Consider the following 391,336-nt stretch of genomic DNA (forward strand, 5'->3'; position numbering starts at 1 on the left):
GCCGGTCGAAGATGTGCTGGAGCGGGTCCTCCACGGTCACCGTCGGGTAGTCGGTGATCGCCACGTCCCGCACCCGGCTCAGGTTCAGCCGCTTCAGCGCCGCGCCCGCCCCCACGAAGCCGGAGACGAAGTCGTCCGCCGGGTTGGTGAGAATCGCCTCCGGGGTGTCGAACTGCGCGATGTGCGAGCGTTCGCGCAGCACGGCGATCCGGTCGCCCAGCTTGATCGCCTCGTCGAAGTCGTGGGTGACGAAGACGATCGTCTTGTGCAGCTCGTGCTGGAGCCGGATCAGCTCGTCCTGGAGGTGGTCCCGGGTGATCGGGTCGACCGCGCCGAACGGCTCGTCCATCAGCAGCACCGGCGGATCCGCCGCCAGCGCCCTCGCCACGCCCACCCGCTGCTGCTGGCCGCCGGACAGCTGGCGCGGATAGCGGTTGTGGAACTCCCCGGGGTCGAGACCGACCAGGTCCAGCATCTCCTCCACCCGCGACCTGATCCGCGCCTTCGACCAGCCGATCATCCGCGGCACCAGGGCGATGTTCTGGGCGACGGTCATGTGCGGGAAGAGACCGGAGGCCTGGATCGCGTAACCGACCTTGCGGCGCAGCTTGACCGGGTCGATGTCGGTGACGTCCTCGCCGTTGATGCGGATGCGTCCGCCGCTGGGCTCGATCAGCCGGTTGATCATCTTCAGGGTGGTGGACTTCCCGCAGCCCGACGGGCCGACGAAGATGACCATCTCGCCGGCCTTGATCTCCATCGACACGTTCTCGACGGCCGGCTGCGGGTTGCCGGGATAGAGCTTGGTGAGGGACTCCAGCTCGATGGTGGCTCCGGTGGTGGCCCGGGTGGCGGCGCGGTCCCCCTCGGGCGCGGCGGTGGGCTCGGTCGTCTCAGGCACGGATCCCCCTGGGAATGGTCAGGCGTCCGAGCAGGACGTACGCGGCGTCGAACAGGAGGGCCAGGATGATGATCCCGAGCGTGCCCGCGAGCACCTGGTTCAGCGCGTTCTTGCTGCCCAGCGAGGCGATGCCGCGGAAGATCTCGTTGCCGAGGCCGGGCCCCGAGGCGTAGGCGGCGATCGCGGCGATGCCCATCAGCATCTGGGTCGAGACCCGGATGCCGGTGAGGATCGGCGGCCAGGCCAGCGGCAGCTCCACCCGCAGCAGCCGGGCCGGGCGCGACATCCCGATGCCCGTGGCCGCGTCCACCAGCGCCGGGTCGACCCCGCGCAGGCCGACGATCGAGTTCCGCACGATCGGCAGCAGCCCGTACAGGGTCAGGGCCGTCACCGTCGGCGGCACGCCCAGACCCACGATCGGGATGAGCAGACCGATCATGGCCAGCGACGGGATGGTGAGGATGGTCGACGTGGAGAGCGTCGCCAGGTTTCCCGCCCACTCGCTGCGGTAGGTGACCACGCCGATCAGCACCCCGAGCAGCGTCGCCACCACCATGCACTGGAAGACGGCGCTGGCGTGCTGGTAGGCGTCGGCGAGCAGCTGCTGGTGGCGGCTGCCCAGGAAGTCCCAGAAGTTCACGTCCGCTCACCTCCGGGATCGGGTCGGTCTCAGTCGCCTCTGCCGGTGTCCTCGGCCGCCTGCTCCACCAGCGGGATGATCCGCAGCGGGACGGGGTTCTCCATGACGATCGCCGTGGAGGCCCGGACGATGCCATCAAAACCGACGACCAGGTCGATCACACGCTGGAGATCGGCGTTCGAGCGGGCCACGAGACGGCACAGCATGTCCCCGGTACCGGTGGTGGTGTGCAGCTCCAGCACCTCCGGCACGGTCGCCAAGTGCGCCCGTACATCGGCCCCTTGACCCTGCCGGATCTGGAGCGTCGCGAACGCGGTGACCGGGTAGCCGAGGGCCGCCGGGTCCACCTCGGGACCGAAGCCGCGGATGACTCCGTTCGACTGAAGCCGGTCGAGGCGGGCCTGCGCGGTGCCCCGCGCCACCCCGAGCCGACGGGACATCTCCAGCACCCCGATCCGCGGCTCCCGGGCCAGCAGCCCGATGATCCGCCCGTCCAGCCGATCGATCCCCGCACCCGCCATGACCGCACCCTCCCGGCCGGTCACCCCGGCTAGTCATCCTGTACAGATCGCCCGCACCGACCGTCGTTTCACTAGTCAGGTTGCCCACTAAAAACGCGAACTATTGCGCACCTTGCAGGCAGGGGAGAACCTGCGGCTATGACGCAGACCACACACCACACTCCCGACACCGCCCGGCAGGCCGATCCCTTCCCGGTCAAGGGAATGGACGCGGTCGTCTTCGCCGTGGGCAACGCCAAGCAGGCCGCGCACTACTACTCCACCGCCTTCGGCATGAAGCTGGTTGCCTACTCCGGACCGGAGAACGGCAGCCGGGAGACCGCGAGCTACGTCCTGGAGAGCGGCTCCGCCCGCTTCGTGTTCACCTCGGTGATCAAGCCGTCCACCGAGTGGGGCACCTTCCTCTCCCAGCACGTGGCCGAGCACGGCGACGGCGTCGTCGACCTCGCCATCGAGGTGCCGGACGCGCGCGCCGCGCACGCGTACGCCGTCGAGCACGGCGCCCGCTCGCTCGCCGAGCCCCACGAGGTCAAGGACGAGCACGGCACCGTCGTCCTCGCCGCGATCGCCACCTACGGCGAGACCCGCCACACGCTCGTCGAGCGCACCGGCTACGACGGCCCCTACCTGCCCGGCTACGCCGCCGCCGACCCCATGGTCGAGCCGCCCGCCCGGCGCACCTTCCAGGCCGTCGACCACTGCGTCGGCAACGTCGAACTCGGCCGGATGAACGAGTGGGTCGGCTTCTACAACAAGGTCATGGGCTTCACGAACATGAAGGAGTTCGTGGGCGACGACATCGCCACCGAGTACAGCGCGCTGATGTCGAAGGTCGTGGCCGACGGCACCCTCAAGGTCAAGTTCCCGATCAACGAGCCCGCGATCGCCAAGAAGAAGTCCCAGATCGACGAGTACCTGGAGTTCTACGGCGGCGCCGGCGTCCAGCACATCGCGCTGAACACCAACGACATCGTGCAGACCGTCCGCTCCATGCGCGCGGCCGGCGTCCAGTTCCTGGACACCCCCGACTCGTACTACGACACGCTCGGCGAGTGGGCCGGCGAGACCCGGGTGCCGGTCGAGACCCTGCGCGAGCTGAAGATCCTCGTCGACCGGGACGAGGACGGCTACCTGCTCCAGATCTTCACCAAGCCGGTCCAGGACCGCCCGACCGTCTTCTTCGAGATGATCGAGCGGCACGGCTCCATGGGCTTCGGCAAGGGCAACTTCAAGGCCCTGTTCGAGGCGATCGAGCGCGAGCAGGAGAAGCGCGGCAACCTCTGACGGCCGTCGTCACCGGGCCCGTCAGCCGGGCGGGCCCTCCTCCGAGGGCTCGCCCAGCTCCTTCAGCGCCCGCTGCGCCTCCGGCACCCCCAGCGGCGAGAAGTGCGGGTTGATCATCAGCGCCTCCCGCAGATGCCGCCGCGCGGGCCCGTACCGCTCCAGCTCCTTCTCGATCACACCCTGGTGGAACACGTACAGCGCGCTGCGCACCCCGCCGCCCTTCTCGCCGTCCGTCGCGAGCGTCGCGAACTCCAGCGCCTCCTCGTGCTCACCGCTCCGGTGCAGCGCCCAGCCCAGCGCGTCGGCGACCGCGGTCCCCGGCTGCCGCCCCCACTCCGCCCGCAGCCGCGCCACCGCGGCCGCCGGGTCCCCGTGGTCCGCCTCGAACCGCCCCAGCACCAGCTCCTCGTCGGCCCCGGCCGCCTCGGCGCCGCGCACCCGCGCGCGCAGCAGGTCGTACTGCACCCGCGCGGCCTGCTCCAGCCCCAGCGACTCGTACAGCTCGCCCAGCTCCAGGGCGTACTCGGGGCTCGGCCGCTTCGCCAGCGCCGCCTGGTACGCGGTCAGCGCGTCGGTCGTGCGTCCCAGCGCCGCCATCGCCCGGCCCTGCCCGGCCTGCGCGGCCCGCTGGTCGGGGTCGGTGCGCAGCGACTCCTGGAAGAACCGCAGCGCCCCCTGAAGGTCCCCGCGCTCGAACGCCAGCCGCCCGGCCTGCTCCAGATACGCGGCCCGCTCGGCCGGCGCCTGGGCCGCGGCCGCCGCGTCGGAGATCTGCGCCGCCGCGTCCTCCCGCCAGCCCCGGTCCCGGTACACGGCCGCGGCCCGCGCCTTCACGGCCGGTGTGCCCGCGCGCAGCTCCAGCAGCCGGTCCAGGGCGCGGCCGACGCCCTTGTGGTCGCCGAGCCCGGTGTACGCGTCGATCAGCACCGCGTGCGCCGTCCACCGCTTCGGCGCCGCCTCGGCCGCGCGCTCGCCCCACTTCCTCGCCGCGGGGAAGTCCCGGCGCGCGACCGCCAGCGCCGCCAGCCCTTCGAGGGCCTGCGGGTTGCGCTCCGCCCCCACCTTCAGCGAGGTGTTCAGCGCCTTCTCGGCCTTCGCCCAGTTCGCGTAGGACTCCGTCCGGCGGCCCTGCTCGACGTAGGCCGTCCCCAGCACCGCCCACGACACCCCGTCCAGCGGATGCGCCCGCAGGTGCGACTCCCGGTCCCCGATCAGCACCGCCAGGTCCGGGAGCGCGGCCGGCACCCCGGTGGTCACCGCCCCCCGGGCCACGGCCGCGGGCCCCGGCGCGGGCGGGGGAGCGTCGTCCCCCTCCCGGGGCAGCAGCACCAGGACCCCGCCGAGTACGACGGCTCCGGCGACTGAGGCGATCAGCACCCGGCGCGTGCGGCGGGAACGCCACCCGTGTTCGATCTCCATGGCGCCCACTGTGCGCCCATATGACGAGCACACCGTGCTTGCGCCGGGCGGCGTCCACGGGGTTCACACCGATGGCCCCGAGTGCGAACCTGTGATCATGAGCCGTATCGAAGCGCCTCAAGACGCAGCCGACGCAGCCGACGGAGCCCCGGCTGCCACCGGCGCCCTCGTCGAGCGGCTCCTCGCCGGGCTGCCCGTCGAGGCCGTTCTCACCGATCCCGACGTCACGGCCTCCTACGCCAACGACATGGCGAGCTTCTGCCCGTCCGGCGTCCCCGCGGTGGTCGTCCTGCCGCGTACCGTCGAGGACGTCCAGCACGTCATGCGCACCGCCACCGAGCTGCGCGTCCCGGTCGTCCCGCAGGGCGCCCGCACCGGGCTGTCCGGCGCGGCCAACGCCACCGACGGCTGCGTGGTGCTCTCCCTGACCAGGATGGACCGCATCCTGGAGATCAACCCCGTCGACCGCGTCGCCGTCGTCGAGCCGGGCGTCGTCAACGCCACGCTCTCCCGCGCGGTGAACGAACACGGCCTGTACTACCCGCCGGACCCCTCCAGCTGGGAGATGTGCACCATCGGCGGCAACATCGGCACCGCCTCCGGCGGCCTGTGCTGCGTCAAGTACGGGGTGACCGCCGAGTACGTCCTCGGCCTGGACGTCGTCCTCGCCGACGGCCGCCTGATGTCGACCGGCCGCCGCACCGCCAAGGGCGTCGCCGGATACGACCTCACCCGCCTGTTCGTCGGCTCCGAGGGCTCCCTCGGCATCGTCGTACGGGCCGTGCTCGCGCTGCGGCCCAAGCCGCCCGAGCAGCTGGTGCTGGCCGCCGAGTTCGCCTCCGCGTCCGCCGCCTGCGACGCGGTCTGCCGGATCATGGAGGCCGGCCACGTGCCGTCCCTCCTCGAACTGATGGACCGTACGACCGTCAAGGCGGTCAACGACCTCGCCCACATGGGGCTGCCGGAGACCACTGAAGCCCTGCTGCTGGCCGCCTTCGACACCAACGACCCCGCCGCCGACCTCGGCGCCGTCGGCGCGCTGTGCGAGGCCGCCGGTGCCACCCAGGTGGTGCCCGCCGACGACGCCGCCGAGTCCGAACTCCTCCTCCAGGCGCGGCGCCTGTCCCTCACGGCGCTGGAGGCGGTCAAGGGCACCACGATGATCGACGACGTGTGCGTGCCGCGCTCCCGGCTCGGCGACATGCTGGAGGGCATCGAGCGCGTCGCCGCGAAGTACGACCTCACCATCGGGGTCTGCGCCCACGCGGGCGACGGCAACACCCACCCCACCGTCTGCTTCGACGCGCGGGACCCCGACGAGTCGCGGCGGGCCCGCGAGTCCTTCGACGAGATCATGGCCCTCGGCCTGGAACTGGGCGGCACCATCACCGGCGAGCACGGCGTGGGCGTCCTGAAGAAGGAGTGGCTGGCTCGCGAGATCGGCCCGGTGGGACTGGAGATGCAGCGGGCCGTCAAGCAGGTCTTCGACCCGCTGGGCATCCTCAACCCCGGCAAGCTCTTCTGACCCGCGGCGGGGCTCACCGGGCGAGCAGTTCGGCCAGCCCGTCGTCGATGCCGAGCTGTCCGCCCTCGGTGCCCGGCGGCACGGCGCGCAGCGTCCGCTCCAGCCAGGCGGACACCTGGGCGGTGGGCGCCTCCAGGAGGGCGTCCCCGTCGGGGCTGCTCAGCGCCATCAGTACGACGCTGCGGCCCTCCGCCTTCGACGGCCACACCCGCACGTCCCCGTGCCCGGACGGCCGGAAGACCCCCTCCACCAGGAGTTCGCGCGCGAACGTCCAGTGCACCGGGTGACCGGAGTCGATGTGGAAGGTGATGTGCACGGCGTAGGGGTCGTCGGTGCGGTAGCCGAGCAGGGCCGGCACGGCGATACCGCGTTCGGGGGACAGGATGAGCCGCAGCTCCATTTCGCGTTCCACGACGGTGGGGTGCATGGCGGGTTGTTCCTCTCTCGTACGGATCCGCACGGGCCGCCCGGAGCGGGCCCGCACGAGTGAGAGCGGCCGGAGCCGCGAGCGTTACGCGGGTTCGCGCAACTTTTTCCCACCACCTCTGTCCCAGGTGTGAAGGTCCATGCACGAGGTTGCCCGGAAAGGGGTGGGTCCGGCGGGACCGGCGGTGCGGATTGCGCCCGTCTGATAGATGTTTGGTGCCCCTCTTTCAACCCCCGAGCAGATACGGGACGACGGACATGAGCGCCCCAACCCCGGCCCCCGGCGACGACAGGCCCCGCGAAGGGTATTACCCGGACCCGTCCATTCCTGGATACGTCCGGTACTGGAACGGCGCCTCCTGGGTGTCGGGCACCAGCCGGCCCGCCCCCAAGGACGGCGAGTCGCTCGTGCCGCCGCCCGGCGCGCCGGCCTCGGCCTCCGTCGAGGAGACCGGCCCGCACTTCTTCGACGAGGACCCGGTCGCCGAACAGCCGCCCGCGGCGTCGCAGCACGGCAGCCGTCCCGAACCCGCGACGGCCTGGGGCGCCGAACGCGCCCAGCGCTCCGGCCACCCGGACGCCCCGGGCCGGCCCGTCGCCTGGCCGGGTCCGGCGCAGGGGACCGACCCGAGGATTCCGCACGCCCGGCAGGAGGGACCGGCCGCTGAGGCCGCCCCCGCCGACGCGCGTTCGGGCGCGGGCGCGGGTGCCGGTGCCGGTGCCGCCCGGGCGGACGTCCCGGCGGAGCCCGCGTCCGGCGAGGCGGAGGACCGGGGCGGCAACACCTTCGTCTTCCGCCGCCCCACGGCGGGCCCGCAGGACGCCCCGGCCGCGACCCCGGCCCCCGCTCCCGCCCCCGCGTCTCCCGCCGACGACGAGGGCACCATGACCTTCCGCGCCGTCAAGCCCCGCGCGGGCGCGCAGCCCGGGGGTGCCGCCGCCGCCGACGGACCCGGATTCGGCGCCGGGAAGGCGGCCGCCGCCCGGGCGGCAGCCCCGCAGGCGCCGTCCCCGCAGGCGCCCGCGAGCCCGGCCGGTCCGGCCGTTCCCCACCAGGCGCCCGCGCCGCAGCCCGCCGCGCCGGTCGCGGCCGGCCCCGGCGGCGGTCAGTCCTCGTGGGCGCAGCAGGTGCACCGGCTGGCCGGGGCGGGCGGCGAGGAGCAGCCCGTCGTGCCGTGGAAGCCGCCGGTCGAGGACGTGTTCCAGGCCGCCGCCCGGCGCCAGGCGGCGGCCCGGCCCGCCGGTCTCGGCAAGCGGCTGGCCGCCCGGCTGATCGACACCGTCGTCCTCGCGGGCGTCACCGCCGTGGCCGCCGTACCGCTCGGCACCAAGGCGATCGACCACGTCAACGACAAGATCGACCAGGCGAAGCTCTCCGGTGAGACGGTCACGGTCTGGCTCCTCGACGGCACGACGTCGCTGTACCTGGGGATCGTGCTGGCCGTGCTGCTCGCCTTCGGTGTCGTCTACGAGGCGCTGCCCACGGCCAAGTGGGGCCGCACCCTGGGCAAGCGGCTGCTCGGTCTGGAGGTACGGGACATCGAGGCCCACGAGGCGCCGTCCTTCGGCGCCGCGCTGCGCCGCTGGCTGGTCTTCAGCGTGCCCGGCCTTCTGGTCGTCGGTGTGGTGGGCGTCGCCTGGTGCCTGTTCGACCGGCCGTGGCACCAGTGCTGGCACGACAAGGCCGCCGGCACGTTTGTCGCGGGCTGACTGGGCGGGGGGCGGAGTCGGGGGCGGGGGCTTCTGTCTCGCGGCCGGGTGCGGGTGCGCGGGGAACTGCGCGAGCGACCACCGACCACCCGCGGCCGCCAACGGAACCGCACCCCCACCCCGGACGGCGCAACCCCCGTCCCCCGGACGGCCGCTCGCCGGATGCGCCGTAATAGAGCCCGAGGTCCACTCGGGCCATGAGCAGCGAACCGCCCCCCGGATCCGGCGGGCAGCCGCCGGAAGACGACCCGTTCAGGAAACCGCCTCCGTCCCCCGGACCGGGCCCGGAGCCCGGGTCCGGCGAGGGCGGCCCCTACGGCACCCCGCCGCCGGGTGGCGCCCCGCCCCCCGGCGGTGGCGGCCCGTACGGTGCTCCGCCCCCTGGCGGTGGCGGTCCCTACGGTGCTCCGCCCCCCGGCGGGGGAGGCCCGTACGGTGCTCCGCCCCCCGGCGGTGGCGGCCCCTACGGCCCCCCACCCCCCGGTGGCGGTGGCCCCTACGGCGGTGACCCCTATGGTGGTGCCGGCGCCCCCGGCGACCCCCTCGCCGGTATGCCCCCGCTCGCCGACAGCGGTCGCCGCACCCTCGCGCGGATCATCGACATGATCCTCGTGGGCATCGTGGTCTGGCTGCTCAGCTGGGCCTTCAACGTCCAGGAGTACACGGTGGACGGCGAGGACATCGAGGTCGGCAACTCGCTCTGGCAGTCCGTGATCGCCGCCGTGCTCTACATCGCCTACGACACCTACCTGATCAGCAGGACGGGCCAGACGCTGGGCAAGAAGTGGCTCGGGATGCGGGTGGCCAACCTGGACAACGGAGCGACGCCCTCGGTGCAGACGTCGCTGATCCGTGCCCTGGTGCTGTGGATCCCGTTCGCGTTCTGCTGTGCCTGCGTCTGGACGATCATCGCGGGCGGCTGGAGCTTCTTCGACCGGCCCTACAAACAGGGCCTGCACGACAAGGCCGCCAAGACGGTGGTGGTCAGCACCCGCTGACGGTCCCGCCGGCGGCCCGGCCGTCGGTTCCTACGCGGCGCGTCCCCGCGACTCGCCCGCCCCCGCGGAGATCCGGGCCGCCGGCACCGGCGTCCGGTCCGCGGCGGGCCCGCGGGCGGCGACGGGGGACATGGTGCGTGTCCTGGGCTGGGGGACCGTCACGGCGACCAGCAGCCCGAGGGCGAGCGCGGCGACGGCGATGACGGCGACTGAGGGACCCGAACTCGTCTGTGACAGCAGCAGCATGGCGAGTGTCGAGAAGATCACGGTGCACGAACCGTAGGCGAACTGTGCGGCAGTCGGACGGGGCATGGCCATCGTGTCCTCGGAAGGCAATCTTGGGGGTGAGACGGGCTGTCGGCCTGGCTGTCCGCCGGCTTCCGGGCGTTCGGCCAAGCGACTCTAACCCGCTGTGTGCCCGAGTGGAACCAGCAGTAAGCATGACCTAACCGACATGGCCGATGCACGGGGGGCGCACGGATTCATGGCGTCCGGGAAGTGGACGGTGCCGCGCGCCCGCCGGAGGGGCCGGCGGCCCTGGTCGGGTGTCCGCAAAGCGAACGAGGTCTCCGCATAGTGCACTTGTTCTGCTCAAGTCAAGGTCTGTCTTTTCTGGTGAACCTCTAGTCAAATGTCGTCACTTGACTACACGCGTTGAGCACGTGTGCGCGGACTTTGCTCTGTCCTTGTCCCCCCATCCGCGCGCGTGGACGCGGGGGAGGAACTCAAGTGACCAGCAGATCCTGGATGTTCAGAACGGCGGCGACCACCGTCGCATTCGCCGCGGCGACCGCCACGCTGTCCGCGGCCGGCGTGGCCCAGGCGGACTCGCCGGCCCGGCCCTCGGCCGTGGACCGCCAAGACCCGAACCCGGCCAAGGGCACGGACTCCCACGACCTCAAGGGTCCGCTGAGCGACACACAGGCCGCTCAGCGTGAGGAGGCCCTGAACCAGGTCATATCCGGCAAGGCCTCGGTGAAGAAGAAGGACGGCTCCAACGTCGTCCAGCTCAAGAGCAAGAAGGGCGACAGCAAGTACGTCGAGCTGGGCCGGGAGAAGACCGACAAGATCTTCACCATCCTGGTCGAGTTCGGCGACAAGGTCGACAGCCGCTACGGCGGCGAGGCCGGCCCGCTGCACAACAAGATAGCCAAGCCGAACCGCAAGACGGACAACTCCACGGCCTGGAAGGAGGACTACGACCAGCAGCACTTCCAGGACCTGTACTTCGGTTCCGGCAAGGGCGTCGACTCGGTCAAGACGTACTACGAGAAGCAGTCCTCCGGCCGCTACTCGGTCGAGGGCGAGGTCTCCGACTGGGTCAAGGTCCCCTACAACGAGGCGCGCTACGGCAACAACGCCTGCGGCGACACCAACTGCCCGAGCGTGTGGAACGTCGTCAGCGACGGCCTGAACGCCTGGGTCGAGCAGCAGAAGGCGGCCGGCCGCACCGACGCCCAGATCAAGGCGGACGCCGCCCGCTTCGACGAGTGGGACCGCTACGACTTCGACGGCGACGGCGACTTCAACGAGCCCGACGGCTACATCGACCACTTCCAGGTCGTGCACGCGGGCGAGGACGAGTCCGCGGGCGGCGGCGCCCAGGGCACCGACGCGATCTGGGCGCACCGCTGGTACGCCTTCGGCACCGACGCCGGCGCCACCGGCCCCGAGCAGAACAAGCTCGGCGGCTCGCAGATCGGCTCCACCGGCGTCTGGGTCGGCGACTACACGATCCAGCCGGAGAACGGCGGACTCGGCGTCTACGCCCACGAGTACGGCCACGACCTCGGTCTGCCGGACCACTACGACACGGCCGGCGGCGACAACTCCACCGGCTTCTGGACGCTGATGTCGTCCGGTTCGTGGCTGGGCACCGGTCGCAACGAGATCGGCGACCTGCCCGGCGACATGAACGCCTGGGACAAGCTCCAGCTGGGCTGGCTGAACTACGACACCGCCAAGGCGGGCGTCAGCTCCTGGCACAAGCTGGGCCTGGCCGAGTACAACACCAAGCACAAGCAGGGCCTGGTCGTCGAGCTGCCGAAGAAGGCGGTCACCACCGAGATCGTCACCCCCGCCGAGGGCAAGACCCAGTGGTGGAGCGGCAGCGGTGACAACCTCAAGAACACGCTGACCCGCAGCGTCGACCTCACCGGCAAGACGTCCGCCGCCCTCACCCTGGACGGCTGGTACGACATCGAGGCCAACTACGACTACCTCTACACCGAGGTGTCCACCGACGGCGGCGCCAACTGGACCGCCATCGACGGCACGTTCGACGGCCAGCCGATCCCGCGCGACGCCGCCGACAAGCCGGCCCTGCACGGCACGGCCGACGCCTACGGCAAGCTGGCCTACCCGCTGGACGCCTACGCCGGCAAGAAGATCGACCTCCGCTTCCGCTACCAGACCGACGGCGGCGTGGCCCAGAAGGGCTTCACGGCCGACGCGATCACGGTGACGGCCGACGGTCAGGCGCTCTTCACCGACAACGCCGAGACCGCGGACGCCGCTTGGACCGCCAACGGCTTCTCCCGCGTCGGCGCGTCCTTCACCAAGGACTACGCGCAGTACTACATCGCCGAGAACCGTCAGTACGTGTCGTACGACAAGACGCTGAAGACCGGCCCGTACAACTTCGGCTTCTCGGAGCGCCCGGACTGGGTGGAGCACTACCCGTACCAGAACGGCCTGCTGATCTGGAAGTGGGACACCTCCCAGGCGGACAACAACACCAGCCAGCACCCGGGCTCCGGCCTGGTCCTGCCGATCGACTCGCACCCGACCGCGCTGAAGTGGAAGGACGGCACCCTGATGCGCAACCGCATCCAGGCGTACGACTCGCCGTTCAGCCTCTACAAGACGGACGGCATGACGCTGCACAAGGCGGACGTCGCGAAGTACGTCCCGGGCTCGAAGGGCGTCTCGGTCTTCAACGACCGCACGAACACCTACTACGACCCGGCGAACCCGACCGGCGGTGTCAAGATCACTGACACCAACACGAAGATCAAGATCCTCAAGGAGGCCAAGGACGGCTCGACGATCGAGCTGGAAGTGGGCTCCGCCGGCAGGTAAACAGCATTAGTGCAGGTCAGACGGTGTTCGGCGGTGACCCCCTGGCGGGTCACCGCCGATCCGTGTTTAGGTGCGTCCTGTGGTTCTCTTATTGACACCGGGCCCGACGCCCGGACCGACGCCGGCTGACACGGGGGTATGACCGCATGGCCGCAGGAGGCTTCTGCAAGCTGCCGAACGGCACGGTGGTGGTGGCACTGAACCTGCCCAGCCCCGCCTGCCCGGAGGGCAGCCTGCGCTTTCTCGTCCACGCCCGCAACCGGGCGCGCGCCCTGACCAGGCTGCGCAACCTGGGGCTGCGCGCGGTCTACCTGCGGGGCAACGCGGCCCCGCCGACCCCGGACGAGATCACCGCGGTCCTGCACCACCCGGACGGACTGATATGGCGCACGGCGCCGGTCGCCGGGGTGGCGGGCGGCCCGGACCTGGTCCAGGAGCTGTGGCACCCGATCCGCGCCCTGCTCAGACGGCCGACCGCCCAGACGTAGCGGGCTACTGGACGACCGGCTTCCCGGACAGCTCCACGCCCGCCTCCAGCAGCTCCTCCAGAGCCCGCTCGGTGGTCGCCTGGGCCACCCCGGCGGTCAGGTCGAGCAGCACCTGGGTGCGGAAGCCCTCGCGGGCCGCGTCCAGGGCGGTGGCCCGCACGCAGTGGTCGGTGGCGATGCCCACCACGTCGACCTCGTCGATCTCCCGGGCCCGCAGCCACTCGGCGAGCGGCGTGCCGTTCTCGTCGGCGCCCTCGAAGCCGCTGTAGGCCGCCGAGTACGCGCCCTTGTCGAAGACGGCGTCTATGGCGCCGGAGGCGACGGCCGGCGCGAAGTTCGGATGGAAGCCGACCCCCTCGGTGCCGGCGACGCAGTGCGCCGGCCAGGAGTGGACGTAGTCGGGGTTGTCGGCGAAGTGGCCGCCCGGCGCGATGTGGTGGTCGCGGGTGGCCACGACGTGGCGGTAGCCGGCGGGCGCCTGCCCGATCAGCTCGGTGATGGCGGCGGCCACGTCGGCACCGCCGGACACCGCGAGGCTGCCCCCCTCGCAGAAGTCGTTCTGCACGTCTACGACGATCAAGGCGCGGCGCATGGTCGGTGTCCTTCGACTGGGTCGATTGGTCGATGGTGAGGTCGGTGGGAACGGGCGGTGCGGGGCCTGGCGGTCCGTACCAGCTTTAGTTACCCGAGCCCTCGTGCGCGTACTCCGTCGGAATGACTGGTTCCCCTCGGGAGAGCTGCGTCGCGGACAGCGGCAGCCCGGCGCGCGCGGCCGCGTGCCGGTCCCGGGCGGCGTCCAGCGGCTCGCGGGCGACCACCTCACCGCCCCTGACCAGCTCGACCAGGAGCTGCCGGTCGGCGAGGTCCGCGGGCACCGGTCCGGTGCCGATCACCTCGGCCTCCGCGTGGCCGTCGGCGTCCAGGCGCCGGGCGGCCCACTTGCGTCCGCCGATCGACGTCTTGCCGCCGCTGGACTTCTTGGCCACCGGCACCAGCGGCGCGCCCTCGCCGGCGCCGCCGGACTCGCGGGCGACCAGCTTGTAGACCATCGAGGCCGTCGGGTGCCCGGACCCGGTCACCAGCTGGGTGCCGACCCCGTACGCGTCCACGGGCGCCGCGGCCAGCGAGGCGATGGCGTACTCGTCCAGGTCCGAGGTCACGACGATCTTCGTCCGGGTGGCGCCCAGCTCGTCCAGCTGCTGGCGCACCCGGTGCGCGACCAGCAGCAGGTCGCCGGAGTCGATGCGCACGGCGCCCAGCTCGGGCCCGGCGACCTCCACCGCCGTACGGACGGCCTCGGCGACGTCGTAGGTGTCCACCAGGAGCGTGGTGTCCCGGCCGAGGGCGTCGACCTGGGCCCGGAAGGCGTCGCGCTCCTTGTCGTGCAGCAGGGTGAAGGCGTGCGCCGAGGTGCCGACGGTGGGGATGTTGTAGCGGAAGCCGGCGGCCAGGTCGGAGGTGGTGGCGAAGCCGCCGACGTAGGCGGAGCGGGCGGCGGCGACCGCGGCCAGCTCGTGGGTGCGCCGGGCGCCCATCTCGATCAGCGGGCGGTCCCCGGCGGCCGAGGACATCCGGGAGGCGGCGGCGGCGATCGCCGAGTCGTGGTTCAGGATGGAGAGGATCACCGTCTCCAGCAGCACACACTCGCCGAAGGTCCCCTCGACCCGCATGATCGGCGAGCCGGGGAAGTACACCTCGCCCTCGGGGTAGCCCCAGATGTCGCCGCTGAAGCGGTACCCGGCGAGCCAGTCCAGGGTCTGCTCGTCGACGATGTCCTTCTCGCGCAGGAAGCGCAGCACGTCCGCGTCGAAGCGGAAGTTCTCCACCGCGTCCAGCACTCGCCCGGTGCCCGCCACGACGCCGTATCGGCGCCCGTCGGGCAGCCGGCGGGTGAAGACCTCGAACACGCTCCGCCGCCCGGCGGTGCCCGCCTTCAGGGCGGCCCGCAGCATGGTCAGCTCGTACTGGTCGGTGAAGAGCGCCGTGGACGGAACGTCGACCGGCAGCCCAAGGTCCGCTGTGTTCATACGACGGATCGTACCCCCATTTCGTCACTCTGACGATTTCGATGCGGGCCCGGTTCGCGTGGCGCCCGCCACAGGCCCGTTTGTGCGGGTGCCCCCCTGTGGTGGCAGCATGGGCCCTGTGACGGCAGCCGCACCCATGGAGATCGAGAAGACCGAATCGGCGGAGGAGGTCTTCGCCGTACCCGAGCCCGACGTGCCCTGGGTGACGATCGTGCACAACGACCCCGTCAACCTCATGAGCTACGTGACGTACGTCTTCCAGTCGTACTTCGGCTACTCCAAGGACAAGGCCACCAAGCTGATGATGGATGTCCACCACAAGGGCCGGGCGGTCGTCTCCGCCGGCTCGCGCGAGGAGATGGAGCGGGACGTCCAGGCCATGCACGGCTACGGCCTGTGGGCCACCCTCCAGCAGGACCGGAAATGACCCTCGCCCACCCGCAGGACGGAAGTAGCTGAATCGCCGCCATGTCAGGACAGTTCGAACCGCTCCCCGGCGGCGGCGCGGCCGTCGCCCTCGACGACGTCGAGATCTCGATCATCCGCTCGCTGGCCGTGCAGCTCCTGGAGCTGATCGGCCCCGGCCCCGCCGAGGACGCCTCCGACGACCCGCTCGCCGAGCTGTTCGCCGAGGGTCCGAGCGAGCCGCCGTCCGACCCCGTGCTGCGCCGCCTGTTCCCGGACGCCTACGGCGACCCCGAGGGCACCCCGCAGGCCCGGGAGGCCGAGGAGCAGCGGGCGTCCTCCGCCGAGTTCCGCCGGTACACCGAGAACGACCTGCGGGCCGGCAAGCGGGAGACCGCGCTCGCCGTGATCCGCGCGCTGGACGCCGTGAGTTCCCGGTCGGCCGGCAAGGACGCGGCGGTGCTGAAGCTGTCGCCTGAGGAGTCCCGGCAGTGGCTGGGCGCCCTGAACGACCTCCGCCTCGCGATCGGCTCCCGGCTGGAGATCGCCGACGAGGACGACACCGACCTGCTCTACCGGCTCCCGGACGAGGATCCGCGCAAGCCGATGGTGATGGCGTACCTGTGGCTCGGCGGGCTCCAGGAGTCGCTCGTCGCCACCCTCATGCCCTGACCGCGGAGTTATGCCCGGAAGGTGGCGGTTCGGTCACCCTTCGTGTCCGCTCAGCGGAGCCTCAAATCCGGATAACGATCCCGTCAAAGCCGTGCCCTTCTTTGCACCCCCCGAGTGCGTTTTGTCCGCTTCTACCTGTGTGACACGTCACAGAGCGCCCCTGTGATCAGCGCCGCCGTCGTGGTAAATCTTCACGACCGCCCGGCGAACACCACCCGAATGTTCGGCCGGGTGCGCCACCGAGCCGGCGACCGCCGGCCAGGCACCGAGCGGGATGTGAGGCCCGCTCAGCTCCATCATCCGGGGGGATCGCGACCCGATCCGAGACCGACCAAAGGTCCGGATCGGCATGGAGAAAGGCGCATCACACATGACCTCTGCGCAGGTCGACACGGAGAAGGCACCGGAAGAGGGCTACGAGCGCGGACTCAACAGCCGCCAGGTCCAGATGATCGCGATCGGCGGCGCGATCGGCGTCGGTCTCTTCCTGGGCGCCGGGGCGAACATCGCCAAGGCCGGCCCCAGCATCATCCTCATGTACGCCCTCGCGGGCGTGATCATCTTCTTCATCATGCGGGCGCTCGGCGAGCTCCTGCTCTACCGTCCCGTCTCCGGCTCCTTCGCCGAGTACTCGCGCGAGTTCCTCGGCCCCTTCTTCGGTTACTTCACCGGCTGGACGTACTGGCTGATGTGGGTGGTCACCGGCATGGCGGAACTCACCGCCGCCGCCATCTACATCCACTACTGGTTCCCCGAGATCCCGCAATGGGTCTCCGCCCTGGTCTTCCTGGTCCTGCTCTTCGGGGCCAACCTCATCTCGGTGAAACTCTTCGGCGAGATCGAGTTCTGGTTCTCGATGGTCAAGGTCACCGCCATCATCGGCATGATCGTGATCGGCCTCGGCGTGCTCACCCTCGGCTTCAGCCAGGCCGGCGACACCGCCGCCGTCTCCAACCTGTGGGCCTTCGACGGCTTCTTCCCCAAGGGCATCGGCTCGTCCCTGATGACCCTTCAGGGCGTCATGTTCGCCTACCTCGCCGTCGAGCTGGTCGGCGTCACCGCCGGCGAGTCCGAGAACCCGGAGAAGACCCTCCCCAAGGCGATCAACACCCTGCCCTGGCGCATCGCGCTCTTCTACGTCGGCGCCCTCACCGTCATCCTGGCGGTGGTCAAGTGGACCGAGTTCGCCGAGGGCGTCAGCCCCTTCGTGGAGGCGTTCACGGTCATCGGCATCCCGGCCGGCGCCGGCATCGTCAACTTCGTCGTGCTGACCGCCGCCCTGTCCTCCTGCAACTCCGGCATGTACTCCACGGGCCGCATGCTGCGCACCCTGGCGGACAACGGCGAGGCCCCCAAGGTCTTCAGCAGGCTGTCGTCGACCAAGACCCCGGCGTTCGGCATCGCGGTCTCCGTCGTCTTCATGGGCATCGGCGTGGTGCTGAACTACGTCGTCCCGGAGAAGGCCTTCGGCTACGTCACCTCCATCGCCACCGCGGCCGGCATCTGGACCTGGCTGATGATCCTCATCAGCCACGTCCTGTACCGCCGCAAGGTCGTCGCGGGCCGCCTGCCCGCGTCCTCCTTCCCGGCCCCGGGCGGCTCCGTCTGCTCCTACATCGCCATCGCCTTCCTCCTCTTCGTCACCTGCCTCATCGCCTACGACGCCGACGCCCGCGTCTGTCTGTACGTGATGGCCGGCTGGGCCGCCGCCCTCGGCATCGGCTGGGCCGTGCTCAAGAGCCGCAACCCGCAGATCGCCGAGCGGCACGGCGAGTCGGAGCTGGAGAAGATCGGCTGACCTGCGCGTTCGCGCGCCTCGCGGACATCCGGCCGCACGGGGTGCTCGTGGCACCCGGCACGGCCACCGCTCAGGATGTCCGGCATACGGGCCGGTCCGTACCACCCCTCGGTACGGACCGGCCCTTCTGCTTATCCTGGCCGCATGCTGACCATCACCCAGGCCCTGTACGACCAGATCGTCGCCCACGCGCGCGAGGACCACCCCGACGAGGCGTGCGGCGTGGTGGCCGGCCCCGAGGGCGAGGGCCGCCCCGAGCGGTTCATCCCGATGCTGAACGCGGCCCGCTCACCCACCTTCTACGAGTTCGACTCGCAGGACCTGCTCAAGCTCTACCGCGAGATGGACGACCGCGACGAGGAGCCGGCGGTCATCTACCACTCGCACACCGCCACCGAGGCCTACCCCTCCCGCACCGACATCAGCTACGCCAACGAGCCCGGCGCGCACTACGTCCTGGTCTCCACGGCGGACGCCGACGGCGCCGGCGACTTCCAGTTCCGTTCGTTCCGGATCGTGGCGGGAGAGGTCACGGAGGAGGAGGTCAAGGTGGTGGAGACCTACTGATATCGCATGGCGGACGAAAATCGTCCACGATGCGATATCACACTCCGGAAGCCGGACCGGGAATCGATACGATGAGCCCATGGTTCTTCTCGACGTGAGCGACAAGGCGCCGGGCACGCTGCTCGTGGCGCGGCTGCACGTCGACCTGTGCAGGCTGAACAGCGCCATCTGTTGATCCTCCGCCGCCGCCGTACGGCCCTGAGGCCGTGCGCCGCGGCGTGCCGACGTGTGCCGCCGCCGTGCCCCCCGAACCCACCACGAACTTCCGACAGGAGCCCTCAGTCATGGCCATCGAGGTCCGCATCCCGACCATCCTCCGCCAGTACACCGACGGTCAGAAGGCGGTGGAGGGCAACGGGGACACCCTCGCCAAGCTCTTCGCCGACCTCGAGACCCGGCACACGGGCATCCAGGCCCGCATCGTGGACGGAGAGCAGCTGCGCCGCTTCGTCAACGTCTACCTGAACGACGAGGACGTCCGCTTCCTGGACGGCATCGACACCAAGCTCAGCGACGGCGACAGCATCACGATCCTGCCGGCCGTCGCCGGCGGTATGGCCTGATCGGGATGCGGTACGACTCCCCGCTGGCGGCGGTGGGCAACACCCCCCTGGTGCGCCTGCCGCGGCTCTCGCCGTCCGAGGACGTCCGCATCTGGGCCAAGCTGGAGGACCGCAACCCGACCGGGTCGATCAAGGACCGCCCCGCGCTGCACATGATCGAGCAGGCGGAGAAGGACGGCCGGCTCACCCCGGGCTGCACGATCCTGGAGCCCACCAGCGGGAACACCGGGATCTCCCTGGCCATGGCGGCCAGGCTCAAGGGGTACCGCATCGTCTGCGTGATGCCCGAGAACACCTCGCAGGAACGCCGGGACCTGCTCACCATGTGGGGCGCGGAGATCATCTCCTCGCCGGCCGCGGGCGGCTCCAACACCGCGGTACGGGTCGCCAAGGAACTCTCCGCCGAGCACCCGGACTGGGTGATGCTCTACCAGTACGGCAACCCGGACAACGCCGGCGCCCACTACGCCGGCACCGGCCCCGAGATCCTGGCCGACCTGCCCTCGATCACGCACTTCGTGGCGGGCCTCGGCACCACCGGCACCCTGATGGGCGTCGGCCGCTACCTGCGCGAGCACAAGCCGGACGTCAGGATCGTCGCCGCCGAGCCGCGCTACGACGACCTGGTGTACGGGCTGCGCAACCTCGACGAGGGCTTCGTACCCGAGCTGTACGACGCCTCCGTACTCACCACCCGCTTCTCGGTGGGCTCCGCCGACGCGGTCACCCGCACCCGGGAACTCCTCCAGCAGGAGGGCATCTTCGCGGGCGTCTCCACCGGCGCCGCGCTGCACGCCGCGATCGGCGTGGGCAAGAAGGCGGTGAAGGCCGGCGAGAGCGCGGACATCGTGTTCGTCGTCGCCGACGGCGGCTGGAAGTACCTCTCCACCGGCGTCTACACGGCGGCCACCACCGAAGCGGCCATCGAGACCCTCCACGGCCAGCTCTGGGCCTGACCGGCGGCTGAGGTCTACGGCGCGAGGTGACGGACCTGGTCCCACAGGACCGGGTCCACCACACCCACCCGGCGCCGGAAGTCGCCCACGGGCACCTCACGCAGCTCGTCGGTCTCCAGGAAACTCGTCCGGCCCCGGGCGTCCCCGACCGAGCCCGGCGGCAACGTGATCACCCCGGTCCGCCCGTCCCGGTGCCGCGTGGTGATCTTCGCGACCAGCACCCGCCGCCCACGCACCGAGATCACCAGGCACGGCCGGTCCTTGGCGCCGGCGGTGTCCTCGTACGGCACGTTCGCCCACCAGATCTCCGCGGGCCGCGGACGCGTGGACCGGGCGCGGGGACCCGTGGGGCGTCCCGGCGGCCGCCGGCTGCCGCCCGGCCGGGGAGGACGACGACCGCGGCCCCAGCCGTCGACGACCGTGGCGACGGCTGCGAGCAGGACCACCGCCGCGAGGGCGAGCCACCAGGACGTGTGCATACCGAGACGGTACCGGCGCGCAATCTCCTCGCGCGCCCCTTCAGTGCCCCCACGCGCCCCGGTTCCAGCCGAACCGGTGACACCGCAGGTGAGTTCGCCCACAACGCACCCTGGTGGAGGAGCGACCCGGGGTTTTGCGCCTTACGCTCGACAAACCGCACGACCCCCGTCTCTCCATACGCGCCAGCGGAGGTTTCTGCTTCATGAAGCTCACCGTCGTCGGCTGCTCGGGGTCGTTCCCGTCCGCGGAATCGGCCTGCTCGAGCTACCTCGTCGAGGCCGACGGCTTCCGGCTGCTCCTCGACATGGGCAACGGTGCCCTCGGCGAGTTGCAGCGCCACTGCGGTCTCTACGACCTCGACGCGATCTTCCTCAGCCACCTGCACTCCGACCACTGCATCGACATGTGCGCCTACTTCGTGGCGCGCTACTACCGGCACGAAGGCGGCCGCTGCGCCCCGCTCCCGGTCTACGGACCCGAGGGCACCGAGCACCGGCTCACCACCGCCTACGCCGACACCCCCTCGGCCTCGTCCATGAGCGAGGTGTTCGACTTCCACACGGTCAAGCCGTCGACCTTCGAGATCGGCCCGTTCACCGTGCACACCGAGCGGGTCGCCCACCCCGTGGAGGCCTACGCCATCCGCGTCGAGCACGGCGGCCGCTCGCTCACCTACTCCGGCGACACGGGTGTCACCCCCACGCTGGACGAACTCGCCCGGGACACCGACCTGTTCCTGTGCGAGGCCGCCTTCACGCACGGCAAGGAGAACATCCCCGACCTGCACCTCAACGGCCGCGAGGCCGGCGAGACCGCCACCCGCGCCGGCGCCCGCCGCCTGGTGCTCACCCACATCCCCCCGTGGACCGACCCCCGGGTCAACCTGGCCGACGCGCGCGAGGTCTACGACGGAGCGGTGGAGGTCGCGGCGACGGGTGCGGTGTACGAGGTCTAGCCCCGCCCGCGGACGTACGCGAAGGCCCCGGAACCTTCCCGGTTCCGGGGCCTTCTTCACGCCGTACGGCGGGGACTCACGCCTTCGTGAGGTCCTCGACCTCCTCCTCGGGCTCGCGGCCCGGGGTCTTCAGGTCGAACTTGACGATCGCGAAGCGGAACGTCACGTAGTAGATCGCCGCGAACACCAGACCGATCGGGATGATCAGCCATGGCTTGGTAGCCAGGTGCCAGTTCAGGGCGTAGTCGATGGCACCGGCCGAGAAGTTGAAGCCCGCGTGCACACCCAGGCCCCAGGTGACCGCCATGGATATCGCGGTGAGCAGCGCGTGCAGCACGTACAGGACCGGCGCGATGAACATGAACGAGAACTCGATCGGCTCGGTCACACCCGTGACGAACGAGGTCAGCGCGAGCGAGACCATCATGCCGAGGACGGCCTTGCGGCGCTCCGGGCGGGCGGTGTGCGCGATGGCGATGGCGGCGGCCGGCAGGCCGAACATCATGATCGGGAAGAAGCCCGACTGGAAGATGCCGGCGGACGGGTCACCGGCCAGGAAGCGGGTGATGTCACCGTGCACGACCTCACCGGCGGAGTTGGTGAAGTCGCCGAGCTGGAACCAGGCCACGGTGTTCACGAACTGGTGCATGCCGACCGGGATCAGCGCCCGGTTCACGCCGCCGAACAGGGCCGCGCCGCCCGAGCCGAGACCCGTCATCCACTCGCCGAAGTTGGAGATGCCGGTGCCGATGGGCTCCCAGACCAGACCGAAGAAGACACCGACCACGATGCCGACGAAGGCCATGATGATCGGCACCAGCCGGCGCCCGTTGAAGAAGCCGAGCCAGTCCACCAGCCTGGTGCGGTGGAACCGCTGCCACAGCACGGCGGCGAGCAGACCCATGATGATGCCGCCGAGCACCCCCGGGTCGTTGTACGTCGCGGCGACGTCCTCGCCCTTCTGGACCACCGCCTCGGTGACCGGGAAGGCCTCGAGGACCTTGCTGTAGACGAGGAAGCCGACCACCGCGGCCAGGGCCGTCGAGCCGTCCGCCTTCTTGGCGAAACCGATGGCCACGCCTATGCAGAACAGGATCGGAAGCGATCCGGTCAGGGCACCGCCGGCGTTGTTGAAGACCGCGGCGACCCGGTCCCAGCCGAGGCCGTCCTTGCCGAAGATGTCGTCCTGGCCGAGCCGGACCATGATGCCCGCCGCCGGCAGCACGGCGATCGGGAGCTGAAGGCTGCGGCCGACCTTCTGAAGACCCTGGAAAAGACCAGATCCCCGCTTCTTTGCGGGGGCCGCCTTGTCGGTGGCGGTGCTCATACTTCCTCCATCGGGTGGTGGTCTACACCACTCAGTGGTGTAGACCTGTTGTAGCACGATGAAGGCCGCGTAAGGAACCCGCGATTCCGCTACCGGAGCGCTACGCGCAGTGCCGGAACAAGGCCCCAGTTCAGACGCGTGCGGGGCGCGCCGAAGGCCCCCGGACCGGGCGGTCCGGGGGCCTTCGGGAGACCACGTGCAAAGGGTACGTGAGGGTACGTGAGGTCTACACCTTCGTGACGTCCTCCACCTCGTCCTCGGGCTCCCGGCCCGGGGTCTTGAGGTCGAACTTCGTGATCGCGAACCGGAAGACCACGTAGTACACCGCCGCGAAGCACAGCCCGATCGGGATGATCAGCCACGGCCTGGTCGCCAGGTTCCAGTTGATGACGTAGTCGATCAGCCCCGCCGAGAAGCTGAACCCGTCCTTCACGCCCAGCGCCCACGTCACCGCCATCGACACACCCGTCAGCACCGCGTGCACCGCGTACAGCACCGGCGCGATGAAGAGGAACGAGTACTCCAGCGGCTCCGTGATCCCCGTCACGAACGACGTCAGCGCCACCGACAGCATCAGGCCCCCGACCTCCTTGCGCCGGTGCGGCTTCGCGCAGTGCGTGATCGCCAACGCCGCCGCCGGCAGCGCGAACATCATGATCGGGAAGAAGCCCGTGGTGAACTGGCCCGCCGTCGGATCGCCCGCCAGGAACATGTTGATGTCGCCGTGCACCACCGTGCCGTCGGGCTTGGTGTACGAGCCGAACTGGAACCACATCGGCACGTTCAGGAACTGGTGCAGGCCGATCACCAGCAACGCCCGGTTCGCGACCCCGAAGATGCCCGAACCCCACGCGCCCAGTCCGTTCAGCCAGTCGCTGAAGCTCTCCAGCGCGTCACCGATCGGCGGCCACACCCACAGGCACAGCGCCGCGAACACGATCGCCGTGAACGCCATGATGATCGGCACCAGCCGGCGCCCGTTGAAGAACCCGAGCCAGTCCACCAGCTTCGTACGGTGGAAGCGCTGCCAGAAATAGGCCGTCAGCAGCCCCATCACGATGCCGCCGAACACCCCCGGGTTCTGGAAGGTGAACGCGGTCACCGTCTCCGACCCGTCCGTCAGCCGGCAGCCGATCTGCGGGATGGCCACCGCACCCTCCGGACAGTCCTCCGGGAACTGCCGCAGCACGTTGAAGTAGACGAGGAACCCCGCCACCGCCGCCAGCGCCGTGGAACCGTCCGCCTTCTTCGCCATCCCGATGGCCACGCCCACGCAGAACAGCAGCGGCAGCCCCAGCGAGCCGTCGAGCAGCGCGCCGCCCGCACCGGTCATCACCTTCGAGACGTTCGACCAGCCGAGACCGTCGTCCCCGAAGACGTCCGGCTGTCCGAGCCGGTTGAGAATGCCGGCGGCGGGAAGGACCGCGATGGGCAACTGAAGACTGCGGCCCATCTTCTGCAGGCCCTGGAACGCCTTGTTCCAACGGGCCCGCCCGGGGCTGACCGCACTGTCGGCACTCATCCGGTCTCCATCCGGTCGCCGGTACACTGGTGTAGACCAGTTGACAGACGGCTCCGTCGCCGTGACGCCATCATTCGGCACCCACCCCGCGATGGCTCGCGAAGATGGGCCAACTGTGGGTTACTGCGACAAAGCGGTCCGGATCAGGGAGAAAGAACATGGCCAGCAAGGCTGAGAAGATCGTCGCCGGCCTCGGCGGCATCGAGAACATCGACGAGATCGAGGGCTGCATCACCCGCCTCCGCACCGAGGTCAACGACCCCGCGCTGGTCAACGAAGCCGCCCTGAAGGCCGCGGGCGCCCACGGCGTCGTCAAGATGGGCACCGCCATCCAGGTCGTCATCGGCACCGACGCCGACCCCATCGCCGCGGAAATCGAAGACATGATGTGACCCGACCCATCGGGTTCACCGGCAAGGGGCCTTGACCCGGCGGCTTTTACACCGCGGTCAAGGCCCCTTCCGCATGGCCGCTAGGCTCACCCGCATGTCACGCATCGACGGCCGCACCCCCCAGCAGCTCCGCCCCGTCACCATCGAACGCGGCTGGAGCAAGCACGCCGAAGGCTCCGTCCTCGTCTCCTTCGGCGACACCAAAGTCCTCTGCAACGCCTCCGTCACCGAAGGCGTCCCGCGCTGGCGCAAGGGCAGCGGCGAAGGCTGGGTCACCGCCGAGTACGCCATGCTCCCGCGCGCCACCAACACCCGGGGCGACCGCGAGTCCGTCAAGGGCCGCATCGGCGGCCGCACCCACGAGATCAGCCGCCTCATCGGCCGTTCCCTGCGCGCCGTCATCGACTACAAGCAGCTCGGCGAGAACACCATCGTCCTGGACTGCGACGTCCTCCAGGCCGACGGCGGCACCCGCACCGCCGCCATCACCGGCGCCTACGTCGCCCTCGCCGACGCCATCGCGTGGGGCCAGACCAAGAAGCTGATCAGGCCCAGTCGCAAGCCGCTGACCGGCACCGTCTCCGCCGTCTCGGTCGGCATCGTCGACGGCACCCCGCTCCTCGACCTGCGCTACGAGGAAGACGTGCGCGCCGACACCGACATGAACGTCGTCTGCACCGGCGACGGCCGCTTCGTCGAGGTCCAGGGCACCGCCGAGGCCGAGCCCTTCGCACGCGACGAACTCAACACGCTCCTCGACCTCGCCACCGCCGGCTGCGCCGACCTCGCCGCACTCCAGCGCAAGGCGCTCGACGAGACCCTGGAAAGGTAAAGGGCGACCCAAAGGCGTCTCAAGGAAGTGCGTGCGGACACGCAACTCACGCGCCCGCGACCGCGTCCCTAGCAGTACAGCACCACGGGCGTACGGCCACACCGGTCGTACGCCCGACGCCGCACCGCACACGGGCCGCCCGGCCCGGTGCCAAGGGGAGGACGAGATCCATGGCCGCGAGCCGCCACCGCAGCCTTCGCCACACCGTCACCGTCGCCGCCACGCTGGCCGCAGTCGCCCTCACGGCCGGACTCACCACCGGCTGCGACGCCGTCGACAAGGCCCTCGACTGCGTACGCACGGCGGACGCGATAGCCGACAGCGTCACCGAACTCCAGCAGGCCGTGGAGAACACGTCCGACCCCACCCAGTGGGAGGAGTCCCTCGACTCCATCGACAAGAACCTGGACAAGATCGGCGGCCAGACCGACAACACGGACGTCAACAAGGCCGTCGACGACCTCGGCAAGGCCGTCGACAACGTCCGGACCTCGGTGGAGAACGGCGACGAGACCCCCGACCTCAGCCCCGTCACCGACGCGGCCGGCGAACTGACCAAGGTCTGCACGCCGTAGGGAAGACCCCGGCCCGGGGTGCGCGATCCGGGGCCCGGGGGTCCGGCGATACTGGTCCCCATGACCCGCCTGATCCTCGCCACCCGTAACGCCGGAAAGATCACCGAACTGAGGGCCATCCTCGCCGACGCGGGCCTGCCCCACGACCTCGTCGGCGCGGACGCCTACCCGGAGATCCCCGACGTCAAGGAAACCGGCGTCACCTTCGCCGAGAACGCCCTGCTCAAGGCCCACGCCCTCGCCCAGGCCACCGGCCTGCCCGCCGTCGCCGACGACTCCGGCCTCTGCGTCGACGTCCTGAACGGCGCGCCGGGCATCTTCTCCGCCCGCTGGGCCGGCCGCCACGGCGACGACCAGGCCAACCTCGACCTCCTCCTCGCCCAGATCGGCGACATCGCTGACGAGCACCGGGCCGCCCACTTCGCCTGCGCGGCCGCCCTGGCCCTGCCCGACGGCACGGAGCGCGTCGTCGAGGGCCAACTCCGCGGCACCCTGCGCCACACGCCCGCCGGCACGGGCGGCTTCGGCTACGACCCGATCCTCCAGCCGGAGGGCGAGACCCGGACCTGCGCGGAACTGACGGCGACCGAGAAGAACGCGATCAGCCACCGGGGTAAGGCCTTCAGGGCGCTGGTGCCGGTGGTGCGTGAGCTGCTCGGCTGAACCGCCGAGAACGTACTGGTGCGGCCGGAGGGACTCGAACCCTCACGGGTGTTACCCCACTGGGACCTAAACCCAGCGTGACTGCCAATTCCACCACGGCCGCCCGGAACTGCTGCCCGGCCATGCTACTGGCCGGGCAGCGCCGTCAGATCCCCAAGTCCTTGATGATCTTGGCCACGTGGCCCGTCGCGCGGACGTTGTACAGGGCCCGTTCGACCTTGCCCTCCTCGTCCACGACGATCGTGGAGCGGATGACGCCCATGTAGGTGCGGCCGTAGTTCTTCTTCTCGCCGAAGGCGCCGTACGCGTCGAGGGCCTTCTTGTCGGGGTCGGCGAGGAGGGTGACCTTCAGGGACTCGGCCTCGCGGAACTTGGCGAGTTTCTCCGGCTTGTCGGGGGAGATGCCGATCACGTCGTACCCGGCGCCGGCCAGCAGCTCCAGGTTGTCCGTGAAGTCGCACGCCTGCTTCGTGCAGCCGGGGGTAAGGGCAGCAGGGTAGAAGTAGACGATGACCTTGCGGCCCTTGTGGTCCGACAGGGACACCTCGTTGCCGTCGGCGTCCGGGAGGGTGAAGGCGGGGGCCGGGTCCCCGGGCTGGAGTCGCTCGCTCATCGAATCAGCGTAACCGGGGGTCCTGACAGTGCGGAGAAGCGAGTAGCTGACAGACTGTGCGGGACAGTGTCAGAGGACTTCGGAGGCGTACGGTGGCGGACACGTCGGACAGCAGGACCCCGGCGCAGATCGAGGCGGACATCAAGCGCCGACGCGAGGTGCTGGCCGAGACGCTCGACGAGCTGGGGATGCGGGTGCACCCGAAGACGATCGTGGGCGACGCCAAGGCCAAGGTCGCCTCCAGCGTCGACCACACCCTCGGGCGCGCGTACGTCAAGGTCAACAGCGCGGTCAGCGACGTGAAGTCGCAGTTCGTGGACGAGGAGGGCGCCCCCCGTCTTGAGCGGGTCGTGCCCGTCGCGCTCGTGGTGGTCGGGGTCGTGGGGCTGCTCGCCCTGGGCAGTACCCGGCGGCGCGGGCGCTGAGCCGGGGCAGGTAGGTTCGGGGCGTGAGCGCCAAGAGAAACGAGCACGGCTCCCAGGACGACAAGCTGCCCATCCGGATGCTGCACGACCGCGTACTCGTGCGGCAGGACACCGGTGAGGGCGAGCGGCGTTCCGGGGGCGGCATCCTGATCCCCGCCACGGCTGCGGTCGGCAAGCGGCTGGCCTGGGCGGCGGTCGTCGCCGTCGGACAGAACGTACGGACCGTCGAGCCGGGCGACCGGGTGCTGTACGACCCGGAGGACCGCGCCGAGGTCGAGGTGCGGGGGGTCGGCTACGTGCTGATGCGCGAGCGCGATCTGCACGCGGTGGCCGCGGACCGGTTCGAGGGGTCCGAGGACTCCACCGGGCTGTATCTGTAGGGCCCGCGGTACGGAGCCCGCGGTACTTGGAGGGGCGGTGACCGGTGTCACCGCCCCTCTCCGCTGTCTTTGCTACCTTGGAGGCACCCGACGAGACGCGCCGTACCGGGTTGAGCGAAAAGACGACGCACCGCCGTTCCTTTTCGTTTCACGGAGGTGCCGTCATGGCCTGGGTTCTGCTGCTCGTCGCCGGTCTGCTCGAGGTCGGCTGGTCGATCGGGATGAAGTACACCGACGGTTTCACCCGGCTCGTGCCCAGTCTCCTCACCGGTGCCGGGATCGTCGCGAGCATGGTGCTGCTGTCGTACGCGGCCCGGACGCTTCCCATCGGTACCGCCTACGGCGTGTGGGTGGGGATCGGTGCGGCCGGGGCGGCGGTGCTCGGCATGGTCGTGCTGGGTGAGCCGGTGACCGCCGCCCGGATCTTCTTCATCTGCCTGCTGCTGGTCGCCGTCGTGGGTCTGAAGGCGACCTCGGGTCACTGACGCCGGGGTGTCACCGGGACGCCGGCGACGGTGCCGGCGGTCGGGTCGGAGCCACCGCCCCCCGCCCCGTCGGTGTCCCCACCGCCGCCCTCGGTGGTGCCGCCGTTCGCCGAGTCGTCGCCGCCGTCGCCGCCGCCCGTGGGGCCCGGTTCCGTGCTGGCGCCGCCCGAGGGGCCGCCGGTGGTCGGGGCGCCGGTCTCGCCGCCGGAGTCGCCCGAGCCGCCGGAGTCGCCGGGCGAGGTGCTGGTGCCGCCGCTGCCGTCGCCCGGGGTCTCGGTGCGGGAGTCCTCGTCGCCGGTGGACTCGTCGTCCGGTTCGCCGCTGCCGCTCTCGTCGCCGGAGCCCGGTTCGTCCGAGGAGTCGGCGGACGGGGGCGCGGTGACGTCGGCGCCCGTCTGGAGCTGGAGGTCGAAGTCGCTGACCGGTTCGCCCTCCAGCGCCTTGCGGGTGTACTGGCCCCAGATCTCGGCGGGCGCGCCGCCACCGTTGATCCTGGCCAGTCCCGTCGCGCCGTACAGCGGCTTGTGGGCGGCGGTCTTCGGGTCCTGGCCCATGACGGCGACGACGGTGGCCAGTTCGGGGGTGTAGCCGGCGAACCAGGCGGCGGTGTCCTCCTCCGCCGTACCGGTCTTGCCGGCCGCGGGACGGCCGGCGGCCTGGGCGGCGGTGGCGGTGCCCTTCTCGACGACGCTGCGCAGCACGGACGTCGTGGTGTCCGCGGACTCGCGGCTGACGGCCTGGCGCTCGCGCCGCTCGGGCAGCTCGACCTCGTGCTTGCCGTCCTTCATGACCTTCTCGACCAGCGTGTACGCGCCGTGCCTGCCGTGGTTGGCGATGGTCGCGTACGCCTCGGCCATGTCGAGGGGGCTGGCGGTGGCGACACCGAGCGCGATGGACGGCGAGGGCGTCAGTTCCGGGGTGTTCTTGGAGAGCCCGAGGTCGATGGCGGTCTGCATGACCTTGTCGGAGCCGACGTCCACGGCCATCTGGGCGTACACGGCGTTGATGGACTTGTCGGTGGCCTCGCGGACGGTGACGTCGCCGTAGTCGCGGTGGTCCTCGTTCTCCGGTGCGTAGCGGCCGCCGCTCCAGCCCACGACGGGGCGCTCGCTGGTGCCGTCGTAGCGCGTGTTCGGGTTGATCGTGTCGCCGTCCTGCGTCTCGGAGTGGTTCTCGACGGCGGACGTGAACACGAAGGGCTTGAAGGTGGAGCCGACCTGGAAGTCCCGGCGGACGGCGTTGGGCGTGTACTGCTTGACGTAGTCGATGCCGTTGTACATCGCGACGACCTTGCCGCTGCGCGGGTCGACGGAGGCGCCGCCCGCGCGGACGTAGTTGTCGACCTTGCGTTCCTTCTTGTCCAGCTGGGACATCAGCTTGTCGTCGACGGCCTTGACGAAGGCGTTCTGCTTGTCCTTCTGGAGGGTCGTGGTGATGCGGTAGCCGCCGCGGGCGAGTTCCTCCTCGTCCACGATCCCGTTCTGGACCAGGTAGTCCCTGACGATGTTGACGACGTAGCCGCGCTGTCCGGACATGCTGGTGGAGATGGTGGACGCCTTGGGCGTCGGGAACTTCGCGGCGTCGCGCTCGGAGCGGCTCAGCCAGCCCTTGTCGGCCATGCCGTCCATCACGTAGTTCCAGCGGGACTCGGCGGCGCCCTTGTTCTCGGGGTGGGCGACGACGTCGTACTGGCTGGGGGCGTTGAGGAGGGAGGCGAGGTAGGCGCCCTGGCCGGCCGTGAGGTCCTTGGCGTCGATGCCGTAGTAGGCCTGGGCGGCGGCCTGGATGCCGTAGGCGCCGCGGCCGAAGAAGCTGGTGTTGAGGTAGCCCTCGAGGATCTCGCTCTTGCTCTTCTCGCGGTCGAGCTTGATGGAGATGAAGAACTCCTTCACCTTGCGGGTGACCGTCTGCTCCTGGGCCAGGTAGTAGTTCTTGACGTACTGCTGGGTGATCGTGGAGCCGGACTGCTTGCCCTTGCCGGTCGCGGTGTTCCAGCCGGCCCGGACCATGGCCCCCGGGTCGATGGCGGACTCGCTGTAGAAGTCGCGGTCCTCGGCGGCCAGGACGGCGTGCTGGGCGTCCTTGGAGATGCGGGCGAGGCCGACGCTCTCCCGGTTGACCTCGCCGTCCCGGGCGAGGACGCTGCCGTCGGCGTACAGGTAGACGTTGGACTGCTTGGTGGCGGCCGCGTTGGCGGCGGGGATCTGCACCAGCTGGTAGCCGAGGAAGAAGCCGCCGACCAGCAGCAGGAGGCCGATCACACAGGTGCTCAGCACGATGCGCCAGGTCGGGATCAGCCTGCGCCAGCCGGTCCGCTTCGGCCGCTTGGGCTTCTTCGCGTCCCCGTTGCCGGCCGCCTGTGGCTCTCTCGGCGCCCAGCCCTGTTCCGGCTGCTGCGGCTGCGGCTCGTCGCTCATGTCGTGCACGGACTCCTGTTTCGCGTCGTACGGTCTGGACTCGTACGGCCTTGTGCGCCTCTGCGCCCTCTGGGCCCTCTGATGAAGACTCTCGCACCGCGGGTTCCGTTCCCGCTCGGCGGCACACCCGTGAAATTCCGTGGCACGGGGGGTCGCCGTCGCACTAGGCTCCTGCGCTTTGGTGCCGATCGGAGGGGGAGGGCCGTGCGCGTGGGCTCGGGGCGGTTGTACGTGGCCGTCGCGGCGGGGGGCTTCAGACGGTACGCGACCTATCGTGCGGCCACCGCCGCCGGGGTGTTCACCAATACGGTCTTCGGACTGATTCTGGTCTACACCTATTTGGCCCTGTGGGAGGAGAACCCGCAGCTCGGCGGGTACGACCAGGCGCAGGCCGTGACGTTCGTCTGGCTGGGGCAGGCCCTGCTGGCGGCGCTGGCGATCGGGGGCGGGGGGTTCGAGGACGAATTGATGGAGCGCATCCGTACGGGTGACATCGCCGTCGATCTGTACCGGCCGGCCGACCTCCAGCTGTGGTGGCTGGCGGCGGACCTGGGGCGGGCGGTGTTCCAGTTACTGGGGCGCGGGGTCGTGCCGTTCGCGTTCGGGGCGCTGTTCTTCCCGGTGGCCCTGCCGGGGGAGGTGTCGAGGTGGGCGGCGTTCCTGGTGGCGGTGGTGCTGGCGGCGGCGGTCAGCTTCGCGCTGCGGTACCTGGTGGCGCTCTCGGCGTTCTGGCTGATGGACGGCATGGGGGTGACGCAGATGGCGTGGCTCGCGGGATTCTTCTGCTCGGGGATGCTGCTTCCGCTGAACGTGTTCCCGGGCGCGCTGGGCGAGGTGGTCCGGATGCTGCCGTGGTCGTCGCTGCTCCAGGCGCCGGCCGACGTGCTGCTCGGCGAGGCCGACGCGCCGGCGACGTTCGTCTTCCAGGCCGCGTGGGCGGTGGCGCTGCTGGCGGTGGGGCGGCTGACGCAGTCGGCGGCGACACGGCGGGTGGTGGTCCAGGGTGGCTGAGACGGCGCGGGTGGCCCGGGAGCGCGGCCGGGTCGCGGAGGGGGTGCGGACGTACGGCCTGATCGCCACGATGTGGATCAGGTCGACGATGGCCTACCGGACGTCGTTCGCACTGACGACGTTCGGGAACTTCGCGGCGACCGCGCTGGACTTCGTGGCGATCCTGCTGATGTTCTCCCGCGTCGACGCGCTGGGCGGCTGGTCGCTGGGCGAGGTGGCGTTCCTGTACGGGGTGGCGGGGGTGTCCTTCGGGCTGGCCGACCTGGCGGTCGGCTCGATGGAGCGGCTGGGCCGGCGGGTGCGCGACGGCACGCTGGACACGCTGCTGGTGCGCCCGGCGCCGGTGCTGGCGCAGGTGGCGGCGGACCGGTTCGCGCTGCGCCGCCTCGGCCGGGTGACGCAGGGGGTGCTGGTGCTGGTCTACGCCCTGGTGCTGCTGGACGTCGACTGGACGGCGGCGAAGCTGCTGCTGATGCCGGTGATGCTGCTCAGCGGGGCGGGGATCTTCTGCGCGGTGTTCGTGGCGGCGGCGGCGTTCCAGTTCGTGGCGCAGGACGCGGCGGAGGTGTCGAACGCGTTCACGTACGGCGGCACGACGATGCTTCAGTATCCGCCGACCGTGTTCGCGCTGGACCTGGTGCGGGGGGTGACCTTCGTGGTGCCGCTGGCCTTCGTCAACTGGCTGCCGGCGGGTTATGTGCTGGACCGGCCCTTCCCGCTGGACCTGCCGGAGTGGGTGGCGTTCACGTCGCCGCTGGTGGCGGTGGTGTGCTGCGCGCTGGCGGGGCTGGTCTGGCGGGCGGGGCTTCGTTCGTACCGGAGTACAGGGAGCTGACGAGTGAGGGAGCCGACGGCGATGACCGAGGCGGAGAGCGCCGCGCCGCAGGGCGCGGCCTTCATCGAGCTGGACGGCGTCGAGAAGGTCTTCGACGTGCGCAGGAAGACGGGTTTCCTGAAGCGGGAGCGGCGTGAGGTGCGGGCCGTGGACGGGCTGTCCTTCACGGTGGCGCGCGGCGAGATGGTCGGCTACATCGGGCCGAACGGCGCCGGGAAGTCGACGACGATCAAGATGCTCACCGGCATCCTGACGCCGAGCGGGGGCCGGCTGCGGGTCGCGGGGATCGACCCGTCCCGGGAGCGGACGCGGCTGGCGCACCGCATCGGCGTCGTGTTCGGGCAGCGGACGACGCTGTGGTGGGACCTGCCTTTGATCGACTCCTACCGCCTGATGCACCGCATGTACCGCATCCCGGACGCCCGCTACCGGGAGAACCTGGACCGCTGCGTGGAACTGCTCCAGCTCCAGGAGCTGTTGGACGTCCCGGTACGGCAGCTCTCGCTGGGCCAGCGGATGCGCGGCGACATCGCGGCGGCGCTGCTGCACGACCCCGAGGTGCTGTACCTGGACGAGCCGACGATCGGTCTGGACGTGGTGTCGAAGGCCAAGGTGCGGGGATTCCTGCGGGACTTGAACGCGGAGCGCGGCACGACGGTGCTGCTGACCACGCACGACCTCCAGGACATCGAGCAGCTCTGCTCGCGGGTGATGGTCATCGACCACGGGCGGCTGATGTACGACGGTCCGCTGGCGGGGCTGCACGAGGCGGGGGAGAGCGAGCGGACGCTGGTGGTGGACCTGGAGCGCGAGTTGCCGCCGATCGAGGCGCCGGCGCCGGCGCGGGTGGTGCGGGTGGAGGGGCCGCGGCAGTGGCTGGCGTTCCCGGCGTCGGCGTCGGCGGCGGGGCTGGTGGCACGGATCGCCGCGGAGTATCCGCTGGTGGACCTGTCGGTGCGGGAACCGGACATCGAAGCGGTGATCGCCAAGATGTACGCGGAACGCGCGAGCGCGTAGTGCCCGGCGCGGTGACCTCGTAGGCTGCTGTACATGACCGACGACGCCCCGGAGCTCCGCGCATCCGACGCCGACCGTGAACGAGTCGCCGAGGTCCTGCGGGACGCCCTCGCGGAGGGCCGACTCGACATGACCGAGTTCGAGGAGCGGCTGGACGCCACGTACCGCGCGCGGACCTACGGGGAACTGGCGCCGATCACCCGGGACCTGCCGGACGGTACGGCGGTCGTGGCGCCCAAGGTGTCGATGACCAAGGAGCCGGCGGCCTCGGGGGACTGGGCGGGCCGGATCACCGGCGGCGAGCCCTCGTCGAGCTGGGCGGTCGCGGTGATGTCCGGGTTCCAGCGCAAGGGGCGCTGGACGGTGCCGCGGCGGTTCAACTCGTTCGCGTTCTGGGGCGGCGGGGACATCGACCTGCGCGAGGCGGACTTCGCGGACGGCGAGGTCGTGATCAACTGCGTCGCGATCATGGGCGGGATGAACGTGGTCGTGCCGCCCGGGGTCGAGGTGATCGTGCGCGGCATCGGGATCATGGGCGGCTTCGACCACCGCGAGGAGGGCGTCCCCGGCGACCCGGGCGCCCCGCGCGTGATCGTGACCGGCTTCGCCTTCTGGGGCGGGGTCGGCGTCGAACGCAAGCTGACCCGCGCGGAGAAGCTCCGGATCAAGGAGGAGCGCCGCCAGGAGAAGCTGGAACGCCGCCAGTCCCGGGGGCGGGACCCGCTGGAGCGCGACCCTGGCCCCAGGGAACTGGACCCCTCCCGCCCCACCTCCCACGACCTGCACGGCGACCGGCGGGAACGGGAACGCCGCCGGGACTCCTGACGGCCGGGGCGGCTCACGCCTCGACCGGGACCGCGCCCTTCAGGGAGTCCAGGTCGAGGACCTGGCCCATGCGGGCGTACCCCTTGTCGCTGGGGTGCAGGTGGTCCCCGCTGTCGTAGTCGCCGCGGAGCCGGCGGGGGTCGTAGGCGTCGCGCAGCGCCTTGTCGAAGTCGACGACCTCGTCGAACACGCGGCCGGACCGGATCTCCGCGTTGACCTGCTGCCGCATGGCCTCGCGGGCCGGCGTGTAGTTCCGGTACCCGCCGAACGGCATGATCGTCGCGCCGACGACCCGCAGCCCCCGCGCGTGCGCCCGGTCGGTCAGCGTGCGCAGGCCGACGAGGATGGAGTCCCGGTCGGCGAGTTCCGGGCTGTTCAGGATGTCGTTGACGCCGAGGACGATCACGACGGCCTTGACGTTGGTGCGTTGCAGCACGTCCCGCTCGAAACGGCTCAGCGCGCTCGGGTTGTCGGCGGGCCGGCCCGTCCTGCTGGTCAGGATCCGGTTGCCGCTGATGCCCTGGTTGACGACGCTGTAGCGGGGCGCGTCCCGCCCGTCCCCGGCGGCCTCGTGCAGCCGCTCGGCGAGCACGTCGGTCCAGCGGTGGTTGGCGTTCGTCTCGGAGCCGAAGCCGTCGGTGATGGAGTCGCCGATCGCGACGACGGTGCCGTGGGCCTCGTTGCTCAGCACGTCCAGCGCCGTCAGGTAGCGCCAGAACGGCGTCTCGGTGGTGTACGCGACGGCCGTGACGTCCGCCGTGCGGTCGCCGGCGGCCAGGTAGCTGGTCTGCCGGGCCTGCGGGTGGTAGGTGACCGGGCCGGAGGGCACCGGGGAGTACGTGGTGACCAGGACGTCCGCGCCGTACGGGACGGCGATGCGGGCGATGTCGCTGATCACCTGGCCGCCCGCCGGGATGATCACCCGGGGGCTGCCGCGGAAGGTGAGCCGGCGCATCGTGTCGGCGACCGCGGCCGCCGTGTCGGGGCCGGCGGCCAGGGCGATGGAGGCGTGGGTGACGGTCAGCGGCGACTGCCCGTACAGGTTGGACAGGGTGATCCGCGCGCTGGTGCCGCCGACGCCCGCGTGCACGACGTTGCGGATCGAACGGCCCGCCATGCCCGTCGTCTCGGTGCCCGGTTCGGCGGCCGCCGGCGAGGTGGACCACGCGCCGACCCACGAGCCGGTGGAGGCGGGAGCGGCGTCACCGCGCGGGAAACGACCGCCCGCGAGCGGTGACCGGTCCGCGCTGCCGTCGTCCGCGGACGCTCCGGCGTATATGGCCGCGGAGATCGCCACTATCAGGGTGACGATCGCCGCCAGCAGGGCACGGTGCTTGGTGGGAGGTGCCCCCGCACCCCCGTCACGACCCCGGGTCATGTTGTGCTTTCTCCTCGGGCGAGGGGAGCCCCGAGGCTCCGGTCCGATGAACCCATGATGAGGCATGGGCCGGGGAAGGGCCGCACGAGCCCCCTGCGTTACCCCTTCAGGAGAGACGCCGGGAACTTGTGTTCCGTTCCAGGAGTCGGTCAGGAAGGGACAATGTGTGCGGGACGGATCGGCGAACGGGTGGAGCGGATGGAACGCACGAAGGCGGAACTTCCCGGCGGCTCCGGGGACACCGGCGGTGCCGGGGAGCGTACGGGTACCGGCGCGGGCGCCCGAGGACCCGGCGCGGGGGCGTTCCGTGACCGCGCGATGACCTCCTTCAGCCCGGCCGACGAGGAAAAGCGCCGCGGCGTACGCCGGATGAAGCTCACCGCGACCGGACTGCTGCTCTTCGTCGCCGTGGTGTACGTGCTGGCCGAGTGGGCCTCCCACCGCGGCGCGGGTGCCTGGGCGGGCTATGTCGGCGCCGCCGCCGAGGCCGGCATGGTCGGCGCCCTCGCCGACTGGTTCGCCGTCACCGCACTCTTCCGCCACCCGCTCGGCATCCCCATCCCGCACACCGCGATCATCCCCAAGAAGAAGGACCAGCTCGGCGTCTCGCTGGGTGAGTTCGTGGGCGAGAACTTCCTCTCCGAGGACGTCGTGCGGCAGCGGCTGCGCGCCGTCGGCATCGGCAGTCGGCTCGGCGCCTGGCTCGCCGTGCCCGAGCACGCCGACCGGGTGACGGCCGAGCTGTCCGCCGCCCTGCGCGGCGCCCTCACGGTGCTGCGCGACTCCGACGTGCAGGCCGTGGTGGGGGAGGCGATCACGCGCCGGGCCGACGCGCAGGAGATCGCCCCCGGCATCGGCAAGCTGCTGGACCGGATCGTCACCGACGGCGGTCACAAACGCGCCGTCGACCTGGTCGTCTCCCGCGCCCACGACTGGCTGGTCCTGCACGGCGACTCCGTGATGGACGCCGTCCAGGGCGGGGCGCCCGGCTGGACGCCCCGGTTCGTGGACAAGAGGGTCGGCGAGCGGGTCTACAAGGAACTGCTGCGCTTCGTCACCGAGATGCGCGACATGCCCGCCCACCCGGCGCGCGGCGCCCTCGACCGCTTCCTCGCGGACTTCGCCTCCGACCTCCAGTCCGACACGGACACCCGCGCGCGCGTGGAGCGGCTGAAGACCGAGGTGCTGGGCCGCGGCGAGGTCCAGGACCTGATCGCGTCCGCCTGGACGGCCGTACGGTCCATGATCGTCTCCGCGGCGGAGGACGAGCGCAGCGAACTGCGGCTGCGGGTGAGGGCCTCGCTGCTCTCCCTGGGCGCCCGGATGGCCTCCGACCCGAAGGTGCAGGGCAAGGTCGACGGGTGGGTGGAGGGCGCCGCGGTGTACGTGGTGACGACCTACCGCCGCGAGATCACCTCCCTGATCACCGACACGGTGGCGAGCTGGGACGCCGAGCACACCACCAAGAAGATCGAGGCGAACATCGGCCGCGACCTCCAGTTCATCCGCATCAACGGCACGGTGGTCGGCTCGCTGGCCGGGCTGCTGATCTACACGGTCTCCCGCATGCTGGGGGCGTAGGCCCCGTCCGGCTCCGGTCCGGCGGGCCCTCTGCCACCCGGCGCGGCGGGCGTGTTCCCTCCGGCGCAGGGCACAAGGGAGGCGTTCGCTCGACGGAGAGGGAGCCATGACAGCAGAATCGGCGTCGGGTCCGGTGCCCGCCTCCGCCGGGACCGTCACCACGGCCGTCCCGGCCCGCCTGGACCGCCTGCCCTGGTCGCGATGGCACTGGATGATCGTGATCGGCCTCGGGACCGTCTGGATCCTGGACGGTCTGGAGGTCACGATCGTCGGCAACGTCGCCGGACGCATCGCCGAGGACGGCAGCGGCCTCGACATCACCTCCGCGCAGATCACCGGCCTCGCCGCCGCCCTGTACGTGGCGGGCGCGTGCTCCGGTGCCCTGTTCTTCGGCTGGCTGACGGACCGCTACGGCCGCAAGAAGCTGTTCATGGTCACGCTGGTCGTCTACCTCGCGGCGACCGCGCTGACCGCCCTGTCCTTCGAGTCCTGGTGGTTCTTCCTCTTCCGGTTCCTCACCGGCTTCGGCATCGGCGGCGAGTACGCGGCCATCAACTCCGCGATCGACGAGCTGATCCCGTCCAAGTACCGGGGCCGGGTCGACCTCATCATCAACGGCAGCTACTGGCTGGGCGCCATCGGCGGCGCGCTGCTGTCCATCGTGATGCTGGACACCGACATCTTCCCCAAGGACCTCGGCTGGCGGCTCAGTTTCGGCCTGGGCGTCGTCCTCGGCCTGGTCATCCTGCTCGTACGGCGGCACGTGCCGGAGAGCCCACGGTGGCAGTTCATCCACGGCCAGGGCGAGAAGGCGGACACCCTCGTCTCCTCCGTCGAACGGGAGATCGAGCAGGAGAAGGGGGAGAAGCTGCCGCCGCCGGCCGGTGAGATCACCATCCACCAGCGCAAGAGCATCGGCTTCGGTCTGATCGCCAAGACCGTCTTCCGCCGCTACCCGCGCCGCGCCGTCCTCGGCCTCTCCCTCTTCATCGGCCAGGCCTTCCTCTACAACGCCATCACCTTCGGCTTCGGCACCATCCTCATCACCTTCTTCGACGTGCCGACCGGCAGCACCGGCTACTACTTCGCCGTCATCGCCGCCGGCAACTTCCTCGGCCCGCTGCTCCTCGGCCCGCTCTTCGACACGGTCGGGCGCCGGATCATGATCTCGGGTACGTATCTGCTGTCCGGCGTGCTGCTCTTCGGCACGGCGTACCTCTTCGACCAGGGCTCGCTCACGGCCACGACGATGACGGCCTGCTGGTGCGTGGTGCTGTTCTTCGCGTCGGCCGGCGCGTCCAGCGCGTACCTGACCGTCTCCGAGATCTTCCCGATGGAGACCCGGGCCATGGCCATCGCCTTCTTCTACGCCCTCGGCACCGCCGCCGGCGGTATCAGCGGCCCGCTGCTCTTCGCCGACCTGACGGAGTCCGGCGTGGTCGGCGACACTGTTCTGGCCTTCCAGGTCGGTGCCGGGCTGATGTGCGCGGCCGGTCTGGTGGCGGCGTTCCTGGCGGTGAAGGCGGAACGCCGTTCGCTGGAGGACATCGCCGAACCGCTCTCCTCCGTGAAGGCGCAGCCCTAGGGAACAACGGGATCAGGAGCCACCCGATGACCATCCGCAGAATCGTCCCCAACCTGCACATCGAGTCCGAGGAACTGTGGAACTCGAGCCGTGACTTCTACGGGCTCCTCGGCTTCGAGGAGGTCATGGACATGGGCTGGGTGACGACCCTGGCCTCGCCGTCCAACCCGACCGCCCAGATCAGCCTCTTCACCGAGGAGCGCACCGCGCCGGTCGTCCCCGACCTGAGCGTGGAGGTCGAGGACGTCGACGCGGTCTACACCCAGGTGGCCGCGTCGGGCGCGGAGATCGTACGGGAGCCGCAGGACGAGGAGTGGGGCGTACGGCGCTTCTTCGTACGGGACCCGAGCGGCAAGGTCATCAACGTCCTGACCCACCGCTCCTGACCCGGCTCCCGCGCGGCGCACCGCTCAGCCGCGCCGGTCGCCCCGACGCCCGCCCGCTCAGCCGCGCCGGTCGGCCACCGCCCAGGAGGCCAGGGCCACCGCGCCGGCCACGCCGAGGACGGCGGGCCAGGCGCCCACCTTCTTGGCCAGCGGGTGGGATCCGGCGAAGCCCGCCACGTAGGCGGCCGTCAGGGCGCCTGCGGCCGCACCGCCGGCCCGCTGCCGCCACTGCTGTGCGGCGGCGGCCCCGGCCACGGCCAGCACGGCTCCGCCCAGCTCCCGCCGCTTGGTCCACCGGGCCACGCCGTACCCGCCGACGAGCCCGCCCGCGGCGACCGCCGCGCTGGGAACCTTCGCCATCTCTGCCTCCTGCCACGCCTCCGACTGATGGTTCCGAGGCTAATCACCGTCGCGCCCGGCGCACGCGCCGGGGTGAGCGCCTCTCCCCCGCCCGTCGGCGCGGGCGTACCCCCCGTTCGGGCGCAGGCCGTGCCCTGGCCGCGTCACTTCCGGGTATCCGCACGTTCAGAGGGGTGGACGGACCGACCGAGGGAGCGCGCAGCCGATGAACACGCAGAGTCCCGGCACGGACCGGCCCCGCGCCCGGTCGGTCCGGGTGGACGGAGCGAGGGTGGCCTGCTGGGAGTCGGGGCCGCCCGACGCCGAAGCCGTGCTGCTCCTGCACGGCTACCCCGCGAACCACCACTGCTGGCGCCACCAGGTCCCGCGCCTCGCGGCCCGCCACCGGGTCGTCGCCCCCGACCTCCTCGGCTGGGGCGAGTCCGACCGCCCCCTCCACCTGCCCTTCGACTACGACACCGAGGTCGCCCGGATCGGCCGCCTGCTGGACGCCCTGGAACTCGACTCGGTGAACCTGGTCGGCCACGACTACGGCGGCTTCCTCGCCCTGGGCTTCACCGAGGCCCACCCCGCGCGGGTGCGCAGGCTGGCCGTCCTCAACAGCCGCGCGCACGCCACGTTCACCCGCCGCTGGTACACCGTCTTCAGCCTGATCGGCCTCGCCGGACGCACCCCCGCACTCCGGTCCGCGGCGCTGCGCCTGCCGTACGCCGCCCTCCACCGCCGCACCTTCGCCCCGCTCGTCCGCGCGGGCCATCTCGACGCCCGCCTCCTGGACGGCTACGTCGACTGGATGGACACCCCGGAGGGCCGCCGCTGGCTGCTCCACTACTTCGGTGACTACCGCACCCCGCCCCGCCCCGAGCTGCGCCGCCGCCTGGACACGGTGACCTGCCCGACGGCGGTGGTCTGGGGCCGCACGGACCCGTACCTGAGCCCGGACATCGCGACCGGGCTGGCCGCGGCCGTGCCCGGCGCCGAACTGACGATGCTGGACGACGCGGGGCACTGGGTGATGGACGAACGCCCGGGCGACGTCACGGCCGCCCTGCTCAGGCTGCTGGAACGGCCCGAACGGCCCGAAGGACCCGCCACGCACGGGTGAGACGCAGGTCACACCAGCTGATCTCCGTGGCCTGTCACATCACGCCCGCGCACTCCGTCGTAGCGGTGTAGCCCCAGAGCGCACCACCGGCCACCCGGCCGGACCGGCCGGACGACCCACGACGGAGGAACCCCTCATGGAAGCTCGACTCAACCTGTTCTCGAACCCCCTCGCCGGCAAGCTCCTGCGCCACATCAACTCGGCGGGCAAGGCCGTGACCGACTCGGCGCTGCCGGCCGCGACCCAGGAACTGGTCAAGATCCGCGCCAGCCAGATCAACGGCTGCGGCTTCTGCCTCGACATGCACACCAAGGACGCCGCGAAGGCCGGGGAGACCTCCCTGCGCCTCAACCTGATCGCCGCCTGGCGCGAGGCCAAGGTCTTCACCGACGCCGAGCGCGCCGCCCTCGAACTGACCGAACAGGGCACCCGCATCGCCGACTCGGGCGGCGGCGTCACCGACGAGGCCTGGGCGAAGGCCGCCGAGCACTACGACGAGGACCAACTGATCGCGCTGGTCGGCCTGATCGCCGTCATCAACACCTACAACCGCATGAACGTCATCACCCAGCAGCCGGCGGGCGACTACGAGCCGGGCATGTTCGGCTGATCCGCGGAGCCTCCCGGCCGGTGGACGGCGCGCCCCGAACGCCGGGGCGCGCCGTCCCGGCGGTTCAGCCGGCGTACAGCCGGACCGGCAGCCGCTGGTGGCCGTTGCTGATCAGCGAGGGCACGGGCGGCAGTTCCTCCGCCGGATCGGCGAGGTGGATGCCGGGGAAGCGGTCGAAGAGGCTCTCCAGCGCGAGCACGACCTCCATGCGGGCCAGCGGCGCGCCGAGGCAGAAGTGCACCCCGTGCCCGAACGCCAGGTGGTCCTTGACCACGCGCGTCGCGTCGAAGGTGTCGGCGTCGGCGTGCCAGTCCGGGTGCCGGTTGGCGGCGGCGTACGAGGCGAGGATCGCCTCCCCCCGAGCGATGGTCTGCCCGTCCGGCAGGGCGATGTCCGTGACCGCGTACCGCAACGGCAGGTGCTTGACCGCCGGTTCGTGACGCAGCGTCTCCTCCACCACGTCGCCCCAGGTGACCGCACCCTTGCGGACCAGTTCCAGCTGGTCGGGCTGGGTCAGCAGGGTGTACACGGCCTGGTCGATGACGTTGACGGTGGTCTCGTAGCCGGCGCTGATCATCAGCAGCAGCGTGTCCCGCAGCTCCCCGGGGGAGAGCCGGGCACCGTCCTCCTCGTCGTCCCGGGCCGCGATGAGCAGGGACGTCATGTCGTCGCCCGGCGTGGCCCGCTTGTCGGCGATCAACTCGTCCAGGACCCCGTACAGGCGCGCGGTGTTGGCCATCGCCTCGGCCTGGCTCAGCGTCGTGTCGAAGACGCCGTCGACGAGCGCGCGGAAGCCCTCCCGCTGGTCCTCGGGCACGCCCATGAGGTGACCGATCACCGCGATGGGCAGCGGATACGCCAGCTCCTGCCGCAGGTCGACCGGCCGGTCGGCGGGCAGCTCCGCGAGCCGGTCGATCAGCCCGGCGACCATCCCCTCGACGGCCGGCCGCATCGCCTCGATGCGACGGGCGCTGAAGGCCGGGGCCACCAGCCGGCGCAGCTTGCGGTGGCCCTGGCCGTACGCGGTGAACATGTTCTCCACCGCCACCCACAGGGCGAGCGGCCAGGTGGCCACCACCTCACCGAAGGCGGGCCAGTGCGCGCGCCCGTCCTTGGAGACGTCCGGACTGGTCAGGAGCTGTTTGAGCAGGGCGGGATCGGTGATCGACCAGGCTTCCACACCGAGCACGTCCACCCGCGTGGCCGGGCCGCGCTCCCGCAGGGCGCGGTGCTCGGCGTGGTGACCGGCACCGGTGGGGTCGAGGACGAGGGGAGACTGCTGGGTCGCCATGACCTGGCTCCTTAGTGTGCGGCGGGGAAGGTGACGGGCAGCGATTCCAGGGCCCGGTGGAACGGGCCGGGACGCCAGGTGAGGTCGGCGAGGGGACGGGCGAGGTCCGTCTCCGGCAGCGCGTCCAGGAGGTGGGTGACCGCGGTCTCCGCGATGAGGTAGGCGTGCGAACGGGCGGGGCAGGCGTGCGGGCCGATGCTCCAGGCCAGATGGGCCCGGTTGCCCGTGTGCCGGCCCTCGGGCACGCCCTCCGTCAGGGCCGGGTCGTTGTTCGCGGCCGCCATGGAGATCACCACCGGCTGGTCGGCGGGCAGCAGCACTCCCTCCACGTCGATGGGGTACGGGGGATAGGAGATGCAGTAGTTGGCCATCGGCGGGTCGGTGTAGAGGACGGCGTCGAGCGCGTCGCGCACCGTGGACAGCCCGGCGTGCAGATCGGCGGAGAACTCCTCGTCGGTGAGGATCTTCAGGATCGTGTTGCTGATCAGGTTGGTCAGCGGCTCGATCCCGGCACCGTAGAGCGTGACGAGCTGATGGCCCATCTCCTCGTCGGTCAGCTCGGCGGGGTGCAGCGTCAGCCGGGACGTGATGTCGTCGCCGGGGTGCTGCCGGCGCAGGGTCACGAGGTCGGAGACGGCCTGGGCGAGGATCTCGTTGCCGCGCTGGGCGTTGGTGGTGTCGAAGATCTTCGCCATACCGTCGGCGATGCGCTGCCCGATCTCGTCCGGGCAGCCCAGCAGCGCGCTGAGGACGCTGAAGGCGATGGGGAACGAGTACTGGGTGAGCAGGTCCGCCGAACCGGTGGTGCGGAACCCGTCGATGGCGCCGTCGGCGACCTTCTCGACGAGGGCGCGCAGTCCGTGCTGGTCGACCTTGTCGATGGCGTGGGTGTTGGCGGACCGGTAGCGGGCGTGCTCGGCGCCGCCCGAGCGCAGCGCGTTGGGCCGCCACTCCATCATCGGCCGGACCGGGCAGGTCGCCGGGATCAGCTTCTCCCAGGCGCGGGGGTCGGCCGGGAAGCGCAGCGGGTCGTTGAGGATGCGGCGGGCCTGGTAGTAGCCGATCACCAGGGTCGCGGGGACACCGGGCGCCAGATCGACGGGGACGAGCGGACCGTGGGTGCGCCGCATGCGCCGGTACGCGGCGTGCGGGTCCGCCGCGAACTCCGGGTCGTACAGGGCGATCCGGCCCGGTGGGCTCGTCGGCGCGGGCTCGGCGGAGGGCAACGTCATGGGCGGGACTCCTGGAGGGCGGCGGCTGAGCGGTGCTCGCGCTGTTGCTTGTGCTCGGAGAGGTACTCGGTGAGCGTGATCAGGGCGTGCAGCGAGGACGTGCGGTCGCGGGCGTCGCAGGCCGTCAGGGGCGTCGCGGGTTCCAGGGCCAGCGCCTCGCGCAGCTCCGCCTCGGGGTAACCCGGCGCGCCGGGGAACGTGTTGATGGCGACGGCGTACGGGATGCCGGCGCCGTCCAGGAGACCGAGGGCGTCGTGGGAGGCGTCGAGGTCGCGGGTGTCGGCCAGCACGAGACAGCCGAGGGCGCCCTCCGCCAGGTCCTCCCACAGCGGCTGGAACCGGGACTGCCCCGGCAGCCCGAACAGGTACAGCGCGAGCCGCCCGTCGGCCATGTGGATGCGGCCGAAGTCCATCGCCACGGTCGTCGTCGTCTTGTGCGGGGTGCCGCGCAGGTCGTCCACGCCGGCGCTGGCCTGCGTGATGGGCTCCTCCATCCGCAGCGGCCGTACCTCCGAGACGCTGCCGATGAACGTCGTCTTGCCGACGCCGAAGCCGCCCGCGACCACGATCTTGGCCGACCGCGTCACCGAGGCCGGGACGTAGGTGACGGGCGGGTCAGACCATGGAGCGCAGTCCACGGAGTACCTCCTGGAGCAGGTCGAAGTCGGGCTGGTGCTCGGTCGCGGCGACCGGGCTGGAGAGGTGGCCGGAGTCCATCAGCGAGGAGACGAGGATCCGCACCGTGGAGGGCGGCAGCTCCAGCGCGGCGGCGATGTCGGCGACGGCCAGGCCGCCGTCCGCGCCGGCGAACAGCCGCATCACCCGGCGGGCGTCCGGGGCGAGGGTGTCCGTCGGGCCGGTCGCGGCGATGACCACGCTCTCCGGGCGCACGTCCTCGCGGGCGCGGACCTGGCCCCCGGTACGGACGTAGGGCCTGACCATGTCGGGGTCACGCCGCGGCCCGGTCATGCCGTCGAGCCGCCTTCCGCGCCTCCCGCGCCCGCCGCGCCCTCGGCGACCGGCACGCGCTCCGCCGTGCCCAGTTCGTGCCCGACCCGGGTGGCGAGCCGCACCATGTGGTGGGAGATCAGCCCGACGTCGGCGTCCGGGCCGGTCGTGCACACCGACAGCATCGTGTTCTTCGCGGCGGTGGTCGTCAGCCCGATGCAGCCGACCGACTCGATCAGCAGCTGGCGCATGCCGGCCCCGCCGGTGAACTCGTCCCAGGCCTTGCCCGCCGCCCGCAGCGCCGCGGTCAGCGCCGCGAACTTCTCCCCGTCGTCCTGGCCGATCGTCTCCGTACGGGCCTTCAGCAGCCCGTCGCTGCTCATCAGCACGGCGTAGCGGACGCCCTCGACGGTGCCGAGTTCCTGGTCGAGCAGCCAGCCCAGGCTGTTGGTGTGTGTGTCTTGCACGATCAGTGTCCTTCGTCGTGAGCGGCGTCGCGGGCGGCCGGGTGGGGGGCGTTGTGGGCGGCGGTGGGGGAGGCTTCGGGGGCCTCGCGGGGAGTGCCCCGGTCCGTGCTCGCGGCATCCGGCGCGGCCGGTGCGGGCTCCCCGTCGCGGCCGCGCCGGGTGCCGGCGGCCCAGGCGGCGGCGACGGCCGGACGGCCGGGCTCGGTGTCGGCGGCCGGTGCGGGACGTGGCCGCGACGGGGCCGGGGCGGGGGAGCGGCGGCGCACGGTGAGGCCGTTGGCGGTGGTGGTGGGGGGTGCGGGGGGCGTCGCGGGTGTGGGGGTAGTCGCGGGCGCAGATGCCGGTGCCGGTGCGGGTTCCGGGCTGGGGGCGGCGGGTTCGTGCTGCGGCGCGGGCTCGTGCGTGGGCTGGTGCGCGGGCTCGGTGGTGAGGGCCGGCGCGGGGGTGGGGGCGGGCGCCGGGGGCGCGGGCTCGGCGGCCGGCGGGGTGGCGGTCGCGGCGACGGCGGCCGGCGGGGCGGCGGTCGCGGCCACGGGCTGAGCCGTCCCCGTGGCGGACCCCGCCGCCGTTCCCGCCACAGCCGCGGCGACGGTCCCGGCCCCGCTCCCCGCCGACGCCGCGGGATCGACGAGAAGGTTCTTCGGCAGGACGACCATGGCCCGGGTCCCCTGGTAGATGTTCGGCGCGGTCAGCTCGACGCGGAAGCCGTAGTTCTCCGCGAGCAGGGACGCCACGCGCAGCCCGGTCTGGGGGTGGGCGCCGAGGCGGGTGATGTCGTCGCGCTGCTCGCCGGACATCACGTTTCCGGCCCACAGCAGCCGCTCGTCGTCCATGCGCAGCCCGGCGTCGTCCACGATCAGGAAGCAGGCGTGGTGCCCGTGTTCGAGCGAGACGTGGACACTGGCGGCGGGCGGGGAGTAGCGCAGCGCGTTGTCCAGCAGGACGGCGAGCGCGTGCACGACCGCCTCCACCGCGCGCCCCTCGACCACCACGGACCCCATCTCGGGGTGCTTGATCCGCTCGTATCCCTCGATCCGGCCCATCGCCGCGCGCGTGATGTCGGTCAGCGAGGTGGCGGGCCAGCGCCGGGACAGCTTGTCCCCGGCGAGTACGGAGTACCCCGACGCGGTGAGCAGCATCTGCTGCGCGAGGTGGTCGATCTCCACCAGCGTCGCGTACGCCTCGTCCGAGATGTGCCGCCGTACGCCCTGGCTGACGGCCCGGCCGAGCCGCGCCGACCGCGCGACGACGTTGTTGGCGAAGCCGCGCACGGCGGCCCGGGCCACGCCGACGGACTCGTGCCGCACCTGCGCGACGTACCGCTCGGTGTCCTGCCGGACCTGCTCGGCGGCCTGGGCCGCGGCCTGGGCGGCCGCCGCCCGCTCCTGCCCCCGTACGTCCGCCACGACCGAGGCCACCGCCCCGGGGACGGCACGCAGCCGCTCGGCGAGCGGGGTCCCGTCGAGCTGCGCCGGCACGAGGAGCCCGCCCCCTTCGGGCCCTTCACCGCCCTTGGCCGCCGCGGGGATCACGGTGGCCGCGAGGTGCCCCACGCACTGCTCCGCCGCGACGAGTTGCAGGGTGAGCCGGTCGGCGTGCTCGCGCAGTTGCTCGGCCCGGCGCCGGGCCTCGTCGCGTTTGCGCCGGAAGTACCACGCGGCCCCGACTCCGGCCACCGCCAGCAACGCGGCGGCGCTCAATATCAGTTCAGTCATCAGGTCCTCACGGATCGGAAGCCGTCGGTGGGGGTGGGCCGGGACCGGCGGACGGCGGCGCGAAGGCGCGGAGCGCGAGGCGTGGGACGACGCACCGCCAGGCCCGTGGCACGGCCGGGGGTCGTCAACAGGCCGAAGAGAACCGGTGCTGTCTCCCGGGACCACCGCGCGCCGAGGAGCCGGCGATCCGTGGGACGGTGAGGGCGACGCACGACATGGATCTCCAAGCAACACACGAGGCCTGTACGAGCTGGGGGGTGACGACGGCGCGGACTTGAGGCACCCCGGACCGCGAGGGCCCCGACCTACCTCGAACTCCCGTACCCGCGACCGTCGTTCGACGTACGGGAAGGGACCCTACCGCTTGTGCTCACGCCTCGTACCGGCCTCGTGACCACGAACTGGGGCCGCCGGGGGATTGAGCCGAAAAATGCGCGGATGACGACCGACTCCACTTGGCCGAAAAGGGGTTGGCCTTGTGGCACAACACGCTGGTAATTGACGGAGGCAGGTGTCACCCCGACGCCAGCTGCTCCGCGATCTCCTTGATCCAGCCGTCCGTCTTGGAGGGGTCGTTGAGGCTCGCCACCCACGCCTCCTGGTCGAGCTTGTGGTCGGCGGGGCCCGACTTGAGCGCGATGAGCAGGGACATGCCGGACTGCCGCATCTCCTCGGTCGTACCGCCGCTCCCGGCGATGCCGGGCCCCGCGGCGAGGGCGTAGATCTCCCGCGCCATGGCCGCCCGCTCGCCCTTGGACACCTTCTTCCAGAACTTCAGGGCGTGCTGGAGCGACTCCTTGCGGGACGCCGCCTCAGCAGGGGTCTCGCCCTCCTTCGCCCAGACCTCCGGGTGGCGGACCTCTTCGTAGCGCTTCGTGGCGGCGCGGAGCGCCTTGTACAGGGTGACGCCGAGGACGAGTCCGGCGCCGGCTCCGGCGAGGCCCCAGCCGACCGGATTGGACGCGAGCCCGGCCGTCCCCGCCGCGACCGCGGTCACGACTCCGGCGGCGGCCTTGGTGGACTCGCCCAACGCGCCGCCGACCGTCTCCTTGCCGATCTTGGTGAGCTGCTTCTTCTTCGCGTACCCCTGGGCCGTGCTCAGCTTCTCCACGTTCTTCTCGGCGCGCTGGAGCGTCTCGGCGGCGTCACGGGCTTCCCCCATCGCCTCCCAGGCGGCGTCGACGGCCTCGCCGATCAGCTCCAGCCGTCCCTCGCCCTCCTGCTTCCAGTAGGCGTCCAGCGCGACGTACGCCTCCGCCGCGGCCCAGTTGGCCTGCTCCCGCGACTCGTTCAGCCGGGCCAGGGACTCGGCGTGCACGAGATGCGGATCGCCCAGCTCCTTCACCCGCTTGTACTTCCGGGCCGCACCGCCGACCCGGAACACGGACCGGACGCTCTTCATCCCGGCGACGGCGGCGCTGGCGATACCGCTCGCCTCGGAGGCGACGGCGGCGTCCGCCGCCTTCTGGATCTTCGTCACTTCCTTCGCGATGGCCGCGCTGTAGGCCCCCGAACCGGCGGCCCCGACGACCGCGTCGGTCCCCTTGGTCTTGGCCCTCTTGTTCGCGGTGTGGTGCTCGGCCCCGTCCCCGGCCTTCTTGGCGTCCTTCATGCTCTTGTACGCGTCCATACCGCTGACCACGGTCCCGGCGGCCTCGGTGAGGAGGTTCCCCGACGCGGCGGAGGTCCCCGAGGCGGCGGCGGAGTGCTTGAGCCCCTCGTTGGCCGAGACGGCGGCCTGCTGGGTGAAGCCGGCGTTGGTGGGCGTCTGGACGCCCTTGATCCAGGTGTCGATGGGTTCGAGATTCTTCTTGAACCGGTCGAGCAGCCCGGCGATCCGGTCCCGGTAGCTCGTCCGCTTCTTCGCCCCGTCACCCCCGACGCCGGCCCCCTCCGGCGCCTTGCCCTTGTCCGCACCGCGGGCACGCTGCACGGCGGCGGTGGCGGCGCGGTTCCCGGCGCTTCCCTGGATCTCGAGCAGCACCTGCTCCGCCGACCACCCAGACCCACCCCCGTCCCGCCCACTTTCCCGACGCTGCCGGGCCGACACGATGGTGGCCACGGACTGCCGTGTCTCGGTTCGGTGGACCGGGCTGCTCATGGGTGTACCTCTCCTGTACCGGACGGGGCGAGGCGAAGGTAGCCAGGCCCGGCGAACGGGAGGGGAGCGGTGGGGGAAATCTTCGGGGATGGTGGGGGGCGGGTTGTGGTGGGGGGAGGGAGGAGGCCGGATCTGTACCGCCGTGCCGACCGGCACAAGGCGGCACGGCCGAGGATCAAGAAGCGCCGATAAGGACGGAGGCGGCCGCCAGGGTCGTGTGGTGCGTCGTGAAGTGGCCCCCAGGATGTCGATGGCGTCCCCGACCGCGCTTGATATGCCGACCAGTTGGTTCGGACGAAGCCGGGTGAGGCCGCCGGTGGAGGGAGGCAGGTTCAGCCACTGGCCGCGGCTGTAGAACGGCTTTAACTGGCACGGACAGAGCCGACGAAGGCGGTCCAGGTCTGCTGCCGAACGGCGAGGACTGATCCATGCCCATGCTTCGAGTCGCGTATGAGTGCGACGTCGCCGACGTACGCGCATTCCACGCACTCGGTGGCATTGCCGCCGCTGTACGACGACTTGAACCAGGCTGGCTCGGATGCGGACGGAGAGGCGGTGGGCATTTACAACTCCTTGAGGGCGCGATGGATCACGGCGGAGGAAGCCTCCATGTCCAACGCTTGTGCGCGAAGGTACTCGAACGCAAGTCTGTACCGGCCCAATTCCTCGTCTGTCTCCATGAAGAGCGAGCCGGTGTGGAAGTCGACGTAGACAACGTCGAGAGCCGACTCGGTCCCACCGATGATCACGAAGCTCCCGAGAGCAGCGGAGTGAGCTCCCTTGGAGAACGGCAGTACCTGAAGCGTGATGTGAGGGGAATCGTTCGCTTGGAGCAGTCGGTCGAGCTGTTCCTTCATAGCCTCCCGGGACCCCACGACCCGGCGGATCACTGATTCGTCAAGGATCGCCCACAGCCGGGGAGGGTTCGGCCGGGTGAGAACTTCCTGCCGCTTCATGCGGATGTCCACCAGCCGGTCGATCTCGACCGGTTCTAGGGGGACCTCGTTCGCCTTCTGCAGAGCGCTGCAGTAGGCGCGGGTCTGGAGCAGACCTGGGACGTAGACGCAGGAGAAGTGGTCCTCCCGTACGGCCTCGTCCTCAAGCGTGAGCAACAGATTCATGCTCTCCGGGATAGAGTCGGCAAACGAACTCCACCAGCCCTGCTGCTTGGCGTCCTTGGCCAGTCTTACAACGGCCTCTCGCTCGGCTTCAGCCGCTCCGTACTCGCGGCATAGAGCGTCGACAACGATCCACTTCACTGGGCCGGTCTGAGTCTCATACCGGCTGACCGTGGCCTTGGATACGCCGACCAGCCGCCCGGCTTCCTCGAGCGTCATCCCCTTGCGAGCGCGCAACTTGCGCAGTGTCGCGCCCAGTTGGCGACGGCGTGTGGTGGCCCTTACGGACATTGAACTCCTCTGTGGCGTAACCCCGAACAACCGCTCAAGGCGTGAACAGGCTAGGCAGTGCGGCGGTCACCTCACCACGGGATTCACTCGATCGATTCTCATGAGAAGTTACACAGTGAGATATCTCTGTGCCATGCTCGCTACCGAACCGCTACGCATCGCAGCCGTGCAGACACGGTCTGCGTCGAACGTGCGTGGCACGGGAGGAGGAATGTTGGTGTCTGGTGCCAATCCCACGGGTCGCGAGCGCCGTTGTGTCCTGCCGTTTGAGGCAGTGCCAGCAGAGGTGCGACTGCTGCGGAGAGCCACGGCCATGCAACTGGATCAGTGGGGCGTGTCCGGGGCCGGCGAGGAGACTGAACTCGTCGTGACGGAACTGGCGGCGAACGTCATCAAGCACGTTGGCAACGGTTCTTTGGCCACCCTAATCCTGGAGTGGAAGCGTGAGCGGCTGCGCGTCGAGATGCACGACAAGAGCCGTTCCCTCCCCGCGCTGCGTAGCGTCGCGTGCGACGCGGAGTGTGGTCGCGGATTGCACATGCTCGCCGCCATGGCGGTGGACTGGGGAACGGTGGTTACGGCGCTTGGCAAGGCGGTGTGGTGCGAGATCGAGTTGGGCTCCGAGGCCGAGTGCCGACGTATGAACCGTGCCGTTGAGGCGCTGGACAATTACCAGGGACATAGCGGCGCCGTTCTGCAAGGGCGGCGGAGCGAGGCGGTGCTCGCGCGGTCGGCGATCGAACTGATCGCCGATTTGTTGCACTGGGCATCCGCGCGTGGCCTGGACCCGGATGACGTGCTGGACAGTGCTCAGATGCGATACGAGGCGGACGCGGCCTAACGCCCGGTCCGCGCCGTCGCAGCCAGCTGTCGTATCTGATCTTCCTGCCGCGCGGGCGGCCGTGAGGAACAGCTAGCGAGTGACCAAGAGCCACCCCTGCACGTTTGGTCCCGATTAAGTGAATGAGGGCTCCGCTATCGCAGGGTGCCTCAGCTGATCTTCGTTCGGTGCTGAGTAAACAGGTCGTGGCGCTGGTGATCGTCCTGACCGACGAATGCCTTGAACTGCCCCAGAGAATAGGCGAGTTCGCCGGTCTTACGTTCGGTCTTCTCCACTTCGAAGTCGTGGCCCAAGTGGTTCAGGTGACGCTCCACCTCGGGTTCTTCCATCGATACGCCGACCTTGGCAAGCTTGGTGATTATCTGCTCGACGGTAAGTGGACGGAGAGACTGGTTTCGCAGCAGTTTATACACCGGGTCGTGGACAGTACTAGACGTCTCGATGAGCGGGTGAGGTGTCCCCTTCTTGAGCAGGGCGTCCCTGATCGATTTCCCAAGCGCTTTTGCGACGGGCGGCGGGAAGGCGTTGCCGATCTGCCGGTAGACCGAAGTCTTGAGGCCCAAGAATTTCCAGTCAGCGAACTCTCCGTCCCAGCCCTGGATTCTCGCGACCATCTCCGTTGTCAACTTTGGTCCCGTAGCGCCCTCCCGCGGCTCGAAGTCCGCCTTGGGTGCATGGTTCGCCACACCCATGGCGTCGACGCCGAGGGACTCCCAGGCTTTCTTTGCGCGGGTGGGCCCTAGGTCGGCCCCACCATGCTTCTTCGAGCCACCGACGATCGTGGGAGCGATACCTTGGGCGCCGGCTACCCACTTCTCGACGTCAGCCGCGCTCCAGCCATTTTCACCCATGAGGTCTGCCAGCACGTCACCCACAGTGCGCTGTTCTGTAGCCTTCTGAGGCCAGGAAAAGTATTCCGCGTATTCAGGGAGGAGGGCGACCAAGACGAAGCGCGGGCGCAGTTGAGGGACACCATAATCTGAGGCCTGCAATACTTTCCAAAAAGCAATGTAGCCAAGATCGTGGAGTTTATCGAGGACCGCCTGACGGTAACCGGAAAACCGTTTCGTGCTGAGCCCGCGCACATTTTCCAGGAGTAGAGCCTTCGGTTTCATGCGGCCGCAAAGCTCGATTGCCCAAGCGAAAAGATCGCGCTCGTCACTTGAGCCTAGTTGCTTTCCTGCGATGCTGAATGGCGGGCAGGGCACGCCCCCTGCCAGTAGCGCGACTCCCTTGTAAGAATCCGGGTCCCAAGTGGCAGGGCTTGCCACATCGCCAACCTTTACGAGGTCGGCTGGTACGTCTACGCCGTCTTCTTTGAGAACTCGGCGAAGATTTTGTTCCAATGTGTGAGCCGCGTGTGTGTCAAGTTCAACGGCGAGCCTATGAGTGAATCCTGCCCGGTGCAGACCAAGGGACTGACCGCCGGCGCCGGCGCAGATCTCGACGACTTCGAGTCTCTGCGTGTGCTCCGCCGCCGACATCGTGGTCTCCTTCCGGGTGCGCTGGCTGAGCCAGTGCATGGGGGAGAGCCCGTATTGCTCAGCCCCACTGACATATCAGGCGTCCAGCCCACGTGAACCCGGTCGCACCCTAGCTGTAGGTCGCCTGCAAGGCTGTGATGAGTGCGGCGAGCCGGACAAGGTAGTGAAGTGTACGGCGCCTCACCGACATCACGGGAGCTGGGTTGCACCGCATCTACGGCAGGACGGCGGCGTCACTGGGTGAGTGCTGACCGGAGCTCTTCTCGTGCGTCGGCCGGCAGCCGCCTGTACGCGTTCCAGGCGCGTTCCAGCGGAGTGGTCCCGCGGCGACCCCGCTCCATCCAGCGCAGGAGGCGCCGCTGTTCCCCGGGCTCCAGTTCTTTGACCGACGCAAGGACTTCGTCGGCGTGAGCGGGCGTCCCGTCGAACCCAGAGCGGCACCGCTTGCACTCTGTAACCAGGAGGGTCTCTTCGCTGCCGTCAAGCAGGACTGTCCTACGGCGCGTGACAGACAGCACGGCGGTTTGGTTGGAGTCGTCATGGTAGGACTCTCCTCCAGAAATGCCGCAAAGAGTGCACATGTAGTGGTCGCGGGCCATGGTGGCCTGCTTCTCCTTATTGGAGATGGCTTTCTGCGGCGTAGCGGCCCGTCGGGCTACAGGGTCCCAGACCGGGATGCCCGCCTTCTCGAAGCGCTGGTCCTCCGCTGTCAGCGTCGCGTCCTCGGTATTCGTGAGCATGACCCAGCCGTAGTCACGGAGGTCACGTATCCGGCGGTCGGCCTGTGAGATCCCGGGGAAGGCCGCGCGGATCTCCTCCTTGGTGAAGGTGTTCCCCTGGCCGATCACTTGGACGAGCCAGAGTGCTCCGCGCACCATGGTCCCGGCCTTGAGCTTGGGGTCGTCCCAGATGGGCAACGTCACGTCGTACTCCGCTCTCCAAGTGATCGAGACGTTGATTGTGGATTACAGGCATACCTTCTGTCACCGGAGCCTGCAATGATGCTCGGGCATGCTGCGTCTGGTCTGTTGGAGGCTCTGGTTATGGCTGTGAAGTTCGGTGTCCCGCCTGAGGGTGAGAAGATTCGCTCCCTGGTGGACGAACGTCTGAAACAAGCCATGGCCGAAGACGGTGCGAAGGTGACCGTGGACTGGCGCGGTGAGCAGAAGCATCTGCACGTGATCTCCATGCCGGTCGACATGCTGTACTTCAACCCCGACACTCATCGCATTCGCGCGCAGCGCACCCTGGACCCCGAGCGCAATCGAGTCCTGGAGCAAGAGCCTTGGAGTGAATCAGCCCAAACGTATCTGCACCATCTGCTGCGCTGCCGTCCCTCGAACCCCAGTCAGACCGACCCAGATTACGTGGTGTTGCAGGACGAACTGGACGATGGCGGCCAGAAGGAGCCCGGCATCATCAGTCCAGACGGCATTCTCGTCGACGGAAACACCCGCTGTGCCGCGCTGAAAGACCTGGGTATCAGGGACATCCGGGTGGCTGTACTGCCCGCGGACACGTCTCGCCGCGATATCAACAGCGTCGAGCTCGCCCTGCAGCTGCGTCGTGACAAGCGTCGCGAGTACTCGTACATCAACCGCCTCATCGCGATCGAAGACGAACTGGCAGGCGGGCGCCGGGAGGAGGACGTGGCCCGTGACTTCAACATCAAGAAAACCACTCTTCAACAGGACCGCTGGGTCTACCAGTTGATCAACGACGCGATTGACCGAAGCCAGGGTATGAACGGATCGGCTCTTCGGTTGGTCGACTTCGAGGATCACCAGGAGAAGCTGCGCGAACTGCACCGTGACTACAGCAAACTTGCCAAGACCGATCCGGACGCTGCCGAGCAGCTCAAGGAGTCGCGTCTTGCCATGGTGGTGCTGAACTACGCGAAGACGACGGTTCGCCTGGCTGAGGCGGACTTCCACAGTCGCTACCTCGAAGAGAGGCTGCCTGAAGATCTACGTCCGGCAGCTCAGGAGTCCGCCACTGTGGCGATTCCCGGCCTCGAAGGAGTGGCGATCCCTGACGCTACGGCTGCGGTGAAAACCACGCGAGCGCTCACCGATGCCCTGCTCCAGGCGAAGGCGGCTGGGCAAGCTGGTGACAAGCTCGATGCGGCAGCGGTGGCGAGCGCTGATGCACTCATCAAGTCGGCACGCAAGACGTTCGACGTTGCGGTGAAGATGGCTGGTGCGAACGCGGAACTCCAGAAGCGCCAAGTGGCTGTCCCAGCGCGCCTCACCGACGCGGCTGATTACGTCAACCAGTGTGCGGCGGAGTTCGCCGAAGCCAGGGCCAAGCGAGCCCTCGACGAGGACGCATTCGACGATGCGCTGCTCACATTGAAGAGCAGTCTTGCCCGGCTGGCGAAGCAGGCGGGCCGTACGTTCAGCTCCCCCGGTGACGGTGTCGCGTGGTTGCTTGACGCGACGCGGGAGAACTGATGGCGGCTAGGTCTGCCGCGCCCAGTCTGGAGATCGGCTTCGGTGACGGCGTGACCCAAGCGCGCCTCCGAGCCGGAGCTAGCTATGAAGGTGACCTCCGGCGTCTCGCTCTCCGCTTCCAGAGCAGTGTGCAGCGATCACCAGGAACCATGGAGGTCGAAATCGACGATCTCCTGACGAACCTTGTGGCGCTGGCCACCTGGCCTGAACCCGCAAGTGTCACCTGGGACCCTCAACTGGCAGCTCTGGCCAGTGACTCCGCTGTTGACGCGCAGACAGTCGCCAAACGTCTTGACCCGGCTGCCAGGCCGGACGGAGAAGTCGCTCCCGACGAGGTAAGTAGCCTTCTCGGCCCCGAGTGGATAGCAGACCTCACCACGTTCCAGCGGCGGGACATCGCGAAACTGCTGTCCCTGCGTCATGGCGCCAACTTCTCTGTCCCCGGAGCAGGAAAGACTCGCGTAGGACTCGCCGTCTTCCATACCCTGCGGCGGACCAAGGGCGTGGAGAGGATTCTGGTCGTGGGGCCGAAGTCGTGCTTCGAGTCATGGAAGTACGAGAACCAGCAGTGCTTGAGTGCCCCCTTGAGCATGGACATCTACTCCAAGGACGTCGATCCGGCTGCGGACGCCCTCATCGTCAACTATGAGCGACTGCGCCAGGACGGAGTAGTGAACGAGCTGGGCCAGTGGCTTGCAGCGCGGCCGTCCATGCTGCTGCTTGACGAGGCGCACCGGATGAAGCGCGGAGCCGAAGGAACAGATGGTTCCGCCTGCCTTGCTCTAGGGCCCCGCAGCAGACACAGGCTGATTCTTACCGGGACGCCGGCTCCGAACGGCGTCAAGGATCTGGAGAATCTTTTCGGATTCGTATGGCCTGGCCATGGCCGCCAAAAGGTAATTCAAGCGGTGGCCGGCGGGGACCTCGCTGAGGCCAGTCAGGTCCTGCGCCCCCTTTTCACTCGTACTACAAAGGGCGAACTAGAGCTGCCGCCGGTGTCCACGAACCTGCGGACCGTTCCGATGCCACCCCTTCACGAGGAGGTATATGAGGCACTCGTTGGTCGCTTCTCTGCCCGGGCAGTTGGCTCGGAGGGCGACTTCCTCGCTCTGGGCAAGATAATCATGTACATGCTGATGGCCGCGACGAGTCCGGCACTGCTCGCTGTCGGTACGACACGCTATGAGCCGTTGTCATACAGAGTGCCTCCGCTCTCTGTGCCTGAAGGCACACCGCTCTTCGACCTGATGAGGGACCTTCCAAGCTACGAGATGTCGCCGAAGTACCAAGAGGTCCTCGCCATCGTCAGTAGGAATGCTGCTCAAGGGCGCAAGACGCTCGTCTGGTCCACCTTCGTGCGGAGCCTCAATACGCTCGAGCGCATGTTGGGTGAGTTCTCGCCTGCCCTGGTCTACGGGGCGATGGGGGACGCTGATCGTGCGGACGCGATCCGTCGGTTCCGCCACGATCCTGACTGCATGGTCCTCCTGTCCAATCCAGGAACGCTTGGTGAAGGCATCAGCCTGCATCATCACTGTCACGACGCTGTCTACGTAGACCGGGACTTCGCGGCTGGACGCTTTCTTCAGAGCCTTGACCGCATTCACCGCCTCGGGCTTGCGCCGGAGGCCGAGACGCGGATCACAGTCCTCGCCTCAGAGGGAACGATCGACGAAATTGTGCACCAACGCCTCAGCGACAAACTTAAGTTCATGGGAAGCATCCTTGACGATCCGGCCGTCCAGCAATTGGCCGACCTTGAGGAGGAGCCGGCAGTCGGCGGTGGCCTCGATCACCGTGATCTCCAAGCGCTGATGGGTCACCTCCGTGCCCGTGCCGCCTGAGCCGGTCCTGCTAGCGGCAGTTCGCTGGCTGGAGAGGCTTCCGGACAGCGGAGTCGCGCGCGTCCGAGCTCTGTTCACTACGCACAGCGACTTCAGTGACGTAACGCCAACCCAGTACGACGCCGCATACGCCTGGCTTCGGGAAACGGGCCTCTTGACCGCTGCGAAAGCTGAAGTGCCTGTGAACTGTAGCGTCTTTGACGCTGCATTGGCCCACAGCGGAATGCCATGGTTCCAGGACGCAGACCTGCTCATCCGCAGGCCAGACGAAGTTCCTGAAGACGCCCTGCGCGCAGCGGAGTCCCTGGGTATCACCCCAGAAGAGGCGTATGCGCGAGTGCGCACAACATGGGGGAAGGTGGACACCGAAGAGCGCTCCCGGATCGGCTCGGCGGGTGAACTCGCGCTCCTTGAGCTGCTGTCCGGATCCGCGCAAGGTCGCGTGGAACATGTTGCGGCATGGTCCGATGGCCATGGCTACGACATTTTTATCGATGCCGGGCAGGGTTCTGCCCATTTGGAAGTGAAGTCCACTGTACGTGCCGGGCGGCTCACGATTTATATATCGCGCAACGAGTACGAGACCATGTTGCGCGACCCGGTTTGGGAACTTGTAACTGTTCGTCTCACTCGGCAGCTGAAACTCGCGGCAGTGGCCGCGGTGCCAAGAGGGTGGATCGCGAACAATGTTCCCTCGGACCGCACTGCCTTGGGGCGCTGGGAGTCCTGCCGACTCGATATCCCCCCCGAGATACCCGTGCCAGGAATCCCGAGCATTTCATCTATGCTCGTTGAGAGTGCGCCTGAAGTACTCAGGGGGGCGGCACCTACGTCCTAGATCGGTTTCTGCGTTCCGGCGTTCGAAAGTAGAAATTCTTCGGGCTCTGCTGGCCATTGGTCATCGGTGGGCTCCGGGCACTCTGCCAGGGGCTGTGCGTCCTCGAACGCATCCTTGACTGCGGTCCGCCACTGATCCAGAGACCCTCGGATGATGAAGGGACCCAGACCGAAGGTCAGGATTCCTTCATCATCGACGCGCAACGGTGCCGCTTCATCGCCAACGGGCACATCGCTGGCGAGGCCAGTGGCAGCGGCATCGAGTGCTGCCTCGAAGTCCGTAGGGTCAATCCATCCGGTCCATCGCCGGCCGTTGGCTTCTGCTTCCGCCGTCAGCACGCTCCGACCGGCTCCGGTGTAGCCGGCAAGCCTCAGTGCGTGCGCCACTTCAGCGACTTCAACAGCTGTGGCCTCTGAGGTCAGGAAACCAGGCTGGAACCGCTTGAAGAGTCCTGTGATCAGCCCCGCCAGGAGGGCCCTCCTGGCGGCCAGGAAGCTCCTGTACCCGTCGATTTCGAGCGCGGCTGGATCGCTCGGGATCGCGTGTGCGGTGCGATCGCCGGCGCTGACATGCTGCATATACGCAGCTGGCGCATGGTTGTCGATGATGTTCTTCGCTGTCCGCTCGGAGACGAAGACGATGTTCGCCAGCTCATTGATCTCCGTGGACGTGTACTTGGTGCCGCAGTTGCGCAGCTTCGTGGCCGGGTGCACCAAGCTGTAGTGCGGCTTGCCGGATTGACCGACACTGTCTGAGATTGGGCCGCCGTCCCACCAGTCGGTCGCGTCGGCGTGAGCTGCTGCGAGAAAGCAGAACATCAGGTAAGGGCTCTGGTGGTTACGTCCAGCCAAGTCGTTGGCGGTGACGGTGATACCACCCTTGCTGATGCCGAGGTTAGAGAGCAGTGCTGCTACCGGATTCTCGGCGTCCAGTGTGCGGATGTCCTGTGTCAGCGCAGTGTCCGAAGCGCCGCCGTATCGGTTGCGTGCGGTAGCGGCCAGGAACCAGTACAGAAGGCCGCCTTCCACTTCCTTGGGGATCTCAGCGCCTTCTGGGCGCCGCCCGTAGTAAATGATCAATGGGTGCAGCGCGGCGAGCGAGGGGACCAGGGCCGTAGTGGGGATCAGGAGCCTCTCCTGGAGAAGAGGCACGACAGAGGCAAGCCCTCGTCGGACCTTGGCCCATCCCGCTTCGACCGTTCCCTTGCTAGCAGCAGTGAGCTTGGCTACGGATGCCAGCCGTTTGCCCGTGGTCGACAGGCTCAAAGTCAGGGCTTTGATGAGGAAGTTGACGTCGAGGGCCGCGTACCCGCGCTGACCCCAGTAGGCCGATTCCGCTTCCAGTTGGCCCAGAAACCCAGGAGAGCGCGCTGAGAGCGTTGCAAGCGCGAGGTCCGTGGTCTTGAGGGCCCGCCCGCCACTGTTCACTCGGACGAAGATGTCAGAGACCTCTTCGTATTCGAAGTCGTGCAGCACTTCCATGTGAAAGTCACGCTGGGTGATCTTTTGCAGCGCGCTCAGGCGGCGCCCGATCTCAGACTCTGGGATAGCAAGCCCGGCCCCCTTGAGCTCAGCGTGGATCGCGAAGACGTCGGACTCAGGGCCGACAACATCGTAGACCTTGATCCATTTCAGGTTCCGCCGTGTAGCGGCACTCTGGTTCTGGAAGGCCTCCGTCTCGATGTTGAAGACGACCTGAGCTTCCGGGTGATCGGTGAGGACTCTGAAGAGGGAGGTGAGTCTCTGCTGGCCGTCGAGCAGATAGAGGGGCATCACGCTCGGCAGAGCTTGCTGGACACCAATCGCCGCCGCGCGGGTCTCAGCAGCCTGGCCGGTCTTCCAGAAGAGAAGGGAGCCGGCGGGGTATCCGCGATACAGAGACTCGATGAGTCTGGCCACCTGTGATGCCTTCCACACGTACCCGCGCTGGATCTCAGGGAGCATGATCTCCCCGCTCGCGATCTGCGTGATGAGTGTGCGGACATCGCGGTTCGTGCGCTCAACCGCCACCGTTGCCCCCCAAACGTTCTGCGCTGGTGCGGCTAGATCGCGCGCACAAGCTGTGCATCGACGCGAATGCAGCCAGACAGCTTCCCCCACAGAAACTGCCTGCAGAGCGGCACCCGCTGAAGACAGAGTAAGGGAGGGAGAAGGTGGTGACAGGGCCGTTCCGCCACGGTGAGCAGCGTTAAGCCTCCAGGTCGGGGTGCTGCACAGCCTGGGCGCCCGAGTGCGGGGTCGTACGGGACCGTGCCCGTCGGTCGGTCACAGCCTTGCAGACCGCGTGCGAGCACTCTTCCGCTGGCTCGTGCTCCCAGAATCGAAGGACGAGCCACCCAGCCTCCCTGAGCCGCTGGTCAGTGTCGCGGTCACGTTCCACGTTGCGCAGGACCTTCTCGGACCAGTAGCCCTGATTCGTCTTCGGAGGGACGTAGTGTTCGGGGCACCCATGCCAGTAGCAGCCGTCGATGAAGACGGCAACCTTGGCTGGGCGGAACACCATGTCCGCAGTCCGGCGCAGGTCTGGCAAAGGACGGGCTGCGACACGGAACCGCAGGCCTTGGGCATGGACTAGCCGCCGGACCAGCTTCTCTGGCTTTGTGTCCCGGCTGCGAATCGCCTGCATATTCCGGCGGCGCGCAGCGGACGAAGCCCAGGAGCCGTCTGGCGCTTCCCACGCGCGATCCTCTGACACACCACAGAGGGTAGTGCGTGGAGCTCCCTGACGTTTGCGCCCTTTCGAGGCAGTCGGGTCCTGGGCCGGCGGGTACCCCTTCTCTCTAGCGCCTGCTCTCCCCGCCCCGCAACGACGACAACACCAACCGCCCATACCGCGTAGTCAGTACCCCCGCAGTCGCCGCCACCGACAGAGCCAGGGCGATGAGCAGGTGGGACAGGGATTCGTCGCCCAGGACCTGGAGGATGCCCAGGGCCGTGCCCAGCGGTAGGCCAAGGACGGTCAGGACGCCCAGCGCGCCGCTGATCTGCTGGCTCTCCTGGGTCTGGACCAGGCGGCTGTAGTCGGCGGCCTCGGCGAGGATCTCATTGAAGCGGGCCGGGAGCCGGTGCTGGTTCTGGAAGGCGAGGAGGAGTTCGTTCGCGGGGCCGTGCGCGGTGAGGTGCTGACGCCAGTAGCCGCTGCGGAAGTGCGCGATGTTGCGCTCCAGGGCTGCCACGCGGCGGGCCAGGTGCCGGGGCGACGTGAACACCTCTGACAGCTCGTCGGTGAGTTCGTCGATGTGATCGCGTTGGAGGGAGCCGAGGAGGAGAGCGTCCAGGTAGACCGTGCGGGAATGGAGCGCGCCGAACCGGTAGAAGTCCGTGTCGCCGGTGTCGGGGCGGTGGCCGAGGAAGGCGGCGCCCTGCCGCAGTACCAGGGCGCTCCAGTCACCGGAGATGCGTACGACGTCCTGCAGGTGAGTCGCGAGAGTCTCCGGGGCCAGCGGGAAGTCCTGTGGGCTGGAACGGGAGGCCAGTTGCCACAGCCAGCGGTCGGCGGTGGTGGGCAGTTCGCCCTCGGGGCCGTCGCGGAGCGCGGGAGTGTGCCGCGCCGTCGGGGTGAGGAACGCGATCGTGTACGGCCGGGAGAGTGCGAAGGGTGCGGTCGGGTCCCCGACGTCGGCGACGCCGTCGAGGAGCAGGGCCGGATCGAACGGCCCGCTGAGTCCGACCAGAGGCTCGCCGGTAGCGGGCGAGCCCCGGCCGGCCAAGGTGCGTAGCACCGGGAGCAGCGGTGTCTCGGCACTCAAGTGCAGGACGGCCAGCGCATGGTCGGGATCGCGGGCCGTGGCCGCGCGGAGCAGTTCCAGTCCCAGCAGGTGCAGCCCGTCGTGCTTGAGGTCCATCGGCAGGTGCCAGCGGCGGGGGCGTTCGGGACTGCCGTAGAGGGCACGGGCGCTCGCGGGGGCGAAGTAGGTCGATCTCGTCGCCGAGTCCGTGCGGCGGCTGCCGAGTTCGAACGGGAACGGGCCCTGTGGCCAACTGGGGGCACGGCGCAGACGCGCGGGCAGGACGACGGTCAGTTCCTGCCGTGCTCCCGTCACGTCGTCGAGTTGTGGCGTGGCGTCGGCGGCCCTCACCGGTAGTACTCGGCCGGGTCGGGCTGGTCGAGACGGATGACGAACTCCGCCTGGCCGGGGCTCGTGGCGCTGATGTGGAAGCGCACATGTTCGCCGGTACGGATGGTGCGGAAGCCTTCTGTCACGATCTGCCGGTAGTCGAAGTTGTAGTACCGATCGTCGTCGTCGTCCCTGACGACGTAGGAACCGACCGTGCCACTCGCTCCTCCGCCACTCGGCCGCCGGTCCACGATGGTCCCGTGCCGCGGCCCACCGCTGCCGTCGAATCCGCGGCTCCCGCTCATGGCCTTGCCCCCTCCACTCCGGTCGTGCTGACGCCCCGTGCCGAGGCGGGACCGTCCCCCGTGTCCACGTCCTCGACGCAGCGGAAGCCGACCGCGTTGCTTCCACCACGTTTGCGGTAGATGCCCTTCGTGCTGGTCTGCACCGCGCGCATCGGGTTGTCGTAGCTTCCGCCGCAGATGACGGCCTCGGCCGGGTCGTCCACCGATGTGGAGGTCCACTCCCAGCAGTTGCCCACCATGTCCAGGACGCCGAACGGGGAACGGTTGCCGGGGCGTTCGTCTGAGGGGTTGGCCCCGGCCCGGCGGACGCCCTCACCCGCGAAGTCCCGAAGCCATGCCTGATAGGTCGTGACGGGGTGGCCCACCCATGTGTCGGCGCAGTTGACCCGGCTGGTGTCCGGGGCGTCGCCCCAAGGGAAGAGGCGCCCGTCGGTTCCGCGCGCGGCCGCCTCCCATTCGAGCGCGGTCGGCAGCCTTTTCCCTTCGAAAGCCGCGAAAGCGTAGGCGCTCCACCAGCTGACGCATGTTGCCGGATGATTGTCGAAGACCCGGTTCTCGTAGTAGTCGGGGTGACGCAAACGGTTGGTCCAGGGGCGGTGGGTGATATGGGACGGCTGGTCCGGGTGGTCCCAGCGAGAGGTCCCGTCCGGGTCGAGCGAGTCGAGGAATCGCCGGTAGCGGGCGACCGTCACGGCACGGCGGTCGAAGAGCACGGAGCGCGTGACGCGTCGGACCAGTAACCGCTCGGCCGGACCTACGAGGTACGCACCGGCGGGCAGCACGCAGTCGTCGCCCTCCGTGGCGTCGGCGCCGCCTGCGGCGTAGGGCATTCCGGCGAGGAAGGCACGCACCTGCTCCGTCAGGAAGGCGCCGCCGGGTAGGTCGGCCACGGCTGCCCGATGAGCCGGATCTGCGAGGTACCGGGCAGCCAACAGCTCCTGGTAAGCAGTGTGCGCGAAGGCTACGTGGTCCGGCCCCGCCGGGCGTAGCAGGGGCGCGAGGACGCAGGAAGCCGGATCGAGCCGTCCGTCCGTGAAGGCGTCGCCGCCCAAATCGCGATGCAGGTCCAGCAGGGAGAACACCGTGCGGTCGGTCAGGAACGCCTGGCCCAGTGTGGCTGGCAGGCGCCGTTCCAGCTCGGGACGCCCACGCTCGGTCAGTGTTCGCGTGAGGTGGGTGCCGAGGATCTCCGCGAGAGGCCGGCCCGGGGCAAGACCAAGCCGCGCGGTGAGACCTCGCTCGAGCGGCGTCGCCTCGCGCTCGATGAGGCGGACGACATGGAAGTGCGGGACGCGGGACGGGTCCACCCCGTTCGCGTACATCTGCTCCACCAGCTGTTCGGAGCGGCCGGCGCCGCTGTCCACCAGCTGACGTACCTGGGGCGAGTCCGCCAAGAACGAGACTCGGGAGCTGATGACGACGGCGGACTCGGCGGACAGGACGGCCGAGAGATCGGTGAACAGGCGCAGGAACCCGGCGGGGCTCGGTTCCGTGACCCCTTCGTCGAAGGCGTCCAGCACGCACAGGGCGGTCCCGGAGCGGATGAGAAAGAGGAAGAGGTCGTATGCGCGGGAGCGATCCGAGGCCATGGCCGGTGCGAGGACACGGGCGGCGTACTCGGAGAAGGGCTCGTCCTTCGGCTTGAGGCCGAGATCGAAGTAGAAGCGGAAGCGGCGGACCTCCGGGTCCGCGGCCAGGGCGCGCAGGAGAGTGCTCTTCCCACTGCCGGGGCGCCCGGTGACCAGGACGTTGGCGCTGCCACCGGCGAGACGGGCAAGAAGCTCGGCCGCGTCTCCGGACTCCGTCACCATCGATTCGCCGGTGCGTGGGTCGGCGCTCAGGACCGATGCGGCGACCGCGGTTCGAGGCCCGGGGGAAGTCTCTTTGACGTCGCCGGGGGCGGCAACCCCGGAGAATCCGGCGAGGTGGGTGTCGAGATTGACGACGGTGTCGACGAAGCCGTCGTATCGCACGATCCGGAAGTCCGTTCCCAACAGTTGGTGGAGCGCGCCGGGAGCCGCACCACCGTCGTTGTCCACCACGACGAACCGGGTGAGCTTGGGCAGCCGCGTTCGAAGCAGTTCACCGCCGCGGGAGGCGAGGACGGTACCGAGGTCGTCGGCGTCTCGGGAGAGCATCAGCTCCACGTATTCGAGCCGCATCCCTGATTCCCGGCAGAACAGCAGGTACACGGTGTCCGGGCTGAGCACGAATCGCTTGGCCTGCCGGTAGCCGAGGGTGACATGAAGACCTGCGAGGAATTCGCAGCGACGTGCGACCTCGGGGGCCACGTCCGGCTCCCCACCGAGCAGGGCCGCGCTCCCGGTGTCCGTGAACCAGATGAGGACATCGACGAGCCTTCGTACGGCGAGCAGCCCGTCCTCGTCGCTGATCTCGTACCCGTCGTGCGTGGAGCGGTTCCGCAGCCGCCGGATGTCGTCCAGTGCGTCCAGAACCGTGCTGCTGCGGATGTATGGGCGGCAGCGCTTGACCAGGTCGTTGAGTGCCTTGGTCGAGGGGTCACCCTCGACGTCGTGATGCCGCCACAGCTCCTTGAGGAGCTTCTCGGTCAGCTTCCCGACCAGTGAGACCGCGTTCTCCGGATAGCCGTCGTTGAGCGACCGTAACGGGCGTTCCAGGTCGAGTCCGAGACGGTCGGCGATCCGCGAGTGATCGTCTAGTTCCCTACGCAGGCGCCGCAGCCGTTCGTCGACGACGGTGCTCACGTGTTGTCCTCCTGACGTTGGCCGAGAACGAACGCGAACCGGTCCGGGAAGACCAGCACGGGCTCCGGGTGGGCGGCTCGCATTTCTTCGACGCCCTTCTCGATCTCGCTGTCACTGAAGGTGGAGAGCAGCGACATGTAGCGGGCGCGGACCATGTCGAGGTACCTGTCACGGTCGATGCGGAGTTCGTGCTCGACGTGGCTGAGTTCGGTCTCCAACCCGGCCCTGCGCAGATGCGCTTCGATCAGGGCCGGGTCCGGCTGCAACTCTTCGAAGCGCGAGAGAGCCGCCTTGAAGAGGGGGTACTTGATGGTGGTGGGAAGCATGACGATCAGCAGCCGGCCACCCGGGGCCAGCCGGTCGGTGAGCCCGCGCAAGGTACGCCCTGGGTCGGCGACATGGTGCACCGCCTCCTTCATCCAGATCGCGTCTACTTCCTCATACGGCAGTCGGACCTGGGCTTCGGCGATGTCCTCTGCCGAGGCGACGACCGGCATCAGCTCCGGCGCGGGTGGGTTGCCGAGTCCGCGGAGCATCGCTTCGGAGGGGTCAACGCACAGAATGGGACGGTCGGGGCGTAGCTGCCTGGCCAGCTCTCGGGCGAAAAGGCCTGTGCCGGAGCCGATGTCGGCGATTCGGTCGGCGGGGCTGAGCCGCAGCGCCTCGGCAATCCGGCCGGACATCCACGGGACGTATTCGGGTCCGTAGACCCAGTGCTCGTCGTACTCGGCTGCGAGCCCGTCGTAATGTCCCCGCATTCCGCCCCGCTCCACCGCTGCCCCCGCGTTTCTCCGTGTCTCTCCAGGCCGTGCCGCCCGTGGTCGCCGGGCAGGCTATCGCGGGTGGTGTTGTGACAACAGTGCGTAACGCGTCAGGTCGCGCAGGGGGCCGCCTTCCGGGGTCGGTCATGCCGGCGAACCTCAGGACCTGTCGCTGAGCCGTTCCAACTCGGCCGCCCGGCGCAGATCCTTCGGGCGGCCAAGGGCGCGTTGCATGTGGATGAGGTCCGGGAGGGTCGGGAGTCGGATTTCGAGGCCGTCGGGGGAGGTTGCCGTCTCGGATCTGGCGAGGACGGCTCGTAGATCCACTCCGCCCCACGGCAGCGACGGCGTGCAGCAGTCCCCGCATGCCCGTGCGGAGTCGAAGGTGGCCCTGGGGCGCAGGAGCAGCTCCGGGCCGGTCGACGCGTCCGATGCGTCGTCCGACCGGAGGCTGCAACCCGCGGCGGCGAACGCTGCCCCGAGTGCCGCGGCGCTCCTCGGGTCCGCGTCCCACAGCAGGTCCAGGTCTCCGGTCAGCTCGGTGGATCCGTGCATGATGCCGGCCACCTGACCGATGACGATCACGTGGACGCCGCTCGCCTGGAGCGTCGCGAGTAGGAGGAACGGGTCGAAGTCCCTGGCACTGTCGGTCGCGATGGTTCCCACGGTGTCGTCGGCGGTGTCGTGCGTCCGGCCGGCGGTTGGGCGCGTGCTGGTCAGCGTCTCGATACGGGATACGGCATCGCGCAGCCTCTGTACTCGCATCCGTACAAGAAACCACTCGCGGCGCGCGAGCCGCATCCCTGTTTGCCGACCACGACGGATGAGGGCTGTCAGGCCTTCGTCCCGTCCGCCAGGAACGCCGTCAACCCGTCCAGCAGCATCCCGCTCCCCTCCTCCGCCATCTCCCGCTCCGCCACCGAGTCGCAGGTCTGGCGCAGGACGAGCAGCGTGTTGCGTGGGCCCTGTTCCGTCAGTTCGACGGTCATCGTCGCCTGGTCCGGGCGGCCCGGGACGTCCATGCCGATGGTGAGGGCCTGGTTCTCGGTGACCTCGACGTAGGAGCCCGTGAGGGGGAACTCCGTGCCGTCGGGCGTGCGCATCGTGGCCTTCCAGGGGCCGCCCGGGCGGACGTCCATCTCGACGGAGCCGGGGGCCGCGTGGGCCCACTGGGCGTACTGGTCGGGGGTGGTCCAGGCCTGCCAGACCTTGGCCGCGGGGGCGTCCAGGGTGCGGGTCAGGGTGTAGGAGAGACCGTCGGCCGGGGTCGCAGTCTGGGCCGGGGCGGGGGTCTGGTCGGTGCTCATGGCGTCCGTCTCCTCGTTTGCCGCGGTAACCGCCTGGGTTCCGGCGGTATCCGTCAGGGATGTCGCACCTGTAGACGTCCGGCACGGCGGGAACTCATCGGCCCGACCAAGCCGCATCGGGGAGATGGAGGGATGGCGCCCGGTGTCCGGGCGCCGGTCCACCGCCCGCCCCCGTCAAGGCCCCGCCGCCGTCGCCCCGAGCAGCGCCAACCGCTCCGCGTCCCGCGTCCCCCGCACCGCGTGAAACGCGACCAGCATCATCCCGTCCGTGTCGGTGATGTGGAGCTTCTCCCGGCTGAGGGTGAGGTCGCCGACCTGCGGGTGCCGGAAGAGCACGGTGGCGCTGCCGCGGGGGCGTACGTCGTGCCGGGCCCAGAGTCTGCGGAAGAGCGGGCTGGCGAGGGACAGCTCCCCGACCAGCTCGACGCAGCGGGGGTCGTCGGTGTCCGTGCCGACCGCTTCCCGGAAGCCGGCGACGAGGGCCGCCGCTGCTCCCTCCCAGTCGGGGAAGAGGCTCTGCTCGGCCGGGTCGAGGAACACGTCCCGCAGCCGGTTGCCGCCCGTGACCAGGCGTGGGGAGAGCGCGGCGGCCAGGGGGTTGGCCGTGAGGACGTCGAGGTGGCGGCCCTCGACGAAGGCGGGCACGGGCAGCAGCTCGACGAACCGGGCGGTGCTGGGCGGCACCGTCTCCCGGTGCCGGTGCCGGCGCCGGGTGCGGCGGGGCCGGTCGGCCGCCAGGCCGAAGAGGTGGGCGCGGGTGTCGTCGTCGAGCCGCAGCACCCCGGCTAGCGCTTCGAGGACCTGGAGGGACGGCCTGCGGTCCCGGCCGCGCTCCAGGCGCAGGTAGTAGTCGGCGCTGATGCCCGCCAGCATGGCCACCTCCTCGCGCCGCAGCCCCGGCACCCGGCGCACGCCCCTGACGGGGACGCCGGCCTCCTCGGGGGTCACCAGCTCGCGCCGGGCCCGCAGGAACTCGCCCAGCAGATTCGGCTGCTCGTTCATACGTCCACGCTAGGCCGACTCCGGACCGGGAGAGGGGGCCCTGTCACTCCCCTGGATACGCGGGGAACTGGCTGGGCGAGCGGGCCGGGGCGAGGGTGGGAGACGTCCCGAACCAGCCGGACGCAGTGCCGGTCACCGACAGGAACCCCACATGAGCAAGCTCGCCCTCGTCACCGGCGCGACCTCCGGCATCGGCCGGGCCTTCGCCGAACGCTTCGCCGCCGACGGCTACGACCTGATCGTCGTCGGCCGCCGGGAGGACCGCCTCGCCGCGTTCGCCGCCGAGCATCCCGAGGTCGCCGTGCGCGCGGTCGCCGCCGACCTGTCCACCGAGGCCGGTATCGACGCCGTGGCGGCGTACTGCGCCGACGAGCCGCTCGACGTCCTCGTCAACAACGCGGGCGTCGCCCACTACATGCCGCTGGCCGACCTTCCCGCCGACAAGGCCCGGGAACTGGTGAACGTCAAGGTCCTCGCCCCCACCCAGCTCATGCGCGCCGCCGTCGGCGGCATGCGGCGCCGGGGCGGCGGCACCGTCGTCAACGTCGCCGGGATGATCGCCTTCTCCGGCCCCGCCGGCAAGGAGCAGATGCCGCGCCGCGCCGTCTACGCGGGTGCGCTCGCCTACCTCGTGGCGATGTCCCAGACGCTCGCCGCCGAGGTCGAGGACTCCGGCGTCCGCGTCCACGTGGTGTGCCCGGGCGTGGTCGCCACCGAGTTCCACTCCGTGCAGGGCATGGACCTCAGCGGCGTCCCGCGCATGAGCGCCGCCGACGTCGTCACCGGCGCCCTGCGCGGTCTGGAGCTCGGCGAGACCGTCAGCGCGCCCGGCGTCGAGGACCACCGCCTCCTGGAGAACGTCTTCGCCGCCGACCTCGCCGCCTTCGGGGGCCAGAGCACCGACCTGGCCACCCGCTACCGCGACGCCTGACCCCGTACCGAAAGTCGTCGGCCAGGCCCTAGTCCGAGCCGTGGCACTCCCCGTACGCCCGCCCCGACCCGCACCAGCAGGCGGCTCCCCGCTGCGGCGGCCACGCGACCGCAAGACCCCGGGCCGCCAGTGTCGTCGCGTACTGCGGGAGCAGGGACGGGTCGGCCGGGGACGCGCTCTCCGACGCCGCGAAGGCCTCGTAGGAGGGGACCGTGCCCGGGACCACGCCCAGGTTCGGGGTGCCGGACGAGGCCAGTTCGCGCAGGGCCGCCTCTATGGTCGCCAGGTGCTCCTCGTAGGAGGGGTACTCGGCGGCCAGGGCCGGGTACGCCTCCAGAAGTTCCGTCAGTTCGCCGGCCGGCCAGTGCAGCATCGCCACCGGGAAGGGGCGGGACAGGGCCTCGCGGTAGGCGCCCAGCTCGGCGCGGAGACGGGAGATCTCCGCCTCCAGGTCCGCCGGGTCGTCCGAGCCCAGGGACCAGACCCGCTTCGGGTCGTGCAGCTCGTCCAGGGAGACCGGCATCGTGTGGAGGGTGTCGGCCAAGGCGTCCCACTCGTCGTGGGGCAGGCCCAGCATCCTGCGGACGCGGTGGCGGCCGTAGAGGAGCGGGTGGGTCGGGTACGGGGGCTCCGCGCCGTCCGCCAGGAGCAGGCGGGCGCCCTCCGTGAGCGTCTCGTGCGCCGCCTCCAGCTCGTCGTGGGACTCCAGGGCCTCGGCCACGATCACCCAGGCCGCCGGGTCGCGCGGCGCCGCCGCGCGGACCCCGTCGATGATCGCCCTGGCCTCCGCCTCGTGGTCGTACTCCCAGAGGTTCGACGCCTTCAGGGCGCGGACCAGGGACGGGTTCTCCAGCTCGGGGGAGCCGGGGGCGGAGGACAGCAGGCGGTCGTAGAGCGTGGTCGCGGCGGGGCGGTCGCCGGACAGCTCCAGGTGGGCCGCGGCGCGCAGCAGCAGGGCCTCCGCGTCCTCGGGGTAGAGGCCGGCGGTCCGCTCCAGGCGGGCCGCTTCGGCGGCGTGGTCGACGTTCTCGGCGGGCGTGTCGGGGCGCATGGGGGACACCGTACTGCCGGGAGGTGACGAAGGTCAGGCACCCGGGTGGCGGACACCGGCGGCGGCCGGGCGGGCCACCGGGCGGTTCCGCCGCCGCCGGGTCAGTCCCGCTCCCGAAGGGCCCCGACCAGCACCCCGGCCGCCACCGCCAGCCCGGCCGACACCCACAGCGCCGTGTCCGCGCCCCGGCCCAGGCCGCCCGCCGACGTCACGATCGCGATCGTCAGGGCCACGCCGGCGCACGAGCCGATGTAGCGGAACGTCTGCTGCGCGCCCGAGCCCATCGCCGCCCGCCCCGCCGGCACCGACTCCACCGCGAGCAGCGGCAGCGCGGCGTTCACCAGGCCGCTGCCCACGCCCGCCACCACCAGGCCGGGCAGGAGCCGGTGCCAGGAGCCCGCGTCCACCGCGCCCAGCATCGACAGGGCGCCGCCCGCGTGCAGGGCGAAGCCGACCGCCAGTTGCAGGCGCGGGGAGACGCGGTGGGCGATGCGGCGGGCCTGGAGGGACACCACGAAGGACGGGCCGGACCAGACCAGGAAGAGCCAGGCCGTGTCCAGCGCGGACAGGCCGAGCGCCTGTTGCAGCAGCGCCGGCAGGAAGCTGAACAGGCCGATCATCGCGAGGCCCGTGAACAGCCCGCCCGCGGACGACGCCAGGAAGCGCGGGCGGCGCAGCAGCGACAGGTCGATCATCGGGGTGGCCGCCCGGCGCTCCAGTACGGCGAACAGGGCGACCAGCAGTACGGCGGCCGCCAGCAGCAGCCCGACCGGTGCCCGCAGCCAGCCCTCCCGCCCCAGCGTCAGCGCGGCCACCAGCGCGACCAGCGCCGCCCCGAACGTCACCGCCCCGGCGAGATCCGGCCGGCCACCCCGCGGCGACCGCGACTCCGACAGGGCCCGCGTCCCCAGTCCCGCGACCACCAGGGCGACGGCGCCCAGCACCCCGTACGCCAGCCGCCAGTCCGGGATCGCCCCGGCGACGAGCGGGCCGGTCGCGATGCCGCCGCTCACGAAGGCGCCCCACACACCGGTCGCGCGCAGCCGCCCGGCGGGCGTCGGGAAGGCGTGCACGAGCAGGCCGAGGCTGCTGGCCAGCAGCGCCGCGCTCGACGCGCCCTGCGCTATGCGGGCCAGCGTGAAGAGCCAGGTGGTGGACGCGAACGCGCCCAGCACCGTGGTGATGCCGAGGGCCAGCGTGCCGGAGACGAAGATCCGGCGGCGCCCGTAGTCGTCGGCCAGGCTGCCGACCACCAGCAGCAGCGCGGCCAGGCCCAGCGGGGTGCCGTTCAGCAGCCAGGCCTGGGCGGAGACCGGGGTGTGCAGGTCGGCGGCCGTCTGGGGGAGCGTGACCATGGGCGCGGTGTACGTCATCAGGGCCACGGCGGTCGCCGCGCTGGTCAGGGCCAGGGTGCGGCCGGGGTGCGGGGGCGGGGAGTCCCGGACGGCGCCCGGACCCTCCGGGACGGCTGCGGTTCGCACGGGATCCGTGCCGGTGTCGGTCATGGCTGCCCGCCCTCTCGATTCGATGCGTGGTGCGTGACGCGAGATGTGTGGAGTGTGGGGGTGTGGATTCGGTCAATGAACTGACTACGTCGCCAACCTAGCATCATCGGTTCGGTCAATGAACCAACAGCGTGGAAAGTGGCTACAGTGGAGGGCATGGCACTGGGCAAGGACTACGCGGCACAGGAGTGTTCGATCGCCCGCGCGCTGGAGGTCGTCGGCGAGCGGTGGACGCTGCTGGTGATCCGCGACGCGCTCTACGGCGTCCGGCGCTACAACGACTTCCTCGTCCACCTCGGCATCCCGCGCGCCGTCCTGGCCAACCGCCTCCAGGCGCTCACCGCCGAGGGCATCCTGGAGAAGCGCCGGTACCAGGAGTCGCCGCCCCGGGACGAGTACGTCGTCACCGACCGCGGCATCGCGCTCTGGCCGGCCCTGCGGGCGCTGGGGATCTGGGGGCGCGAACACCTCGGCGGAGAGCCGCTGCGCACCTTCTGGCACGCCGACTGCGGCACGGAACTCAGCTGGTACGGCGTCTGCCCGGCCTGCGGGACCGCCGTGGCCGTCCGCGACGTCCACATGAAGCCGGGCCCCGGACTCGACCCCGACCCGGCCGACCCCGTCAGCCGGGCGCTGCTCGCACCGCGCCGGCTGCTCCAGCCGATCGAGACCGAGCCGCAGCCGCCGGCGGCCGGTCCCGCCTAGCGCCCGCGCCACCTCCCGCACGAGCCAAGTCCTGTATAACTGGGGCAAACGCGCGTACGAGAACGCAGGGGAGAGGGGGAGCCGCCGATGACCCAGGAACGGGCCGTCCCGCGCCCCCTTCTCGTCCTGCTGCTCGTGCTCCTCCCCGTCGCGCTCGTCGACGTGGGCAGCCTCTCCGCGACCGTCGCGCTCGCCGCGACCGCCGCCGTCGGCTCCGCGCTCGCCGTCTGCGCCGTCATCGCCGCGCGCAGCGTGCCCGCCGTGCCGCCGACCCGGGTGCGTACGGCCATCAGGGACCGGGACCTGCGTACCGCGTTCCTGCCCCAACGCGATCCCGACGCCGCCGGCCGCCGCCGGCCCCGAGCGCCCGGACACGCCCTCCAGGCGACCACCGCGTAGGGCACCCGCTTCACCGAAGCCAGGGAAGTCACCCCCGCGCGGGGCGTGTCGTCATGCCGCAGTCCCAGTCCCGGCACGACGAGACCCTCGGAGGGCTCACCCACTCATGTCCGTTTTCGCCAGCCTGGTCGACCACCTCGCCGACCTGCTCCAGCCGCTGTTCGGCGCCTCCGCCGCGGCCGCCGCCATCGTCCTGTTCACCGCCCTCGTGCGGCTCCTCGTCCATCCGCTGTCCCGGGCCGCCGCCCGCGGGCAGAAGGCGCGCGCCGAACTCCAGCCGAGGATCGCCGAACTGCGCCGCACGCACGCGAAGAACCCCGAGCGGTTGCAGCGGGCCGTCCTCGACCTGCACACCGAGGCGAAGGTGTCCCCGCTGTCGGGCTGCCTGCCCAGCCTCTGTCAGATCCCCGCGTTCTTCCTCCTCTACCACCTCTTCTCCAGCACCTCGATCGGCGGCGAGGCCAACGCGCTCCTCTCCCACCAGCTCCTCGCCGCCCCGCTCGGCGGGCGGTGGGCCGACGCGCTCGGCGACGGCGGACCCTTCGGGGGCGCCGGTCTCGTGTACGCCGCGCTGTTCGCCGTCGTCGCCGGGGTGGCCTTCTTCAGCTACCGGCTGACCAAGCGGACGATGGCCGACCGTCCCTTGCTGCCGGAGGCGGACGGGCAGCGGGTTCCGGGGCTCGGGGCGATCACCGGCGTCATGCCGTTCATGTCCTTCTTCACGCTCGTCACCGTGGCGGTGGTGCCGCTGGCCGCCGCGCTGTACGTCGTCACCAGCACCACGTGGAGCGTCGTGGAGCGGGTCGTCCTGTACCGGTGAGGGTCGGCGCCGGTGAGGCTACGGTCCAGTACGTGAACGGGGTATTGCGGAGTGGACCGTGACCTTGGAGGATCGACCAACCCTCCGATGGTGTCGCGTCCCTGCCGCACCCAGGTCGCACCTCATCGGGCGGGCTGCCCGAGACCGAGGAGTTGGGGATCATGAAGCTGTTGCGAGTCGGTACGGCGGGGTCGGAGCGCCCCGCGCTGCTCGACGCCGACGGGATCCTGCGTGACCTGTCGGGCGTGGTGACGGACATCGACGGAGCGCTGCTCGCCGACTCCGCCGCGCTCGACCGGGTACGGTCCGCCGCCGAGGCCGGTGAACTGCCCGCGCTGGACGGCGCCGGGCTGCGCGTCGGCCCGCCCTTGGCGCACATCGGCAAGGTCGTGTGCATCGGGCTGAACTACCACGACCACGCCCGCGAGACCGGGGCCGAGCCGCCCGCCGAGCCCGTCGTCTTCTTCAAGGCGGCGGACACGGTGGTCGGGCCGCACGACACCGTGCTCGTGCCGCGCGGCTCCGTCAAGACCGACTGGGAGGTGGAGCTGGCGGTCGTGATCGGGCGCACGGCCCGCTACCTGGAGTCGGCGGAGGAAGGGCTCGCGTGCGTCGCGGGGTACGCGGTCTCGCACGACGTGTCGGAGCGGGAGTTCCAGATCGAGCGCGGCGGCACCTGGGACAAGGGCAAGAACTGCGAGACGTTCAACCCCCTGGGCCCCTGGCTGGTGACCGCCGACGAGGTCCCCGACCCGCAGCGGCTGCCGCTGCGGCTGTGGGTGAACGGCGAGCTGCGGCAGGACGGGACGACGGCGGACCAGATCTTCCCCGTCGGTGAGGTCGTGCGGTACGTCAGCCAGTTCATGGTGCTGCGCCCCGGTGACGTCATCAACACCGGGACGCCGGCGGGGGTGGCGATGGGACAGCCCGAGCCGAAGCCGTACCTGCGCGCCGGGGACGTCGTCGAGCTGGAGATCGACGGGCTGGGACGGCAGCGGCAGGAGCTGAAGGACGCCTGACGCCTCGCGGGCCTCGGACGGGCTCGGGCCGGCCCGGGACGGCTCAGCGGCTCAGGGTGCGATGCCGTCGTACTGGAGCACCCAGTACGGCGGCTCGTGCAGCTTGCCGTTCCACTGCGAGACGATCAGCGTCAGCGAGTTCGGGCCGGCGCTGCCCGGGTGGATGTAACCGCCGTAGAGGAACGGGACCTGCGGCTTCCCCCAGTGGCTCGGGGGCAGCCGGTTGTCGCCGACGATCTGCGGCTTGGGCGCCGACCACACGGCGTCCGGACGCGACGCGGTGCGCGTGCAGATCGAGTAGTCGGCGACGTCGAAGTAGCTCATGCAGTAGGTGCCGCCGATCCGTTTGACGGAGAACTCCCCGATGTTGTTGCCCGACAGGATGACCGAGGGCGGGGCGGAGCGCGTCCACCGCCATCCGCCGTCCACGAAGGCCCAGTTCTCCTGCGCCCCGAAGTTCCCGGCGCGGAAGTCGTCGGGGCGGATGCGGAACAGCTGGATCGCGCCGCCGTCCGCGGTGTTGACGTGGGTGCCGTTCCAGCGCTTGGAGAAGATGTACAGCCAGCCGTCCGGGTCGATGCCCGCGAACGACCACATGCCGTACATCGACTGGTTCACGCCCTGGGTGTCGCCCGCCCAGTGGTACGGGTAGTCCCGCCACGTCACGCCGTGGTCGTCGGAGTAGGCGACGCCGGACATCAGCGAACCGTCGTACCCGGCGGGCGGCGTCCAGGTGGCCACGGAGGTGTACTGGATGTACGTGCGGCCGCCGAACTCGATGCAGTCGTTGGGGATGCGGCTGACCTCGAAGCCGTGCCCGTTGTCCCGGTCGTGGCCGTAGGCGAACAGCTGGCCCGCGCGGCCGGCGGTGGGCATGGCCCAGGTGAAGGAGATGGGAGTGGCGCCGGAGGCGTCGAAGCGGTCCTGGTTGAGCATCACCGGGGAGCCGATGTACTCCCCGGTCTGCTGCATGCCCCGCCAGGCGTCGCCGAAGACGTAGCCCCAGGTGCCGTCGTGTTCGCGGTAGTACGGGATGGCGAGGTCGCCGGAGCCCAGGCCCTGGGCGGCGGCGGAGTCGCCGGGCTGGTCGCACAGCGGGGTGCCCGCCTGGAGCACCCGGGCCGTGGCGCCGCGTGGCGCCGCGGCGGCCGGCGCGGTCGCGCCGGCGACGCCGACGGCGCCCAGGGCGAGCCCCATCCCGGCCTTGAGAGCGGTACGGCGGCTCGCGTCGCGGTGTGGCTTCGGCTGTGCGGAGTCGGACATCGGCACTCCCCGTTCCGGCTGAATTAGAAATTCGCTCTAATTCCTAGCAGGAACCCGGTGGTGCCTACAGCCACTAATGAGACAAGGGTTGTGGCGAGGGCCGGGGCGCGGGTGACCGCTCAGCCCAGCAGCGCGGCGAGCCGTCGCCAGCCCTCCCTGGGGGTCCGCGTCATGTCGTCCTCCACCACCTGGAGGGCCACGTGGTCGGCGCCGGCGTCGAGGAAGGCGTCGATCCGGGCGCGGATCGCGGCCTCGTCGCCCCAGGCGAAGACGGCGTCGATCAGGCGGTCGCTGCCGCCGCCGGCGACGTCGTCTTCGGTGAAGCCCAGGTTGAGGAAGTTCTTCGTGTAGTTCGGCAGCTCCAGGTACCGGGCGAGGTAGGCGCGGGCCGTCGCGCGGGCGCGGGCCGGGTCGGAGTCGAGGACCACCTTGAACTCCGGGGCCAGCAGCGGGCCGTCGCCGAGCCGCTCGCGGGCCTGCGCGGTGTGCTCCGGGGTGACCAGGTACGGGATCGCGCCCGCGGCCCGGTCCCGGGAGAGGTCCAGCATCTTCGGGCCGAGCGCGGCCAGTACCCGGTGACCGGACCGCATCCCGGCCCGGTCCAGGCCGTCGAGGTAGTCGACCATCGTCGAGTACGGGCGCCGGTACCCCTCCACGCGAGGGCCGTGGCTCACTCCGAGGCCGAGCACGAAGCGGCCGGGGTGCGACACCTCCAACTCGGCGAAGTCCGCCGCCGTCTCGGCCACCTCGTGCTCCCAGATGCTCTGGATGCTGGTGCCGACGACGATCCGCGAGGTCGCCTCGATCAGCGGGGCGGCGTGCGCGGCGGAGGTGTTGCCGCCCAGCCACAGGGCGCCGTAGCCGAGCTGTTCCAACTCGGCCGCCGCCTGAGCGCGTTCAGCGGCCCCCGCCGGGTCGTCGGCACGAAGCTGCACGCTCCAGACGCCGTACCGTCCGACCGATTCCCGCAAAGAAGCCTTCGTGTCGCTCATCAGCCGCGATCCCTCCGGTGGGGCGTGGTGGTCGTCATGCGTACACCGCGTGCCAACCGGAGGGGACGGGTCTTGATTCCCGGGGTGCCGCCGTACGGGCGTACGGGTGTCCAGGCGTACCGGCTACTCGCCGAGGAAGCGCTCCAGGGCCTCCACGACGAGCCGGTGGTCGTCCACCTGCGGCAGCCCCGACACCGTCACCGAGCCGACCACCCCGACGCCGGCCACCGTGACCGGGAAGGAGCCGCCGTGCGCCGCGTACCGGTCGGGGTCGAGCCGCGAGGACTCCTCGAACGTAGTGCCCTTGGCCCGGAACCGGGAGCCGACCAGGTACGACGCCGAGCCGTACCGCTCCACCACCCGGCGCTTGCGCGCGATCCAGGCGTCGTTGTCGGGGGTCGAACCGGGCAGCGCGGCGTGGAAGAGCTGCTGCCCGCCGCGGTGGATGTCGACGGCGACGGGCGCCTGCCGCTCGCGGGCCAGTTCCACCAGCAGGGAGCCCAGCGCCCACGCGTCGTCGTGGGTGAACCGGCGGAAGACCAGGCGGCGTTCCTGCTCCTCCAGCTCCGCCACGTCCGGTACGGGCGTCTCGTTCCGTCCGCCGCTCACAGGGCCACCACCACTCCGTCGCGGGCGGACCGGCGGGCCGCCTCAAGTACATCGAGGGCGTCGGCCGCCTCCCGGGCGTCCACCGGGTTCGGGCCGCCCTCCAGCAGGGCCTTCGCCACGGCCGCGTAATAGGCCGGGTAGTCACCGGGGACGGTCGGCGCGGCGTCCCCGCCGCCGGTCACCGGGGACTCGCCGGAGCCCAGCCGGCCCCACATCGCCTCGTCCTCCTCGCCCCAGCCGGGGCCGGGGCGGGCGCCCTCGCGCAGCGCCGCCTCCTGCGGGTCCAGGCCGTGCTTGACGTAGCCGGCCTTCGAGCCGAGCACCCGGAAGCGGGGGCCGAGCTGGGCGGCGGTGGAGGAGACGTAGAGGTGGGAGCGGACGCCGCTCGCGTGGGTGAGGGCGATGAACGTGTCGTCGTCCGCCTCCGCGCCCGCGCGCCGGACGACGGACTCGGCGTACACCTGCGTGACCGGGCCGAACAGGACCAGCGCCTGGTCGACGACGTGGCTGCCGAGGTCGTACAGCAGGCCCCCGATCTCCGCCGGGTCGCCGGACTCGCGCCAGCCGCCCTTGGGCTTCGGCCGCCAGCGCTCGAAGCGCGACTCGAAGCGCCATACGTCGCCCAGGGCGTCCTCCGCGATCAGGTCGCGCAGGGTCAGGAAGTCGTTGTCCCAGCGGCGATTCTGGAAGACGGAGAGCAGCAGGCCGCGCTCCTCGGCCAGCGCCGCCAGTTCGCGTGCCTCGGCCGCCGTGCCCGCGACCGGCTTGTCCACCACGACCGGCAGACCCGCCTCCAGGGCCCTCTTCGCGAGCGGCACGTGCGTCTTGTTCGGGGACGCGATGACGACGAGGTCCAGCTCGGCGGCCCGGTCGAACAGCTCGTCCGGGCTCGCCACGGTCCGTACGTCCGGGAACTCGGCGCGGGCCTGCCGCTGCCGCTCCGGGTTCGAGGTGACGACGGTGTCCAGGGTCAGGCCCTCGGTGGCGGCGATCAGCGGGGCGTGGAAGACGGAGCCCGCGAGGCCGTAGCCGACGAGGCCGACGCGCAGCGGACCGCCGGGGGCGTGGGCGGGGGGAGTACCAGTCATGCCTCCCACTTTCGCAACGGTGTTGCCAAAGTGCAAGCGCCGGGGACAATGGGGGCGTGAACGGAGCGAACGGCGGAGGTACGGCGGGGGACGGTGGCCTGGGCGGCGGCATCGGTGCGGGTGCCGGTTCGGGTGGCGGCGGGGACGCCGGTCCGGTCGGTGTCGGGGAAGTCGGCGCGGGTGATGGCAGGGGGGTCGGCGCGGGCGTAGGTGGAGGCACCGGCGGGCGGGCGGCGCGCGGCGGCGGCATGCGGGGCGGCTCCGGCGGGGCCAACCTGCTCGCCCTGCGCAGCCACAACACCGCCCTCGTCCTCGACCTGCTGCGCGGGGCAGGGCCGGAGGGCATCAGCCGGCTCGAACTCGCCGAGCGGACCGGGCTCACCCCGCAGGCGGTCAGCAAGATCACCGCCCGGCTGCGCGACCGGGGCCTGGCCGCCGAGGCCGGACGCCGGGCGTCCACGGGTGGCAAGCCGCGCACGGTGCTGCGCCTGGTGCCGGAGGCGGGCCACGCGGTCGGCGTGCACCTGGACCGGGACGAGCTGCGGGCGGTACTGGTCGACCTCGACGGAACGGTGGTGGGGGAGCGCCGCGCGCCGCTGGACCTCGGCGCGGGTGCGGAAGCCGTGCTGGAGGCGGTGGCCGGAGCGGCCCGGGAGCTGGCCGCGGACACCCTGCGCCCGCCGGGCGGCACCCTCGCCGCCGCCCCCACCCTCCTCGGCCTCGGCGTCGCTCTCCCCGGTCCGCTCGACCACGTCCGGGGCGTGCTGCACCGGGTCACCGGTTTCCCGGAGTGGGACGGCTTCCCCCTGCGGGACGCGCTGGAGTGGCGGCTGGGCGTGCCGGTCGTCGTCGACAAGGACACCAACGCGGCGGCGCTCGGTCTCACGGCGGGCGGTGCGGGCGGTGGCAGGGGCGGCGCGGTGGGCGGCGACGGCGGGTCCTTCGCCTACCTCCACCTCGGTACGGGGCTCGGTGCGGGCCTCGTCATCGGCGGCGGCGTGCACCGGGGCGCCCGGACCGGGGCCGGGGAGTTCGGGCACCAGGTCGTCCAGCTGGACGGGCCGCCCTGCACCTGCGGCGCCCGCGGCTGCGTAGAGGCCCTGTGCCTCGCCGCCGTCGGCCGCGGCGACCTCGCGGAGGCGGCCCGGGTGCTCGGCGCGGGTGCCGCGAACCTCGCCGGCCTGCTCGACATCGACCTGGTCCTGCTGGGCGGCCGTACCGTCGCCGCCGCACCCGACGCCTTCGTCCGGGGGGTGGGCGCCGTCCTCGACGCCCGGGCCCGGCGCGAGGGCGGCCAGGAGGGTGCCGTGCCGGTGCGGATCGCGCCCGGTGGGGTGCGCGGGGTCGCGGAGGGCGCGGCCCAGCTGTTGCTCGCGCCGCTGTTCGGGCGGGGGGACGGGGGCTGAGCCGGGTGCGCCGAACGAGCGCATCGCCGCCGCCGTTCGAGGGGCGTGCCCCGAACGGCGGTGCCGTGGGGCCGGATCCTCCGACACGCTCATGTGTTTATGCGACTGTTCACGCCCACGTCCCCCCGCCCGGTGGCGGCAGCCGCCCTGCTCGCCGCCTGCGCCGCCGCGTCCGCCGTCCTCGTGCCCGCCGTCCCCGCGCACGCGGAGTCCCCGGCTCCGCTGCCCGCCTGCACCGCCCCGGACGACCACACCTTCCCGCTCACCACCCGCGTCCACGGCGGCCCCGACCGCTACGAACCCGGCGGGGGCTTCGGCGTCTGGTACCTCGACCTCACCAACACCACCTCCCGCACCTGCTCGGGCGTCCATCCGGTCGTCGTCCTCGTCGACAAGGAGGGCGCCCTGGAGCCGTCGCAGCCCCAACTGGAGTTCTACGACGGGGCCGACCCCCGGCCCGTCGGCTTCGAGAAGACCGACCGGGACGAACTGATCGGCGCGTTCGGCGAGGGCGTGAACGAGGTGGATGAGGGCGACGACCCGGCCACCGGCCCCTTCGCCGGCTTCACCGTCGCCCCCGGCAAGACCCTCACCGTGAAGCTGCGCCTCTCGCTGACCTCGGACACGGCTCCCGGCGAGGTCACCGCCAACGCGGCGGTCGTCCAGCGCCGGGGCGGCGACGGCGAGTGGATCGGCCAGTCGAACGACTACCGCTTCCGCGTCGGGCCGGGCACCCCCGCCGAGGCGTCCCCCGATGCCTCCCCCGACAGGTCCGCCACGCCGGAGGACCGGAGCACCGGCACCCCCTCCGCCGACGAACTCGCCGGCACCGGCCCGGGCCGGGTCGAGACGGCCCTGGCGGTCACCCTCCTCTTCTTCGCCGCCGGCGGCACGACCGTACTGCTGACCCGCGGCCGCCGCCGCTGACACCCCGACCCCGCCGACCCCGCCGACCCACCGCGCCCCACCAGGGCGTACCCCCGTCTGCGACCATCCCTGCGTGGACTATCCGAACGACCAGGCCCCCGGCGCCCCCGTCCGCTCCGGGATCCCGGAGCACGGCCGCGTGCCGAAGTACTACGCCGTCAAGGCGCGGATCGACCGTCTGGTCGGCGAGCTGGGGGAGGGCAGCGCCATCCCCACCGAGCGGGACCTCTCCGAGCGGTACGAGGTCGCCCGCGAGACCGTGCGGCAGGCGCTGCGCGAGCTGGTCCTCGAGGGCAAGCTGCGCCGGCAGGGCCGCGGCACCGTGGTCGCCGGCCCCAAGCTGGCGCAGCCGCTCTCCCTGGCCAGCTACACCGAGGGCGTCCGCCGCCAGGGACGCACACCCGGCCGCGCGCTGGTCACCCTCGACCGCTTCCCCTGCCCCGACGCGCTCGCCGCCGAGACCGGCCTCACGCGCGGGGAGCCCGTCTGGCACCTGGAGCGGGTGCTGCTCGCCGACGACGAGCGGGTCGGCCTGGAGAGCACCTACCTCGCCGTGGCCCGCCTCCCCGACCTCGACAGCACCTTCGACCCGGACTCGTCCTTCTACGCCCACCTCGCCGGGCAGGGCATCGCCTTCGGCGACGCCGACGAACGCATCGAGACCGTGCTCGCCACCCCGCGCGAGGCACTGCTCATCGGCACTCCGCCGGCCCTCCCGATGCTGCTCATCCACCGCGTCTCCCGGGACACGGAGGGGCGCCCGCTGGAGCGGGTCAGGACGCTCTACCGGGGCGACCGCTTCTCCTTCACGACCCACCTGCGCGGCTGAAAACCACCACTCGCCCGGACCGCCGAATCATAACGAAGAGGTAACGGGTCTAGCCCAAACGTGATGACCAGTTCACGCTCTCGTTGTCAGCCGGATTCCTCCGGTTCCCCCTTGGCAAGGAGCGTGGCCGTCGTGAGAGTGATAGTCGTCGGAGCCGGCGTGGTGGGCACCATGCACGCCTGGCACGCAGTGAACCGCGGCCATGAGGTCGTACAGATCGAGCGCGAGGCGGAGGCCCGCGGCGCCTCGCTGCGCAATTTCGGCCAGATCTGGGTCAGTGGCCGCGCGGGCGGCGAGGAGCTGGAGACCGCGCTGCGGGCCCGGGAGCTGTGGGAGGAGATCGGCGCCCGGATCCCGGCGCTGGGCTTCCGCCCGAACGGCTCCCTCACCCCGGTCCGCGGCGACCTGGAACGCGCGGTCGCCGAGGCTGCCGTGGCCCGCCCGGACGCCGCCGCCCGGGGCCACAAGCTGCTCACCGCCACAGAGGCGCGCGCGCTGAACCCCGCCCTGCGCGGCGACTTCGACGCCGCGCTGTACTGCGAGCGGGACGCCGCCGTCGAACCCCGCACCGCCCAGCTCGCCCTGCGCGCCGAACTCCGCCGGTCCCCGAAGTACACCTTCCTGCCCGGCCGCGAGGTCCGCGACGTCATCGGCGAGAACGCCGTCCGCGACGACCACGGCGACACGCACACCGGCGACGCCGTCGTCCTGTGCACCGGCGCCTGGCTCGGCGGCCTGGTCCGCGAGCTGGCCGGGCCCGGCCTGCCCGTGCGGCGGGTCCGCCTCCAGATGATGCAGACCGACCCCCTCGGCGAACCCCTCACCACCTCGGTCGCCGACGCCGACAGCTTCCGCTACTACCCCGCCTACGGCTCGCCCGCCCTGGACGAGCTGAACGCCCGGCAGCCGCAGCCGGCCACGGCCGCCGAGCACCGGATGCAGCTCCTGATGGTCCAGCGCGCCGACGGCGGACTGACCATCGGCGACACCCACGAGTACGAGCACCCCTTCGCCTTCGACACCGTCGAGGACCCCTACGACCACCTCACCGGCGTCGTCGAGTCCCTCCTGGGCCGGCCGCTGCCCAAGGTCCGCCGCAGGTGGGCCGGGGTGTACGCGCAGTGCACCGACACGAGCCGCGTCGTGCACCGCCAGCGCGTGCGCGACGGGGTGTGGCTGGTCACCGGGCCCGGCGGGCGCGGCATGACCTGCTCACCCGCGATAGCCGAAACCACCGCGAACGAACTGGGTTGGTGACAGCACCCATGACCACCACAGACATCCGCCTCGTCGTCCTCGACATGGCCGGCACCACCGTCGCCGACGGCGGCCTGGTCGAGCGCGCCTTCGACGCCGCCGCCCGGGAACTGGGCGTCGAGCCCGGCACCCCGGACCACGCCGAGAAGCTCGACTACGTCCGCGCCACCATGGGCGAGTCCAAGATCTCCGTCTTCCGGCACCTGTTCGGCGACGAGGACCGCGCCCAGCACGCCAACACCACCTTCGAGAAGGCGTACGGCGAACTGGTCGACGGCGGCCTGATCGCCCCGGTCCCCGGCGCCCGCGAGGCCGTCGAGGAACTGACCGCCGACGGCCGTACCGTCGTCCTGACCACCGGCTTCGCCCGCGTCACCCAGGACGCCATCCTCGACGCGCTGGGCTGGCACGACCTGGTGCCGCTCACCCTGTGCCCCGCCGACGCGGGCGGACGCGGACGGCCGTACCCGGACATGGTGCTGGAGGCGTTCCTGCGCACGAAGGCCGCCGACGCCGTACGCCAGGTCGCCGTCGTCGGCGACACCTCGTACGACGTGCTCAGCGGCGTACGGGCCGGCGCGGGACTGGTCGCCGGGGTGCGCACCGGGGCCCACGGCGACGACGCCTTCCGCGAGGCGGGCGCCGGGCACGTCCTCGACTCGGTCACCGGCCTGCCCGCCCTCCTGCGGGGAGCCGACGGCTGATGAACGCCACCAGCAGCGGCATCCGCTTCGACTCGGTCACCGTCGCCTACGACGGCAACGTCGTCCTCGACGCCCTCGACCTCACCGTCGAACCCGGCGAGGTGATGGCGCTGCTCGGGCCGTCCGGATCCGGCAAGACCACCGCGCTGCGGGCGGTCGCCGGGTTCGTACGGCCCGCCTCGGGGCGGGTGTTCCTCGGCGACCGCGACGTCACCGGCCTGCCCCCGCACCGGCGCGGCATCGGCATGGTCGTCCAGCAGTACGCGCTCTTCCCGCACATGCGGGTGGAGGACAACGTCGCCTTCGGACTCCGCGCCCGCAAGGTCCCCCGGGCCGAGATCCGGGAACGGGTCGCCGAGGCGCTGGACATGACCGGCATGGGCGCCTACGCCCGCCGCCACCCCCGCGAGCTGTCCGGCGGCCAGCAGCAGCGCGTCGCCATCGCCCGCGCGCTCGCCATCCGGCCCGGCGTCCTGCTCCTCGACGAACCCCTCTCCGCGCTCGACGCCCAGCTCCGCTCCGGCATGCTCGCCGAACTGGCCCGCCTGCACCGCGAGCTGCCCGACGTGTCGATCCTCTACGTCACCCACGACCAGGTGGAGGCCCTGACCCTGGCCGACCGGATCGCGGTCATGGACAGGGCGAGGCTGCGCGCGTGCGGGACGCCGAGGGAGCTGTACCGGTCGCCGGCCGACGAGTTCACGGCGTCCTTCGTGGGCGGCGCGAACCTGCTGCCGGTGACCGTCACGGCCGGGGGAGTGTCCTTCGCCGGCGTGGACGTCAAGGTCGGCACGTCGAGCGCCGCGCCGGGCGCGTCGGCCGTCCTGTGCGTGCGGCCGCACGTCGTCGGGCTCGGGGACGGGCCCAACCGGCTCACCGGGACGCTGGCGGAGATCCAGTGGCGGGGCTCGACGCACCGGCTCTTCGTCGACGTGGGTGGTCACCGGGTGATGGCTGACCTGCGTGAGTTGCGGGATCCGCCTGCTCATGGCGACGAGGTGACGTTGCATTTCGCGCCGGACGACGGAGTGCTGCTGCCTGCTGGAGTGGACCATGGCTGAGGTTGTGCGCAAGCCGCGGGCCGTGGGTGGCCGGCCGCGCCCCGGCGGCGGCAGCCGCAAAACGAGCACAGCCCCGCGCCCCTTCGGGGCGCTCTTCTGGGCCCTGCCTCCAGTGGCTCTCCTGGCCCTCTTCTTCCTCTATCCGCTCGCCCTCGTCGTCCAGCAGTCCGTCCAGCCCGACACCGGCGGCACCTCCCTGGAGCCGTACGCCGACGTGTTCGCCTCGTACGCGTTCCGGGAGGCGCTGTGGACCACCGTGTGGCTGGCGGTGGCCGCCACCGCCGGGTGCCTGGTGCTCGGGTTCGTGCTCGCGCTGGTCATCGCGTTCGTGCCGTTCCCCGGGGCGAAGGCGGTCGCCCGCTTCATCGACGTCTTCCTCTCCTTCCCGTCCTTCCTGATCACGCTGGCCCTGCTGTTCATCTACGGCACGGTCGGCATGGCCAACGGGCTGTGGACGGACGCCACCGGGGCGTCCGAGGGCCCCTTCCAGTTCCTCACCACGCCCTGGGGCGTCCTCCTCGCGGAGATCACCTACTTCACGCCGTTCGTGGTGCGCCCGCTGCTCGCCGCGTTCTCGCAGCTGGACACCGCCCAGCTGGAGGCGGCCAGTTCGCTCGGGGCCCGCGCACCGCGCATCATCCGCCGGATCGTCCTGCCCGAGGCACTGCCCGCGCTCGCGGCCGGCGGCAGCCTCGTCCTGGTGCTGTGCCTCAACGAGTTCGGCATCGTGCTCTTCACCGGCGCCAAGGGCGTCACCACCCTGCCGACGCTCGTGTACAGCAAGGCCATGCTGGAGTCCGACTACCCGGGCGCCTGCGTGGTCGCCGTCGTCAACGTCCTGATCTCCGTGGGCCTGTACGGCCTCTACCGGGTGGTGAGCCGCCGTGCTGGTGCATAGCCGCAAGGCGAGGTGGGCCCTGTGGGCGCTCTTCCTCGTCCTCTTCCTGCCCCTCTTCGCCCTCCCCCTGCTCGTCGTCTTGGGCGCGTCCTTCGCCACCCACTGGTCCAGCGTCCTGCCGTCCGGCGCGACGATCGCCAACTACCGGGCGGCGACCCGCGGCGAGGCCCTCCAGGCCCTCACCACCAGCCTGGTCACCGCGCTCGTCGCGAGCCTGCTGGCGCTGGCCGCCGGCACCTGGGCCGCGCTCGCCGCCGCCGCGCTGAAGAAGCGCCACCGCAAGGTCATGAACGCCCTGTTCGTCCTGCCGGTGGCCGTGCCCTCCGTCGTGGTCGGCCTCGCGATCCTGGTCGCCTTCTCCCAGCCGCCGTTCCTCCTCAACGGCACCCGCTGGATCGTGATCGTCGCCCACACCGTGCTGGTCACCGCCTTCGCCCACCAGTCCGTGTCCGCGGCGATCACCCGCCTCGACCCCGCGTACGAGCAGGCCGCCGCCTCCCTCGGCGCCTCCCCGGCGCGCGTCCTGCTGCGGGTGCGGCTGCCGCTGCTGCTGCCGTCCCTGACCGCCGCCGCCGGCCTCTGCTTCGCCCTGTCCATGGGCGAGCTGAGCGCCACGATGATGCTCTACCCGCCGGACTGGACCCCGCTGCCGGTCCTCGTCTACGCGGCCACCGACCGCGGTGCCCTCTTCACCGGCTCCGCCGTCGCCGTGGTCCTGATGGCGGCCACCCTGCTGGTGCTGCTCGCCGTCTCCCGCATCCGCACCAAGGCCGCCTACCGCTAGCCGACCACCCTTCGCCCGTCCCCCTTCTTCCGCAAGGAGTGCACCTCGCCATGCCCGGAAAGCCCCTCCTGCCGCTCGCCGCCGTCTGTCTCCTCGCCCTCCCCCTGACCGCCTGCGGCGGCAACTCCGCCGCCTCCGACGAGAACGTCGTCACCGTCTACAGCGCCGACGGCCTCAAGGGCGAGAACGGCGACGGCTGGTACGACCAGGTCTTCAAGGACTTCGAGAACGAGACCGGCATCAAGGTCGAGTACGTGGAGGGCGGCTCGGGTGAGATGGTCCAGCGCGCCACCCGCGAGAAGCGCAACGCGCAGGCCGACGTGCTCGTCACCCTCCCGCCCTTCATCCAGCAGGCCGACGGCAAGGGCCTGCTCCAGAAGTACGCCCCCGAGGGCGTCGACCAGGTCAGCGGCGCCGACAAGGCGGCGAACGGCACCTGGACCGCCGTCGTCAACAACTACTTCGGGTTCGTCCACAACACCAAGGAGCTGAAGCAGCCCCCCGCCACCTGGGAGGACCTGCTCGACCCGACGTACGAGAACAAGCTCCAGTACTCCACCCCCGGCGTCGCCGGCGACGGCACCGCCGTCCTCATCAAGGCCATGCACGACTTCGGCGGCGAGCGGCCTGCCATGGACTACCTCAAGAAGCTCCAGGCCAACAACGTCGGCCCGTCCGCCTCCACCGGCAAGCTCGCCCCGAAGGTCGACAAGGGTGAGCTGCTGGCCGCCAACGGCGACGTGCAGATGAACTTCGCCCAGTCCAAGTCCATGCCGAACCTCGGCATCTGGTTCCCCGCCCGCGAAGGCGGCAGGCCCACCACGTTCGCCCTGCCCTACGCGGCCGGCCTGGTCTCCGACGCCCCGCACGGCGAGAACGGCAGGAAGCTCCTCGACTACATGCTCGGCCAGAAGGCCCAGCGCCAGGTCAGCGAGATCGGCGGCGGCTTCGCGGCCCGCCAGGACGTCAAGGCCACCGACACCAACGCCATCGAACTGGCCAAGCTGATGGACGGCGTCGAGATCTTCGAACCCGACTGGACCGACATCGAGGAGAACCTCACCTCGTACGTCGACGCGTGGAAGTCGGCCACCGACAGCTGAGCCACCCCACACCGCCCCGCCCTACACGGAGGTTCACGTGACGCACAGCATGTCCCGCCGTTCCCTGCTCCTGACCGCCGCCGCCCTCGCCGCGACAGCGGGCCCCCTCGCCGCCACCGCCCGTGCCGCCGCCAGGACACCCAAGGTCCTGGTCATCGGCCTGGACGGCGCCCTGCTCACCCGCATCAAGGACGCCGACGCCCCGCACCTCGCCGCCCTCATGGCGGCCGGCCTCACCGCCCCCAGCAGCATCCACGCTCAGCCCCTCGCACCGACCATGTCCGGCCCCGGCTGGTCCACCCTCCTCACCGGCGTCTGGCCCGACAAGCACAACGTCCGCGACAACGCCTTCACCGGCCACCGCTTCGCCCAGTACCCCGACTTCCTCACCCGCGCCGAGACCGCGAAGCCGTCCCTGACGACGTACGCCGTCTCCTCCTGGGCCCCGATCACCGACACCGTCCTCTCCTCGAAGGTCGACACCCGCGTCTCCACCCCGAGCGCCGAGTACGACACCGGCACCACCTCGCGCGCGGTGGCCCAGCTCGGCGGCGGTGATGTCGACGCGGTCTTCGTCCAGCTCGACAACATCGACCACGCCGGCCACGACCACGGCGCCGCGAGCGGCCAGTACCTGGACGCGATCCACGCCGCCGACGCCCAGGTCGGCCGGATGGTCGCCGCCGTGAAGTCCCGGGCGTCCTACGCCTCGGAGGACTGGCTGATCATGGTCACCGCCGACCACGGCCACACCGACGCCGGCGGCCACGGCGGCTCCACCCTCCCCGAACGCCAGACCTTCCTCATCGCCACCGGCCCCACCCTCGCCCCCGGCTCCGTCCGGTACGACGTGAAGATGCCGGACGTCGCCGCCTCCGCCCTCGCCCACCTCGGCGTCGCGATCGACCCGGCGTGGAGCCTGGACGGACGCCCCGTCCAGCAGCCCCGGCCCGACGACTTCGACACCCTGCGCGCCAGGCTCGCGCCCCGCACCGACGAGACCGGCATCCCCGCCGCCGTCCTCGGTCACACCCACACCCCGCCCGCCGGCTGGTCCGTCGACAACTCCGCGATGGGTACCGGCGGGGTCGCCGAATGGCGCGGCTGGACCTTCACCACCGACGAGTTCTGGACCGCGGCCCAGCGCGACCAGCACCGCGAGTCCAACGTCCGCGCCCGGAACGTCTTCGCGGTCGCGGACGGCGACGAGTGGTACGACAAGCCCGTCACCGGCACCTTCGACTCCACCCTGGTCAGCCCTGCCTACCCGGTCACCGGCGGCCGCGCCGCCACGCTGACCTACACCACGTACTACCGCCACGAGTCGCCGCAGAAGGGTGAGGTCCTCGTCTCCTACGACGACGCCGCCCCCGTCACCGTCCGCACCTACACCGCCGACGTCCCCTCCCGCACCGAGACCGTCGCCCTCCAGGTCCCCGCCGGCGCCCGCACGGCCCGCGTCCGGTTCCGCTACACCGCGGGCAACAACTGGTTCTGGGTGATCGACGGGGTCGCTCTGACCAGCTCCTGATTAGGCTGTGGGGCGTCGGTACGCCGTGGTTCCGGCGCCCCCGCCCATGCCCCACCGCACGCCAGGAGTTCGTCGCAATGGCAGACCGCAAGCCCATCGAGTCGTGGCTCACCGACATGGACGGGGTCCTCATCCACGAGGGCGTGCCGATTCCCGGGGCCGATGCCTTCATCAAGAGGCTCCGGGAGTCCGGCAAGCCCTTCCTGGTCCTCACCAACAACTCGATCTACACCCCGCGCGACCTGCACGCCCGGCTGCGGCGGATGGGCCTGGAGGTGCCGATCGAGTCGATCTGGACGTCGGCGCTGGCCACCGCCCAGTTCCTGGACGACCAGCGGCCCGGAGGGTCGGCGTACGTCATCGGCGAGGCCGGTCTGACCACCGCGCTGCACGACATCGGCTACATCCTCACCGACCACGACCCCGACTACGTGGTCCTCGGTGAGACCCGCACGTACTCCTTCGAGGCCATGACCAAGGCGGTCCGGCTGATCAACGCCGGCGCCCGGTTCATCTGCACCAACCCCGACGAGACCGGCCCCTCCACCGAGGGTCCGCTCCCGGCGACGGGCGCGGTCGCCGCGCTGATCACCAAGGCGACCGGCAGGCAGCCCTACTTCGCCGGCAAGCCCAACCCGCTGATGATGCGCACCGGGCTCAACGCGATCGGCGCCCACTCCGAGACCAGCGCGATGATCGGCGACCGCATGGACACCGACGTGCTGGCCGGCATGGAGGCGGGCATGCAGACCTTCCTGGTCCTGACCGGCCTGACCCGGCCCGAGCAGGTCGAGCACTTCCCGTACCGCCCCTCCAAGGTGGTCGACTCCATCGCGGACCTCGTCGAACGGGTCTGACACGGCCGTCGGTAAACCCGCGATCGCCCGGTGTGACCCGAACGGAGCAGCCCGACCCCCGCGCAGGATGCGGGGGCGGGCCCCGCGGGGGAGTCTCCAGACAACTGGAGGTACACGATGGGCTCACTGAAGGTCACTCTCTGTGCCGGGGCCGCCCTGGCGGCGGCGCTCGCACCGGTCGCGCCCGCCGCGTACGCGACCGACGGCGGGGGCGTCTCGGTGTCTCCGTCCTCGCCCGCGCCCGGCGGCGACGTCGAGGTGCGCGTGCCCGACTGCACGGAGAGGACGGCCGTCGCCGTGTCGGCGGCGTTCGTCTCCGAGGCACGGCTGACCGTGGCCGCGGGGGACGGCGTCCTCGTCGGCACCGGCACGGTCCGCTCCGGCATGGAAGCCGGTGTCTACGCCGTGCGGGTCACGTGCGGCGGCGACGCCCGCGAGGGCACCGTCAACGTCGAGCGCCGGCGCCCGGCCGCACCCGCCTCTCCCGCCGCCCCCGTCCACGCGGGCGGCGGCGGCAGTGCCCGGCTGGCCGCCGACGGCGGTGACGAGGCCCGCCCCGAGCCCCCCGGCACCGCGCACACCGTGACCGGCCTGGTCCTCGCGGGCATCGCCGCCGTCGCCGTCGCGCTGCGCGGCGTCCGCAGCCGGAGCCGCGGGACGGACTGACCATGTCCGAACAGGACGCGCGAGGCACCACCGTCCCCGGCGGCCGCCTGGTGACCGGCATCGCCTGGACCGTGCTGCTCCTCGGGCTGTGGCTGTGGGGCCGCGAGGCCACCGACGTGCGCGAGGGCATATCCCGGCCCGCCACCGGCGACATGGCGGCGGCCGGCCGGCCCCCCGACGTACCGCTGCCGCCCGCCCACGCACCCCTCGACGACGCCCGGCCGCAGCGGCTCGACGTCCCCGGCCTCGACATCAGCGCCCCGGTCCTGCCCAGCGGACTCGACGCCCAGGGCGCCATCGAACCACCGCCGTTCGACCGGGCGGGCTCCGTCGGCTGGTACGCGGCCGGCGTCACCCCGGGCGCGGCCGGGACGGCGCTGGTGGTGGGCCACGTCGACACCGAGACCCGGCCCGCCGTCTTCTACGAGCTGAGCACCCTGGAGCCCGGCGAGACGGTCCGGGTGGCCCGCGACGACGGCGGGACCGCCGAGTTCACCGTCGAGGACGTCCAGGTCCTCACCCGCACCGGCTTCGACGCCCAGCAGGCCTACGGCCCCCGCACCACGGGCCGCGCCGAACTCCGCCTGATCACCTGCGGCGGCACCTTCGACCGCACCACCGACAGCTACACGGCCAACGTCATCGTCTCCGCCTACCTCACCGGAACCGGCTCCTAGGGCTGCCTAGCACAGGAACCGGTGCCCGGTCCGGGAACCGCTCGAGTGCCGGAGGCGTATGTCAGGATTGAGCCTCGCAACGCACCCAGGGGGGTTGGATGTACGGCAGCAGGGGGGCCGCGACGTTGTCCACGAGGCGGACGTCGGCGGCGGTGCTCGGCGCGGCACTGCTGCTCGCGGGCTGCTCCTCCTCCGGAGACGGAGAGGACAAGGGCGGCAGCGCGGGCGCCGGGATCACGCAGCAGCCCAAGGAGGCCGACCCGTTCTGGGTCAACCCCGACGGCACCGCCGCGCAGCAGCTGGCGTCGCTGGCCGAGGCCGGCAAGAAGGACCAGGCCGAGCAGATCCGCAAGATCGCCCAGCAGCCGACCGGCGAGTGGCTCAGCCCGGAGAACCCCGAGGAACAGGCTCGTGGCTTCACCGAGGCAGCCGACGAGGCCGGGCGTACCGCACTGCTCGTCCTCTACAACATCCCGCACCGCGACTGCGGCCAGTACTCGGGCGGCGGCGCCGCCGACGGCAACGCCTACCGCGACTTCGTCGACGGCGTGGCCAAGGGCATCGGCGACCGCTCCGCCACGGTCGTCCTGGAACCGGACGCCGTGCTCCACCTGGTGGACGGCTGCACCCCGGACCAGTTCCACGAGGAGCGCTACGCCCTCCTCAACGAGGCCATCGGCAAGCTCGCCGCCCTGAAGAACACCAAGGTGTACCTGGACGCGGGCAACGCCGGCTGGGGCCACCCCGACCAGATCTTCGACCCGCTGAAGCGGGCCGGCATCGACAAGGCCGACGGCTTCTCGGTCAACGTGTCGAACTTCTACACCACCGAGGACTCCATCGCCTACGGCAAGCAGCTCTCCGCCAAGGTCGGCGGCAAGCCCTTCGTCATCGACACCAGCCGCAACGGCAACGGCCCCTACACCGGCGGCAACCCGGACGAGCGCTGGTGCAACCCCCCGGGCCGCGCCCTCGGCGAAACCCCCACGACCAAGACGTCCGACCCCCTGGTCGACGCCTACGTGTGGGTCAAGCGCCCCGGAGAGTCGGACGGCGAATGCAAGGGCGGCCCGAAGGCGGGCGAGTGGTACCCCGACTACGCCTTGAAACTCGCCCAGGGATAACCCGCCTCCAGGGGCGCGGGGCTGTGACATGTGCGGCTCCGCCGCGGGAGCGCGACCAGCCACAGCGCTCCCGCACCCCGAGTCACAACCTGCGGGAGCGCTACGGCACCCTCACCCACTCCGCCTTCGAAGGCGTCCCGTCCCCATCGGTCACGAACATCATGTACCACCCCGACTGAACAAGGTTCTTGTCGCTCGGCACCGTCACCGTCAGCCTGTCCCCGTCCGCCGTGAAGTCCAGCGCGACGGACCGCTGATCCACGTCCGTGACATGTGTTGAGGCGCTCGGCCGGATCAACCGCACCTTTTTCACCGTCGACGCCGCCCGCGAGGTGAACGTCCCCGACTCCCCCCGCGCGATGGTCTTCGGACCGCCGGACAGATCCGGCCGCGAGTCCCGGTAGAGATACGGCGGCGTGTAGATCTCGATCCGCTGCTCGAACTCGCCCGGCTTGGTGTTGGCCTTGTCCGCGTAGAGCGAGTCCGACCCGAAGAACATCAGGCGCCCGTCGGGCAGCAGGATCGAACCGGAGTGGTAGTTCCGGCCCACCAGCGGATCGGCCACCCGCTCGAAGTCGTTCGTGTCCGGGTGGTACATCCGGGCCTGGAGGATGTTGGAGTCACCGCGGCCCCGGTAGTCCTCCGAGCCGCCGGAGACCAGCACGCTGTCGTCCGGCAGGACCGAGGCCTGCGGGTAGCGGGTGCCCTTCTCCATGGCCGGCCCGTCCACGAACCGCGGGTCGTCCGCCTTCAGGTCGATGATCCGGGTCTTCTCGCTGGAGAGCTTGGACTCGCCGACCCCGCCACCGCCGATCACCATGTACTTCTCGTCCTGCGCCGGCGGCAGCAGCACCGTGTTCGCGGTCTCCAGCATGTTGGCGTCGCTGAGACCGGGCACCTTGGTGAACTTGTTGGTCTCCACGTCCCAGATGCCCGGGTCGCGGCCCACGTCGTCGGGGCCGTAGCCGGCGTTCGCGCCCGAGTAGAAGATCTTGCCGTTCTGCATGAGGAACAGCGCCGGGTACGTCGGGAACTGGCGGACCTTGTCGGTGTAGGTCCACTCCTTGGTCTCCGGGTCGTAGACCTCGTTCTTGCCCGGGACCAGCTGGCCGATGTCGTCGAGGCCGGAGACGCTGAGGACCTTGCCGTCGCTCAGGGTGGTGAGCGTCGGGTACCAGCGGGCCTCGTGCATCGGGTCGACCTTGATGTACTTCTCGGCGACCGGGTCGAACTCGAAGGCGTCCCGGATCCCCTGGAAGTCCTTCTTGTCGAGGGCGAGCTTCTGCGCGATGCCGTAGGTGTTGCGCGCGTCCGTGCCGGACAGGCCCTGGACGCGGTAGTTGTCCTGCGTACCGGTCTCGTACTTGGCGCCGCTGCGCTGCGCCTCGACGTAGATCCGGCCGAGGCCCGGGTCGTTGCGCACGAACGCGCCGGTCTGCGGGTCGAAGACCTTCTTGGCGCGGGGCACCAGGACCGGGTCCTTCGAGACGAAGGTCTTGCCGTTCTCCTTGCCGGTGAACTTGGTGCCCGCCGGCAGGGTGATCGGCTGGTCCGGGTTCTCGTTGTGGACGATCATCAGGCCGCCGGCCTTGGTGACGTCGCCCTTGAGCTTCTCGTACCGCTTGGTGCCGCCCGCGATCAGCAGGTTGCCGTTGGCGAGCTGGGTGTGGCCGGTGCAGAACAGGTCGGCGGGCGTCGGCACCTTCTTGATGGTGCCCTTGACGGGGTCCCAGATCCGGGTGTCGAACTTCTTGTCGTCGAAGTTGTCCTGGTTGTTGCCCGACCCGGCGACGAGCAGCACCTTGCCGGTGCGCAGCAGCGCCGCGTGGATGGTGTTCTGCCGGTACTTCTCGGGGAACTCGACGATCTCCCACTTGCCGTTGGCGGCCTTGTACTCCGGCTGATTGATCTTGTACTGGTGGTATTTCTCGGTTCCGAAGCGGTAGAGCCACGGTCCGTTCATTCCGGCCAGCGCTACTACCACCGCCGTACCTATCGCGAAGCGACGGGCGCGGCGGCGGCCGGCACGGTCTTTCATTCCTTACGTCCCCCAAGTCCACCAAGGGCGATCTGCATGGTCTGGTCGTCGCCCCCGTCGGCGGGGGCTGCCCAGCTGGGCTTCTGCTGCGGCGCGTGCGGTGCGTGCGGTGCGTACGGCGCGTACGCCTGCTCGGGCGCCATGTGCTGCGGCGGGATCCCCGGCGACGGCTCGGCGGCGACGGCCGGCGGCCGCTTCTTCGCCTTCCGCAGTTCGTGGCGCCAGGCGAACATCGGCGACGCGGTGATCAGCAGCGCGAACGTCGCCCAGATGATCATGGCGGGGTGGGAGTGCCCGAGGGCGAAGCCCGCGGTGATCGAGCCGGCGAAGATCACGATGAAGTACCAGTGGTACCGGAAGGTCCCGAACAGGGTGTCCGGGCTGGCCGAGTCGCCCTTCGGGGTCACCACGAACTTGCTCTTGCGGCGCAGCACGGAGTCGATGAGCGCCTTGGCGTACAGCGGCGCCGACAGCGCGGACATGATCATGCCGGCCACACCGCCGGAGCCCTCCGGCTCGTGCGGCGAGACGTTGTGGCGGCGGTTCCAGACGTAGAGGCCGATCTGGAGCGCGGAGGCGTTGCCGTAGAGCATCAGCCAGACCGCGGGGTCGATGTTGACGCCCGAGGCGCCCAGGCCCAGGAACAGGCAGCAGCTCAGCGCCGCCAGGATCCAGTTCAGGGCCGACATCGGGTAGAAGATGATCATCATCGTGTAGTTGAAGAGCTTGCTCGGCGGCAGCGAGTACCAGCCCTTCCAGTACTGCTTGAGGATCGTCTCGTACGTCCCCCGCGACCAGCGCATCTGCTGGGTGAAGAAGTCCGTCCAGGCGTTCGGGCCCTCGCCCACCGCGAGCACGTCCGGGGTGTAGACCGAGCGCCACTTGCGGCCCGTGGCCGGGTTCTTGTGGCGGTGGATCTCGAAGCCGGTCGCCATGTCCTCGGTGATCGAGTCGTACAGCCCGCCGATCTGCTTGAGCGCGCTGATGCGCACCGCGTTCGAGGTGCCCACGAACATGGGGGAGCCGTACCGGTTGCCCGCGCGCTGGATCAGCGCGTGGAAGAGGAACTGCTGCGACTCGGCGGCCTTGGTGATCGGGTTGTCGTAGTTGCCGTAGACCTGCGGGCCGATGACGAAGCCGACGTCCGGGTCGCGGAAGAAGCCGAGCATCCGCTCCAGGTAGTTGGGCAGCGGCACGTGGTCGGTGTCGACCGAGGCGAAGAAGTCGTAGTCGCTGCCGTGCGCGTCCAGCCAGGCGTTGTAGTTGCCGTGCTTGGTCTTGGCGCGGTGCGGGCCCTTCTTCCGGTTCCACTTGGAGACGCCCTTGCGGGAGAAGTGGTGCACGCCCAGGCGCGCGCAGACCTCCTTCACCTCCGGGTCGTCGCCCTCGTCGAGGAGCCAGACGTGCATCAGACCGCGGTGGCGGATCCGCACGGCCGCCTCCAGGGTCTTCGTCACCATCTCCAGCGGCTCCTTGCCGGGCACGAAGGAGGTGAGGAAGGCGACCCGGGTGCCGGTCTCGGGCACCACCGGGACCGGGTCGCGGGCGACCAGGGTGGCGTGCGCGTTCGACAGGACGTTCAGGCAGCGGAAGAGTTCGATCAGGCCGATCGCCACGAGCATCACGATGTCGAGCGTGGGCAGCCAGTCGAAGGCGGGGTAGTCGCGCTCGGTCCAGTGCGTGGGCTGGAGCAGCCAGACCAGCAGCACCACCGACAGCAGCGGGGCGGCGGCCAGCATCAGCGCGACCCGGACGCGGTGCGGCTCCTGGGATATCAGCGAGCGGTACTGGACCTTGTACGGCTGGTGCGGGTCGGGCTGGGTGAGGGGGCCCGCGAGGCGGCTGTAGTGCTCGTAGTCGTACTTCGGCAGGGTCTTGCGTATCCGGCGGAATGAACCGGTGTTCCAGGTCCGATGCCCGGGCACCCTGAGCTGGGTGGTCTGTGACGGGTCGTGGCCCTGCCCGTCGCCCGTCGGCGTCGACGTCATGTGTTGTCCCCCCACACGCGGGTCATGCGTGTTTCGTTGGTCCTTGCCTGCAACGGCCCCCCTCGGCCGACACACACCTTATATAGACATGGAACGAGAGCCCCCGGTTGCATGACGCCCCTCGGCGTCCGGCCCCCCGAACCGGACCAGGTTTCTACGGTGATCGTCATGATCGCAAGGCGTTCGGAGCCCGGATACGCCGAAGGCCCCCCGTGTGATACGAGGGGCCTTCGGCCGTCTGTGCGCCGCCAGGGACTCGAACCCCGGACCCGCTGATTAAGAGTCAGCTGCTCTAACCAACTGAGCTAGCGGCGCCTGCTGACCTGCGCAACTCTACCCGATGCCGGAGGGTGCTCCGCACCACCCGGGAGTTCGCCCCGAGGGGTCCCGTTACATCATTCGGACCGTCAACATGCGAATAAGGAGACCAGTTGAGAAACTGACGGACATGTACCGAAGTGCACCGCCGCGGACATTTCGATCGGGAGTGTGAGGGGAATCGCATGGAGACTCCCGTATTCGAGGAATTCGATGCCGCGAGCGACTGCGACTGCCCCGGTTGCCGTCACCGGACGAGCGTCCCCCCGCATTCCCCGACGGGCCGGCGCACGGTGATCGTGGCCACCGCCACCGCCGCCGCACTGGGCGCGAGCGGTGCCGCCGCGCTCCCGGCCGCCGCCCACGCACCCCTGCGACCGGGCGTCCCCGCAGCCGACGAGCCGGACACCCCGCAGGGTGCCAGGGCCCCGCTGCACGGTCCGGCGGGCCGGCCCGCCCCCGCGCCCGGCGCGGAGCTGGCCACCATCAGCCGTACGGAGATCATCAACCGGGCCAGGACCTGGGTCACCGCGAAGGTGCCGTACAGCATGACCGACTACTGGTCCGACGGATACCGGCAGGACTGCTCGGGCTATGTGTCGATGGCCTGGAAACTGCCGACGAACGAATGGACCGGAAGCCTCGGCACGGTCGCCGACCGGATCACCAAGAGCGAACTCCAGCCCGGCGACATTCTGCTCTTCCACAACACGTCCGACCCCCAGAAAGGCTCCCATGTGGTGATCTTCGGCGGCTGGACGGACGGCACGCGCACCGCCTACACGGCCTACGAGCAGACCCCGCCCAACGCCCGGAAGCTCGCCACGCCCTACGCCTACTGGAGCAATTCCGCGAAGTACCTGCCCTACCGCTACAAGGGCGTCGCGGCGAGCCCGGTGAGCACGACGGGCGGGGCGCAGGCCGCGGCCTCCGGCTACCCGGGGGCGTCGTCCTTCGGGCCCGGCGCCAACAACCGGCACGTCACCGAGCTGGGCCGGATGCTCGCCGCCCGCGGCGCCGGACGCTTCTACTCCTCCGGGCCCGGTCCCCGCTGGTCGGAGGCGGACCGCAGGGCGACCGAGGCGTTCCAACTGGCCCAGGGCTGGCGGGGCCGGGAGGCCGACGGACTGCCCGGTCCGGGTACCTGGCGGCTGCTGACCGAGGGCCGCGGCAAGGACGTCCCGGCCGCGGCCACGGGCCCCGCCTCGCACGGGGTGGCCGGCTATCCGGGCCGGGCGGTGTTCCGGCCGGGTGCGGAGAACCCGTACGTCACCCGGCTCGGCGAGCGGCTCGTGCGGAAGGGGTTCGGCAGGTACTACACGACCGGGCCGGGTCCGCGCTGGGGTGAGGCGGACCGGCGGGCCGTCCAGGCATTCCAGCGCACCCAGGGCTGGCGCGGTGGCGCGGCGGACGGCTATCCGGGCCCCGAGACCTGGCGGCGGCTCTTCTCGTGACCGCCCGCCCCGAGGTGATCACCCGTTCATGAGGCGTCTGGCGCGGAGGCTGGAGCACACATGAGTACGACATCGTCAACGAACCCGCAGGGCACGGCCCCGGCCGCCGCCGGTCCCTCGCCGGCCGCGGAGCCCGGCCACCGGGCCGCCCGGCTGATCCGGAACGAGGCCACCACCGAGATCCCCGTCCACCTGCTGTTCCGCGACGACCCCGATCCGGCGCCGGTGCCGTTGCGGCCCGCGGTCGTCGGCCGTCGGCAGGGCACCGGCGAGCAGCCCCGGACGCGGCGGCCAGAGGCGGCGCGACCGCGTCCGGTACCGCAGGTCGACCCGGAGCTGACGGAGCGTCCGGCCCGGGTGCTGCCCGGCGCGGCGGGTGTGGCCGCCGGGTTCTGCGGGGCGGCCGGGTGCGCGGTCACCTCCTGGTGGGCCGGGGTCGTACCGCCGCTCGCGGCCCAGGCGCTGGGGCTGCCGGCGTACGCCGGTGCCGGGCTCGGGCCCGCGCAGTGGGCGGCGTACGCGGCCGCCGGGGCGCTCGGGATGTTCGGGTTCGGCGGGCTGGCCCGGGGCCGGACCGGACGGGCCTGGGTGCTGGGGCTGTTCGGCCGCTACCGGGGGACCGTCCGGCGCACCGGCCTGATGTGGGTGAACCCGCTGCTGCTGCGCCGCCGGGTCGACGTGCGGCTGCGGCACTGGCGCAGCGAGCCGATGCCCGCGGCCGACGGCAACGGGGTCGCGCTGAGGGCGGTGACGCTGGTGGTGTGGCGGGTGCGGGACACCGCGAAGGCCACGCTGGGCGTCGAGGACCACGAGACGTATCTGCGCGAGTGCGTCGAGGCCGCGCTGGCCCGGGTCCCGGTGGAGCCGCTGGGCACGGTCCGCAGCTCGGCCGACGTGGCCGGCGACACCCTGACCCGGCTGGTCGCGGCGGACGCGGCACCGGTCGGCCTGGAGGTCTTCTCGGTGCGGCCGGTCCGGGTGGAGTACGCCCCGGAGGTCGCCGCCGCGATGCACCGGCGCCGGATCGCCGCGCTGGACGCGGCGCAGCGGGCCAGCGTGCTGACCTCGGTCGTGGACTCGGTGGAGGACACGGTGACCCGGCTGACCGTGCGGGGGCTGGTCGAGCTGGACGACTACGAGCGCAAGATGCTGGTCAAGGACCTGACGGTGGCGTTCTGCGCGGGGCGTGGGGACGCCGGGCACTGAGGGGCGAGCGGGTTCCGCTATTGGTATGGACATGTTCAACTAACGGCAATAATCTGAGACTTGGTCTAGACCTGCACGGCTCGCTGAACTTCCCCACACGTCACAGGAGCAGCAGTATGCGCACAAGGACCAAGATCTACGCCGCCGCGGTGGGTATGGCGACCACCGGAGCCCTCGTTCTCTCGTCCGGCGGCGCCACCGGTCACGGCTACACCGACCTGCCCGTCAGCCGGCAGAAGGTGTGCCAGAACGGCACCGTCACCGGGTGCGGCTCCATCCAGTGGGAGCCGCAGAGCGTCGAGGGCCCCAAGGGCTTCCCGGCGGCCGGGCCGGCCGACGGGAAGATCTGTTCCGCGGGGGTCGGCTCGTTCGCCCCGCTGGACAGCCCCAAGCAGCCCAACGGTCAGGCCTGGCCCACCACCAAGGTGAACGGCGGGCAGAGCTACACCTTCCGCTGGCAGTTCACCGCCCGGCACGCCACGACCGACTTCAAGTACTACGTCACCAAGTCGGGCTGGAACCAGAACCACAACCTGGCCCGGTCCGACCTCAACCTGACGCCGTTCTTCACGGTGCCCTACAACAACCAGCAGCCGCCGGCCACGCTCTCCCACACCGGCACCCTGCCGTCCGGGCTGAGCGGACGCCACGTGATCGTCGCGGTCTGGACGATCGCCGACACGGGCAACGCGTTCTACGCGTGCTCGGACGTCACCTTCTGATCGGGCGGAACGAGCAAGGTCCCCCTCGCCTGGGCGAGGGGGACCTTGTACTGTGCGCCGCCAGGGACTCGAACCCCGGACCCGCTGATTAAGAGTCAGCTGCTCTAACCAACTGAGCTAGCGGCGCATGACTCCCGCCGTCCGCTTCCCGCGGTCGGCGACGACGAAAATACTACCCGGTCCCGGGGGGTGCTCCCGACCACCGCGGCGCGAGCTAGATCGTCAGCGACAGCAGTACCGGTGCCGCGTTCCGGTTCAGCTCGTCCGCCGCCTCGCGCAGGCGGTGCGCCTGGTCCACCGGGAGCGACAGGGCCAGGCAGCCCACGGAGGAGCCGGCCGTGATCGGGACGGCCGCGCAGACCGTGCCCACCGCGTACTCCTGGAGGTCGAGGACCGGCACGGTGGGCGGCTGGGACTCCAGCCGGGACATCAGGAGCGCGTCGCTGGTGATGGTGCGCGAGGTCAGCCGTGCCATCCGGTGCCGGGCCAGGTGGTCGCGGCGGCCCGCGTGGTCCAGCTGGGTCAGCAGGCTCTTGCCGACCGCGGTCGCGTGCGCCGAGACCTTGAAGTCCACCCACTCGTTGACCTTCGGCGTGGCCGGGCTGTCGGCGTACTGGGTGACGCTCACCTCGCCGTCGACGTACCGGCTGATGTAGACGGCGGCGCCCACCGAGTCGCGCAGCCGGTCCAGGGTGCGCTGGAGCTTGTCCCGCACCGCCTGCTCGCGTCCGTCGGCCGAGCCCAGGCGGGCCAGGGCCTCACCGGTGACGTACGCGCCGTCGGCGGTCTGCTCGACGTAGCCCTCGCGGCGCAGCATGCGCAGGAGCGCGGTCAGCCGCTCCTGGTCGAGACCGGAGCCGCGGCCGAGTTCGGCGGCGGTGACTCCGGAGGTGTGCCGCGTCACCGTCTCCAGGACACGCAGGGCGTCCTGGGCCGAGTGGTGCGGCGCGGTCGGCCTGTGCTGCAGCGCCACGGTGGTCTCCCCCTGCGCTCGCTGGTGCATCCCGGCTATCACGATAGCCGCCAAGACGCCTCTCGTGAGGGCGTGTTGACCGGATTTCGGGGCCCCCATCTGCGGCGCAGACCCTCTGGCACATGCCAATGGCCTGCCCCAACGTTCCGACCTCGGACGTTGGGGCAGGCGCACCGTGCAATTACAGGACCGCGCTGAGAAACTCCCGCGTCCGGTCGTGCTCCGGCTCGCTGAAGATCTTCTCGGGCGGGCCGGCCTCGATGACCCGGCCCGAGTCGAACATCAGCACCTGGTCCGAGATGTCCCGGGCGAAGTTCATCTCGTGGGTCACGCACAGCATGGTGATGTCCGTGCTGCGGGCGATGTCCCGGAGCAGGTCGAGGACGCCCGCGACCAGCTCGGGGTCGAGCGCCGAGGTCACCTCGTCGAGGAGCAGCACCTTCGGCCGCATCGCCAGCGCCCGGGCGATCGCCACCCGCTGCTGCTGACCGCCGGAGAGCTGGGCCGGGTGGGCGTCGCACTTGTCGCCGAGGCCCACCATGTCGAGCAGCTCCCTGGCCCGCTCCACCGCCTCGTCCTTGGACAGGCCGAGCACGGTGACCGGCGCCTCGGTGATGTTGCGCAGCACCGTCATGTTCGGGAACAGGTTGAACTGCTGGAACACCATCCCTATCTGCTTGCGCACCTCCCGACGCTCCTTCTCGGTCGCCGGGAACAGCTTCTGCCCGTCCACCGTGATCGTGCCCTCGTCGGGCTTGAGCAGCGTCATCAGCAGCCGCAGGATCGTCGTCTTGCCCGAGCCGGACGGCCCGATCAGGGTGACGTGCTTGCCCGCGTCCACGGCGAAGTCGAGGTTGTCGAGGACGGTGTTGTCCCCGAACCGCTTGGTGACCCCCTCCAGGCGGATCAGCTCGGAGCCGCCTCGCTCGGGGCTTTTCTCGGGGTTGGGAAGAGTGTCAGTGGACAAGGCGTCGCTCCAGGGCTCGCAGGGCAAGGGAGGCCAGGTAGGAGATGATGATGAAGGCCACACCGATCACCGTGAGGGGCTCGGTGAACTGGAAGTTCTGCTGCGAGAACAGCCGGGCCTCGCCGAGCATCTCCAGCACCGTGATCGCCATCAGCAGCGGCGTGTCCTTGAGCATGGAGATCACGTAGTTGCCGAGGGCGGGCACCACACGGCGGATGGCCTGCGGCAGGATGACCGCCGTCCACGTCCGCCGCAGCGGCAGGTTGAGCGCCGTCGCGGCCTCCCACTGGCCGACCGGCACCGCCTCGATGCCGGCCCGGTAGACCTGCATCGTGTACGTCGAGTAGTGCAGGCCGATGGCGACCACACCGGTGGTCAGCGCCGAGAAGGTGATGTTCCACTCGGGCAGCACGTAGAAGAGGAAGAACAGCTGCACCAGCAGCGGGGTGTTCCGGATGAACTCGGTGACGATGCCGATCGGCCAGGTCACCCAGCGGCTCGGCACCCGCATGAGCAGCGCCCACACCAGGCCCAGGCCGAACGAGACCAGTGAGCCGAGGACCAGGATCTGCAGGGTGACCAGCAGACCGTCCCAGAAATGCGGCATGAAGTCGGAGACCGCGCTCCAGTCCCAGTTCACGACACACCACTTCCCTCGGGCACCGGCACGGCCGCCGTCTTCTTCCGCGGTGCCTTGCCGACACCCGCCTTGAGCTTCTTCTCCAGGCCGCGCATCACGCGCGTGAGCAGGAAGGCGATCACGAAGTAGATCAGCAGGATGTACGTGTAGATCTCGGCGCTCTCCTGGAGCGCGAGGCGCACCAGGTTGCCGCTGAAGGCCAGGTCACCCATGCCCATGATCGAGACCAGGGCGGTGCCCTTGAGCAGCTCGATCAGCAGGTTGGAGAACGGCGGGATCATCTCCGGCACGGCCTGCGGCAGCATGATCAGCTTCATCCGCTGCCAGGGAGTGAAGCTCAGCGCGATGCCGCCCTCCCGCTGCGCCGGGTCGACCGCGGCGAGCGAGCCGCGCACGATCTCGGAGCCGTACGCCCCGTAGGTCAGGCCCAGCGCCAGCGTGCCCGCCCACATCGGCACCAGCTGCCAGCCGAAGGCCGGGGGCAGCACGAAGAACACCCAGAAGATCATCACCAGCGCGGAGGTGCCGCGGAACACCTCGGTGTAGAAGCCCGCGAGGAAGCGGACGATCCACAGCCGGTGGGTGCGCGCGATGCCGACCACGAAGGAGACGGCGGTCGCCAGCAGGGTGCTGAAGAAGAGCAGCTGGATGGTGACCCAGACGCCCTGGAGTACGAGTTCCCACAGTCCCGAGGTCATCCGCCGCACAGCTCCTTCGCGGTCAGATCGGTCATCTCGTTCTCGGTGAAACCGAAGGGCTTGAGGATGCGCAGCAGTTCGCCGCTCTTCTTGAGCTTCTGCAGCTCGACGTTGAAGGCGTCCCGCAGGTTGGTCTCGTCCGGGCGGAAGGCGAAGCCGCCGCCGTCGACGTGCGGCTTGCCGTCGACCAGGGGCGCGAACGCCTCGGTCGCCTCCGCCTTGCTGGACTTCTTGACCACCTCGCGGACGGTCAGCGCCGTCCCCGCGAAGACGTCCACGCGCCCGGATTCGACGGCGTTGAGGCCGGCCACCTGGTCGGGGACGATCAGGATGTCGTCCTCCTTGTACCCGTGCTCCACCGCGTAGGCGATCTCCGCGTAGCCGGTGCCGGTCGCGAACTTGGCCTTCTTCTCGACGACGTCCTTGTAGTCGCGCAGCCCGAGCGGGTTGCCCTTGCGCACGATGTACGCGTCGAGCATCTGGTAGTCGGGGTCGGAGAAGATGACCTGCTGGCAGCGTTCGGGGTTGATGTACATACCGGCCGCCACGACGTCGAACTGCTGCGACGCCAGCCCCGGGATGAGCGAGCCGAACTCCGTCGGCACCGGCTGCACCCGGTCCACTCCGAGGCGCTTGAAGATGACCTTGGCCAGCTCCGGTGCCTCGCCGGTCAGCTCACCGTTCTTGTCGATGTAACCGAAGGGGATCTCGCCCGCGATGCCGAGCCGGGCGACGCCCTGTGCCCTGAGCCGGTCGAGGAGGTCACCGCCCTCCACGTCGGACGCGGTGGCCACCCGCGAGCAGCCGGCCGCCCCCAGTGCGCCGAGCGCCGCGACCCCCGCGAGCAGCGACCGGCGTGTGGGCCCGGCTGTCCTGGACCTTTGGTCGGATATACCCCATGGCGGGGTTCTGTGTGGTGGAGCCATGGGCGCGCAGCTACCCGAAGGGGGAAGGGTTATGCCGACTGTTTTCAGTCCGATACCTCGGCCCGGCGCCCTTGACCGCGGGGCCGCGGGGCACTGCCATGGAGGCATGGCTGATCGCTACATCGAAGTCTCGCTGGTCAAGCGCGGAATCACCTGCACGGCCCAACTGCTCGACGACCGGGCCCCGATCACCTGCAAGGCCGTCTGGGACGCCCTCCCTCTCGGCAGCGACGTGTATCACGCCAAATACGCGCGCAACGAGATCTACGCCCTCTTCCCGCCCTTCGCGACATCCGAACCACCACTGGAGAATCCGACGGTAACGCCCATTCCGGGCGACCTCTGCTACTTCGCCTTCGCCGGCGCCGAATTGGGCACCAAGGCGTACGGCTACGACCGGGAGGTCCGCGCGGGCACCACCCTCGTCGACCTCGCCCTCTTCTACGAGCGCAACAACCTCCTGCTCAACGCCGACGTCGGCTGGGTCCCCGGCACCGTCTGGGGCCAGATCGTCGAGGGCCTGCCCGCGATGGCCGAGGCCTGCAACGACCTGTGGCGCACCGGGGCGGCGGGGGAGACCCTCAGCTTCCGCCGCGCGTAGGCCTCCGGCGGCGGGGCGGGGGAGGGCGGGGCCCGTCGCCGGGCGCCCTGGCTTCCTCGCCGGGGTGCCCCTGGCTCCTCGCCGGGTGCCCCGGCCCCTCGTCCTCGGTGCCCCGCCCCCGCTGGGCGCCCGGCCCCTGCTGGGCGCGCGTCCTGGCCTCCCGCGAGGGGCCCCTGCCCCTCGCCGGGCGTCGGCCGACTCGCCTAAGGCGTGGTTCTGCCGTCGGGCGGGACGCCGTGTCTTCGTGGTGCGCCGCGCCGCGCCTTGGCTCGGGCGAGGGCTGTGCAGGCATGCCGGTGCCCCCTGTCGGGCCGGGATCGCCCCCGGCCCGGGACCACCCCGGCCCGGGTTAGGCCGCCTCCGCCCCCTGTAGGGCGTGTGCCGCGCGTAGGACCAGGTCGTCGCGGTGGCGGGCGGCGATCAGTTGGAGGCCGATGGGGAGGCCGTCCGCGTCGGTGCCCGCCGGGACCGACGCCGCCGGCTGCTGGGTGAGGTTGAAGGGGTAGGTGAAGGGGGTCCACCCCGTCCAGCGTCGGTGGCCGGAGCCCTTCGGCACCTCCGCGCCCGCCTCGAACGCCGTGATCGGCAGCGTCGGCGTGACCAGCAGGTCGTACTCCTCGTGGAAGCGGCCCATCCGGCGGCCCAGCTCCATCCGGACGTCCACCGCGGCCAGGTACTCCAGCGCCGAGTACCGGGCGCCCGCCCCGACGATCTCCCGCAGCCCCGGGTCGAGCAGCTCCCGCTGACCCGCCCGCAGATGCTGCACCACGCGGGCCGCCCCGCTGAACCACAGCGTGTGGAAGGCCTCCACCGGGTCCGAGAAGTCGGGATCCACCTCCGCGACGAACGCGCCCAGTTCCGCCAGCCGCTGCACCGCACGCCGGACCGCCGTCGCCACCGCCGGGCGCACCGCCACCTGACCGCCGAGCGAGGGCGAGTACGCCACCCGCAGCCCTCGCACCCCGCCGGCCAGGGCCTCGGTGTACGACCCGGGCGCCGGCCCCAGCGCCGACCAGTCCCGTGCGTCGGGGGCGGCGATGACGTCCAGCAGCAGCGCCGCGTCCGCCGCGTCCCGGGTGATCGGGCCGACGTGCGCGAGCGTGCCGAACGCGCTCGCCGGGTAGAGCGGCACCCGCCCGTACGTCGGTTTCAGGCCGAAGACGCCGCAGAAGGAGGCCGGGATGCGCACGCTCCCGCCGCCGTCCGTGCCGAGCGCCAGCGGCCCCGCCCCGAGCGCCACGGCCGCCGCCGCGCCCCCGCTGGAGCCGCCCGCGGTTCGGGCGGGGTCGTGCGGGTTGCGGGTGACGCCGGACAGTGGCGAGTCCGTCACGCCCTTCCAGCCGTACTCGGGCGTGGTCGTCTTGCCGAGGAAGACCGCGCCGTGCTCGCGCAGCCGGGCGACGGAGGGCGCGTCCTCGTCCCAGGGGCCGTCCGGCGAGACGGCCAGCGAGCCGCGCAGGGTGGGCTGACCGCGCGTCAGCAGGATGTCCTTCACCGTGACCGGCACCCCGTCCAGGCGCCCGCACGGCTCCCCGCGCCGCCACCGCTCCTCCGCCCGGCGGGCCCGGTCGAGCGCCTCCTCGCCGGTGAGCCGGACGAAGGCGTTCACCTCCGGCTGGATCTGTTCGGCCCGGTCCAGCGCCGCCCTGGTCACCTCGACGGGGCTGAAGTCGCCCTTGCGATAACCGTCGACGAGCTGTACCGCGGTCAGCTCGGTGAGGTCGAGGTCCGTCATGCACCCTCCCGCTTCCTGGGACGTCAGTGTCCGGGCACGTATCCGCGCTTCTTGTCGACCACGTTCGCGAGCGGCCGGCCCGCCGCCCAGCTCTCGAACAAATCCACGAACTGCGCCCCCAGTTCGTCCCGCCAGCCGATCGTGTCGCCGCTCATGTGCGGGGAGATGATCAGGTCGGGGACCCGCCACAGCGCACTTTCCGGCGCCAGGGGCTCCCGGCTCAGCACGTCCAGCGCGGCACCCGCGATCCAGCGCCTGGTCAGCGCCTCGGCCAGGTCGTCCTCCGCGACCAGCTGACCCCGCCCCACGTTCACGAACCGGGCGGAGGGCTGCATCACCCCGAACCGCCGGGCGTCGAACATGCCGCGCGTGTCGTCGGTGAGCGGCGCCGCCGCGACCACCCAGTCGGCGCGGGCCAGCAGCCGGTCCAGCTCGTCCGGCCCGTGCACACCGGTGCGAGCGGTGCGGCCGACCAGCGCGGTGGTGATGCCGAGCGCCTTGAGCGTCTGCGCGATCGCCCGCCCGATCGGCCCGGAGCCGACCACGCAGGCGCGCGTTCCGGCCACCCGCATCGACTCGCGGTGCCGCCAGGTCCGCTCACCCTGCAAGCGCAGTGTCGTCGGAAGGTCCTTCGCCATCGCCAGGACGAGCGCGGCGACGTACTCGGCGATCGGCTGGTCGAAGACGCCGCGCGCGTTGGTCACCACCGTCTCGGAGTCGGCCAGCTCCGGACACATCAGATGGTCCACCCCGGCGCTCGCCGTGTGCACCCAGCGCGGACGCGGGCCGTCGCCGGGCCACGCCTCGCGCACCGCGTGCGAGCTGAAGTCCCACACGAGCAGCACGTCGGCGTGCGGCAACCGCTCGGCGAGGGAGGTCGCGTCGGTGTGCTCGATCCGGGCCCGGCCGGTCAGCCGGCCCAGCCGGGGGAGTGGTTCGGCGTCCAGGACGAGAAGCGTGGGCGTGCTCATCGGCAGGCGTGTCTCCGGTACGGGGGCGGTGCGGGAAAACTGGGGCGGTTCGGGTGTTGACGCGGAAGTTAACCGGCTGTTGACCTGGGAGTGACGCGGGCGGATTGACCACGCTCGCACCGCAACCTACCTTCGTCAACACGGCCGTGCGTAACGGTGCGTTGCCCTCCCCTTCCTCAGTGTGAGGCTGGTGCGTGCCATGGACATCTCCTTTCTCGGCGGACCAGCTCCGCAACGCGGGGTCGGCGTGGTCGCCCCGTTCGACTTCGCGCTCGATCGCGAGCTGTGGCGATGGGTGCCCGACGAGGTCTCGCTGCACATGACGCGAACCCCTTTCGTGCCCGTCGAGGTCAGTCTGGACCTCGCCCGGATGGTCAGCGAGCACGAAACCCTCGGTGAGGCGGTGCGCACCCTCAACGCCATCGCCCCCGAGGTCGTCGCCTACGCCTGCACCTCGGGCAGTTTCGTCGGCGGCGTCGCCGGCGAGCGGGCTATGTGCGAGGCGATGACCTGGGCGGGCGCCGTCCCGTCCGTGACCACCTCCGGCGCGTTGCTGGACGCGCTGGCCGAGTTGGGCGTGCGCCGGCTCGCGCTGGTGACGCCGTACACCGTGTCGGTCACCCGGTCGCTGGAGGCGTACATCGCCGAGGCCGGAGTGACGGTCACGGGCTGCGCCTTCATGGGGCTGACCCGGCACATCTGGAAGGTGCCGTACCGCGACGTGGCCGACATGGCGCGCCAGGCGGTACCGGGCGAGGGCGCGGCGGACGCCCTCTTCATCTCCTGCACGAACCTCCCCACCTACGACGTCATCCCGCAACTGGAGGCCGAGCTGCGGATCCCGGTGATCTCGGCCAACCAAGTGACGATGTGGGCGGCGCTGCGCCGACTGGGTACCCGTGCGGTGGGGCCGTACCAGACGCTGACCGATCCGTCGGCGCGCACCGGCCCCGCGGTGCCGGGACCGGCCGGCCCCGCAGTGGCGGACATCCCGGGCGTCACGGACGGCCCGGACACCGAGCAGCAGCAGGAAGGGTGGACATGACAGCACTGGGGTTCCTGTACCCGGGCCACTCCGGCGAGGACGACTATCCACGCATCGAGCAGCTGCTGGGCAGCGACATCCGGGTGGACCTGGTGCACACGGACATCGGCGAGGACGCGCACCGGGTGGACGCCCTGCTGGAGATGGGCTCGCCGCGACGGCTCGCGGCCGGCGTCGAGGAGCTGCGGCTGGCCGGCGCCGACGCCGTGGTGTGGGCCTGCACCAGTGGGAGTTTCGTGCACGGCTGGGAGGGCGCGCAGGAACAGGTGCGTGGCCTGGCCCAGACGGCCGGACTGCCGGCCTCGTCGACCTCGTTCGCCTTCGTGCACGCGGTGCGCGAGGTCGGGGCGCGGCGGGTCGCCATCGGCGCGACCTATCCGCAGGACGTGGCACAGCTCTTCGCGGAGTTCCTCGGGGCCGCCGGCATCGAGGTGGTCGACGTGGTCGGCTCGGGCATCATCACGGCCGCGGAGGTCGGCACCTGGACCGAGGCGGAGGTGCTGGCGCTGGCCCGCGCCGCGGACCGCCCGGAAGCGGAGGCGGTGCTCCTGCCGGACACCGCCCTGCACACGGCGGCCCACATTCCGGCCCTGGAGAAGGAGCTGGGCAAGCCGGTCCTGACGGCGAACCAGGTCACCATCTGGGAGGGCCTGCGCCTGGCGGACCGCCGGGTCAACGCTCCGGAACTGGGCGCGCTCTTCACCCGGGAGCCGGTGGTGCAGGCCTGAGGGCCCCGTCAGGGGGCGTGATACGCGAGAACCCCGGTCCCGCTGCTGCGGGGCCGGGGTTCTCCATGGAGCGCTGGGCAGGCCTTGCACCTGCATTTCCCCACGGGAAGTGGGGCGTCTTTCCTTGGACCACCAACGCACTGCCGGTTCTTGGGGGTTGACCCCGTGATCAGGCAGCTTGAGCGTACCGCAGCTCCGCCCGGGACGCACATCGACGCCGATGCGGTTCACATACCTGTCTATCGTCCCACCATCTGAAAATACCTGAACCCTTGTCAGGTCTCGGAGCGGACCCTATTCTCACGGCGAGAAAGCGCTTTCCCGACTGTCGTATTGACATGATCACGACAGTCCATTCGTTCCGGCATGTGAAGACGAAGGGGAGACCGAGGATGAGACGACCCGTCGCGCTGCGACTCCAGGCGGCGCTGGGGACACTGGCCCTCGCCGCCGCGACCGGGGTGGTGCTGGCCATGCCCGAGGCGGCGGCAGCGGCCGGTGGCGCCACCGGCTACGCGACCCAGAACGGCGGCACGACCGGCGGCGCGGGCGGGCAGACGGTCCGGGCCACCACCGGCACCGCGATCCACCAGGCCCTGTGCGGCCGGGCGGACAGTGCCACCCCGATCACCATCGAGGTCGAGGGCACCATCAACCACGGCAACACCAGCAAGGTGTCGGGCGACAGTTGCAGCACGGCAGCCGACAAGATCGAGCTGAAGCAGATCAGCAACGTCACGATCGTCGGGGTCGGCAGCGGTGCCGTCTTCGACCAGCTGGGCATCCACATCCGGGAGTCCAGCAACATCATCATCCAGAACGTGACGGTCCGGAACGTCAAGAAGTCGGGCTCGCCCACGTCCAACGGCGGTGACGCCATCGGCATGGAGAGCGACGTCCGCAACGTCTGGGTCGACCACACCACCCTGGAGGCCTCGGGCGGCGAGTCGGCGGGCTTCGACGGCCTCTTCGACATGAAGGACAACACCCAGTACGTGACCCTGTCCTACAGCGTCCTGCGCAACTCCGGCCGCGGCGGGCTGATCGGCTCCAGCGAGAGCGACGTGTCCAACGGGTACGTCACCTTCCACCACAACAAGTACGAGAACATCGACTCCCGCACCCCCCTGCTGCGCGGCGGCACCTCGCACATCTACAACAACCACTACGTGAGCCTCAACGAGTCCGGCATCAACTCCCGGGCCGGCGCCAAGGCCAAGGTGGACAACAACTACTTCGAGGACTCCAAGGACGTCCTCGGCACCTTCTACACCGACCAGGCCGGCTACTGGCAGGTCAGCGGCAACATCTTCGACAACGTGACCTGGTCCGAGCCCGGCGAGGACACCAACCCGGCCGGACCCGACCCGAAGTCCAACACCACGGTCTCCATCCCGTACTCGTACGGCCTGGACGCCGCCTCCTGTGTACCGGCGGTGGTGAGTGCCACGGCGGGCGCGAACAAGGGCCTCAAGGTGTCCGACGGCAGCTGCACACCGCAGAACCCCGACCCGTCCCCGGACCCCACGGACCCGGACCCCACCGACCCGACCGAGCCCTCCCCGGACCCGACCGACCCGCCGAGCGGCACCAACCTCAGCCTCGGGGCCGGCGCCGACGGCTCGTCCAAGGCGAGCGGCACCAGCTACGGCAACGTGCGCGACGGTGACCTGGGTACGTACTGGTCGCCGGCCGGGACGACCGGCTCGGTCTCCGTGAAGTGGTCGTCCCCCACCACGGTCTCCAAGGTCGCCGTCCGGGAGGCGGCCGGCTCCGCGGGCGCCATCGGCTCCTACCGGCTCCTCGACCACGGCACCGGAGCCGTGCTGGCCACCGGCAGCGGGGCGGGCGTGATCAGCTTCCCGGCGGTCTCCCTGACGAAGATCACCTTCGAGATCACCGGCGCCTCGGGCACCCCGAAGGTCGCCGAGTTCGAGACGTACGCGGGCTAGCGAGCCGCGTGGTCCCGCCCTCTTGCGCGGGCGCGGGACAATGGACGGTGGCCCACTCCGCCGGAGTGCCCCCGCGTGCGGGGGGAGGGTCGTCGTGACGTACGAGGAGGAGAAGACATGGCGGAGCCCACGCCGCGTCGGAACGAACCGCGGCTACGCCCCGCGCCCCTGCTCTTCGAGCCGGCGGAGGCGGCCGCCGATCCCGAGCACTTCTTCGACCTCGAGTCGATCGACGACCCCCGGGCGCTGCTGGAGCGCGCCACCGAGCTGACGCAGGCCTTCCGCGCGGCGGCGGACCGCGCGATGGAGTACCAGGCGATCGCGGCCGCGCAGCTGGCCGACCCGCGGCGGTTCGACCGGCTCACCGCCGCGGACATCGCCGAGCGCGCCGAGTGGACCGAGGACTACGCCAAGAAGATGGTGGAGTTCGGACGCGATCTGATGCGCGGCGAACCGGCGGAGTAACCCGACCGCATATGCCAGGAGGGTGGGCAAGATACTCCCTTCCCTGCCGTCCTGTCCCCATTTCCCGCAACCCAGCGGAGCGAATCCCTCACGCCCGGTAGATGTATGCGGCATGAGCAGCACACGCAACGCCACCCCCCACGTCTCGGACGTCACCTCGGACGGCGCCGCCTGGCTGGCCTCGGCGAGCGCGTATCCGCGCAGCACGCTGTCGCTGTGGGAGGAGCGGCCGGAGGCCCCGGTCGTCCTGCCCTGCGGTTCCGCCTTCGACGTGGTGAGCGCCCCCGCGATCTTCGGGCGCCGGATGCTGGACCGGATGTGGGACGACGGCCCGGGGTCCGGCCCGGTGGCGGAGTTCCGGGGCCGGATGCTGCTGTTCGCCGCGCCGGGCACCGCCCAGCGGCTGCCGTCGCTCCTCGAGTGGGAGGAGTGGAGCGCCCGCGGCAGGGGTGACGGCCGTACGGGCGCGGTGCCGCCGCTGCTGTGCCACGGCGCCGGCGACGCGGTGACCGTGCCGGCTCCGGCGGGCGGGCCCGCCCGTTCGGGGGCGCGGTGGCTGGTGGCGCCGGACACCCGCATGCCGTGGCTGCCGGGGCCGGAAATCCTGCTCTGGGCGGCCGTGCGGGCGGCCCGATCCGCGGTGCGGATTTCGATTTTTCCCTCCGCCGACCAGGATGCTAAGGTCTACGACGTCAGCAGGCGCCGCTAGCTCAGTTGGTTAGAGCAGCTGACTCTTAATCAGCGGGTCCGGGGTTCGAGTCCCTGGCGGCGCACGTTGGCGATGGCGAGGCATGTTCGCGGAGAACGCGAACCGCCTCGCCATCGTTGTTTCTGCGCGGCTTCGCCGCGCGTTGCGGGGGCTTCGCCACCCGCAACCCCTCTTCCACGGGCCCCGCGGTTCCTCGCGCCCCCCTTGCCCTCACCCGGGTGTGATCCGTACGGTCCACGCCCCGGACTCCGAGCGTCCTTCCACCGCCACCTGGACGCCCTCGCCGGGGACCGTGAAGCTCTCGCCCAGGCCCACCGGGGCGTCGGCGAGGGGCGGGTAGACCGAGTCGGCCCAGCAGGACTCGGTGTCCGGGTGGGCGTCGATCACCTCGATCGGCCCGCCCCCGGACTCCGACCCGCTGTGCACCCGGTACACCAGCACCCCCGCCCGGCAGGCGGAGGCGTCGTTGCCGACCGGGGTCCGCACCTCGAAGGCGAGCACGGTGTCCGCGCCGGTGCGCACCACGGCCAGCTTCGTCCCCCGCCCGAGACCGAAGGCCGGCGCCCCGGCCGCGCCGGTGACCATGACCCCCGGCCCCGCCGCCAGCGGTTCCAGCGTCAGCCGGGTCGGACCGCTGCCCCGCACGCAGGTCACCTGCCGGGGCTCCAGCCAGCCCAGCTTCCACTTGTGCCAGCCGAACAGGTCCGGGGCGAGTCCGAACTGGCTGCCCATCAGGTCCCAGTCGCCGACGTGGGTGTCCCAGTCGCCCTCGCCGCCGACGGGCCGGTGGTAGAGGTCGGGCAGGTCGAAGACGTGCCCCGTCTCGTGGGCCAGGACCAGCCGGTCGGGCGGATGGTTCTCGAAGACCGTGACGACCCGCCGCAGGGCGGTGCCGTCGGCCCGCATCGGCCGCTCCAGGTTGACGACCTTCGTGGCGTCGGAGTCCACGCCGGGGGCGTCCGGGTCGGCGACGAAGTAGACGACGTCGTAGCGGGAGAAGTCGACGTGCCGGTCGGCGGCCCGCAGCGCGTCGCGCAGGTAGGCGGCCCGGTGCTCGGGGCGCCAGTCGCGCCGTATGGCGTACGACGTCGACGGGCTCGGCATCGGGATCCAGTCCCGCATCGGGTGCGGGCGCAGGTTGAAGGCGCCGTACGAGGCCTGCTGGAAGAAGCGGCTGGTGGCCGGGAAGTGGTCGGCGGTGAGTTCGGCCGGCGAGGTCAGCGGCTGGGAGTCGGGGAAGGACAGGAAGATCATCACCGCGTCGAGGGTGCGGGCGGGCCGCGGATAGGCGGCGTTCCAGGTGTCCAGGCCCTCTGAGTGGTGCACCTCGGTGCGCTTGAGGGCGCAGGGCTCCGGCGAGAACGGCTCGGCGACCGAGGGGGCGGTGATCAGGGAGGTCGCCGCGAGCGCCGACATGGTGGTGCACACCGCCGCCGTGGTGCGCAGGCGTGGCACATGAACCTCCCGGGGCGGTCGACGGGACACCGCACCCAGCTTGTGCATGATTGTCGTATTACGCCCTGTTCGCCTGCACCGGATGGGTGAGCCGTTCGCGGCTTCGCCGTCGGCCTCCCGGTCGACACCCCGGCAGCACTCACGGAACGTCACAACTGGTCGGAGGCGCGAAGAACCCGTCCAGGTGTGAGCAGAAACGATCTCTCGGAGCGGCCGCTCGGTCCGGAACGCGGAAAGGTGGCTGGAAGGGCCCGGTGTCAGCCTCTATGATCGGCACACTTTCCTGCACGAACAGAGCACGAACAGAGATCGAGGCACTGCGGGAGCGAGCGGTGAACGGAACCTCCGAAGGGCCGGCGTCCGCGGCAGACCTCGACCGGTCGGCCGTTACAGAAAGTGACCAAGGTCTGGCTCCTCGTACGGCGCGCGAGAGACCCGCGGCCTATCGCTCGGTCTTCACCGCCGCCCCCCTCGCCATGGCCGTCGTCGACGCCGAGGGCCTGGTGGTCAGCGCCAACGACACCCTCGGCACCCTGCTCGGCAACGACCCCGACGCGCTGGTGGGCTGCGCGGCGGCCGACCTCGTCGACCTCGCCTCCGACGCCGGTATCTGGCACGCGTACCGCGAGGTGCTGCGCGGCCGGCAGCCCCGGCTGCGCTGCACCCGGCGGCTGAAGCGGGCCGACGGGCACTCCCTGTGGGCGCAGGTGACGGTCGAGCCGCTGGCCGACGCCGGGGACACCCCGGGCCTCCTGCTGTCCGTCGCCGACGTCAGCGCGCGGCGCGAGCTCCAGGCGCGGCTGCGCCACCTCCAGATGCACGACCCGGTGACCCGGCTGCCCAACCGCGCCCTGTTCTTCGAACGGCTCACCGCCGCCCTGGAGGCGGAGACGTACGACCACGGCGGCACCGGGAGGATCGGTGTCTGCTACCTGGACCTGGACGGCTTCAAGGCCGTCAACGACACCCACGGCCACCGTGTCGGCGACCGCCTGCTGGCCGCCGTGGCCGAGCGGCTGACGCGGTGCGCGGAGGAGTTCGCCGACGCCCGCTCGGGCGGCGCCCCGCTGGTGGCCCGGCTCGGCGGCGACGAGTTCGCCCTGCTCGTGGAGGACTCCACCGGGACCGAACAGGTCGCCGACCTGGCCGAAGCCGTCCTGGCGGCCCTCCAGCCGCCGTTCGAGCTGTCCGAGCGCCGTCTCTCGGTCACCGCCTCGGTCGGCGTCGTCGAACGCCACACCGCCGGCACCACCCCCACCGCCCTGATGCAGGCGGCCGACACGACCCTGTACTGGGCCAAGGCGGACGGCCGGGCCCGCTGGACGCTCTTCGACCCGGAGCGCAACGCGACCCGCATGACCCGTCAGGCACTCGCGGCCACGCTCCGTCCGGCCATCGAGCGTGGCGAGTTCGCGCTGGAGTACCAGCCGCTGGTCGGCATGGAGGACGGCCGGGTGCGGGGCGTCGAGGCGCTCATCCGCTGGAATCATCCTCAGTTCGGCGTACTGGCGCCGAATCGGTTCATCGCACTGGCGGAGGAGGATGGCTCGATCGTTCCGCTCGGCCGCTGGATCCTGCGCACGGCCTGCCACCAGGCGCGCCGCTGGCAGCTGGCCCACCCGGACGATCCGCCGATCTTCGTCAGCGTCAACGTGGCGGTCCGCCAGGTCTGGGACTCCGACCTGGTGGCGGACGTGGCCCGCACCCTGGAGGAGACGGGCCTCCCCCCGCACCTGCTCCAGCTGGAGCTGACCGAGTCGGCGGTCATGGGCTCGGCGGGCCGCCCGCTCCAGGTCCTCAAGGCGCTCAGCGACATGGGCGTCCACATCGCCATCGACGACTTCGGCACCGGTTACTCGAACCTGGCCTACCTCAGCCGGCTACCGGTCTCCGTCCTGAAGCTGGACGGCGCCTTCGTGCGGGGCTTCCAGTACGAGAGTGTCCCCGGTGCCGGGGTGGCCGCGACCACCGAGGGGAACCCGGCCGACGAGGTCATCGTCGAGGCGATGGTCCAGCTCGCCCACCGGCTCGGCCTGACCGTCACCGCGGAGTGCGTGGAGACCTCCGACCAGGCGACCCGCCTGCGCCGCATCGGCTGCGACACCGGTCAGGGCTGGCTGTACTCCCGACCGGTGGCACCGGACCGCATCTCCGCGCTGCTGGGCTCCGCCGGGCCCGGCGGAGCCGGCGTTCAGGCGGCCGGCAAGCCGTAGGCGTCGGCGATCAGCTCGTAGGAACGCAGCCGCACGTCGCCGCCGTGGGCGTTGGCGGTGAGCATCAGCTCGTCGGCGCCGGTGCGCTTGCGCAGGTCGTCCAGGCCGGTCCGCACCTCGTCGGCGGTGCCGTGGATGACGTTGGCGTTCCAGGACCGCACGAACTCCTCCTCCATCGGGCTGAAGTCGTACGCCTCGGCCTCCTCGGGCGTCGGCACGAGCCCCGGCCTGCCCGTGCGCAGCCGCACCATGTTCAGCGCGGCCGCCCGCACCTGGCGGCGGGCCTCGTTCTCGTCGTCGGTCGCGAGCGCGGAGACGCCGATGAGGGCGTAGGGCGCGTCCAGGACCGCGGACGGCCGGAAGGAGTCCCGGTACAGGTCGAGCGCCGGGACGGTGTTCTGCGCGGAGAAGTGGTGCGCGAAGGCGAACGGCAGCCCGAGGGTGCCGGCCAGCCGCGCGCTGAACCCGGAGGAGCCGAGCAGCCACACCGGCGGCCGGTGGGCCGACTGCACGCCCCCGGGCGAGGTGGCCTGCACGGGCCCCGGCACGGCGTGGATACGCCCGTACGGGTGCCCGTCGGGGAAGTCGTCGTCCAGGAACCGGATCAGCTCGGCGAGCTGCTGCGGGAAGTCGTCGGCGCCCTCGTTGAGGCGGTCGGTGCGGCGCAGGGCGGCGGCGGTGGCCCCGTCCGTGCCGGGCGCCCGGCCGAGGCCCAGGTCCACCCGCCCCGGCGCCATGGCCTCCAGCGTCCCGAACTGCTCCGCGATCACCAGCGGCGCGTGGTTCGGCAGCATGACGCCGCCCGAACCGAGCCGGATGCGGTCGGTGTGGGCGGCGAGGTGGGCCAGGATCACCGCGGGGGAGGAGGAGGCGACGCCGGGCATGGAGTGGTGCTCGGCGACCCAGTACCGGTGGAAGCCGCGCTTCTCGGCCAGGCGCGCGATGTCCACGCTGGTCCGCAGGGCGTCGGTGGCGGTCCGTCCGGCGCCGACGGTCACCAGGTCCAGCACGGAGAGGGGGACGGGGGCGGTGCCCTGGGCGGTGCCCCGGATCTCCTCTGCGGCGTCTGCGGCCATGGTGGGGTGCCTCCTGTTGCTTCGTGACGTTGCGTATCGCTCCGCCTTTTAACAGGAGGGGGTCTCCGGTTATTCCCCCCGCCTGCGGTAGCGGACGTGCGTGGTCAGCGGTGAGTGGAGCACCTCGACGGGCTCGAAACCGAAGGTGTCGACGCCGTCGAACAGGCGCTCGCCGCTGCCGAGCAGGACGGGCGCGATGTCGAGGGTGAGTTCGTCGATCACGCCGGCGTTGAGCGCCTGCCGCACCGTCGAAGCGCCGCCGGCGATGTCGACCCCTCTGCCGTCGGCGGCTTCGAGCGCCCGCGCGTAAGCGGTGTCGAAGCCTTCGGTGACGAAGTGGAAGGTGGTCCCTCCCTCCATCCCGATCGGTTCGTGCGCGTGGTGGGTGAGCACGAAGACCGGGGCGTGGTACGGGGGTTCGGCGCCCCACCAGCCGTCCCACGGCTCGTCCCACTCACCCCGGACCGGGCCGAACATGTTCCGGCCCATGACGTAGGCGCCGCGCGGGCGCATCAGCCACTCGTTGGCCGTCGCGTCGGCCTCGGTCGCGCGGGGGTCGCCGATGTGCCAGCCGTGCAGCTCGTGGCCGCGCTTGCCCAGCGGATCGTCCCGGCTCTGCTCGGCGCCGGCGACGAAGCCGTCGAGCGAGATCGACATGTGGCAGGTGGTGTCGGACACGGGCTTCGCTCCCGAGGCAGTGGTGGCTGTGGGTGCCGTGGAGTTCGTGGGACCCCGCGGCACCCGTACAGACTGGCAGAGGCGGCCGAACTCATCGCGGCAGCCCGGATCGGCCTGGATCAATCAGTCGACCGGCGACACCCGGATCCGGTTGCCGTCCGGGTCCGCGACCACGAAGGTGCGGCCGAAGACCTCGTCGTGGGGCTCCTCGACCACCGTGACGCCCTTGGCCACCCACGCGGCGTGGATGCCGTCGATCGCCGCCGAGGAGCCCGGGACCATCAGGCCGACCTCCGAGGTGCGCGGCGTCCCCGGGGCGACCTGGTCGGCGCGGCCGCTCCAGAGCGCGAACAGGACGCCCGGGGCCACCTCGAACGGAACGTAGCGCGGTGTGGTGATCACCGGCTTGATGTCGAAGAGGTCGGAGTAGAAGGCGGTCGCGCGCTCGACGTCGTTGACGTAGACGAGGAAGAGATTCGGTGCGGACATGGCTGTCGGGCTCCTTCCGGGCGGGCCGGTTCCGGCCCTCGCCGTACAGCCTCGCGTGAGAACATGACAGGGATTGTCGTGTTCCGACGAGGAGATCCGGCAGGGTGAGTCCGACGAGGAAGCTGTCGCCATGAGCCGGCCCCAACGCCTGATCGAGCTGCTCGCCGCCTTGCAGGCGCATCCCCGGACCACCGCCGAGGCGCTCGCCGAGGAGCTGGGCGTCTCGACGAGGACCGTGCTGCGCGACGTGCGGGCGCTGGTCGACGCGGGCATCCCCGTCTTCACCGAGCGGGGCAAGTACGGCGGTATCAGCCTGCTGCCCGGCGACCAGGTGGACCTGGCCAAACTGACGACCGGTGAGGCGGACCTGCTCCGGGCGGTCGGGCTCGATCTCGACCGGGCCCGCCAGCTCGGCGGCGAGGCGGCCGCCCGGTCGGCGCTGCGCAAGCTCACCTCGCGCCGGTCACCGCCGCCCGCCCGGGACGACCTGCCGCTGGCCCTCACCGACGTGATCGCGATCGACAACCGGCCCTGGTTCGAGGAGGCCGCCCCCCTGCCCGACGTGGCGGGCCTGGTCCGCGACGTGCGTACGGCCAGGCGGTTGCGGGTCCTGTACCGGCGCAGCGGCGCCACCGAGGCGCGGGACCTCGTGGTCGACCCGTACGGGCTCGCGCAGCGGGGCGGGCGCTGGTACCTGGTCGCCGACCACGACGGGCGGCCCCGCATGTTCGCACTCTCCCGTCTCCAGCGCTGGACCGTACTCGACGGCGCCCGCCGGCTGCGGCCCGGTGCCGGCCTCGTGGACACGGCGCGGGAGCTGGGCGAGGCGCTGGAGAGCGAGGGGCGCGTCGTGGTCACCGCCCGCGTCGACGCCGGCAGCCTCGACCTCGCCCGCCGGATCCTGGGCGCCAGGCTCAGGACGGCGGGCGAAGCGGGGGCGGACGGGCGGGTCGAGATCACCGTGGCGTACGACCGGATCGACGCGGTGCGCCAGTTGTTGCAGTTCAGCGAGCACATCGAGGTCGTCGCCCCGCGGGAGGCGAGGGAGCTGGTGTGCCGCCTCGCGGCGGGCGTCGCGCGCACGCACGCCGGGTGAGCGCCGGCTACGGCGCCATGTCCTCCAGCGTGCGGCCGCTGGTCTCCTCCGCCCAGGCCGCCGCGACCAGGGAGCCCGCGACGGAGACGACCGCCAGGGTCACGAAGACCCCGCCCAGCGCCCCGCCCGCGTAGATGGCACCCACGACGACCGGGCCGAGGATGACGCCCAGGCGGTTCGCCGCGCCGCCCACGCTGGAGCCCAGCGCCCTGATCCGGGTGGGGAACAGCTCCGGGGTGTACAGGTAGAGGCAGATGTTGGAGCCGAAGAGGAAGACCGCCGCCAGGGACGTCCAGATCAGGACGCTCGACGCCGAGCCGCCGGCCGTCAGGCCCAGGAGCAGCAGGCAGAGGGCCGCGGCCGCCATGCACCAGATCACCGTGTTGCGGCGGCCGACCCGGTCGACCGTGAGGGCGACGACCAGGCAGCCGGCCAGGCCCGCGCAGCTCGTCACCGTCGAGTAGAGCAGTGCCGTCGACAGGCTCAGGTCGAAGTGGTCCTTGTAGATGGTCGGCAGCCAGGACGTGATGCCGTAGTTCGCGAAGTAGCCCGTGAACCAGAGGGCCCCGATGACGAGGGTGCGCCTGCCGTACCTGCCGCTCAGCAGTTCGCGCAGGCCGCCGCCCTTGCCCGCGGCGGTCTGCCGGCCGGGCGACGCCGGGGCGGGGGCGGGCAGCGGGGCGCCGGTGATCTCCTCGACCTTCCGCTCGATCGACGCCATCGTCGTCAGCGCCTCCTCGTGCCGGCCGTGGTCGGCGAGCCAGCGCGGGGACTCCGGCACGCAGCGGGCGAGGACGAGGCACAGCAGGCCCGGGACGGCGGCCAGGCCGAACACCCAGCGCCAGCCGAGCACCGGCACCAGCCAGGCGGCCAGGAGCGCGCCCGCGGTCAGGCCCGCCGGGAACACCAGCTCGTACAGGAGGACGAAGCGGCCGCGCTTGTGGGCGCGGGTGATCTCCGCGATGAAGGTGGCCGCGATCGGCACCTCGCCGCCGATGGCCATGCCCTGGACGAATCGGAGCGCCATGAACGGCTCGGGCGAGGTGCAGAGGATCAGCGCCAGGTTGCACAGGCCCGACAGGGCGATGCAGCCGGCGATGACCTTCACCCGGCCGATCCGGTCCGCGAGCCTGCCCGACACCAGGGCGCCGACCAGCATGCCGATGGATCCGACCGTCATCAGAGCGGTGACCTGGGCGGTGCCGAGGTGCCACTCGGTGCGCAGTTCCGGCAGGGCGTAGGCGATCAGAAGCTGGTCGAACGCCTCGAAGAAGGTGACGGCGCCGACGACGAGCCGGACCATCACCTGCCAGCGGCACAGGGGCAGGCGTTCGAAGCGGGCGCCGATGGCGGCCGCGAGCTCGGCCGGGTCGCCATGTCGGCCTGGGGTGTCGCGAGCTGCGTCGATCGTCATGGTGAGGTCTCCGGATCCCGTACGGAGGGGAGGGTACAGGCCCGCACGGGACGGTTCGGGCCGCACGGCACGGCGGAGCGACCGCGTGCCGGCGGCGGTGAGGGCTGGAGAGGTGCGCGCCCTACTTATGTAGGCGCTGAATGTCTCAGCGCTTAAGTTCTACCGGTAGCCGGCCGAGGTTAGGCAAGGCTTACTCCTGACGTCGTCAAAAATTCCCGACGGCGGCCCCTTGCGGGGAAATTAGTTAAGCCCTTAGATGTCTAGCACTTAGACACGTCCCACCCGGAGGCCCTTCATGCCGCGCATCCCAGCCGACGAGATACTCATCGCGGGGCAGTGGCGACGCGGCGGCGGACGTCCGATCCACACCGTCGACCCGGCCGACGGCCGCGTCCTCACCACCGTCCACGCCGCCTCGGCGGACGACGTGGACGAGGCCGCGCAGGCGGCCGCCGCGGCCGCCGCCGCACCCGAGTGGCGCGACCTCCCGCCCCACCGCAGGGCCCGCGTCCTGTACCGGATCGGCGACCTGATCGAGGAGCACGCCGACGAACTGTCCGCGCTCCAGACCGCCGACACCGGCAAGACCCTCGGCGAGACCCGCGCCCTCGCGCTGAGCGCCGCCGGCACCTTCCGGTACACGGCCGCCGCCCTGGAGACGGGCGAGGACGCGCTCACCCCCTCGCGCGGCCCGTACCTCACGATGAGTACCTACGAGCCGATCGGCGTCGTCGGCGCGATCAACCCGTGGAACTCGCCGATCGCCTCCGACGCGCAGAAGACCGCACCCGCCCTGGCCGGCGGCAACGCCGTCCTGCTCAAGCCCGCCGAGTGGACGCCGCTGGTCTCCCTCGCCTTCGGGCGCCTCGTCCACCGGGTCCTCGCCGAGGCCGGACTGCCGACCGCGCTGCTCGCCGTCCTGCCGGGCAGCGGCAGCGTCGTGGGCGACGCGATCGCCAGACATCCGCTGGTCGGCAGGATCGGCTTCACCGGCGGCACCACCACGGGACGCGCCATCGCCCACGTGGCCGCCGACAAGCTCGTGCCCGCCTCGCTCGAACTGGGCGGGAAGTCGCCGACGATCGTGCGCGAGGACGCCGACGCCGAACAGGCCCTCGCGGGCGTCATGTACGGGATCTTCTCCTCCAGCGGCCAGTCCTGCATCGCCGGTTCACGCCTCTTCGTGCACGCCTCGCGGTACGTCTCCTTCGTCACGGAACTCGTCCGGCGGGTGCGCGAATTGCGCGTCGGCCCCGGTACCGCCCCCGGCACACAGGTCGCGCCGCTCGTGCACCACGCGCACCGCGACAGCGTCGCCGCGGCCGTCGAACTCGCCCGCGAGGAGGGCGGCCGGGTGCTGTGCGGCGGCGCCGTACCCGAGGGCGAGCGGTACGCGAAGGGCGCCTACTACCTGCCGACCGTGATCGACTCCCTGCCGAACTCGGCCCGCGTCTGCCAGGAGGAGATCTTCGGCCCGGTGCTCGTCGCCCTGCCCTACGAGGACGAGGACGAACTGGTCGCGCAGGCCAACGACTCCGTCTTCGGGCTCGCCTGCGGCATCTGGACGCGGGACGCGCGGGCCGCCTGGCGGCTCGGGCGGCGGATCGAGGCCGGAACCGTCTGGATCAACACCTACAAGCAGTTCTCCGTCTCCACCCCCTTCGGCGGGGTGAAGGACTCCGGGCTCGGCGTCGAGAAGGGCCGCGACCTGATCCGTGCCTACCAGCGGCAGAAGTCCCTGTACTGGGGCACCGACTCCACGCCCCTGCCCTGGGCCAACTGACCCACACCACGGGAGATCCCGCCATGAACCACCCCCCGACCGCCCCCGCCACGACCCACCCCCCGATCGGCCGCCTGCGCGCCCTGCGCTCGGTCGAACTGCTCACCCCGAACTACGCCGAGGCCGTCGACTTCTACGAGGAGGTGTGGGGCCTCCAGGTCGTCGAGGCCGAACACAGCGCGAGCTGGCTGCGCGGCACCGGCGAGGAGCACCACGCCCTGCGCCTGACCCGCTCCGAGACGATCGGCCTGGGCCGTCTCGTCTTCGCGCTCGGCACCCCGGCCGAGATCGACGAGGCCGCGCGCCGGCTCCGGGCCCGCGGCATCGCGCTCGTCACCGAACCCGGCCCGCTCGACCAGGTGGGCGGCGGCTACGGGCTGCGCTTCCACGACCTCGACGGACGGCTGGTCGAACTCTCCGCCGACACCTGGGCGGTCACCGCGCGCGGCCGGGACGCGTCCCTGCCGGTGGGCGTCACCCACGCCGTGCTCAACACCCCCGACATCGACGCCTCCGTCGCCTTCTACCGCGACGTGCTCGGCATGCGCGTCTCCGACTGGTCCGAGCACCAGATGGCGTTCCTGCGCTGCGGCAGCGACCACCACTGCGTCGCCTTCAACCAGGCACCGTGGGTCTCCCTCAACCACGTGGCCTACGAGATGACCTCGCTGGACCACTTCATGCGCGGCCTCGGCCGGCTCCGGCACCACGGCATCACCCCCGAGTGGGGCCCCGGCCGGCACGGCCCCGGCAACAACACGTTCTCGTACTTCACCGACCCCACGGGCCTGGTCTGCGAGTACACCACCGAGGTCGCCCAGATCGTCGAGGACACCTGGATCTGCAAGGTGTGGCGGCGCACCCCCGAGCTGTCCGACCTGTGGGGGACCGCGGGCCCGCCCTCGCAGCGGATCCGGGCGCACATGGCGGGCACCCCCGACGGCAGCCCCGTCGCCGCACCACCGGTGGACGCCCGTACCGACACCCGTACCGACGCCCCCGCCGACGCCGAAGGAGCAGCGGCATGAACAACGGCCCACGCAAGGTCGGCCTCATCGGATGGGGCGCCATCGGACGCGTCGTCGGCGGCGCGCTCGCCGCCGGAGAGGTGCCGGGAGCCGAACTGACCGGCATCGTCGACAACCGCCCGCTCGGCGACGCGGTCCCCGCACCCCAGCTGACCGTGGAGCAGGCCCTCGCCTCCTGCGACCTGATCGTCGAGGCGGCCGGACAGGGCGTCGTACGGGAATGGGGCGAGGCGGTCCTCGCGTCCGGCACCGACCTGCTCGTGGCGTCCACCGGAGCGCTCACCGACGACGAGCTGTCCAAGCGGCTCCTCGCCACCGGGCCCGGCCGGGTCTACTTCACCGGCGGCGCCGTCGGCGGGCTCGACCTGTTGCAGGCCGTACGCGCCATGGGCCCCCTCGGCGAGGTCACCCTGACCACCACCAAGCTGCCCGCCACCCTCGAACAGCCCTGGATGGACGAGGAGTCGCTCGCCCGGCTGCGGTCCGCGACCGGCCCCGTGGAGGTCATGGCCGGCACCGCGCGCGACGTACCCGCCAAGTTCCCCAAGTCCACCAACGTCGCCGCCTCCGTGGCGCTCGCGGTCGGGGACCTCGACGCGGTACGGGTCAGGGTCGTCGCCGACCCCGCCGTCACGCACACCTCCCACGTGATCGAGGCGAGCGGTGCGCACGGCTCGTACCGCTTCGAGGTCCGCCACCTCCCCGACGCGGCCAACCCGGCCACCAGCCAGGTCGTGCCGTACGCCGTGCTGCGCTCGCTCGCCGCGCTGGCCGGACGCCGGGGGCAGATCCTGTGACCGCCCACGACCTCGCCGGGCTGCACCTGGCGGAGACCGGGGACAGCGGGCCGCTGGTGCTGTGCCTGCACGGCATCGGCTCCTCGTCCGCCGCCTTCGCGCCGCAGACCGGCGCGCTCGCCGCGAACCACCGGATGGTCGCCTGGGACGCGCCCGGATACGGCGAGTCGGCCGACCCGGAGCACGACCTCACCCTCGACGACTACGCCGACACCGCCGCCGCCGTCATCCGCGCGCGGGACACCGAGGCACACGTCGTCGGCGTCTCCTGGGGCGGCGTGATCGGGCTGCGGCTCGCCACCCGGCACCCGGACCTCGTCGCCTCCCTCACCGTCGCCGACTCCACCCCCGGCTCCGGCACCAGCCCCGAGAAGGCCGCCGCCATGCGCGCCCGGGTCCCGGAGCTGGAGAGCCTCGGCCCGCGCGCCTTCGCCGAGAAGCGCGGCCCCCGCCTCGTCTCCGAGGACGCGCCGCCCGAACTGGTGCGGCGGGTCGTCGACACCATGGCCGGCTCGATCCGGCCGCCCGGCTACCGGCAGGCGGCCGAGTCGATGGCCCGCACCGACCTGCGCGGCGAACTCGCCCGGGTCGCCGCGCCCACGCTCGTCCTGTGCGGGGAGAAGGACCGGATCACCGGCCCCGACGCCTCACAGGTCCTGGCCGGCGGTCTGCACCGGACCGCCTACGTGATCGTCAAGGACGCCGGTCACCTGGCCAACCAGGAACAGCCCGAGCACTTCAACGCCTGGCTGCTCTCCCACCTGCACATCGTCACCGACACCCGCACCCGGAAGGGCTGATCACCATGCCGCTGACCACCGACGACTACGACAACGGCTCGGACCTCGCCAAGTACACCGACTCCCTGATCGCCTCCAAGGCCTCCCGCGAGCCGGACTGGGGCACCCTCTCCTTCCAGGAGAAGGCGGGCCCGCAGTACAAGCGGGCGCAGATCCGCTACGTCGGCTCCGGCGCCACCGGCAACCACGACGACGACGGCCGGATCCTCCCCTCCGGCGGCTTCACCTTCTCCAACATGCTGCTGCCGCCCGGCGCCGAGGGCCCGGCCCACACCCACCACGACGTCGAGGAGGCGTTCTTCGTCCTGGAGGGCGAGGTCCGCGTCGGCATCCACCGCGGTCCCGACGAGACCGAGTACCGCACGCTGGGCTACCGCGACATGATCGTGGTCCCGGCCGGGGTGACCCGCTCGCTGAAGAACGAGGGCGACACGGACGCGCTGTTCTGCGTGATCATCGGCACCCGGAAGCCGCAGGTGCCGACGTACCCCGAGTACTCCCCGCTGTACGGCGTCACCCGTGACTGACCCCTCCGACGGGCGCCGTACGGTCGTCGTGACCGGCGCGGGCCGTGGCCTCGGGGAGGCCATGGCCCGCCGGGCGGCGGCCGACGGGTTCCGGGTCGTCGTCGCCGAGCTGAACCCGGAGTGGGGCGCCCGCACGGCGGCGGCGATCCGGGACGCCGGCGGCACGGCCGAGTCCGTCGCCCTGGACGTCGCCGACCCCGCCTCGGTCGAGGCCCTGGCCGCCCGCGTCGCGGCCGGCGGGCCCCTGTACGGCCTGGTCAACAACGCGGCGCTGGCCAACGGCGTCGGCGGCCGGGAGTTCCAGGACATCGACGTCGAGACCTGGGACCGGCTGATGACCGTCAACGCGCGCGGCCCGTGGCTCGTCGCCAAACACCTGCTGCCGCTGATGTCCCGCCCGGGACGGATCGTCAACATCGCCTCGGACGCGGCCCTCTACGGCTCCCCGCGCCTCGCCCACTACATCGCCTCCAAGGGCGCGGTCCTCGCCCTGACCCGCGCCATGGCCCGGGAACTGGGCGAGCGGGACATCACCGTCAACGCCGTGGCGCCGGGACTGACCGAGGTCGAGGCGACCGAGACCGTACCGGCCGCACGCCACGCCCTGTACGCGGCGAACCGCGCGATACCCCGGCCGCAGCGGCCCGACGACCTGGTCGGGCTCGTCTCCTTCCTGCTCGGGTTGGAGTCCGGCTACCTCACCGGGCAGGTGGTCGCCGTCAACGGCGGCTTCACCATGCACTGAAACCGGCCCACACACAGAGATCCGTACATCCGTACGTCCGTCTGCAAGGAGTACCCCATGGACCTCGGCCTCGCCGACCGCACCGTCCTGGTCACCGGCGGCAGCTCCGGCGTCGGCCTGGCCACGGTCCGGGCCCTGCTCGCGGAGGGCGCCCGCGTCGCGACCTGCGGACGGGACGCCGACCGGCTCGCCAAAGCCGTGGCCGGCCTCGGCGCCGGCCCGGACCGGCTCCACACCGGCGTCTGCGACGTCCGGGACGCCGACGCCGTACGGGACTTCACCGAGCGCGCCGCCGCCCACCTCGGCGGGCGCCTCGACGGGCTCGTCAACAACGCGGGCCAGTCCCGGATGAAGGCCCTCGACGAGACGACCGCCGACGACTGGCGCGACGAACTGGAACTGAAGTTCGCGGGCGTCCTCAACCCCCTCGGCGCCGCCCGCGGCCACCTCCGGGCCTCCGACGCCGCCGCGATCGTCAACGTCAACGCCGTCCTCGCCAAACAGCCCGAGACCCGGCTGATCACGACCAGCGCCGCCCGCGCCGGCATCCTCAACCTCTCCGCCTCCCTGGCCCGCGAACTCGCCCCCGAGGGCATCCGCGTCAACTCCGTCTGCCTCGGCCTGGTCGACACCGGGCAGTGGACCCGCCGCCACGCGGCCGCCGGCAGCGGCCTCACCTACGAGGAGTGGCAGGCGGAGATCGCCGCCGACCGGGGCATCGCGCTGGGGCGGCTCGGCCGCGCCGAGGAGGTCGCGTACGCGATCGTCTCGCTGCTCTCGCCGCGCGCCTCCTACATCACCGGAACCAGCATCGACGTCTGCGGCGGAGTCGGCCGCGGCATCCTCTGAGGAGTTCGTATGCGTTACGACCACGGTGGCGGACTCCTGGCCGCCCATCTCAAGTCCCTCGGCGTCGACACCGTGTTCGGCATCGTGTCCGTGCACAACCTGCCGCTGGTGGAGGCCGTCGAGGCCGACCCGGACCTGCGGTTCGTGCCGGTGCGGCACGAGGCGAGCGCCGTCAACGCCGCCGACGCCTACGGCCGGGCCCGCGGCTCCCTCGGCTGCGCCCTCACCTCGACCGGCACCGGCGCCGGCAACGCGGCGGGCTCCCTCATCGAGGCCCTGTCCTCCGGGACGTCGGTCCTGCACGTCACCGGGCAGGTCGAGACGGCGCACCTCGGCAGCGGGCGCGGCTTCATCCACGAGACCAAGGACCAGCTCGGCATGCTCGCCGCGGTCTCCAAGTACGCCGCGACCATCACCTCCGCGCGGGAGGCCGGCCGCGTCCTGCGCGAAGCGTCCGCCGCGGCCCGCACCGCGCCGGGCGGGCCCGCGAGCGTGGAGTGGCCGATCGACCTCCAGTACGCCGCCCAGGAGGACGACGGCGAAACCGCGCCCGCCCCCGAGGCGCCGGTGCCGGACGCGTCCCGGCTGGCCGCGGCACGCGACCTGCTGGCCACCGCCCGACGCCCGCTGATCTGGGCCGGGGGCGGCGCGAACACCGCCCGCGCCGAACTGCTCGCCCTGCTGGAGGCGACCGGCGCCGGCCTGCTCACCTCCAACTCCGGGCGCGGCTCGGTACCCGAGGACCACGACCTGGTCATCGGCAACTTCGCCACCACCCCCGCCGGACGCGCGCTCCTGGCCGACGCGGACGTCGTCGTCACCGTCGGCACCCACTTCCGCTCCAACGAGACCGCCGACTACGGGCTCCGCATCCCCGAGGCGCACATCCAGATCGACGTCGACGCCGCCGCCCTCGGCCGGGTCTACCCCGCCCGGCACGGTCTCCACGGCGACGCCGAGGCCGTCCTGCCCCGGCTCACCGACGCCGCCGTACGGGCCGACGCGGACTGGACCGACCGGGTCCGCCGGGTGCGCCACGAGGTCCGCGCCGCCCTGCACGACGGCATCGGACCCCAGGCCGCGATCTGCGACGCCCTCGCCGCCGCCCTGCCCCGCGGCAGCGTCGTCGCCCGGGACGTGACCATCCCGTCCTCGTCCTGGGGCAACCGCCTGCTGCCCATGCACGACCCGCGCGCCAACGTCTTCCCGCGCGGCGGCGGCATCGGACAGGGCCTCGGCATGGGCATCGGCGCCGCCCTCGCCCGCCCCGGCGAGCCGACCGTCGTGATCGCCGGGGACGGCGGACTCGCCGTCCACCTGGGCGAACTGCTCACCCTCGCCCAGGAGCGGCCCCGCCTGACCCTGATCGTCTTCAACGACGGCGGGTACGGCGTCCTGCGCAACATGCAGGCCACCTACACCGAACGCCGCTCCGGCGTCGACCTGTTCACGCCCGACTTCGGCGGACTCGCCGCCGCCTGCGGGCTGCCGTACGCGCGGATCGGCGACGCGAGCGAGGCCGCCAAGGTGATCGACGCGGCCGTCGCCTCCGACGGCCCGACCCTCGTCGAGGTCGACCTGGCCGCGCTCGGCCCGATGAAGAACCCGTTCACCCCGCCCGTCAAGATCCCCACCCGGTAGGGAGGCCCGCCGACATGAGCGCCACCGAAGCCGCCGAAGAGCAGGAACTGGACCTCCTCGTCCACCGCACGACCTGGGAGGCGGAGGGAGTCCTCTCCGTCGAGCTGGTCCACCCCGACGGCAAGCCGCTGCCCCCCTGGGCGCCCGGCGCCCACCTCGACCTGCACGTGGGCGGCCACGTCCGCCAGTACAGCCTGTGCGGCGACCCGGAGGACGGCGGGGTCTACCGCCTCGGCATCCTCGACGAACCGGCCTCGCGCGGCGGTTCGCGCCACGTGCACACCAAGCTGCGGCCCGGCCAGACTGTGCGGGTGGCCGGGCCGCGCAACCACTTCGCCCTGGAACCCGCCGCCTCCTACGTCTTCGTCGCCGGCGGTATCGGCATCACCCCGATCCTGGCGATGGCCCGCCGGGCACAGCGCGACGGCATTGAGTACCGGCTCGTCCACGGCGGCCGTACGCGCGCCTCGATGGCGTTCGGCGGCGAACTCGCGGCGCTCGGCGGCGGCCGGGTGACCCTCGTGCCGCAGGACGAACTCGGACACATCGACGTCACCGGCACGCTCGCGGACCTGCCCGCCGACGCGCTGGTGTACTGCTGCGGCCCGGAGCCCCTGCTGCGGGCGGTCGAGGAGGCGGCACCGGAGGGGCAGGTGCGCACCGAGCGCTTCGCCGCACCGGCCGCGGCGGCGCGGGAGGGCGACGACAGCGCCTTCGACGTCGAGTGCCGGGCCTCGGGCGTGACCCTGCGCGTGGAGGGCGGCACCTCGATCCTGGAGGCCGCCGAGAACGCCGGACTGGCCGTCGCCTCGTCGTGCAGGGACGGCATCTGCGGCTCCTGCGAGACCCGCGTCCTGGCCGGCACCCCCGACCACCGCGACTTCCTCCTCAGCGACACCGAGCGCGCCACCGGCGAGACGATGATGATCTGCGTCTCGCGCTGCGCCTCGGACCGCCTCGTCCTGAACCTCTGAACCCCCTGACTTCCCTACGGAGATCGCCGTGCCCGAGACCTGGCCCTTCCTGGACCCCCATCAGACCCGTGACCACGAGCCCACCCCCTACGAGCTGAAGCTCGCCCGCACACTCGAGGACATCTTCACCAAGGACGGCCACGACCTGACCGACGTCGTCGACGGCCTCAACTCCCGCCAGCTGCGCACCCCCACGGGTGAGCCCTGGACCGAGGACGTCTTCCGCGCCGAGATGCACCGCCTGGGAGCCTGACATGACCCTCTCGACCCACGACACCGCCGACCACATCTACGCCCACGGCCTGCGCAACCAGTGGCACCCCGTCGTGCCCTCGAACTTCGTCTCGCCCGGAGACATGCGCAGGGTGACCGCGCTCGGCGAGGACTGGCTGCTCTTCCGCAAGTCCGACGGCGGCCTCTCCATGCTCGCCGACCGCTGCCCCCACCGCGGCGCGCCCCTCTCCCTCGGCAAGCACCTGGGCGACCGCGTCGCCTGCTGGTACCACGGCGTCGAGGTCGACGGCACCGGCACGGTCACCTCGGTGCCCGGCCTGCCCGGCTGCAACCTGGAGGGCAAGACCCTCGTCACCTCACTGCCCGTCCGGGAGGTCGGCGGCGCGATCCTCGCCTACTTCGGCGACGAGGAGCACCCCGACCCGGTGGAACTCACCCTGCCCGAACCACTCGCCGACGAGGAGATCTCCGCGTTCCTCTGCTACGCCGAGTGGAACGTGCCGTGGCGGTTCGCCATGGAGAACCTGCTGGACCCGATGCACGGCGCGTTCCTGCACTCGGAGTCGCACACCATGTTCGCCGGTGACACGACCGCCAAGTTCCGCATCCGGGAGACCGGACGGGGCTACTTCTTCGAGAAGACCGACCAGCGGGGCGTCAACTTCGACTGGGTCGAGCTGTGCCACACCGGCGTCGACTGGGTGGACCTGTCCATCCCGTACCCGCCGTCGGCCGGCCCCGGGGGGCCCTTCGGCATCGTCGGCATGGCCTGCCCGGTGGACGCCGGACGCACCGGTGTCTTCTTCTGGCGGTACCGCAAGGTGAGCGACTGGCAGCGGGACACCTGGCGGTTCCTCTACAAGACCCTCATCGAGGAGCGCCACTGGGAGGTCCTGGAGCAGGACCGCGTCATCCTGGAGAGCATGCCCGCGGACGCCGACCAGCGGGAGAACCTCTACCAGCACGACCTGGGCGTGGTCCGGCTGCGCCGCCTCTACCAGGCGCAGGCCGGGCGGCAGTCGAAGGCTCAGTCCGTCCCGGCGGGCTGAGCGGGGGCGTCGTCGGAGTCCACGATCGAACGCTCCAACTTCGACAGCAGACGGCCGAGTTGGCGGTGCTCGGCGGGCGAGAGTCCGCCGAGCATCCGGCGTTCGTTCTCCAGGTGCTCGCTGAACACCTCGTCCACCTTCCGCAGCCCGGCGTCGGTGAGCCGTGAATACACCACGCGCCGGTCCTCGGCGTCGCGTTCGCGCACCAGCAGGCCGTCCTTCTCCAGCCGGTCGAGCCGCAGGGTGACCCCGGCCGAGGAGACCAGCCCGGAGGCCGCGAGCTGCCCGGCGGTCAGCCGGTACGGGGCCCCGGCCCGGCGCAGCGCGGTGAGCACGTCGAAACCGGCGACGGACAGCCCGTGCTCGTCCAGCCGCGCGGTCATCCGCGACTGGTACTGGAGATACGACCGGTGCAGCCGGGCGAGCACCTCCAGGGGCGAGGTGTCCAGTTCGGGCCGCTCGCGGGCCCAGTCCCCGACGATCCCCGCCACAGCATCCGGCCGCCTGGCGGCCCTGCCCTGAGCCATGTCTTCCCCTCGCGGCGTAGATTATGGTGCGGAAATCTTAGCCCTAAGGGAATTGCTCCCACTCTCCGGCGGGCGGGTTCCGGAGGGTCGGTCAGGGGTGCCAGGTCACCCGGTGCTCCGCGAGGTGTGCCAGTACCGCATGGTTCGCCTCCCAGCCGTCCGGGAACTTCACCAGCGTGCCCAGTTGGACCGGCTCCGTGGACGGGTAGTCGTCCAGGAGCCCGTCGACTCCCTCGCGGCAGACGACGATGCAGGCGTGCCGGTGGCGGGAGGTCAGGACGCAGAGGCGGCCCGTCTCCAGGTGGAAGGCGGTGGCGTCGGGGCGGCCGGAGAGGGGGTGCAGGACGACCGTGACGTCGTACTCCCGGCCCTGGAGCCGGTTCGCCGTGTCCACGGTCACGTCGCTCACCCCGAGGTCGGCCAGCGCGGCCCGCACCGCGGCGGCCTGGTCCCGGTGCGCGGTGCCGACCGCGACGCGGGCGGCGGTCAACGGGACGGGATCGGGCGAGCGTTCCGACACCGCCGCGCCCTCCCGGTCCAGGAGCCGCCGGACCACCGACGCCACCGCACGCACCGCCTCCGGGTCGGTGCGCGGGGTGTGCCGGGCGGGCAGCTCCAGCAGGCCCCAGCCGGAGGCCGCGGCCTCGTCGATCACCCGGTCGGGGCCCGAGCCGTCCGACGGCACCGCGAAGGCCAGGCTCCGGTCGCCGTGGCCGGTGCCGCTGCGGAACGGCGTGTACGGGTAGAACGCGTCCGAGACCAGGCGGGCCGCCGAGGCCGGCAGGCGCCAGGAGACCGGAAGACGGTGCTGGGGGAGGCCGGGGTTGTGGGCGAGGAGGGTCGTCACGGCGGAGGCCGACGGGTCGTACGCCAGGCCCGCCCACTGCTCGCTGCCCACCGTCGCGAACGGGTCCAGCTGGCCGGGGTCGCCCACGAACAGCGCCCGTTCGAAGAGCCCGGCGACCGCCAGCAGGGAGTCCGAGCGCATCTGGTACGCCTCGTCCACGATCGCGTGCCGCCACGGCTCGTCCACCTTGACGTGCGCCCACTTCGCTGCCGTGGACAGCACGACCGCCAGGCCCGCGAGGTCGGCGGCCTTCGCCGAGGTGCGTACGTTCGCCAGGCCGTCGAGCGCCTTGTCGTACGCGTCGGTGTCGCTGCTGTGCAGCCGGCCCACCGGCAGCTCGGGGTTCTTCTCGGCGAGGCGCAGGACCAGGTCGTCCACCTGGGCGTTGGTCTGCGCCACCACCATCAGGGTGCGGCCGGCCTCGGCCAGCTCCAGCGCCGCCCGGACGACCAGCGTGGACTTGCCGGCGCCCGGCGGGGAATCCACGACGACCCCGCGCTCGGTGCCGTGCAGGGTGTCGTGGAGGATCGCCGCGGTGGCGCGGGCGGCCTCGGCGCCCGGGTCGAAGGCCGGGGCGCCGGGGGCGGTCAGCGTCAGCGGGGTGGTGGTGGCGTCGGCGGTCACAGCACGTCCTCCTCCGTCTGGGCGTCGGCGGCCTCCGGCACGGCGGCCGCCTCACCGGGCGGCCCCCCGTGCGTCCACGGGGTCTCCTCCGGGTCGGGGAGCTTCGCGCCGCCCCGCTGCTCGTGCTCGAAGAGCGTGAAGCAGACCCGGTCGCCCTTCTCCGGCACCGACCCCGCCTCCGGCTCCTTGCCGCGGCCCATCTTGTCCACGATCCGCAGGACCAGCGTCCCGTCGCCGGGATCACCCGCCGGACCGGCGTACTCCGCCGCCTGCGGCTTGCCGCCCAGCGACCGGTACACCCGCACCCGCTCGCCCAGGTGCGGCCGGTCGTCCGTGCGGACCGTGACCAGCGGACGCGGACTGGGCCGCTTGCTCTCGCTGTACGCCATCACCACGTCGGTGACCTCGCCCGCGAACGCCTCCCCGGCCAGCCGCCGCCCGGCCATCACCAGCGGATCGTCCAGCGCCTCCTGGGCCTCCAGCCGGGCCTGCTCGCGCTCGCGCGTGGCCAGCTTGTTCGCCGCCGTCACCGCGTCGTCGCGGCGCGGCTGCGGGGGCTCGCCCGCCAGCACCCGGTCCCGGTGCGCGGTGAACGACCAGCGGTCGCGGGTCCAGCGGTCGTCGACGTGCGCCCCCGCCGGCAGCTCCCGCAGCAGGTCCAGGCCCCGCCACACCGACTCCCAGGTGGGCCGCGTACGGCTCTCGACCAGGGCGCGGATCTCCCGCTCCGCGGCGGTGAGCGCGCCGAGCCGGTCGTCGGCCTCCAGACCGTCCTCGGCGGCGGCGAACGCGGTGCGCGCGCGGTCGTAGCGCTCGATGGCGGGGGCGAGCAGCCGGTTGTCGAAGGCCGGGTCGGTCGCCGGTCCCGCCGGCGGGCACAGCAACTGGCCCTCCGCGTCGCGGGCCAGCTCGGCCCGGCGCGCCGCCTCCGCGCCGGTCAGGCCCTCGTCGGCGGGGGAGATCCACGCCAGCAGCGCGCCCAGGTGCTGGTCCTCCAGCGTGGACTGGCCGGTCGCCCAGTGCCGGCCCAGCAGGTCGGTCATGGCCAGGAGCAGGGACGATCCCGGGACCCGGGCCCGCTCGCCGTAGTGGGTGAGCCAACGGCCGAGCAGCGGCACCCTGGGCGGCGCCGGGTGCGGCGTCTGCGGGTCCTGCTCCGCCGTACGGCGGAAGCGCATGGAGCGGCCCAGCAGCCGGACGAAGTCGATGCCCGCGCGGCTCGGCACGACCAGCTGCGCGGCGTCCGCGCACAGGTCCACCTCGACCTTGACCCGCTTGCCCGTCTCCGGGTCGGTCTCGGTGCGCTCGGCGGCCTCCACGGCGTCGGCGCACGCCTCGATGTGCGGCAGCACGATGTCCGCCAGCTCGGCCAGGAACGCGAAGCGCAGGTCGCGGTCGCGGGGCTGGGGCACCACCAGCAGGCGCGGCGCGTCCCGGTCGGTGCCGACCAGCGCGCCGAGCGGGGCACCGGCCTCACCGGCGGTGATCAGCGGGACGAAGACCAGCGGACGGTCGGACAGGTGCCGGTGCCGGACGGTGGCTGCGGTCTGCGCGGCGCCGGTGCGCACGGCCTCCAGCCGGGCGAGCGTGGTGATCAGTGACACCCGGCCACCCCGCCGTCCCCGGCGCCGGCCGCCACCAGCGCCTCCGCGCGCAGCCGGGCCGCCCGGCGCAGCGCGGCCACCGCCGGGTCGTCCGGGTCGCCGGCCTCCCCGCGGGCCGCGGCCAGCACGTCCTCGACCGTGGCCAGCCCGCCCAGTTCCGCCCGGACCGGGCGGCCCAGGCAGGTCACGGCGCCGTCCTCCCGGGACCGGGCGCGGCAGTGGAAGGCCAGCTCGCAGGCGGACAGGCACTCGGGCGCGTAGGTCGCGGGGACCGCCTCGACCGCCGCCGTCAGCTCCTGCGCCGGCAGCCCGGGGGAGAAGCAGACGCCGTCGGGCAGCTCGTCGGCGATGTCCTCGATCCGGGTCAGCCGGGCCAGCTGGCGGTCGGTGACCGCACGCTGCTTGCGCACGTCGACCGCGGACGCGGTGGGCAGGTTGGAGAAGTCCCTGGGGCAGACCAGCAGGACGCGGTGGCGCACGCGCGGGGCGGGGTCCAGGTGCGCGGCGACCCGCTCCAGGGCCAGGACGTAGACGGCGGCCTGCCGCGCGGCGGCGCCGACCTTCGCGGGGTCGGCGGCGCCGTCCAGCATGGGGAAGGACTTGATCTCCACGACCGTCCAGCTGCCGTCCGGGTGCACCACCACGGCGTCCGGCTCCAGGAAGGCGGGGGAACCCGCGACCTCCAGGGCGAGCATCGGATGGTCGAGCAGCGTCCAGGCGCCCGGTGTGCCGGTGGCCTCGCGCAGGGCGAGCGACGTCCGGGCCGCGCGCCCCTCGGGGCCGCTCGCGGAGAGGTCGGGCACCCGCGCGCCGGCGGGCGGTTCGGCGCCCCGGTCGAGCTTCTCGTGGACCAGACGCAGCAGTTCGGCGCCGCCGTCCGCCTTGACCCGCGCCTCGAAGGCGTTGCCCCGCATGAAGGCGAACTGCGACTGCCCGAAGACGGACGGCGATCCCAGCGCGCTCGCGAGCGCGGCCTTGTCCACCCCGGCGCCGTCGAGGATCGCGCGCCTGCGGCACCCCGGGTTGGCGGCGAGGGCGGCCAGGGCGCGCGCGTCCAGCGCCTTGGCGGGTACGTCGGGCCCGCGCAGCTCAGCGAGCCGGTGCCGGAGTCTCGTCCCCCGCGTCCGAGGGGGCGGGGTCCGGCTCGGCTCCTGCTTCGAACCGCTGTTCGCGCTGCCGTGGGAATCGCTCACCCGCGGAAGTCTGGCATCCGCCACTGACAATCGGGGAACCCGCGCCGTCGGGGACCGGTGCGGCAGCTGTGCCGCCGGAGGCGAAGCGGGCCATGAGCCGGGTCCGCGCCCGGTTGGAGATCCGCAGTACGACGGGCGTCAGCAGCAGTCCCGCGCCCATCACGGCCGCGCCCGCGACCGCGTCGAGGAAGTAGTGGTTCGCGGTGCCCATCACCACGATGGTGGTCACCAGCGGGTAGACGACGCCGAGCACCTTCGTCAGGCGGCTGCCGCCGTAGCGCCAGAGGATCACGCCGCACCACAGGGCCCAGCCCACGTGCAGGCTCGGCATGGCCGCGTACTGGTTGGTCATCCCGCCCAGTCCGCGCGGCGCGCTGGCCTCGCCGCCCCACCAGCCGTACGAGCTGTACTGGGCCATCGTGTCGACGAAGCCGTGGCTCTTGTCCAGCAGCCGGGGCGGGCAGGTCGGCATCAGCGTGAAGCCGATGAGGCCGATGAACGTGGACGTCATCAGCCAGGTGCGCGCGGCCCGGTAGCGCACCGCGCGGGAGCGGAACAGCCAGATCAGGATCGCCGGGGTGACCAGGTAGTGCAGTGAGGCGTACCAGAAGTCGGCGGGTATGCCTATCCAGGGCTCGCTGGTGAAGAGCCGGTTGAGAGGGTGCTCCGCGTTGAGGAAGAGCGCCTTCTCCACGCTCAGGATCGCGAGGCCGTGGTCGACGGCGTCGGAGACGTCGCCCCGCACGAGCAGGCGGCCGGCGGAGTAGCAGGCGTACACGAGGACGATGAGCGGCAGCTCGGTCCACCAGCGCAGCCGAGTCGTGGGGGCCGCCTCGCTGCCCGGTATCTCGGTGTGCGGCAATCCGATCGCCCTCCCCCTTCTCTCGTTGCTCGCGCGCCTCGATTGACACGGACGTGCCACTCTACGGCCTCCCTGAGCCCGCCTCGCGGGGCGCCCTCGGACCGGATAGACGCCGGGATCGCCCCCCGGGTTGCCCGCGCCCGCCGTGCGGGATGATGGAGGGGTCCCCTCAGACATTTCTCCCGGAAAGGCCTCTTCATGGCACCGCGCATCCTGCTGGCCCGGCACGGACAGACCGAGTGGTCGCTGTCCGGCAGACACACCGGCAGGACCGACGTACCGCTCCTCGAGGAGGGCCGGCAGGGCGCCAAGCTGCTCGGCGAGCGGCTGCACCGGGCGCCCCTGGAGGGCCTGCCCGGCGTCGAGGTGCGGACCAGTCCGCTCTCCCGGGCGCGGGAGACCTGCGCCCTCGCGGGCTTCGGCGAGCGCGCCCGCGCGTGGGACACGCTGATGGAGTGGGACTACGGGGCGTACGAGGGCATGACCCCGGACGAGATCCAGGCCGTCCGGCCCGGCTGGCTGATCTGGCGGGACGGGGTGCCCGACGGGGAGGGCGTGGCGGACGTCACCGCGCGTGCGGACGAGGTCGTCGCGTGGGCGCGGGAGGCGGACCGGGACGTGCTGGTCTTCGCCCACGGGCACATCCTGCGGTCGATCGGGGCGCGGTGGCTGGGGCTGCCGCTGGACTTCGCGGCGCGGATACGGCTGAACCCGACGTCGCTGTCGGTCCTGGGATGGGCCTACGGGGAGCCGGCGCTGGAGAGCTGGAACGACCTGGGGCACCTGGTGGGCTGACCGGCGCGCCGTGCCGGCGTCCGCGTGGGGCGGGGGCGGACGTCAGCCGCCCGCGCCGCCGGGGTGCCGGCGGCTCTCAGGCCGGGCGCGGCAGCGTGCCGTGGCGGTCCAGGAACGCCGAGACTCCCCGGTTGCGGCGGTGCGGCAGCAGGACTCGGGCCGTTCCGGCCAGCATGGTGTGGATGCGGGAGGACTGGACCTCGCCCAGCAGGTCCAGGACCCGCAGGCCGGCGTCCGCCGCCTCGTCGGGGTGGCCGCCGCGGGCCAGGTCGTCCGCCAGCTCCGCCGAGTACAGCGCGAGGTTCCGCGTGAAGTGCGGGTCCTGCAACTCGGCGGCCCGTCGTGCGTGCCGGGCGGCCCGGTGCCAGTCGCCCAGCGCGGACCAGCACTGCGCCTCGAGACCCTCCAGCTCGGCGCGGCCGTAGAAGCTCATCCACTCGGGGTCGGAGTCCGAGGGGCCCCGCTCGTAGAAGGCCTGCGCGCGGGCCAGTGCCTGTTCGCAGCCGACCCGGTCGGCGAGCCCCGCCCAGCCGCCCGCCTCGCGCAGCGCCAGCAGCGACATCAGCCGGTCCGAGCCCAGCGGCCGGGCGGCGCGCTGCGCGGCCTGGGCCGCCCGCACCGCCTCGCGCGGCCGCCCGGCGTCGCGGGCGAGGAACGCCATGTTGCAGAAGGCGTGCGCCTCCAGACCCGCGTCACCGGTCATCCGGGAGGTGGCCAGCGCCTCCGCGTAGTGGGAGCGCGCGTCGTCGAAGCGCCCGGAATCGTGGGCCAGCCAGCCCACGGAGATCGCCAGTTCACCGGCGCCCGTGTAGAGCCGGTCCGCCGTCGCCCGGCGGGACGCCCCGGCGTCCAGCAGCGCGTACGCGGTGCGCAGCGGGGCCGCCGCGCGCCGGTAGAGGCCGTCCGCACCGTGCCGGTCGTCCAGCAGCCGGATCCGGCGGACGGCTTCTTCGAGGGCGCAGGCCTCGCCGGACCCCGCGCGGCGCACGGGACGTCCGGCCGCCGCGGCGTCGAGGGCGAGCCCCAGGGGGCCCAGTGAGGCGGCGGCCACGGTGGCCCCGCTCGTCATGAATGCGCGACGCAGCACGTCGCTCTCCTCATTGTTGTCGTGCTTTTCGTACGGGTCCTGCGTGTCATGCGTCTCATACGGTTCACCCGCCCCCCGTGTCTCACTCGTGGCGCGTTCGGACGGGCGGACGGACGCCGGGAGTGCGTCCTCGTCGGTACGCGCCCGGCGTCCGCGTACCGACGAGCGGGGCGCGAACCCCAGGTCGGTGAGCGTGCGACCGGGGAACATGTGCAGGAACACCCGCTCGTAGGCGTAGTTGGGGCAGCGGATCTCGCCCGCCTCGACCCGGCCGACGTACCGCGCGTCGCAGCTCACCCGCTCGCCGATGTCGCGCGCGGCCCGGCGGACCGCCGCCGCGAACTCGGCCGGCGAGCGCTTGCCGCGCAAGCGCCGGAAGGCGAGGTTCGGCCGCGACGGCCGTTCGGGCTGGGCGGAGGTCACCATTGACGACGCCATGGCCGGGTCCTCTCGTGCGAACCGTCGAACCATGCCGGGAAAGGGACGAGTCGCGGAAATCATCCGCCTGCCATCACCTGGCATCCCTGTTTCCGGCGAGCAAGAACGTACCGGCTGTGACGGAGCCGCCACGCACTGTTTGCCTACAAACCGGATATCTCATCCGCGATCTGCCATGAAGTGCCATCCTTTGCGGCGCACTTGTGCCGTAGCCGTTGACGGCCCGCCGCGTTGGACAGGGTGACCGGGAGGCCCTCGACTCCCGACCCGCTCGTCCGAGGAGGACTTCCGTGGTGGAGGCCGGGATGGATACCAGCCGGATCAGCGATCCGCCCTGTGACGCCTGCGATGTCGTCACCGTGCCGGCCCGGCAGGGTCTGGAGGCGGTCGACATCCTCAGGCGGGGAGCCGGTGAGGCGGTGGGTCCCGTGATCCACGACGACGGCTGCGACACTCTGGGGTTCCTGGTGCCGCCGGGCACCGCCGCCGCCTGGGACGTCCCGGGCAGCACCTGTACGGAGACGGACGGCCGCGGGCTGAGCCTCGACCTGCCGCCCGAGCCGCCCGTGGAGGGCTCCGACTGGCTGCTGCCGCCCGGCGAGGCGGACCTCGCGACCGACCCCGCGGTGCTGCGCGAGGCGCTGGGCGAGGCGGCCCGGCTGATCAGAGCGGCCGACAGCTGCCGCTGAGGCGTCCCGGCCGCGCGCGGCGCCATCGCGCGGTGCGCCGATAATGGCCCGATGGGAAAGTCCAGGAACGCCCGCCGCGGGCGCGCTGCCGCCGAGCCGGTCGTCGAGGACGTCGACGGCGGACGCGCCGAGCTGGTCCCCGACCGGGACCGGACCCGGGCCTGGACCCTGCTGATCGACGGCGCCCCGCAGTCGCACGTCGACCTCGACGACCCGGCCCACCTGTCCTTCGAGTACCAGCGCCGTCTCGGGCACGTCATCGACCTCGCGGCCCCGCCGGGCAGGCCCGTCCAGGCCGTGCACCTCGGTGGCGGCGCCCTCACCCTCGCCCGCTACCTCGCCGCCACCCGCCCCCGCTCCACCCAGCAGGTCGTCGAGCGGGACGCCGCCCTCGTCCAACTGGTCCGCCGGGAGCTGCCCCTGGACCCCGGCGCGCGGATCCGGGTGCGCTCCACCGACGCCCGCGCCGGACTGGGCAAGGTGCCCGACGGCTGGGCGGACCTGATCGTCGCGGACGTCTTCAGCGGCGCCCGAACCCCGGCCCACCTCACATCCGCCGAGTTCCTGGACGAGGTGCGGCGCGCGCTCGCGCCCGGCGGGGTCTACGCCGCCAACCTCGCCGACGGCCCGCCCCTCGCCCACCTGCGCGGCCAGATCGCCACCGCCGCGGCCCGGTTCGCGGAACTCGCCCTCGTCGCCGACCCCGCGGTGCTGCGCGGCAAACGCTTCGGCAACGCCGTCCTCGTCGCCTCCGACCGCCCGTTGCCGGTCGCGGAACTCACCCGCCGCGCCGCCTCCGACCCGCAGCCCGCCCGGGTGGAACACGGCCGCGCCCTGGCCGACTTCACGGGAGGGGCCGCGCCGGTCACCGATGCGGCCGCGGTGGACTCGCCCGCGCCACCGCCGTCCGTCTTCCGCTGACGCCGACGCCGACGCCGACGCCGACGCCGACGCCGACGCCGACGCCGACGCCGACGCCGACGCCGACGCTGACGGGGCAGGGGCAGGAGCCGAGCCCCGGCGGGGCGCGTCGGCTCAGTAGCTGCCGATCTCCACGCGCGGCGGTCCGTCGTGCCAGGTGCAGAACACCGACACCCGGTCCGCCCCCGAGCTGAACTCCACCCGGATCCACGACTCCGTCTTCCACACCTGCATCGACCAGCCCGCACCCGGCGTCGCCGACACCAGGGACGCGGACGACGTGCCGAGGTCGAAGACCGCGCGGCCGCCGTCGGTGTCGTAGCTCCTGACCTCGCCGGAGGTGGCGGGGGAGGGGCTCGCCGGACGCTCGGGCGTGGTGGACGGGGCGGTCCGCGACGGCGTGGGCTCCGGCTCGGGGCGGGTCTCGCTCGGCGACGGCGAAGGGCTGCCCGACGGCGACGGACGGCTGGTGGACGACGCCCGCGAACCCTCTTCGCCGGAGGCGTCCGGCACGTCCCGTACCGACGCGTCGGCCGCGGTGATGGGCAGCGCGCGGGGCGCGTCGTAGGCCGTGCCCGTCATCACCGTGTGAACGCCCCACCACGACAGCGTGACCGCCGCGCCGGTGGCGAGCAGCCAGGCAAGTACGTGGACGAGTCCTCTGCGCATCGCGGCCATACTGCCTCACCCGCCCCACCCGTGTCGCCCGAACGGAGTGTGACGCAGGCCCCCGGCGGGGTTGTGCACAGGCCCGCGCCGGAGTTGTCCACAGGCCCGCACCGGGTTGGTCCGCATGGCGTACGGTGCCGCCCATGGCAAGTGTGCTCGTGGTCGAGGACGACCAGTTCGTACGCTCGGCGCTCATCCGGCACCTGACCGACGCCTCGCACACCGTGCGCAGCGTCGGTACGGCGCTGGAGGCGCTGCGCGAGGTCGCCCATTTCCGCTTCGACGTGGTGATCCTCGACCTCGGACTGCCCGACCTGGACGGCTCCGAGGCGCTGAAGATGCTGCGCGGCATCACCGACGTACCGGTGATCGTCGCCACCGCCCGGGACGACGAGGCGGAGGTCGTACGGCTGTTGAACGCGGGCGCGGACGACTACCTCACCAAGCCGTTCTCCGTGGAGCACCTGTCGGCCCGCATGGCCGCCGTCCTGCGCCGGGTCAGGACCGGACCGGCGGAGGCGGCGCCCTCGCCCGTCATCCGGGTCGGCGGCCTGACCGTCGACCCCCTGCGCCGCCAGGCCGACCTGGACGGCGTGCGCCTCGACCTGACCCGCCGCGAGTTCGACCTGCTCGCCTTCCTGGCCGGCCGGCCGGGGGTCGTCGTCCCCCGCAAGGAACTGCTCGCCGAGGTCTGGCAGCAGTCCTACGGCGACGACCAGACCATCGACGTCCATCTGTCCTGGCTGCGGCGCAAGCTGGGCGAGACCGCGGCGCGGCCGCGCTACCTGCACACCCTGCGCGGTGTCGGCGTGAAGCTGGAGCCTCCCCAGGACCAGGACCCGGCGCTGGGCCCTGGGCTGCCCGGAGCGGAGCCGCCGCGATGAGGTGGGCCCTGGTCAAGGTGTCGCTGGCGGTCACCGCGATGGTCGTGGTCGCCTTCGCCGTCCCCCTGGGACTCGTCATCCGGGAGATGGCCCGCGACCGCGCCTTCTCCAACGCCGAACGGGAGGCGGCCGCCGTCGCCCCCGCGCTGTCCATCACCACCGACCGCGACCAGTTGGAGCGCGTCGTCGCCTCCGCCGGCTCGGACGCCGGAATGGCCGTGCACATACCGGCGTCCGGCGAGCCGGCCGACCGCACCGGCGGCGCGGGGCAGCGGGCCGCGGACATCGGCCGGCAGCGCGCCACCGACGAGGACATCGCCGCCGTGCGCGAGATGGGCCGTGCCTCCACCACCGAGGTCGACGGCGGTTCCACGCTGCTCCAGCCGGTCGCGCTCAGCTCCGGCGAGATCGCCGTGGTCGAGGTGTACGTCCCCGAGTCCGAGGTCACCAACGGGGTCGCGACGGCCTGGGCGGTGCTCGCCGCGGTCGGCGCCGCCCTGATCGTCGGCTCCGTCGCGGTCGCCGACCGGCTGGGCGTGCGGATGGTGCGGCCCGCGCAGCGCCTGGTCGAGGGCGCGCACCAGTTGGGGGAGGGGCGGCTGGGCTCGCGGGTGCCGGTGGAGGGTCCGACCGAACTGCGGCTCGCGGCCGTCGCGTTCAACTCCATGGCCGACCAGGTGGTCCAGCTCCTCGCCAACGAGCGCGAGCTGGCCGCCGACCTGTCCCACCGCCTCCGCACGCCGCTGACCGTGCTGCGGCTCAACGCGGCCTCGCTCGGCGACGGGCCGGCCGCCGAGCAGACCCGGTCCGCCGTCGAGCAGTTGGAGCGCGAGGTCGACACCATCATCCGCACCGCCCGGGACGCCAAGCCGCAGACGGCCGCCGCCGGTCCGGGCGCCGGGTGCGACGCGGCCGAGGTGGTGCGCGAGCGGATGGGGTTCTGGTCCGCGCTCGCCGAGGACGAGGGCCGCAAGTGGCGGGTGGCCGGCGCCGACCGGCCGGTGCGCATCCCCGTGGCCCGCGCCGACCTCGCCGCCTCCCTCGACGCCCTGCTCGGCAACGTCTTCCGGCACACCGCCGAGGGCACCGCCTTCGCCGTCGACCTGCACAACGGCGAGGACGCGGTGATCGTGCTCGTGTCGGACGCGGGCGCCGGCATACCCGACCCCGAGGCGGCGATGGCCCGCGGCCGGGGCTCCGGCAGCGACGGCTCGACCGGCCTCGGCCTGGACATCGTGCGCCGCATGGCCGAGTCGACCGGCGGCGACGTCCGCATCGGCTCCTCCGTGCTGGGCGGCACCGAGGTGCGCATCTGGGTGCAGCTCGACGGGCGGACGGCGCCCGAGCGGCGCGGCCACCGGGGAGCGGTGCGGCGCCGCAGACAGCCCCGGCAGACGGCCACCATTAATCGGCCCCGATCTCTTCCTTAAGCGCACCCTAAGATCGCCGAACCCCGCCCGGATCAGGCTCTTTGCCCGTTTCCGGCTCGCTAGCGTGCTGCCGCACCCCCTCCCCGGACGTTCCCCGCCGGGGGCACCGTGAACAGCGAAGGCAGGCACATGACGCGCACGCACCGACGCAGGGTCAGTGGCAGGAACAAGGCGATCGGCACCGTCGTCGCGGCGGCCGTGGCCGGCGGTGGCGCGCTGCTGTTCACCAGTACCGCCCAGGCGGCCCCGGTGGGCGCCGTGTACACGAAGACCAGCGAGTGGTCGAACGGCTACACCGCCCAGTACGTCGTCACCAACGGCAGCGGCGAGGCGAAGCCGGACTGGACGCTGGAGTTCGACCTGCCCGGCGGGACGAAGCTGGGCTCGCTGTGGAACGCCGAGTCGAAGGTGAGCGGGCAGCACGTCACCGTGACCCCGCCGAAGTGGGACACGGACGGCCTGAAGGCCGGCGAGTCCGTCACCGTCGGCTTCGTCGTCAACGGCACGGACGATCCCACCGGTTGCCTCGTCGACGACGCCGCGTGCTCGGCAGACGACGGCGCCACCCCCGAGCCGAGCGGCCGCCCCACCGAGCCCCCGGCCCCGACCTCCACGCCGGCCCCCACGGCCACCGACACCGCCGAGCCGGACCCGACCGGCACCGCCACCACCCCGGCGCCCACCTCGACACCGGGCAACGGCACCGCCGCCGGCGCCGGCTTCGCGCCGTACGTCGACACCTCCCTCTACCCGGCCTACGACCTCCTCGCCAACGCCGAGGCCACCGGCGTGAAGGACTACACCCTCGCCTTCGTCACCGACGGCGGCGGCTGCACCCCCAAGTGGGGCGGCGTCACCGACCTCGCGAGCGACGCCGTGGCCAAGCAGATGGGCGCCCTGCGCGCCCAGGGCGGCGACGTCCGCGTCTCCTTCGGCGGCGCCTCCGGCTCCGAACTGGGCACCACCTGCACGTCCGTGGACGCGCTGGCGGCCGCGTACGGCAAGGTCGTCGACGCCTACGACCTCACCAAGGTCGACTTCGACGTCGAGGGCGGCGCACTGCCCGACACCGCCGCCAACACCCGGCGCGCCCAGGCCATCGCCGCCCTCCAGAAGGAACACCCGGGCCTGGACGTCTCCTTCACCCTCCCCGTCATGCCTGAGGGCCTGACCCAGGCGGGCGTCGACCTCCTCGCCGACGCCAAGGAGAACGGCGTGGACATCGGCACCGTCAACATCATGGCGATGGACTACGGGCCCGCCTACAGCGACGACATGGGCACCTACGCCGAACAGGCCGCCACCGCCACCCAGGCGCAGGTCAAGGGTGTCCTCGGCCGCTCCGACGCCGAAGCCTGGAAGACGGTCGCGGTCACCCCGATGATCGGTGTCAACGACGTCGTCTCCGAGGTCTTCACCGTCGAGGACGCCGGCCAGCTCGTGAAGTTCGCCGAGTCCAAGGGCCTGGGCGGACTGTCCATGTGGTCCGCGACCCGCGACAAGGCGTGCCCCGGCGGCCCGAAGCCCGCGGCCGACGCGACGTGCAGCTCGATCGACCAGGAGGCGAACGCCTTCGCGAAGGCCTTCGCCGCCTTCAAGTAGGGCCGGGCTTCCCCCCACACCGGCCCCACGAGCGGGGCGCGGCACCCACTGAGGTGCCGCGCCCCGCATCGGTCGTGCCGTCCCCGGGCAGACGCCTACTCGGCGGAGTCCACCGGCGGGAGCGAGCCCGTGCGGGCCGCCCGGCCGTACCACAGGGCGCTCGACTTGGGGGTGCGCTGCTGGGAGACGTAGTCGACGTAGACCGCGCCGAACCGCTTCTCGTAGCCGTAGGCCCACTCGAAGTTGTCCATCAGGGACCACAGGTAGTAGCCGCGGACGTCGGCGCCGTCGGTGATGGCCCGGCGCACCGCCGTGAGGTGGCCGTTCAGGTAGGCGACGCGCTCCGGGTCGTGCACCGTGCCGTCGGCGCCGGGCTTGTCGTCGTAGGCGGCACCGTTCTCGCTGATGTACAGCGGCAGGCCGGGCGCCTCGCGGTGGTAACGCATGATCAGCTCGTGCAGGCCGGTCGGGTCGACGCTCCAGCCCATCTCCGTGCGCTCGCCCGGCGGCTGGTGGAAGGCCACGTCGTCGGCGGCCGGCCACGGCGAGTGGTCGCTCGCGCCGTGACCGTCGGCGCGCGGCGCCCGGGAGTCGGCGTCCGCCGCCGACACCACGGTCGGCGTGTAGTAGTTGAGGCAGATCGCGTCGATCGGCTGGCGGATCTGCCCCAGGTCGCCCTCCTGGACGAACGACCAGTCCGTCACCGGCGCCGTCGCCTCCAGCAGGGACTGCGGGTAGGCGCCGTGCAGGATCGGGCCGTGGAAGATCCCGCCGGACAGGTCGTCGATCCTGCGGGCCGCCGCCAGGTCCTCCGGCTTCTGCGACAGCGGTCGGACGACCGAGGTGTTGAGGCTGATCGCCACCGAGTTGCGGGCCGGCATCACCGACCGCAGGGCCACCGTGCTCAGACCGTGCGCCAGGTTCAGGTGGTGCGCGGCGCGCAGCGAGGCCGCGGGGTCGGTGCGGCCGGGCGCGTGCACCCCGGAGGCGTAGCCCAGGAAGGCCGCGCACCAGGGCTCGTTGAGCGTGATCCACTGCTCCACGCGGTCGCCGAGCGCCTCGCCCACGATCTGCGCGTACTCCGCGAACCGGTACGCGGTGTCCCGCTCCGGCCAGCCGCCCGCGTCCTCCAGCTCCTGCGGCAGGTCCCAGTGGTAGAGGGTGACGGCCGGTTTGATCCCGGCGGCCAGCAACTCGTCCACCAGGCGGCGGTAGAAGTCCAGGCCGCGCTGGACGGCGGGGCCGCGGCCGGTCGGCTGCACCCGGGGCCAGGAGATGGAGAAGCGGTACGCGCCGAGCCCCAGGTCCTTCATCAGCGCCACGTCGTCGCGGTAGCGGTGGTAGTGGTCGACAGCGATGTCACCGGTGTCCCCGCCGGCCGTCTTCCCGGGGGTGTGGCTGAAGGTGTCCCAGATCGAGGGCGTACGGCCGTCCTCGCGCACCGCGCCCTCGATCTGGTACGCCGAGGTCGCGGCGCCCCAGAGGAAGGCAGGGGGGAAGGTCACCGGGGTCACCGGCGTTGCGGACTCAAGCATGGAAGCGCTCCCATAGCGGGTCGTGTGACGACCGGCGCGTAGTAAGGACGAGGGGGGAATGCGGGCCGGGGCGGCGGCGACCCGGCCCACCGGGTGAGGTGTCGGCCCTTGGTGTCTGCCCTTCTCGGCAGCCTGTCAGCCCTTGACCGCTCCCTGCATGATGCCGCCCACGATCTGCTTGCCGAAGATCGCGAAGACCAGCAGCAGCGGCAGCGTGCCCAGCAGCGCGCCGCCCATGATCAGGGCCTGGTCCGGGGTGAAGCCGCGGCCGAGGCCGGCCACGGCGACCTGCACGGTCGGGTTGCCGTTCTGCGTCAGCACCAGGAACGGCCACAGGAAGTCGTTCCACACCTGGACGAAGATCAGCATGCCGAGGACGGCCATCGCGGGCCGGGCCGCCGGGAACACCACGTGCCAGATGACGCGCCAGCTGCTCGCACCGTCCACCCGGGCGGCCTCGATGATCTCGTCCGGCAGCGCCTGAAGCAGGTACTGCCGCATGAAGAACACGCCGAACGCGCTGACCAGCGACGGGAAGATCACCGCCTGGAGCTGGTCGGTCCAGTCCAGCTTGGCCACCATCATGTACAGCGGGATGATGCTCAGCTGCGGCGGGATCATCATGGTGCCGACCACGATCAGCATCAGCGCGTTGCGGCCCCGGAACTTCAGCTTGGCGAAGGCGAAGCCGGCGATCGTCGACAGGAAGACGACGGTGACCGCCGAGATCCCCGCCACGATCGTGGTGTTGAGGATCGCCTCGCCCATGTTGGCGTCGGTCCAGGCGATCTCGAGCTTGTCGAAGAGGTTGCCGCCGAACCAGAACGGCGGCGGCGTCTGGGCCAGGCGCTGGTTGTCGCGTGAGGCGGCGATCGCCGTCCACACCAGCGGGAACAGCGAACCGAGGGTGAACAGGGCGAGGATGATGTACGCGACGGGGCCGGCGTGCATCTGCCCGCCGGCCCGGGCCGACTTGGACCGGAGCCGGCCCCGCCGGGACGGTTCGGGCACCGGATCGGCCGGGGGTTTGGTCAGGGTCGTCGTCACGGCCGGTTCTCCTTAACTACTGGCGCGCAGCCGGCGCGAGATGACGTAGTTGACGATCCCGATCACGATGAGGATCAGGAACATCGTCCAGGCGATCGCCGAGGCGCGGCCCAGGTGCTGGTTGATCCAGCCCTGCTCGTACAGGTACAGGCCGAGTGTCTGGAACTGGTGCTGGGAGCCGCCCGACGCGCCCTTGTTGGCGTCGAACAGCAGCGGCTCGCCGAACAGCTGGGAGGCGCCGATGGTCGACACGACGACGGTGAAGAGGATCGTCGGACGCAGCTGGGGCAGCGTGACGTGGATGAACTGCCGCCACCGGCTGGCCCCGTCCAGCGCCGCCGACTCGTACAGGTCCTGCGGGATCGCCTGCATCGCCGCCAGGTAGATCAGCGCGTTGTAGCCGGTCCAGCGCCAGATGACGATCGACGAGACGGCGATCTGTGACGGCCACTTGTCGCTCTGCCAGTCGACCTTGTCGAAGCCGACCAGGTCGAGCGCCCAGTTGATCATGCCGTAGTCGCGGCCGAAGAGGAGCACGAAGACCAGCGAGGCGGCGGCGATCGACGTCGCGTACGGCGCGAGCATCACCACGCGGTAGAAGGTGGAGCCGCGGAGCTTGTAGTTGAGGATGTGCGCGAGGCCCATCGCCATCAGCAGCTGCGGCACCGTGGAGATGATGCCGATGGTCAGCGTGTTCCGCGCCGCGTTCCAGAAGAACTCGTCGTCGAAGATCCTGGTGAAGTTGTCCAGGCCCACCCACGTCATGTCGGTGGGCGCCGTCAGCTCCACCGTGTGCAGCGAGGCCCAGCCGGTGTAGAGCAGCGGGAACAGGCCGAAGGCGGCGAACAGCAGGAAGAACGGGGAGACGAAGGCGTACGGGCTCCAGCGCAGGTCCCGCTGCCAGCGGCGGGAGAGCCGGGCCCGCTTCCTCGCCTCCTCGGAGGAGACCGCGTCACCGGGCGGTCGGCCCGGGGCCGCGCCCCCCTTGGAGGGGGGCGCGGCGGTGTCGTGCCGGGTGGTCATTCCGGTCACTTCTCCAGGTTGTTGTCGATGGTCTTGGTGGCGTTCTCCCAGGCCTCCTTGGGCGACTTGCCCTGGGTGACGAGGATGACGCCGTTGTCGGTCAGGCCCTGCTGGATGATCTGGTCCTTCGGGCCGATCACCTGCGCCGGGATGGACTCGGCGGCCTTGGCGAACAGCTCACCGATAGGCGCTTCGCCCGTCATCTCGTTCTTCGCGTCCTTGACCTCCGGCAGCTCGTAGGCGGCCGTGGCGCTCGGGAAGCTGCCCTGCACGGCGAACAGCTTGGCCTGCTGCTTCGGCGCGGTCAGCCAGGCGACGAGCTTCTGCGCCTCCTCGACGTTCTTGCCGCTCTTGGGCACGCCCAGGAAGGAACCGCCCCAGTTGCCGGACGTCGGCGCCGCGGCCACGTCCCACTGGCCGGACGCCTCGGGCTGGGACTTGCCCTTGATGGTGCCGAGCATCCAGGGCGGACAGGCCACGGTGGCGAACAGGTTGTTCGCGATGGTCTGCTCCCAGGCCGGCTGGAACTGGGTCTGCGCCTGGACCAGGCCCTTCTCGGCCGCGTCCGCGGTCAGGTCGAAGGCCTCCTTGACGGCGGGGTTGGTCTTGTAGACGACCTCGCCGGCGGCGTTGTAGAACTTCTCCTCCTCGCCGCCGAGGATGGCGTTGATCAGACCGCCGGGCGAGTCCATGAAGTAGGTGTCCTTGCCGGCACCCTTCTTGTACTTCTCGCCGGCCTCGATGAACTTCTTCCAGTCACCCGCCCACAGCGCGCCGACCTCGGCGCGGTCGGTCGGCAGGCCCGCCTTCTCGAAGAGGTCCTTGCGGTAGCAGATGGCCATCGGGCCGATGTCGGTGCCGAGCCCGACCGCCTGGCCGTCCTTGGTGACTCCCTGCTTCCACTTCCAGTCCACCCAGCTGTCGGCCTTCACGCCCTCGACCTTGGACATGTCGGCGAACTTGTCCGCCTGGGTCTCGACGACCTCGGCGATGTTGCCGACCTCGATGGCCTGGACGTCCTGGAGGCCGCTCCCGGTGGTGAGGTGGTTGACCAGAGCGGGGTAGTAGTTCTCGTTCCGCTCGGTGACCGTCTCCTCGATGTTGATGTCCGGGTTGAGCTTCTCGTACTCCTCGTAGAGGCCGGCCTCCTTGAAGCCCATCGTGCCGAACAGACCGAGGGTGATCGTGGTCTTGCCGCCGCCGTCGCCCGACGACGAGCTGTCCTCGTCCTTACCGTCATCGGCACAGCCGGCCAGCAGCCCGGCCCCCAGCGACGCGATGGCCGCCATGACCACCACCTTGCGGGCGGGTCGTATACGTGCTGCTCGCATTGCGTCCTCCTGTTGCCCTGACGTGCCGACCCCCCGGCCAACTACATGGTTGGACCCGCTGCTTCATGTCGTTCGTTCGTTGCTGCGGCTCGGGCGGGGAACGTGCGGGATGTGTATGTGCCAGGTAGTGTGGGAGCGCTCCCACAAGTGATGTGTTGAAGAGTCGTCGGTCCGGGCGGGGGTGTCAAGGGAACGGACGCGACGAAATGCCTTCAGTTATCGGCCTGTTAACTGGAGGCGACGAACGCTACGGAGACACCTCCGCCACGGCGGGAGCGGACCCGGAGCCGGTCATTACACCCGACCGGCCTGTTAAATTCCAGGCCAGCCGCAGAGTGCGGGGGTGTCGACGGGAGGCGGAGCCGATGGCAAGCCACGGAGTGCGTGGTCGGAGCGGTGGCCGGCCCACCCTCGAAGAGGTGGCGGCGCGGGCGGGCGTCGGTCGCGGCACGGTGTCCCGGGTGATCAACGGTTCGCCCCGGGTCAGTGACGCCACCCGGGCGGCCGTCGAGGCGGCGGTCGCGGAACTCGGCTACGTCCCGAACACGGCGGCCCGGGCGCTGGCGGCCAACCGCACCGACGCGATCGCGCTGGTCGTGCCCGAACCGGAGACCCGGTTCTTCGCGGAACCGTACTTCTCGGACATGCTGAAGGGTGTCGGCTCCGAACTCTCCGACACCGAGATGCAACTGCTCCTGATCTTCGCGGGCAGTGACCGGGAGCGCGAGCGGCTCGCCCAGTACCTGGCCGCGCACCGGGTGGACGGCGTCCTGCTGGTCTCGGTGCACGCCGACGACCCGCTGCCCGACCTGCTGACCCAGCTGGAGATCCCGGCCGTGATCAGCGGCCCGCGCTCGGCCACGGAGTCGCTGGCCTCGGTGGACTCGGACAACTACGGCGGCGCCCGCTCCGCCGTCGAGCACCTGCTGTCCCGGGGCTGCCGCCGCATCGCCCACATCACCGGCCGCCTCGACGTCTACGGTGCCCAGCGCCGCGTCGACGGCTACCGCGACGCCCTGCGCGACGCGGGCCACGCGGTGGACGACGGGCTGATCGAGGCCGGTGACTTCACCGAGGAAGGCGGGCGCCACGCGATGGAGGAGCTGCTGCGCCGCAGCCCCGACGTGGACGCGGTCTTCGCCGCCTCCGACGTCACCGCGGCGGGTGCCCGACAGGCGCTGCGCGAGGCCGGGCGGCGCATCCCGGACGACGTGGCGCTGGTCGGTTACGACGACTCGGCGATAGCCCGCCACATGGAGCCGCCCCTGACCAGCGTCCGCCAGCCCATCGAGGAGATGGGCCGCGCGATGATCGACCTGCTCCTGACCGAGATCGCGGACCGCCGTCCGGCGGCTTCGCGGGGGCTGGAGCGGCACCAGGTGGTGCTGGCGACGGAGTTGGTGGAGCGTACGTCGTCCTGAGCGGGTGCCGCGGTGACGCCGACGGACGTCGGGGCCCCGGCTCCGGCGTCCGTCGGCGCCCGCCCGGTCACCGCCCGTCGCGGCGGGCGGTGGGCGGGCGGTGGTGGTGCCGCCGAGTGCGCGGCCCCGGCCCAACCCGCTGACCGTCGCGCCCGTCGTCCCGGACGTGGGGTTCCACTCGCCGCGGGCGCATCAGGGCGGGTTCCACCGGTCACCCCGAAGTGGACTCCCCGCGCTCCAGGACCGTGGCTTCGGCGCCCCAGCCGAGGGGGACGACGCGGGCCACGTGCCAGCCCGTGCGGGCGGCGAGGGCGGCGATCGCCGTGGAGTCGCGCAGCGGGGCGCCGGTCGCGGCGTAGGCGTGCAGGGCGGCCTCGGCCGCGTGCGGGCTCAGGCCGTCGGGGCGGGAGGCCTCCACCAGGACCGCCGTCGGGACCCAGCCGGCCAGCCGCTCCAGCAGCGCCACGGCCTCGTCGTCCGTCCGGTGGGCGAGGGCCTTCGCGGCCACGGCGACGTCGGCCGGGCCGCCCGTCCAGTCGATCCGTTCCGGTGCCGTGACGCGGCCGCGCAGGACCGCCGCCGGAACGTCGTCCTCCGCCACGCGCAGCCCCGGCCGGTGTCCGGTGTCGTCGAGGGCGGCGACGACGGACGCGGTGCCGGGTCCGGCGAGCAGACAGGTCCCGACGCCGGTCCAGAGCGGGTCGGCGGTCAGGCCGGACAGCAGGAACGCCAACTGCTCGCACTCCTCGACCAGTTCGCCGTAGCGCTCCGCGTCCCGGACCACCGTGTCGTTCAGGGTGGCGCCCGAGGCCCGCTGCCACGGGGAGACGCCGTCCCGCAGCGCGGGCGCGAGTTCCGTGAGCGCGAGCAGCAGTTCCGCCTCCTGGCCGACGTACTCCTCACGTTCGTGGTCGTCGAGCAGGTCCTCGCCCGCCGCGCCGAGCCGCAGACCGTGCTCGTCGCCGACGACCACGCCGTGCGCGGTGAGCAGGGGCAGCAGTACGCCGATCCCCGCCGCCGGCACGCCCACGCGCGCGGCGAGCGTCCCGAGCGGGATGCCCGGCGCGTCGGCGACCGCGTCGATCACGCCGAGCTGGAGCGCCGCCCGCGCCACCAGCCACGGCACCGGCGACGGAACGTGTCCGTGCTCCGGGGCGGGCGAACCCTCCGCCTGCTCCGGGGCCGTCTCCTCGCGGTGCCAGTAGCCCGTGATGTTCAGCCGCTCCTTCGGGAGCCCCCGCTCGCGCCGCAGGTACCGGCGCACCGGCAGCAGCGCCCGGCTCTCCGCCGCCGCCCACGCGTACCCGTCCCCCTCGGGGGCGGGCAGCTTGCGCACCGCGGCCTCCAGCGCGGCCGCGTCACCGGGCTCCGCGACGACCCAGGTCACGGTGTCGCCGTCGCGCAACGCCAGTTCCTGGCGGGCCGAGTCGTCGGGGACGGTGACCAGGACGTGTGCGGGGGCGGCGACCGGACGCTCGTCCAGGAAACGGCCGATCGCGGGCAGCGCGGTCTCGTCGCCGACGAGCAGGATCCAGTCCAGCCGATCCGGCAGCCGCAGCGACGACTTGGGGCCGACGAACCACAGCTCGTCGCCCTCCCGCGCCGACGCCGCCCAAGTCGCCGCCGGTCCGTCGCCGTGCACGACGAAGTCGAGGTCCAGTTCGCCGGCCGCGGCGTCCACCCGGCGCGGCGTGTAGTCGCGGGTCAGCCGGTTCTCCGCCGGGGTCCACTCGATGCCGTGCGGCAACTGGGCGGGCAGCGCGGCCCGGACGTCGCCGTCCGAGGCGAGGATCACCTTGACGTGGTCGTCGAACCCGGGCGCGGCGAAACCGGGGTGGTCGATCCCGTCCCGGGTGAACGGGGCGAGCTGGTCGCCGCCCAGGACGACGCGCCGCATCCGGGGGGTCACCTCCGTGACGCGGCGCACCGTGACCCGGCGCAGGACGAGCGGGTGTGTCGTGAAGGCGCGTTGGGCCGCCATCAGGCGAACTGCTCCTCGATGATGTCCAGCAGCGCCATCGACTCGTCGTAGTCGCCGCGCAGCACCCAGTACGGCAGGTCGTAGGCGTGCCCGGACTTGAAGGCGGGCAGCGCGCCGTACACCGGGTTCTTCTTGAGGGTGGCGACGTCGGTGGTGTCGGCGTTGAAGCCCATCACGAACACCGACGGCTGGGTGATCGTCTGACCGGCCTTCTCCGTCGACAGCTCGAACATGTCGCCGCCCCCGCCGTACACCTTGAAGCCGCCCTTGGCGAAGACGGGCGCCGGTTCGATGCCGACCTTCTTGAACTCGGTCGGCAGGCCCACGCTCTCCACCAGCCCGTAGGCGGTGCCGTCACCGGTCATGGCCAGGAAGGAGACCGGGCCGGGCGGGGGCGTGATGGCCTTCTTCACCTCGGTGACGCGCTTGTCGTAGGCGGCGAGGTGCTGGGTGTAGACGTCCTTCTTGCCGAATACGTCGTCGGCGAGGAAGGAGAACTGGCTGCGCCAGTCGCCGAGCTTCTTGCCGACCAGCACCGTCGGGGCGATGTCGGACAGGTCGTCGTACACCTTCTCCGCCTGGAACAGCGGGAAGCCGACGCCGCCGCCCACGATGAGGTCGGGTTCGAGCTTGAGGATCGCCTCCAGGTCGAAACCGTCGACGCTCCACGGCAGGAAGGTCGTCTTGTCCTTCTTCGCCTCGTCGGCCCAGTAGGGGGAGAACTCGCCCTTGCCGTCGGCGTCCTCGGGGATGGTCGCGGTCACCGGCACGTCGAGGTCGTAGAGATACCCGGCGAGCGCGTGGTTCAGCACGACGACGCGCTTCGGCTCGGCGGGCACCTCCACCTTGCCGTAGTCGGTCACGACCGTACGGGGCTTCGCGGCGGACGCCTTGTCGCCGTCGCCCGGGGAGTCGTCGGCCGCGCAGCCGGTCAGGGCCAGCGCGGCGACGACCGCGACGGCGAGCAGGCGGGCAGGAGCAAACATGGGACCTCACGTGGCAGGACGGGATCGCACCTTCGACCCGTTGGTAAGGTGAGCCTAACCTCGCCGGTTCCGGGGTGTCGATCCATTCACGACATCGCCGGCGACGGACACGACACGTCGCAGGTACGGGAGGCAGGCTTGCCGGTGACATCCCTCGGCACCGTGGTCGCCGAGAACGCCATCCGCTTTCTCGGTCACGACACCCACCAGCACGACGAGCCGCAGCTCATCCACATCGTGACCGGCTCCGCCCTCCTGCTCGCCGACGGCGAGGAGTGGCGGCTCGGCCGGCAGGAGTCCGTGTGGCTCGCGCCCCGAGTACCGCACGCGCTGCGGATCGAGCCCGGCGGCCTGGCCCTCGGCCCCACCCTCACCCCGGATGACCTGCCCCGACTCCGGGTCCAGCCGCTCGGCGTGGTGCCCGCGATCACCGAGGTGATGACCACCGTGCTGGGCGCCGCACCGGGCAGCGCGGCCGAGGTCCGGCCGTTCCGCCTGGCGCTCGGACGGGTGCTGCGGAGCATCTCCCGGCAGTACTTCCCGGTCGTCCTGCCCACCCATCCCGCGGTGCGGGCGCTCGCCCGTGAGGCCCTGCGCGACCACTCCGCGACGCTGGAACTGCTCGCCGCCCAGCACCGGATGAGCCCACGTCAGGTGCAGCGGGTCTGCCTCGACGAGACCGGGCTGCCCTTCACACGGTGGCGGAACCGGGCCAGGATGAACGCCGCCGTCGAGCACATCCTCGGCGGCGGCGAACTGACGGCGGCGGCCAGGGCGGCCGGCTATGCCACCCGGGCCGGGCTGCTGCGCGCGCTCAGCCGCGAGTCGGGGATCCCGGTGGGCGTGCTCACCGCGAACGCGGTGGGTGCGCTCGGCGGACGATGAGGCGCACTTCGGCAGTTCGGAACTTCGGCAGCCCGGAAGTCCGGCCGGTGGTTCGGAAGTCCGGCCGTGCGGAATGTCGGCAGCTCGGCCCCGCCGGTCCGGCGTGGGCTTCTCAAGGAGGATGGATGGCACAGGCGTCGGCGACGACGGCCGCGCTCCCGCAGACCCGTTCGTCGCGTCCCACCGGACGCCGGCTGCTCGGCCTCGGCGCCGCCGTCGCCGTCTTGCTCGCGGCGGTGGTGCTCAGCGTCGCGCTCGGCTCGGCGATGCTCCCCCTGGACGTGGTGTGGCAGGCCCTCACCGCGCCCGACGGATCCGCGACCCATGCCACGGTCGCCGACGCCCGGGTCGACCGCACCGTAGTCGGCCTGCTGGTCGGCGCGTCCCTGGGCGTGGCCGGGGCCCTCATCCAGGCGCTCACCCGCAACCCCCTGGCCGACCCCGGCATCCTCGGCGTCAACGCGGGTGCGGGCTTCGCCGTCACGCTGGGCGTGGCCGCCTTCGGTGTCACCCGCATCGAGCAGTACCTGCCGCTCTCGTTCGCGGGCGCGGTCGCCGGCGCGGCCTTCGTCTTCCTCGCCGCCAGCGGTGGGCGGGGCGGGCGGGGCGGGCCCGCGCCCCTGCGGCTCACCCTGATCGGCATCGCGTTCACGGCGGTGCTCTCCGGCGTCTCGCAGACCCTCGCGCTGATCGACACGGAGACCTTCGACCGCATGAGGTTCTGGGAGGCGGGCAGCGTCACCGACCGTCCGTCCGGCACGGCCGCGGCGATCGCCCCCTTCGTCCTGGCCGGACTCGTCGTCGCCGTCTGCTGTGCGCGCCCGCTCAACGCGATCGCTCTCGGCGACGACGCCGCGCGGGCCGTCGGTCTGCGGGTGGGGGCGACCCGCTTCGGCGTGGTGGTCGCGGTGACGCTGCTGTGCGGCGCGGCGACGGCCGCGGCCGGCCCGCTGCTGTTCGTCGGCCTCATGGTGCCGCACGCCGTGCGGTGGCTGACCGGACCCGACTGGCGCTGGATCCTCGCCTACTCCGCCGTGCTGGCACCGGCGGTCGTGCTGGTCGCCGACGTACTGGGCCGGCTGATCGTGACCCCCGCCGAGCTGCCGGTCGGCGTGATGATGCCGATCATCGGTGCGCCGGTCCTGGTCTGGCTGGTGCGCGGACGACGGGCGAGGGCGCTGTGAGCGGGGTGTTCGTCCTCAGGGCGGGGCCGCTGAGCCTGCGTCTGACCCGCCGCGCGGTCGTCGTCTGCACGGTGCTGTGGCTGGTGCTGGTCGCGCTGTCCCTGTGGGCCTTCACCCTGGGCAGCTACCCGCTGAGCCTGGGCGACCTGACCGACGTACTCACCGGGTCGGCGCGCGGAAGTGTGCGCAAGGTGGTGCTGGAGTGGCGGGCGCCGCGCATCGTCGCCGCCGTCCTGTTCGGCGCCGCCCTCGCGGTGGGCGGCGCCGTCTTCCAGTCCCTCACCCGCAACCCGCTCGGCAGCCCCGACGTGATCGGCCTCACCACCGGCTCGTACACCGGCGTCGTCGTGATGCTGCTGGCAGGGGCGACCAGCTACTCGGCGCTCGCGGCGGGAGCGCTCGCCGGGGGGCTGGTCACCGCGTTCGGCGTGTACCTGCTGGCGTTCAAGCGGGGCGTGCAGGGCTTCCGGCTGATCATCGTGGGCATCGCGGTCGGCGCGCTGCTCTCCTCGGTCAACACCTGGTTCCTGGTCAAGGCCGACGTGGACACGGCGCTGCGGGTCGCGGTGTGGGGGGCCGGGTCGCTGAGCAACGTCGACTGGCCGGGCATCGGGACGGCCGCCGTCGTGCTGACGGCGGTGGCCGTGGCGGCACCGGTGGCACAGCGCAGGATGCGGCGGCTCGAACTCGGCGACGACACGGCGGCGATGCTGGGGGTGCCGGTCGAGCGGACCAAGGTGCTGCTGGTCGTCCTCGGGGTGGTCGCGACGGCCGCGGTGACCGCGGTGGCCGGCCCGATCGCCTTCGTCGCGCTGGCGGCCCCGCAGATCGCCCGCCGGCTCACCGGTCACGGCACCTCCGTCGACCTCGCCGGCTCGGCGCTGGTCGGCGCGATCCTGCTGCTCGGCGCCGACCTCGCGGCACAGCACACGATCCCGGGCGTGCTCCTGCCGACCGGCTCGGTCACCGTGTGCGTCGGGGGCGCCTATCTGCTGGTGCTGCTGGCGCGCGAGAGCCGGCGCGGGACGTGAGGGCGGTCCGGGGGAGGGCCCGGAACGCCGTCGGCCGGTGACCTTCGCGAAGGTCACCGGCCGACGGATCAGGGTGAGTGACGGGACTTGAACCCGCGGCCACCTGGACCACAACCAGGTGCTCTACCAACTGAGCTACACCCACCAAGGCCGGTGCTCGAATCCCGCATGGCGGGGTTTCCCGACCGGCTGAGAAAAAGTGTACAGGGTCCGAAGGGGTGCTCGCGCCCGGCTTTCCGGGCGCCGCTCCCCGGCGTACCGGGCCCCTACCTGGCCGGGACGACGTGCTTCGCGGCGATCGCCTTGGCGGTGTCGGAGTCCGGTCCGGGCTGCGGGACGAAGACCGCCTCCCGGTAGTAGCGCAGTTCGGCGATGGACTCGCGGATGTCGGCGAGCGCGCGGTGGTTGCCGTTCTTCTCGGGGCTGTTGAAGTACGCCCGCGGGTACCAGCGGCGGGCCAGCTCCTTGATCGAGGAGACGTCGACGATCCGGTAGTGGAGGTAGTCCTCGAGCGTGGGCATGTCCCGCAGCAGGAAGCCGCGGTCGGTGCCGACCGAGTTCCCGCACAGGGGGGCCTTGCCGGGCTCCTTCACGTGCTCCCGTACATACGCGAGGACCTGTGCCTCGGCGTCGGCGAGCGTCGTGCCGCCCTCCAGCTCCGCGAGCAGGCCGGACGCGGTGTGCATCTCACGCACCACGTCGGGCATCGTCTCCAGGGCCCGCTCCGGCGGGCGGACGACGATGTCGACGCCCTCGCCGAGGATGTTCAGCTCGGAGTCGGTGACGAGGGCGGCAACCTCGATGAGCGCGTCGTCGGACAGCGAGAGGCCGGTCATCTCGCAGTCGATCCACACCATGCGATCGTTCATGCGGCCACTGTACGGTGGGCGCCCCTTCGCCGGGCCCCCGGCGTCGGTGCGGGCGTCACGGGGGCTGCCGCCCCCGAACCCCCGCTTCGGCCTGACGGCCTCGTCCTCAAACGCCGGACGGGCTGAATCGACAAACGCTGGACGGCTGAATCGACGAACGCCGGACGGACTGAATCGTCGAACGCCGGACGGGCTGAGCGGCCCGTCCGGCGTTTCGAGTGTCAGGTCACGGCGCGCTCCGCTGGCCCGGGACGCCGGCCGCCGCCGGGACCGGGGCCGCCGTGCGGCGGGTCTGGAACGGGACCGAGCCCTCCGGTGACAGGGTGGCCGGTTCGGCCGGGGCGGGCGGCCGGGGGGCTCCCGCGCCGGCCGGATCCGGATCCACCGGACGCTCGCTCTGCGGGCGCCGTGCCCGGTAGGCGGCACGGTAGGCGGCGGGCGAGGACCCCAGCTGGCGGCGGAAGTGACCGCGCAGGGCCACCGGCGAGCGGAAGCCGCAGCGCCCCGCGACCTCGTCCACCGAGTAGTCCGACGTCTCCAGCAGGCGCTGCGCCTGCAGCACCCGCTGGGTGATCAGCCACTGGAGCGGCGCGCTGCCGGTCAGCGACCGGAAGCGGCGGTCGAAGGTGCGGCGGCTCATGTAGGCGCGCGCGGCCAGCGTCTCCACGTCGAACTGCTCGTGGAGGTGTTCCAGCGCCCAGGCGACGACCTCGGCGAGCGGGTCGGCGCCGATCTCCTCCGGTAAAGACCTGTCCAGGTAGCGCTCCTGGCCTCCGCTCCGGCGCGGCGGCACCACCAGGCGGCGGGCCAGCGCGCCGGCCGCCTCGTTGCCGTGGTCGGTGCGCACGATGTGCAGGCACAGGTCGATCCCGGCGGCGGTGCCCGCGGACGTCAGCACGTCGCCGTCGTCCACGAACAGCTCGCGCGGGTCCACGTGCACCGACGGATAGCGCTTGGCCAGCGTCGGCGCGTACATCCAGTGCGTGGTCGCCGGACGGCTGTCCAGCAGGCCGGCCGCCGCCAGCACGAATGCGCCGGTGCACAGCCCGACGATGCGAGCGCCCTCCTCGTGCGCCCGGCGCAGGGCGTCGAGCGCTTCCTCCGGTGGCGGCGAGGTGATCGACCGCCAGGCCGGCACGACGACGGTGCCCGCGCGTGAGATCGCCTCCAGGCCCTGCGGCGCGGTCAGTTCGAGGCCCCCCGTGGTCCGCAGCGGGCCGTCCTCACCGGCGCACACCAGCAAGCGGTAGCGCGGCACGCCGGCGTCCTGGCGGTCGATCCCGAACACCGACAGCGGTATGGAACTCTCGAAGATGGGGCCGCCGCTGAACAGCAGCACCGCGACGATCTCCTTGCGGCGTCGCCCGGAGAGCTTCCGGGCGGTGCTTTCCGGCGCGGCAGTGGAGTCGTGGCTCATACTGCTAAGCCCCCCTCGGTGGTCGCGGCACCCTCTACCCTTCGGGTCTGTCGCTCCAACACGTTTCCCCTCGGTCCTGCACGAGTCCCCCGCCGTAGACAGTCAAGATCGAATCTACTGTGTCCCGTCGCGCCGGGATGGCCGGTTCGGCACTTGGGACATTGTCGACATGGCAACTTGGCGTGAAGCAGTCGATCACGAAGCGTTGCACTCTGGGGCGCCCCAGGGAAGTGCGCCTTGTGTCAGTGGCCAATCCCCGTAGGGTGCGCGGGGTCCCCGAGACCCTGTCCGTGCAGGTGGAACGGGGGTTTGGGGGTGGTGAGGGGGGTAGATGAGCCACCCCTGGAAGTTGGCTGAAAAGAAGCGGAACTGTGCGCGGAAACCGGTCAGTCGACCGGTGTGTTTTCCCCAGCGTGCCGTCCGCCCCCGCGTGCCCGCGCCGCGGGCCTGCGCCGGCGGCCGCCCCGCCCCGCGCGCTCCCCGCCGCACGGGTGCGCGGCGAGGCGCTCGGACCGCCGCAGCAGCAGACGGCAGACGCCGGTGACGGCGGCCAGGCCGAGGGCGGTGCCGGCCGTGCCGGCGAAGGACGTGCCGTACCAGAGGAGCGCGACCAGGACCAGGAAGCAACTGAACGCCGCCCAGCGGACGAGGTCGGTCACGCCGTCCCGGGAGGGGGCGGACGTCGGCTCGGCGGGGTGGTGCGGTCCGGACACGAGTGCTCCCTGGGGCTGGCGGCATGGAGATCAACGCCCGCGCGGCGCGTCGGTCACGACCGGTCACCGGCAGTTGAATCCCGTGCAAACCGCCTGTACAGGGCAGCAACCATTGCGTTGCGGGCGCCCCTCGGGCATGCTCCGGTGAACCCCGCGGCGGACCCTCCGCGGGATCTGGGCGAAGGAGGCGTGCCGCCGTACCCTTGGGGGTATGGGGTTGGGAAGACCATTCCCGGACACAGCTCAGCCGCCCACTGTTGGCCCCCATAGAGGATAAAAACGCCGAGACAGCCATGGCCGGTCACGAATTCTTCGAACCCGCGGACCGCAAGCGGCCCGTCGCCGAACCTACGGCGGCCGAGCCCCTGGCGGCCGAAGAGCCACGCCAGTCGTGCGACCCCGCCTTCAAGCACGGGGTCGTGGTCGGCTTCGACGGCTCCACATCCAGTGAGCGTGCCCTCGCGTACGCCATCGGCATGGCATCCCGCCTGGGCTCCGGCCTGGTCATCGTGCATGTCGCCAACCGACTGCCCACCACGGTGTGGGCCGGCTGCGAGCCTCCCGTCTTCGTGGACGTGCCGGACCACCGCACCGAGGTGCTGGGTCTGGAGCTGGCGTGCGCCGACTATCTCGCCGACGTCCCCTGGATCCTGGTCGAGCGCGGCGGCGACATCTGCCACGAACTCGAAGAGGTGGGCCGGGAGTACGCGGCGGACGCCATCGTCGTCGGCTCCAGTCACGGTCTCGTGGGCCGGCTCTTCGGCTCCGTCGCCGGACGGCTCGCCAAGCGGGCGAAGCGGCCCGTGGTGATCATTCCGTAGCCGTCCCGGGCTGGGCTCGGCCGTCCCGGTCGGCCCCCCTGTTCATGCAGCGTGAAGCTACCGACGCGTAGAGGTGTTTGTGCCTTTGTGAAGGGCATATACGTGTCACCGCACAACCGCACATGCATGAAGGGAGCCCGCCGTGGACAACGACGTCTCCGCGGGAAGCACCACCACCATCGCCGGCCGACTCGCCCTCGGCATCACCCTGCTGGCCTTCGGCCTCGGTCACACCGCCGTGATCGACCAGGTGACGGCTGCGGACGCCGTGACCGTCGCCCAGTACGTCGGCGGCGTCGCGCTCTTCGTCGCCGGTCTGCTCGCACTGCGCGAGAGCGACACCGCCTCCGGAACGGCCTTCACCGTCCTCGGCGCGCTCTGGTTCACCTGGGCCGTCTCCGCCGACAACCAGGTCTCCGCCAACGCGGCGGGACTCTTCCTGCTCCTGTTCGCCCTCGTCGCCCTCACCCTCACGTTCGCCGGCGGCGACGCGCTCGGGCAGGGGATGTACGGGCTGCTCTGCGTGTCCCTGCTGCTGCTCGCCGTCGGTTCGTTCGCGGACAGTACGGCGCTGGGCAAGGCGGGCGGATGGTTCGCCGTCGGGGCGGGGGTGGTCGCCTGGTACGCGGCGACCGCGGTCCTGGCCCACTGGCCCACGGGTGTCTCGCGACGCGCTGCGCGCCGGGGAGTGACGGCCACCGGCTAGCTGCGCCGGCTGGGGGGTTGGGCGGCTCCCCGGTGATGAGACGGCCCCCCCACGTGTTTGGTGGCACACGTGGGGGGGCCGTTCGGTTGTGTTGCCCGTGCAGGTTCGCTGTGGCTGGTCGCGCAGTTCCCCGCGCCCCTGAAAAGCCACAAACGGGGCGCTACTCCACCGTGACCGACTTCGCCAGGTTCCTCGGCTTGTCGATGTCCCGGCCCAGGGCCAGGGCCGTGTGGTAGGCGAGGAGTTGGAGGGGGATGCCCATCAGGATGGGGTCCAGCTCGTCCTCGTTCTTCGGGACGACGATGGTGTGGTCGGCCTTCTCCTGCTCCTGGTGGGCGACGGCGAGGATCTGGCCGCTGCGGGCCTTGATCTCCTCCATGGCCGCGCGGTTCTTCTCCAGCAGGTCGTCGTCCGGCACGATCGCGACCGTCGGCAGCGCGGGCTCGATCAGGGCGAGCGGGCCGTGCTTCAGCTCGGAGGCCGGGTAGGCCTCGGCGTGGATGTACGAGACCTCCTTGAGCTTCAGGGAGGCCTCGCGGGCGACCGGGTAGCCGCGGACGCGGCCGATGAAGAGCATCGAGCGGGCGTCGGCGTACTGCGCGGCCAGCTTCTTGACGTCCTCCTCCTGCTCCAGCATCTCGGCGATCTGCGCGGGCAGCTTGCGCAGGCCCTCGATGATCCGCTTGCCGTCGCGGACCGACAGGTCGCGGGTGCGGCCCAGGTGCAGGGCGAGCAGCGCGAAGGCGACGCAGGTGTTGGTGAAGCACTTGGTGGAGACGACGCAGACCTCGGGCCCGGCGTGCACGTACATGCCGCCGTCGGCCTCGCGGGCGATCGCCGAGCCGACCACGTTGACGATGCCGAGGACGCGGGCGCCCTTGCGCTTCAGCTCCTGCACGGCGGCCAGCACGTCGTACGTCTCACCGGACTGGGAGACGGCGATGTACAGGGTGTCGGGGTCGACGACCGCGTTGCGGTACCGGAACTCGGAGGCGGGCTCGGCGTCCGCGGGGATGCGGGCCAGCTCCTCGATCATCTGGGCACCGATCTGGCCCGCGTGGTACGAGGTGCCGCAGCCGAGGATCTTCACGCGGCGCACCGCGCGCGCGTCGCGGGCGTCCAGGTTGAGGCCGCCGAGGTGCACGGTGGAGAAGCGGTCGTCGATCCGGCCGCGCAGCACGCGGTCCACGGCCTCGGCCTGCTCGTGGATCTCCTTGTGCATGTAGGTGTCGTGGCCGCCCATGTCGTAGGAGGCGGCCTCCCACTCCACCGTGGTGGGCTCGGCGGTGGTGCGGGTGCCCTCGGTGGTGTACGTGCGGAAGTCGTCCGCCTTGAGGGTGGCCATCTCGCCGTCGTCGAGGGTGACTATCTGGCGGGTGTGGGCGACCAGCGCGGCGATGTCCGAGGCGACGAACATCTCCTTCTCGCCGATGCCGAGGACGACCGGCGAGCCGTTGCGGGCGACGACGATGCGCTCGGGGAAGTCGGCGTGCATCACGGCGATGCCGTAGGTGCCCTCGATGACCCGCAGGGTCTCGCGGACCTTGTCCTCCAGCTTCTCCGCCTCGGAGCGGGCGATGAGGTGGACGAGGACCTCGGTGTCGGTCTCGGAGAGGAACTCGACACCGTCCGCCTCCAGCTTGCGGCGCAGGTCGGCGGCGTTGTCGATGATGCCGTTGTGGACGACCGCGACCTTCTGGTCGGCCGACATGTGCGGGTGGGCGTTCGCGTCGGACGGGGCGCCGTGGGTGGCCCAGCGGGTGTGGGCGATGCCGGTGGTGCCCTTGAAGCGCGCCGGGACCTTGGCCTCCAGGTCGCGGACCCGGCCCTTGGCCTTGACCATCTTCAGACCGGCCGCCTTCGGGGACGTGACGACGATGCCCGCCGAGTCGTAGCCGCGGTACTCCAGGCGCTGGAGGCCCTCCAGGAGCAGGGGCGCGACGTCACGCTTGCCGATGTATCCGACGATTCCGCACATATATACGTAAACCTCGTGTTCCTCTTCGGCTTCTCAGCCGTAGACGATGCGGCGCAGCTGACGGAGCGACAGCTCCGCCGGTGCCACCGCCCGGTATTTCAGCTCCGCCCCGATCCGTTCGAAGATCGTCGCGTTCACCAGGCCCTGGGTCTGGAGTTCGCGGTGGCGGCGACGGACGAATTCCTCGGTCGTCTCGTCGAAGTAGGCGAGCACGTCCTGGATCACACGCAGCGCCTCGCCCCGGTTCAGGGGGGTGGACCGCGTCAGATGATCAACGAGTTCGTCGTGCACCCGGTAGATCCTGGAGGACGGGACACGGTTATGCAAGAATCCTGCCCGAATTCGGGCAGGGGTCGGCGGAGGCCGGTCAGAACCGCTTCAGTACCGCCTGCTTGGCCAGGTTGAACTCCTCCTCCGTCAGGACCCCGGAGCGGTGCAGCTCACCCAGCTCCCGCAGCCGGCGCAGCAGCGCGTCGTGGTCGTCCTCGGCCGCGGGCGCCGGGCCGGGCGCGTCCCCGGGCGGGAGGGCCTTCTCCGGGGCGGCGGGGGCGGCCGGGTGCGGGAGGCGGGCCTGCACGGCCGCGGCGACCAGGGCCATCAGCGGGTCCTTCTTGAACCCCCACAGCTCCACCGCGTTCGGGTCGTACTTGGGCGGCACCTTGCTCGGCGCGCCCCGCACGGTGAACCGGAGGTGGCCGTTCTCCATGCCCACCTCCGGCTGCCACTCCACCGAGAGGATGTCGCCGAGGGGGAGGGTGCGCGGACCCCCGGCCGACTTGGCGTCCTCCGCCTGCCACTTCCACTCCAGGCGCACCCGCTCGCCGTCGAAGCTCGCGATGCCGTCCCCGGCCGACACCGACAGCGGGACGGCGGGGCCCGGCAGCAGGTACGCGTCCACCGGGCCGGACGGAACCTGGTCCAGGAGCAGCGCGTTGCGCACCTCGTCCACGAAGTACTCGGCCACGCCGTACCGGTCGGACTCCACGAGGAGCTGGTACGGGTCGTGCGGCTCGGTCAGCCGGCCGCCCGTCGCGTGCAGCAGCGGGTCGGCGCCGTCCCGCAGGCGCAGCCGCAGCCGGCCGGACTTGCGGCCCTGCTCGAACGATATGCCCGCCAACGCCGAGAGCGGGACGAGCAGTTCACCCAACTCCCGGCGCAGCAGGGCGACGCTCTTGTCGCGTCCAGGAGTCAGCCGCAGCGAGTCGCCGTCGAAGACCCACGTTCCGTCCTTCTGGATGATTTCCGCCATGCGCGGATTGTTTCATCGCTTCTGTGGGCGGTGATGGTGCGGGAGAGTGGTCTACACCCGTCCCCAACACCCGTACCGCACACCCGCGAAGGGAGCGCGCACGTGAGACCTCATCGACGGCACCACCGAACGACTCCCCGCACCAGCCGGCTGCTGGGATCGCTGCTTCTGGTGGCGACGGCCTGCGCCATCACCACCGGCGCGGCACCCGCGCACAAGACCGCCGCGACCCCCCTGGACCGGGTGATCCCGGCCCCCGCCTCGGTCGACCCGGGCGGTGCCCCGTACCGCATCACCCGCTCCACCCACATCCGCGTCGACGACTCGCGCGAGGCCCGCCGCGTCGGCGACTACCTGGCCGGGGTCCTGCGGCCGTCCACCGGCTACCGGCTGCCCGTCACCTCCCACGGCCACGGCGGCATCCAGCTGCGCCTGGCCAAGGGCTCCTACGGCGACGAGGGCTACCGCCTCGACAGCGGCCGCTCCGGCGTCACCATCACCGCCCGCGCGGCGGCCGGCCTCTTCCACGGCGTCCAGACCCTCCGTCAGCTCCTGCCCGCCGCCGTCGAGAAGGACTCCGTGCAGCCCGGCCCCTGGCTGGTGGCCGGCGGAACCGTCGAGGACACCCCCCGCTACGGCTGGCGCGCCGCCATGCTGGACGTCTCCCGGCACTTCTTCACCGTCGACGAGGTGAAGCAGTACATCGACCGCGTCGCCCTCTACAAGTACAACAAGCTCCACCTGCACCTCAGCGACGACCAGGGCTGGCGCATCGCCATCGACTCCTGGCCGCGGCTGGCGACGTACGGCGGCTCCACCGAGGTCGGCGGCGGCCCCGGCGGCTACTACACCAAGGACGACTACAAGGAGATCCTGCGCCACGCCGCCTCCCGCCACCTGGAGGTCGTCCCCGAGATCGACATGCCGGGCCACACCAACGCGGCCCTCGCCTCCTACGCCGAGCTGAACTGCGACGGTGTCGCGCCGCCGCTGTACACCGGCACCAAGGTCGGCTTCAGCTCGCTGTGCGTCGGCAAGGAGGTCACGTACGACTTCGTCGACGACGTCGTGCGCGAGCTGGCCGCGCTCACCCCGGGCCGCTACCTCCACATCGGCGGCGACGAGGCGCACTCCACGCCGCACGAGGACTTCGTCGCCTTCATGAAGCGGGTGCAGCCGATCGTCGCGAAGTACGGCAAGACGGTCGTCGGCTGGCACCAGCTGGCGAGCGCCGAACCGGTCGAGGGCGCGCTCGTCCAGTACTGGGGCCTGGACCGCACCAGTGACGCGGAGAAGGCCCAGGTCGCCGAGGCCGCGCGGAACGGGACCGGGCTGATCCTGTCCCCGGCCGACCGGACGTACCTGGACATGAAGTACACCAAGGACACCCCGCTGGGTCTGTCCTGGGCGGGCTATGTCGAGGTGCAGCGGTCCTACGACTGGGACCCGGCCGCCTATCTGCCGGGCGCCCCGGCCTCCGCGGTGCGCGGTGTCGAGGCGCCGCTGTGGACGGAGACCCTCTCCGACCCGGAGCAGCTGGAGTTCATGGCCTTCCCGAGGCTGCCGGGCGTCGCCGAACTGGGCTGGTCCCCGGCGTCGACGCACGACTGGGACACCTACAAGGTGCGGCTGGCCGCGCAGGCTCCGCGCTGGGAGGCGATGGGGATCGACTACTACCGCTCGCCGCAGGTCCCCTGGACCTGAGCGGCCCCGAGCCGGACCTGGTCCGGCCGGTCGCGGACACGACGACGGGCACCCCGGAGGACCGTCTCCGGGGTGCCCGCCCGTCCATGGGCCCGGCTACCGGCCCGCGAGCGGGTTCTCCAGCCGGCCGATCAGCTGGAGCGCGCCGGACGGGTCGGCGAGGTCCACCATCTGCCGGTTGTCGCGCAGCTGGAGCCGGTTGAGGCAGGACAGCGCGAAGTCGGGCGCGAACATGTCGTACCGCTCGAACTTCTCGGACAGTTCCGGCACCGACTCCTGGTACTCGCGGGTGACCTCCGCGACCGTCCGCCAGAAGTCGTCCTCCTCCACGATGCCCTCGCCCGCCAGGTTCGCGGCGAGGAAGCGGAAGAAGCAGTCGAAGACGTCCGTGAAGATGGACAGGAGCTTCTTGTCCTCGGGCACGTCCACGGCGATCCGGGCGACCTCCGGCGGCAGGACCGCGTCCGGGTCCATCACCGCGATCTCCTCGGCGATGTCCTTGTAGATCGCGCGCCGCACCACCCCGTCCTCCAGGACCAGGATCACGTTCTCGCCGTGCGGCATGTACACCAGGTCGTAGGCGTAGAAGCTGTGCAGCAGCGGGACGTAGTAGGCGCGCAGGTAGTGCCGCAGCCACTCGGCGGGCGCGAGGCCCGACCGCTCGATCAGCGCGCCCGCGAAGGAGGCGCCCTCGTGGTCGACGTGGACGAGGGAGGCCATGGTGGCGAGCGTCTCGCCGTCCCGCAGCGACGGCACGGGGCTCTCCCGCCACAGCGCCGCCAGCATCTTGCGGTACGGCGAGTAGCGGTCGGTGGCCTGCTCGTACTCCAGGTGCCGGTAGCCGACGGCGGCCCGCTCCCGGATGATGCTCAGGCCCGTCGACCTGAGCACCGGGTCGCCCTCGATGAGCCGGGCGAGCCAGTCGTTGATGGCCGGGGTGGCCTCCATGTAGGCCGCCGACAGGCCGCGCATGAAGCCCATGTTGAGGACGGACAGGGCCGTCTTCACGTAGTGCTTCCCGGGGTGCGAGGCGTTGAAGAAGGTGCGGATGGACTGCTGGGCCAGGTACTCGTCGTCGCCCTCGCCGAGGCAGACCAGGTGCCCGCGGGCGACCTCGGCGGCGAAGGTGACGGTGAGCTTGTTCCACCACTGCCAGGGGTGGACCGGGATGAACAGGTAGTCGGCCGGGTCCAGGCCCCGCTCGCGCAGGACGCCGTGGAAGCGGTCGACGGTCCCCTCGCCCAGCTCGTCGCGGACGAAGGACTCGTACTCGATCCCGACGCCGGCCGTGAACGCGGCGCGCGAGCGGTGGGCGGCCAGCCACACCAGCCGGACCGGGCTCGCGGTCTCGGGGGCGTACGACAGGTACTCGTGGATGCCGAAGCCGAGCCGCCCGTTGTTGGCGACGAAGCACGGGTGGCCCTCGGTCATGCCGGTCTCGACGGCCTGGAAGTCGCTCCGGGCCAGCTCGGCGGAGGTGACCTTCGGCTTGGTGAGCTTGTAGCAGGTGCCGGAGAGGGTGGAGGAGATCTCCTCCAGGTAGACCGGCAGGATCTCCTCGCTCAGGCCCAGCGTCTTTTGCAGCTCGACGAAGAAGTCCAGCGCGGCGAGCGGGAGTTCGGCACCGTCGCGGTGGCGGGTGATGGAGTCGGCGTCCACCTGCCAGTGGTCCAGGGCGCGGACGGTGGCCGTGAAGCGGTATCGGGTCTGGCCGTCGTCGCTGAGGACGACGTACCGCTCGCCGTCCCGTTCGGGGGAGAGCAGCCGCTCGTGCGTGAACTCGGCCAGCGCCTTGCGGATCAGGAGGCGGTTGGCCTGCTCCCAGCGCTCGGGGGAGAGGTGGGCGACGGCGTCGGCGAGGCTCATCGGGACACCGCCTTCTCGAACTGCTCGCGGGTGCAGAAGCTCAGCAACGCCTTCTTCTCCGGCTTCTGGATCTCGCGCTCGGGCACGAATCCGACGGCTTCGTTCAGGGCGTGGACGGCTTTGTTGTCGATGTCGGGCTCGACGACGACGCGGGCGGTGGCCGGGTCGGCGAACAGCTCGGTCATGACGGCGGTGATGACGGCGCGGGTGAAGCCGTGCACCGGCCGGTCGGTGGGGGCGACCAGGAAGTGCATGCCGACGTCACCGGGCTCCGGCTCGTACAGGCCGGTCAGCTCGCGGTGGACCGGGTCGTACCGCTCCATCAGGAAGGCGGGGACGCCGTCGTGCAGGCCGATGAACGCGTCCTGGTGCGGGTCGGCGGCCAGGTCCATGTAGGCCCGCTCGACGTCGACCAGTTTCGCATCCTGCATCATCCAGAACGCGGACTTGGGGTGGGTGAGCCAGCCGTGCAGCAGCCCGGCGTCCCTGAGCGGGTCGAGGGGGCGCAGGGTGAGGGCGCCGATCCTCCTGGTGGCGGATGTCGTGGGGGTGGTCATGCGCTGAACTCCTGGAACGCGATCGACTTCTCGACCGGGTAGTACTCGGTGCCGAGCAGCTCTCGGACGATGTAGCTGTTGCGGTAGGCGCCCATACCCAGGTCGGGGCTGGTGACGCTGTGCGTGTGGACCCCCGCGTTCTGGAGGAACACACCGCTGCCCGTGACGTCGACGGCGTAGTTGCGGGCCACGTCGAAGTTGCCGCGGGAGTCGTAGCGGAGCCGGTCGCGGACGGGCTTGAGGAACTCCGGCTCGGTGTATCGGTACCCGGTGGCCAGGATCAGGCCCTCGGTGTCGATCTCGAAGTCCGTGCCCTGCTCCTCCTGGCGGAAGCCCAGGGTGTACGTGCCGTCCGTGTAACGGGCGCTGGTCAGGGCCGAGTTGGTGAGCAGCCGGGTGGGGACCGGTCCGCCCAGTTTCTTCTGGTAGAGCAGGTCGAAGATGTCGTTGATCAGGTCGCCGTCGATGCCCTTGAACAGGCCCTTCTGCTCCGTCGTGAGGCGGTAGCGGGTGGGCTCCGGCAGCGCGTGGTAGTAGTCCACGTACTCCGGGGAGGTCATCTCCAGCGTGAGCTTGGTGTACTCCAGCGGGAAGAAGCGCGGGGAGCGCGTCACCCAGTTCAGGCGGTAGCCGTGGACGTCGATCTCGCTGAGCAGGTCCTGGTAGATCTCGGCGGCGGACTGACCGCTGCCGACCAGCGTGATCGACTCCTTCTTCACCAGCTCCGCGCGGCGCTGGACGTACTGGGAGTTGTGGAGGAAGTCGCCGGCCAGACCGCGGCAGGCGTCGGGGATGTGCGGCGGGGTGCCGGTGCCGAGGACGAGGCGGCGGGCGCGGTAGGTGTCGCCGGCCGTGGTGGCGACGGCGTACAGCTCCTCGCGCTCGTCGTATGTCACCTCGGTCACCGTCGTGGAGAAGCGGACGCTGCTCAGTTTGTTCGCGGCCCAGCGGCAGTAGTCGTCGTACTCGACGCGCAGCGGGTAGAAGTTCTCCCGGATGTAGAACGAGTACAGCCGGCCCTTCTCCTTCAGGTAGTTGAGGAAGGAGTACGGGGAGGTCGGGTCGGCGAGCGTGACCAGGTCCGACATGAACGGGGTCTGGAGGTGGGCGCCGTCCAGGAACATGCCGGCATGCCACTCGAAGTCGGGCTTGGACTCCAGGAAGACGCCGTTCAGCCCGTCGATGGGCTCGGTGAGGCAGGCGAGGCCGAGGTTGAAGGGGCCGAGGCCGATCCCCACGAAGTCGTACGTGGCACTGGCTTCAGGAAGCGCGGTCAAGGGACTCTCCCAGGTACTGCTCGGCGTGGCCGGCGATCAGGTCGAGGACGGCGGCGATGTCTGCCGTGGTCGTCTCGGGGTTGAGCAGGGTGAACTTCAGGTAGTGGCGTCCGGCCACCTTGGTGCTCGCGACCACGGCGTCGCCGGAGGCGAACAGGGCCCGGCGGGCGTACAGATTGGCGCGGTCGATCTCGGCGGGGTCGGTGACGGCCGCCGGGATGTAGCGGAAGACCAGGGTGGACAGGCTCGGCTCCACCACGACGTGGTAGCGCGGGTCGGCGGCGATCATCCGCCAGCCCTCGGCGGCCAGGTCGCACACCTCGTCGAAGAGCTGCCCGATGCCGTCGGCGCCCATCACGCGCAGCGTCATCCACAGCTTGAGCGCGTCGAAGCGGCGGGTGGTCTGGAGCGACTTGTCCACCTGGTTGGGGATACGTTCCTGCACCATGCGGCGCGGGTTGAGGTACTCCGCGTGGTAGGTGGCGTGGCGCAGGGTGGCCGCGTCCCGGACCAGCACGGCGGAGGAACTCACCGGCTGGAAGAAGGACTTGTGGTAGTCGACCGTGACCGAGTCGGCCCGCTCGATGCCGGCCAGCCGGTCCCGGTACTTCAGGGAGGCGAGCAGCCCGCAGCCGTAGGCCGCGTCCACGTGCATCCACACGCCGTACTGCTCGCAGAGCGCGGCGATCTCCGGGAGCGGGTCGATGGAGCCGAAGTCGGTGGTGCCGCTCGTGGCGACGACGGCCATGGGCACGAGGCCGTCCTGCGCGCAGCGCTCCAGCTCACGGGCGAGGGCCACGGTGTGCAGGCGCTTGTCCTGGTCGACGGGGATCGAGACGACGGCGTCCGGGCCGAGGCCGAGCAGCTTCGCCGACTTCTGCACGCTGAAGTGGCTGACCTCGGAGGCGAAGACGCGCAGTTTGCCCAGGGAGTCGGTCTTGGCCTCCTCGCGGGCCAGCAGCAGCGCCTGGAGGTTGGACTGGGTGCCGCCGGAGGTGAACACGCCGTCGGCGGCGGGGCCGAGGCCGATCCGCTCGGTGGTCCAGTCGATCAGTTTCCGCTCGATGAGCGTGCCGCCGGCCGACTGGTCCCAGGTGTCCAGGGAGGAGTTGACGGCGGACAGCACCGCCTCGCCGAGCACCGCCGGTATGACGACCGGGCAGTTGAGGTGGGCGAGGTAGCGGGGGTGGTGGAAGTAGACGGCGTCGCGGAGGTAGACGTCCTCCAGCTCGTCGAGGACCGCGGCCGTGTCGTGCAGCGGCCGGTCGAGGTCGATCTCGTCGATGCGGGGGGAGAGGGCGTCGACCGTGACACCGGTGAACGGGCGGTCGGTGGTGGCGATTCTGGCGGCCACCCGCTCGACTCCTTCGGTCACGGAGCGGCGGTACTGCTCCGCGGTGGTGTCGTTGAGCAGGTGCGAGCGCATGCGGGGGTCCTCCGGTGGGGACGGTCCGAGAGGGAGGGGAAGGATGGGGCAGGTCGGCAGGGCGGAACCCTTGCTTCAACTTAGGTCAGCCTAACCTAACTCGATTGGATCAAACGCATGCCTGTGCGTGACTGCCGTCACTCGGGTGCGCGGCGATCCGGGAGCCCCTGCTCTCAGCCCTGCTCGCGGAGCTGTTCCTCCGTCAGCCCCTGGCGCCAGTAGCCGACGAAGGTGACGCGCCGCCGGTCGATGCCGCGCTCGCGCACGAAGTGCCGCCGCAGCGCCTTGACGCAGCCGGACTCGCCCGCGATCCAGACGTAGGGGTGCTCGGCGTCCGGCAGCCGCGCGTCCCGCAGGGTGGCCAGGGTGGCCTCGGGGCCGCCGGCGGCGTCCCGGACCAGCCAGGTGATCTCGGCGTCCGCCGCCGTCTCGAGGTCCTGCACGTCCTCGGCGTGCGGCACTTCCAGCCAGACCCGGGCGCGGGTGCCGGCGGGCAGCGACTCGACGATCGCGCAGGCCGCCGGCACGGCGGTCTCGTCGCCCCAGATCACCACCAGGTCGGTGTCCTCGGGCGGCCGGAAGCGGATCGCCCTGTTGTCGGCGATCGCCGGGCCGAGCAGCAGGACGCGGTCCCCGGCGGTGGCGGCGGCCGCCCAGCGGGCGGCGGGGCCGGCCTCGAAGGCGGCGCCGGGTTCGACGCCGTGCAGCACGAAGTCGACGTCGATCTCGACGGTGTCGCCGTCGGCGTCGCGCCGGAGCGCCCGCAGCGTGTACGAGCGCATCACCGCCCGTACGTCGTCCGGGAGTTCACGCCACGCCTGCCACCAGCCGTCGCCCAGCTCCACCGGCACCGCGGGCTCCGACTGGCCCGGATGCGGCAGGAACAGCGACAGGGACTGGTCGCGGCCGTCCGAGTGGAAGGCGCTCAGGTCGTCCCCGGCGAAGGTGACACGGGCCAGAGACGGACCGAGCCGCCTCGTCCGTACGACCTGGAGGGAGAAGAAACGGAACGGGGCGGCTACGGCCGTCGTCATGGCGTGCTCCGGGAGACGGAGAAGGTCAGCCGACCTTCTTGGCGTTCTCGATGGCCTCGGCGAGGTTGTTCAGCAGCGGCGTGCACTTGTCGTAGGACAGGATCGGCTCGGGGGAACGGGCGATGACCTGGCCGGCCTTGACCGCGGGGAGCTGCTTCCAGGTGCCCTCGGCGATGTCCGCGGGCTGGATGGTGGAGGCGCGGTCGTCCATGATGATCACGTCGGCCGGGTACTTGTCGACGTTCTCCCAGCTCAGGCTCTCGAACCAGCCGCCGGTCGCCTTCTTGGCGTCCTCGGAGGGCTCCACGAAGTTCACGCCGAGGGCCTTGAAGTACTCCAGGTCCACCGACAGGTTGGTGCCGGAGACGTAGAAGAGGTCGGCGCTCGCCGAGCCTGCCAGGACCCTGATCTCGGGCTTGGCCTTGGCGGCGGCGCGCAGCCGGGCGGCGGCCTTCTCGAAGGCGGCCTTGGCGTCCGTGACCTTCTTGGCCTTCATGTCGGCGCCCAGCGACTCGGCCAGCTCCCACATGCGCTGGAGCGGCTGGGTGAGCTGGCGGTCGAAGACGGAGATCGCGACGCTCGGCGCGAGCTTGGCGACCTTGTCCTTGGACTCCTCCGGGACCGACCAGAGGGTGCCCGCGGTGTCGAACGTCGTGGTGATGAGCACCTCGGGGGCGAGGGTCGCGTACTTCTCGACGTTGAGCTTGCCCCACTCGTTGCCGAGGACGGTGACCTTGTCGACGTCGAGGTCGCCGGCCTGGACGTCGGGCTTGCCGTCCTTGGTCGTGGTGGGTCCGAAGACGCCCTTGACCTCGACGCCGTAGTCCCACAGGGCGGCGGCGACACCGGTGAAGGCGACGATGTTCTTCGGCACCGAGTCCAGCTTCACGGTCGTGCCGCGGTCGTCCTTGAAGGACCAGGGGCCGGACTTGCCCGTGCCCGCGTCGTCGCCCGAGCCGCTCTTCGCGTCGTCGTCCCCGCAGGCCGCGAGCGCGGCACCGAGGCCGATGGCGCCGCCGGCGGCGAGGATTCCGCGGCGGGTCGGGTGGGCAGCTCTGGCGTTGCGCATGGTGTGACTGCTTTCGAACGGTGCGGAGCTCCGCGGGACAATTCGAGGGTAGGTTAGCCTAACCTCAGATCTTGTCCAGGGGCGGGGCCGTCCGGCCCCGCCCCGCGACAGTCGGCCGGCTCAGCCCGCCAGCCCCAACTCCCGTGCGATCAGCATCCGCTGGACCTCGCTGGTGCCCTCACCGATCTCCAGGATCTTCGAGTCCCGCCACATGCGCGCGACCGGGTACTCGTTCATGAACCCGTAGCCGCCGTGGATCTGGGTGGCGTCCCGGGCGTTGTCCACGGCCACCGTCGACGAGTACAGCTTCGCCAGCGCCGCCTCCTTCTTGAACGGCTCGCCCGCCACCAGGCGGGAGGCCGCGTCCCGCCAGGCGAGGCGGGAGGTGTGGGCCTTCATCTCCATGTCCGCGATCTTGAACTGGATGGCCTGGTTGGCGCCGATCGGCTTGCCGAAGGCGTGACGTTCCTTCGCATACCTGACCGACTCGTCCACACAGCCCTGCGCGAGTCCCGTACCCAGTGCGGCGATGGCGATGCGTCCCTCGTCCAGGATGCGCAGGAACTGCGCGTAGCCGCGCCCCTTCTCGCCCAGCAGGTTCGCCGCCGGGACCCTTACGTCGGCGAAGGACAGCTCACGGGTGTCCGACGCGTTCCAGCCGACCTTCGAGTACGGGGCGGCCACCGTGAAGCCCGGCGTGCCGGAGGGGACGATGATCGCCGAGATCAGCGGCCGGCCGTCCGGCTTGCGGCCGGTGACCGCCGTGACCGTCACCAGGCCCGTGATGTCCGTGCCCGAGTTGGTGATGAAGCACTTGGTGCCGTTGATCACCCACTCGCCGGTCGCCTCGTCGAGCCGGGCCGTGGTCCGCGTCGCGCCCGCGTCCGAACCGCCGTCCGGCTCGGTCAGGCCGAAGGCGCCCAGGATCTCGCCCGAGCACAGCCGGGGCAGCCACTCGCGCTTCTGCTCCTCGGTGCCGAACAGGTGGACCGGCATCGCGCCCAGCGAGACCCCCGCCTCCAGCGTGATCGCCACCGACGAGTCGACCCGCGCCAGCTCCTCCAGGGCGATGCCGAGCGCCAGGTAGTCGCCGCCCATGCCGCCGTACTCCTCCGGGAACGGCAGCCCGAACAGGCCCATGCGGCCCATCTCGCGGACGATCTCGTACGGGAACTCGTGCCGCTCGTAGAAGTCACCGATCTTGGGCGCCACGACGTCGTGGGCGAACGCCTCCACCGTGCGGCGGAGTTCTTCCAGTTCGGGGGAGAGCTTGTGGTCCATGGCTGTCAGTGCTCCTGGTGGGAGTCGGCGCCCGAGCCCGCGAGGGCTCGTACGGTGCGGGACGGGCTGGGTCGGCCCAGGTGGGCGGCCATCCAGACGCTGGTGGCGACGAGACGGCCGAGGTCGACGCCGGTGTCGATGCCGAGGCCGCGCAGCATCCACACGAGGTCTTCGGTGGCGAGGTTGCCGGTGGCGGACTTGGCGTACGGGCAGCCGCCGAGCCCGCCGGCGGAGGCGTCGACCGTCGTCACGCCGTGCCGCAGCGCGGTCAGCGTGTTGGACAGGGCCTGGCCGTAGGTGTCGTGGAAGTGGACGCCGAGCGTGTCCACGGGGACGCCCGCCTCGGTGAGCGCGGTGAGCAGGGCGCCGACGTGGCCCGGGGTCGCCACCCCGATGGTGTCGCCGAGGCTCAGCTCGTCGCAGCCCATGTCCAGCAGGGCCCGGCAGACCCGCACCACCTGCGGGACGGGGATGGCGCCCTCCCACGGGTCGCCGAAGCACATCGAGAGGTAGCCCCGCACGTGCACGTCGGCCGCCTTCGCCCGCGCCACCACCGGCGCGAACATGGCCAGGGCCTCGTCCACCGTGCGGTTCAGGTTGGCCTTGGCGAAGGACTCCGTGGCGCTGGCGAAGACCGCCACCCGGCGTGCGCCGAGGGCCAGCGCGCGGTCCAGGCCGCGCTCGTTCGGCACCAGGACGGGGAGGTCGACCGGCAGGTCCGCGACGGCCGGGAACAGCTCCTCCGCGTCCGCCAGCTGCGGCACCCACTTGGGGTGCACGAAGCTCGTCGCCTCGATGGTGGTCAGGCCGGTCCCGGCGAGGCGGCGGACGAACTCCGCCTTCACCGCCGCCGGGACGATCGCCTTCTCGTTCTGGAGGCCGTCGCGGGCGCCGACCTCGTGGATGCGGACGCGGGCGGGCAGGCCGTCGGCCGGCACGGTCATGGGCAGGCCCAGGTCGGGGGTGTTCATGCCGTCTCCTCCGCCCCGTCGCCGGGGCTCTCCGCCGGGGCGATGACCGCCAGCACCTGGTCCATGGCGACCGTGGTGCCGGGCGCGACGTCCAGTTCGGCGACGGTGCCGGCGTGCGGGGCGGAGATGACGTGCTCCATCTTCATCGCCTCCACGACCAGCAGGCTCTGCCCGGCGGCCACCTCGTCGCCGACGGCGACCTTCACCACCGTCACCGTGCCCGGCATGGGCGCGGTGAGCGAGTCGGCGCCCGCGTGGGCGGAGCGGGTGAGGGAGGCGGCGACCGGGTCGTGGTCGCGCACGTGCCAGGCGTCGCCGTCGCGGCCCAGCCAGTCGGCGACGCGGTCGAAGGTGTGCCGGACGCCGTCGAGGGTCACGGCCACCTGGTCGTCGGTGACGGTGTGGGTGCCGCGCGGGGAGTGCGTGACGGGGTCGAGCCCCGGCGCCCGTAGCGGGAAGGCCACCGGCTTCGGCTCGCCGCCCGTGCGCCAGCCGTCCGGCACCGAGAACGGGTCCGTCCAGCCGTCCCCGCGCGGACGCAGCGCGTCCAGCCGTACGGCCGCCGCCGCCTCGTACACCTCCTCCGGTACGTCCGTGGTGACCAGGCCGTCGGCCTCGCGCTCCACCAGCCCGGTGTCCAGGTCGCCCGCCACCACCGCCGGATGCGCGAGCAGCCGGCGCAGGAACCCGGCGTTGGTCTGCACGCCCAGCGTCACCGTCCGGGCCAGGGCCGCCCGCAGCTTGCGCAGCGCCGTCTCCCGGTCGGGGCCGTAGGCGATCACCTTGGACAGCATCGGGTCGTAGAGGCTGCCGACCTCGCTGCCCTCGCTGAGCCCGGAGTCGGTGCGCACCCCGTCGCCCTCGGGCTCGCGCAGCCGCAGCACCGTGCCGCCGGAGGGGAGGAAGCCGCGCGCGGGGTCCTCGGCGCACAGCCGGGCCTCGACCGCGTGCCCGGTGAGCCGGACGTCCTCCTGCGCGAAGCCGAGCGGTTCACCCGCCGCCACCCGCAGCTGCCACTCCACCAGGTCGAGGCCGGTGACCAGCTCGGTCACCGGGTGCTCCACCTGGAGGCGGGTGTTCATCTCCATGAAGTAGTACGACGACGGGTCGCCGCCCGGCACGATGAACTCCACCGTGCCCGCGCCCCGGTAGCCGCAGGAGCGCGCCGCCTGCACGGCGGCCTCGCCCATCGCGGCGCGGGTCGCCTCGTCGAGGAGCACGCTGGGCGCCTCCTCGATGATCTTCTGGTGCCGGCGCTGGAGGGAGCACTCGCGCTCGCCCAGGTGCACCACGTTCCCGTGGCCGTCGGCCAGGACCTGGATCTCGATGTGCCGGGGCCGGTCGATCCAGCGCTCCACGAGGAGCGTGTCGTCGCCGAAGGAGGCGCGGGCCTCGCGGCGGGCGGCGGCGATCTCGTCGGCGAGCACGGCGGCGTCCCGCACCAGCCGCATCCCCTTGCCGCCACCGCCGGCCGACGGCTTGAGCAGCACCGGCGTGCCGATCTCGCGGGCGGCGTCGGCGAGCTGGGCGTCGGTCAGCCCGCTGCCGCTGGAGCCCGGGACGACCGGGACCCCGGCCGCCTGCACCGTCTCCTTGGCCCGGATCTTGTCGCCCATCAGGGCGATGGCGTCGGCGGGCGGCCCGATGAAGACCAGCCCCGCCTCCTCGCAGGCCCGCGCGAACCCCGCGTTCTCGGCGAGGAAGCCGTACCCCGGGTGGACGGCCTGCGCGCCGGTGCGGGCGGCGGCCTCCAGCAGCCGCTCGACGGACAGATAGCTCTCCGCCGCCGGCGCCGGGCCGATCCGTACCGCCTCGTCGGCCTCGCGCACGTGCCGGGCGTCCGCGTCGGCGTCGGAGAAGACCGCCACCGAGCGCACGCCCATCGAGCGCAGGGTCCGGACGACCCGCACCGCGATCTCACCGCGGTTGGCCACCAGCACCGTGTCGAACATCAGGTTCCCCATCGTGCTTCCCATCGAGTCCCCTCCTCACATCCGGAAGACGCCGAACTGGGGGTCACCCAGCGGCGCGTTGGCGCAGGCGGTCAGGGCCAGACCCAGCACCCGCCGGGTGTCGGCGGGCTCGATCACCCCGTCGTCCCACAGGCGGGCGGTCGCGTAGTAGGCGTTCCCCTGGCGCTCGTACTGCGCGCGGACCGGTGCCTTGAAGGTCTCCTCCTCCTCGGCCGGCCACTCCTCGCCGCGCGCCTCCAGCTGGTCCCGCTTGACGGTGGCCAGCACGGACGCGGCCTGCTCGCCGCCCATCACGGAGATCTTGGCGTTGGGCCACATCCACAGGAAGCGGGGCGAGTAGGCCCGCCCGCACATCGAGTAGTTCCCCGCGCCGTACGAGCCGCCGACGACCACCGTCAGCTTCGGCACGCGCGTGCACGCCACCGCCGTCACCATCTTGGCGCCGTGCTTGGCGATGCCGCCGGCCTCGTAGTCCCGGCCGACCATGAACCCGGAGATGTTCTGAAGGAACACCAGCGGGATGCCGCGCTGGTCGCACAGCTCGATGAAGTGGGCGCCCTTCTGGGCCGACTCGGCGAACAGGATGCCGTTGTTGGCGACGATGCCGACCGGGTGGCCGTGGATGCGGGCGAAGCCCGTGACCAGGGTCTGCCCGAACTCCGACTTGAACTCGGCGAACCGGGACCCGTCCACCACGCGCGCGATGACCTCGCGGACGTCGTAGGGGGTGCGGGAGTCGACGGGCACCACGCCGTACAGCCCCTGCGGGTCGGCCTTCGGCTCGACGGCGGGCTCCACGCCCCAGGGGAGCGCGCCGCGCCGGGGGAGCGTGGAGACGATCTGCCGCACGATCCGCAGCGCGTGCGCGTCGTCCTCGGCCAGGTGGTCGGTCACGCCGGACACGCGCGAGTGGACCTCGCCGCCGCCCAGCTCCTCCGCCGTGACCACCTCGCCGGTGGCCGCCTTCACCAGCGGCGGGCCGCCCAGGAAGATCGTGCCCTGATTGCGGACGATCACGGCCTCGTCGCTCATCGCGGGGACGTACGCGCCGCCCGCCGTGCAGGAGCCGAGGACGGCGGCGATCTGCGGGATGCCGGCGCCGGACATCCGGGCCTGGTTGTAGAAGATCCGCCCGAAGTGCTCGCGGTCGGGGAAGACCTCGTCCTGCATCGGCAGGAAGGCGCCGCCCGAGTCGACCAGGTACAGGCACGGCAGCCGGTTCTCCAGCGCCACCTCCTGCGCCCTCAGGTGCTTCTTCACGGTCATCGGGTAGTACGTGCCGCCCTTGACGGTGGCGTCGTTGGCGACGACCACGCACTCCCGTCCCGCGACCCGGCCGATGCCGGCGATGACGCCGGCCGCCGGGGCCTGCCCGTCGTAGAGCCCGTCGGCCGCGAGCGGCGCCAGCTCCAGGAACGGCGAGCCCGGGTCGAGCAGCGTGTCCACGCGGTCGCGCGGCAGCAGCTTGCCGCGCGCGGTGTGCCGGGCCCGAGCCCGCTCCCCGCCGCCGAGCCGGGCCGCGGCGAGCTTGGCGCGCAGCTCCTGAACGAGGACGCCGTGCGCCTCCTCGTTGGCCCGAAAGGCCTCGGACGCGGGATCTGCCGCCGTCGTCAGCTCCGGTGCCTCGTGCATCCTGCGGTCCCCTCACCCAGTGATCGACCAGTTAATGAGCGTTAACGCGTTTCCCTCAGGTTAACGACCGCTAACCTCCCTGTCTAGAATTGCTCCCATGGCCACCAGAACCGACGCCCCCACCCGCCGCGAACAGATCCTCAAGGAGGCCGCCCGGCTCTTCGCCGAGCGCGGTTTCCACGGTGTCGGCGTCGACGAGATAGGCGCCGCGGTCGGTATCAGCGGCCCCGGTCTGTACCGGCACTTCGCCGGCAAGGACGCGATGCTCGCGGAGCTGCTGGTCGGGATCAGCGGACAGCTGCTGACGGGGGCGAAGCGGCGGCTGGCGGAGGCCGAGGGGGTGGCCGACTCCGGGTCCGGCAATGCGGAGGCGGTCCTCGACTCGCTCATCGAGGGTCACATCGACTTCGCGCTCGACGACCGCCCGCTCATCACCCTGCACGACCGCGAGCTGGACCGCCTCCGGGACGCCGACCGCAAGATGGTGCGCCAGCTCCAGCGGCAGTACGTCGAGCTGTGGGTCGGGGTGGTCCGCGAGGTCTATCCGGCGGTCACGGAACCGAGCGCCCGCTCGGCCGTCCACTCGGTCTTCGGCCTCCTGAACTCCACCCCCCACCTGGGCCGCCCCGGCGCCCTTCCCGGCCGCGCGGTGACGTCGGAGCTGCTGCACCGGATGGCCCGGGGGGCGTTCGCGGCGGTGGGGGAGTGACGAGGGTTACCCACGGCCCACTCTGGACGCCCCTCCCTACCCGCCGGTACGGTGAAGTCTGAGCAAGCGCTTAGATACGTACCCTGGAGGTGGCGCGGTGCGCCGTACGGTGTTCAACGAGGACCACGAGGCGTTCCGGGAGACCATCCGCGCCTTCATCGAGGCCGAGGTCGTCCCCGTCTACGACGAGTGGTTCGCCGCCGGCCAGGCGCCGCGCGACTTCTACTACAAGCTCGGCGACCTGGGCATCTTCGGCATCAACGTGCCCGAGGAGTTCGGCGGCGCCGGCATGGACAGCCACAAGTTCGAGGCCGTCCTCTACGAGGAGACCGCCCGCGCGGGCGTCCAGTTCGGCGGCTCCGGCGTGCACGTGCTGCTCGCCCTGCCCTACATCAAGATGCTGGCCACCGACGAGCAGAAGAAGCGCTTCCTGCCGAAGTTCGTCAGCGGCGAGGAGATGTGGGCCATCGCCATGACGGAGCCCGGCACCGGCTCCGACCTCGCGGGCATGAAGTCCACCGCCAAGCTCTCCGAGGACGGCACCCACTACGTCCTCAACGGCGCCAAGACCTTCATCACCGGCGGCGTGCACGCCGACAAGGTCATCGTCTGCGCCCGCACCGCCGCGCCCACCGCCGAGGACCGCCGCCACGGCATCTCGCTGTTCGCCGTGGACACCAAGTCCGAGGGCTACTCGGTCGGCCGCAAGCTGGACAAGCTCGGCCTGCGCACCTCCGACACCGCCGAGCTGGCCTTCGTCGACGTCAAGGTGCCCGTCGAGGACCTGCTCGGCGAGGAGAACAAGGGCTTCTCCTACCTCGGCCACAACCTGGCCTCCGAGCGCTGGGGCATCGCCTTCGGCGCCTACGCCCAGGCCAAGGCCGCCGTCCGGTTCGCCAAGCAGTACGTGCAGGACCGCACGGTCTTCGGCAAGCCGGTCGCCCACTTCCAGAACACCAAGTTCGAGCTGGCCGCCTGCCAGGCCGAGGTGGACGCCGCCGAGGCCGTCGCCGACCGCGCCACCGAGGCGCTGGACGCCGGTGAGCTGACCCCCGCCGAGGCCGCCAGCGCCAAGCTGTTCTGCACCGAGGTCGCCCACCGCGTCATCGACCGCTGCCTCCAGCTGCACGGCGGCTACGGCTACATGAACGAATACCCGATCGCCCGCCTGTACGCGGACAACCGGGTCAACCGCATCTACGGCGGCACCAGCGAGATCATGAAGTCGATCATCGCGAAGAACATGGGCCTGTAGACCGGTCTTCAGACCACAGAATCACAGGACATGAGCGAAGCACTCCAGTCCCTCCTCGACCTGCTCGACCTCGAGCGGATCGAGGAGGACATCTACCGCGGCCACTCCCGCTCCGCCGTCGTCCCCCGGGTCTTCGGCGGGCAGGTGGCCGCCCAGGCGCTGGTCGCCGCCGGACGCACGGTCCCCGAGGACCGGCACGCGCACTCCCTGCACGCGTACTTCCTGCGCCCCGGCGATCCGGACGCCCCCATCGTCTACAACGTCGACCGGCTGCGCGACGGCCGCTCCTTCACCACCCGCCGGGTGGTCGCCGTCCAGCACGGCAAGCCGATCTTCGGCCTGTCGGCGTCCTTCCAGACGTACGAGGAGGGCCTGGACCACCAGGCCCCCATGCCGTCGGCCCCGGACCCGGCGACGCTGCCCACCGGCGAGGAGCGGCTGCGGAGCTACCCGCACCTGCCCGCCGAGACCGTCGAACGGTTCCTGGAGGCCCGCGCCGCCGTCGACCTGCGCTACGTCGACGACCCGCCCTTCGGCGACTTCGGCACCCCGCGCGACCCGCACTCCCAGGTGTGGTTCCGCACCAACGGCAAGCTCGCGGACGACCCCCTCCTGCACGTCGTCCTCGCCACCTACGTCTCCGACATGACGCTCCTGGACTCGGTGCTGCTCGCGCACGGGCGCGGCGGCTGGGCCGTCGGGGACGTGGTCGGTGCCTCCCTGGACCACGCCATGTGGTTCCACCGGCCGTTCCGCGCCGACGAGTGGCTGCTGTACGACCAGCAGTCCCCGTCCGCGTCCGGCGGCCGGGGACTGGGTCAGGCCCGGATCCACACCCAGGACGGGCGGCTCGCCATCTCGGTCATCCAGGAAGGCGTGGTGCGCGTCCCCCGGGAGGTCTGAGGACGCGCGGCGGGCTACTTCAGCCCCGCCTCCGTCAGCAGGTAGGCCGTCATCGGGTCGTAGTAGCGCGGGCTGACCACGTGGTCGTCCAGCGGCACCGCGACCTGGAGGGTGCCCTCGGACTCGGCGAGGAAGAGGGCCGGGTCGTTGCAGTCCGCGTAGCCGACGGAGTCGACGCCGTGCTGGGCCGCGCAACCGGCCCAGCCGTGGTCGGCGACGACCAGGTCGGGCAGCGGGCGGCCCGCGCGCTCCAGGCCAGTGAGGATCGCCTTCATCGGCTCGCCGGAGTGGGTGTGCCACAGCGAGGCACCGTGCTCCAGCACGGCCACGTCCGCGAACTGCTGGACGTACCCCTCCTCCGTCGTCAGCCCCTCCGGGATCACGACGATCTCGCAACCGGCGGTGCGCAGCGCGTCGGCCGTGGCGCGGTGCACGTCGAGCAGGCCGCCCGGGTGGCCGGTGGCGAACAGCACCCGCTGCCCGCCGTCGGCGGCCTTGCGCAGCCGCCCCGCCATCCGCTCCAGCCCGGCCACGGTCAGCTCGGGGTCGATGGTGTCCTGGCCGTACCGGTATTCCGGGTCGTCGTTGACGCCGACCCGCTCCGCCATCACCGCGAGCACGTCCTGCTCGTCGCTCCAGCGGTCGCCCAGCTCCAGACCGAGCCAGAAGTGGCGGTCGCCGTTCGCCAGCTTCCGGTAGTGGGAGAGGTTGTTCTCGCGGGGCGTGGCGACGTCGCCCGCGATACGGGTTCTGACGAGGTGCTCGGCGAGTTCGGCGCGGCTGGGTGTCCCGGGTATCGGCATGGCTCCCATTGTGAGGCAGCCGCCGGTCGGCGTCTGCGGCATGTCCCGCGCTGGGACACGGGTCACCTCCGCAGCGCGAACCACAGTTCCATCCGTACGTCCGGGTCGTCGAGGTCCGTCTCCAGCAGGGCCGCGCAGCGGGCGATGCGCTGCCGGACGGTGTTGCGGTGCACGGAGAGGGCGACGGCGGTGCGGTCCCAGCTGCCGTGCAGGGAGAGCCAGGTGCGCAGCGTCTCGGTGAGCGCCGGGACGTCCGCGACCGGAGCGAGCAGCGCACGCGCGTGCGCCTCGGCGTCACCGTCCGGCACCAGGTCGGCCAGCGCGGGCCGCGCACCGTGCCGGACCAGCGGCACCCGCGTGGCCAGCGCCCGGGCCAGCGCCCGGGCCGCCTGCGCGTCACCGGCCGGCCACTCGACGGGGGTGACGGCCGCACTGACCCCGAGCACCCACTCCGGCTGCGCGTCGGGCCCGTCGCCGCCGGTCCCCCCACTGCCGGGACGGCTCTGCGAGCCGGGCCCTTCTCCGGCCTCCGTGCCCGGGTGGCCGGGTGAGGTGGCGGGCGCGGGCGCGGTGGGGGCCGTTCCGGGGTCTCCCTCGGGGGCGGGAAGGCGGGTCGCCGATTCCCCGGCCGGCCGGCCCGAGGCGGGCGGCGACGCGGTGGGGGCCGTCCCCGGGCCGGCGGGCCCGGTGGCCGGTACCAGGACCCGCACCACGTCTCCCGCGGGATCGACGAGGGGCGAGCCCAGGGCCGCGCCCAGCGCCGACGCGGCGACCGGGTCGGCGGCGCCGGAGACGGGGCGGGCGTGGACGACGTGCCAGTGGGTGACGCCCCCGCCGCCGAGGAGCGGCGCGGCCTCCTCGGGACGGGCGCCCAGCAGCAGCCGTACGAGTGCCGAGGAGCGGGCCGCGCCCGTGCCGCTCTGGTGCTCGCCGGTGAGCAGCGAGAGCAGGACGGCGGCGACCGACGCGATGGTGTGGTCCCCGGACTCCCGGTGCGGCGCGGCGACGCCGAGGACGAAGCCCTGCCCGGTGCCGAGCGCGTACGCGGCGAGACGCGTGCCGGCCACCGTGTCCGTGGCGGTGGTGGAGGTGTGGCCGGTGACGAAGCGGGACAGCTCCGCCAGCGCCCGCCGCACCTCGACCCCGGGCTCCCGCCCCGCCGCCGCGATCTCCGTGCCCTCCGGCCCGTACAGCACCGCCCGCCCGTCGAGCCGCCCCGCCAGCCGGCGCAGGACCGACGGCACCGGGTCCGGACGGGAGGCCGCCGCGGCCAGAGCCTGCTGCGCCTCGGAGACCCGCCGCAGCTCCGCCAGCCGTGCCTGTGCCATCAGCTGCCACACCGCGCGGGCCACGCCCGAGAACGTCGTCCGCGGCGGCACCTCCACCAGCGGCAGCCCGTGCGCGTCGCACGCCGCGACCAGTGCCCGCGGCACCGTGTCGTGCACCGGCGCCACCCCGAAGCCGAGCGCCGCGCCGCCGGCCGCCACGATCCGCCCGACGTAGGCGTCGAAGTAGGCCGGGCCCGGGTCCGTGCCGCGCGGGACGTGCACCCCCGCCGTCAGCAGCAGTTCGCCGCCCAGCAGGTACGGATAGGGGTCGGCCATCTCCGAGGTGTGCGCCCAGTGCACCGCCACGCCCGCCGGGGACGGCCCCGCCATCCGGCGCAGCCCCAGGTCGTCGCGGGCCAGCAGGGCCGCGAGGGAGACCGGCGGCGTCGGGGGCGTGGAAGGGCCAGGCGGAACGGTCGGCTCCGGCACGATGGATGTTTCCTCCACTTCAGTGGATGCGACTGGATGAAACGTACACTTCGCAGTCGCTTTCCAGCCACCTAGTGTCAACCCGGACCGGAATCCAGACCGGCGGCCGCGGGTACGGGCGGATGTCCCCGCGACCAGCCACCGGACCACCCCCAGCACGACACGCCACCGACAGTGCGCGAAGGAGGCCCCCCATGGCCGTCGACTACATCGTGATCGTCGTCTATCTCGCCGGCATGCTCGCCATGGGCTGGTGGGGCATGCGCCGTGCCAAGTCCAAGAGCGAGTTCCTCGTCGCCGGGCGCCGGCTCGGCCCCGCGATGTACTCCGGGACCATGGCGGCGATCGTCCTCGGCGGCGCGTCCACCATCGGCGGCGTCGGCCTCGGCTACCAGTACGGCTTCTCGGGCGCCTGGATGGTCGTCACCATCGGCCTCGGCCTGCTCGCCCTGTCCGTCTTCTTCTCCGCCCGCATCGCCCGCCTGAAGGTCTACACCGTCTCCGAGATGCTCGACCTGCGCTACGGCGGCAGGGCCGGCGTCATCTCCGGCGTCGTCATGTGGGCGTACACCCTGATGCTCGCGGTCACCTCGACCATCGCCTACGCCACGATCTTCGACGTCCTCTTCGACGTGAACCGCACCCTCGCGATCATCCTGGGCGGCTCCATCGTCGTCGCCTACTCCACGCTCGGCGGCATGTGGTCCATCACGCTCACCGACATGGTGCAGTTCGTCGTGAAGACCATCGGCGTGCTGCTCCTGCTGCTGCCCATCGCGGTGGTCAAGGCCGGCGGCTTCAGCGAGATGAAGGACCGGCTGCCGACCGAGTACTTCGACCCGCTGGGCATCGGCGGCGAGACGATCTTCACCTACGTCCTGATCTACACCTTCGGCATGCTCATCGGTCAGGACATCTGGCAGCGCGTCTTCACCGCCGGCAGCGACCGCACCGCCAAGTGGGGCGGCACCATCGCCGGCACCTACTGCCTCGTCTACGCCGTCGCGGGCGCCGTCATCGGCACCGCGGCCAAGGTGCTCTACCCGAACCTCGCCAGCCCTGACGACGCCTTCGCCACCATCGTCAAGGACGAACTCCCCATGGGCGTGCGCGGACTGGTGCTCGCCGCCGCCCTGGCCGCCGTGATGTCCACCTCCTCCGGCGCCCTCATCGCCTGCGCCACCGTCGCCAACAACGACATCTGGTCCAGGCTGCGCGGCGTCATCAGCAAGACGGACGGCGAACACGACGAGGTGAAGGGGAACCGCGCCTTCATCCTCGCCATGGGCGTCCTGGTCGTCGTCATCGCGATCGCCCTCAACGACGTCGTCGAGGCCCTCACCGTCGCCTACAACCTGCTCGTCGGCGGCCTCCTCGTCCCCATCCTCGGCGGACTGCTGTGGAAGCGCGGCACCGCGCACGGCGCCCTCGCCGCCGTGGCGGTCGGCGGCCTCACCGTCGTCGGCCTGATGGCCGGCTACGGCGTCCTCGCCAACGAGCCGATCTACTACGGCCTGCTGGCCTCCCTCGCCGTCTACGTCGCCGTCTCCCTGGCCACCCGCCCCACCGACGAGGCGATCCTCGCCGCGTGGCGCGAACGTCTCGCCGGACGGTCCCCCGAATCCCCGTCCGAACCGCCGGTCCCGGCACCCCAGTAGAGTCGGACGGCAGTAGTACATACGCGACGAAGCGTAAGAAGGAAGGCAGTACATGAGCAGCAACGAGACGCCCCGCGGCCCCGTCGACTCCTCCCGGATCCCGCGCTACGCCGGACCCGCGACCTTCGCCCGGCTGCCCCGCCTGGACGAGGTCTCCTCCGCCGACGTCGCCGTGGTCGGCGTGCCGTTCGACTCCGGCGTCTCGTACCGGCCCGGCGCGCGCTTCGGCGGCAACGCCATCCGCGAGGCCTCCCGCCTGCTGCGCCCGTACAACCCGGCGCAGGACGCCTCCCCCTTCGCCCTCGCCCAGGTCGCCGACGGCGGCGACATAGCGGTCAACCCCTTCAACATCAACGAGGCCGTCGAGACCGTGGAGGCCGCCGCCGACGACCTCCTCGGCACCGGCGCCCGCCTGATGACGCTGGGCGGCGACCACACCATCGCCCTGCCGCTGCTGCGCTCGGTGGCGAAGAAGCACGGCCCGGTCGCCCTGCTCCACTTCGACGCCCACCTGGACACCTGGGACACCTACTTCGGCGCCGAGTACACGCACGGCACGCCGTTCCGGCGCGCGGTGGAGGAAGGCATCCTGGACACCTCGGCCCTCTCCCACGTGGGCACCCGCGGCCCGCTGTACGGCAAGCAGGACCTCACCGACGACCAGAAGATGGGCTTCGGCATCGTCACCTCCGCCGACGTCTACCGGCGCGGCGCCGACGAGGTCGCCGACCAGCTCCGCCAGCGCATCGGCGACCGTCCCCTGTACATCTCCATCGACATCGACTGCCTGGACCCCGCCCACGCGCCCGGCACCGGCACCCCCGAGGCCGGCGGCATGACCTCCCGCGAACTGCTGGAGATCCTGCGCGGGCTGGCATCCTGCAACCTGGTCTCCGCCGACGTCGTCGAGGTGGCACCCGCCTACGACCACGCCGAGATCACCTCCGTCGCGGCCTCCCACACCGCGTACGAACTCACCACGATCATGTCCCGCCAGATCGCGCAGGCCCGCGCGACCGACCAGGAGGCCGAGAGCAAGTGACCCACGACCACGACCTGGTACTCCGTCCGACCGCCGCCCAGACGGAGGCCGCGCTGAACCCTCCCCCCGGCCGCAACGGCGGAGACCTGGTCGTGGAGACCCTGGCCGGGCTCGGCGCGACCACCGTCTTCGGCCTGCCCGGCCAGCACGCCCTCGGCATGTTCGACGCGCTGCGCCGCTCGGACCTGCGCTACATCGGCCTGCGGGTGGAGAACAACGCCGGTTTCGCGGCCGACGCGTACGGCCGGATCACCGGCGAGGCGGCCCCGCTGTTCCTGTCCACCGGCCCGGGAGCCCTCACCTCCCTCGCCGCGCTCCAGGAGGCACGGGCGGCCTCCGCCCCGGTCCTCGCGATCAGCAGCCAGATCCCCACGGCCGGCCTCGGCGGCGGCCGCCACGGCTACCTCCACGAACTCCCGGACCAGGCGGCCTCGTTCCGGGGTGTGGTGAAGTCCGTCCACACGGTCCGGACCCAGTCCCAGATCCCGTCCGCGATCGCGGAGGCGTGGACGTCCGCGCTGACCGTCCCGCACGGACCGGTGTGGGTGGAGATCCCGCAGGACGTCCTCCTGTCCGAGACCCCGATCCCGGTGGTGACCGGCGGCGACACCTTCCCCGAGGAACTGCCCCCGCGCCCCGAACTGACGGCGGTCGCGGCCGACCTGCTGTCCCGCGCGGAACGCCCCGCGATCATCGCGGGCGGCGGCGTCGTACGCGCGGACGCCTCGGGCAAGCTGCGGCAGCTCGCCGAACGCCTCCAGGCCCCCGTCGTCACGACCTTCGGCGGCAAGGGCGCGTTCCCGTGGGCGCACCCCCTGTCCCTCCAGTCCTGGCTGGAGGACCGCCACACGACGGACTTCCTGGAGGACGCCGACGTGCTGCTCGTCGTCGGCTCGGGTCTCGGCGAACTCTCCTCGAACTACCACACGTTCAAGCCGCGCGGCCGGGTCGTCCAGATCGAGGCAGACCTCGGCAAACTGGAGTCCAACCACCCGGCCCTCGGCATCCACGCCGACGCCCGCCTCGCCCTCCAGGCCCTGCTGGAGACGGTGACGGACCGCACCGACCCCACCGCCGCGGACCGCGTACGGGGAGTGCTGGACAAGGTCCGCGAGCGCATCGGGTCCCAGGAACTCACCCTGGAACAGGACGTCCTGGCCGCCGTCCGAGGAGCCCTCCCGCCCGGCGCCCCGTCCTTCTGGGACATGACCATCCTGGCCTACTGGGCGTGGTCGGCCTTCGACGCCAAGGCCCCCAACACCATGCACTCCGCCCAGGGCGCGGGCGGCCTCGGCTACGGCTTCCCGGCGGCCCTCGGCGCCGCCGCCGCCGACCCCACCCGCCCGGTGCTGGCGGTCTCCGGCGACGGCGGCGCCCTGTACTCCATCGCGGAGCTGGCCACCGCCCGCCAGTACGACCTGAACGTCACCTGGCTGATCGTCGACGACGGCGGCTACGGCATCCTGCGCGAGTACATGACCGACGCCTTCGGCCAGCCGACGGCCACGGAACTGACCCGCCCGGACTACGTGGCCCTTGCGGAGTCCTTCGGCGTCCCGGGCGTGCGCACATCACCGGAGAGCCTGGAGGCCGACCTCGCGAAGGCGCTGTCCGCACCGGGACCGTCGGTGGTCGTCCTGCCGGCCGTCCTGCGGATGTTCGCGCCGACGCACCTGGGGTGACGGCGGCGCGTCACAGGCCACCGCGGGCCGCGTGTGGCCTGTGACAGTGCTGTGACGGGGAGCACATCCTTCCGCTGATTGGTCGTCAATAAGCTCAATGGACCGACCAATCGGAAAGGGGTTCCTTCCTTGCAAAGGTCCGCTGTGCACTCTTTTGTCGCTGCCTCCCTGTCCTCCGGCCGCCGTCGCCTGCTCCGCGGGTCCGTGGGCGCCGTTGCGGTGACCGGCGCCGTCCTCGCCTCGGCGGCGACCGCCTTCGCCACCGACACCTCGCCCGCACCGTCCGCCTCCGCCACGGCACCCGCCGCGCCCTCGGCGAGCGCTTCCCCCACGGCCCCGGCCTCCCCGTCCACGCCCTCCACCTCCGCCTCGCCCAGCCCGACGGCCTCGGCCACCGACGCGGGATCCGACGGGCAGGGCCCGGTGACGCCGGTCCGGTGCGTGGTGACGAAGAGCACGAACATCGGTGCCGGCACCACCGCCGTGCTGACGATCAGCCCGTCCGGGCCGTCCGTCCGCTTCAAGGCCGCGGGCGAGGAGGGCTTCATCCCGGGTCTGTCGCTGAGCCGCACGCAGCCCAGGCTGCCCGAGAGCGCGGGCTTCCTCGCGGAGATCCTCAACCCCGACGGCACGCACCCGAAGCTGCGGACCAACATGGAGGGCGGCGGCCATCCGGCGCTGATCACCGCCTTCCCGAACCTGCCGCAGGGGTGCGACTTCACGTACCCGGCCGGCGGCTCCGGGCAGCTGGGCCAGGGGGGAGCCGACCAGACCTCAGTGATACCGAAGGGCGGTGTCGCGGCCGGATACGAGGCGACGGACGCCGGCGCGTCCCCGCTCGTCGCGGTCGGCGGAGCGGCCGCGGCCGCCAGTGCCGCCGGGGTCGCCTTCGTCGCCCTGCGTCGCCGGCGGTCCGCCCTCACTCGCTGACCCCGCACGCACCCGCGCCCCGGCCGGAACCGCGCCCGCCTTGCGGGCCAGGCTCCGGCCGGGGCCTTTCAGGAGAGAACGACATGCGCCTGTCCCCCGGACGCCGAGCGGCCACGGCCCTGCTCGTCCTGCCCTTCGCCGCCGCGCTCGCCGGCTGCGGGGCGGACGGGCACGCGGCCACCCCGCCCCCGCACATCACCGCATCCGCCTCGGCACCCGTCACCCCGGAGCCGAGCCGGACGACCGCCCCGGAGGCGATGCCCGCCTCCCTGCCCGTCAGGGTCACCATCCCCGCCGCCGGGGTCGACACCGGCCCCATGCTCCGGCTGGGCCTGAACACCGACGGCACCATCGAGGTCCCCTCCGTGCCCCAGGCCGACCGCATCGGCTGGTACGAGAAGGGGGTCACGCCCGGTGAGAGGGGACCGGCCGTCCTGGTCGGCCACTTCGACACGGCGAACGGCCCGGCGGTCATGAAGGACGTCGGGAAGATCAAGCCCGGCGACACGATCGACGTCGGCCGCGAGGACGGCACCCGCGCGGTCTTCGCCGTCACCGCGCTGGAGCAGGTCGACAAGGACGCCTTCCCCACCGAGAAGGTCTACGGCAGGACCGACCGTCCCGAGCTGCGCCTGATCACCTGCGGCGGCGAGATCACCGACGGCCACCGCCCGGACAACATCATCGTCTACGCCGACCTCGTGGGCTGACCGCTACCAGATCGCCTCGACCCACTCCGGGTGGTCGACGAACGGGTTGCGGTTGTGCTGGTAAGTGTCGTAGATGACCTGGTTGCGGCGCTCCTCGAAGGCGTCCGGCGGGTCCTCCTCGTTCCACGCCTTCAGTACCGCGAGCTTGCCGATGTACGGGTTGCTGCCGTTGTCGACGCTGCCGTTGACCTCCAGGTCGGGGAAGCCCTCGCCGCCCTCGTAGCGGGTCGCCATGTAGAAGATCATGCGGGCCACGTCGCCCTTGACCGCGTCGCGGGGCTCGAAGGAGTCGGCGTCGGTGAGGCTGCCGCCGGCGTCGGTGAAGGCGCTGCCGCCGTCGTCGAAGTCCTTGTTGCCCCGCACGCTGTTGACGGTGACGTCCTCGGGGCGCAGGTGGTGGATGTCCGTGCCCGGGCCGGTCGCGGTGCCGAAGTCGCCGTGGGACTTGGCCCACACGTGCTCGCGGTTCCAGTCGCCGGAGTCGCCGCCGTTCGCGGACTTGCTGCGGGAGAGGCCCGAGTAGAGCAGGATCACGCTGCCGCTGTCGGCGGGGTCCTGGTCGGTCGCCTTCAGGGCGTCCCAGACCGCGTCGTAGGAGAGCTTGGTCTGGTCGCTGATGATCGTGTGGAGCGAGGCCTTGAGGTCGTCGCCGGTCTTGCCGACCGCGTCCTTGTAGTACGTGTCGTCGTAGTCCGCCGTGGTCTGCGCCGCCGGGCCGGTCGCCGTGGCCGTGTTCGCGGCCAGTGAGGGGACGGCGAGTCCGGTGAGGACGGCGGCCGTGGCGAGCGCGGCCGCCCTGCGGCGCCCGATGCGTATCGCGAGCATGTGGGGTGTCCGATCTACGCGTGTTGAGGAGAACGGTGGATCGAGAGTGACATGGACATGTTGGAGGTCGGGTGTACGGGACGTGGCGATTGCGTGCCGGGTGCGGCACGGGTCCGCCGCCGGGCCCGAAATGTTGCGGCGGGATGAAATCCCCGCTCGCGGGCGTTGGTGCCTTCCGGTAGATCAGGTGAAGCGGGACGAGCGGGACGACCGACCGGAGGAGACGCGTGGACGCGCAGCGGGGATGGGCACGACGACTGGCGGGATACGCCTGGCGCTACCCCAAGGACGTCGTCCTCGCCCTCGGCGCCTCGCTGGGCGGCATGGCCGTCATGGCCCTCGTCCCCCTGATCACCAAGGTGATCATCGACGACGTGATCGGTGACAAGACCAGGGACATGGCCGTCTGGGCCGGTCTCCTCGTCGGTGCCGCGGCCGTCGTCTACGTCCTGACGTACATCCGCCGCTACTACGGCGGCCGGCTCGCCCTCGACGTCCAGCACGACCTGCGCACCGACATGTACGGGACGATCACCCGGCTCGACGGGCGGCGGCAGGACGAGCTGTCCACGGGGCAGGTGGTGGGGCGGGCGACCAGCGACCTCCAGCTGATCCAGGGCCTGCTCTTCATGCTCCCGATGACCATCGGGAACGTCCTGCTCTTCCTGATCTCCCTGGTCATCATGGCGTGGCTGTCCCCGCCGCTGACGCTGGTGGCCGTCGCCGTCGCCCCCGCGCTGTGGGTCATCGCCCGCCGCAGCCGCAGCCGCCTGCACCCCGCCACCTGGTACGCGCAGGCGCAGGCCGCCGCCGTCGCGGGCGTCGTCGACGGCTCGGTGAGCGGCGTGCGCGTGGTGAAGGGCTTCGGGCAGGAGGAGCAGGAGACCGGCAAGCTCCGGGAGGTCGGGCGCAAGCTCTTCGCCGGGCGGCTGCGGACGATCAGGCTGAACGCCGCCTACACCCCGGCCCTCCAGGCGGTCCCCGCGCTCGGCCAGGTCGCCATGCTGGCCCTCGGCGGCTGGCTCGCGGTGGGCGGGCACATCACGCTCGGCACCTTCGTCGCCTTCTCCACCTACCTCGCCCAGCTCGTCGGCCCGGTCCGCATGCTCGCCGTGGTCCTCACCGTGGCCCAGCAGGCCCGCGCCGGCACCGAACGCGTCCTGGAGCTGATCGACACCGAGCCCTCGATCGAGGACGGCACCAAGACCCTGCCGGCCGACGCGCCCGCGACCGTCGAGTTCGACGACGTGTCCTTCGGCTACGACGCCGACCGGCCCGTCCTCGACGGCCTCTCCTTCGAGATCCGCGCCGGGGAGACCCTCGCCGTCGTCGGCTCCTCCGGCTCCGGCAAGTCCACGGTGTCGCTGCTCCTGCCGCGCTTCTACGACGTGACGCGCGGCGCCGTCCTCGTCGGCGGCCACGACGTGCGCGAGCTGACGACCGACTCGCTGCGGGCCGCCGTCGGGCTGGTACCCGAGGACTCCTTCCTCTTCTCCGACACCGTCCGCGCCAACATCGCGTACGGCCGTCCGGACGCCACCGACGAGGAGATCGAGGCCGCCGCGCGGGCCGCGCAGGCGCACGGGTTCATCAGCGAGCTGCCCGGCGGCTACGACACGACCGTCGGCGAGCACGGCCTGACCCTCTCCGGCGGCCAGCGCCAGCGCGTCGCCCTCGCCCGCGCCATCCTCACCGACCCCAGGCTGCTCGTCCTCGACGACGCCACCTCCGCCGTCGACGCCCGCGTGGAGCACGAGATCCACGAGGCGCTCAAGGAGGTCATGCGGGGCCGCACCACGCTGCTCATCGCGCACCGCCGCTCCACCCTGGGCCTCGCCGACCGCATCGCCGTCCTCGACCGCGGCCGCCTCGCCGACCTCGGCACCCACGAGGAACTCCAGCGGCGCTCCGCCCTCTACCGCCGCCTGCTCACCGACCCCGACGAGCTGGGCGCCGTCTCACCCGGCCACACGCGCCCCGCCGAGAAGACGGAGGACACCTCCGTCCGTGACGAGCTGGACGCCGAGTTCGACGCCGAGCGCGGCGTCACCCCACGGCTGTGGACCGGCGACCGCACCCCGAAGGACACCGCACTCGCCGGCACCCCGGCCACCCCCGAACTGCTCGCCCAGGTCGACGCGCTGCCCCCGGCGGACGGCACCCCGGACGTCGACGAGACGCGGGCGGTCCAGCCGGAGGAGTCGTACGGTCTGCGCCGCCTGCTGCGCGGCTTCCGCACCCCCCTGCTGATCAGCCTCGCCCTCGTGGCCGTGGACGCCGGGATGGGCCTGCTGCTGCCGGTGCTGATCCGGCACGGCATCGACGAGGGCGTCACCCAGCTGGCGCTCGGCGCGGTCTGGGCGGTCTCCCTGCTCGGCCTGCTCGCGGTGCTCGCCCAGTGGACGGCGCAGACCGGCGAGATCCGCATGACCGGCCGGACGGGGGAGCGGATCCTGTACTCGCTCCGCCTGAAGATCTTCGCCCAGCTCCAGCGGCTCGGCCTCGACTACTACGAGCGCGAGCTGACCGGCCGGATCATGACCCGGATGACCACGGACGTGGACGCGCTGTCCACGTTCCTCCAGACCGGGCTGGTCACCGCCTTCGTCTCCATCGTCACCTTCTTCGGCATCCTGGTCGCCCTGCTGGTCATCGACGTACAGCTCGCCTTCGTCGTCTTCGCGACGCTGCCGCCGCTGATCATCGCCACGTACTTCTTCCGCAAGGCCAGCGTGAAGGCGTACGAACTGGCCCGGGAGCGGGTCTCCACGGTCAACGCCGACCTCCAGGAGTCGGTCGCGGGGCTGCGGATCGTGCAGGCCTTCCGGCGCGAGGGCGACGGCGGGCGGCGCTTCGCCGAACGCAGCGACAGCTACCGGCAGGCCCGCATCCGGGGACAGTGGCTCATCTCGATCTACTTCCCGTTCGTGCAGCTGCTCTCCTCGGGCGCCGCCGCGGCCGTGCTGATCGTCGGCGGCGGCCGGATCGACGACGCCACGCTGACCACCGGCGCGCTGGTGGCGTACCTGCTCTACATCGACCTGTTCTTCGCGCCCGTCCAGCAGCTCTCCCAGGTCTTCGACGGCTACCAGCAGGCGTCCGTCTCGCTGGGCCGCATCCAGGAACTGCTGCGCGAGCCGACCTCCACCCGGGCCGCCGAGAAGCCCGCCGGGGTCACGTCCCTGCGCGGCGAGATCGCCTTCGAGGACGTGCACTTCCGGTACGGGGGTGCCGACGAGGCGGACGCGGCCCTCACCGGCATCGACCTGCGCATCCCCGCCGGGCAGACCGTCGCCTTCGTCGGCGAGACCGGCGCGGGCAAGTCGACCCTGGTGAAGCTGGTGGCCCGGTTCTACGACCCGACCGGCGGCCGCGTGACGGTCGACGGGCAGGACCTGCGCGCCCTGGACCTCACCTCCTACCGGCACCGGCTGGGCGTCGTCCCGCAGGAGGCGTACCTCTTCCCGGGCACCGTGCGGGACGCCATCGCCTACGGGCGCCCGGACGCCACCGACGCCGACGTGGAGGCGGCGGCGCGCGCGGTCGGCGCGCACGAGATGATCGCCACCCTCACCGGCGGCTACCTCCACGAGGTCGCCGAACGGGGCCGCAACCTCTCCGCCGGGCAGCGCCAGCTGATCGCGCTGGCCCGCGCCGAGCTGGTCGACCCGGACGTGCTGCTCCTGGACGAGGCGACGGCCGCGCTGGACCTGGCCACCGAGGCGCAGGTCAACCACGCGACCGACCGGATAGCGGGCCGGCGCACGACCCTCGTCGTCGCCCACCGGCTGACCACGGCCGCCCGCGCGGACCGCGTCGTCGTCATGGACGGCGGGCGGGTCGCCGAGGACGGCACGCACGACGAGCTGCTCGCGCTCGACGGCCGGTACGCGCGGCTGTGGCGGACCTTCGTCGGCGCGCCCGAACCCGAGGAGCCGGTCGGCGCGGCACACTGACACTCGCGCAACCATTCGACATCCGGCACGCGTCCGTACATCCGTACGCCAGTGACCGCCGTACGGAGGGGACCACAGTGGGCCGAGCCGGTGCTGGGACACGACGCGGGCCGGCGCTCGTCACGGCCCTCCTCGTGGCGGCCGGGCTGCTCGCCGTGGCGACGCCGCAGGAGGCGCATGCCGCCACGGCGTGCGGGGGCCGCAAGGTGCGCACGCTCCCGTTCGCGACGGGGTCGGTCCTCGTCCACAGGCGCGGCGGCTACGTCTGCGCCGTCACCGTCCCCAAGAGGCCCGGCACCAAGCGGCAGATGTCGGTGAGCGTGCGGGCGCGCGGGGGCCGTGCGGTGGTGGACTCGGGGCGGTACGCCTACCGGGCGGGGCCCGTGACGGTGCACGCCGGCAAGCGCTGCGTATGGGTGACCGGCAAGGTCTCCGGCCGCTCGGTCAACTCCGGCTGGATCCTCTGCTGAGACGGCCCGCACCCGCGGGAACCGAGCAGGCCATTTCCCCATCCACCCTGGTGCGCGCGCGACTTGCTCCGATAGCTTCCGGCGGACATCCGTTTCACAGGGAGGGTGCATGCGCAAGGCGCTCAGATGGCTGCTGGCGCTCGTGGTGCTCATAGGCACCGTCAGCACGGCGGGGGCGGCCACCGCCGCCGAGCCGAAGGCCGTCGACATCAAGGACCGGCTGCTGTCCATACCGGGCATGAGCCTGATCGAGGAGAAGCCGTACACCGGTTACCGCTTCTTCGTCCTCAACTACACGCAGCCGGTCGACCACCGGCGTCCGTCCAAGGGCACGTTCCAGCAGCGGATCACCGTCCTGCACAAGGACGTGAACCGCCCGACGGTCTTCTACACCGGCGGCTACAACGTCTCCACGACCCCGAGCCGGCGCGAGCCGACCCAGATCGTGGACGGCAACCAGGTCTCCATGGAGTACCGCTACTTCACCCCGTCCCGGCCGGCCCCGGCCGACTGGTCGAAGCTGGACATCTGGCAGGCCGCCAGCGACCAGCACCGCATCTTCGAGGCGCTGAAGCCGGTCTACTCCAAGAACTGGATCTCCACCGGCGGCTCCAAGGGCGGCATGACCGCCACCTACTACGAGCGCTTCTACCCGCGTGACATGGACGGCGTCGTCGCCTACGTCGCCCCCAACGACGTGGTGAACAAGGAGGACTCGGCCTACGACCGCTTCTTCGCCCGCGTCGGCACCGAGGAGTGCCGCGACAGGCTGAACGGGGTGCAGCGCGAGGCACTGGTGCGCCGTGCGCCGCTCAAGGAGAGGTACGAGGCGTACGCGGCCGAGAACGGCTACACCTTCGACACCATCGGCAGCCTGGACCGCGCCTACGAGGCAGTCGTCCTCGACTACGTCTGGGGCTTCTGGCAGTACAGCACCCTCGCCGACTGCGCCGACATCCCGGCCGACGCCAAGAACGCCACCGACGACGCGATCTGGGGCTCCGTCGACTCGATCTCCGGCTTCTCCGCCTACACGGACCAGGGCCTGGAGACGTACACGCCGTACTACTACCAGGCGGGCACCCAGCTGGGCGCCCCGACGATCCACTTCCCGCACATCGAGAAGAAGTACATCCGCTACGGCTACCAGCCGCCGCGCAACTTCGTGCCCCGGTCGATCCCGATGCGGTTCGAGCCGTGGGCCATGCGGGACGTCGACAGCTGGGTGAAGAACAACGCCCGGCAGATGCTCTTCGTGTACGGCGAGAACGACCCGTGGGGCGCCGAGCCCTTCCGCCTCGGCCACGGCGCACGCGACTCCTACGTGCTCACCGCGCCCGGCATGAACCACGGGGCCAACGTCGCCGGTCTGGTCCCCGACCAGAAGGCGAAGGCCACCGCCCGCATCCTCGACTGGGCGGGCGTCGCCTCCGCCAAGGTCCAGGAGAACCCGTCGGCGGCCAAGCCGCTGGCGACGTTCGACGCCAAGCTGGACAAGCGGGACGTCGAGCGCGAGCCGGCGCTGCGCCCGTAGCGAGGTGACTGTGCCCGGCCGCTCACAGGGGCCGGGCACAGCCCACCGGCCGGGCACCGCTGAGGCGGACGTACAGACCGGTCGAGGCGGGGCAGTCGGCCCGGTCGGCGACGGCCTCGACCACCTTGAACTGCGGCTCGCGTTCACCCGTACCGTCGCACGCGGTCTCGCGGACCTTGCCGTCGCCGGTGTCGTGGACGCAGTCGCCGACGATGGTGCGCGGTCCGCCACCGGCGCCCGGGTCGCCGGGGTGCGGTGGCTGGAGGTTGCGCATGCAGGCGTAGCCCTGGGGCACGGTCCCGTCGCCGTCCTCGTCGGCGGAGGGGCGCTGCTCGCTGATGTGCAGGACGAAGTCGGTGGTGGCGGGGCACGGTGGCCCGTCGCTCGCGCGGCCGTCCTCCCGGGCCACGACCCGCGCCGCCGCCCGCTCGCTGCCGCAAGGCACCTCGGTGGAGCTGACCGTGCCGAACGAGCCGCACTCGTCGACCGCCAGGAACACCGCCCCGTACCCCGACGCCGGCACCGCGGCCGACGCCGACCGCGACGCCGTGGCACCGCCGGAGAGCCCGCCCCCGGAGGCCGTGCCGTCGGCGTCCCCACCCGCCGTTCCCGCCGGGCTCTGGCAGCCCGTCAGGAGCAGGGCGCACAGCACCGGCAGCGCCCACCGCACTGCCGCGGCCCGTCTCTCACGCATCGCCGTCCCCCTGGATCCCCGGTCCAGCGTGACCCGCCGCAGCGGGCGCACGCCAGACGCGCGGGGTGCTTCGGGCACGGTCGCCGGGGGCGCCCCCGGCGCGTGACGTAGACCGCGCTACGCCCTACGACCGGTAGGACAGCCCGTGCCCGAGGGGGTAGAGCACCGTCTCCGGATCGTCCGCCCGGACCACCGGCACCGGCAGCCGCCCGCGCGGCCGGACCCGCCCGGCGATCACCCGGGCCGCCGCCCGCACCTCGACGTCGGTCCAGGAGTAGGCGGCCAGGTGGGCGCGGACGCCGGGGAGGTGGGCCACGTCGTAGGGGTTGCGGATGGCGACCGCGACGACGGGTTTCCCGGTCGCCAGCAGCCGCGTGACCAGGGTGCGCTGGCTGCTCGCCGCCGTGACGTTGTACGTCGCGACCACCACCGCGTCCGCGTCCCCGGCGGCCGCGACCGCGCCGTCGATCACGGCGGCGGAGGGGGCGGTGCCGGTGGACAGGGCGGTGGCCGTGAAGCCCAGCTCCGTCAGTTCGCCCGCGAGCACCCCCGTGGGCGGGCCGGTCGTGCCCGACGGCGAGGCGGGGTCGGCGCCCACGACGAGCACCCTGCGCTGCTCGCGCCGCGACAGCGGCAGCAGCCGGTCCTCGTTGACCAGCAGGGTGGTGGTCCGCTCGGCGATCCGGTCGGCCGCCGCGAGGTGCGCCCGGGTGCCCACCGTCCGGTCGACGTCTCGCCGGCTGGTGTAGGCGTCCCGGAACAGCCCCAGCTTCGCCTTCAGCCGCAGCACCCGCAGGATCGATTCGTCGAGCCGCGCCTCGGTGAGTTCGCCCTCCCGTACGGCCGTCAGGACCGCGTTCCAGGCGAGGTCCAGGTGCGGCGGGTTGAGCAGCTGGTCGACGCCCGCCTTCAGCGCCAGCACCGGCACGCGTTCGTCGCCGTACTTGGTCCGCACGCCCTCCATGCCGAGCGAGTCGGTGACCACGACCCCGTCGTAGCCCAGTTCCTCGCGCAGGATGCCGGTGAGGATGGGGCGGGAGAGGGTGGCCGGGTCGCCGGAGTCGTCGAGCGCCGGGACCACCAGGTGGGCGGTCATGATCGCGTCGATGCCGGCGTCGATCGCCGCGCGGAAGGGCGGCGCGTCCAGCGTCTCCCACTCCTCACGGGTGTGCGTGATCTCCGGCAGGCCGGTGTGGCTGTCGGTGGCGGTGTCGCCGTGCCCGGGGAAGTGCTTGGCGCACGCGGCGACCCCGGACCCCTGGTACCCCGTCACCTCGGCGGCCACCATCTCCGCCACCGCCTCCGGATCGGCGCCGAAGGACCGCACGCCGATCACGGGGTTGGCCGGGTTGACGTTCACGTCGGCGTCGGGGGCGTAGTCCTGGCGGATGCCCATCGCGCGCAGCTCCGCGCCCGCGATCCGGCCGAGGGTGCGGGCGTCGGACCGCGATCCGCCGGCGCCGACGGCCATCGCGCCCGGGAAGAGGGTCGCCGGTTCGCCCACGCGGGCCACTATGCCGTGTTCCTGGTCGGTGGAGATCAGCACCGGGAGGCCGCGCGGCAGCTCCAGGGACGCCTTCTGGATGCCGTTGGAGAGGTCGGCGATCTGGTGCGGGTCGCGGGTGTTGTGCGCCCAGGCGAAGTAGATGACGCCGCCGACCCGGTACTTGGCGACCAGCTCGGCCGCCGTGCGGACGCCGATCTCCTTGAGGTTGGCGTCGATGTCGGCCTGGTCGGGGGCGGTGGCCGAGTGGCCGTAGACCCGCATGACGAAGAGCTGGCCGACCTTCTCCTCCAGCGTCATGCGGGAGATCAGGGCGCGGAGCTTGGCGTCGTCGGGCCGGTGCGGGTCGGCGTGGGCCGTGCCGCCGCCGGCCGCCAGGGCCGCGGTGACGACCGCGGTGGCGGTGAGGACGGTACGTCTGGAGGGGTGTGCGGTGCTTCCCGTGCCGGCCGTGCTGCTGTGGTGCACGTGCGCTCCTTCCGGAGTGATCCGCTGGGGATCGCTGGAGAGCTGCTGAAGGAAACTGCCAAGGAGCCACCAATATCCAGGAAGTTTCTGCCAGTCAAGGGGCCGCACAGGAGTGGCCCCAGCCGCGCGGGGGCGGGGGAGCCGGGGGTGGGAGGCCGCCGTCGGCGCCGGGTCGCGTCTCCACTCGATCTCGCGTCCCGCACGGGACCGGCCCTGGCGGGATGTGCCCGAGCGCGTGGACGGCACCCCCTGGCTAGGAGAGCTTGAGCAGCAGTTCGGCGAGTTCGTCCGGCATGGTGATCATGCTGTCGTGGCCGGTCGGCAGTTCCCAGACCTGAGCGGCGGTGCCGTTGGGCTGGATCGGCGGGACGGGGCGACGGGTGACGCCCGCCGGCATGGCGCCGACATTGTGGATGTGCGTGCGCGGGATCGCGTCGAGGGCCGGGTTGTCCAGTCGGGCCGGTTGCTGGAGACAGCGCACCGGCTGGTCCGAGAGCATCCCGCGCAGCCAGGCGACGTCGGCCGGGTCGGTGACGCCGAACAGGCCGAAGGGCGCGGGCTGCTCGGGCATCGGCGGCACGCGCCAGCCGCTCTCGGACTTCTCGGCGAGCTCGATCAGCTGCCGTGACACGGGCTGGACGTCGACCGCGGACTCGCCGTCCTCCGGGACCATCGCGTCGAGGTAGACCAGGTGCGCGACGCGCTCCGGAATCCGGTTGGCGGCGGAGGAGATCACCAGCCCCGCGTAGCTGTGGCCGACGAGGACGACCTCGCCGAGGTTCTCCTCGGTGATCAGCCCGACCACGTCGTCGACGTGCGTGTCGAGACCCACCTCCGGGCCGAGCAGGTGCGCCTTGTCGCCATAGCCGGTCAGGGACGGCGCGAACACCCGGTGCCCGGCGGCCTCCAGCAGCGGTACCACCCGCTCCCAGCACCGCCCGTTGTGCCAAGCGCCGTGGACCAGCAGAAAAGTGGACATCGATCTTCCTTCGCACGGTTACCTTTTGTGCTTCAGTACTCTTTGAGTACCAAGAACATGCTGGTGCACACGACGCGCCGCGGGCAATAAGGCACTTTTCGGTGCCCCGGTTCTCTGGAGGTAACCATGGACGCGGCACAGCGCGATCCTCAGCCGGCCGCGGTGCCCAGCGACGCGTGCCGGACCCGGGTGGTGCTCGACATCGTCGGCGACAAGTGGTCGCTGCTGGTCGTCCGCCATCTCAGGGACGGACCGCGCCGTTTCACCGAACTCAAGAGGGCCGTCGACGGAATCAGCCAGCGCATGCTCACCGTGACGCTGCGCAGCCTGGAGCGCGACGGAATCCTGACCCGCACCGTCCACGAGGTGATGCCACCACGCGTGAGCTACGAGCTCACCGAGATGGGTTTCACCCTGCGCGAGGCCACCGCGCCCCTGCTCGAATGGAGCATCGCGCACCTCGCCCGGATCGACGACGCCCGCGCCGTCTATGACGCCCGCACGATCTCCCGCCGAGAAGACGCGCCGTAGGAACGCGGTGACGGCGGCGGGCGCCCGGTCGCGGAGTAGTGCCGCGCTCGGCGCCAAGTGGCACCACGCGGCGCCACTTGGTGCCATTCTGTGTCGCTGTCGGCAGCCTACGAGGTCTGGAGTCCGGGTCGGTCAAGTTGATGTCGTTCTGTTTTCCCAGTTCACGGGGGGATGGGCGAGTGACGGGGCCGGGATGGCGCCGTGCGGCTTGCGTATGGGGCCATCATGGTGCCATGATGACGTCATGGACCTCACGCCGTATGTCGACACCCTCCGCCGCGAACTCGCGGTGGCCGCCGAGGCCGGCGGTGAAGAAGCCCGCGAACTGGCCGAACGGCTCACCGCCCCACTGGAGTCGGCGACCAGGCTGACCCTGCTCAACGTGCTCTCCGCGGCCATGGACGAGATCACCCGCGAACTGGCCCCGGGCTCGGTCGACCTGCGGCTGCGGGGGCTGGACCCCGACTTCGTGGTGACCGTGCCGCCCACCGACGGCGGCGGCCTCGGGGACACGGCGGCCCCCGTCGAACCGCTCAGGCCGCAGGCGCCCGCCGAAGGCGACGAGGGCGGCACCGCCCGCGTCAACCTGCGTCTGCCCGCCCACCTCAAGTCCCGTGCCGAGGAGGCCGCGAGCCGCGAGGGCCTGTCGGTCAACGCCTGGCTGGTGCGGGCCGTGTCGGCCGCCGTCGAGGGCGGCGGCCGCCCGCGCACGACGGAACGCACCCAGAACGTCGGACAGAGCTTCACGGGCTGGGTGCGCTGAGCAACCGTCGCGCGCCGCAGGCCCGCTCCACCTCACCCACACCACGTCCCACCAGCGGGGGCGACCCAACGACTCATGAGGACGGGACAGCCGTGCCTTCTTTCGACACTCCCGAACCGATCTCGGTCACCGCGCACGTGGAGGCCGGTTCCATCCAGTTCACGGCGGGCGACCGCACCGACACCGTCGTCGAGGTCCGGCCCCGCAACGCGAAGAAGGACATCGACGCCCGCACCGCGGAACAGACCGAGGTCACCTGCGCGGGCGGCGCACTGACCGTACGGACCCCCAAGTCGGGCCTGTTCGGCCGCTCCGGCACCGTCGACGTGACCGTCGAACTGCCCGAGGGCTCGCGCGTCGACCTGACCGGAGCCTGGACCCAGGTGCTCGGCGAGGGACGGCTCGGCGAGGTCCGCGTGAAGGTCTCGTCCGGCGACGTCCGCTTCGACGCGACCGGCCCGCTCAACCTGACGGCGTCCCACGGCTCCATTACCGTGGACCGCGTCGAGGGCGCCGCGGAGATCGCCACCAGCTCCGGCAGCCTGCGCGTCGGCGTGCTCGACGGCGCCGCCGTCCTGAAGAACTCGCACGGCACCACGACCGTCGGCACCGCCGGCGGGGAACTGCGGGTCAACGGCGCCAACGGAGACATCGACGTCGCCCGCGCCGAGGACTCCGTCACCGCCACCACGGCCCACGGCACCCTGCGGGTGGGGCGCGTGACCCGCGGCTCCGTCCAGTTGCAGACCAGCTACGGCGCCATCGAGGTCGGCGTCGCCGAGGGCACGGCCGCCTGGCTCGACGTCAACTCGCGCTCGGGACAGGTCCGCAACACGCTCACCGCGTCCGACAGCCCGGAGAAGACCGAGGAGGCCGTCGAGGTCCGCGCCCGCACCCGGCACGGCAACATCGACATCCGCCGCGCCCGGGACTGACCGCGCCCGGCTACGGGACGGTGTGCGCCGAGGCCGCCGGCCAGTGGGCCCGCAGCGTGCGCACCGTCTCCGCGATCGCCGGACGGCGCGCCGCGCCCGTCCGCCACAGCGCGTACAGCCGCCGTACCGGCATCGGGTCGAGCGGCACCTCCACCACCCCGGCCGGCAGCGGGCCGCGCCCCAGCCGGGGGATCAGGGCGATGCCGAGACCGGCCGCGACCAGCGCGACGAGCGTCGGATTCTCGTCCGCCTGGTGGACGATGTCCGGCTCGTGCCCGGCGCCCCGCAGGGTCCGCATCAGCCAGTCGTGGCAGACCCGGCCGGGCGGCTGGCAGATCCACCGCTCCCCGCCCAGTTCCGCACGCCGGACGCCGGTCCGCCCGGCGAAGCGGTGCCCCTCGGGCACGAGCAGATCGCACAGGTCCTCACCGATCGGCACCTGCTCCACCCCCGCCGGGGCCGGCAGCGGGGCGATGTCCCAGTCGTGCGCCACCACCAGGTCCACGGCGCCCTTCGCCACCAGGTCCACGGACAGATGCGGGTCCACCTCGGTGAGCCGGGCGTCCAGAGCCGGATGACGGGCGGCCAGGTCGGCCAGGACCGAGGGCAGCAGACCGCGCGCCGCCGACGCGAACGCGGCCACCGTCAGCCGCCCCGACGGCACCCCGCGCCGCTCCTCCAGCAGGGTCTCCGCCCGCTCCACCAGGGCCAGCAGCTCGACGGCGGTGGCGGCCAGCTGCCACGCCTCGTCGGTGAGCCGGACCCCGCGCCCCTCCCGCTCCAGGAGCACCGTCCTGGTCTCCCGCTCCAACTTGGCGATCTGCTGCGACACCGCGGACGGCGTGAACCCGAGCGCGGCGGCGGCCGCGCCCACCGTGCCGTGCACGGACACGGCGTGCAGGGCACGCAGACGCTGAAGATCGAGCACGACGCCTCCCGAGAGTGAAACAGTTAGCAGTCCTTCATCCAACCATGCAGCAATCATCGCTGGTGCTACACAGTCCGTGGCGCGATCCTCGACGCATGCGACCTTCCCACCTCCTCCTCGCCGTGCTCGTCGCCGCCGTCTGGGGCGTGAACTTCACGGTCATCGAGGTCGGCCTCGGCCACTTCCCGCCGCTGCTCTTCTCCGCCCTGCGCTTCCTGGCGGCCGCCCTGCCCGCCGTCTTCCTCGTGGGCCGGCCCAAGGTCGCGTGGAAGTGGATCGTGGCGGTGGGGCTGGTGCTGGGCGTGGCCAAGTTCGGCCTGGTCTTCGTGGGCATGGACGCGGGCATGCCGGCCGGCCTGTCCTCCCTGGTCCTCCAGATCCAGGCGGTGTTCACCGCGGTGATCGCCGCCGCGGTCCTGGGCGAACGCCCCTCCCGCGTCCAGGCGGCGGGCATGCTCGTCGCGCTGGCCGGCATCGGTGTGGCGGCGGCCGACGAGGGCGCGTCCGGTCCGCTGGGCGCCTTCGTGATGGTCGTCGGGGCGGCCGCCGCGTGGGGGCTGTCCAACGTCCTCACCCGCAAGGCGTCCCCGCCCGACGCCCTGAACTTCATGGTGTGGGTGTGCACCGTCCCGGTGCTGCCGCTACTGGCCCTCTCCCTGCTTACGGAGGGCCCGGAAGCGGACCTCGCGGCACTGCGCGGCCTGGACTGGCAGGGCGGGAGCACGATCCTCTACGTGGCCTGGGTCTCGACCGTCTTCGGCTTCGGCGCCTGGGGCTGGCTGCTGCGCCGTCACCCCGCGTCGACGGTCGCGCCCTTCTCGCTCCTGGTCCCGGTCTTCGGGATGTCCTCGGCGGCCCTCTTCCTCGGCGAGGCGGTGACGCCCCTGCGCTGGTGCGCGGCGGCGCTGCTGGTGGGCGGGGTGGCGCTGACGACGCTCACGGGACGGCGTGCCCGCAGCCGGACGCCGTACGTGATCGCGCCGGCCCGCCCGGAAACCATTGGACGGCCCTCCGCGCCGGCGGAAGAATCCGTCCGGTGACGTTCGCACTGAAGGGCCCGCCCCTCGAAGGCACGCTGGTACGACTGGAGCCGCTGGGCCACCGGCACGCGGCCGACCTCGCGGTGGCGGCGGAAGAAGACCGAGACCGCTACGCGTACACGTGGGTGCCGAGGGCCGACGAGGTCGGCGGATACATCGACGCCCAACTGGCCCGCGCGGCCTCGGGGCGGCTGGCGCCCTACGCGCAGATCTCCCTCGCCACCGGACGGGCGGTCGGCGCCACCGCCTACTGGGAACCCCGCTCCTGGCTCACCGACGACGCCCTCGACGCGATCGAGGTCGGCTTCACCTGGCTGGCCCGCTCCGCCCAGGGCACCGGCATGAACGCGGAGGCCAAGCTGCTCCTGTTCCGCCACGCCTTCGAGGTCTGGCAGGTGTCCCGGGTCGACCTCAAGACCGACGCCCGCAACGCCCGTTCCCGGGCGGCGATCGAGAGGACCGGCGCCCGTCTCGAGGGCGTCCTGCGCAACTGGTCCCGCTCCTGGGCGCCGGGCGAGGAGGGCCGGCTGCGCGACTCCGCGATCTACTCCATCACGGCGGCGGAGTGGCCTGAGCACCGGGAGCGGATGGAGCGCCGGGTCCGGTCGGCGGCGGACGCCCTCACGCCGCGTCGGTGAGCAGCCGGGTCAGGTGATCGCGGCCGGCCGCCAGCAGGTCGGGCAGCGGGGCGGCGGACTCGTACCACCGCTTCTCGTACTCCCAGCACAGCCAGCCGTCCCAGCCGTGCCGGGAGAGGACGTCCACCACCTCGGTGAGCGGCAGCACGCCCGCGCCCAGCGGCAGCGGTGTGGTGTCCTCGGCGGAGGCGATGTCCTTGACCTGGACGTAGCCGAGGTGCGGGGCGAGGGCCGCGTACGACTCGAAGGGCTGCTCGCCGCCCAGCCAGGTGTGCATCACGTCCCACAGGGCGCCGACCTGGAGGTGCCCGACCAGGCCCAGGACGCGCATCGCGTCGGCGCCCGTGCGGTGCGAGTCGTGGGTCTCCAGGAGGATGCGGACGCCGAGGTCGGCGGCGTACTCGGCGGCCGTGCCCAGCCGCCGGGCGGCCGTCGCGTCGGCCTCCTCGGCGCTCTGCCCGGTACCGCCGCCGGGGAAGACGCGGATGTACGGGGCGCCCAGGTCGCGGGCGAGTTCGAGCAGGGCGCGGACCTCGGCGAGGACCGGCTCGTCGTCACCGGGGGCGGCCACCCGCGCGTACCCGGCCACACCGAGCAGTTCCACGCCGGACGCCTTGAACTCGGCCGCCACGGCCGCCCGTTCGTCCGGGGAAAGACCCGGGTTCACGGGTTCCTCCGGATGGGCGCGCAACTCGACACCGTGGTAGCCGTGCGCGGTCGCGAGGCCCAGCACATCGGTCAGGGGCAGCCCGGGGACACCAAGGGTGGAGAACGCCAGCTTCATGACCCCGGAGCGTACCCGGCTCCACCGCCCGCACTCCTCCGCGCCGGCCGGGCGTTTCTCAGCCCAGCCCGCCCGGGGGTCTGATGGAGCGTCGCCGTCCACTGTCAGCCTGTCCGGGGTCGGATGACAGCGCCGTCCACTGTCAGCGCCGGGGTCGCATGACATCGCCGTCCACTGTCAGCGCCGGGGTCGCATGACATCGCCGTCCACTGTCAGCGCCGGGGTCGCATGACATCGCCGTCCACTGTCAGCCCCTCCGGGCTCTGATGACGACTCGCCGTCCACTGTCAGCCCGTCCGGCGTTTGAGGACGAGGCCGTCCAGGCCGAAGCGGGGGCGTGGGGGCGGCAGCCCCCACCGAGGCCCACACCAACGGGCGGCACCAACGAAACAGGCGGCACCTACCCCCGAGGAACCCCGGAGGACCCCCGCACCATCAACTCCCCCCGCACCGTCGCGATCCCCCCGGCCGGCGCCTCCTCCCGCCCCATCGCCACCCGACCCGCCCGCGCCCCCGCCTCCGCCAGCGGCAGCCGGACCGTCGTCAGCGCGGGCACCGCGTCGATGCTGAACGGCAGGTCGTCGAAGCCGGCCACGGACACGTCGTCCGGGATCCGCAGCCCCGAGTCCCGCAGCGCCGCGCACGCGCCCAGCGCGACGGAGTCGTTCGCGGCGACGACAGCCGTCAGGGACGGATCCCTGCGCAGGAGTTCCAGCGTCGCCTCGTACCCGGACTGCCGGTCGTAGCGGCCGTGGACGGTCCAGCGGGGGTCCTCCTCGACGCCGTGCGCGGCGAGCGCGGCGCGGTGGCCCTCCAGCCGGTGCCGGGTGGTGGTCCGCTCCTGGAGGCCGGCGATGTAGCCGAGCCGGCGGTGGCCGAGCCCGAGCAGGTGCTCGGTCAGCTCCCGGCCGCCCCCGCGGTTGTCGAAGGTCAGCGCGATGGCCCCGGTCTCCGGCGCCGGCGGCCGCCCGCACAGCACCACCCGCGTCCCCGCCTCGCTCAGCTTCCGCAGCTTCGCCGCCACCGCCGCCTGGTGCGCCGCGTCCTCCATCGCGCCGCCGGTCAGCACGACGGCCGCCGCGCGCTGGCGCTGAAGCAGGGTGAGGTAGGTCAGCTCGCGCTCCGGGGAGCCGCCGGTGTTGCAGACCACCGCGAGCCGCTCGCCGCCCGCTCGGCCGCCCGGCCCGCCGATCTCGGACTGGATGGCGCCGGCCATGATGCCGAAGAAGGGGTCGGCGATGTCGTTGACCAGGATGCCGACCAGGTCGGACGTGGCCGCGGCCAGGGCGCTCGCCGGGCCGTTGAGCACGTAGTCCAGCTCGTCGACCGCCTTCAGCACCCGCTCCCGGGTGGTGGCGGCCACCGGGTAGTTCCCGTTCAGCACGCGCGACACCGTCGCGGGGGAGACCTGGGCGCGGGCCGCCACGTCCGCAAGTGTCACCGTCATGTCCTCGTCCTCCGCATCGCGCGTGAGCCGAACGCCGTCGCGGTGACCCTACGGCCACCACGCGTCGTCGTTCGCCCCCTCGAACAACTCACCCGAATCGCGGTCTTGTCCAGACCACCGTTCACAGGCTAGCTTCGTTCTGCATAGAAAGCGCTTGCTACAGGGCATACGGCTCGTACGAAGGGAAAGACGTGACACGCAAGACGGTGCGTATCGCCATGAACGGCGTGACCGGGCGCATGGGCTACCGCCAGCACCTCGTCCGCTCCATCCTGGCCCTCCGCGAACAGGGCGGCCTCGACCTCGGCGACGGCACCGTGCTGTGGCCGGAGCCGGTTCTGGTCGGCCGCCGCGAACACGCGCTGAAGGCGCTCGCCGAACGGCACGGACTCGACCACGTCTCCACCGACCTGGACGCGGTCCTGGCCGACGACAGCGTCGACATCTACTTCGACGCCCAGGTCACCTCGGCCCGCGAGGAGGCGATCAAGAAGGCGATCGCCGCGGGCAAGCACGTCTACACCGAGAAGCCCACCGCCACCGGCCTGGACGGAGCCCTCGACCTCGCCCGCCTCGCCGACGCGAAGGGCGTCCGGCACGGCGTCGTCCAGGACAAGCTCTTCCTCCCCGGCCTGCTCAAGCTCAAGCGCCTCATCGACGGGGGCTTCTTCGGCCGGATCCTGTCCGTGCGCGGCGAGTTCGGCTACTGGGTCTTCGAGGGCGACTGGCAGGAGGCCCAGCGCCCCTCGTGGAACTACCGCACCGAGGACGGCGGCGGCATCGTCGTCGACATGTTCCCGCACTGGGAGTACGTCCTGCACGAGCTGTTCGGCCGGGTGAAGTCCGTGCAGGCCCTCACCGCCACCCACGTCCCGCAGCGCTGGGACGAGAACGGCAAGCCCTACGACGCCACCGCCGACGACGCCGCCTACGGCGTCTTCGAGCTGGACGGCGGCGCCATCGCGCAGATCAACTCCTCCTGGGCGGTGCGTGTCAACCGCGACGAGCTGGTCGAGTTCCAGGTCGACGGCACCGAGGGCTCGGCGGTGGCCGGCCTGCGCAACTGCCGCGTCCAGCACCGCTCCGCCACCCCCAAGCCGGTCTGGAACCCGGACATCCCCGCCACCGAGGCCTTCCGCGACCAGTGGCAGGAGGTCCCGGACAACGGCGACTTCGACAACGGCTTCAAGGCCCAGTGGGAGCTGTTCCTCAAGCACGTCTACGCCGACGCCCCCTACCACTGGGACCTGCTGGCCGGCGCCCGCGGCGTCCAGCTCGCCGAACTGGGCCTGAGGTCCTCGGCGGAGGGCCGCCGCCTCGACGTACCGGAGATCTCGCTGTGACCCTCCACCTGCCGGGCGCGGACGGCACCCTGCGCGCCCACGAGCCGCGCACCGAGCCGCTCGCCGTCACCCGGGAAGCTCCTGGAAGCGCTTTCACCTCCCGGACGGTCTTCTCGGCGGCGCACGTGGTCGCCGACCCGTTCGCCGACACCACCCCCGACTCGCCCGCCGCCGTCGACTGGGACGCCACCCTCGCCTTCCGCCGCCACCTGTGGTCCCACGGACTCGGCGTCGCCGAGGCGATGGACACCGCCCAGCGCGGCATGGGCCTGGACTGGCCCACGGCGGCCGAGCTGATCCGCCGCTCCGCCGCCGAGGCGCGGGCGACCGGCGGCCGCATCGCGTGCGGCGTCGGCACCGACCAGCTCACGGCCGGCACCCTCGCCGAGGTCCGGGCGGCCTACGAGGAACAGCTCGCCCTCGTCGAGGAGTCGGGCGCCCAGGCCATCCTCATGGCCTCCCGCGCCCTCGCCGCGACCGCGAAGGGCCCGGACGACTACCTGGAGGTCTACGGCCACCTCCTGCGCCAGTCCGCCGAACCGGTCGTCCTGCACTGGCTCGGCCCGATGTTCGACCCGGCGCTGGAGGGCTACTGGGGCTCGTCCGACCTCGATGCGGCGACCGACACCTTCCTGGAGGTCATCGCCGCCCACCCCGACAAGGTCGACGGCATCAAGGTCTCCCTCCTCGACGCCCAGCGCGAGATCGACCTGCGCCGCCGCCTCCCGCGCGGCGTGCGCTGCTACACCGGGGACGACTTCAACTACCCGGAGCTGATCGCGGGCGACGAACAGGGCTTCAGCCACGCCCTGCTCGGCATCTTCGACCCCCTGGGCCCGCTGGCCGCCGAGGCGGTCCGCCACCTCGACACCGGCGACACGGAGGGCTTCCGCGCCCTCCTCGACCCCACCGTCGAACTCTCCCGCCACCTCTTCCAGGCCCCCACCCGCTACTACAAGACGGGCGTGGTGTTCCTGGCCTGGCTGGCCGGCCACCAGAGCCACTTCACGATGGTCGGCGGCCTCCAGTCGGCCCGCTCCCTGCCGCACCTCGCCCGCGCCTACGAACTCGCGGACGGCCTCGGCCTGTTCCCGGACCCGAAACTCGCCGAGGAGCGCATGCGGACCCTGCTCGACCTGTACGGAGTCACCCAGTGAGCGACACCCGCCCCGCCCCCGGCCTGACCCGCTTCAGCATCAACCAGATGACGGTCAAGCAGCTGACGCTGCCCGAACTGACCACCGCCTGCCGCGACCTGGGCATCGGCAACGTCGGACTGTGGCGCGAACCGGTCCAGGCGTACGGCGTCGAGGCGGCGGCCAAGCTGGTCCGCGACGCGGGCCTGACCGTCACCACCCTGTGCCGCGGCGGATTCCTCACGGCCGCCGACCCGGAAGCGCGCGCCGCCGCCCTGGCCGACAACCGCCGCGCCGTCGACGAGGCCGCCGCCCTCGGCACCGACACCCTCGTCCTGGTCTCCGGCGGCCTCCCGGCCGGCCACAAGGACCTGCGCGCCGCCCGCGAACGCATCGCGGACGCGCTCAGCGAACTCGCCCCCTACGCCGAGCGGCACGGCGTACGCCTCGCCATCGAGCCGCTGCACCCGATGTACGCTTCGGACCGCTGCGTGGTCTCCACCCTCGCCCAGGCCCTGGACCTGGCCGAACGCTTCCCCGCCCACCAGGTCGGCGTCACCGTCGACACGTACCACGTCTGGTGGGACGACCGGGCGCCCGAGCAGATCGCCCGGGCCGGGGCGGGCGGCCGCATCCACACCTTCCAGCTCGCCGACTGGACCACCCCCCTGCCCGAGGGCGTCCTCAACGGCCGCGGCCAGATCGGCGACGGCGCGATCGACATGCGGGAGTGGAAGGGCTACGTGGAGGCGGCCGGATACACCGGCGCCATCGAGGTCGAACTGTTCAACGAGGCGCTGTGGGCGCGCGACGGACGCGAGGTACTCGCCGAGACGGCGGAGCGGTTCGCCGCGCACGCGGGGGACGCCGCACCGGGGAAATAGATCCGGAAAAATAAATCACGGTGACGCGTGCAACCCTTTCGGCGTCCCGCGGGTCGTACTTGGCATCAGAACCTCTGTGGGGGGACCCGGGGGGGATCCGTGGGGTTCTGAAGGGGAGGGGAAACCCGAGAGGGCCCGGTCGCGACCGGGCCCTCTCAAAGTTCCCGTCGTCCCCCGCCGGCGCCCGTCAGAAGAAGACCCCGCACCGCAGCAGCACGTTCGCGTACGGCCGCGCCTCGCCGGTGCGGACGATCAGACGCGCACCCGCCGACAGCTCCTTGAGCCGCTCGTGCGGGACCAGGGTCAGGCCGGGGAAGTGGCCGTCGAGCAGTGCCGCGGCACCGGTGTTGGCCTCCCGCACCTCCGTCGCCGCCACCGCGCCCTCCACGACCAGCTCGGCGAGCAGACCGTCCAGCACCTCCGCGAAGGACGGCACCCCGGCGCGGAAGGCCAGGTCGACGACGCGTGGGCCGTCCGGGATGGGCATGCCCACGTCGCACACCAGGACCCCGTCGCCGTGCCCGAGTCCGGCGAGCGCGCCCGCGAGGTGGCGGTTGAGTATCCCTGCCCGCTTCACAGCGCCTCGGCCTGAGCCGCGGTGGGGTACGACTCCTGCGCCCCCGCCTTCGTGACCGCCGCCGCGCCGACCCGGGCCGCGTACGCCGCCGCCTCGGCGAGCGAGTCGCCGGTGCCGAGCCGCCAGGCCAGCGCCGCGGTGAACGCGTCGCCCGCGCCCGTCGTGTCCACGGCGTCCACCTTCACCGACGGCACCCGCGAGACGCCCTCGCCCGACGCCACCAGCGCGCCCTCGGCGCCCAGGGTCACGACCACCGAACGCGGGCCCTTGGCCAGCAGGACGCGGGCCCAGTCCTCGGGGCGCTCGCTGACCAGGGCGTCGCCGAGGATCACCTTCGCCTCGTGCTCGTTGACGATCAGCGGGTCGCAGGCCGCGAGGACCTCCGGCGGCAGCGGGCGCGGCGGCGACGGGTTCAGCACGAAGCGGCTGCCCGGCGCCAGACTCCGGACCACCTCCACGACCGTCTCCAGCGGGATCTCCAACTGCGTGGAGACGACCCGGGAGGCGTGGAAGAGGCTGCCGGCCGCGCGGACGTCGCCCGGCGTCAGCCGGCCGTTGGCGCCCGGCGAGACCACGATGCTGTTGTCCCCCGACGGATCGACGGTGATCAGCGCGACGCCGGTCGGGGCGCCGCCCACCAGCACGCCGACCGTGTCGACACCGGCGGCGCGCTGCGAGTCGAGGAGCAGCCGCCCGTGGCCGTCGTCGCCGACCCGGGCCAGCAGGGCCGTACGGGCGCCGAGCCGGGCGGCGGCCACCGCCTGGTTCCCGCCCTTGCCTCCCGGGTGGACGCTCAGGTCGGAGCCGAGCACCGTCTCCCCGGCGCCCGGCCGCCGTTCCACGCCGATCACGAGGTCGGCGTTGGCCGACCCCACGACCAGGAGGTCGTAGTCGTACATCAGTCGTTCTCCGATCCGAGTGAACCGAGTGATCCGAGTGAACCGAGTGAGGTGGGCGGACGGTCGCCGTGACCGTCCGCCCGTGCACTCCCGTGCGCCCCCGTCAGCCCTCGAAGCCGGCCACGTTCTCCTTGGTGACCACCTTCACGGGCACCTTCACCGTCTGCTCCACCTTCTTGTCCTCGGCCGCCCGCAGCGCGTTCTGTACGGCGATCCTGCCCAGTTCCTTCGGCTGCTGCGCGACGGACGCGAACAACGTGCCTCCCTGGACCGCCTTCAGCCCGTCCGGCGTGCCGTCGAAGCCGACGACCTGGACCGACTTGCCCGCCTTGGAGCCCAGCGCCTTGATCGCGCCGAGCGCCATCTCGTCGTTCTCCGCGAAGACACCGTCGATGTCCGGGTGCGCCTGGAGCAGGTTGGTCATCACGTCCAGGCCCTTGGTGCGGTCGAAGTCCGCGGGCTGCTTGGCGACCACCTTGATGCCCGGGTACTCCTTGAGGCCGGCCGCGAAGCCCGCCCCGCGCTCCCGGCTGGCGGAGGTGCCGGCCTGGCCCTGGAGGATGGCGATGGTGCCCTTGCCGCCGAGCTTCTCGGCGAGGGCCTTGGCGCCCAGCGCACCGCCCTCGACGTTGTCGGAGGCGACCAGCGCGGCGGTCTCGGCGTCGTTCACGCCGCGGTCCACGGCGATGACGGGGATGTCGTCCTTGTTCGCCGAGCGCACCGAGGGGCCCGCGGCGTCCGAGTCCACCGGGTTGACGATGATCGAGGACAGGCCCTCGCTGGTGAAGTTCTGCAACTGGTTCGCCTGCTGGGAGGCGTCGTTCTGCGCGTCGGTGACGGTCAGGTCCACGCCCAGCTTCTTCGCCTGCTCCTCCGCACCGTCCCTGATCTGCACGAAGAACGGGTTGTTCAGCGTCGACAGCGACAGCCCGACCTTCTTCGACGTGCCGCCCGAGGACCCGTTGTGCAGCAGCGAGGTCGCGCCGACCACCGCGACGGCGACGACCGCCGCGACGACGTACGTCAGCGCCTGCCTGCCCCGGTTCCCGCCGCCGGAGGTCCCGGCCGCCGGGGTGGTCGCGCCGGCCTTGCGCCGCAGGGTGTCCAGGAGCACCGCCAGCGCGATGACGACACCGATGACGACCTGCTGCCAGAACGCGGAGACCGACAGCAGGTTCAGGCCGTTGCGCAGCACCGCGAGGATCAGCGCGCCGATCAGCGTGCCGGACGCCTTGCCGGTACCGCCCGCGAGCGAGGCACCGCCGATGACGACGGCGGCGATGGCGTCCAGTTCGTAGCCCTGCGCGGCCTGCGGCTGCGCGGAGGAGAGCCGGGAGGCGAGGACGATGCCCGCGGCGGCGGCGAACAGGCCGGAGAAGGCGTAGATGGCGAGCTTCTGCCGCTTGACCCGCAGCCCGGACAGCCGCGCGGCCTCCTCGTTGCCGCCGATGGCGTACATGGAGCGGCCGATGTAGGTCCGCCCGAGGACGAACGCGGTGATCAGACCCATCACGATCATCACCAGCACCGGCACCGGCAGCCACCCGCCGAGGGTGTCCCCGAGGTGCGAGACCGACTCCGGGAAGGCGATCGGCGAACCCTGCGAGATGACCAGAGACAGACCGCGCCCGACCGACAGCATGGCGAGCGTCGCGATGAACGGCGGCAGCTTCCCGTACGAGATCAGGAAACCGTTCACCAGACCGCAGGCGATGCCCGTCGCGACGGACAGCAGCACCGCGAGCGCGACCGGTATCCCGGCCTCGGTGGCGCTCCAGGCCAGTACGGTGGCCGACAGCGCGGCGACCGAGCCGACCGACAGGTCGATGCCCGCCGAGACGATGACGAAGGTGACGCCGAAGGCGAGGATCGCCGTCACGGCCGCCTGGACGCCGACGTTGAGCAGGTTGTCGGCGGTCAGGAAGTCCCCGGAGAGCGCCGACATGGCGACGACGAGGACGATCAGCGCGGTCAGCGCGCCGTTCTCCAGCAGCAGGCGGCGCACACCGCCCGAGGCGCCCTGCGCGCCCGGCTTGCTCTTGAGCGTGTCAGTGGCCACGGTCGGCCTCCGTTCCGGTTCCATCGGTGTGGGGGATGCTGACGGCGAGCGCCATGACGGCGTCCTGGGTGGCCCGCTCGGCGGGGAGTTCACCGGCGACCCGTCCCTGTGCCATGACGACCACCCGGTCGCTCATGCCGAGTACTTCGGGCAGATCGCTGGAGATCATGAGCACGGCGGCACCGGCGGCCGTCAGTTCGTTGACGAGCTGGTAGATCTCGACCTTGGCGCCGACGTCGATGCCGCGCGTCGGCTCGTCGAGGATGAGCACCTTCGTGTCGGCCAGCAGCCACTTGCCGATGACGACCTTCTGCTGGTTGCCGCCGGAGAGGGTGCGCACGTGCTGGCCGAGACCGGCCATCCGCACACCGAGCTGCCCGGCGATCCGCTCCGCCGACGCACGCCGGCCCTTGAGATCGACGAGCCCCGCGCGGGCGCTCGACCGAAGGGTGACGAGCCCGAGGTTCTCCTCGACGGACGCGTCGAGCACGAGCCCCTGCCCCTTGCGGTCCTCGGGCACCAGCCCGATCCCGGCGGCCATGGCGGCGTTCACGTCGTGCCGCCGCAGCGGCGCGCCCGCGACGTGCACGGTCCCGGCGTCGTAGGGGTCGGCGCCGAACACGGCGCGCGCCACCTCGGTCCGCCCGGCGCCGACGAGGCCCGCGATGCCGACGACCTCACCGGCCCGCACCTCGAAGCCGACGTCGTGGAAGACACCGTCCCGGGTCAGCCCCTCCACCTTGAGCAGCGCCTCACCGGTGTCGGTGCGTTCACGCGGGTACTGCTGCTCGATCGACCGCCCGACCATGAGCCGTACCAGCTCGTCCTCGGGGGTGGAGGCGGGCACTTGGCCGACGCTGCGCCCGTCCCGGATGACGGTGACGCGGTCGCCGAGGGCGGCGATCTCCTCCAGGTGGTGCGTGATGAACACGATCCCGACGCCGTCCTCGCGCAGCCGCCGCACGATGGCGAACAGCTTCTCGACCTCCTCGGAGGTCAGCACGGCGGTCGGCTCGTCCATGATGAGCACGCGCGCCTCCAGGCTGAGCGCCTTGGCGATCTCGACCATCTGGAGCCGCGCGATGCCGAGTTCCCGCACGCGCGTACGGGGGGACACGCTCAGGCCGACCCGCTTCAGCAGCACCTCGGCGTCCGCGTCCATCTTCTTCCGGTCGATCATTCCCAGGCGGCGCGGCTGCCGCCCCAGGAAGATGTTCTCGGCGACCGTCAGGTCGGGGACGAGGTTGAACTCCTGGTAGATGGTGGCGATCCCGAGGCGCTCGGAGTCCTGCGCACCGTGGATGCGCACCTCCTCGCCACCGGCCAGGATCCGCCCGGCGTCGGGGGTGTAGGCACCGGAGAGCATCTTGATGAGGGTGCTCTTGCCCGCGCCGTTCTCACCGAGCAGCACGTGCACCTCGCCCCGGCGCAGGTCGAAGTCGACGCTGTCGAGCGCGACCACGCCGGGGAAGGTCTTGCGGATGCCCTCGATGCGCAGCAACTCGTCCGGACTGCGGCTGCTCACGGCGTACTCCTTCGTACGGGGGACGGGTGTTCTTGTGGGTTCGCCTCACCGCAGGAGCGGCGGACGACGAGCCGCGCGGGGAGGGTGACGGACTCGCCGGTCCGCCCCTCGATCCGGTCGACGAGCGCGCGGACGGCGGCCCGCCCGAGGTCGCGCGTGGGCTGGGCGATGGCGGTGACCGGCGGATCGGTGTGCACGAACCACGGGATGTCGTCGAACGCGGCGAGCGCGATGTCCTCGGGGACCCGGAGGCCCCGCGCCCGTACGGCGTCCAGCGCGCCGAGCGCCATCAGGTTGTCGGCGGCGAAGACGACCTCGGGCGGCTCGGGCAGGTCGAGGAAGCCCTCGGTGACCCGGCGGCCGCTGTCGGCCTGGAAGTCGCCCTGCCCGATGTAGGCGCCGGGGAGGGGCAGCCCGTACGCGCCGAGCGCCTCGCGGAAGGCGTCGACGCGCTCGCGTCCGGTGGTGGTGGCGGCGGGCCCGGCGATGATCGCGAGCCGGCGGTGCCCGAGCCCGTACAGGTGGGCGACGAGGTCCTGTACGGCGGCCCGCCCGTCCGACCTGACGACGGGGACGTCGACGCCGGGGATCCAGCGGTCGACGAAGACCATGGGCGTCCCGGCCCGCGCGGCGGCGAGCATGTGCGGGGAGCCGCCGTCGGTGGGGGAGACGAGGAGCCCGTCGATCCGGCGGTCCAGCAGCGTCGTCACGTGGTGGTCCTGGAGATCGGGCCGCTCGTCGGCGTTGCCGATGATGACGCTGTAGCCGAGGGCGCGGGCCTCCTCCTCGACGGAGCGGGCCAGTTCCGTGAAGTACGGGTTCATGACGTCGCTGATGACCAGGCCGAGGGTGCGGGTCTGGTCGGTGCGCAGTGACCGGGCGACGGCGTTCGGGCGGTAGCCCAGCGTCTCGACCGCGGCCAGTACGCGGCGGCGCGCGGTGGCGCTGACCGACGGGTGGCCGTTGAGCGCGCGCGAGACCGTCGCGACGGAGACGCCCGCCTCGGCGGCGACGTCCTTGATGCTCGCCATCGCCGTTTCCACCTCCTCGTGGAATCGATTACACGAGGGATTGGAAACGATTACAGGGGCTCGGGGCAAGGGGTGGTGCCGCGCCGAGACCCAATCGTGACCGGGTCCCGGCGCGGCCGCGGGCGGCCTCAGCGCTTGAGCGTGAAGGTGAAGTCGCCGCTGAGCCCGGCGCCCAGCCGGACGGCCGAGACGACCTTCCCCTCGGCGGCCAGCCTTTCGACCTCGGCCCGGGAGAGGCCGCACCCTTCGGCGATCAGCCGCACCGGCCGGACCGGGATCGGGGCGGCGAAGCGGACCGAGACGTCGATCACCTCGCGGTCCAGGTGGTCCGACCCGCCGGTGTCGAGGCGCCAGGCGCCGGCCCAGTCGAGGGCGACGCGATTACGGCGCCGGACGCCCGGATCCTGGAGCAACTCCGCCGCCAGGGCGGGGTCAATGCCGTGCAGCCGGTCCAGCAGCCCGGGCCGCACCGAGCGCACGCGCGTGCGCTCGAAGACCGTGAGCTTCGCGGTGTCCCCGCAGGTGGTGCAGAGCACGAGGAGCCAGGCGTCGATGAGTTTGTGGTGGGCGTTGGCGCGGAATTTGCCGTTCGCCCGGAAGCGCCCGCCCCCGCACGCGTGGCAGCGGCGGATGACGAGTGGCAGGCAAGTGGGCATGACGACCCAGTCGTTGAGCACAGGAGTACACCGGTTTCAGTGTGAGAAGTCCGCAGCGGAAAGCAGCACGGCGCACAGGTGCGACGCGCGACAGATCAGCACTCGGGGTGTCTCACGCGGTGTACAACGGCCCGCCCTTCACCAGACGACTCGGGTCGGCAGGAGGGTAGTTGGGCACGGCGGCGCGGCTCCACCGGTTTTCACCGGGGGAGCCGCGCCGCCGTCCGGCCGGGCAGGTCTCAGTCGAAGGCCGCGTCGAACATGCCGGCCTCGTAGGAGCCGCCCGCCTGGTGGGTGATCACGGCGAGCCGGTTGGCCGCGTTGATCATGGCGACGGTGCCGACCAGTGAGGCGATCTGGTCGTCGTCGTAGTGCTTGCGCACCTGGGCCCAGGTCTCGTCGGACACGCCCTGGTGGGCGTCGGCGAGCCGGGTGCCCTCCTCGGCGAGGGCCAGCGCCGCCCGCTCGGCCTCGGTGAACACGGTGGACTCGCGCCAGGCCGCGACCAGGTGCAGCCGGACCGCGCTCTCCCCGGCGGCCGTGGCCTCCTTGGTGTGCATGTCGATGCAGTGCCCGCAGCCGTTGATCTGGCTGGCCCGCAGCGCGATCAGCTCCTGCGTGGACTTCGGCAGCGACGACTGCTGGAGCACCAGGGCGACGCCGGCGAACCGCTTGGCGAACCGGCCGCCGATCTCGTTCTCGAACAGGTTGAATCGGGTTTCCATGACCCCGTCCTCACTCTCGGTGCCGCGTTGACGCACACAAGACGCCGCCGTCCCGGACCCTGTGACGGGGCGCGAGTGTGACGTGGAACACCGGCGGGGGATGTCACAGACCGGCGGCGGCCGGCGTCCTGTGCGCGTGACACCGTCGAAGGCGAACGAGCGGGAGCAGCTGGTCATGAGCGAGTACGGCAGCCACGAACAGGACACGACGGCCGGAGCGGGCGCCGGGGACGGACGCACGGACCCCGCCACCGAGGCGTTCGTCGCCCATCGCAACCTCCTCTTCACCGTCGCCTACGAGATGCTCGGCTCGGCCGCCGACGCCGAGGACGTCCTCCAGGAGACCTGGCTGCGCTGGGCGGGAGTCGATCTCGGCTCGGTGCGCGACCGGCGCGCGTACCTGGTCCGGATCACCACGCGGCAGGCGCTGACCCGGCTGCGCACGCTCGGCCGCCGCAAGGAGTCGTACGTCGGCGAGTGGCTGCCCGAGCCGCTGCTCACCACCCCCGACGTGGCCGAGGACGTCGAACTGGCCGACAGCGTCTCGATGGCGATGATGCTGGTCATGGAGACCCTGACACCGACCGAGCGGGCGGTGTTCGTGCTGCGCGAGGTGTTCGGCCTGGAGTACGACGAGATCGCCGAGGCCGTCGACAAGACCCCGGCCGCCGTCCGCCAGACCGCGCACCGGGCCCGCGCGCACGTGGCGGCCCGCCGGCCGCGCGGCGCCGTCCCCCGGGCGAAGGCCCGGGACGCGCTCGCCGCGTTCCAGCGGGCGGTGGAGACGGGGGACCTTCAGGGCCTGCTCGACATCCTGGCCCCGGACGTCGTCCTGCTGGGCGACGGCGGCGGCATCAAGCAGGCCATCCTGCGGCCCGTCCTGGGCGCCGACAAGGTGTCCCGCCTGATGCTCGGCGGCCTGGTCAAGCTGCCCGTCGGGATGTCGATGCACCCGACCCAGGTCAACGGCCACCCGGCCCTGGTCATCCGCCTCGACGGCGAACTGGACACGGTGATGGCGGTGCGCTTCGACGACGGCCGCATCTCCGGCCTGTACGCGGTGCGCAACCCCGAGAAGCTGACGCGCATGGAACGGGAAACCGCCCTGCACCGCTGACTACTGGGGCTGGGGCAGCGTGTCCCCGGTCTCCAGAAGCGTCTTGAGCCCGGACACGAGGACCGGCCACCCGTGCTGGATCATCTCGCGCACGGTGCTGCCGTCCTCGAACCCGTCATGGACGACGGTCAGCTTGACCGTCCCGCTCCCCTCAAGGTCCTCGATCTCGAAGGTGACCTTCGACCGCCGCTCGGCGGAGAGCTTGGCGAGGGTCTCGCCGTCGATCCCGTTGGCCTCGGCCCACTCGGGCGTGAAGGTGTGCCAGGTGTACGACAGCCGCCGGTGCGGGTCGGACTCGAGGACGACCTGTCCGGGGTCGGCGGTCTCGGCCCCCCGCTCCCGCCACACCATGGGGGCCCCGGCCGCCCAGTCGGTACCGAACTCCAGCCCCCAGTAGCGCCGGGTGAACTCCGGATCGGTCAGGCCCTGCCACAGCCGCTCGGGCGTGGTCCTGATGTAGGTCGTGTACACGAACGCGTCGCTGTCCATGGCGTTGCTCTCCAGCACGTGCTTGAGGTCGGCGAGTGCGTGCACCCGCCCCTGGTCGTAGCGGCTGATCCAGCGTTCGGTGATGGCGTTGATCGGCTCGGCGTTGAGGTAGTGCAACTTCTCCCGGCCCCGCCGCACGGTGGTGACCAGGTTGGCGCCCTCCAGCACCGCCAGATGCTTGCTGACCGACTGCCGCGCCATGCCGAGCCCCGCGCACAACTCCCGCAGACTCTGCCCGTTCCGCCCGTTCAGCCGATCCAGCAGCCGCCGCCGATTCCGGTCACCCAGCGCCTTGAAGACCTCGTCCATCTCCGCCCCTCTGACATGCAGCCTGTTGGCTGCCTTTTCACGCTGGCAGCCGTTGGGCTGCATGTCAATCGAGGCGGCCCAGCGCCCCGGCTCGCTGCCGAAGCCGGAGGTGACGTTGCGAGGGGCAGGAAGATCTCGTAGCCGTAGGTCAGGCCCGTGTCTCCCCCGCCGCACCACGGGCCAACTTCTCGTCGTAGTCGTTGCTCGGATTCGACGGTGAGACGATCTCGACGGCAGCCAGCACCCGCGTCGCGTCGACCGCCAGGCCCTCTTCGTCGAGGGTGGCTTCGGGGATCACGACGGCGTCCGGGCGGCGCATGCGGCCGATGGCGGGGTGCTCGATCTCGGGGCCGTTCGCGCAGATGTAGCCGGGGTGAGTGCCGGGCAATTGCGCGTCCAACTGCTTGCAGATGCGGCGGACCGCGCCCTCGTGCCGCTTCGACGGGCACCTCATCGCCAGTACCGGACCGCACGGCCCGATCTCGACGCTCCACGACCCCTCGAGCTGCTCCGAGTAGGCCCCGAGCTTCGCGGCGATCGCGCGCATCCTGGCGTAGTCCATGAGCCCAGACTATGGAGAGAAGGCGACTCTCCGACCGCCCTGTCAGTCCTCACCGGTACCGTCGCATCATGCCCAACCAGCCCCCCGCGGCCCCCGGTGAGCGGCGGCTCGCCACCCTCGAAGGCGTCCTGGAACGCATCACCTACGCCAACGAGGAGAACGGCTACACGGTCGCCCGTGTAGACACCGGCCGCGGCGCCGGTGACCTGCTCACCGTCGTCGGCGCGCTGCTCGGGGCGCAGGCCGGGGAGTCCCTGCGGATGGAGGGACGCTGGGGGTCGCATCCCCAGTACGGCAAGCAGTTCCACGTGGAGAACTACACGACCCTCCTGCCGGCCACCATCCAGGGCATCCGGCGCTACCTCGGCTCCGGCCTGGTCAAGGGCATCGGGCCGGTCTTCGCCGACCGGATCACGCAGCACTTCGGGCTGGACACGCTCACCGTCATCGAGGAGGAGCCCAAGCGGCTCATCGAGGTCCCCGGCCTCGGACCCAAGCGGACCAAGAAGATCGCCGACGCCTGGGAGGAGCAGAAGGCGATCAAGGAGGTCATGGTCTTCCTCCAGACCGTCGAGGTGTCGACGTCGATCGCGGTCCGCATCTACAAGAAGTACGGCGACGCCTCCATCTCCGTCGTGAAGAACCAGCCCTACCGCCTGGCCGCCGACGTCTGGGGCATCGGCTTCCTGACCGCCGACAAGATCGCCCAGTCCGTCGGCATCCCGCACGACAGCCCGGACCGGGTGAAGGCGGGCCTCCAGTACGCGCTCTCGCAGGCGACCGACCAAGGGCACTGCTATCTCCCCGAGGAGAGGCTCATCGCCGACGCGGTGAAGCTGCTCCAGGTGGACACCGGCCTCGTCATCGAGTGCCTCGCCGAACTGGCGGCCGAGCCGGCGGAGGACGGCGACGACCCCGGCGTGGTGCGGGAGCGGATCCCCGACCCGGACGGTGGCGACCCCGTCACCGCCGTCTACCTCGTCCCGTTCCACCGCGCCGAACTGTCCCTCTCCGCCCAGCTGCTCCGCCTCCTGCGCACCGACGAGGACCGGATGCCCGTCTTCCGGGACGTGGCCTGGGACAAGGCGCTGGGATGGCTGAAGCAGCGCACGCGCACCGATCTCGCCCCCGAGCAGGAGGCCGCCGTCAGGCTCGCCCTCACCGAGAAGGTCGCCGTCCTCACCGGCGGACCCGGCTGCGGCAAGTCCTTCACGGTCCGCTCCATCGTCGAGCTGGCCCGCGCCAAGAAGGCGAAGGTGGTGCTCGCCGCCCCGACCGGCCGGGCCGCCAAGCGCCTCGCCGAGCTGACCGGCGCCGAGGCGTCGACCGTGCACCGCCTGCTGGAGCTGAAGCCGGGCGGCGACGCCGCCTACGACCGGGACCGGCCGCTCGACGCCGACCTCGTCGTGGTGGACGAGGCGTCCATGCTCGATCTCCTCCTCGCCAACAAGCTCGTCAAAGCCGTCCCCCCGGGCGCCCACCTGCTGCTCGTCGGTGACGTCGACCAGCTGCCCAGCGTCGGCGCGGGCGAGGTGCTGCGGGACCTGCTCGCCGACGGCGGCCCCGTCCCGGCCGTCCGGCTCACCCGCGTGTTCCGGCAGGCGCAGCAGTCGGGCGTGGTCACCAACGCCCACCGCATCAACGGCGGGCAGCACCCCGTCACCGACGGCATGAAGGACTTCTTCCTCTTCGTCGAGGACGACACGGAGGAGGCCGGCCGCCTCACCGTGGACGTCGCCGCCCGCCGCATCCCCGCCAGGTTCGGCTTCGACCCGCGCCGGGACGTGCAGGTCCTCGCTCCCATGCACCGCGGACCGGCCGGCGCGGGCACGCTGAACGGACTGCTCCAGCAGGCCGTCACCCCGGGCCGCCCCGACGTGCCGGAGAAGCGGTTCGGCGGCCGTGTCTTCCGGGTCGGCGACAAGGTCACCCAGATTCGCAACAATTACGAGAAGGGTGAGAACGGCGTCTTCAACGGCACCGTCGGCGTGGTCACCTCACTCGACCCGGTGGACCAGCGCCTCACCGTACTGACGGACGAGGACGAGGAGGTTCCGTACGAATTCGACGAACTGGACGAACTGGCCCACGCCTACGCGGTGACCATCCACCGTTCCCAGGGCAGCGAGTACCCGGCGGTCGTCATCCCCGTGACCACCGGCGCCTGGATGATGCTCCAGCGGAACCTGCTGTACACGGCGGTCACCCGGGCCAAGAAGCTGGTCGTCCTCGTCGGCTCCCGCAAGGCGATCGGACAGGCGGTGCGCACGGTCTCGGCCGGCCGGCGCTGTACGGCGCTCGACTTCCGGCTGGCGGGCCCTCGCCCCTGAAACCTTCCGGTAAACCTCCCGGCCCGTGTGAAAAAAATGATCGATCAAACGAGTCGCAAAGGTCACAGAGCACTTCCGGAAGGGCGAAAGAGGGGGCAGGATGAGCAAGTTGGCGGCACTGAGTGCCGCCGATAGGCCCGATGGTCGACCCCGAGTGCACTCTCCTGAGCCAAGTGGGGGATGGTAGAGACAGTCAGGGCACCTCGAAGATGAGGCACTACGTCGGTGAGGGAAGACGTGAGCGAGCACACCAACAACTCGGTAGTACTGCGGTACGGCGACGACGAGTACACCTACCCGGTGATCGACAGCACCGTCGGTGACAAGGGCTTCGACATCGGGAAGCTCCGCGCCCAGACCGGTCTGGTGACGCTGGACAGCGGCTACGGCAACACCGCCGCCTATAAATCCGCCGTCACCTATCTGGACGGCGAGGCCGGCATCCTCCGGTACCGCGGCTACCCGATCGAGCAGCTGGCCGAGCGCTCCTCCTTCGTGGAGGTCGCCTACCTGCTGATCAACGGCGAGCTGCCCACCGTCGACGAGCTCTCCTCGTTCAAGGACGACATCACGCAGCACACCCTGCTGCACGAGGACGTCAAGAACTTCTACAAGGGCTTCCCGCGCGACGCCCACCCGATGGCCATGCTGTCGTCGGTGGTCTCGGCGCTGTCGACCTTCTACCAGGACAGCCACAACCCGTTCGACGAGCGCCAGCGCAACCTTTCCACCATCCGGCTGCTCGCGAAGCTTCCGACGATCGCGGCCTACGCGTACAAGAAGTCGATCGGTCACCCGTTCGTCTACCCGCGCAACGACCTCGGCTACGTCGAGAACTTCCTGCGGATGACCTTCTCCGTCCCGGCGCAGGAGTACGAGCTCGACCCGATCGTCGTCTCCGCCCTGGACAAGCTGCTGATCCTGCACGCGGACCACGAGCAGAACTGTTCGACCTCCACGGTCCGCCTGGTCGGCTCCTCGCAGGCGAACATGTTCGCCTCGATCTCCGCCGGCATCAACGCGCTCTGGGGCCCGCTGCACGGCGGCGCCAACCAGTCGGTGCTGGAGATGCTGGAGGGCATCCGCGACGCCGGCGGCGACGTCGACTCCTTCATCCGCAAGGTGAAGAACAAGGAGGACGGCGTCCGCCTGATGGGCTTCGGCCACCGGGTCTACAAGAACTTCGACCCGCGCGCCAAGATCATCAAGGCCGCCGCGCACGATGTGCTCTCCGCCCTCGGCAAGTCCGACGAGCTGCTGGACATCGCCCTGAAGCTGGAGGAGCACGCGCTCTCCGACGACTACTTCGTCTCGCGCAGCCTCTACCCGAACGTCGACTTCTACACCGGTCTGATCTACCGGGCCATGGGCTTCCCGACCGAGATGTTCACGGTCCTGTTCGCCCTCGGCCGCCTTCCGGGCTGGATCGCCCAGTGGCACGAGATGATCAAGGAGCCGGGTTCCCGCATCGGCCGCCCGCGCCAGATCTACACCGGCGTCGTCGAGCGCGACTTCGTCCCGGTCGAGGAGCGCTGAGCCGCAAGGCACCCCCGCACGCGCACCAGGAGAGTCCCGTACCGCTCAGAGCGGTACGGGACTCTCTCGTGTCCGGAGTGCGCGCACCGGGGCGTCCCTGTCACGGAACAGCAGAAGGCGCCCTGGCGCCGGTCCCCCCACGGGCCGACGATCCAGGGCGCCTTCCCATGTCCCGGTGCGGATTCCCCCCACGGGATCCGGCCGGGCGTCTGTGAGGACAGCGCCTGAATTCGCTGTGTCGTGCTCGTACGTCTCGTGCTCGTACGTGTCCTGCGTTCGTACGTGTCGTGCGGTCTGCCGGGACAGCGCACGCCCGGGAGGGCCGCTCAAAGCTTCCCGGTGTACGTGTCCCGGCAACGCAGCTCTGGGAAAGTCCCCCAAGACATCCCCAGATGCCAGTTCACGCCCCCCAAGACGCTCCCTGACATCGCCAACTTAGACCTTCGAACCCCTTCGATGGTTACGTTCGCATCACTGTGATCTGCGTCTCTTGCATATGCTGCATATGTCCCTTACGGACGCAAGGGCCCCGATACGTCGACCGGGACTCCAGCGTAAGGAAGATGCGCGAGCCTTGTGAAGAGCTTATGTGAGGTACGTGCCGGACTCCAGAGGGGCCACCGCATCGAGACCTCAGTGAAACGCCCGCAGCCGCAGGCTGTTGGTGACCACGAACACCGAGGAGAAGGCCATCGCCGCCCCCGCGATCATCGGGTTAAGCAGCCCGGCGGCGGCCAGCGGCAGCGCGGCCACGTTGTAGCCGAAGGCCCACACGAGGTTTCCCTTGATCGTCGTGAGGGTACGCCGGGACAGCCGGATCGCGTCCGCCGCCACCCGCAGGTCGCCGCGGACCAGCGTCAGGTCGCCCGCCTCGATCGCCGCGTCCGTCCCCGTGCCCATCGCCAGCCCCAGATCGGCGGTGGCGAGCGCGGCCGCGTCGTTGACACCGTCCCCGACCATGGCGACCGTACGGCCCTCGGCCCGCAGCCGCTCCACCACGGCGACCTTCTCCTCGGGCAGCACCTCGGCGATCACCTCGTCGATGCCGACGGCGGCGGCGACGGACTCGGCGACGCGCCGGTTGTCGCCGGTCAGCAGCACGGGCGTGAGGCCCAGCCGCCGCAGTTCGGCCACCGCCTCGGCGCTGGTCTCCTTGACCGCGTCCGCCACGGCGAGGACCCCGCGCGCCGCGCCGTCCCAGCCGACCACGACGGCCGTACGGCCCTTGCTCTCGGCCTCGTCCCTGGCGCGGGCCACCTCGGGCGGCAGCTCGTCGTGGAGGCGCCCCACGGCCACCTCACGGCCCTCCACGCGACCGCGCACGCCGCGCCCGGGGACGTTCACGAAGTCCGCGACGTCCGGCAGCGGGCCGACCCGCTCCTCGGCACCGGCGGCGACGGCGCGGGCGACCGGGTGCTCGGAGGCGTGCTCGACGGCGCCCGCGAGCCGGAGCACCTCCTCCTCGCCGGTGCCCTCGGCGGCGTACACCTCGTGCAGGGTCATCCGGCCGGTGGTGACGGTGCCGGTCTTGTCCAGGACGACCGTGTCGACCCGCCGGGTGGACTCCAGGACCTCGGGCCCCTTGATGAGGATGCCGAGCTGGGCGCCCCGGCCGGTGCCCACCATGAGGGCGGTCGGCGTGGCCAGGCCCAGCGCGCACGGGCAGGCGATGATCAGCACGGCGACCGCCGCGGTGAACGCGGCGACGGTGTCCCCGGTCGCCCCCAGCCACCCGCCGAAGGTGGCGGCCGCGATCAGCAGCACGACGGGCACGAAGACCCCGGACACCCGGTCGGCCAGCCGCTGCACCTCGGCCTTGCCGCTCTGCGCGTCCTCCACGAGCCGCGCCATCCGGGCCAGCTGGGTGTCCGCGCCGACCCGGGTCGCCTCGACCACCAGCCGGCCCCCGGCGTTGACCGTGGCGCCCGTGACGGCGTCGCCGACGCCCACGTCGGCCGGCACGGACTCGCCGGTCAGCAGTGAGGCGTCCACCGCCGAGGCGCCCTCGGTCACCGTCCCGTCGGTGGCGATCTTCTCGCCCGGCCGGACGACGAAGCGGTCGCCCACCGCCAGCCGGGCCACCGGGATCCGCACCTCGCGGCCCTCGCGCAGGACGGCGACGTCCTTCGCGCCCAGCTCCATCAGCGCCCGCAGCGCGGCCCCGGCCCGGCGCTTGGAGCGGGCCTCCAGCCAGCGCCCGAGCAGGAGGAAGACGGTGACCCCGGCGGCGGCCTCCAGGTAGATCGCGGAGGCGCCGTCGGTGCGGGAGACGGTGAGGTCGAAGCCGTGCCGCATGCCCGGCATGCCCGCGTCCCCGAAGAACAGCGCCCACAGCGACCACCCGAACGCCGCGAGCGTGCCGAGCGAGACCAGCGTGTCCATGGTGGCCGCACCGTGCCGGACGTTGGTCCAGGCGGCGCGGTGGAAGGGCAGCCCGCCCCAGACGACGACCGGCGCGGCCAGGGTGAGCGAGAGCCACTGCCAGTTGTCGAACTGGAGCGCCGGGGCCATCGCGAGCAGCACCACGGGGGCGGCGAGCAGGGCGGAGACGACCAGACGTCCGCGCAGGGCGGCCGACTCGGGATCGGCGGCGGATCCGGACGCCGCCGCGTCCTCGGGGCTCTCCGGCTCCGGCGGCGGCGCGGGCTCCTCGGCGGTGTACCCGGTGCGTACGACGGTGGTGATCAGGTCGGCGACGCTGGTGGTCGCCGGATGGGTGATCCGGGCCTTCTCGGTCGCGTAGTTCACCGTCGCGGTGACGCCGTCCATGCGGTTGAGCTTCTTCTCGACCCGGGCCGCGCAGGCGGCGCAGGTCATCCCGCCGATGAGCAGCTCGACCTCGGCGAGGTCGGGTTCGGCGGCCTGGGCGGTCGTGGCGGTGTCCGCGGTGGTGCTGGTCATGGTCCGGGCTCCAGACGGGTCCGGCCGGACCGTACGCGGCCCGGCCGGGGGGACGGTGGCTGCTGCGGGACGCCGGTGCTCAGGCCCGGCCGACGAGCTCGAAGCCGGCCTCGTCCACGGCGGCGCGTACGGCGTCGTCGTCCAGCGGTGCCCCGGAGACGACGGTGACCTCGCCGGTGGACGCGACGGCCTGTACCGAGGTGACGCCCGCGATCTCGGAGATCTCGCCGGAGACGGCGCCCTCGCAGTGTCCGCAACTCATTCCGCTCACCTTGTAGACGGTGGTGACGGAGCCCTGGGTGTCGGTCTGGGCGGTCATGTCGTTACTCCTCGTCGGGGTGTGCACGGCGGGTACCCGTGGTCCGGCGTGGACCACTTACCTTCCACTGTACCCCTAGGGGGTATGGAAGCGGACCTCGCCGGGCCTCACTCGGCCTCACCCGTCACCCGCGACGCCTCCGTGCGCGGCCCACTCGTGGTCGAGGACCGCCATCAGGACGTCGTCCACCCACACGCCGTCGCGCAGGGCCGCCTCCCGGCGTATGCCCTCCACCACGAAACCGGCCTTCTCGTACACCCGGCGGGCCCGCTGGTTGTGGGCGTAGACCTCCAACTGGACGCGGTGCAGGCCGACCCGCTCGAACGCGTGGCCGACGATGAGCCGGGTCGCCTCGCTGCCCAGACCCCGGCCGCGGCCCCGGGCCCCGATGAGGGTGCGGAAGGTGCAGCTGCGGGCGGCCGGGTCCCAGTCGTACAGGACCACCTCGCCGACGAGTTCGCCGGTCGTGCGGTCGGTGACGGCGAGGTCGAGGCGGTCGGGGTCGGCGGTGCGCACGCCGTACCAGGAGCGCAGCCGTTCCCGGGTGATCTCGGTGCTGGGTTCGAACGTGAAGCGGACGACCTCGGGGTCGTTGACGATCTCCCACATCACGTCCGCGTCCCGCGCGGTGAACGGCCGCAGGACGGTCCGCTCGCCGGTGAGGACGGGTTTCGCTGAGAAGTCCATGGGCGGCACTGTGCCCCACGCGGCGGTGGGGCACAGAACGGTTTTCTCCCGCGCGGCCCGGCCCCGCTACCGGTTCCGGTTGCGCGGTCGGGACGCCACCCAGGCCCGGATCGTGTCCGCGTACCAGTAGGGCTTGCCGCCCTCCACGTGGTCGGGCGGCGGCAGCAGTCCGTGCTTGCGGTAGGACCGCACGGTGTCGGGCTGCACCCGGATGTGGGCCGCGATGTCCTTGTAGGACCAGAGCCTGCGGTCGGTCACTAGTCGCACCTCCCCGCGCGCGCCGCGGCGGCGGCCGGGGACGGCCACCGGGGGGAGCCGGGCGCTGCGCTGGCGATCACCAAGCGTGTGCCGGGTGAACGACTCGGAGTGACGGCCGGAGAGGGCCCGTGCGCGCCTGTGACGGAAGGTCCGCGGAGGCGCGACAGTTGTGACACGACGGTGGTACTTGTGACACGGCCGTGGCCCGCTCTTCATATCCGCCGCTTTTCGGCTTTGTGAAACAGCGGGGCGAGGGCGACTGAAGACTAGTGCCCGAGGGTGGCTTCGAAGGCGGTACCCATAACTCTGCCGAGATCCCTTGCGTTTCACGGGTGCGGGTGAGTGCCCGCGCATTGTCAGGAAGGCAAAAACCCATGGGACTGGCTACCCGAAACGGTGTACTCGCCGCCGCCGCGACCGGCGTGATGGCCCTGGCACTACCGGTTTCCTCCGCCTTCGCGGCCGACGGAGCCGGCGCCGACGCTGCGGCGGAGGGCTCGCCCGGGCTGCTCTCCGGCAACGCCATCCAGGTCCCGGTCGACGTGCCGGTGAACATCTGCGGCAACACGGTGGACGTCGCGGGGTTGCTCAACCCGGCCGCGGGCAACTCCTGCGCGAACAAGAACGGTGCCAAGACCGGCAGTTCGCAGGGCAGCAGCGGATCGGACGCGTCCAACGGCAGTTCCCCGGAGAGCGGCGGAGAGGCGGCCTCCAGCGGGGCGTCGGCGCAGAGCCACACCGCCGATTCGCCCGGGCTGCTCTCCGGCAACGGACTTCAACTCCCGGTCGACCTGCCGGTGAACGTGTCCGGGAACAGTGTCAGCGTGGTCGGCCTGGGCAACCCGGTCTTCGGAAACGAGTCGGTCAACGGCCCCGACGACCGGACCCGCCCGGCCCCGAACACCCCGGCCCCGAAGCCTGCCGCCCCGGAGCGCGCGGTCCCGAGCACCCCGGCTCCGGAGACTCCGGTCCACGCCTGGACCCAGCCCGGCTCCGAGTCGGCCGTGCTGGCCCACACCGGAGCGGACCTCACGGTCGGCGCCGCCGCCGGGAGTGCCGCGCTCCTCATCGCGGGTGGCGTCCTGTACCGCCGCTTCCGTCCGGACCCCACCCGCTGACCCGGACGCACCGAATGGGCACCGGAGGGGATGTCGAATCCCTCCGGTGCCCATGGTGTTTCGCGGCCGTACCGACCCCGGCGCTCGGCCGGGGGAGACGTCAGAGCGCCTGGCTGTTGCAGCCCATGTCGGAACCGAGGTGGTTCTGCTGCGCGCCCGGGTTGCCTTCGCCGTTCAGGATGTTGCCCGCCAGGCCGGTGAGGGCGCCGACGCTGCCGAGCACCTCGATGTTCATGTCGTGCGAACGGCACTCGGTGCCCTGCGTGATGTCGAGGTCGCTGCCCCAGTCATTGGCGACGGCGGTGGTGGCGCTGAGGGCGCCGACGCTGCCGAGCAGGGCGCTCACGAGGACTGCCTTCTGGAACGTACGCATGGGTTCTCCGTTGGTCGAGCGGATGGGGTGTCAGAACAGAGGAGTGACGATTGCGGGCGACTGCGCCGGTGGGCCGTCAGCCGAGTCGGGGGAGCCCCAGCTGGCCGAGCGGGGGCGCCGCGACCTGTCCGAGGCCGACCGGCGACAGCTGCGGTGCGTCCGCCGGCGAGACGTGCGGGTTGAGGATCGGGTTCACCTGGGGGTTCACCTGCGGGTTCAACTGGGGGGCGACCTGCGCCGGGGGCTCTGCCGCGAGGCCTTGGGGCATGGCCACCTGGGGGGCGACCTGCGGCATCACCTGTGGCACGACCTGCGGCACGACCTGCGGCTGCGTGGGAGCGGCCTGGGGCGCCTGCATGGGAGCCGCCTGCATGGGGGCCGCCTGCGGCTGGTAGGGCGAGGTGGAGGCCTGCGCCGTCCCCTGCGAGGAGGCCGCGGCGTAGGCGTGGCCCGTCTGCTGGGGTGCCGGCTGGGCGTACGGCTGGGGTGCGGGCTGGGCGTACGGCTGGGGTGCCGGCTGGGCGTACTGCTGAGGCGCGGGCTGGGCGTACTGCTGAGGCGCCGGCTGGGGTGCCGGCTGGGCGTACTGCTGGGGTGCCGGCTGGGCGTACTGCTGGGGTGCCGGCTGGGCGTACTGCTGGGGTGCCGGCTGGGCGGTGGCCTGAGCCGTTCCCTGCGTCCCGGCCGCGGCGTAGGGGCCGGTCGGCTGGGGCTGCGGGGCGGCGTACGTGGCCGGGTAGTCAGGAGTCGATGCTGGAGCGGCACCGACCTGTCCGACGGGTGCGGCGTGGCTGGCGCCGGCGCCGGCGGCGGTCAGACCGCCGGCTGCTGCCACCACGAGCGCGACCTTGTGAAGCTTGCGCATGAAACCCTCGGCCCTTCGATACCTGAACTGGAAATCCACTGAATTCAGCGCGTCACGCGTGCAGTCGGCGCGATAGTCGCACCGCATCGTCAGCAGCGGTCACAGTTGAGCAGCACACGGACTTTGCGTCGGAGTCGGCAGCGAATCCCCTTCTCCCCTGCGCAGGTCCACGGCCGCTGCCCTCCCCACGGGGAACGAGGGTTTCCTCGTCCTGGTCACGGCACATGAAAGTCCGTCACCCATTTGCCGCCCTCTGAAAAGGAGTTGGTGGCGGACTCGGGCGCCCTTGCGGCAAACGGGTGACGGCGGCGCTGCACCCGTATCCGGGCTCTCGCCCACCTCGTTCCGCACGGGGCAGGAACGACGGTCCACAGCAACCGTCCAAGGCGGCAGAGCAGCTCAACTGCTGTGCCGAATTGAGCATTTCGCCAAGTCCGTGCACAGGTCAATGAAGGGCCAAAGGATTTCATGCGCAAGCTTCAGCACGTCGCGCTCATCGTCGCAGCGGCCGGCGGTCTGACCGCCGCCGGGGCCGGCCCCAGCGCCGCTGTGACTCCGGTCGGCCACAACGGGGCTGTGCCGACGCCGGTTTCACAGCCGGACGCCCAGGCCGGCTCCGCCAGTTCGGCGCAGGCGTCCGTGCAGTCGTACGGCTCGCCGGCGCCGCAGCAGGCGGCTCCCCAGCGGGGTACCACGGTCAGCCCGCAGGTCAACCCTCAGCTGAACCCGCAGATCAGCCCCCAGGTTTCTCCGCAGGCGCCGCAGCCGAAGCAGGGTGGCCCGGTGCAGCAGGCCAACCTGTTCCGCCCGTCCCAGGAGTGCAGCCCGCAGAACCTGCTCGCCGCCAATGTGCCGGTCGCGCTGCTCGCCGCCTCCCAGACCCGGGGCGTCGACTGCACCCAGGCCAACAGCCAGGCGAACTCCCTGGCCAGCGCGCAGGCGCAGTAGGGCGGTCGGTGGACCGGGCGTCGGGGCCCGGGATGCGCGATACGTCCTTTGGGTGTATTTGTCTCTTCGCTCCCAAAACGGCGCGTCGTTGCCCTTTTTGTTCTTATTTCGCATTAATCTCCTGTAACTGTACAAAGTCGATCTCTCCCGGATCGCACCCACTCACCTCACCGGAGATGAAATGCGCAAGCTTCGCAACGTTGCCGTCCTGGTTGCCGCGCTCGGCAGCATCGGACTCGTGGGCGGTACGGCCCACGCCGACCAGGGCAAGGGCGGCGAGGGCGACAAGTTCAAGATCTCGCAGAGCTCCCAGTGCCGGTCGCACGACCTGAACCTCGACGTCCTCGGCCAGGTCGGCATCCTCAACGGCCTGCTGGGCAACGGGCTCAACGGCGAGGGCAACCCGGGTGCCCAGTCCACCCACCTCGGTTCCACCATGGGCTGCAACAACAGCGCCTTCTGACCTTCCGGGCCGACGCCACGGCGTCGGCCAGTGAACGGTCCCGGCACCGGGCCCTCAGGGCAGGGCGCCGGGACCGTTCTTTGCATCGGGCTTCGCTGCCGTACCAAAGCCGATCGTTCTCGACCTCACTCCACCGGAGATGACATGCACAACCTCCGCACGGCCGCCGTCCTCGTCGCCGCGTTCACGAGCGCTGGACTCCTGGGCGTCGGCACAGCCCATGCCGACCAGGGCGGCAACGGCGGTTACACCATCAGCCAGAGCAGCAGCTGCGGGTCGCACGACAACAACATCGACATCCTCGGCCAGGTGGGCATCGGCAACGGCCTGGGCGGCAACCTGCTGAACGGCGAGGGCAACCCGGGCGCGCAGAAGACTTCCCTGGGCTCGACGATGGGCTGCAACAACGCGGTCGGCGGCTGAAGACCGGCCCACGGAAGTGGGCTGCGGGCGTTCCGGTTACGGGACGCCCGCTTTTGCGTGGGCGGAGCGCCCTTCTGTCACCGGCGCTGGTTCGCGTCGGCACGGCTGCGGGGCACGCAAAGAGAATGCCGGGCCGGGAATGATCCCGGCCCGGCAATCGCCGTCAGCGCTCATACGAAGTGCGGCTTCTTGAACCCCTTCGGCAGCTTCGCCGTGTTGGAGCAGTCCACCACCGGCCCGGCACTGGCCGACCCTCCGTCGCCGAGCAGCTGGTGCTCCTGGAACACCACGTTCGGCCGGTCGGTCGTCGAGCAGCTCTGATCCTGCCTGAGGATGTGCTCGCCGTCCTTGTCCGAACGAGTCTCGCTCTTGCGGACGCAGACCCCGTCCTTGCTCTCGCAGTCACCGGGGCCTCCGTCCGCGTACGCGTGCCCGGCGCCGGCACAGAGGGCGGCGAGACTTCCGACGATCCCCGAGATGACGGCGATCTTCCGCGGAGTGAACATGTGCTGCATTCCTTTACCGAATAGGGCCCGGGCGCTGGTTGCCGTTGACCGGTGTGCGCCCGGGCCCGTGAAGGTGTCGGAACCGATCAGCCGGCGCCGGGACGCGCTGTCAGCTGCGACCGGCGGCCGAATTGGCCGCAGCCCGGACGCGCACACTGAGTAACCGTGGCGTGTCCGGGCTGCGTTCGCCACGGGCCGGTGGCCCGTGGCGGCACCGGGAGAACGAACTCCCGGCAACGTCTTTACTGGCCTTCGCCCTCGTGGCCGTACTGCTCGGGCTCGGCGTGCCGCTCCTCTTCCGGGGCGGCCTGCGGCTCGCCCTGCGGCTGCGCCGGCGGAGCGAAGTAGTAACCGCCGCTGACCGCCAGCGCGTTGGCCGACGAGTTGGCCACGGCGGTGACCGGCGCGGGCGCGTCGCCCTCACCGGCGAAGCTGGCCCCGGCACCGAACGCCGACAGACCCGCAACAGCCATGGCTACGACCGCGGCACGCTGAAACTTACGCATGAGTGACCCTTCCGTACTCGGGCACGAAGCCCGGCTTGACTACTCAGCGTTAGCCTATACACGCATTTCGTCATATGTCGGTATCTGTGCCTTACGCGTCGTGTCGACCCATGCGCAGTGCCGCCCGCTCAGGCGCAATGGCTCCTGGAGCGGTCATCCATGCTGGTGTTGGGGCTGCGGGCCGAACGGGCTCTGCCCGCTCTCGACCTCGTCGGTCGCCCCCGTGGTGGTGGGGGAACAGGTCACCTTGGGCCCCAGTTGCAGCTGCCCCTGGCCCAGGGCGGCGGGCAGCGTGAGGGGCTGCACCGGCGTGCACGTCTCCTGGTGCGGGATTTCACCGTCCTCGGAGAGCTGGCCGTGGATCCGCTGGCTACAGGTGAAGCCGCCCAAGAGGTCGCGAGTGCAGGCTCCCGGGCCCTTCCCGGCGTGCGTCTGCGCCTGGGCGAGACCGGCGCAGGCCATGGCGAGGCCGCCGGCGAGCACCGAGACCGCCGTCATCTTCTTCCCGCTGAACATGTGATGCGCTTTCCTTCGTAGGAGTGCCCCGGCGTGCCCGGACACCGGGCGGGCCGGGCTCAGCCGGTGAAGTCGTTGTTGTACTGGTCGCAGGTCGTGTCCAGGGTCCCGGCGATGCCGAGCACGCCGATCGGGATGTCGTTCTGGGACACCGTCTGCGGGCTGCATTCCTGGTAGGGGCGGTAGAGGTCGTACACCTTCGGCGCGTTGTCGGAGGTGTCGGCGACGGCGGTGCCGGCACCGGCGGCGGAGAGGCCGCCCGCCGCCGCCACTGCTGCGATCACGACATGCTGAAGCTTGCGCATAAGACCCTCGGATTTTCGCTCGTACAGAGAGGCTGATTGCCTACCGTGACTGCCCGAACGCTATCAGTAATCAAGGGCTTTCCGTGCCGCGCGTCCCTCTTGGGAGACAACGAATTGACGACGTCACCGGGTGGCGGTAAATCCCCGTATTAAAAGCTGGGTTGCTCCGCGGTAGATGCCTTCACATCGTGTGAATTGGCCGTCAACCGCGTCCCGGCGCCGCGCCAACACCGAACAAACGCAGTGGCGTTGCGTCAACGGGGCGCCGGCTGGGCGGCGGAGAAGCGTCAAGTGCGGGCACGGACGCGATCACGTCCCGCAGCCTTTCGACGTACCGGCGCACGTTCTTGTGAGCGACGTCGGTGTCCGGGTAGCGGCAGGCGAACCACAGCCCTTCGTGCAGCCGGTTGACCCATACGCACACCTGGTCTCCGTACGAAACCCTGATCAGTCCGTACGCCTTGCTCTCGGTCCAGCGGGACGATCCGGGGAGCAGGCGGGCATCCACGTACGACACGATCGAATACAGGTCGGGCGAGGTCGGGCGGAACTCCGCGCCCAGCAGCGGCAGTACCCGGGCCAGCGGAATGCGCGCCAGTGACCGGTTGGCCCGCAACTCGGCGCGGACGGTCTCCATCGCCCCGCGGAAGTCCCGCGCCGCGGGCACCTCGATGGGCGCGCCGCCGACGTACCAGCCCACCGAGTCCGACCACGCCGACTTCAGCCGGGTGTGGAACGGCACGACCGTGCGGTAGACGGATCCGCCGCCGAGTTCGTGGACGATCAGACTCGTCGCGGCCAGGATGCCTACCAGGCTGCCGCCGTACGGCCGGCAGTACGCCTCGAACGCCGCGGCCGCGTTCGCGTCGACGAGCGGCTCACACACCAGCTTCTGCTCGGGCAGCACATCACCGGGTTGCAGGCCGAGATCGACGGGGAACGCCGGCAGCCGCCCACCGCATCGGCCGATGAACTCCCGCCAGCGGGCGACGATCGCATGTGTGTCACCGATCCCGTCCGCGTCCCTCCGCTCCTGCCGGCAGAAATCGACGTAGCTCCCCGTCGGCATCCCGGTCATGGGCCGCCCCGTGAGACCCGCCGTGTACAGCTCGTGGATCTCCTCCGGAATGCGTTGCAGGGAGTAGGCGTCCACGTTCGTGTGATCGAAAGCCATGTACACGCTCGCGGAATCGTCCCGGACGACCGCGGTGTAAATCAGGTTCGGCCAGCGAAGCGCGTCCGCTGCCGTGTCGAATCGGTTCTGCAGATAGCGGACCAGCGCGCCCGCGTCCGCGAAGTCACCGACCACCTCACGCCGCAGCGAAACATCGTCCTCACGCAGCGTGAACCGCTGCATCTCGTCACCGGCCCACCTGAAGCCGCTGCGCAGCGTCTCATGGCGCAGCGTCCAGCCCCGCAACGCCCGCTCCAGCACATCGAGATCCACCGGGCCCGGCAGATCGAACGCCGCCCCCAGCCAGGTGGGCACGAACAACCCGCCCTCGCGCACCGACCGCGCGGTCCTGATGTGCGACTCCTGGATGTACGCCGGCGGCCGCGGGTCCGGCGCCAGTGACGCCATGGCCCCCACGGTCGCCTCACTGAAGGTGAACTCGACCAGCCGCCCCGGCCGCACCTCACACCGCTGAATGTCGCAAACTCGCATGACGGCGTCTCCATTCGCAGAAGACACCAGCTTGATCAAGGCGGCGCCCCATACACGCGACGGCCCCTGTGTCGCCCGCATTCCAGTACAACGAGCGACACCCCGAACAACGAGCCGAATCGTCCGCGCGAGCGCCCGCGGCGCCCCGCCCCGCCGTACGCCCCCAACATGTGTCTACGCCCGCGCCCAAACCGCAGACACTGTGTCGGGCGCATGGGAAGGCCCATGCCTGGTGAGATGGAGACATGGCCGAGACCGCGACCGGACCGTCCGTGGTCGAAGGCCCTGAGCTGTACGAACGGCACGTCTGTACCCGTCGCCGCCATCTGTGAAGGAGTTCTCGGTCATGACGAACATCGTCAACCACTGGATCGGCGGCAAGTCCGCCGAAGGCGCCTCGGGCACGTACGGGCCGGTGACCGACCCGGCCACCGGCGCGGTCACCACCAAGGTCGCCTTCGCCTCCATCGACGAGGTGGACGCCGCGGTCGCCGCCGCCAAGGAGGCGTACCTCACCTGGGGCCAGTCCTCGCTGGCGCAGCGCACCTCGATCCTCTTCAAGTTCCGGTCGCTGCTGGACGCGCACCGCGACGACATCGCCGCGCTGATCACCGCCGAGCACGGCAAGGTCCACTCCGACGCGCTCGGCGAGGTCGCCCGCGGACTGGAGATCGTCGACCTGGCCTGCGGCATCAACGTGCAGCTCAAGGGCGAGCTGTCCACCGAGGTCGCCACCCGCGTCGACGTGTCCTCGATCCGCCAGCCGCTCGGTGTGGTCGCCGGCATCACGCCGTTCAACTTCCCGGCCATGGTGCCGATGTGGATGTTCCCGCTCGCCATCGCCTGCGGCAACACCTTCGTGCTCAAGCCCAGCGAGAAGGACCCGTCGGCGGCCATCAGGATCGCCGAGCTGCTGTCCGAGGCCGGGCTGCCGGACGGCGTCTTCAACGTCGTGCACGGCGACAAGGTGGCCGTGGACCGCCTCCTGGAGCACCCGGACGTCAAGGCCGTCTCCTTCGTCGGCTCGACCCCGATCGCCCGCTACATCCACACCACCGCCTCCGCCAACGGCAAGCGCGTGCAGGCGCTCGGCGGCGCCAAGAACCACATGCTGGTGCTGCCCGACGCCGACCTCGACGCGGCGGCCGACGCGGCCGTGAGCGCGGCCTACGGCTCCGCGGGCGAGCGCTGCATGGCGATCTCCGCGGTCGTCGCGGTCGGCGCCGTCGGCGACGAACTGGTCGAGAAGATCCGCGAGCGTGCGGAGAAGATCAAGATCGGCCCCGGCAACGACCCGACGTCCGAGATGGGCCCGCTCATCACCAAGGCGCACCGCGACAAGGTCGCCTCCTACGTCGAGGGCGCGGCGGCCGAGGGCTGCGAGGTCGTCCTGGACGGCACCGGTCACACGGTCGACGGCCACGAGGACGGCCACTGGATCGGCATCTCCCTGCTCGACCGGGTGCCGACCACGGCGAAGGCCTACCAGGACGAGATCTTCGGCCCGGTGCTGTGCGTGCTGCGCGCGGACACCTACGAGGAGGGCGTCGCCCTCATCAACGCCTCGCCGTTCGGCAACGGCACCGCGATCTTCACCCGGGACGGCGGCGCGGCCCGCCGCTTCCAGCTGGAGATCGAGGCCGGCATGGTCGGCGTGAACGTCCCGATCCCGGTCCCCGTGGGCTACCACTCCTTCGGAGGCTGGAAGGACTCGCTCTTCGGCGACCACCACATCTACGGCAACGACGGCACGCACTTCTACACCCGCGGCAAGGTCGTCACCACCCGCTGGCCGGACCCGGCCGACGCCCCCGCCGGCGTGGACCTGGGCTTCCCGCGCAACCACTGAGGCACCCTCCGGGCAAGCCCGGGGAAGCGAGTACGGCCGTCCGTTATTCGGACGGCCGTATTTTTTTCCTCCGTCCGCAACGGATCCCGCGTACCCGGAACGGCCGCTGGGCCTACGCATCTGGTGCCGTTTTCGAAAGCCTCGTGCACTTCAGACGACGGATTCCGTAGATGAACAGCCATTGACGCACCGGTTTCCGTCGGTATTCCATCTTGCCGCGGGAGCGAACCGGAGGCGGTGGCGCTCCGCCGCGCACCGTGCCGCACGAGTCGATCGGAAACCGCGTATGACCGACACGCTCCGTCCCGCCCAGACCGCCGCGACGGCACCCGAGGACCTCGGGGACCATCCGGACCGGTCGCGGACGCTGAAGCGGTCCATCGGGGTCGTCGGCGGCACGCTCCTCACGCTCTCCTGCGTGACCCCCGCCTCCACGCTGTTCGTGGTCGTCCCCGACCTGTTCGGCTCGCTCGGCACCGCCACCGCCCTGACCATCGCCGTCGGCTCCCTCCTCTGCGTCGCCGTGGCGTTCTGCTACTCGGAGCTGGGCACCCTCATCCCCAGCGCGGGCGGCGAGTACGCCATGGTGTCGACCCTCGCCGGGCGGCTGGCGGGCTGGCTGGTCTTCGTGCTGTCCCTGCTGGTCGTCATGATCGTGCCGCCGGTGATCGCGATGGGCACGGCCGACTACCTCGCCCCGGTCGTACACCTCGACCCGTCCCTCGCGGGCGCCGGCGTCATGGCGCTGGCCACCCTCGCCGGCCTGCTCGACCTGCGGGCCAACGCCTGGATCACCGGAGTCTTCCTGGTCCTGGAGGTCATCGCCGCGGCCGTCGTCGCGGTGCTGGGCTTCGCCCACGGCGAGCGCGGCCTCGGCAGCCTCGCCTCCATGGAGGTGGCCGGCGCGGACGGCGGCGCGGACCCCGTGACGGGGATGCTGGTCGTCTCCGGGCTCGCCATCGCCCTCTTCGTCACCCAGGGCTTCTCCACCGCGGTCTACCTCTCCGAGGAGTTGGAGAACCCGCGCCGCAACGTCGCCCGCACCGTGCTCGCCACGCTCGCCATCTCCGCCGTGATCATCCTCGTCCCGGTCGTCGCCATCACCCTCGGCGCCTCCGACCTCGCGGAGCTGACCGGCGGCGACATCGGCGCCATGGTCACCGCCTGGTCCAACTCCGCCGTCGGCACCTTCGTCAGCCTCTGCGTGGCCCTCGCCATCATCAACGCCGGCATCGTGATGGTCATCCAGAACTCGCGCGTCCTGTTCGCGTCCGCACGCGACAAGGCGTGGCCCACGCCGGTCAACCGGCTCTTCGCCAGGCTCGGCCGGTTCGGCTCCCCGTGGGTCGCCACCCTCGCCGTCGGCGTGCCCGGCGCCGCGCTGTGCTTCGTCGACCTGGACACCCTGTACGGCGTAACCGGCGTCTCCGTCACCGGCATGTACCTGCTCGTGGCGGTCGCCGCCCTGCTCGCCCGGCGCGGCGCCCACCGGCACGCGCACGCGTGGCGCATGCCCCTGTGGCCGGCGGTGCCCCTCCTGCTCGTCGCGGTCCTCGCCTACGTCCTGACCCAGCAGGAGGCGGCCCACCTGCTGTGGACCGGCGGCATCACGGCCGTCGCCACCCTGTACTGGGCCCTGTACCTGCGCCCGCGCCGGGAGACCCGCTGGTTGGTCTCCGTCCCCGACGACGTACGCGACGACGTTCGGGAGCCCGCCGGGCCGTGACCCGGCCTACCGCGCCCGCGGTACGCGCCACCCCGCCCGTACGCCCCTGGGAGGGGCGGTGGTTCACCCCCGGGAGGGCCTCGGTTGTCGGCGGCTGCCCGTACCGTTGACGCATGGATCTTCGACTGCCCCGCGTGCGAGGGCTGCTACGGGGGCCGCGGCGGATACTCTCCGCCGCGGCCGCTGTCGTCGTGCTCGCCGGTGCCGGGACCTGGACGGCCGTCGCCGGCGACGACCCGCCCCCGGTGCACCGCGCCGACCGGGTCGTGGAAGTGGGCGACGGAGTGCGCCTGGACACCTCGTACTTCACGGCAGGCTCCGACGGCCGCCGCCCCGCGGTCCTGCTCGCGCACGGCTTCGGCGGCAGCAAGGCCGACGTCCGGGACCAGGCGGAGCGCCTCGCCCAGGACGGGTACGCGGTGCTGACGTGGTCGGCGCGCGGCTTCGGCAGGTCGACCGGGAAGATCGGGCTCAACGCCCCGGACGGCGAGGTCGCCGACGTGTCCCGGCTGATCGACTGGCTCGCCGGGCGGCCCGAGGTCCGGCTGGACGGCAAGGGCGACCCCCGCGTGGGCATGGCCGGGGGCTCCTACGGCGGCGCCGTCGCGCTGCTCGCCGCCGGGCACGACGACCGCGTGGACGCCATCGCCCCCGCCATCACGTACTGGAACCTGGCGGACGCCCTCTTCCCGAACGGCGTCTTCAAGAAGCTCTGGGCCGGCATCTTCGTCAACATGGGCGGCGGCTGCGAGAAGTTCGAGCCCGCGCTCTGCCGCATGTACCAGCGCGTCGCCGAGAAGGGGGCGCCGGACGCCGAGGCGGTGAAGCTACTCCAGGAGCGCAGCCCGCAGGCAGTCGGCGACCGGATCGACGTACCCACACTGCTGGTCCAAGGCCAGACCGACTCCCTCTTCCCGCTCGGCCAGGCCGACGCCGCCGCCAAGGCGATCCGCGCCAACGGCGCACCCGTGGACGTCGACTGGGTCTCGGGCGGACACGACGGCGGCGACATGGAGACCGACCGCGTCGAGGCCCGCACCGGCGCGTGGTTCGACCGCTACCTGAAGGGCGACGAGTCGGCCGGCACCGGCCCCGCCTTCCGCGTCTCCCGCACCGTCGGCACCGGCAGCGGCGACGGCGAGCCCCGCCTGGAGGGCGTGAGCGCCGGCTCCTACCCCGGCCTCGGCGGCGAGCCCCGCGCGGTCGAACTGCGCGGACGCGAGCAGACCTTCGAGAACCCGGCGGGGGCCGCCCCGCCCGCCGTCTCCGCCCTGCCCGGCATCGGCGGCTCCGGCGGCCTCTCCCAGCTCTCCTCGCTCGGCGTCGGCATCTCCCTCGACTTCCCCGGCCAGTACGCGGCCTTCGAGTCGGCACCCATGCGCGAGGACCTCCAGATCACCGGCTCGCCCACCGCGACCGTCCGCGTGCAGTCCACCGCCGAGGACGCCGTGCTCTTCGCCAAGGTGTACGACGTCGGCCCCGGCGGCGCCCAGCAGGTGCTCCCCTCGCAACTGGTCACGCCGCTGCGGGTGGCGGACGCCAGGGCCGGCAAGGACGTCACGGTCACCCTGCCCGCCGTCGACCACGAGGTGGAGCGCGGCCACAAGCTGCGCCTGGTCCTCGCCTCCACCGACCTCGGCTACGCCTCACCGGCCGCCCCCGCCACCTACACCGTCTCCCTCAAGGGCGGCCTGTCCGTACCGACCGCCCTCGGCGACACCGGCGCCACGGCCGGGCTGCCCGCCTGGGTCTGGTGGGCGCCCCTCGCGGGAGCCGCCGTCGCCGCGGCCCTGCTGCTGACCGCCCGCCGCCGCACCTCGGCCCCGCCTCCCGACCCCGCGCTGGCCGGCGTACCCCTCCAGATCACCGGCCTGACCAAGCGGTACGCCAAGTCCGCCGACCGGTACGCCGTGCGGGACCTGTCCTTCCGCGTGGAGAAGGGCCAGGTGCTCGGCCTCCTCGGGCCGAACGGCGCGGGCAAGACGACGACCCTGCGCATGCTGATGGGCCTGATCGCGCCGGACGGCGGCGACATCCGCGTCTTCGGCCACGCCATCGCGCCCGGCGCGCCGGTGCTCTCCCGGGTCGGCGCCTTCGTCGAGGGCGCGGGCTTCCTGCCGCACCTGTCCGGCCGGGAGAACCTGGAGCTGTACTGGCGGGCCACCGGCCGCCCCGCCGAGGACGCCCACCTGGACGAGGCCCTGGAGATCGCCGGCCTCGGCGACGCGCTCGCCCGCGCGGTGCGCACCTACTCCCAGGGCATGCGCCAGCGCCTGGCCATCGCCCAGGCCATGCTGGGCCTGCCCGACCTGCTGATCCTGGACGAGCCGACCAACGGCCTCGACCCGCCCCAGATCCGCGAGATGCGCGAGGTGATGATCCGCTACGCGGCGGCCGGACGCACGGTGATCGTCTCCAGCCACCTGCTGTCCGAGGTCGAGCAGAGCTGCACCCACCTGGTGGTGATGGACCACGGCCGGCTCGTGCAGGCCGGTCCGGTCGGCGAGATCGTCGGCTCCGGGGACACCCTGCTGGTCGGCACCCGCACGCGCGTGGACGCGCCCCTCGCCGAGAAGGTCGCCGCGCTGCCCGGGGTGGCCTCGGCGGCCGTCACCGACGGCGGCCTCCTGGTCCGCCTCGACCCCACCGGCACCGCCCGCGACCTCATCCCCGAACTCGTCCGCCTGGACGTGCCCGTGGAGTCGGTGGGCCCCCACCGACGCCTTGAGGACGCCTTCCTCACCCTGATCGGAGACTCGGCATGAGCACGCTGGCCGACCGCGCCGAGCCCACCGGCGCCCAGGAGGTCGCCGAGGGCTACCGCGCGGGCCGCACGCTGCCCGTCCGGGTCGAAATGGCCCGGCAGCTGAAGCGGCGGCGCACCCTCGTCATGGGCGGCATCCTCTTCGCCCTCCCGTTCGTGCTGCTCGTCGCCTTCCGGATCGGCGGCGAGCCGGGCGGGTCGAACAACCAGGTCAGCCTGATGGACTCGGCCACCGCGTCGGGGGCGAACTTCGCCGCGGTGAACCTGTTCGCCTCCGCGGGCTTCCTGCTCGTCGTGCCCGTCGCCCTCTTCTTCGGGGACACGGTCGCCTCCGAGGCCGGCTGGTCCTCGCTGCGCTACCTGCTCGCCGCGCCGGTACCCCGCGCCCGCCTGCTCTGGTCCAAGCTGGTCGTCGCCCTCACCCTCAGCCTCGCCGCGATCGTCCTGCTGCCCCTGGTCGCCCTCGCCGTCGGCACCGCCGCCTACGGCTGGGGCCCGCTGGAGCTGCCCACCGGCGGCAGCCTGCCCACCGGCACCGCCGCCGAGCGCCTCGCCCTCACGGTGGCGTACGTCTTCGTCTCGCAACTGGTCACCGCCGCGCTGGCGTTCTGGCTCTCCACCAAGACCGACGCCCCGCTCGGTGCGGTCGGCGGCGCGGTCGGCCTGACCATCATCGGCAACGTCCTGGACGAGGTGACCGCCCTCGGCGACTGGCGCGACTTCCTGCCCGCCCACTGGCAGTACGCCTGGCTGGACACGGTCCGCCCCGAGCTGGACTGGACCCGCCTGATCCAGGGCACCTCGCTCTCGGTGACGTACGCACTGGTCCTGTTCGCCCTGGCCTTCCGGAACTTCTCCCGGAAGGACGTGGTGTCCTAGACGCCGTGTCCTGGGCCGACGGGCCCGGGCCGGACATCGGTCCGGTCACCGGAGGATCACCCACCGGTCACGCGGGCCCGCCGCCGTGCCCACTTCGAGACGCACCCGTGACGCCCCGTCCCGCACGTTCCGCCCCGCCCCGCCGTCACAGTCACGTAGGTCGGGGTCAACGGAACCAGGGGGTAGGGACGATGAAGCGGTACCGGACACGAAGGCCGGTCGGCGCGCTGCTCGCGCTCACGGCGGCGGGCGGCCTGCTGCTCACCGGCTGCGGGGGAGGGGACGACGCGGCCCAGGGGGCGAAGGACACCGCCGCCGATTCCCGGGGCGGCGGCTACGCGCCCGCGCCCGACGCCCCGCGCGGCGGCACATCCACCGGGGAGGCCGGGGAGACGGGCAAGAACGGCGACTCCCGGGAGGTCGCCCCCGACCCCGACCACCTCTCCACCTTCGCCCTCGACGTGGACACCGCGTCCTACGGTTACGCCCGCCGCACCCTCTCCGAGGGCCGGCTGCCCGGCCCGGCGACGGTCCGGCCCGAGGAGTTCGTCAACAGCTTCCGCCAGGACTACGACCGCCCCGACGGCGACGGCTTCACGGTGAGCGTGGACGGCGCCCGCACCGACGAGGAGGACTGGTCGCTGGTCCGCGTGGGCCTCGCCACCCGCGCCGCCGAGCAGCGCGGCGAACGCCCGCCGGCCGCGCTGACGTTCGTCATCGACGTCTCCGGCTCGATGGGCGAGCCCGGCCGTCTGGACCTCGCCCAGGATTCCCTCGCCACCATGACCGACCAGCTGCGCGACGACGACTCCGTCGCGCTCGTCACCTTCAGCGACGAGGCCGAGACGGTGCTGCCGATGACCCGGCTCGGCGATCACCGCGGCCGGGTCCACGACGCGATCGACAGCCTGGAGCCGACCGAGTCCACCAACCTCGGCGCGGGCGTCGAGACCGGCTACGACACCGCCGTCGAGGGCCGTCGCGAGGGGGCCACCAACCGCGTCGTCCTCGTCTCCGACGCCCTCGCCAACACCGGTGACACCGACGCGGACACCATCCTCGAACGCATCGCGGACGAGCGCCGCGAGCACGGCATCACCCTCTTCGGGGTCGGCGTCGGCAGCGACTACGGCGACGCCCTGATGGAACGCCTCGCCGACAAGGGCGACGGCCACACCACGTACGTCTCGGACGCCGAGGACGCCCGCGAGGTCTTCTGCGAGCAACTCCCGCGCCACATCGAGCTGACCGCCCGCGACGCCAAGGCCCAGGTCGCCTTCGACCCGGAGACGGTCGCCGAGTTCCGCCTCGTCGGCTACGACAACCGGCAGGTGGCCGACGAGGACTTCCGCGACGACCGCGTGGACGGCGGCGAGGTGGGCCCCGGCCACACCGTCACCGCGCTGTACGCCGTGCGCACCCGGCCCGGTGCCGACGGACACCTCGCGACGGCCACCGTCCGCTGGCTCGACCCCGACAGCCGGACCCCGCACGAGGAGTCCGGCGACGTGGAGACCGACGCCCTCGGCGACTCGGTCTGGGAGGCGGACCGCGGCCTGCGGGTCACCGCGACCGCCGCGTACTTCGCGGACGCGCTCCGGTCCTCGTCGTCCCCGGCCTCCTCGGACTCCTCCTCCTACGGCGACAACACCGGCCACGGCTCCCTGCCGGGCGCGCCCGGCCTCGGTGAACTCGCCGAGCGCGCCGGCTCCCTGGCCGGCCGTACCGAGGACGAGGACGTCCGGCGGCTGGCCGAGGCGATCGGCACGGCGAACCGGCTGACCTGAGGCGCCTCGGTCCGCCCGCACCCATTGACCTATGCTTACTCCTGAGTAAGTTTACTCAAGAGTAAGCAAGTCTGGATGCGCACGACACAACGCCAGCCGATCAGCGACCGGGAGCCGACATGGGCGTACGCAAGGACCTGAAACGGGCGAGAAACCGCGGTGACCTGGTGTCCCGCGCGAGCACCGAGACCGTCAGGGACGCCCACGGCGCCGTGCGCGAGGCCAGCACCGCACCCCTCGCGCCCCGCCCCACCACCGGCAGCACCGCCGACATCCCGTACACCAACGCCGCCGAGGCCCCCGACGCGGTGGTCCTGCGCCGCGAGGTGGACGGCGCCTGGCGGCCCGTCACCGCGGCCGAGTTCGCCCGCGAGGTGACCGCGGTGGCCAAGGGCCTGATCGCGTCCGGCCTGGAACCGGGCGGACGGGTCGCCGTCATGTCCCGCACGCGCTACGAGTGGACCGTCCTGGACTTCGCCATCTGGGCGGCCGGCGGCCAGACCGTCCCCGTCTACGCCACCTCCTCCGCCGACCAGGTCGAGTGGATCGTCCGCGACTCGGGCGCCCGGCACCTCGTCACCGAGACCGCCGCCAACACCGCCACCGTCCTGGCCGGCACCGCCGCCCACCCCGAACGCCCGCGCGTCTGGGAACTCGACGCGGGCGCGCTCGCCGATCTCACCGCCCTCGGCGCGGGCGTGAGCGACGAGGAGGTCACCAAGCGCCGCACCGCCCTGACCCCGGACGCGGTGGCGACCGTCTGCTACACCTCCGGCACCACCGGCCGCCCCAAGGGCTGCGTCCTCACCCACGCCAACCTGCACGCCGAGGCCGCCAACACGGTCGAACTGCTGCACCCGATCTTCAAGGAGGTCACCGGCCAGACCGCCTCGACGCTCCTCTTCCTGCCGCTCGCCCACATCCTGGGCCGCACGATCCAGATCGCCTGCCTGCTGGCCCGCATCGAGATCGGCCACTTCCCGAGCATCAAGCCCGACGAACTGCGCCCCGCGCTCAAGTCGTTCCGCCCCACCTTCCTGGTCGGCGTCCCGTACCTCTTCGAGAAGATCCACGACACCGGCCGGGCGACCGCCGAGAAGATCGGCCGCGGCGCCTCCTTCGAGCGCGCCCACCGCCTCGCCGTCCGCTTCGGCGGCGCCCACCTGGAACGCTTCCTCGGCCGCGGCAAGGGCCCCGCCCTCGGCCTGTGGGCCGGCTGGGCCCTGTACGACCTGCTGGTCTACCGGCGGGTGCGGGCCGAACTGGGCGGCCGGATGCGCTACGCCATCAGCGGCGGCTCCCCGCTCGACCGCGACCTCAACCTCTTCTTCTACGCCGCCGGAATCATGGTCTACGAGGGCTACGGCCTCACCGAGACCACCGCCGCCGCCACCATCGTCCCGCCGCTCGGCCCCCGCCCCGGCACCGTCGGCCCGCCCGTCCCCGGCACCTCGGTGCGTATCGCGGACGACGGCGAGGTGCTCGTCAAGGGCGGCATCGTGTTCGGCGCCTACCGGGGCAACCCGGAGGCCACCGACGCGGCCCTCACCGACGGCTGGTTCGCCACCGGCGACCTCGGCTCCCTCGACGACGACGGCTACCTCACCATCACCGGCCGCAAGAAGGACCTGCTGGTCACCTCCGGAGGCAAGAACGTCTCCCCGGCCGTCCTGGAGGACCGCCTGCGCAGCCGCCCGCCCGTCGCGCAGTGCCTCGTCGTCGGCGACAACCGCCCCTTCGTCGGCGCCCTGATCACCCTCGACCCGGACGCCGTCGCCCACTGGCTGTCGGTGCGCAAGCTGCCCGCCGACACTCCGATGTCCGAGGTCGTACGGGACGAGAGGATGCGGGCCGACGTCCAGAAGGCCGTGGACCACGCCAACGCGGCGGTCTCCCGGGCCGAGTCGATCCGCGCCTTCCGGCTGGTCGAGGGCGAGTTCACCGAGGAGAACGGGCTGCTGACCCCGTCGCTGAAGGTGAAGCGGCACGCGGCCGTCGCGGCGTACGCGGACGCCATCGAGGCCCTGTACGCGCCGCCCGGGCGCTGACACGCGAAAGGGGCGGACCGCCGTTGTGCCCGGCGGCCCGCCCCTCGGCCGATGTCAGCCCTTGCCGCCCTCGCCGTTCGTCGACAGGATCGACACGTCCTCGAGCAGGTGGGCCAGCGCACCGTCGCGCTTGGTCTGCGTGGAGTTCTCCGCGCACTGCTGGTTCAGGTCGTCCGACAGGACCGGGATGTCCTGGATCGGGATCAGTCCGACGACGCTGACCGGGATGTCGCTGACCGCGATGCACGGCTTGTTGAACGACCCCTGGATGAGCGCCATCTGCGGGCTCATGTTGCCGTGGGTCGCCGAGTTGCCGAAGTACTGCGAGGCCCCGTTCCCGTTGGCCGAGACGGGCCCGCTGTCGTCGCCGATCGCCATCGCCTGCGGGGCCGCGGCAGCGGAGGCGCCCATGACGGAGGCGGCGATCGCCGCGTAGGCGGCTACCTTCTTGATCACTGGCCAGTCCTTTCTGAGGAAACCCCGTCCACCGGAGCGCACTGGTCAACTCCACGATTCCGGCCGGGTTTCTCCCGTTCACCCGGTCGGCGGACACGGGAAGTCCGTACGGCTCCTTGATTCCACCGGTATTCCGGCGATCCGGCTGTCCCATTTCGGGATCCGGCGGAGGCCCAACCGGGTGAACGCCCGAAACCAATCATCGCGCACCGGGTTGATGAGGCCGTAGGACAGTGCGTCGCTACGACGAAAGGAACGCGAAGTGCTCAAGAAGGCAATGGTCGCCGCGGCGGCTGCCGCTTCTGTGATCGGCATGTCGGCTGCCGCCGCTCCTCAGGCTCTTGCCATCGGGGACGACAACGGGCCGGCCGTGGCCAACGGCAACGGCGCCAAGTCGGCGTTCGGCAACTCGGCGACCAAGGGCGACATGAGCCCGCAGCTGTCGCTGGTCGAGGGCACGCTGAACAAGCCGTGCCTGGGTGTCGAGGACATCAACGCCGCCGTCATCAACCTCGTGCCGGTCCAGGACATCAACGTCCTGTCGGACGACCTGAACCAGCAGTGCGCGGACAACTCCACGCAGGCCAAGAGGGACGGCGCCCTGTCGCACGTCCTGGAGGACCTGTCGGTTCTGTCGGCGAACGGCGAGGGCCGGGACTGAGTCTCCCGCCCACCAGCCCGGGCGGCCCGCTGACTTCCCCGTGGGCCGCCCGGTCGTTCCCGGGCCGGGGTTTCGCCTGGAAGCGGTTGACGTCGTCCCCCTTCTGGGGGAATGGCCGGGCCGTGGCGTGAGGCATCCGAGTGAATTTCGGGGTGTCCCACGTTCGGTAGTTGCTCCGGCCGTCAATTCCTCGTTTGCAACCTGCAGGTCATGGTGCGAGCCGTCAATGCTGTGCTCGCGCGGTTTTTCGGCCGCCATTCAGGCATGACCGCAGAGAAGGGAAAGCTCATGAAGAAAACCGCTGCCGTCGTCGCGGGCGCGATCATGGCTCTCGGTATGGCCGCCCCGGCCTTCGCCGACGCCGACGCCCAGGGCGCCGCGATCGGCTCCCCGGGCGTCCTGTCCGGCAACGTCGTCCAGGTTCCCGTCCACGTTCCCGTCAACGTGTGCGGCAACAGCATCAACGTCGTTGGTCTGCTGAACCCGGCGTTCGGCAACGAGTGCAAGAACGACTGACGTCGTTCCGCACCGACCGGCTGCGTCACGGCCGGCCTTGGCCAGCTTGTTTGGTTCGGGGCCGGCTCTTCCCCTTTCCGCAGCCTGTCCTCCGGATCGTTCTCCAGCCATCTCTACAAGCAGGAAGACAACGAGAGTGCGACAGACTCTGAGCAGGGGGATGGTCGCGGCTGCCGCCGCGACGGGCATCCTTTCCCTGTGCGGCAGCCCCGCCCTGGCCGACTCGCAAGCGGACGGAGCCGCCAAGAACTCGCCGGGCGTCGCGTCCGGCAATGCCCTCCAGGCCCCGGTCGACGTGCCGGTGAACGTCTGCGGCAACACGGTCGACGTGATCGCGGCGCTCAACCCCGCCTTCGGCAACGAGTGCGAGAACGACTCGGACGAGCAGAAGAAGAGCGGCTCCAGCGCGGACACCTCCGACGCCGACACCGACACCGACGCCGCCGACACCGACGCTTCCGGCACCGACGGGAGCAGGGCCGACGCGAGCGCCGCCGCCGTGGGTTCGCCGGGCGTCGGCTCCGGCAACGCCGTGCAGCTCCCGATCGAGGTGCCGGTCAACCTCTGCGGCAACACGGCCGACGTGATCGCCGCGCTCAACCCGGTCTTCGGCAACGAGTGCGAGAACCACTCCGAGGAGCCCCCCGGCTACGGCGAGGAGGAGCCGCCGCCCCCCACCACCCCGCCCACGGAGGAGGAGCCGCCCCCGCCCCCGAGCGAGGAGAAGCCCCCGCCGCCCGCCGAGGAGGAGAAGACTCCGCCCGCCCCGCAGACGGAGCAGCCGCCCGTCCTGGCCGAGACCGGCAGTGAGGGCACGCTGGGCGCCGCCGCCGCGGGTGCCGTGCTGATCGCCGGCGGAGCGATCCTGTACCGCAGGGGCCGGGCCGCCACCACGCGCTGACCCCGCTCCACCCCGACGCCCCCGGCCGGCCCGCATGGGCCACCGGGGGCGTCGTCGTGGCCGCGTCCCGCGTCAGTGGCTGCCCGCCCGGTCGCCCCCGGGGCGGTCCGGCTGTCCCGCACGGTCGGCCCGCGGGGCACCCGCCTGGCGCACCACGCGGGCGCGGGCAGGGGCCTCGTTCGCCGGGCGCGCGCGCCGGCTGCGTGCGCGGTCCAGCACCCGGCCGGTCACATGACGGCCCCACAGGGTCCACAGGGCCCGGCCCGGCGCCCGGTCGTCGGGGGCGTGCCAGGCCAGCTCCCGCCCGACGGGCATCGGCCGCAGCGCGCTCAGCGGCGCGTAGTTCTCCACCACGAAGGCCCGCCCCGGCCGCGGCACCCCCTCGGGCAGGGCCCGGTGGGTCAGGTCCAGGTGCAGGGCCCGTACGACGTCCAGCCCGGCGGAGTCGGTGAAGAGCCGGAACTGCGCGCCGGGACGCGGGTTGAAGTCGAGCAGGTGGTAGCCGCCCGTCGCACCGCAGCGGCGGAAGTCGAGGTCGAAGACGCCCCGGTAGCCCAGCTCGCCGGTGACCCGCTCGGCCAGCGCCTGCACCTGCGGGTTGGGCGTCCAGCGGCCCACCGCGGTCAGACCGGCACCGCGCGGCCTGGCCCGGGTCTTGCGGCCCGGGCCGCCCGCCCGGACCGTGCCCGAGCGGTCGGCGTACCCGTGGAAGAACCAGTCGCGGTCCGGCCCCGGCGGCAGGAACGCCTGGAGCAGCAGCCGGCTCCCCGCCTCCTCGGCCCGCCGGTACAGCTCCCCGGCCTCCCGTGCCGAGCGCACCAGCACCGTGCTGCGCAGCCCGCCACCAGGGGGCACCAGCCAGGGACGGCTCCACTTCGCCACCACCGGCAGACCCAGCCGCCACGCGGCCCGCGCCGCCTGGGCCGGTCCGTCCGGGACCAGCGTCTCGGGGTGCGGCACGCCCAGGGAGGCGCACACCCCGGCCAGCTCCGCCTTGTCGGCGACCCGTGCGGGCAGGTCGTCCGGCTGGTCCGGCAGCAGATACGCCGGCGCCAGCTCGGCCCGCGCCCGGCCCACCGCCACGGCACACGCGTCGTCCATCGGAATCAGTACCGCGGGACGTCCGATCCGTGCCGCCACCCGGCGCAGGGCCGCCGTGATGTCGGCGGGCGACGCGCCGGGCGGCGGGGGAGTGTGCAGCCCCGTCACGTAGCGGGAGGCGCGGACGGGGCTGCTCGCACAGTCCGCGACCACGTGCACGTCCACTCCAGCCCGACCGAGCGAACGCACGGCGCCCAGCGTGCCGTGGTGAAAGGGATTCCGGTCGGTCCGCAGCAGAACGGCGGGGACGCGGGTGTCGAACAGCGACACGGGAAACTTCCTTCGTCTTCGAATCGGTTCACCGGTGCGGGCGATCGGCGCACTCGAAAGCCGTAGCGGCGGTGGCGTGATGGCATTTCATATGACTGAGTGTCAGTAGCGGAGCGGAATTCACGGCGAGGAATGGAGCCGGTATGGCCGTACGGCATTCACGGAACCGGTCCGGGCGGCCGGCAGGCGTCGCGGCGGCGGTCGCGCTGGCGGCGCTGGTGGCCGCGGCGGGCCCCACGGCCGCCGCCGAACCGACCCCGCCGGCACCCGCACCCGCGCCCGCGGCCCCGGCACCCGGAGCCCCGGCGAAGAAGCCCGCCGCCACCCCCGCGTTCGGCGCGTACCTGGACTACGGCCCGCGCGGCGTGGCCCGGATGGCCGGCCTCAGCCAGTGGCTGGGCGACGCCGAACTGCGCGTCGGCCACACCTATCTGCCCGGCGACCGCTGGAGCAACATCGAGGGCGCCCCCACCTTCCTCGACGCGTGGGCCGACTGGCGCACCCGCAAGGCGGACCGGATGTTCGTCCTCAACGTGCCCATGATGGAGCGCAACGAGGAGGGGGTCGGCGACGACGAGGTGCGCGCACTGCTGCGCCGGGGCGCCGCCGGAGAGTTCGACCACCACTTCCGCGCCCTCGCCGAACGGCTCGTCGCACTCAAGGTCCCGGACACGGTCCTGGTGCTCGGCTGGGAGATGAACGGCATCACCTACACCCACCGGTGCGGGCCGGACCCGGAGGCCTGGAAGACGTACTGGAAGCGGATCGTCACCACCATGCGGGCGGTGCCCGGCCAGAAGTTCCGGTTCGACTTCACGCCGAGCCGCGGCCGGGACGCCGTCCCCTGGACGACGTGCTATCCGGGGGACGACACGGTCGACATCATCGGCATGGACTCCTACGACCAGCCGCGCGGAATGACGTTCGACGAACAGGTGAAGGAACCCTACGGACTCCAGGCGCACGTCGATTTCGCGAAGAAGCACGGAAAGCCCGTCTCCTATCCGGAATGGGGGCTGTTCCGCAACGGCGACAACGCCGACTACATGCGGCGCATGCTGGCCTGGATGGACGAGCACAAGCCCGTCTACAACACGGTCACCGACTACTGCCCGCACGGCGTGTGGCAGTGCGACGACAATCCCCGCTCCACCGCCGTCTACCGGTCCGTGCTCTTCGGCCGCACCGACGAGCCCGCACCCGGGACCCCGGAGCCCACCACGCCCGCGACGCCCACCACGCCGCCCGTGCCCGCGGTGCCGGAGACCACGCCCCGGCCGCCGGCCGGCTGCTCGCCGCTGGAGCTGGGCGACTGGGTCGAGTACTGGCTCGGCGGGAAGCTCTGCATGCGCCTCGACTGGTACTCGCGCGACGAGTAGCCGTACGCGACGGTGGCGGCCGGGCTCGTCAGGTGCCGCCGCCACCGTCGCCCTCCTTCCGCTCCGGGCGCCGCAGCAGCGCCTTGCCCCGCCGTCGCGCGGCGGCGTCGCCCAGGGCCGCCGCGAGCAGCGGGGCGGTGCGCCGGCGGGCCAGCAGCAGCCGCTGGTTGGACACCGCGTCCGGGCGCCAGTGGTGCTTGTACGGCTCGTTGCCCCGCAGCAGGCTGAGCGTGCCGCGCCCCGGCTGCCGGGTGTGCTCGGCGCTCGCGTCCAGCAGCATCACCGCCACGTCCGCCCTGCGCTCCCGCAGCCGGGGGTGGGCGCCGTACAGATAGCCGCCGGCCAGCCGGCGCGACAGCAGCGTCACGTCCACGGCCACCACCTCGTCGTCCATCCGGAACTCGGTGACCACCGCGTCCCCGGCGCACACCATCGGCCGCACCGCCCGCACCAGGTGGTCGCGGAACCGCGGCTTGAGGTGCTCGCCGGTCACCTTGCGGTCCTGCCACTGCAACCGGTGCAGTTCGAGCAGCCGCCGCAGTGCCGCGTCGACCTCGTCGGGCAGGACCGTCCGGCTCTTGACGCCGAGCGAGTCCAGGCGGCGCAGCTGGGCACGGACCCGCTGGCGGGCCTTGGCCGAGGGCAGCCGGGCGACCAGTTCGTCCATCGGGAGGGCGGGCAGCTCCAGGCAGAGCGAGTCGGCCAGTCGGCGGCGAGGGCCGCGCCAGCGCTCGTAGACCCGCTCGGCGGCGGCGCCCGGCCGAACCTCGCGCAGGTCGACCAGTGCGGTGCGGGCGGCCCGGGACAGGCCCTCGGTGAGCGCGTCCACCGCGTCCGGGCCGCGCTCGTCGTCCAGGAGGACGTCGCCGTAGTCGGAGATCGCCCCGCCCAGCGGCACCAGGGCGGGTACCGGACGCCGTACGAGCGTCAGCGGTGCGGCGGCGACGAGGTCGCGGCCGTCGCGGGCCAGCACCAGCCGCAGCCGGCCGCGCGTGCCGTACGACCGCCACCACGCGTGCAGCCAGGCGTGGCTCTGGAACGGCGTCGCGGACGCGCACCGGGCGTGGAGACGCGTCCACTGCGGCGCCAGGTCGGCGAAGTGCGCCTCGTCGGTGACCAGTTCGGTCGTGCAGCCGGCCGGGGGCGCGGTCGTGCGCGCCCTCGTGTCCGTCACAGCTGCCCGCGGACGCCGGCCGCCGAGGCGGGTCCGGGCACGGCCGCCGTCGCACGGCCGCCGTCCGCCGCGGCACGGCGCGGGCGGGCCAGCAGCGCCAGCCCGCCGAGCAGCCCGCCCGCGCTCGCGCCCACCAGGCCGGTCACCACGGCGGACGCGGAGGACGGCTCGGCCGGCTTGGTCGCCCGCGCGAACTGCCGCAGCTCCACATGGGTGTCGTCGACGGAGGCCGCCGCGTGCTGCGTCAGCGCGCGGGCGACCGCGTTGGCCATGTCGGCGGCCTCCTCCGGGTCGGCGGAGGTGGCCGTCACGGAGACCATCGGCGCGTCCGGCGAGGTGGCCGTGCGCACGCTCTCCTCCAGCCGGGCCACCGGCACGTCCGCCCACATCTGCGCGTCCCCGAGCACCGCGAGCTGCGTGGCGACCCGCCCGTAGGCCTGCGCGAAACCCAGCGCGGACGCCGGATCGGACTTGTCGGTGGGGACGGCGACGACGTAGCCGGTCGCCGTGTACTGCGGGGTGGTGAGCTGGCCGTAGCCGGCGCCGAGCAGCCCGCCGGCCAGGACACCGGCCACCAGCGGCGACCAGGGCGGCAGCGACCGCAGGCGGCCCCGGACGCGGTGCAGGGCGGCCCGTGCGCGGCGCGGGCGGGCGGGCGGCCCGGCCTCGGGCTCCGCCGAGGGCTGGGCCGGGGACTGGGTGAGGGGCTCGGTCATGTGGAACTGACTCCCTGGGGTGCCGGGGACAACGGGTGCGTGAGGGTGGTCGCGTACACGTCCATCAGCCGGGCGGCGCTGCGCCTGACGCAGTAGTGGCGGGCGGCCTCGGGAACCGTGCGCGGCCCGGGACCGGGGTCGGCGCCGGCCCGGACCTCGGCGAGGGCGCGGGCGAATTCCTCGGCGCCCCCGGTGACCCGACGGGCGGTGGGCGCGTGCCCGGACGGCAGGTCCTCGATCGCCGGGCAGGACGCGTACAGCACCGGCAGCCCCGACGCGAGGCCCTCCACGACCGCCAGGCCGAAGGCCTCCTCCGGCGAGGGCGACGCGAGGACGTCCATCGCGGCGGCCAGCGAGGGCAGGTCGGGCCCGGGGGAACCGTCGGGGACGTAGGGGCGTTCGCCGGTGAGCAGGACGCGGTCGGCGACCCCGGCCTCGCGGGCGGTGCGGCGCAGCACGTGCTCCTCGGGGCCGCCGCCGACCAGCAGCAGCCAGCAGTCGTCCGGGAGTCCGGCCAGGGCCCGGACCAGAACGTCGAACCGCTTGGCCGCGGTCAGCCGGCCGACGCCGCCGATCACGTACGCGCCCTCCGGCAGGCCCAGGCGGCGGCGGGTGCGCAGGCGCTGGACCGGATCGAACCGGAAGCGGTCCAGGTCGATGCCGTTGGGCACCACCTCGATGCGGGGCGCGGGCACCCCCCACCGCTTCAGCCGGTCGGCGACGGTGGGGGAGACGGCGACCGTGGCGCTGCCCAGCCGCTCCCCGGCCAGGTACAGGGCGCGGACGCCCGGGGTGAGCGGGCGGCCCTCCATCTGGGAGTCGCCGAGGGAGTGTTCGGTGGCGACGACGGCGCGTACGCCGGCCAGCCGGGCCGCGAGCCGTCCGTACAGGCAGGCGCGGTAGAGGTGGGTGTGGACCAGGTCGTAGCCGCCGGCGCGGATGAGGCGGGCCAACCGGGGCAGCGCGGCCAGGTCGCGGTTGCCGGTCATGCCGAGGTGGACGACCCGGACGCCGTCGGCCAGCAGTCCGTCGGCGACCGGGCCGGGGTTGGTGAGCGTCACGACGTCGCAGTCGACCGGCAGATGCCGCAGCAGCAGCCTCAGTTGCTGCTCGGCGCCGCCCACGCCGAGACCGGTGATGACGTGCAGCGCCTTGAGGTCCGGCACGTCAGACCCCCGCCACGGGACGGCGGCGCAGTCGGTGCAGCCGCGTCTTGAGCAGCAGCCGCAGGGACGTGTCGTTCTGCCCCACGTGCACCCTCGGCAGCGCGTACGGGCCGGTCAGCGGGCCGGGGTCGATGGCGCAGGCGTAGCCGTACCCGGCGGTGCGCACGGCGTCGGCGGCGCGGGCGTCGACGGTACCGTACGGGTAGCAGAAGCCGGTGACGGGAGCGCCGGTCAACTCCGTGAGCAGCGCCCGGCTCTCGGCGGTCTCGGCGCTCAGCGCGGCGTCGTCCGCCCGGGTCAGGTCGATGTGGGTGAGTCCGTGCGAGCCGATCTCGACGCCCTCGGCGGCGGCGTACCGGATGCCGTCGGCGGTCAGCAGCGGCTTGCGCGGGCCCAGCGGGTCCCAGGCGTTGAACCCGCCGAGCCGTCCCGGCAGGACGAACAGGGTGGCCCCGCACCCCCAGCGGTGCAGGCACGGCAGGGCGTGCTCGACGAAGTCGGCGTACCCGTCGTCGAAGGTCAGCCCCACCAGGTCCCGGCCCTCGCCGCGGGCCCGCGCGGCGAGCAGTTCGGCCATGGACACACCGCGCAGCCCGCGCCGCCGCAGCCAGCCGAGCTGCGCGTCCAGCCGGCCGGGCGTGACCGTGACGCGGTACGGGTCGTCCGTGGCGTCGCCGACGGAGTGGTACATCGCCACCCAGGGGACGGAGCCGGGGCGCGGACGGCCGCCGGTGCGGGTGTCAACGGGATCTACGGAAGCCGAGGCGGCCATGCGGAATCCTTCGTGTGACGGAGCGGACGGACAGGAGGGCGGGGCGCACGCCCTGGACGCCCAGCACCAGGCCGAGCAGGGCGAAGACACCGCCGACGGTCACGACGCCCGCGGTGAGCGCGAGGGCCGCGCGGACGTCGGTGGAGAGGGTGGGGGAGGCGGCGAGGCCGGTCACCGCGCCCGCGGCCCACGCGCCCGCGCCGGTCGCGGCGGCGGCCGCCAGCACCGGCCGGGCCAGGTCGCCCAGGATCCGCCGGACCCGGACCGGGACGCTGCGCGGGCCCATCCCGGCGAGCAGCAGGACCCCGGTGACGGTGATGCCGGCGGCGTTGGCGGCCGCGATGCCGGTCACGCCCCACGGGCCGACGGCCCAGGCGCCTACACCGGCGGTGGCCGCGATGCCGACGGCCATCGCGCCGAGCGGGTACCAGGAGGCGCGGCCCGCCGAGAAGTAGGACCGGGCCAGCGCGCCCACCACGGTCTGCCCGAGCAGTCCGAGGGCGTACACGCGCATGACGGCCGCGGTCGCCGCCGTGTCGGCCGCCGTGAAGGCGCCGCGCTGGAAGAGCAGTTCGATCATCTGCGGTGCGCAGGCCACCACCGTGGCCGCGCCAAGGAGCACCAGACAGGCCGCCAGCGCCACGTCCCGCTCGACCCGCTCGCGGGCCCGTTCGGTGTCGCCGTCGGCCATGGCGCGGGCCACCACCGGGAAGGTGACCGTGCACAGCATCAGCGACAGCGTCATCGGGATCTGCGCCACCTTCTGCGCGTAGTTCAGGTGCGAGATGGCACCGGCGGGGAGCCCGGAGGCGAGGAAGCGCTCGATGAGGATCTGCGACTGCCGGCACACCGCGAAGAGCAGCACGGTGGAGAACAGGGCGAGGGCGAGCGGCCGGGCCGGGTCCCCGGCGTCCGCGAGCCGCTCGCCCGGGTCGCGGCGCCGCAACTGCCGCAGCAGCGACGGCGTCTGCGCCGCCACCATCAGGAGACCGCCCGCCGCGACCCCCACCGCCGCCGACCGCACCCCCCAGCGCCCGCCGAGCACGAACATCGCCGTGATGATGCCGGTGTTGTAGGCGACGTAGATCGCCGCCGGCGCCAGGAACCGGCGGTGCGCCCGCAGTGCCGCGCTGCAGTACCCGGCGAGCCCGAAGCTGACGACGCAGGTGGCGGTGAGCCGGGTGCAGTCCACGGCCAGGGCGTGATCCTCCAGGCCCGGCGCGAGGGCCCGGACCAGGGCGGGAGCGCAGACGACGACCAGCGCGCCGACCGCGACGAAGGCCGGCAGCAGCCGGGGCAGGGTGGCGGCGACCAGTTCGCGGACCGGGTCGCCGACGGCGCCCCGCGCGCGGCGGGCCAGGGCCAGGCTGAACATCGGGACCAGCGCGAAGGCCAGCCCGTCCTCGATCAGCAGCGTCGCCGCGAACTCCGGCACCGTCCACGCCACCAGGAAGGCGTCCGTCTCACTGCCCGCCCCGAAGAGCCGGGCCAGCGCCTGGTCCCGGGCCAGCCCGAGCACCGACCCGGCCACCGACAGCACGGCGGTGACCAGCGCGGCCCGGGCCAGGAATCTCCGGGAGGACCGGGTCTCCGCTCCCGCTGCGTCCGGATCCGGCGGGGCGGTCCGGGCCGGCGGGACCGACGTCCCGTCCGCCGCGCGCGGCGGGGTCGTCCTCACCGCTCCGCCACCCGCTCACCCGTCGCGGACCCGAGCGCCCACCAGGCCGCCAGCCCGAGGCAGACCGCCGTCAGTACCGTCGAGGGCCCGCCGATGTCGGCGTACGCGAAGTCGGTCAACTGCCACACCAGCAGTCCGCAGGCGACCAGCCCGCAGTCCTGCCCGGCCGTCCCGGCCCGCCGTACGGCACGCAGCCGCCGCAGCCCGAGGACGAGCAGCGCCAGCCAGCTCCCGGCGAGCGCGAGCAGCCCGAGCAGGCCCTGTTCGGCCAGTACCAGGAGGTACATGTTGTGCGGCGACAGCAGCGGCTGCCGGTGGTACCCGGCACCGGCGCCGTCGGTCTCGCTGCCCGAGGACAGCGCCAGGGAGGCGTGCGAGTCGCGGTGTTCGGGGAACCCCTTCAGCCCCACGCCGGTCAGCGGCCGCTCGCGCCACATCCCGGCCGCCGCCGCCCACATCGTGTAGCGGTCGGTCACCGACTGGTCGGGGGCGTCGGTGACCTGCGTGATGCTGCCGACCCGCTCCTGGAGCATCGCCGTACCCACACCCAGCCCGCCCACCAGCACCACACCCGCCGCGACCGCCGCCGCGCCCACCGCCAGCGCCCGGCGCGCCCCGGACAGCAGGAGCTGCGCCGCGCAGGTCACCGCCGTCGCGATCCACGCGCCCCGGCTGAACGACAGGGCGAGCGGCAGCAGCAGGGCGAGCGCGCACCCGGCGGCGAGCAGCCGGTGCCGCACCGTCGTACGCCCCAGCGCCAGACCGACCGCGCAGGCCAGGCCCAGGGAGACCACGGTCGCCATCCCCATCACGTCCTGCGCCCCGAAGGTGCCCACCGCCCGGATCGGCTCGCCCTGGTAGGAGGCGCCGGTGCCGGTCACGTACTGGTGCACGCCGACCGCCCCCTGCCACACCGCGAGGCCCGCCATCGCCCAGGCGAGCAGCCGTACGTCGTCCCGTCTCCGCAGGAGCAGCAGTACGGCGGCGGGGACGAGGACGAAGACCTGGAGGTACCGGCCCAGGCCCTCGAGCCCGGCCCCCGGCGAGGCGGCGCCCACGGCGGCGACGGCCAGACCCAGCACCGGCAGGCCCAGGACGACCGCGGCCCTGCGGGTCAGGGGGCGCCGCCGGTCCCGTACCAGTCGCAGCGCGCAGTACAGCACCACCAGCGCGGAGACCGCGTCGGCCGGATGCGCGTTCCCGATGCCGCTCCCGCCGTCCGGCGCGAGAGGCAGGGCGAGCAGCGCGACCACCGCGACCACGGCCAGCACGGGCGGCAGCCGCCGCACGCGCGCCGTCGGCCACAGGGGAAGGGCGTGGGCCACCTGCGTCAGCTCCCCGTGGGACGCACGAGCGCGACGGCGGTGCGCAGCAGGATGCAGACGTCCTGCCACAGCGACCAGTCGTCGATGTAGGCGTTGTCGAAGCGGGCCCGGTCCTCGATGGAGGTGTCGCCGCGCAGTCCGCTGATCTGGGCCAGGCCCGTGATGCCGGCGGGCGCCCGGTGCCGGGCCGCGTAGCCGGGGTAGGTCTGGCTGAACTGGGCCACGAAGAAGGGCCGTTCGGGGCGTGGGCCGACCAGGCTCATGTCGCCCCGGAAGACGTTCCACAACTGGAGCAGCTCGTCCAGCGAGGTGCGCCGCAGGAAGCGGCAGAACCACGGCATCCGGTGCTCGTCCGCCACGCTCCACCGGGTCGCCGACTCGTGCTCGTCGGCCGGGCGGTGGGTGCGGAACTTCAGCAGCGTGAAGGGCCTGCCGTCCTGGCCGATGCGCTCCTGCCGGAACAGCACGCCCGGCCCGCCGACCATCCGCAGCACCGTCGCGCAGGTCAGCAGCACGGGGCTGAGCAGGAGCAGGAGCAGCCCGGACACGGTCACGTCCAGCACCCGCTTGCCGGCCCCGGCCGGTCGCCGGGCGCCCGGCTCCAGGCGTCGGCGGGAGAACCCGGCGAGCCGTTCCCGGCCGTCCCGCGCGGGGAGGTCCGCGTCCAGCTCCCACACCACACAGCCGGACTCCGCCAGCGCCCGCAGCAGCGGTTCCTGCCGGGTGCGTACGGAGGGGTGGACGGTCAGGACGTCGCGCACACCGTTCTGCACGACCGCCCGCCGCACCTCCTCGCCGGTGGACAGCACGGGCAGGCCGGTGGTGCCGCCGGGCTCGTCGGTGACGACGCCGACGGGGCGGACCCCGCAGCGGGGGTGGCGCAGCAGCGCCGAGGCCACCCGCTGCGCGGTCGCGGCGGGACCGACGACCAGGGCCGCGTGCGGCCGGTTCGCCAGCGCCGTACGGTGCCGCCGGTGCACGGCGCCCCGCCCGGCGCAGCCCGTGGCCGCGTGCAGCAGGAAGCCGAGGATCAGGGTGGGCGCGGACAGCGCCTGCGGCGGGGCGTACGCCGCGACGAGTGCCGCCAGCGCCAGCCAGATCACCGCGATCCGCCCGCACAGGGCGGGCAGGTCGTCCAGTATCCCCGCGGGCCGCCGGGCGGGGTCCGGGCGCGGGCGCAGCAGCAGCGAGGCACCGACCAGCAGCGCCGTCAGCAGCGGTTGGTACGGGGTGCCGGTGAGGGCCAGCGATCCAGGCAGCGCCGCCGTGCCGTCCGCGACGAGCAGCGGCAGGGGTGAGTCCGGCCGCGACGCGGCACGCCCGGCGGGCAGCCGGAAGCCGGCGGGGCGGGTACGCGGCGGCAGGACCGCGACGGGGGACGGGCCGAGGTCGTGCGCCTGGCCGGCGGGGTTGGGGACGGTGCTTTCCGCGGTCACGGGTGGGTGGACTCCCTGTACTCGATGGGCACGACGGCCGGCCGGCCCATGGCTGCGGGCCGGTCGTCGGGGAGGAGACGGGGGGCGTCGGACGGTCCGCCGCGGCGGAGGGGCGCGTCGGCGGCAGCCGGGTCGTGGTGCGGGAGGGACGGGTCCGGGGCCGCCGCACCGTCGTGCGGGAAGCACGGGTCCGGGGCCGCCGCACCGTCGTGCGGGAGGGACGGGTCCGGGGCCGCCGCACCGTCGTGCGGAAGGGGCAGGTCCGCGCCTGCCGCCCCGCAGCCGTCGGCGACACGCGTCCCGGTCGTCCGCGCGCCCGCCAGGAGTGCGCCGTACACCGCCGCGACCGCCGCGGCCGTGTGCCGTACGTCGTGCGCGGTCCGCACGTGCGCGTGTCCCCGGCGGCCGAGCGACGCGCGCAGCGGCGCGTCGAGCAGCAGGGCGGCGACCGCGCCGGCCAGCGTCGCGGGTTCCTCCGGCGGCACCAGGCAGTGCGGCTCCAGAGCGGGCGGCAGACCCTCACGGGCCCCGTCCACGTCCGTCACCACCACGGGCCGCCCGCAGGCCATCGCCTCCAGCGGGGCCAGCGCCATTCCCTCCCAGCGCGACGGCAGCACGACCAGATCGGCGGCCCGGTACCAGGCGGCGACGTCGTCCACACCGCCCGCGAAGACCACCGACGCCCGGGCGCCGTCCAGGAAGCCGTACGCCGAGGCCCGCGCGGTGAGCGGACCGCGGTCCGGGCCGTCGCCGACCAGGACCAGCCGGGCGTCCGGCACCCGCGCGAGGACCGAACGCCACGCGGCCAGCAGGACGTCCTGGCCCTTCTGTCGGCACAGGCGCCCCACGCAGACCACCAACGGGGCGTGCGGGCCGATGCCGTGCCGCAACCGCACGCCGTCGGCGTCGGTCGGGTCCGCGGGCGTTCCGCCCGCGGGGAAGCGGTTGGTGTCGATGCCGTTGGGGATCACCGACCAGCGTCCGCGGATCCCGGCCCGTACGCCGCGCCACCGCTCCGCCTCGCTCACGCACACCGTCCGCGCCGCCCATCGCGCGCCCCACCGCTCCCAGTACAGGGCGAGTGCCCCGGCGGGGCCGCCGACCGCCTCGAACGACCAGGCGTGCGGCTGGAAAACGGTCGGGATCCGCCCCCGCACCGCGAGCCGCGCCGCGAGACCGGCCTTCGCGCTGTGCGCGTGCACCAGGTCCGGGCACACGGCCCCGGTCACCCGGGCGAGCCGGCGCACCTCCGGCACGAGTGCCGGGCCCGGCGAGCGGGTGGCCGGCCAGTGGAGTACGTCGGCGCCCAGGGCGCGGAGGCGGTCCGCGAGGTTCCCGTCGGGGCAGGCGACCGCGACACCGAGTCCGGCGGCGAGCTGAGCCCGCGTCAGGTCGGTCACGACCCGGGCGACCCCGCCGTCCACCGGTTGGGTGACATGCAGAACCCGTGGCCGGGAGCCGGTCGGTGGCAGGTGCATGCGCGTTTCCTCGTTCACGGAGACTGCTCGGGACGTGCGGGAACGCGTCTGACGGCGGAGCGTCGGCCGCGCCGCGGCGTACGCCGGCGCACGCCGCGTCCCGCTGCCAAACGAGCCGGAAACCGGCCGGTCACCGCCGCGTCGGGAGTTCTCGGAGAGTGCCTTCGGCCGATGTCCCTGAGTGGTGCGACGGGGAGGCGTCGATGGAGTGGGGAACGAAGTGGGACTCTAGCCGCTATCCGTACTAATACGGTGAAACAGGGTAAGTGTGTTGGATTTGTGAATACCGGTCTTTCGCCAGATCACCCCTTTGGCGGCACAACCCGCGTGGATGCCACGCGTTGACACTGCGCCGGGCAGCCGCCCGGATGTGTGTGACAACCCCAAGGAGCACTTCTCCATGTCGCGTATTGCGAAGGGCCTGGCCCTGACCTCCGTCGCCGCCGCCGCGGTGGCGGGCACCGCCGGTGTCGCCGCTGCCGACAGCGGCGCGAAGGCCGCCGCCGCCCACTCCCCGGGCGTCCTGTCCGGCAACGTGGTGCAGGTCCCGGTCCACGTCCCGGTCAACGTCTGCGGCAACACCGTCGACGTCATCGGCCTGCTGAACCCGGCGTTCGGCAACGAGTGCGAGAACGACTGACCTCGGCTCGCGCCTTTTCGTACCGGCCGTCCGTACCGCGGTTCCTCCGCGACCGGGCGGCCGGTCCGTGTTTGCGGGCGGACGGCGGAGGGCTGCCCCGAATGGGGGGTGCGGGCGCCGACACGGCGTACGGACCTTGACAGGGCGTCTCACCAGGTAAGACGCCGACGACGGGAATTCCGGGCGAGCACGTGCGGTCACCGCTCGGTTGCAGAGCGCCAGGGGCGCTTTCACGGTGGGCACAAGATCCGACGCACCACCGAAAGGAACCCCCCATGCGTCTGCCCGCACGACGAATCGCCACCACCGCTCTCTGCGCCGGCCTGCTGATCGGTCTCTCGGGGCCGGCGGTGATGGCGGCCGATGGCGAATCGGCCCGGGAACGCACCCACGCGGTGTCCCAGGCACCCCTGCCCGACCTGGCGGAACTGCAGAGCCAGGTCGCCGGCCTGGCCGGCCTGGGCGGAGTGCTCACGCCCGTCACCGACCTGCTCAACGCCGTCCTCAAGGCCGACAACGGCCAGCTGGCCGCCGCCGACGCCGACCAGTTCGCCGACGCCGTCAAGGACGCGCTCGCCAAGGCCGACGCGGCCGACGCGGACGCCGACGACACGGACGCGGACGACACGGTGAACCTGCCCGGCACGACCACCCCGGCCCAGCCGCCGGCCGTGACCGCGCCGCAGGCCGGCAACCCGGTCACGCTGCCGGCGCCCGTCGTGGCGGAGGACCAGACCGCGGCGGCGTCCGACCTGACGGCCACGGCCTACGCCGACCTCCAGAAGCGGATCGACGCGCTGGTCAAGGCCACCACCGCCGGCAACGCCGAGCAGGTGAGCCCGGCCATCGACGAGGTGATGACCGGCATCAGCAACGTCGTCGCCGCCACGCTCGTCGCCAACGGCATGCCCGCCGCGGACCTGGCCGGTCTGCCCGCCCTCCCGGCGGCTCCGGAGGACACCACGCCGGAAGCCGCGGTCCCGGCGAACCCGCTGCCGGCCAACCCCTCCTGACGCCCCGCGCGTCCCCGGGCCGTCGCGTCACCCTTTTCGGGTCGGTGCGACGGCCCTTCTGTATTTCTGCCTTTCTGTCCTTCCGCCTTTCGAGGGTCCGGAGATCTCATATGTCTTCCGGACGGTGGAGTTTCCGTGCCCGTTACAGGTCGTTGAGAGGGCGTCAGTATTTCCTCCGGTGACACGGGTCGCCGAAGAAAGGAACACGATGAAGTCCCTCAAGGCCGCCGCGGTCGTCGCCGGTTCCCTGGTCGTCGCCGGCTCCGCCGTGCCCGCGTTCGCCCACGACGCCGACGCCGCCCGGTCCATGCCCACCAGCCTCAACGGCGCCGTGAACGCGCTGACCGCGGAGCCCATCGACGTCATGCCGCTCAAGCACCAGTCGAAGGCGCTCGACACCGAGAACAAGGACTCCGTGCTGCACACCGTGAAGGGTGCGACCACCGACCTGAACTCGAAGAGCCGCCGGCTCGGGGGCCTCCCGCTGGGCGGCTGAGCCCGGCCGATTCCCGCGTGCGCTCTTTCCCGCACGTTCCTCCCCCGCCCGCTCCTCCCGCCTTCCCGCATTCTCGAAAGGGACCGTGCCTGACATGAAGTCGACCACCAGACGAACCCTGGCCGCCGTCGTCACCGGAGTGGCCGCAGCCGTGGGCGTGTCCGCGGCCCCCGCCGCCGCGGCCGACGCGATCCCCGTGCCCGTGCCCCTGAACGGCGCGGAGACGGCCCTCGGCATGGAACTGCCGAAGGTGACCGGCGAGCTGCCCGTGCCGACGGTGGGCGCACCCGAGGGGCCGCGCTACGTCGAGGGCCGACTGCTGCCGGAGCGGACACTGCCGCGGTTGCCGGTGCACGGCGGGCTGCCGGGCGCCGACGTACGCCAGCCCGTACCGCACGTCCTCGGCGACAACTTCGACCATGCCGCCTTCGACGCCCCCGCCGCCGGGCTGCGCACCCTGGCACCCGGTCTGTCCCTGGACGCGCCGCTCACCCCGCCGCGCGCCGACGCCCTCGGTCTGCCGGCGGCCAAGCTCCCGGAGGCCGGTGTGGCGCCCCCCGCCGTCCAGACGATCCCCGTGGCCGACCTGGGCGTCGGACCGGGTCTCTAGCCCGCTCGGCCCGTCACACGCCCGGGGCGTCCGTGCTCCGACTGGCCCTGCGAGCGGTGACCGAGTGGCCCGTGGGCCGGTTAGTGGTGCGGACCACCGGAACCGGACGAGGAGCGAGCCATGGCCGTTGACCCGGGCGCGGCAACGAGCGACACCGAGCAGGAGCAGGATCGGGGGGCGGAGAGCCGGGCGAGAGGCGGCCCGGCGCGAGGCACCCGGCGGCAGCTGATGCGAGGGCTGTTCGCCCCGGCTCTCGCGGTCACCCTGACGCCGCTGGTCGCCGCCTCCCGCCCCGAGCCGCACACCGCCGGGCCGGCGGGGAGCGGCGCTTTCGACGAGACCTACCGGGGGCGCCGGATCCGCGGCGTCTGGTCCGCCGCGGGACGCGGCGCCGGCACCTGGCACGTCACCGTGGACGGCCGCCCGCTGCACCTGATGCGGCGGGCCGACGGCAGCTGGCTGACCATGATCGACCACTACCGCTCGTACCCCACCCCGCTTTCCGCGGCCCGCCGCGCCGTAGACGAACTCGGCCCCGGCGAGCACCTGCGCGACACGCCGGCCGCCGAGGGGCACGACCTCCACGGGCACGACCACCGCTCCGGGGGACGGCATGGCGTACACGCGTAGGGACGTCAGCACGCTGACCCGCACCGAGTGGCGACGGTTCGTCAAGGCGCTGCTGGAGATCAAACGGCGCGGCGAGTACGACGAGTTCGTCCGCATCCACATCGACTACTACGTCTCGGACGGCGAGGACGGGCTGCGTACGGCGCACATGGCGCCCTCCTTCCTGCCCTGGCACCGCAGGTTCTTGCTGGACCTGGAGCAGGCGCTGCGCCGGGTCGACTCGTCGGTCACCGTGCCGTACTGGGACTGGACGAAGAACCGCAGCACCACGTCCGCGCCCTGGACCGCCGACTTCCTGGGCGGCACCGGCCGACGCTCCGACCACCGGGTCACCACCGGGCCGTTCGCGTACGCCGAGGGCAACTGGACGCTGAAGGTGAACGTCACCGACACCAAGTACCTCACCCGGGACCTCGGCCGGGCCGGCGATCCCCTCAAGCTCCCGACCAGGAGCGACCTGGAGTGGGCCCTCGACGACCCGGTGTACGACTCCACGCCGTACGACTCCACGGTCCGCAAGGGGTTCCGCAACAAGCTGGAGGGGTGGGGGACGGGCCGCGGCAGCGTCTCCTGGCGCAACCACAACCGGGTGCACCGGTGGGTCGGCGGGGCCATGGTCGGCGGCGCCTCCGTCAACGACCCGGTGTTCTGGCTGCACCACGCCTTCGTCGACCTCCAGTGGTCCCGCTGGCAGGCCCGTCACCGGGGCGCCCGCTACCTGCCCGCGAACCCGCCCGGCCAGGGCAGCGCCCAGCGCGGACGGATCGTCGCCCGGCACGAGCGGATGCCGCCGTGGAACGTGACGCCGGACGAGCTGGAGGACGTCGGCCGGATCTACCGTTACGCCTGACGGACCAACCGGTGCGCACCCGCGGGATCCGCCGGTGCGTCCGGGGGACCCGCGGGAAGAGCCCCGGCCGGGAAGGCCGGGGCTCTTCGGGTGCCTACGGGACTCAGCCGCCGTAGCCGGCGCTCTTCTTGTCGTGCTTCTTGCCGTGCTTGTCGCTCGTGTCCTTCTTCTTGTCGCTCGTGTCCTTCTTGTCGTCCGCGCCGTTCTCGCAGGAGTTGCCGAACGCCGGGTTGAGCAGGGCGAGGATGTTGACGGTGTTGCCGCACAGGTTCACCGGCACGTGCACCGGGACCTGGATGACGTTGCCGGACAGGACACCGGGCGAGCCGATGGCGGCGCCCTCGGCACCCGCGTCCGCCATGGCCAGGCCGGTGCCGCTGAGCACCACGGCGCCGGCGCCGAGAGCGACGCCGGCAGCCTTCGCGATGCGAGACATCACGTTTCTCCTTCTGACTCGGGGAGCACGGCGGCAGGACACGCCGCCGCGCGGCCGGTTCAACGCACCCGGTCGAAGCGGGTCACGGGGGGAATGTGAGGATCACCCTTTTTGCAGAGAGGCAGGGGGTGGCGAGGGAGGGCAAGCGGCGGGGGAAAACCAGTGCCGCTCCCGAGCGGACGTCCACTAGCCTCCCCGCCATGTCGAACGACCTGCCCGACGCGTCCGTCGATCCCTCCGATCTCTCCGAGCCGTCCGATCCCATTGAGCCGTCCGCGCCCGCCGCGCTGCCCGGCCTCTTCTCCGAGGAGAGCAGGGTGCGCGCCTTCGCCGCCGTCGCCCTGGGGGCCGGCGGCAGCGCGGAGGTGGCCCGGACGGCCGGACTGTCCGCGAAGGAGACGGCGGGCGCGCTGCGCCGACTGCGGGAGCAGGGCGTGGTGGTGTCCGGAGACGGCGGTGGACTCGTCGTCGCGTACGACCGGTTCAGGGAGCTGGCCCGCGCGGCCCGCCCCACGGCGGACCCGGCCGGTGACGTCGTACCGGCGGCCGACGGCGACCGCACCGGCATGATCCTGCGGACCTTCGTGAAGGACGGGCGCCTGGTCCGCCTCCCCGCCCGCTGGACGCGCAAGAAGGTGGTGCTGCGGCACATCGCCGAGCGGACCTTCGCCCCCGGCGTGGAGTACCCGGAGCGCACCGTCGACCAGAAGCTGCGGGCGTGGTGCGAGGACGGCGAGGTCGACCATGTGACGCTCCGGCGCCATCTGGTGGACTTCGGACACCTGCGCCGGAGCGGCGGAATCTACGCGCGCCCGGCGGAATCCGAACGGGTGGGAACCGCCTGAGCGTCCGGAGCGGGAGCCACGGGCAGACGGCGTACGGGGGAGCCGTCGAGGTGGGCCCGGATCGCCTCGACGGCCTGGCCGTAGTACGTGGCGTAGTTGGCCTGTGAGACGTAGCCCAGGTGGGGCGTCGCGAGCAGGCGCGGGGCGGTGCGCATCGGGTGGCCGGCGGGCAGCGGCTCGGTGTCGAAGACGTCGACGCCCGCGCCGGCGATCCGGCCCTCGTGCAACGCGGCGAGCAGGGCGTCCTGGTCGACGATCGCCGCGCGCGAGGTGTTGATCAGATAGGCCGTCGGCTTGAGCAGGGCCAGTTCGGCGGGGCCGAGCAGGCCGCGGGTGCGGTCGCCGAGCGCCAGGTGGACGGAGACGAAGTCGGCGTCGCGCAGCAGCGCCTCCTTGGAGGGGGCGAGTTCGACGCCCACCTCGTCGGCGCGCTCCCGGGTGAGGTTCCGGCTCCACGCGCTCACCCGCATGCCGAAGGCGAGGCCCACCCCGGCCACCCGGCTGCCGATCTTGCCGAGGCCGAGCAGGCCCAGGCGGCGGCCGTGCAGGTCGGCGCCCACCGTCTGCTGCCAGGGGCCGCCCTCGCGCAGCCCGTTGCCCTCCCGCACGATGCCGCGGGCCAGGCCGAGGATCAGCGCCCAGGTCAGCTCGACGGGCGGGGCCGAGGAGGAGGCCGTGCCGCACACGGTGACGCCGTGCGCCTCGGCGGCGGCGTAGTCGATCACGCTGTTGCGCATGCCGGAGGCGACGAGGAGCCGCAACCGGGGCAGCCGGGCGATCAGCGATGCGGGGAAGGCCACGCGCTCGCGCAGCGTGACCACGATGTCGAAACCGGCGAGGGCGGCGGCGAGGGCGTCCTCGTCGCCGAAATGGGTGTCGAAGGACACGACGTCCACGTCGTCGGCGACCGGGGACCAGTCGGCGATCTCGGTCGCCACCCGCTGGAAGTCGTCGAGTACGGCGCACCGCAGTCGCACGTGGTCCGGTCCCCCCTCGCCAAACGGGCAGTGGCGCCCCCGGCAGGACTCGAACCTGCGGCCAAGCGCTTAGAAGGCGCCTGCTCTATCCACTGAGCTACGGGGGCCTGGTGTGGTGGCCTCGTTCGTGGTGCCCGGGTGTGGGCGGGTCCGTGACGTTGCCGGGGACAAGGATAGGGCTCCCGGCTCCATGTCCCTGATGCTTCCCCTCCGTGGCTCGATGTGGAGGTTCGGTGAAGCGGTTCTGATAATCGCAGGCAGGTACGAATCGTGCATCGCTTTTGGCCGCTCGCGCATCGGGTGTTGTCCACTCGTTATGCCTGGACTGCGCTCACGTCCCAGTAGTGGCTTCCGTCCGGAGTGTCCGGTCGGCGCGCAGACATGCTCATATGCTTCAGAATTCCCCTAAAATTGGGCATTCTTCACATGTGGTGACCTTGGACGTACGGCCCCAGCTGCTCGACGCACTCTCCGCGCTGCGCGACCGTGTCGCGGCCGCACGCTTCCCGCTGCCCCTGGCGGGTGCGCCACGCGCGCGTGCCAACCGCGACGAGCTGCTCGCCCAGCTCGACGACTACCTGATGCCCCGGCTGAAGGACCCCGAAGCGCCCCTGCTGGCCGTGGTGGGCGGATCCACCGGCGCCGGCAAGTCCACCCTGGTGAACTCCCTCGTGGGGCAGCGGGTCAGCGAGGCCGGCGTGCTGCGGCCCACCACCCGCACGCCGGTGCTGGTGTGCCATCCGGAGGACCACCACTGGTTCAGCGGGATGCGGGTGCTGCCCGACCTCACGCGCGTGTGGGTGCCGCACCGGGAACCGGACGACGAGCTGCTCCTGCCCGGCGAGAACCCCGCGCGCGTGCTGCGTGTCGAGACCGCCGACACCCTGCCGCCGGGCATCGCCCTCCTGGACGCACCCGACATCGACTCCCTCGTGGCCGACAACCGCGTCCTGGCCGCCGAGCTGATCTGCGCGGCCGACATCTGGGTGATGGTCACCACGGCCGCCCGGTACGCCGACGCGGTGCCCTGGCACCTGCTGCGCACCGCCAAGGAGTACGACGCCACCCTGGTCACCGTCCTCGACCGGGTGCCGCACCAGGTGGTGGCCGAGGTGTCCCGGCAGTACGGGGCCCTGCTCACCAAGGCCGGTCTCGGCGACGTACCCCGCTTCACCGTGCCGGAGCTGCCCGAATCGGCCTGGGGCGGCGGGCTGTTGCCGGCCAGCGCCGTGGCGCCGCTGCGGTCCTGGCTCGTCCACCGGGCCCAGGACCTGGACGCCCGGCACCACACCATGGCCCGTACGGCGCATGGCATCCTGGACTCGCTCAAGTCCCGGATGCCCGAACTGGCCGGCGCCACCGCGGCGCAGTACGCGGCCGCGCTGCGGCTCACCGCCGCCGTCGAGGGGGCCTACGACGGCGAGCACGCGCGCGTGCGGGGGCGGTTGCAGGCGGGCGCCGTACTCGCCGGGGACGCCCTGAAGCGCTGGCGGGCCTTCCCCCTCGACTGCTCCCCGGAGGAGCTCCTCGACTCCCTGGTGGAGAGCCTGAGCGCCCTGTTGCTGTGCGCCGTCACCGCCGCCGACGAGCGGGTCGACGAGGCGTGGCGGGGCGAACCGGCCGCGGCCGCCCCGGAACTCGCGCGCCACGACCCCACGCCGGAGAGCGCCGAGCACCGGATCGGGCTGGCCGTACGGCGGTGGCGGCGGGAGCTGGAGGAGTACGCCGAGGACGAGGTCCGCGAGCTGGACCGGAACCTCGCCCCGGATCCCGGGGTGGTGGCCGGACTGGTCGCCACCGTGCTGCTCGGCGGGCGGCGCGCGCGGGTCGCGGGGGAGCGGCTCGCCGAGCGGCTCGGCGCCCACGGTGCGCTGCGGCTGCGCGACCGGGGCGGACGGCTGCTCGACGAACACGTCGACCGCGTCCTGCACGTCGAGCGCGAGCGCCGGCTGGCGCCGCTCGACGGGCTCGAGGTGCATCCCGAGCCACAGGCCGAACTCATCGCCGCGCTGTCAGTACTGCAGAAGGAGAGGTGACCGGTGACCGCCGTCACTGACCAGGACCCCACCGAGCACACCGACCACACCACCCAGGAGGCGGACCCGACGGGGCAGTCCGGCGACACGGAGCCCGGGGACGGCCGGGACCCGGAGAGCGCCGACCAGCCGGAGACCACGCGTGCGGACGGCGCCGGGGGCGCGTCCGAGGAACCGGTACGGGGGACGTGGCTGCGGCGGCGCGGGAGCCGTACGGGGAGCGCGGCCGACACGGAGGGGGCGGGCGGGGCCGAGGGTGCGGGACGGGCTGAGCGCGCCGGACGGGCTGAGCGTGCGGGCCGGGCTGAGCGTGCGGGCCGAGCTGAGCGGGCTGGGGGGAAGGAACGTGAGGGAGGGACGGAACGTGAGGGTGGGAAGGAACGTGAGGGTGGGAAGGAACGTGCGAGAGGGACGGAACGTGCGGGAGGGGGCGAGCGGGCGGCGAGGGTCGAGCGTGTCGCCGGTGGTTCGTACGGCTCGGGTGGTCCCTCCGGTCTCGGTGGTCCATCCGGCTCCAGTGGCGCGTCCGGTCCCGGTGGCGCGTCCGGTCCCGGTGGTTCCTCCGGGTCCGGCTCGGGCGGCGGTTCCGGGGACGGGGAGGGCGCCTGGGGTGACGGGCTGATCGCGCGGCGGGTGGACGAGAACGGTGGCACGGAGCAGTACGCGGTGCTGCCCAGCAGGCCCGCCGCCACCTCGGCCGCCCTGATGCCGCTCGCCTACGACGGACAGCTCAGGTCCCGGCTGGACGCCCTGCGCGAGCTGGTCGGCCTCTCCCGGACCCGGCTCGACGGCGGGACCCTCGCCGAGGCCGGACGGGTCCTCGACGAGGCCGCCGCCCGGCGCAGGCTCTCCGGGCAGCACACCGTCGTCGCCATCGCGGGCGCGACCGGCAGCGGCAAGTCGCAGCTGTTCAACACCCTCGCCGGAGTGACGATCTCCGAGACGGGCGTCCGCCGGCCGACCACCGCCGCGCCCATCGCGTGCAGTTGGAGCGACGGCGCCGCGAGCCTCCTGGACCGGCTCGGCATCCCCGGCCGCCTGCGCCGCCGTCCGATCCAGCACCCCGACTCCGAGTCGCCGCTGCGCGGGCTGGTCCTGATCGACCTGCCCGACCACGACTCGGCGGCGGTCCAGCACCGTGAGCAGGTGGACCGCATCCTGGAGCTGGTCGACGCCGTCATCTGGGTCGTCGACCCGGAGAAGTACGCCGACGCGGTCCTCCACGAGCGCTATCTGCGGCCGATGGCGGGCCACGCGGAGGTCACCCTCGTCGTCCTCAACCAGATCGACCGGCTGCCCGGCGAGGCCGCCGAACAGGTCCTCGACGACCTGCGTCGCCTGCTCGACGAGGACGGCATCGCGCTGGGGGAGCACGGCGAACCCGGCGCGACCGTGCTCGCCCTGTCCGCCCTCACCGGGGAGGGCATCGGCGAGCTGCGCGAGGTGCTCGGCCAGTTCGTCGCCGAGCGGCAGGCCCCGGCGCGCCGCATCGCCGCCGACGTGGACGCCGCCGCCCGGCGGCTGCGCTCCGTGTACGTCACCGGGCGGCGGACCGGCCTCAGCGAGGAGGCCCGGGAGGAGTTCTCGGACCGGCTCGCGGACGCGGTCGGCGCCACCGCGGCGGGCGACGCGGCCGAGCGGGCCTGGCTGCGCAACGCCAACCGCGCGTGCGGTACGCCCTGGCTGCGGCTGTGGCGCTGGTACCACGAGCGGCGTGAGCCGGCCACGGGGCGGCTCCAGCTGCGCGCCCAGCCGGACGAGGAGGCCACCGCGCGGCAGCGCGTCGAGCAGGCGGTGCGCACGGTCTCCGAGCGGGCGTCGGCCGGACTGCCGGCGCCGTGGGCGCAGGCGATGCGCGAGGCGGCCGTACGCGGCGCCCAGGGGCTGCCCGAGGCGCTGGACGAGCTGGCGGAGCGCACGGGGCTGCCGCCGGGGCGCCCACCGCGGCCGGGCTGGTGGCCGGTGGCCGTGCTGGCCCAGGCCTCCATGACGCTGATCCAGGTGGTGGGCGGCCTGTGGCTACTGGGCCAGATCGTCGGCGTCATGCCCCCCAACCTGGGCGTGCCGGTGCTGCTGATGCTGGCGGGCATCATCGGCGGTCCCCTCATCGAGTGGGCCTGCCGCATGGCGGCGCGCGGACCGGCCCGTCGCTACGGCCACGAGGCGGAACGCCTGCTGCGGGAGGCGGCCGCCGGGTGCGGCCGGGCCAGGGTGCTGGATCCGCTGGCGGCGGAACTGCTGCGGTACCGGGAAGTGCGGGAGCAGTACGGGCGGGTCACGGGGGTGGGGACCCCGGCGAGGTAGGCGCGGATCGGCGACTCTCATCCGCACGGGTGACGGAGTTCTCCACAGGCGGGGCGACGGTCCACAGCCTTCGGAGGGGCGGGCGCGGGCCGGGGCAGTCTGGCCTCGCGGCGGTCGTGACGAACGCGGCCGCCGGACGCAGCCGTACGGGACGGGCCCGTGCGGGAGGGAGGACTCGCGATGAACGAGACGATGATCTGCGCCGTGGGCAACGTGGCCACGCAGCCGGTCTTCCGGGAGCTGGCGAACGGGCCGTCGGCGCGCTTCCGGCTGGCGGTCACCGCGCGCTACTGGGACCGCGAGAAGAGCGCCTGGACGGACGGCCACACCAACTTCTTCACCGTGTGGGCCAATCGGCAGCTCGCCGCCAACGCGTCGGCGTCGCTGGCGGTGGGCGACCCCGTCGTGGTCCAGGGCCGGCTGAAGGTCCGTACGGACGTGCGCGAGGGGCAGAACTGGACCTCGGCGGACATCGACGCGGTGGCGATCGGCCACGATCTCGCGCGCGGCACGGCCGCGTTCAGGCGCACCGGGAAGGCTGAGGCGCCGGAGGCCTCGGCCTCCCCGCCGCGGCCGGAGCCCAACTGGGAGACGGCGGTGGGGGAGTCGGCCGGCACGGATCTCGAACAATGCCCGGAGCCCGCCGCCGTGGCCTGACCCGGGTGGTCCGCCGGAACTGACCGGCACTGACCGAAGTACGGGCTTATCGACCCATGCGCCCGGACGAATCCAGGTGGATTTGTCGATAAGCCCTGCTCACAGCGCCGGTCGGCGATAACGATTCCGATTCGGATCACCGCGTGGGCGAACATCACCCGGGGGACGGACCGTCAGGTCCTTAGGATGCCGAACGAGCCCTGCGGGGCTGCTGATTCTGCTGGTGGGACCGTTCCCCCCACGCCAACGGGTCCTGCTCGAAGGGGAATTTGGTGTTTTCTTCGCTCGCTGCACTGTCTCTGCCCGGCCGGAGGACGGCGCGTACCGCCGCCACGGCCCTGGTGTCCGCGGCCGCCGTCGCCGGTCTGGTGGCCGGTGCGGGACCGGCCGCCGCACAGGACGGAGCGGGGGGTCAGGGCGGGGCGACGGCCACCATAGGCGGGCTCAAGACGCACGGCACCGCGGTCATCCACGGGGAGGGCGGCGACCAGGAGGTGCCGGCCGGCCTGTTCGAGATGTCCGTCGAGGGCGGCGGGATGCTTCAGACGTACTGCGTCGACATCCAGAACCCGACGCAGAGGGACGCCAAGTACTACGAGACGCCGTGGAGCGGCACCTCGCTGGGCACCAACAAGGACGCCGGCCGCATCCGTTGGATCCTGGACAACTCCTACCCCCAGGTCAACGACCTCGCCGAGCTCGCGAAGAAGGCGGGTGTCCGCGGCGGGCTCACCGAGCAGGACGCGGCGGCCGGCACCCAGGTGGCCATCTGGCGCTACTCCGACCACACGGACGTCGAGGCGACCGACCCGCAGGCCGAGCGACTCGCCGACTACCTGGAGAAGAACGCCCGCGGCCTCAGCGAGCCCGCGGCCTCGCTCACCCTGGACCCGCCCGCGGTCTCGGGCCGTCCCGGCGAGCGGATCGGTCCGGTGACCGTCCACACCAACGCGGGCGGCGCGACGGTGACGCCCCCGGTCGACGCCACCACCAGCGGCGTGCGGATCGTCGACAAGAAGGGTGAGCCGGTCACCGAGGTCACCGACGGCACCCAGATCTTCTTCGACGTGCCCGAGGACGCGGAGGCCGGTACGTCCGAGCTGACCGTCCAGGCGTCGACCACCGTGCCGGTCGGCCGGGCCTTCGCCTCCGAGAGCCGCAGCCAGACCCAGATCCTGGCGGGCTCCAGCGAGTCCACGGTCGCGGCGACGGCCACCGCCACCTGGGCCGGCCAGGGGGCGATACCCGCCCTGTCCGCCGAGAAGAACTGCGCCGAGGGCGGCCTGGACATCACCGCCGTCAACAAGGGAGACGAGCCGTTCACCTTCTCGTTGCTCGACGCCGAGTACACCATCGCGGCCGGTGAGACCCGCACGGTGACCGTCCCGCTGCCGGAGGACCGGCCCTACGACTTCACCATCCGCGGTCCGGCCGGTTTCGAACAGCGCTTCTCCGGCGTCCTCGACTGCCGTACCCAGGGCGCCACGACGGGCGACGCCACCCAGACCCTCGGCGAACCGGCTCCCGCCACGGCCGTCACCCCCACCCCGAACCCCAACCTCGCGGAGACCGGCAGCTCCGGGGCGACCCCGTTGATCGGCGGCGCGGCGATCGGCCTGGTGGTCATCGGCGGTGCGGTGCTGGTGTTCCTCCGGAAGAAGAACGAGGGGTGACCGTCTAGGGCCCAGGTCCCGGACCCCCGTCCGAGTCCCCGGCTGCCGCGTGCGCGTGGCGCCGGGAACTTTTCAGCGGCTTGACGAGACGGACCGTATCGTCTAACTTTACCGGTGTGCCAGTTTGTGAGGGAAGCCTCCGGCTCCCGCCGTACAGCCCTCGCCCTCGCCGCTGCCCACTCCTGCTCCCTCCCGCCGAAGGACCGCCCTTGCGCCCTGCTCCCTCCGTCGCCACCGTGAACGCCGCCCCCGTCGGCCCCACGTCTCAGATCGCCCTCGCCGAGGTCACCAAGCGCTACGGCGACCGGGTCGTCCTGGACCGCGTGTCCCTCACCGTCCGACCGGGCGAGAGGGTCGGCATCGTCGGGGACAACGGCTCGGGCAAATCCACGCTGCTGCGGCTGCTCGCCGGACAGGAGCCGGTCGACAACGGCACCCTGACCGTGACGGCGCCTGGCGGTATCGGTCATCTCGCCCAGACCCTCGACCTGCCCGGCACGGCGAGCGTGGGCGACGCCGTGGACCACGTACTGCGTGAACTGCGCGCCCTGGAACGCCGTATCCGGACCGCGGAGTCCGCACTGGACACGGCCGGCCCCGCCGCCTTCGAGGAGTACGCGGAGCTGCTGGCCGAGTACGAGGCGCGGGGCGGGCAGGGAGCGGACCGGCGTGTGGAGGTGATCCTGCGCCGCCTCGGTGAGCGCGCGCCGCTCGACCGCGCGCGTCCGCTCGGCACCCTCTCCGGAGGGCAGCGCTCCCGCCTCACGCTCGCCGCGACGCTGGCCTCCGAACCCGAACTGCTCCTGCTCGACGAACCGACCAACGACCTGGACGACGAGGCCGTGGCCTGGCTCGAAGCCCGCCTGCGCCGTCACCGGGGCACGGTGATCGCGGCCACGCACGACCGGGCGTTCCTGGAGCGCGTCACCGGCACCGTGCTGGAGGTGGACCAGGACCTGCGCACGGTACGGCGCTACGGCAACGGCTACGACGGTTACCTCACCGCCAAGGCGGCGGCCCGGGCGCGCTGGGCGTGGGAGCACGAGCAGTGGCGCGACGAGGTCGCCCGGCAGCGCGCCCTGGCGGACTCCGGCATCGGCATGCTGTCCGAGATCCCCCGCAAGGGCCCGTGGGCCTTCAGCGGCGCCGGCGCCTTCCGGGCACGCTCGCGGTCCCACGGCGCCCAGAGCCGCATCCGCAACGCGCGCGAGCGCTTGCAGCGGCTCACGGAGCACCCCGTACCACCACCGCCGCAACCCCTCCGCTTCGCGGCCCGAGTCGAAGGCGCGCCGAGCGAGGACGAGCCGGCGACCGCAACCCACCTCGAAGGCGTGCGCGTCGAGGGCCGCCTCTCCCTCCCGCACCTGACACTCGCCCCCGGAGGCCGACTGCTCGTCACCGGCCCCAACGGCGCGGGCAAGAGCACCTTGCTCCACGTGCTGGCAGGAGAGCTGACGCCCGACGCGGGCACCGTCCGCCGCCCGAGCCGGATCGGCCACCTGCGCCAACAGTGCGCTCCCGAAGCCGCCTTCGACGCCCGCACCCTCCTCGCGGCCTACGCGGCCGGCCGCCCGGGCCACCCCGACGAGCACGCCGACGCGCTGCTCGCACTGGGCCTGTTCCACCCCACGGACCTGTCCGTCCCCGTACGCGACCTGTCCGTCGGACAACGCCGCAAGCTCGAACTCGCCCGCCTGGTCACGTCAGGCCCCCTCGACCTGCTCCTCCTCGACGAACCGACGAACCACCTCTCCCCGTCCCTCATGGAGGAGATCGAGGCCGCCCTGGCCCACTACACCGGCACCCTCGTGGTGGTGACCCACGACCGACTCCTGCGCGAGCGCTTCCGGGGCCGACGGCTGGAGCTGTCCGCGGCCGGTCACTGACCAGGCGTCAGCGCAGGTCGAGGATCCAGTTCTGGCCGACGAGGTCATGGCCGAAGCTGTGATGCGGTTCCTCGTCCGCCAGACGGAAGCCGAAGCGCTGGTAGATCCTGCGGGCGGCCACCAGGACGTCGTTGGTCCACAGCGTCACCTGCCGGTAGCCGGCCCGGCGGGCGAAGTCCAGGCACTCCTCGACCAGGCGGGCGCCGAGACCGAGCCCCCGAGCCGTCGGCGCGACGAGCAGGATGCGCAGCTTCGCGACGCCCGGCCGGTCACCGGCGACGAGGAAGACGCAGCCCGCGCGCTCGCCGTCGACCTCGGCGATCCAGGCGGCTTCCGTGGCCGGGTCGTGCTTGGCCGCGTACTCGGCGACGATCTTGGCCACCAGGGCTTCGAAGTCGGTGTTCCAGTCGAACTGCCGCTCGTAGATCTCGCCGTGGGCCATCACCACCCAGCCCAGGTCGCCGGGGCGGTCGGCGCGGCGGATGACGAGGTGCCGCTGGTGGTCTCGCTGGGACATGGATCGCGCTCCGTGCCAATAGGCAAGGCTTCGACTACTCTCCGATACTGAAACAAGCGTGTCAGTAGATTTAGGCTAGGCCCATGTCCCCGAAAACGGCAACCCCGTCCGCGCGCCAGGTCGAGCTGCTGGAGGCGGCCTACCGCTACGTACTCACCCACGGCCTGGCCGACCTGTCGCTGCGCCCGCTGGCCGAGGCCATCGGCTCCAGCACGCGGGTGCTGATGTTCCTGTTCGGCAACAAGGACGGCCTGGTCCGGGCGTTGCTGGAACGGGCCCGCGCCGACGAACTGGCGCTTCTGGACCGCCTCCGGGGCGCCGACCGGCCCGTCGGCCTGGTCCCGGCGGTCGAACACGTCTGGACCTGGCTCTCCGCCGACGAACACCGGGCCCTGCTCCGCCTCTGGTCCGAGGCGTACGCGCGCTCTCTCGTCGAGCCCGAGGGCGCCTGGTCGGGCTTCGCCCGCGCCACGGTGCACGACTGGCTGGACGTCCTCGCAGCGTGCCAGCCCCAGCCCGAGCGGGACAGCGAGGACGGCACCACCCGCCGCACCCTGGCCCTCGCGGTCCTCCGCGGCGCCCTCCTCGACCTCCTCGCCACCGACGACGAGCCGCGGGTCGGCGCGGCGGTCCGGGCACAGGCCGTCCTGCTGGCCGCCGGAACCCCCTAGCCGGCTCGGCTTCGAGGCGTTCGTCGGCGTCAGGCCCGTCCCGACGAGTCGAGCCACCCGGCCAGTGCCGAGAAGTCGGCGTCCGTCAGGCCTCTCGCCGGGGCGACGTGGTGGAGGAGCGAGGGACCGGGGTGCTGGGCCGCCACCCACAGGCGGTCCATGTCGCCGATCTCGTCGTCCACCCAGATGAACGGTCGGCGGTCGGCCCACTCCACAAGGCAGGGCGTCTTCCAGTGAACGCCGCGTGGGACGGCCACGGCGCCGTCGGCCGGCCACGGCACCACCGGCAGACGCGGCAGGCCGACGAGCGGGGCGACGCTCGCGTTCGCGTCCTCTCCCCATGTCGTCGCCCACACCAGGTCACATCCCAGTGCCGTGAGGCGCTGCCCGATCCCGGGGTCGAGGCGGCCGAGCAGCGGATGCCCCGCGGCCGGAGCGGCGACGGATGCCTGCGCGCGGCCGGGCGACGAGCCGAACGGGATGAGCGGGCCGTCCACGTCGAGGAAGAGGAGGGGGCGCACCGGTGCGCTTGTCACACCGCCACCCTAGTCCGGCAGGGCGCGAGGGAGCACGCTCATACTGGCCGCCGCTGGGTCGTCGGCCGGTGGAGGGGCGCCTCAGAGCCCCGATGCGGGCGGCTCCCCTGCGACGTTTCCAAGGCCGAGATCGGCGCGCATCACGGTGCGCATGTCCTCCCAGCGCTCCCAGAGACGAACGAAGTCGGTTCGTATTTCGGTGAATGACCCGTCTGGGTCTGGATTGCCTTCCTCCAGGCACATGGTTCGCCGGTAGACGTCAGACAGCGCGGTCGTCATCCCGTCTAACTCGACCAGAACCGCAGGGGACACAACCATCTGAGCCTCAGCGAAGACGGAGTGATGGTCGCGTCGAGCCTCCTCGACCTGCTCACGAGCGTTTGATGTAACAGTTCCCTTGTGTACATCCCATAGGAAATTCATGAGCTGGGTGCGGTAGCGCCGGAAGGATGCGTTGACTTGCATGTAGCCATCACGGCGGCGGCTCAGCTCAGCGACTTGCTGCTCACGATGCCACTGGGCTTCGGCCGCCTGCTGCTGACGCGCGAACTCTTCCGACTGAACGCGAGCCAGGTGACGTTGCGATAGAACAGATGCGATGAGCGTGCCTGTGACGCCGACCACCGCAGCGGCTAAGCCGATGAGCGCGCTTCCCATGTGCCCCCCTGAGTTGGACAGATACGTCAGCGGCATCCTGCCCGAAGGGAAGCCGTCGCTTCTCGGCATCCAGAAAGGCCGCGCTTGTTACGCACTTCCGAGCGAGATCGTCTATGCGGTCCCGATCCATCGGTGTGGGGGCTACTTAGAGGTTCAGCAGAGGACGTCTTGATCGAGTCAAGGGCCTGGCCGCTCGATCAGTGCGCCGTCAGGTCCCAGGGTGTAGAAGCGTGGCGGATCCATGGCTGCCGCGGCCGTGCGTAGTTCTGCTTCCTGTCCGGCGGAGTCGGGCCCATGCGGTTCCCCCACATAGAAGCCATGCACTCTGATGGCATCCGCGTCGACGTCGTCAGGGTCGGGTCGGCTCTCCTGGACGAAGCCGCAGAGCGCGCGCAACGCGTCCTCGCCCAACTCCAAGGGGTGGAAGGGCAGGGCGTACGGCTCTTCCTCCTCGCCGGGCCAGGGGACGATGTCCGCCGGACGGTCTCCAGCCCAGTAGGGCAGTTCGAAGGGGAGCGGTTCGCCGATGTTCTCGGTGACGCCGCTGTCCGGCGAGAGACTCAGCGAGCGGTTGAGGCGTCCGTCCTCCCACACCGCGAACGCCAGCCAGTCGCCGGCGCTGTGCATGGCGTGCAGGATGAGCCATCGGCCGGCGCTTGCCGCCACCAGGTGTTCCGGAAGCTTGGAGGGGATGTCGATCATCAGACTCTGGTCGCCCACGACCTCCACGCCGGGCCAACTGGCCGCGTACACCGCCCCTTTTGGCGGGTACACGCCGTCCGAGAGGTTCGAACCCTCGCACCCATCGATCTCGCAGCCCGGATAGAGCCGCCGCAGCATGGTCGTCGTCCGTTCAAGGTCAGCCGCTCCCACTTGACGCATCACTCCCGCGGCGTCCCCGTCGGCGCACACCAGCAGTCCCGTCTTGGCTCCCACAGCCCTTCCCCAGAGCGTCGCCCTTGATGGTGGACGCACCATAACCGCAGGGACTCTCGGTCACGCCGTCCGGCGGGGCTGTCCAAGGCTGAGGGCGGCGCGCATCTGCGCATTCCCTCCCAATGCTCCCAGGAGGGTACGTCGTGGCTGGGGCGGTCGGCTCCACAGCTTTACGGAGCCACTTTGGTGCAAGCCTTGCAGATCATGGCCCCAGTATCGTGCTTAGCCAGGCAGGTCGACGGACTGCCCGACGCGCCGGAGGCCTACGGGGCCATGATCACTCGCGCCAAAGCAGGGCCACCCCAAAGCCGCTCCACCTACCTATTCGCAGGGAGCCTGCCGTCAACTAAACCCCTTTACGAGCGCTGCGATCTTCCGGACCTCGGTGACTTCTTCCGTGGAAGAGCCTCGCCTAATGAAGACACGATCTCCACAGTAGGAGAGATCGCTTTGACCAGGAATTAGGACTCTAATAACCGAGAGGCCCTTGTATTCGATTGTATCGACACCGCTCAGAATCTGAGTTGCTAGAGGATCACTGATTGGCTGCTGGGATAGTTTCGTCACGAAGCGCTGCACGTAAGCGTCCAACGACATCTTAAGGGATTTCGCTTCCCTGTCCACACCCACAACGTAATGCTGTCGGCCGACCAGTACAGGGGTCACAGAGTCAAGCGTTTCGACCCTCTTTGCGTCGGTTTCCTTGTCAGCGACGCCGATAAACAGATACCCTTCATGTCCTCGCTGCACATTAGCGATTCCGCAAATGGTTTCCGCTAGACGCGCGAAGAGCCCATCATCTCTCGTCCTGCGGTTATCTAGCCTGAGAACCCCCTGCTTGAACTCGTAACGACTTGTCTCGATCCTGGATCTGCGCAGAGAGTTTTCGAAATCCAGAGCCAAGCCGGGGCCATGCCCAAATACGGGCGGTACCCTGGCTACGAAATGCCTCTGAATCAGCCCTGTGATCGTATCGATATTGGATGTGCGATCCTCTGCCGAAGTGTAATGCCGTGCACTCTTGAGGCGAGGTCCTACATTCCGGAGGGCGGTCACGATAGCCGCGTTATCAGCGGGCGACTTCTGTTGGCGGACAATGAGCTCGAAGAAGGACATGAAGATCGCATAGAAAGGCGTACGGATTGGGTTTCCGCTGCCGGGGCGAACCAGGTTTCGTAGGCCGTTCGGGCCAGCAAGCTGAGAGTCAATAACCTCTGTTAGTACGGAAAAAGTCGACTGGATCTCCGTTTGGAGTCGTCTGCCGCCGTAGGCCGCTAGAGCCCTTTCTAGACGCTTATGCTTTTCGCTTTGCGAGTCATAGATCTCGTCGAATTCTTCTTTGCTCGCAGGGAAAGGGCTTCCGAACAATACGGAGGCAGAAATGTCTGCCACCATTTGCTCGTCATCCCCCTCTCGCAGCTGCTTCACATTCAGAATTCCATGCCGGATCCACACGGTATCCTCCGCCCGCACCCCGTACTGCTGGCTCTCCCGAGAGGATTCAATAGAGATGCTCGGCATGTCGTGCAGCAGGAGTACGTCATCCGAGACGTCCCCCCGCAAAGAGCTTGCCACTGTTCGCACAAGCTCCGAGAACGAGTTGAGCATTCCCGCCTGCCGTTTTTCCTGGGCGCTCAGTTGGCGACCATTCGAGTTGATTCGACTGAATACGTCGGTAATTTGACCCTCAGTCTGAGTTGGGAAAATCGTGACAGCCAACTGGTAATCGACCAAGTTTGCGCATTTATCGGCAGGGAGTAGCCTTTGTGTATCGGTGGGCTTAAACGCGCCGGCGGCAGCCGCTTGGCGTGCCCTAGCGCTTTGCCCTAGATCGAAATGCATGCCGTTATAGTCGAACTTTTGCTCAATAAATGAAAAAATGGCATCAAGGCGCTGCATCCCGTCGATAATCTCATACTTGCCACTCCCGTGAATCTCGGGCCTTTCGGCCAGGAGAATCAAAGGGATTGGATAGCCGTCCAGGATGCTGTCGATCAGGAGTTGCTTCTCGGCAACTGACCAGACAAGCTTTCGTTGATACCGTCGATTTACGAGGAGTGAATCCTCTCTAAAGAGTCGATACGCCTCCGTAACGCTCATGCCTCGGGGGGTGATAGAAACGTGGACTTCAGAGGACAAGATCCGCTCCCTCAAGTGGTAGTGCTCCCATCACAGCTTGGCACGCACGAGCGGCTTGCGTCGGAGTTTGCGCAACGACTGATGGTGTCAACGTGCGCCCGCGTGCAGACCAGAGGGCGATGCCAGCTTCTAAATCGGTGGTCGCTGGCCCGGCAGGCGCACAGGCCACATGGCTGCCCGTGCCAGACGCGTGCCAGATCGGGTGGGGAACCGCGGGAGTTGACGGGGACCCGGCTGCCGGCCAGGCAGGCATTTCTTGCCGCTCCATCGCAGGTAAGCCCAGCAGTCGTCCGTAGAACCTGAGCTTCCCAAGCTGATGTCCCGCAGCTACGTAGGCGAGGGACGTTCTGTCAGCGGCGACCATTAGCCTGCGACGATCAGCCGTCGCGCGCCTGGAGATGCCGTGGAAGCTACCGCTCTCGTCAGTCCCGATCAGTTGTGGTCGGCGCAGAAAGTCTTGGTTCGTCCAAGTCCTGTACCGGCGGCGGCAGGGGTCTACGGGTGGCACTTCGAGCAGCCGCCCAACCCCGACCTGGACGCTGGGCGCCTGCTGTACGTCGGTATAGCCCCGCGGTACGTGTCAAACCGAATCAGCACCCAGAACCTGCGTAAGCGGGTGCGCTACCACTACCGGGGCAACGCAGCCGGCTCGACGCTGCGGCTCACCCTCGGCTGCTTGCTCGGGCTTGAGATGCGCCGTGTGGGCAGCGGCAAGCGGATGACCTTCGGCAAGGCCGGTGAAGCCACCCTGAGCCAGTGGATGGCGGACAACGCGCGGGTGTGCTGGATCGAGCAGAGCGAACCGTGGGATCTGGAGTCACAGCTCATCTCCCAGCTCGATCTCCCCCTGAACCTTGACCAGAACCGCCACTACGCGTTCCACGATCGCTTGAAGGAACTTCGGGCCCGGGCACGCCGGCGGGCGCGGGAGTTGCCCATCAGCTCGTAGGCCAGCGGGTCGTTGTCTGGGCCGTCCCTGGGTCGTCCGAGGTCGCTCAACAGTGGCCAATGACGACCACTAGGCCCACGAACCCACCGCCCCTGACCAGCGAAGACCCAGCTCACCAAGATCCCCGGCAAGACCCAGGGCAAGAAGGAGTGGTCGACGGCAGACGGGATGGGAGCTGGGGTAAGCGGTGGGTTGCTGACGAGCAGTGCGGAATATGCCGCTACAGACCAGACCATGTGTAGCCGGGAGGGCAGCAGGGTCGGTGATTGGACACGACGCCTGGCGCAGGCGGAACCTCCGCAATGCCGAGGGCGGTATGTGATCTACCTCGGGAAGCACCTAGAAGGGGTCTGAGTTGGGATCGATGTACCTCGTCCGGACGTCGAACGGCATCAACTGAGAACCCTTTGCCACGTTGACCTCCGCAACGTGGTGATCCCATATTCCCGGAAGATGGCCCGCAAGATGGGCAAGTCCGTTGATCAAGACCGAGACGCGACCGATCGACTGTCCCAGATCTTTCCAACATCATCTGACGACCAAATGGCCTTCAGCACAGATGCAGTCCGGCCTCGCAGCTCTCCGGGGTCGCCGCGACAACCGGAACCCCAGCGGAAGCTGCCGCAACTCATCACCGGCCCATGCCGATCTCCCGACTTCGACCTCTCGTACTCGGCGGGTGCCTACACTCGGCTGAGGGGGCCGCCCGGGTGGGTGACGGGACGGCCGGGTGATCTCCGGGTGTGTCGCCATTCTGAACGGGGGGTCCATGTCGGATCGGCCACAGTCGTCAGCGGGCCAGGAAACACCGGACGAGGTGCTGCGTCTGGCCGTCGTGCAACTGAACTACACGCCCAACACGGAGAGCGTGAACGGGAAGCGCTGGCTTCCGGACGAGCCGTTGATCAAATGGGCCAGCCAGAAGGCGGGGGACCGGAATTCCGTCCGCAGCGGTCCGGTGGACGAGGACACGGACGCCCGGCACCGTACCGAGATCGTTTTGCGAACCGCCCGGGCGCAGCGTCACGAGAACCTGGACCGGAAACTGAAGCAGATCCTGGAGTTCTGCGTGGCGCACCGGGTGGACATCGTGGTCCTGCCCGAGGCGTTCCTTCCCACCCCCCTGGTGCCGGTCCTGGTGGAGGGCTTCCGGAACCAGCTGGCGATCTTCGCCGGCATCGGCAGCCTGCGCGCCGGCGACGTCAAGGCGCTGGCGGACTCCGGGTTCGCCACGTCGCCCGCCGACAGCGGCTGCAACGCGGCGGTCTACATCGACCAGGACACCCTCACCCTGGTCACCAAGCGCGACCGGGCCGCCGGGGAGGTCATGGCGCAGGGGTCCGGGACGGCGCGGGTGACCTTCAGGAAGGGCGGCACGAACCACGCGGTCGGCCTGGCGATCTGCCGGGACTACGTCAACGCCCCCAGGACCTTCGACGAGGAGGTACCCGCACCGCACCTCGTCCTGGTGACGGCGCTGTCGAAACCGACCGAGGACTTCCTACGCACCCCGCGCAACTTCGCCGTGGCCTTCGCCAACCACGCCGCGAAGGGCGGAAGTGCCGTCCTGATGCCCGCACTGCAGGGCTTCTTCGTCAATGCCAACGGCTCGGAGCCGCTGCCGACCGGGGAGTCGGTCGTCGTCATCGACTACGAGGGCTTCGGAAGGGTCCCCACCCAGACCCGCGAGCCCCGCAACCGGCTGGTCCACCGGACCGGGATCTTCTACGACGACTTCTCCGCCGGCGACGAGGCGGGCTCGCAGAGCCAGTTGGCGCGGGAACTGCGCAACATGACGATCGAGCACCTCAACCAGGGCCGTTACGACGAACTGCTGGAGATCTCCGAGAACCGGCTGCGGGCCATGGGCGGTGGCGCCAGCCGGCTGTTACGGGACGCCGTGCAGGAACTACGCAGAAATGCCGACACCCTGAGCACGGCCTCCGATCTCGAACTGTTCACCAGCCACATCATCCTCACCGACGTGAAATCGGACCACGAACTGCGGTACGGGGTTCTTGGCTCGCTGCTCACCGAATGGTGGAAACTCCTCGATCCGAAGCGCGAATCGGTCGCGGACGGCATCAGCCACTACTACGAACTCGCGCAGAACCTGCGCAAGGAGATCCAGCCGAAGGTCCGTATCGCCAACCGTGACTCCCCGGCCTCGGACCGGAACCGGAACATCCGGTCGACCGGGAAGGGCAAGCGGGCCGACGATGGGTTCGTCCCGTTCTACAGTGCACGGCTGGGCAGGTACGGCAGCGACACCGCGGTCCGCAGCCTGCAGCACCAGCTGGGCGTGCTGCGCACCTTCTCGGCGACCGAGGACCCGTCCGCCAGGCTCATCTACCGTGCCTCCACGACCCTGCAGACCAGCGGCCACCTCGCGCCGTTCTTCGACGTCATCGGCGTGACCGAGGCCGACGACCCGGAGACGATCGAGGACCTGCGGGAGGGGGTGGGGCAGCAGCTGGCCACCGCCTTCCGCAGCACCTGGAGCCTGTCGCCGGGGCCGGAAAGCGCCGCGATCGGCCAGCAGAGCGTGGCGCAGCTACGACTGCGCGACGAGGCGTTCCCGGCCATCAACGAGGACTGGGGCACGCTCATCGACTACCTGCGCACCCTCGCCGGACCGGTCACCGTGCAGATGACGTGCCGCCAGCGGGAACCGCAGCCGCGATCGTCCCGCCCCCCGGCCGGCACCGATCGCGGGAACGGTGAGGTCAGGGGCTTCTTCTTCCCGTTCGAGCGCGATGCCGCCGCCTTCATGGAGCGCGCCTGGAACGAGAACGAGCGCGAGCCGAACCTGACGCTGCTGGTGCACGTGGGCTCGCCCGAGCCGCTGCCCGACTCGGTGCTCAAGGCGATCGGCCACTGGCTGTTCCACGCGATGCCGTTCGACATCATGAAGGGGCCGGAGGCGGCGGCGTCCCTGGCGGCCGGCGAGCCCGCGGTCGGGCCGACGCTGACGCCGGCCGAGATCCTGCGGATCTTCCACCCGCCCTACGGGCACATGGAAGGCCGCGGCATGGACATGATGCAAACCACTAGCCTGCCGATACCCCACCACCTCTCGTCCGGCGAGGGACTGGTCCTCGGCGAGGCGAGGATCGAGGGCGCACGCGAGGACCGCTGGATCGACGTCCGGGCCGACACCGCCTCGCGCCTGCGTCACACCTACGTGGTGGGGCCCACGGGTTCCGGCAAGACCAACCTGCTGAAGTTCATGGCCCGCCAGGACATCACCGAGCGTCGGGGCCTGGCGGTCATCGACCCCCACGGGGACCTGGTCGACTACCTGGTCAAGCACACCAGCGGGCGGGACGAGGAGGTGCTGCTGCTCGACTTCGGCGACCCGGACTACCTGCCGGTGCTCAACCCGCTGGACCTGGACGTCGAGACGCCGCTGGAGCGCAACCTCGCCATCGAGAACTTCCTCGGCCTCCTCGTCCGCCAGTCGCACCACACCTTCTACGGCCCCCGGTTCGAAAGCACGGTGCGGCTGGTCCTGGAGTCGACCACGAACCGCAGGTACCCGGTCCAGCCGCCGTCCGTGCTGGACGTGGGCACCATCCTGCGCAGCATGGAGACCCGGCAGTGGCTCACGTCGCTCTTCGACGACGTTCCGGCGCTCAAGGAGCGGTGGGAGAGCTTCAACAAGCAGGCCGGCACCAACTTCGCGGAGGTCCTGGACTGGGTGCTGGCGAAGTTCAGCGAGATGGAGCAGGACGGCACCCTGCGGCAGGTGCTGGCGGGGGGCGAGTCCAGCGTGTCTCTGGACCGCTTCGTCGCCAGCGGGGGAGTCCTCCTGGTGAAGATCCCGGAATGGGAGATGAGCGCGTCGGCGGCGGCGCTGCTGGGCGGCTTCATCGAGGACCAGGTACGGCGGGCGGTGTTCAAGAGGTGGCGGGCCGGGAACGACGCGAAGCAGCCGTACTTCATGTACGTCGACGAGTTCCAGAACTTCTCCCTGGGCGGCTTCGAGAAGATCGTGGCCGAGGCGCGCAAGTTCGGACTCGGGCTGATCCTGGCACACCAGAACCTCGACCAGCTGGACGCGTTCTCCCGCTACACCGGCTCGTCGTCCGCGAGGCTGCGCAACGCCGTGCTCGGCAACGTCGCCAACCGTGTGGTCTTCGGCGTCTCCAGCCGTGACGCGGCCGAACTCGCCAAGGACATCGACGTGGGCGCGGACCTGCTGCGCAACCCCGGCCCGCACCGGGCCGTCGCGCAGGTCCTGTTCGACCTGCGGCAGTACGCGTTCACGCTTCGGGTGCCGAAGGCGGAGTCGAACGGGGGGTACCCGGACCAGTACGCGAAGGTCCGGGACCGCATGATCGCGAGCGGCTTCTGGAAGCGCCGGGAGGAACTGCGGGAACGCGACGCCGGCCGGGCGCGGGAGATCCGGTACGCCGTCAACCGCCACCGTGACAAGGGGCGGAAGGACGGGTACCTGGGACTGCCCACGCCGGGCGGTCACCCGGCCCCGGCCGAGCCCGCGGGCGACGCACCGGCCGGTCCGGCCGCCCGCGGCCGCCGTCCCGACCATGCCGAGGAGTGGAAGCGTTTCCTCGACCGTGCGGCTGCGGAGCCACCCAGGGCGGAGCCGCCACGGGCCGCCGGGGGACCGTCCGGTGCCGGAATGGACGGGCCGCCCGGCGCGAAAGCGGACGGCACGACCGGCGCGAGCACCGGCGACGCCGCCGGGGGAGCCACCAGCAACACTCCCGGGGCGGGTGCCGACGAGCCTCCCGGCCGGGGCGGCGACGAGCCTCCCGGCCGGGGTAGCGACGAGTCGTCCGGCCCTGCGGGGAAAGGACGGCCCGCTCCCGTGATCACGCTCGACGCCCAACTGCTCGTGGATATAGGACTCGGTGACCTCCCGGCCCACCACCAGAAGCTCATGCTCCGCTACATCTACGAGTCGCTGGAGACCCGGGTGGGCACCTCGCTCGCCCGCAGGATGTCCGACGAAGAGCTCTCGGAGTTCGAGGAGTTCATCGACAACGGTGACGAGGACGGCGCGCTGGCCTGGCTGACCAGCCACTATCCCGACTACCGGGAGACGTTGCAGGCGGAGCTGAAGGGCCTGTTGGACGAACTCAGGGCCCAGGCGCCGGATCTCCTCCGGGTCTCGGGCTCGTCCCCGGCCCGCACGACGGACGACGTACGCGGGTAGGGGGACACGTGACACTGCAGCTGGTTCTTTCCGCGGCCTCACCGCTGGTCGCCGTCGTCATCGCGCTGTGGGGCTTCCGTCGGCGGGACCGCGCGGCGGAACTCGAGGTGCTGTTCGAACTGCACGAGAGGTATCTCGCGCAGCGCGTCCGGGACGGCCGTCGCCTGATCCACCGCAAGCTCGCCGGCCGCGGGGAGGAGGGGCTGCGCAGCTGCACCGCGGAGGAACTGTCGACCATCGGGTACACCCTCGCCGTGATGAACACCATCGCCCTGTGCTGCCGGAGCGGACGGCTCGACAGCCGGCTGCTCCAGCAGAGCCTGGGGCAGTCGTACACCAGGGCCGTGAACGGAGCGTTGTCGTTCATCGACAGCATGGAGACCACCCGCGGGGTGCGCCCCTACCCGTACGCGGAGTGGCTCGTGCGGCACTTCTCGGCGACCGCGCCGCGGTCGTGGCTGCCCCGCCCGCCCCTGCGGCCGGACGACGTCTGACTCCTCGCGCCGCACCCGGACCCGCCGCCGGCGCGGGATCGGCCGGCCGCGATCCGGGGGCCCGGGGGAAACCGGGTGCGGAAACCGGACGGGATGGCTACCGTCCGGGCGTGGCCCATACCTATCCCCCGCTGAACGTCGAAGTCCGCACGCCGCGCCTGACGCTCGCCGGCGCGTGCGACGAGCTGCTGGAACGCCTCGTGCCGCTCGTGCGGGCCGGGGTCGCCGACACCGAGCCGTGGCCGTTCGGCGACCCGATCTCGTTCTACGCCGACAGCCCCTAGGGCGCGTTTGAAATGAGGTCACAGGGACTGCCGTATCAGGGCGAGTTGGACGGTGGCTTCGTAGTGGACAGCGAACTTGTCGTACCGAGTCGCGACGCCTCTGGCCTGCTTGAGCAGCCCGATCCGGCACTCGACCTTGTGTCTGCCTTGTACTTTTCGCGGTCGAAGCCGGGCGGACGGCCACCGGCCGAGCCTCAGCGAAGCCGGTGCCCGGCCTGGTCACGTTTCTCCGGGATGGAGTGCGGGATCTGCCGCCGGCGCAGGTAGGCGGGGATCTCGCGGGAGGAGTAGGCCCGGTCCGCGAGGACATGAGCGGGCCGTGTGCGGGGGCGGTGCCCGTCCGGGCGAGGAACGCGGATGCGGTCCATGACCTCGGTGAACAGCGGAGCGTCGCCCCGCTGGCCGGCGGTGATGGCGGTGGCCAGGACGTGGAAGGAGGCGTCGACAGCTAGGTGAATCTTCGTGGTCAGGCCGCCGCGCGAGCGGCCGATGGCGTGGTCGGCCGGCTCGGCCGCCAGCCCGTTGGTGTGCGTCCGGCCCGGAATCGTGGTCCCCGTTTTGCGGGCCCCGGCGGCGTGCTGGTGGGCCCGACATATGGTGGAGTCGACGGAGACCTCCCACTCGATGTGCCCGGCGGCATCGGCCTTGACCTGCAGCTTCTTCAGGATCTGGGCCCAGGTCCCGTCGATCTGCCAGCGGCGGAACGCCGAGTACAAGGTCTCCCACGGTCCATACCGCTGGGGTATGTCCGCCACGGAGAACCGGTGCGGGCCCGCCACCAGATCCCGTCGAAGACCTGCCGCCGGTCCCTGGGGTTGCGCCCCATCACCGGCAACTCGGGCAACACCGCCTCTAGGCGCACCCACTGTTAGTCCGTCAGGTCTCTACGAGCATCCGAAGATCGTTCCACAACGAAGATCAACATCTCAGACAGGCCTCAACGCGGGTGACCACGGCCGCACCACAAGCGCACCAGATCGAGCGGGAAACAGCGGGGAACCGTGGTGAAAGCAGCCGAAGCCGACAGAGTAGCGGCCAAGTTGTTCGCCCAGGTCAGCGCCCGAACCGCCCCCGAATGACCGCAGCTTCCCAAGCTGAGGTCTCACCGGTGTCTGCGCCTGTCAGTCCAGCCAGACGAGCATCGCGTCGTCCACCCTGGCAGCAGCCTCGAAGAACTGTGTAAGCCCGTCGTACCAGGGACGCCCCCACTCCAGCGAGCCAGACTCACTCCATCCGAGCGGATACACCTCGGCACCGGTCAGTTCAGCAGGATCCACGCCACTGACGAGCTGGTCATAGCTGGTGCCCCGCAGAGCTTTCGCCGCAAGCCGGACCCGCTCAGACCGCAGGTACTTCGGAGGCCCGTACCCCCAGTCCTCGTCCTCGGCGAACGGTTCTTCACCGTGGATCACGTTCACGGGAAACCCAGCACGCGACAGAAGGAAGCGAAGCATGTCCCAGGCCTTGTACGTGCTGAAGTGACGCGCCTCGGCCGGCGCGGGCTCCGTCTCCTCCTCAGCGTCCTGGACCTCTTCGACGAAGTCCAAGGCCCAGTCGGGGTCCTGGATCGCTCGGTCAAGCTCAGCAGCCGTGACACGCAGGTACTCACCGACCATGCTCATGGCCGGAGACTAGGTGAGGCCACTGACAACGACCGCCGGACGGCCGTCCCAGTTTCCGTCTCATTCAGCCCGATTCACCGACGTTCAGCCAAGACCGGGAGCCAGCCCCAGCCTGGTGACGAGCCCTCAATGAACGCAGGTGAACGACCCTGCACCCCATCCAGCACCTCATCAATACAGTTGGAAGACGTGTGCCCCCGAGCAACCTCCTTGGCCCGCCGTGCATCGCTGCGCGGAGCAGTGCGCCTTCCACTGAGGACATGTGCCAGGCAATCCTGCACTGGTCCGCACAACGGTCGAGACCGGGGGTGGGAGACGTGGCTCGTACGCAGTCCAGGTGCGGAGCGCTCACGGAGAAGGGCACTCGCTGCCGGCGGCTGGCGATGCTCGGTGCGTCGCGATGCAACCTGCACCGTGGCGACTGGTCGTCGTACACCATCGAGAAGCGCAAGGAAGCCGAGCGCAAGGCGAAGACACGCAAGCGTCGCAAGTGACCCCAGTCTCTGTGAGGTGACATCCATGGCTGACATCAACGACAGCGGAAAGCAGTGGCGCGGTGCTGTCTGACACGGCCACGGCCGCCCCGCGCAGCACGGGTGGACAGGCGGTCAAACCGAACTCCTAATGGGGCGCTCACGTACGAGCGCCCTCGCGGGCCGTCCTCGGGCCGTGGAAGGGCGCTCCATGGTGACCAACGTCGACAGGCGTCGGCAGCGCGGCAGCAGGTCAGGGTGTTGATCGATAGGGCGGCCGCAGGTCACGGCCGCCCGTGATCAGCTGTGGATGTGCAGCGGCTCGACACGTGCATCATGGAGCATGGGGATTGATCTGGAGCTGCACTCATCACGGCCGGCGCGCAGGACCTGGCGCGCGACGCTCTTGCAGACTTCTTACGGGCATGGCGACGCCCTGGCCGATGCGCTGGGCTCGCTTCAGCTTCTCGGCGTACCCGGGCGGCTCACTGCCGTCGATCCGTACGGGGATAAGTTGATGAACGAGCAGGAGGCCGCAGCCGCCGTTCAGGAGATTGACGATCTGAAGCGACAGTGCGGTGACGAGCGTCAGCTCGCCGCGTTGGACGACCTCGCGAGGATGCTGGGTGAGTGTGCAGCCACCCCCGGCAGCTATCTGTGGTTCGGGGGCGACTGAAGCTCACGCCACGACTGCCGGCTGAAGTGTCTACCCTGGCGAGAGGACTGGGCCGGCTCCGGGCCGTGTGAGGTCAGCCGATGCCGACCACCAACGACGGAAGCCCACGGCATCTGAATGGTCAGAGCCGTGGGCTTCTTCAGTCCCGCTGGTCAGCGGAGCCGGTGATCAGTAGACGGGCTTCTCTCTGTGCGCATCAAGGGATGTCGCCGCAGGCAGCCGCTCTTGGTGGTCTCTCAGGGACGCGGTCCGCCGACTGCCAGGAGGTGACCGCGGCTGGTGGCAACGCGGAGGACGTCCCGGAGGGCCCCGCTCAGTTCCTTCGCCAAGCGCTGCATCTCGTCGAGGGCCACATCCCGGTCGCTGAGGGTTTCGGAAGCTTCCTCTAGGAGCTCGACCACCATGCCGAGTTGGACCGCCTCGACATTGTCCGCCAGGCGGGACATGTAGCCCCCCGTTCATCGGTGCTCAGGTAGCAGGGCTTGCCCTCCGGGCCCGACCACGGGAGGAGTCGCAGTTCGTTCGGTGCTGTCATCCCTTGCTCTGCCTTTCGTCGATTATGTGGTGGGTGGTGAACACGGCGTCGACTCGATCCCCCGGGAAGGCCAGAAGCGGCTGGGGCACCCTGGACCCGGCTTCGGGGAGGCGTCGGCGCAGACGTGGTGCGTGCCGATCCGACATGCAGTCGAGCGGTAGGGGACGGACGCGGCGTCTGCGATGTGCGTAAGTCGACGATGTGGCACTAGTAAGCCCCTGTCAGCGCTGATCAGGCGTCCGTCGAGAGGTGAGGGGCGATGACCATCGCACGTGTCCGAACGCGTCCTTCCAACGCCAGGACGTATGGGCGGACCAGGGCCACGTCCTCTCCTCTGAGCAGATTTCGGTGAGATGCCGCGTCGTCGGCTGTACGACCCACGCCGGGGGCCGACGTGCCATCGGGTCTACGAGAGACGGGAAGAGGCGGAGGAGGAAAGGCGGGTACAAACGGCCGGCGGTGCCTGCCCCTTGGAGAGTTGCGCACCCTAGTGAGAGAGAAGGCGCGGCGGATACGGTTGAGCACGCTGTTCAGCTCCTATCGCTGATGGCTCGGTCCCCCGACATCGCCCGTCGTGGGGGCCGCTTTGCGTACGACCGCCCATAAGGTGCGGTCGTTCAAGCTGGTGGCGAGGAGCCCGAAGCGGTCGGCCTCAGCCACCACGTCCAGGACCTCCCGCCATGACTCGGCGGAGAGCGTGTCCGGCACTTCCGCTTCCACCAACGTGTGCCGGTGGTGTTCCTCCACTCGCGTGGAAAGCCCGAGGGCGGACAGCCGGGCGGCGATGGCCGCCGCGCTAACTCCCGAAGCGGGCACAGGGCAGCCTCCGACATCCAGCGATCACTTTGAGTGAAGCTAGTTAACTAGATTAGATAGTGGACTAGATTTTCCATATGCCTGAGCAGCCGCCCTATCTCCGCGTCGCCGACGAACTCCGGCGGCGGATCGCGGAGCACCTGTGGGAGCCGGGAGACCGTCTGCCCTCTCGCGCGCAGCTCGGCCAGGAGTGCGGCGTGGGCGAGAACGTGGTCCGTCGGGCGCAGGAACTGCTGATTTCCCAAGGCGTGCTGGAGGGTCGCGCTGGGTCGGGTACCTACGTCGCCGAGCCCAGGCAGCGGGTGCGGGTGGTGCGTTCGTCGGCGCGCGAGCAGCCGAGCGGGTCGCCCTTCCGGGCCGACATGAAGGCCGTGGGCAGGCAAGGGGACTGGGAGAGCCGGACGGACGCCAAGGTGCCGGCGCCCGCAGACATCGCCGCGCGTCTCGGGGTCGACGAGGGTGAGCTGTGCGTGCGGACGGTGTACGAGTTCCTGGCGGACGGCAGGCCAGTGCAGTTGTCGACGAGTTGGGAGCCGTACGACCTCACAGCCGGCACTCTCGTCGTTCTCCCCGAGGGCGGGCCGCACGCTGGAGCAGGCGTCGTGAACCGTATGGCCGCGATCGGCATCACGGTCAGCCATGCCGTGGAGCAGCCGGAGCCGAGGCAGGCGTCCGCCGAGGAGGCGTCGCTACTCGGTATCCAGAAAGCCGCACTCGTTACGCACATCCGGCGGACCTACTACAGCGACGACGGCCGACCCGTAGAGACGGCGGACATTGTGGTGCCCGCGGCTCACTGCGAGATCGTCTACGAGATCCCGATCAGCCGTTAGTCGCGTAGCGCGGTGCCGAGCTTGCTTGGCTCAGGGCAGGGGCCGAGCCGGCGACCTCAGTCGAGGTCGGCCCAGGGCCCGCTGGTCTCGGCCTTTGAGATCCACAGCTGAGGCTGACTCGTACGGCAGTACTCCTGCGCCTGGTCGTCCCAGGGGAACCGGCCTTCCTTGTCAGGCCAGAACAGTTGCATGACCGGAAGCGGAGGTGCCTGGTAGAAGTCGAGGCCGGCGCCGAAGAAGTCTCGGTACCAGCTCGGGTGCACCCGCCGGACGGCCACCGAGAAGCCGTTCAGGATGTCGTCGCGCCGCTGGTCGGATTGCAGAGGGTGGCCGTTGCGGATCTCTCGTCCCGCGACGTTGAGGACGGACATCATCGTCTCGACCCGCAGGCCGAAGATGCAGACCTCAGGGCTGCGCAAGGTGTGCCACAGGCCGATCGAGTAGGCCCAGTCCGCGGGCGCCTCGTCCCCGGCTCCAACGCCCATCACGTGCCAGCCGTGGTCGGTGACGTTCGCGGCTATGCGTTCGTCGCGTTCGTCCAAGGCCGGGGCTTCGGCAGGGGGCGCGCACAGGAGGCAGGAGCAAGGGGAGTCGTTCACCCGAGGAAGGTTACGACGTCCTTGATCACGGCCAGTGCTGGGCCGTCCCTGGGCCGTGCGAGGGTGCCCGAGGTCGATCGGCGGCGACCGGCAGTGACAGGTGAGGCTCCGGGGGCATCCGGGAAAGGCCAGGTCAGGAGCCCCGCAGGGAACGCGTTTCCTCACAGCGGTGGCGGTGCGGCAAGATGGGGTGTATCTGCCCACTGCCTGATTCAAGCTGCCGGACGGTTTCTCTTGGCTGAGTACATTTACACCATGCGCAAGGCGCGCAAAGCGCACGGCGACAAGGTGATCCTCGATGATGTCACCCTGAGCTTCCTGCCCGGCGCGAAGATCGGCGTGGTCGGGCCGAACGGTGCCGGTAAGTCGACCGTGCTGAAGATCATGGCGGGGCTGGAGCAGCCGTCCAACGGTGACGCGTTCCTGTCGCCGGGCTACACGGTGGGCATCCTGCTCCAGGAGCCCCCGCTGAGCGAGGACAAGAACGTCCTGGAGAACGTCCAGGAGGGTGTCGCCGAGGTCAAGGGCAAGCTCGACCGGTTCAACGAGATCGCCGAGCAGATGGCCACCGACTACTCGGACGCGCTGCTCGAGGAGATGGGCAAGCTCCAGGAGGAGCTCGACCACGCCAACGCCTGGGACCTCGACGCCCAGCTGGAGCAGGCCATGGACGCGCTGGGCTGCCCGCCCGGCGACTGGCCCGTCGCCAACCTCTCCGGCGGTGAGAAGCGCCGCGTCGCGCTGTGCAAGCTGCTGCTCGAGGCGCCCGACCTGCTGCTGCTCGACGAGCCCACCAACCACCTCGACGCCGAGTCGGTGAACTGGCTGGAGCAGCACCTCGCCAAGTACGAGGGCACCGTCGTGGCCGTGACCCACGACCGGTACTTCCTGGACAACGTCGCCGGCTGGATCTGCGAGGTCGACCGCGGCCGGCTGCACGGCTACGAGGGCAACTACTCCAAGTACCTGGAGACCAAGCAGACCCGTCTCAAGGTCGAGGGCCAGAAGGACGCCAAGCGCGCCAAGCGGCTCAAGGACGAGCTGGAGTGGGTGCGGTCGAACGCCAAGGGGCGGCAGGCCAAGTCCAAGGCGCGTCTCGCGCGGTACGAGGAGATGGCCGCCGAGGCCGACAAGATGCGGAAGCTGGACTTCGAGGAGATCCAGATCCCGCCGGGCCCGCGCCTGGGCAGCGTCGTCGTCGAGGTCAACAACCTCAGCAAGGCCTTCGGCGAGAAGGTACTCATCGACGATCTGTCGTTCACGCTGCCGCGCAACGGGATCGTCGGGGTCATCGGCCCCAACGGTGCCGGCAAGACCACCCTGTTCAAGATGATCCAGGGCTTCGAGGAGCCGGACTCCGGGCAGATCAAGGTCGGCGAGACCGTCAAGATCTCCTACGTCGACCAGAGCCGCGAGAACATCGACCCCAAGAAGACGCTGTGGGCCGTGGTCAGCGACGAGCTGGACTACATCAACGTCGGCCAGGTCGAGATGCCCAGCCGCGCGTACGTCTCCGCCTTCGGGTTCAAGGGGCCGGACCAGCAGAAGGCGGCCGGGGTGCTCTCCGGCGGTGAGCGCAACCGGCTGAACCTCGCCCTCACCCTCAAGCAGGGCGGCAACCTGCTGCTCCTCGACGAGCCGACCAACGACCTCGACGTCGAGACCCTCAGCAGCCTGGAGAACGCCCTCCTCGAGTTCCCCGGGTGCGCCGTGGTCGTCTCCCACGACCGGTGGTTCCTCGACCGGGTCGCCACGCACATCCTCGCCTACGAGGGCGAGTCCAAGTGGTTCTGGTTCGAGGGCAACTTCGAGTCGTACGAGAAGAACAAGGTCGAGCGGCTCGGTGCGGACGCCGCACGTCCGCACCGCGCCACCTACAAGAAGCTGACCCGGGGCTGATCGATCTTGCGGCACATCTACCGCTGCCCGCTGCGCTGGGCGGACATGGACGCGTACGGCCACGTCAACAACGTGGTCTTCCTCCGCTACCTGGAGGAGGCACGCATCGACTTCCTGTTCCGCCCGGAGAAGGACTTCAAGCAGGGGTCTGTGGTGGCGCGCCACGAGATCGACTACAAGCGGCAGCTCGTCCACCGGCACCACCCGGTCGACATCGAGCTGTGGGTCACGGAGATAAAGGCGGCCTCCTTCACGCTCACCTACGAGGTCAAGGACGGGGACGTGGTCTACGTCCGCGCCTCGACCGTGATCGTGCCGTTCGACTTCCAGACGCAGATGCCCCGCCGCATCACCGCTGAGGAACGGGAGTTCCTGCGGGAGTACACGGACGACAAGGAGGAGGCCGTCGCCGCATGACGGTGCTCCATCTGGCCGACGAGGGGGAGGCCGCGGATCTCGCGGCCTTCCTCTCCCGGCTGCTCCACTACGACCGTTCGGCCGCCGTCCGCCTCCAGGCCGCCGGTACGGCTCTCGCGGTCTTCGGCCGGCCTCCCTCCTTCGAGGTGCTGGCCGTGCGCGCCGTACGGCTGGCCAAGCCGTACGAGAACGGACTCGACGTCACGCTGGACGTGACCGTGTCCGCCGGTGAGCTGCTGGAGGCGGTCGACGAGCAGTCGGCCACCGCCGGTGTGCCCGGCGCGGTGACCGGGCCGCCGTGGGCCGGGGTGCTGCCCCCGCGCGGCGGCTGGCGGCCCGAGCCCGGGCTGCCCGCACCGGACGCCCTGCGCGCGCTGGTCGCCGCCGCGGTGGCCGAGTTCCGTTCCCGTACGGGGGAGTTGGCGGCCGAGGCGCGTACCCGGGCCGAGCTGGACCGGATCGGCCGCGACATCTGGTCCCGGACGGTCGGCGACACCGGGCTGCCGGTACGGGCCGTGCACGCGGCCCAGTCACTGGGGTTCCTGCGGCCCGGGGCCCAGTCCGCCGAGGACGCGCCGGTTCTGTTCTCCTCGGGCGCCTGGCTCCGGCTCCGTACGCCCTACGGGTCCGTCGCGCTGCGCCGGGCGGGCACCGGCGCCCTCGGCATCAGCGTGCGCTGACCTCCGTCGGAGCACCCTTCACTGATCACTCGTCATGATCACTCTTCACTGATCACTGTCGTCCGGGCGTACGGCTATGTGGTCGGCCTCCAGTTCCAGGGCGACGCGGTCGCGCATGCCGAGGGCCGCGGTGTAGTCGGCGGGCAGCTGGAGCCGACCGGCGCGGTCGAGCATGGCGTACTCCCGGGCCACCACCGTCTCGTGGCCGGTCGCGGCGTCCACCTCGCTGCGGCGCAGGACCTCCGTGGAGGTGCGGCCGTCGCGGATGGCGACCGTGCGGCGGACCTCGCCCGCCACCGCCTGGTCGTGGGTGACGATGACGATGGTGGTGCCCAGGCGCTCGTTCGCGGTGCGGAACGCGGCGAAGATCTGTTCCGCCGTGTGGGAGTCCAGCTCGCCCGTGGGCTCGTCGGCGAGCAGCACCGAGGGCGCGCCCGCGAGGGCCACCGCGATGGCGACGCGTTGCTGCTGACCTCCGGACATCTCCCGCGGGCGGCGCTCGCGGCAGTCGGCGACGTCCAGCAGCTCCAGCAGCTCCAGGGCCCGTTCGGCACAGGCCCGTCGGCCGGTCCGGCCGCGTGCGCCCGCCAACTGCATCGGCAGGGCCACGTTCTGGGCCGCCGTCAGGTACGGCAGCAGGTTGCGTGAGGTCTGCTGCCAGACGAAGCCGACCACCTCGCGGCGGTAGGCGAGGCGGTCCTTCGCGGTCATCGTGAGCAGGTCGCGGTCCGCCACCCGGGCCGCACCGGCGGTGGGGGTGTCCAGTCCGGCGAGGATGTTCATGAGCGTGGACTTGCCGCTGCCCGAGGCACCGACCAGAGCCATCAACTCGCCCTCGCGGACCAGCAGGTCGAGGCCCTGGAGGGCCTGCACCTCCACGCCGTCCGCGCTGAAGATCCGGACCAGGCGGTCGCAGGTGATCAGCGCGTCGTGGCCGTAGGCGGGCCGGTCGCGGGACGCGGTGGCGCGGTCGGCCAGGTCGGCGAGGGTCGGGTTCGTCGTCATCGTGCCTCCTGCGCGGATGCGGCTCGTCGTCCAGAGGTGCCGGTGGGGGAGCGGTCCATCGGACCCGGCGGGATCGCCCGGCCGGCCGGGGACGCCTGGCGCGCGGGGGACGCCCTCATCGCGCGTCCCCCGCCCTCAGTTCGGTGACCGACCCGCGCCGGCCCGACCACCACGCCTGCACCCCGGCGACGCCCACCGCCACCACCAGCACCGCGACCGCCGGCAGGGCCAGCGACCACGGGTCGGTGCGCAGTTCGGCGCGGCCCACCGGGGACGCGGCGCCCGCCAGGGCGATCCTGGTCAGATCGACGCCGGGGGCGAGCAGGCGGATCGCCGCCCAGCCGGTCAGGGCCCCTCCCGCGGCGGCCAGCACGGCCTGGGGGAGGGACTCCAGCACGAGCAGACGGCGGCCCTGCGCCCGGGTGAGGCCCATGGTGCGCAGCCGGGCCAGCAGGGCGGCGCGTTCGGGAGCGGCGCGCAGCAGGGACAGCAGCAGGGCGAGGACGGCGTAAGCGGTGCCCGCGACGACGGCACCGGCGTAGACGCGCTCGGCGCCGGACTGGAGGGGCGAGTCGACGTACCGGTCCCGCTCCTCGGACCGCAGCGTCACCGCACTGGCCTCGGCACCGGCGTCGTCGCCCGCCGCACGGCGCAGCGCGCCCGCGTCCACCTGGTCGCCGGTCAGCAGCAGTACGGTCGGTCGGGCCGCCTCGGCGGAGAGTCCGGCCCGGTCCACGACCAGGAAGTCCTCACCGGAGACGGCGGGGGTGCGGTCGCGGACGAGGACGATCCGGACCGTGACCGAGGTGCCGTCCTCCACGCGGATCCGGAACGGCCCGGTGCCGAACCGTTCGGCGACGGACGGCGAGGCCAGCGCCGGCAGCGGCTCCCCGGGACCGCCGCGCGGCTTCAGCCCCTCCGCCTCGAAGGCCCCCAGCCCGGTCTTCGCCGCGAGCCGCGCGTAGGCGGCCGGGTCCACGCCGGCCACCGGCAGGGTCTGGCGGCCGTCCGGGCCCTTGGCCTGGTAGCCCAGCCCGACCTCGACCACGTCCCGGACGCCGGAGGTGCCGCGCACGCGGTCGGGCAGGCCGTCCCGGAGCGGTCCGGTCTCCTCGATCCGGGCGTCGGCGCCGACGGTGAGCAGCGCCGCCCGGTCGCGGGCGTCCGTCACCCCGGCGAGGACCGAGCCGCCGAACGCGGCCGTGGTGAGCGCGGTCAGCAGGGCGAGGAGCGGCAGCACCGCCGAGACCGACGTACGGCCCGCGCGGGCCAGCGCGAGGTGGCCCACCGCGCCGCGCAGACGTCCCGCCGGGCGGGCGAGGCGGCGCAGGGGCAGCGGGTACAGGCGTACGAGCACCAGCGCGGCGATCACCCCGACCAGCACCGGTGCCGCCGACACCAGGTCCCCGCCGGTGCCGGACGCGCCGCGCCGACGCAGGGTCTCGACCGCGCCCAGCGCCAGGGCGACTGCGGTGAGTTCGGCGACCGTGCGCCGCCGGGACGGACGGGCGGAGGCCACGTCCCGGCGGCCGTCGTGGACCCGTACGGCGCGGTGCGCGACGGCCGCGCGCAGGGGCAGCGCGGCGCAGGCCACGGCGGTGACCGCGACGGCCGCCCAGACGGCGGGGGCGAGCCGGCCACCGGGCAGCGCGAACAGGGCGGCGGCGAGGCCGAGGGCGCCCGCGGGCAGCGCGACCACGGCGGTCTCGGCGAACAGGCGTCCCGCGACGCCCCGCAGGGAGGCGCCGCGCGCCCGCAGCAGGGCGAGTTCGGCGCGGCGGCGGTCGGCGGCCAGGCCGCCCGCCATCAGCAGCACGACCCCCGCGACCGTGCCGGCCCCGGCGGCGGCGACCGCGACCAGCGGACCGATGCCCGACCGCAGTCCGTCGAAGGCGAGGGCCGTCTCGTCCAGGTCCGTGCTGACGTCCGCCAACGGGTCGACGCCCGAACGCACCTCGCGCAGACCGGGACCGGACTCCAGGGCGGCGACGGCCGACGCCAAACCGTCCACGTCGTGGGCGTGCAACGCGTCCGTCTCGGGGGCCAACTGCCAGTAGCGGACCGGGGCCCCGGCCGTGCCCAGCAGGGCGGGCCCGGCGTCCGGGGCGAGCAGCAGCGTGCCCAGCCAGTAGCGTTCGCGGTCCGCGCCGGCCGGCCCCGGCACCGTCATCAGCGACGGCTCGCGCAGCACGGACTGGGTGGACCAGTAGGCGCCGTCGGGGTCCCGCGGGGCGAGCACGCCGGTGATCCGGACGGTGAGCGGGGCGCGTTCGACGCCGGGCACGTGCAGGACGGAGCCCACCTTGATGCGCAGCGTGCGGGCCGTCTCCGTGGTGACGGCCGCCTCCAGCGCGCCGGTCGCGGCGGTCACCGGGGCGCCGGTCACGCGCGGCAGGCGGCCGGAGTCGATCCGGGCGTGGTCGCCGAGGCCGTGCTGGGCGGCGAAGTAGAACTGGGCCGGCAGGCCGCTCGGCTGCGGCAGCCAGGGTTCCGGTACCGGGAGGCCGTCGGTGGTGCGCGCCCCGTACGTCGACTGCGCCCGGTCGACGGCGAGCGGAGCGCGGCGGTCCACGGCGGCGACCGCCTTGGCGTACCGCCGGCCCAGCGGGTCCGGGCGCAGCGACTCCTCCCGCTCGCTGGGGGAGAGACCGAAGTCGGGCTGCGGGGCGACCACCAGCACGCTGGTCCGGTCGGGGCGGGCCTGTGCCAGAGCCCGGTCGAGGCCCGCGTCCGCGTACCGGTCCAGTGCCCTCGGGAAGGCGGCGGCCAGACACGCGGTCAGCGCCACCAGCACCGCGAGGGCCCAGGCGGCACCGGGCGCGGCCCGAAGCCGGGTGCGGACCCAGGGAGCGCTCACCGGTCTCACCGCGCCTCACCTCCCTGCTCGCGCAGTGCCGACGCCGGGTCGGTGCGGCGCAGGGCCAGGGCCGCCGTGACCAGGAGGGGTGTGACGGCGACGCCCGCCAGGAGGAGGGCGACCCGGCCGGCGGGCAGGGCGACCAGGACGTCCGGGACCGGGTGGGTGGCCTGCGGGGTGAGCACGATCAGGGGGATCACCGCCCGGGTCAGCACCGCGCCCAGGGCCGTGCCCACCAGCAGGGCCAGGACCAGCAGCACAGCCTGCTCGACGGCGACCGTGCGGGCCAGCCGACGGCGCGGGGCGCCCAGGGCGCGCAGGATCGCGAACTCGGCGCCGCGTTCCCGCAGCGAGCCCGTCGCGCTCACCGCGAACCCGACCGCGGCGAGCGCCGCCGCCACCCCGGCCGCCGCGGTGAAGGCCGCCTCCGGACCGGCGCCGAACGGGTCGTCGCGCAGGCCCGCGGCCAGTTCGTCGCGCACGACGACCTGCGAGGGCTCCAGGTCCGGGAAGGCGCGCAGCGCCGTGACGACCCCGCTCGTGCCGCCGGGTTCCGGACGCAGCCACCACTCGGTGGGGGCGAGGGCCTCGCCGTACTTCGCCTGGAGCACCCGGTTCACGGAGGGCAGGTCGAGGAGCAGGGCACCGCCGTCCTGCGTCGGGGTAGTCGGGGTCGTCGAGGCCGTCGGGGTCGTCGCGTCGGGCGCGGCCGTGGTCGGCAGGGCGCGGACCGAGCGCACGATCCGCACCGGGAGGCTGCGGCCGTCGAGCTGGACGTCCACGCTCTGCCCGACGCGGGCGCCCGCCGAGTCGAGGTACCGGTCGGTCGCGACGGCCGTGAGCCGCGGCGCCGCGGGCTGTACGACGTCCAGGCGCAGCGTCACCGCCGACGGCAGGCCGAACAGGTCGGCGGGCAGGTACCCGGTGTCGTACTCCACCGACGGCGGCCCGGACGGGGCGAGCCGGGGCTTGGTAGGACTGGTGTCCGCGTCCGGTGACGAGGCCGACCCGTCGCCGCGCACCGAGGCGGTCCAGGAGCGGGGCAGGGCCGGGCGCCGCACGGTCCCGTCGGCCGCCGTGGCGGTCAGCTCCGTCAGCGTCAGGCGGTGCCGCTCCGCACGGCCGGCCGGCTGGGCCGTGACCAGTTCCACGCCGGTCACGGTGAGCGGGCCGCCCGGGGAGACGTCCAGCGCCAGCGTGTGGCCGCGGCCGTCCGCGGGCAACTGGCCGGCCGGCAGCCGGAACGGGACGCCGTAGCGGTCCCGCACGGTGACCGTCACGTCCGCCGGTCCCGTGGCGCTCTCCCCGCCGCCGCCCGGGCCGCCGCGCAGGGTGGCGGTCACGCCCAGCCGTACCGTCCCGGCGGGCAGCCGCGCGCCCGCCGCCGGCTCCTCGGTGCCCAGCGGGGGCAGCAGCGTCCCGGCCGGTTCGCCGGACAGGTCCGGGCGCAGCAGCATCGTGTCCGCCGCGCGCCCGGTGTCCAGCGCCAGGACCGTCGCCGCGCGGTCCGCGGACAACTGCTGCGTGGAGCGCGCCGCGGGGGCCACCTCCCGTACGCCCTCCACGTCCGCGTAGGTCTCGGTGCGGCCCGGGCCCACCGAACCGGCGGCCAGGACCCGCACCGGGGCCCCGGCCCGGAAGTCCGCCTGGTCGTCCTGCGAGCGCTCCCACGAGGTGCCCTGGCCGATCGCGAGCATGCCCAGGGCCACCGCGAGCACCAGCAGCAGCACCGGACCCGCGCCGCGCATCGGCCGGCGGCTGAGCTGCCAGCCCGCCAGCGCCGAGGTCAGCCCGCGACCGCCGGCCGCCCGCCGCTCGGCCAGCCGCGCCACCGGCGGCAGCAGCCGCAGCGTCAGCACCGTCCCCGCCAGCAGGGCCAGCGCGGGCGCCGCCACGAGCAGCGGGTCGATGCCGAGGGTCCCGGAGCCGTCGCCGCTCACCGCGCCCGAGGTCTGCCGGGACAGCTGCCAGTAGGCGACACCCGCGACCACCAGCAGCCCGACGTCGGCACCGGCGCGCAGCGGGGCGGGCAGCGCGCGGACCCGGCCCCCGGCGTTCAGCGAGGAGGCCAGGGCCGGCAGCGTCACCGCCAGCGCGCACCCGAGGGCCGCCGCACCCGCCGTCAGCCACACCCGGCCGCCGCCCCAGCCCGGTACCTCGAGCCGCAGCCCGATCCGGTCCAGCGACCCCTGGCCGGCCAGCAGCCGGGTCAGCGGCCCGGCGAGCAGCGGCGCGAGGACCAGCGCCGGGACGGCCAGCAGCAGCGCCTCCAGCGCGGCCAGCGACCCCAGCCGCGCCCGGGAGGCGCCGCGCGCCCGCAGCAGCCGCCGCTCGGCCGCGCGCTCGGCGCTCAGCAGCCGGGCCACCAGCAGCAGCGCGCACCCGGCGAGCAGGGCCAGCTGGAGGGCGACGACCAGCAGCGTGGAGCGGGAGACCAGCAGGGAGCGGTCGAGCCGGTCGAGCACCTCGGGCAGGGAGGTGGTCGCCGCGGTGGAGCCGCTGAGGACCGGGCGTTCGCGCAGCCACGCCATGCCGTCCCGGGCCGCCTCGCGCAGCCCGTCCGTCCGCCCGGCCGTCACCGAGGAGAAGTCGGCCGTCGCCAGCCACCCCGAGGGCCCCGCGCTCACCGCGCCCCCGGCCGCCACCCCGGGGGCGGCGAGCAGCGGGCCGTACGTCGTGAAGCCGCCCTGCTTGACGCCGCGCCCGGCGAGGTCGTCCAGCCGCCAGTAGGGGGCCGCGGCGTCGGCGGGCCGGTACAGGCCGGTCACCTCGACGACCACGTCGGGGCCGTCGAACCGGTCGGCCAGGGCGAGCCGGGCGCCGGGCCGGAGGTCGAGCCGCTCGGCGGCGGCCGTCGGCAGCGCGACCTCGACGGCTGAGCCGCTCCCGCCGGCGCCCTCCCGCGGCAGCCGGCCCTCGGTGACGCGCACCTGCGCCGGGTCCAGCGCCGCGAAGTAGGTCAGGTCCGGGTCGTCCGAGCGCTCGCCGGGCGGCCGCAGCGTGCCGGGCAGGCTGTACGCCCCCGACCGCGCCATCTCCCGGACGGTGACCGGCAGTCCGCCGAAGGTGTCCCGGGCGCCCTCGCGCACGGTGCGGCCGGCCTTCTCGCGCCCCTCCTCGGGAACGTCCGCCTTGACGACCAGCGCGGTGTCCGCAGCGTTGCGGGGGTCGGCCAGGGCGTGGCGCAGGGCCGCGTCGCCGACCGCACCCGAATAGGCGGTCAGGGTCGTCAGGACCGCGGTGGTGAGCAGCACGGTGAGCAGGGCGGCGGCGAGCAGCAGGCGGTGCGCCCGCGCGCGCAGCAGCACGAACCCCGCGAATCCCCCGTACCCCGCCACCCGGCCCCCCGCCGATGTTGTCCAGACCTCTCGGCGATGCTGTCAGAGGACGAGGTACGGAAGTAAGCGTCTGTGGCTCCGACTTGACCGGATCGTGACCGGAATCCGGCGTCGGGCGACCGGAATCCGTCCGTCACCCGTCCCGGGCACCCACGGACGGGCCGGTCAGCCGGCGGTGTTGACCATCGAGGCCGCCGCGTACGTCAGGTACTTCCACAGCGTCTGCTCGTGCTCCTCGGAGAGCCCCAGCTCGTCGACGGCGACCCGCATGTGCTTCAGCCAGGCGTCGTGCGCCGCCCGGTCCACGGCGAAGGGGGCGTGGCGCATCCGCAGCCGCGGGTGGCCCCGGTTCTCGCTGTACGTCGTCGGTCCGCCCCAGTACTGCATGAGGAAGAGCGTGAAGCGCTCCTCGGCCGGACCGAGGTCCTCCTCCGGGTACATCGGCCGCAGGATCGGATCCTCGGCGACACCCTGGTAGAAACGGTGGACGAGTCGGCGGAAGGTCTCCTCCCCGCCGACCTGCTCGTAGAAGGTCTGCTCCTGAAGCGTGCCGCGCCGAATCTCATTCACGTCGTCCATGGTCTCAGACGCCCGGACATAGGACTTCGGACTTAGGTCCCCCCGCCCGGGCCCGTACTGTGGAGGCATGGGCGGGCACGAGGACCTGGACCGCCTCGCGGCCTCGGCGCGGGCGGAGCTGGTGCGGGAGATCGAGCTGAGCGGCGCCTGGTCGGCCGACCCGGTCTGGCGGGAGGCCTTCCGGACGGTCCCGCGCCACCTCTTCGTGCCGTACTACTACGTCGGCGTCCGGGGCGGCTACGAACGCCGGTGGGGCGAGGATCCCGACCGGGGCGCCCGGGAGCGCTGGGTGCGGGGCGCGTACGCCGACGCCCCGCTGGCGACCCGGATGCGCGACGGCGAACTGGTCTCCTCCAGCAGCCAGCCCTCGCTGATGGCGATGATGCTGGCGGAGCTGCACGTGAGAGACGGCGACCGGGTCCTGGAGATCGGCGCCGGCACCGGCTACAACGCCGCCCTGCTCGCCCACCGGCTCGGCGACGACGATCTCGTCACCACCGTCGACCTGGAACCGGAGATCACCGAGTCGGCCCGCCGGCACCTGGCCGCCGCCGGGTACCGCCCGATGGTCGTCACCGGCGACGGCGCCCGCGGGGTGCCCGAGCGCGCCCCCTACGACCGGATCCTCGCGACCTGCTCGCTGGCCTCGGTGCCGCACGCCTGGCCGGCCCAGTGCCGTCCGGGCGGCAGGATCCTGACCCCGCTCGCCACCGGGCTGGTCGTCCTCACCGTCCACGACGCGGGGCACGCCGAGGGGCGCTTCCTGCACACACCCGCGTACTTCGTGCCGCTGCGCGGCGCGGACGCCGCCACGCCGCAGCCGCAGGGCCTGGGCGGGGTGCCGCGCCGGGCCCGGGAGAACGACCTGTTCCGCTTCCTGCTGGCGCTGAGCCGGGGCAGCCTCGACCCGCAGGAGGCGTACGCGCTCTGGGACCGCGAGGACGCCCCGCAACGCGAGCGCTTCGGCATCACCCTCAGCGGCGCCCGGGCCTGGGCGTGGCTGGACGACCCCGAGGGCCCGTACGCCTGGCCCTTCACCTGACGGACGGGCCCGCCGCGTCAGCCCCGGCGGATCGTGATCGTCGTCCAGGCGCCGACGTGCACCCGATCGCCGTCCTGGAGCGGCACCGGCACGAAGGGCTGGATCGGCTCCTCGCCGCCGTTGACCGTCGTGCCGTTCGTCGAGTTCTGGTCGACGACCGCCCAGCTGCCGTCCGGCTGCTGGACCAGCACCGCGTGCTGGTGCGAGACGCCCGGGTCCTCCGGCGGTACCGCCAGATCGATGTCCGGGGTGTCACCGGTGGAGTGCCGGCGGCGCCCGATGGTGATCTGGTTGCCGGTGAGCGTGCGCTGCTGCTCGGGCGAGTACGCGGGCAGGTTCAGGCCCGCGGCCTCGGGGCCCGAGCGGTGCATCATCGCCATGAAGTACTCGCGGTCCGGGCCGATCGTCGCCGACCAGGTCGTCGGCTGCGTGAAGCCCTGGCCGGGCGCGGTCTGGGCGGCACCCGTCTGCGGGAAGCCGTAGCCGCCCTGCGGGGCACCCGGGCCGCCGGGGCCGCCGGGCGACGGAGGCGCCTGGGTGGCACCCGTCTGCGGGAAGCCGTAACCGCCCTGCGGAGCACCCGGGCCGCCGGGGCCGGTCGAGGACGGCGGGGAGAGCACCCAGTCGTCGTCACCGCCGCCGAAGCCCTGGCCGGGCGGGGCCTGAGTGGCGCCGCGCTGCGGGTAGCCGTAGCCGCCCTGCGGGCCACCAGGGCCGCCGGGACCGGACGCGGGCGGAACGGGACCGGGCGGCGGCGGAACCGGTCGCGACGGGTCACCGCCGAACGGGGGCGGGGCCGGGGGACCGGAGGGGCCGTTCTGGCCGCCGGGGCCGCCAGGTCCACCGGCCGGACCGCCAGGACCGCCAGGTCCGTTGGGGCCACCCGGCCCACCGGGGCCGCCCGGACCATGGGGTCCACCGGGACCGCCAAGGCCACCGGGGCCGTTGGGGCCACCCGGGCCGTTGGGCCCACCGGGGCCGCCGAAACCACCGGGGCCGCCGGGACCATGAGGACCGCCGGGGCCACTGGGGCCGCCCTGGTTCCCGAAGCCACCGGGACCGTTCGGCTCGCCGGGACCATCGGGACGACCCGGGCCCCCAGGACCGCCGGGACCGCCAGGGCCGAATGGGCCAGAGGGGTTGTTCGGGCCGCCGGGCCCACCGGGGCCACCAGAGCCGAACGGGCCAGAGGGGTTGTTCGGGCCGCCAGGTCCACCGGGGCCGCCGGGACCGAAGGGGCCGGAGGGTCCGTTCGGCCCGCCGGGAGCAACGCCCGGACCGCCGTGCCCGCCAGGCCCACCGGCCGGACCGCCAGGTCCGCCGGGACCGCCCGGACCGCCGCGGCCCGACGGGTCGCCGCCGAACGGCGGGCCCGGCGGGATCGGCTCGGCGGGGCGGTTCATCTGGGACGGACGTGAGCCCTGGTAGCCGTACGCGTCACCGCCGCCGTACGACGGACCCCCCGGCGGCTGCTGGAAGGGCGCCGGGCCGCCGGAGGCCGGCGGGCGCGGGGCGGCCGGGGTGTACGAGGTGGCCGTGTTGGTGAGGAAGTTCCACCGGCACTCCTCGCAGAAGGGCGCGCCGCCCTCCCGGGGCGTACGGCACTGCGGGCACAGCTGCGGCTCGCCGCCGGGGCCGCCGGGACCACCGCCCGGACCGCCGGGCGGCGGGAAGCCGTAGCCGCCGCCCGGGGGCGGTGGCGGCGGAGGAGGCGGCACGGCACCGGCCATGCGGTGACCGCAGACCTCGCACCAGTCGTCGGAACCCGACTGGTGTCCGTTCGGGCAGGTCGGCATGTCGGGGCTTCCCTCTCTTGCGGGCGTGTCGCGCGGATGGTCCTGCGTCACTTCTTCACACGAACGGTCTTGGTCGACCGGGTCTCGAGAGTCATCTCGTCGGCCTCCTCCACCTTCGCTTTCAGTCGCACAGTACCCGCCGCCGCGTCCACCACGTCCACCACCTTCGCAAGCAGTTTCGCCGTATCGCCGTTTCCGGATACCCCCGCCAGCTGAACCGCGCGACCCAGTTTGGCTGTTGCTCCGTCGATGTCGCCCGCTTTGCGCAGATCCAGCCCCTGCTGGATGACTTGGGCCAGTTCGGCCTGCCCGGTGTAGTGGGCGACCTGCGGGTTGATCGACGTGGAGGCGGTCATGTCGTCCGTCCACACGGCCCGTACGAGACCCTGCGCGCCGAGGCTCTGAACCGTGCCGCCGGGCTCCGGGATGACCAGCGAGACGCGGGCGGCCAGCATCTCCCGCCCCAGCTCAGCGGCGGGTACCTGCACGCAGACGTGGTAGTCGCGGGACTCGTCGCCCCAGGAGCCGGTGGGGTAGTCCCCGGCCCGCGGTCCCGCCTCGGAGCGGCGGCCGGTCAGCTCCTCGACCGTGGGCGCGACCTGCTTGACGAACTTCACGGTGGTGCCGACCGGGGTCCACAGGCGCAGCGCGACGTCGGCGACCTCCTTGCCCATGGCCGTCTCCATCATCTGCGTGAAGTCGGCGGCCAGGCCCGCCGGATCGGCGACGATGTCGGCCGTGCCGAGCAGGGCGGAGGCGATCCCTGTGACTTCTTTCACTTCCCAGTCGGTGCCCACGCCGCGTGCGTCGCAGGTGAACCGCCCGGCGCAGGCGTCGAGCGCCGCCTTGAGGTCATCCGGCGACTCGTGCTCGTTGCGGCCGTCGGTGAGCAGGATGGCGTGCCGGATGGCGACGTCCGCGGTGGACAGCAGCCGGTCGGCCAGCCGCAGCCAGGTGCCGATGGCGGTGCCGCCGCCCGCGCCGAGGCTGCGCAGCGCCTGCTTCGCCTGCGCCCGGGTGGCGGCGTCGGCGACCGCGAGCCGCCCGCCGCCCGGGTAGACCTCCTTGGCCACGTGGGTGCCGCCGACCACCGCGAAGTCCACGCCGTCGCGCAGGGTGTCGATCGCGGCGGCCGTCGCGTCACGGGCGTTGCGCATCTTGGTCGGCGGGTAGTCCATCGAGCCCGAGCAGTCGACCAGCAGCGCCACGGCCGCCGACGGGCCCTGGCCCGGCGAGTACAGGTGGGGCGCGGCGACCGCGCTCCCGACCGTGCCGCCGCCGGTCGCGGTGACCGTCACGATGGCGTTGACCTCGGTGCCGCCCTCGGGCAGGTACTCGTTCTGGTAGACGTCCACCGCGAACTGCGGCACGTTCGACTTCGAGAAATTGGCCATGCCGGATCGCATCCCCCTCTACGTCCCCACGGAGGTGGGGCCTTGGCTGCTGGCGCGGGCCGCCCCCTGCGGCCCGCGAGGCCACCCCGCGCGCGTACCCCTACCCGTACGGGGGCCTCAGGCCGATCCTGCCCCCTGCGGCACGGCCGGGAACGGCACGAGGGCCACTGTTACGTTGTCGTGGCCCCCGCCGTCCAGGGCGTGGCCGACCAGGACGCGGGCGCCGTGCAGCGGGCGGGCGGCGGCGTCGAGGGGCATGGCGTCGGCCATCTCCTCGGCGGACTCCGCGTAGTTCCACAGGCCGTCCGTGCAGACCACGACCACGCCGGGGCGGTCCGGCTTGAAGGACGCGGTGTGCGGCTCCAGTTCGTAGGCGTCGGCGCCCAGCCAGCCGGTGATCGCGTGGGCGCGTTCGTCGGCGTACGCCTCGGCCTCGTTCATCAGACCGGCGGCGACCATCTGCGCGGCCCAGGAGTCGTCCTCGGTGAGCCGGGCGGGCGGGGTGGTGCGGTCGGCCGGCACCCAGTAGACGCGGCTGTCGCCGACCCAGCCGACGACCAGCAGGCCGGGGGTGACCACGGCGCCGACCAGGGTGCAGGCGGGCGCGTTCTGGTGGGGGCCCTGCTCGCGGGCGGTGGCGGGCTCGTCGGCGAGCGCGTTCACCGCGTGCGAGGCGGCGAGGATGGCGTCGTGCATGGCCTGTTGGGGGTGTGTGCCGCGCGGCAGGGCGGTCAGCAGCAGCTCGCCGGCCGCCCGGGACGCGGCGAGCGAGGCGTCGTCGGGGCGGGTCGCGGAGGACACGCCGTCGCAGACGATCGCGACGCTCGCGGGGGCGCCGTCGGGCAGCGCGGTGCAGCCCACCGAGAACGCGTCCTCGTTGCGGTGGTGGCGCAGGCCGCGGTCGCTGACCGCCGCGACGGGGCCCGACTCCTGCTCCATGTGGTCGCGTTCGCGGGGCTGGGCGTGCCCGCAGTTCTCGCAGTAGCCGTCGTCGTCGACGCGGCCCGCGCGGCAGGCCACGCACACCTTGTCACCGGTGGCCGGAGCCGCGGCCGGGGCCGCTGCCGGGGCCGGTTCGGCTCGCTGCTCGGCGTGCGGCGCCGCTGAGGCGGTCAGCCGCGGGTCGGGCGCCTGCAACGGGTACTCCTCGGGTTCGCGGGGCCGGTCGAAGCGCACACCGGGCGCGGGCGGCGCCGACGGGGCCGGTGGGGGCGGTGGCAGGGGGGAGCCGCCCGAGTCGGTGCCCGGCAGTTCGGCGGCCGCGTGCACGGGGACGGGACGGCCATGGCCGTCCGAGTCCCGGGCCGCGGGCCAGTCCACGCCGTCCGGCGCGGGCGCCGGGGCGGGCACCGCGCCGCCGACGGCGACGGTCGGGTGGTCATCGGGCCGCGGGGGCACGGCGGACAGGTCGTATCCGCACGCACCGCAGAAACGGTCACCCGACTCGAGGGGCTCCTCGCAGCTCGGGCACTTGGACACAGCGGCCTGCTGGGGCATCTGCGACATCAACTACACCCACGTCCGGGGGCGGTAACGATTTGCACGTTCCACCAGGTCGATCCTCTCCTCGCCGTCCCGCGCCAGCCGGGCCAGCGTGCGGTACGAACGCTCCAGGCCGAAGCGCAGGCCGCGTTCGTCCAGGGCGCTGCCGAGCAGCGTCCGTCCTCCGGCGGCGGGAGGGACGGAACCCCGACCTCCGGAGAGTACCCAGTCCAGCGCGCAACCGAGGACCTCGGCCGACAGTTGCTCGCGCCGCGCCGGATCCAGACCGTACACGTCCAGCGCCTCGACCTGCCGGGCGGCGGCCGTCAGGTCGTCCAGGAAGACCACGTCGCCAGCGCCCGCCGTACGCCGCCGCAGCCGGGCCCGGACGGCCGCGACCCGCGCGGCCGTGCAGTGCACCGACGACTCCGGCACCGACTCCAGCGTCCGTACGGCACCGGTCCGGTCGCCGCCGGCCAGCTGCACCCGGGCCAGGCCGAACGCGGCGCTCACATGGCTCGGGTCGGTCGACCACACCAGGCGGTAGTACTCGGCGGCGTTGTCGAGCTGTCCCAGCACCTCCGCGCACAGGCCGAGCGCCAGCTTGGGCGCGGTCTCGCCGGGGAAGGCGTCGTAGATCGCGTCGAAGGCCAGCGCGGCGTCCTCGTGCCCCCCGGTCACCAGTGCGGCCAGCCCGCGGTACCAGACCACCCGCCAGTCGTCGGGCCGTTCGCCCTCCAGCGTCTCCAGGGCCGTCAGCGCGCCGGGCGCGTCGCCGTTCTCCAGCCGGGCCCTGACCTGCCGCAGCCGTGTCTCGGTGGACGGCGCCGGGGCGGCGGCCAGCGCGGTCAGCAGCTCGCCCGGCGCGGACGCCATCAGCCCCGCCAGGAAGCCCGCGTTGGGGTCGCCCGCATCGACCCGGGGGACCGGCAGGGCGAGGGACGCGGTGGGCGCGTCGGCGTCCTTGACCAGCCCGGAGGTGCCGCCGTCGAGCCCGCCGACCGCGCTCACCGCGCCCGGCAGCGACGCGCTCGCGCCCCCGCCGACGGCCGGGCCCGTCGCGCCGCCCGTGCCGGCGCCCGGCGTGGCCCCCGCGACCGTCCCGCCCGGCGCTCCCACCGCCGGTCCCGTACCGCCCGGCAGCGCGGGCGGGGACCCCGGGCCGCCCGGCAGGGACACACCCGCGCCGGTACCGCGCCCCCGCACGCGGACCGTCGTCCGGGCGCCCAGTCGCGACACCTCCCCGTCCTGCCGGGGGAACAGCTCCGTGTCCGTCACCCGGACCTCGGGCCCGAAGAGCGTGGAGAGCGCGGGCCGGGCACGCCCGGTCTGGAGCGAGACCACCTCGCGCAGCACACCCGTCAGCTGCTCCGCCATCTCCTGTGCGGAGGCGAACCTGCGGGCCGGATCCGGGTCGGTGGCGCGCACCAGCAGCCGGTAGAAGGACTCGTACTGCCGGAACACCTCGATGGTGTCGGGGTCGGGCAGCGAGTCGGCGTAGACGGTGGTGTACCCCTGGAAGTCGAACGTCAGCACGGCCAGGGTGCGTCCCACGGTGTACAGGTCGGAGGCGACCGACGGGCCCACGTCGGCCACCTCCGGCGCCTGGTACCCCACCGTGCCGTAGATCGCCGACTCGTCGTCGTCCATGCGGCGGACCGCGCCCATGTCGATGAGCTTGAGCTGGTCCTCGGTCTGGATGGCGTTGTCGACCTTGAAGTCGCAGTACAGCAGCTTGCGGCTGTGCAGGTGGCCGAGCGCCTCCAGCGCCTCGATGCCGTACGCGCAGGCCTGCTCCACCGGCAGCGGGTCGCGTCTGCCCGCGGGGGTGCGGCGGGCGTTGGCGATCTCCTTGAGCGACTTGCCGCCCACGTACTCCATGACGATGTAGCCGTCGAGGGAGCCGGTGCGCTGGTCGAGGTGCTCGACGAAGTTGTAGATCCGCACGATGTTGGCGTGCTCGATCTCGGCGAGGAACCGCCGCTCGGAGATCGCCGCCTCCATCGCGTCCTGGTCGCCGGTGTCCAGCAGGCCCTTGAGGACCACCCAGCGGTCGGAGACGGCCTTGTCGACGGCGAGGTAGATCCAGCCGAGACCGCCGTGCGCGAGGCAGCCCACCACCTCGTACTGGCCGTGCACGACGTCGCCGGTCTTCAGCTTGGGCACGAACGAGTACGGGTGGCCGCACTTGGTGCAGAAGCCCTCCGTGCGGCCCGGCCGCTCGCCGCGGGACCGCCCGACCGGTGCCCCGCAGTCCGAGCGCGAGCAGAACCGCTTCCGCTCCGGCACCTCCGGACGCTCCATGACCATCTCGCGCGGGTCGGGCCGCGGGATCGCCGGGACCTCGACGAGTCCGGCGCCCAGGCGCCCCCGCGCGGTGGAGCCGGCGCCCGAACCGGAGCTGCGCACCGACACCGAACGCCCCGTGGACCGTCCCGACACGGCCCGCGACAGCCGTCCCGACACCGAACGCCGGGACTTCGACGAGCGCGACGACTGCGACGACGAACGCGAACTGCGGGCGCTGGAGCGCGAGCCGGCGCTGCCCGCCGAACCCCGCGAGCCCCGGCCGCCGCCCGCGGTGACGCCCGTCGGGGTCGAGCCGACCATGCCGTTCGACGCGACGACCGGCGCGAGGCCGCAGGTGTCGCAGTACAGCTCGCCGCCGCCCATGTCCTCGTAGGACCCGTCGCAGCCGGGACGCTGACACGTCCGCCCTGCCTCACTCATGACGCTGCCTCCCCCTCGTCGCTCATACGCCGGGCCCCGTCCGGTCCACCGGCCCGCCCTGCCCGGGCACGCGCCGCGGGGAGCCCAGCGTCTCGGCCGCCGCGTGCTGGTAGCGCAGCACGGCCTGCTCGGCGACGCGCAGGTCGCAGGGCGCGCTCCACAGCATGCGGCGCGCCCTCTCGTACTTCTCCGCCAGCTCCGGGTCCTCGGCGAAGCCGAGGCGGGCCACCTTGGCCTTGTAGGCGTCGAGTCGTCCGCGCAGCTCGGCGCGGACCGCCAGCGGGGCGGTGACCGCGGTCAACGACTCGCGGGCGCGCAGGAGTTCGTCCTCCGCCTTCTCCTCCAGCGACTCCAGGAGCGGGGACAGCCGGTGCCACTGCGCGTGCCTGCGGTACTCGGCGGCCGCCGCCAGCTGCTCCTGGAGCACGATCGGCGGTCCGCCGACCACCGGCACCTCCGTCGCGGCGATCTTCGCGAGCACCTCGCCGCGCGCGGTGCGCGCCTCGGCGAGCGTGCGGTCCGCGCGGGAGAGCACGTCCCGCAGCCGCACGATGCGCTGCTCGGCGTCCTGGCGGACGGCCAGCACGGCGTCGATCTCGCGGCGCACCTCCTCCAGGGCACGCGCCTCACGGTCGTACACCGTCGTGTCGGGACGGCCGCCGCCGGGCGCCGAACTGCCCTCCGCGGGCAGCCAGAAGGCCAGCGGGTCGGACACCACCCGCTCGCGCAGCCGCGTCAGGGTGCGGGTGATCCGCTCCAGGTCGTCGCCGGACGGGTGTTCGCCGGGGCGCACGCCCACGGAGTGCGCGAGCTTGCGGGTGCGCTGGAGCTCGGCGGCGAGTAAATCGATCCTGGCGGGCAGCGCCGACCACACCGCGTCGGCGGCGACCACCATGTCCAGGGAGGTCGCGTACAGCTGGTTCATCCGCTCCACCAGCGCCGCCAGGGAATAGCGCTCGCTGAGCCGTCCGGGACCGCCGTCCGGGGTGGGCGCCTGGGCGAGGGCCGCCGCACCGCCGGCCACGGTGACGGCCTCGCCGCGCAGCAGCTCCGTCAGCTCCACCAGGTCCTCGCGGCTGGACCAGCGGCGCCGGGAGCGGATCTCCCGGGCGGTGCGCAGCGCGTCGGTGTACGCGTCGAAGTAGGACCACAGCAGTGTGATCGACGCGTCCGCGGTGCTCCAGCGCTCGACGGTGACGCCGGTCAGCTCGGCGCCCTCGAGGAGTCTGCGGCCCGCGTGGTCCTGGAGGGCGAGCAGCGAGGTCTCGACCGCCTCGTGCTCCGCGCCGAGCCGCGCCAGCGCACGGTCCACCTCGTCCCGGTCCATCACCGGCCCGGTGGGTCCCGTGTCGCCCATCGATCACCCCTCGCTGTCGCGGACTTGTGCTCTCTGCCTGTGTACGGCGGACGTTCAGCTCTTGCGCAGGTACTCCGGGGCCGGCGGCTCCGACTGCGCGGGGTCGTCGCCCATGGTCGGGGACAGCCACTCGTCGTACGAGTTCTGCCAGCCGTCGGTCCGGTCGGCGCGCCACTCCTCCAGGATCCGGTTGACCCGGCGTACCAGATCGTCGGCGTCCTTCTTCATCGCCACGCCGTAGTACTCGGTGGTGAAGGGGTCGCCCTTCAGCTGCACCGTCGGGTCCTGAGCGGCCTGGCTCGCGGCGAGCGCGCCGTCGGTGACCACCGCGTCGACCTCGCCGAGCTGGAGCCGCACCAGGCAGTCGAGTTGGTTGGGCACGGTGGTGCCGAGGTCGGCGTCGGCGGCGAGCCGGCCGTCCTTCCGGTCCTGCTCCAGTGTGCTCAGCGCGGTGGAACCGGCCGCCGTGCAGATGCTTCTGCCGGCCAGCGTGTCGTCGTACCCGGTGATCGGGGAGGACTTGGGGGCGAGCAGCTGCTGGCCGGTGCGGAAGTAGGGGGCGGAGAAGGCGACCTTCTCCAGGCGGGCGCAGTTGATGGTCATGGTGCGGACCACCATGTCGACCCGGCCGTCCTGGATCGCCGGCTCGCGCTGGTTGGTGGGTATGGCCTTGAACTGCACGGCGTCCGCGTCGCCGAGGATGTCCTCGGCGATGCGGTGCGCCAGGTCGATGTCGAAGCCCTCCAGCTCGGCGTCGCCGCCGCTGTTGGGGTCGCGGTAGCCCCAGCGGTAGCTGTTCTGGTCGACGCCGACGATCAGCTTGCGCTTCTCGCCCTCGCGGCCGCGGATCTCGTCGATGGTGGGGCCGTCGGCCCCGGACGGGGCGAGGGTCTGCTTCTCCGGGTCCGGGCACTCCTGCGCGGCCCGGGCCTGGCCGCCGTGGGCGAGGCCGTGGCCGTCGTAGCCGCCGCCCTCGCCGTGCGAGCGGACCAACGGCAGGAGCAGGGCGAACAGCACCGCGAGGGCGCAGGCGAAGGCCATCGCGCCCACCCCGCCCCAGCCCTTCAGCCCGGTCCGCAATCGCCGCGCACGCATCCTCACGCCCCCTTTCACGGGTGCCCCTTCCCACCGGCCGCCGGCCGCGCGCGCCGCCTCACCGGTACTCCGACAGCCTGCGTCCGATGCCCAGCAGCGCGCCGGCCGCGCCCAGTCCCGCCAGTATCCCCGCGCCCTCGGGCAGGAGGGTCATCGCGTCCAGACCGTCGCCGGCCGACCGCTCGAACTCGTCCTTCTCGTGCGCGAGCGCGGTCGCCAGCGAGTCGTCCACGCCGTCGAAGCACTCGACGGTGGCGCCCTCGCCGCCTATCACCAGGTCCAGTGCCTGCTGGTAGTTGCCGTAGTCGTCCTGCTCGCGGGCCGAGGCGTGGCGCTTCTTCCACTCCGTCATGTTGCCGCTGGCCGCGTCCACGGGGGACTCGCCCGCCTTGTCGTCGGCGAGCCTTCCGGCCTCGGCGAGCGCCTCGCCGAGGGCGTCCATGTTCTTCCCGAAGGCCAGGTCGTAGGAGTCGTACGTCTTCTCGCCCACCTTGGTGGTCTCCGCGCCGCGGGACACCAGCGTGAGGTTCTCGTTGCCGCGGGCCTTGAGGGAGGCGATGCGGGCCTCGTTGAGCGCGTTCAGCGAGCGGACGCCGTGCTCGTAGGAGTCGGTCAGGCTGGACCGGGCGACGCTGTGGCCGACGACCAGCCAGAGCATGACGATCGTGGCGGTGGCGGTGGCGGCGACCAGGCCGTGGTTGAGGACCCGGTTGGTGCGCCGGTAGTTGCGCCGCTGCGCCCAGGCCAGCGCGGCGAGCACGACGACGCCGAGGGCGATCGCGGCCCAGGGGTAGGGCTTGGCGTCGCCGTAGTCGGCGCTCAGCCGCCCGTTCTCCGTCTTGTAGAGGGTCTCCGCCGCGGGGAGCATCTCCTTCTGCATCTTCTCGTTGGCGTAGCGCAGGTAGGCGCCGCCGACCGGGAAGCCCTGCCGGTTGTAGGTGCGGGCGCGCTCGACCAGGCCCTTGTACTCGGGCAGCAGCCGGTTCAGCCTGGCGATGGTCTTCGCGGCCGGCGACTCGGGGTCGGAGTTGGCGGCGGCCGTGACCAGCCCCTCGGCGGCGGCCCTGATGCCGTTGTCGTACCGGTCGCGGGAGTCCTTCGTCTCCTGGCCGCCGGCGAGGAAGCCGCTGGAGGCCGCCGTGTTGGCCTCGGCCAGGGAGCGGTAGATGCCGGCGGCGGCGGAGCTGAGGGGCTGGCTGCGGGTCAGCACGTCGTCGGCCGCGGCGGACCGGTCGTTCATCTGCCAGGCGGTGACGGCGCCGAAGGCGACGACCAGCGCGGCGAGCAGCGCGCCGATGATGCGCAGCCGCCCGGGTTCGGTGACCGCCGCCGCGCGCAGCCGCTCCACGCCCTCGGCGAAGGCGGTGCGCCGCGGCGGGGCGGGCGGCTGCGGGGGAGCCGCGGGTGCGCCGCCGGACGGGCCCCGTTCGGGCGCCGGAGGGCCGGACTGCGGCGGCACGGCGGGCGGCGCGGGCACGCCCGAACCCTGCGGTGCCGCGCTGCCCTTCGGCGGTCGAGTCACTCCTGACCTCCCCCATGGTCATCCGTCGCCGCAAGTATCGCTGCCCGCACCGACATTCGCACCGGCCTTCACCCGATCCGGATTCGATCAGGGTGCGACGCACCAACCCCTGCCCATGAACACGCCGGCGGAACCGGTTCGGTTCCCCGAGCCGGTCCCGCCGTCCGTCCTGCGCGGTGTCAGGCCGCGAACCGCTCCCGCACCCGCGCACGGGCCCCGGCCGCAGCGCCCACCCGGTCCAGACCCAGCAGCGCCGCGCCCAGCACCGGCCGCGCGGTCACCACCGTGGGGACGGCCTTGGGGGCGCGGGCCGCCAGCAGCTCCCGTATCCGGTCGTCGAGTTGCGGATGGCGGGCCGCCAGGACGCTGCCGCCGAGCAGGACCGGTGCCGGTTCGGAGAGCAGGTCCAGACGGGTCAGCGCGACCGTCGCCATCGCCACCACCTCGTCGGCCTGCCGGTCCACGACCGACCGGGCGAGCGGGTCGCCCGCCGCCGCCGTGGCGAACAGCACGGGCGTCAGCTCGTGGCGCCGGGCCGGCTCGACGTGCCGCAGGTGCAGGGCCTCGATGAGGGCGTACATCGAGTCGAGCCCGAAGTGCGCCGGCAGGGTCCGGGCCAGTTCCGTGGGTCCGCCCCGGCCGTCCTCCGCGCGTGCCGCGTGCCACAGCGCCTCCTCGGCCAGCCCCCAGCCGCCGCCCCAGTCGCCGGACAGGCGCCCGATGGCCGGGAAGCGGGCGGTGCGCCCGTCGGGTCGCATGCCGACGCAGTTGACGCCGGCCCCGCAGACGACGGCGACGCCGAGCGGCTCGTCGACACCCGCCCGCAGGATCGCGAAGGTGTCGTTGCGCACGTCGACACGCGCCCCCCACGCGCGCGCGTGCAGCGCGGCGGCCAGTTGCTCCTCCTCCACGGGCAGGTCGGCGTTGGCCAGGCACGCCGACACGTGCTCGACGGAGCCGACGCCGGCCGCCGCGAAGGCCCGCGCCACCGCCTCCGCCAGGGTGTCCACGGCCCGTTCGACGCCCACCGCGGGCGGCCGGAAGGGGCCGCCGCGGGCCGTGGCCAGCACCTCCCCGTCCGCCGTCACCACGGCCACGTCGGTCTTGCTGTTGCCCGCGTCGACGGCGAGGACGCTCGCGGTCAGGCCCACGCCAGGTGCTCCCGGTTGTGTGCGATCAGCCGGTCGGTGAGCCGCTCGGCGTACCCGTACTGGCCTACGAGGGGGTGGGCGAGCAGCGCCCGGAAGACCCGGTCCCGGCCGCCGCGCAGAGCGGCGTCCAGGGCGAGATCCTCGTACGCGGTCACGTTCGCCATCAGGCCCGCGTACAGCGGGTGCACGGCCGCCACCGGCAGCGGGGCGGCACCCTTGGCGCCCACCGCGGCCGGCACCTCGATCACGGCGTCGTCGGGCAGGAAGGGCAGCGTGCCCCGGTTGTAGGTGTTGACCACCTGGTACGGGGAGCCGGCGCCGCCGAGCAGGGCGGCGGCCAGGTCGACGGCGGCCTCCGAGTAGTAGGCGCCGCCGCGCTTGGCGAGCAGGGCGGGCTTCTCGTCCAGGGCCGGATCGCCGTACATCTCCAGCAGTTGCCGCTCCATCTCCGCCACCTCTGCGGCCCGCGAGGGCTTGGTGCGCAGTTCGTCGACGACCTCGTCGTGCGCGTAGTAGTAGCGCAGGTAGTAGGAGGGGACGACGCCGAGGCGGTCAAGGAGGGGGCGGGGCAGGCGCAGGTCGGCGGCGACCGCGTCCCCGTGCTCGGCGAGCAGCCGGGGCAGGACGTCCTCGCCCTCGGGGCCGCCGAGCCGGACGCCGGTCTCCCAGGTGAGGTGGTTGAGGCCCACGTGGTCGAGGTGGACGTCGGCGGGCGTCACGCCGAGCAGCGCGGCGAACTTGCGCTGGAGCCCGATCGCCACGTTGCACAGGCCGACCGCCCGGTGCCCCGCCTGGAGCAGGGCCCGGGTCACGATGCCGACCGGGTTGGTGAAGTCGATGATCCAGGCGTCCGGGTTGGCCCGCCGGACCCGCTCGGCGATGTCCAGCACCACCGGCACCGTGCGCAGCGCCTTGGCCAGGCCGCCCGCGCCGGTCGTCTCCTGGCCGACGCAGCCGCACTCCAGCGGCCAGGTCTCGTCCTGCTCGCGGGCCGCCTGGCCGCCGACGCGCAACTGGAGCAGTACGGCGTCGGCGCCCTCCACGGCCGCGTCCAGGTCGGAGGTGGTGACGACCCGGCCGTCGTGGCCCTGCCGGGCGAGGATGCGGCGGGCGAGGCCGCCCACCAGCTCCAGCCGGTCCGCCGCCGGGTCGACGAGGACCAGCTCTTCGACCGGCAGGGTGTCCCGCAACCGGGCGAAGCCGTCGATCAGTTCGGGCGTGTAGGTCGAACCGCCGCCGACCACGGTGAGTTTCATGCAGTCATCAACCCTTTACTCCGGTCAGTGTGACGCCCTCGACGAACGCCTTCTGCGCGAAGAAGAACACGAGGATCACGGGGGCCATGACCAGCACGGTCGCGGCCATGGTGAGGTTCCAGTCGGTGTGGTGGGCGCCCTTGAAGGACTCCAGGCCGTAGGAGAGGGTCCAGGCGCCGGGGTTCTCGGAGGCGTAGATCTGCGGGCCGAAGTAGTCGTTCCAGGCGTAGAAGAACTGGAAGAGGGCCACCGCCGCGATGCCCGGCTTCGCCATCGGCAGGACGACCCTCAGCAGGGTGCGCAGCTCCCCGCAGCCGTCGACCCTGGCCGCGTCCAGGTACTCGTCCGGGATGGTCAGCAGGAACTGGCGCAGCAGGAAGATGGAGAACGCGTCGCCGAACGCCATCGGGACGATCAGCGGCCAGAGGGTGCCGGACAGGTCCAGCTGCTTCGCCCAGAACAGGTACATCGGGATGATGATCACCTGCGGGGGCAGCATCATCATCGAGATCACCAGCATCAGGGACAGATGCCGCCCCCGGAAGCGGAACTTGGCCAGCGCGTAGGCCACGGGCACCGAGGAGACGACGGTCAGGACCGTGCCCAGACCGGCGTAGAGCAGCGTGTTCCGCCACCAGGTGAGGAAGCCGGGCGTGTCCAGGACCGTGCGGTAGTTGCCCCACTCCCAGGTGTGCGGCCACAGGTCCCGGGTGAGGGCCTGCTGGTCGCTCATCAGCGAGGTGAGCACCACGAAGACGAACGGCAGGGTGAAGAACAGCGCGGCGGCGACGCCCAGGGCGTGGACGCCGATCCACTCCAGCAGCACGCGCCGGCGGGCGGCACGCCGTTCGGTGGGTGGTGTCGTGCCGGCCGCCACGGGCCGGTCCAGTACCTGGGTCATCGGTCACCTGCCTGGATCAGTCCGCCCCGGCGGCGCATCAGCAGCGCCGTGCACGCCATGGCCAGCGCGAACAGCACGAGGGCGACCACGCACGCGGAGCCGTAGTCGAAGCGCTGGAAGCCGAGGTTGTAGACGAGCTGGGGGAGCGTGAGGGTCGACTTGTCCGGGTAGCCCGGCTCGAAGGACTGGCCGGAGCCGCCGATGATCCCCGAGGCGACCTTCCCCGCGACCAGCGGCTGCGTGTAGTACTGCATCGTCTGGATCACGCCGGTGACCACCGCGAACAGCACGATCGGCGAGATGTTCGGCAGCGTCACGAACCGGAACCGCTGCCACGCCGACGCCCCGTCCAGCTCCGCCGCCTCGTACTGCTCCTTCGGTACGTCGAGCAGCGCGGCCATGAAGATGACCATGAGGTCGCCCACGCCCCACAGCGCGAGCGCGGTCAGCGCCGGCTTGGACCAGGCCGCGTCCGTGAACCAGCCGGGCGCGGGGACGCCCAGGCCCTCCAGGACGGAGTTGACCGGTCCGGTGCCGGGGTTGAGGAGGAAGACGAAGGCCAGCGTCGCGGCGACCGGCGGGGCGAGGTAGGGGAGGTAGAAGAGGGTGCGGAAGGCCCCGGCCCCCGTCCTGATCTTCGTGATGAGCAGCCCGATCCCGAGCCCGAACGCGACCCGGCAGGTCACCATCACCACGACCAGCCAGAGGGTGTTGCGCAGGGCCGGCCAGAACAGGGGGTAGTCCTGGAAGACGTAGACCCAGTTGTCCAGGCCCCGGAACTCCGGGACCCCGAAGCCGTCGTACCTCATCAGCGAGAAGTACACGGTGGACGCCAGGGGATAGGCGAAGAAGACGCCGAACCCGACGAGCCACGGTGACATGAAGGCCAGCGTGCGCAGCGCCGAGGAACGGCGCTTCGCGCGGAGGGTGTTCGCGGTCATGGACGTGGTCATGTCCGCTACTTCGTCTGCTCGATGTCGCGGTCGATCTGCTCGGCGGTCTTCTCCAGCCCGGCCTTCAGATCCTTCACCTTGCCCGACTCGTACTGGTACCCGAAGTCCTGGAGCGTCAGCTGGTACGTGGAGCCGTTGACGGAGGCCGGCGGGGAGTTCGACTCGGGGTGCTGGGCGATCTCCAGGAAGGTCTTGAACGCGGGGTCGGTCTTGAGGTCCGGGGACTTCAGGGCCGGGAACGTGGAGGGCACGTTGCGGATGGCGTTGGCGAAGGCGACGACGGCCCCGGTGTCGGTCGTCATGTACTTCACCAGCTCCCACGCGGCGTTCTTCTTCTCGCTCTGCGGCGCGATGCCCATGACGGTGCCGGACAGGAACCCCTTGCCGTACTCGTCCACCTCGTCGTCGGCGACGGGCATCGGCGCGGTGCCGATCTCGAAGTCCACCCCGGCGTCCTTGGCCATGCCGAGCCGCCACTCGCCGTCGAGCTGCATCGCCACCTGGCCGGTGTGGAACGGGTGCTTGGCGCCCCACTCGTCGCCGAAGGTGTTGCGGTACTTCTCCAGCCTGGCGAAGCCGCCGAGGTCGTCGACGAGCTTCTTCTGGTACGTGAACATCTCCGCGAAGGCCGGGTCCTCGGCGACGCTCGACTTGCCGTCCTGGTCGAAGTAGGCGTGGTCCCACTGGGACATGTAGTGGTCGACGACGGTCTCGTAGCCGTGGTAGTTCGGCATGAAGCCGAGCTGCTCGTAGCCGTCGCCCTTCGGCTTGGTCAGCTTCTTCGCCACCTCGGCGAACTCGGACCAGGTCTTGGGCGGGGCCTTGATGCCGGCCGCCGCGAAGGCGTCCTTGTCGTAGTAGAGGCCGTAGGCGTCGCCGAGCAGCGGCAGGGCGCAGCGCACGCCCTCGAACTGCGTGTAGTCCAGCATCGGCTTCGGGATGAGCGCGTCCAGGTCGAGCTTCGACTTCTCGATGAAGGGCTTCAGGTCGGCGAAGGCGCCCGACGAGCAGAACTTGCCGATGTTGGAGGTGGTGAACGAGGACACCACGTCGGGCCCGCTCGAACCCCCCGCGCGCAGCGCCTGGTTGAGCTTGTCGTCGTTGATGTTGCCGACGACCTTCACCTTGATGTTGGGGTGGGCCTTCTCGAAGCGGTCGACGTTGGCCTGGACGGCCTTCACCTCGGCGGGCGCGCTCCAGCCGTGCCAGAAGGTGAGGGTGGTCCTGGCGTTCGGGTCGTCGGAGGCGCCGGAGTCGGCCTGGCCGGTACAGGCGGTGGCGAGCAGGGCGAGGGAGGCGGAGGCGGCGACCGCGAGGGCGGCCTTTCTGGATATTCCGGGCATGGCGAGGCTCCCTGGGGCAGGGCGTGGCGGGACGGGGGTGGTGGTGCGGGGTGGGTGGTGCCGTGCGGAGGTGGTGGTGCCGTGCGGGTGGCTCAGCGCGAGGTGTCGAAGACCTCGTCGCGGGTGGTCGCGAGGGCGCTCTCCAGCGCGCCGCGCAGTACGGGGTGGTCGGTCACCTCACCGACGACGAGCCGGGGCCGGGAGGCGGCCAGCTCCTCCAGCTCGTCCTGGACCAGGTCGCGCAGCGTCTCGCCGCCGGCGGCGAGCGAGGTGCCGCTCAGGACGACCAGCTCGGGGTCGAGCACCGAGACGAGGGAGGCGAGGCCGGTGGCCAGGCGGGTGGCGTAGGTCTGGAGCAGCCGGCGGTGCGGTTCGTCGTCGGCCTCGGCGGCACGGGCGACGAGGGCGGCGGCGGCCTCGTAGTACGGCCCCGGGGGAAGGCCGGTGAGGCCCAGCTCCCGGGCGAGCCCCGGCAGGGCCTGGGAGCCGGCGAGTTCCTGGAAGCCGCCGCTGCCGGTCCGGCTGACCTTGCGGACCAGCGGCGCGCCCGGCACCGGCAGGAACCCGACCTCGCCCGCGCCGCCGGTCCAGCCGCGGTGCAGCCGGCCGCCGAGGACCAGGGCGGCGCCCAGGCCCTCCTGGTTCCACAGGAGCACGAAGTCCTCGTGCCCCCGGGCCGCGCCGAGGCGCTGCTCGGCCACGGCCGCGAGGTTCACGTCGTTCTCGTACTCGACCGGCATCGGCAGCGCGGCGGCGAGTTCGTCCAGGAGGGTGGGGGAGTGCCAGCCCGGCAGGTGGGAGGCGTAGCGCAGCCGCCCGGTGCCCGGGTCGAAGGCGCCCGGGGTGCCGATGACGAGGCGGTGCACGTCGGCCCGGGCGAGCCCGGCGGCCTTCACCGCGCCGTCGAGGGCGTCGGTGACCTGCTGGACGACCGGGGCGACGGGCCGCCGGCCCGGGGTCGGCAGTTCGAAGCGGCCGACGGTGCGCCCGGTGACGTCGGCGACCGCGGCCAGGGCGCGGTCCGGGGTGACGTCGAGGCCGGCGGCGTACGCGGCGGCCGGGTTGACCTCGTAGAGCTGGGCGCCGGGGCCCGGGCGGCCCTCGGTGGTGCCGCCGGCCAGGACCAGGCCCGCGGCCTCCAGGCGGGCCAGCAGCTGGGAGGCGGTCGGCTTGGACAGGCCGGTCAGCTTGCCGATCCGGGTCCGGGAGAGCGGCCCGTGCTCCAGCAGGAGGTCCAGGGCGGCCCGGTCGTTCATGGCGCGCAGGACGCGCGGGGTGCCCGGCGTGCCGGCGGTTCCTGCCATGCGTGTCCACACCTGCCTCTCGGCCGCTCAGCCTTTCAGTGGGGGACGGGTAAGTCCACTGCTCGTCCCACCGAAGGTGACTGTTAGGAAAGTTTCCTGTTGGCTGAGAAACGTAGGCCCGCCCGGGAGGGGGCGTCAAGAGACCGCCCCCGGGGCAACGCAGTCGTTACCTCGGGGGCGGTGCGGAAGGGGCGGGTGGGTGCCGCGGCTACTTCGTGGTGCTCGGCGGCGTTATGGGCGACGCGGCGACCGACTGCGGCGACGCGGTGTTCGAGTAGGCCGACGGCGCCGCGACCCCGGCCGCCGGGTCGGCGACGGCCGGGACACCGTCCACCGGGAACGTGGCCCCGCCGACGATCGCGATACCGGCCTCGTCGAAGGACCGCTTGATCCGCCAGCGCAGCTCACGCTCGACGGTGAGGGACTTGCCGGGCATGGTCTTCGCGGAGACCCGCACGACCATGGAGTCGAGCAGTACGGAGTCCAGGCCGAGGACCTCGATCGGGCCCCAGAGCATCTCGTTCCAGGGCTCCTCCTTGCTCATCCGCTCGCCGACCGCGTCGAGGGTCTCCTTGACCTTGTCCAGGTTCTCGTCGGAGCGGACGGTCACGTCCACGCCGGCCGTGGACCAGCCCTGGGAGAGGTTGCCGATCCGCTTGACCTCGCCGTTGCGGACGTACCAGATCTCGCCGTCGACGCCGCGCAGCTTGGTCACCCGCAGCCCGACCTCTATGACCTCGCCGGAGGCCACACCCGCGTCGATGCTGTCGCCGACGCCGTACTGGTCCTCCAGGATCATGAAGACGCCGGACAGGAAGTCGGTGACCAGGTTGCGGGCGCCGAAACCGATCGCCACGCCCGCGACACCGGCGGACGCCAGCAGCGGGGCCAGGTTGATCTGGAAGGTGCCGAGGATCATCAGCGCGGCGGTGCCGAGGATGAGGAAACTGGCCACCGAGCGCATCACGGACCCGATGGCCTCCGAACGCTGCCGGCGCCGCTCGGCGTTGACCAGCAGACTGCTCAGCGCGGTGCTGCCGCCCGTTCCGGTCCTGCGGTTCATCCGCTCTATCAGCTTGGTGATCGCCCGCCGCACCACCGCGCGCAGCACCGCCGCGATCACCAGGATCAGCAGCACCCGCAGCCCGATCGCCAGCCACGTCGACCAGTTCTCCTCGACCCAGCCCGCGGCGTTCGTCGCGTGTTCCTGGGCGTCCCGGAGCGAGGGCACGGGCGGTGTCGTCGACCCCGAGGGCGTCGGGGACGGCGACGGACCGGCGGCCGTGCGGACGGCGGCGGACAGGGACACGACGGCTTACCTCCAAGTGCGGCGGCCCGTCCTTCGAGGTCCGGTCCAAGGTCACGGAAAGGTCACCGGACGGGCAGATGCACCACACTAACGGGGCACCGGGCGCGGAACGGCCCGAAATGGGCGGGAGAGACGGTCCTCACCCGCGCTCGGACTGGTCACGCCCCCGGCGCCGCGCCCCGTGTGGTCGAAAACACTCCCAGCCCGTTACCGGGACATGGTGGCGCTACGACCAGCCATGAGGGGAGACTGAACCAGATCGTCCCGGCGCGAGCCACGCGCCGCCGACGCCCAAGGAGGCACCCGTGCCGCATGTCCTGGTCCTCAACGCGTCGTACGAGCCGCTCGGCGTCGTACCGCTCCGCCGCGCGCTCGTCCTCGTCCTCGAGAACAAGGCCGTATGCCTCGAGGAGTCCGGCGCCTACCTGCACAGCGCGACCGTCACCGTGCCCGCACCCAGCGTGGTCCGGCTCAAGCGGTTCGTGCGGGTGCCCTACCGGGGCCCCGTTCCGCTCACCCGCCGTGCCCTCTTCGCCCGCGACGGAGGCCGCTGCATGTACTGCGGCGCCGTCGCCACCAGCGTCGACCACGTCATCCCGCGCAGCCGCGGAGGGCTGCACGCCTGGGACAACGTGGTGGCCTCCTGCCGCCGCTGCAACCACGTCAAGGCCGACCGCCACCTCGGCGAGATCGGCTGGCGCCTGCACCACAAACCCGCCCCGCCCACCGGTCTGGCCTGGCGCATCATCGGCACGGGCCATAGGGACCCGCGCTGGCTGCCCTACTTGCAGCCGTACGGCGCGGAGGACGCCATGGCCCGGATCGACGGCATTTCCGCCTGACGGTCCGGGCTTTCGCGTACGCCGGTGCGGGGCCGCTCAGCGCACCCAGTTCTTCAGCGGCCCGGTCTCCAGGGTGATCCCGACCGGTTCGGGGAGCGCGACCTCCTTGCCGAAGGGCAGGGTCTGCACGGTCTCGTAACGTCCGCCGTCCGGCCGGCTGTGCACCTTGACCTCGCAGGTGTCCTGGTCGATCAGGAGGTACACCGGGATACCGGTCTCGGCGTACGCCCGGGGCTTCTCGGCGCGGTCGCGCCGGTCGGTGTCGGAGTCGTACGAGGTGACTTCTACGACCATGAGGACGGGGGTGGGGTCGGCCCATTCGCCTTGGCCGACGAACGCCTCCGCCGGGGCCAGTGAGCCGTCGGGACGGGCGCGCCCGCCGCGGTACGTCTCGACCACGAGCCCTTGCACCGGGTCCAGCCACAGGTCGGGCCTGTGCTGCATGCAGATGCGCGTGAGCCACTGAATGACACGTCCGTGATCGCCGTCCGGCACGGCCTTCCCCCCAAGATGTCCGTTGATGAACTCGAGCCGCGCGCCTTCTATGCTCCGGTCGGCATGGCGGGCGAGTTCCTCGAACTCGGTGACGAGCATCTGGGGCCTGTCAGCGGTCACGGTCACAGGGCTCCTCCGGTTGTGCGGGGGTCCACATGATCAGGGTAGGGGAGATCCGGCCTGGCGGGCGGGGCATCCGGATCGGTTGCACCCTCCTGCTGAACGGCCGTCACACGTACCGCAGCTCCCCCGGCCGCACCGAGCGCCCCAGCAGGGGCAGGGCCGTCCCCGCCGCGAGGAGGCAGGCGGCGTACACCGCCGGTGCGACCAGCAGGGCCGTCCACGGGAGCGAGCCGTCGCCGTGCAGGGACGAGTACCAGGCGCCGACCGACAGACCCCCGGCGCAGGCCAGGAGCAGAGCGGGGGCGAGTGGAAGGGCGGTTTCCATCAGCAGGGCCCGGTTCAGGACCGTACGCGGCACCCCCGCCGCGACCTGCGCGGCCAGCGTCCGGCGTCGATTGGCCAGCGACTCGGCGGTGCCCACGGCGAGGCCGGTGAGCGTGATCGCGAGGGCGACGAGGAGCGCGGCGCCCGTCAGGTCGAGGCCGGTCGTGTAGTACGCCAGGCCGGCGCCGAGGCGCCCCTCCCTGGCACGCAGGTCGGTGAGCATCGCGTGCCGGATGCCCAGGAAGGCCGTGCCGGCGACCGTCACCACCAGGACGGCGGCGTGCGTGCGGGCCGGGGCCCAGGGATCGTCCCGCATCCGCTCCGCGGCGAGCAGCGGCGCCGCGGTCCGGGCCCGGGGAGACAGCAGCCGGCCGGTGAGCCGGGCGGTGGCCCCGGCCAGCCACACCGCGCCCGCGCCGAGCGCGACGACGAGGAGGAAGACGGTCAGCGGAGTCCGCCAGCCGACCCAGTTGCCGGCGCCGCCGGAGCCGTCCGTGGCCAGCGTCGTCACCGCGATCAGCAGGATCAGCCCGCCCAGGAAGACCAGGCCCGGCTTCCGGCCCGATTCCGGCCCCACCCGGCGCAGCCGCCCCATTGGTGACGCCACCACCCTGCGCAGCGCCACCGCGCCCGCCACCGCACCCGACACCGGTACGCCGACGGTGACCAGTGCGATGCCCGCCCAGGTCAGCGAGGTCGGCCCGGTCCACAGACGCAGCAGGAGCAGGACCGCGAGGACGGTGGCCACCGCCGAGCCCGCCAGACAGGTCAGCCCTGTCTCCAGTGCCGCGATCCGGCGCACCTGCCAGGGTGTCGCGCCGGCCAGCCGCAGTGCGGCCAGGCGCCGGTCCCGGTGCACGGCGCCGATCCGGGTGCACTGGCCGAGAAAGGCCAGCACCGGTACCAGCAGCAGCAACAGCCCGGCGATCACCCCGGAGCGGGTGCCGCCCTCGTTGACCAGGCCGTGGAGGACGGAGACGGCATAACCGCCCGGGATCGAGGCGAGCGTGACGGCCGCCAGCGCGAATCCGGTGGCGAGCGCCGCGCCCGCCGCCGTAAGGGCGACCCGCCACCACTCCCGCCGGTCCGATCCGCTCACCAGCTGCCGGGCCAGCCGGACGTCCGCACCCCATGTGCTCATGCCGTCACCCCCAGCGCCACGGCGCCGTCCCGCATCCGGACCTCGCGGTCGGCGTACGCCGCCACCTGGGCGTCGTGCGTGACCAGCAGCACCGCCGTGCCCGACTCCCGGGCCGTGCGCGCCAGCGCCGTCATCACCTGCTCGCCCGCCAGCGAGTCCAGCGCCCCGGTCGGTTCGTCCGCGAACACCGCCTTCGGCCCGCCGACCAGCGCGCGGGCCAGCGCCGCCCGCTGTGCCTGACCGCCGCTCATCTCCCCCGGGCGCAGCTCCTCCTGCCCGCGCACCCCGAACCGTTCCAGCCACTCACCGGCCCGCGCCCGCGCCTCGGCGCGTGCGGTGCCGGCCAGCATCAGCGGCAGCGCCACGTTGTCCAGCACCGTCAGTTCCGGGATCAGCTGCCCGAACTGGAAGACCACCCCGAAGTCGGTGCGGCGCAGCTCGCTCAGCCGATGCTCCGGCAGCCCCTCCAGCGGTCGGCCGGCGTACGTCACCGAGCCCGCGTCCGGCCGGACGATCCCGGCCAGGCAGTGCAGCAGCGTGGACTTGCCGCTGCCGCTGGCCCCGGTGACGGCGAGGATCTCGCCGGCCCGCAGGTCGACCGAGACTCCCCGCAGGGCCTCTGTCCTGCCGTACGTCTTCACCAGGTCGCGGGCCGCGAGCAGCGGTCCCGTCGTGGCCTCGTGCGTGTCCCCGTTCGTCATGCGGTGCGGACCTCCGTGGTCAGGGTGGTGAGCCGGGTCGCGGTGGTGGTCATCCAGCGCAGGTCGGCATCGAGGTGGTTGAGGGCGTAGTCGGCCGAGAGCACGGTCGCGAGGTCGGTGCCCGGCGCCGTCTTGAGCGCCGTGAGCTCCCGCATCCGGCCCATGTGGGCGGCGCGCTGGGCCAGCAGGTACGCGCCCGCGTCGCCGCCGGTGAGGATCGAGACGACGACCTTGGCGAAGATCTCGTTCGTCACGAAGGGCGCGGGCGGTGCGATCTCGCCCGCCCATCGCGCCAGTTCCCGGGCGCCCTCGTCGGTCGCGCGGTACGCGGTGCGCTCCGGGCCGCCGTCGGACGCGGTGCCGTCGACCTCCGCCAGGCCGTCCCGGACCAGCCGCTGCAGGGTTGTGTAGACCTGCCCGTAGGCCAGCGGACGGGCCTGCGGGAAGCGTTCGTCGTGGCGCCGTTTGAGGTCGTAGCCGTGGCTCGGCCCCGAGGCGATCAGGCCCAGGAGGAGATGGCGGGTGCTCATGAAGATCAGTATTCATCAAGTACATGTACTGAGTGAATAGCTGGACGGATTCCGTTGAGGATTTCTTTTGCCCGGATCATGGGTATTTGGAAGGAGTGAGATGTGACCAGGGACACGTTGCGGGTGTCGGAGTGCCTGTCCGCGCACCTTTTGGGTAGGGGGCTGCCGTAACCCGCTAGAAGCGTGCTCGCAACAGCCCGACCCAAAGGAGATCTCCGTGGCTGCACCCCTCCTGCTCCCGGCCCCTTCCAAACCCGTGGCGGAGCCGTCCACTCCATGGGCCGAGCCCTCCGCCGCCTCCGAGACCCCGCACTACTGCGTCTTCGGCGCCGCCCAGAGCTTCGCCGAGACCCCGCTGACCAGCGAACCTCCGCTGCCCGACGCCGAGCCCCTGACCAGCGAGTCGCCGTTCGCCGACGCCGTACCGCTGACCAGCGAGTCCTCGCCCGAGCTCACGGCCGACGTGCCGGAGCAGGGCGGCCCCTCCTTCGCCGTTCCCGAGCCGACGAGGTCGTAGAGGTCACAGATGCCAGCAGCCGGGCCGGCCGAGCCCTCCGCCGAGGACCTTCCCGAGGATCTGACCAGGCTCGCCGCCCTGCACGGCGTCGCCACCGCCTACCGCCCGTCCCCGGACCGCACCGTCCCGGCCTCGGTCACCGCGGTGACCCTCGCGCTGGCCGCCCTCGGCGTGGACACGAGCACCCCCGAGGCCGTACGGGCCGCGCTCGCCGCGCGCGAGACCGGGCTGCGCGACCGCCTGCTGCCGCCCACCGTCGTCGACTGGGACGGCGGCGGCACGCCGGCCGCCCTCGCCGCACTGCCCGAGGGCACCCGGCTACGCGTCGACACGGAGCAGGGCGAGACCCGCGACGACGCCGGGCGGCTCCCGCCCGGCGTCCACCGCCTGACCGCCACCGCCCCCGACGGCCGCACCGCCCGGGCCCACCTGATCGTGGCGCCCGCCCGGCTGCCCGCGCCCGCCGGGCGCTCCCACGGACTCCTGGTCCAGCTCTACTCCCTCCTCTCCCGCCGCTCCTGGGGCATGGGCGACCTCGGTGACCTCCGCGAACTGGCCGACTGGGCCGGACGCGCCCTCGGCGCCGGGTTCGTCCAGGTCAACCCGCTGCACGCGGCCGTGCCCGGCGCCCCGTCCGACCCCTCCCCGTACCGGCCCTCCTCGCGCCGCTTCCCGGACCCCGTCCACCTGCGGATCGAGGACGTGCCCGAGTACGCCTACGTCACCGACCCCGAGCGCGCCCGGAAGCTCGGGGAACGGGCGGCACGGCTGCGCGGTGCCGTCCTGGACGACGATGCCCTGATCGACCGGGACGCCGTGTGGGAGGTGAAGCGCGACGCACTCGACCTGCTCCACGAGGTCCCCCTCGGGCCCGGCCGCCGCGCCGCCTACTGCGACTACCTCGCCGCACAGGGCACCGCGCTGGAGGACCACGCCACCTGGTGCGCGCTCGCCGAGATCCACGGCCCCGACTGGCACCGCTGGCCCGAGGGCCTGCGCGACCCTCGCTCGGCCGCCACCGAACGCGCCCGCACCGAGCTGATGGACCGCGTCGACTTCCACTCCCGGCTCACCTGGCTCACCGACACCCAGCTCACCGCCGCCCAGCACACCGCCCGCGAGGCCGGGATGCCGGTCGGGATCGTCCACGACCTCGCCGTCGGGGTGCACCCGCGCGGTGCCGACTCCTGGGCGCAGCAGGAGTACTTCGCCCGCGGCATGTCGGTGGGCGCCCCGCCCGACGCCTTCAACGCCCTCGGCCAGGACTGGGGCCTGCCGCCCTGGCGCCCCGACCGCCTCGCCGAGTCCGGGTACGCGCCCTTCCGGGACCTGCTGCGCGGCCTGTTCCGCTACGCCGGCGCGCTGCGCGTCGACCACGTCATGGGCCTGTTCCGGCTCTGGTGGGTCCCCGAGGGCCACCCGCCCACCCAGGGCACCTACGTCCACTACGACGCCGAGGCCATGCTTGCCGTCCTCGTCCTGGAGGCCACCCGGGCCGGCGCCGTCGTCATCGGCGAGGACCTGGGCACCGTCGAACCCGGCGTGCGCGAGGCGCTGCGTGAACGCGGGGTGCTCGGCACCTCGGTGCTGTGGTTCGAGCGCGACTGGACCGGCGACGGCCGTCCGCTGCCGCCCGAGCAGTGGCGCGCCGACTGCCTGGCCACCGCCACCACCCACGACCTGCCGTCCACCGCCGCCCGCCTCACCGGCGAGCACGTCGAACTCCGCGACCGTCTCGGCCTGCTCACCCGCCCGCTGGAGGTGGAGCGTGCGGAGGCCGCCGCGGACACCGCCGAGTGGCTGGAGGCCCTGGCCCGGCTCGGGCTGCTGGACGGCACCGGCGGCGACACCGGAAACCCCGCCGAGGAGGCGGAGATCCAGGCCGTGCACCGCTTCCTGCTGCGCACCCCGGCCCGCATGGTCGGCATCTGGCTCCCGGACGCCGTCGGCGACCGCCGCCCGCAGAACCTCCCCGGCACCTGGGACCAGTACCCGAACTGGCGGCTGCCCGTCGCCGACGCCGAGGGCCGCCCGGTGACCCTGGAGGACCTGGCTGCCTCACCCCGCCTGCACGCCCTGATCGACGTCGTGAGGGAACGCGACGGCGGCCGGGACGGCTGAACCGGGCGCCCGCGGGCCCCGTACGGGCACCCCGGGCGCGCGGTCCGTCCGGCCGTTCGCTAACTTGGCACCGTGGACAAGAAGAACGCCCTGCGCGCCGGCGCCCTGGCAGCCGGTACGACGCTGATGATGCTGCTCATGTCGTCCCCCGCGCTCGCGCTGACCCGCGACGACGGCGACGACCCCGGCACCGGCCTGAGCGTCATCGAGACGCTGGGCTACTACGTCCTGGCCCCGCTCGCGCTGTTCGCGATCATCGCCGGTCTGGTCATGGCCCTGGACAGGTCCAAGCCGGAACACCGGGTGATCACCCCCGGCGGCAAGGGCAGGACCAAGACCAAGGCCGAGGTCGCCGCGAAGGCCTGACCTCTCCGCAACGGCTTCACCGAGGGCGCCGCCCGGCACACATGTGCCGGGCGGCGCCCTCCGGCGTTCTCACGGGCCGGGGCCGCGTGTTCCGGAGGCTCGGCTCTCAGGGACTGGCTCTTCAGGGACTCGGCGCGGTCAGATAGCGCTGGAGCGTGGGCGCCAGCCACGCCAGAAGCTCCTCGCGGTGCAGCGCCACGGCCGGAGGGAAGCGCAGGATGTAGCGCGTCAGCGCCAGACCCAGCACCTGCGTCGCGACGAGCGCGGCCCGCGCGGGCGCCTGCTCGGGGTCCGGGCAGACCCGTAGGGCCACCGGCAGCACCTGGTCGCGGAAGATGCCCTGCATGCGTTCGGCCCCGGCCTGGTTGGTGGTCCCGGCCCGGAGCAGCGCCGTGAGGACCTCGTTCTCCTCCCACCGGGAGAGGAAGTGCGCCATCAGGGCCCGTCCGACCTCCTCGCGCGGCAGCTCGGACAGGTCGGGCAGCGCGAGATCGATGGCGACGGCGGCCGCGAACAGGCCCTCCTTGTTGCCGTAGTACCGCATCACCATCGACGGATCGATGCGCGCGTCCCGGGCGATGGCGCGGATGGTCGCCCGCTCGTAGCCGTCGGCGGCGAAGCGCTCGCGGGCCGCGTCCAGGATCGCGGCGCGGGTGGAGTCGGAGCGGCGGGCGGGCGATCCGTGGTCGTCGTTCTCGTCGGACATGTCCACGAGCGTATGCCAACAAGCGTAGGCCAACAAGTGTTGACGCCGATCCGCAAGCCGTTCTACGGTGACAACGAGCGTTGGCAAACAACCGTTGGCAAACGAACGTTGGCATCGCCTTGGAGGCCCACATGAACGGCACCCGCACCTCCGTGATCGTCGTCGGAGCGGGCCCCACCGGCCTGCTCCTCGCCGGTGACCTCGCCACCGCCGGCATCCCCGTCACCCTCGTCGAGAAGCGCCCGCACCGGATCAGCAACCTCTCCCGCGCCTTCGTCCTGCACGCCCGCACCCTGGAGCAGTTCGACGCCCGCGCCCTGGCGGACGAACTGGAGGCGCTGGGCCGGCCCCTGGACAGCCTCCGCGTCTTCGGCCGCCTCTCCATCGACCTCGCCACCCTCCCCTCCCGCTTCCAGCACCTCCTCGTCCTCCCGCAGTACGAGGTCGAGAAGGTGCTGGAGCGGCGGGCGGTGGAGGCGGGCGTGGAGTTCCGGTACGAGACCGGGGTGACCGGTCTGCACCAGGACCCGGCCGGAGACACCGTGACCGTCGAGGTCCGCGGACCGGACGGCGAGCCCGGGACGCTGCGGGCGGCGTACGTCGTCGGCACCGACGGGATGCGCAGCACCGTGCGGGAGGCGATCGGCCTGCCGTTCCCGGGGCGTTCGGCCATCCGTTCCGCCGTTCTCGCCGACGTGCGGCTCGCCGAGGAGCCGGAGACGCTGCTGACCGTCAACGCCAACGGGGACGCCCTGGCCTTCCTGGCGCCGCTGGGCGACGGGTACCACCGCGTGATCGGCTGGCAGCGGGGCCGCGACGTCCCCGACACCGAGCCGCTCGGGTTCGACGAGGTCAAGGAGACCACCCGCCTCGCCCTCGGCCGGGACTTCGGGATGCACGACGCCCGCTGGATGTCCCGCTTCCACAGTGACGAACGCCAGGCACCCGCCTACCGGGTGGGCCGCGTGTTCCTCGCGGGCGACGCGGCGCACGTGCACACGCCGGCCGGCGGGCAGGGCCTGAACACCGGTCTCCAGGACGCGGCGAACCTGAGCTGGAAGCTGGCGGCCGTGCTGCACGGTCACGCCCGGCCCGGGCTGCTGGACACGTACCAGAGCGAGCGGCACCCCGTCGGCAGGTCCGTGCTGCGCAGCAGCGGCGGCATCGTGCGCCTCGCCATGGCCAGGCGCCCCTGGACGCTGGCGTTCCGGGCCGCGGTGACCACGGTCCTCGGCCACCTGGGCCCGGCCCGCCGCCGGGTCACCGGCCGGATCACGGGCATCGGCTACCGCTACCCCGCTCCCCGCGGCGCCCACCGGCTGACCGGCACCCGCGTCCCGGACCTGCCCCTCGCGGGCGGAGTCCGGCTCTACGAGGCGCTGCGCGGCGGACGGTTCGTGCTGATCGCCCCGGCGTCGGCCCAGGGTGCGGGGGCGTACCTGGACGGGGAGGGCCGCAAGGAGCGGCTGTCCGTGGAGTGCTGGACGAGCGGGCGCCGTACGACGGTGCTGGTGCGCCCCGACGGGCACGTGGCCTGGGCGGCCGACGACGCCGGCGTGGCGGAGACCGGGTCGGCCGTCGCCGCGCACGTGGGCTGAGGGGTCCGCCCGCTTCCCGGTCTACTTCTCGGTGCCGGCGAGCAGGACCCGCAGCAGGTCGGCCACCTCGGCGGCCTGCCGCGCGTCCAGGGCGGACAGGGCCTCCGTCTGGGCGGCGAGACCCGCGCCGACCGCCTCGTCGATCAGCTCCAGACCCCGGTCGGTGAGCGTGACCTGGAGTCCCCGGCGGTCGTGCGGGTCGGGGGAGCGGCGCAGCAGCCCCGCGCGTTCGAGCTTGTCCAGGCGGCCGGTCATGCCGCCGGTGGTGAGCATCAGCGTGGCCGAGAGCTGCCGGGGCGAGAGGGTGTAGGGCTCGCCGGAGCGGCGCAGGGTGGCCAGGGCGTCGAACTCCCCGCGGGAAATCCCGAAGCGGGCGTACGCCTTCTCCATCCGGTCGCCCATCGCGCGGGCCAGCCGGAACACCCGGCCGAACACCTCCATGGCGGCCGTGTCCAGGTCGGGACGGACCACCGCCCACTGGTCGACGATCGCGTCGACGGGGTCCTTGCGCGGCTCGGGGGAGGGTTCGGGGGGTGTCCCGGGGCGTTCGGTCATGGCACGAGTATCGGCAGGATTCCGCTCGACCGCAAGAAAGTAGCTTGACGGAAACTTGCTTACAAGTAAGCTATCCACATGCTGTCCGCCGGTCGCACCACCCTCATAGCGCTCACCGCCCTCGCCCCCGTCTCCTGGGGCACCACCTACGCCGTGACCACCGAGTTCCTCCCACCGGACCGGCCCCTGTTCACCGGTCTGGCGCGCGCCCTGCCCGCCGGTCTGCTGCTGATCGCGCTCGCCCGGGTGCTGCCGCGGGGCGCCTGGTGGTGGAAGGCGGCGGTGCTGGGCGCGCTGAACATCGGCGTCTTCTTTCCGCTGCTGTTCCTCTCCGCCTACCGGCTGCCGGGCGGCATGGCGGCCGTCGTCGGCTCGGTCGGCCCGCTCTTCGTCGTCGGTCTCTCGGCCCTGCTGCTGGGGCAGCGGCCCACCACGCGCGCGGTGCTCACCGGCGTCGTCGCCGCGTTCGGCGTCAGCCTGGTCGTGCTGAAGGCGGCCGGCGGGCTGGACGCGCTCGGCGCGCTGGCCGCCCTGGCGTCCGCCGCGTCCATGTCCACCGGCACCGTGCTCACCAAGCGCTGGGGCCGCCCCGAGGGCGTCGGCCCGCTCGCGCTCACCGGCTGGCAGCTGACCGCGGGCGGGCTGCTCATCGCGCCGGTCGCCCTCCTGGTCGAGGGTGCTCCGCCCGCCCTGGACGGCGCGGCGGTCGGCGGCTACCTCTACCTGGCGCTGGCCAACACGGCGGTGGCGTACTGGCTCTGGTTCCGCGGCATCGGCCGGCTCTCCGCCACCCAGGTCACCTTCCTCGGCCCGCTCTCGCCGCTCACCGCCGCGGTCGTCGGCTGGGCGGCGCTGGGCGAGACGCTGACGCCGGTGCAACTGGCCGGCATGGCGCTGGCGTTCGGGGCGACGGTCGCGGGGCAGCGGGCGCCGCGCGCGAAGACGGGCACGGGGCTCGTACCGTTCAGTTCTCCTTCAAAAAACGGTCGAAAAGATTCGATGGACCTGACGGGTCCGGGCCTGCGACGGTAGCTCCACCACACCGCCGACAGTGAAAGGACCTCCGTGGCCGTAGCCGACCGCCGGACCGTCACCCCCGTCCCCACCCCCACCCCCGCTCCCACCCCTGCCGACGCCCTCGCCGCGCCCGCCGCGCCCGTCCGCCCCGTCGCGCTCGGGATCGGGCTCGCCGTGCTCGCCACCGTCGTCTGGTCCGGCAGCTTCGTCGCCTCCCGTGCCCTCGGGGACAGCGTCCCGCCCGTGCAGCACGCGTTCTGGCGCTGGGTGGTGGCGCTCGCGGTCGTGGCCCCCTTCGGCGCCCGGCGGGCATGGCGGCAGCGGGCGCTCGTCCGGCGCCATCCCGGCTTCGTCCTCCTCGCCTCCCTGCTCGGCGTGGCCGTCTACAACACCCTCGTCAACCAGGCCGGCGTCACCACGCCCGCCGCCAACATGGGCATGATCATGGCGGCGTCCCCGGTGCTGATGGCGGTCTACGAACGGGCGGGCGGCGTACGGCTCGGCGCCCGCCGGGTGGCGGGGCTGCTCGTCGCCTGCGCGGGCGTGCTGCTGCTGGTCGGAGGCGGGGCGGGCTTCTCGGCGGGCGACCTGTGGATGATCGCCGCGGCCTGCTGCTTCGGGTCGTACAGCGCGCTGCTGCGCCGCAGGCCCGCCGGTCTGGACGGGGTCGGGTTCCTGTTCACCACGTTCCTCCTCGGCACCCTCATGCTGCTTCCCGCGCAGGGCGTCAGCCTCGCAGCGCAGGGCGGCTTCAGCCCGGAGCCGGGCACCCTCCTCGCCCTCCTCTACGTCGGTGTCGCCTCCTCGGCGGTGGCCTTCTTCGCCTGGAACAAGGCGATCTCCCTGATCGGTCCGTCCCGCGCCGGCGTCGTCTACTACCTCCAGCCGGTGTGCGTCGCCCTGCTCTCCTGGGCGCTGCTGGCCGAACCGACCGGCTGGGCGCAAGCGGGCTGCATGGCGCTGATCCTCGGCGGCGTCGTCCTCGGCGCGGGGTCGCGTCGGTGACGGGGGCCGGACGCGGATAGGTTGCCGCCATGGCCGACTGGGACATCCGCAAGCTGCGAATCCTGCGGACGCTGCGGGAACGGGGCACGGTGACCGCGACGGCCGAGGCGCTGAACATGACGCCGTCCGCCGTGTCCCAACAGCTGACGAACCTCTCCCGGCAGCTCGGCGTGGAGCTGCTCCGGGCCCAGGGACGCCGGGTCCGGCTGACGGACGCGGCCCGCCTCGTACTGCGGCACGCGGAGGCGGTCTTCGAGGAACTGGAACGGGCGGAGGCCGAGTTGTCGGCGTATGTCCGGGGAGAGGCCGGCGAGGTGCGGGTCGGCGCCTTCTCCACCGCCGTGCCGGCGCTCGTCGTACCGGCCGTCTCCGCGCTGCGGGCGAGCCACCCCGCCGTGACGGTGCGGGTGCGGGAGGCCGAGGCGCAGGAGGCGTACGAGCTGCTGGCCGCCGGGGAGGTGGACCTCGCCCTGTCGCTGGCCGCGCAGGCGCCGAGCGCCACCGACCCGCGCTTCACCCGGGTCCCGCTGCTCGCCGACCCGCTGGACGTGGCCCTGCCCGCCGACCACCCGCTGGCCCGCGCGGAGGGGCTCCGCCTGGCCGACCTCGCCGCCGAGCCGTGGATCTTCGGCGGCAGCGGCCCCTGGTCCGCCATCACCCACGCGGCCTGCGAGGCGGCCGGCTTCCGCCCGCACCAGGCGCACACGGCGGCCGGCTGGACGGCGATCCTCGCGATGGTCGGGGCCGGGATGGGCGTGGCCCTGGTACCCCGCATGGCGGCCGTCCCGCGCGACGGCGTCTCCATGCGCGACCTGCACGCCGACCGCCCCGTCCGCCACGTCGTCGCGGCCGTGCGCAGGGGAGCGTCGGAGGCCCCCGCCGTCGCGACGGTACTCAGGGCTCTCCACGGGGCGGCGGCCTCCCGCCCCTGAGCCGTGCCGCACGGGGGCCCCGCGGCCCGGCTCGCGCGCCACCTGGCGTGGTGGGCGAACGCGAGGACTCGGGCGGGCCCGGCGACGGGTGGACCGCGCGTTCGGCCGACCTGGGCACCCGGGCACGCGGGTACCCGAGCACCCGAGCACACGGGCACCCAAGCACACGGGCACATGGGCACCCGAGCACACGGGCACCCGACCACACGGCAGGGGCGCCCGGCCCGACGCGCGGACCGGACGCCCCTGCGGCGTGAAGACCTACTCCGTGGTCGCCGCCGCGTCGGCCGCCTGGGCCAGCAGGGCGCGCTCGATGCCCGAGCGGGACTCCGAGACCAGGCGGCGCAGGGCCGCGTTCGGCTGGGCGGAGGCCAGCCACGCGTCCGTGCGGTCCAGGGTCTCCTGCGACACCTGCACCGCCGGGTACAGGCCGACCGCGATCTGCTGGGCCATCTCGTGCGACCTGGACTCCCAGACGCCCTTCAGCGCCTCGAAGTACCGCTCCGTGTACGACGCCAGCAGCTCGCGCTGGTCGGTCTGGACGAAGCCGGCGATGACCGCCTCCTGGACGGCGTTCGGCAGCTTGTCGGACTCCACGACCGACTCCCATGCCTCCGCCTTGGCCTGCTCGGTGGGCCGGGCGGCACGCGCGGTGGCGGCGTGCCGCTCACCGGCGGCCGTCTTGTCCCGCTCGTACTCCGAGGCGATCTCCGAGCCGCCGAACCGTCCCACGGCCGCCAGCCGCTGCACGAACGCCCAGCGCAGCTCCGTGTCGACGGCCAGGCCCTCGATCGTCTGCGTACCGTCGAGGAGCGCGTCCAGCAGGTCGAGCTGCTCCGGCGTCCGCGCCGTCGCCGCGAACGCGCGCGCCCACGCCAGCTGGTGGTCGCTGCCCGCCTCGGCGGCCCGCAGGTGGGCCAGCGTGGCCTCGGTCCAGCGGGTGAGCAGCGCCTCGCGGGCGGTCGGGGCGGCGTACTGGTCGATGGCCAGCTTCACCTGGCGGTGCAGCGACTGCACGACACCGATGTCGGACTCCTTGCCGATGCCGGACAGGACCAGGGAGAGGTAGTCCCGGGTGGCCAGCTCCGCGTCCCGGGTCATGTCCCAGGCCGACGCCCAGCACAGCGCGCGCGGCAGCGACTCGGTGAAGTCGCCGAGGTGCTCGGTGACGACGGCCAGGGACTGCTCGTCCAGGCGGACCTTCGCGTACGACAGGTCGTCGTCGTTCAGGAGCAGCACCGCCGGGCGGGCCTTGCCCACCAGCTGCGGCACGTCCGTCAGCTCGCCGTCCACGTCCAGCTCCACGCGCTCGCCGCGCACCAGCTTGCCGTCCGCGTCGAGGTCGTAGGCGCCGACCGCGATGCGGTGCGGGCGCAGCGTGGGCTCGCCCTTGGCACCGGCGGGCAGGGCCGGAGCCTCCTGCCGGATCGCGAAGGAGGAGATCACGCCCTCGGCGTCCGTCTCGATCTCCGGGCGCAGCACGTTGATGCCGGCCGTCTCCAGCCACGCCTTCGACCAGGTCTTCAGGTCGCGCCCGGAGGTCTCCTCCAGCGCGCCCAGCAGGTCGGACAGGCGCGTGTTGCCGAACGCGTGCCGCTTGAAGTACGCCTGCACGCCGCTGAAGAACGCGTCCTCACCGACGTAGGCGACGAGCTGCTTGAGCACGCTCGCGCCCTTGGCGTACGTGATGCCGTCGAAGTTGACGAGCACGTCGTCCAGGTCGCTGATGTCCGCCATGATCGGGTGCGTGGAGGGCAGCTGGTCCTGCCGGTACGCCCAGGTCTTCATCTGGTTGGCGAACGTCGTCCACGAGTGCGGCCACTTGGAGCCGGGCGCGTCGGCCTGGCAGGCGGCCTCGGCGTAGGTGGCGAACGACTCGTTCAGCCACAGGTCGTTCCACCACTCCATGGTGACCAGGTCGCCGAACCACATGTGCGCCAGCTCGTGCAGGATCGTCGCCGCCCGCACCTCGTACGCCGCGTCCGTCACCTTCGAACGGAACACGTACTGGTCCCGGATGGTCACCGCGCCCGCGTTCTCCATCGCGCCCGCGTTGAACTCCGGCACGAAGAGCTGGTCGTACTTCTTGAAGGGGTACGGGTAGTCGAACTTCTCCTGGAACCACTCGAAGCCCTGCCGGGTCACCTCGAAGATCGCGTCCGAGTCGAGGTGCTCGGCGAGCGACGGGCGGCAGTAGATGCCGAGCGGCACCGACTGGCCGTCCTTCTCGTACACGCTGTGCACCGAGTGGTACGGGCCGACGATCAGGGCCGTGACGTACGACGAGATGCGCGGGGTCGGCTCGAAGACCCAGACGCTGTCCTTCGGCTCGGGCGTCGGCGAGTTGGAGATGACCGTCCAGCCCTCGGGCGCCTTCACGGTGAACTGGAACGTCGCCTTGAGGTCGGGCTGCTCGAAGCTCGCGAAGACCCGGCGCGCGTCCGGCACCTCGAACTGGGTGTACAGGTACGCCTGGTCGTCCACCGGGTCGACGAACCGGTGCAGGCCCTCGCCGGTGTTGGTGTACGCGCAGTCGGCGGCCACGCGCAGGATGTTGCGCCCCGGCAGCAGGCCCGGCAGCGCGATGCGGGAGTCCTGGAACACCTCGTCGGCGTCGAGGGCGTCGCCGTTCAGCGTCACCTCGTGGACGGCCGGCGCGACCAGGTCGATGAAGGACTCGCCGCCGCCCTCCGCGACGTCGAAGCGCACCGTGGTCACGGACCGGTAGGTGCCGCCCTCCTGCGCGCCGGTGAGGTCGAGATCGATCTCGTACGAGTCAACGCTCAGCAGCGTCGCCCGCTGCCGCGCCTCTTCGCGAGTCAGGTTTGTGCCAGGCACGCGGTCATCTCCTCGTTATGTGTCGGTTGCGCCATCCTTCCACGCGGCCCGCACGGAACGCGATGTCCATTTCCCTCCGGTGGGCGGGCCGGGCGGGCGTGAACCTGGGAGCTGTCCAGCCGTACGCGAAAAGGGCCCCGGAACTGATCGTCCGGGACCCTTTTCACGTACGTCGAGTACGGCTGCTTCCTCTACGAGGTGAGGCGGGGTTAGCCCCGGCCCCGGGCCACTAGCCCTTCAGCTCCGCCGCCACCAGCTCCGCGATCTGCACCGCGTTCAGGGCCGCGCCCTTGCGCAGGTTGTCGTTGGAGACGAAGAGGGCGAGGCCGTTCTCCACGGTCTCGTCCTGGCGGATGCGGCCCACGTACGACGGGTCCTGCCCGGCCGCCTCCAGCGGGGTCGGCACCTCGGTGAGGGCGACGCCGGGGGCGCCGGCCAGCAGCTCCTTGGCGCGGGCCACGCTGAGCGGGCGGGCGAAACGGGCGTTGATCTGGAGCGAGTGGCCGCTGAAGACGGGCACCCGCACGCAGGTGCCGGAGACCTTCAGCTCCGGGATCTCCAGGATCTTGCGGGACTCGTTGCGGAGCTTCTGCTCCTCGTCCGTCTCGTGCAGGCCGTCGTCGACGATCGAGCCGGCCAGCGGCAGCACGTTGTACGCGATCGGCGCCACGTACTTGTCGGGCTTCGGGAACTCCACCGCGGAGCCGTCGTGCGTGAGCTTGGGGGCGTCCGCGCCGACCTTCTGGACCTGCTCGAACAGCTCGTCCACACCGGCGAGGCCGGAGCCGGAGACCGCCTGGTAGGTGGCGACGACGAGGGCTTCGAGGCCCGCCTCCGCGTGCAGCGGACGCAGCACCGGCATCGCGGCCATCGTGGTGCAGTTCGGGTTGGCGATGATGCCCTTGGGGCGGTCCGCGATCGCGTGCGGGTTCACCTCGGAGACCACCAGCGGGACCTCGGGGTCGCGGCGCCAGGCGGAGGAGTTGTCGATCACGACGGGGCCCTGCGAGGCGACCTTCTCGGCCAGCGCCTTGGAGGTGGCGCCGCCCGCGGAGAAGAGCACGATGTCCAGGCCGGAGTAGTCGGCGGTGGTCGCGTCCTCCACCGTCACGCCGTCCAGCTCCTTGCCGGCGCTGCGCGCGGAGGCGAACAGGCGCAGCTCGGTGACCGGGAAGTCGCGCTCCGTGAGGATCCTGCGCATGACCGTGCCCACCTGGCCGGTGGCTCCGACGATTCCGATCCTCACGGTGACTCCTTCTCCGTTTGTACGCGTGTCTTCACGCGCGCTTTGCTCGGCCGAGACTTTTCCATCATGGGGCGAAGCCCGGCCCGCCTGTCCAATCCTTTGCCCCGGGTGCCCGCACCCTGGGACGCGGTGGCTCGGTCCGCCCCTGCCCATCCCGTCCCACCCCACACGACGATGTGACGTACGCCTCGCGCCGCAGACCGGCCGGACGGGCGAACGTTTCGGGCGGCCGCGGCGTCATAGGGGAGACGCCGGGACAGGTCCCAGGGGGAGGGGTGGCAGTGCTGCGCAGAAAGGCCCGCCGCGGCCAGGGGGACGCCGGACGCGACGATCCCCTGGACGCGGCCCAGGAACGCCGGGTGCGGGCGGTGCTCGCGCTGGGCGGGGTGCCGCAGGCGGACCTGCCGGACGGGGTGCAGCAGGTCCGCCTGCGGTTGCTGGAGCGGACGGCGAGCGGCCGGGAGGCGCCGCGCGACGTGTCGGCGTGGGCGGCGGTCGTCGCCTCCAACCTGGCGATGGACTGGCACCGCGCCCGGCGCCGCCAGGACCGGCTCGGGGAGCGCCTGGCCGCGCTCCGCCAGGCGGACCATCCCTCGGGGGAGGACACCAGCGTGCTCTCCCTGGCCGTCGCCCAGGGCCTGGACGAGCTGCCCGACGCCCAGCGCCAGGTCCTCGTCCTGCGGTTCTTCGCGGACCTGCCGGTGCGCGGCATCGCCGAGGAGCTGGGCATCCCCGAGGGCACGGTCAAGAGCAGGCTGCACACGGCGGTACGGGCACTGCGGGCCCGCCTGCACGAGGACGAGGTGGTGTGAGATGGCCGCCGAGGAACACCCCGACGGGCACGCGGGGCACGACGGCGACACCGGCGGCGGGTACGACGCGCTCATGGCGGCCATCACCGGCGAGGCGCTGCCGCCGGGCGCGGACCCCGCGGAGCGGCGCGCGTACGGGTCCGCGGCAGCCGACGTGGCCCTGCTGCGGGAACAGCTGAGGCTCATCGGCACGGCGCTGAGCGGGCCGCCCCCCGTGCTGCGAGCCCCGGAGGCGCCCCCCGTCCGTCCGCGCCGGCGCTTCCTCGCCCCGGCCCTCGGCGCCCTCGCGGTGGCCTGCGCGGGCGCGCTCGTGGCGGGCCTCGGCTGGCTGGGGGCGCAGGGCGGGAGCGGCTCCTCCGACGACGCGGCCGGCAAGGGCGTGGCGAGCGACGAGGGGGCGGGCTCCGCGGCGTCCGGCGTCGCCTTCGGCAGCCCCCGCTACCTCGCCTGCGCCCGGCTGGTGGCCGAGGGCACGGTGACGGCCGCCGAACCCGTGCCGGGCACCGGGCGGCACCGGATCACCCTGGACGTCACCCGCGCCTACAAGGCGGACGGACCGGGGGAGCGGGACGCCGCACCGGTCACCTTCGTGCTGGGCGACGCCACCGCCCGGCTCGCCCCGGGCGACCAGGCGCTCATCGGCATCCCCCGGTACGGGGACACCCCGGACGTCGTGATCACGGGCAGCCGCGCCGTCGCCGCCGAACGCGCCGTGATCACGGCGTCCCTCGCCGAGTCCCGCACCCTGACCTGCGACTGACCGGCGGGACCGGGCAAGGGAAAGGGCGGGCACCCCCGAAGGAGCGCCCGCCCGTCACCCGCCGCACCGGACTACGGCACGACCTTCCCGATCCGCACGCTGCCCAGGCCCGCGGCCGTGCCGTGGGCGTTGACCAGCTGGACCCGGCCGAAGAACTCACGGCCCTCCGGGGCGGCGGCCAGCGCCGTCACCTGGGCGGTGACCGTCGCCGAGTCGCCCGTGCCGAGCTCGACCGGCGCCGCGCCGTCCACCGCGACCGAGCCGAGGGTCGCGGCGAAGAACACGTCCCGGTAGTCGTACTCCGTGCTGCCCGACGGCACCGAGTAGCCGGCGACCTCGACGGTGTACGTGCCGGCGGCCGGCTTCGCGACGGAGACGGACTCCTCGGAGTCGCCGTCGGCGGACTGGCCGACCACGGCACCGTCCGCGCCGTAGACCGTCAGGTCCAGGTCGGCGGCCGCGTCGGAGACCCCGCCGATGGCGACGTCCAGCGAGTCGGCGCCCTCGGGCACCTCGACCGTGGAGGTGGCCGTCCCGCCCTGCGCGATGGACGGGCGGGACGTCTCGGACGAGCCGAGCGGACCGCCGGTCAGCCTGCCCTCCAGCGGGGCGAAGCGGTTCGTCACCTTCCAGGAGACGGCGGCCGGGGTGCCGGCCTTCGCCTCGGGCACGGTCACGGTCTCCGGGTCGAAGACGGCGCCGAGGACGGTGACGTCCAGCTTGTACGGGTTGTCCAGCAGCGGCGAGGTGCGCCGCGACTCGACCTCGATCTCCCAGACGCCGGGCTGCGGGTCGGCGTACGCGCGCACGTCGGGCCGGCAGCCGTTGCCGTCGAGGTAGTTGTTGTAGCAGTACGGCGTGGAGGTGTTGTCGACCGGGACGCCGTACGGGTGGATGGCGATGAACCGGGTCTGGCTCCCGGCCTTCAGCCCGCTCATCGCCACCTCCAGCGACTTCGCGCCCTCGGGGACGGTCACGAAGTAGGACTTGGTGGCGTTGCGCTGCACGGAACCCTTGGCGGAGACGTCGTACTTCAGCGGGGCCGAGACCACGACCGTGGTCAGGACCTGCTTGTCGACGCCCTCGGTGCGCGGGTCGTCGACCTCCAGGATCGCGCTCTTGAGCCCGGCGGACCCGGGCCGCGCCTCGACCTTGACGGTCACCGGCTCGTTCAGCGGCAGCCGCACCTCGTCGGGTCCGACGATCCGGAAGGTGCGCCCGGCGTTGTTCTCGAACTCCAGCTCGTGCCGGACCGCCCGGTCGGAGCCGGTGGTGCGGGTGAGCGTGATCTCGTACGTCCTGCGCTCGCCGGCCTTCAGGCCGCCCTCGCGGTCGTAGAGGCCGGTGCCCTTGCCCGGGGTCTTCAGGAACTGGTCGATCGCGGTGTCGACCGGGGCCTGGACGGTGTACTCGTGGGCGGTGGCGCCCTCGCGGATCGCGCGCCAGGCGTCGGGGACGTTGATCAGGCCCGCGCCCTCCTCGTACGCCTGCACGCCGCTGATGTGGTCGGCGGTCGAGGTCAGCGCCGTGCGCAGCTTCGCCGGCGTGAGGTCGAGGCGCGCCTGCTTCGCGGCGGACAGCAGCAGCGCGGAGGCGCCGGCGGCCTGCGGCGAGGCCATCGAGGTGCCCTGGAGCATGCCGTAGCCGGCCGGCAGGGCGTAGCCCGCCTCCGGGACCGGGGCGCCGGGCATCCAGGTCTGGATGGTGTTGACCGCGGCGCCGGGCGCGGTCAGCGTCGGCGTGAAGCCGCCGTCCTCACGCGGGCCGCGCGAGGAGAACGGCATCATCGCGTACTTGGTGCGCACCTGGGAGCCGTAGTTGGCGGCCCAGGTCTCACGGGAGATGGACGCGCCGACGGAGATCACCTTGTCGGCGAGGCCGGGGTCGCCGATGGTGTTGGCGCCGGGGCCCGAGTTGCCCGCGGAGATGACGAGCTGGACGCCGTGGTCGTCGATGAGCCGCGTGTACAGCTCCGCGCGGGCGTTGTTGCCGTCGTTGAGCGCGGGCAGGCCGCCGATCGACATGTTGACGATGTCGACGCCGCGGTTGACGACGAGGTCGATCATGCCCTCGGTGAGCGCGACGTTGGTGCATCCGCCGCTCCAGGTGCAGGCGCGGGAGGAGACGATCTTCGCGCCGGGCGCGGCACCGTCCATCCGGCCGCCGAACAGGCCGTTGGCGGCGGTGAGTCCGGCGACGTGCGTGCCGTGCTCGGACTCGATGACGCCGATGTTGACGAAGTCGGCCTTGGCGCCGGAGGGGTTGTAGACGACGTCCTTGCGGATCTCGACGACGAACGGCTGGCGCTCGGCCACGTCCGTCTTCGGGTCGTCGGTGCCGAAGTACCCGATCTGGAAGCCGTCCTTGTAGGGCTTCATCGGGGTGTCGTCGGCGAAGTCGTGGTTGCCGTTCAGGTCGACGCGGACCGTGCCGGCCTTCGCGTCGTACAGGACGCCCCAGGAGTCGGTGGTGTCGCCGTCCCGGTTGGCGTCGCCGGCCGCGTCACCGCCGGTGGTGTAGGACTCCAGGAAGCTGCTGACCTGGTAGGAGCCCGCGGGAGCCGTCCAGGTCTTCCCGCCGTAGGTGAAGGTCGGCCCGGACACCGAGGTGGTCATCGGGCGCCAGGTGCGGTCGCCGTCGACGACCGGGTCGGTCGCGGTGACCCAGTCCACGATCTTGCGCTCGCCGGTGGTGGTCTTCTGCAGCGCGGGGTGCCCGAGGTCGACACCCGAGTCCAGGACGCCGATGGTGATGCCGCGGCCGTCCGCCTTCGGGTACTTCTCCACGAAGTCGACGGCGCCCGTCTCGAAGGACGGGTTGTACGGGTTCTCGGCGGGGGTGCGGCGGTCCGGCGCCGGGTAGGAACGGCCCTTGTGGTGCTCGGCGCCCTTCGCCCGGTCCGCGCTCGGCGTCGGGTCGTCCAGCGGTATCTCCTCGCGCAGGTCGATGCCGTGCACGGAGGAGAGCTTCGCGGCGGCGGCGATGGCCGAGTCCGCCTTGGCGGTGGGGACCGTGGCGCGGACGTAGCCCAGCTCGTCGTAGGTCCGGCCGACGGTGCCGCCGGGGACCGCGTCCAGCTCCCTTGCCACCCGCTCGGTGTCGCCCGGCGCGGTGGCGACCATCATCGTGACGTTCTTCTCGCCGTCCGCCTTCGCCTCGGCGAGCCGGTCCGCGTCGTCGGAACCGAGCTTGTCGTGCGCGGACTTGACGGAGGCGTCGGCGGGCGGAGCGGCCACCGGGCCGTCGGCGGCGAAGGCCGCGGGCACGGGCCCGGCCGCGGCGAGCGCGGCCACGAGGCCCGCGGCCACGGCTATGCGGGCCGCGCGTCTCGCGCCCGGTATCGGTTCGCGCTGGGGGGTGTGGGTCATCGGCATCCCTTGTAGGTAAAGGAACGTGCGTGCACGACCGGGGCAGACCGGCCCTGGCCGCGGCAGTCCGGAATCCGATCCCGGACGACCGCTCAGCTTTACCCAAGGGATCACTGTTTGGGGAGAGTTGTCCGGGACGGGAAGGAGTCATGGCGTACTTCCGCCATACGCCATCCGGGACACAAGGGGCGGGCCGTGACAATCCCCGGAGCCGGACCGGGGGTGGCGTGAGGAGGGGCCGCGGGCGTCGTGCCCCGCGGCCCCTCCTCTCCCCTCCTGGTGACCGCCCCGTCGTTCACTACTGGGGCAGCACCACGACATACGCGGCGGGTTCCCGGTCCCCCGCCGCCATCAACGCCGTACGGACGACGGTCGCCTGGTGCTCCAGCGAGTCCCGCAGTTTGCGCGGGGTGAGGTGCACGACCGTAATACCCAGCCGCTCCAAGTGCTCCCGCTTGCGCACGTGTTCGGCCCAGAGCGGGTCGTCCTCCCGCTGCCGGTGCGCGCGGGTGTCCAGCTCCAGCGCCACTGCCTGCTCCGGCCAGAAGGCGTCCACGCCGCCGAGGTGGGGGCCGCCGGGCATGCGCAGGTCGACGTTCCAGACCGGCTCCGGCAGGCCGTGCTCGCGCACCATCCGGTACAGGCGCTGCTCGGCCAGCGCCCGCCCCTCGGCGACCAGCGAGTCCACGGCGTCCACCACGTGCGGCCGGCTCAGCAGCCGCGCCCGGTTCAGCTCCCTCACCACCGCGGCCGGTTCGCAGTACCCGCCGCGCACCGCCTCCGTCAGCAGCCGCCGTACGGCCTCCGCGTCCGTCAGCTCCGCCACCGCGTCGGCCAGTGCCCGCGCCACCGGCGCCACCGGCACCCCGCCGACCTCCTCGGCGACGGGCAGCGCGGCCGTGCGGACGATGCGCGCGAACCCCGTGGTCCGCAGCCGGCGCAGCCGCGGCACCAGTACGTCGACGACCTCCAGGGACGGCAGCGGGGGAGCGGCCGAGAAACCGTGCAGCGCCAACGCGGCCAGCCCCGTGATCATCGCCTCCGCGTACGCGGGGACGGGCGGGTGCTCGCCGCCCGGCTGGACCGGTACGGCTGCGGTGACGCCCGGGACCGTGCCGGACGTGCGCTCCCGCGCCGCGTAGAGCAGCACCGCGTGCAGGCGCTCGTCGCCGGTCGGCGGGCCCGGGTGCAGCAGGACGACGTTCGGGAGCAGTTGCCGCCAGGGGCCGCCGGGCCGGCACTGTTCGCCGGTCTCGGCGGCGGAGACGCCGTGCGCCCGGAGCTGGGCGGCCGTCATCAGCCGGCGCCTGCCGTGCGCCAGGTCGTGCAGGGGGCGGGGGGAGAGCGGGGTGTTGTGCGTCATGACCGGGGGTTTCCCGCGCCCGATCCGTCCCTTAACCCCTGTTACACGCTCATCGCCGAACCCGGACAAGCCCGTCCTAAAGGACGGGTGTTCGGATGCCGAAAACCCCTGGTCCGCCGAGGTGCGGTCCAGGGGTTACGGCTGCTATTGACTGAATTCCGTAACGATGACGGAGCGCCCAATCATTGGCCAAAGATCGTCGTCGTCCGGGACACGTCCGGCCTAGCGGGCCGCCGCCGCGTCACACGCCTGCCCCCGCAGCGCACGCGACAGGTCGTCCCGCGCCTCGAGGACCAGCCTGCGCAGCGCCGGTGCCGCGTCCTCGTGTGCCGACAGCCACGCGTCCGTCGCGTCCAGCGTGTCCTGGGAGTCCATCAGGGACGGGAACAGGCCCCGGACCACGTCCATCCCGATCTGGATGGACCGCTCGGCCCACACCCGCTCGATCGCCGCGAAGTACTTCTCCGTGTACGGCGCGAGCAGCTCCCGCTGCGAGGACCGCTCGAAGCCCGCGATCGTCGCCTCCACCAGGGCGTTGGACAGCGCGTCCGACTCCACGACCTGCGCCCACGCCTGCGCCTTCACCGCCGCCGAAGGCCGGGCCGCCAGGCAGCGCACCTGGTGGCGCTTGCCGGAGGCCGTGTCGTCGCGGGCCAGCTCGGCGGCCAGCACCGCCTCGTCCGCCACGCCGTGCGCCGCGAGCGGGGCGAGGAACGCCCAGCGCAGCTCCTGGTCCATCTCCAGGCCGTTGATCTTCTCGGAGCCGTCCAGCAGCCCGCGCAGCAAGGACAGTTCGGCCTCCTCGGACGCCACCGCCGCGAAGAACCGCGCCCACGCCAGCTGCGGTTCGCCGCCCGGCGCCGCCTCCCGCAGCTCCCGCAGCGCGCCCTGGCCGAGCAGCCGGCCACCGGTCTCACGCCACTCGGGGGCCACGTAGTGCGTCAGCGCCGACTCGGCCCAGGCGTGCAGCATCTGGAGCACGCCGATGCCGGACTCGCGCCCCGCGAACCGCAGGACGAGACCGATGAAGTCCCGGGCCGGCAGCAGCGCGTCCCGCGTCATGTTCCACAGCGCCGACCAGCACAGGGCGCGGGCCAGCGGGTCGGTCAGCGAGCCCAGGTGCTCGCGCAGCGTCGCCAGCGAGGTGTCGTCGAATCGGGTCTTGCAGTACGTCAGGTCGTCGTCGTTGACCAGCACCAGCTCGGGCGCCTCGGCGCCGGCCAGCTCCGCGACGACCGTGCGCGGCCCGTCGACGTCCACCTCGGCGCGCGCGTACCGCTCCAGGGAGCCCTCGCCGGTACGGCGGTACAGGCCCACCGCCACCCGGTGCGGGCGCAGTTCGGGGTGGTCCGCCGGGGCAATCACAGCGGCCTCCTGCACCACCGCCAGCTCGTCGATCCGTCCCTCGGCGCTCAGCAGCACCTGCGGGGTGAGCGAGTTGACGCCCGCCGTCTGGAGCCAGGAGCGCGCCCAGGCCGCCATGTCCCGCCCGCTGGTCTCCTCAAGGACCGACAGCAGATCACTCAGCCGGGTGTTGCCGTACGCGTGCCGCTTGAAGTAGCGCCGCGCGCCCTCCAGGAACGCGTCCTGGCCGACGTACGCCACCAGCTGCTTCAGCGCGGAGGCGCCCTTGGCGTAGGTGATGCCGTCGAAGTTGAGCTTGGCGTCCTCCAGGTCACGGATGTCGGCCGTGACCGGGTGGGTGGAGGGCAGCTGGTCGGCGCGGTAGGCCCAGGCCTTGCGGCGGTTGGCGAAGGTGATCCAGGCGTCCTTGAAGCGGGTCGCGCCGACGTTCGCGAACGCGCCCATGAAGTCGGCGAAGGACTCCTTCAGCCACAGGTCGTCCCACCACTCCATGGTGACCAGGTCGCCGAACCACATGTGCGCCATCTCGTGCAGGATCGTGTTGGCGCGGCCCTCGTACGACGCCTGCGTCACCTTCCCGCGGAAGATGTACTCCTCGCGGAAGGTCACCAGGCCCGGGTTCTCCATCGCGCCGAGGTTGTACTCGGGCACGAACGCCTGGTCGTACTTCCCGAAGGGGTACGGGTAGTCGAAGTGGTCGTGGAAGAAGTCCAGGCCCTGCTTGGTGATCAGGAAGACGTCGTCGGCGTCGAAGTGCGGCGCCAGCCCCTTGCGGCACAGGGCGCCCAGCGGGATCTCCAGCCGTGTGCCGTCCTCCAGGGTCCGCTCGTAGGAGTCCGTCACGTAGTGGTACGGACCGGCCACGACACAGGTGATGTACGTCGAGATCGGCTTCGTCTCCGCGAACCGCCACACCCCGTCGACGCGCTCGCCCGCGCCGTTGCTCCACACCGTCCACTCCTCCGGCGCCCGCACCTCGAAGCGGAACGGTGCCTTCAGGTCCGGCTGCTCGAAGTTGGCGAAGACCCGGCGGGAGTCGGCCGGCTCGTACTGGGTGTACAGGTACACCTCGCCGTCCTCGGGGTCGACGAAGCGGTGCAGGCCCTCACCGGTGCGGGAGTAGGCGCACTGGGCGTCGACGACCAGCTCGTTGTCGGCGGCCAGGTCCTCCAGGGCGATCCGCGTGCCGTCGAAGACCTCGCTCGGGTCGAGGTCGCGGCCGTTGAGGGAGACGGCGGTGACGCTCGGGGCGACCAGGTCGGCGAAGCTGCTCGCGCCGGGTTCGTTGCAGCGGAACCGGAGCGTGGTGACGGAACGGAAGGTGCGGGGCCCCCCGCCCTGCGTGTCACCGACGGCCGAGCGCACGTCGAGGGACACCTCGTACCCGTCGACGGACAGCAGGGCGGCCCGCTCCCGGGCCTCGTCGCGGGACAGATTCTCACCGGGCACGGGTGGCACTCCCTCGGATGGTGTTCAGTATGCGGACAGCACCGATCCTGCCATGTGCCCCTGACGTGCGGCAGCCCGGGAATGGTGGGGTGTACGGCCGCGTTGCCCGTACAGAAGCCCGCTCGTGCGCCTCATGAGGAGAGACATGTCGGACAAGACTCCCGTCGACTTCTGGTTCGACCCCCTGTGCCCCTGGGCATGGATGACCTCCCGCTGGGTCCTGGAGGTGGAGAAGGTCCGGGACATCAAGGTCCGCTGGCACCTGATGAGCCTCGCCGTGCTCAACGAGGACAAGCTCGACGAGCTGCCCGACGAGTACCGCGAGATGCTGGAGGTCAAGGCCTGGGGCCCGGTCCGCGTGGTCATCGCGGCCCAGGAGGAGCACGGCGCCGAGGTGCTGGGCGACCTCTACACGGCCCTCGGCACCCGTATCCACAACCAGGAGGAGGGCCCGGGCCGCGAGACCGTCGCCGCCGCCCTGAAGGACGTCGGCCTGCCCGAGTCCCTCATGGACCACTGGGACGCCACGCCCTACGAGCCCCAGCTGCGCGCCTCCCACAAGGAGGGCATCGACATGGTCGGCCAGGAGGTCGGCACCCCGGTCATCGCCGTCCCCGGCGCCGACGGCGGCCAGCTCGCCTTCTTCGGCCCGGTCGTCACCCCGGCGCCCAAGGGCGAGGAGGCCGCCAGGCTGTGGGACGGCACCCTCGCGGTGGCCTCGGTCCCGGGCTTCTACGAGATCAAGCGCACCCGCACCAAGGGCCCGGACTTCAGCAACCTGTAGGCCGGAAGGAGTCCGGCAGATCGAACCCGGACTTCCAGTTGAAGTAGGACTGCACCCGCACACAGCCCTCGCGCGCACAGCGCCGGTAGATGCCCAGGTCGGCCCGGGACACCTGCGCGAGGGTGAGCGCGTACGCCCGCTCGGCCCCGTCGAGCGGGCGGAAGTCCTGGTCCGTGTCCCCGCAGTTGGGGCAGCGCCGGTTCGGAAGACTCATGCCGGACACTGTGGCCCGGAACAACTCGCACCGGGAAGCCTCCGCCCGGCGGCGGTCATCCGTTCCCGTCGGCTCCCCTCCCGTAGGAGCATGGGCACACCCACTCACTGGAGGCGAGCCCCATCCCATGACGGAGATCGACACCTCGGTGCCGCACTCGGCCCGGATCTGGAACTACTGGCTGGGCGGCAAGGACAACTACCCCGTGGACGAGGCGGCCGGCGACGCCTACACGGCCGTCTTCCCCGGCATCGTCACCATCGCCCGCAGCAGCCGGGCCTTCCTCGGCCGCGCCATCCGGTACCTGGTCCTGGAGGCCGGGGTGCGCCAGTTCCTGGACGTCGGCACCGGGCTGCCGACCGCCGACAACACCCACGAGGTCGCCCAGCGGCACGCCCCCGGGGCGCGGATCGTCTACGTCGACAACGACCCGCTGGTCCTCGCGCACGCCCGCGCCCTGCTCACCTCCACCCCCGAGGGCGTCACCGCCTACGAAGACCTGAGCCTGTACGAGCCGGAGCGCATCCTGGAGGCGGCCGGACGCACCCTCGACCCGACCCGCCCCACCGCCCTCATCCTCAGCGGCATCCTCGGTCACGTCGACGGCCACGACCGGGCCCGCGACCTGGTCCGCCGCCTGATGGCGGGCCTGCCCGCCGGCAGTTTCCTCTGCGTCAACGACGGCTCCCGCGGCACCGACCCGGCCTACGAGGCGGCCCAGGACGGCTACAACGAGACCGGCGCGGTCCCCTACTTCCTGCGTCCCGTCGAGCAGATCGAGGCCTACTTCGACGGCCTCGACCTGGTCGACCCGGGCGTGGTGTCGGTCCCGCTGTGGCGCCCGGACCCCGCCCCGGACGGAACGGCCCCGCAGCCGATCGGGCAGCACGGCGGGCTCGCCCGCAAGCCCTGACACCCCGCCCGGCACGCAGAAAGCCCCCGCGAGTCAGGTCCTCGCGGGGGCTTCCCTCATTCCGCCTGCCGCCGTGAAGGGTGAGAAGACGATCACGAGGCAGGACGACTCGGGGAGTCGGGCGGCGTCAGGGCGCCAGCAGCAGCACGTTCGTGCGGGCCTTGGCGGCCTCGTAGCGCTTGGCCACGTCCTGCCAGTTGACGACGGCCCACATGGCGTCGATGAAGTCGACCTTCTGGTTCTTGTACTGGAGGTAGAAGGCGTGCTCCCAGGCATCGAAGACCAGGATCGGCGTGGAGCCCTGGCCGACGTTGCCCTGGTGGTCGTAGACCTGCTCGACGATCAGGCGGCCGCTCAGCGGCTCGTACGCCAGCACACCCCAGCCGGAGCCCTGAGTGGTCGCGGCGGCCTTGGTGAGCTGCGCCTTGAAACCGGCGAAGGAACCGAACGACTCGGCGATCGCGTCGGCCAGGCCGCCCACGCCGTCCTTGTCCAGGGGCTCGCCGCCGCCGTCACCGGTCATGTTGTGCCAGTAGATGGAGTGCAGGATGTGCCCGGAGAGGTGGAAGGCGAGGTTCTTCTCCAGGCCGTTGATCGACCCCCACGACTCCTTGTCGCGCGCCTCGGCGAGCTGCTCCAGGGTGTCGTTGGCGCCCTTCACATAGGCCGCGTGGTGCTTGTCGTGGTGCAGCTCGATGATCTCCGGGCTGATCACGGGGGCCAGCGCGGAGTAGTCGTACGGCAGTTCAGGAAGCGTGTACACGGGCATGGCGGATCCCCTCCGACCTTCTTATTGCAAAAGGCTTGCAAGTGCACGCTAGCAGCAGGTTGTCGGGAGAGCGTGGACGGGCGGGCCGAACGAGCACGAAAGAGCCCCCGCACGCGTCCGTGCGGGGGCTCTCGGAGAGGCCGGGCGGGTCACACGCGAGCGCGCCGCCGCTGCCAGGCGTAGCCGACGGCCGCCAGGACCAGCGTCATCCCGCCCGTCGAGTACAGCTGCACCCGGGTGTCCGGCTCGCGGGCCATCAGGACGAAGACCGCGGCCATGCCCGCCAGCGCCACCCATGTCAGCCACGGGAAGCCCCACATGCGCACGACCAGCTTCTCCGGGGCCTCGCGCTCCAGGCGGCGGCGCAGCCGCAGCTGGGCGACGGCGATGAAGATCCAGACGACCAGGATGACCGCACCGATCATGTTCAGCAGCCAGGAGAAGACGTCGTCCGGCCGCCAGTAGCTGAGCAGCACGCAGCCGAAGCCGAAGAGGGAGGAGACCAGCACCGCGATCCGCGGCACCCCGCCCGACACCCGGCCCAGCACCTTCGGGCCCTGGCCGCGCTCGACCAGCGAGTAGCCGATCCGCGAGGCGCCGTAGATGTTGGCGTTCATCGCGCTCAGCAGCGCGACCAGCACGACGACGTTCATGAGCTGGCCGGCGCCCGGGATGCCCAGCTCGTCGAGGGCGGCGACGTACGGGCCCTTCTCGACCACCTCGGGGGAGTCCCAGGGGACCAGGGTGACGATGACCGCCATCGAGCCGATGTAGAAGAGCGCGATCCGCCACATCGCCGTCCGCACGGCGCTCGCCACGCCCTTCACCGGGTTCTCCGACTCGGCCGCCGCGATGGTCACCGTCTCCAGGCCGCCGTAGGCGAAGACCGAGGCGAGCAGGCCGATGATCAGGCCGTTGCCGCCGTTGGGCATGAAGTCGCCGAGGTGCGAGGTGCCGGGGGCGTCGGTGCCCGGCAGGACGCCGGCGATCGCCAGCACGCCCAGCACCAGGAAGAGCGAGATCGCGCCGACCTTGAGGGCGGCGAACCAGAACTCGAACTCTCCGAAGTTCTTCACCGCGGCCAGGTTCGTCCCGCAGAACACCACCATGAACAGCGCCACCCACGCCCACTCGGGCGTGCCCGGCAGCCAGCCGTGCACGATCTGCGCCGCGCCGATGCCCTCCAGGCCGACGGCCGTGCAGAGCAGCACCCAGAACGCCCAGCCCGCGGTGAACCCGGCCCAGGGGCCGATCGCCCGTTCGGCGTGCGCGGAGAAGGAGCCCGAGGACGGGTAGGCGGCGGACATCTCGCCCAGCATCCGCATCACCAGCATCACGAGGAGGCCGGAGAGGGTGTAGGCGACGACGATCGAGGGTCCGGCGGCGGCGATACCGGCCCCGGAGCCGACGAACAGCCCGGCGCCGATCACGCCGCCGAGGGCGATCATCGACAGGTGGCGCTGCTTGAGGCCGTGGGAGAGGGCGGTGTCGTCCGACCGCGGCGGTGCCTCGGTGGTGGTGCTGTTGGACATGGAGCGGCTCGTCCGATGCGTGGGGGAGGGGCAGGGCAAAAACGCCCACAGTCTCCGGGGTCGCGCCGGTGGGCGACAGCGGCTGCCCACGATACGGACGATGCCGATACGGAACGTGGTCGTCCGAATGCGGAATTCCGCTTGTCGTGACGCCCGCCTCACCCGCTCCGTGACCGGTGTCACCCGGGAGCGGGTGTATCCCGCGCGTTTGTCGGGAGCCCACCAAGCCGCCGATCGAGCCTTTGTCGAGCGCTGCTGGTGATCGGCCCGGCCCGCTGGGATAGCGTCACGCTGTCCCGACATGTCCACACCACCGCGGAGTCCCCATGAGCACCGCCGCCGTCCCCACCACCCGTTCCGGGCAGGTCCTCGCCGACCTCATCCCCTCCTCCCGCGTCCGGGACGTAGCGCTCGTGGTCGGCGGCGCCGTCCTCACCGGCGTGGCCGCCCAGATCGCGGTACCCGTGCCCGGCTCCCCGGTGCCGGTGACCGGACAGACCTTCGCGGCGCTGCTCGTCGGCACCGCGCTCGGCGCGCGCCGCGGCCTGCTCTCGCTCGCGCTCTACGCGCTGGTCGGCATGGCCGGCATGCCGTGGTTCGCGGAGGGCGGCTCCGGCACCGCGGCCCCGTCCCTCGGCTATGTCTTCGGCATGCTGCTCGCCGCCACGGTGGTGGGCGCCCTGGCCCGCCGCGGCGCCGACCGCTCAGTGCTGCGCATGGCCGGCACGATGCTGCTCGGCGAGGCGATCATCTACGCCGTCGGCGTGCCGTACCTGGCCCTGGCCGCGGACATGTCCCTCACCGCCGCGATCGCGGCCGGCCTCACCCCGTTCCTGATCGGCGACGCGCTGAAGGCCGCCCTGGCGATGGGCGTCCTGCCCACCGTGTGGAAGCTGGCCGACAAGCGGTAGAGCCGCGCCGGCGCATGAAGGAGGCCCGCCCGGTCGCGGCAGCGACCGGGCGGGCCTCCTTCATGTCCCGGGTACGGGCGGCGGTCAGCCCTTCTCGGCGACGGCCTTGTCGGCGGCGTCCTTCCGCCCGGTGATCCGCTGCTTGACCAGGGCGACGACGATGACGAGCGCCGCGACGAGCAGCGACAGCAGCACGGTCGTGCGTCCGTTGTTCTCGGTGTCGGTGAGCATGTAGCCGAGCACGAAGACGATGACGGCGGCGGCCACCCAGGTCAGGTACGGGAACAGCCACATCCGCACCACCAGCTTCTCCGGCGCCTCCGCCTCGATGATCCTGCGCATCCGCAGCTGCGAGAGGCAGATCACCAGCCAGACGAAGAGGGCCACGGCGCCCGAGGAGTTGACGAGGAAGAGGAAGACGGAGTCCGGGAACTCGTAGTTGAAGAAGACGGCGACGAAGCCGAACACCACGGACACGAGGATCGCCGTCCGCGGCACGCCCTGCGAGGTCGTGCGGGCGAAGGCCTTCGGGGCGTCACCGCGCCGGCCGAGCGAGAAGGCCATGCGGGAGGCCGTGTAGAGCCCGGAGTTCAGGCAGGAGAGCACCGAGGTCAGCACGATGAAGTTCATGATCTGACCGGCGTTCGCGATACCGAGCGAGTCCAGGGCCGCCACGTACGAGCCCTTGTCGATGATCGACTGCGAGTCCCACGGCAGCAGCGCGACCACGACGAAGATCGAGCCCAGGTAGAAGACGCCGATACGCCAGATGATGCTGTTGGTCGCCTTGGTGACGGCGCGCTGCGGGTCCTCGGACTCACCGGCGGCCAGCGTGGGGATCTCGCTGCCCATGAAGGAGAAGACGACGAGCAGTACACCGGTCAGGATCGCGCCCGCCCCGTTCGGCAGGAATCCGCCGTGCTCCGTCAGGTTGGACAGTCCCGCCTGGTCGGTGTCGGCGCCGGGCAGCAGCCCGAAGACGGCCAGTCCGCCGACGACGATGAACGCGGCGATGGCGACGACCTTGATCCCCGCGAACCAGAACTCGAACTCGCCGTAGGAGCCGACGGAGACGAGGTTGGTGGCGGTCAGGACGACCATCACGATCAGGGCCCAGCCCCACTGGGGCACGGCCGGTATCCAGCCTTCGAGGATCACGGCCCCGGCCGTCGCCTCGACGGCCAGGACGACGACCCAGAAGAACCAGTAGAGCCAGCCGATGGTGAACCCGGCCCACGGGCCGATCGCCCGGTCGGCGTGCGCGGAGAAGGAGCCGGAGGTGGGGTTGGCGGCGGACATCTCCCCGAGCATCCGCATCACCAGCACCACGAGCGTGCCGACGAGGGCGTAGGAGAGGAGGATGCCGGGGCCCGCGGTGGCGATTCCCGAGCTGGAGCCGACGAAGAGTCCGGCTCCGATGACACCGCCGATGGCGATCATCGACAGATGGCGGTTCTTGAGTCCTGCCTGAAGCCCGGGCCCGGGTTCTCCGGGCCCCGCGGGCCCGTCCTCGGGCTTGGTCAAGGTCGGCTGCGAAGTCATGGGGGAGGTCTTCCTTTGCGCCGGTCGTGCACTTTCCCGTACGAGCGGTGTACGAGCCGGACCAGTGAAACGGAGGTGAACGGATTGGGGAACCTCTGAATCCGGATCGTTACTTGAGCTTTTCCTGAGGTTCCATAGTTTCACTTGGCGATTTCAAGGCTGACACCCGACAGGGCCCTCCCCTAGGGCGCATGTCACACTCGTCGCATGCGCGTGTATCTCGGCTCGGACCATGCGGGCTTCGAACTCAAGAACCACCTCGTCGACTGGCTCAGGGCGGCGGGCCACGACCCCGTCGACTGCGGCCCGCACATCTACGACGCCCAGGACGACTACCCGCCCTTCTGCCTCCGCGCCGCCGAGCGGACGGCCGCCGAGCCCGGCGCCCTCGGCATCGTGATCGGCGGCTCCGGCAACGGCGAGCAGATCGCCGCGAACAAGGTGAAGGGTGTGCGCGCGGCCCTGGCCTGGAGCGAGGAGACGGCCGCTCTCGGCCGCCAGCACAACGACGCCAACGTGGTCGCGGTCGGCGCCCGCATGCACACCCGGGACGAGGCGACGAAGTTCGTCGAGACCTTCCTCGCCACCCCGTTCTCCGGCGACGAGCGCCACATCCGCCGCATCGACATGCTCGCGTCCTACGAGACCACGGGCGACCTCCCGCCGATCCCCGCACACCACCCGCAGCAGTAGCGCGAAGCGCCGGTAACGGTGCCGTCCCTCCCCGGCGCGTGTGCGTCGGGGCGGGCCCGCCTGGGGCCGGGTAACCTGCGGCGCCCGGGTGCTGGAGCGTGCGCCCGGAGAGCTGGAACCGGTTGCGGGAACGTGGGCCCGGGGAGCTGGAACCGGTTGCTGGAGCGTGCGCTCGGGAGCTGGAACCGGGTGCTGGAGCGTGGGCCCGGGGCAGGTGCTCCAGGGGTGCAGGGGACGGAGTCCCCGCCGGGGGCCGGGGCGGAGCCCCGGGGCGAGTCCCGCCTCTCGACCGGCCGAGTCGGGTGCGCGGGCCAAGGCAAGGAAAGGACACCGACGTGCCAGAGGGGCACACCATCCACCGGCTGGCCCAGGACTACGCCGCCGCCTTCGCCGGGACGGCGGTCCACGTCACCAGCCCCCAGGGCAAGTTCGCCGACTCCGCCGCCCTCCTCGCCGGCACCCCCCTCGTCCGCACCGAGGCCCACGGCAAGCACCTCTTCCTCGGCTTCGGCGCCGCCGAGCCCGCCGACTGGGTCCACATCCACCTCGGCCTCTTCGGCAAGGTCACCTTCGGCGGAACCCCGGCGCCCCCGCCCACGGACACCGTCCGCCTCCGCCTCACCAACGACACCGCGTACGTCGACCTCCGCGGCCCCACCACCTGCGCCCTGATCACCGACCCGGAGAAGCGGGCGATACACGACCGCCTCGGCCCCGACCCCCTGCGCCCGGACGCCGACCCGCAGGCCGCCTACCGGCGCGTCTCCCGCAGCCGCACCACCATCGCCGCCCTGCTCATGGACCAGAAGGTCATCGCCGGCGTCGGCAACGTCTACCGCGCCGAGGTCCTCTTCCGCCACGGCATCGACCCGTACCGCCCCGGCAAGGCCATCACCCCCGCCGAGTGGGACACCATCTGGCACGACCTCACCGTGCTCATGCGCGAGGGCGTGCGGAACAACCGCATCGACACCGTCCGGCCCGAGCACACCCCCGAGGCCATGGGCCGCCCGCCCCGCGTCGACGACCACGGCGGCGAGGTCTACGTCTACCGGCGGGCCAAGCTCTCCTGCCACCTGTGCGGCGACGCGATCCGCACCGCGGACCTCGCCGCCCGCAACCTCTTCTGGTGCCCGACCTGCCAGAAGCGGTAGGGCCCCGCCCTCAGAACCCGTACGGCAGCCACGGCACGACGGGCGACCCGAACCCCACCGACGCCTCCGTCAGCGCCCCGGACCGCAGCTCCCGCACCCGCCCGGCCGCGGCCAGCGAGGCCAGGCTCACGCCCCCGAGATAGGCCGCGCCCAACTCCCGTACGGACAGGGCGAGATCCGCCGCGTCGGACGTCCGCTCGCAGGACGCGCCCTTGCGGTCGCCGCTCAGCCGCCAACGCCCCTCGTTCCAGGGGCAGAACGCGTCCTCGACCTCGAACACCACGTCCACCGGCGCCTGGTAGGTCCGCGCCGCCAGCGCCGCCCCCACGTCCACCAGCCGCACGTACAGCGCGTCCCGCAGCGTCGGCCGGCACCGCCGGATGTCGGACACCTGGTACTGCCACGCCTCGTCGACGGGCCGTCCCCGCGCCGTCAGCGTCGAGGTCAGGTCGATGTCGAACAGGAAGCGCCACAGCGCCGCCTCGGTCGCCGCGTCCAGCCCCGCCAGCTCGTCCAGCACCACCGTGCCCCTGGGCCCCGCGGGCTCCCAGTCCGGCCGCACCCGGAACCGCGCGTACCCGGTGACCTCGCCGTCCCGCCGGGCGACCACGCACTGGAGCGGCGAGGCACCCTCCCGGTCCTTCTCCGGATCGAGCAGCCCCAGCCGGTCCCAGCCCGGCAGCCGGGCCAGCATCCCGGGCCGCCCGGGAACCCGCCGCGCGTACACCGCCTCGCACGCGTCGAGCACGTCGGCGGGCGCCGCGTACGCGAGCCGTACGTCATCCGTGCCCGGCGGCACCGACAGCCGGACCCGGTCCGTGTCGATCTCCGCGTTGACCTGGAAGGTCGCGGCGCCGTACCCGAACCGGCCGTAGATCGCCGGTTCGGAGGCGGTCAGTACGGCCAGCGGCTCGCCCCAGGACCGCACGTCGTCCAGCTGCCGCCGCATCATCGACGTGAGCACACCCCGCCGCCGGTGCGTGGCGGCGACGCTCACCATCGTCACGCCGGCCGCGGCCACCGCCGCACCGCCCGGCACGGTCAGCCGGAAGTCGAACGCCCCCGCCGTCCCGACACAGGCGTCGCCCTCCCACACGCCGATCGAGCGCTCGACCCGCGTCAGCTCCCGGTACATCGCCGTCTCCTCGGCGGATTCCGGCACCCCGCCGAAGGCACGGATCAGCGACCCGTACCAGATGTCCCATTCGTCGCGTCGCAGTACCCGCGGCCCGGTCGTCATGTCGTCGCCGTCTGTTCCCGTGGAGCGTCCCATGCAGCATGCGTACCAGGGCGGTAGGGAGACGAGCGAGACAATTTCCGCAGGGTTGCGGCGCGAAGGCCGTTCGTGAAGTTCACTGTGAAGTCGGGCCTCGGACGGGGGACAAGTGGGACCTCCCGTGCCAAGCGGCCGGTCCGATGGATAGGGTCCCGAACTAATGACAGCAGGACGACAGCGGCGCGCGGCGGCCGAGACGTTCACGGCCCGGTGGAAGAAGCAGTGGCACCGGGCCCGCGTCGGCGTGCGCCGATCCGCCGTCGACTACTTCCGCGGCGACGGCTCGGACTGGATCGCGCTCGCCGGACTGCTGCTCACCATCCCCGTCATCGCGGCCACCACGATGATGAACTCCGTGTGGTGCGCCCCCGCCGCGCTGGTCATCCCGATCGTCGCGGGCGGCCTGCTGCTGCGCCCGGCCAGCCTGCTCGGCCTGTACGCGGCGGCCGCCACGGCGCTGATCGTGGAGTCCGTGCAACTCGGCCCGTACACCGAGGGACCCTCCCGGGTCACCCCCGGCGTGGTCCTGACCGTCGCGGCCTGTGGTTTCTTCGGGCTGCTCGTCGCCCAGTTCCGCAGCCGGGTCGGCGTGCCCTGGCGGCGCGGCGGCACCATGCTCTTCGACCTGCGCGAGCGCATCCGCGTCCAGAGCAAGCTGCCCCAGCTGCCGACCGGCTGGCACCGCGAGATGGCGCTGCGCCCGGCCGGCGGCCAGTCCTTCTCCGGCGACTTCGTCGTGGCCGCGCGCACCAACGGCGGCCGGACGCTCGAGGTGGTCCTCACCGACGTCTCCGGCAAGGGCATGGACGCGGGCTCACGCGCCCTGCTGCTGTCGGGCGCCTTCGGCGGACTGCTGGGCAGCCTGCCCCCGCACGCCTTCCTGCCGGCCGCCAACGGCTATCTGCTGCGCCAGGACTGGGACGAGGGCTTCGCCACCTCCATCCACCTGGTCCTCGACCTCGACTCCGGCGACTACGAGCTGTACTCCGCCGGGCATCCGCCGGGCCTCCAGCTCAGCGCCGGCACCGGCCGCTGGGAGGAGAAGTCGGCCGACGGCCCGCTCCTCGGCGTGTACGACGGGGCGCAGTTCGACCAGGTGAAGGGCTCGCTGCGTCCGGGAGACGTGCTGATGCTCTTCACGGACGGACTGGTGGAGACCTCCGACCGGGACATCGCCGAGGGCATCGACCGGCTCACCGGCGAGGCCGACCGCTATGTCGCGGGCGGCTTCCACGGTGCCGCCTGGCATCTGATCGAGGCGGTGGCCAAGGACGTCAACGACGACCGGGCGCTCCTGCTGATCAGCCGCGAGGGACTGACGCCCCAGTCGGCGCCGCCGGCGGCCGGCTGACACAGTGGACTCCGTGTCCCACACCTCTTCACCCGCACCACCCCCGCCCGCCTCACGGCTCACCCCGGCCGAGGTCGAGGCCACCGCCCGGGCCGCCCACGCCGGACAGACCGACAAGGCGGGCCGGCCGTACGCCGAACACCTGCGGGCCGTCGCCGAGGGCGTGCGGCGGCGCGGCGGGGACGACGAGCAGATCGCGGCGGCCTGGCTGCACGACGCGGTCGAGGACGACGCGCTCTCCGAGCGATGGCTGAGCGAGGCCGCGCTGAGCCGCCGTACCAAGGACATCGTCCTCGCCCTCACCAGACGGCCGGGCGAGGCGCCCGAGGCGTACGCGGCACGGATCCTGGCCACGCCCGGCGCGGCCCTGGTCAAGGCGGCGGACCTGGCGCACAACGCCGACCCGGCGCGCCTCGCGGTCCTCGACGAGGCCACCCGCACACGGCTGACCGAGAAGTACACGCGGATGCGCGCACTTCTCGGCCTGGCCGAACCGGGTGCCTGAGGCGGGGGCGGGACGGGCCGCGGGACCCGTCCCTAGACGGAGACCTTCTCGCCGGCCCTGCTGGGCGCGGCCGTCTCGCGCGCCTCGGCCGGCCCTGTCTTCTTCTCCTGCTCCCTGCGTCCCCGGGCGGCCGCACCCGGATCGCGCTTGAACGCCCAGTCCATCTTGGGCTCCACGACGAACCGCAGGGCCCGTTGGACCGGCTTGGTGCAGAACAGGGTGACGACGGTGGCCCCGAGGACGGTGAGGCCGATCTCGCCGAGCGGCTGGTCGAGCAGGGGCTGCTTGAACCAGTCGGTGTAGGTGCCCTCCTTCACCAGGAGGCCGTGCAGCAGGTAGCCGTAGATCGTGCCCGCGCCGAGCGCCGTGAACCACATGCGGCGGCCCGGCACCCAGGCGAAGAAGCAGGCGGTCAGCACGACCGAGCAGCCGAAGAGCGCGAGGGTGACGATCGCACCGGACCACCAGGGCAGGCCCGTGTCCGTCATCGCTTCGTTGCGGTAGAACCAGCCGGTCTCCATGCGCGGCACCGACCACCAGGCGACGGCCACGGCCGCCGCGACGACCGGTACGGCCGCGATCCGCGCCGAACGGCGGCGCACCAGCTGGAAGTGCTCGGGGCGCAGCACGAGACCCAGGACGAAGCAGGGCAGGAACTGGAGCACCCGCTGCATGTTCAGGTCGTTGCCGACGCTGGGCGTCACGGACGCCGCCGCGGCGATGGCGAGCGCGATCGGCAGCGGCCAGCGGACCGTCTGCCAGATCGGCGTGGTCAGCCGCCAGACGAACAGCGCGCACAGGAACCACAGGAGGTAGGTGGGGTCCAGCAGGCTGAAGTCGCTCTGCGGGTCCTCGCTGAAGCGGCGGTGCAGCGTGTACACGACCTCGAACACCAGGTACGGGACGGCGACACCGGTGATCAGCCGCTTGACCCGCTTGGGGCTCAGGTCGAAACTGCGCGAGAAATAGCCGGAGATGACGATGAACGCCGGCATGTGGAACGTGTACAGGACCCGGTAGAGGGTCTCCACGGTCCGGTTCCCGTCCAGGATCTGTCCCCAGGCGTGACCGATGCCGACCAGCACGATCGCCAGGTACTTGGCGTTGTCGAAGAACGCGTCACGTTGACGGCCCGGCCGGGGACGCTGGGTCTGCTGGTCCGGAGGGGACGGCGTTTTCCGGTCACCGTGCGATCGCAGCGAGCTAGTCATGCAACCCCCCGCCGGAAACTCGGCGAGTCGTCACAGGACCTCGCTGCTCTTGTGGGGGACGGGGCAGCGTAGAACATCTGAGGCACCCTAGCGTTCTCTCCGTGATTCCGTAAAACCCTCGACGTCATTCCTGCATTCGGCTCCGGCGTGCCTGTCGGGTACCCCGCATTTCACGGAACTCGATGCCTCCGTTCGCGTGACGGCCCCCACAACACTGGGTACGCCGTGCGGCGACAGGGTGCGGCGATGCATCCCACTTGTCATGACTCATCATGACTAAGCACCGCATAAGACCGGCGGGCGACTCTGCTGGAATGTCCGCTTCAATACGCTTACGGGACCCGTGGGTGATCCTGGTGATCTCCCTGTGATGTGGTCGGCGCTGTGGCCGTGGCGACAATTCGAAATATCTGCGAACGCGATGTGTGTGTATGGAAACGAATCGACTGGAATTGCTCGTACGGGTGACCTCTCGAATGTGCATACGGGGTGTGATCGTGGAGTGGGTCCCGCCCGTGCGGGGCACCGGGTCACCCGGGATCCGGCCGGACGATGTGTCACCCGCCGCATAGCGGGGCCCGGTTGGTGGCACGATGGTTCTGGCGGGGGTGTGCGACGCGGCACCCCCGGGCCGGGAGAGCGGACCGACCGAGGGTGTGATCAGTTGTGGCCATTTCGCTGTCAGTGGTGCTGCTGTTGGCAATCATCCTGGTGGTGCTGCTCCGGGGAGGCTCCATCAAGGCGGGGCCGGCGATCGTCGCCGTCCTCTTCGGCTTCTTCCTGGCCTCGACCGGCATGGCCGACGACATCCAGCGGTTCCTGAACTCGATAGCGGACACGATCAACTCGATCCAGTTCTAGGGGACCGCCTCCGGGCCCGACCTGGCGGCAGCACGCCGGGGAGGGCCAGGAGGGCTGCCCGTCGGCGCCGCCCACGGGCAGATCCGCCACCACGGTCCGCCCGCTCGCCGTCCGGGAGAGGGCGCAGGTGCTGGGCCATCGGAAGCATCACGGCGCCGACAGCTGCCGTCCCACCGGCGCGCTTCGGAGGCGCCCGCCTCCGACCGGAAACCGATCAGGGCCAGGCCGGAGGATGATCCTCCGACCTGGCCCTGAGCCGTATGGAGCGGGCGACGGGAATCGAACCCGCGTAGCTAGTTTGGAAGACTAGGGCTCTACCATTGAGCTACGCCCGCACAGCACGCGCCGCAGGTCGGTGACCGCGGCACTGAAGGCATCGTAGCGGGTCGGTCCCCCTCGCCGCACACCCCTTCCGGTCCGCGCCGGACCGGACCGGACGCACCGGAAACTCTGCGGTGCCCGGCGCCCGGCGGCATGTACCCTACGTCTCGCACCAGACGGGGTGTGGCGCAGCTTGGTAGCGCGTCCGCTTTGGGAGCGGAAGGCCGTGGGTTCAAATCCCGCCACCCCGACCACCTCGGCCGATCACCCGAGGATCCCCCGCGCACGAGCGCCGGTGATCGCCTTTTGGGCCGTGTAGTCGCTGCCGTTACTATGCAAGCTGCACGCCCGTGTGTCTCAGTCTGAAGTCTCCGGGCGGCGAAATTTGCCGGATGCCGCTCTGGCTCCGGCAAAACCCAAGAAGTCAGCCACCAAGGAGACCGAACCGTGAAGAGCGCCGTGGAGACCCTGAACCCGACTCGGGTTCGGCTCACTGTCGAGGTGCCCTTCGAGGAGCTCAAGGACAGCCTCGACGCGGCGTACAAGAAGATCAACCAGCAGGTCACGGTGAAGGGCTTCCGCAAGGGCAAGATCCCGGCCCGGGTCATCGACCAGCGGTTCGGCCGCGGTGCGGTGCTGGAGGAGGCGGTCAACGACGCGCTTCCCAAGTTCTACACCGACGCGGTCAACGAGGCCGAGCTGAACCCGCTCGGCCAGCCCGAGGTCGACATCACGGAGCTGAAGGACGGCGAGACGCTGAACTTCACCGCCGAGGTCGACGTCCGCCCGACCGTCGAGATCCCGGACTACTCCGGCATCGAGGTCGAGGTCGACGCCGTGGACGTCTCCGACGAGGACGTCGAGAAGTCGGTGGAGCAGCTGCGCGAGCGCTTCGCCTCCACCTCCCCGGTCGAGCGCGCCGCCGCCGAGGGCGACGTGGTCACCCTCGACCTGCGGGCCGAGGTCGACGGCGAGGTCCTGGAGGACGGCGTCGCCGACGGCGTCTCCTACACGATCGGCTCCGGCGAGCTGCTGGAAGGCATCGACGACGCCGTGACGGGCCTGGAGGCCGGTGGCGAGACCACCTTCACCTCCGAGCTCAAGGGCGGCTCGGGGGCCGGCAAGGAGGCCCAGGTGACCGTCAAGGTCAGCCAGGTCGCCGCGCGCGAGCTGCCCGAGCTGGACGACGACTTCGCGCAGCTCGCGTCGGAGTTCGACACGCTGGAGGAGCTGCGCGCCGACAGCCGCAAGCGCCTCGCCAACATGAAGCAGTACGACCAGGCCACGCAGGCCCAGGAGCGCGTGCTGGACAAGCTGCTCGAACTGGTCGAGGTCCCCGTCCCCGAGAAGCTCCTCGAGGACGAGGTCAACACCCGTAAGCACAACCTCGAGCACCACCAGCTCGGCCAGATGGGTCTCGACCTGGAGAAGTACCTGGAGCTCCAGGGCAAGACCGCCGAGGAGTTCGAGACCGAGACCCGTGAGGCCGCGGTCAAGGGCATCAAGACCCAGTTCGTCCTCGACGAGCTGGTCAAGCAGGAGAAGCTCAACGTCAGCCAGGAAGAGCTGACCGAGCACCTCATGCGCCGTGCCGCCTCCTCCGGCATGTCCCCCGACCAGTTCGCCCAGGCCGTCGTCGAGCAGGGCCAGGTCCCGCTCCTCGTCGGCGAGGTCGCCCGCGGCAAGGCCCTGGCCGCCGTGGTCGAGAAGGCCACGGTCAAGGACACCAACGGCGAGATCGTCGACCTGGACGACGAGGAGGACGAGACGGAGGCCGCCGAGGCCGCCGCCGAGCCCACCGAGTCGGGTGACGAGAAGGCCGAGGAGAAGACCGAGGGCTGACCCTCGCGTCTTTGCCGACGGACGTGAAAAGGGCCCCGGACGATCAGTTCCGGGGCCCTTTCGCCGTACGGCCGGACAGCCCCCTCAGGGGCGCGGGGAACTGCGCGATCAACCACGACGCACCCGCACCCGGCGGCCAACCGCACCCGCCACGGCGCTACGCCCCCGGCGAACACCGCGGGAACCGGGATGGCGCCGCAGGCCCACCGCGTTAGGGTCCATGAATACGAGGGCAGGGGAGTCCCCGAAAGCGGCTCCAGCCCCGCAGGGAAACGTGAGACGGCCCGGCGCCGTCGTAAGACGAGCAGGTGGATACGTGACGAATCTGATGCCCTCAGCCGCCGGCGAGCCCTCGATCGGTGGTGGCCTCGGCGACCAGGTCTACAACCGGCTGCTCGGCGAGCGGATCATCTTCCTCGGCCAGCCGGTCGACGACGACATTGCCAACAAGATCACCGCACAGCTGCTGCTCCTTGCCGCCGACCCGGACAAGGACATCTTCCTGTACATCAACAGCCCCGGCGGCTCGATCACGGCCGGTATGGCGATCTACGACACCATGCAGTTCATCAAGAACGACGTGGTGACGATCGCCATGGGCCTCGCGGCCTCCATGGGGCAGTTCCTGCTCAGCGCGGGCACCCCGGGCAAGCGCTTCGCGCTGCCGAACGCCGAGATCCTGATCCACCAGCCCTCCGCCGGCCTCGCCGGTTCGGCCTCGGACATCAAGATCCACGCCGAGCGGCTGCTGCACACCAAGAAGCGCATGGCGGAGCTGACCTCGCAGCACACCGGCCAGTCGGTCGAGCAGATCACCCGCGACTCGGACCGCGACCGCTGGTTCGACGCCTTCGAGGCCAAGGAGTACGGCCTCATCGACGACGTGATCCCCACCGCCGCCGGCATGCCGGGCGGCGGCGGCACGGGCGCCTGAGCCATCCCCCGCCCCGAGCCGACCGCCTCAGCCCCTTTACAGGAGACACTGTGAACGACTTCCCCGGCAGCGGCCTGTACGACCGCTCGCGTGCCGAGTACACCGGCCCGTCCGCCGAGTCCCGCTACGTGATCCCGCGCTTCGTCGAGCGCACCTCGCAGGGCGTGCGCGAGTACGACCCGTACGCGAAGCTCTTCGAGGAGCGCGTGATCTTCCTCGGCGTCCAGATCGACGACGCCTCCGCCAACGACGTCATGGCGCAGCTGCTGTGCCTGGAGTCGATGGACCCCGACCGGGACATCTCGGTCTACATCAACAGCCCCGGCGGCTCCTTCACGGCGCTCACGGCCATCTACGACACGATGCAGTACGTGAAGCCGGACATCCAGACGGTCTGCATGGGCCAGGCCGCCTCCGCCGCCGCCGTCCTGCTGGCCGCCGGCACCCCGGGCAAGCGCATGGCGCTCCCGAACGCCCGCGTGCTGATCCACCAGCCGTACAGCGAGACCGGCCGCGGTCAGGTCTCCGACCTGGAGATCGCCGCCAACGAGATCCTCCGGATGCGCTCGCAGCTGGAGGAGATGCTGGCCAAGCACTCCACCACGCCGGTCGAGAAGATCCGCGAGGACATCGAGCGCGACAAGATCCTCACGGCCGAGGACGCGCTGAGCTACGGCCTGATCGACCAGATCATCACCACCCGGAAGATGGACAACTCCTCTCTCCGCTAGGCGGGAGGCTGTATCGTCTGCCGCTCCTTGGCATGGTTTGACGCGGTTCACGTCAAAGCGAACCGTGCCAAGGGGGGCCCGGACGGGGGGCCCGGCAAGGTACCGTCGGACATAAGGCAGCACCAGGAGTCCGCTGCACGTCGACGTCAGGTCGACGTCCAGGAGTCTCCCAGGCGAAGGGGAAGCACACCGTGGCACGCATCGGTGACGGCGGCGATCTGCTCAAGTGCTCGTTCTGCGGCAAGAGCCAGAAGCAGGTCAAGAAGCTCATCGCAGGGCCCGGTGTCTACATCTGCGACGAGTGCATCGATCTCTGCAACGAGATCATCGAGGAAGAGCTCGCGGAGACCAGCGAGGTGCGCTGGGAGGAGCTCCCGAAGCCCCGCGAGATCTACGAGTTCCTCGAGGGTTACGTGGTCGGCCAGGAGGCGGCCAAGAAGGCCCTCTCCGTCGCGGTGTACAACCACTACAAGCGGGTCCAGGCCGGCGAGAACGGCGGCGCCCAAGGCCGCGAGGACGCCATCGAGTTGGCCAAGTCCAACATCCTCCTGCTGGGCCCCACGGGCTCCGGCAAGACCCTCCTCGCGCAGACGCTGGCGCGCATGCTGAACGTCCCCTTCGCGATCGCCGACGCCACGGCGCTCACCGAGGCGGGGTACGTCGGCGAGGACGTCGAGAACATCCTGCTGAAGCTGATCCAGGCCGCCGACTACGACGTCAAGAAGGCCGAGACCGGGATCATCTACATCGACGAGATCGACAAGGTCGCGCGGAAGAGTGAAAACCCCTCCATCACGCGCGACGTGTCGGGCGAGGGCGTCCAGCAGGCCCTGCTGAAGATCCTGGAGGGCACCACCGCCTCCGTCCCGCCGCAGGGCGGACGCAAGCACCCGCACCAGGAGTTCATCCAGATCGACACGACGAACGTCCTGTTCATCGTGGGCGGTGCCTTCGCCGGCCTGGAGAAGATCATCGAGGGCCGGGCGGGCGCCAAGGGCATCGGCTTCGGCGCGCAGATCCGCTCCAAGCGCGAGATCGAGTCCAAGGACCAGTTCGAGCAGGTCATGCCGGAGGACCTGGTCAAGTTCGGCATGATCCCCGAGTTCATCGGCCGGCTCCCGGTCATCACCTCGGTGCACAACCTGGACCGCGAGGCCCTGCTCCAGATCCTGGTCGAGCCGCGCAACGCGCTCGTCAAGCAGTACGAGCGCCTCTTCGAACTCGACGGCGTGGAGCTGGACTTCGAGCGCGAGGCCCTGGAGGCCATCGCCGACCAGGCCATCCTCCGCCAGACCGGCGCCCGCGGCCTGCGCGCCATCATGGAGGAGGTCCTCCAGGGCGTGATGTACGAGGTCCCGTCCCGCAAGGACGTCGCCCGCGTCGTCATCACCGCCGACGTGGTCCTCTCCAACGTCAACCCGACGCTGATCCCCCGGGATTCGCGCGGGCGCGGCTCGGGCGAGCAGAAGACGGCGTAACCGCCGCTCGTCTCACGAACGCCGAAAGGGCCCCGGTCTCCCGACCGGGGCCCTTTTCGCCGTTCCGCCCGGCTCAGGCCTTGACGCGGATCTCCTTGCGGAGCTTGGTGGTGATGTCCACCGCGACGTCCTTCGTCACACCCTTGGTGGCGTCACCGGGGGAGACCAGCGCGATCGTGCTGTAGTCCGACCAGGCGCAGATCCAGTCCGTCTTCTGCTTCTTGGTGAGCGGGTTCTTCCCCTCGACTCCCTGGCACTTCATGACCGCGCCGTCGATGTCGACCGACTCGGGCTCGCCGACCACCTTGCCGCCGCCGGTCTCGGACGAGGAGGAGGAGTTCTTCTCGGACTCCTTCTTGAACTCGGCGAAGAACTTGTCGAGCACGGACTCCGGGTCGGAGATCTTCCCGTACGCGCCGATGTAGGTGACGCCCTTGGCGGTCGCCATCTCGCTCGGGTCGGGAGCGGTCTCCGGGTCCGAGGGGTCGTAACCCGTCAGGTCGGCGGTGGTGTAGAAGCCGGTCACGCTCGTGCCGTCCTCGACCCCGCTCTTCTTGAGGTCCTCGACCGTGTCCTTGTCGGTCTCGGCGGACTCCTCGCTCGCGCGCTTGTAGTCGCCCAGGACCGTGGCCGGCGTCGTCAGCTTGTGCGCGCCGTCGTCCTCCAGGCCGCCCGCGCCGCCGCCCCCGCCCAGCACGAAGTACGCGCCCACGCCGATGGCCGCCACGACCGCCACCGCGCCGATGATCAGGCCGGTCTTCTTCTTGCCGCCGCCAGGCGCCGGGGGCTGGGGCATGCCGTAGGGCTGCTGGCCGTAGGGCGGCTGCTGGCCGTACGGGGGCTGCTGGCCGTAAGGAGGGGTCTGCGGCGGGACGCCGCCCTGCTGGGGCTGCTGCGGGTAGCCGTAGCCCGGCTGCGGGGGAGGCGTCTGCTGGGGGTAGCCGTAGCCGGGCTGGGGCGCCTGCGGCGGCTGCTGGCCGTACGGGCCCGGCTGGCCGTACGGACCGGGCTGCTGGGGCTGCCCGCCGTACGGGCCCGGCTGGTTGTGAGACATTCCTGGGTTCCCCTCCAGATGCTTACGTGATGCTGACATCCTGACTCAGACCTGGCGTGCGCAGGTCACCGGGGGGCGCACCGTTACAAAGGAAACGCGTTTCGGGACAGGGCCGTGACGCCCTTAAACTGACCCCCGTGACCGAGAACTCTCAGCAGCCGCAGCCCGCACCCGCCACCGAACTGCCGACCCAGTACGCGCCGGCCGAGGTAGAGGGGAAGCTGTACGAGCGCTGGGTAGAACGGGGTTACTTCGAGGCCGACGCCAAGAGCGAGAAGCCTCCGTACACCGTCGTCATCCCCCCGCCGAACGTCACCGGCAGCCTGCACCTCGGGCACGCCTTCGAGCACACGCTCATCGACGCCCTGACCCGCCGCAAGCGCATGCAGGGGTACGAGACGCTGTGGCAGCCCGGCATGGACCACGCCGGCATCGCCACGCAGAACGTCGTCGAGCGGGAACTGGCCAAGGAGGGCAAGTCCCGGCACGACCTCGGCCGGGAGGCGTTCGTCGAGCGCGTCTGGCAGTGGAAGGGCGAGTCCGGCGGCCAGATCAGCGGGCAGATGCGCCGCCTCGGCGACGCGGTCGCCTGGTCCCGTGAGCGCTTCACGATGGACGAGGGCCTCTCGCAGGCCGTCCAGACCATCTTCAAGCGGCTCTACGACGACGAGCTGATCTACCGCGCCGAGCGCATCATCAACTGGTGCCCGCGCTGCCTGACCGCGATCTCCGACATCGAGGTCGAGTACCAGGACGACGACGGCGAGCTGGTCTCCATGAAGTACGGGGACGGGGACGACACCATCGTCGTCGCCACCACCCGCGCGGAGACGATGCTCGGTGACACGGCCGTCGCCGTCCACCCCGAGGACGAGCGGTACAAGCACCTGATCGGCAAGCTCATCAAGCTGCCGCTCACCGACCGCTCGATCCCCGTCGTCGCCGACGAGCACGTCGACCCCGAGTTCGGCACCGGCGCCGTCAAGGTGACGCCCGCCCACGACCCGAACGACTTCGAGATCGGCCGGCGCCACGACCTGCCCGCCATCGCGGTCATGGACGAGCACGCCGTCATCACCGCCCACGGCCCCTTCCAGGGCCTGGACCGTCTCGAGGCCCGCTCCGCCATCGTCGCCGCGCTGCGCGCCGACGGCCGGATCGTCGCCGAGAAGCGGCCCTACGTCCACAGCGTCGGCCACTGCTCGCGCTGCAAGACCACCATCGAGCCGCGCCTGTCCATGCAGTGGTGGGTCAAGGTCGGCCCGCTGGCCAAGGCGGCCGGTGACGCGGTCCGTGACGGCAAGGTCAAGATCCATCCGCAGGAGATGGAGAAGCGGTACTTCGACTGGGTCGACAACCTCCACGACTGGTGCATCTCGCGCCAGCTGTGGTGGGGCCACCGCATCCCCGTCTGGTACGGGCCGAACGGCGAGGTCGTCTGCGTCGGCCCCGACGACGAGGCGCCGACCGGCGAGGGCTGGACGCAGGACAACGACGTGCTCGACACGTGGTTCTCCTCCGGCCTGTGGCCGTTCTCCACGCTCGGCTGGCCGGAGCAGACCGAGTCGCTCGCGAAGTTCTACCCGAACTCCGTCCTGGTCACCGGCTACGACATCCTCTTCTTCTGGGTCGCCCGGATGATGATGTTCGGCCTCTACGCGATGGACGGCACCCCGCCGTTCCACACCATCGCCCTGCACGGCATGGTCCGTGACCAGAACGGCAAGAAGATGTCGAAGTCCTTCGGCAACGTCGTCAACCCGCTGGACTGGATGGACAAGTACGGCTCCGACGCGCTCCGCTTCACCCTCGCGCGCGGCGCCAACCCGGGCACCGACGTCCCGATCGGCGAGGACTGGGTCCAGGGCTCCCGGAACTTCGCCAACAAGATCTGGAACGCCACCCGCTTCGCGCTGATGAACGGCGCGACGATCGAGGGCCCGCTGCCGGACGCGTCCGCCATGTCCTCGACCGACCGGTGGATCCTCTCCCGCCTCAACACGATCGTCGCCGAGGTCGACGCGTACTACGAGGACTACCAGTTCGCGAAGCTCTCCGACGCCCTGTTCCACTTCGCCTGGGACGAGGTCTTCGACTGGTACGTCGAGCTGTCCAAGACCACCTTCCAGGCCGGCGGCGAGGCGGCCGAGGTCTCCAAGCGCGTCCTGGGCGAGGTCCTGGACGTCACGCTGCGCCTCCTCCACCCGGTCGTCCCCTTCGTCACCGAGACGCTGTGGACGACGCTCACGGGCGGTGAGTCCGTCGTGATCGCCGAGTGGCCGGCGGACTCCGGTTTCCGGGACGCCGACGCCGAGCGGGAGATCGAGACCGTCCAGTCGGTGATCACCGAGGTCCGCCGCTTCCGCGCCGACCAGGGCCTCCAGCCCGGCCAGCGGGTCCCGGCCCGGCTGACGCTCGCGGGCAGTCCGCTGGCGGCCCACGAGGCTGCCGTCCGCCAACTGCTGCGCCTCCAGCCGGAGGGCGACGCCTTCACCGCGACGGCCACGCTCCCGGTCGCGGGTGTCGAGGTCTCCCTCGACCTCTCCGGCGTGATCGACTTCGCCGCCGAGCGCAAGCGGCTCGCGAAGGACCTCGCCGCCGCCGAGAAGGAGAAGGCCCAGGCCACCGCCAAGCTCGGCAACGAGGCGTTCCTGGCCAAGGCCCCGGACAACGTGGTCGACAAGATCCGCGGCCGCCTGGCCAAGGCGGACGAGGACATCACCCGCATCCAGTCCCAGCTGGAGAGGCTGCCGCAGGCGTAAAGGCTGGAACGACGACGAAGGTCCCCGGAGCATTGAGCGCCGGGGACCTTCGCCACGCAGGGGCGCGGGGAACTGCGCGACAAGCCACAACGGGCCGTCCCACGCCACGGGACCTCAGCCACCCCGCCGCGGGCGACCTCCGTAGACTGGGACCCGTGAGTGACAACCCCGGCGACAACGACCAGCCCGACCCCGCTGACTCCTTCGAGCAGATCATCGCGGCGGAGACCACCCGCGACCCCGACCTCGCCGTCATCGAGGCCGGCAGCCGCACCCTGCGCACCCAGGGCGGCCCCCCGCAGGCCGACGTGCCCGGGCGCCCCGAGGACCCCGAGGTGGACAAGGCCCTGCGCGAGGTCGAGGCGGAGCTGGCGACCCGCTGGGGCGAGACCAAGCTGGAGCCGTCCGTCGCCCGGATCGCCGCGCTGATGGACGTACTGGGCGACCCGCAGCGCTCGTACCCCTCCATCCACATCACGGGGACGAACGGCAAGACCTCCACCGCCCGCATGATCGAGGCCCTGCTCGGCGCCTTCGAGCTGCGCACCGGGCGTTACACCTCGCCGCACGTGCAGTCCATCACCGAGCGGATCAGCCTGGACGGCGCCGCGATCTCCGCCGAGCGCTTCGTCGAGACGTACCGGGACATCAAGCCGTACGTCGAGATGGTCGACGCCCAGCAGGAGTACCGGCTGTCCTTCTTCGAGGTGCTGACCGGCATGGCGTACGCCGCGTTCGCCGACGCCCCCGTGGACGTCGCCGTCGTCGAGGTCGGGATGGGCGGTTCCTGGGACGCGACCAACGTCATCGACGGGGACGTCGCCGTCGTCACCCCCATCGACCTGGACCACACCGACCGCCTGGGCGAGACGCCCGGCGAGATCGCCACCGAGAAGGCCGGCATCGTCAAGCAGGACGCCACCGTGATCCTGGCCCAGCAGCCGGTGGACGCGGCGCAGGTGCTGCTGAAGAAGGCCGTGGACGTCAACGCCACCGTCGCGCGCGAGGGGCTCGAGTTCGGCGTGGTCTCCCGGCAGGTCGCCGTGGGCGGGCAGTTGATGACCCTGCGTGGCCTCGGCGGCGAGTACCCCGAGCTCTACCTGCCGCTGCACGGCGCCCACCAGGCGCACAACGCCGCCGTCGCGCTGGCCGCCGTCGAGGCGTTCTTCGGCGTGGGCGCGCAGCGTCCCGAGCCGCTTGACGTCGACACCGTCCGCAAGGCGTTCGCCGCCGTCGCCTCGCCCGGGCGGATGGAGGTGGTGCGGCGCTCGCCCACCGTGGTGCTCGACGCCGCGCACAATCCGGCCGGCGCCCGGGTCACCGCGGAGGCCGTCGGGGAGGCGTTCGAGTTCAGCCGGCTCATCGGCGTGGTCGGCGCGAGCGCCGACAAGAACGTGCGGGGCTTCCTGGAGGCCTTCGAGCCGGTCTTCGCCGAGGTCGTCGTCACCCAGAACTCCAGCCACCGCGCGATGGACGCCGACGAACTGGCCGGGATCGCCGTCGAGGTGTTCGGCGAGGACCGCGTCCAGGTCGAGCCGCGGCTGCCGGACGCCCTGGAGGCCGCGATCACGCTGGCCGAGGAGGAGGGCGAGTTCTCGGGCGGCGGTGTCCTCGTCACCGGCTCCGTCATCACCGTCGGCGAGGCCCGACTGCTCCTGGGGAGGGGCTGAGAAACCGTGCGTACGCTCTGTGCTTCCACTCTGATCGGCGAGGTCTTCGTGATCGGCTTCGCCGGCCTGGTCGCGATGAAGGACCCGGACCTGTCCACGGGGACGGTCTGGACGGTCTGCGGCATCGCCATGTTCCTGTGCGTGGCGCTGTGCGGCGCCGTGACCCGGCCGGGCGGCGTCGCCCTCGGCTGGGCGCTCCAGATCGCGCTGATCGCCTCCGGCTTCGTCGTCCCGGCGATGTTCTTCCTGGGCGTCGCCTTCGCCGCCCTGTGGTGGGCCTCCGTGCACTACGGGCGGAAGATCGACGAGGCCAAGGCGAGATTCGCCGCCCAGGCCGAGCCGGCCGCGCCCGACGCCGCCTGAGCGGGCCTCCCCGCCACCGCCTGACGCTGCGTGACGGGCGCCGCGACACGCCCGGTAACCTCAGTCATCACCCGCACAACCGCACACCTGCAAGGGAGCCCCTCGTGACGCAGCGCAGCCTCGTCCTCCTCAAGCCCGACGCCGTCCGTCGTGGCCTGACCGGCGAGATCATCAGCCGTATCGAGCGCAAGGCCGGCTGGCAGATCACCGCGCTGGAACTGCGCACCCTGGACGCCGAGACCCTGGAGCAGCACTACGGCGAGCACAAGGGCAAGCCCTTCTACGAGCCGCTGGTCGAGTTCATGGCCTCCGGCCCGGTCGTCGCCCTGGTCGTCGAGGGTGAGCGGGTCATCGAGGGCGTGCGCGCGCTGGCCGGCCCGACCGACCCGATCGCCGCCGCCCCCGGCTCCATCCGCGGGGACTACGGCGTGATCGTCCGGGAGAACCTGATCCACGCCTCCGACTCCGAGGAGTCCGCCGAGCGCGAGCTGAAGATCTTCTTCCCGGGCCGGGTCTGAGTCCACTCGGGGACCCGCCCGACACGTTTTTTCTGACTGCACGTCAGTCGAACGGCCCAGGCGGAGCAGGGGGGCGGTCGCGTCAAAGGCGGCCGCCCCATGGCATATGCGCGCCTGATCGGGGGAACGGATCCCACCGTTGGCCCGTCTCCACAAGCGAGGCGGTGCGCCATCTGCTGACAATGGCGAAGACCCTCGCGCAGTGTTCGCGAAAGCGCGTCTACGATAGAAGCCTCCACGCGTCACTGCACCCACTTCGCCTACCTGAAAAGCCCTCAAAAGCTCCTGGGAAGGCCAGTCGAATCCTGATGGGGAACTCAATGTCGTTCATCGGCCGTGACATGGCTGTCGACCTCGGGACCGCCAACACGCTGGTGTACGTCAGGGGTCGCGGGATCGTACTCAACGAGCCGTCCGTCGTCGCGATCAACACCAACACCGGTGGCATCCTCGCGGTCGGCGCCGAAGCGAAGAAGATGATCGGGCGCACGCCCGGCAACATTGTTGCCGTGCGTCCGCTGAAGGACGGCGTCATCGCCGACTTCGAGATCACCGAGCGGATGCTCCGCTACTTCATCCTGAAGATCCACAAGCGGCGGTATCTGGCTCGTCCGCGGGTCGTCGTCTGTGTGCCCTCGGGCATCACGGGCGTCGAGCGCCGCGCCGTCATCGAGGCGTCGTCCCAGGCCGGCGCCCGGCAGGTGCACATCATCGAGGAGCCCATGGCCGCGGCCATCGGCTCCGGCCTGCCCGTCCACGAGGCCACGGGCAACATGGTGGTGGACATCGGCGGCGGCACCACGGAGGTCGCGGTCATCTCGCTCGGCGGCATCGTCACGGCCCAGTCCATCCGCGTCGCGGGTGACGAGCTGGACAACGCGATCATCCAGCACGTGAAGAAGGAGTACAGCCTTCTGCTGGGTGAGCGCACGGCCGAACAGATCAAGATCACGATCGGTTCTGCGTACGACCTCGACTCCGACGAGCACACCGAAATCCGCGGCCGGGACCTGGTCTCCGGCCTGCCCAAGACCGTCGTCATCTCCGCCGCCGAAGTGCGCAAGGCGATCGAGGAGCCGGTCAACGCGATCGTCGACGCCGTCAAGACGACCCTCGACAAGTGTCCGCCGGAGCTGTCCGGAGACATCATGGACCGGGGCATCGTCCTGACCGGTGGCGGCGCGCTGCTGCGCGGGCTCGACGAGCGGCTGCGCCGGGAGACCGGAATGCCGATCCACATCGCCGAGGACCCGCTCGACAGCGTGGCGCTCGGCAGCGGCAAGTGCGTCGAGGAGTTCGAGGCGCTCCAGCAGGTGCTGGACGCCTCGCCCCGCAGATGACGTAACACTTCGGTTCCGCCGTACGAGACGATCTCCTCTCGTGCGGCGGATCGTTGATATAGAGGGTTCCAGTACCGGACGTACGTGAAGCGCGCGATGCGCCGCACGTGCCGCGAAGTACCGAATCAGCTGAATTCCTGAACACCGCCACGTAAATTCCGAGATTCCCGAATTTCGACGAGGAAGGCACGGCCGCCGCACGTGAGGGACACGAAAGAGAGCCGGCTGCTCCTGGTACTGCTGATCGCCGTCGCGTTCGCGCTGATCACGGTGGACATCCGCGGTGGGGAGGACTCGCCGGTCGACGGTGCCCGGCAGGCCGCGGCCAACGTCTTCGGTCCGATCGAGAACGGGGTCTCCTCCGCGGTCGACCCGGTGGGCAACGCGGTCTCCGCGATCCGCGACTCGGGCGACCGGCACGACCGCCTCGCCGAGCTGGAGACGCAGAACGCGGCCCTGAAGGCGAAACTCGGCAGCGACGAACGCGGCCGCAGCCGGCTCCAGCAGTTCGACAAGATGCTCGGACTGGCCGGCGCCGGACAGTACGGGATCAAGGGCGCCCAGGTCATCGCCATAGGAGCCGCCCAGGGCTTCTCGTGGACCATCACCATCGACGTCGGCGCCAACGACGGCATCAAGCGCGACATGACCGTCCTCAACGGCGACGGCCTCGTCGGACGCGTCACCACCGTCGGCCCGAACACCGCCACCGTGCTGCTCGCCAACGACCCGGACTTCACCGTCGGCACCCGGATGGAGTCCGGCGACGAACTCGGCTTCGCCGCCGGACAGGGCAGCCGCCCGCTGCGGGTCGAACTCCTCAACGGCAAGGCCGACGTCAAGAAGGGCGACCGGCTGGTCACCTTCGGCTCCCAGGCCGACAAGCCCTTCGTGCCCGGCGTGCCCGTCGGCACCGTCTCCCGCGTCGACCCCAACGGCGGCGACCTGACCCGCATCCTCGAAGTCACGCCGTTCGTCAGCTTCACCAAGCTCGACATCATCGGCGTCGTCGTCCAGGCGCCGCAGAAGGACCCGCGCGACACGGTGCTCCCGGAGAAGTCGAAGCCGAAGCCCACCCCGACGGTGACGGTCACCGCGACCCCGTCCGCCGGGGCCGACCCGGAGGGCCAGACACAGAACGGCCAGGACGAGCAGTCGATGCAGGACGAGCAGTCGCAGGACGAACAGTCGCAACAGGACCCGCAGTCACAGCAGAACGACCAGACAGAGCAGAACGAGCAGACCGAGCAGTAGGAGTTCTCACCCCATGCGCGTCAACCGGATCCTGCTGTCCGTCGCCCTGGTCGTCGTCGCCCTGGTGATCCAGGTCAGCGTTCTCGCCCGCCTCCACCTGCCCGGCGCCGTCCCCGACCTGCTGCTGCTCACCGTCCTCGGCCTCGCCCTGGTCTACGGCCACGTCGGCGGCGCCCTCGTCGGCTTCGGCGCCGGACTCCTCGCCGACCTCGCCCCGCCCGCCGACCACGCGGCCGGACGCTACGCCCTGGTGCTCTGCGTCGTCGGCTACCTCGCCGGACTCGCCAAACCGGACAACGGCCGGCTCAGGTCGGCCACCGGCCCCATGGTCGTGGTCGTCGCCGCCGCCGTCGGCACCACCCTGCTCTACGCCGGCGTCGGCGCCCTGGTCGGCGACACCGCCGCCCGCCACGTCGGCCTGCCCAGCCTGCTGTTCACGGCCGCCCTGTACGACCTGCTGCTCACGCCCTTCGTCGTCCCCGGCGTCATGGCGCTCGCCCGCCGCGCCGACAACGACCCGCTGGCCGACACCAACGCCGCCGCCCAGAGCCCGGACATCTCCTCCGGCTGGCTCTCCGGCGGCACCGGCCTGCGCATCGGCAGACAGCGCGGCGGGCTGCGGATGAAGACCGCGCGGGCACGCGTGGCCCGGGCCGGACGCATCAAGGGGGTCAAGCGGCTGTGAGTGCGACGACGCGGCAGCAGACAGGGAAACCAGCACATCGCGAGGGGGAGGCAGTAATCCAGTGACCAACGCCCACCCGTCGCCCACCACCACCCTCGACCGAATGGGCTGCGCCCATGACTAACATCCCCGAGACCGGCCGCAGCACCCGCGTCCAGACCCGGCTCGTCGTCATCCAGATCCTCGTCCTCTCCCTCCTCGCCACCCTCGGCGGGCGGCTCTGGTACCTCCAGATCCGGCAGGGCGACGAGTACGCCGAGGAGGCGTCCGGCAACCACGTCCAGCAGGTCGTCCAGCCCGCCACCCGCGGCTCCATCCTGGACGCCCGCGGCGTGCCGCTCGCCGACAACGAGACCCGGCTCGTGGTCTCCGCCTCCCGCACCGAACTGCTGAAGATGAAGGACGACGGCAAGGGAGTCCTCACCAAGCTCGCCGGCGTCCTCGGCATGCAGCCCCAGGACGTCATCGACAAGGTCCGGCTCTGCGACGCGGAGACCCCGCAGCCCTGCTGGAACGGCTCGCCCTACCAGCCGATCCCCGTCACCGACGAGGCCACCGTCAAGCAGGCCCTCCAGATCCGCGAGCGCGCCGAGGACTTCCCCGGCATCACCGCCGAGCCCATGGCCGTACGCCGCTACGCCGCCCCCGGCAAGTCGAACACCGCCCAGGTCCTCGGCTACCTCTCGCCGGTCACCGACGAGGAGTTGCAGAAGGCCCAGGACACCGACTCGCCCTTCCTCCGCTCCGACCAGGTCGGCCGCTCCGGCCTGGAACGCCAGTACGACAAGGCGCTGCGCGGCAAGGCCGGCGTCACCCGCTACGAGGTCGACAACCTCGGCCGCGTCATCGGCGAGGCCGAGTCCGACTCGGGCACCCCCGGCTCCAACCTCGTCACCAGCATCGACTCGCGGGTCCAGCGGGTCGCCGAGTACGAGCTGAACGAGGCCATGAAGGCCGCCCGCAAGGAGATGGACCGCAACACCAACCGGCTCTACGAGGCCGACGCCGGCGCCGTCGTGGTGATGGAGGCCAAGACCGGCCGCGTCGTCGCCATGGCCTCCAACCCCGACTACGACCCGAACGCCTGGGTCGGCGGCATCTCCGCCAAGGACTACAAGCGGCTCACCGGCAAGGACTCCAACTACCCGCTGCTCAACCGCGCCACCCAGGGCCAGGCGGCCCCGGGCTCCATCTTCAAGGTGGTCTCCTCGGCCGCCGCCGTGGAGGCCGGCTACGACTTCGACGGCAGGTACGACTGCTCCAGCGCCTACAACCTCGGCGGCCAGGTCTTCAAGAACTTCGAGTCGGCCAGCTACGGCCCGATCAGTCTCGGCCGCGCCCTGGAGCTGTCCTGCGACACCGTCTTCTACCGCCTGGCCCACGAGGAGTGGAAGAAGGACGGCGGCGCGAAGCCCAAGGACCCCAACGACTTCTTCTACAAGGCCGCCCACCAGTTCGGCCTCGGCAAGGAGACCGGCATCGACCTCCCCAACGAGGTCACCGGCCGCGTCCCCGACCGGCAGTGGAAGAAGGACTACTGGGAGGCCAACAAGGACGCCTGGTGCAAGACCGGCAAGAAGGACGGCTCGTACGTCGAGAAGCTCGCCTACGAGGGCTGCCTCGAGGGCAACAGGCTGCGCGCCGGTGACTCCATCAACTACTCCATCGGCCAGGGCGACACCCTCGTCACCCCCATCCAGATGGCCACCATCTACGCGGCCATCGCCAACGGCGGCACCCTCTACGACCCGAGCATCGGCAAGGCGGTCGTCAGCCCCGACGGCAAGCAGGTCAGCGCGATCGAACCCGAGTCGCACGGCAAGCTGCCGATAAGCAAGACCACGCTGGCCAAGATGGACGACGCCCTCGCCGGCGTCGCCACCCGCGGTACCGCCGCCTGGCGGTTCGGCGGCTGGCCGCAGGACGAGATCCCGATGCACGCCAAGACCGGTACCGCCGAGGTCCACGGCAAGCAGACGACGTCCTGGTTCGCGACGTACACCAAGGACTACTCGATCGTCATGACGATCTCCCAGGGTGGTACGGGCTCCGGCGCCTCCGGCCCCGCCGTCCGCAACATCTACGACGCCCTGTACGGCGTCTCGGACGACGGCGCGATCGACAAGAAGAAGGCGCTGCTGCCCCAGCCGCAGGCGAAGCTTCCGACGATCAAGGCAGACGGGACCATCCCCGCGCCGAAGATCTCCAAGGACATCGTCAAGGACCTCCAGCCGGACGAGAAGGCCTCCCCCGAGGAGGAGTACGCGCCCGTCGAAGAGCAGCAGCAGGGCGCCACCCCGCCCACCCAGAACACCGAGAACCGCGACACCAGGCGCCGCCGACGGCGCGGCGGCCCGGGCAGGCGCTCCACCGGCGGCGGACACGGAAGCCGGAGGGCACGCGCATGACCGGCGCCAACGGCTTCCACGTCTCCGGGTACGGCCCCGACAGGGGCGGCTGGGCCCGGCTCTTCGCCCGGGACTCCATGGCCCGGCGGCTCGACTGGCCGATACTGCTGGCATCCGTCGGGCTGTCGCTGCTGGGCTCGCTGCTGGTCTACTCCGCGACCCGCAACCGCACCGAGCTCAACCAGGGCGACCCGTACTACTTCCTGACCCGCCACCTGCTCAACACCGGCATCGGGCTCGCGCTCATGGTCGGCATCGTCTGGCTCGGCCACCGCGCCCTGCGCACCGCCGTGCCGGTCCTGTACGGCGCCTCCGTCTTCCTGATCCTGCTGGTGCTCACCCCGCTCGGCTCGACCATCAACGGCGCCCACTCCTGGATCAAGCTCCCCGGCGGCTTCTCCCTCCAGCCCTCGGAGTTCGTGAAGCTCACGATCATCCTCGGCATGGCGATGCTGCTGGCCACCCGCGTCGACGCGGGGGACCGGCAGCACCCGGACCACCGGACCGTGCTCCAGGCCCTGGGCCTGGCGACCGTGCCCATGCTGATCGTGATGCTCATGCCCGACCTCGGGTCGGTCATGGTCATGGTCATCATCGTGCTGGGCATCCTGCTCGCCTCCGGAGCCAGCAACCGCTGGGTCTTCGGCCTGCTCGGCGCCGGCACGGCCGGGGCGCTCGCCGTGTGGCAGCTCGGCATCCTGGACGACTACCAGATCGCCCGCTTCGCCGCCTTCGCCAACCCGGCCCTCGACCCGGCCGGCGTCGGCTACAACACCAACCAGGCGCGCATCGCGATCGGCTCCGGCGGACTGACCGGCTCCGGCCTCTTCGAGGGCTCCCAGACCACCGGCAGGTTCGTCCCCGAGCAGCAGACCGACTTCGTCTTCACGGTCGCCGGCGAGGAGCTGGGCTTCCTCGGCGCGGGCCTGATCATCGCCCTGCTCGGCGTGATCCTCTGGCGCGCCTGCAAGATCGCCCGCTCCACCCCCGATCTGTACGGCACGGTCGTCGCCGCCGGGATCGTCGCCTGGTTCGCCTTCCAGACCTTCGAGAACATCGGCATGACGCTCGGCATCATGCCGGTCACCGGTCTGCCCCTGCCCTTCGTCTCCTACGGCGGCTCCTCCATGTTCGCCGTGTGGATGGCGGTCGGGCTGCTCCAGTCGATCACGGTGCAGAGACCCATGTCGGCCTGAGCCGGGGCCGCTGACGGTAGGGGGGACCATCTTCGCCGGGTTAGGCTGGATGGTCCCCCTTGTCAGCACACGAAGGTTCCGTGAGATGCCTGCCGAAGCCGCCGAGTCTGTGAAGTCTGTGTTTCCGCAGCTCGAAGCTCTGCTCCCGCATGTGCAGAAGCCGATTCAGTATGTCGGCGGAGAGCTCAACTCCACGGTCAAGGACTGGGAATCCTGCGACGTCCGCTGGGCCCTGATGTACCCCGACGCCTACGAGGTCGGACTGCCCAACCAGGGCGTCATGATCCTTTACGAGGTACTCAACGAACAGCAGGGCGTCCTCGCCGAGCGCACCTACAGCGTCTGGCCGGACCTGGAGGACCTGATGCGGGAGCACTCCGTCCCGCAGTTCACCGTCGACAGTCACCGCCCGGTCGGCGCCTTCGACGTCTTCGGCCTCTCCTTCTCCACGGAGCTGGGCTACACCAACATGCTCACGGCCCTGGACCTGGCGGGCATCCCGCTGGAGGCCAAGGACCGCGGCATCGACGACCCGGTCGTCCTGGCCGGCGGGCACGCGGCGTTCAACCCCGAGCCGATCGCCGACTTCATCGACTGCGCCGTCATCGGCGACGGCGAGCAGGCCGTCCTGGAGATCACCGCGATCATCCGCGCCTGGAAGGCCGAGGGCCGCCCCGGCGGCCGCGAGGAGCTCCTCCTGCGCCTGGCGAAGACCGGCGGCGTGTACGTCCCCGGCTTCTACGACGTCGAGTACCTGCCCGACGGCCGCATCTCCCGCGTCGTACCCAACCGCAGCGGCGTCCCGTGGCGGGTCAGCAAGCACACCGTCATGGACCTCGACGAGTGGCCCTACCCCAAGCAGCCCCTCGTCCCGCTCGCCGAGACGGTCCACGAGCGGATGTCCGTGGAGATCTTCCGCGGCTGCACCCGCGGCTGCCGCTTCTGCCAGGCCGGCATGATCACCCGCCCGGTGCGCGAGCGCTCCATCACCGGCATCGGCGAGATGGTCGACAAGGGCCTGAAGGCAACGGGCTTCGAGGAAGTGGGTCTCCTCTCCCTCTCCTCCGCCGACCACACGGAGATCGCCGACGTCGCCAAGGGCCTCGCGGACCGGTACACGGACGACAAGATCGGCCTGTCCCTCCCCTCGACCCGCGTCGACGCCTTCAACATCGACCTGGCCAACGAGCTGACCCGCAACGGCCGCCGCTCCGGCCTGACCTTCGCCCCCGAGGGCGGCTCCGAGCGCATCCGCAAGGTCATCAACAAGATGGTCTCGGAAGAGGACCTGATCCGTACCGTCGCGACGGCCTACGGCAACGGCTGGCGCCAGGTGAAGCTGTACTTCATGTGCGGCCTGCCCACCGAGACCGACGACGACGTCCTCCAGATCGCCGACATGGCCACCCGCGTCATCGCCAAGGGCCGCGAGGTCTCCGGCGCCAACGACATCCGCTGCACGGTCTCCATCGGCGGCTTCGTCCCCAAGCCCCACACCCCCTTCCAGTGGGCCCCGCAGCTCTCCTCCGAGGAGACCGACGCCCGCCTCCAGAAGCTGCGCGACAAGATCCGCGGCGACAAGAAGTACGGCCGCTCCATCGGCTTCCGCTACCACGACGGCAAGCCCGGCATCGTCGAGGGCCTCCTCTCCCGCGGCGACCGCCGCCTCGGCGCCGTCATCCGCGCGGTCTACGAGGACGGCGGCCGCTTCGACGGCTGGCGCGAGCACTTCTCGTACGACCGCTGGATGGCCTGCGCCGACAAGGCCCTGGCCCCCACCGACGTCGACGTCGACTGGTACACCACCCGCGAGCGCGGCTACGAGGAGGTCCTGCCCTGGGACCACCTCGACTCCGGCCTCGACAAGGAGTGGCTCTGGGAGGACTGGCAGGACGCCCTCGACGAGACGGAGGTCGACGACTGCCGCTGGACCCCGTGCTTCGACTGCGGCGTCTGCCCCGCGATGGACACCGAGATCCAGGTCGGCCCGACCGGCAAGAAGCTGCTGCCGCTGACGGTCAAGTAGGGCCGGTCGTCCGTCGGGTGACGTAAGTCATGCTCCGGGTGTGACGTACTGTCAGTTTGGGTGATTTGACCCGTGGACGAGATCATGGAGATCGGTCTTGGATGGCCGAGGGGGGCGGGTATCGGGTGCATTTCGTGAACGCGTAGCGAAGGCACCCTCCGACAAGTGAAGAGCAGTCGGCGTACCGCGACCTTCGAGCCAGTTTCCAAGACCGACTCCTAGGACTGCAATGAACGCACGCAGCAAGACCGATTCACGTCCGAACCGGCTCAGACGCGCCGCCGCGCTGCTCGGTGCGGCGCCGCTGCTGCTCCTCGGCGTCACGCCGGCGCACTCGGTGGTGGGCGAGCCCTCGACGGACGCCGGTCTCGGCTTCACCGCCCGGCTGCTGGTCGGTGACTACCAGCGGGGCTGCTCGGGCTCGCTGGTCTCGCCCGAGTGGCTGCTCACGACCGCCAGTTGCTTCGCCGAGAACCCGGCCGCCGACCTCTCCGTGCCGGCCGGTCCGCCCCGGCTGAAGACCGTCGCGACCGTCGGCGGCCGGCAGCGGAACGTCGTGGAACTGCGCCCGCACGGCGAGCGCGATCTCGTGCTGGCCCGGCTCGCGCAGCCCGTGCGGGGCGTGGCCCCCGTCGCCCTCGCCACCACGGGACCCGCAGCCGGACAGGACCTCACCGTGGCCGGACACGGCCGTACCGCGACCGAGTGGGCGCCGCTCGACAAGCACACCGGTACCTTCGCCGTCACCGCTGTCGACGGCGCCGACCTGGTCCTGAGCGGCAAGGACGGAGCCTCGGTCTGCCAAGGCGACGCGGGCGGCCCGGTCCTGCGCACCGTCGACGGCCGCCCCGCGCTGGTCGCGGTCGGCAGCCGTTCGAACCAGGTGGGCTGCTTCGGCGTCGACTCCACGGCGGGAGCCACGAGCAGCGCGGTCGCCGCCCGTGTCGACGACATCCGCGACTGGGTCGCCGCGAACGCCGTGCGGACCCCCGCCGGCGACTTCGACGGTGACGGCCGTAGCGATGTGGGCGTGCTGTACGACAACGGTCAGGGCAGTGACGGGACCAACCGGACGGCCCTGTGGACGATGGCCGGCAACGGCACCGGGTTCGGCGGGCCGGTGCGCGCCTGGGACAGCGCCACGGGCGGCAGTTGGGACTGGGGCCGGTCGAAGGTGGTCCCCGGAGACTTCGACGGTGACGGCCGCGGGGACGTCGGCGTGCTCTACGACTACGGCCGCCAGAGCGACGGGACCAACCGGACCGCCCTGTGGACGCTGACCAGTAGCGGTTCCGGGTTCGGTAAGCCGGTGAAGGTCTGGGACAGCGCCGACGGGGGCAGTTGGGCCTGGAGCCGGTCGAAGGTGGTGGCCGGTGACTTCGACGGTGACGGTCGTGGTGACGTGGGGGTGCTGTACGACTACGGCCAGGGGAGTGACGGGGCCAATCAGACGGCGCTGTGGACGCTGACCAGTAATGGTTCCGGGTTCGGTAAGCCGGTGAAGGTCTGGGACAGCGCCGACGGGGGCAGTTGGGCCTGGAGCCGGTCGAAGGTGGTGGCCGGTGACTTCGAC

At 71.8% G+C, this 391,336-nt stretch carries 349 protein-coding genes, 8 tRNA genes, 2 pseudogenes and 1 riboswitch (1 of these 360 running past the window's edge); of the genes and pseudogenes, 182 read left to right on the plus strand and 177 right to left on the minus strand.

Translation table 11 applies throughout. The features are described from left to right. The 3 genes in view from ACZ67M_RS00450 to ACZ67M_RS00460 are tightly spaced (at most 29 nt apart) and all read right to left on the minus strand, a layout consistent with a single transcriptional unit that may run on beyond the window. Positions 1-901 carry the 5' portion of a betaine/proline/choline family ABC transporter ATP-binding protein gene (locus ACZ67M_RS00450; RefSeq protein WP_392008010.1) on the minus strand. The gene continues 386 nt to the left of window position 1, outside the view, so 901 of the gene's 1,287 nt are visible here — the first part of the coding sequence; it begins with the start codon at positions 899-901; the stop codon falls past the left edge of the window. Next, the gene (locus ACZ67M_RS00455) at positions 894-1,541 is read right to left on the minus strand and encodes an ABC transporter permease (RefSeq protein WP_122619839.1); all 648 of its coding nucleotides are present in this window, start codon (positions 1,539-1,541) and stop codon (positions 894-896) included. Before ACZ67M_RS00455 ends, ACZ67M_RS00450 begins: the two co-directional genes overlap by 8 nt. A gap of 29 nt (positions 1,542-1,570) precedes the next feature. After that, a complete protein-coding gene (locus tag ACZ67M_RS00460; RefSeq protein ID WP_122620524.1) occupies positions 1,571-2,062 on the minus strand; it encodes an Lrp/AsnC family transcriptional regulator in 492 nt (163 codons plus the stop codon). A 138-nt stretch (positions 2,063-2,200) separates the two neighbouring features. On the opposite strand from ACZ67M_RS00460, the gene hppD reads away from it, so the two are divergent. After that, positions 2,201-3,346, plus strand: a complete 1,146-nt coding sequence (gene hppD / locus ACZ67M_RS00465) for a 4-hydroxyphenylpyruvate dioxygenase (protein ID WP_161330850.1) — start codon at positions 2,201-2,203, stop codon at positions 3,344-3,346. A gap of 21 nt (positions 3,347-3,367) precedes the next feature. Here the strand turns inward: hppD and ACZ67M_RS00470 are convergent, their stop codons facing one another. Next, positions 3,368-4,765: a tetratricopeptide repeat protein gene (locus tag ACZ67M_RS00470; protein ID WP_469848990.1), complete on the minus strand. Its 1,398-nt coding sequence runs from the start codon at positions 4,763-4,765 to the stop codon at positions 3,368-3,370. Positions 4,766-4,856: 91 nt separating this feature from the next. On the opposite strand from ACZ67M_RS00470, the gene ACZ67M_RS00475 reads away from it, so the two are divergent. After that, positions 4,857-6,290, plus strand: coding sequence for an FAD-binding oxidoreductase (locus ACZ67M_RS00475; protein ID WP_450735260.1), 1,434 nt, complete (start codon positions 4,857-4,859; stop codon positions 6,288-6,290). 13 nt (positions 6,291-6,303) lie between these two features. Here ACZ67M_RS00475 and ACZ67M_RS00480 read toward each other — a convergent pair whose 3' ends face one another. Beyond that, complete coding sequence (locus ACZ67M_RS00480; protein WP_361353872.1) at positions 6,304-6,717, minus strand: SsgA family sporulation/cell division regulator; 414 nt, start codon at positions 6,715-6,717, stop codon at positions 6,304-6,306. Between the two features lie 257 nt (positions 6,718-6,974). Between ACZ67M_RS00480 and ACZ67M_RS00485 the strand changes: the two genes are divergently transcribed. Together ACZ67M_RS00485 and ACZ67M_RS00490 are read left to right on the plus strand one after the other, a co-directional pair. Further along, entirely contained in the window at positions 6,975-8,426 is a 1,452-nt protein-coding gene (locus ACZ67M_RS00485; RefSeq protein WP_469848992.1) for an RDD family protein, read from the plus strand. 197 nt (positions 8,427-8,623) lie between these two features. Next, positions 8,624-9,424 carry an RDD family protein gene (locus ACZ67M_RS00490; RefSeq protein WP_392008025.1) on the plus strand — a complete coding sequence of 267 codons (801 nt, stop codon included), beginning with the start codon at positions 8,624-8,626 and terminating at the stop codon, positions 9,422-9,424. Between the two features lie 30 nt (positions 9,425-9,454). Here the strand turns inward: ACZ67M_RS00490 and ACZ67M_RS00495 are convergent, their stop codons facing one another. Beyond that, the gene (locus ACZ67M_RS00495) at positions 9,455-9,736 is read right to left on the minus strand and encodes a hypothetical protein (RefSeq protein ID WP_392008027.1); all 282 of its coding nucleotides are present in this window, start codon (positions 9,734-9,736) and stop codon (positions 9,455-9,457) included. 417 nt (positions 9,737-10,153) lie between these two features. Between ACZ67M_RS00495 and ACZ67M_RS00500 the strand changes: the two genes are divergently transcribed. Next, positions 10,154-12,505 (plus strand): immune inhibitor A domain-containing protein, encoded by a 2,352-nt coding sequence (locus ACZ67M_RS00500; protein ID WP_361353883.1) that lies wholly within the window; start codon positions 10,154-10,156, stop codon positions 12,503-12,505. A gap of 146 nt (positions 12,506-12,651) precedes the next feature. Further along, positions 12,652-12,993, plus strand: a complete 342-nt coding sequence (locus tag ACZ67M_RS00505; RefSeq protein ID WP_361353886.1) for a hypothetical protein — start codon at positions 12,652-12,654, stop codon at positions 12,991-12,993. A gap of 4 nt (positions 12,994-12,997) precedes the next feature. Here ACZ67M_RS00505 and ACZ67M_RS00510 read toward each other — a convergent pair whose 3' ends face one another. Together ACZ67M_RS00510 and ACZ67M_RS00515 are read right to left on the minus strand one after the other, a co-directional pair. Continuing rightward, the gene (locus ACZ67M_RS00510) at positions 12,998-13,585 is read right to left on the minus strand and encodes a nicotinamidase (protein WP_125493660.1); all 588 of its coding nucleotides are present in this window, start codon (positions 13,583-13,585) and stop codon (positions 12,998-13,000) included. 85 nt (positions 13,586-13,670) lie between these two features. Then, positions 13,671-15,020, minus strand: coding sequence for a nicotinate phosphoribosyltransferase (locus ACZ67M_RS00515; protein WP_361353889.1), 1,350 nt, complete (start codon positions 15,018-15,020; stop codon positions 13,671-13,673). A gap of 109 nt (positions 15,021-15,129) precedes the next feature. Between ACZ67M_RS00515 and clpS the strand changes: the two genes are divergently transcribed. The 7 genes from clpS to ACZ67M_RS00550 all read left to right on the plus strand — a co-directional run bounded on the left by clpS (position 15,130) and on the right by ACZ67M_RS00550 (position 19,981). After that, positions 15,130-15,447 carry an ATP-dependent Clp protease adapter ClpS gene (gene clpS, locus ACZ67M_RS00520; RefSeq protein WP_122619849.1) on the plus strand — a complete coding sequence of 106 codons (318 nt, stop codon included), beginning with the start codon at positions 15,130-15,132 and terminating at the stop codon, positions 15,445-15,447. 41 nt (positions 15,448-15,488) lie between these two features. Next, complete coding sequence (locus ACZ67M_RS00525) at positions 15,489-16,097, plus strand: DUF2017 domain-containing protein (protein ID WP_361353892.1); 609 nt, start codon at positions 15,489-15,491, stop codon at positions 16,095-16,097. A gap of 370 nt (positions 16,098-16,467) precedes the next feature. Beyond that, entirely contained in the window at positions 16,468-17,895 is a 1,428-nt protein-coding gene (locus tag ACZ67M_RS00530) for an amino acid permease (protein ID WP_361353895.1), read from the plus strand. Between the two features lie 144 nt (positions 17,896-18,039). Next, the gene (locus ACZ67M_RS00535; RefSeq protein WP_361353898.1) at positions 18,040-18,462 is read left to right on the plus strand and encodes a M67 family metallopeptidase; all 423 of its coding nucleotides are present in this window, start codon (positions 18,040-18,042) and stop codon (positions 18,460-18,462) included. Between the two features lie 79 nt (positions 18,463-18,541). Continuing rightward, positions 18,542-18,637 (plus strand): putative leader peptide, encoded by a 96-nt coding sequence (locus ACZ67M_RS00540; protein ID WP_019065921.1) that lies wholly within the window; start codon positions 18,542-18,544, stop codon positions 18,635-18,637. Positions 18,638-18,746: 109 nt separating this feature from the next. Next, positions 18,747-19,025, plus strand: coding sequence for a MoaD/ThiS family protein (locus tag ACZ67M_RS00545; RefSeq protein ID WP_122619852.1), 279 nt, complete (start codon positions 18,747-18,749; stop codon positions 19,023-19,025). A 5-nt stretch (positions 19,026-19,030) separates the two neighbouring features. Continuing rightward, a complete protein-coding gene (locus ACZ67M_RS00550; protein ID WP_469848995.1) occupies positions 19,031-19,981 on the plus strand; it encodes a PLP-dependent cysteine synthase family protein in 951 nt (316 codons plus the stop codon). A 14-nt stretch (positions 19,982-19,995) separates the two neighbouring features. Here the strand turns inward: ACZ67M_RS00550 and ACZ67M_RS00555 are convergent, their stop codons facing one another. Beyond that, positions 19,996-20,460, minus strand: coding sequence for a type II toxin-antitoxin system PemK/MazF family toxin (locus tag ACZ67M_RS00555; protein WP_361353904.1), 465 nt, complete (start codon positions 20,458-20,460; stop codon positions 19,996-19,998). Between the two features lie 203 nt (positions 20,461-20,663). Here ACZ67M_RS00555 and ACZ67M_RS00560 point away from each other — a divergent pair, with 203 nt between their 5' ends. Beyond that, positions 20,664-21,416 (plus strand): MBL fold metallo-hydrolase, encoded by a 753-nt coding sequence (locus ACZ67M_RS00560; protein WP_361353907.1) that lies wholly within the window; start codon positions 20,664-20,666, stop codon positions 21,414-21,416. Between the two features lie 76 nt (positions 21,417-21,492). Here ACZ67M_RS00560 and ACZ67M_RS00565 read toward each other — a convergent pair whose 3' ends face one another. Beyond that, positions 21,493-22,743: a PTS transporter subunit EIIC gene (locus ACZ67M_RS00565; protein ID WP_392008038.1), complete on the minus strand. Its 1,251-nt coding sequence runs from the start codon at positions 22,741-22,743 to the stop codon at positions 21,493-21,495. 226 nt (positions 22,744-22,969) lie between these two features. Beyond that, a complete protein-coding gene (locus ACZ67M_RS00570; protein ID WP_392008040.1) occupies positions 22,970-24,265 on the minus strand; it encodes a PTS transporter subunit EIIC in 1,296 nt (431 codons plus the stop codon). A gap of 158 nt (positions 24,266-24,423) precedes the next feature. Between ACZ67M_RS00570 and ACZ67M_RS00575 the strand changes: the two genes are divergently transcribed. The 4 genes from ACZ67M_RS00575 to rdgB all read left to right on the plus strand — a co-directional run bounded on the left by ACZ67M_RS00575 (position 24,424) and on the right by rdgB (position 26,727). Next, on the plus strand, positions 24,424-24,657 hold the full coding sequence (locus tag ACZ67M_RS00575; RefSeq protein WP_064728108.1) for a PTS sugar transporter subunit IIB: 234 nt from the start codon (positions 24,424-24,426) through the stop codon (positions 24,655-24,657). A 94-nt stretch (positions 24,658-24,751) separates the two neighbouring features. Beyond that, positions 24,752-25,489 carry a ribonuclease PH gene (rph, locus tag ACZ67M_RS00580; RefSeq protein WP_114532416.1) on the plus strand — a complete coding sequence of 246 codons (738 nt, stop codon included), beginning with the start codon at positions 24,752-24,754 and terminating at the stop codon, positions 25,487-25,489. 170 nt (positions 25,490-25,659) lie between these two features. After that, the gene (locus tag ACZ67M_RS00585) at positions 25,660-26,064 is read left to right on the plus strand and encodes a hypothetical protein (RefSeq protein ID WP_361353916.1); all 405 of its coding nucleotides are present in this window, start codon (positions 25,660-25,662) and stop codon (positions 26,062-26,064) included. 60 nt (positions 26,065-26,124) lie between these two features. Next, positions 26,125-26,727, plus strand: a complete 603-nt coding sequence (rdgB, locus tag ACZ67M_RS00590) for an RdgB/HAM1 family non-canonical purine NTP pyrophosphatase (RefSeq protein ID WP_392103740.1) — start codon at positions 26,125-26,127, stop codon at positions 26,725-26,727. A gap of 16 nt (positions 26,728-26,743) precedes the next feature. Here rdgB and ACZ67M_RS00595 read toward each other — a convergent pair. After that, positions 26,744-26,830 (minus strand) — tRNA-Leu (locus tag ACZ67M_RS00595). Positions 26,831-26,872: 42 nt separating this feature from the next. Beyond that, positions 26,873-27,340, minus strand: a complete 468-nt coding sequence (gene bcp, locus ACZ67M_RS00600) for a thioredoxin-dependent thiol peroxidase (RefSeq protein WP_122619862.1) — start codon at positions 27,338-27,340, stop codon at positions 26,873-26,875. A 92-nt stretch (positions 27,341-27,432) separates the two neighbouring features. Between bcp and ACZ67M_RS00605 the strand changes: the two genes are divergently transcribed. The 3 genes from ACZ67M_RS00605 (at position 27,433) to ACZ67M_RS00615 (ending at position 28,630) form a co-directional block, all read left to right on the plus strand. Next, positions 27,433-27,765: a DUF3618 domain-containing protein gene (locus ACZ67M_RS00605; protein ID WP_161326825.1), complete on the plus strand. Its 333-nt coding sequence runs from the start codon at positions 27,433-27,435 to the stop codon at positions 27,763-27,765. A 77-nt stretch (positions 27,766-27,842) separates the two neighbouring features. Continuing rightward, a complete protein-coding gene (locus tag ACZ67M_RS00610) occupies positions 27,843-28,145 on the plus strand; it encodes a GroES family chaperonin (protein ID WP_202557607.1) in 303 nt (100 codons plus the stop codon). A gap of 66 nt (positions 28,146-28,211) precedes the next feature. Next, a riboswitch (guanidine-III (ykkC-III) riboswitch) is annotated at positions 28,212-28,277 on the plus strand. 32 nt (positions 28,278-28,309) lie between these two features. Then, on the plus strand, positions 28,310-28,630 hold the full coding sequence (locus tag ACZ67M_RS00615; RefSeq protein WP_053131664.1) for a DMT family transporter: 321 nt from the start codon (positions 28,310-28,312) through the stop codon (positions 28,628-28,630). Here the strand turns inward: ACZ67M_RS00615 and ACZ67M_RS00620 are convergent. Beyond that, on the minus strand, positions 28,624-31,047 hold the full coding sequence (locus tag ACZ67M_RS00620) for a transglycosylase domain-containing protein (RefSeq protein ID WP_385798787.1): 2,424 nt from the start codon (positions 31,045-31,047) through the stop codon (positions 28,624-28,626). The two genes, ACZ67M_RS00615 and ACZ67M_RS00620, sit on opposite strands and share 7 nt — an antisense overlap. Before the next feature lie 204 nt (positions 31,048-31,251). On the opposite strand from ACZ67M_RS00620, the gene ACZ67M_RS00625 reads away from it, so the two are divergent. From ACZ67M_RS00625 to ACZ67M_RS00640, 4 genes are all read left to right on the plus strand, one after another. Continuing rightward, positions 31,252-32,058: an ABC transporter permease gene (locus ACZ67M_RS00625; RefSeq protein WP_361353926.1), complete on the plus strand. Its 807-nt coding sequence runs from the start codon at positions 31,252-31,254 to the stop codon at positions 32,056-32,058. Between the two features lie 70 nt (positions 32,059-32,128). Next, positions 32,129-32,893, plus strand: a complete 765-nt coding sequence (locus ACZ67M_RS00630) for an ABC transporter permease (protein WP_392009387.1) — start codon at positions 32,129-32,131, stop codon at positions 32,891-32,893. A gap of 21 nt (positions 32,894-32,914) precedes the next feature. After that, positions 32,915-33,910 (plus strand): ABC transporter ATP-binding protein, encoded by a 996-nt coding sequence (locus ACZ67M_RS00635; RefSeq protein ID WP_361355485.1) that lies wholly within the window; start codon positions 32,915-32,917, stop codon positions 33,908-33,910. 33 nt (positions 33,911-33,943) lie between these two features. Beyond that, positions 33,944-34,735, plus strand: a complete 792-nt coding sequence (locus ACZ67M_RS00640) for a DUF1707 SHOCT-like domain-containing protein (RefSeq protein ID WP_392008054.1) — start codon at positions 33,944-33,946, stop codon at positions 34,733-34,735. Positions 34,736-34,748: 13 nt separating this feature from the next. Here the strand turns inward: ACZ67M_RS00640 and ACZ67M_RS00645 are convergent, their stop codons facing one another. Continuing rightward, on the minus strand, positions 34,749-36,113 hold the full coding sequence (locus ACZ67M_RS00645; protein WP_392008057.1) for an SGNH/GDSL hydrolase family protein: 1,365 nt from the start codon (positions 36,111-36,113) through the stop codon (positions 34,749-34,751). 162 nt (positions 36,114-36,275) lie between these two features. On the opposite strand from ACZ67M_RS00645, the gene ACZ67M_RS00650 reads away from it, so the two are divergent. From ACZ67M_RS00650 to ACZ67M_RS00660, 3 genes are all read left to right on the plus strand, one after another. Then, positions 36,276-37,694, plus strand: coding sequence for a DUF445 domain-containing protein (locus ACZ67M_RS00650; RefSeq protein WP_392008059.1), 1,419 nt, complete (start codon positions 36,276-36,278; stop codon positions 37,692-37,694). A 106-nt stretch (positions 37,695-37,800) separates the two neighbouring features. Then, complete coding sequence (locus ACZ67M_RS00655; protein ID WP_361353940.1) at positions 37,801-39,279, plus strand: MFS transporter; 1,479 nt, start codon at positions 37,801-37,803, stop codon at positions 39,277-39,279. A 26-nt stretch (positions 39,280-39,305) separates the two neighbouring features. Beyond that, on the plus strand, positions 39,306-39,665 hold the full coding sequence (locus ACZ67M_RS00660) for a VOC family protein (protein ID WP_361353943.1): 360 nt from the start codon (positions 39,306-39,308) through the stop codon (positions 39,663-39,665). A gap of 57 nt (positions 39,666-39,722) precedes the next feature. Here the strand turns inward: ACZ67M_RS00660 and ACZ67M_RS00665 are convergent, their stop codons facing one another. Further along, positions 39,723-40,025 (minus strand): hypothetical protein, encoded by a 303-nt coding sequence (locus ACZ67M_RS00665; protein ID WP_125494338.1) that lies wholly within the window; start codon positions 40,023-40,025, stop codon positions 39,723-39,725. Positions 40,026-40,230: 205 nt separating this feature from the next. On the opposite strand from ACZ67M_RS00665, the gene ACZ67M_RS00670 reads away from it, so the two are divergent. Then, positions 40,231-41,130, plus strand: coding sequence for an alpha/beta fold hydrolase (locus ACZ67M_RS00670; protein ID WP_469849001.1), 900 nt, complete (start codon positions 40,231-40,233; stop codon positions 41,128-41,130). 136 nt (positions 41,131-41,266) lie between these two features. Then, positions 41,267-41,740 carry a carboxymuconolactone decarboxylase family protein gene (locus tag ACZ67M_RS00675; protein WP_382807798.1) on the plus strand — a complete coding sequence of 158 codons (474 nt, stop codon included), beginning with the start codon at positions 41,267-41,269 and terminating at the stop codon, positions 41,738-41,740. A 64-nt stretch (positions 41,741-41,804) separates the two neighbouring features. Here the strand turns inward: ACZ67M_RS00675 and ACZ67M_RS00680 are convergent, their stop codons facing one another. The 9 genes from ACZ67M_RS00680 to ACZ67M_RS00720 all read right to left on the minus strand — a co-directional run bounded on the left by ACZ67M_RS00680 (position 41,805) and on the right by ACZ67M_RS00720 (position 50,903). Then, positions 41,805-43,031 (minus strand): cytochrome P450 family protein, encoded by a 1,227-nt coding sequence (locus tag ACZ67M_RS00680; protein WP_392008066.1) that lies wholly within the window; start codon positions 43,029-43,031, stop codon positions 41,805-41,807. Positions 43,032-43,042: 11 nt separating this feature from the next. Then, entirely contained in the window at positions 43,043-44,263 is a 1,221-nt protein-coding gene (locus ACZ67M_RS00685; protein ID WP_361353958.1) for a cytochrome P450, read from the minus strand. Continuing rightward, complete coding sequence (locus tag ACZ67M_RS00690) at positions 44,260-44,901, minus strand: GTP-binding protein (RefSeq protein ID WP_361353961.1); 642 nt, start codon at positions 44,899-44,901, stop codon at positions 44,260-44,262. Before ACZ67M_RS00690 ends, ACZ67M_RS00685 begins: the two co-directional genes overlap by 4 nt. After that, positions 44,879-45,232 (minus strand): DUF742 domain-containing protein, encoded by a 354-nt coding sequence (locus ACZ67M_RS00695; RefSeq protein WP_125494343.1) that lies wholly within the window; start codon positions 45,230-45,232, stop codon positions 44,879-44,881. The genes ACZ67M_RS00690 and ACZ67M_RS00695 overlap by 23 nt, the downstream gene beginning before the upstream one ends. Next, complete coding sequence (locus ACZ67M_RS00700) at positions 45,229-45,678, minus strand: roadblock/LC7 domain-containing protein (RefSeq protein ID WP_467322736.1); 450 nt, start codon at positions 45,676-45,678, stop codon at positions 45,229-45,231. Before ACZ67M_RS00700 ends, ACZ67M_RS00695 begins: the two co-directional genes overlap by 4 nt. A 2-nt stretch (positions 45,679-45,680) precedes the next feature. Beyond that, positions 45,681-47,393 (minus strand): ATP-binding protein, encoded by a 1,713-nt coding sequence (locus ACZ67M_RS00705; RefSeq protein ID WP_469849004.1) that lies wholly within the window; start codon positions 47,391-47,393, stop codon positions 45,681-45,683. A gap of 514 nt (positions 47,394-47,907) precedes the next feature. After that, entirely contained in the window at positions 47,908-49,377 is a 1,470-nt protein-coding gene (locus ACZ67M_RS00710) for a hypothetical protein (RefSeq protein ID WP_469849006.1), read from the minus strand. 479 nt (positions 49,378-49,856) lie between these two features. Further along, positions 49,857-50,057, minus strand: coding sequence for a DUF397 domain-containing protein (locus ACZ67M_RS00715; RefSeq protein ID WP_467322733.1), 201 nt, complete (start codon positions 50,055-50,057; stop codon positions 49,857-49,859). After that, complete coding sequence (locus ACZ67M_RS00720) at positions 50,058-50,903, minus strand: helix-turn-helix domain-containing protein (protein WP_469849009.1); 846 nt, start codon at positions 50,901-50,903, stop codon at positions 50,058-50,060. It lies immediately after the preceding gene. A 313-nt stretch (positions 50,904-51,216) separates the two neighbouring features. Between ACZ67M_RS00720 and ACZ67M_RS00725 the strand changes: the two genes are divergently transcribed. Continuing rightward, positions 51,217-51,744 (plus strand): ATP-binding protein, encoded by a 528-nt coding sequence (locus ACZ67M_RS00725; RefSeq protein ID WP_392103759.1) that lies wholly within the window; start codon positions 51,217-51,219, stop codon positions 51,742-51,744. A 149-nt stretch (positions 51,745-51,893) separates the two neighbouring features. Here ACZ67M_RS00725 and ACZ67M_RS00730 read toward each other — a convergent pair whose 3' ends face one another. Next, complete coding sequence (locus ACZ67M_RS00730; RefSeq protein ID WP_469849011.1) at positions 51,894-53,228, minus strand: DNA cytosine methyltransferase; 1,335 nt, start codon at positions 53,226-53,228, stop codon at positions 51,894-51,896. A 233-nt stretch (positions 53,229-53,461) separates the two neighbouring features. Further along, positions 53,462-54,151 carry a hypothetical protein gene (locus ACZ67M_RS00735; RefSeq protein WP_467322728.1) on the minus strand — a complete coding sequence of 230 codons (690 nt, stop codon included), beginning with the start codon at positions 54,149-54,151 and terminating at the stop codon, positions 53,462-53,464. 120 nt (positions 54,152-54,271) lie between these two features. Between ACZ67M_RS00735 and ACZ67M_RS00740 the strand changes: the two genes are divergently transcribed. The 3 genes from ACZ67M_RS00740 (at position 54,272) to ACZ67M_RS00750 (ending at position 58,363) form a co-directional block, all read left to right on the plus strand. Then, the gene (locus ACZ67M_RS00740) at positions 54,272-55,681 is read left to right on the plus strand and encodes a transcriptional regulator (protein ID WP_392103763.1); all 1,410 of its coding nucleotides are present in this window, start codon (positions 54,272-54,274) and stop codon (positions 55,679-55,681) included. Continuing rightward, entirely contained in the window at positions 55,681-57,525 is a 1,845-nt protein-coding gene (locus ACZ67M_RS00745) for a DEAD/DEAH box helicase (RefSeq protein WP_467322725.1), read from the plus strand. The genes ACZ67M_RS00740 and ACZ67M_RS00745 overlap by 1 nt, the downstream gene beginning before the upstream one ends. A 223-nt stretch (positions 57,526-57,748) precedes the next feature. After that, a complete protein-coding gene (locus ACZ67M_RS00750) occupies positions 57,749-58,363 on the plus strand; it encodes a protein NO VEIN domain-containing protein (RefSeq protein ID WP_469849715.1) in 615 nt (204 codons plus the stop codon). Here ACZ67M_RS00750 and ACZ67M_RS00755 read toward each other — a convergent pair. From ACZ67M_RS00755 to ACZ67M_RS00795, 9 genes are all read right to left on the minus strand, one after another. Continuing rightward, positions 58,360-60,372 (minus strand): GmrSD restriction endonuclease domain-containing protein, encoded by a 2,013-nt coding sequence (locus ACZ67M_RS00755; protein ID WP_469849014.1) that lies wholly within the window; start codon positions 60,370-60,372, stop codon positions 58,360-58,362. The two genes, ACZ67M_RS00750 and ACZ67M_RS00755, sit on opposite strands and share 4 nt — an antisense overlap. 178 nt (positions 60,373-60,550) lie before the next feature. Then, on the minus strand, positions 60,551-61,057 hold the full coding sequence (locus ACZ67M_RS00760; RefSeq protein WP_392103770.1) for a very short patch repair endonuclease: 507 nt from the start codon (positions 61,055-61,057) through the stop codon (positions 60,551-60,553). Positions 61,058-61,142: 85 nt separating this feature from the next. After that, positions 61,143-62,441 carry a ZIP family transporter gene (locus tag ACZ67M_RS00765; RefSeq protein WP_392103771.1) on the minus strand — a complete coding sequence of 433 codons (1,299 nt, stop codon included), beginning with the start codon at positions 62,439-62,441 and terminating at the stop codon, positions 61,143-61,145. Next, positions 62,438-62,725, minus strand: a complete 288-nt coding sequence (locus tag ACZ67M_RS00770; RefSeq protein WP_392103772.1) for a hypothetical protein — start codon at positions 62,723-62,725, stop codon at positions 62,438-62,440. Before ACZ67M_RS00770 ends, ACZ67M_RS00765 begins: the two co-directional genes overlap by 4 nt. Continuing rightward, complete coding sequence (locus ACZ67M_RS00775; RefSeq protein ID WP_469849016.1) at positions 62,722-65,451, minus strand: SUMF1/EgtB/PvdO family nonheme iron enzyme; 2,730 nt, start codon at positions 65,449-65,451, stop codon at positions 62,722-62,724. The genes ACZ67M_RS00770 and ACZ67M_RS00775 overlap by 4 nt, the downstream gene beginning before the upstream one ends. Then, positions 65,448-66,209 (minus strand): class I SAM-dependent methyltransferase, encoded by a 762-nt coding sequence (locus ACZ67M_RS00780; RefSeq protein ID WP_392103775.1) that lies wholly within the window; start codon positions 66,207-66,209, stop codon positions 65,448-65,450. The genes ACZ67M_RS00775 and ACZ67M_RS00780 overlap by 4 nt, the downstream gene beginning before the upstream one ends. A 162-nt stretch (positions 66,210-66,371) precedes the next feature. After that, entirely contained in the window at positions 66,372-67,013 is a 642-nt protein-coding gene (locus ACZ67M_RS00785) for a hypothetical protein (RefSeq protein WP_469849018.1), read from the minus strand. Positions 67,014-67,045: 32 nt separating this feature from the next. Then, positions 67,046-67,519, minus strand: a complete 474-nt coding sequence (locus ACZ67M_RS00790; RefSeq protein ID WP_469849019.1) for an SRPBCC family protein — start codon at positions 67,517-67,519, stop codon at positions 67,046-67,048. Between the two features lie 174 nt (positions 67,520-67,693). After that, a complete protein-coding gene (locus ACZ67M_RS00795; RefSeq protein WP_469849021.1) occupies positions 67,694-68,521 on the minus strand; it encodes a helix-turn-helix domain-containing protein in 828 nt (275 codons plus the stop codon). A 151-nt stretch (positions 68,522-68,672) separates the two neighbouring features. Here ACZ67M_RS00795 and ACZ67M_RS00800 point away from each other — a divergent pair, with 151 nt between their 5' ends. After that, positions 68,673-69,452, plus strand: a complete 780-nt coding sequence (locus ACZ67M_RS00800) for an SDR family NAD(P)-dependent oxidoreductase (protein ID WP_392103780.1) — start codon at positions 68,673-68,675, stop codon at positions 69,450-69,452. 28 nt (positions 69,453-69,480) lie between these two features. On the opposite strand, the gene ACZ67M_RS00805 is transcribed toward ACZ67M_RS00800, so the two are convergent. Further along, positions 69,481-70,503 carry an SEC-C domain-containing protein gene (locus tag ACZ67M_RS00805; protein ID WP_361354021.1) on the minus strand — a complete coding sequence of 341 codons (1,023 nt, stop codon included), beginning with the start codon at positions 70,501-70,503 and terminating at the stop codon, positions 69,481-69,483. A gap of 101 nt (positions 70,504-70,604) precedes the next feature. Next, on the minus strand, positions 70,605-72,008 hold the full coding sequence (locus ACZ67M_RS00810) for an MFS transporter (protein WP_469849024.1): 1,404 nt from the start codon (positions 72,006-72,008) through the stop codon (positions 70,605-70,607). 156 nt (positions 72,009-72,164) lie between these two features. Here ACZ67M_RS00810 and ACZ67M_RS00815 point away from each other — a divergent pair, with 156 nt between their 5' ends. The 4 genes from ACZ67M_RS00815 (at position 72,165) to ACZ67M_RS00830 (ending at position 74,951) form a co-directional block, all read left to right on the plus strand. After that, positions 72,165-72,713, plus strand: a complete 549-nt coding sequence (locus tag ACZ67M_RS00815; RefSeq protein ID WP_361354027.1) for a winged helix-turn-helix transcriptional regulator — start codon at positions 72,165-72,167, stop codon at positions 72,711-72,713. 87 nt (positions 72,714-72,800) lie between these two features. Further along, entirely contained in the window at positions 72,801-73,112 is a 312-nt protein-coding gene (locus ACZ67M_RS00820) for a DUF6412 domain-containing protein (protein WP_451854217.1), read from the plus strand. A 106-nt stretch (positions 73,113-73,218) separates the two neighbouring features. Further along, entirely contained in the window at positions 73,219-73,932 is a 714-nt protein-coding gene (locus ACZ67M_RS00825; RefSeq protein ID WP_469849027.1) for a YidC/Oxa1 family membrane protein insertase, read from the plus strand. Positions 73,933-74,093: 161 nt separating this feature from the next. After that, positions 74,094-74,951 carry a fumarylacetoacetate hydrolase family protein gene (locus ACZ67M_RS00830; RefSeq protein WP_361354036.1) on the plus strand — a complete coding sequence of 286 codons (858 nt, stop codon included), beginning with the start codon at positions 74,094-74,096 and terminating at the stop codon, positions 74,949-74,951. A 51-nt stretch (positions 74,952-75,002) separates the two neighbouring features. Here the strand turns inward: ACZ67M_RS00830 and ACZ67M_RS00835 are convergent, their stop codons facing one another. The 4 genes from ACZ67M_RS00835 to ACZ67M_RS00850 all read right to left on the minus strand — a co-directional run bounded on the left by ACZ67M_RS00835 (position 75,003) and on the right by ACZ67M_RS00850 (position 78,903). Beyond that, a complete protein-coding gene (locus ACZ67M_RS00835; RefSeq protein ID WP_469849028.1) occupies positions 75,003-76,214 on the minus strand; it encodes a DUF4185 domain-containing protein in 1,212 nt (403 codons plus the stop codon). Positions 76,215-76,333: 119 nt separating this feature from the next. Next, positions 76,334-77,206 carry an LLM class F420-dependent oxidoreductase gene (locus tag ACZ67M_RS00840; RefSeq protein ID WP_469849030.1) on the minus strand — a complete coding sequence of 291 codons (873 nt, stop codon included), beginning with the start codon at positions 77,204-77,206 and terminating at the stop codon, positions 76,334-76,336. A 123-nt stretch (positions 77,207-77,329) separates the two neighbouring features. Continuing rightward, on the minus strand, positions 77,330-77,815 hold the full coding sequence (locus ACZ67M_RS00845) for a heme-degrading domain-containing protein (RefSeq protein ID WP_392103787.1): 486 nt from the start codon (positions 77,813-77,815) through the stop codon (positions 77,330-77,332). Next, complete coding sequence (locus ACZ67M_RS00850) at positions 77,812-78,903, minus strand: Gfo/Idh/MocA family oxidoreductase (RefSeq protein ID WP_469849032.1); 1,092 nt, start codon at positions 78,901-78,903, stop codon at positions 77,812-77,814. The genes ACZ67M_RS00845 and ACZ67M_RS00850 overlap by 4 nt, the downstream gene beginning before the upstream one ends. Before the next feature lie 248 nt (positions 78,904-79,151). Here ACZ67M_RS00850 and ACZ67M_RS00855 point away from each other — a divergent pair, with 248 nt between their 5' ends. The 14 genes from ACZ67M_RS00855 (at position 79,152) to ACZ67M_RS00920 (ending at position 92,727) form a co-directional block, all read left to right on the plus strand. Next, the gene (locus tag ACZ67M_RS00855; RefSeq protein WP_469849717.1) at positions 79,152-80,309 is read left to right on the plus strand and encodes an ROK family transcriptional regulator; all 1,158 of its coding nucleotides are present in this window, start codon (positions 79,152-79,154) and stop codon (positions 80,307-80,309) included. A 99-nt stretch (positions 80,310-80,408) separates the two neighbouring features. Further along, entirely contained in the window at positions 80,409-81,236 is an 828-nt protein-coding gene (locus ACZ67M_RS00860; RefSeq protein ID WP_392008109.1) for a hypothetical protein, read from the plus strand. Between the two features lie 73 nt (positions 81,237-81,309). After that, entirely contained in the window at positions 81,310-82,065 is a 756-nt protein-coding gene (locus ACZ67M_RS00865; protein WP_361354058.1) for a GntR family transcriptional regulator, read from the plus strand. Positions 82,066-82,197: 132 nt separating this feature from the next. Beyond that, a complete protein-coding gene (locus tag ACZ67M_RS00870; protein ID WP_385798728.1) occupies positions 82,198-83,322 on the plus strand; it encodes a TIGR03364 family FAD-dependent oxidoreductase in 1,125 nt (374 codons plus the stop codon). Positions 83,323-83,330: 8 nt separating this feature from the next. Beyond that, positions 83,331-84,026 carry an HAD family hydrolase gene (locus ACZ67M_RS00875; RefSeq protein WP_361354063.1) on the plus strand — a complete coding sequence of 232 codons (696 nt, stop codon included), beginning with the start codon at positions 83,331-83,333 and terminating at the stop codon, positions 84,024-84,026. After that, entirely contained in the window at positions 84,026-85,087 is a 1,062-nt protein-coding gene (locus ACZ67M_RS00880; protein ID WP_469849035.1) for an ABC transporter ATP-binding protein, read from the plus strand. The genes ACZ67M_RS00875 and ACZ67M_RS00880 overlap by 1 nt, the downstream gene beginning before the upstream one ends. Continuing rightward, complete coding sequence (locus tag ACZ67M_RS00885) at positions 85,080-85,985, plus strand: 2-aminoethylphosphonate ABC transporter permease subunit (RefSeq protein ID WP_469849036.1); 906 nt, start codon at positions 85,080-85,082, stop codon at positions 85,983-85,985. Before ACZ67M_RS00880 ends, ACZ67M_RS00885 begins: the two co-directional genes overlap by 8 nt. Beyond that, positions 85,972-86,769 (plus strand): ABC transporter permease, encoded by a 798-nt coding sequence (locus ACZ67M_RS00890; protein WP_469849037.1) that lies wholly within the window; start codon positions 85,972-85,974, stop codon positions 86,767-86,769. Before ACZ67M_RS00885 ends, ACZ67M_RS00890 begins: the two co-directional genes overlap by 14 nt. Positions 86,770-86,819: 50 nt before the next feature. Further along, complete coding sequence (locus ACZ67M_RS00895; RefSeq protein WP_469849039.1) at positions 86,820-87,872, plus strand: 2-aminoethylphosphonate ABC transporter substrate-binding protein; 1,053 nt, start codon at positions 86,820-86,822, stop codon at positions 87,870-87,872. Between the two features lie 49 nt (positions 87,873-87,921). Continuing rightward, entirely contained in the window at positions 87,922-89,403 is a 1,482-nt protein-coding gene (locus ACZ67M_RS00900; protein ID WP_469849718.1) for an alkaline phosphatase family protein, read from the plus strand. Positions 89,404-89,480: 77 nt separating this feature from the next. Further along, positions 89,481-90,260: an HAD-IIA family hydrolase gene (locus tag ACZ67M_RS00905; RefSeq protein ID WP_122619906.1), complete on the plus strand. Its 780-nt coding sequence runs from the start codon at positions 89,481-89,483 to the stop codon at positions 90,258-90,260. A 117-nt stretch (positions 90,261-90,377) separates the two neighbouring features. After that, on the plus strand, positions 90,378-90,926 hold the full coding sequence (locus ACZ67M_RS00910) for a hypothetical protein (RefSeq protein ID WP_469849040.1): 549 nt from the start codon (positions 90,378-90,380) through the stop codon (positions 90,924-90,926). A 2-nt stretch (positions 90,927-90,928) separates the two neighbouring features. After that, positions 90,929-91,603, plus strand: coding sequence for a class F sortase (locus ACZ67M_RS00915; RefSeq protein WP_469849042.1), 675 nt, complete (start codon positions 90,929-90,931; stop codon positions 91,601-91,603). A gap of 98 nt (positions 91,604-91,701) precedes the next feature. Further along, the gene (locus ACZ67M_RS00920) at positions 91,702-92,727 is read left to right on the plus strand and encodes a glycoside hydrolase family 6 protein (protein ID WP_361354083.1); all 1,026 of its coding nucleotides are present in this window, start codon (positions 91,702-91,704) and stop codon (positions 92,725-92,727) included. A gap of 100 nt (positions 92,728-92,827) precedes the next feature. Here the strand turns inward: ACZ67M_RS00920 and glxA are convergent, their stop codons facing one another. The 3 genes from glxA to ACZ67M_RS00935 form a co-directional block, all read right to left on the minus strand. Next, positions 92,828-94,765 (minus strand): radical copper oxidase GlxA, encoded by a 1,938-nt coding sequence (gene glxA / locus ACZ67M_RS00925; RefSeq protein ID WP_469849045.1) that lies wholly within the window; start codon positions 94,763-94,765, stop codon positions 92,828-92,830. Then, entirely contained in the window at positions 94,762-96,753 is a 1,992-nt protein-coding gene (locus ACZ67M_RS00930; RefSeq protein WP_469849047.1) for a glycosyltransferase family 2 protein, read from the minus strand. Before ACZ67M_RS00930 ends, glxA begins: the two co-directional genes overlap by 4 nt. Positions 96,754-96,994: 241 nt before the next feature. After that, positions 96,995-97,068, minus strand: a tRNA-Lys gene (locus ACZ67M_RS00935). 188 nt (positions 97,069-97,256) lie between these two features. On the opposite strand from ACZ67M_RS00935, the gene ACZ67M_RS00940 reads away from it, so the two are divergent. The 3 genes from ACZ67M_RS00940 to ACZ67M_RS00950 all read left to right on the plus strand — a co-directional run bounded on the left by ACZ67M_RS00940 (position 97,257) and on the right by ACZ67M_RS00950 (position 100,453). Next, positions 97,257-98,525 carry a peptidoglycan-binding protein gene (locus tag ACZ67M_RS00940; protein WP_469849049.1) on the plus strand — a complete coding sequence of 423 codons (1,269 nt, stop codon included), beginning with the start codon at positions 97,257-97,259 and terminating at the stop codon, positions 98,523-98,525. Between the two features lie 60 nt (positions 98,526-98,585). After that, positions 98,586-99,731, plus strand: a complete 1,146-nt coding sequence (locus ACZ67M_RS00945; protein ID WP_361354095.1) for an SPFH domain-containing protein — start codon at positions 98,586-98,588, stop codon at positions 99,729-99,731. Positions 99,732-99,847: 116 nt separating this feature from the next. Beyond that, positions 99,848-100,453 (plus strand): lytic polysaccharide monooxygenase auxiliary activity family 9 protein, encoded by a 606-nt coding sequence (locus tag ACZ67M_RS00950; protein WP_361354098.1) that lies wholly within the window; start codon positions 99,848-99,850, stop codon positions 100,451-100,453. Between the two features lie 53 nt (positions 100,454-100,506). On the opposite strand, the gene ACZ67M_RS00955 is transcribed toward ACZ67M_RS00950, so the two are convergent. The 6 genes from ACZ67M_RS00955 to ehuB all read right to left on the minus strand — a co-directional run bounded on the left by ACZ67M_RS00955 (position 100,507) and on the right by ehuB (position 104,657). Next, a tRNA-Lys gene (locus ACZ67M_RS00955) sits at positions 100,507-100,580 on the minus strand. 87 nt (positions 100,581-100,667) lie between these two features. Continuing rightward, positions 100,668-101,426, minus strand: a complete 759-nt coding sequence (locus ACZ67M_RS00960; protein ID WP_361354101.1) for an IclR family transcriptional regulator — start codon at positions 101,424-101,426, stop codon at positions 100,668-100,670. Positions 101,427-101,607: 181 nt separating this feature from the next. Next, the gene (gene ehuA / locus ACZ67M_RS00965) at positions 101,608-102,393 is read right to left on the minus strand and encodes an ectoine/hydroxyectoine ABC transporter ATP-binding protein EhuA (RefSeq protein WP_361354104.1); all 786 of its coding nucleotides are present in this window, start codon (positions 102,391-102,393) and stop codon (positions 101,608-101,610) included. Then, on the minus strand, positions 102,383-103,033 hold the full coding sequence (gene ehuD, locus ACZ67M_RS00970; RefSeq protein WP_355831147.1) for an ectoine/hydroxyectoine ABC transporter permease subunit EhuD: 651 nt from the start codon (positions 103,031-103,033) through the stop codon (positions 102,383-102,385). Before ehuD ends, ehuA begins: the two co-directional genes overlap by 11 nt. Then, a complete protein-coding gene (ehuC, locus tag ACZ67M_RS00975) occupies positions 103,030-103,731 on the minus strand; it encodes an ectoine/hydroxyectoine ABC transporter permease subunit EhuC (RefSeq protein ID WP_361354107.1) in 702 nt (233 codons plus the stop codon). The genes ehuD and ehuC overlap by 4 nt, the downstream gene beginning before the upstream one ends. Beyond that, positions 103,728-104,657: an ectoine/hydroxyectoine ABC transporter substrate-binding protein EhuB gene (gene ehuB, locus ACZ67M_RS00980; RefSeq protein ID WP_202558750.1), complete on the minus strand. Its 930-nt coding sequence runs from the start codon at positions 104,655-104,657 to the stop codon at positions 103,728-103,730. Before ehuB ends, ehuC begins: the two co-directional genes overlap by 4 nt. A 106-nt stretch (positions 104,658-104,763) precedes the next feature. On the opposite strand from ehuB, the gene ACZ67M_RS00985 reads away from it, so the two are divergent. Next, positions 104,764-105,258, plus strand: a complete 495-nt coding sequence (locus ACZ67M_RS00985; RefSeq protein ID WP_122619917.1) for a DUF3830 family protein — start codon at positions 104,764-104,766, stop codon at positions 105,256-105,258. A gap of 349 nt (positions 105,259-105,607) precedes the next feature. Here ACZ67M_RS00985 and ACZ67M_RS00990 read toward each other — a convergent pair whose 3' ends face one another. Together ACZ67M_RS00990 and ACZ67M_RS00995 are read right to left on the minus strand one after the other, a co-directional pair. After that, positions 105,608-106,993 carry an amidase gene (locus tag ACZ67M_RS00990; protein WP_392008142.1) on the minus strand — a complete coding sequence of 462 codons (1,386 nt, stop codon included), beginning with the start codon at positions 106,991-106,993 and terminating at the stop codon, positions 105,608-105,610. 23 nt (positions 106,994-107,016) lie between these two features. Next, the gene (locus tag ACZ67M_RS00995) at positions 107,017-107,964 is read right to left on the minus strand and encodes a D-2-hydroxyacid dehydrogenase (RefSeq protein ID WP_469849053.1); all 948 of its coding nucleotides are present in this window, start codon (positions 107,962-107,964) and stop codon (positions 107,017-107,019) included. A 199-nt stretch (positions 107,965-108,163) separates the two neighbouring features. Between ACZ67M_RS00995 and ACZ67M_RS01000 the strand changes: the two genes are divergently transcribed. The 6 genes from ACZ67M_RS01000 (at position 108,164) to ACZ67M_RS01025 (ending at position 112,927) form a co-directional block, all read left to right on the plus strand. Next, positions 108,164-109,009: a maleate cis-trans isomerase family protein gene (locus ACZ67M_RS01000; protein ID WP_161332552.1), complete on the plus strand. Its 846-nt coding sequence runs from the start codon at positions 108,164-108,166 to the stop codon at positions 109,007-109,009. Next, positions 109,006-109,737, plus strand: coding sequence for a maleate cis-trans isomerase family protein (locus tag ACZ67M_RS01005; RefSeq protein WP_392008148.1), 732 nt, complete (start codon positions 109,006-109,008; stop codon positions 109,735-109,737). The genes ACZ67M_RS01000 and ACZ67M_RS01005 overlap by 4 nt, the downstream gene beginning before the upstream one ends. Before the next feature lie 392 nt (positions 109,738-110,129). Then, positions 110,130-111,689, plus strand: a complete 1,560-nt coding sequence (locus ACZ67M_RS01010; RefSeq protein ID WP_450737604.1) for a pectate lyase family protein — start codon at positions 110,130-110,132, stop codon at positions 111,687-111,689. Between the two features lie 117 nt (positions 111,690-111,806). Next, positions 111,807-112,154 carry a hypothetical protein gene (locus ACZ67M_RS01015; protein ID WP_122619922.1) on the plus strand — a complete coding sequence of 116 codons (348 nt, stop codon included), beginning with the start codon at positions 111,807-111,809 and terminating at the stop codon, positions 112,152-112,154. A gap of 112 nt (positions 112,155-112,266) precedes the next feature. Next, entirely contained in the window at positions 112,267-112,863 is a 597-nt protein-coding gene (locus tag ACZ67M_RS01020; protein ID WP_469849056.1) for a bifunctional DNA primase/polymerase, read from the plus strand. Continuing rightward, positions 112,854-112,927 (plus strand) — tRNA-Lys (locus ACZ67M_RS01025). Before ACZ67M_RS01020 ends, ACZ67M_RS01025 begins: the two co-directional genes overlap by 10 nt. Before the next feature lie 146 nt (positions 112,928-113,073). Here the strand turns inward: ACZ67M_RS01025 and ACZ67M_RS01030 are convergent. Further along, positions 113,074-114,366, minus strand: coding sequence for a M6 family metalloprotease domain-containing protein (locus tag ACZ67M_RS01030; RefSeq protein WP_361354127.1), 1,293 nt, complete (start codon positions 114,364-114,366; stop codon positions 113,074-113,076). Positions 114,367-114,650: 284 nt separating this feature from the next. Here ACZ67M_RS01030 and ACZ67M_RS01035 point away from each other — a divergent pair, with 284 nt between their 5' ends. Further along, positions 114,651-116,531 carry a putative bifunctional diguanylate cyclase/phosphodiesterase gene (locus ACZ67M_RS01035; protein ID WP_469849058.1) on the plus strand — a complete coding sequence of 627 codons (1,881 nt, stop codon included), beginning with the start codon at positions 114,651-114,653 and terminating at the stop codon, positions 116,529-116,531. Here the strand turns inward: ACZ67M_RS01035 and ACZ67M_RS01040 are convergent. From ACZ67M_RS01040 to ACZ67M_RS01050, 3 genes are all read right to left on the minus strand, one after another. Continuing rightward, positions 116,510-117,607, minus strand: coding sequence for an LLM class flavin-dependent oxidoreductase (locus ACZ67M_RS01040; RefSeq protein ID WP_469849059.1), 1,098 nt, complete (start codon positions 117,605-117,607; stop codon positions 116,510-116,512). The two genes, ACZ67M_RS01035 and ACZ67M_RS01040, sit on opposite strands and share 22 nt — an antisense overlap. Positions 117,608-117,676: 69 nt before the next feature. Next, entirely contained in the window at positions 117,677-118,285 is a 609-nt protein-coding gene (locus tag ACZ67M_RS01045) for a dihydrofolate reductase family protein (RefSeq protein WP_361354136.1), read from the minus strand. A gap of 123 nt (positions 118,286-118,408) precedes the next feature. Next, positions 118,409-118,774: a VOC family protein gene (locus tag ACZ67M_RS01050; protein ID WP_469849060.1), complete on the minus strand. Its 366-nt coding sequence runs from the start codon at positions 118,772-118,774 to the stop codon at positions 118,409-118,411. A gap of 130 nt (positions 118,775-118,904) precedes the next feature. On the opposite strand from ACZ67M_RS01050, the gene ACZ67M_RS01055 reads away from it, so the two are divergent. Beyond that, the gene (locus ACZ67M_RS01055; protein ID WP_469849062.1) at positions 118,905-119,870 is read left to right on the plus strand and encodes a helix-turn-helix transcriptional regulator; all 966 of its coding nucleotides are present in this window, start codon (positions 118,905-118,907) and stop codon (positions 119,868-119,870) included. 7 nt (positions 119,871-119,877) lie between these two features. On the opposite strand, the gene ACZ67M_RS01060 is transcribed toward ACZ67M_RS01055, so the two are convergent. Then, positions 119,878-121,284, minus strand: coding sequence for an MFS transporter (locus tag ACZ67M_RS01060; RefSeq protein WP_469849064.1), 1,407 nt, complete (start codon positions 121,282-121,284; stop codon positions 119,878-119,880). Between the two features lie 295 nt (positions 121,285-121,579). Here ACZ67M_RS01060 and ACZ67M_RS01065 point away from each other — a divergent pair, with 295 nt between their 5' ends. Genes ACZ67M_RS01065 through ACZ67M_RS01115 form a run of 11 tightly spaced genes read left to right on the plus strand, consistent with a single transcriptional unit; the run spans position 121,580 to position 131,711 of the window. Next, positions 121,580-123,067 carry an aldehyde dehydrogenase family protein gene (locus ACZ67M_RS01065; protein ID WP_469849066.1) on the plus strand — a complete coding sequence of 496 codons (1,488 nt, stop codon included), beginning with the start codon at positions 121,580-121,582 and terminating at the stop codon, positions 123,065-123,067. Positions 123,068-123,090: 23 nt separating this feature from the next. After that, entirely contained in the window at positions 123,091-124,095 is a 1,005-nt protein-coding gene (locus ACZ67M_RS01070) for a VOC family protein (protein ID WP_385798676.1), read from the plus strand. Further along, on the plus strand, positions 124,092-124,892 hold the full coding sequence (locus tag ACZ67M_RS01075; RefSeq protein WP_392103819.1) for an aspartate dehydrogenase domain-containing protein: 801 nt from the start codon (positions 124,092-124,094) through the stop codon (positions 124,890-124,892). The genes ACZ67M_RS01070 and ACZ67M_RS01075 overlap by 4 nt, the downstream gene beginning before the upstream one ends. Then, positions 124,889-125,692 carry an alpha/beta fold hydrolase gene (locus tag ACZ67M_RS01080; protein WP_385798672.1) on the plus strand — a complete coding sequence of 268 codons (804 nt, stop codon included), beginning with the start codon at positions 124,889-124,891 and terminating at the stop codon, positions 125,690-125,692. Before ACZ67M_RS01075 ends, ACZ67M_RS01080 begins: the two co-directional genes overlap by 4 nt. A 5-nt stretch (positions 125,693-125,697) precedes the next feature. After that, positions 125,698-126,219 carry a cupin domain-containing protein gene (locus tag ACZ67M_RS01085; RefSeq protein WP_385798671.1) on the plus strand — a complete coding sequence of 174 codons (522 nt, stop codon included), beginning with the start codon at positions 125,698-125,700 and terminating at the stop codon, positions 126,217-126,219. Beyond that, complete coding sequence (locus ACZ67M_RS01090) at positions 126,212-126,964, plus strand: 3-oxoacyl-ACP reductase family protein (RefSeq protein ID WP_469849068.1); 753 nt, start codon at positions 126,212-126,214, stop codon at positions 126,962-126,964. Before ACZ67M_RS01085 ends, ACZ67M_RS01090 begins: the two co-directional genes overlap by 8 nt. Before the next feature lie 57 nt (positions 126,965-127,021). Continuing rightward, a complete protein-coding gene (locus ACZ67M_RS01095) occupies positions 127,022-127,813 on the plus strand; it encodes an SDR family oxidoreductase (RefSeq protein ID WP_392008172.1) in 792 nt (263 codons plus the stop codon). A 9-nt stretch (positions 127,814-127,822) separates the two neighbouring features. Continuing rightward, complete coding sequence (locus ACZ67M_RS01100; RefSeq protein WP_392008175.1) at positions 127,823-129,454, plus strand: thiamine pyrophosphate-binding protein; 1,632 nt, start codon at positions 127,823-127,825, stop codon at positions 129,452-129,454. 14 nt (positions 129,455-129,468) lie between these two features. Further along, on the plus strand, positions 129,469-130,428 hold the full coding sequence (locus ACZ67M_RS01105) for a PDR/VanB family oxidoreductase (protein ID WP_392235324.1): 960 nt from the start codon (positions 129,469-129,471) through the stop codon (positions 130,426-130,428). A gap of 28 nt (positions 130,429-130,456) precedes the next feature. Next, entirely contained in the window at positions 130,457-130,681 is a 225-nt protein-coding gene (locus tag ACZ67M_RS01110; protein ID WP_122619939.1) for a recombinase-like helix-turn-helix domain-containing protein, read from the plus strand. 1 nt (position 130,682) lies between these two features. Then, complete coding sequence (locus ACZ67M_RS01115) at positions 130,683-131,711, plus strand: Rieske 2Fe-2S domain-containing protein (protein WP_392008180.1); 1,029 nt, start codon at positions 130,683-130,685, stop codon at positions 131,709-131,711. On the opposite strand, the gene ACZ67M_RS01120 is transcribed toward ACZ67M_RS01115, so the two are convergent. The 5 genes from ACZ67M_RS01120 to ACZ67M_RS01140 form a co-directional block, all read right to left on the minus strand. Next, positions 131,690-132,238 (minus strand): MarR family winged helix-turn-helix transcriptional regulator, encoded by a 549-nt coding sequence (locus ACZ67M_RS01120; protein ID WP_392008182.1) that lies wholly within the window; start codon positions 132,236-132,238, stop codon positions 131,690-131,692. The two genes, ACZ67M_RS01115 and ACZ67M_RS01120, sit on opposite strands and share 22 nt — an antisense overlap. Positions 132,239-132,329: 91 nt before the next feature. Continuing rightward, entirely contained in the window at positions 132,330-133,709 is a 1,380-nt protein-coding gene (locus ACZ67M_RS01125; RefSeq protein WP_469849072.1) for an AAA domain-containing protein, read from the minus strand. Then, positions 133,706-135,313 carry a hypothetical protein gene (locus ACZ67M_RS01130; RefSeq protein WP_469849074.1) on the minus strand — a complete coding sequence of 536 codons (1,608 nt, stop codon included), beginning with the start codon at positions 135,311-135,313 and terminating at the stop codon, positions 133,706-133,708. Before ACZ67M_RS01130 ends, ACZ67M_RS01125 begins: the two co-directional genes overlap by 4 nt. Beyond that, on the minus strand, positions 135,304-136,506 hold the full coding sequence (locus tag ACZ67M_RS01135; RefSeq protein ID WP_469849075.1) for a hypothetical protein: 1,203 nt from the start codon (positions 136,504-136,506) through the stop codon (positions 135,304-135,306). The genes ACZ67M_RS01130 and ACZ67M_RS01135 overlap by 10 nt, the downstream gene beginning before the upstream one ends. Then, positions 136,403-137,368, minus strand: coding sequence for a phosphatase PAP2 family protein (locus tag ACZ67M_RS01140; RefSeq protein ID WP_469849077.1), 966 nt, complete (start codon positions 137,366-137,368; stop codon positions 136,403-136,405). Before ACZ67M_RS01140 ends, ACZ67M_RS01135 begins: the two co-directional genes overlap by 104 nt. Positions 137,369-137,566: 198 nt before the next feature. Here ACZ67M_RS01140 and ACZ67M_RS01145 point away from each other — a divergent pair, with 198 nt between their 5' ends. Beyond that, complete coding sequence (locus ACZ67M_RS01145) at positions 137,567-138,163, plus strand: histidine phosphatase family protein (RefSeq protein WP_385798649.1); 597 nt, start codon at positions 137,567-137,569, stop codon at positions 138,161-138,163. A gap of 76 nt (positions 138,164-138,239) precedes the next feature. On the opposite strand, the gene ACZ67M_RS01150 is transcribed toward ACZ67M_RS01145, so the two are convergent. Continuing rightward, positions 138,240-139,688: a hypothetical protein gene (locus tag ACZ67M_RS01150; RefSeq protein WP_469849079.1), complete on the minus strand. Its 1,449-nt coding sequence runs from the start codon at positions 139,686-139,688 to the stop codon at positions 138,240-138,242. Positions 139,689-139,993: 305 nt separating this feature from the next. Between ACZ67M_RS01150 and ACZ67M_RS01155 the strand changes: the two genes are divergently transcribed. Together ACZ67M_RS01155 and ACZ67M_RS01160 are read left to right on the plus strand one after the other, a co-directional pair. Further along, positions 139,994-140,377: a hypothetical protein gene (locus tag ACZ67M_RS01155; RefSeq protein ID WP_234959660.1), complete on the plus strand. Its 384-nt coding sequence runs from the start codon at positions 139,994-139,996 to the stop codon at positions 140,375-140,377. 51 nt (positions 140,378-140,428) lie between these two features. Continuing rightward, positions 140,429-141,298: a spermidine synthase gene (locus ACZ67M_RS01160; RefSeq protein ID WP_392103842.1), complete on the plus strand. Its 870-nt coding sequence runs from the start codon at positions 140,429-140,431 to the stop codon at positions 141,296-141,298. Between the two features lie 114 nt (positions 141,299-141,412). Here ACZ67M_RS01160 and ACZ67M_RS01165 read toward each other — a convergent pair whose 3' ends face one another. Further along, a complete protein-coding gene (locus ACZ67M_RS01165; RefSeq protein WP_385798644.1) occupies positions 141,413-141,967 on the minus strand; it encodes a hypothetical protein in 555 nt (184 codons plus the stop codon). A 143-nt stretch (positions 141,968-142,110) separates the two neighbouring features. Between ACZ67M_RS01165 and ACZ67M_RS01170 the strand changes: the two genes are divergently transcribed. The 3 genes from ACZ67M_RS01170 (at position 142,111) to ACZ67M_RS01180 (ending at position 145,883) form a co-directional block, all read left to right on the plus strand. Beyond that, complete coding sequence (locus ACZ67M_RS01170; protein WP_392235312.1) at positions 142,111-142,851, plus strand: response regulator transcription factor; 741 nt, start codon at positions 142,111-142,113, stop codon at positions 142,849-142,851. Further along, positions 142,848-144,281 carry a sensor histidine kinase gene (locus ACZ67M_RS01175; RefSeq protein ID WP_361354198.1) on the plus strand — a complete coding sequence of 478 codons (1,434 nt, stop codon included), beginning with the start codon at positions 142,848-142,850 and terminating at the stop codon, positions 144,279-144,281. The genes ACZ67M_RS01170 and ACZ67M_RS01175 overlap by 4 nt, the downstream gene beginning before the upstream one ends. Before the next feature lie 129 nt (positions 144,282-144,410). Further along, a complete protein-coding gene (locus ACZ67M_RS01180) occupies positions 144,411-145,883 on the plus strand; it encodes a glycoside hydrolase family 18 protein (protein WP_469849082.1) in 1,473 nt (490 codons plus the stop codon). Between the two features lie 95 nt (positions 145,884-145,978). Here the strand turns inward: ACZ67M_RS01180 and ACZ67M_RS01185 are convergent, their stop codons facing one another. From ACZ67M_RS01185 to ACZ67M_RS01200, 4 genes are all read right to left on the minus strand, one after another. Continuing rightward, positions 145,979-147,418, minus strand: a complete 1,440-nt coding sequence (locus tag ACZ67M_RS01185) for a GH1 family beta-glucosidase (protein ID WP_361354204.1) — start codon at positions 147,416-147,418, stop codon at positions 145,979-145,981. A gap of 135 nt (positions 147,419-147,553) precedes the next feature. Then, positions 147,554-148,465 carry a carbohydrate ABC transporter permease gene (locus ACZ67M_RS01190; protein ID WP_361354208.1) on the minus strand — a complete coding sequence of 304 codons (912 nt, stop codon included), beginning with the start codon at positions 148,463-148,465 and terminating at the stop codon, positions 147,554-147,556. Positions 148,466-148,477: 12 nt separating this feature from the next. Next, on the minus strand, positions 148,478-149,488 hold the full coding sequence (locus ACZ67M_RS01195) for a carbohydrate ABC transporter permease (RefSeq protein ID WP_392103899.1): 1,011 nt from the start codon (positions 149,486-149,488) through the stop codon (positions 148,478-148,480). 5 nt (positions 149,489-149,493) lie between these two features. Further along, positions 149,494-150,819, minus strand: coding sequence for an ABC transporter substrate-binding protein (locus ACZ67M_RS01200; RefSeq protein ID WP_361354211.1), 1,326 nt, complete (start codon positions 150,817-150,819; stop codon positions 149,494-149,496). Between the two features lie 365 nt (positions 150,820-151,184). On the opposite strand from ACZ67M_RS01200, the gene ACZ67M_RS01205 reads away from it, so the two are divergent. Beyond that, entirely contained in the window at positions 151,185-152,240 is a 1,056-nt protein-coding gene (locus ACZ67M_RS01205) for a LacI family DNA-binding transcriptional regulator (RefSeq protein ID WP_385798637.1), read from the plus strand. Positions 152,241-152,451: 211 nt separating this feature from the next. On the opposite strand, the gene ACZ67M_RS01210 is transcribed toward ACZ67M_RS01205, so the two are convergent. After that, positions 152,452-154,221 (minus strand): siderophore-interacting protein, encoded by a 1,770-nt coding sequence (locus tag ACZ67M_RS01210; RefSeq protein WP_469849084.1) that lies wholly within the window; start codon positions 154,219-154,221, stop codon positions 152,452-152,454. Next, positions 154,221-155,207 (minus strand): ABC transporter substrate-binding protein, encoded by a 987-nt coding sequence (locus tag ACZ67M_RS01215; protein ID WP_392008217.1) that lies wholly within the window; start codon positions 155,205-155,207, stop codon positions 154,221-154,223. The genes ACZ67M_RS01210 and ACZ67M_RS01215 overlap by 1 nt, the downstream gene beginning before the upstream one ends. Positions 155,208-155,345: 138 nt before the next feature. Here ACZ67M_RS01215 and ACZ67M_RS01220 point away from each other — a divergent pair, with 138 nt between their 5' ends. The 3 genes from ACZ67M_RS01220 (at position 155,346) to ACZ67M_RS01230 (ending at position 158,307) form a co-directional block, all read left to right on the plus strand. Continuing rightward, positions 155,346-156,092: a helix-turn-helix domain-containing protein gene (locus tag ACZ67M_RS01220; protein ID WP_361354223.1), complete on the plus strand. Its 747-nt coding sequence runs from the start codon at positions 155,346-155,348 to the stop codon at positions 156,090-156,092. Between the two features lie 125 nt (positions 156,093-156,217). Then, a complete protein-coding gene (locus ACZ67M_RS01225; RefSeq protein ID WP_392103855.1) occupies positions 156,218-157,276 on the plus strand; it encodes an iron chelate uptake ABC transporter family permease subunit in 1,059 nt (352 codons plus the stop codon). Beyond that, positions 157,273-158,307 (plus strand): FecCD family ABC transporter permease, encoded by a 1,035-nt coding sequence (locus ACZ67M_RS01230; protein ID WP_385798628.1) that lies wholly within the window; start codon positions 157,273-157,275, stop codon positions 158,305-158,307. Before ACZ67M_RS01225 ends, ACZ67M_RS01230 begins: the two co-directional genes overlap by 4 nt. Before the next feature lie 72 nt (positions 158,308-158,379). Here ACZ67M_RS01230 and ACZ67M_RS01235 read toward each other — a convergent pair. The 4 genes from ACZ67M_RS01235 to ACZ67M_RS01250 form a co-directional block, all read right to left on the minus strand. After that, positions 158,380-158,452: transfer RNA gene (locus ACZ67M_RS01235), tRNA-His, on the minus strand. Positions 158,453-158,573: 121 nt separating this feature from the next. Beyond that, positions 158,574-159,176 (minus strand): oligoribonuclease, encoded by a 603-nt coding sequence (gene orn, locus ACZ67M_RS01240; RefSeq protein ID WP_361354232.1) that lies wholly within the window; start codon positions 159,174-159,176, stop codon positions 158,574-158,576. 226 nt (positions 159,177-159,402) lie between these two features. Further along, the gene (locus ACZ67M_RS01245; RefSeq protein WP_469849087.1) at positions 159,403-160,593 is read right to left on the minus strand and encodes a helix-turn-helix domain-containing protein; all 1,191 of its coding nucleotides are present in this window, start codon (positions 160,591-160,593) and stop codon (positions 159,403-159,405) included. Between the two features lie 386 nt (positions 160,594-160,979). Next, entirely contained in the window at positions 160,980-161,306 is a 327-nt protein-coding gene (locus ACZ67M_RS01250; protein ID WP_469849089.1) for a hypothetical protein, read from the minus strand. 293 nt (positions 161,307-161,599) lie between these two features. Between ACZ67M_RS01250 and ACZ67M_RS01255 the strand changes: the two genes are divergently transcribed. Beyond that, on the plus strand, positions 161,600-162,127 hold the full coding sequence (locus tag ACZ67M_RS01255; RefSeq protein WP_361354240.1) for a universal stress protein: 528 nt from the start codon (positions 161,600-161,602) through the stop codon (positions 162,125-162,127). Positions 162,128-162,269: 142 nt separating this feature from the next. Beyond that, a complete protein-coding gene (locus ACZ67M_RS01260) occupies positions 162,270-162,833 on the plus strand; it encodes a GPR1/FUN34/YaaH family transporter (protein WP_361354243.1) in 564 nt (187 codons plus the stop codon). Positions 162,834-162,993: 160 nt separating this feature from the next. On the opposite strand, the gene glmS is transcribed toward ACZ67M_RS01260, so the two are convergent. The 3 genes from glmS to ACZ67M_RS01275 form a co-directional block, all read right to left on the minus strand. Then, positions 162,994-164,811, minus strand: coding sequence for a glutamine--fructose-6-phosphate transaminase (isomerizing) (gene glmS, locus ACZ67M_RS01265; RefSeq protein WP_122619965.1), 1,818 nt, complete (start codon positions 164,809-164,811; stop codon positions 162,994-162,996). Between the two features lie 33 nt (positions 164,812-164,844). Continuing rightward, positions 164,845-165,102, minus strand: a complete 258-nt coding sequence (locus ACZ67M_RS01270; protein ID WP_122619966.1) for a hypothetical protein — start codon at positions 165,100-165,102, stop codon at positions 164,845-164,847. Between the two features lie 76 nt (positions 165,103-165,178). Then, complete coding sequence (locus tag ACZ67M_RS01275; protein ID WP_361354246.1) at positions 165,179-166,060, minus strand: DUF4429 domain-containing protein; 882 nt, start codon at positions 166,058-166,060, stop codon at positions 165,179-165,181. 102 nt (positions 166,061-166,162) lie between these two features. On the opposite strand from ACZ67M_RS01275, the gene ACZ67M_RS01280 reads away from it, so the two are divergent. Next, positions 166,163-167,764, plus strand: coding sequence for a beta-N-acetylhexosaminidase (locus ACZ67M_RS01280; protein ID WP_469849091.1), 1,602 nt, complete (start codon positions 166,163-166,165; stop codon positions 167,762-167,764). 96 nt (positions 167,765-167,860) lie between these two features. Here ACZ67M_RS01280 and ACZ67M_RS01285 read toward each other — a convergent pair whose 3' ends face one another. The 10 genes from ACZ67M_RS01285 to ACZ67M_RS01330 all read right to left on the minus strand — a co-directional run bounded on the left by ACZ67M_RS01285 (position 167,861) and on the right by ACZ67M_RS01330 (position 180,850). Next, entirely contained in the window at positions 167,861-169,630 is a 1,770-nt protein-coding gene (locus ACZ67M_RS01285) for an IucA/IucC family protein (RefSeq protein WP_467320348.1), read from the minus strand. After that, on the minus strand, positions 169,627-170,187 hold the full coding sequence (locus ACZ67M_RS01290) for a GNAT family N-acetyltransferase (protein ID WP_469849093.1): 561 nt from the start codon (positions 170,185-170,187) through the stop codon (positions 169,627-169,629). The genes ACZ67M_RS01285 and ACZ67M_RS01290 overlap by 4 nt, the downstream gene beginning before the upstream one ends. Continuing rightward, the gene (locus tag ACZ67M_RS01295) at positions 170,184-171,464 is read right to left on the minus strand and encodes a lysine N(6)-hydroxylase/L-ornithine N(5)-oxygenase family protein (protein ID WP_469849095.1); all 1,281 of its coding nucleotides are present in this window, start codon (positions 171,462-171,464) and stop codon (positions 170,184-170,186) included. Before ACZ67M_RS01295 ends, ACZ67M_RS01290 begins: the two co-directional genes overlap by 4 nt. After that, a complete protein-coding gene (gene desA, locus ACZ67M_RS01300; RefSeq protein WP_361354261.1) occupies positions 171,448-172,890 on the minus strand; it encodes a lysine decarboxylase DesA in 1,443 nt (480 codons plus the stop codon). The genes ACZ67M_RS01295 and desA overlap by 17 nt, the downstream gene beginning before the upstream one ends. Before the next feature lie 173 nt (positions 172,891-173,063). After that, positions 173,064-173,924, minus strand: coding sequence for a siderophore-interacting protein (locus ACZ67M_RS01305; RefSeq protein WP_385803020.1), 861 nt, complete (start codon positions 173,922-173,924; stop codon positions 173,064-173,066). A gap of 25 nt (positions 173,925-173,949) precedes the next feature. After that, complete coding sequence (locus ACZ67M_RS01310) at positions 173,950-174,993, minus strand: ABC transporter substrate-binding protein (protein WP_385803022.1); 1,044 nt, start codon at positions 174,991-174,993, stop codon at positions 173,950-173,952. A 120-nt stretch (positions 174,994-175,113) separates the two neighbouring features. Next, entirely contained in the window at positions 175,114-176,274 is a 1,161-nt protein-coding gene (locus ACZ67M_RS01315; RefSeq protein ID WP_361354270.1) for an acyl-CoA dehydrogenase family protein, read from the minus strand. 5 nt (positions 176,275-176,279) lie between these two features. Beyond that, positions 176,280-177,245: a hydroxymethylglutaryl-CoA lyase gene (locus ACZ67M_RS01320; RefSeq protein ID WP_469849099.1), complete on the minus strand. Its 966-nt coding sequence runs from the start codon at positions 177,243-177,245 to the stop codon at positions 176,280-176,282. Further along, positions 177,242-179,197, minus strand: coding sequence for an acetyl-CoA carboxylase biotin carboxylase subunit (locus tag ACZ67M_RS01325; RefSeq protein ID WP_392009399.1), 1,956 nt, complete (start codon positions 179,195-179,197; stop codon positions 177,242-177,244). The genes ACZ67M_RS01320 and ACZ67M_RS01325 overlap by 4 nt, the downstream gene beginning before the upstream one ends. A gap of 36 nt (positions 179,198-179,233) precedes the next feature. Continuing rightward, positions 179,234-180,850: a carboxyl transferase domain-containing protein gene (locus tag ACZ67M_RS01330; protein WP_385803026.1), complete on the minus strand. Its 1,617-nt coding sequence runs from the start codon at positions 180,848-180,850 to the stop codon at positions 179,234-179,236. Between the two features lie 97 nt (positions 180,851-180,947). On the opposite strand from ACZ67M_RS01330, the gene ACZ67M_RS01335 reads away from it, so the two are divergent. The 3 genes from ACZ67M_RS01335 to ACZ67M_RS01345 all read left to right on the plus strand — a co-directional run bounded on the left by ACZ67M_RS01335 (position 180,948) and on the right by ACZ67M_RS01345 (position 183,717). After that, the gene (locus ACZ67M_RS01335; protein ID WP_469849101.1) at positions 180,948-181,559 is read left to right on the plus strand and encodes an SACE_7040 family transcriptional regulator; all 612 of its coding nucleotides are present in this window, start codon (positions 180,948-180,950) and stop codon (positions 181,557-181,559) included. 97 nt (positions 181,560-181,656) lie between these two features. Continuing rightward, complete coding sequence (locus ACZ67M_RS01340; RefSeq protein WP_361354282.1) at positions 181,657-182,814, plus strand: acyl-CoA dehydrogenase family protein; 1,158 nt, start codon at positions 181,657-181,659, stop codon at positions 182,812-182,814. 30 nt (positions 182,815-182,844) lie between these two features. Then, positions 182,845-183,717, plus strand: coding sequence for an acyl-CoA thioesterase (locus tag ACZ67M_RS01345; RefSeq protein WP_361354284.1), 873 nt, complete (start codon positions 182,845-182,847; stop codon positions 183,715-183,717). A 14-nt stretch (positions 183,718-183,731) separates the two neighbouring features. Here ACZ67M_RS01345 and ACZ67M_RS01350 read toward each other — a convergent pair whose 3' ends face one another. Together ACZ67M_RS01350 and ACZ67M_RS01355 are read right to left on the minus strand one after the other, a co-directional pair. Then, a complete protein-coding gene (locus ACZ67M_RS01350) occupies positions 183,732-184,520 on the minus strand; it encodes a phosphatase (RefSeq protein WP_361354287.1) in 789 nt (262 codons plus the stop codon). A gap of 62 nt (positions 184,521-184,582) precedes the next feature. Then, positions 184,583-186,277, minus strand: coding sequence for a helix-turn-helix domain-containing protein (locus tag ACZ67M_RS01355; protein WP_469849104.1), 1,695 nt, complete (start codon positions 186,275-186,277; stop codon positions 184,583-184,585). A 194-nt stretch (positions 186,278-186,471) separates the two neighbouring features. Here ACZ67M_RS01355 and ACZ67M_RS01360 point away from each other — a divergent pair, with 194 nt between their 5' ends. From ACZ67M_RS01360 to ACZ67M_RS01380, 5 genes are all read left to right on the plus strand, one after another. Then, the gene (locus tag ACZ67M_RS01360) at positions 186,472-187,935 is read left to right on the plus strand and encodes a sodium:solute symporter family protein (RefSeq protein WP_469849106.1); all 1,464 of its coding nucleotides are present in this window, start codon (positions 186,472-186,474) and stop codon (positions 187,933-187,935) included. A gap of 52 nt (positions 187,936-187,987) precedes the next feature. Beyond that, positions 187,988-188,977 carry an agmatinase gene (gene speB, locus ACZ67M_RS01365; protein WP_122619983.1) on the plus strand — a complete coding sequence of 330 codons (990 nt, stop codon included), beginning with the start codon at positions 187,988-187,990 and terminating at the stop codon, positions 188,975-188,977. After that, positions 188,974-190,659, plus strand: coding sequence for a thiamine pyrophosphate-binding protein (locus ACZ67M_RS01370; RefSeq protein WP_469849108.1), 1,686 nt, complete (start codon positions 188,974-188,976; stop codon positions 190,657-190,659). The genes speB and ACZ67M_RS01370 overlap by 4 nt, the downstream gene beginning before the upstream one ends. A gap of 144 nt (positions 190,660-190,803) precedes the next feature. Further along, positions 190,804-191,589: a hypothetical protein gene (locus ACZ67M_RS01375; RefSeq protein ID WP_469849110.1), complete on the plus strand. Its 786-nt coding sequence runs from the start codon at positions 190,804-190,806 to the stop codon at positions 191,587-191,589. 83 nt (positions 191,590-191,672) lie between these two features. Then, entirely contained in the window at positions 191,673-192,299 is a 627-nt protein-coding gene (locus ACZ67M_RS01380; protein WP_392008250.1) for a class F sortase, read from the plus strand. A gap of 3 nt (positions 192,300-192,302) precedes the next feature. Here the strand turns inward: ACZ67M_RS01380 and ACZ67M_RS01385 are convergent, their stop codons facing one another. Next, positions 192,303-193,124, minus strand: a complete 822-nt coding sequence (locus tag ACZ67M_RS01385) for an endonuclease I family protein (protein ID WP_469849112.1) — start codon at positions 193,122-193,124, stop codon at positions 192,303-192,305. A 227-nt stretch (positions 193,125-193,351) separates the two neighbouring features. Between ACZ67M_RS01385 and ACZ67M_RS01390 the strand changes: the two genes are divergently transcribed. The 3 genes from ACZ67M_RS01390 (at position 193,352) to ACZ67M_RS01400 (ending at position 199,084) form a co-directional block, all read left to right on the plus strand. Next, positions 193,352-197,080 carry an ABC transporter ATP-binding protein gene (locus tag ACZ67M_RS01390; protein ID WP_392235292.1) on the plus strand — a complete coding sequence of 1,243 codons (3,729 nt, stop codon included), beginning with the start codon at positions 193,352-193,354 and terminating at the stop codon, positions 197,078-197,080. A 77-nt stretch (positions 197,081-197,157) separates the two neighbouring features. Further along, positions 197,158-197,550: a hypothetical protein gene (locus tag ACZ67M_RS01395; RefSeq protein WP_469849114.1), complete on the plus strand. Its 393-nt coding sequence runs from the start codon at positions 197,158-197,160 to the stop codon at positions 197,548-197,550. A gap of 109 nt (positions 197,551-197,659) precedes the next feature. Then, positions 197,660-199,084, plus strand: coding sequence for a S28 family serine protease (locus tag ACZ67M_RS01400; protein WP_450731445.1), 1,425 nt, complete (start codon positions 197,660-197,662; stop codon positions 199,082-199,084). Between the two features lie 22 nt (positions 199,085-199,106). Here ACZ67M_RS01400 and ACZ67M_RS01405 read toward each other — a convergent pair whose 3' ends face one another. From ACZ67M_RS01405 to ACZ67M_RS01415, 3 genes are all read right to left on the minus strand, one after another. Further along, positions 199,107-199,778 (minus strand): hypothetical protein, encoded by a 672-nt coding sequence (locus ACZ67M_RS01405; RefSeq protein ID WP_469849116.1) that lies wholly within the window; start codon positions 199,776-199,778, stop codon positions 199,107-199,109. A gap of 124 nt (positions 199,779-199,902) precedes the next feature. Continuing rightward, positions 199,903-201,750 (minus strand): glycoside hydrolase family 3 protein, encoded by a 1,848-nt coding sequence (locus ACZ67M_RS01410; RefSeq protein ID WP_469849117.1) that lies wholly within the window; start codon positions 201,748-201,750, stop codon positions 199,903-199,905. Positions 201,751-202,003: 253 nt separating this feature from the next. Further along, positions 202,004-202,729, minus strand: a complete 726-nt coding sequence (locus tag ACZ67M_RS01415) for an alpha/beta hydrolase (protein ID WP_392235286.1) — start codon at positions 202,727-202,729, stop codon at positions 202,004-202,006. Positions 202,730-202,855: 126 nt separating this feature from the next. Here ACZ67M_RS01415 and ACZ67M_RS01420 point away from each other — a divergent pair, with 126 nt between their 5' ends. From ACZ67M_RS01420 to ACZ67M_RS01430, 3 genes are all read left to right on the plus strand, one after another. After that, positions 202,856-203,260: a winged helix-turn-helix transcriptional regulator gene (locus ACZ67M_RS01420; protein WP_392103879.1), complete on the plus strand. Its 405-nt coding sequence runs from the start codon at positions 202,856-202,858 to the stop codon at positions 203,258-203,260. A gap of 244 nt (positions 203,261-203,504) precedes the next feature. Then, positions 203,505-204,023 (plus strand): hypothetical protein, encoded by a 519-nt coding sequence (locus ACZ67M_RS01425; RefSeq protein WP_361354324.1) that lies wholly within the window; start codon positions 203,505-203,507, stop codon positions 204,021-204,023. 92 nt (positions 204,024-204,115) lie between these two features. Then, on the plus strand, positions 204,116-204,958 hold the full coding sequence (locus tag ACZ67M_RS01430) for a DUF4097 family beta strand repeat-containing protein (RefSeq protein ID WP_361354327.1): 843 nt from the start codon (positions 204,116-204,118) through the stop codon (positions 204,956-204,958). 10 nt (positions 204,959-204,968) lie between these two features. On the opposite strand, the gene ACZ67M_RS01435 is transcribed toward ACZ67M_RS01430, so the two are convergent. After that, entirely contained in the window at positions 204,969-205,886 is a 918-nt protein-coding gene (locus ACZ67M_RS01435; RefSeq protein ID WP_361354330.1) for a LysR family transcriptional regulator, read from the minus strand. Positions 205,887-205,981: 95 nt separating this feature from the next. Here ACZ67M_RS01435 and ACZ67M_RS01440 point away from each other — a divergent pair, with 95 nt between their 5' ends. Both ACZ67M_RS01440 and ACZ67M_RS01445 read left to right on the plus strand, forming a co-directional pair. Beyond that, a complete protein-coding gene (locus ACZ67M_RS01440) occupies positions 205,982-206,926 on the plus strand; it encodes an EamA family transporter (RefSeq protein ID WP_392008272.1) in 945 nt (314 codons plus the stop codon). Next, positions 206,923-207,564, plus strand: a complete 642-nt coding sequence (locus ACZ67M_RS01445) for a GNAT family N-acetyltransferase (protein WP_469849119.1) — start codon at positions 206,923-206,925, stop codon at positions 207,562-207,564. The genes ACZ67M_RS01440 and ACZ67M_RS01445 overlap by 4 nt, the downstream gene beginning before the upstream one ends. Here ACZ67M_RS01445 and ACZ67M_RS01450 read toward each other — a convergent pair. Both ACZ67M_RS01450 and ACZ67M_RS01455 read right to left on the minus strand, forming a co-directional pair. After that, a complete protein-coding gene (locus tag ACZ67M_RS01450; protein WP_361354340.1) occupies positions 207,548-208,348 on the minus strand; it encodes a sugar phosphate isomerase/epimerase family protein in 801 nt (266 codons plus the stop codon). The two genes, ACZ67M_RS01445 and ACZ67M_RS01450, sit on opposite strands and share 17 nt — an antisense overlap. A 400-nt stretch (positions 208,349-208,748) precedes the next feature. Further along, positions 208,749-209,795 carry a LacI family DNA-binding transcriptional regulator gene (locus ACZ67M_RS01455; RefSeq protein WP_469849120.1) on the minus strand — a complete coding sequence of 349 codons (1,047 nt, stop codon included), beginning with the start codon at positions 209,793-209,795 and terminating at the stop codon, positions 208,749-208,751. A 191-nt stretch (positions 209,796-209,986) separates the two neighbouring features. Here ACZ67M_RS01455 and ACZ67M_RS01460 point away from each other — a divergent pair, with 191 nt between their 5' ends. The 3 genes from ACZ67M_RS01460 to ACZ67M_RS01470 are packed head-to-tail and all read left to right on the plus strand — an operon-like array spanning position 209,987 to position 213,158. Next, positions 209,987-211,138 carry a Gfo/Idh/MocA family protein gene (locus ACZ67M_RS01460; protein WP_361354343.1) on the plus strand — a complete coding sequence of 384 codons (1,152 nt, stop codon included), beginning with the start codon at positions 209,987-209,989 and terminating at the stop codon, positions 211,136-211,138. Next, entirely contained in the window at positions 211,135-212,295 is a 1,161-nt protein-coding gene (locus ACZ67M_RS01465) for a dihydrodipicolinate synthase family protein (RefSeq protein WP_385803060.1), read from the plus strand. The genes ACZ67M_RS01460 and ACZ67M_RS01465 overlap by 4 nt, the downstream gene beginning before the upstream one ends. 47 nt (positions 212,296-212,342) lie before the next feature. Then, the gene (locus tag ACZ67M_RS01470) at positions 212,343-213,158 is read left to right on the plus strand and encodes a sugar phosphate isomerase/epimerase family protein (RefSeq protein ID WP_392103900.1); all 816 of its coding nucleotides are present in this window, start codon (positions 212,343-212,345) and stop codon (positions 213,156-213,158) included. Between the two features lie 187 nt (positions 213,159-213,345). Here ACZ67M_RS01470 and rbsD read toward each other — a convergent pair whose 3' ends face one another. From rbsD to ACZ67M_RS01505, 7 genes are all read right to left on the minus strand, one after another. Further along, the gene (gene rbsD / locus ACZ67M_RS01475) at positions 213,346-213,735 is read right to left on the minus strand and encodes a D-ribose pyranase (protein WP_450731432.1); all 390 of its coding nucleotides are present in this window, start codon (positions 213,733-213,735) and stop codon (positions 213,346-213,348) included. Beyond that, a complete protein-coding gene (locus ACZ67M_RS01480; protein WP_392008288.1) occupies positions 213,732-214,634 on the minus strand; it encodes a ribokinase in 903 nt (300 codons plus the stop codon). Before ACZ67M_RS01480 ends, rbsD begins: the two co-directional genes overlap by 4 nt. A gap of 103 nt (positions 214,635-214,737) precedes the next feature. Beyond that, positions 214,738-216,693, minus strand: a complete 1,956-nt coding sequence (locus ACZ67M_RS01485; protein WP_467320337.1) for an ABC transporter permease/substrate-binding protein — start codon at positions 216,691-216,693, stop codon at positions 214,738-214,740. Next, on the minus strand, positions 216,683-218,218 hold the full coding sequence (locus ACZ67M_RS01490) for a sugar ABC transporter ATP-binding protein (protein ID WP_385803065.1): 1,536 nt from the start codon (positions 218,216-218,218) through the stop codon (positions 216,683-216,685). The genes ACZ67M_RS01485 and ACZ67M_RS01490 overlap by 11 nt, the downstream gene beginning before the upstream one ends. Next, positions 218,215-219,249 (minus strand): LacI family DNA-binding transcriptional regulator, encoded by a 1,035-nt coding sequence (locus ACZ67M_RS01495; RefSeq protein WP_361354362.1) that lies wholly within the window; start codon positions 219,247-219,249, stop codon positions 218,215-218,217. The genes ACZ67M_RS01490 and ACZ67M_RS01495 overlap by 4 nt, the downstream gene beginning before the upstream one ends. A 128-nt stretch (positions 219,250-219,377) precedes the next feature. Next, positions 219,378-219,905 (minus strand): DUF1062 domain-containing protein, encoded by a 528-nt coding sequence (locus tag ACZ67M_RS01500; protein ID WP_469849123.1) that lies wholly within the window; start codon positions 219,903-219,905, stop codon positions 219,378-219,380. A 239-nt stretch (positions 219,906-220,144) separates the two neighbouring features. Then, a complete protein-coding gene (locus ACZ67M_RS01505; RefSeq protein ID WP_392008301.1) occupies positions 220,145-220,630 on the minus strand; it encodes a carboxymuconolactone decarboxylase family protein in 486 nt (161 codons plus the stop codon). Positions 220,631-220,760: 130 nt separating this feature from the next. On the opposite strand from ACZ67M_RS01505, the gene ACZ67M_RS01510 reads away from it, so the two are divergent. After that, the gene (locus tag ACZ67M_RS01510) at positions 220,761-221,747 is read left to right on the plus strand and encodes an RNA polymerase sigma-70 factor (RefSeq protein WP_385800323.1); all 987 of its coding nucleotides are present in this window, start codon (positions 220,761-220,763) and stop codon (positions 221,745-221,747) included. Here ACZ67M_RS01510 and ACZ67M_RS01515 read toward each other — a convergent pair whose 3' ends face one another. Together ACZ67M_RS01515 and ACZ67M_RS01520 are read right to left on the minus strand one after the other, a co-directional pair. After that, positions 221,748-222,545, minus strand: a complete 798-nt coding sequence (locus ACZ67M_RS01515) for an ArsR/SmtB family transcription factor (protein ID WP_469849124.1) — start codon at positions 222,543-222,545, stop codon at positions 221,748-221,750. It abuts the gene before it with no gap. Positions 222,546-222,693: 148 nt separating this feature from the next. Further along, on the minus strand, positions 222,694-223,107 hold the full coding sequence (locus tag ACZ67M_RS01520; RefSeq protein WP_469849125.1) for a Uma2 family endonuclease: 414 nt from the start codon (positions 223,105-223,107) through the stop codon (positions 222,694-222,696). 68 nt (positions 223,108-223,175) lie between these two features. Here ACZ67M_RS01520 and recD2 point away from each other — a divergent pair, with 68 nt between their 5' ends. Both recD2 and ACZ67M_RS01530 read left to right on the plus strand, forming a co-directional pair. After that, on the plus strand, positions 223,176-225,437 hold the full coding sequence (gene recD2, locus ACZ67M_RS01525) for an SF1B family DNA helicase RecD2 (protein WP_469849127.1): 2,262 nt from the start codon (positions 223,176-223,178) through the stop codon (positions 225,435-225,437). A 225-nt stretch (positions 225,438-225,662) separates the two neighbouring features. Continuing rightward, positions 225,663-226,973 (plus strand): citrate synthase, encoded by a 1,311-nt coding sequence (locus tag ACZ67M_RS01530; protein ID WP_206328746.1) that lies wholly within the window; start codon positions 225,663-225,665, stop codon positions 226,971-226,973. Positions 226,974-227,606: 633 nt separating this feature from the next. Here the strand turns inward: ACZ67M_RS01530 and ACZ67M_RS01535 are convergent. The 4 genes from ACZ67M_RS01535 to ACZ67M_RS01550 all read right to left on the minus strand — a co-directional run bounded on the left by ACZ67M_RS01535 (position 227,607) and on the right by ACZ67M_RS01550 (position 231,138). Further along, entirely contained in the window at positions 227,607-229,874 is a 2,268-nt protein-coding gene (locus ACZ67M_RS01535) for a heavy metal translocating P-type ATPase (protein WP_469849129.1), read from the minus strand. Positions 229,875-229,953: 79 nt separating this feature from the next. Further along, positions 229,954-230,193, minus strand: coding sequence for a heavy-metal-associated domain-containing protein (locus ACZ67M_RS01540; RefSeq protein ID WP_386932201.1), 240 nt, complete (start codon positions 230,191-230,193; stop codon positions 229,954-229,956). A gap of 117 nt (positions 230,194-230,310) precedes the next feature. Next, a complete protein-coding gene (locus ACZ67M_RS01545) occupies positions 230,311-230,880 on the minus strand; it encodes a GNAT family N-acetyltransferase (protein ID WP_361354392.1) in 570 nt (189 codons plus the stop codon). Positions 230,881-230,946: 66 nt separating this feature from the next. After that, positions 230,947-231,138, minus strand: a complete 192-nt coding sequence (locus ACZ67M_RS01550; RefSeq protein ID WP_161326861.1) for a helix-turn-helix transcriptional regulator — start codon at positions 231,136-231,138, stop codon at positions 230,947-230,949. A 374-nt stretch (positions 231,139-231,512) separates the two neighbouring features. Here ACZ67M_RS01550 and ACZ67M_RS01555 point away from each other — a divergent pair, with 374 nt between their 5' ends. Next, positions 231,513-232,256: a chaplin gene (locus ACZ67M_RS01555; RefSeq protein WP_469849131.1), complete on the plus strand. Its 744-nt coding sequence runs from the start codon at positions 231,513-231,515 to the stop codon at positions 232,254-232,256. A 100-nt stretch (positions 232,257-232,356) separates the two neighbouring features. On the opposite strand, the gene ACZ67M_RS01560 is transcribed toward ACZ67M_RS01555, so the two are convergent. Both ACZ67M_RS01560 and ACZ67M_RS01565 read right to left on the minus strand, forming a co-directional pair. Next, the gene (locus tag ACZ67M_RS01560; protein WP_122620022.1) at positions 232,357-232,629 is read right to left on the minus strand and encodes a hypothetical protein; all 273 of its coding nucleotides are present in this window, start codon (positions 232,627-232,629) and stop codon (positions 232,357-232,359) included. Positions 232,630-232,705: 76 nt separating this feature from the next. Further along, positions 232,706-233,494, minus strand: coding sequence for a hypothetical protein (locus ACZ67M_RS01565; protein ID WP_469849133.1), 789 nt, complete (start codon positions 233,492-233,494; stop codon positions 232,706-232,708). 468 nt (positions 233,495-233,962) lie between these two features. On the opposite strand from ACZ67M_RS01565, the gene ACZ67M_RS01570 reads away from it, so the two are divergent. The 3 genes from ACZ67M_RS01570 to ACZ67M_RS01580 all read left to right on the plus strand — a co-directional run bounded on the left by ACZ67M_RS01570 (position 233,963) and on the right by ACZ67M_RS01580 (position 235,328). Further along, positions 233,963-234,442, plus strand: a complete 480-nt coding sequence (locus ACZ67M_RS01570; RefSeq protein ID WP_361354401.1) for a hypothetical protein — start codon at positions 233,963-233,965, stop codon at positions 234,440-234,442. 181 nt (positions 234,443-234,623) lie between these two features. Then, positions 234,624-234,905, plus strand: a complete 282-nt coding sequence (locus ACZ67M_RS01575) for a hypothetical protein (RefSeq protein WP_122620024.1) — start codon at positions 234,624-234,626, stop codon at positions 234,903-234,905. A gap of 144 nt (positions 234,906-235,049) precedes the next feature. Further along, complete coding sequence (locus ACZ67M_RS01580) at positions 235,050-235,328, plus strand: hypothetical protein (protein ID WP_361354404.1); 279 nt, start codon at positions 235,050-235,052, stop codon at positions 235,326-235,328. A gap of 170 nt (positions 235,329-235,498) precedes the next feature. Here the strand turns inward: ACZ67M_RS01580 and ACZ67M_RS01585 are convergent, their stop codons facing one another. The 5 genes from ACZ67M_RS01585 to ACZ67M_RS01605 form a co-directional block, all read right to left on the minus strand. After that, entirely contained in the window at positions 235,499-235,834 is a 336-nt protein-coding gene (locus ACZ67M_RS01585; RefSeq protein ID WP_392100941.1) for a hypothetical protein, read from the minus strand. Between the two features lie 242 nt (positions 235,835-236,076). Further along, positions 236,077-236,307, minus strand: a complete 231-nt coding sequence (locus tag ACZ67M_RS01590; RefSeq protein ID WP_361354410.1) for a hypothetical protein — start codon at positions 236,305-236,307, stop codon at positions 236,077-236,079. A 186-nt stretch (positions 236,308-236,493) separates the two neighbouring features. After that, a complete protein-coding gene (locus ACZ67M_RS01595) occupies positions 236,494-236,856 on the minus strand; it encodes a hypothetical protein (protein WP_361354413.1) in 363 nt (120 codons plus the stop codon). Positions 236,857-236,915: 59 nt separating this feature from the next. Beyond that, entirely contained in the window at positions 236,916-237,140 is a 225-nt protein-coding gene (locus ACZ67M_RS01600) for a hypothetical protein (protein WP_361354416.1), read from the minus strand. Between the two features lie 223 nt (positions 237,141-237,363). Beyond that, positions 237,364-238,827 (minus strand): condensation domain-containing protein, encoded by a 1,464-nt coding sequence (locus tag ACZ67M_RS01605; RefSeq protein ID WP_469849720.1) that lies wholly within the window; start codon positions 238,825-238,827, stop codon positions 237,364-237,366. A gap of 346 nt (positions 238,828-239,173) precedes the next feature. Between ACZ67M_RS01605 and mmsA the strand changes: the two genes are divergently transcribed. From mmsA to ACZ67M_RS01635, 6 genes are all read left to right on the plus strand, one after another. Beyond that, entirely contained in the window at positions 239,174-240,676 is a 1,503-nt protein-coding gene (gene mmsA / locus ACZ67M_RS01610; RefSeq protein WP_469849135.1) for a CoA-acylating methylmalonate-semialdehyde dehydrogenase, read from the plus strand. Between the two features lie 286 nt (positions 240,677-240,962). Next, a complete protein-coding gene (locus ACZ67M_RS01615; RefSeq protein ID WP_469849137.1) occupies positions 240,963-242,402 on the plus strand; it encodes an APC family permease in 1,440 nt (479 codons plus the stop codon). Between the two features lie 113 nt (positions 242,403-242,515). Further along, positions 242,516-245,167, plus strand: a complete 2,652-nt coding sequence (locus ACZ67M_RS01620; protein ID WP_392100939.1) for an alpha/beta fold hydrolase — start codon at positions 242,516-242,518, stop codon at positions 245,165-245,167. Further along, the gene (locus ACZ67M_RS01625) at positions 245,164-246,045 is read left to right on the plus strand and encodes an ABC transporter permease (RefSeq protein WP_469849138.1); all 882 of its coding nucleotides are present in this window, start codon (positions 245,164-245,166) and stop codon (positions 246,043-246,045) included. The genes ACZ67M_RS01620 and ACZ67M_RS01625 overlap by 4 nt, the downstream gene beginning before the upstream one ends. Before the next feature lie 191 nt (positions 246,046-246,236). Next, complete coding sequence (locus ACZ67M_RS01630) at positions 246,237-247,832, plus strand: vWA domain-containing protein (protein ID WP_469849140.1); 1,596 nt, start codon at positions 246,237-246,239, stop codon at positions 247,830-247,832. Between the two features lie 119 nt (positions 247,833-247,951). Continuing rightward, positions 247,952-249,880: an AMP-dependent synthetase/ligase gene (locus tag ACZ67M_RS01635; RefSeq protein WP_469849141.1), complete on the plus strand. Its 1,929-nt coding sequence runs from the start codon at positions 247,952-247,954 to the stop codon at positions 249,878-249,880. 54 nt (positions 249,881-249,934) lie between these two features. Here the strand turns inward: ACZ67M_RS01635 and rdlB are convergent, their stop codons facing one another. Beyond that, on the minus strand, positions 249,935-250,336 hold the full coding sequence (gene rdlB / locus ACZ67M_RS01640; RefSeq protein WP_469849143.1) for a rodlin RdlB: 402 nt from the start codon (positions 250,334-250,336) through the stop codon (positions 249,935-249,937). 262 nt (positions 250,337-250,598) lie between these two features. On the opposite strand from rdlB, the gene rdlA reads away from it, so the two are divergent. The 3 genes from rdlA to ACZ67M_RS01655 all read left to right on the plus strand — a co-directional run bounded on the left by rdlA (position 250,599) and on the right by ACZ67M_RS01655 (position 252,414). Continuing rightward, on the plus strand, positions 250,599-250,997 hold the full coding sequence (gene rdlA / locus ACZ67M_RS01645; protein WP_122620037.1) for a rodlin RdlA: 399 nt from the start codon (positions 250,599-250,601) through the stop codon (positions 250,995-250,997). Positions 250,998-251,285: 288 nt separating this feature from the next. Further along, positions 251,286-251,513, plus strand: a complete 228-nt coding sequence (chpD, locus tag ACZ67M_RS01650; protein WP_122620038.1) for a chaplin ChpD — start codon at positions 251,286-251,288, stop codon at positions 251,511-251,513. A 160-nt stretch (positions 251,514-251,673) separates the two neighbouring features. Further along, positions 251,674-252,414, plus strand: coding sequence for a chaplin (locus ACZ67M_RS01655; protein WP_469849722.1), 741 nt, complete (start codon positions 251,674-251,676; stop codon positions 252,412-252,414). Between the two features lie 72 nt (positions 252,415-252,486). Here ACZ67M_RS01655 and ACZ67M_RS01660 read toward each other — a convergent pair whose 3' ends face one another. After that, complete coding sequence (locus ACZ67M_RS01660; RefSeq protein ID WP_392235246.1) at positions 252,487-253,785, minus strand: carboxylate--amine ligase; 1,299 nt, start codon at positions 253,783-253,785, stop codon at positions 252,487-252,489. Between the two features lie 143 nt (positions 253,786-253,928). Between ACZ67M_RS01660 and ACZ67M_RS01665 the strand changes: the two genes are divergently transcribed. After that, positions 253,929-255,164, plus strand: coding sequence for a glycoside hydrolase family 26 protein (locus ACZ67M_RS01665; protein WP_392100928.1), 1,236 nt, complete (start codon positions 253,929-253,931; stop codon positions 255,162-255,164). A gap of 28 nt (positions 255,165-255,192) precedes the next feature. On the opposite strand, the gene ACZ67M_RS01670 is transcribed toward ACZ67M_RS01665, so the two are convergent. Genes ACZ67M_RS01670 through ACZ67M_RS01705 form a run of 8 tightly spaced genes read right to left on the minus strand, consistent with a single transcriptional unit; the run spans position 255,193 to position 264,909 of the window. Continuing rightward, positions 255,193-256,338: a GNAT family N-acetyltransferase gene (locus tag ACZ67M_RS01670; protein WP_469849145.1), complete on the minus strand. Its 1,146-nt coding sequence runs from the start codon at positions 256,336-256,338 to the stop codon at positions 255,193-255,195. Further along, positions 256,335-257,054 carry a YveK family protein gene (locus tag ACZ67M_RS01675; protein ID WP_392235243.1) on the minus strand — a complete coding sequence of 240 codons (720 nt, stop codon included), beginning with the start codon at positions 257,052-257,054 and terminating at the stop codon, positions 256,335-256,337. Before ACZ67M_RS01675 ends, ACZ67M_RS01670 begins: the two co-directional genes overlap by 4 nt. Beyond that, positions 257,051-258,220, minus strand: coding sequence for a glycosyltransferase (locus ACZ67M_RS01680; RefSeq protein ID WP_469849147.1), 1,170 nt, complete (start codon positions 258,218-258,220; stop codon positions 257,051-257,053). Before ACZ67M_RS01680 ends, ACZ67M_RS01675 begins: the two co-directional genes overlap by 4 nt. Before the next feature lies 1 nt (position 258,221). Next, entirely contained in the window at positions 258,222-258,911 is a 690-nt protein-coding gene (locus ACZ67M_RS01685; protein ID WP_469849724.1) for a polysaccharide deacetylase family protein, read from the minus strand. Between the two features lie 49 nt (positions 258,912-258,960). Continuing rightward, on the minus strand, positions 258,961-260,670 hold the full coding sequence (gene murJ, locus ACZ67M_RS01690; protein ID WP_469849149.1) for a murein biosynthesis integral membrane protein MurJ: 1,710 nt from the start codon (positions 260,668-260,670) through the stop codon (positions 258,961-258,963). Next, positions 260,667-261,995, minus strand: coding sequence for an O-antigen ligase family protein (locus ACZ67M_RS01695; protein ID WP_469849150.1), 1,329 nt, complete (start codon positions 261,993-261,995; stop codon positions 260,667-260,669). The genes murJ and ACZ67M_RS01695 overlap by 4 nt, the downstream gene beginning before the upstream one ends. 5 nt (positions 261,996-262,000) lie before the next feature. Then, positions 262,001-263,431: an exopolysaccharide biosynthesis polyprenyl glycosylphosphotransferase gene (locus ACZ67M_RS01700; protein ID WP_469849152.1), complete on the minus strand. Its 1,431-nt coding sequence runs from the start codon at positions 263,429-263,431 to the stop codon at positions 262,001-262,003. Next, positions 263,428-264,909, minus strand: coding sequence for a glycosyltransferase (locus ACZ67M_RS01705; protein WP_469849154.1), 1,482 nt, complete (start codon positions 264,907-264,909; stop codon positions 263,428-263,430). The genes ACZ67M_RS01700 and ACZ67M_RS01705 overlap by 4 nt, the downstream gene beginning before the upstream one ends. 400 nt (positions 264,910-265,309) lie before the next feature. On the opposite strand from ACZ67M_RS01705, the gene chpG reads away from it, so the two are divergent. The 6 genes from chpG to ACZ67M_RS01735 all read left to right on the plus strand — a co-directional run bounded on the left by chpG (position 265,310) and on the right by ACZ67M_RS01735 (position 269,148). Next, the gene (chpG, locus tag ACZ67M_RS01710) at positions 265,310-265,549 is read left to right on the plus strand and encodes a chaplin ChpG (protein ID WP_161332816.1); all 240 of its coding nucleotides are present in this window, start codon (positions 265,310-265,312) and stop codon (positions 265,547-265,549) included. Between the two features lie 275 nt (positions 265,550-265,824). Further along, positions 265,825-266,562, plus strand: coding sequence for a hypothetical protein (locus ACZ67M_RS01715; RefSeq protein WP_469849156.1), 738 nt, complete (start codon positions 265,825-265,827; stop codon positions 266,560-266,562). 208 nt (positions 266,563-266,770) lie between these two features. Next, positions 266,771-267,058 (plus strand): hypothetical protein, encoded by a 288-nt coding sequence (locus ACZ67M_RS01720; protein WP_122620048.1) that lies wholly within the window; start codon positions 266,771-266,773, stop codon positions 267,056-267,058. 94 nt (positions 267,059-267,152) lie between these two features. After that, positions 267,153-267,668 (plus strand): hypothetical protein, encoded by a 516-nt coding sequence (locus tag ACZ67M_RS01725; protein ID WP_469849158.1) that lies wholly within the window; start codon positions 267,153-267,155, stop codon positions 267,666-267,668. A gap of 120 nt (positions 267,669-267,788) precedes the next feature. Further along, positions 267,789-268,298: a tyrosinase cofactor gene (locus ACZ67M_RS01730; RefSeq protein ID WP_392235233.1), complete on the plus strand. Its 510-nt coding sequence runs from the start codon at positions 267,789-267,791 to the stop codon at positions 268,296-268,298. Beyond that, entirely contained in the window at positions 268,282-269,148 is an 867-nt protein-coding gene (locus ACZ67M_RS01735; RefSeq protein WP_469849160.1) for a tyrosinase family protein, read from the plus strand. Before ACZ67M_RS01730 ends, ACZ67M_RS01735 begins: the two co-directional genes overlap by 17 nt. 103 nt (positions 269,149-269,251) lie before the next feature. On the opposite strand, the gene ACZ67M_RS01740 is transcribed toward ACZ67M_RS01735, so the two are convergent. Then, on the minus strand, positions 269,252-269,584 hold the full coding sequence (locus ACZ67M_RS01740) for a chaplin (RefSeq protein ID WP_355825723.1): 333 nt from the start codon (positions 269,582-269,584) through the stop codon (positions 269,252-269,254). A gap of 200 nt (positions 269,585-269,784) precedes the next feature. Here ACZ67M_RS01740 and ACZ67M_RS01745 point away from each other — a divergent pair, with 200 nt between their 5' ends. After that, entirely contained in the window at positions 269,785-270,429 is a 645-nt protein-coding gene (locus ACZ67M_RS01745; protein WP_469849162.1) for a DUF2087 domain-containing protein, read from the plus strand. On the opposite strand, the gene ACZ67M_RS01750 is transcribed toward ACZ67M_RS01745, so the two are convergent. Together ACZ67M_RS01750 and ACZ67M_RS01755 are read right to left on the minus strand one after the other, a co-directional pair. Beyond that, a complete protein-coding gene (locus tag ACZ67M_RS01750) occupies positions 270,387-271,406 on the minus strand; it encodes a D-2-hydroxyacid dehydrogenase family protein (RefSeq protein ID WP_469849164.1) in 1,020 nt (339 codons plus the stop codon). The genes ACZ67M_RS01745 and ACZ67M_RS01750 overlap by 43 nt on opposite strands. Positions 271,407-271,437: 31 nt before the next feature. Further along, positions 271,438-271,513 (minus strand) — tRNA-Arg (locus ACZ67M_RS01755). A gap of 321 nt (positions 271,514-271,834) precedes the next feature. On the opposite strand from ACZ67M_RS01755, the gene ACZ67M_RS01760 reads away from it, so the two are divergent. From ACZ67M_RS01760 to abc-f, 5 genes are all read left to right on the plus strand, one after another. Next, positions 271,835-273,442: a dynamin family protein gene (locus tag ACZ67M_RS01760; RefSeq protein WP_469849166.1), complete on the plus strand. Its 1,608-nt coding sequence runs from the start codon at positions 271,835-271,837 to the stop codon at positions 273,440-273,442. A gap of 633 nt (positions 273,443-274,075) precedes the next feature. Further along, positions 274,076-275,746, plus strand: a complete 1,671-nt coding sequence (locus ACZ67M_RS01765) for a YfjP family GTPase (protein ID WP_469849167.1) — start codon at positions 274,076-274,078, stop codon at positions 275,744-275,746. Positions 275,747-275,926: 180 nt separating this feature from the next. Further along, positions 275,927-276,403, plus strand: a complete 477-nt coding sequence (locus tag ACZ67M_RS01770) for a single-stranded DNA-binding protein (protein ID WP_361354483.1) — start codon at positions 275,927-275,929, stop codon at positions 276,401-276,403. Between the two features lie 272 nt (positions 276,404-276,675). After that, a complete protein-coding gene (locus ACZ67M_RS01775) occupies positions 276,676-278,076 on the plus strand; it encodes a Cys-Gln thioester bond-forming surface protein (protein ID WP_392100900.1) in 1,401 nt (466 codons plus the stop codon). A 236-nt stretch (positions 278,077-278,312) separates the two neighbouring features. Beyond that, the gene (abc-f, locus tag ACZ67M_RS01780; protein ID WP_469849725.1) at positions 278,313-279,962 is read left to right on the plus strand and encodes a ribosomal protection-like ABC-F family protein; all 1,650 of its coding nucleotides are present in this window, start codon (positions 278,313-278,315) and stop codon (positions 279,960-279,962) included. Positions 279,963-279,969: 7 nt separating this feature from the next. Here abc-f and ACZ67M_RS01785 read toward each other — a convergent pair whose 3' ends face one another. After that, complete coding sequence (locus ACZ67M_RS01785; protein ID WP_469849170.1) at positions 279,970-280,479, minus strand: GNAT family N-acetyltransferase; 510 nt, start codon at positions 280,477-280,479, stop codon at positions 279,970-279,972. 83 nt (positions 280,480-280,562) lie between these two features. On the opposite strand from ACZ67M_RS01785, the gene ACZ67M_RS01790 reads away from it, so the two are divergent. Beyond that, positions 280,563-281,150: a TetR family transcriptional regulator gene (locus tag ACZ67M_RS01790; protein WP_469849171.1), complete on the plus strand. Its 588-nt coding sequence runs from the start codon at positions 280,563-280,565 to the stop codon at positions 281,148-281,150. Positions 281,151-281,179: 29 nt separating this feature from the next. On the opposite strand, the gene ACZ67M_RS01795 is transcribed toward ACZ67M_RS01790, so the two are convergent. From ACZ67M_RS01795 to ACZ67M_RS01810, 4 genes are all read right to left on the minus strand, one after another. Further along, positions 281,180-281,686, minus strand: coding sequence for an HAD domain-containing protein (locus tag ACZ67M_RS01795; protein ID WP_469849173.1), 507 nt, complete (start codon positions 281,684-281,686; stop codon positions 281,180-281,182). Positions 281,687-281,767: 81 nt separating this feature from the next. Then, complete coding sequence (locus ACZ67M_RS01800; RefSeq protein WP_453437095.1) at positions 281,768-282,343, minus strand: hypothetical protein; 576 nt, start codon at positions 282,341-282,343, stop codon at positions 281,768-281,770. A gap of 177 nt (positions 282,344-282,520) precedes the next feature. Beyond that, positions 282,521-283,279 (minus strand): DUF6928 family protein, encoded by a 759-nt coding sequence (locus ACZ67M_RS01805; protein ID WP_469849175.1) that lies wholly within the window; start codon positions 283,277-283,279, stop codon positions 282,521-282,523. 342 nt (positions 283,280-283,621) lie between these two features. Then, on the minus strand, positions 283,622-285,418 hold the full coding sequence (locus ACZ67M_RS01810) for a GmrSD restriction endonuclease domain-containing protein (RefSeq protein ID WP_469849176.1): 1,797 nt from the start codon (positions 285,416-285,418) through the stop codon (positions 283,622-283,624). A 403-nt stretch (positions 285,419-285,821) separates the two neighbouring features. Here ACZ67M_RS01810 and ACZ67M_RS01815 point away from each other — a divergent pair, with 403 nt between their 5' ends. The 4 genes from ACZ67M_RS01815 (at position 285,822) to ACZ67M_RS01830 (ending at position 292,327) form a co-directional block, all read left to right on the plus strand. Further along, positions 285,822-286,367 (plus strand): GIY-YIG nuclease family protein, encoded by a 546-nt coding sequence (locus ACZ67M_RS01815; RefSeq protein ID WP_469849178.1) that lies wholly within the window; start codon positions 285,822-285,824, stop codon positions 286,365-286,367. Between the two features lie 769 nt (positions 286,368-287,136). Continuing rightward, positions 287,137-291,549: a DUF5663 domain-containing protein gene (locus tag ACZ67M_RS01820; protein WP_469849179.1), complete on the plus strand. Its 4,413-nt coding sequence runs from the start codon at positions 287,137-287,139 to the stop codon at positions 291,547-291,549. A gap of 8 nt (positions 291,550-291,557) precedes the next feature. Continuing rightward, positions 291,558-292,043: a DUF4760 domain-containing protein gene (locus ACZ67M_RS01825; RefSeq protein ID WP_467320309.1), complete on the plus strand. Its 486-nt coding sequence runs from the start codon at positions 291,558-291,560 to the stop codon at positions 292,041-292,043. Positions 292,044-292,153: 110 nt separating this feature from the next. Then, entirely contained in the window at positions 292,154-292,327 is a 174-nt protein-coding gene (locus ACZ67M_RS01830; RefSeq protein ID WP_467320308.1) for a hypothetical protein, read from the plus strand. An 18-nt stretch (positions 292,328-292,345) separates the two neighbouring features. Here the strand turns inward: ACZ67M_RS01830 and ACZ67M_RS01835 are convergent. Continuing rightward, positions 292,346-293,189 (minus strand): annotated as a pseudogene (locus ACZ67M_RS01835) (IS5 family transposase). Positions 293,190-293,448: 259 nt separating this feature from the next. Further along, entirely contained in the window at positions 293,449-293,949 is a 501-nt protein-coding gene (locus ACZ67M_RS01840) for a YfbM family protein (protein WP_469849182.1), read from the minus strand. An 816-nt stretch (positions 293,950-294,765) separates the two neighbouring features. On the opposite strand from ACZ67M_RS01840, the gene ACZ67M_RS01845 reads away from it, so the two are divergent. Beyond that, positions 294,766-295,098 carry a hypothetical protein gene (locus ACZ67M_RS01845; protein ID WP_467320306.1) on the plus strand — a complete coding sequence of 111 codons (333 nt, stop codon included), beginning with the start codon at positions 294,766-294,768 and terminating at the stop codon, positions 295,096-295,098. A 236-nt stretch (positions 295,099-295,334) separates the two neighbouring features. Here the strand turns inward: ACZ67M_RS01845 and ACZ67M_RS01850 are convergent. Continuing rightward, a pseudogene (locus tag ACZ67M_RS01850) lies at positions 295,335-295,633 on the minus strand (hypothetical protein). 537 nt (positions 295,634-296,170) lie between these two features. Next, entirely contained in the window at positions 296,171-296,449 is a 279-nt protein-coding gene (locus tag ACZ67M_RS01855; protein ID WP_469849184.1) for a hypothetical protein, read from the minus strand. Between the two features lie 77 nt (positions 296,450-296,526). Between ACZ67M_RS01855 and ACZ67M_RS01860 the strand changes: the two genes are divergently transcribed. Next, a complete protein-coding gene (locus ACZ67M_RS01860) occupies positions 296,527-297,282 on the plus strand; it encodes a GntR family transcriptional regulator (RefSeq protein ID WP_469849185.1) in 756 nt (251 codons plus the stop codon). Between the two features lie 56 nt (positions 297,283-297,338). Here the strand turns inward: ACZ67M_RS01860 and ACZ67M_RS01865 are convergent, their stop codons facing one another. Further along, positions 297,339-297,881, minus strand: coding sequence for a DUF4262 domain-containing protein (locus ACZ67M_RS01865; RefSeq protein WP_467320303.1), 543 nt, complete (start codon positions 297,879-297,881; stop codon positions 297,339-297,341). Positions 297,882-298,115: 234 nt separating this feature from the next. Here ACZ67M_RS01865 and ettA point away from each other — a divergent pair, with 234 nt between their 5' ends. Genes ettA through ACZ67M_RS01880 form a run of 3 tightly spaced genes read left to right on the plus strand, consistent with a single transcriptional unit; the run spans position 298,116 to position 300,877 of the window. Further along, positions 298,116-299,780, plus strand: coding sequence for an energy-dependent translational throttle protein EttA (gene ettA, locus ACZ67M_RS01870; RefSeq protein ID WP_355825778.1), 1,665 nt, complete (start codon positions 298,116-298,118; stop codon positions 299,778-299,780). A gap of 6 nt (positions 299,781-299,786) precedes the next feature. After that, positions 299,787-300,197 (plus strand): acyl-CoA thioesterase, encoded by a 411-nt coding sequence (locus tag ACZ67M_RS01875; protein ID WP_361354546.1) that lies wholly within the window; start codon positions 299,787-299,789, stop codon positions 300,195-300,197. After that, positions 300,194-300,877 carry a DUF8185 domain-containing protein gene (locus tag ACZ67M_RS01880; protein ID WP_392100889.1) on the plus strand — a complete coding sequence of 228 codons (684 nt, stop codon included), beginning with the start codon at positions 300,194-300,196 and terminating at the stop codon, positions 300,875-300,877. The genes ACZ67M_RS01875 and ACZ67M_RS01880 overlap by 4 nt, the downstream gene beginning before the upstream one ends. Before the next feature lie 45 nt (positions 300,878-300,922). On the opposite strand, the gene ACZ67M_RS01885 is transcribed toward ACZ67M_RS01880, so the two are convergent. The 4 genes from ACZ67M_RS01885 to ACZ67M_RS01900 form a co-directional block, all read right to left on the minus strand. Further along, complete coding sequence (locus ACZ67M_RS01885; RefSeq protein ID WP_467320302.1) at positions 300,923-301,882, minus strand: ABC transporter ATP-binding protein; 960 nt, start codon at positions 301,880-301,882, stop codon at positions 300,923-300,925. A 115-nt stretch (positions 301,883-301,997) separates the two neighbouring features. After that, positions 301,998-304,748, minus strand: a complete 2,751-nt coding sequence (locus ACZ67M_RS01890) for an FtsX-like permease family protein (RefSeq protein WP_469849188.1) — start codon at positions 304,746-304,748, stop codon at positions 301,998-302,000. Next, the gene (locus tag ACZ67M_RS01895; protein WP_469849190.1) at positions 304,745-308,077 is read right to left on the minus strand and encodes an FtsX-like permease family protein; all 3,333 of its coding nucleotides are present in this window, start codon (positions 308,075-308,077) and stop codon (positions 304,745-304,747) included. The genes ACZ67M_RS01890 and ACZ67M_RS01895 overlap by 4 nt, the downstream gene beginning before the upstream one ends. 165 nt (positions 308,078-308,242) lie before the next feature. Then, positions 308,243-308,656 carry a globin gene (locus ACZ67M_RS01900; protein ID WP_234960292.1) on the minus strand — a complete coding sequence of 138 codons (414 nt, stop codon included), beginning with the start codon at positions 308,654-308,656 and terminating at the stop codon, positions 308,243-308,245. 67 nt (positions 308,657-308,723) lie between these two features. Here ACZ67M_RS01900 and ACZ67M_RS01905 point away from each other — a divergent pair, with 67 nt between their 5' ends. Continuing rightward, positions 308,724-309,698: a methyltransferase domain-containing protein gene (locus ACZ67M_RS01905; protein ID WP_392235221.1), complete on the plus strand. Its 975-nt coding sequence runs from the start codon at positions 308,724-308,726 to the stop codon at positions 309,696-309,698. 17 nt (positions 309,699-309,715) lie between these two features. On the opposite strand, the gene ACZ67M_RS01910 is transcribed toward ACZ67M_RS01905, so the two are convergent. The 14 genes from ACZ67M_RS01910 to ACZ67M_RS01975 all read right to left on the minus strand — a co-directional run bounded on the left by ACZ67M_RS01910 (position 309,716) and on the right by ACZ67M_RS01975 (position 329,291). Then, positions 309,716-311,494 carry an FHA domain-containing protein gene (locus ACZ67M_RS01910; protein WP_467320299.1) on the minus strand — a complete coding sequence of 593 codons (1,779 nt, stop codon included), beginning with the start codon at positions 311,492-311,494 and terminating at the stop codon, positions 309,716-309,718. A gap of 47 nt (positions 311,495-311,541) precedes the next feature. Continuing rightward, positions 311,542-312,888, minus strand: coding sequence for a vWA domain-containing protein (locus ACZ67M_RS01915; RefSeq protein WP_469849193.1), 1,347 nt, complete (start codon positions 312,886-312,888; stop codon positions 311,542-311,544). A gap of 117 nt (positions 312,889-313,005) precedes the next feature. After that, the gene (locus ACZ67M_RS01920; RefSeq protein WP_469849194.1) at positions 313,006-314,394 is read right to left on the minus strand and encodes a PP2C family serine/threonine-protein phosphatase; all 1,389 of its coding nucleotides are present in this window, start codon (positions 314,392-314,394) and stop codon (positions 313,006-313,008) included. A gap of 3 nt (positions 314,395-314,397) precedes the next feature. After that, entirely contained in the window at positions 314,398-317,100 is a 2,703-nt protein-coding gene (locus ACZ67M_RS01925) for a serine/threonine-protein kinase (RefSeq protein ID WP_469849196.1), read from the minus strand. Positions 317,101-317,122: 22 nt separating this feature from the next. Beyond that, positions 317,123-318,457 carry a coiled-coil domain-containing protein gene (locus tag ACZ67M_RS01930; protein WP_361354574.1) on the minus strand — a complete coding sequence of 445 codons (1,335 nt, stop codon included), beginning with the start codon at positions 318,455-318,457 and terminating at the stop codon, positions 317,123-317,125. Positions 318,458-318,511: 54 nt separating this feature from the next. Beyond that, a complete protein-coding gene (locus tag ACZ67M_RS01935) occupies positions 318,512-319,552 on the minus strand; it encodes a glutamate ABC transporter substrate-binding protein (RefSeq protein WP_469849198.1) in 1,041 nt (346 codons plus the stop codon). A gap of 58 nt (positions 319,553-319,610) precedes the next feature. Further along, a complete protein-coding gene (locus ACZ67M_RS01940) occupies positions 319,611-321,074 on the minus strand; it encodes a hypothetical protein (protein ID WP_469849200.1) in 1,464 nt (487 codons plus the stop codon). A 179-nt stretch (positions 321,075-321,253) separates the two neighbouring features. Further along, positions 321,254-322,225: an N-acetylglucosamine kinase gene (locus ACZ67M_RS01945; RefSeq protein ID WP_382803215.1), complete on the minus strand. Its 972-nt coding sequence runs from the start codon at positions 322,223-322,225 to the stop codon at positions 321,254-321,256. After that, complete coding sequence (locus ACZ67M_RS01950; protein WP_469849202.1) at positions 322,216-323,481, minus strand: 6-phospho-beta-glucosidase; 1,266 nt, start codon at positions 323,479-323,481, stop codon at positions 322,216-322,218. The genes ACZ67M_RS01945 and ACZ67M_RS01950 overlap by 10 nt, the downstream gene beginning before the upstream one ends. A 7-nt stretch (positions 323,482-323,488) precedes the next feature. Beyond that, positions 323,489-324,382, minus strand: a complete 894-nt coding sequence (locus ACZ67M_RS01955; RefSeq protein WP_392008423.1) for a carbohydrate ABC transporter permease — start codon at positions 324,380-324,382, stop codon at positions 323,489-323,491. Beyond that, positions 324,379-325,323, minus strand: coding sequence for a carbohydrate ABC transporter permease (locus tag ACZ67M_RS01960; RefSeq protein WP_469849727.1), 945 nt, complete (start codon positions 325,321-325,323; stop codon positions 324,379-324,381). The genes ACZ67M_RS01955 and ACZ67M_RS01960 overlap by 4 nt, the downstream gene beginning before the upstream one ends. A 17-nt stretch (positions 325,324-325,340) precedes the next feature. Continuing rightward, positions 325,341-326,678 (minus strand): ABC transporter substrate-binding protein, encoded by a 1,338-nt coding sequence (locus tag ACZ67M_RS01965; RefSeq protein ID WP_392235208.1) that lies wholly within the window; start codon positions 326,676-326,678, stop codon positions 325,341-325,343. A 92-nt stretch (positions 326,679-326,770) separates the two neighbouring features. Beyond that, the gene (locus ACZ67M_RS01970) at positions 326,771-327,982 is read right to left on the minus strand and encodes an ROK family transcriptional regulator (protein WP_469849205.1); all 1,212 of its coding nucleotides are present in this window, start codon (positions 327,980-327,982) and stop codon (positions 326,771-326,773) included. 208 nt (positions 327,983-328,190) lie between these two features. Further along, entirely contained in the window at positions 328,191-329,291 is a 1,101-nt protein-coding gene (locus ACZ67M_RS01975; RefSeq protein ID WP_361354596.1) for a mechanosensitive ion channel family protein, read from the minus strand. Positions 329,292-329,596: 305 nt separating this feature from the next. Here ACZ67M_RS01975 and ACZ67M_RS01980 point away from each other — a divergent pair, with 305 nt between their 5' ends. Then, positions 329,597-330,133 carry an HNH endonuclease gene (locus ACZ67M_RS01980; protein WP_125495453.1) on the plus strand — a complete coding sequence of 179 codons (537 nt, stop codon included), beginning with the start codon at positions 329,597-329,599 and terminating at the stop codon, positions 330,131-330,133. A gap of 36 nt (positions 330,134-330,169) precedes the next feature. Here the strand turns inward: ACZ67M_RS01980 and ACZ67M_RS01985 are convergent, their stop codons facing one another. The 4 genes from ACZ67M_RS01985 to ACZ67M_RS02000 form a co-directional block, all read right to left on the minus strand. Further along, entirely contained in the window at positions 330,170-330,754 is a 585-nt protein-coding gene (locus ACZ67M_RS01985; RefSeq protein ID WP_469849207.1) for a Uma2 family endonuclease, read from the minus strand. Between the two features lie 103 nt (positions 330,755-330,857). Further along, positions 330,858-332,216, minus strand: coding sequence for an FtsX-like permease family protein (locus tag ACZ67M_RS01990; protein WP_469849208.1), 1,359 nt, complete (start codon positions 332,214-332,216; stop codon positions 330,858-330,860). Beyond that, positions 332,213-332,917, minus strand: coding sequence for an ABC transporter ATP-binding protein (locus ACZ67M_RS01995; protein WP_392008435.1), 705 nt, complete (start codon positions 332,915-332,917; stop codon positions 332,213-332,215). The genes ACZ67M_RS01990 and ACZ67M_RS01995 overlap by 4 nt, the downstream gene beginning before the upstream one ends. Beyond that, complete coding sequence (locus ACZ67M_RS02000) at positions 332,914-333,447, minus strand: PadR family transcriptional regulator (protein ID WP_361354607.1); 534 nt, start codon at positions 333,445-333,447, stop codon at positions 332,914-332,916. Before ACZ67M_RS02000 ends, ACZ67M_RS01995 begins: the two co-directional genes overlap by 4 nt. 211 nt (positions 333,448-333,658) lie before the next feature. Here ACZ67M_RS02000 and ACZ67M_RS02005 point away from each other — a divergent pair, with 211 nt between their 5' ends. From ACZ67M_RS02005 to ACZ67M_RS02015, 3 genes are all read left to right on the plus strand, one after another. Beyond that, a complete protein-coding gene (locus ACZ67M_RS02005; protein WP_361355509.1) occupies positions 333,659-333,964 on the plus strand; it encodes a hypothetical protein in 306 nt (101 codons plus the stop codon). Between the two features lie 9 nt (positions 333,965-333,973). Beyond that, positions 333,974-336,085, plus strand: a complete 2,112-nt coding sequence (gene malQ / locus ACZ67M_RS02010; protein ID WP_469849210.1) for a 4-alpha-glucanotransferase — start codon at positions 333,974-333,976, stop codon at positions 336,083-336,085. A 72-nt stretch (positions 336,086-336,157) separates the two neighbouring features. Then, positions 336,158-336,451 (plus strand): hypothetical protein, encoded by a 294-nt coding sequence (locus ACZ67M_RS02015; RefSeq protein ID WP_361354613.1) that lies wholly within the window; start codon positions 336,158-336,160, stop codon positions 336,449-336,451. A 121-nt stretch (positions 336,452-336,572) separates the two neighbouring features. Here the strand turns inward: ACZ67M_RS02015 and ACZ67M_RS02020 are convergent, their stop codons facing one another. Beyond that, positions 336,573-337,157 (minus strand): TetR/AcrR family transcriptional regulator, encoded by a 585-nt coding sequence (locus ACZ67M_RS02020; RefSeq protein ID WP_385800431.1) that lies wholly within the window; start codon positions 337,155-337,157, stop codon positions 336,573-336,575. 131 nt (positions 337,158-337,288) lie between these two features. Here ACZ67M_RS02020 and ACZ67M_RS02025 point away from each other — a divergent pair, with 131 nt between their 5' ends. Beyond that, positions 337,289-338,755 (plus strand): FAD-dependent monooxygenase, encoded by a 1,467-nt coding sequence (locus ACZ67M_RS02025; protein ID WP_469849212.1) that lies wholly within the window; start codon positions 337,289-337,291, stop codon positions 338,753-338,755. A gap of 21 nt (positions 338,756-338,776) precedes the next feature. On the opposite strand, the gene ACZ67M_RS02030 is transcribed toward ACZ67M_RS02025, so the two are convergent. Further along, the gene (locus tag ACZ67M_RS02030; RefSeq protein ID WP_392008443.1) at positions 338,777-339,310 is read right to left on the minus strand and encodes a MarR family winged helix-turn-helix transcriptional regulator; all 534 of its coding nucleotides are present in this window, start codon (positions 339,308-339,310) and stop codon (positions 338,777-338,779) included. 78 nt (positions 339,311-339,388) lie between these two features. Here ACZ67M_RS02030 and ACZ67M_RS02035 point away from each other — a divergent pair, with 78 nt between their 5' ends. Genes ACZ67M_RS02035 through ACZ67M_RS02045 form a run of 3 tightly spaced genes read left to right on the plus strand, consistent with a single transcriptional unit; the run spans position 339,389 to position 342,264 of the window. Next, positions 339,389-340,342, plus strand: coding sequence for an EamA family transporter (locus tag ACZ67M_RS02035; protein ID WP_385800436.1), 954 nt, complete (start codon positions 339,389-339,391; stop codon positions 340,340-340,342). A 33-nt stretch (positions 340,343-340,375) separates the two neighbouring features. Continuing rightward, positions 340,376-341,332 carry a DMT family transporter gene (locus ACZ67M_RS02040; RefSeq protein ID WP_469849213.1) on the plus strand — a complete coding sequence of 319 codons (957 nt, stop codon included), beginning with the start codon at positions 340,376-340,378 and terminating at the stop codon, positions 341,330-341,332. Positions 341,333-341,361: 29 nt separating this feature from the next. Next, a complete protein-coding gene (locus ACZ67M_RS02045; protein ID WP_469849215.1) occupies positions 341,362-342,264 on the plus strand; it encodes a LysR family transcriptional regulator in 903 nt (300 codons plus the stop codon). 261 nt (positions 342,265-342,525) lie between these two features. On the opposite strand, the gene pepN (ACZ67M_RS02050) is transcribed toward ACZ67M_RS02045, so the two are convergent. Together pepN (ACZ67M_RS02050) and ACZ67M_RS02055 are read right to left on the minus strand one after the other, a co-directional pair. Continuing rightward, positions 342,526-345,102 carry an aminopeptidase N gene (gene pepN / locus ACZ67M_RS02050; RefSeq protein WP_469849217.1) on the minus strand — a complete coding sequence of 859 codons (2,577 nt, stop codon included), beginning with the start codon at positions 345,100-345,102 and terminating at the stop codon, positions 342,526-342,528. A gap of 229 nt (positions 345,103-345,331) precedes the next feature. After that, positions 345,332-346,348 (minus strand): aspartate-semialdehyde dehydrogenase, encoded by a 1,017-nt coding sequence (locus ACZ67M_RS02055; RefSeq protein ID WP_361354633.1) that lies wholly within the window; start codon positions 346,346-346,348, stop codon positions 345,332-345,334. Between the two features lie 275 nt (positions 346,349-346,623). On the opposite strand from ACZ67M_RS02055, the gene ACZ67M_RS02060 reads away from it, so the two are divergent. Together ACZ67M_RS02060 and ACZ67M_RS02065 are read left to right on the plus strand one after the other, a co-directional pair. Then, a complete protein-coding gene (locus ACZ67M_RS02060; RefSeq protein WP_125495873.1) occupies positions 346,624-347,160 on the plus strand; it encodes a sigma-70 family RNA polymerase sigma factor in 537 nt (178 codons plus the stop codon). 1 nt (position 347,161) lies between these two features. Further along, positions 347,162-347,920 carry a serine/threonine-protein kinase gene (locus ACZ67M_RS02065; RefSeq protein WP_469849219.1) on the plus strand — a complete coding sequence of 253 codons (759 nt, stop codon included), beginning with the start codon at positions 347,162-347,164 and terminating at the stop codon, positions 347,918-347,920. Positions 347,921-347,991: 71 nt separating this feature from the next. Here the strand turns inward: ACZ67M_RS02065 and ACZ67M_RS02070 are convergent, their stop codons facing one another. The 3 genes from ACZ67M_RS02070 to pepN (ACZ67M_RS02080) form a co-directional block, all read right to left on the minus strand. Further along, positions 347,992-351,288, minus strand: a complete 3,297-nt coding sequence (locus tag ACZ67M_RS02070; RefSeq protein ID WP_469849220.1) for a S8 family serine peptidase — start codon at positions 351,286-351,288, stop codon at positions 347,992-347,994. A 298-nt stretch (positions 351,289-351,586) separates the two neighbouring features. Further along, entirely contained in the window at positions 351,587-352,651 is a 1,065-nt protein-coding gene (locus tag ACZ67M_RS02075) for a hypothetical protein (protein WP_361354643.1), read from the minus strand. Between the two features lie 222 nt (positions 352,652-352,873). Further along, positions 352,874-355,465, minus strand: a complete 2,592-nt coding sequence (gene pepN / locus ACZ67M_RS02080) for an aminopeptidase N (RefSeq protein ID WP_469849222.1) — start codon at positions 355,463-355,465, stop codon at positions 352,874-352,876. Between the two features lie 145 nt (positions 355,466-355,610). Between pepN (ACZ67M_RS02080) and ACZ67M_RS02085 the strand changes: the two genes are divergently transcribed. Further along, positions 355,611-356,249, plus strand: a complete 639-nt coding sequence (locus tag ACZ67M_RS02085) for a mycothiol-dependent nitroreductase Rv2466c family protein (RefSeq protein WP_392008466.1) — start codon at positions 355,611-355,613, stop codon at positions 356,247-356,249. Here ACZ67M_RS02085 and ACZ67M_RS02090 read toward each other — a convergent pair. Continuing rightward, positions 356,236-356,463, minus strand: coding sequence for a hypothetical protein (locus ACZ67M_RS02090; RefSeq protein WP_385800451.1), 228 nt, complete (start codon positions 356,461-356,463; stop codon positions 356,236-356,238). The two genes, ACZ67M_RS02085 and ACZ67M_RS02090, sit on opposite strands and share 14 nt — an antisense overlap. Before the next feature lie 127 nt (positions 356,464-356,590). On the opposite strand from ACZ67M_RS02090, the gene ACZ67M_RS02095 reads away from it, so the two are divergent. Continuing rightward, the gene (locus ACZ67M_RS02095) at positions 356,591-357,376 is read left to right on the plus strand and encodes an SAM-dependent methyltransferase (RefSeq protein WP_392008468.1); all 786 of its coding nucleotides are present in this window, start codon (positions 356,591-356,593) and stop codon (positions 357,374-357,376) included. Between the two features lie 127 nt (positions 357,377-357,503). Here the strand turns inward: ACZ67M_RS02095 and ACZ67M_RS02100 are convergent, their stop codons facing one another. Next, entirely contained in the window at positions 357,504-358,145 is a 642-nt protein-coding gene (locus ACZ67M_RS02100) for a superoxide dismutase (RefSeq protein ID WP_161328442.1), read from the minus strand. Positions 358,146-358,294: 149 nt separating this feature from the next. After that, positions 358,295-359,677 (minus strand): amino acid permease, encoded by a 1,383-nt coding sequence (locus ACZ67M_RS02105; protein WP_361354657.1) that lies wholly within the window; start codon positions 359,675-359,677, stop codon positions 358,295-358,297. Between the two features lie 326 nt (positions 359,678-360,003). On the opposite strand from ACZ67M_RS02105, the gene ACZ67M_RS02110 reads away from it, so the two are divergent. After that, positions 360,004-360,588: a biotin transporter BioY gene (locus ACZ67M_RS02110; RefSeq protein WP_469849225.1), complete on the plus strand. Its 585-nt coding sequence runs from the start codon at positions 360,004-360,006 to the stop codon at positions 360,586-360,588. 84 nt (positions 360,589-360,672) lie between these two features. Here ACZ67M_RS02110 and ACZ67M_RS02115 read toward each other — a convergent pair whose 3' ends face one another. Continuing rightward, positions 360,673-362,130, minus strand: coding sequence for an amino acid permease (locus ACZ67M_RS02115; protein WP_307012083.1), 1,458 nt, complete (start codon positions 362,128-362,130; stop codon positions 360,673-360,675). Positions 362,131-362,337: 207 nt separating this feature from the next. Between ACZ67M_RS02115 and ACZ67M_RS02120 the strand changes: the two genes are divergently transcribed. Together ACZ67M_RS02120 and ACZ67M_RS02125 are read left to right on the plus strand one after the other, a co-directional pair. Further along, positions 362,338-362,823, plus strand: a complete 486-nt coding sequence (locus tag ACZ67M_RS02120; protein WP_352153278.1) for a ribose-5-phosphate isomerase — start codon at positions 362,338-362,340, stop codon at positions 362,821-362,823. Between the two features lie 335 nt (positions 362,824-363,158). After that, positions 363,159-363,977, plus strand: a complete 819-nt coding sequence (locus ACZ67M_RS02125) for an Fpg/Nei family DNA glycosylase (protein WP_469849228.1) — start codon at positions 363,159-363,161, stop codon at positions 363,975-363,977. 10 nt (positions 363,978-363,987) lie between these two features. On the opposite strand, the gene ACZ67M_RS02130 is transcribed toward ACZ67M_RS02125, so the two are convergent. Then, positions 363,988-365,250 carry a GNAT family N-acetyltransferase gene (locus ACZ67M_RS02130; protein WP_392235186.1) on the minus strand — a complete coding sequence of 421 codons (1,263 nt, stop codon included), beginning with the start codon at positions 365,248-365,250 and terminating at the stop codon, positions 363,988-363,990. 163 nt (positions 365,251-365,413) lie between these two features. Here ACZ67M_RS02130 and ACZ67M_RS02135 point away from each other — a divergent pair, with 163 nt between their 5' ends. Together ACZ67M_RS02135 and ACZ67M_RS02140 are read left to right on the plus strand one after the other, a co-directional pair. Continuing rightward, on the plus strand, positions 365,414-366,604 hold the full coding sequence (locus ACZ67M_RS02135; RefSeq protein ID WP_122620113.1) for a PP2C family protein-serine/threonine phosphatase: 1,191 nt from the start codon (positions 365,414-365,416) through the stop codon (positions 366,602-366,604). 13 nt (positions 366,605-366,617) lie between these two features. Next, positions 366,618-367,109, plus strand: a complete 492-nt coding sequence (locus ACZ67M_RS02140; RefSeq protein WP_467320280.1) for an HD domain-containing protein — start codon at positions 366,618-366,620, stop codon at positions 367,107-367,109. A gap of 32 nt (positions 367,110-367,141) precedes the next feature. On the opposite strand, the gene ACZ67M_RS02145 is transcribed toward ACZ67M_RS02140, so the two are convergent. Next, positions 367,142-368,320 carry an acyltransferase family protein gene (locus tag ACZ67M_RS02145; RefSeq protein WP_469849230.1) on the minus strand — a complete coding sequence of 393 codons (1,179 nt, stop codon included), beginning with the start codon at positions 368,318-368,320 and terminating at the stop codon, positions 367,142-367,144. Between the two features lie 666 nt (positions 368,321-368,986). Between ACZ67M_RS02145 and ACZ67M_RS02150 the strand changes: the two genes are divergently transcribed. Next, a complete protein-coding gene (locus ACZ67M_RS02150) occupies positions 368,987-369,181 on the plus strand; it encodes a hypothetical protein (RefSeq protein WP_053130833.1) in 195 nt (64 codons plus the stop codon). Positions 369,182-369,442: 261 nt separating this feature from the next. On the opposite strand, the gene ACZ67M_RS02155 is transcribed toward ACZ67M_RS02150, so the two are convergent. Beyond that, positions 369,443-369,516, minus strand: a tRNA-Gly gene (locus ACZ67M_RS02155). Between the two features lie 163 nt (positions 369,517-369,679). Between ACZ67M_RS02155 and ACZ67M_RS02160 the strand changes: the two genes are divergently transcribed. The 5 genes from ACZ67M_RS02160 to clpX all read left to right on the plus strand — a co-directional run bounded on the left by ACZ67M_RS02160 (position 369,680) and on the right by clpX (position 374,487). Beyond that, a tRNA-Pro gene (locus tag ACZ67M_RS02160) sits at positions 369,680-369,756 on the plus strand. Positions 369,757-369,949: 193 nt separating this feature from the next. Then, positions 369,950-371,344 carry a trigger factor gene (tig, locus tag ACZ67M_RS02165; protein WP_385798619.1) on the plus strand — a complete coding sequence of 465 codons (1,395 nt, stop codon included), beginning with the start codon at positions 369,950-369,952 and terminating at the stop codon, positions 371,342-371,344. Between the two features lie 328 nt (positions 371,345-371,672). After that, positions 371,673-372,278, plus strand: coding sequence for an ATP-dependent Clp protease proteolytic subunit (locus ACZ67M_RS02170; protein WP_064731751.1), 606 nt, complete (start codon positions 371,673-371,675; stop codon positions 372,276-372,278). Between the two features lie 50 nt (positions 372,279-372,328). Continuing rightward, positions 372,329-373,009 (plus strand): ATP-dependent Clp protease proteolytic subunit, encoded by a 681-nt coding sequence (locus ACZ67M_RS02175; protein ID WP_122620117.1) that lies wholly within the window; start codon positions 372,329-372,331, stop codon positions 373,007-373,009. Between the two features lie 191 nt (positions 373,010-373,200). Next, positions 373,201-374,487 (plus strand): ATP-dependent Clp protease ATP-binding subunit ClpX, encoded by a 1,287-nt coding sequence (gene clpX, locus ACZ67M_RS02180; protein WP_122620118.1) that lies wholly within the window; start codon positions 373,201-373,203, stop codon positions 374,485-374,487. A gap of 73 nt (positions 374,488-374,560) precedes the next feature. On the opposite strand, the gene ACZ67M_RS02185 is transcribed toward clpX, so the two are convergent. After that, positions 374,561-375,541: a hypothetical protein gene (locus ACZ67M_RS02185; protein WP_361354707.1), complete on the minus strand. Its 981-nt coding sequence runs from the start codon at positions 375,539-375,541 to the stop codon at positions 374,561-374,563. A gap of 137 nt (positions 375,542-375,678) precedes the next feature. On the opposite strand from ACZ67M_RS02185, the gene ACZ67M_RS02190 reads away from it, so the two are divergent. The 11 genes from ACZ67M_RS02190 to ACZ67M_RS02240 all read left to right on the plus strand — a co-directional run. Next, entirely contained in the window at positions 375,679-378,303 is a 2,625-nt protein-coding gene (locus ACZ67M_RS02190) for a valine--tRNA ligase (RefSeq protein WP_469849232.1), read from the plus strand. 155 nt (positions 378,304-378,458) lie between these two features. Continuing rightward, positions 378,459-379,973, plus strand: coding sequence for a bifunctional tetrahydrofolate synthase/dihydrofolate synthase (gene folC, locus ACZ67M_RS02195; RefSeq protein WP_469849234.1), 1,515 nt, complete (start codon positions 378,459-378,461; stop codon positions 379,971-379,973). A 6-nt stretch (positions 379,974-379,979) separates the two neighbouring features. Further along, entirely contained in the window at positions 379,980-380,336 is a 357-nt protein-coding gene (locus ACZ67M_RS02200) for a DUF4233 domain-containing protein (RefSeq protein ID WP_122620122.1), read from the plus strand. Positions 380,337-380,440: 104 nt separating this feature from the next. Then, a complete protein-coding gene (gene ndk / locus ACZ67M_RS02205) occupies positions 380,441-380,854 on the plus strand; it encodes a nucleoside-diphosphate kinase (protein WP_064727869.1) in 414 nt (137 codons plus the stop codon). Between the two features lie 320 nt (positions 380,855-381,174). Further along, positions 381,175-382,194, plus strand: coding sequence for a rod shape-determining protein (locus tag ACZ67M_RS02210; protein ID WP_007449816.1), 1,020 nt, complete (start codon positions 381,175-381,177; stop codon positions 382,192-382,194). 201 nt (positions 382,195-382,395) lie between these two features. Further along, positions 382,396-383,448: a rod shape-determining protein MreC gene (gene mreC, locus ACZ67M_RS02215; protein ID WP_385798612.1), complete on the plus strand. Its 1,053-nt coding sequence runs from the start codon at positions 382,396-382,398 to the stop codon at positions 383,446-383,448. Positions 383,449-383,461: 13 nt separating this feature from the next. Beyond that, positions 383,462-384,133 (plus strand): rod shape-determining protein MreD, encoded by a 672-nt coding sequence (gene mreD, locus ACZ67M_RS02220; RefSeq protein ID WP_122620124.1) that lies wholly within the window; start codon positions 383,462-383,464, stop codon positions 384,131-384,133. Between the two features lie 116 nt (positions 384,134-384,249). Beyond that, the gene (gene mrdA / locus ACZ67M_RS02225) at positions 384,250-386,541 is read left to right on the plus strand and encodes a penicillin-binding protein 2 (RefSeq protein WP_361354718.1); all 2,292 of its coding nucleotides are present in this window, start codon (positions 384,250-384,252) and stop codon (positions 386,539-386,541) included. After that, a complete protein-coding gene (rodA, locus tag ACZ67M_RS02230; RefSeq protein ID WP_361354720.1) occupies positions 386,538-387,737 on the plus strand; it encodes a rod shape-determining protein RodA in 1,200 nt (399 codons plus the stop codon). Before mrdA ends, rodA begins: the two co-directional genes overlap by 4 nt. Before the next feature lie 85 nt (positions 387,738-387,822). Continuing rightward, a complete protein-coding gene (locus ACZ67M_RS02235; RefSeq protein ID WP_361354723.1) occupies positions 387,823-389,763 on the plus strand; it encodes a TIGR03960 family B12-binding radical SAM protein in 1,941 nt (646 codons plus the stop codon). Positions 389,764-389,992: 229 nt separating this feature from the next. Further along, positions 389,993-391,336 (plus strand): S1 family peptidase (locus ACZ67M_RS02240; protein WP_469849235.1); only part of this gene is annotated, 1,344 nt, incomplete at its 3' end.

This window comes from Streptomyces sp. NPDC107500, assembly GCF_055582785.1.

Coding starts and splice junctions, on each gene's coding strand:
- ACZ67M_RS00460 (WP_122620524.1), bottom strand. CDS start 2,062: ATGGCGGGTGCGGGGATCGATCGGCTGGACGGGCGGATCATCGGGCTG.
- hppD (WP_161330850.1), top strand. CDS start 2,201: ATGACGCAGACCACACACCACACTCCCGACACCGCCCGGCAGGCCGAT.
- ACZ67M_RS00470 (WP_469848990.1), bottom strand. CDS start 4,765: ATGGAGATCGAACACGGGTGGCGTTCCCGCCGCACGCGCCGGGTGCTG.
- ACZ67M_RS00480 (WP_361353872.1), bottom strand. CDS start 6,717: ATGCACCCCACCGTCGTGGAACGCGAAATGGAGCTGCGGCTCATCCTG.
- ACZ67M_RS00485 (WP_469848992.1), top strand. CDS start 6,975: ATGAGCGCCCCAACCCCGGCCCCCGGCGACGACAGGCCCCGCGAAGGG.
- ACZ67M_RS00490 (WP_392008025.1), top strand. CDS start 8,624: ATGAGCAGCGAACCGCCCCCCGGATCCGGCGGGCAGCCGCCGGAAGAC.
- ACZ67M_RS00495 (WP_392008027.1), bottom strand. CDS start 9,736: ATGCCCCGTCCGACTGCCGCACAGTTCGCCTACGGTTCGTGCACCGTG.
- ACZ67M_RS00505 (WP_361353886.1), top strand. CDS start 12,652: ATGGCCGCAGGAGGCTTCTGCAAGCTGCCGAACGGCACGGTGGTGGTG.
- ACZ67M_RS00510 (WP_125493660.1), bottom strand. CDS start 13,585: ATGCGCCGCGCCTTGATCGTCGTAGACGTGCAGAACGACTTCTGCGAG.
- ACZ67M_RS00515 (WP_361353889.1), bottom strand. CDS start 15,020: ATGAACACAGCGGACCTTGGGCTGCCGGTCGACGTTCCGTCCACGGCG.
- clpS (WP_122619849.1), top strand. CDS start 15,130: ATGGGCCCTGTGACGGCAGCCGCACCCATGGAGATCGAGAAGACCGAA.
- ACZ67M_RS00525 (WP_361353892.1), top strand. CDS start 15,489: ATGTCAGGACAGTTCGAACCGCTCCCCGGCGGCGGCGCGGCCGTCGCC.
- ACZ67M_RS00530 (WP_361353895.1), top strand. CDS start 16,468: ATGACCTCTGCGCAGGTCGACACGGAGAAGGCACCGGAAGAGGGCTAC.
- ACZ67M_RS00535 (WP_361353898.1), top strand. CDS start 18,040: ATGCTGACCATCACCCAGGCCCTGTACGACCAGATCGTCGCCCACGCG.
- ACZ67M_RS00540 (WP_019065921.1), top strand. CDS start 18,542: ATGGTTCTTCTCGACGTGAGCGACAAGGCGCCGGGCACGCTGCTCGTG.
- ACZ67M_RS00545 (WP_122619852.1), top strand. CDS start 18,747: ATGGCCATCGAGGTCCGCATCCCGACCATCCTCCGCCAGTACACCGAC.
- ACZ67M_RS00550 (WP_469848995.1), top strand. CDS start 19,031: ATGCGGTACGACTCCCCGCTGGCGGCGGTGGGCAACACCCCCCTGGTG.
- ACZ67M_RS00555 (WP_361353904.1), bottom strand. CDS start 20,460: ATGCACACGTCCTGGTGGCTCGCCCTCGCGGCGGTGGTCCTGCTCGCA.
- ACZ67M_RS00560 (WP_361353907.1), top strand. CDS start 20,664: ATGAAGCTCACCGTCGTCGGCTGCTCGGGGTCGTTCCCGTCCGCGGAA.
- ACZ67M_RS00565 (WP_392008038.1), bottom strand. CDS start 22,743: ATGAGCACCGCCACCGACAAGGCGGCCCCCGCAAAGAAGCGGGGATCT.
- ACZ67M_RS00570 (WP_392008040.1), bottom strand. CDS start 24,265: ATGAGTGCCGACAGTGCGGTCAGCCCCGGGCGGGCCCGTTGGAACAAG.
- ACZ67M_RS00575 (WP_064728108.1), top strand. CDS start 24,424: ATGGCCAGCAAGGCTGAGAAGATCGTCGCCGGCCTCGGCGGCATCGAG.
- rph (WP_114532416.1), top strand. CDS start 24,752: ATGTCACGCATCGACGGCCGCACCCCCCAGCAGCTCCGCCCCGTCACC.
- ACZ67M_RS00585 (WP_361353916.1), top strand. CDS start 25,660: ATGGCCGCGAGCCGCCACCGCAGCCTTCGCCACACCGTCACCGTCGCC.
- rdgB (WP_392103740.1), top strand. CDS start 26,125: ATGACCCGCCTGATCCTCGCCACCCGTAACGCCGGAAAGATCACCGAA.
- bcp (WP_122619862.1), bottom strand. CDS start 27,340: ATGAGCGAGCGACTCCAGCCCGGGGACCCGGCCCCCGCCTTCACCCTC.
- ACZ67M_RS00610 (WP_202557607.1), top strand. CDS start 27,843: ATGCTGCACGACCGCGTACTCGTGCGGCAGGACACCGGTGAGGGCGAG.
- ACZ67M_RS00615 (WP_053131664.1), top strand. CDS start 28,310: ATGGCCTGGGTTCTGCTGCTCGTCGCCGGTCTGCTCGAGGTCGGCTGG.
- ACZ67M_RS00620 (WP_385798787.1), bottom strand. CDS start 31,047: ATGAGCGACGAGCCGCAGCCGCAGCAGCCGGAACAGGGCTGGGCGCCG.
- ACZ67M_RS00630 (WP_392009387.1), top strand. CDS start 32,129: ATGTGGATCAGGTCGACGATGGCCTACCGGACGTCGTTCGCACTGACG.
- ACZ67M_RS00635 (WP_361355485.1), top strand. CDS start 32,915: ATGACCGAGGCGGAGAGCGCCGCGCCGCAGGGCGCGGCCTTCATCGAG.
- ACZ67M_RS00640 (WP_392008054.1), top strand. CDS start 33,944: ATGACCGACGACGCCCCGGAGCTCCGCGCATCCGACGCCGACCGTGAA.
- ACZ67M_RS00645 (WP_392008057.1), bottom strand. CDS start 36,113: ATGACCCGGGGTCGTGACGGGGGTGCGGGGGCACCTCCCACCAAGCAC.
- ACZ67M_RS00650 (WP_392008059.1), top strand. CDS start 36,276: ATGTGTGCGGGACGGATCGGCGAACGGGTGGAGCGGATGGAACGCACG.
- ACZ67M_RS00655 (WP_361353940.1), top strand. CDS start 37,801: ATGACAGCAGAATCGGCGTCGGGTCCGGTGCCCGCCTCCGCCGGGACC.
- ACZ67M_RS00660 (WP_361353943.1), top strand. CDS start 39,306: ATGACCATCCGCAGAATCGTCCCCAACCTGCACATCGAGTCCGAGGAA.
- ACZ67M_RS00665 (WP_125494338.1), bottom strand. CDS start 40,025: ATGGCGAAGGTTCCCAGCGCGGCGGTCGCCGCGGGCGGGCTCGTCGGC.
- ACZ67M_RS00670 (WP_469849001.1), top strand. CDS start 40,231: ATGAACACGCAGAGTCCCGGCACGGACCGGCCCCGCGCCCGGTCGGTC.
- ACZ67M_RS00675 (WP_382807798.1), top strand. CDS start 41,267: ATGGAAGCTCGACTCAACCTGTTCTCGAACCCCCTCGCCGGCAAGCTC.
- ACZ67M_RS00680 (WP_392008066.1), bottom strand. CDS start 43,031: ATGGCGACCCAGCAGTCTCCCCTCGTCCTCGACCCCACCGGTGCCGGT.
- ACZ67M_RS00685 (WP_361353958.1), bottom strand. CDS start 44,263: ATGACGTTGCCCTCCGCCGAGCCCGCGCCGACGAGCCCACCGGGCCGG.
- ACZ67M_RS00695 (WP_125494343.1), bottom strand. CDS start 45,232: ATGACCGGGCCGCGGCGTGACCCCGACATGGTCAGGCCCTACGTCCGT.
- ACZ67M_RS00705 (WP_469849004.1), bottom strand. CDS start 47,393: ATGACTGAACTGATATTGAGCGCCGCCGCGTTGCTGGCGGTGGCCGGA.
- ACZ67M_RS00715 (WP_467322733.1), bottom strand. CDS start 50,057: ATGCCCACCGCCTCTCCGTCCGCATCCGAGCCAGCCTGGTTCAAGTCG.
- ACZ67M_RS00720 (WP_469849009.1), bottom strand. CDS start 50,903: ATGTCCGTAAGGGCCACCACACGCCGTCGCCAACTGGGCGCGACACTG.
- ACZ67M_RS00725 (WP_392103759.1), top strand. CDS start 51,217: ATGCAACTGGATCAGTGGGGCGTGTCCGGGGCCGGCGAGGAGACTGAA.
- ACZ67M_RS00730 (WP_469849011.1), bottom strand. CDS start 53,228: ATGTCGGCGGCGGAGCACACGCAGAGACTCGAAGTCGTCGAGATCTGC.
- ACZ67M_RS00740 (WP_392103763.1), top strand. CDS start 54,272: ATGGCTGTGAAGTTCGGTGTCCCGCCTGAGGGTGAGAAGATTCGCTCC.
- ACZ67M_RS00745 (WP_467322725.1), top strand. CDS start 55,681: ATGGCGGCTAGGTCTGCCGCGCCCAGTCTGGAGATCGGCTTCGGTGAC.
- ACZ67M_RS00750 (WP_469849715.1), top strand. CDS start 57,749: ATGCCATGGTTCCAGGACGCAGACCTGCTCATCCGCAGGCCAGACGAA.
- ACZ67M_RS00770 (WP_392103772.1), bottom strand. CDS start 62,725: ATGAGCGGGAGCCGCGGATTCGACGGCAGCGGTGGGCCGCGGCACGGG.
- ACZ67M_RS00780 (WP_392103775.1), bottom strand. CDS start 66,209: ATGCGGGGACATTACGACGGGCTCGCAGCCGAGTACGACGAGCACTGG.
- ACZ67M_RS00785 (WP_469849018.1), bottom strand. CDS start 67,013: ATGCGGCTCGCGCGCCGCGAGTGGTTTCTTGTACGGATGCGAGTACAG.
- ACZ67M_RS00790 (WP_469849019.1), bottom strand. CDS start 67,519: ATGAGCACCGACCAGACCCCCGCCCCGGCCCAGACTGCGACCCCGGCC.
- ACZ67M_RS00795 (WP_469849021.1), bottom strand. CDS start 68,521: ATGAACGAGCAGCCGAATCTGCTGGGCGAGTTCCTGCGGGCCCGGCGC.
- ACZ67M_RS00800 (WP_392103780.1), top strand. CDS start 68,673: ATGAGCAAGCTCGCCCTCGTCACCGGCGCGACCTCCGGCATCGGCCGG.
- ACZ67M_RS00805 (WP_361354021.1), bottom strand. CDS start 70,503: ATGCGCCCCGACACGCCCGCCGAGAACGTCGACCACGCCGCCGAAGCG.
- ACZ67M_RS00810 (WP_469849024.1), bottom strand. CDS start 72,008: ATGACCGACACCGGCACGGATCCCGTGCGAACCGCAGCCGTCCCGGAG.
- ACZ67M_RS00815 (WP_361354027.1), top strand. CDS start 72,165: ATGGCACTGGGCAAGGACTACGCGGCACAGGAGTGTTCGATCGCCCGC.
- ACZ67M_RS00820 (WP_451854217.1), top strand. CDS start 72,801: ATGACCCAGGAACGGGCCGTCCCGCGCCCCCTTCTCGTCCTGCTGCTC.
- ACZ67M_RS00825 (WP_469849027.1), top strand. CDS start 73,219: ATGTCCGTTTTCGCCAGCCTGGTCGACCACCTCGCCGACCTGCTCCAG.
- ACZ67M_RS00830 (WP_361354036.1), top strand. CDS start 74,094: ATGAAGCTGTTGCGAGTCGGTACGGCGGGGTCGGAGCGCCCCGCGCTG.
- ACZ67M_RS00835 (WP_469849028.1), bottom strand. CDS start 76,214: ATGTCCGACTCCGCACAGCCGAAGCCACACCGCGACGCGAGCCGCCGT.
- ACZ67M_RS00840 (WP_469849030.1), bottom strand. CDS start 77,206: ATGAGCGACACGAAGGCTTCTTTGCGGGAATCGGTCGGACGGTACGGC.
- ACZ67M_RS00850 (WP_469849032.1), bottom strand. CDS start 78,903: ATGACTGGTACTCCCCCCGCCCACGCCCCCGGCGGTCCGCTGCGCGTC.
- ACZ67M_RS00855 (WP_469849717.1), top strand. CDS start 79,152: ATGCGGGGCGGCTCCGGCGGGGCCAACCTGCTCGCCCTGCGCAGCCAC.
- ACZ67M_RS00860 (WP_392008109.1), top strand. CDS start 80,409: ATGCGACTGTTCACGCCCACGTCCCCCCGCCCGGTGGCGGCAGCCGCC.
- ACZ67M_RS00875 (WP_361354063.1), top strand. CDS start 83,331: ATGACCACCACAGACATCCGCCTCGTCGTCCTCGACATGGCCGGCACC.
- ACZ67M_RS00880 (WP_469849035.1), top strand. CDS start 84,026: ATGAACGCCACCAGCAGCGGCATCCGCTTCGACTCGGTCACCGTCGCC.
- ACZ67M_RS00885 (WP_469849036.1), top strand. CDS start 85,080: ATGGCTGAGGTTGTGCGCAAGCCGCGGGCCGTGGGTGGCCGGCCGCGC.
- ACZ67M_RS00895 (WP_469849039.1), top strand. CDS start 86,820: ATGCCCGGAAAGCCCCTCCTGCCGCTCGCCGCCGTCTGTCTCCTCGCC.
- ACZ67M_RS00900 (WP_469849718.1), top strand. CDS start 87,922: ATGTCCCGCCGTTCCCTGCTCCTGACCGCCGCCGCCCTCGCCGCGACA.
- ACZ67M_RS00905 (WP_122619906.1), top strand. CDS start 89,481: ATGGCAGACCGCAAGCCCATCGAGTCGTGGCTCACCGACATGGACGGG.
- ACZ67M_RS00910 (WP_469849040.1), top strand. CDS start 90,378: ATGGGCTCACTGAAGGTCACTCTCTGTGCCGGGGCCGCCCTGGCGGCG.
- ACZ67M_RS00915 (WP_469849042.1), top strand. CDS start 90,929: ATGTCCGAACAGGACGCGCGAGGCACCACCGTCCCCGGCGGCCGCCTG.
- ACZ67M_RS00920 (WP_361354083.1), top strand. CDS start 91,702: ATGTACGGCAGCAGGGGGGCCGCGACGTTGTCCACGAGGCGGACGTCG.
- glxA (WP_469849045.1), bottom strand. CDS start 94,765: ATGAAAGACCGTGCCGGCCGCCGCCGCGCCCGTCGCTTCGCGATAGGT.
- ACZ67M_RS00930 (WP_469849047.1), bottom strand. CDS start 96,753: ATGACGTCGACGCCGACGGGCGACGGGCAGGGCCACGACCCGTCACAG.
- ACZ67M_RS00940 (WP_469849049.1), top strand. CDS start 97,257: ATGGAGACTCCCGTATTCGAGGAATTCGATGCCGCGAGCGACTGCGAC.
- ACZ67M_RS00945 (WP_361354095.1), top strand. CDS start 98,586: ATGAGTACGACATCGTCAACGAACCCGCAGGGCACGGCCCCGGCCGCC.
- ACZ67M_RS00950 (WP_361354098.1), top strand. CDS start 99,848: ATGCGCACAAGGACCAAGATCTACGCCGCCGCGGTGGGTATGGCGACC.
- ehuC (WP_361354107.1), bottom strand. CDS start 103,731: ATGACCTCGGGACTGTGGGAACTCGTACTCCAGGGCGTCTGGGTCACC.
- ehuB (WP_202558750.1), bottom strand. CDS start 104,657: ATGGCTCCACCACACAGAACCCCGCCATGGGGTATATCCGACCAAAGG.
- ACZ67M_RS00985 (WP_122619917.1), top strand. CDS start 104,764: ATGGCTGATCGCTACATCGAAGTCTCGCTGGTCAAGCGCGGAATCACC.
- ACZ67M_RS00990 (WP_392008142.1), bottom strand. CDS start 106,993: ATGACGGACCTCGACCTCACCGAGCTGACCGCGGTACAGCTCGTCGAC.
- ACZ67M_RS00995 (WP_469849053.1), bottom strand. CDS start 107,964: ATGAGCACGCCCACGCTTCTCGTCCTGGACGCCGAACCACTCCCCCGG.
- ACZ67M_RS01000 (WP_161332552.1), top strand. CDS start 108,164: ATGGACATCTCCTTTCTCGGCGGACCAGCTCCGCAACGCGGGGTCGGC.
- ACZ67M_RS01005 (WP_392008148.1), top strand. CDS start 109,006: ATGACAGCACTGGGGTTCCTGTACCCGGGCCACTCCGGCGAGGACGAC.
- ACZ67M_RS01010 (WP_450737604.1), top strand. CDS start 110,130: ATGAGACGACCCGTCGCGCTGCGACTCCAGGCGGCGCTGGGGACACTG.
- ACZ67M_RS01015 (WP_122619922.1), top strand. CDS start 111,807: ATGGCGGAGCCCACGCCGCGTCGGAACGAACCGCGGCTACGCCCCGCG.
- ACZ67M_RS01020 (WP_469849056.1), top strand. CDS start 112,267: ATGAGCAGCACACGCAACGCCACCCCCCACGTCTCGGACGTCACCTCG.
- ACZ67M_RS01030 (WP_361354127.1), bottom strand. CDS start 114,366: ATGCACAAGCTGGGTGCGGTGTCCCGTCGACCGCCCCGGGAGGTTCAT.
- ACZ67M_RS01040 (WP_469849059.1), bottom strand. CDS start 117,607: ATGGCCGCAGACGCCGCAGAGGAGATCCGGGGCACCGCCCAGGGCACC.
- ACZ67M_RS01050 (WP_469849060.1), bottom strand. CDS start 118,774: ATGTCCGCACCGAATCTCTTCCTCGTCTACGTCAACGACGTCGAGCGC.
- ACZ67M_RS01055 (WP_469849062.1), top strand. CDS start 118,905: ATGAGCCGGCCCCAACGCCTGATCGAGCTGCTCGCCGCCTTGCAGGCG.
- ACZ67M_RS01060 (WP_469849064.1), bottom strand. CDS start 121,284: ATGACGATCGACGCAGCTCGCGACACCCCAGGCCGACATGGCGACCCG.
- ACZ67M_RS01065 (WP_469849066.1), top strand. CDS start 121,580: ATGCCGCGCATCCCAGCCGACGAGATACTCATCGCGGGGCAGTGGCGA.
- ACZ67M_RS01070 (WP_385798676.1), top strand. CDS start 123,091: ATGAACCACCCCCCGACCGCCCCCGCCACGACCCACCCCCCGATCGGC.
- ACZ67M_RS01075 (WP_392103819.1), top strand. CDS start 124,092: ATGAACAACGGCCCACGCAAGGTCGGCCTCATCGGATGGGGCGCCATC.
- ACZ67M_RS01085 (WP_385798671.1), top strand. CDS start 125,698: ATGCCGCTGACCACCGACGACTACGACAACGGCTCGGACCTCGCCAAG.
- ACZ67M_RS01095 (WP_392008172.1), top strand. CDS start 127,022: ATGGACCTCGGCCTCGCCGACCGCACCGTCCTGGTCACCGGCGGCAGC.
- ACZ67M_RS01100 (WP_392008175.1), top strand. CDS start 127,823: ATGCGTTACGACCACGGTGGCGGACTCCTGGCCGCCCATCTCAAGTCC.
- ACZ67M_RS01105 (WP_392235324.1), top strand. CDS start 129,469: ATGAGCGCCACCGAAGCCGCCGAAGAGCAGGAACTGGACCTCCTCGTC.
- ACZ67M_RS01115 (WP_392008180.1), top strand. CDS start 130,683: ATGACCCTCTCGACCCACGACACCGCCGACCACATCTACGCCCACGGC.
- ACZ67M_RS01120 (WP_392008182.1), bottom strand. CDS start 132,238: ATGGCTCAGGGCAGGGCCGCCAGGCGGCCGGATGCTGTGGCGGGGATC.
- ACZ67M_RS01145 (WP_385798649.1), top strand. CDS start 137,567: ATGGCACCGCGCATCCTGCTGGCCCGGCACGGACAGACCGAGTGGTCG.
- ACZ67M_RS01150 (WP_469849079.1), bottom strand. CDS start 139,688: ATGGCGTCGTCAATGGTGACCTCCGCCCAGCCCGAACGGCCGTCGCGG.
- ACZ67M_RS01155 (WP_234959660.1), top strand. CDS start 139,994: ATGGATACCAGCCGGATCAGCGATCCGCCCTGTGACGCCTGCGATGTC.
- ACZ67M_RS01160 (WP_392103842.1), top strand. CDS start 140,429: ATGGGAAAGTCCAGGAACGCCCGCCGCGGGCGCGCTGCCGCCGAGCCG.
- ACZ67M_RS01165 (WP_385798644.1), bottom strand. CDS start 141,967: ATGCGCAGAGGACTCGTCCACGTACTTGCCTGGCTGCTCGCCACCGGC.
- ACZ67M_RS01170 (WP_392235312.1), top strand. CDS start 142,111: ATGGCAAGTGTGCTCGTGGTCGAGGACGACCAGTTCGTACGCTCGGCG.
- ACZ67M_RS01175 (WP_361354198.1), top strand. CDS start 142,848: ATGAGGTGGGCCCTGGTCAAGGTGTCGCTGGCGGTCACCGCGATGGTC.
- ACZ67M_RS01180 (WP_469849082.1), top strand. CDS start 144,411: ATGACGCGCACGCACCGACGCAGGGTCAGTGGCAGGAACAAGGCGATC.
- ACZ67M_RS01185 (WP_361354204.1), bottom strand. CDS start 147,418: ATGCTTGAGTCCGCAACGCCGGTGACCCCGGTGACCTTCCCCCCTGCC.
- ACZ67M_RS01195 (WP_392103899.1), bottom strand. CDS start 149,488: ATGACCACCCGGCACGACACCGCCGCGCCCCCCTCCAAGGGGGGCGCG.
- ACZ67M_RS01200 (WP_361354211.1), bottom strand. CDS start 150,819: ATGCGAGCAGCACGTATACGACCCGCCCGCAAGGTGGTGGTCATGGCG.
- ACZ67M_RS01205 (WP_385798637.1), top strand. CDS start 151,185: ATGGCAAGCCACGGAGTGCGTGGTCGGAGCGGTGGCCGGCCCACCCTC.
- ACZ67M_RS01210 (WP_469849084.1), bottom strand. CDS start 154,221: ATGGCGGCCCAACGCGCCTTCACGACACACCCGCTCGTCCTGCGCCGG.
- ACZ67M_RS01215 (WP_392008217.1), bottom strand. CDS start 155,207: ATGTTTGCTCCTGCCCGCCTGCTCGCCGTCGCGGTCGTCGCCGCGCTG.
- ACZ67M_RS01225 (WP_392103855.1), top strand. CDS start 156,218: ATGGCACAGGCGTCGGCGACGACGGCCGCGCTCCCGCAGACCCGTTCG.
- orn (WP_361354232.1), bottom strand. CDS start 159,176: ATGAACGATCGCATGGTGTGGATCGACTGCGAGATGACCGGCCTCTCG.
- ACZ67M_RS01245 (WP_469849087.1), bottom strand. CDS start 160,593: ATGAGCCACGACTCCACTGCCGCGCCGGAAAGCACCGCCCGGAAGCTC.
- ACZ67M_RS01255 (WP_361354240.1), top strand. CDS start 161,600: ATGGCCGGTCACGAATTCTTCGAACCCGCGGACCGCAAGCGGCCCGTC.
- glmS (WP_122619965.1), bottom strand. CDS start 164,811: ATGTGCGGAATCGTCGGATACATCGGCAAGCGTGACGTCGCGCCCCTG.
- ACZ67M_RS01275 (WP_361354246.1), bottom strand. CDS start 166,060: ATGGCGGAAATCATCCAGAAGGACGGAACGTGGGTCTTCGACGGCGAC.
- ACZ67M_RS01285 (WP_467320348.1), bottom strand. CDS start 169,630: ATGAGCCTCGCCGACGCCGTCGCCCACCTCTCCCCCGAGCGCTGGGAG.
- ACZ67M_RS01290 (WP_469849093.1), bottom strand. CDS start 170,187: ATGACCACCCCCACGACATCCGCCACCAGGAGGATCGGCGCCCTCACC.
- desA (WP_361354261.1), bottom strand. CDS start 172,890: ATGCGCTCGCACCTGCTCAACGACACCACCGCGGAGCAGTACCGCCGC.
- ACZ67M_RS01305 (WP_385803020.1), bottom strand. CDS start 173,924: ATGACGACGGCCGTAGCCGCCCCGTTCCGTTTCTTCTCCCTCCAGGTC.
- ACZ67M_RS01310 (WP_385803022.1), bottom strand. CDS start 174,993: ATGCGCAACGCCAGAGCTGCCCACCCGACCCGCCGCGGAATCCTCGCC.
- ACZ67M_RS01315 (WP_361354270.1), bottom strand. CDS start 176,274: ATGGACCACAAGCTCTCCCCCGAACTGGAAGAACTCCGCCGCACGGTG.
- ACZ67M_RS01320 (WP_469849099.1), bottom strand. CDS start 177,245: ATGAACACCCCCGACCTGGGCCTGCCCATGACCGTGCCGGCCGACGGC.
- ACZ67M_RS01325 (WP_392009399.1), bottom strand. CDS start 179,197: ATGTTCGACACGGTGCTGGTGGCCAACCGCGGTGAGATCGCGGTGCGG.
- ACZ67M_RS01330 (WP_385803026.1), bottom strand. CDS start 180,850: ATGCACGAGGCACCGGAGCTGACGACGGCGGCAGATCCCGCGTCCGAG.
- ACZ67M_RS01335 (WP_469849101.1), top strand. CDS start 180,948: ATGGCCACCAGAACCGACGCCCCCACCCGCCGCGAACAGATCCTCAAG.
- ACZ67M_RS01345 (WP_361354284.1), top strand. CDS start 182,845: ATGAGCGAAGCACTCCAGTCCCTCCTCGACCTGCTCGACCTCGAGCGG.
- ACZ67M_RS01350 (WP_361354287.1), bottom strand. CDS start 184,520: ATGCCGATACCCGGGACACCCAGCCGCGCCGAACTCGCCGAGCACCTC.
- ACZ67M_RS01360 (WP_469849106.1), top strand. CDS start 186,472: ATGGCCGTCGACTACATCGTGATCGTCGTCTATCTCGCCGGCATGCTC.
- speB (WP_122619983.1), top strand. CDS start 187,988: ATGAGCAGCAACGAGACGCCCCGCGGCCCCGTCGACTCCTCCCGGATC.
- ACZ67M_RS01380 (WP_392008250.1), top strand. CDS start 191,673: ATGCGCCTGTCCCCCGGACGCCGAGCGGCCACGGCCCTGCTCGTCCTG.
- ACZ67M_RS01385 (WP_469849112.1), bottom strand. CDS start 193,124: ATGCTCGCGATACGCATCGGGCGCCGCAGGGCGGCCGCGCTCGCCACG.
- ACZ67M_RS01400 (WP_450731445.1), top strand. CDS start 197,660: ATGCGCAAGGCGCTCAGATGGCTGCTGGCGCTCGTGGTGCTCATAGGC.
- ACZ67M_RS01405 (WP_469849116.1), bottom strand. CDS start 199,778: ATGCGTGAGAGACGGGCCGCGGCAGTGCGGTGGGCGCTGCCGGTGCTG.
- ACZ67M_RS01415 (WP_392235286.1), bottom strand. CDS start 202,729: ATGTCCACTTTTCTGCTGGTCCACGGCGCTTGGCACAACGGGCGGTGC.
- ACZ67M_RS01420 (WP_392103879.1), top strand. CDS start 202,856: ATGGACGCGGCACAGCGCGATCCTCAGCCGGCCGCGGTGCCCAGCGAC.
- ACZ67M_RS01425 (WP_361354324.1), top strand. CDS start 203,505: ATGGACCTCACGCCGTATGTCGACACCCTCCGCCGCGAACTCGCGGTG.
- ACZ67M_RS01440 (WP_392008272.1), top strand. CDS start 205,982: ATGCGACCTTCCCACCTCCTCCTCGCCGTGCTCGTCGCCGCCGTCTGG.
- ACZ67M_RS01450 (WP_361354340.1), bottom strand. CDS start 208,348: ATGAAGCTGGCGTTCTCCACCCTTGGTGTCCCCGGGCTGCCCCTGACC.
- ACZ67M_RS01455 (WP_469849120.1), bottom strand. CDS start 209,795: ATGACGGTGACACTTGCGGACGTGGCGGCCCGCGCCCAGGTCTCCCCC.
- ACZ67M_RS01470 (WP_392103900.1), top strand. CDS start 212,343: ATGACGGTCAAGCAGCTGACGCTGCCCGAACTGACCACCGCCTGCCGC.
- ACZ67M_RS01480 (WP_392008288.1), bottom strand. CDS start 214,634: ATGTACGACTACGACCTCCTGGTCGTGGGGTCGGCCAACGCCGACCTC.
- ACZ67M_RS01495 (WP_361354362.1), bottom strand. CDS start 219,249: ATGGCGAGCATCAAGGACGTCGCCGCCGAGGCGGGCGTCTCCGTCGCG.
- ACZ67M_RS01500 (WP_469849123.1), bottom strand. CDS start 219,905: ATGCCCACTTGCCTGCCACTCGTCATCCGCCGCTGCCACGCGTGCGGG.
- ACZ67M_RS01505 (WP_392008301.1), bottom strand. CDS start 220,630: ATGGAAACCCGATTCAACCTGTTCGAGAACGAGATCGGCGGCCGGTTC.
- ACZ67M_RS01515 (WP_469849124.1), bottom strand. CDS start 222,545: ATGGACGAGGTCTTCAAGGCGCTGGGTGACCGGAATCGGCGGCGGCTG.
- ACZ67M_RS01520 (WP_469849125.1), bottom strand. CDS start 223,107: ATGGACTACGCCAGGATGCGCGCGATCGCCGCGAAGCTCGGGGCCTAC.
- recD2 (WP_469849127.1), top strand. CDS start 223,176: ATGCCCAACCAGCCCCCCGCGGCCCCCGGTGAGCGGCGGCTCGCCACC.
- ACZ67M_RS01535 (WP_469849129.1), bottom strand. CDS start 229,874: ATGACCAGCACCACCGCGGACACCGCCACGACCGCCCAGGCCGCCGAA.
- ACZ67M_RS01540 (WP_386932201.1), bottom strand. CDS start 230,193: ATGACCGCCCAGACCGACACCCAGGGCTCCGTCACCACCGTCTACAAG.
- ACZ67M_RS01545 (WP_361354392.1), bottom strand. CDS start 230,880: ATGGACTTCTCAGCGAAACCCGTCCTCACCGGCGAGCGGACCGTCCTG.
- ACZ67M_RS01555 (WP_469849131.1), top strand. CDS start 231,513: ATGGGACTGGCTACCCGAAACGGTGTACTCGCCGCCGCCGCGACCGGC.
- ACZ67M_RS01560 (WP_122620022.1), bottom strand. CDS start 232,629: ATGCGTACGTTCCAGAAGGCAGTCCTCGTGAGCGCCCTGCTCGGCAGC.
- ACZ67M_RS01565 (WP_469849133.1), bottom strand. CDS start 233,494: ATGCGCAAGCTTCACAAGGTCGCGCTCGTGGTGGCAGCAGCCGGCGGT.
- ACZ67M_RS01570 (WP_361354401.1), top strand. CDS start 233,963: ATGCGCAAGCTTCAGCACGTCGCGCTCATCGTCGCAGCGGCCGGCGGT.
- ACZ67M_RS01575 (WP_122620024.1), top strand. CDS start 234,624: ATGCGCAAGCTTCGCAACGTTGCCGTCCTGGTTGCCGCGCTCGGCAGC.
- ACZ67M_RS01580 (WP_361354404.1), top strand. CDS start 235,050: ATGCACAACCTCCGCACGGCCGCCGTCCTCGTCGCCGCGTTCACGAGC.
- ACZ67M_RS01585 (WP_392100941.1), bottom strand. CDS start 235,834: ATGTTCACTCCGCGGAAGATCGCCGTCATCTCGGGGATCGTCGGAAGT.
- ACZ67M_RS01590 (WP_361354410.1), bottom strand. CDS start 236,307: ATGGCTGTTGCGGGTCTGTCGGCGTTCGGTGCCGGGGCCAGCTTCGCC.
- ACZ67M_RS01595 (WP_361354413.1), bottom strand. CDS start 236,856: ATGTTCAGCGGGAAGAAGATGACGGCGGTCTCGGTGCTCGCCGGCGGC.
- ACZ67M_RS01605 (WP_469849720.1), bottom strand. CDS start 238,827: ATGCGAGTTTGCGACATTCAGCGGTGTGAGGTGCGGCCGGGGCGGCTG.
- mmsA (WP_469849135.1), top strand. CDS start 239,174: ATGACGAACATCGTCAACCACTGGATCGGCGGCAAGTCCGCCGAAGGC.
- ACZ67M_RS01615 (WP_469849137.1), top strand. CDS start 240,963: ATGACCGACACGCTCCGTCCCGCCCAGACCGCCGCGACGGCACCCGAG.
- ACZ67M_RS01620 (WP_392100939.1), top strand. CDS start 242,516: ATGGATCTTCGACTGCCCCGCGTGCGAGGGCTGCTACGGGGGCCGCGG.
- ACZ67M_RS01625 (WP_469849138.1), top strand. CDS start 245,164: ATGAGCACGCTGGCCGACCGCGCCGAGCCCACCGGCGCCCAGGAGGTC.
- ACZ67M_RS01630 (WP_469849140.1), top strand. CDS start 246,237: ATGAAGCGGTACCGGACACGAAGGCCGGTCGGCGCGCTGCTCGCGCTC.
- ACZ67M_RS01635 (WP_469849141.1), top strand. CDS start 247,952: ATGGGCGTACGCAAGGACCTGAAACGGGCGAGAAACCGCGGTGACCTG.
- chpD (WP_122620038.1), top strand. CDS start 251,286: ATGAAGAAAACCGCTGCCGTCGTCGCGGGCGCGATCATGGCTCTCGGT.
- ACZ67M_RS01655 (WP_469849722.1), top strand. CDS start 251,674: ATGGTCGCGGCTGCCGCCGCGACGGGCATCCTTTCCCTGTGCGGCAGC.
- ACZ67M_RS01665 (WP_392100928.1), top strand. CDS start 253,929: ATGGCCGTACGGCATTCACGGAACCGGTCCGGGCGGCCGGCAGGCGTC.
- ACZ67M_RS01675 (WP_392235243.1), bottom strand. CDS start 257,054: ATGACCGAGCCCCTCACCCAGTCCCCGGCCCAGCCCTCGGCGGAGCCC.
- ACZ67M_RS01685 (WP_469849724.1), bottom strand. CDS start 258,911: ATGTACCACTCCGTCGGCGACGCCACGGACGACCCGTACCGCGTCACG.
- ACZ67M_RS01705 (WP_469849154.1), bottom strand. CDS start 264,909: ATGCACCTGCCACCGACCGGCTCCCGGCCACGGGTTCTGCATGTCACC.
- chpG (WP_161332816.1), top strand. CDS start 265,310: ATGTCGCGTATTGCGAAGGGCCTGGCCCTGACCTCCGTCGCCGCCGCC.
- ACZ67M_RS01715 (WP_469849156.1), top strand. CDS start 265,825: ATGCGTCTGCCCGCACGACGAATCGCCACCACCGCTCTCTGCGCCGGC.
- ACZ67M_RS01720 (WP_122620048.1), top strand. CDS start 266,771: ATGAAGTCCCTCAAGGCCGCCGCGGTCGTCGCCGGTTCCCTGGTCGTC.
- ACZ67M_RS01725 (WP_469849158.1), top strand. CDS start 267,153: ATGAAGTCGACCACCAGACGAACCCTGGCCGCCGTCGTCACCGGAGTG.
- ACZ67M_RS01730 (WP_392235233.1), top strand. CDS start 267,789: ATGGCCGTTGACCCGGGCGCGGCAACGAGCGACACCGAGCAGGAGCAG.
- ACZ67M_RS01735 (WP_469849160.1), top strand. CDS start 268,282: ATGGCGTACACGCGTAGGGACGTCAGCACGCTGACCCGCACCGAGTGG.
- ACZ67M_RS01740 (WP_355825723.1), bottom strand. CDS start 269,584: ATGTCTCGCATCGCGAAGGCTGCCGGCGTCGCTCTCGGCGCCGGCGCC.
- ACZ67M_RS01745 (WP_469849162.1), top strand. CDS start 269,785: ATGTCGAACGACCTGCCCGACGCGTCCGTCGATCCCTCCGATCTCTCC.
- ACZ67M_RS01770 (WP_361354483.1), top strand. CDS start 275,927: ATGAACGAGACGATGATCTGCGCCGTGGGCAACGTGGCCACGCAGCCG.
- ACZ67M_RS01785 (WP_469849170.1), bottom strand. CDS start 280,479: ATGTCCCAGCGAGACCACCAGCGGCACCTCGTCATCCGCCGCGCCGAC.
- ACZ67M_RS01790 (WP_469849171.1), top strand. CDS start 280,563: ATGTCCCCGAAAACGGCAACCCCGTCCGCGCGCCAGGTCGAGCTGCTG.
- ACZ67M_RS01800 (WP_453437095.1), bottom strand. CDS start 282,343: ATGGGAAGCGCGCTCATCGGCTTAGCCGCTGCGGTGGTCGGCGTCACA.
- ACZ67M_RS01820 (WP_469849179.1), top strand. CDS start 287,137: ATGTCGGATCGGCCACAGTCGTCAGCGGGCCAGGAAACACCGGACGAG.
- ACZ67M_RS01840 (WP_469849182.1), bottom strand. CDS start 293,949: ATGAGCATGGTCGGTGAGTACCTGCGTGTCACGGCTGCTGAGCTTGAC.
- ACZ67M_RS01845 (WP_467320306.1), top strand. CDS start 294,766: ATGGGGATTGATCTGGAGCTGCACTCATCACGGCCGGCGCGCAGGACC.
- ACZ67M_RS01860 (WP_469849185.1), top strand. CDS start 296,527: ATGCCTGAGCAGCCGCCCTATCTCCGCGTCGCCGACGAACTCCGGCGG.
- ACZ67M_RS01880 (WP_392100889.1), top strand. CDS start 300,194: ATGACGGTGCTCCATCTGGCCGACGAGGGGGAGGCCGCGGATCTCGCG.
- ACZ67M_RS01885 (WP_467320302.1), bottom strand. CDS start 301,882: ATGACGACGAACCCGACCCTCGCCGACCTGGCCGACCGCGCCACCGCG.
- ACZ67M_RS01900 (WP_234960292.1), bottom strand. CDS start 308,656: ATGGACGACGTGAATGAGATTCGGCGCGGCACGCTTCAGGAGCAGACC.
- ACZ67M_RS01905 (WP_392235221.1), top strand. CDS start 308,724: ATGGGCGGGCACGAGGACCTGGACCGCCTCGCGGCCTCGGCGCGGGCG.
- ACZ67M_RS01910 (WP_467320299.1), bottom strand. CDS start 311,494: ATGCCGACCTGCCCGAACGGACACCAGTCGGGTTCCGACGACTGGTGC.
- ACZ67M_RS01915 (WP_469849193.1), bottom strand. CDS start 312,888: ATGGCCAATTTCTCGAAGTCGAACGTGCCGCAGTTCGCGGTGGACGTC.
- ACZ67M_RS01920 (WP_469849194.1), bottom strand. CDS start 314,394: ATGTCGCAGATGCCCCAGCAGGCCGCTGTGTCCAAGTGCCCGAGCTGC.
- ACZ67M_RS01925 (WP_469849196.1), bottom strand. CDS start 317,100: ATGAGTGAGGCAGGGCGGACGTGTCAGCGTCCCGGCTGCGACGGGTCC.
- ACZ67M_RS01930 (WP_361354574.1), bottom strand. CDS start 318,457: ATGGGCGACACGGGACCCACCGGGCCGGTGATGGACCGGGACGAGGTG.
- ACZ67M_RS01935 (WP_469849198.1), bottom strand. CDS start 319,552: ATGCGTGCGCGGCGATTGCGGACCGGGCTGAAGGGCTGGGGCGGGGTG.
- ACZ67M_RS01950 (WP_469849202.1), bottom strand. CDS start 323,481: ATGAAACTCACCGTGGTCGGCGGCGGTTCGACCTACACGCCCGAACTG.
- ACZ67M_RS01955 (WP_392008423.1), bottom strand. CDS start 324,382: ATGACCCAGGTACTGGACCGGCCCGTGGCGGCCGGCACGACACCACCC.
- ACZ67M_RS01960 (WP_469849727.1), bottom strand. CDS start 325,323: ATGACCGCGAACACCCTCCGCGCGAAGCGCCGTTCCTCGGCGCTGCGC.
- ACZ67M_RS01965 (WP_392235208.1), bottom strand. CDS start 326,678: ATGCCCGGAATATCCAGAAAGGCCGCCCTCGCGGTCGCCGCCTCCGCC.
- ACZ67M_RS01970 (WP_469849205.1), bottom strand. CDS start 327,982: ATGGCAGGAACCGCCGGCACGCCGGGCACCCCGCGCGTCCTGCGCGCC.
- ACZ67M_RS01990 (WP_469849208.1), bottom strand. CDS start 332,216: ATGAGCACATGGGGTGCGGACGTCCGGCTGGCCCGGCAGCTGGTGAGC.
- ACZ67M_RS01995 (WP_392008435.1), bottom strand. CDS start 332,917: ATGACGAACGGGGACACGCACGAGGCCACGACGGGACCGCTGCTCGCG.
- ACZ67M_RS02000 (WP_361354607.1), bottom strand. CDS start 333,447: ATGAGCACCCGCCATCTCCTCCTGGGCCTGATCGCCTCGGGGCCGAGC.
- malQ (WP_469849210.1), top strand. CDS start 333,974: ATGCCAGCAGCCGGGCCGGCCGAGCCCTCCGCCGAGGACCTTCCCGAG.
- ACZ67M_RS02020 (WP_385800431.1), bottom strand. CDS start 337,157: ATGTCCGACGAGAACGACGACCACGGATCGCCCGCCCGCCGCTCCGAC.
- ACZ67M_RS02025 (WP_469849212.1), top strand. CDS start 337,289: ATGAACGGCACCCGCACCTCCGTGATCGTCGTCGGAGCGGGCCCCACC.
- ACZ67M_RS02030 (WP_392008443.1), bottom strand. CDS start 339,310: ATGACCGAACGCCCCGGGACACCCCCCGAACCCTCCCCCGAGCCGCGC.
- ACZ67M_RS02035 (WP_385800436.1), top strand. CDS start 339,389: ATGCTGTCCGCCGGTCGCACCACCCTCATAGCGCTCACCGCCCTCGCC.
- ACZ67M_RS02045 (WP_469849215.1), top strand. CDS start 341,362: ATGGCCGACTGGGACATCCGCAAGCTGCGAATCCTGCGGACGCTGCGG.
- ACZ67M_RS02065 (WP_469849219.1), top strand. CDS start 347,162: ATGGCCGCCGAGGAACACCCCGACGGGCACGCGGGGCACGACGGCGAC.
- ACZ67M_RS02070 (WP_469849220.1), bottom strand. CDS start 351,288: ATGACCCACACCCCCCAGCGCGAACCGATACCGGGCGCGAGACGCGCG.
- ACZ67M_RS02075 (WP_361354643.1), bottom strand. CDS start 352,651: ATGACGCACAACACCCCGCTCTCCCCCCGCCCCCTGCACGACCTGGCG.
- ACZ67M_RS02085 (WP_392008466.1), top strand. CDS start 355,611: ATGTCGGACAAGACTCCCGTCGACTTCTGGTTCGACCCCCTGTGCCCC.
- ACZ67M_RS02090 (WP_385800451.1), bottom strand. CDS start 356,463: ATGAGTCTTCCGAACCGGCGCTGCCCCAACTGCGGGGACACGGACCAG.
- ACZ67M_RS02095 (WP_392008468.1), top strand. CDS start 356,591: ATGACGGAGATCGACACCTCGGTGCCGCACTCGGCCCGGATCTGGAAC.
- ACZ67M_RS02100 (WP_161328442.1), bottom strand. CDS start 358,145: ATGCCCGTGTACACGCTTCCTGAACTGCCGTACGACTACTCCGCGCTG.
- ACZ67M_RS02105 (WP_361354657.1), bottom strand. CDS start 359,677: ATGTCCAACAGCACCACCACCGAGGCACCGCCGCGGTCGGACGACACC.
- ACZ67M_RS02110 (WP_469849225.1), top strand. CDS start 360,004: ATGAGCACCGCCGCCGTCCCCACCACCCGTTCCGGGCAGGTCCTCGCC.
- ACZ67M_RS02115 (WP_307012083.1), bottom strand. CDS start 362,130: ATGACTTCGCAGCCGACCTTGACCAAGCCCGAGGACGGGCCCGCGGGG.
- ACZ67M_RS02120 (WP_352153278.1), top strand. CDS start 362,338: ATGCGCGTGTATCTCGGCTCGGACCATGCGGGCTTCGAACTCAAGAAC.
- ACZ67M_RS02130 (WP_392235186.1), bottom strand. CDS start 365,250: ATGGGACGCTCCACGGGAACAGACGGCGACGACATGACGACCGGGCCG.
- ACZ67M_RS02135 (WP_122620113.1), top strand. CDS start 365,414: ATGACAGCAGGACGACAGCGGCGCGCGGCGGCCGAGACGTTCACGGCC.
- ACZ67M_RS02145 (WP_469849230.1), bottom strand. CDS start 368,320: ATGACTAGCTCGCTGCGATCGCACGGTGACCGGAAAACGCCGTCCCCT.
- ACZ67M_RS02170 (WP_064731751.1), top strand. CDS start 371,673: ATGCCCTCAGCCGCCGGCGAGCCCTCGATCGGTGGTGGCCTCGGCGAC.
- ACZ67M_RS02185 (WP_361354707.1), bottom strand. CDS start 375,541: ATGTCTCACAACCAGCCGGGCCCGTACGGCGGGCAGCCCCAGCAGCCC.
- ACZ67M_RS02210 (WP_007449816.1), top strand. CDS start 381,175: ATGTCGTTCATCGGCCGTGACATGGCTGTCGACCTCGGGACCGCCAAC.
- mreD (WP_122620124.1), top strand. CDS start 383,462: ATGCGCGTCAACCGGATCCTGCTGTCCGTCGCCCTGGTCGTCGTCGCC.
- mrdA (WP_361354718.1), top strand. CDS start 384,250: ATGACTAACATCCCCGAGACCGGCCGCAGCACCCGCGTCCAGACCCGG.
- rodA (WP_361354720.1), top strand. CDS start 386,538: ATGACCGGCGCCAACGGCTTCCACGTCTCCGGGTACGGCCCCGACAGG.
- ACZ67M_RS02235 (WP_361354723.1), top strand. CDS start 387,823: ATGCCTGCCGAAGCCGCCGAGTCTGTGAAGTCTGTGTTTCCGCAGCTC.